This is a genomic window from Mycobacteroides franklinii, assembly GCF_001853795.1.
Lineage (GTDB): Bacteria > Actinomycetota > Actinomycetes > Mycobacteriales > Mycobacteriaceae > Mycobacterium > Mycobacterium franklinii.
The window spans coordinates 1,253,923-1,715,295 of sequence record NZ_MLIK01000019.1 but is presented as its reverse complement, the minus strand read 5'-3'; the positions used below and the strand labels follow the sequence as shown (position 1 = coordinate 1,715,295).

430 protein-coding genes, 13 tRNA genes, 6 pseudogenes and 2 riboswitches (2 of these 451 cut by a window edge) are annotated in these 461,373 nt (G+C 64.2%); of the genes and pseudogenes, 159 read left to right on the top strand and 290 right to left on the bottom strand.

The features are described from left to right. The 4 genes from BKG76_RS15950 to BKG76_RS15935 form a co-directional block, all read right to left on the bottom strand. Positions 1–1,366: the 5' portion of an MFS transporter gene (locus BKG76_RS15950; RefSeq protein WP_070938476.1), read on the bottom strand. Its footprint begins 14 nt before the window's first position; 1,366 of the gene's 1,380 nt are visible here — the first part of the coding sequence; the start codon lies at positions 1,364–1,366; its stop codon lies beyond the left edge, outside the window. 80 nt (positions 1,367–1,446) lie between these two features. After that, positions 1,447–2,043: a DUF4126 domain-containing protein gene (locus tag BKG76_RS15945; RefSeq protein ID WP_070938475.1), complete on the bottom strand. Its 597-nt coding sequence runs from the start codon at positions 2,041–2,043 to the stop codon at positions 1,447–1,449. A 51-nt stretch (positions 2,044–2,094) separates the two neighbouring features. Continuing rightward, entirely contained in the window at positions 2,095–2,490 is a 396-nt protein-coding gene (locus BKG76_RS15940) for a nitroreductase family deazaflavin-dependent oxidoreductase (RefSeq protein WP_165611521.1), read from the bottom strand. Positions 2,491–2,682: 192 nt separating this feature from the next. Then, positions 2,683–4,194: a carotenoid oxygenase family protein gene (locus BKG76_RS15935; protein WP_070938474.1), complete on the bottom strand. Its 1,512-nt coding sequence runs from the start codon at positions 4,192–4,194 to the stop codon at positions 2,683–2,685. Between the two features lie 45 nt (positions 4,195–4,239). Between BKG76_RS15935 and BKG76_RS15930 the strand changes: the two genes are divergently transcribed. Continuing rightward, on the top strand, positions 4,240–5,016 hold the full coding sequence (locus BKG76_RS15930) for a TetR/AcrR family transcriptional regulator (RefSeq protein WP_083338060.1): 777 nt from the start codon (positions 4,240–4,242) through the stop codon (positions 5,014–5,016). A gap of 148 nt (positions 5,017–5,164) precedes the next feature. On the opposite strand, the gene rplL is transcribed toward BKG76_RS15930, so the two are convergent. Next, positions 5,165–5,551, bottom strand: coding sequence for a 50S ribosomal protein L7/L12 (gene rplL, locus BKG76_RS15925; RefSeq protein ID WP_070938473.1), 387 nt, complete (start codon positions 5,549–5,551; stop codon positions 5,165–5,167). Positions 5,552–5,602: 51 nt separating this feature from the next. Further along, positions 5,603–6,133, bottom strand: a complete 531-nt coding sequence (gene rplJ, locus BKG76_RS15920; RefSeq protein ID WP_070938472.1) for a 50S ribosomal protein L10 — start codon at positions 6,131–6,133, stop codon at positions 5,603–5,605. Positions 6,134–6,420: 287 nt separating this feature from the next. Between rplJ and BKG76_RS15915 the strand changes: the two genes are divergently transcribed. The 4 genes from BKG76_RS15915 (at position 6,421) to BKG76_RS15900 (ending at position 10,779) form a co-directional block, all read left to right on the top strand. Continuing rightward, the gene (locus tag BKG76_RS15915; protein WP_070938471.1) at positions 6,421–7,380 is read left to right on the top strand and encodes an alpha/beta fold hydrolase; all 960 of its coding nucleotides are present in this window, start codon (positions 6,421–6,423) and stop codon (positions 7,378–7,380) included. Positions 7,381–7,487: 107 nt separating this feature from the next. Beyond that, complete coding sequence (locus tag BKG76_RS15910; RefSeq protein WP_083338123.1) at positions 7,488–8,792, top strand: ABC1 kinase family protein; 1,305 nt, start codon at positions 7,488–7,490, stop codon at positions 8,790–8,792. A 1-nt stretch (position 8,793) separates the two neighbouring features. Beyond that, the gene (locus tag BKG76_RS15905; RefSeq protein WP_070938469.1) at positions 8,794–9,738 is read left to right on the top strand and encodes an alpha/beta fold hydrolase; all 945 of its coding nucleotides are present in this window, start codon (positions 8,794–8,796) and stop codon (positions 9,736–9,738) included. A gap of 180 nt (positions 9,739–9,918) precedes the next feature. Further along, entirely contained in the window at positions 9,919–10,779 is an 861-nt protein-coding gene (locus tag BKG76_RS15900) for a cyclopropane mycolic acid synthase family methyltransferase (protein ID WP_070938468.1), read from the top strand. On the opposite strand, the gene BKG76_RS15895 is transcribed toward BKG76_RS15900, so the two are convergent. Continuing rightward, positions 10,758–12,203, bottom strand: a complete 1,446-nt coding sequence (locus BKG76_RS15895; RefSeq protein ID WP_070938467.1) for a glycerol-3-phosphate dehydrogenase/oxidase — start codon at positions 12,201–12,203, stop codon at positions 10,758–10,760. The two genes, BKG76_RS15900 and BKG76_RS15895, sit on opposite strands and share 22 nt — an antisense overlap. A 21-nt stretch (positions 12,204–12,224) precedes the next feature. Then, the gene (locus BKG76_RS15890) at positions 12,225–12,821 is read right to left on the bottom strand and encodes a TetR/AcrR family transcriptional regulator (RefSeq protein WP_109420881.1); all 597 of its coding nucleotides are present in this window, start codon (positions 12,819–12,821) and stop codon (positions 12,225–12,227) included. 67 nt (positions 12,822–12,888) lie between these two features. Between BKG76_RS15890 and BKG76_RS15885 the strand changes: the two genes are divergently transcribed. Both BKG76_RS15885 and BKG76_RS15880 read left to right on the top strand, forming a co-directional pair. Beyond that, positions 12,889–14,481, top strand: coding sequence for an FAD-binding oxidoreductase (locus BKG76_RS15885; RefSeq protein ID WP_070938465.1), 1,593 nt, complete (start codon positions 12,889–12,891; stop codon positions 14,479–14,481). A 2-nt stretch (positions 14,482–14,483) separates the two neighbouring features. Beyond that, entirely contained in the window at positions 14,484–15,362 is an 879-nt protein-coding gene (locus tag BKG76_RS15880) for a diacylglycerol kinase (RefSeq protein WP_070938464.1), read from the top strand. Here BKG76_RS15880 and BKG76_RS15875 read toward each other — a convergent pair. Then, entirely contained in the window at positions 15,359–16,303 is a 945-nt protein-coding gene (locus tag BKG76_RS15875) for a class I SAM-dependent methyltransferase (RefSeq protein WP_070939279.1), read from the bottom strand. The two genes, BKG76_RS15880 and BKG76_RS15875, sit on opposite strands and share 4 nt — an antisense overlap. Before the next feature lie 199 nt (positions 16,304–16,502). On the opposite strand from BKG76_RS15875, the gene BKG76_RS15870 reads away from it, so the two are divergent. The 3 genes from BKG76_RS15870 to BKG76_RS15860 all read left to right on the top strand — a co-directional run bounded on the left by BKG76_RS15870 (position 16,503) and on the right by BKG76_RS15860 (position 19,203). Beyond that, entirely contained in the window at positions 16,503–17,165 is a 663-nt protein-coding gene (locus tag BKG76_RS15870; RefSeq protein WP_070938463.1) for a TetR/AcrR family transcriptional regulator, read from the top strand. A 97-nt stretch (positions 17,166–17,262) separates the two neighbouring features. After that, the gene (locus BKG76_RS15865; protein ID WP_070938462.1) at positions 17,263–17,961 is read left to right on the top strand and encodes a YciI family protein; all 699 of its coding nucleotides are present in this window, start codon (positions 17,263–17,265) and stop codon (positions 17,959–17,961) included. A 6-nt stretch (positions 17,962–17,967) separates the two neighbouring features. After that, a complete protein-coding gene (locus tag BKG76_RS15860; protein WP_070938461.1) occupies positions 17,968–19,203 on the top strand; it encodes an RNA polymerase sigma factor in 1,236 nt (411 codons plus the stop codon). Positions 19,204–19,210: 7 nt separating this feature from the next. On the opposite strand, the gene BKG76_RS15855 is transcribed toward BKG76_RS15860, so the two are convergent. Together BKG76_RS15855 and BKG76_RS15850 are read right to left on the bottom strand one after the other, a co-directional pair. After that, the gene (locus BKG76_RS15855) at positions 19,211–20,203 is read right to left on the bottom strand and encodes an alpha/beta fold hydrolase (protein WP_083338059.1); all 993 of its coding nucleotides are present in this window, start codon (positions 20,201–20,203) and stop codon (positions 19,211–19,213) included. A gap of 14 nt (positions 20,204–20,217) precedes the next feature. Then, complete coding sequence (locus BKG76_RS15850) at positions 20,218–20,652, bottom strand: hypothetical protein (RefSeq protein WP_083338058.1); 435 nt, start codon at positions 20,650–20,652, stop codon at positions 20,218–20,220. A gap of 340 nt (positions 20,653–20,992) precedes the next feature. On the opposite strand from BKG76_RS15850, the gene BKG76_RS15845 reads away from it, so the two are divergent. Beyond that, entirely contained in the window at positions 20,993–21,955 is a 963-nt protein-coding gene (locus BKG76_RS15845; protein ID WP_083338057.1) for a LysR family transcriptional regulator, read from the top strand. Positions 21,956–21,958: 3 nt separating this feature from the next. Here BKG76_RS15845 and BKG76_RS15840 read toward each other — a convergent pair whose 3' ends face one another. The 14 genes from BKG76_RS15840 to BKG76_RS15775 form a co-directional block, all read right to left on the bottom strand. Then, positions 21,959–23,662: a GAF domain-containing sensor histidine kinase gene (locus BKG76_RS15840; RefSeq protein WP_070938459.1), complete on the bottom strand. Its 1,704-nt coding sequence runs from the start codon at positions 23,660–23,662 to the stop codon at positions 21,959–21,961. Positions 23,663–23,706: 44 nt separating this feature from the next. Next, a complete protein-coding gene (locus BKG76_RS15835; RefSeq protein WP_070938458.1) occupies positions 23,707–24,357 on the bottom strand; it encodes a response regulator transcription factor in 651 nt (216 codons plus the stop codon). Positions 24,358–24,564: 207 nt separating this feature from the next. After that, on the bottom strand, positions 24,565–25,272 hold the full coding sequence (gene rplA / locus BKG76_RS15830; RefSeq protein ID WP_070938457.1) for a 50S ribosomal protein L1: 708 nt from the start codon (positions 25,270–25,272) through the stop codon (positions 24,565–24,567). Positions 25,273–25,357: 85 nt separating this feature from the next. Further along, positions 25,358–25,789: a 50S ribosomal protein L11 gene (gene rplK, locus BKG76_RS15825; protein WP_070938456.1), complete on the bottom strand. Its 432-nt coding sequence runs from the start codon at positions 25,787–25,789 to the stop codon at positions 25,358–25,360. An 82-nt stretch (positions 25,790–25,871) separates the two neighbouring features. Then, positions 25,872–26,663, bottom strand: a complete 792-nt coding sequence (nusG, locus tag BKG76_RS15820; protein WP_070938455.1) for a transcription termination/antitermination protein NusG — start codon at positions 26,661–26,663, stop codon at positions 25,872–25,874. A gap of 24 nt (positions 26,664–26,687) precedes the next feature. Continuing rightward, on the bottom strand, positions 26,688–27,107 hold the full coding sequence (gene secE / locus BKG76_RS15815) for a preprotein translocase subunit SecE (RefSeq protein WP_070938454.1): 420 nt from the start codon (positions 27,105–27,107) through the stop codon (positions 26,688–26,690). A gap of 47 nt (positions 27,108–27,154) precedes the next feature. Continuing rightward, positions 27,155–27,227, bottom strand: a tRNA-Trp gene (locus BKG76_RS15810). 168 nt (positions 27,228–27,395) lie between these two features. Beyond that, positions 27,396–27,866 carry an FAS1-like dehydratase domain-containing protein gene (locus BKG76_RS15805; protein WP_070938453.1) on the bottom strand — a complete coding sequence of 157 codons (471 nt, stop codon included), beginning with the start codon at positions 27,864–27,866 and terminating at the stop codon, positions 27,396–27,398. A gap of 2 nt (positions 27,867–27,868) precedes the next feature. Beyond that, positions 27,869–28,300, bottom strand: coding sequence for a (3R)-hydroxyacyl-ACP dehydratase subunit HadB (gene hadB / locus BKG76_RS15800; protein WP_070938452.1), 432 nt, complete (start codon positions 28,298–28,300; stop codon positions 27,869–27,871). After that, complete coding sequence (gene hadA / locus BKG76_RS15795) at positions 28,300–28,770, bottom strand: (3R)-hydroxyacyl-ACP dehydratase subunit HadA (protein ID WP_070938451.1); 471 nt, start codon at positions 28,768–28,770, stop codon at positions 28,300–28,302. Before hadA ends, hadB begins: the two co-directional genes overlap by 1 nt. A 96-nt stretch (positions 28,771–28,866) precedes the next feature. Further along, positions 28,867–29,034, bottom strand: coding sequence for a 50S ribosomal protein L33 (gene rpmG / locus BKG76_RS15790; RefSeq protein ID WP_030096611.1), 168 nt, complete (start codon positions 29,032–29,034; stop codon positions 28,867–28,869). A 39-nt stretch (positions 29,035–29,073) separates the two neighbouring features. Further along, positions 29,074–29,150: transfer RNA gene (locus tag BKG76_RS15785), tRNA-Met, on the bottom strand. Positions 29,151–29,188: 38 nt separating this feature from the next. Beyond that, a tRNA-Thr gene (locus tag BKG76_RS15780) sits at positions 29,189–29,261 on the bottom strand. Between the two features lie 50 nt (positions 29,262–29,311). Then, positions 29,312–30,871, bottom strand: a complete 1,560-nt coding sequence (locus tag BKG76_RS15775; protein WP_109420767.1) for a bifunctional aminoglycoside phosphotransferase/ATP-binding protein — start codon at positions 30,869–30,871, stop codon at positions 29,312–29,314. Positions 30,872–31,044: 173 nt separating this feature from the next. Between BKG76_RS15775 and BKG76_RS15770 the strand changes: the two genes are divergently transcribed. Together BKG76_RS15770 and BKG76_RS15765 are read left to right on the top strand one after the other, a co-directional pair. Then, entirely contained in the window at positions 31,045–32,037 is a 993-nt protein-coding gene (locus BKG76_RS15770) for an Acg family FMN-binding oxidoreductase (protein WP_070938450.1), read from the top strand. A gap of 9 nt (positions 32,038–32,046) precedes the next feature. Beyond that, a complete protein-coding gene (locus BKG76_RS15765) occupies positions 32,047–32,904 on the top strand; it encodes a universal stress protein (protein WP_070938449.1) in 858 nt (285 codons plus the stop codon). A gap of 67 nt (positions 32,905–32,971) precedes the next feature. On the opposite strand, the gene BKG76_RS15760 is transcribed toward BKG76_RS15765, so the two are convergent. Beyond that, positions 32,972–33,054: transfer RNA gene (locus BKG76_RS15760), tRNA-Tyr, on the bottom strand. 91 nt (positions 33,055–33,145) lie between these two features. Here BKG76_RS15760 and BKG76_RS15755 point away from each other — a divergent pair. Both BKG76_RS15755 and BKG76_RS15750 read left to right on the top strand, forming a co-directional pair. After that, positions 33,146–33,637 (top strand): YajQ family cyclic di-GMP-binding protein, encoded by a 492-nt coding sequence (locus BKG76_RS15755; protein WP_070938448.1) that lies wholly within the window; start codon positions 33,146–33,148, stop codon positions 33,635–33,637. Between the two features lie 12 nt (positions 33,638–33,649). Next, the gene (locus BKG76_RS15750; RefSeq protein ID WP_070938447.1) at positions 33,650–34,297 is read left to right on the top strand and encodes a LysE family translocator; all 648 of its coding nucleotides are present in this window, start codon (positions 33,650–33,652) and stop codon (positions 34,295–34,297) included. Between the two features lie 54 nt (positions 34,298–34,351). On the opposite strand, the gene BKG76_RS15745 is transcribed toward BKG76_RS15750, so the two are convergent. Then, positions 34,352–35,407 (bottom strand): TIGR03617 family F420-dependent LLM class oxidoreductase, encoded by a 1,056-nt coding sequence (locus tag BKG76_RS15745; RefSeq protein WP_070938446.1) that lies wholly within the window; start codon positions 35,405–35,407, stop codon positions 34,352–34,354. Between the two features lie 34 nt (positions 35,408–35,441). Here BKG76_RS15745 and BKG76_RS15740 point away from each other — a divergent pair, with 34 nt between their 5' ends. Next, positions 35,442–36,464 (top strand): NAD(P)H-dependent glycerol-3-phosphate dehydrogenase, encoded by a 1,023-nt coding sequence (locus tag BKG76_RS15740; protein ID WP_070938445.1) that lies wholly within the window; start codon positions 35,442–35,444, stop codon positions 36,462–36,464. Here BKG76_RS15740 and BKG76_RS15735 read toward each other — a convergent pair whose 3' ends face one another. The 7 genes from BKG76_RS15735 to BKG76_RS15705 all read right to left on the bottom strand — a co-directional run bounded on the left by BKG76_RS15735 (position 36,465) and on the right by BKG76_RS15705 (position 43,573). Further along, the gene (locus BKG76_RS15735; RefSeq protein ID WP_070938444.1) at positions 36,465–37,277 is read right to left on the bottom strand and encodes an RsiV family protein; all 813 of its coding nucleotides are present in this window, start codon (positions 37,275–37,277) and stop codon (positions 36,465–36,467) included. 21 nt (positions 37,278–37,298) lie between these two features. Next, a complete protein-coding gene (locus BKG76_RS15730) occupies positions 37,299–37,790 on the bottom strand; it encodes a hypothetical protein (protein WP_070938443.1) in 492 nt (163 codons plus the stop codon). 37 nt (positions 37,791–37,827) lie between these two features. Then, positions 37,828–38,895 carry a ferredoxin--NADP reductase gene (locus tag BKG76_RS15725; protein ID WP_070938442.1) on the bottom strand — a complete coding sequence of 356 codons (1,068 nt, stop codon included), beginning with the start codon at positions 38,893–38,895 and terminating at the stop codon, positions 37,828–37,830. Between the two features lie 10 nt (positions 38,896–38,905). Then, positions 38,906–39,769, bottom strand: coding sequence for an SDR family NAD(P)-dependent oxidoreductase (locus BKG76_RS15720; protein WP_070938441.1), 864 nt, complete (start codon positions 39,767–39,769; stop codon positions 38,906–38,908). 32 nt (positions 39,770–39,801) lie between these two features. After that, a complete protein-coding gene (locus BKG76_RS15715) occupies positions 39,802–41,406 on the bottom strand; it encodes a flavin-containing monooxygenase (protein WP_070938440.1) in 1,605 nt (534 codons plus the stop codon). A gap of 92 nt (positions 41,407–41,498) precedes the next feature. After that, positions 41,499–42,482 (bottom strand): AurF N-oxygenase family protein, encoded by a 984-nt coding sequence (locus BKG76_RS15710; RefSeq protein ID WP_070938439.1) that lies wholly within the window; start codon positions 42,480–42,482, stop codon positions 41,499–41,501. 107 nt (positions 42,483–42,589) lie between these two features. Then, positions 42,590–43,573 (bottom strand): diiron oxygenase, encoded by a 984-nt coding sequence (locus tag BKG76_RS15705; protein ID WP_070938438.1) that lies wholly within the window; start codon positions 43,571–43,573, stop codon positions 42,590–42,592. A gap of 135 nt (positions 43,574–43,708) precedes the next feature. On the opposite strand from BKG76_RS15705, the gene BKG76_RS15700 reads away from it, so the two are divergent. Next, positions 43,709–44,074, top strand: a complete 366-nt coding sequence (locus BKG76_RS15700) for a DUF4873 domain-containing protein (RefSeq protein ID WP_070938437.1) — start codon at positions 43,709–43,711, stop codon at positions 44,072–44,074. A 12-nt stretch (positions 44,075–44,086) separates the two neighbouring features. Here BKG76_RS15700 and BKG76_RS15695 read toward each other — a convergent pair. Then, positions 44,087–44,687, bottom strand: a pseudogene (locus BKG76_RS15695) (TetR/AcrR family transcriptional regulator). A gap of 49 nt (positions 44,688–44,736) precedes the next feature. Between BKG76_RS15695 and BKG76_RS15690 the strand changes: the two are divergent. After that, positions 44,737–45,177, top strand: coding sequence for a PaaI family thioesterase (locus BKG76_RS15690; protein ID WP_070938435.1), 441 nt, complete (start codon positions 44,737–44,739; stop codon positions 45,175–45,177). Then, a complete protein-coding gene (locus BKG76_RS15685; protein ID WP_070938434.1) occupies positions 45,177–45,773 on the top strand; it encodes a TIGR03086 family metal-binding protein in 597 nt (198 codons plus the stop codon). The genes BKG76_RS15690 and BKG76_RS15685 overlap by 1 nt, the downstream gene beginning before the upstream one ends. A gap of 10 nt (positions 45,774–45,783) precedes the next feature. On the opposite strand, the gene htpX is transcribed toward BKG76_RS15685, so the two are convergent. After that, positions 45,784–46,656: a zinc metalloprotease HtpX gene (gene htpX, locus BKG76_RS15680; RefSeq protein WP_070939275.1), complete on the bottom strand. Its 873-nt coding sequence runs from the start codon at positions 46,654–46,656 to the stop codon at positions 45,784–45,786. Between the two features lie 68 nt (positions 46,657–46,724). Next, the gene (locus BKG76_RS15675; RefSeq protein WP_070939274.1) at positions 46,725–47,711 is read right to left on the bottom strand and encodes a polyprenyl synthetase family protein; all 987 of its coding nucleotides are present in this window, start codon (positions 47,709–47,711) and stop codon (positions 46,725–46,727) included. A 38-nt stretch (positions 47,712–47,749) separates the two neighbouring features. Between BKG76_RS15675 and menJ the strand changes: the two genes are divergently transcribed. After that, positions 47,750–48,979: a menaquinone reductase gene (menJ, locus tag BKG76_RS15670; protein WP_070938433.1), complete on the top strand. Its 1,230-nt coding sequence runs from the start codon at positions 47,750–47,752 to the stop codon at positions 48,977–48,979. A 71-nt stretch (positions 48,980–49,050) separates the two neighbouring features. Here menJ and BKG76_RS15665 read toward each other — a convergent pair whose 3' ends face one another. The 7 genes from BKG76_RS15665 to BKG76_RS15635 form a co-directional block, all read right to left on the bottom strand. Beyond that, positions 49,051–49,734, bottom strand: coding sequence for a demethylmenaquinone methyltransferase (locus tag BKG76_RS15665; protein WP_070938432.1), 684 nt, complete (start codon positions 49,732–49,734; stop codon positions 49,051–49,053). Between the two features lie 52 nt (positions 49,735–49,786). Next, positions 49,787–50,887 (bottom strand): GGDEF domain-containing protein, encoded by a 1,101-nt coding sequence (locus tag BKG76_RS15660; RefSeq protein WP_070938431.1) that lies wholly within the window; start codon positions 50,885–50,887, stop codon positions 49,787–49,789. Positions 50,888–51,478: 591 nt separating this feature from the next. Then, a complete protein-coding gene (locus BKG76_RS15655) occupies positions 51,479–52,621 on the bottom strand; it encodes a glycosyltransferase family 4 protein (protein ID WP_070938430.1) in 1,143 nt (380 codons plus the stop codon). A 61-nt stretch (positions 52,622–52,682) separates the two neighbouring features. Then, positions 52,683–53,123 carry a DUF3592 domain-containing protein gene (locus tag BKG76_RS15650; protein ID WP_109420766.1) on the bottom strand — a complete coding sequence of 147 codons (441 nt, stop codon included), beginning with the start codon at positions 53,121–53,123 and terminating at the stop codon, positions 52,683–52,685. After that, complete coding sequence (gene menD / locus BKG76_RS15645) at positions 53,120–54,742, bottom strand: 2-succinyl-5-enolpyruvyl-6-hydroxy-3-cyclohexene-1-carboxylic-acid synthase (protein ID WP_070938428.1); 1,623 nt, start codon at positions 54,740–54,742, stop codon at positions 53,120–53,122. The genes BKG76_RS15650 and menD overlap by 4 nt, the downstream gene beginning before the upstream one ends. Positions 54,743–54,754: 12 nt before the next feature. Further along, positions 54,755–55,591 (bottom strand): alpha/beta fold hydrolase, encoded by an 837-nt coding sequence (locus tag BKG76_RS15640; RefSeq protein ID WP_070938427.1) that lies wholly within the window; start codon positions 55,589–55,591, stop codon positions 54,755–54,757. Between the two features lie 11 nt (positions 55,592–55,602). Then, the gene (locus BKG76_RS15635; protein WP_070938426.1) at positions 55,603–56,571 is read right to left on the bottom strand and encodes an o-succinylbenzoate synthase; all 969 of its coding nucleotides are present in this window, start codon (positions 56,569–56,571) and stop codon (positions 55,603–55,605) included. A 131-nt stretch (positions 56,572–56,702) separates the two neighbouring features. On the opposite strand from BKG76_RS15635, the gene BKG76_RS15630 reads away from it, so the two are divergent. From BKG76_RS15630 to BKG76_RS15620, 4 genes and pseudogenes are all read left to right on the top strand, one after another. Then, positions 56,703–57,035, top strand: a complete 333-nt coding sequence (locus BKG76_RS15630; protein ID WP_070938425.1) for a hypothetical protein — start codon at positions 56,703–56,705, stop codon at positions 57,033–57,035. Positions 57,036–57,038: 3 nt separating this feature from the next. Beyond that, positions 57,039–57,134, top strand: a pseudogene (locus tag BKG76_RS25535) (Clp protease N-terminal domain-containing protein); the annotation flags it as partial. Positions 57,135–57,402: 268 nt separating this feature from the next. Continuing rightward, entirely contained in the window at positions 57,403–58,200 is a 798-nt protein-coding gene (locus BKG76_RS15625; RefSeq protein WP_070938424.1) for a DoxX family protein, read from the top strand. A gap of 76 nt (positions 58,201–58,276) precedes the next feature. Then, positions 58,277–58,726 carry a nitroreductase/quinone reductase family protein gene (locus BKG76_RS15620; protein WP_070938423.1) on the top strand — a complete coding sequence of 150 codons (450 nt, stop codon included), beginning with the start codon at positions 58,277–58,279 and terminating at the stop codon, positions 58,724–58,726. Here the strand turns inward: BKG76_RS15620 and BKG76_RS15615 are convergent. Beyond that, positions 58,723–59,910 carry a GGDEF domain-containing protein gene (locus BKG76_RS15615; RefSeq protein WP_070938422.1) on the bottom strand — a complete coding sequence of 396 codons (1,188 nt, stop codon included), beginning with the start codon at positions 59,908–59,910 and terminating at the stop codon, positions 58,723–58,725. The two genes, BKG76_RS15620 and BKG76_RS15615, sit on opposite strands and share 4 nt — an antisense overlap. Further along, positions 59,911–60,918, bottom strand: a complete 1,008-nt coding sequence (locus BKG76_RS15610; protein ID WP_070939273.1) for a pirin family protein — start codon at positions 60,916–60,918, stop codon at positions 59,911–59,913. It lies immediately after the preceding gene. A 49-nt stretch (positions 60,919–60,967) separates the two neighbouring features. Here BKG76_RS15610 and BKG76_RS15605 point away from each other — a divergent pair, with 49 nt between their 5' ends. The 4 genes from BKG76_RS15605 to BKG76_RS15590 all read left to right on the top strand — a co-directional run bounded on the left by BKG76_RS15605 (position 60,968) and on the right by BKG76_RS15590 (position 63,558). Beyond that, a complete protein-coding gene (locus BKG76_RS15605) occupies positions 60,968–61,312 on the top strand; it encodes a GNAT family N-acetyltransferase (protein WP_070938421.1) in 345 nt (114 codons plus the stop codon). Further along, entirely contained in the window at positions 61,309–61,767 is a 459-nt protein-coding gene (locus tag BKG76_RS15600) for a carboxymuconolactone decarboxylase family protein (RefSeq protein WP_070938420.1), read from the top strand. Before BKG76_RS15605 ends, BKG76_RS15600 begins: the two co-directional genes overlap by 4 nt. Positions 61,768–61,873: 106 nt before the next feature. Further along, the gene (locus tag BKG76_RS15595; protein ID WP_109420765.1) at positions 61,874–62,569 is read left to right on the top strand and encodes a hypothetical protein; all 696 of its coding nucleotides are present in this window, start codon (positions 61,874–61,876) and stop codon (positions 62,567–62,569) included. A gap of 56 nt (positions 62,570–62,625) precedes the next feature. Next, positions 62,626–63,558: a 1,4-dihydroxy-2-naphthoyl-CoA synthase gene (locus BKG76_RS15590; RefSeq protein ID WP_070938418.1), complete on the top strand. Its 933-nt coding sequence runs from the start codon at positions 62,626–62,628 to the stop codon at positions 63,556–63,558. A gap of 96 nt (positions 63,559–63,654) precedes the next feature. On the opposite strand, the gene BKG76_RS15585 is transcribed toward BKG76_RS15590, so the two are convergent. Then, positions 63,655–64,485: an SDR family oxidoreductase gene (locus BKG76_RS15585; RefSeq protein WP_070938417.1), complete on the bottom strand. Its 831-nt coding sequence runs from the start codon at positions 64,483–64,485 to the stop codon at positions 63,655–63,657. Positions 64,486–64,618: 133 nt separating this feature from the next. On the opposite strand from BKG76_RS15585, the gene BKG76_RS15580 reads away from it, so the two are divergent. Next, entirely contained in the window at positions 64,619–65,506 is an 888-nt protein-coding gene (locus tag BKG76_RS15580) for an SDR family oxidoreductase (RefSeq protein WP_070939272.1), read from the top strand. A gap of 27 nt (positions 65,507–65,533) precedes the next feature. Next, entirely contained in the window at positions 65,534–65,920 is a 387-nt protein-coding gene (locus BKG76_RS15575) for a VOC family protein (protein ID WP_070938416.1), read from the top strand. Positions 65,921–65,949: 29 nt separating this feature from the next. On the opposite strand, the gene BKG76_RS15570 is transcribed toward BKG76_RS15575, so the two are convergent. The 3 genes and pseudogenes from BKG76_RS15570 to BKG76_RS24490 form a co-directional block, all read right to left on the bottom strand. Continuing rightward, a complete protein-coding gene (locus BKG76_RS15570; RefSeq protein WP_070938415.1) occupies positions 65,950–66,231 on the bottom strand; it encodes a hypothetical protein in 282 nt (93 codons plus the stop codon). A gap of 45 nt (positions 66,232–66,276) precedes the next feature. Then, positions 66,277–67,566, bottom strand: coding sequence for an inorganic phosphate transporter (locus tag BKG76_RS15565; RefSeq protein ID WP_070938414.1), 1,290 nt, complete (start codon positions 67,564–67,566; stop codon positions 66,277–66,279). Continuing rightward, positions 67,551–67,767, bottom strand: a pseudogene (locus tag BKG76_RS24490) (hypothetical protein). The gene BKG76_RS15565 and the pseudogene BKG76_RS24490 overlap by 16 nt, the downstream one beginning before the upstream one ends. A gap of 63 nt (positions 67,768–67,830) precedes the next feature. Here BKG76_RS24490 and BKG76_RS15560 point away from each other — a divergent pair. The 3 genes from BKG76_RS15560 to BKG76_RS15550 are packed head-to-tail and all read left to right on the top strand — an operon-like array spanning position 67,831 to position 69,868. Beyond that, on the top strand, positions 67,831–68,169 hold the full coding sequence (locus BKG76_RS15560) for a DUF3349 domain-containing protein (RefSeq protein WP_070938413.1): 339 nt from the start codon (positions 67,831–67,833) through the stop codon (positions 68,167–68,169). Then, positions 68,166–69,314 (top strand): o-succinylbenzoate--CoA ligase, encoded by a 1,149-nt coding sequence (gene menE / locus BKG76_RS15555; RefSeq protein WP_083338054.1) that lies wholly within the window; start codon positions 68,166–68,168, stop codon positions 69,312–69,314. Before BKG76_RS15560 ends, menE begins: the two co-directional genes overlap by 4 nt. 35 nt (positions 69,315–69,349) lie before the next feature. Then, a complete protein-coding gene (locus tag BKG76_RS15550) occupies positions 69,350–69,868 on the top strand; it encodes a cupin domain-containing protein (RefSeq protein WP_070938412.1) in 519 nt (172 codons plus the stop codon). Here BKG76_RS15550 and BKG76_RS15545 read toward each other — a convergent pair whose 3' ends face one another. After that, entirely contained in the window at positions 69,869–70,327 is a 459-nt protein-coding gene (locus BKG76_RS15545) for an SRPBCC family protein (RefSeq protein WP_070939270.1), read from the bottom strand. 52 nt (positions 70,328–70,379) lie between these two features. On the opposite strand from BKG76_RS15545, the gene BKG76_RS15540 reads away from it, so the two are divergent. After that, positions 70,380–70,877, top strand: coding sequence for a pyridoxamine 5'-phosphate oxidase family protein (locus BKG76_RS15540; RefSeq protein WP_070938411.1), 498 nt, complete (start codon positions 70,380–70,382; stop codon positions 70,875–70,877). Here the strand turns inward: BKG76_RS15540 and BKG76_RS15535 are convergent. Further along, on the bottom strand, positions 70,874–71,647 hold the full coding sequence (locus BKG76_RS15535) for an S-methyl-5'-thioadenosine phosphorylase (protein WP_070938410.1): 774 nt from the start codon (positions 71,645–71,647) through the stop codon (positions 70,874–70,876). The two genes, BKG76_RS15540 and BKG76_RS15535, sit on opposite strands and share 4 nt — an antisense overlap. A gap of 324 nt (positions 71,648–71,971) precedes the next feature. Between BKG76_RS15535 and BKG76_RS15530 the strand changes: the two genes are divergently transcribed. Then, the gene (locus tag BKG76_RS15530; protein ID WP_070939269.1) at positions 71,972–72,589 is read left to right on the top strand and encodes a superoxide dismutase; all 618 of its coding nucleotides are present in this window, start codon (positions 71,972–71,974) and stop codon (positions 72,587–72,589) included. A gap of 43 nt (positions 72,590–72,632) precedes the next feature. Continuing rightward, entirely contained in the window at positions 72,633–73,505 is an 873-nt protein-coding gene (locus tag BKG76_RS15525; RefSeq protein ID WP_070938409.1) for a 1,4-dihydroxy-2-naphthoate polyprenyltransferase, read from the top strand. On the opposite strand, the gene BKG76_RS15520 is transcribed toward BKG76_RS15525, so the two are convergent. The 3 genes from BKG76_RS15520 to BKG76_RS15510 all read right to left on the bottom strand — a co-directional run bounded on the left by BKG76_RS15520 (position 73,502) and on the right by BKG76_RS15510 (position 74,754). Beyond that, positions 73,502–74,083, bottom strand: coding sequence for a Clp protease N-terminal domain-containing protein (locus BKG76_RS15520; protein WP_070939268.1), 582 nt, complete (start codon positions 74,081–74,083; stop codon positions 73,502–73,504). The two genes, BKG76_RS15525 and BKG76_RS15520, sit on opposite strands and share 4 nt — an antisense overlap. Before the next feature lie 6 nt (positions 74,084–74,089). Then, positions 74,090–74,311 (bottom strand): HTH domain-containing protein, encoded by a 222-nt coding sequence (locus tag BKG76_RS15515; RefSeq protein ID WP_070938408.1) that lies wholly within the window; start codon positions 74,309–74,311, stop codon positions 74,090–74,092. Positions 74,312–74,445: 134 nt separating this feature from the next. After that, positions 74,446–74,754 (bottom strand): DUF4229 domain-containing protein, encoded by a 309-nt coding sequence (locus BKG76_RS15510; protein ID WP_070938407.1) that lies wholly within the window; start codon positions 74,752–74,754, stop codon positions 74,446–74,448. A gap of 90 nt (positions 74,755–74,844) precedes the next feature. Between BKG76_RS15510 and BKG76_RS24880 the strand changes: the two genes are divergently transcribed. After that, the gene (locus tag BKG76_RS24880) at positions 74,845–75,006 is read left to right on the top strand and encodes a hypothetical protein (protein WP_099051365.1); all 162 of its coding nucleotides are present in this window, start codon (positions 74,845–74,847) and stop codon (positions 75,004–75,006) included. A gap of 32 nt (positions 75,007–75,038) precedes the next feature. Here BKG76_RS24880 and BKG76_RS15505 read toward each other — a convergent pair whose 3' ends face one another. From BKG76_RS15505 to BKG76_RS15470, 8 genes are all read right to left on the bottom strand, one after another. Then, a complete protein-coding gene (locus tag BKG76_RS15505) occupies positions 75,039–76,433 on the bottom strand; it encodes a MinD/ParA family ATP-binding protein (RefSeq protein ID WP_070939267.1) in 1,395 nt (464 codons plus the stop codon). Positions 76,434–76,670: 237 nt separating this feature from the next. Further along, positions 76,671–77,645: a c-type cytochrome biogenesis protein CcsB gene (gene ccsB, locus BKG76_RS15500; RefSeq protein ID WP_070938406.1), complete on the bottom strand. Its 975-nt coding sequence runs from the start codon at positions 77,643–77,645 to the stop codon at positions 76,671–76,673. Continuing rightward, positions 77,642–79,249 carry a cytochrome c biogenesis protein ResB gene (resB, locus tag BKG76_RS15495; RefSeq protein ID WP_083338053.1) on the bottom strand — a complete coding sequence of 536 codons (1,608 nt, stop codon included), beginning with the start codon at positions 79,247–79,249 and terminating at the stop codon, positions 77,642–77,644. The genes ccsB and resB overlap by 4 nt, the downstream gene beginning before the upstream one ends. Next, the gene (locus tag BKG76_RS15490) at positions 79,249–80,040 is read right to left on the bottom strand and encodes a cytochrome c biogenesis CcdA family protein (protein ID WP_070938405.1); all 792 of its coding nucleotides are present in this window, start codon (positions 80,038–80,040) and stop codon (positions 79,249–79,251) included. Before BKG76_RS15490 ends, resB begins: the two co-directional genes overlap by 1 nt. Further along, complete coding sequence (locus BKG76_RS15485; RefSeq protein ID WP_070938404.1) at positions 80,037–80,648, bottom strand: TlpA disulfide reductase family protein; 612 nt, start codon at positions 80,646–80,648, stop codon at positions 80,037–80,039. Before BKG76_RS15485 ends, BKG76_RS15490 begins: the two co-directional genes overlap by 4 nt. 3 nt (positions 80,649–80,651) lie before the next feature. Next, complete coding sequence (locus tag BKG76_RS15480; protein WP_070939264.1) at positions 80,652–81,230, bottom strand: histidine phosphatase family protein; 579 nt, start codon at positions 81,228–81,230, stop codon at positions 80,652–80,654. A 29-nt stretch (positions 81,231–81,259) separates the two neighbouring features. Beyond that, positions 81,260–82,564, bottom strand: a complete 1,305-nt coding sequence (gene hemL / locus BKG76_RS15475; RefSeq protein ID WP_070939265.1) for a glutamate-1-semialdehyde 2,1-aminomutase — start codon at positions 82,562–82,564, stop codon at positions 81,260–81,262. Positions 82,565–82,616: 52 nt separating this feature from the next. After that, positions 82,617–83,006, bottom strand: coding sequence for a nitroreductase/quinone reductase family protein (locus BKG76_RS15470; protein WP_070938403.1), 390 nt, complete (start codon positions 83,004–83,006; stop codon positions 82,617–82,619). A 21-nt stretch (positions 83,007–83,027) separates the two neighbouring features. Here BKG76_RS15470 and BKG76_RS15465 point away from each other — a divergent pair, with 21 nt between their 5' ends. After that, a complete protein-coding gene (locus tag BKG76_RS15465; protein WP_070938402.1) occupies positions 83,028–83,399 on the top strand; it encodes a nitroreductase family deazaflavin-dependent oxidoreductase in 372 nt (123 codons plus the stop codon). A 27-nt stretch (positions 83,400–83,426) separates the two neighbouring features. Here the strand turns inward: BKG76_RS15465 and BKG76_RS15460 are convergent, their stop codons facing one another. After that, positions 83,427–85,502, bottom strand: a complete 2,076-nt coding sequence (locus tag BKG76_RS15460; RefSeq protein ID WP_109420878.1) for a M13 family metallopeptidase — start codon at positions 85,500–85,502, stop codon at positions 83,427–83,429. Between the two features lie 140 nt (positions 85,503–85,642). Between BKG76_RS15460 and BKG76_RS15455 the strand changes: the two genes are divergently transcribed. Beyond that, positions 85,643–86,422 carry a sulfite exporter TauE/SafE family protein gene (locus tag BKG76_RS15455; protein WP_109420759.1) on the top strand — a complete coding sequence of 260 codons (780 nt, stop codon included), beginning with the start codon at positions 85,643–85,645 and terminating at the stop codon, positions 86,420–86,422. Positions 86,423–86,505: 83 nt separating this feature from the next. On the opposite strand, the gene BKG76_RS15450 is transcribed toward BKG76_RS15455, so the two are convergent. From BKG76_RS15450 to BKG76_RS15425, 6 genes are read right to left on the bottom strand one after another with little or no spacing between them, the layout of a single operon-like run. Then, positions 86,506–88,671 carry a heavy metal translocating P-type ATPase gene (locus BKG76_RS15450; RefSeq protein ID WP_070938401.1) on the bottom strand — a complete coding sequence of 722 codons (2,166 nt, stop codon included), beginning with the start codon at positions 88,669–88,671 and terminating at the stop codon, positions 86,506–86,508. A gap of 47 nt (positions 88,672–88,718) precedes the next feature. Further along, positions 88,719–89,477 carry a class I SAM-dependent methyltransferase gene (locus BKG76_RS15445; RefSeq protein ID WP_070938400.1) on the bottom strand — a complete coding sequence of 253 codons (759 nt, stop codon included), beginning with the start codon at positions 89,475–89,477 and terminating at the stop codon, positions 88,719–88,721. A gap of 41 nt (positions 89,478–89,518) precedes the next feature. Continuing rightward, on the bottom strand, positions 89,519–89,788 hold the full coding sequence (locus BKG76_RS15440) for a hypothetical protein (RefSeq protein ID WP_070938399.1): 270 nt from the start codon (positions 89,786–89,788) through the stop codon (positions 89,519–89,521). Further along, positions 89,782–90,300, bottom strand: coding sequence for a hypothetical protein (locus tag BKG76_RS15435; protein WP_070938398.1), 519 nt, complete (start codon positions 90,298–90,300; stop codon positions 89,782–89,784). Before BKG76_RS15435 ends, BKG76_RS15440 begins: the two co-directional genes overlap by 7 nt. Beyond that, entirely contained in the window at positions 90,293–90,730 is a 438-nt protein-coding gene (locus tag BKG76_RS15430; protein WP_070938397.1) for a hypothetical protein, read from the bottom strand. Before BKG76_RS15430 ends, BKG76_RS15435 begins: the two co-directional genes overlap by 8 nt. 20 nt (positions 90,731–90,750) lie before the next feature. Further along, positions 90,751–91,227: a hypothetical protein gene (locus BKG76_RS15425; protein WP_070938396.1), complete on the bottom strand. Its 477-nt coding sequence runs from the start codon at positions 91,225–91,227 to the stop codon at positions 90,751–90,753. 128 nt (positions 91,228–91,355) lie between these two features. Between BKG76_RS15425 and BKG76_RS15420 the strand changes: the two genes are divergently transcribed. Next, positions 91,356–91,721, top strand: a complete 366-nt coding sequence (locus BKG76_RS15420; protein WP_070938395.1) for a DoxX family protein — start codon at positions 91,356–91,358, stop codon at positions 91,719–91,721. An 11-nt stretch (positions 91,722–91,732) separates the two neighbouring features. On the opposite strand, the gene hemB is transcribed toward BKG76_RS15420, so the two are convergent. From hemB to BKG76_RS15395, 5 genes are all read right to left on the bottom strand, one after another. Then, a complete protein-coding gene (gene hemB / locus BKG76_RS15415; RefSeq protein ID WP_070938394.1) occupies positions 91,733–92,716 on the bottom strand; it encodes a porphobilinogen synthase in 984 nt (327 codons plus the stop codon). A gap of 26 nt (positions 92,717–92,742) precedes the next feature. After that, on the bottom strand, positions 92,743–94,392 hold the full coding sequence (locus tag BKG76_RS15410) for a bifunctional uroporphyrinogen-III C-methyltransferase/uroporphyrinogen-III synthase (RefSeq protein WP_070938393.1): 1,650 nt from the start codon (positions 94,390–94,392) through the stop codon (positions 92,743–92,745). 31 nt (positions 94,393–94,423) lie between these two features. Further along, entirely contained in the window at positions 94,424–95,347 is a 924-nt protein-coding gene (gene hemC / locus BKG76_RS15405; RefSeq protein ID WP_070938392.1) for a hydroxymethylbilane synthase, read from the bottom strand. A 70-nt stretch (positions 95,348–95,417) separates the two neighbouring features. Next, a complete protein-coding gene (locus BKG76_RS15400) occupies positions 95,418–96,749 on the bottom strand; it encodes a glutamyl-tRNA reductase (protein ID WP_070938391.1) in 1,332 nt (443 codons plus the stop codon). A 111-nt stretch (positions 96,750–96,860) separates the two neighbouring features. Continuing rightward, a complete protein-coding gene (locus tag BKG76_RS15395; protein ID WP_070938390.1) occupies positions 96,861–97,115 on the bottom strand; it encodes a glutaredoxin family protein in 255 nt (84 codons plus the stop codon). Positions 97,116–97,212: 97 nt separating this feature from the next. On the opposite strand from BKG76_RS15395, the gene BKG76_RS15390 reads away from it, so the two are divergent. The 5 genes from BKG76_RS15390 (at position 97,213) to BKG76_RS15370 (ending at position 100,914) form a co-directional block, all read left to right on the top strand. Beyond that, positions 97,213–98,130 carry an HAD family hydrolase gene (locus BKG76_RS15390; RefSeq protein ID WP_070938389.1) on the top strand — a complete coding sequence of 306 codons (918 nt, stop codon included), beginning with the start codon at positions 97,213–97,215 and terminating at the stop codon, positions 98,128–98,130. Positions 98,131–98,216: 86 nt separating this feature from the next. After that, positions 98,217–98,684, top strand: coding sequence for an FAS1-like dehydratase domain-containing protein (locus BKG76_RS15385; protein ID WP_070938388.1), 468 nt, complete (start codon positions 98,217–98,219; stop codon positions 98,682–98,684). A gap of 178 nt (positions 98,685–98,862) precedes the next feature. Beyond that, on the top strand, positions 98,863–100,281 hold the full coding sequence (locus BKG76_RS15380) for a DUF1254 domain-containing protein (protein WP_407937662.1): 1,419 nt from the start codon (positions 98,863–98,865) through the stop codon (positions 100,279–100,281). A gap of 10 nt (positions 100,282–100,291) precedes the next feature. Next, positions 100,292–100,636: a heme-binding protein gene (locus BKG76_RS15375; RefSeq protein WP_070938386.1), complete on the top strand. Its 345-nt coding sequence runs from the start codon at positions 100,292–100,294 to the stop codon at positions 100,634–100,636. Beyond that, entirely contained in the window at positions 100,633–100,914 is a 282-nt protein-coding gene (locus BKG76_RS15370; RefSeq protein WP_070938385.1) for a hypothetical protein, read from the top strand. The genes BKG76_RS15375 and BKG76_RS15370 overlap by 4 nt, the downstream gene beginning before the upstream one ends. Here BKG76_RS15370 and BKG76_RS15365 read toward each other — a convergent pair. The 6 genes from BKG76_RS15365 to proC all read right to left on the bottom strand — a co-directional run bounded on the left by BKG76_RS15365 (position 100,911) and on the right by proC (position 105,749). Continuing rightward, positions 100,911–101,840 (bottom strand): NAD(P)H-dependent flavin oxidoreductase, encoded by a 930-nt coding sequence (locus BKG76_RS15365; RefSeq protein WP_070938384.1) that lies wholly within the window; start codon positions 101,838–101,840, stop codon positions 100,911–100,913. The two genes, BKG76_RS15370 and BKG76_RS15365, sit on opposite strands and share 4 nt — an antisense overlap. Before the next feature lie 105 nt (positions 101,841–101,945). Then, positions 101,946–103,010, bottom strand: coding sequence for a lysophospholipid acyltransferase family protein (locus tag BKG76_RS15360; protein ID WP_070938383.1), 1,065 nt, complete (start codon positions 103,008–103,010; stop codon positions 101,946–101,948). Positions 103,011–103,032: 22 nt separating this feature from the next. Then, on the bottom strand, positions 103,033–104,097 hold the full coding sequence (locus BKG76_RS15355) for an SDR family oxidoreductase (RefSeq protein ID WP_070938382.1): 1,065 nt from the start codon (positions 104,095–104,097) through the stop codon (positions 103,033–103,035). A 63-nt stretch (positions 104,098–104,160) separates the two neighbouring features. Further along, positions 104,161–104,262, bottom strand: a complete 102-nt coding sequence (locus BKG76_RS24485) for a 30S ribosomal protein bS22 (RefSeq protein ID WP_003402602.1) — start codon at positions 104,260–104,262, stop codon at positions 104,161–104,163. A gap of 196 nt (positions 104,263–104,458) precedes the next feature. Continuing rightward, positions 104,459–104,719 carry a helix-turn-helix domain-containing protein gene (locus BKG76_RS15350; protein WP_070938381.1) on the bottom strand — a complete coding sequence of 87 codons (261 nt, stop codon included), beginning with the start codon at positions 104,717–104,719 and terminating at the stop codon, positions 104,459–104,461. A gap of 142 nt (positions 104,720–104,861) precedes the next feature. Beyond that, entirely contained in the window at positions 104,862–105,749 is an 888-nt protein-coding gene (gene proC, locus BKG76_RS15345; protein ID WP_191987101.1) for a pyrroline-5-carboxylate reductase, read from the bottom strand. Positions 105,750–105,923: 174 nt separating this feature from the next. Between proC and BKG76_RS15340 the strand changes: the two genes are divergently transcribed. Beyond that, positions 105,924–107,168, top strand: coding sequence for a serine hydrolase domain-containing protein (locus BKG76_RS15340; protein ID WP_070938379.1), 1,245 nt, complete (start codon positions 105,924–105,926; stop codon positions 107,166–107,168). On the opposite strand, the gene BKG76_RS15335 is transcribed toward BKG76_RS15340, so the two are convergent. The 3 genes from BKG76_RS15335 to BKG76_RS15325 form a co-directional block, all read right to left on the bottom strand. Then, the gene (locus BKG76_RS15335) at positions 107,165–108,106 is read right to left on the bottom strand and encodes a R2-like ligand-binding oxidase (RefSeq protein ID WP_070938378.1); all 942 of its coding nucleotides are present in this window, start codon (positions 108,104–108,106) and stop codon (positions 107,165–107,167) included. The two genes, BKG76_RS15340 and BKG76_RS15335, sit on opposite strands and share 4 nt — an antisense overlap. Positions 108,107–108,174: 68 nt before the next feature. Further along, entirely contained in the window at positions 108,175–109,536 is a 1,362-nt protein-coding gene (locus BKG76_RS15330) for a hydroxysqualene dehydroxylase (RefSeq protein ID WP_165611519.1), read from the bottom strand. After that, positions 109,529–110,128, bottom strand: a complete 600-nt coding sequence (locus BKG76_RS15325) for a TetR/AcrR family transcriptional regulator (protein WP_070938377.1) — start codon at positions 110,126–110,128, stop codon at positions 109,529–109,531. The genes BKG76_RS15330 and BKG76_RS15325 overlap by 8 nt, the downstream gene beginning before the upstream one ends. A gap of 83 nt (positions 110,129–110,211) precedes the next feature. Here BKG76_RS15325 and BKG76_RS15320 point away from each other — a divergent pair, with 83 nt between their 5' ends. Next, positions 110,212–112,146 (top strand): hypothetical protein, encoded by a 1,935-nt coding sequence (locus BKG76_RS15320; protein ID WP_070938376.1) that lies wholly within the window; start codon positions 110,212–110,214, stop codon positions 112,144–112,146. Here BKG76_RS15320 and BKG76_RS15315 read toward each other — a convergent pair. The 6 genes from BKG76_RS15315 to BKG76_RS15290 are packed head-to-tail and all read right to left on the bottom strand — an operon-like array spanning position 112,143 to position 117,005. After that, a complete protein-coding gene (locus BKG76_RS15315; RefSeq protein ID WP_070938375.1) occupies positions 112,143–112,586 on the bottom strand; it encodes a nitroreductase/quinone reductase family protein in 444 nt (147 codons plus the stop codon). The two genes, BKG76_RS15320 and BKG76_RS15315, sit on opposite strands and share 4 nt — an antisense overlap. Positions 112,587–112,595: 9 nt before the next feature. Next, positions 112,596–113,051: a nitroreductase/quinone reductase family protein gene (locus BKG76_RS15310; RefSeq protein WP_070938374.1), complete on the bottom strand. Its 456-nt coding sequence runs from the start codon at positions 113,049–113,051 to the stop codon at positions 112,596–112,598. 27 nt (positions 113,052–113,078) lie between these two features. Further along, a complete protein-coding gene (locus BKG76_RS15305; RefSeq protein WP_109420758.1) occupies positions 113,079–113,885 on the bottom strand; it encodes a thioesterase family protein in 807 nt (268 codons plus the stop codon). A gap of 5 nt (positions 113,886–113,890) precedes the next feature. Beyond that, complete coding sequence (locus tag BKG76_RS15300) at positions 113,891–114,736, bottom strand: sugar phosphate isomerase/epimerase family protein (RefSeq protein ID WP_070938372.1); 846 nt, start codon at positions 114,734–114,736, stop codon at positions 113,891–113,893. Positions 114,737–114,752: 16 nt separating this feature from the next. Continuing rightward, positions 114,753–116,030 (bottom strand): hypothetical protein, encoded by a 1,278-nt coding sequence (locus BKG76_RS15295; RefSeq protein WP_070938371.1) that lies wholly within the window; start codon positions 116,028–116,030, stop codon positions 114,753–114,755. Positions 116,031–116,057: 27 nt separating this feature from the next. Beyond that, positions 116,058–117,005: a Ppx/GppA phosphatase family protein gene (locus BKG76_RS15290; protein WP_070938370.1), complete on the bottom strand. Its 948-nt coding sequence runs from the start codon at positions 117,003–117,005 to the stop codon at positions 116,058–116,060. 34 nt (positions 117,006–117,039) lie between these two features. Here BKG76_RS15290 and BKG76_RS15285 point away from each other — a divergent pair, with 34 nt between their 5' ends. Beyond that, positions 117,040–117,855 (top strand): hypothetical protein, encoded by an 816-nt coding sequence (locus BKG76_RS15285; RefSeq protein ID WP_070938369.1) that lies wholly within the window; start codon positions 117,040–117,042, stop codon positions 117,853–117,855. A gap of 41 nt (positions 117,856–117,896) precedes the next feature. Here the strand turns inward: BKG76_RS15285 and mca are convergent, their stop codons facing one another. From mca to BKG76_RS15270, 3 genes are read right to left on the bottom strand one after another with little or no spacing between them, the layout of a single operon-like run. Beyond that, complete coding sequence (gene mca / locus BKG76_RS15280; RefSeq protein ID WP_070938368.1) at positions 117,897–118,769, bottom strand: mycothiol conjugate amidase Mca; 873 nt, start codon at positions 118,767–118,769, stop codon at positions 117,897–117,899. Positions 118,770–118,816: 47 nt separating this feature from the next. Further along, entirely contained in the window at positions 118,817–119,362 is a 546-nt protein-coding gene (locus BKG76_RS15275; RefSeq protein ID WP_070938367.1) for an SRPBCC family protein, read from the bottom strand. Then, positions 119,352–120,920 carry a flavin-containing monooxygenase gene (locus BKG76_RS15270; protein WP_207543785.1) on the bottom strand — a complete coding sequence of 523 codons (1,569 nt, stop codon included), beginning with the start codon at positions 120,918–120,920 and terminating at the stop codon, positions 119,352–119,354. The genes BKG76_RS15275 and BKG76_RS15270 overlap by 11 nt, the downstream gene beginning before the upstream one ends. Before the next feature lie 272 nt (positions 120,921–121,192). Between BKG76_RS15270 and BKG76_RS15265 the strand changes: the two genes are divergently transcribed. After that, positions 121,193–121,963 carry a class I SAM-dependent methyltransferase gene (locus BKG76_RS15265; protein ID WP_070938366.1) on the top strand — a complete coding sequence of 257 codons (771 nt, stop codon included), beginning with the start codon at positions 121,193–121,195 and terminating at the stop codon, positions 121,961–121,963. Between the two features lie 15 nt (positions 121,964–121,978). Here BKG76_RS15265 and BKG76_RS15260 read toward each other — a convergent pair whose 3' ends face one another. The 5 genes from BKG76_RS15260 to BKG76_RS15240 all read right to left on the bottom strand — a co-directional run bounded on the left by BKG76_RS15260 (position 121,979) and on the right by BKG76_RS15240 (position 128,235). Next, entirely contained in the window at positions 121,979–123,802 is a 1,824-nt protein-coding gene (locus BKG76_RS15260) for an SDR family oxidoreductase (RefSeq protein ID WP_070938365.1), read from the bottom strand. Positions 123,803–123,930: 128 nt separating this feature from the next. Then, on the bottom strand, positions 123,931–124,881 hold the full coding sequence (locus BKG76_RS15255; protein ID WP_070938364.1) for an SDR family NAD(P)-dependent oxidoreductase: 951 nt from the start codon (positions 124,879–124,881) through the stop codon (positions 123,931–123,933). Further along, positions 124,878–126,449 carry a flavin-containing monooxygenase gene (locus tag BKG76_RS15250; protein WP_070938363.1) on the bottom strand — a complete coding sequence of 524 codons (1,572 nt, stop codon included), beginning with the start codon at positions 126,447–126,449 and terminating at the stop codon, positions 124,878–124,880. The genes BKG76_RS15255 and BKG76_RS15250 overlap by 4 nt, the downstream gene beginning before the upstream one ends. 29 nt (positions 126,450–126,478) lie before the next feature. After that, positions 126,479–127,333, bottom strand: a complete 855-nt coding sequence (locus BKG76_RS15245; protein WP_070939259.1) for a metal-dependent hydrolase — start codon at positions 127,331–127,333, stop codon at positions 126,479–126,481. A gap of 206 nt (positions 127,334–127,539) precedes the next feature. Beyond that, positions 127,540–128,235 carry a TetR/AcrR family transcriptional regulator gene (locus BKG76_RS15240; RefSeq protein ID WP_070938362.1) on the bottom strand — a complete coding sequence of 232 codons (696 nt, stop codon included), beginning with the start codon at positions 128,233–128,235 and terminating at the stop codon, positions 127,540–127,542. 292 nt (positions 128,236–128,527) lie between these two features. Between BKG76_RS15240 and BKG76_RS15235 the strand changes: the two genes are divergently transcribed. The 11 genes from BKG76_RS15235 to BKG76_RS15185 all read left to right on the top strand — a co-directional run bounded on the left by BKG76_RS15235 (position 128,528) and on the right by BKG76_RS15185 (position 139,498). Next, the gene (locus tag BKG76_RS15235) at positions 128,528–129,187 is read left to right on the top strand and encodes a TetR/AcrR family transcriptional regulator (RefSeq protein WP_070938361.1); all 660 of its coding nucleotides are present in this window, start codon (positions 128,528–128,530) and stop codon (positions 129,185–129,187) included. Between the two features lie 349 nt (positions 129,188–129,536). Then, positions 129,537–130,499 carry an MlaE family ABC transporter permease gene (locus BKG76_RS15230; protein ID WP_070938360.1) on the top strand — a complete coding sequence of 321 codons (963 nt, stop codon included), beginning with the start codon at positions 129,537–129,539 and terminating at the stop codon, positions 130,497–130,499. 2 nt (positions 130,500–130,501) lie between these two features. After that, positions 130,502–131,380, top strand: a complete 879-nt coding sequence (locus BKG76_RS15225; RefSeq protein WP_070938359.1) for an ABC transporter permease — start codon at positions 130,502–130,504, stop codon at positions 131,378–131,380. Between the two features lie 3 nt (positions 131,381–131,383). Further along, positions 131,384–132,478 (top strand): MlaD family protein, encoded by a 1,095-nt coding sequence (locus tag BKG76_RS15220; RefSeq protein WP_070938358.1) that lies wholly within the window; start codon positions 131,384–131,386, stop codon positions 132,476–132,478. Next, a complete protein-coding gene (locus BKG76_RS15215; RefSeq protein WP_070938357.1) occupies positions 132,475–133,488 on the top strand; it encodes an MlaD family protein in 1,014 nt (337 codons plus the stop codon). The genes BKG76_RS15220 and BKG76_RS15215 overlap by 4 nt, the downstream gene beginning before the upstream one ends. After that, positions 133,479–134,507 carry an MCE family protein gene (locus tag BKG76_RS15210; protein WP_070938356.1) on the top strand — a complete coding sequence of 343 codons (1,029 nt, stop codon included), beginning with the start codon at positions 133,479–133,481 and terminating at the stop codon, positions 134,505–134,507. The genes BKG76_RS15215 and BKG76_RS15210 overlap by 10 nt, the downstream gene beginning before the upstream one ends. 8 nt (positions 134,508–134,515) lie before the next feature. After that, positions 134,516–135,763, top strand: a complete 1,248-nt coding sequence (locus tag BKG76_RS15205) for an MlaD family protein (protein WP_083338052.1) — start codon at positions 134,516–134,518, stop codon at positions 135,761–135,763. After that, complete coding sequence (locus BKG76_RS15200; protein WP_070938354.1) at positions 135,760–136,794, top strand: MlaD family protein; 1,035 nt, start codon at positions 135,760–135,762, stop codon at positions 136,792–136,794. The genes BKG76_RS15205 and BKG76_RS15200 overlap by 4 nt, the downstream gene beginning before the upstream one ends. Then, positions 136,791–137,870, top strand: coding sequence for an MlaD family protein (locus tag BKG76_RS15195; RefSeq protein WP_070938353.1), 1,080 nt, complete (start codon positions 136,791–136,793; stop codon positions 137,868–137,870). Before BKG76_RS15200 ends, BKG76_RS15195 begins: the two co-directional genes overlap by 4 nt. After that, on the top strand, positions 137,867–138,685 hold the full coding sequence (locus BKG76_RS15190; protein ID WP_070938352.1) for a hypothetical protein: 819 nt from the start codon (positions 137,867–137,869) through the stop codon (positions 138,683–138,685). The genes BKG76_RS15195 and BKG76_RS15190 overlap by 4 nt, the downstream gene beginning before the upstream one ends. Positions 138,686–138,688: 3 nt before the next feature. After that, on the top strand, positions 138,689–139,498 hold the full coding sequence (locus BKG76_RS15185; RefSeq protein WP_070938351.1) for a hypothetical protein: 810 nt from the start codon (positions 138,689–138,691) through the stop codon (positions 139,496–139,498). On the opposite strand, the gene BKG76_RS15180 is transcribed toward BKG76_RS15185, so the two are convergent. The 20 genes from BKG76_RS15180 to BKG76_RS15085 all read right to left on the bottom strand — a co-directional run bounded on the left by BKG76_RS15180 (position 139,495) and on the right by BKG76_RS15085 (position 162,552). Next, positions 139,495–140,031 carry an SRPBCC family protein gene (locus BKG76_RS15180; protein WP_070938350.1) on the bottom strand — a complete coding sequence of 179 codons (537 nt, stop codon included), beginning with the start codon at positions 140,029–140,031 and terminating at the stop codon, positions 139,495–139,497. The two genes, BKG76_RS15185 and BKG76_RS15180, sit on opposite strands and share 4 nt — an antisense overlap. A 14-nt stretch (positions 140,032–140,045) precedes the next feature. After that, complete coding sequence (locus tag BKG76_RS15175; protein ID WP_070938349.1) at positions 140,046–141,617, bottom strand: flavin-containing monooxygenase; 1,572 nt, start codon at positions 141,615–141,617, stop codon at positions 140,046–140,048. A gap of 145 nt (positions 141,618–141,762) precedes the next feature. Continuing rightward, positions 141,763–143,307 (bottom strand): flavin-containing monooxygenase, encoded by a 1,545-nt coding sequence (locus BKG76_RS15170; protein ID WP_070938348.1) that lies wholly within the window; start codon positions 143,305–143,307, stop codon positions 141,763–141,765. Further along, positions 143,304–144,161 (bottom strand): SDR family NAD(P)-dependent oxidoreductase, encoded by an 858-nt coding sequence (locus tag BKG76_RS15165; protein WP_070938347.1) that lies wholly within the window; start codon positions 144,159–144,161, stop codon positions 143,304–143,306. Before BKG76_RS15165 ends, BKG76_RS15170 begins: the two co-directional genes overlap by 4 nt. Then, positions 144,158–145,159, bottom strand: coding sequence for an alpha/beta hydrolase (locus BKG76_RS15160; RefSeq protein ID WP_070938346.1), 1,002 nt, complete (start codon positions 145,157–145,159; stop codon positions 144,158–144,160). The genes BKG76_RS15165 and BKG76_RS15160 overlap by 4 nt, the downstream gene beginning before the upstream one ends. Before the next feature lie 101 nt (positions 145,160–145,260). Next, on the bottom strand, positions 145,261–146,610 hold the full coding sequence (locus tag BKG76_RS15155) for an ABC1 kinase family protein (protein WP_070938345.1): 1,350 nt from the start codon (positions 146,608–146,610) through the stop codon (positions 145,261–145,263). Positions 146,611–146,683: 73 nt separating this feature from the next. Beyond that, positions 146,684–147,964, bottom strand: a complete 1,281-nt coding sequence (locus tag BKG76_RS15150; protein ID WP_070938344.1) for a TetR/AcrR family transcriptional regulator — start codon at positions 147,962–147,964, stop codon at positions 146,684–146,686. A 135-nt stretch (positions 147,965–148,099) separates the two neighbouring features. Next, positions 148,100–148,786: a response regulator transcription factor gene (locus BKG76_RS15145; RefSeq protein WP_005062021.1), complete on the bottom strand. Its 687-nt coding sequence runs from the start codon at positions 148,784–148,786 to the stop codon at positions 148,100–148,102. Beyond that, a complete protein-coding gene (locus BKG76_RS15140; protein WP_070938343.1) occupies positions 148,783–150,093 on the bottom strand; it encodes a sensor histidine kinase in 1,311 nt (436 codons plus the stop codon). The genes BKG76_RS15145 and BKG76_RS15140 overlap by 4 nt, the downstream gene beginning before the upstream one ends. 150 nt (positions 150,094–150,243) lie before the next feature. Then, on the bottom strand, positions 150,244–151,014 hold the full coding sequence (locus BKG76_RS15135) for a phosphoglyceromutase (RefSeq protein WP_070938342.1): 771 nt from the start codon (positions 151,012–151,014) through the stop codon (positions 150,244–150,246). A 56-nt stretch (positions 151,015–151,070) separates the two neighbouring features. Next, the gene (locus tag BKG76_RS15130) at positions 151,071–152,639 is read right to left on the bottom strand and encodes a flavin-containing monooxygenase (protein ID WP_070938341.1); all 1,569 of its coding nucleotides are present in this window, start codon (positions 152,637–152,639) and stop codon (positions 151,071–151,073) included. Then, positions 152,636–153,565 (bottom strand): reductase, encoded by a 930-nt coding sequence (locus BKG76_RS15125; protein WP_070939258.1) that lies wholly within the window; start codon positions 153,563–153,565, stop codon positions 152,636–152,638. Before BKG76_RS15125 ends, BKG76_RS15130 begins: the two co-directional genes overlap by 4 nt. 12 nt (positions 153,566–153,577) lie before the next feature. Further along, a complete protein-coding gene (locus BKG76_RS15120; RefSeq protein ID WP_070938340.1) occupies positions 153,578–155,599 on the bottom strand; it encodes a flavin-containing monooxygenase in 2,022 nt (673 codons plus the stop codon). Continuing rightward, the gene (locus BKG76_RS15115; protein WP_070938339.1) at positions 155,599–156,483 is read right to left on the bottom strand and encodes an SDR family NAD(P)-dependent oxidoreductase; all 885 of its coding nucleotides are present in this window, start codon (positions 156,481–156,483) and stop codon (positions 155,599–155,601) included. The genes BKG76_RS15120 and BKG76_RS15115 overlap by 1 nt, the downstream gene beginning before the upstream one ends. A gap of 123 nt (positions 156,484–156,606) precedes the next feature. Beyond that, positions 156,607–157,161, bottom strand: a complete 555-nt coding sequence (locus tag BKG76_RS15110; RefSeq protein WP_070938338.1) for a pyridoxamine 5'-phosphate oxidase family protein — start codon at positions 157,159–157,161, stop codon at positions 156,607–156,609. A gap of 52 nt (positions 157,162–157,213) precedes the next feature. Beyond that, positions 157,214–158,788, bottom strand: coding sequence for an AMP-binding protein (locus BKG76_RS15105; RefSeq protein WP_070938337.1), 1,575 nt, complete (start codon positions 158,786–158,788; stop codon positions 157,214–157,216). A 67-nt stretch (positions 158,789–158,855) separates the two neighbouring features. Continuing rightward, positions 158,856–159,359 (bottom strand): type III secretion system chaperone family protein, encoded by a 504-nt coding sequence (locus BKG76_RS15100; RefSeq protein ID WP_070938336.1) that lies wholly within the window; start codon positions 159,357–159,359, stop codon positions 158,856–158,858. Next, a complete protein-coding gene (mshA, locus tag BKG76_RS15095) occupies positions 159,356–160,687 on the bottom strand; it encodes a D-inositol-3-phosphate glycosyltransferase (RefSeq protein ID WP_070938335.1) in 1,332 nt (443 codons plus the stop codon). The genes BKG76_RS15100 and mshA overlap by 4 nt, the downstream gene beginning before the upstream one ends. 64 nt (positions 160,688–160,751) lie before the next feature. Next, on the bottom strand, positions 160,752–161,213 hold the full coding sequence (locus BKG76_RS15090) for an SRPBCC family protein (RefSeq protein ID WP_070939257.1): 462 nt from the start codon (positions 161,211–161,213) through the stop codon (positions 160,752–160,754). Between the two features lie 100 nt (positions 161,214–161,313). Then, positions 161,314–162,552: an ROK family transcriptional regulator gene (locus tag BKG76_RS15085; protein WP_070938334.1), complete on the bottom strand. Its 1,239-nt coding sequence runs from the start codon at positions 162,550–162,552 to the stop codon at positions 161,314–161,316. A gap of 297 nt (positions 162,553–162,849) precedes the next feature. On the opposite strand from BKG76_RS15085, the gene BKG76_RS15080 reads away from it, so the two are divergent. Next, entirely contained in the window at positions 162,850–163,599 is a 750-nt protein-coding gene (locus BKG76_RS15080; protein WP_070939256.1) for an SDR family oxidoreductase, read from the top strand. A 79-nt stretch (positions 163,600–163,678) separates the two neighbouring features. Here BKG76_RS15080 and BKG76_RS15075 read toward each other — a convergent pair. From BKG76_RS15075 to BKG76_RS15025, 11 genes are all read right to left on the bottom strand, one after another. Further along, a tRNA-Arg gene (locus BKG76_RS15075) sits at positions 163,679–163,751 on the bottom strand. A 6-nt stretch (positions 163,752–163,757) separates the two neighbouring features. Continuing rightward, positions 163,758–163,829: transfer RNA gene (locus BKG76_RS15070), tRNA-Thr, on the bottom strand. A gap of 8 nt (positions 163,830–163,837) precedes the next feature. Continuing rightward, a tRNA-Arg gene (locus BKG76_RS15065) sits at positions 163,838–163,909 on the bottom strand. Between the two features lie 14 nt (positions 163,910–163,923). Continuing rightward, positions 163,924–163,996, bottom strand: a tRNA-Arg gene (locus tag BKG76_RS15060). Between the two features lie 2 nt (positions 163,997–163,998). Further along, a tRNA-His gene (locus BKG76_RS15055) sits at positions 163,999–164,072 on the bottom strand. Positions 164,073–164,111: 39 nt separating this feature from the next. Further along, positions 164,112–164,183: transfer RNA gene (locus BKG76_RS15050), tRNA-Gln, on the bottom strand. A gap of 41 nt (positions 164,184–164,224) precedes the next feature. Next, a tRNA-Asn gene (locus BKG76_RS15045) sits at positions 164,225–164,296 on the bottom strand. Between the two features lie 17 nt (positions 164,297–164,313). Then, complete coding sequence (locus BKG76_RS15040) at positions 164,314–164,796, bottom strand: HNH endonuclease (protein ID WP_070938333.1); 483 nt, start codon at positions 164,794–164,796, stop codon at positions 164,314–164,316. An 83-nt stretch (positions 164,797–164,879) separates the two neighbouring features. Continuing rightward, positions 164,880–164,963, bottom strand: a tRNA-Leu gene (locus tag BKG76_RS15035). A gap of 437 nt (positions 164,964–165,400) precedes the next feature. Further along, the gene (locus BKG76_RS15030; RefSeq protein WP_070938332.1) at positions 165,401–166,768 is read right to left on the bottom strand and encodes a L,D-transpeptidase; all 1,368 of its coding nucleotides are present in this window, start codon (positions 166,766–166,768) and stop codon (positions 165,401–165,403) included. Between the two features lie 99 nt (positions 166,769–166,867). Continuing rightward, entirely contained in the window at positions 166,868–167,311 is a 444-nt protein-coding gene (locus BKG76_RS15025) for a hypothetical protein (RefSeq protein WP_070938331.1), read from the bottom strand. Between the two features lie 101 nt (positions 167,312–167,412). Here BKG76_RS15025 and BKG76_RS15020 point away from each other — a divergent pair, with 101 nt between their 5' ends. After that, entirely contained in the window at positions 167,413–168,645 is a 1,233-nt protein-coding gene (locus BKG76_RS15020) for a serine hydrolase domain-containing protein (protein ID WP_070938330.1), read from the top strand. Here BKG76_RS15020 and BKG76_RS15015 read toward each other — a convergent pair. Further along, positions 168,632–169,066 carry a winged helix-turn-helix transcriptional regulator gene (locus BKG76_RS15015; RefSeq protein ID WP_070938329.1) on the bottom strand — a complete coding sequence of 145 codons (435 nt, stop codon included), beginning with the start codon at positions 169,064–169,066 and terminating at the stop codon, positions 168,632–168,634. The genes BKG76_RS15020 and BKG76_RS15015 overlap by 14 nt on opposite strands. An 87-nt stretch (positions 169,067–169,153) precedes the next feature. Here BKG76_RS15015 and BKG76_RS15010 point away from each other — a divergent pair, with 87 nt between their 5' ends. Further along, positions 169,154–170,389 carry an MFS transporter gene (locus BKG76_RS15010; RefSeq protein WP_070938328.1) on the top strand — a complete coding sequence of 412 codons (1,236 nt, stop codon included), beginning with the start codon at positions 169,154–169,156 and terminating at the stop codon, positions 170,387–170,389. On the opposite strand, the gene BKG76_RS15005 is transcribed toward BKG76_RS15010, so the two are convergent. Beyond that, a complete protein-coding gene (locus BKG76_RS15005; protein ID WP_070939255.1) occupies positions 170,294–171,379 on the bottom strand; it encodes a UDP-N-acetylmuramate dehydrogenase in 1,086 nt (361 codons plus the stop codon). The genes BKG76_RS15010 and BKG76_RS15005 overlap by 96 nt on opposite strands. A 65-nt stretch (positions 171,380–171,444) precedes the next feature. On the opposite strand from BKG76_RS15005, the gene BKG76_RS15000 reads away from it, so the two are divergent. Beyond that, positions 171,445–171,948, top strand: coding sequence for a DUF2505 domain-containing protein (locus BKG76_RS15000; protein ID WP_070938327.1), 504 nt, complete (start codon positions 171,445–171,447; stop codon positions 171,946–171,948). A 10-nt stretch (positions 171,949–171,958) separates the two neighbouring features. Next, on the top strand, positions 171,959–172,474 hold the full coding sequence (locus BKG76_RS14995) for a DUF2505 domain-containing protein (protein ID WP_070938326.1): 516 nt from the start codon (positions 171,959–171,961) through the stop codon (positions 172,472–172,474). 9 nt (positions 172,475–172,483) lie between these two features. On the opposite strand, the gene BKG76_RS14990 is transcribed toward BKG76_RS14995, so the two are convergent. The 3 genes from BKG76_RS14990 to BKG76_RS14980 all read right to left on the bottom strand — a co-directional run bounded on the left by BKG76_RS14990 (position 172,484) and on the right by BKG76_RS14980 (position 176,443). Next, positions 172,484–173,935: an amidase gene (locus BKG76_RS14990; protein WP_070938325.1), complete on the bottom strand. Its 1,452-nt coding sequence runs from the start codon at positions 173,933–173,935 to the stop codon at positions 172,484–172,486. Positions 173,936–174,041: 106 nt separating this feature from the next. After that, positions 174,042–175,121 (bottom strand): hypothetical protein, encoded by a 1,080-nt coding sequence (locus tag BKG76_RS14985; protein ID WP_070938324.1) that lies wholly within the window; start codon positions 175,119–175,121, stop codon positions 174,042–174,044. Next, positions 175,118–176,443, bottom strand: a complete 1,326-nt coding sequence (locus BKG76_RS14980) for a hypothetical protein (RefSeq protein ID WP_070938323.1) — start codon at positions 176,441–176,443, stop codon at positions 175,118–175,120. The genes BKG76_RS14985 and BKG76_RS14980 overlap by 4 nt, the downstream gene beginning before the upstream one ends. A 68-nt stretch (positions 176,444–176,511) precedes the next feature. On the opposite strand from BKG76_RS14980, the gene BKG76_RS14975 reads away from it, so the two are divergent. Then, positions 176,512–176,952, top strand: a complete 441-nt coding sequence (locus tag BKG76_RS14975; RefSeq protein WP_083338119.1) for a hypothetical protein — start codon at positions 176,512–176,514, stop codon at positions 176,950–176,952. Here BKG76_RS14975 and BKG76_RS14970 read toward each other — a convergent pair. Genes BKG76_RS14970 through BKG76_RS14960 form a run of 3 tightly spaced genes read right to left on the bottom strand, consistent with a single transcriptional unit; the run spans position 176,949 to position 180,352 of the window. Beyond that, complete coding sequence (locus BKG76_RS14970) at positions 176,949–178,151, bottom strand: CHAT domain-containing protein (protein ID WP_109420870.1); 1,203 nt, start codon at positions 178,149–178,151, stop codon at positions 176,949–176,951. The two genes, BKG76_RS14975 and BKG76_RS14970, sit on opposite strands and share 4 nt — an antisense overlap. Next, the gene (locus tag BKG76_RS14965) at positions 178,148–179,833 is read right to left on the bottom strand and encodes a hypothetical protein (protein WP_070939254.1); all 1,686 of its coding nucleotides are present in this window, start codon (positions 179,831–179,833) and stop codon (positions 178,148–178,150) included. Before BKG76_RS14965 ends, BKG76_RS14970 begins: the two co-directional genes overlap by 4 nt. A gap of 57 nt (positions 179,834–179,890) precedes the next feature. Beyond that, complete coding sequence (locus tag BKG76_RS14960) at positions 179,891–180,352, bottom strand: lipoprotein LpqH (protein ID WP_070939253.1); 462 nt, start codon at positions 180,350–180,352, stop codon at positions 179,891–179,893. 120 nt (positions 180,353–180,472) lie between these two features. Between BKG76_RS14960 and BKG76_RS14955 the strand changes: the two genes are divergently transcribed. From BKG76_RS14955 to BKG76_RS14945, 3 genes are read left to right on the top strand one after another with little or no spacing between them, the layout of a single operon-like run. Next, positions 180,473–181,309 (top strand): SAM-dependent methyltransferase, encoded by an 837-nt coding sequence (locus tag BKG76_RS14955; RefSeq protein ID WP_070938320.1) that lies wholly within the window; start codon positions 180,473–180,475, stop codon positions 181,307–181,309. A gap of 9 nt (positions 181,310–181,318) precedes the next feature. After that, entirely contained in the window at positions 181,319–182,107 is a 789-nt protein-coding gene (locus tag BKG76_RS14950) for a carbon-nitrogen hydrolase family protein (protein ID WP_070938319.1), read from the top strand. Between the two features lie 15 nt (positions 182,108–182,122). Continuing rightward, positions 182,123–183,091, top strand: a complete 969-nt coding sequence (locus BKG76_RS14945) for an LmeA family phospholipid-binding protein (RefSeq protein WP_070938318.1) — start codon at positions 182,123–182,125, stop codon at positions 183,089–183,091. Here BKG76_RS14945 and deoC read toward each other — a convergent pair. Beyond that, a complete protein-coding gene (gene deoC / locus BKG76_RS14940) occupies positions 183,088–183,804 on the bottom strand; it encodes a deoxyribose-phosphate aldolase (RefSeq protein ID WP_083338049.1) in 717 nt (238 codons plus the stop codon). The genes BKG76_RS14945 and deoC overlap by 4 nt on opposite strands. Positions 183,805–183,823: 19 nt before the next feature. Between deoC and BKG76_RS14935 the strand changes: the two genes are divergently transcribed. Then, entirely contained in the window at positions 183,824–184,648 is an 825-nt protein-coding gene (locus BKG76_RS14935) for an isocitrate lyase/PEP mutase family protein (RefSeq protein ID WP_070938316.1), read from the top strand. On the opposite strand, the gene BKG76_RS14930 is transcribed toward BKG76_RS14935, so the two are convergent. The 6 genes from BKG76_RS14930 to BKG76_RS14905 form a co-directional block, all read right to left on the bottom strand. After that, positions 184,645–185,097, bottom strand: a complete 453-nt coding sequence (locus tag BKG76_RS14930; RefSeq protein WP_070938315.1) for a transglycosylase family protein — start codon at positions 185,095–185,097, stop codon at positions 184,645–184,647. The genes BKG76_RS14935 and BKG76_RS14930 overlap by 4 nt on opposite strands. A gap of 355 nt (positions 185,098–185,452) precedes the next feature. Further along, positions 185,453–185,803 (bottom strand): DUF2599 domain-containing protein, encoded by a 351-nt coding sequence (locus BKG76_RS14925; protein ID WP_070939252.1) that lies wholly within the window; start codon positions 185,801–185,803, stop codon positions 185,453–185,455. 61 nt (positions 185,804–185,864) lie between these two features. After that, a complete protein-coding gene (locus BKG76_RS14920; protein WP_070938314.1) occupies positions 185,865–186,143 on the bottom strand; it encodes a DUF2516 family protein in 279 nt (92 codons plus the stop codon). Between the two features lie 48 nt (positions 186,144–186,191). Further along, on the bottom strand, positions 186,192–186,848 hold the full coding sequence (locus BKG76_RS14915) for a heparin-binding hemagglutinin (RefSeq protein WP_070938313.1): 657 nt from the start codon (positions 186,846–186,848) through the stop codon (positions 186,192–186,194). A gap of 32 nt (positions 186,849–186,880) precedes the next feature. Next, on the bottom strand, positions 186,881–187,297 hold the full coding sequence (locus BKG76_RS14910) for a helix-turn-helix domain-containing protein (RefSeq protein WP_070938312.1): 417 nt from the start codon (positions 187,295–187,297) through the stop codon (positions 186,881–186,883). Between the two features lie 100 nt (positions 187,298–187,397). Next, complete coding sequence (locus tag BKG76_RS14905) at positions 187,398–188,741, bottom strand: DUF445 domain-containing protein (RefSeq protein WP_070938311.1); 1,344 nt, start codon at positions 188,739–188,741, stop codon at positions 187,398–187,400. A gap of 67 nt (positions 188,742–188,808) precedes the next feature. On the opposite strand from BKG76_RS14905, the gene BKG76_RS14900 reads away from it, so the two are divergent. Continuing rightward, entirely contained in the window at positions 188,809–189,528 is a 720-nt protein-coding gene (locus BKG76_RS14900) for a TetR/AcrR family transcriptional regulator (RefSeq protein ID WP_070938310.1), read from the top strand. Between the two features lie 25 nt (positions 189,529–189,553). After that, positions 189,554–190,393 carry a polyphosphate kinase 2 family protein gene (locus BKG76_RS14895; protein WP_070938309.1) on the top strand — a complete coding sequence of 280 codons (840 nt, stop codon included), beginning with the start codon at positions 189,554–189,556 and terminating at the stop codon, positions 190,391–190,393. 25 nt (positions 190,394–190,418) lie between these two features. On the opposite strand, the gene BKG76_RS14890 is transcribed toward BKG76_RS14895, so the two are convergent. Both BKG76_RS14890 and BKG76_RS14885 read right to left on the bottom strand, forming a co-directional pair. Next, positions 190,419–191,288, bottom strand: coding sequence for a cyclopropane mycolic acid synthase family methyltransferase (locus BKG76_RS14890; RefSeq protein ID WP_070938308.1), 870 nt, complete (start codon positions 191,286–191,288; stop codon positions 190,419–190,421). 73 nt (positions 191,289–191,361) lie between these two features. After that, positions 191,362–192,021 (bottom strand): helix-turn-helix domain-containing protein, encoded by a 660-nt coding sequence (locus tag BKG76_RS14885; RefSeq protein WP_070938307.1) that lies wholly within the window; start codon positions 192,019–192,021, stop codon positions 191,362–191,364. Positions 192,022–192,281: 260 nt separating this feature from the next. Here BKG76_RS14885 and BKG76_RS14880 point away from each other — a divergent pair, with 260 nt between their 5' ends. From BKG76_RS14880 to BKG76_RS14865, 4 genes are read left to right on the top strand one after another with little or no spacing between them, the layout of a single operon-like run. After that, entirely contained in the window at positions 192,282–193,835 is a 1,554-nt protein-coding gene (locus BKG76_RS14880) for an amino acid permease (RefSeq protein ID WP_070938306.1), read from the top strand. Beyond that, entirely contained in the window at positions 193,835–194,677 is an 843-nt protein-coding gene (locus tag BKG76_RS14875; protein WP_070938305.1) for an urea amidolyase associated protein UAAP1, read from the top strand. The genes BKG76_RS14880 and BKG76_RS14875 overlap by 1 nt, the downstream gene beginning before the upstream one ends. Then, positions 194,674–195,282, top strand: a complete 609-nt coding sequence (locus BKG76_RS14870; protein ID WP_083338048.1) for an urea amidolyase associated protein UAAP2 — start codon at positions 194,674–194,676, stop codon at positions 195,280–195,282. Before BKG76_RS14875 ends, BKG76_RS14870 begins: the two co-directional genes overlap by 4 nt. A gap of 59 nt (positions 195,283–195,341) precedes the next feature. Further along, the gene (locus tag BKG76_RS14865) at positions 195,342–197,303 is read left to right on the top strand and encodes a 5-oxoprolinase/urea amidolyase family protein (protein ID WP_070939251.1); all 1,962 of its coding nucleotides are present in this window, start codon (positions 195,342–195,344) and stop codon (positions 197,301–197,303) included. 284 nt (positions 197,304–197,587) lie between these two features. On the opposite strand, the gene BKG76_RS14860 is transcribed toward BKG76_RS14865, so the two are convergent. From BKG76_RS14860 to BKG76_RS14845, 4 genes are all read right to left on the bottom strand, one after another. Beyond that, positions 197,588–198,457: a 3-hydroxybutyryl-CoA dehydrogenase gene (locus BKG76_RS14860; RefSeq protein ID WP_070938303.1), complete on the bottom strand. Its 870-nt coding sequence runs from the start codon at positions 198,455–198,457 to the stop codon at positions 197,588–197,590. Positions 198,458–198,688: 231 nt separating this feature from the next. Then, on the bottom strand, positions 198,689–199,981 hold the full coding sequence (gene aceA / locus BKG76_RS14855; RefSeq protein ID WP_070938302.1) for an isocitrate lyase: 1,293 nt from the start codon (positions 199,979–199,981) through the stop codon (positions 198,689–198,691). Positions 199,982–200,252: 271 nt separating this feature from the next. Beyond that, positions 200,253–201,017, bottom strand: coding sequence for an acyl-[acyl-carrier-protein] thioesterase (locus BKG76_RS14850; RefSeq protein WP_070939250.1), 765 nt, complete (start codon positions 201,015–201,017; stop codon positions 200,253–200,255). A gap of 131 nt (positions 201,018–201,148) precedes the next feature. Beyond that, the gene (locus BKG76_RS14845; RefSeq protein WP_070939249.1) at positions 201,149–202,744 is read right to left on the bottom strand and encodes a TROVE domain-containing protein; all 1,596 of its coding nucleotides are present in this window, start codon (positions 202,742–202,744) and stop codon (positions 201,149–201,151) included. 490 nt (positions 202,745–203,234) lie between these two features. Here BKG76_RS14845 and BKG76_RS24480 point away from each other — a divergent pair, with 490 nt between their 5' ends. Next, positions 203,235–203,696: a CPBP family intramembrane glutamic endopeptidase gene (locus BKG76_RS24480; RefSeq protein WP_083338047.1), complete on the top strand. Its 462-nt coding sequence runs from the start codon at positions 203,235–203,237 to the stop codon at positions 203,694–203,696. On the opposite strand, the gene BKG76_RS14840 is transcribed toward BKG76_RS24480, so the two are convergent. Further along, positions 203,610–204,944, bottom strand: coding sequence for an MFS transporter (locus tag BKG76_RS14840; RefSeq protein ID WP_109420866.1), 1,335 nt, complete (start codon positions 204,942–204,944; stop codon positions 203,610–203,612). The genes BKG76_RS24480 and BKG76_RS14840 overlap by 87 nt on opposite strands. An 85-nt stretch (positions 204,945–205,029) precedes the next feature. Here BKG76_RS14840 and BKG76_RS14835 point away from each other — a divergent pair, with 85 nt between their 5' ends. Further along, the gene (locus tag BKG76_RS14835) at positions 205,030–205,974 is read left to right on the top strand and encodes a GlxA family transcriptional regulator (RefSeq protein WP_070938301.1); all 945 of its coding nucleotides are present in this window, start codon (positions 205,030–205,032) and stop codon (positions 205,972–205,974) included. Positions 205,975–205,980: 6 nt separating this feature from the next. On the opposite strand, the gene BKG76_RS14830 is transcribed toward BKG76_RS14835, so the two are convergent. The 6 genes from BKG76_RS14830 to mtf2 all read right to left on the bottom strand — a co-directional run bounded on the left by BKG76_RS14830 (position 205,981) and on the right by mtf2 (position 227,353). Next, complete coding sequence (locus BKG76_RS14830) at positions 205,981–206,784, bottom strand: GAP family protein (RefSeq protein WP_070938300.1); 804 nt, start codon at positions 206,782–206,784, stop codon at positions 205,981–205,983. Between the two features lie 167 nt (positions 206,785–206,951). After that, the gene (locus BKG76_RS14825; protein ID WP_070938299.1) at positions 206,952–214,688 is read right to left on the bottom strand and encodes a non-ribosomal peptide synthetase; all 7,737 of its coding nucleotides are present in this window, start codon (positions 214,686–214,688) and stop codon (positions 206,952–206,954) included. Beyond that, the gene (locus BKG76_RS14820) at positions 214,685–225,061 is read right to left on the bottom strand and encodes a non-ribosomal peptide synthetase (protein WP_083338045.1); all 10,377 of its coding nucleotides are present in this window, start codon (positions 225,059–225,061) and stop codon (positions 214,685–214,687) included. The genes BKG76_RS14825 and BKG76_RS14820 overlap by 4 nt, the downstream gene beginning before the upstream one ends. A gap of 23 nt (positions 225,062–225,084) precedes the next feature. Next, on the bottom strand, positions 225,085–225,315 hold the full coding sequence (locus BKG76_RS14815; protein WP_005062145.1) for an MbtH family protein: 231 nt from the start codon (positions 225,313–225,315) through the stop codon (positions 225,085–225,087). Between the two features lie 941 nt (positions 225,316–226,256). Next, positions 226,257–226,502, bottom strand: coding sequence for a hypothetical protein (locus BKG76_RS14810; protein ID WP_070938298.1), 246 nt, complete (start codon positions 226,500–226,502; stop codon positions 226,257–226,259). 71 nt (positions 226,503–226,573) lie between these two features. Further along, positions 226,574–227,353: a fatty-acid O-methyltransferase Mtf2 gene (mtf2, locus tag BKG76_RS14805; protein WP_070938297.1), complete on the bottom strand. Its 780-nt coding sequence runs from the start codon at positions 227,351–227,353 to the stop codon at positions 226,574–226,576. Between the two features lie 178 nt (positions 227,354–227,531). Between mtf2 and BKG76_RS14800 the strand changes: the two genes are divergently transcribed. Next, positions 227,532–228,785, top strand: coding sequence for a glycosyltransferase (locus BKG76_RS14800; RefSeq protein ID WP_070938296.1), 1,254 nt, complete (start codon positions 227,532–227,534; stop codon positions 228,783–228,785). 11 nt (positions 228,786–228,796) lie between these two features. On the opposite strand, the gene BKG76_RS14795 is transcribed toward BKG76_RS14800, so the two are convergent. The 8 genes from BKG76_RS14795 to BKG76_RS14760 all read right to left on the bottom strand — a co-directional run bounded on the left by BKG76_RS14795 (position 228,797) and on the right by BKG76_RS14760 (position 237,860). Further along, positions 228,797–229,585, bottom strand: a complete 789-nt coding sequence (locus BKG76_RS14795) for a TylF/MycF/NovP-related O-methyltransferase (protein WP_070938295.1) — start codon at positions 229,583–229,585, stop codon at positions 228,797–228,799. Between the two features lie 114 nt (positions 229,586–229,699). Next, entirely contained in the window at positions 229,700–230,824 is a 1,125-nt protein-coding gene (locus tag BKG76_RS14790) for an acyltransferase family protein (RefSeq protein WP_070938294.1), read from the bottom strand. After that, entirely contained in the window at positions 230,821–232,089 is a 1,269-nt protein-coding gene (locus BKG76_RS14785; protein ID WP_070938293.1) for a glycosyltransferase, read from the bottom strand. Before BKG76_RS14785 ends, BKG76_RS14790 begins: the two co-directional genes overlap by 4 nt. Before the next feature lie 49 nt (positions 232,090–232,138). After that, positions 232,139–232,939: a TylF/MycF/NovP-related O-methyltransferase gene (locus BKG76_RS14780; protein WP_070938292.1), complete on the bottom strand. Its 801-nt coding sequence runs from the start codon at positions 232,937–232,939 to the stop codon at positions 232,139–232,141. A gap of 215 nt (positions 232,940–233,154) precedes the next feature. Then, entirely contained in the window at positions 233,155–233,889 is a 735-nt protein-coding gene (locus BKG76_RS14775; protein ID WP_070939247.1) for a class I SAM-dependent methyltransferase, read from the bottom strand. Positions 233,890–234,078: 189 nt separating this feature from the next. After that, positions 234,079–235,209: an acyltransferase family protein gene (locus tag BKG76_RS14770; protein WP_070938291.1), complete on the bottom strand. Its 1,131-nt coding sequence runs from the start codon at positions 235,207–235,209 to the stop codon at positions 234,079–234,081. Positions 235,210–235,373: 164 nt separating this feature from the next. Continuing rightward, complete coding sequence (locus BKG76_RS14765; protein ID WP_070938290.1) at positions 235,374–236,462, bottom strand: NAD-dependent epimerase/dehydratase family protein; 1,089 nt, start codon at positions 236,460–236,462, stop codon at positions 235,374–235,376. Between the two features lie 138 nt (positions 236,463–236,600). Then, positions 236,601–237,860, bottom strand: a complete 1,260-nt coding sequence (locus BKG76_RS14760; protein ID WP_070938289.1) for a glycosyltransferase — start codon at positions 237,858–237,860, stop codon at positions 236,601–236,603. Between the two features lie 476 nt (positions 237,861–238,336). Here BKG76_RS14760 and rfbA point away from each other — a divergent pair, with 476 nt between their 5' ends. Further along, entirely contained in the window at positions 238,337–239,203 is an 867-nt protein-coding gene (gene rfbA, locus BKG76_RS14755; protein ID WP_070938288.1) for a glucose-1-phosphate thymidylyltransferase RfbA, read from the top strand. A gap of 135 nt (positions 239,204–239,338) precedes the next feature. Beyond that, a complete protein-coding gene (locus tag BKG76_RS14750; RefSeq protein ID WP_070938287.1) occupies positions 239,339–239,677 on the top strand; it encodes a hemophore-related protein in 339 nt (112 codons plus the stop codon). Between the two features lie 110 nt (positions 239,678–239,787). Here BKG76_RS14750 and BKG76_RS14745 read toward each other — a convergent pair whose 3' ends face one another. Genes BKG76_RS14745 through BKG76_RS14735 form a run of 3 tightly spaced genes read right to left on the bottom strand, consistent with a single transcriptional unit; the run spans position 239,788 to position 246,046 of the window. Then, complete coding sequence (locus BKG76_RS14745; RefSeq protein ID WP_070939246.1) at positions 239,788–242,742, bottom strand: MMPL/RND family transporter; 2,955 nt, start codon at positions 242,740–242,742, stop codon at positions 239,788–239,790. Between the two features lie 11 nt (positions 242,743–242,753). Continuing rightward, positions 242,754–245,633, bottom strand: coding sequence for an MMPL/RND family transporter (locus tag BKG76_RS14740; protein WP_070938286.1), 2,880 nt, complete (start codon positions 245,631–245,633; stop codon positions 242,754–242,756). Then, positions 245,630–246,046: an MmpS family protein gene (locus BKG76_RS14735; protein WP_109420750.1), complete on the bottom strand. Its 417-nt coding sequence runs from the start codon at positions 246,044–246,046 to the stop codon at positions 245,630–245,632. The genes BKG76_RS14740 and BKG76_RS14735 overlap by 4 nt, the downstream gene beginning before the upstream one ends. Before the next feature lie 540 nt (positions 246,047–246,586). On the opposite strand from BKG76_RS14735, the gene ramB reads away from it, so the two are divergent. Further along, positions 246,587–248,029 (top strand): acetate metabolism transcriptional regulator RamB, encoded by a 1,443-nt coding sequence (ramB, locus tag BKG76_RS14730; RefSeq protein WP_070938284.1) that lies wholly within the window; start codon positions 246,587–246,589, stop codon positions 248,027–248,029. Next, a complete protein-coding gene (locus tag BKG76_RS14725; RefSeq protein WP_070938283.1) occupies positions 248,026–248,559 on the top strand; it encodes a carboxymuconolactone decarboxylase family protein in 534 nt (177 codons plus the stop codon). The genes ramB and BKG76_RS14725 overlap by 4 nt, the downstream gene beginning before the upstream one ends. Positions 248,560–248,576: 17 nt before the next feature. Here BKG76_RS14725 and BKG76_RS14720 read toward each other — a convergent pair whose 3' ends face one another. From BKG76_RS14720 to BKG76_RS25460, 3 genes are read right to left on the bottom strand one after another with little or no spacing between them, the layout of a single operon-like run. Next, the gene (locus BKG76_RS14720) at positions 248,577–249,566 is read right to left on the bottom strand and encodes an aldo/keto reductase (protein WP_070938282.1); all 990 of its coding nucleotides are present in this window, start codon (positions 249,564–249,566) and stop codon (positions 248,577–248,579) included. Position 249,567: 1 nt separating this feature from the next. Beyond that, complete coding sequence (locus tag BKG76_RS14715; RefSeq protein ID WP_070938281.1) at positions 249,568–249,987, bottom strand: MerR family transcriptional regulator; 420 nt, start codon at positions 249,985–249,987, stop codon at positions 249,568–249,570. Next, the gene (locus BKG76_RS25460) at positions 249,984–250,199 is read right to left on the bottom strand and encodes a hypothetical protein (protein WP_070939245.1); all 216 of its coding nucleotides are present in this window, start codon (positions 250,197–250,199) and stop codon (positions 249,984–249,986) included. Before BKG76_RS25460 ends, BKG76_RS14715 begins: the two co-directional genes overlap by 4 nt. A 16-nt stretch (positions 250,200–250,215) precedes the next feature. Here BKG76_RS25460 and BKG76_RS14705 point away from each other — a divergent pair, with 16 nt between their 5' ends. The 4 genes from BKG76_RS14705 to BKG76_RS14690 are packed head-to-tail and all read left to right on the top strand — an operon-like array spanning position 250,216 to position 255,538. Then, a complete protein-coding gene (locus tag BKG76_RS14705) occupies positions 250,216–251,754 on the top strand; it encodes an APC family permease (protein ID WP_070938280.1) in 1,539 nt (512 codons plus the stop codon). Next, positions 251,751–253,019, top strand: coding sequence for an acyl-CoA dehydrogenase family protein (locus BKG76_RS14700; protein ID WP_070938279.1), 1,269 nt, complete (start codon positions 251,751–251,753; stop codon positions 253,017–253,019). The genes BKG76_RS14705 and BKG76_RS14700 overlap by 4 nt, the downstream gene beginning before the upstream one ends. Further along, positions 253,016–254,197, top strand: coding sequence for a GNAT family N-acetyltransferase (locus BKG76_RS14695; protein WP_070938278.1), 1,182 nt, complete (start codon positions 253,016–253,018; stop codon positions 254,195–254,197). The genes BKG76_RS14700 and BKG76_RS14695 overlap by 4 nt, the downstream gene beginning before the upstream one ends. Positions 254,198–254,206: 9 nt before the next feature. Beyond that, positions 254,207–255,538 carry an NtaA/DmoA family FMN-dependent monooxygenase gene (locus BKG76_RS14690; protein WP_070938277.1) on the top strand — a complete coding sequence of 444 codons (1,332 nt, stop codon included), beginning with the start codon at positions 254,207–254,209 and terminating at the stop codon, positions 255,536–255,538. Between the two features lie 3 nt (positions 255,539–255,541). Here the strand turns inward: BKG76_RS14690 and BKG76_RS14685 are convergent, their stop codons facing one another. From BKG76_RS14685 to BKG76_RS14665, 5 genes are read right to left on the bottom strand one after another with little or no spacing between them, the layout of a single operon-like run. Then, entirely contained in the window at positions 255,542–256,042 is a 501-nt protein-coding gene (locus BKG76_RS14685) for a beta-class carbonic anhydrase (protein WP_070938276.1), read from the bottom strand. A 60-nt stretch (positions 256,043–256,102) separates the two neighbouring features. Continuing rightward, the gene (locus BKG76_RS14680; RefSeq protein ID WP_131815819.1) at positions 256,103–257,005 is read right to left on the bottom strand and encodes a hypothetical protein; all 903 of its coding nucleotides are present in this window, start codon (positions 257,003–257,005) and stop codon (positions 256,103–256,105) included. A gap of 4 nt (positions 257,006–257,009) precedes the next feature. Then, positions 257,010–258,407 (bottom strand): dihydrolipoyl dehydrogenase, encoded by a 1,398-nt coding sequence (lpdA, locus tag BKG76_RS14675; RefSeq protein ID WP_070938274.1) that lies wholly within the window; start codon positions 258,405–258,407, stop codon positions 257,010–257,012. Between the two features lie 38 nt (positions 258,408–258,445). Continuing rightward, a complete protein-coding gene (locus BKG76_RS14670; protein WP_070938273.1) occupies positions 258,446–259,237 on the bottom strand; it encodes a hypothetical protein in 792 nt (263 codons plus the stop codon). Beyond that, entirely contained in the window at positions 259,230–259,508 is a 279-nt protein-coding gene (locus BKG76_RS14665; RefSeq protein WP_109420748.1) for a putative holin, read from the bottom strand. Before BKG76_RS14665 ends, BKG76_RS14670 begins: the two co-directional genes overlap by 8 nt. A gap of 80 nt (positions 259,509–259,588) precedes the next feature. On the opposite strand from BKG76_RS14665, the gene BKG76_RS14660 reads away from it, so the two are divergent. The 3 genes from BKG76_RS14660 to BKG76_RS14650 all read left to right on the top strand — a co-directional run bounded on the left by BKG76_RS14660 (position 259,589) and on the right by BKG76_RS14650 (position 262,760). After that, positions 259,589–261,625: a prolyl oligopeptidase family serine peptidase gene (locus tag BKG76_RS14660; RefSeq protein WP_070938271.1), complete on the top strand. Its 2,037-nt coding sequence runs from the start codon at positions 259,589–259,591 to the stop codon at positions 261,623–261,625. A gap of 24 nt (positions 261,626–261,649) precedes the next feature. After that, positions 261,650–262,123 (top strand): PNPOx family protein, encoded by a 474-nt coding sequence (locus BKG76_RS14655; RefSeq protein WP_070938270.1) that lies wholly within the window; start codon positions 261,650–261,652, stop codon positions 262,121–262,123. Between the two features lie 445 nt (positions 262,124–262,568). Further along, positions 262,569–262,760, top strand: coding sequence for a hypothetical protein (locus BKG76_RS14650; protein WP_070938269.1), 192 nt, complete (start codon positions 262,569–262,571; stop codon positions 262,758–262,760). Here BKG76_RS14650 and BKG76_RS14645 read toward each other — a convergent pair. From BKG76_RS14645 to BKG76_RS14625, 5 genes are read right to left on the bottom strand one after another with little or no spacing between them, the layout of a single operon-like run. After that, positions 262,757–263,593 carry a hypothetical protein gene (locus BKG76_RS14645; protein WP_070938268.1) on the bottom strand — a complete coding sequence of 279 codons (837 nt, stop codon included), beginning with the start codon at positions 263,591–263,593 and terminating at the stop codon, positions 262,757–262,759. The genes BKG76_RS14650 and BKG76_RS14645 overlap by 4 nt on opposite strands. Before the next feature lie 52 nt (positions 263,594–263,645). Further along, positions 263,646–264,512, bottom strand: coding sequence for a polyphosphate kinase 2 (gene ppk2 / locus BKG76_RS14640; protein ID WP_070938267.1), 867 nt, complete (start codon positions 264,510–264,512; stop codon positions 263,646–263,648). A 58-nt stretch (positions 264,513–264,570) separates the two neighbouring features. Further along, a complete protein-coding gene (locus tag BKG76_RS14635) occupies positions 264,571–266,100 on the bottom strand; it encodes an aldehyde dehydrogenase family protein (RefSeq protein ID WP_070938266.1) in 1,530 nt (509 codons plus the stop codon). A 42-nt stretch (positions 266,101–266,142) separates the two neighbouring features. Continuing rightward, the gene (locus BKG76_RS14630; RefSeq protein ID WP_070938265.1) at positions 266,143–266,670 is read right to left on the bottom strand and encodes a mycothiol transferase; all 528 of its coding nucleotides are present in this window, start codon (positions 266,668–266,670) and stop codon (positions 266,143–266,145) included. Further along, positions 266,667–267,860, bottom strand: a complete 1,194-nt coding sequence (locus BKG76_RS14625) for an MFS transporter (protein ID WP_070938264.1) — start codon at positions 267,858–267,860, stop codon at positions 266,667–266,669. The genes BKG76_RS14630 and BKG76_RS14625 overlap by 4 nt, the downstream gene beginning before the upstream one ends. Positions 267,861–268,057: 197 nt before the next feature. Here BKG76_RS14625 and BKG76_RS14620 point away from each other — a divergent pair, with 197 nt between their 5' ends. The 3 genes from BKG76_RS14620 to BKG76_RS14610 all read left to right on the top strand — a co-directional run bounded on the left by BKG76_RS14620 (position 268,058) and on the right by BKG76_RS14610 (position 270,705). Next, positions 268,058–268,399 carry an ArsR/SmtB family transcription factor gene (locus BKG76_RS14620; protein WP_070938263.1) on the top strand — a complete coding sequence of 114 codons (342 nt, stop codon included), beginning with the start codon at positions 268,058–268,060 and terminating at the stop codon, positions 268,397–268,399. A gap of 58 nt (positions 268,400–268,457) precedes the next feature. Then, a complete protein-coding gene (locus BKG76_RS14615; RefSeq protein WP_070938262.1) occupies positions 268,458–268,901 on the top strand; it encodes an SRPBCC family protein in 444 nt (147 codons plus the stop codon). Between the two features lie 229 nt (positions 268,902–269,130). Further along, positions 269,131–270,705 carry a PE-PPE domain-containing protein gene (locus BKG76_RS14610; RefSeq protein WP_070938261.1) on the top strand — a complete coding sequence of 525 codons (1,575 nt, stop codon included), beginning with the start codon at positions 269,131–269,133 and terminating at the stop codon, positions 270,703–270,705. A gap of 37 nt (positions 270,706–270,742) precedes the next feature. Here BKG76_RS14610 and BKG76_RS14605 read toward each other — a convergent pair whose 3' ends face one another. Further along, positions 270,743–271,702 (bottom strand): YHYH protein, encoded by a 960-nt coding sequence (locus BKG76_RS14605; RefSeq protein WP_070938260.1) that lies wholly within the window; start codon positions 271,700–271,702, stop codon positions 270,743–270,745. Between the two features lie 15 nt (positions 271,703–271,717). After that, positions 271,718–272,074, bottom strand: coding sequence for a cupin domain-containing protein (locus BKG76_RS14600; RefSeq protein WP_070939244.1), 357 nt, complete (start codon positions 272,072–272,074; stop codon positions 271,718–271,720). A gap of 76 nt (positions 272,075–272,150) precedes the next feature. On the opposite strand from BKG76_RS14600, the gene BKG76_RS24875 reads away from it, so the two are divergent. Beyond that, complete coding sequence (locus BKG76_RS24875) at positions 272,151–272,315, top strand: hypothetical protein (protein ID WP_109420746.1); 165 nt, start codon at positions 272,151–272,153, stop codon at positions 272,313–272,315. 30 nt (positions 272,316–272,345) lie between these two features. Further along, entirely contained in the window at positions 272,346–273,857 is a 1,512-nt protein-coding gene (locus tag BKG76_RS14595) for an alpha,alpha-trehalose-phosphate synthase (UDP-forming) (RefSeq protein WP_070938259.1), read from the top strand. Here the strand turns inward: BKG76_RS14595 and BKG76_RS14590 are convergent. From BKG76_RS14590 to BKG76_RS14535, 12 genes are all read right to left on the bottom strand, one after another. Further along, complete coding sequence (locus BKG76_RS14590) at positions 273,854–274,357, bottom strand: mammalian cell entry protein (RefSeq protein ID WP_078282339.1); 504 nt, start codon at positions 274,355–274,357, stop codon at positions 273,854–273,856. The genes BKG76_RS14595 and BKG76_RS14590 overlap by 4 nt on opposite strands. Next, complete coding sequence (locus tag BKG76_RS14585) at positions 274,336–275,046, bottom strand: mammalian cell entry protein (RefSeq protein ID WP_070938257.1); 711 nt, start codon at positions 275,044–275,046, stop codon at positions 274,336–274,338. The genes BKG76_RS14590 and BKG76_RS14585 overlap by 22 nt, the downstream gene beginning before the upstream one ends. Continuing rightward, on the bottom strand, positions 275,043–276,572 hold the full coding sequence (locus tag BKG76_RS14580) for an MCE family protein (RefSeq protein WP_070938256.1): 1,530 nt from the start codon (positions 276,570–276,572) through the stop codon (positions 275,043–275,045). The genes BKG76_RS14585 and BKG76_RS14580 overlap by 4 nt, the downstream gene beginning before the upstream one ends. Further along, complete coding sequence (locus BKG76_RS14575; protein ID WP_070938255.1) at positions 276,572–277,735, bottom strand: MCE family protein; 1,164 nt, start codon at positions 277,733–277,735, stop codon at positions 276,572–276,574. The genes BKG76_RS14580 and BKG76_RS14575 overlap by 1 nt, the downstream gene beginning before the upstream one ends. 41 nt (positions 277,736–277,776) lie before the next feature. Beyond that, positions 277,777–279,171 (bottom strand): MCE family protein, encoded by a 1,395-nt coding sequence (locus BKG76_RS14570; protein ID WP_070938254.1) that lies wholly within the window; start codon positions 279,169–279,171, stop codon positions 277,777–277,779. Further along, positions 279,168–280,226: an MCE family protein gene (locus BKG76_RS14565; RefSeq protein WP_070938253.1), complete on the bottom strand. Its 1,059-nt coding sequence runs from the start codon at positions 280,224–280,226 to the stop codon at positions 279,168–279,170. The genes BKG76_RS14570 and BKG76_RS14565 overlap by 4 nt, the downstream gene beginning before the upstream one ends. Beyond that, positions 280,219–281,253 carry an MCE family protein gene (locus BKG76_RS14560; RefSeq protein ID WP_070938252.1) on the bottom strand — a complete coding sequence of 345 codons (1,035 nt, stop codon included), beginning with the start codon at positions 281,251–281,253 and terminating at the stop codon, positions 280,219–280,221. The genes BKG76_RS14565 and BKG76_RS14560 overlap by 8 nt, the downstream gene beginning before the upstream one ends. Continuing rightward, positions 281,253–282,455, bottom strand: coding sequence for an MCE family protein (locus BKG76_RS14555; protein ID WP_070938251.1), 1,203 nt, complete (start codon positions 282,453–282,455; stop codon positions 281,253–281,255). Before BKG76_RS14555 ends, BKG76_RS14560 begins: the two co-directional genes overlap by 1 nt. Before the next feature lie 7 nt (positions 282,456–282,462). Continuing rightward, positions 282,463–283,269 (bottom strand): MlaE family ABC transporter permease, encoded by an 807-nt coding sequence (locus BKG76_RS14550; RefSeq protein WP_070939243.1) that lies wholly within the window; start codon positions 283,267–283,269, stop codon positions 282,463–282,465. Between the two features lie 53 nt (positions 283,270–283,322). Then, a complete protein-coding gene (locus tag BKG76_RS14545; protein ID WP_070938250.1) occupies positions 283,323–284,090 on the bottom strand; it encodes an MlaE family ABC transporter permease in 768 nt (255 codons plus the stop codon). Between the two features lie 240 nt (positions 284,091–284,330). After that, entirely contained in the window at positions 284,331–285,236 is a 906-nt protein-coding gene (locus tag BKG76_RS14540; protein ID WP_070938249.1) for a 3-oxoacyl-ACP reductase, read from the bottom strand. Between the two features lie 94 nt (positions 285,237–285,330). Beyond that, a complete protein-coding gene (locus BKG76_RS14535; RefSeq protein WP_030096329.1) occupies positions 285,331–285,522 on the bottom strand; it encodes a ferredoxin in 192 nt (63 codons plus the stop codon). 229 nt (positions 285,523–285,751) lie between these two features. On the opposite strand from BKG76_RS14535, the gene BKG76_RS14530 reads away from it, so the two are divergent. The 3 genes from BKG76_RS14530 to BKG76_RS14520 are packed head-to-tail and all read left to right on the top strand — an operon-like array spanning position 285,752 to position 289,574. After that, positions 285,752–286,942, top strand: a complete 1,191-nt coding sequence (locus BKG76_RS14530) for an acyl-CoA dehydrogenase family protein (protein ID WP_070938248.1) — start codon at positions 285,752–285,754, stop codon at positions 286,940–286,942. Positions 286,943–286,958: 16 nt separating this feature from the next. Then, entirely contained in the window at positions 286,959–288,056 is a 1,098-nt protein-coding gene (locus BKG76_RS14525; RefSeq protein ID WP_070938247.1) for an acyl-CoA dehydrogenase family protein, read from the top strand. 9 nt (positions 288,057–288,065) lie between these two features. Beyond that, complete coding sequence (locus tag BKG76_RS14520; protein ID WP_070938246.1) at positions 288,066–289,574, top strand: long-chain-fatty-acid--CoA ligase; 1,509 nt, start codon at positions 288,066–288,068, stop codon at positions 289,572–289,574. A 43-nt stretch (positions 289,575–289,617) separates the two neighbouring features. Here BKG76_RS14520 and BKG76_RS14515 read toward each other — a convergent pair whose 3' ends face one another. Both BKG76_RS14515 and BKG76_RS14510 read right to left on the bottom strand, forming a co-directional pair. Continuing rightward, positions 289,618–290,733: an NAD(P)H-dependent flavin oxidoreductase gene (locus BKG76_RS14515; protein ID WP_070938245.1), complete on the bottom strand. Its 1,116-nt coding sequence runs from the start codon at positions 290,731–290,733 to the stop codon at positions 289,618–289,620. Between the two features lie 35 nt (positions 290,734–290,768). Next, on the bottom strand, positions 290,769–292,421 hold the full coding sequence (locus tag BKG76_RS14510) for an acyl-CoA synthetase (RefSeq protein WP_070938244.1): 1,653 nt from the start codon (positions 292,419–292,421) through the stop codon (positions 290,769–290,771). Positions 292,422–292,474: 53 nt separating this feature from the next. Between BKG76_RS14510 and BKG76_RS14505 the strand changes: the two genes are divergently transcribed. Both BKG76_RS14505 and BKG76_RS14500 read left to right on the top strand, forming a co-directional pair. Next, positions 292,475–293,284 (top strand): crotonase/enoyl-CoA hydratase family protein, encoded by an 810-nt coding sequence (locus tag BKG76_RS14505; RefSeq protein ID WP_030096322.1) that lies wholly within the window; start codon positions 292,475–292,477, stop codon positions 293,282–293,284. Between the two features lie 15 nt (positions 293,285–293,299). After that, positions 293,300–293,935 (top strand): LON peptidase substrate-binding domain-containing protein, encoded by a 636-nt coding sequence (locus BKG76_RS14500; protein ID WP_207543766.1) that lies wholly within the window; start codon positions 293,300–293,302, stop codon positions 293,933–293,935. Here BKG76_RS14500 and BKG76_RS14495 read toward each other — a convergent pair. After that, positions 293,932–294,963, bottom strand: a complete 1,032-nt coding sequence (locus BKG76_RS14495) for an LLM class F420-dependent oxidoreductase (RefSeq protein ID WP_070938243.1) — start codon at positions 294,961–294,963, stop codon at positions 293,932–293,934. The two genes, BKG76_RS14500 and BKG76_RS14495, sit on opposite strands and share 4 nt — an antisense overlap. A 77-nt stretch (positions 294,964–295,040) precedes the next feature. On the opposite strand from BKG76_RS14495, the gene BKG76_RS14490 reads away from it, so the two are divergent. The 4 genes from BKG76_RS14490 to BKG76_RS14475 are packed head-to-tail and all read left to right on the top strand — an operon-like array spanning position 295,041 to position 298,692. Continuing rightward, positions 295,041–296,039, top strand: a complete 999-nt coding sequence (locus tag BKG76_RS14490) for a Zn-ribbon domain-containing OB-fold protein (RefSeq protein WP_070938242.1) — start codon at positions 295,041–295,043, stop codon at positions 296,037–296,039. Next, positions 296,039–297,094 (top strand): thiolase domain-containing protein, encoded by a 1,056-nt coding sequence (locus BKG76_RS14485; protein ID WP_070938241.1) that lies wholly within the window; start codon positions 296,039–296,041, stop codon positions 297,092–297,094. The genes BKG76_RS14490 and BKG76_RS14485 overlap by 1 nt, the downstream gene beginning before the upstream one ends. Before the next feature lie 2 nt (positions 297,095–297,096). Further along, positions 297,097–298,287 carry a thiolase domain-containing protein gene (locus BKG76_RS14480; protein ID WP_109420743.1) on the top strand — a complete coding sequence of 397 codons (1,191 nt, stop codon included), beginning with the start codon at positions 297,097–297,099 and terminating at the stop codon, positions 298,285–298,287. 3 nt (positions 298,288–298,290) lie between these two features. Next, on the top strand, positions 298,291–298,692 hold the full coding sequence (locus BKG76_RS14475) for a nuclear transport factor 2 family protein (RefSeq protein ID WP_070938239.1): 402 nt from the start codon (positions 298,291–298,293) through the stop codon (positions 298,690–298,692). 62 nt (positions 298,693–298,754) lie between these two features. On the opposite strand, the gene BKG76_RS14470 is transcribed toward BKG76_RS14475, so the two are convergent. Continuing rightward, positions 298,755–300,101: an FAD-dependent oxidoreductase gene (locus tag BKG76_RS14470; RefSeq protein WP_070938238.1), complete on the bottom strand. Its 1,347-nt coding sequence runs from the start codon at positions 300,099–300,101 to the stop codon at positions 298,755–298,757. A 122-nt stretch (positions 300,102–300,223) separates the two neighbouring features. On the opposite strand from BKG76_RS14470, the gene BKG76_RS14465 reads away from it, so the two are divergent. Beyond that, positions 300,224–300,712, top strand: coding sequence for a nitroreductase family deazaflavin-dependent oxidoreductase (locus tag BKG76_RS14465; RefSeq protein WP_070938237.1), 489 nt, complete (start codon positions 300,224–300,226; stop codon positions 300,710–300,712). A 5-nt stretch (positions 300,713–300,717) separates the two neighbouring features. Here BKG76_RS14465 and BKG76_RS14460 read toward each other — a convergent pair whose 3' ends face one another. Then, positions 300,718–301,239 carry a gamma carbonic anhydrase family protein gene (locus BKG76_RS14460; RefSeq protein ID WP_064627384.1) on the bottom strand — a complete coding sequence of 174 codons (522 nt, stop codon included), beginning with the start codon at positions 301,237–301,239 and terminating at the stop codon, positions 300,718–300,720. A 140-nt stretch (positions 301,240–301,379) separates the two neighbouring features. Here BKG76_RS14460 and BKG76_RS14455 point away from each other — a divergent pair, with 140 nt between their 5' ends. Next, positions 301,380–302,579 (top strand): Rieske 2Fe-2S domain-containing protein, encoded by a 1,200-nt coding sequence (locus BKG76_RS14455; RefSeq protein ID WP_070938236.1) that lies wholly within the window; start codon positions 301,380–301,382, stop codon positions 302,577–302,579. A 52-nt stretch (positions 302,580–302,631) separates the two neighbouring features. Further along, on the top strand, positions 302,632–303,072 hold the full coding sequence (locus tag BKG76_RS14450; protein ID WP_083338042.1) for a hypothetical protein: 441 nt from the start codon (positions 302,632–302,634) through the stop codon (positions 303,070–303,072). A gap of 1 nt (position 303,073) precedes the next feature. On the opposite strand, the gene dtd is transcribed toward BKG76_RS14450, so the two are convergent. The 5 genes from dtd to BKG76_RS14425 are packed head-to-tail and all read right to left on the bottom strand — an operon-like array spanning position 303,074 to position 307,983. Continuing rightward, complete coding sequence (gene dtd / locus BKG76_RS14445) at positions 303,074–303,505, bottom strand: D-aminoacyl-tRNA deacylase (protein WP_070938234.1); 432 nt, start codon at positions 303,503–303,505, stop codon at positions 303,074–303,076. A 1-nt stretch (position 303,506) separates the two neighbouring features. Further along, a complete protein-coding gene (locus BKG76_RS14440) occupies positions 303,507–304,805 on the bottom strand; it encodes an FAD/NAD(P)-binding protein (RefSeq protein ID WP_070938233.1) in 1,299 nt (432 codons plus the stop codon). Positions 304,806–304,833: 28 nt separating this feature from the next. Further along, a complete protein-coding gene (locus tag BKG76_RS14435) occupies positions 304,834–306,009 on the bottom strand; it encodes a sulfotransferase family protein (RefSeq protein WP_070938232.1) in 1,176 nt (391 codons plus the stop codon). 16 nt (positions 306,010–306,025) lie between these two features. Next, positions 306,026–306,811 (bottom strand): SDR family oxidoreductase, encoded by a 786-nt coding sequence (locus BKG76_RS14430; RefSeq protein ID WP_070938231.1) that lies wholly within the window; start codon positions 306,809–306,811, stop codon positions 306,026–306,028. Continuing rightward, a complete protein-coding gene (locus BKG76_RS14425) occupies positions 306,811–307,983 on the bottom strand; it encodes a DUF1214 domain-containing protein (RefSeq protein WP_070938230.1) in 1,173 nt (390 codons plus the stop codon). Before BKG76_RS14425 ends, BKG76_RS14430 begins: the two co-directional genes overlap by 1 nt. A 119-nt stretch (positions 307,984–308,102) precedes the next feature. Between BKG76_RS14425 and BKG76_RS14420 the strand changes: the two genes are divergently transcribed. From BKG76_RS14420 to cysC, 3 genes are all read left to right on the top strand, one after another. After that, positions 308,103–309,026 (top strand): IclR family transcriptional regulator, encoded by a 924-nt coding sequence (locus BKG76_RS14420; RefSeq protein WP_070938229.1) that lies wholly within the window; start codon positions 308,103–308,105, stop codon positions 309,024–309,026. Positions 309,027–309,213: 187 nt separating this feature from the next. After that, positions 309,214–310,167 (top strand): sulfate adenylyltransferase subunit CysD, encoded by a 954-nt coding sequence (gene cysD, locus BKG76_RS14415; RefSeq protein ID WP_070939241.1) that lies wholly within the window; start codon positions 309,214–309,216, stop codon positions 310,165–310,167. Next, complete coding sequence (gene cysC / locus BKG76_RS14410) at positions 310,167–312,077, top strand: adenylyl-sulfate kinase (protein ID WP_070938228.1); 1,911 nt, start codon at positions 310,167–310,169, stop codon at positions 312,075–312,077. The genes cysD and cysC overlap by 1 nt, the downstream gene beginning before the upstream one ends. On the opposite strand, the gene BKG76_RS14405 is transcribed toward cysC, so the two are convergent. The 4 genes from BKG76_RS14405 to BKG76_RS14390 form a co-directional block, all read right to left on the bottom strand. Further along, on the bottom strand, positions 312,074–313,195 hold the full coding sequence (locus BKG76_RS14405) for a glutamate--cysteine ligase (RefSeq protein ID WP_070938227.1): 1,122 nt from the start codon (positions 313,193–313,195) through the stop codon (positions 312,074–312,076). The two genes, cysC and BKG76_RS14405, sit on opposite strands and share 4 nt — an antisense overlap. Positions 313,196–313,203: 8 nt before the next feature. Further along, on the bottom strand, positions 313,204–313,920 hold the full coding sequence (sodC, locus tag BKG76_RS14400) for a superoxide dismutase[Cu-Zn] (RefSeq protein ID WP_070938226.1): 717 nt from the start codon (positions 313,918–313,920) through the stop codon (positions 313,204–313,206). 52 nt (positions 313,921–313,972) lie between these two features. Continuing rightward, positions 313,973–314,437: a LytR C-terminal domain-containing protein gene (locus tag BKG76_RS14395; RefSeq protein WP_030096300.1), complete on the bottom strand. Its 465-nt coding sequence runs from the start codon at positions 314,435–314,437 to the stop codon at positions 313,973–313,975. Between the two features lie 73 nt (positions 314,438–314,510). Beyond that, positions 314,511–314,858 carry a DUF3263 domain-containing protein gene (locus BKG76_RS14390; protein WP_030096299.1) on the bottom strand — a complete coding sequence of 116 codons (348 nt, stop codon included), beginning with the start codon at positions 314,856–314,858 and terminating at the stop codon, positions 314,511–314,513. Between the two features lie 162 nt (positions 314,859–315,020). Here BKG76_RS14390 and BKG76_RS14385 point away from each other — a divergent pair, with 162 nt between their 5' ends. From BKG76_RS14385 to BKG76_RS14375, 3 genes are read left to right on the top strand one after another with little or no spacing between them, the layout of a single operon-like run. Then, positions 315,021–315,614: a peptide deformylase gene (locus BKG76_RS14385; protein WP_070938225.1), complete on the top strand. Its 594-nt coding sequence runs from the start codon at positions 315,021–315,023 to the stop codon at positions 315,612–315,614. Between the two features lie 12 nt (positions 315,615–315,626). Further along, positions 315,627–316,535 carry an N-acetylglutamate synthase, CG3035 family gene (locus BKG76_RS14380; protein ID WP_083338041.1) on the top strand — a complete coding sequence of 303 codons (909 nt, stop codon included), beginning with the start codon at positions 315,627–315,629 and terminating at the stop codon, positions 316,533–316,535. A gap of 10 nt (positions 316,536–316,545) precedes the next feature. Beyond that, positions 316,546–317,346 carry an exodeoxyribonuclease III gene (locus tag BKG76_RS14375; RefSeq protein ID WP_070938224.1) on the top strand — a complete coding sequence of 267 codons (801 nt, stop codon included), beginning with the start codon at positions 316,546–316,548 and terminating at the stop codon, positions 317,344–317,346. 26 nt (positions 317,347–317,372) lie between these two features. Here BKG76_RS14375 and BKG76_RS14370 read toward each other — a convergent pair whose 3' ends face one another. Further along, positions 317,373–319,109: an MFS transporter gene (locus tag BKG76_RS14370; RefSeq protein ID WP_070939239.1), complete on the bottom strand. Its 1,737-nt coding sequence runs from the start codon at positions 319,107–319,109 to the stop codon at positions 317,373–317,375. Between the two features lie 278 nt (positions 319,110–319,387). Beyond that, positions 319,388–319,496: riboswitch (TPP riboswitch) on the top strand. Here BKG76_RS14370 and thiC point away from each other — a divergent pair. The 3 genes from thiC to BKG76_RS14355 all read left to right on the top strand — a co-directional run bounded on the left by thiC (position 319,489) and on the right by BKG76_RS14355 (position 322,605). Further along, positions 319,489–321,129 (top strand): phosphomethylpyrimidine synthase ThiC, encoded by a 1,641-nt coding sequence (gene thiC, locus BKG76_RS14365; RefSeq protein ID WP_070938223.1) that lies wholly within the window; start codon positions 319,489–319,491, stop codon positions 321,127–321,129. (Overlaps the previous riboswitch by 8 nt.) A gap of 7 nt (positions 321,130–321,136) precedes the next feature. Continuing rightward, a complete protein-coding gene (gene thiD, locus BKG76_RS14360; RefSeq protein ID WP_109420742.1) occupies positions 321,137–321,973 on the top strand; it encodes a bifunctional hydroxymethylpyrimidine kinase/phosphomethylpyrimidine kinase in 837 nt (278 codons plus the stop codon). Continuing rightward, positions 321,970–322,605 carry an alpha/beta hydrolase family protein gene (locus BKG76_RS14355; RefSeq protein WP_070938221.1) on the top strand — a complete coding sequence of 212 codons (636 nt, stop codon included), beginning with the start codon at positions 321,970–321,972 and terminating at the stop codon, positions 322,603–322,605. Before thiD ends, BKG76_RS14355 begins: the two co-directional genes overlap by 4 nt. A gap of 13 nt (positions 322,606–322,618) precedes the next feature. Here the strand turns inward: BKG76_RS14355 and BKG76_RS14350 are convergent, their stop codons facing one another. Together BKG76_RS14350 and BKG76_RS14345 are read right to left on the bottom strand one after the other, a co-directional pair. After that, a complete protein-coding gene (locus BKG76_RS14350; RefSeq protein WP_070938220.1) occupies positions 322,619–323,236 on the bottom strand; it encodes a TetR family transcriptional regulator in 618 nt (205 codons plus the stop codon). Between the two features lie 105 nt (positions 323,237–323,341). Next, on the bottom strand, positions 323,342–324,859 hold the full coding sequence (locus BKG76_RS14345) for a PucR family transcriptional regulator (RefSeq protein ID WP_083338116.1): 1,518 nt from the start codon (positions 324,857–324,859) through the stop codon (positions 323,342–323,344). 158 nt (positions 324,860–325,017) lie between these two features. On the opposite strand from BKG76_RS14345, the gene BKG76_RS14340 reads away from it, so the two are divergent. The 6 genes from BKG76_RS14340 (at position 325,018) to BKG76_RS14315 (ending at position 333,841) form a co-directional block, all read left to right on the top strand. Continuing rightward, positions 325,018–326,448 (top strand): aminobutyraldehyde dehydrogenase, encoded by a 1,431-nt coding sequence (locus BKG76_RS14340; RefSeq protein WP_070938218.1) that lies wholly within the window; start codon positions 325,018–325,020, stop codon positions 326,446–326,448. After that, positions 326,448–328,424 (top strand): primary-amine oxidase, encoded by a 1,977-nt coding sequence (locus BKG76_RS14335; RefSeq protein WP_070938217.1) that lies wholly within the window; start codon positions 326,448–326,450, stop codon positions 328,422–328,424. The genes BKG76_RS14340 and BKG76_RS14335 overlap by 1 nt, the downstream gene beginning before the upstream one ends. A 2-nt stretch (positions 328,425–328,426) precedes the next feature. Then, positions 328,427–329,317 carry a universal stress protein gene (locus BKG76_RS14330; RefSeq protein ID WP_070938216.1) on the top strand — a complete coding sequence of 297 codons (891 nt, stop codon included), beginning with the start codon at positions 328,427–328,429 and terminating at the stop codon, positions 329,315–329,317. Continuing rightward, positions 329,310–330,851, top strand: a complete 1,542-nt coding sequence (locus BKG76_RS14325; RefSeq protein ID WP_070938215.1) for an APC family permease — start codon at positions 329,310–329,312, stop codon at positions 330,849–330,851. Before BKG76_RS14330 ends, BKG76_RS14325 begins: the two co-directional genes overlap by 8 nt. 189 nt (positions 330,852–331,040) lie before the next feature. Further along, entirely contained in the window at positions 331,041–332,390 is a 1,350-nt protein-coding gene (gabT, locus tag BKG76_RS14320) for a 4-aminobutyrate--2-oxoglutarate transaminase (protein ID WP_070939238.1), read from the top strand. After that, entirely contained in the window at positions 332,387–333,841 is a 1,455-nt protein-coding gene (locus BKG76_RS14315; RefSeq protein WP_070938214.1) for an NAD-dependent succinate-semialdehyde dehydrogenase, read from the top strand. Before gabT ends, BKG76_RS14315 begins: the two co-directional genes overlap by 4 nt. A 111-nt stretch (positions 333,842–333,952) precedes the next feature. Here BKG76_RS14315 and BKG76_RS14310 read toward each other — a convergent pair whose 3' ends face one another. Beyond that, positions 333,953–334,903 (bottom strand): TauD/TfdA dioxygenase family protein, encoded by a 951-nt coding sequence (locus BKG76_RS14310; protein ID WP_070938213.1) that lies wholly within the window; start codon positions 334,901–334,903, stop codon positions 333,953–333,955. 95 nt (positions 334,904–334,998) lie between these two features. Between BKG76_RS14310 and BKG76_RS14305 the strand changes: the two genes are divergently transcribed. Further along, positions 334,999–335,715 carry an NUDIX hydrolase gene (locus BKG76_RS14305; RefSeq protein WP_070938212.1) on the top strand — a complete coding sequence of 239 codons (717 nt, stop codon included), beginning with the start codon at positions 334,999–335,001 and terminating at the stop codon, positions 335,713–335,715. Between the two features lie 2 nt (positions 335,716–335,717). On the opposite strand, the gene BKG76_RS14300 is transcribed toward BKG76_RS14305, so the two are convergent. The 8 genes from BKG76_RS14300 to thiO all read right to left on the bottom strand — a co-directional run bounded on the left by BKG76_RS14300 (position 335,718) and on the right by thiO (position 343,153). After that, positions 335,718–336,113, bottom strand: a complete 396-nt coding sequence (locus BKG76_RS14300) for a hypothetical protein (protein WP_070939237.1) — start codon at positions 336,111–336,113, stop codon at positions 335,718–335,720. 38 nt (positions 336,114–336,151) lie between these two features. After that, positions 336,152–337,654 (bottom strand): M28 family metallopeptidase, encoded by a 1,503-nt coding sequence (locus tag BKG76_RS14295; RefSeq protein ID WP_070938211.1) that lies wholly within the window; start codon positions 337,652–337,654, stop codon positions 336,152–336,154. 165 nt (positions 337,655–337,819) lie between these two features. Beyond that, a complete protein-coding gene (locus BKG76_RS14290) occupies positions 337,820–339,319 on the bottom strand; it encodes a M28 family metallopeptidase (RefSeq protein ID WP_070938210.1) in 1,500 nt (499 codons plus the stop codon). Positions 339,320–339,339: 20 nt separating this feature from the next. Then, positions 339,340–340,092 (bottom strand): ABC transporter, encoded by a 753-nt coding sequence (locus BKG76_RS14285; protein WP_070938209.1) that lies wholly within the window; start codon positions 340,090–340,092, stop codon positions 339,340–339,342. After that, positions 340,092–341,066: an ABC transporter ATP-binding protein gene (locus tag BKG76_RS14280; protein WP_070938208.1), complete on the bottom strand. Its 975-nt coding sequence runs from the start codon at positions 341,064–341,066 to the stop codon at positions 340,092–340,094. Before BKG76_RS14280 ends, BKG76_RS14285 begins: the two co-directional genes overlap by 1 nt. A 17-nt stretch (positions 341,067–341,083) precedes the next feature. Beyond that, the gene (thiG, locus tag BKG76_RS14275) at positions 341,084–341,872 is read right to left on the bottom strand and encodes a thiazole synthase (RefSeq protein WP_070939236.1); all 789 of its coding nucleotides are present in this window, start codon (positions 341,870–341,872) and stop codon (positions 341,084–341,086) included. Between the two features lie 13 nt (positions 341,873–341,885). Continuing rightward, entirely contained in the window at positions 341,886–342,083 is a 198-nt protein-coding gene (gene thiS, locus BKG76_RS14270; protein ID WP_070938207.1) for a sulfur carrier protein ThiS, read from the bottom strand. Then, the gene (thiO, locus tag BKG76_RS14265) at positions 342,080–343,153 is read right to left on the bottom strand and encodes a glycine oxidase ThiO (protein ID WP_070939235.1); all 1,074 of its coding nucleotides are present in this window, start codon (positions 343,151–343,153) and stop codon (positions 342,080–342,082) included. The genes thiS and thiO overlap by 4 nt, the downstream gene beginning before the upstream one ends. Continuing rightward, a riboswitch (TPP riboswitch) is annotated at positions 343,153–343,268 on the bottom strand. (Overlaps the previous gene by 1 nt.) 24 nt (positions 343,269–343,292) lie before the next feature. On the opposite strand from thiO, the gene thiE reads away from it, so the two are divergent. After that, complete coding sequence (gene thiE, locus BKG76_RS14260) at positions 343,293–343,964, top strand: thiamine phosphate synthase (protein WP_070938206.1); 672 nt, start codon at positions 343,293–343,295, stop codon at positions 343,962–343,964. A 50-nt stretch (positions 343,965–344,014) separates the two neighbouring features. Here the strand turns inward: thiE and BKG76_RS14255 are convergent, their stop codons facing one another. Next, positions 344,015–344,386 carry a hypothetical protein gene (locus BKG76_RS14255; RefSeq protein WP_070938205.1) on the bottom strand — a complete coding sequence of 124 codons (372 nt, stop codon included), beginning with the start codon at positions 344,384–344,386 and terminating at the stop codon, positions 344,015–344,017. Between the two features lie 9 nt (positions 344,387–344,395). Continuing rightward, positions 344,396–344,944, bottom strand: a complete 549-nt coding sequence (locus BKG76_RS14250; RefSeq protein WP_070938204.1) for an NUDIX domain-containing protein — start codon at positions 344,942–344,944, stop codon at positions 344,396–344,398. A gap of 76 nt (positions 344,945–345,020) precedes the next feature. Here BKG76_RS14250 and BKG76_RS14245 point away from each other — a divergent pair, with 76 nt between their 5' ends. Genes BKG76_RS14245 through BKG76_RS14235 form a run of 3 tightly spaced genes read left to right on the top strand, consistent with a single transcriptional unit; the run spans position 345,021 to position 349,617 of the window. Next, positions 345,021–346,349 carry a hypothetical protein gene (locus BKG76_RS14245; RefSeq protein WP_070938203.1) on the top strand — a complete coding sequence of 443 codons (1,329 nt, stop codon included), beginning with the start codon at positions 345,021–345,023 and terminating at the stop codon, positions 346,347–346,349. 8 nt (positions 346,350–346,357) lie between these two features. Then, on the top strand, positions 346,358–347,326 hold the full coding sequence (locus BKG76_RS14240; protein ID WP_070939234.1) for a glutamate ABC transporter substrate-binding protein: 969 nt from the start codon (positions 346,358–346,360) through the stop codon (positions 347,324–347,326). Next, positions 347,326–349,617 (top strand): serine/threonine-protein kinase PknG, encoded by a 2,292-nt coding sequence (locus BKG76_RS14235; protein ID WP_070939233.1) that lies wholly within the window; start codon positions 347,326–347,328, stop codon positions 349,615–349,617. The genes BKG76_RS14240 and BKG76_RS14235 overlap by 1 nt, the downstream gene beginning before the upstream one ends. 17 nt (positions 349,618–349,634) lie before the next feature. On the opposite strand, the gene BKG76_RS14230 is transcribed toward BKG76_RS14235, so the two are convergent. From BKG76_RS14230 to fgd, 5 genes are read right to left on the bottom strand one after another with little or no spacing between them, the layout of a single operon-like run. Then, complete coding sequence (locus tag BKG76_RS14230; protein ID WP_070938202.1) at positions 349,635–350,753, bottom strand: acetate kinase; 1,119 nt, start codon at positions 350,751–350,753, stop codon at positions 349,635–349,637. After that, the gene (gene pta, locus BKG76_RS14225; RefSeq protein WP_070938201.1) at positions 350,750–352,831 is read right to left on the bottom strand and encodes a phosphate acetyltransferase; all 2,082 of its coding nucleotides are present in this window, start codon (positions 352,829–352,831) and stop codon (positions 350,750–350,752) included. Before pta ends, BKG76_RS14230 begins: the two co-directional genes overlap by 4 nt. Next, positions 352,828–355,821 (bottom strand): alpha-mannosidase, encoded by a 2,994-nt coding sequence (locus BKG76_RS14220; protein ID WP_070938200.1) that lies wholly within the window; start codon positions 355,819–355,821, stop codon positions 352,828–352,830. Before BKG76_RS14220 ends, pta begins: the two co-directional genes overlap by 4 nt. A 31-nt stretch (positions 355,822–355,852) precedes the next feature. Beyond that, the gene (locus tag BKG76_RS14215) at positions 355,853–356,203 is read right to left on the bottom strand and encodes a nitroreductase/quinone reductase family protein (protein ID WP_070938199.1); all 351 of its coding nucleotides are present in this window, start codon (positions 356,201–356,203) and stop codon (positions 355,853–355,855) included. Between the two features lie 60 nt (positions 356,204–356,263). Then, positions 356,264–357,277, bottom strand: a complete 1,014-nt coding sequence (gene fgd, locus BKG76_RS14210) for a glucose-6-phosphate dehydrogenase (coenzyme-F420) (RefSeq protein WP_070938198.1) — start codon at positions 357,275–357,277, stop codon at positions 356,264–356,266. A 102-nt stretch (positions 357,278–357,379) separates the two neighbouring features. Here fgd and BKG76_RS14205 point away from each other — a divergent pair, with 102 nt between their 5' ends. After that, the gene (locus BKG76_RS14205) at positions 357,380–358,111 is read left to right on the top strand and encodes an MBL fold metallo-hydrolase (protein WP_070938197.1); all 732 of its coding nucleotides are present in this window, start codon (positions 357,380–357,382) and stop codon (positions 358,109–358,111) included. Here the strand turns inward: BKG76_RS14205 and BKG76_RS14200 are convergent. From BKG76_RS14200 to BKG76_RS14170, 7 genes are all read right to left on the bottom strand, one after another. After that, complete coding sequence (locus BKG76_RS14200) at positions 358,073–359,434, bottom strand: NtaA/DmoA family FMN-dependent monooxygenase (RefSeq protein WP_070938196.1); 1,362 nt, start codon at positions 359,432–359,434, stop codon at positions 358,073–358,075. The two genes, BKG76_RS14205 and BKG76_RS14200, sit on opposite strands and share 39 nt — an antisense overlap. Continuing rightward, complete coding sequence (locus tag BKG76_RS14195) at positions 359,434–360,546, bottom strand: LLM class flavin-dependent oxidoreductase (protein ID WP_070938195.1); 1,113 nt, start codon at positions 360,544–360,546, stop codon at positions 359,434–359,436. The genes BKG76_RS14200 and BKG76_RS14195 overlap by 1 nt, the downstream gene beginning before the upstream one ends. After that, the gene (locus BKG76_RS14190; protein ID WP_070939232.1) at positions 360,543–361,607 is read right to left on the bottom strand and encodes an LLM class flavin-dependent oxidoreductase; all 1,065 of its coding nucleotides are present in this window, start codon (positions 361,605–361,607) and stop codon (positions 360,543–360,545) included. The genes BKG76_RS14195 and BKG76_RS14190 overlap by 4 nt, the downstream gene beginning before the upstream one ends. 90 nt (positions 361,608–361,697) lie before the next feature. Continuing rightward, positions 361,698–362,186, bottom strand: coding sequence for a GNAT family N-acetyltransferase (locus tag BKG76_RS14185; protein WP_070938194.1), 489 nt, complete (start codon positions 362,184–362,186; stop codon positions 361,698–361,700). A 1-nt stretch (position 362,187) separates the two neighbouring features. Next, complete coding sequence (locus BKG76_RS14180) at positions 362,188–363,120, bottom strand: ABC transporter substrate-binding protein (protein ID WP_070938193.1); 933 nt, start codon at positions 363,118–363,120, stop codon at positions 362,188–362,190. Beyond that, a complete protein-coding gene (locus tag BKG76_RS14175; RefSeq protein WP_070938192.1) occupies positions 363,117–363,878 on the bottom strand; it encodes an amino acid ABC transporter ATP-binding protein in 762 nt (253 codons plus the stop codon). The genes BKG76_RS14180 and BKG76_RS14175 overlap by 4 nt, the downstream gene beginning before the upstream one ends. Continuing rightward, the gene (locus BKG76_RS14170) at positions 363,875–364,756 is read right to left on the bottom strand and encodes an amino acid ABC transporter permease (RefSeq protein WP_070938191.1); all 882 of its coding nucleotides are present in this window, start codon (positions 364,754–364,756) and stop codon (positions 363,875–363,877) included. Before BKG76_RS14170 ends, BKG76_RS14175 begins: the two co-directional genes overlap by 4 nt. Before the next feature lie 123 nt (positions 364,757–364,879). Here BKG76_RS14170 and BKG76_RS14165 point away from each other — a divergent pair, with 123 nt between their 5' ends. Next, positions 364,880–365,275, top strand: a complete 396-nt coding sequence (locus BKG76_RS14165; RefSeq protein WP_070938190.1) for a PPOX class F420-dependent oxidoreductase — start codon at positions 364,880–364,882, stop codon at positions 365,273–365,275. Here BKG76_RS14165 and BKG76_RS14160 read toward each other — a convergent pair. Beyond that, a complete protein-coding gene (locus BKG76_RS14160; protein WP_070938189.1) occupies positions 365,272–365,892 on the bottom strand; it encodes a TetR/AcrR family transcriptional regulator in 621 nt (206 codons plus the stop codon). The two genes, BKG76_RS14165 and BKG76_RS14160, sit on opposite strands and share 4 nt — an antisense overlap. Before the next feature lie 97 nt (positions 365,893–365,989). Between BKG76_RS14160 and BKG76_RS14155 the strand changes: the two genes are divergently transcribed. Continuing rightward, complete coding sequence (locus tag BKG76_RS14155; protein WP_070938188.1) at positions 365,990–367,495, top strand: carotenoid oxygenase family protein; 1,506 nt, start codon at positions 365,990–365,992, stop codon at positions 367,493–367,495. A 15-nt stretch (positions 367,496–367,510) separates the two neighbouring features. Here the strand turns inward: BKG76_RS14155 and BKG76_RS14150 are convergent, their stop codons facing one another. From BKG76_RS14150 to BKG76_RS24470, 7 genes are all read right to left on the bottom strand, one after another. Further along, positions 367,511–370,504, bottom strand: a complete 2,994-nt coding sequence (locus BKG76_RS14150; RefSeq protein ID WP_070938187.1) for an MMPL/RND family transporter — start codon at positions 370,502–370,504, stop codon at positions 367,511–367,513. Between the two features lie 10 nt (positions 370,505–370,514). Continuing rightward, a complete protein-coding gene (locus BKG76_RS14145) occupies positions 370,515–370,988 on the bottom strand; it encodes a hypothetical protein (RefSeq protein ID WP_070938186.1) in 474 nt (157 codons plus the stop codon). 63 nt (positions 370,989–371,051) lie between these two features. Continuing rightward, positions 371,052–372,284, bottom strand: coding sequence for an O-succinylhomoserine sulfhydrylase (locus tag BKG76_RS14140; protein ID WP_070938185.1), 1,233 nt, complete (start codon positions 372,282–372,284; stop codon positions 371,052–371,054). Further along, positions 372,281–372,706, bottom strand: coding sequence for a rhodanese-like domain-containing protein (locus tag BKG76_RS14135; protein ID WP_070938184.1), 426 nt, complete (start codon positions 372,704–372,706; stop codon positions 372,281–372,283). The genes BKG76_RS14140 and BKG76_RS14135 overlap by 4 nt, the downstream gene beginning before the upstream one ends. Before the next feature lie 11 nt (positions 372,707–372,717). Then, positions 372,718–373,179 (bottom strand): Rv0361 family membrane protein, encoded by a 462-nt coding sequence (locus BKG76_RS14130; RefSeq protein ID WP_070938183.1) that lies wholly within the window; start codon positions 373,177–373,179, stop codon positions 372,718–372,720. Continuing rightward, the gene (purT, locus tag BKG76_RS14125; RefSeq protein ID WP_070938182.1) at positions 373,176–374,645 is read right to left on the bottom strand and encodes a formate-dependent phosphoribosylglycinamide formyltransferase; all 1,470 of its coding nucleotides are present in this window, start codon (positions 374,643–374,645) and stop codon (positions 373,176–373,178) included. Before purT ends, BKG76_RS14130 begins: the two co-directional genes overlap by 4 nt. Before the next feature lie 62 nt (positions 374,646–374,707). Next, positions 374,708–375,025, bottom strand: coding sequence for a UBP-type zinc finger domain-containing protein (locus tag BKG76_RS24470; protein ID WP_083338040.1), 318 nt, complete (start codon positions 375,023–375,025; stop codon positions 374,708–374,710). Positions 375,026–375,084: 59 nt separating this feature from the next. Between BKG76_RS24470 and BKG76_RS14120 the strand changes: the two genes are divergently transcribed. Next, the gene (locus tag BKG76_RS14120) at positions 375,085–376,665 is read left to right on the top strand and encodes a Na+/H+ antiporter (protein ID WP_070939231.1); all 1,581 of its coding nucleotides are present in this window, start codon (positions 375,085–375,087) and stop codon (positions 376,663–376,665) included. 128 nt (positions 376,666–376,793) lie between these two features. Next, entirely contained in the window at positions 376,794–378,053 is a 1,260-nt protein-coding gene (locus BKG76_RS14115; RefSeq protein ID WP_070938181.1) for an SLC13 family permease, read from the top strand. 31 nt (positions 378,054–378,084) lie between these two features. Here BKG76_RS14115 and BKG76_RS14110 read toward each other — a convergent pair whose 3' ends face one another. Continuing rightward, on the bottom strand, positions 378,085–378,747 hold the full coding sequence (locus tag BKG76_RS14110) for a PaaI family thioesterase (RefSeq protein ID WP_070938180.1): 663 nt from the start codon (positions 378,745–378,747) through the stop codon (positions 378,085–378,087). Beyond that, the gene (locus BKG76_RS14105) at positions 378,744–380,039 is read right to left on the bottom strand and encodes an adenylosuccinate synthase (protein ID WP_070938179.1); all 1,296 of its coding nucleotides are present in this window, start codon (positions 380,037–380,039) and stop codon (positions 378,744–378,746) included. Before BKG76_RS14105 ends, BKG76_RS14110 begins: the two co-directional genes overlap by 4 nt. Before the next feature lie 159 nt (positions 380,040–380,198). On the opposite strand from BKG76_RS14105, the gene BKG76_RS14100 reads away from it, so the two are divergent. Together BKG76_RS14100 and BKG76_RS14095 are read left to right on the top strand one after the other, a co-directional pair. After that, positions 380,199–380,870, top strand: coding sequence for a peptidase M50 (locus BKG76_RS14100; RefSeq protein WP_070938178.1), 672 nt, complete (start codon positions 380,199–380,201; stop codon positions 380,868–380,870). A gap of 9 nt (positions 380,871–380,879) precedes the next feature. After that, positions 380,880–381,644: a site-2 protease family protein gene (locus BKG76_RS14095; protein WP_070938177.1), complete on the top strand. Its 765-nt coding sequence runs from the start codon at positions 380,880–380,882 to the stop codon at positions 381,642–381,644. A gap of 13 nt (positions 381,645–381,657) precedes the next feature. On the opposite strand, the gene BKG76_RS14090 is transcribed toward BKG76_RS14095, so the two are convergent. The 4 genes from BKG76_RS14090 to BKG76_RS14075 all read right to left on the bottom strand — a co-directional run bounded on the left by BKG76_RS14090 (position 381,658) and on the right by BKG76_RS14075 (position 385,471). Continuing rightward, on the bottom strand, positions 381,658–383,400 hold the full coding sequence (locus BKG76_RS14090; RefSeq protein ID WP_070939230.1) for a CocE/NonD family hydrolase: 1,743 nt from the start codon (positions 383,398–383,400) through the stop codon (positions 381,658–381,660). Positions 383,401–383,443: 43 nt separating this feature from the next. Beyond that, on the bottom strand, positions 383,444–384,202 hold the full coding sequence (locus BKG76_RS14085; RefSeq protein WP_070938176.1) for an SDR family NAD(P)-dependent oxidoreductase: 759 nt from the start codon (positions 384,200–384,202) through the stop codon (positions 383,444–383,446). Between the two features lie 211 nt (positions 384,203–384,413). Continuing rightward, positions 384,414–385,010, bottom strand: a complete 597-nt coding sequence (locus BKG76_RS14080; RefSeq protein ID WP_070938175.1) for a TetR-like C-terminal domain-containing protein — start codon at positions 385,008–385,010, stop codon at positions 384,414–384,416. 41 nt (positions 385,011–385,051) lie between these two features. Beyond that, positions 385,052–385,471 (bottom strand): DUF3151 domain-containing protein, encoded by a 420-nt coding sequence (locus tag BKG76_RS14075; protein WP_070938174.1) that lies wholly within the window; start codon positions 385,469–385,471, stop codon positions 385,052–385,054. Positions 385,472–385,609: 138 nt separating this feature from the next. On the opposite strand from BKG76_RS14075, the gene BKG76_RS14070 reads away from it, so the two are divergent. Beyond that, positions 385,610–386,407: an Rv0361 family membrane protein gene (locus BKG76_RS14070; RefSeq protein ID WP_070938173.1), complete on the top strand. Its 798-nt coding sequence runs from the start codon at positions 385,610–385,612 to the stop codon at positions 386,405–386,407. A 49-nt stretch (positions 386,408–386,456) separates the two neighbouring features. On the opposite strand, the gene fbaA is transcribed toward BKG76_RS14070, so the two are convergent. Beyond that, the gene (gene fbaA, locus BKG76_RS14065) at positions 386,457–387,500 is read right to left on the bottom strand and encodes a class II fructose-bisphosphate aldolase (RefSeq protein WP_070939229.1); all 1,044 of its coding nucleotides are present in this window, start codon (positions 387,498–387,500) and stop codon (positions 386,457–386,459) included. A gap of 110 nt (positions 387,501–387,610) precedes the next feature. Between fbaA and BKG76_RS14060 the strand changes: the two genes are divergently transcribed. Continuing rightward, entirely contained in the window at positions 387,611–388,318 is a 708-nt protein-coding gene (locus BKG76_RS14060) for a VTT domain-containing protein (protein ID WP_109420739.1), read from the top strand. Between the two features lie 79 nt (positions 388,319–388,397). Here BKG76_RS14060 and BKG76_RS14055 read toward each other — a convergent pair whose 3' ends face one another. Genes BKG76_RS14055 through BKG76_RS14030 form a run of 6 tightly spaced genes read right to left on the bottom strand, consistent with a single transcriptional unit; the run spans position 388,398 to position 392,858 of the window. Then, the gene (locus BKG76_RS14055) at positions 388,398–388,829 is read right to left on the bottom strand and encodes an acyl-CoA thioesterase (protein WP_070938172.1); all 432 of its coding nucleotides are present in this window, start codon (positions 388,827–388,829) and stop codon (positions 388,398–388,400) included. Between the two features lies 1 nt (position 388,830). Continuing rightward, positions 388,831–389,928, bottom strand: a complete 1,098-nt coding sequence (locus BKG76_RS14050) for a glycoside hydrolase family 76 protein (protein WP_070938171.1) — start codon at positions 389,926–389,928, stop codon at positions 388,831–388,833. A 21-nt stretch (positions 389,929–389,949) separates the two neighbouring features. Next, complete coding sequence (locus BKG76_RS14045) at positions 389,950–390,627, bottom strand: TrmH family RNA methyltransferase (RefSeq protein ID WP_109420855.1); 678 nt, start codon at positions 390,625–390,627, stop codon at positions 389,950–389,952. A gap of 2 nt (positions 390,628–390,629) precedes the next feature. Next, on the bottom strand, positions 390,630–391,529 hold the full coding sequence (locus tag BKG76_RS14040) for a hypothetical protein (RefSeq protein ID WP_070938169.1): 900 nt from the start codon (positions 391,527–391,529) through the stop codon (positions 390,630–390,632). Then, positions 391,526–392,098, bottom strand: coding sequence for an orotate phosphoribosyltransferase (pyrE, locus tag BKG76_RS14035; RefSeq protein WP_070938168.1), 573 nt, complete (start codon positions 392,096–392,098; stop codon positions 391,526–391,528). Before pyrE ends, BKG76_RS14040 begins: the two co-directional genes overlap by 4 nt. Then, on the bottom strand, positions 392,085–392,858 hold the full coding sequence (locus BKG76_RS14030) for an SDR family NAD(P)-dependent oxidoreductase (RefSeq protein WP_070939227.1): 774 nt from the start codon (positions 392,856–392,858) through the stop codon (positions 392,085–392,087). The genes pyrE and BKG76_RS14030 overlap by 14 nt, the downstream gene beginning before the upstream one ends. A gap of 198 nt (positions 392,859–393,056) precedes the next feature. On the opposite strand from BKG76_RS14030, the gene BKG76_RS14025 reads away from it, so the two are divergent. Next, entirely contained in the window at positions 393,057–393,524 is a 468-nt protein-coding gene (locus BKG76_RS14025; protein ID WP_070938167.1) for an MmpS family transport accessory protein, read from the top strand. Continuing rightward, positions 393,524–396,322: an MMPL/RND family transporter gene (locus BKG76_RS14020; RefSeq protein ID WP_070938166.1), complete on the top strand. Its 2,799-nt coding sequence runs from the start codon at positions 393,524–393,526 to the stop codon at positions 396,320–396,322. The genes BKG76_RS14025 and BKG76_RS14020 overlap by 1 nt, the downstream gene beginning before the upstream one ends. Before the next feature lie 3 nt (positions 396,323–396,325). Here the strand turns inward: BKG76_RS14020 and BKG76_RS14015 are convergent, their stop codons facing one another. The 5 genes from BKG76_RS14015 to BKG76_RS24465 form a co-directional block, all read right to left on the bottom strand. Then, positions 396,326–397,057: a hypothetical protein gene (locus BKG76_RS14015; RefSeq protein WP_070938165.1), complete on the bottom strand. Its 732-nt coding sequence runs from the start codon at positions 397,055–397,057 to the stop codon at positions 396,326–396,328. Between the two features lie 159 nt (positions 397,058–397,216). Next, positions 397,217–399,763, bottom strand: a complete 2,547-nt coding sequence (gene clpB / locus BKG76_RS14010; RefSeq protein WP_070938164.1) for an ATP-dependent chaperone ClpB — start codon at positions 399,761–399,763, stop codon at positions 397,217–397,219. Positions 399,764–399,924: 161 nt separating this feature from the next. After that, complete coding sequence (locus tag BKG76_RS14005; RefSeq protein WP_070938163.1) at positions 399,925–400,842, bottom strand: SRPBCC family protein; 918 nt, start codon at positions 400,840–400,842, stop codon at positions 399,925–399,927. Between the two features lie 39 nt (positions 400,843–400,881). Then, a complete protein-coding gene (locus BKG76_RS14000) occupies positions 400,882–401,418 on the bottom strand; it encodes an SRPBCC family protein (RefSeq protein WP_070938162.1) in 537 nt (178 codons plus the stop codon). A 51-nt stretch (positions 401,419–401,469) separates the two neighbouring features. Then, a complete protein-coding gene (locus BKG76_RS24465) occupies positions 401,470–401,964 on the bottom strand; it encodes an SRPBCC family protein (protein ID WP_236737574.1) in 495 nt (164 codons plus the stop codon). A gap of 383 nt (positions 401,965–402,347) precedes the next feature. Between BKG76_RS24465 and BKG76_RS13990 the strand changes: the two genes are divergently transcribed. After that, positions 402,348–403,502 carry an FAD-binding oxidoreductase gene (locus tag BKG76_RS13990; RefSeq protein WP_070938161.1) on the top strand — a complete coding sequence of 385 codons (1,155 nt, stop codon included), beginning with the start codon at positions 402,348–402,350 and terminating at the stop codon, positions 403,500–403,502. On the opposite strand, the gene BKG76_RS13985 is transcribed toward BKG76_RS13990, so the two are convergent. The 7 genes from BKG76_RS13985 to BKG76_RS13955 all read right to left on the bottom strand — a co-directional run bounded on the left by BKG76_RS13985 (position 403,499) and on the right by BKG76_RS13955 (position 409,984). Beyond that, a complete protein-coding gene (locus BKG76_RS13985; RefSeq protein WP_070938160.1) occupies positions 403,499–403,918 on the bottom strand; it encodes a heat shock protein transcriptional repressor HspR in 420 nt (139 codons plus the stop codon). The two genes, BKG76_RS13990 and BKG76_RS13985, sit on opposite strands and share 4 nt — an antisense overlap. Next, on the bottom strand, positions 403,915–405,099 hold the full coding sequence (dnaJ, locus tag BKG76_RS13980) for a molecular chaperone DnaJ (protein ID WP_070938159.1): 1,185 nt from the start codon (positions 405,097–405,099) through the stop codon (positions 403,915–403,917). Before dnaJ ends, BKG76_RS13985 begins: the two co-directional genes overlap by 4 nt. A gap of 45 nt (positions 405,100–405,144) precedes the next feature. After that, positions 405,145–405,804 carry a nucleotide exchange factor GrpE gene (gene grpE, locus BKG76_RS13975; RefSeq protein WP_070938158.1) on the bottom strand — a complete coding sequence of 220 codons (660 nt, stop codon included), beginning with the start codon at positions 405,802–405,804 and terminating at the stop codon, positions 405,145–405,147. Beyond that, positions 405,801–407,669, bottom strand: a complete 1,869-nt coding sequence (gene dnaK, locus BKG76_RS13970) for a molecular chaperone DnaK (protein WP_070938157.1) — start codon at positions 407,667–407,669, stop codon at positions 405,801–405,803. Before dnaK ends, grpE begins: the two co-directional genes overlap by 4 nt. Before the next feature lie 182 nt (positions 407,670–407,851). Next, positions 407,852–408,544 (bottom strand): hypothetical protein, encoded by a 693-nt coding sequence (locus tag BKG76_RS13965; RefSeq protein WP_070939226.1) that lies wholly within the window; start codon positions 408,542–408,544, stop codon positions 407,852–407,854. Positions 408,545–408,637: 93 nt separating this feature from the next. Next, the gene (locus BKG76_RS13960; RefSeq protein ID WP_070938156.1) at positions 408,638–409,489 is read right to left on the bottom strand and encodes a cytochrome c biogenesis CcdA family protein; all 852 of its coding nucleotides are present in this window, start codon (positions 409,487–409,489) and stop codon (positions 408,638–408,640) included. A gap of 15 nt (positions 409,490–409,504) precedes the next feature. Next, the gene (locus BKG76_RS13955) at positions 409,505–409,984 is read right to left on the bottom strand and encodes a TlpA family protein disulfide reductase (protein ID WP_070938155.1); all 480 of its coding nucleotides are present in this window, start codon (positions 409,982–409,984) and stop codon (positions 409,505–409,507) included. A 140-nt stretch (positions 409,985–410,124) separates the two neighbouring features. On the opposite strand from BKG76_RS13955, the gene BKG76_RS13950 reads away from it, so the two are divergent. From BKG76_RS13950 to BKG76_RS13940, 3 genes are read left to right on the top strand one after another with little or no spacing between them, the layout of a single operon-like run. Then, entirely contained in the window at positions 410,125–411,060 is a 936-nt protein-coding gene (locus BKG76_RS13950; RefSeq protein WP_070939225.1) for an LLM class F420-dependent oxidoreductase, read from the top strand. Between the two features lie 26 nt (positions 411,061–411,086). Then, on the top strand, positions 411,087–411,557 hold the full coding sequence (locus tag BKG76_RS13945) for a hypothetical protein (protein WP_070938154.1): 471 nt from the start codon (positions 411,087–411,089) through the stop codon (positions 411,555–411,557). A gap of 57 nt (positions 411,558–411,614) precedes the next feature. Then, positions 411,615–412,100 (top strand): hypothetical protein, encoded by a 486-nt coding sequence (locus BKG76_RS13940; RefSeq protein ID WP_070939224.1) that lies wholly within the window; start codon positions 411,615–411,617, stop codon positions 412,098–412,100. Here BKG76_RS13940 and BKG76_RS13935 read toward each other — a convergent pair. The 6 genes from BKG76_RS13935 to BKG76_RS13910 form a co-directional block, all read right to left on the bottom strand. Continuing rightward, a complete protein-coding gene (locus BKG76_RS13935) occupies positions 412,094–412,477 on the bottom strand; it encodes a hypothetical protein (protein WP_070938153.1) in 384 nt (127 codons plus the stop codon). The two genes, BKG76_RS13940 and BKG76_RS13935, sit on opposite strands and share 7 nt — an antisense overlap. 78 nt (positions 412,478–412,555) lie before the next feature. Continuing rightward, entirely contained in the window at positions 412,556–413,209 is a 654-nt protein-coding gene (locus BKG76_RS13930; protein WP_070938152.1) for a hypothetical protein, read from the bottom strand. A 19-nt stretch (positions 413,210–413,228) separates the two neighbouring features. Then, positions 413,229–413,885, bottom strand: coding sequence for a hypothetical protein (locus tag BKG76_RS13925; protein ID WP_070938151.1), 657 nt, complete (start codon positions 413,883–413,885; stop codon positions 413,229–413,231). Between the two features lie 4 nt (positions 413,886–413,889). Further along, entirely contained in the window at positions 413,890–415,383 is a 1,494-nt protein-coding gene (locus BKG76_RS13920; RefSeq protein WP_070938150.1) for a dynamin family protein, read from the bottom strand. Continuing rightward, positions 415,380–417,236, bottom strand: coding sequence for a dynamin-like GTPase family protein (locus tag BKG76_RS13915; protein ID WP_070938149.1), 1,857 nt, complete (start codon positions 417,234–417,236; stop codon positions 415,380–415,382). The genes BKG76_RS13920 and BKG76_RS13915 overlap by 4 nt, the downstream gene beginning before the upstream one ends. 124 nt (positions 417,237–417,360) lie before the next feature. Beyond that, positions 417,361–418,998 carry an IniB N-terminal domain-containing protein gene (locus tag BKG76_RS13910; RefSeq protein ID WP_070938148.1) on the bottom strand — a complete coding sequence of 546 codons (1,638 nt, stop codon included), beginning with the start codon at positions 418,996–418,998 and terminating at the stop codon, positions 417,361–417,363. Between the two features lie 379 nt (positions 418,999–419,377). On the opposite strand from BKG76_RS13910, the gene BKG76_RS13905 reads away from it, so the two are divergent. After that, a complete protein-coding gene (locus tag BKG76_RS13905) occupies positions 419,378–419,767 on the top strand; it encodes a DoxX family protein (RefSeq protein WP_070939223.1) in 390 nt (129 codons plus the stop codon). A 16-nt stretch (positions 419,768–419,783) separates the two neighbouring features. Here the strand turns inward: BKG76_RS13905 and BKG76_RS13900 are convergent, their stop codons facing one another. Further along, on the bottom strand, positions 419,784–420,422 hold the full coding sequence (locus BKG76_RS13900) for an Rv0340 family IniB-related protein (RefSeq protein WP_070938147.1): 639 nt from the start codon (positions 420,420–420,422) through the stop codon (positions 419,784–419,786). A 181-nt stretch (positions 420,423–420,603) separates the two neighbouring features. Between BKG76_RS13900 and BKG76_RS13895 the strand changes: the two genes are divergently transcribed. The 4 genes from BKG76_RS13895 (at position 420,604) to BKG76_RS13880 (ending at position 429,410) form a co-directional block, all read left to right on the top strand. Continuing rightward, the gene (locus BKG76_RS13895) at positions 420,604–422,433 is read left to right on the top strand and encodes an Hsp70 family protein (RefSeq protein ID WP_070938146.1); all 1,830 of its coding nucleotides are present in this window, start codon (positions 420,604–420,606) and stop codon (positions 422,431–422,433) included. A gap of 74 nt (positions 422,434–422,507) precedes the next feature. Further along, the gene (iniR, locus tag BKG76_RS13890) at positions 422,508–424,904 is read left to right on the top strand and encodes an isoniazid response ATPase/transcriptional regulator IniR (protein WP_269085937.1); all 2,397 of its coding nucleotides are present in this window, start codon (positions 422,508–422,510) and stop codon (positions 424,902–424,904) included. Positions 424,905–425,080: 176 nt separating this feature from the next. Next, the gene (locus BKG76_RS13885) at positions 425,081–428,092 is read left to right on the top strand and encodes a (Fe-S)-binding protein (protein ID WP_407937661.1); all 3,012 of its coding nucleotides are present in this window, start codon (positions 425,081–425,083) and stop codon (positions 428,090–428,092) included. Between the two features lie 7 nt (positions 428,093–428,099). After that, on the top strand, positions 428,100–429,410 hold the full coding sequence (locus BKG76_RS13880) for a pyridoxal phosphate-dependent aminotransferase (RefSeq protein WP_070938143.1): 1,311 nt from the start codon (positions 428,100–428,102) through the stop codon (positions 429,408–429,410). Positions 429,411–429,453: 43 nt separating this feature from the next. Here BKG76_RS13880 and BKG76_RS13875 read toward each other — a convergent pair whose 3' ends face one another. The 5 genes from BKG76_RS13875 to BKG76_RS13855 form a co-directional block, all read right to left on the bottom strand. Continuing rightward, complete coding sequence (locus tag BKG76_RS13875) at positions 429,454–430,794, bottom strand: UDP-glucose dehydrogenase family protein (RefSeq protein WP_070938142.1); 1,341 nt, start codon at positions 430,792–430,794, stop codon at positions 429,454–429,456. Between the two features lie 132 nt (positions 430,795–430,926). Further along, positions 430,927–432,636 (bottom strand): DUF7159 family protein, encoded by a 1,710-nt coding sequence (locus BKG76_RS13870; protein WP_070938141.1) that lies wholly within the window; start codon positions 432,634–432,636, stop codon positions 430,927–430,929. 116 nt (positions 432,637–432,752) lie between these two features. After that, positions 432,753–433,322 carry a dCTP deaminase gene (dcd, locus tag BKG76_RS13865; RefSeq protein ID WP_070938140.1) on the bottom strand — a complete coding sequence of 190 codons (570 nt, stop codon included), beginning with the start codon at positions 433,320–433,322 and terminating at the stop codon, positions 432,753–432,755. Between the two features lie 52 nt (positions 433,323–433,374). Further along, a complete protein-coding gene (locus tag BKG76_RS13860; protein WP_070938139.1) occupies positions 433,375–434,052 on the bottom strand; it encodes a L,D-transpeptidase family protein in 678 nt (225 codons plus the stop codon). A 43-nt stretch (positions 434,053–434,095) separates the two neighbouring features. After that, a complete protein-coding gene (locus BKG76_RS13855; protein WP_165611536.1) occupies positions 434,096–434,803 on the bottom strand; it encodes a L,D-transpeptidase family protein in 708 nt (235 codons plus the stop codon). A gap of 32 nt (positions 434,804–434,835) precedes the next feature. Between BKG76_RS13855 and BKG76_RS13850 the strand changes: the two genes are divergently transcribed. Continuing rightward, positions 434,836–435,735, top strand: a complete 900-nt coding sequence (locus tag BKG76_RS13850) for an alpha/beta fold hydrolase (RefSeq protein WP_070939222.1) — start codon at positions 434,836–434,838, stop codon at positions 435,733–435,735. Here the strand turns inward: BKG76_RS13850 and BKG76_RS13845 are convergent. Next, entirely contained in the window at positions 435,725–436,138 is a 414-nt protein-coding gene (locus BKG76_RS13845) for an MmpS family transport accessory protein (protein WP_070938137.1), read from the bottom strand. The two genes, BKG76_RS13850 and BKG76_RS13845, sit on opposite strands and share 11 nt — an antisense overlap. A gap of 78 nt (positions 436,139–436,216) precedes the next feature. On the opposite strand from BKG76_RS13845, the pseudogene BKG76_RS13840 reads away from it, so the two are divergent. The 6 genes and pseudogenes from BKG76_RS13840 to BKG76_RS13815 form a co-directional block, all read left to right on the top strand. Beyond that, positions 436,217–437,644 (top strand): annotated as a pseudogene (locus tag BKG76_RS13840) (DoxX family protein). A 60-nt stretch (positions 437,645–437,704) separates the two neighbouring features. Further along, positions 437,705–439,003 carry a glycoside hydrolase family 27 protein gene (locus tag BKG76_RS13835; RefSeq protein WP_070938136.1) on the top strand — a complete coding sequence of 433 codons (1,299 nt, stop codon included), beginning with the start codon at positions 437,705–437,707 and terminating at the stop codon, positions 439,001–439,003. 62 nt (positions 439,004–439,065) lie between these two features. Next, positions 439,066–440,109: an amidohydrolase family protein gene (locus BKG76_RS13830; RefSeq protein ID WP_070938135.1), complete on the top strand. Its 1,044-nt coding sequence runs from the start codon at positions 439,066–439,068 to the stop codon at positions 440,107–440,109. Positions 440,110–440,125: 16 nt separating this feature from the next. After that, complete coding sequence (locus BKG76_RS13825) at positions 440,126–441,058, top strand: formylglycine-generating enzyme family protein (RefSeq protein WP_070938134.1); 933 nt, start codon at positions 440,126–440,128, stop codon at positions 441,056–441,058. A 186-nt stretch (positions 441,059–441,244) separates the two neighbouring features. Further along, a complete protein-coding gene (locus tag BKG76_RS13820; protein ID WP_070938133.1) occupies positions 441,245–442,048 on the top strand; it encodes a transglutaminase-like domain-containing protein in 804 nt (267 codons plus the stop codon). Between the two features lie 397 nt (positions 442,049–442,445). Next, positions 442,446–444,758: pseudogene (locus BKG76_RS13815) on the top strand (arylsulfatase); the annotation flags it as partial. Here BKG76_RS13815 and BKG76_RS13810 read toward each other — a convergent pair. From BKG76_RS13810 to BKG76_RS13790, 5 genes are all read right to left on the bottom strand, one after another. After that, positions 444,755–445,027: a DUF2218 domain-containing protein gene (locus BKG76_RS13810; protein ID WP_070938131.1), complete on the bottom strand. Its 273-nt coding sequence runs from the start codon at positions 445,025–445,027 to the stop codon at positions 444,755–444,757. The pseudogene BKG76_RS13815 and the gene BKG76_RS13810 overlap by 4 nt on opposite strands. Before the next feature lie 32 nt (positions 445,028–445,059). Beyond that, positions 445,060–447,663: a LuxR C-terminal-related transcriptional regulator gene (locus BKG76_RS13805; protein WP_070938130.1), complete on the bottom strand. Its 2,604-nt coding sequence runs from the start codon at positions 447,661–447,663 to the stop codon at positions 445,060–445,062. A gap of 58 nt (positions 447,664–447,721) precedes the next feature. Next, positions 447,722–449,191: a S1C family serine protease gene (locus BKG76_RS13800; RefSeq protein WP_109420733.1), complete on the bottom strand. Its 1,470-nt coding sequence runs from the start codon at positions 449,189–449,191 to the stop codon at positions 447,722–447,724. 118 nt (positions 449,192–449,309) lie between these two features. Further along, positions 449,310–452,177, bottom strand: coding sequence for an MMPL/RND family transporter (locus tag BKG76_RS13795; protein ID WP_070938129.1), 2,868 nt, complete (start codon positions 452,175–452,177; stop codon positions 449,310–449,312). Beyond that, the gene (locus BKG76_RS13790; protein ID WP_070938128.1) at positions 452,174–452,605 is read right to left on the bottom strand and encodes an MmpS family transport accessory protein; all 432 of its coding nucleotides are present in this window, start codon (positions 452,603–452,605) and stop codon (positions 452,174–452,176) included. The genes BKG76_RS13795 and BKG76_RS13790 overlap by 4 nt, the downstream gene beginning before the upstream one ends. Positions 452,606–452,771: 166 nt before the next feature. Between BKG76_RS13790 and BKG76_RS13785 the strand changes: the two genes are divergently transcribed. Both BKG76_RS13785 and BKG76_RS13780 read left to right on the top strand, forming a co-directional pair. After that, positions 452,772–453,440 (top strand): TetR family transcriptional regulator, encoded by a 669-nt coding sequence (locus BKG76_RS13785; protein ID WP_070938127.1) that lies wholly within the window; start codon positions 452,772–452,774, stop codon positions 453,438–453,440. Between the two features lie 118 nt (positions 453,441–453,558). Continuing rightward, positions 453,559–453,629: transfer RNA gene (locus BKG76_RS13780), tRNA-Gly, on the top strand. Between the two features lie 74 nt (positions 453,630–453,703). Here the strand turns inward: BKG76_RS13780 and BKG76_RS25455 are convergent. Continuing rightward, positions 453,704–454,200, bottom strand: a pseudogene (locus BKG76_RS25455) (site-specific integrase); the annotation flags it as partial. Positions 454,201–455,002: 802 nt separating this feature from the next. On the opposite strand from BKG76_RS25455, the gene BKG76_RS13770 reads away from it, so the two are divergent. Then, positions 455,003–455,644, top strand: a complete 642-nt coding sequence (locus BKG76_RS13770; protein ID WP_083338039.1) for a TetR/AcrR family transcriptional regulator — start codon at positions 455,003–455,005, stop codon at positions 455,642–455,644. Between the two features lie 757 nt (positions 455,645–456,401). Then, positions 456,402–456,635: a hypothetical protein gene (locus BKG76_RS24460; protein ID WP_083338038.1), complete on the top strand. Its 234-nt coding sequence runs from the start codon at positions 456,402–456,404 to the stop codon at positions 456,633–456,635. A 190-nt stretch (positions 456,636–456,825) separates the two neighbouring features. Here BKG76_RS24460 and BKG76_RS13765 read toward each other — a convergent pair whose 3' ends face one another. From BKG76_RS13765 to BKG76_RS13755, 3 genes are all read right to left on the bottom strand, one after another. Beyond that, positions 456,826–457,695 carry a cyclopropane mycolic acid synthase family methyltransferase gene (locus BKG76_RS13765; protein ID WP_070938126.1) on the bottom strand — a complete coding sequence of 290 codons (870 nt, stop codon included), beginning with the start codon at positions 457,693–457,695 and terminating at the stop codon, positions 456,826–456,828. A 58-nt stretch (positions 457,696–457,753) separates the two neighbouring features. Further along, on the bottom strand, positions 457,754–458,746 hold the full coding sequence (locus BKG76_RS13760; protein ID WP_070938125.1) for an acyl-ACP desaturase: 993 nt from the start codon (positions 458,744–458,746) through the stop codon (positions 457,754–457,756). 722 nt (positions 458,747–459,468) lie between these two features. After that, positions 459,469–460,245, bottom strand: a complete 777-nt coding sequence (locus tag BKG76_RS13755) for a winged helix-turn-helix domain-containing protein (protein ID WP_070938124.1) — start codon at positions 460,243–460,245, stop codon at positions 459,469–459,471. A 151-nt stretch (positions 460,246–460,396) separates the two neighbouring features. On the opposite strand from BKG76_RS13755, the gene BKG76_RS13750 reads away from it, so the two are divergent. After that, a protein-coding gene (locus BKG76_RS13750) for an ABC1 kinase family protein (protein WP_070938123.1) crosses the window boundary here: on the top strand, positions 460,397–461,373 show its 5' portion. Its footprint extends 433 nt past the window's final position; 977 of the gene's 1,410 nt are visible here — the first part of the coding sequence; it begins with the start codon at positions 460,397–460,399; the stop codon falls past the right edge of the window.

Below are 461,373 nucleotides of genomic sequence, written 5' to 3'. Positions count from 1 at the left end.
ATTCGACGGGCGTCACGGCGGCGGAACTGCCGCGCCGGCGCTCCACGATGAGCAGCGCTCCGGCCAACAGCGCGACCAGCACGACGATCAGCCCGACGATATCGGCGAACACACTCGGATGCCCGAGGCCATAGCCGGTCAGCAGATCCACCTGCGCACGCTGCCGAACGAACTGGCCCAGCACGACTCCCAGCGCGGATGCCGTCACCGCCAGGCCCCCCACCACGGTCAGCTGCGCCGGTGAAACTCCGTGGAACACCGCATAGAAAAGGTAGACAGCCAACGTCGAGATACCGGCGCCGGAGAGCAGCAAGCCCAGTATCAATCCGCCCTCGGTGCTGGCAGCCTGCAGTTCGATCACGGTCGCCGCCACACCGGCCACCAGCAGGACCGCGCCCAGCACCGCGATGAGCGCGCGTTTGCCCGCGTCGATGAGGTATCCGGCGACCGGAGCGAAGACCAGCCCGGCGACAAAAAGTGCCAGCGGTGGCGCGTCGGAGGGCGCCAGTTCGCGATCGATCGACCACCACATCGCCGCATGGTCAAAGTCCGCGAACCGCACCAGGAACGTCAGCACGGTGATCGCCAGCAGTGCCGCCAATACCGCCGGGCGGGTGAGGACATCCGCGGCGATCAACGCTGCCGAACCCCTGCGCCGGGTCTGCGCGAAGAGCCCACCGAAGGCCCCCAGCGCGATGATCCCGAGGATCACCGCCCGCACCGGCGAGGACTCGTCAACCAAGAGCCAGGCCAGCGCGGACACACCTACCAGCCACAGCACCGCGCCGACGAGATCGAAAGTATCGAAGGTGCCGACGAACTCGCGGTGCGGCTGGGTAAGCACCACCACCAGCACCACGACCGTCGCAGCAAGGATTCCGTAGGTGATCGGGCGCCAATTCAGCGGTGAATTGATGTCCAGGACTTGGCCCGCCAACATGGCCAGCGGGTACATCGCCACCCAAAATCCCAGGGATAGCCCGCGGCCCTGCCTCGGTGTCGAATGCAGGACGATCAGCATGGAAGCCACCATCGTCAGGCCCGCGCCGAGGGCGGACACCAGCATCACCCAGGCAAGCAACGTGGCCGATCCCGGGATCAGTGACACCGCCGTGGACAGACCCAGAATCGCCAGGCCGGTGGCCAAGAAGGTGGTAGGCCGGAAGTGGTTGCCCAGCCTGGCGAACACGAGCAATGTCACCACAGCGACCACGTCGCCGGCGACGGTCGCCCATTCGATGGAGCCGAGGGCGTCATCACCCCGGTCCACTCCCCATACCGCCGCCAGACCGTGGTCCAGCATGGTCAACCTCGCCACGAACAATGCGGCGCACGCGATAACGACGTGCCGTACGGCCAGATTCATGTCACCTTCACCCTCTCGTCAGGTCACTCTATGGGCCCCAGCCACATTCGTCTTGCGATAGCAGGTATCGCGGGAGCAACCTATGGACCACCGGCGCCGGTTTTTCGCCGACCCCTGGCCCATCGAATCGCCCGGTACGTCAGCCATCCGAGAACGGCCAAAAGCACCAGCACCAGGACGAACGCCACCACCGGCACCGCCAGCGCGAGAATCGTCAGCACCAGCGAGGTGCCGTCCTCGGCAGTTGAGACCACCGGATTACCCACGCCGGCAGTGGTTCCGGTCACGAAGGGGCGCGCGACGGTCCGGCTGGCGTGCACGCTCCCCGCAGTGATGGCGCCGAGGATCGCGGCTACGGCCGGCGGCAGATTCGACGAGAGGCTCGTCTCCGCGGTGAACAGAATGGCTCCCGACGCGGGCGCGATGAGTGTGCCGACCGCGTGCAAGACGGAGTCCACGGCAGGAATTTTGTCGCCGATGAGATCGAGCACAAAAATCACCGCGAGGACAATGAGCGCTGGGGTAGAGGACAGCCAGCCATACGACGGGCCGAGCTCGATCCACCCGAGACGGTCGGCCGCACCCACCGCGAGCAGTGGCAGCCAGGCGTTCAGTCCGGCGGCACCCGAAAGCCCGAACGCTCCGAGGATGGCGCTGATGGCCGACGTGATCTCCATGCCACGAGTGTGACGCGGTCAGCGAGTTTCAGCGACGATTTGCCGACAGCCTCATGTTCGAGTGTCGAGTTGCACCACGAAGGGTGTCCCGCCCTCAAACCAGGCGCGATGCAGTTCGATGATTTTGCGCCGCGAGGGCAACCCCTTGCGGTGAAACAGGTTTTCGAGGTAATCGAAGGGGTGTACGGCGCCGCAGAACTGCGCGTGGGCCGGCCCATATGCCGGGTCGCCCGGCGCGATCGGCCGGGCCACCCCCTCGTATGTTCCATCAGTGAGCCGCAACCGCGCCCGAGGGTTCGCCTGAATGTTCTTGACCCACAAGGTGTGCCGGCCCGTGATCGCGACCAGGTACACACTGCCCCCGTCGCGCACCGCCTTGACGTAGGTGACGCGCGGGCTTCCCGTTCTTCTGCCGATGGTGGTCAGTACACCGACGCCGCGGGGCACTCGAATCGCGAACTACGGCCGATGTATCGCGTGCAAGGCGCTGGCGAAACGACGGCGCTCAGACAGCGGTGCTGCTGTCGTGTCCAACCCGGGCATGCGTTCGAAGACGTATCGCCCGTCCGTGTAGCACAACGACTCCGGCAGCGGGCCGTTCATGACCGAGCCGCTCCCGCGAAGACATCGGCCATGGTCTCAGCGGGGGTCCCAGTTGCCGTGGAACCCTGCCGGAACTCGCTGCGGCAGATGCACTGTGGCCATCAGATCCAGGCTGCCCGCATCAAGAAGTAGCAGCTGCCCCTCATCGGACCGACGGTCAACGGCGAACCCGATCAACACCCCGTCGTCCTCACTGGCCGCCGTCGGATTCGGGACGAAGGACATCTCCCCCAGCACGATTGCGGGATCCAGACGGCTCGAGACACTGGAACCGGTCTCGTAGTCGTACTTGACGATGCTGGCCCCTGCCGCCTCCCCGGTGCCGAAGAAGTTCTCCACATCCGGCAGGTAACCGTAACGGTGCTTCTTGCCCGTCAAGGTCTCGTTGATCCGCGGGAACTCGAGATGCCGATCATCCTTACGATCCATGTGTACCGTGCCCTTGGCCAGGTCGATCGTCCAGCGATCGAGCTGCCCCCTGGCGTCACTGGGCCCCAGCACATCCTGGGAAAACATCGAGTCATACCGCACGAGATCGATCACGATGACCTCCGAGCCATTGCGCATTTCGGAGTACCCGTTGAGCGGGTGGAAGACGTAACACGGGTCGATCTCGAACCAGCGCACGGGGGCTCGCCGGGAGGGATCATCGCCATCGCGGGGCATGACGCCAATCCGGGCCGGGTACTTGGTGTTCCACGAATACGGGATGGACGGGGAATTGCCGGAGTACTGGCTGGCCTTGGCCGCGATGGGACCGGGAATCTTGACCTTGCCGATAAGTGAGTTCATCACGATCTGGGCCGGCTTACGCAGCAATCGCGGCACGGGCACCGACTGGCTGATCATCGACATGTCCAGCGTGACCGGCAGATCGTAGAAAACGACATACTTTTCGGTGAGGGTGAAGTCGTGCATCATCGGTGCGCCGTGCACCTGGATGTCGACGGTCCGCCGCGCACGGCCGTTGGTACCGATAACGGAGTATTGGACGGTGCTTCCGCGCGCGAAAGAGTATGAGACGGCGTGCATTTCACCGGTGTCCGGATCGGTGTGCGGGTGTGCGGTATACCCGCCCGGCAGGGTGCCGTCAAAATCGCAGGTGCCGATGGTGTCGAGGTCTTCGGTGAGCTCGTAGTTCGCGATACCCCCCTCGACCAGCGCGAGCGTGCGTCCGGCGTGGCCAAGCACATTGGTGTTCGGCCCGATCACTCCCATGCCGGCGCTCATGCTGATCGCGGACGGGCGTGCCTCACCGAGCGTCTTGCTGACCGACGGCGTGCGGACCCAACGGTTGCGATACCACTGCGCCTTGCCGTCCCGCAGCGAGAGTCCATGCACCATCGCATCCCCGCTGAAGAGGTGATACGTGGCCGGGTCGACCTCGGCAGCCGGGTTGGGGCCGTTACGCAGATACCTGCCGTCGAGGTGATCGGGCACGGTTCCGGTCACCTCCAGGTCCACGCTGTCCATCTCTTCCTGGACGGGCTCCCAGATCCCGGTCAGGTAGGGGCTCGTGCTGGCGGCTGGTTGGGCTGTGGTTGTCATCGCGTCCTCCGGGGCTGGCTGGCATAACGCTGTTATTACGACGTTATGGTGAACCTACTCCCGTTGTGCGAACATGGCAAGACCATGAGTTCATCTGTGCCGCGAAATCGTCCGGAGACCGACGGGGCCGTCGCCCGCAATCCCCGGGTCGACCTTGTCTCCGCCGCGGTGCAACTGCTGAACGAGCAGGGCCCCGACGCACTGCAGACTCGCAAGATCGCCGCCGCGGCGGGTACCTCCACCATGGCGGTCTACACCTACTTCGGCGGCATGCGCGAGCTGATCGCGGAGGTAGCCGAGGAGGGGCTGCGGCAGTTCGCCGAGGCGCAAGCCATCGTCGAACAGTCCGACGATGTGATCGCCGATCTCATGCTGACCGGAATGGCCTACCGCCAGTTCGCCATCGACAGTCCGCACATGTATCGGCTGATGTTCGGTGTCACCAGCGCGCACGGCGTCGACGCGCCCCGCAGGAACATGTTCGACACCTCGCACGTGACGCCGGAGCACCCGAGCGCCGCCTACCTGTTCCGTTGTGTGCAACGCGCAATGGCGGCGGGGCGCATCGATGGCTCCCCCGACGACGCCGCGAAGGTCGCGGCCACCGCCGCCAAGTTCTGGACCATCATGCACGGGTTCGTCATGCTGGAGCTGGCCGGTTTCTGGGGTGAAGACGGCGCCGCGGTGGGCCCCGTACTGGGCTCCATGACCACCGATCTCCTTATCGCCCTTGGCGATACCCCCGAACGGGTGAACAGTTCGGGGGCTGCCGCCGCGGCTCGGCTCGCAACGTCGATCCAAGGCGCCCAGAAGATTTCGTAGGCGGCCGGGCACCTCGTCGAGTGTGCGGATTGTGTCGATTTTCCGCGGATTCTCGACCGGATCCGCACATTCGAAAACGAATCCGGCCCCGGAAGTCCTTCCAGGTTCAGAAGGACGTCCGGGGCCGGACTGTGAAAGGTGCTGCGAACTACTTGACGGTGACCGTCGCGCCAGCGGCCTCGAGCTTGCCCTTGGCGTCGTCGGCGGCTTCCTTGGCGACCTTCTCCAGCAGCGGCTTCGGGGCGCTGTCGACCAGGTCCTTGGCTTCCTTCAGACCCAGGCCGGAGACGATCTCGCGCACAACCTTGATAACGCCGATCTTCTTGTCGCCGGCGCTCTCCAGGATGACGTCGAACTCGCTCTGCTCTTCGGCAGCCTCGGCAGCCGGGGCAGCGCCACCGGCGGCGGCGACGGCGACCGGAGCGGCAGCGGTGACCTCGAAGACCTCTTCGAAGGTCTTGACGAACTCGGACAGCTCAAGCAGCGTCAGCTCCTTGAAAGCATCGATCAGTTCCTCGGTGCTCAGCTTTGCCATAATGTTGGTTCCTTCCTTGATTTACAACAGGTTTGGGTTGATACAGGCGCGTCAGGCAGCCGATTCCTCGGCGGCCTTCTTCTCCTGCAGGGCGGCGGCCAGGCGTGCAACCTGAGACGCCGGGGCGTTGAACAGCCCGGCGGCCTTGGCCAGGTTGCCCTTCATCGCGCCAGCCAGCTTGGCCAGCAGCACCTCGCGCGATTCCAGATCGGCGATGCGCTCAACCTCGGCAACTGACAAAGCACGGCCATCCATGTAGCCGCCCTTGATGATCAGAGCCTTGTTATCTTTCGCGAAGGTCTTGATGGCCTTCGCAGCGTCCACGGGCTCACCCTTGATGAACGCAATTGCCGTCGGGCCGCTGAACAGTTCGTCCAGACCCTCCACACCGGCTTCCGCAGCCGCACGCTTGACCAGCGTGTTCTTGGCGACGGAATAGGTGGCGGAGGTACCGAGGGTGCGGCGCAGGGTGCCCAGGGCGGACACCGACAAGCCGCGGTACTCGGTGATCACCGTGGCAGTTGAATCCTTGAACTGCTCGGTGATCTCGGCAACGGCGGAGACCTTGTCAGTCTTGGCCATGTATTGCCTCCTCATCTCGTTTCGGTCGCTGCACCTAGGACAAGACGGTCTGAAATCGAGAAGGCGTCTGAAATGACGAACGCCCCGACGCAGACAGGTCGGGGCGTGAAAATCCACGGACTTTTGATCCGCGGGTCTTACCTCGTCCTCCTGCGTGGGCCGTCAGGACGAGTCCTGAACCTTCAACCTCGCGAGAGGTGACCGACGGTCTTCGGTGGAGCTGGATCAGATTACCGCAGATGAGGGTAATCATCCAAAACGGCCCGAAACTCCCGTGGTATCCAGGAATGGTGCCGCTGTCCTCTGAAGTCCCGACGCGATCGGGCATTGCCCGCAACGGCGATGTCGAGCTCTTCTACGAAGACCTGGGCGACCCCCAGGATCCCGCCATCATCCTGGTGATGGGAGTGGCTGCCCAGCTGCCCATGTGGCCCGATGGCTTCTGCCGGCGGCTACTCGACCACGGCTATCGGGTGATTCGGTTCGACAACCGCGATTGCGGGCTGTCCACGAAGCTGGACGGGCACAAGGCGCCGGGATCGGTGCAGCGCCGGGTGGTCCGCTATGCGTTCGGTATGGGCAGCGAGGTCCCGTACACGCTCGTCGACATGGCCGAGGATGTCCGCACCCTCATCGACCACATTGGCCTGGACACAGTGCATATCGCGGGCGCCTCGATGGGCGGCATGATCGTGCAGGTCTTCGCCGGCACCTACCCCGAGCGCGTCAACTCGGTGGGAATCATCTACTCGGCGAGCGGTCGCCCGTTCTCGCGCCTGCCGTCCTGGCAGTTGATCAAGACCGCCATGAACACCCCCGGCAAGAACGCCACCGCCGAGGAATGGCTCGAGTTCGAGGTGAACACCGGCATCGTCTACAACGGGCCCGATAATCTGCCCTCCCGGGAGGCGCTGCGGCAGCGCATCCTCGAGCACAGGGCCCGCAGCGACTACAAGGTCGGCACCGTGCGCCAATTCGACGCCATTCTGGGCACCGGCAGCCTGCTGCGCTTCACCCGCGCCATCACCGCACCGACCGTCGTGATCCATGGCCGCAACGACCCCCTGGTGCCGTATCAGAACGGCCGGGTGGTGGCCAAAAACATCCGCAACGCACGTTTCGCCCTCATCGACGGGATGGGACACGATCTGCCCGAACCTGTGTGGGAGCCCGTCACCAGCGAGTTGTTGGCAACTTTTGGCTGCGGCACCTCCCACTCGCGGGGGACTGCGTACAGGACTGAATAGGGCAGCACGGGCATGATGCGGCACACTTGCATTTCATGACTGCGCAAGATCGGTCCGGCCGGAGCGTGAGTGAGGGCCGCGGACGTCAGGTTGCACCGCTCGGGCGCGTGGCACTTCTGTCCGAGGCCGCGCGGCTGGGCACCACCGGCTGGCAGGTCGCCCGCACCGCCGGACGCGTGCTGGGCAAGCTCGGTAAGAAGGGCAGCCTCGAGCAGAAGTTCATCGCCGAGCTCCCCCAGACCTTCTCCGATCTGGGTCCCACGTACGTCAAGCTCGGCCAGATCATCGCGTCCAGTCCGGGCGCCTTCGGCGAGCCACTGTCACGCGAGTTCCGAGGGCTGCTGGACCGCGTCCCGCCCGCCGATCCCGCCGAGGTCCGCGAGCTCATCATCGGCGAGCTGGGGTCCGAACCGGAGAAGCTGTTCGCCTCCTTCGACACCGAACCGTTCGCGTCCGCCTCGATAGCCCAGGTGCATTACGCCACACTGCATTCCGGCGAGGACGTGGTGGTCAAGATCCAGCGTCCTGGAATCCGGCGCCGGGTCGCCGCCGACCTGCAGATCATGAAGCGTGGCGCGGCGCTACTGGAACTCGGCAAGGTGGGCCGCATGCTGTCCGCCCGCGATGTGGTGGACGACTTCTCCGGGAACCTCTCCGAGGAACTCGACTTTCTCGCCGAGGGTCAAGCCATGCAGACCTGGGTGGAACATCTGCACACCTCATCGCTCGGCAAGAACATTCGGGTGCCGGATGTGCATTGGCATTACACGACGTCCAGGGTGCTCACCATGGAGCGGGTGCACGGCATCCGCATCGACGACGCAGCGGCCATTCGCAAGGCCGGATTTGACGGCACCGAGTTGGTGAAGTCGCTGCTGTTCTCGGTATTCGAATCCGGTCTGCGCCAGGGCTTGTTCCACGGCGACCTGCATGCGGGCAATCTCTTGGTGGACGACGAAGGCCGCATCGTGTTTCTGGACTTCGGCATCGTCGGGTTCATCGATCCGCGGACTCGGTGGCTGTTGCGTGAATTGATCCATGCGCTGCTGGTCAAGAAGGATCATCGCGCCGCGGGCAAGATCGTGGTGCTGATGGGCGCCGTCGGCAACCCAGGGGACGCCGACAAGGGCACCCGGGACATTCAGGCGTTCGCCACTCCCCTGACGACGAAATCGCTTGGGGACATGTCTTATTCGGATATCGGTAAGCAGCTGTCCGCGCTCGCCGAGCAGTATGACGTCAAGCTGCCGCGTGAGCTGGTGCTCATTGGCAAGCAATTCCTGTACGTCGAGCGCTACATGAAACTGCTGGCACCGCGCTGGCAGATGATGGAGGACCCGGAACTCAAGGGCTACTTCGGCAATTTCATCGTCGACATCAGCCGTGAGCACAACCGTGAGGGAGATATCTGAGATGACGGCCAGCACCGCCAAAGTTGGCGAAATCGAGTTGTGCTACGAGGAATTCGGCAACCCGGCTGACCCCGCCGTGCTGCTCATCATGGGCATCGGCGCGCAGATGGTGTTCTGGCGCCCCGAGTTCTGCCAACAGCTCGCCGACCAGGGCTACCGCGTCATCCGATTCGACAACCGGGACTGCGGTCTGTCGACCAAATTGGACGGGGTGCGCGCCGGCGGGGGCTCGCTGCTTCCCAGCATGGCGAAATTCCTTGCCGGAGTGAAGATCACCGGCACCGCCTACACGTTGGTGGAAATGGCCGGCGACGCCGCGGGCTTGCTCGATCACCTCGGCATCGAACAAGCCCACATTGTGGGCGCGTCGATGGGCGGCATGATCGCGCAGGTATTCGCCGCCGAGCATCCCGAGCGGACCGCAACGGTCACCATCATCATGTCGAGCAACAATCAGCCGTTCCTGCCGCCGCCCGGACCACGCCAACTGATGGCACTGCTGAAGCCTCCGCCCGTGGGCGCCACCCGCGAGCAGGTCATCGCCAACAGCGTGCAGGTCGGCCGGATCATCGGTAGCCCGAAATTCCGCCAGTCAGAATCGAAGTCGTATCTGCATGCCGCCGAGTACTACGACCGCAGCTATTACCCCAAGGGATTCTCCCGGCAATTCGCCGCGATCATGGGGACCGGCAGCCTGGTGCCGTTCGACAACCGAATCACCGCCCCCGCACTGGTTTTGCACGGCAGGGCCGACAAGTTGATGCGCCCTTCGGGCGCGCGCGCCATCGCCCGGGCTATTCCGGGAGCGCGCCTGGCGCTCATCGACGGCATGGGTCACGACCTGCCCGAGCCGCTGTGGAGCCGAATCATCACCAAGCTCACCGAGACCTTCGCTCGATCGGAGCCCGCAGAGGATGAGTCGGAGTCCGAGGCCGCGGGTCGCTAATTAGCTCCCCTAGGGAACGACCTTCACAAGCCCGAACTGGTCGTTAATTCTGCGCGCATCCCTTGTCGCTGCCGTGATCGTGCTCTAGCCTCGGCACGGGACACCCAGCCACTATCAGATCCGATCTACCGCACGCGCGCCGTTCGGGGCACCGCGCCATCTCTCGTGAGAGGCCGCAGCATGTCCAAATTGATCCCGAAGTTTTCCGACGTACAGGCCCACTACGACCTGTCCGATGACTTCTTCGCACTGTTTCTCGACCCCAGCAGGACATACAGCTGTGCGTACTTCGAACCCGAAACGCTGACGCTCGAACAGGCCCAACAGGCCAAGATCGATCTTGCGCTCGGGAAGTTGAACCTGGAGCCGGGAATGACGCTGCTGGATGTGGGATGCGGCTGGGGCGCCACCATGAAACGTGCGCTGGAACGCTATGACGTGAATGTCATCGGCCTGACGCTCAGCAAGAATCAGTGCGCATACGTCAACACTCTCCTGCGCTCCGCGAAAAGTTCGCGCGACTACGAGGTCCGGTTGGCCGGGTGGGAGGAATTCGAGGGCACCGTCGACCGAATTGTCAGCATCGGCGCCTTCGAGCATTTCGGCCACGAACGGTATGACAGCTTCTTCGCGATGGCGCACCGGGCACTGCCCGACGACGGAAAGATGTTGCTGCACAGCATTGTCAGCTATCACCCCGAGGAATTGAAGCGGATGGGCATTCCGCTCCTGATGTCACGGGTCCGATTCATGCATTTCATGCTCACCGAGATATTCCCCGGCGGCCGTTTGCCTTCCGTGCCGATGGTGGACGAGCATGCGGCGCGGGCGAACTTCCGCATTACCCGTCACCAACTCCTGCAGCCCCACTATGCACGCACCTTGGACTGCTGGGCCGAGAACCTGGTCGCGCACAAAGATGAAGCGATCGCGCTTCAGTCCCAAGAGGTTTACGACAGGTACATCAGATACCTGACGGGATGTGCCGACGCGTTCCGGGAAGGCTGGATCGACGTCGTTCAGTTCACCTGCGAGAAGTAGTCGTCGACCAAGTCCTGCACCGCACCGGCCACCCGGCCCTTGTCGACGGGCACCAGCCCGATCCGGGTACGCCGGTCCAGAATGTCGTCGGTGTCGAGCGCGCCCTCATGGGTGAGGGCGAATTCGACCTGTTCTCGGGTGATGTCGAGGCCGTCCACCAGCGGAGTACCCACGGCACCCGGCCAATCGTCCACGACCGCCAGGTTCTGTGTCACGCACTCCGAGGCGGCCAGCGGACGCCGTTCCAGCCCCGCGTCCAACGCGTCCTCGGCCATCTTGCGATAGGTGGTCAGCTTGCCGCCCACCACACTGACCACCCCAGATGCCGACACCCGCACCGCGTGCTTTCGGGACAGGTCCGCGGTCGCGGAATCATCACCGTCGAGCAGCGGCCGCAGGCCCGCGAAACGCCCCGCCACATCCGCTTCGGACAATGACGTCTGCAGCACCGTGTTGACCGTATCGAGCAGGAATTTCTCCTCTGCCGCAGAGGGTTCGGCCACATCAGGCACCGGCCCCGGCGCCGGTTCGTCGGTGAGCCCCAGGTACACCCGATCGTGGATGGCAGGCAATGCGAAGACGAATCGGTTGATGGTGCCGGGCACCGGTACCGTCAGGGCCGCGGTCAGGCCGCCGAAACTCGCCGCCCGAAACACCAAGTGAGTCCCGCGACTCGGGCGCAGCTTGATATCACCATCGACCTGGCCCGCCCACACTCCGGCGGCGTTGATGACGAGACCTGCCTGTACCGCAACGGTATTGCCGGTCAGCTCGTCACGTAGCACCGCACCATCACCGGTCACCTGCTCGGCCGACACCCGAGTGAGGATCCGAGCACCCAACCCGGCCGCTGTGCGCGCGATCGACACCACCAACCGCGCATCGTCGATGAGCTGGCCGTCAAAGGCCATGAGTCCACCGCGAAGTCCGTTGCGCCGCACCGTCGGCGCGCGACGAATCACTTCGCCTGCATCGATGGCGCGCGAGCGCGGCAGCACATCGGCCGAGGTATGCGCGAGCATGCGCAGCCCGTCACCGGCGACGAATCCCACCCGTACCAAGGTCCGACCGAACATGCTCACCGCCGGGTGCAGCGGCACCACCTGGGCGAGCGGGTGGATCAGATGTGGGGCCGTGCGAGTCATCAAGATGTGGCGCTCGATCGCGCTCTCCCGCGCGATGCCCACCTGACCCGAGGCGAGATAACGCAATCCGCCGTGTACCAGTTTCGAGCTGAATCGGCTTGTCCCAAAGGCTAAGTCGTGCTTCTCGACCAACGTGACGCGCAGGCCGCGGCTCACCGCGTCAAGTGCCACCCCGACGCCGGTGATACCGCCACCGATGACCAGCACGTCGACCGGGGTACCGCCGTCAAGGGCGGCGAGGTCGGCACTGCGCCGGGTGCTGTTGAGCTGGTTTGTCATGAATTCTCCTAGAGGGGCAGATCAAGCCTTGAGATATCCGTCGATGGCGGTGGCCAACTCGTTCACCAGCTCATCCGGCGAGAGGATGTCCGCGACGATGCGCGCCGACTGCAACACGGATTGGCCGATGAGCAGCACCATCGCCGCCAGCTGTTCTGGGGAGCCGGCACGAATCGATCCGTCGGCCTGCCCTTCGGCGATGAGCATCGCCGTCCAACCGATGAGTGCACGCTGGCTGGTGCCCAACCGCTGCACGATGTAGGTCAGCAGCAGTTCGGGATCCGATCGCAGGATCGCGGCGAATATCGAATGCTCGCGCACCTGCGTCACCAGGCCCGTCACCGACTGGACCAGCCGATCGCGCGCGCACCCCTGCCCGGTCGCGGGCAGGATCGAGCCCATCTCCCGCGTGAGCAGCTCGGCAACCAGGGAGCGCACATCTGACCAGCGCCGATACACCGACGGGCGGCTAACCCCGGCACGCTTGGCGACCTCGACCAACGTGGTGCGACGCACCCCGTACTCGGTGACACAGGACAACGCGGCATCGAGGATGCGTTCGGTCACGGGGTCGGCCGGTACGTCAGCGGGGTCGGCGACGTCCGTCGTCTGGACCATCATGTCACCTCACCCTCAGCCAAGAATTCTGCGTTACAACTTGCCATTGTATGTAATACTGTAACGCATGATGGAGTGGGACGCCTGGGGCGTGGCCGAAAAACGACAGACTCTCTCGCCTCAGGTGAAGACGCTCTTGGCGTCGGCACTGGGCATTCCCGAACGGGATCCCGTCAGCCGCGATGAATCGGCGGTCACCCTCTCCCCCAGCGCGCTCACCGCAGAACAACTGGCAGCTCTGCGCGACCTACTCGGCGCGGAGCATGTGAGCACCGATCACGGTGCCCGGCTGCGCCATTCGGGCGGCAAGAGCACTCCCGACCTGCTGCGCCGCCGCTCCACCGGCGTACAGGACGCCCCCGACGCCATCGTCTATCCGGCCTCACACGACGAGGTGTCCGCACTTCTGGGTCTCTGCGGCAAGCAGGCCATCGCGGTCGTTCCGTTCGGCGGCGGTACCAGCGTGGTCGGCGGCCTGGACCCCGAACGCGGTGGGTTCACCGCCGTCGTCGCCATCGATCTGCGACGGATGTCGGGTCTGGTCTCCCTCGACGAGGTATCGGGAACCGCCGTGCTGCTGCCGGGAACGACTGGCCCCGAAGCCGAGGAACTCCTTGGCACCAAGGGATTTTCACTCGGGCACTTCCCGCAGAGCTTCCGTTTCGCGAGCATCGGCGGATTCGCCGCCACCCGCTCGTCCGGGCAGGCCTCCAGCGGTTACGGCCGCTTCGACGCAATGGTGGACGCCGTCCGGATCGCCACCCCGCGCGGCGACCTCAACCTGGGTAGGGCACCCGCTTCGGCCGCCGGGCCGGACCTGCGCCAGCTCTTCCTGGGATCCGAGGGGGCACTCGGCATCATCACCGAGGTCACGGTGCGTGTGCACCGGCTCCCCGAGGACACCTGGTACCAGGGCTGGTCCTTCCCCTCCTTCGAAGCCGGCGCACAGGCGCTGCGCACCCTCGTCCAGTCCGACGCGGCGCCCACCGTGCTACGTCTGTCCGATGAGGCCGAAAGCGGGCTAAACCTGGCTCTGGCCAAGGATATTGGCGGAAAGAACCCTGCGGCCGGGGTGCTGGCCATCACCACCGTCGAGGGCACGCACGGGCATGTCGTGGCCAAGTCGGCCGAAGTGTCCGCCGTCCTCGCCACGGCAGGCGGCATCGCTCTCGGCGACGAGCCGGGCAAGGCCTGGGACCACGGCCGTTTCGACGCGCCGTATCTGCGCGATGCGCTCATCGACGCCGGTGCGGTGGTGGAGACGTTGGAGACCGCGACGTCGTGGCAGAACCTCACCAACCTGCGCACCGCCGTCACCACGGCACTCACGGAAGCGCTTGGCGCCCAGGGCACCCCGCCACTGGTCTTGTGCCACATCTCGCACACCTACCGCACCGGAGCATCGCTGTACTTCACCGTGGTCTGCGCGGCCGCCGAAGATCCGCTGACCCAGTGGGGCAAGGCGAAGAAGGCTGCAGGCGACGCCATCGTCGCGGCGGGCGGCACGATCACACACCATCACGCCGTCGGGCGCGACCATCAACCGTGGCTCGCCGATGAGATCGGTGAGCTCGGTGTGGAGATCCTGCGGGCGGTGAAGCGGACCGTCGACCCGCAAGGAATCCTCAACCCCGGCAAGCTGATTCCCACACAGGCGTAACCGTGACGCACCTGACCGTTCTGACTAACCCCACTGCGGGCCACGCCGCGGCACAGGCGGCCGAAGCGGCCATCCAGCATCTGCGTGCACGTGGCCTCACGGTGACTCATCACGCCGCCTCGTCTGCATCTGAATCACACGCGCTCGCACAGGAAGCCGCGCGCACGGGTGCACGCGGAATCGTCGCGGCCGGCGGCGACGGTCTGGTGAGCATCGCGCTTCAAGCCGTCGCGTCCACCCCGATAGCGCTCGGTGTGATCCCCATCGGCACCGGGAACGACTGCGCCCGCATGCTGGACATCCCCCTGGGCGACCCTGTCGCCGCGGCCGAGGTGATCGCCACCGGCAACATTCGGGTCATCGACGCCGGCCGCATCCAATATGACGGGACCACAACGTGGTTCGCCACTGTCGTAGCCTCCGGATTCGACTCCTTGGTCAATGACCGAGCGAACCGGATGCGCTGGCCGCGTGGCCGTCGCCGCTATGACATCGCCATGGCGCTGGAGGCCGCGAAGCTGAGGCCCCTACCGTTTCGCATCGAGTTGGACGATCAGGTGATCGAGACCGATGTCACCCTCGTCGCGGTCGGGAACGGAACCTCATACGGCGGTGGAATGCGCATCTGTCCGGGCGCCGTTCTGGACGACGGACTGCTGGACGTGACGGTGGTCGCGGCCGGTGGGCGGTTGCGGCTGTTGCGCCTGTCCCCCACCGTCTACAAGGGCACCCATGTCGACCTACCCGAGGTGAGCACCTTCCGGTCGCGGCGAGTCCGGCTGTCCGCCGCCGACATCACCGCCTATGCCGACGGCGATCCCGTCGCGCCGCTGCCGGTCGATATCGAAGTGGTTCCCGGCGCCCTGAGCGTCTTCACCTAGCCGATCTTCTGCGCGAACAGGAACGCCGAATGCGGCGTCGCGTCGGGCAGATCGGCGGGGATGCTGCGGCCGTGACGCTCCAGTAACGCGGGTGTTGTCTCGCTGGTCACCTGCCATCGGTGTCCGGCGAGGAACTCGCCGGCGTCGGTGCGCTCCTCCAAGTACCACAGGTCGGCGACATCGGGAATGTCTTGGCCCTGGAGATGTTCGGCGGCACGCCGAAACGCCTGTCCGCGTTCGCGTTGCCGCGCAAGGGTTTCCGGATTGAAGAAATCTTCGCCGAAGTTCTCCACGGCGATGCGGCTGCCCGGTGCGCTCAGCGCCTCCACGCGCTCGAAAAGCAGATCCTGTGCCGCGGGCGGCAGATACGGCAATAGGCCCTCGGCAATCCAGGCCGCCGGCCGGTCGGAATCAAACCCGTTGGCCTCCAATGCGGCAGGCCAATCGTCGCGCAGATCAACCGCCACGGGAACGTGACGAACACGTGCTGCGGCGCCCTGCGCGTCCAGGGTGTCGGCCTTGAAGGCGAGAACCTTGGGGAGATCCAGCTCGAACAACACCGTATCGGCGGGCCAGTCGAGCCGCCAGGCGCGGGCGTCGAGCCCGGCAGCCAGAATCACCGCCTGGCCAATCCCGGCCTGACCCGCCTCGCGGAAGAAATCGTCAAAGAACTTGGTGCGGCACGCGACGTAGGACCGCATCGCGGCAATGCGCTCGACCAATCGGGGCTCGGCCTCCAGCAGGGCGGCAGGTGGCTCCCCGTCGAAGCGATACATACTCCAGACGCCCTCGCCCGCGGCCGTGAGGAAATGACCGGCGTACGGGTCACTGATCAACGGGTTTGCGCTACGGGTTTCCGCGTCTCGGGCACTGGCCACTCCCAACGCCGTGCTGCCCACACTTTCGGTGATTTCCCAGCTGTCTCCGTCACTTCGCGCCATGAGTTCCTTTGTACGCCGGCCCGGATAGTGCGACGGTGATACGCGTGCATCGTCGGTGTCGGCGCGGACCCCTCGAACCGCGCAATCCACCACTACAGACCAGCACGACGCGCCCGGAAGAGTCACAGACGACAAGCTGGCACTATTTATAGAACAGCACGATATATTTGTCCAGCAATTCCAGGGATTGAGACATACGTTGACGGACCACACCAGCGCCGCCGAGCCGGGACGTGGCCGCGGTCGGCCCATCAAGGACGGCAAGACGTCCGCGGAAGTACGGTCGAACCTGCTCGACGCCACCGAGCGGGTGCTGGCCCGGGTAGGCGTCACCGCGCTCAGCATGGGTGCCGTCGCCCGGGAGGCGGGCTACAGCCGCGGCGTCGTGTATCGCTACTTCGACAATCGGGACGAGGTACTCGACGCCCTCGTCGTGCGCAGGGCCACAACGAATATCGCGGAGACGGCTCCCCGGCTGATGGCACTGGGCGACTGGTCCGAGATGGTCGTCGAATCGATGGTGATCGTCGCGACAGAGACCACACAGGACCCTTTGCTCCGCGCGCTGGTGGACCCGGACGGTAGCCACACCACCGCCGCGAGCCTGATATTCGGCTCACCGGGGCTGAACCAGATGCTCACCTCGCTCTACGAGTCGATGTTCAGCAGCGGACTCGCACCGCTGCGCGAAGGGCTCAGCGCACACGATGCCTCGCGCTATGTGCTGTCGGTGGTCATGAGCCTGCTCTCCGGCTCCATACCGGGCTGCGACGATCCCGATCAGGTGCGACGGTATGTCCGCACCTTTGTTCTTCCGGCGCTGCTCCAGACGCCACCGCCGCCACAACAGGTCTTCACATAATCGGCGGCAGATGTCTGATCGGTGGTGCGCGGTTCGTCAGACAGGTAGAGAGTGGATCGCAGAGTTCCGCTCACTGACTCAGACGGAGGGCTCCACCATGTACTACCTTGCGCTGCTGATCGGTCCCGAGCGGGCCCGGACACCCGAAGAGGGCGCCCAAGAGATGGTTGAATACCAAAACTTTCACGCCAAGGCGGCATCGGCGATCCACGCCGGTGACGCGTTGTTCCCCGTCGCCGAGGGCGTCCGAATCAGCGGCGCGCCCGATGCCCGCGTCATCACCGACGGGCCGTTCGCCGAGGGCGCCGAGGTGGCCGGCGGCTACTATGTGCTGGAGGCCGAGAACCTGGACGACGCGTTGACGTTGGCCCGAGACATACCGGAGGCCAAACATGGCGCGGTCGAGGTCTGGCCGCTCATCCATTGCTCACAAGAGTTCGACGGGCAGGGTGCCACCAACTGGCTCGCGCTGCTCATAGAGCCTCGCGACGAGGCCTTGCTGCCCGGCACCCCCGAGTGGGAGGCGGTGGCGGACAAGCACGGAGCGTTCCGCACCCGGGCCGGCGACCACATCAAGCTCGCCGGGCCGTTGCATCCCCCGTCGACCGCGACCACCGTACGGGTACGTGACGGCGAGGTGTTGCTCACCGACGGCCCCTACATCGAGGGGGCCGAGATCGCGAACGGTTTCTACGTATTGACCACCGATGATCGCGACCAGGCCATCGAACTCGCCGCGCACCTGCCCGCATCCACCGTGGAGCTGCGTCAGCTGACCGGTGTGTCGGGCCTCTAGCGACGCATGACCGACCTGGACGGCGTCTTTCGACGGGAGTGGGGACCAACCGTCGCGGCCATCGCACGGTGGTCGGGCGACCTCACTGTCGCCGAGGACGCTGTCCAGGAAGCGTGCACCGATGCCCTGCGGACCTGGCCGCGCGACGGCATACCCGCGAACCCGGGCGGTTGGTTGTTGACGGCCGCACGGAACCGGGCACGTGATCGTCTGCGGCGCGAAACACTACGTCCGGGAAAGGAACTGGCGGCTATGGTCCCCAACATCGCTGACGTCACCGCCCGGACCGACGTCTCCGATCCCCATCCCGTGCGCGACGACGAGCTGCGGATGATGTTCACCTGCGCCCATCCCGCCCTGGAGCGCACATCACAACTCGCCCTGACATTGCGGTTGGTGTCTGGCCTGACCGTTGCCGAGATCGCCCGGGCATTGCTGCACAGCGAAGCGGCAATAGGTCAACGAATCACTCGCGCCAAGAACAAGATTCGCACGGCCAATATCCCCCTGCGGGTGCCGCCCGCCGAGCTGCTGCCCGAACGCACGCCCCACGTGCTCAGCTGTATCTATTCGGTCTTCACCGAGGGCTACTGGTCCACGGGCGGACCGTCGGCCATCCGCGACGAGTTATGCGACGAGGGTGTGCGGTTGGCCGGAGAACTGTGCAAGCTCATGCCTCAGGAGCGGGAAGCCAACGCGCTGGCCGCACTTGTGTTACTTCATGATTCCAGACGCCTGGAACGGATGGGCGGCGACGGCGCACTGGTTCCGCTGGAGGAACAGGACCGTACTCGGTGGGATCGCGATCGTATTTCCCGTGGGCTGGGCCAGCTGCGGCAGGCGGCGGGCTCCGCCGGGCCGTATCTGCCCCAGGCGGTCATCGCCGCCCTGCACGCCACCGCACCATCGTGGGAGGAAACCGATTGGCATGCCATCTGCCTGGCCTATGACCGGCTGGTGACCATGACGGATTCGCCGGTGGTGCTGGTGAATCGGGCGCTGGCCATCGGACTGCGCGACACCCCGGAGAACGGGCTGGCCGCTCTGGAGAAGGTCGCCCATGATCCGCGCCTGACGAGATCCAATCTGGTGGCCACTGTGCGCGCCGATCTGCTCCGGCGCGCGGGACGCAATGCCGAGGCAATTGACTGGTATCGAACGGCACTGTCCGCCAACGGCTCCGACCCTGGACGGGAGTTCCTGCGGCGCCGCATCGCCGAATGTGAGACCAGCCTCCGCTAGCCGGGAACTACGAGGAACCAACGACCCCCTCCAGCCAGTGACCGATATCGCGGTGTACCCAGTCCTTCTCCGGCTCGTTGAGGATTTCGTGACGCCCACCCGCATAGAAGCGGTATTCGAGGCGCCGATGACCTTCTGCCATGTATCGGGTGATGAGACCCTGGATCGTCTCGGTGCGACCGCCCACCGGATCCTCCGATCCGGCGACAATGAGAATCGGCAGCTCCGAGGGGATCCGCGACTCGTTCCCCGGCTCCCACAGGGAGTGGAATCCCTTGATCACCGAATATGTCATCGCATTGGAAAACGGTTTGCCACACAAGGGGTCTGACTGGAACGTGCGGATCTCTTCGGCATCGCACGTCTGCCACTCCGAGCCGGTGGGCGTGACCCCATCGGGCACAAACGGTGCGTTGAACTGCGCCAGGAGCGCGCCGAAGAATTCACTCGGCGCCATCGCCTGCGGCCCGGCGGCCACTGCCTCCAGCTGGGCTATGGCCTCGCGATAAGCCTCTTCCGTGAGACCCGGCACCGCACCCAGCGTGCCGCACAGCACCGCCCCCGCCAGCAGATCGCCGTGATTCTCGATGTGGGACTGCGTCAATGCCGAACCCATGCTGTGCCCGAAGGCAATCAACGGCAGACCGGGATTCTGCGCACGGGCGATGTCTGCGAGCTGCTTGATATCCGCGGTCATGTCGTCCCAGGCCGTGACTCCGAGCTGCCCCAGCCCCGCCGGGCCGGCTGTCTGTCCGTGCCCGCGCAGGTCCAAGGCGTAGACCACGCACCCGCGCGCCGCGAGGAATCGGGCCAGCCGGTCGTACCGAGCACTGTATTCGGCAATGCCATGCGTGATCTGCACGGCGGCCCGCAGGCCGACCCCGCACGGTGGCTGCCATGTGCGGTACCAGATCACCATCTGGTCCACGTCGGAAGCGAACGTGGAAAATGTAGGCCCACCAACAGCGTTCGTGTCGACCGCGGTCAGATTCTCGCTCATGACGATCCCTTCTCTCAGGCTATTTCTTCGGCGTACTTGCGCGCGTAGATCGCGTAAAGCACGGTGTCTTCAGCCTCCTCGACGGCCGAGATCGCGATATCTACCGCGTAGGCCGCGTCTGATTCGGCGATATCGGCCTCCCGTGCGGCGAGCCTCGCATCAATCTTGCGTTCCTTCTGGCTGAGGTCGATCTTGACCTTCGCCATCTGCGCTCTCCAGGTCCCACTCAACTCGGACCACGACGAGCTGGCCTTGGCCGCCGCCCTATCGGCCTTGGTTTCGAGTTGCTCAGCGCGCGCGGCCGCCCGATCTATGTCGTCGCGCAGTTGCTCCCGCGTCTTGCCCCAGGCGTCCTCGGCCGTGCGCTCGGCGGCACGAGCCCGCTCGACGATATGCGAAAACCGATCGACACCCATGGCGCGAGGCTCCTTGCTGTCGAAGAATTGCACGTCATTCAAAATGCGGCGAAACGCCGGTCCCTATTTTCAGCCATGCGAAAGGAATGCGCATCCGAAAAGGCCGGCACCGGCACGGCCGATTTTCGATTCGGATGTGGTGACACTGTCAACAAAATCAACGAAGACGTTGGCAAATCGCCGAAGATCACCAGTTTGACGACATTTCCCCTCATGAGGGCCCTACGATCGCGCCCGTCGGCCCTAATAACAGCAAGTTAACACGATCCGCGATCCACCCTCTTCGCGCCAGTATTGCTCATTTCGAAACTATCTATTGCCCACGGGGAAATAATGAAGGACCGGAAAGATAATCGCTCCGCCTCAACCCGATATGATCAGTCCCGTGGGTCTCCAGAGTCTTGACGTATACGACCTTCGGTGCTTTGTCGCTGTGGCAACAACGCTGAATTTCACACAAGCCGCACGGGATCTGCATGTCTCCGCCCCACCTCTGAGCCGACGGATCCGCGACATGGAACGGCTGTTGGACGTCAAGCTGTTTGTCCGCGATACCCGTCGAGTCACACTGACCGCGGAAGGCGCACGACTACTGCCCGCGGCGCGCCGCATACTCGCCCAATTCGACGAGTTGCCGTCCATTGTGTCTCCGGAACCCACAACATCCACCCGGCCCATTGCCTACGGCGTGCCGCCCTGGCTGCACCCGGATCTGCGCGCGGCGTTGGCGGATCTCGAGAAGGTACACGCGGGCAGCTTCACGTTGAGGAAGTGGCCACGGGGCAGCGCAGAGATCATTTCCGCTCTCCAGCGGGGGGATATCGCGTTCGGGTTGGCCCGCCCGCCGTTCGATTCGGTGGGGTTGGTCAGAACAGTTGTGCACGAAGAGCCTTTGGGCGCTGTACTTTCCAAGGCTCGGTACGGAGCCAGATCGTCGATATCGACATCCGAACTGGCCGACCTCAACTATGTGACCGCCCGGCGAGACACCGATACCGAGTATCGCCAGCAGGTGGACCATGCGCTGGAATCCGCGGGGGTACCCCGGCGCGAAAACGTCGACCCCGGCGACTATGTGGGCGCGGCCGATATCATCAGCGTGGGCGACGGGTTCGCCATCGCGCCGCTCTCCCCGGTCAGTGGCGGCCGGATGTACAACCTCGCCGACGACATCTGCATACCCATCAACGATCTGGACCTGACCCTGGTCACCTGTTTGGTATGGCAGGCCAGCCTGGCCGAGCACGATCAAGAGGTCCGGGACATCATCGACTCGGCGGTGGCCCTACTGCGCAGGCCTCCCACTCCACAGCGCGCCGACTCGGCGACGGCCTAGCGGCTACGGCAGCGGAGCCGACCACACCAGCCGGGTACCACCGGTGTCCATCGCCGAGACACTGAACGTGCCACCCGACTCCGCGGCGCGGTTCGCGAGCCCGCTCAATCCACTGCGGGCCACCACTTCCGGTATCCCGATGCCGTCGTCGACCACCTCGATCACCAACTCGTCGTCAACCGACACGGTCACGGACAACTCTTTGGCGCGCGCATGCCTGACCACATTGCTCACGGCCTCACGCATCACTGCCTCGGCATCGCCCGCGGTGCCGGCGGGTATCACATCCAGCGGCCCGCTCATGCGCACAGATACCCGCAGCCCGGTGTCTGCCGTGAGCTCATTGATGGTGGAACGTAGTGTGGCACGCAAGGATTCGTCATTGGTGTGCAAATCGAAGATCGCGGTCCGGATCTCCTGGATCACCTCATGCAGCTGGTCGATATGGTCGGCGAGCCGGGCCGCCACTGTCGGATCCACCGACCGGCGGTGAGTGCTCTGCATGGCCAGGCCGACGGCGAACAACCGCTGAATGACGTGGTCGTGCAGATCACGCGCGATGCGATCGCGATCTGCCAGCACGTCCAATTCGTGTTTGGCCAAACGGACCTCGGCCTGTTCCAAGGCCAGCGCCGCCTGCCCCGCGAAGGAGGCCGCCATATCGAGCTGCTCCTCGTCGAAGGCGATCGCTCTGACCGTCCGTAGCAGGATGAGTACCCCTGCCGTCGACTCCCCTCCCCCGAGCGGAAGGACCAGCGCGGGCCCGAAAGCCAGGCCCGTCCCCTCGGCCAAGTTCACCGCGAGTCGGCTCACATTCCGGGGCTCGTGATCGACAAAGGTACTTCCCGAGGTCGAGCCGTCAACCGGAATCACCTTGTCGATCAGCACATCCGCACCGTCACCCTCGCACACCGCCACCACCAGCTCATCGGTGTCTTCCCCGTCACCGACGGGCAGCGCGATGAATGCGAAGTCCGCCTCCGCGAGCAGCGCCGCACTGGATGCCACCAGGTGCAGCGCCTTGCCCGGGTCCACACCCCTAAGCAGTTCGGCGGTGATATCGGCGGTCGCCCGCTGCCATTGCTCACGACGGCGCGCATGCTGATAGAGACGCGCATTCTCTATCGCGATACCTGCGGCACCCGCGAGCGCACGCACCACCACCTCGTCGTCCTCGGTGAACTCCTGCCCGTCGAGCTTCTCGGTGAGATACAGCCGTCCGAACACCTCGCCGCGCACCTGTACGGGCACACCCAAAAAGGTCCGCATGGGCGGGTGGTTCGCAGGGAATCCGACCGAGGCCGGGTGCGCAGCGATGTCCCGCAGCCGCAGCGGCTTGGCCTCGTCGATCACCACACCGAGCACACCGTGGCCCGTAGGCAGCGGGCCGATCATGTCACGGGTGGCCTCGTCGATACCCTCGTAGACGAACTCCGCCAGCTTCTCATCCGAGCCCACCACACCGAGTGCGCCGTATCGGGCGCTGACGAGTTCAGATGCCGCACAAACGATTTCCCGCAGGGTCGCATCCAGTTCCAGCCCAGAGCTGACGGCCATGACGGCGTCCAGCAGGGCATCCATGCGCCCGCGGGTACCGTCGACAATCTGCTCGATCCGGCCCTGCACCTCCGCGAGGAGTTCACGCAGCTGCAAATGGGCAAGCTCGGCCGTCACCCGATTGGGTTGCGTACCAACGTCCTCTACCACAATTGAACTTTCGCACACCTTGACCCCGGGTGAATACCAACCCGTCAGCCGTGCTGCCCCTGGTTCTCGCGCGCGAGTTTGGTCGCCAGGACTGCGACCTGGGTACGCCGTTCAAGGTCCAGCTTGGTGAGCAGGCGCGAAACATAGTTCTTGACCGTCTTCTCCGCCAAGAACATTCGCTCCGCGATCTGGCGGTTGGTCAGCCCCTCGCCGATCAGCTCCAGCAATGTCCGTTCCTGCGCGGTGAGACCGGCCAGCGGAGACGGGTTGTCCGCCGCGGCGCGCAGCTTGTTCATCAATGCGGCGGCGGCCCGGTTATCCAGCAGCGAGCGTCCCGCTCCGACGGTGCGGACCGCGGAGATCAGCTCCATGCCCTTGATGTCCTTGATGACGTAACCGCCGGCACCCGCCATGATCGCGTCGAGCATGGCATGTTCGTCGGTGAACGAGGTGAGCATCAAGCAGTTGAGATTCGGCAGCCTGGACCGCAATTCACGACATAGCTCGACCCCGTTACCGTCGGGCAGCCGGATATCCAGCACCGCGATATCGGGTTGTAGCGCCGGGATGCGTGCCATCGCCTCGGCGACCGAGGACGCCTGCCCGATCACCGAGAAATCCTCTTCCTCTTCGAGCAGGTCAGCCAGGCCGCGGCGCACTACCTCGTGGTCGTCGACCAGGAACACTGTGATCATGTCCGTTTTCCTTCCACCCGCCGCCCCCAGTGTGGCACCGGCAGAACATACCGACATGGCATTCCTTCCCGTCGTACCCCGCTGGTTCCACGGTAGGACGGAACCAATCTCAGCGGCTACGGTCTTTGGTCCCTAAACGGCGCAAGCCCCCATTTCCGGCTCGGCGCCAGGGAATGGGGGCTTGTGCGGTAAGCGTTCCGAAGGCTCTTAGACCTCCAGGAAGTTCCGGGTCACGGCCGGGTCGACCTGGATGCCCGGGCCGGTGGTGGTGCTGACGACGACCTTCTTCAGGTAGCGCCCCTTGGCCGACGACGGCTTGGCACGCAGGATCTCGTCGAGGACCGCTCCGTAGTTCTCCGTCAGCTTCTCGGCGTCGAAGGACGCCTTGCCGATGATCAGGTGAAGGTTGGAGTGCTTGTCGACGCGGAAGTTGATCTTGCCGCCCTTGATGTCGGTGACGGCCTTGGCCACGTCGGGGGTCACGGTGCCGGTCTTGGGGTTCGGCATCAGACCGCGCGGGCCCAGGACACGAGCGATACGACCGACCTTGGCCATCTGATCCGGGGTGGCGATGGCGGCGTCGAACTCGAGCCACCCGCCCTGGATCTTCTCGATCAGGTCGTCGCTACCGACAACATCGGCGCCGGCGGCAGCAGCCGCTTCGGCCTTGTCACCCACCGCGAAGACGATGACGCGAGCGGTCTTACCGGTACCGTGCGGAAGGTTCACGGTGCCGCGGACCATCTGGTCAGCCTTGCGGGGGTCGACGCCGAGGCGCATCGCGACCTCAACAGTGGCGTCGTACTTCTTGGACGAGGTCTCCTTGGCCAGCTTGGTGGCCTCAAGAGGGCTGTACAGTTTGTCGCGGTCCACCTTTTCGGCGGCCTCGCGATATGCCTTGCTGTTCTTGCTCATTGGTATCCAATCAATTGTTGGTTCGTGGTCGTACAGGCCGAAGCGGGCCTTACCACTGGGTTATGCGGATTACTCGCTGCCGTGTCTATTCGACGGTGATGCCCATCGAGCGCGCGGTGCCGGCAATGATCTTGGCGGCGGCGTCGATGTCGTTGGCGTTGAGGTCTTCCTTCTTCGTCTCGGCGATCTCGCGCACCTGATCCCAGCTCACCTTGGCGACCTTGGTCTTGTGCGGCTCACCGGAACCCTTGGGCACACCGGCGGCCTTCAACAGCAGCTTGGCGGCGGGAGGGGTCTTGAGCGCGAAGGTGAAGCTGCGGTCCTCGTAGACACTGATCTCCACGGGGATGACGTTGCCGCGCTGCGAGTCCGTCGCGGCGTTGTACGCCTTGCAGAACTCCATGATGTTGACGCCATGCTGACCGAGCGCGGGACCTACCGGCGGCGCAGGGTTGGCTTCGCCGGCCTTGATCTGAAGCTTGATCAGCCCGACGACCTTTTTCTTCTTCGGGGCCATTGGGTGTTTCCTTACTTTCCTTCCGTGTTCCGGCCGTTATTCGACCGGAGTTCTGCGGACCGTGACGCGGTCCGAAGTCTTGTTAGAGCTTCTCCACCTGAGTGAAGTTGAGCTCGACCGGGGTCTCACGACCGAAGATGGACACCAGCACCTTGAGGCGCTGCTGTTCGGCGTTGACCTCGCTGATGCTGGCGGGCAGCGTCGCGAACGGGCCATCGGTGACGGTGACCGACTCGCCGACCTCGAAGTCGACCTCGATGACGGGACGCTCCAGGCCACCCGTCTCGGCGGCCGCGGTCCCGGAGGTTTCGGCTGAACCACCCTTGGTGGCCTTCTTGGCCGGGGTCTGCGGGAGCAGGAACTTCACCACATCGTCGAGCGACAGCGGCGACGGGCGCGAGGTCGCGCCGACAAATCCGGTGACGCCGGGGGTGTTGCGAACCGCACCCCACGACTCGTCGTTCAGTTCCATCCGGACCAGGATGTAGCCGGGCAGCACCTTGCGGTTGACCTGCTTGCGCTGACCATTCTTGATCTCGGTGACCTCTTCGGTGGGCACCTCGATCTGGAAGATGTAGTCGCCGACATCCAGGTTCTGCACACGGGTCTGCAGGTTGGCCTTGACCTTGTTTTCGTATCCGGCGTACGAGTGAACGACGTACCACTCGCCCGGCTCGCGGCGCAGCTGCGCCTTCAACGTGACGGCCGGGTCGGCGTCCTCGTCAGCCTCCACCTCGGCGCCCGACTCTTCCGAAGACGACTCAGTCGGCTCGGGCGCAGCGCTGGTTTCGGCCTCGTCGATCACGTCGACCGACGCAGCCGTGTCAGCGGTGTCCTCTGGCTCGCTCGTAGCGTCGCCGTCGAAGGTCGTCACCGTTAGTCCTCTCTCGTCTTTCTATTACCCGAACACCAGCATGACCAGCCGGGCCAGGCCCAGGTCAATCACGCCGATCAGGGTCACCATGAACACCAGGAAGACCAGCACCACCGTGGTGTAGCTGACCATCTGCTTGCGGTTCGGCCAGATGACCTTGCGCAGCTCAGCGACCACCTGCTGGAGAAACACCCAAAGCTGGACCAACGGATTGCGCGATGGCCCCGTCTTGTCCTTCTTCGCGGCAGGCTTCCGACTGTTCTTCCCAGCCTTCTTCTTCACCTCACCGGTCTCGGAGGCACCAGATTCGGTGAGCTCCGTAGCCGCGGTCGAGGAATCAGCACGGCGGGTCCGCTTACCCGTCGGGCGAAGCGGCTTGGTCGAGGCGACGGCCCGGTCGCTATCGGCGGTGCCGATGTCGGGCTCGTCTAGCTCGTCGCTCATTCCCTTCCGTACCTCTCTGTTTCCCTAGTGCTTACTCCAGGGTGTTGCAGGGGTGACAGGACTTGAACCTGCAACCTGCGGTTTTGGAGACCGCTGCTCTGCCAGTTGAGCTACACCCCTAAGGCTGGCACGCCAACCCGGTGGTCGGGGGCCTCACACAACACACGCGCCTCCCGAGTAGCCGACAGGCGCGTTGTGATGGGAAAACCCCGAATCTCGAGTGTACCCCGCGGCCAGCTCCAGACTGAAATTGCCCACCGATCCGACACCGATCAGCGAGCTCTCTTCTTAGATGAGCTTGATATCGGCCATTCGATCCGAGTCGCGGCCCATCAGGGTGGTGAACGCTTCCATAACCAGCTCGCCATTTTGATCGCGCACGATGTTGCGGGTGGTCACAATGTCCACGCCGAAGGCCTCCTTGTGGGAGTCGACCTGGAAGTCGCACGACAACTCATCACCCTCGGTGATGGGCTTGTGGTACACGAACTTCTGCTCGGAATGCACGATCTGCATGGTGTCCATACCGACGTCGTAGGTGCGGAAGAATTCCTTCTGCACCAGCAGCGCCATCACCGCGGGGAAAGCCAGGGGCGCGATGAGGCCGTCGTGTCCGAGTTCGGCCGCCGCCTCCGGATCGAGGCTGGCCGGGTCCACGGCCTTGACCGACTGCGCGAACTCGCGGATCTTCTCCCGTCCCACCACATAGGTCCTGGAGTACTTGTGCGTCATTCCGACGATATCGAGTTGGAGCGCCACGACTACGCCAGCGTCGCAGTCGCGATAGCGCGCCCGAAGATCTTCTTGCCATTGGTGGTGGCGGTCAGCGCGATGGTGATCGACTTGCTGTCCGCGTCGACCGACTTCACGCGACCGTTGAAGATGATCTCGGCGCCGACACCGTCGTTGGGGACGGTGACGAAGCTGGTGAAGCGCACGTTGTACTCGGTCACCGCGGCCGGGTCACCAATCCACTCGGTGACATATCCGCCACCCAGGCCCATGGTCAGCATGCCGTGGGCGATGGCACCGTCCTCGAGCCCGACCAGTTTGGCGGTCTCGTCGTCCCAGTGGATCGGGTTGAGGTCGCCGGAGACTCCGGCGTAGTTCACCAGATCCTGCCGGGTCAGCGGGATGGTCCTCTCCGGCAGCTGATCTCCCACGTTGACCGAACTGAACTCACGCAATGCCATCAGTTGAACCCGCCTTCTTCTCCGTCTTCTGCAGTGCGCCCGGCAAGAGTCGTTAACAGCTCCTGCACCAGCTCACCCTTGTCATTGGTGATGAGGCTCTTGGTGACGATGATGTCGGCACCGAACGAGCGTCGGATCGAGTCGAGGTACACATCGCAGTACAGCTTGTCGCCGGCCCTGATCGGGCGCAGGAGTCTGAGCTCCTGGTCGACCTGGACGATCTTCTCGTCCTTGATTCCGATGTTCGCGTCCTCGAAGAATGCCGCCTGTGCGGTGTATCCAAAGATGCACAGAAAGGTAGGCGGGGCGACGAGGGAATCGTAACCAAGAGCCGCGGCACCTGCCTCGTCATGATGAGCAGGGTGCTCGCTCTTCACCGCCTCGGCGTGCTCGCGGATCTTCTCCCGCTCGACCACATAGTGGTCGGGGTATCGGTAGTGCGTTCCGACGAGATCTTGCGATAAAGCCACGGGGCGGAACCTACCTACTGATGTTGACCGATACCAAGTAAGGCTTGCCTATTCGTGTCGCGTTGAGACGACACGGGAAGAGCAAAGGGAAGCGCGTCAGCGCGACTCTTTGTGAGGCTGGTGCGATCCGCAGTTCGGGCAGAACTTCTTCAGTTCCAGCCGGTCCGGGTCGTTGCGCCGGTTCTTCTTGGTGATGTAGTTACGGTGCTTGCACGTCTCACAAGCCAAGGTGACCTTGGGCCGGACGTCTGTGCTGGAGGCCACTGCAGTTGCCCTCTTTCGTTCGTTGTCTCTAGGTTCGGGTGGTAGCGGTGGGGAGGCTCGATCTCCCGACCTCACGATTATGAGTCGTGCGCTCTAACCAGCTGAGCTACACCGCCCCGCAGACAGAGCCGGCGTTTCCGCCTTCCGTCCACCGAGCCCCCTAACGGAATCGAACCGTTGACCTTTTCCTTACCATGGAAACGCTCTACCGACTGAGCTAAGGGGGCATTAAAGCCCTCACGAGGGTACCCGTTGACGTCGGCGGAACCAAAACGGCTTATCGGGGGTGGCACGGCACCGGCGCGTACAGCGCCTGCCTGCACAAATCCTCGGCCTCGGCAGTCGATCGGTCCAGCGGTAGTCGGGTATCGATCACGTGCGCCTCGCCCCATCCGTGGTCAGGTCCGACGAATTCGGTGCCCAGCGCCGCCGCGATATCGCCGGCGGCATCCGACATCCCGTCATGGCGGGTGGCCACTCGATGTTGCGCGGTGATCAGCGGTGCCATGCACAGGAACTCCACCATGGGTGCACCTGCCTCGTAGGCGAGCTGATGCGCGCGCAGCCGGTGCCGCGGGCTGCGCCAGGTTCCGTCCAGGATGACGGTGTGGCCGCTCGCCAACGACAGGCGCGCACGCCGTAGCACCGCGTCGTACACGGCACACACGTTCTCCGCCGAGTACAGACCGGCGTCCAGCACGCCCTTTCCTCCGGATATGACGCCGAGCCGATGCAGTTGTTGACGCACCTCGTCCGTCGAAATCACCTGAGCACCAATATCTTCCGATATGCGACGGGCCAAGGTGCTCTTGCCCGTACCCGGGCCACCGCCAACGAGCACCAGCCGCACCGTCGCGGCCCCCAGGTGGTTCAGCGCCATCGCCATGTGCTTGGCCGCCCGCGCCGCGGCCGACCGTTGTCCCTGGATGAACCGGATGCAGTCCACCTTGGCACGCACCAGCGAACGATAGGCAATGTAGAAGTGCCGCAAGGGTTCCGGCGCCGCGTCCGCGGACAACTCCATGTACCGGTTCATGAAATAGTCCCCCAAATCCCGGCGCCCCAGAAACTCCAGATCCATCGCCAGAAACGCCGCATCGTCCAGACCGTCCACATGCCGCAGTCGGTCGTCGAACTCCAGACAATCCAGCAGGACCGGCCCGTTGGGCAGGCAAAAGATATCGCTGGCCATCAGATCTCCATGCCCGTCGACGATTCTCTTGTCGGCCACGCGCTGCGCGAAAAGCACGGCGCGCCCGGAGATGAACTGCGTCGCCAACGTGCGAACCAGACGCACATCGTCGGCGGCGAGCACCGTCCCCGCGTACTTCTCCAAGGCCGTCACGGTGTCCTCCCACCGATCGACGATGGCATCGAGAGATCCCGCCTCATCGATCGACGGACTGCGATCGGCCCGCTGATGGAACGCCGCCAATACCTGGGCGATCGCGTCCAGGTCCGCCTTGGTCACCCGCTTGGACTTGGCCATCGCCGACAGCCGCGTGGAGTCCGGGTAGCGCCGCATCACCACGACCGGTTCGCCCGATTCGCCGTCGGGACCGGTGAGGTGTGAGACGCCGACATAGCTGTCGCGCGAGATCCGACTGTTGAGTGCCACCTCACGGGCACAAGCCCTTTCACGAAGCTCGGGGGTACTGAAATCCAGGAAGTTCGTCACCACCGGTTTTTTGATCTTGTAGGCCAATGCTCCGACCAAAATCACGATACCCGTGTGTGTTTCGCGTATCTCCGCACCGACGGAGGTGGGGCTGATGGTCGATCGTAGTGAGCGCATGACCTCATCGTTGCGGGGCAGCCGGTGCGGACATCCGGCCATGGGCCCCCAATCTATGGGCCAGAAGTCACCAGTTCTTCCCGTCCGGGGCGCGGGGCCCATGCCCCGCGCCACCAACGTGAGGACCTGGGGCACATGGCCGGTGACCAAGTGCCCTGTCCATGCGCGCGTAGGTCACCAAGAGTCGATATCACCACCAGCCGAGCGGAGCAGACATGCCCAAGACAATGGTTCACATTGACGTCATCCAGACCGCGATCCAACTTGCCTGCCGGGCACCGTCTTTGCATAACACGCAACCGTGGCGCTGGATTGCCGACCTTGGGTCCGGACCGGGCGATCTGCACCTGTATCTGGACCGCACCCGGTGTGTCACACGAACCGACGGCGCCGGACGCGAGGCAATCATCAGCTGCGGGGCGGCGCTGGATCATTTCCGGGTCGCGATGGCATCGGCCGGCTGGATGTCCCGTGTGGAGCGGATCCCGGACCCCGACAACCCGGACCATCTGGCCGCCATCACCTTCTCCCCCAGCTCCGTTGTGGTGGTGGGTGATCGTCGGCGTGCCGACGCGATCCTGCAGCGGCGGACCGACCGTCTGCCCTTCGAGGCTCCGCCCAACTGGTCGCAGTTCGCCCGGATGCTGAATACGGTGATCGCCGACAGGACGGTCATCTTGGACGTGATCGACGACATCATGCGGCCGAAGTTGGCCGACGCATCGGCGCTCAGTGACGCGCTGCGCATCTACGATTCCGCCTACCAGACCGAACTCGACTGGTGGACAGCCCCGTTCGCCTTGAATGACGGAGTTCCGCGCAGCGCACTGGTCTCGGCGACCGAGAGCGATCGCGTCGATATCGGCCGCACCTTCCCCGTCGTGACGGAACGGACCTCACGGCCCGGCCTGCAGGAGGACCAGGCCAGGGTGCTGGCGTTGTCCACGGCCAGAGATACCCCGAAAAATCTCCTGCGTTGCGGCGAGCTGCTCTCCGAAGTGCTGCTGGAGGCGACGCTCGCCGGCATGGCGACCTGCACCATCACCCACATGCTGGAGCTGACCGCGAGCCGAGAAGTCGTCGGCACCGCCATCGGCAGGACGCACCCGCAGGCGTTGATCCGAGTGGGGATGGCGCCACCGTTCGGTCGTATCCCACCACCGACACCACGCCGGTCTCTTGCCGATGTGTTCGAGATCCGCGGCTAGTGCACGGCCATGAGCGAAGTCCGTGCACACGAATCCGCGGTGGTGGTCGGTATCGACGGGTCACGGTCGGCGGTGCGGGCCGCGCTCTGGGCAGTCGACGAGGCGCTGCACCGCGAGGTACCGCTACGCCTGGTTCACGTGGCGCCTCAGCCCGAGTTCCCGGAGTTCAGTGACGAGCGCAGTCCCGCCGGGACGGCCGTGCGACACGTGTTCCGCGAGATCGGCGCCACCGGCAAACCGGTGAAGATCGAGGCCGAGATCCGGCATGGCCGAGTGGCGGACGTGCTGTTGGATGCCTCGCGCAGCGCCGTCATGCTCTGCGTGGGAGCGATCGGCATCAGTGGCTCCGACACCCGCGCGGTCGGGTCCACCGCCGCAGAGGTTCTCCCGTCCGCGCGCTGCCCGGTCGCGGTGATCCGTGACGGCCACTCACTACTCGGCACGACTCCCGCGGTGGTGGTGGAGATCGACGAGTCGCACGAGTCGGCAGCCTCCTTGGAGCTGGCCGCTCACGAAGCACAGCTACGCGGTGCACCGATGCGTGTCCTGCTACGCCATCGCCCGATCGCGCGGTCCGGCCAGCGGGTCGCCACCTTGGCCCGCGGCGACCGTCGCGTGGCAGCGGTCCAGTTGGAGCGGCGTCTGGCGCCATTGCGGGTGCGGTATCCGAATCTGGACATCCGCGCCCTCGATCCGGTGGGCGGCACGCTGGACTACCTGGAACGCCATGGGCATACCGTGCAGCTGGTCGTCGTCGGGGCCGGTGACACGGCTCACGTGCAGGAATTGGTCGGCCCCAACGGGTCCGGTGTGCTTGGCCGGACGCACTGCTCGGTGCTGATCGCGGCGCGCCAGCGGCTGTTGTAGGCCTCACCGGCACGGTGCCGACCCCGGAAATGCAATCAGGCCCCCTCGTGAGGGGGCCTGAGCAGTGTGGCGGGTGCAGGATTCGAACCTGCGTAGGCGTAAGCCGACGGATTTACAGTCCGCTCCCATTGGCCGCTCGGGCAACCCGCCTTATCAGACGATGCAGGATACAACGATAGGGTCGGGCCAACGCAAACCGACTGGATACGGAACATACGAAGAGCAGAAAGAGGGAGCAGTCATGGCGGATTCATCATTCGACATCGTGAGCAAGATCGATCGCCAGGAGGTCGACAACGCGCTGAACCAGGCGGCCAAGGAGCTGACCACTCGCTTCGATTTCCGCGGCACCGACACCACCATCGCCTGGAAGGGCGAGGAGGCCATCGAACTGGTGAGCTCCACCGAGGAGCGCTTGAAGGCGGCCGTCGACGTCTTCAAGGAGAAGCTGATCCGCCGCGATATCAGCATGAAGGCCTTCGACGCCGGTGACCCGCAGCCCAGCGGCAAGACCTTCCGGCTCACCGGCACCCTCAAACAGGGCATTGACGCCGAGAATGCCAAGAAGATCAACAAGCTCATCCGTGACGAAGGCCCCAAGGGCGTCAAGTCGCAGGTCCAGGGCGAGGAGATCCGGGTTTCGAGCAAGAAGCGCGATGACCTGCAGGCCGTCCAGTCACTGCTGAGGGGCTCCGACCTGGATATTGCGTTGCAGTTCGTCAACTACCGGTAGCAGGATCGGTCGATGATCCCCGCTGTCTCGCCATCACACCTGATCGGCTTCGCGCTGGTCGCGTACGCCCTCATCGTGATTCCGGGTCCCAGCGTGCTGTTCTCCATCGGCCGTTCACTCAGCCTGGGCCGACGCGCGGGCCTTTTGAGCGTCCTTGGCAATACGGCAGGCACCGCCGTGTTCGTGGCGCTGGCGACGGCCGGGCTGGGGGCGCTGCTGGCAGCCTCCGCCTGGGCACTGACCGCGGTGAAGCTGGTTGGCGCGGCCTATCTGATTTACCTTGGTGTACAGGCGATCCGGAACCGCAAGTCACTTATCCAGGCGTTGAACGCGGACCACCCCACGGCGGTACGGCCGCGTGTCTTCCGACAGGGCTTCATTGTCGGCCTGACCAACCCGAAGACGGCGCTGTTCTTCGCCGCGGTGCTGCCTCAGTTCGCCGATCCGGCTGCGGGCTCGGTGCCGAGCCAGATACTCGTCTTCGGCATCGTGTTCGTTGCGATGGCACTCGTCTCGGACAGCCTGTGGGCGCTGCTAGCCAGCACCGCCCGCGATTGGTTCGCACGTTCGCCCCGCCGGCTGGAAGCAGTGGGCGGCGCCGGCGGCATCATGATCGTCGGGCTGGGTGCCGGCGTGGCGATCTCGGGCACATCGTCCTGACCCCTGCCCGACCATCGACACGCCGCGTTCCGGCGGCGCTACTCGCGAAACGCGTCAGAAACCGGAGTCTCGGCGACAGGCCGCCAGCAGCTCGGCCAGCTGCGCCCGGTCGGGCCGGTACGGGGTGTTGAAGCCCAAACGGTGCACCAGATCGCCGTAGCGGCGCGCTAATTCGCGTGCACCCCGCGCAGCGTCGGTGACGGTGATGGCCGCGGTATCGAGGAACTCGTCGTCGATCAGAGTGGCCATGGCATCCCATTCACCTTGTTTGGACAGCTCTTTGAGTTTCGGGCCGACATCCGCTCGGCCGTGCAGTTCCAGGATCGGCCAGTAGGCCGGCGTGGAACCGTAAAACGCCAGCTGTTTGCGCACCGCCGCACGCGCACGCGCCAGCTCGGCGTCATCGCGTCCGATGACGATCATCGGTGAGTGATGGATCTGGATGTCGGCGAGCGTCTTTCCCGCTTTCGCCGCACCACGGCCCAGGGTCGGTCGCGTAACCTGCGCAAGGTAGTCGGGCGTGCAGAACGGATGCGACATGAATCCGTCGGCCACTTCGCCGGCCACCGCCGTCATCCCACTGCCGACACCGGCCAGCCAGATCGGTGGCGGGCCAAAGGCGCTCACCTCAGCCGGATCGGGCATGAACATGGGCGTCATGAGGGTGTTCTGGTAGAACTCGCCGCGATAGTCCAACGCTCCGCGCTCCTGCCATGACTGCCAGATGGCGCGCACCGCGAGCACCATGTCCCGCATCCTCGCGGCGGGACTGCTCCACGGCATGTCGAACCGGCGGGTGATGTGCGGTTTGATCTGCGTGCCGAGCCCCAGGATGAATCGGCCGCCCGAGTACGCCTGCAGATCCCAGCCAATAGTGGCCAGCAACATGGGATTTCGCGCAAATGCGACAGCGATCGAAGTGCCCAGCGCGATGTCCTTGGTGTGCCCGGCCGCCAGCAGTATCGGCAGGAAGGGGTCGTGCGCACCTTCGAAGGTCCAGATGCCGGCGTACCCGGATTCCTCGGCTTCGGCGGCATCGGTGGCCATGGTGTTCAACCCGGTTGTGAGCGTCACGTCGATCAACACCTCACTCATATTGCCGAAGTGCATATTGGAGGCGCACAGGGCCCATACCCTGGCGAGTATGGCAGCACTTCGTGAACCGCAAGTCGTCGTCCTCGGTGGCGGATCCTGGGGCACCACGGTGGCCTCAATTGTGGCGCGGCGCAGTCCCACCCTGCAGTGGGCCCGCTCCCCCGAGACTGTCGCGGATATCAATGAGCGGCACCGCAATTCGCGGTACCTGACCGATGAGGTGGAGCTGACCGAGAGCCTGCGCGCCACGTCGGATCTGCACGAGGCCGTCGAGCAGGCCGATGTGGTGATCATGGGGGTTCCCTCGCACAGCTTCCGCGAGGTGCTCACCGAGATCGGGCAATCCCTGCGCCCGTGGGTGCCCATCGTCTCGTTGGTGAAGGGCCTCGAGCAGGGTTCGCGGATGCGGATGTCGCAGATCATCGAGGAAGTACTCCCCGGGCATCCGGCGGGCATTCTGGCCGGCCCCAATATCGCCAAGGAGGTGGCCCGCGGATATGCGGCCGCCGGTGTGGTCGCGATGCCCGATCAGCACCAGGCGGACCGCCTGGGCGAGCTTTTCCGCACCTCACGCTTTCGCGTGTACAGCACCAACGACGTCGTGGGCGTCGAGATGGCGGGTGCACTCAAGAACGTCTTCGCCATCGCCAGCGGGATGGGTTACGCGATCGGGATCGGCGAGAACACGCGCGCCATGGTGATCGCACGGGCCCTGCGAGAGATGACCAAACTCGGGGTGGCCATGGGCGGTGATCCCGAGACGTTCCCCGGCCTGGCGGGTCTGGGCGACCTCATCGTGACCTGCACGAGTCCCAGCAGCCGCAACCGGCACGTGGGTGAGGAGATCGGCAAGGGCAAGACCATCGACGAGATCATCGAATCGATGAATCAGGTCGCCGAGGGGGTGAAGGCATCCTCGGTGGTGATGACCCTTGCCGATGAGTACGGCATCCAAATGCCGATCGCCCGCGAGGTCGACGGGGTGATCAATCACGGCTCCACGGTGGAGCAGGCCTACCGCGGGCTCATGGCCGAGACGCCCGGCCACGAGGTGCACGGCACCGGATTCTGATCAGGCCGGCAGGTACTCGGGCTTCACCACATCGCGCAGCTCGGACAGCGCAACCCGGCTCTGCATCGGTCCCTCCGCATAGGACGCCACTCGATACGGCTCGAACGAGAACAGCAGCGCGTCACCGTCCAGCGAAAAGTCCTTGAAATTCCCCGGTTCCGGATCCGTTCCGGTATCGACGAATTCGGTGCCAATACCGCCGAGCTGTGCACGCAGGTCGCTGCGCACCAGCGCCGCGATCTTCGGCAGCGCGGCCACGGGATCGATCAACAGCGTGTCCACGGTGATGGGCTGTTTGGTGGTGCGGTCGAAGGCGAGGGTACGAAACGCGAACCCCGGGTGATAGCCACCAAGTGACTCGCTGATCGAGAAGCGCACGCTATCGGAGGGATGCACGCCCTTGCCCTGATACGTCTCAAAGCTGACCTGAAGCGCCCAGGGCTTTCCCGCGGGTGGGGCACCGGCGCGTTCGACGGACTTGCGGAAGTTGGCGCGAACATCCGCCACGGTGTCATCCACTGCCCGCTGCAATTCGGGGAACGACGAATCCCATTGCACGGGAATCACCAGATGCTGCGTCGCCTGCGGCGTGGCGTCGTCGATGACGCAGCCTTGTGCGGCGTCCCAACGACCGCCGTGTTTCGGGCACGCGGCCTCGCCGCTCGGATCGACGCGGGCGGGGGGCGATGCCGTGGCGGATTCCGACGCGCTGGTGGATTCCGGGGCGGATGTTTCCCTGGGGGCCTCTGCCCGATCACAACCGACGAGGACGACACCGCACAGGACGGCGGTCAGTAGGTACCCCAAACGCATGGGAACCAATCTAACCGGCCGCTACGTGGTGTAGCTGCCGCCCGGGCCAACCACGAAGCCGTTCTGCCAGCGATTGTTGACGCAGGTCAGCGTGCCACCCCCATCCAGACCGCAACTCACTTCGCGGTAGCTCAACCGGGATCCCGGCGGCAGTGGCTTGAACGGCTCGCCGCCGAGGCCGTAGATCGGCCGGTCGGTGCTCGCGAAACCGGGGGCATTGCTGCCGCTGACGAGGTTCGCTCCGTTGGGGGCGCCGGGCAACGGTCCGCTGCAGCCGTAGCTCGCGTCGGCGCGCTTGATCAGGCAGGAGATTCCGCCGGGGATGGTGAAGCCGTACGCGGTGTCGGCCAACGTGCTGTACTCCAGCGGCGATACCGGGGTGAGTCCGTTGACATTCGGAAGCCCGGACGGGTCAAGGGGATTCGGGGTGTCCGGGTCGGCGGTCGCCGTGCCTGCCAACATCATGGCAGCGACGACGCCGGTCACAGCGCCAAGGATGGGCAGGATACGCATCCCGTGACCATATCCAAGTTCGCGCGTGATCTCGCGGCTACTGGTCGAAGGCGATATCGACACTGTCCGTGACCGGAACGGCCTGACATGCGAGGGTCAACCCCATCGCGAGGTCGGCCTCGACCAGGGTGTCGTTGCGCAGCATCCGCACCTCGCCGCGGCGCACGGTGCAGGCGCACGCACTGCATGCGCCTTCACGGCACGAGTACGGCGCGTCGATGCCCTGCGCGAGCAGCACATCGAGCAGCGGGGTGTTCCTGGGCCACTCGACGGTGACCTGTGTGCCGTCGAGCTCCACAGTTGCCCGGGCCGCATCCTCGCCACCGTGCGGGATGACGATGTCGGCAAACGGGTCACCGGACAGAGACTGGTAGAGCTCGATGTGAATGTGCTTGGCGGGCATTCCGACGGCCGACAACGCGGCCCGGGCCTCCGTCATGAACGGTGCGGGGCCGCAGATGTACGTGCTGTACCGCGTGTAGGCGGTGAACATCTCGGACATGGCGTCGCGGGTGGGCAGGCCGCGTTCGGCTTCGAGCCAGTGCACGACGCGCAGCCGATCCGGGAATTCCACCATGATGTCGTCGATCTCGGCGCCGAAGATCACGCTCTGCTCGTCGCGGTTCGCGTAGAAGAGATACACGGTTCCCGCACCACCGAGCAGCACCGACTTGGCGATGGACAGCATCGGGGTGATGCCGCTTCCGGCGGCAATCAACAAGAAGTCGCCGTCCAGCGAGCGCGGAACGAAGACCCCGGAGGGAGTCAGCACGGTGATGTGGTCTCCAACACCGACGTTGTCGCACAGCCAGTTCGACGCATACCCGCCGTCGGTGCGTTTGATGGTGACCACGAGGTCGTCGTCAAGGTGCGGTGAACTGGACAACGAGTAACAGCGGGCCACCGAGCCTGTCTGCTCACTGGGGACCTTCAGCGTCAGAAACTGGCCCGGCCGGTAGCGGAAAGCGTCGACGAGTGCATCCGGCACTTCGAACACCAGGGAAACGGCATCCCCTGTCTCCCTGATGATCTCGACGACCTCGAGAGAGTGAACATGAGGATTTCCGGTCACCCTGCGCGCGTCGGGAGTAGCGATGTCTGTCATCGGCCGCCGCCTAGAGTTCGATGCCGAAGCGGGCCGCGATCTTTTTGCCGACCCCGTACTTGCCGATGCCATAGAAGGGCGCCATCAGGTCCCCGTAGCGCGGTCCGATGACGCGCGGTATGGCGTCGAACACCCTGGCATCGGGACCGATCAACACGCGTGGCCGATTCTTCTCCACCCCACGCAGAATGATCCGTGCGGCCGAGTCCGGCCGGGTGATGGCCGCGAGCTGGAATCCTTTCCGGACGGTTTCCCGGTCGACGCCCTCTGGGATACCGCGCGCGCTCGATGCGATGTTGGTCTTGATGCCACCGGGGTGCACACAGGTGACACCGACGGGGTACTTCGCCGCCCGGATCTCCTGACGCAGCGCCTCGGTGAAGCCGCGAACAGCGAATTTCGCTGCGTTATAGGCACTCTGGGAAGGTATGCCCATAAATCCAAACACCGACGACACGTTGACGAGATGACCGTCGCCGGACTCGATCAGATGCGGCAGGAAGGCCTTGGTGCCGTGGGCGACTCCCCAGAAGTTGATATTCATCAACCAGTCGAAGTCATCCCATTCCATGTCCTTGACATCGGCCGACAGCGCCACCCCGGCGTTGTTGAACACCAGGTTGACCTGACCGAACTCGTTCTTGACGTCGGCGGCATGGGCGTAGACGGCGCTGCGGTCGGCGACATCGAGTTCGAACGGGATCGCGGTCGCACCTGCTTTCTCGCAACGTCCCGCGGTGTCGGCCACCCCGGCGGTGTCGATGTCCGAGAGTGCCAGCCGCGCACCGCGCTGCGCCAGTGCCAACGCCAGGCTGCGGCCGATACCCGAACCGGCACCGGTGATTACGGCGACCTTGTTGTCGAAGTCCTTCATCGTTTCTCGCTTCTGTGGGACGGGGAAAACGGCTAGTTTGTGGCCATGCTCGGCGACGTCTGCCGGGGCCCGTTCACCAGGGGAACGGTCTTGCGAACAGCCGGGCGCACCGCACCCTCGAACTCGTACTCGGTGGGGTCGACCCTTCTTGTCTGCGACCAGTATTCGAAGGTGAATCCCGACCACAGTGTCCGGTTCTTGCCATGCTCATCCAGGTACCAGCTCTGGCAACCGCCGCTATTCCACACCGAGCCCTCCAGCTTGCGTTGGACCTCGGCATTGAAGCGGTCCTGGGCCTCGCGGGTGGGCACAATCGCCTGGGCGTACGCCCCGTCGACGCGTTTGATCGCCTCGGTGACGTAGTGGATCTGCGATTCGATCATGAACACGATCGAGTTGTGGCCCAGGCCCGTATTGGGCCCGAGGAGGAAGAAAAGGTTGGGCATGCCGGCGATGGTGATGCCGCGGTGAGCGGCGACCCCTTCCCTCGACCAACGGTCGCCGAGGTCCTCACCGCGCTGCCCCTTCAGGTCCAGATACTTGTACGAGTCGGTGACGTGGAAACCGGTGCCGAAGATGATGGCGTCGACCTTGCGTTCTATCCCGTCACTGGTGATGACGCCGTCCGCGGTCACCCCGGTGATGGACTCGGTGACCAATTCCGTTTTCGGGTTATCGATGGCCTTGTAGTACGTCCCAGATCCCAACAGGCGTTTGCACCCCGCGCGGTAATCGGGTGTCACCTTCCGGCGTACTTCTGGATCGGAGATCTGGCTCTTGATGTACGCACGGCCCAGCAGCTCAACACCTTTCAACAAGGCAGGCCTGCGATTCATCGCGTACGCACCGGCCTCCGCGCCGAAGTACATGCCGCTGCGGAACAGCGCGCGCAGGCCGGGAACACTCGCGAACGCCCGTTTGGCCAATGCGCCGAACTCGACATTGGTGCGTGGCAGCACCCACGGCGGAGTGCGCTGGAACAGCTTCAGCTCACCGACCTTCCCGACAATCTCGGGGACAAACTGAATAGCGCTGGCGCCCGTACCGATTACCGCGACCTTTTTGCCGGTCAGGTCGAAGTCATGGTTCCACTGCGCCGAGTGGAAGACCGGTCCCTCGAAGCGGTCAAGGCCCTCGATCCCCGGGATGCTCGGGATGTGCAGGGCACCGACCCCCGAGATGAGGAACTGGCAGATGTACTCCTGGCCGCTATCGGTGAAAACATGCCAGCGGTACTCGTCCTCATCCCAGTACCCGCGGGTGACGCGTGTGTTGAAGGTGACGTGCCGATAAAGGCCGTATTTGGCGGCGACTTCCTTCAGGTAGTCAAAGATCTCGGGCTGCCGGGAGAAGAGCTGTTCCCAGTTCGATCGCGGCTCGAAGGAGAAAGAATACAGATGGGTAGGCACATCACATGCCGCACCGGGATAGGTGTTATCGCGCCATGTTCCGCCTACCTCGCCTGCCTTCTCAAGGATGAGGAACGGTACTCCCATTCTCTGCAAGGCAATTCCCGCGCCAATACCCGAGAACCCCGTGCCGACAATCAACGCGCGAATGCGGATGGGCTCCGACGAACCGCTATCGTCTGCGGTTCCGGGTTGCTCCTCTTCGCGCGATGCTTCGGTAACAGTCATGTGGTGCAATCTCTTTCTGTTTCACGGGTAGACCCTGGACATGGCTGAACCTGGCTCATTGCACCGGCAACGAGCCAGTTCGATTGCCGCGCTTACCGCGCCTTGATCTCGGCCAAAATGTCTTCGGGCATCGCGCGGGACATCCGCAGCAGTCGGCCGGTGAATTTGCCGTCCAGGAAACCGATCTCGTGCATGAAACGCATCAGGGGCTCCGAAACCCAGGTCGCATTTTCGCGATAATGCGGGGAGGTCAGGAAGGTGAACAAACCACGGAGAGGATGGATTCCCACCGACCGGTAGGCCTTCGGATTGAAGAGCACCGGATAGATACCGATCACCGACAGGGCGAAGACCGCTCGATGGAACGCGTTGGAGACCGGTCCCCGCTCGGCGATCTGTCGGACCAGTTCCTCACGCGCATAAGTGATATGCCGCGCCTCTTCCAGCACGTGGATCTTCATGAGCTGACGGGCATGCGGCTGCACCGTCTCATCCATCATCGTTTCCCGCTGCGCACGGTCCAGCACCTCCTCGACCAGCAGCAGGGTGCCGAGCCCCGAGGGGCCCAGTGGTACCAAACCGAGGAGCCGGATGACGCGCGTCGCGAACTTCGGATAGGTGTACGGCTCGATGCCGAGCTTGTTCACCAGGCGGCCAAACATGGTGGAGTGCCGCGCTTCTTCGCTGATCTCGGTCAGCGCATAGCGGCCGTGATCGGTCGCTCCCCCATTCTGCTCGACAACCTGCCGCCACAGCATGGCGCTGAGACCGGTCTCGACGTAGATACCGAAGCTCAACACGGAGCCCAGCTCATGGCGCGTCAGCTCGATGCGCTGTTCCTGAGTCAGCTTGTCCCACAGCGTGGTGCCGTACAGCGACGTCCGGCGCGGCGTGGCCCAGTACAAGCCGGGCACCACCGGGGCGTCCCAGTCGATATCGACCTCGCCGTCGTAGGCGCGTTCCGCGGCCGAGCGCAACAGCCGTTGCGCGGTCTTCTCCCGATCCCCGACGGACTTGCCCCGTACCGACGAGGCGCCGGCCTCGTGCAGAGCCCTTGGCTGGTCGATGGTCGTCATTGATCCCGCCCTCCCGTTTTATTCATTACTTCGAGTATCCGTTACTCTTCATACCGCTAATCTGAGTCTCATCCTCGCGCGCCGGTTTGTCAATGCCTCACGCGACGTCAAAGAAGCCCATGACCTCCGAGAATCGCCCGTGCAGCAGCAGTTCTGAACATCCCCGCGCCCTCGGCGACCTCGAAGTATCGACCCAGCAGCGCCGCATTCCGGTGGCGAATGTTCTCGCTGCGCGCGGCCGCGCGGCGCCCCCTCCTCGAGGTCAGGCCCACGCCGGCGTAGACCTGCGGCCGGACGATCAATGACGTCACCAACACCGTCAGCAGCGCGAGTGATACGTCCGCCCAGGCCGCTGGGAGGTACTTGCGGGTGTCCGTAGCTCGGTACAGCTCGTCCTCGGCGAACTCGAGCTGACGACGGCTGACCAGAACGCAGATCTTCGCGACCTGCCGGACCACTGGCTGAGCCAGCTCGTCGGCCTCAAGCTCGCCCATCAACCCATGAATCAGCCTGTGCAACAACAGAACGAAGCCGCGCCCCAGCGGGCCGTGCGGAATGAGCGGAACGCAGAACCGTTGCAGACGCTGCACCACCACGGGGGCGGGCTGCAGCTCCAGCCCCGTTTTGTTGATCAGCCGGCCGACCATGGTGGCGTTGCGGCTGATATCGCGGACACTGGCCAACAGGAACCGGGTGTAATCGTCGGCCAGGGTGTTGCCCTCGATGACGTCGCGGAACATCAGCGACGCCAGTGCGCCCTGTGCATCCATCACGAAACTGAGCAGACTGACCAGCTCCCGGCGTACCAACTCCTCTTGCTGCGCAACCGAAAGCGCATCCCACTCCGGCGTGCCGTAGATCGACACCCGAGGTGCGGCCAGCCAGTGCTTGCCCGAGTCCAGCGGCGCATCCCAATCGATGTCCAGCTCGGGGTCATAGCTGAGTTCCGTCGCCTCGAAGAGCAGCCGGCGAGCGGTTTTGAGCCGATCGCCCACTCGCCGCCGCCGAGTAGGCACCTCGCCATCGACAGTGGTGGCCGGGGTGAAGTCACGGTCGGCGTAATTGATGTCTTTGTAACTGCTGGACGTCACGTCACTGCCTTCTGATCAGCCAAGATCAAGTATCCGTACCCAAAAGTATGGGGTACTGTTTGTTACGACAATGTCAGCGAGTCTGTCGGGGCGGTGTCCCGATTGTCAAGAGGCAACCAAGCCGGACGGAGAGACATGAGCCTTCCCCGCCAGGACGACGCCAACAGCGTCTTCACCCACAGCCCACACGACGATTCGGACTACATCGGCGAGGCGACAGTGACCGTTCGCGGTGTCGACATCCCGGTCGAGCTGGAGCTGAAGGGCTATAGCGAGCCGATCGACGGCGTCTTCCGCTGGATCGGCCGCATCAGGCCGAACGACCAGCTGAGCGCGATCGTCGGAGACGAGGCGCGGGTTAAGGCAACCATCCGCACCACACACAGCGCCCGCGATGCGTTCATCGGCGACCCCGACCCATGGAATCGGTACCGGGTCATCGGGAAGAGCACTCCGCCGTTCCACGTGCCCACCGATCTCTCGGAAGTCCAAGCAGAATAAGGGCTTTCGCTCTTACCGTGCCCGCGCACGGATGAGCGCAGTCAACTCATACTCAACCTCGCGCAGCGGCTGTACCGAGCGCGCGGCCTGCGCCTGCAATAGCGCACCTTCGATCGCACTGACCGTGAGCGATGCCAGGCTGTCGACGCCTTCGGTCACCCCCGAATCACGAAAGGACTCCGCCAGCCGGGCCCGCATCGCCACGAAGGCATCGTGCGCCGCGGCACGGATTTGCCCCTCCCCCGGCCCGGCGAGCGCGGCCGCAGCGTGGGGGCAGCCGGTGTCGAAATCGTGGGTCTCGAGCTGTTTGACCCACCATGCGATGAACTTCGTCAGGAGGTATTCGGCGTCTCCCCGGACCCTCAGCGCGTCGAGGAATCCGTTGGCAAGCTCCGACGCCTCGCGCTCGGCCGCGGCAATGAGCTCCGCCTTGCCCTCCGGGAAATGCTGATAGATGGAGTTACGCGCAGTGCCGCTGCGTTTCAGCAGGTCAGCAAGGCCGGTGGCATGCACCCCGCGTTCACGCATCATCGCGATCGCACTGTCGATCAGCCGTTGCCGCGGACCCGGTGTCACCTCGTCCTCCTCACCCGATATGGACCAATCGGTCCATGCCCTGCTACCGTCGGCATGGACCAATCAGTCTACGCGGAAGGGTGGCCATGACCACGGAAATCGAGAACCTGTCCGGACTGGAGCTACTGCGCAGCATGGGCGGGACGGTCGAGGGGACACCTCCCATGGCCCGTCTCCTCGGGATGCAGCTGGAGGAGATCGAGTTCGGGTCGGTCTCGTTCAGCGTGGTGACCCGGCCTGACTTCGCCAATCCGCTGGGCACTTTGCACGGCGGTATCTGCGCCACACTGCTCGATTCGGTGCTGGGCTGTGCGGTGCACTCCACCCTCGAACCCGGAGTTGGTTACGGGACACTCGAACTCAAGGTCAACTACGTCCGGACCGTCCCCGTCGACGGCGAACGCCTGATCGCCACGGGCACCGTGCTGCACCCGGGCCGCCGAGTGGCGACGGCCGAGGGCAAGGTTGTGGACTCCCAGGGCAGGTTGGTGGCGCACGGCACCACCACCGTCATGGTGTACCGCTGATGAGCGCGCGCGACGAAGATCGGGTGCTGATGAGCGGCTCGCGCGAAGAAGATCGAGCACAAACGAGCGCCGAGGACTTCACGCGCGCCTCGGCGGCCATTGAGGCACTGATCGCGGCGGTGCACCCGGACCAGTGGGATGCCGCGACGCCGTGCGCGGAATGGAATCTGCGCCAGTTGGTGGAACATCTCGTCGAGGTGAACTACTCACTGGCCCAACGCTTCGGTGGCCCCGGCGGAGACACCTGCGACGACCCGGCGGCCGCCTACCGCCGATCAGCGCAGGCGCTGAGTGACGCACTGGCACGTCCCGGCGTGCTGGATCAGACCTATCCCGGCCCATTCGCGCACACCACCGGCGAAAGACAACTTCAGGTCCGCATGGCCGACCTGGTGACGCATGGCTGGGATCTGGCGCAGGCCACCGGAATTCCCGCGGACCTGCCCCTCGACCTCGTCCAGAACGCGCTGGGATTCGTGGAGAAACTTGCCGCCGCATTCGCCCGGTCGGGGAAGTTCGGTACCCCGCAGCCCGTTGCCGCGGATGCACCGATACTCGACCGCCTGGCGGCGCTGAGCGGACGTCCGGTCGGTTAGCCCTTCGGGGCTAGAAACGGGCCATCGCCTCAAGGCGCGCAATGCGATCGGCCATCGGGGGATGCGTCGAGAACAGCGACGCCATCCGGTCACTGGCCCGGAACGGGTTGGCGATCATCAGGTGCGACTGGCTGGCCAGCTGTGGCTCGGGCGGCAGCGGCGCGGCCTGCACCCCACCGGAAATCTTGCGCAGCGCCGAGGCCAGCGCCAGCGGATCACCCGTCAGCTCGGCACCGGACTGGTCGGCCTGATACTCGCGCGAACGAGACACGGCCATCTTCACCACCGTGGCGGCAATGGGCCCCAGCATCGAAACCAAAAACAGCGCAAAGGGATTGGGGCGATCCTCGTCACCGCCACCGAAGAAGTTCATGAACATCGCCATATTGGCCAGCCCCGAGATGACGGCGGCCAGAGCGCCGGCGACACTGGAGATCAGGATGTCGCGGTTGTAGACGTGCGAGAGTTCGTGGCCCAGCACCGCGCGCAGTTCACGCTCGCTGAGCAGTTCGAGAATGCCGGTGGTGCAACACACCGCGGCGTTGCGGGGATTGCGGCCCGTGGCGAACGCATTGGGCGCATTGGTATCGCTGATGTACAGCCGGGGCATCGGTTGGCGAGCGACGGTCGCCAGCTCCCGCACGATCCGGTACATGGCGGGCTGCTGCAACTCGGTCACCGGCTGGGCGTGCATGGCGCGCAGCGCCAGGGTGTCGCTCTTGAAGTACACATACGCGTTCATGCCCACGGCGAACAGAACCGCCAGCAACAAGATGCTCGGGCTGTGAAACAACGAGCCGATGAACACGATCATCGCCGACATGCCACCCAGCAGCAGCACTGTCTTGAGCCCGTTGGCGTGGCTAGATCCTGCCGCCGGCATGTTCATCCTCCTCGTTACTCGGTGTCACTCAAGCTAACGAAGAAGGGACCGCTCGGGTTCCAGGCGCGCTACCCGTGACGGCGAACGGTGTACTCGATGAGCACAGCCAGCGCGTCGCGGGCACCACCCGGTGGCAGCTCCACCAGCTCGGCCTTGGCACGGTCGGCGTAATCGATGACGACGGACTTGGCTTGTGTGAGTCCGTTGGAGGCCCGCAGCAGGGTGAGCGCCTCCTCCACCTCGGCATCGTCGGCGATGGGTGCTGCCAGCAGGGTGCGCAGCCGGTCGGAGCCGGGACCGGTATCGCGCAGGGCGTACAACATCGGCAAGGTGTGCACTCCCTCACGCAGGTCCGTGCCGGGTGTCTTGCCCGACTCGTCGGTGAGGCTCTCGATGTCGATGATGTCGTCGGAAATCTGGAAGGCCGTGCCGACGATGGCACCCAGGCGGCTCAGCCGTTCGATCTGCTCGTCATCGCAGCGCGACGTCATCGCACCAAACCGACCCGCCGCCGCGATCAGTGAACCGGTCTTCTCGTGGATCACCTTGAGGTAATGCTCGGTCTCATCACCGCCCTCGGGCACCCCGACAGTCTCACGCATCTGGCCGGTGACCAGCTCGGCGAACGTCTCGGCGACGATCCGCACGGCCGCCGGACCCAGCCGGGACACCAGCCGGGAGGCTGTGGCCAGCAGATAGTCCCCGGCGAGGATTGCCACGTTGTTGCCCCACCGCGCGTTGGCGCTGGGCACTCCACGGCGCTTCTGCGCCTCGTCCATGACGTCGTCGTGGTACAGCGTGGCCAGATGGATGAGCTCGCACACCGCACCGGCGAGGATCACCTCATCGTTGTCCGGATCGGGCCCGGTCTGCGCCGCCAACACCGTGAACAGCGGGCGGAAACGCTTACCGCCGGCGTGGAAAAGGTGCAGCACAGACTCCGTCAACAGCGGGTCCGACTGCCCCAGCTCGGTCACGATGAGGGTTTCGATGGCGGCCAAATGGTCGCGCACCTTGGCGGCGAATACGGGATCACCGAGGTCAACTCCGGCCACCGTGGTCGAGTTACTCACCGGTCCAACATACTGGGAAGGTGCAGACCTCAGCGGACCTGGTCGTCATCGGTGCCGGCCCAGCCGGATCGGCGGCCGCGGCATGGGCGGCCCGCTCCGGCCGTGACGTGGTCCTGGTCGATTCGGCGGTGTTCCCCCGAGACAAGACCTGCGGCGACGGACTGACCCCGCGCGCCGTCGAACAGCTCGAGTTGCTGGGCTTACGTCCGTGGCTCGACGAGCACATCCGATACCGAGGCCTGCGCCTGCACGGCTTCGGCGGCAATCTCGAAGTCCCCTGGCCCGGACCGTCTTTCGGGGGCACCGGCAGTGCGGTACGCCGCACCGAACTGGACGACAAGATCCGGCAGGTGGCCGTCGACTCCGGCGCCAAGATGGCCGCGTCCACCAAGGCTGTTGACGTGGAACGCGACGCCGCGGGCCGAGTGACCTCGGTGCGGGTGCTCAACGACAGCGGGCCGGGAGAGATCGCGTGTAAGGCCGTCATCGTCGCCGACGGGGTGCGCTCCACCCTCGGGAAAGTCCTTGGACGTGAGTGGCACAAGGACACCGTGTATGCCGTCGCCGGGCGCGCGTACATCGAGTCGGCGCGTGGCGACGACGAATGGATGACCTCGCATCTGGAGCTGCGCTCCCCCGAGGGCGACGTGCTGCCCGGATACGGCTGGATCTTCCCGCTGGGCGGCGGACAGATCAACATCGGTGTCGGCGCACTCGCCACCTCTAAACGCCCCGCCGACGCGGCGTTGCGTCCGCTCATCGAGTACTACACCGAACTGCGCCGCGAGGACTTCGGCCTCAGCGGGCGGCTGCAATCGATAGCGTCGGCACTGCTGCCGATGGGTGGTGCGGTCTCCGGCGTGGCGGGTTCCAACTGGATGCTCATCGGCGACGCCGCGGCGTGCGTCAATCCACTCAACGGCGAGGGCATCGACTACGGGCTCGAGACCGGTCACCTGGCGGCCGAGGTGCTCGACGCCGACGATTACTCGCAGCTGTGGCCCGAGCTGCTGCGGGATCGGTACGGGCGGTCGTTCTCGATCGCGCGGCGGCTCGCCTCGCTGCTCACCTTGCCGCGCTTCCTGCCCGTCATGGGGCCTGTTGGCATGCGTTCGGCGATGCTGATGCGGATTGCCGTGCGCCTCATGGGGAATCTCGTGACCGACGAGGATCACGACGTGATCGCGCGTGCCTGGCGGGTCGCCGGTGCCGGTTCACGGCATCTCGATTCCCGCCCGCCCTTTTCCTAACCGCGAGCAGACATGTCGTGCAGAGGAGTTCCAGGACAGAAGTGCGATAAGCGTCTGTTGTCCGGGAGGCGCTAGAGCGTGGCGACGTGCAGCGCGACGATGCCGCCGGTCAGGTTGCGCCACCGCACATTCGACCAGCCGGCCGAGAGGATCTGCTGTGCCAGCGCCTGCTGATCGGGCCACGCCCGGATCGATTCGGCCAGGTACACATACGCATCCGGATTGCTACTGACGGCGCGCGCGACTTCGGGCAGCGTCTTCATCAGATACTCCATGTACAGCGTGCGGAACGGCCGGTTGACCGGTGTCGAGAACTCGCATACCGCAAGGCGGCCACCGGGTTTGGTGACACGAGCCATCTCACGCAATCCTTCGACGTGATCGACGACATTGCGCAGGCCGAAGCTGATGGTCACCGCGTCGAACGAATGATCGGCGAACGGTAACCGCGTCGCATCTCCGGCGACCTTCGGCACGTTGCGGCGGGCTCCCGCCTTGAGCATGCCGACCGAGAAGTCCGCCGCCACGCACCACGCGCCCGACTGGGTGAGTTCCGCCGTCGAGACTGCTGTGCCCGCGGCGATGTCGAGGACCTTGTCTCCGGGCTTCAACTTCAGCGCCGCCCGAGTGGCGCGGCGCCAGGAACGGTCCTGCCCGAAAGAGAGCACGGTATTGGTGATGTCATATCGCTTGGCCACCGCGTCGAACATGGACGCGACCTCGTGCGGATCCTTTTCCAGGGTGGCGCGGTTCATACCGTGACGGTACAGGGCAGCCCCTTTTACCGCCGACGCGATCACCCGTGCGTCAACGTCGCGGTGTACTGGTATCGCACGTGTTCGTATCGCATTGCCCTTGCGCCCCCGGGTAGCCTGGATAACAGGTGCAGGCGCGAGTGCCGTTGTGGTTCTGTCGGGCGCGCTTGGCCTCATACAGGCTGAAATCGGCTTCTCGCGAGAGCGATTCGAAGGTGAAGTCTTCGTCGTAGCTGTACTGCCAGGCCGAGCCCACGCTGATCGAAACCATGGGTTCGGCGGTCTTCAACGGTGCGTCGCAGATTCGCCCCAGCACGGTGTCGACGTCCTCAGAGCGGTCCAGAAAGGCCACGACCATGAACTCGTCCCCGCCGATGCGGGCGGCGATATCGCGCTGACGGATGCCGGCGGCGAGCGTATCGGCGACCCTCTTCAAGGTGGAGTCGCCGACATCGTGGCCGTAGGCATCATTGACTTCCTTGAAATGATCGATGTCCACCACGAACACCGCCACGACCGCGGGCCGCGGTTCCCTACGTAGCCGGGCCCTCATGGCCGATTGCACGCCCCGGCGGTTGAGTAGGCCGGTGAGCGGATCACTATGTGCGGCAATGGCATTCCGCCGGATAGACTTGCGCACTCCTTCGATTACGGCCTGTATGACGATGGGCAAGAAGACCACGTTCGAGTACGCCGGGGCGTTGTACACGTACAGCTCGGATAGCGTGGCGGCACCGGTATGAACGTTCCACAGCGTCAGGGCAGTGATCACGACGGTAGCGAAGACACAGTGCGCGGCCAGCACCCGCCACCCCAGCAGGAAAGCCGCGAAGATCCCGATCAGGGCGAGGTGGTTGGTGGCGCCGAGCTGCGATGCGGGTTGAGAGCACATGCTGGCGCCGACAGCGGTTGCCGTGTCAGCCCAGAAGACGAACGCAATGGCCCAGAGCCGGCTGGGCCATGGGCGCACAATCCACGCCAAACCCACCAGCAACGCCGAACCGGCAGCAATGCCATGTATGGTCCGCGGCCATAGACCCTGCGGCCCCAGCGGATTGAACTGCACGATCACCGCCAGCACGGTCATCGACATACACAGCACCCCAATGGCGATTTTCAATCGGGCGGTGTTTCTCGTCGTCTCCAGCGCCATTGTGAGGAATCGATATGTCACCCCGTACCGGCGGCCCTGACGGTCAATATCTACGGGCCGCGGTTCAATTACGAGATTGTTAGTCTCGCCCCGCTTCGAGGAGCGCCGATCCGCTACCTCCATTATTTGCCACTCAAAAGGGTCGGTTTTCTTTACGAAAGACCACGGGTCTCACGAACAGAATTAAATGATCGGCCGAGCCGATCAACGCATATCACCATTGTCATGACCTATCCGCCCGGGCGGGCGACCGCAACGGTAACGCGCCAGCACCGCCACGGTCCGGGCCTGTCGAGACATAATCCGCACGGCGACAACCTGATTGGTCGCCAGAAATTCCGTGATTCATCACTGATCCACCTCAGTAGTTGCCGTCACCAACTCACAAGGAAGGCCTTACCCCGACCGTGACGGAATCGCCCCGCACGATCAATTCGTTCGCATTCTCGTAACGGCACCGTACCATTGTGCCCATGGCCGTTACCAGTTTCCGGGAATCGCGCGAGCGCGCCTGTTCGGCCGCGGCCTAACTGCCCCACAGAATTATTCGTCCCACCTTTGAACAAGTCCGCGGGCGTATCGAGGAAATAGTCAGGCGGTCATGATGCCGCGGCCAAGCGTGGTGCCCGCCGCCGCGGCGTAGTGCTCGAGCAGCTCATCGCAGATGGCGGGCCAGGTGCGCGACAGCACTCCCCGCCGCGCGGCCGCCGAGAATCGGCTGCGCGTCGCCGGCTGCACCAGATGGTCGACCGCCATGCCCAGCCGCGCCTCGAAGTCGGCAACCGGCAGCAGCATGCCGTTGCGCCCCGGCACCACCAAGTCGCGCGGCCCGCCGGCGTCGGGCGCGATGGACGGCACCCCGCTGGCCAGTGCCTCCTGCACCGCCTGACAGAACGTCTCGTGCTCTCCCGGGTGGATGAAGACATCGAGGCTGGCGTATGCCCGCGACAGCGCCGAACCGGTTAGCTCACCGGTGAAAACCGCTGTAGGCATCTGCTTTTCGAGTGCCTCTCGCTCCACGCCGCCGCCGACGATGACGAGTTGCAGATCATCACGATCGGCCAGCACGGCGAGGCGCTCCACATGCTTTTCGGGCGCAAGCCGACCGACGAACCCGATGATCGGCTTACCTTCGGGCGACCAGGATCGGCGCAGTTCCTCGTCACGCGCCGAGGGCGCGAAACGTTCGATGTCCACACCGCGCGACCACCGAAATACCCTTGGAATTCCATGCGCGGCAAGGTCTTCCATCGCGGAGGAGGACGGTGCCAACGTGCGGTCGGCACGCCCGTGCAGGTGCTTGGTCCAGCGCCATGCGGCACGCGCGGCGAAACCGGCGCCGTAGCTGTCGGCGAATCCCGCCACGTCGGTCTGATAGACGGCCACGACGGGGATGTCGAGGTGCTGTGCGGCGCGCAGTCCGCCGTATCCCAGCACGAACGGCGAAGCCAGGTGCACCACATCGGGCGCGAACTCACGAAGGATCCGCACCATGCGCGGCTGTGGGACTCCCAGCGGCAGCGTGCTCACCTTGGGAAACATGATCGCCGGCACGCGGTGCACGGGAATGCCCTCGTGTTCGGTGGCGGCGGGGGTCTGTCCGCGCGGGCTGTCCGGCGCGATGACGACGGCCTCGTGTCCGGCGCGGCGGAGGTGCTCCAGCACCCGCAGCACCGAATTGGACACTCCGTTGACGTTCGGCAAGAACGACTCGGCGACGATCGCGATGCGCACATCGACAGCATGTCAGTGTCAACTGGCAGTTAGGTTGCCCCCAGGCATACGTCACGCAAACTTAAGCATGAACGGGAGCAGGGCTGCGGCGCTGCATCCAGGCAAGACCCAGCAGCAACGTCCCGGCAACCGTCCACACCACCACGATGATGGAGCCCGCAGGCACAATCGACAGTGATGCGTTACGCCCTTGTACGCGAACCAAATCCGGGTTTGCCTTGTCGTATTCAACGTAGATGCGCATACCGGGGCTGAGCTCGGACGGGTAGAGAACGCCCAATTCTGGTCGGTACGTGACGCGTTCGGGCGTGACGAACTCGATGGTGGATCGCCGCGGCCCCGCACTGAGCACCTCAGCCAACGCGACACCCATATCCCGCTCGATGGCCTTGTCATTGCGCCAGGCCCCGGCGACCAACAGCAGCGACTGCAAGGTCATCAATCCCGCCAGTACCAGCACCCCGATCCGGACTCTCTTGATGACCCGAGAGCGCCGGTTCACAGAGCGGCCCTGATCGCGGCGTGCAGCTCGCGCAGAGTCGAGCGGTCGGCCTTGACCTCCAGAACCCTGATGCCCCTGGCCGGTTCGTCCAGTGCGGGGCCCAGCTCCTCGACCGAGATGGATTGCGAATCCACATGGTAGGCCCGGCACAGCGCCGCGATATCGACATCGTGCGGGGTGCCGAAGATGCGCGAGGACACATCGCGGAATCGCGGGTCGCCCTGCTCCAACAGCTCGAAAATGCCGCCGCCGTTGTCATTTGAGACCACAATGGTCAAGTTGTCGGGCCGCGGCTCGGTCGGGCCGATCAGCAGGCCCGAGCTGTCGTGCACAAAGGTGAGATCGCCGATCAACGCCACCGTGCGGCTACCCTGGTGCGCCAACGCCGCGCCGATCGCCGTCGAGATCGTGCCGTCGATACCGGCAACGCCCCGATTGGAGCGCACGCGAACATCTTTGGCGCCCCATGGGACAAGAGCAGCATCGCGGACCGGGTTGGAGGCGCCGAGCACCAGCTGGTCCCCGTCACGCAATGACCCACATACCTGCGCCGCCACATGCAGACCCGTGGTGAGGGGATGCGTGCTCAGCTGCCCACGCACCGCATCGAGTGCCTTCTGGTGCGCGTGGGCGCACCGTTGCAGCCAGCCGGCATCCGGGCTTCCGGACGTCATCGCCCGGGTCCCGGTGGCCTGCGAGTTGCCGGACACATCGGGCCAGCGCGGCCCGGTGGTCAACGCGTACACCGGAATCCGGCTGTCCGCCAGCAACGATGACACCTGCCGATGCAGCGTGGGCCGCCCCAGCATGATCACCTGCTGCGGATGCAACAGCGCGAGCGCCAGCGGATGAACCGGGTTATCGGGTTGCGGCGCAGTCGGTTCGGCCACCGTGGGCAACATCGAAAGATTCGGGTGCGCGGCCGCGCCGTGCCCCGCTATCACCACCGTGTCGGGGGTCAGGTCGATCTCGACGGGTTCATCGAACGTCACGTCCGGGGTGTACGTCCATGGGGCGCCACCGGGACGTCCGGCGGGTACCGGGCCGCCGTCACGATCGGGCACGAGCGGTTCCCGCAGTGGGATATCGAACTGCACGGGCCCGGCGTTGGCGGTGCGGGATCCCTTGGCCGCAGCCAGGACTCGACAGGTCGCCGAACGCCAGTGCGGATTCTGCGCCTCGATCTTCTCCGAACCCTCTTCCGCCAGACCCAGGCTGACGGCAGCGCGAACCTGGGTGCCGAAGTAGCCCAGCTGCTCCATGGTCTGATTGGCGCCAGTGCCCAGCAGTTCGTACGGGCGATTGGCGGACAGCACGATCAGGGGCACCCGGGCATAGTTGGCCTCCACCACCGCCGGGCCGAGGTTGGCTACCGCCGTCCCGGACGTCATCGCCACGGGAACCGGGGAGCGGCTGGCGGCGGCAAGCCCCACGGCCAAGAAGCCGGCGGTGCGCTCGTCGATGCGCACATGCAGCCGCAACCGGCCGGCCTTATCGGCATCGTGCAGCGCGAAGGCCAGCGGGGCGTTGCGTGAACCGGGGCACAGCACCACCTCGCGGACACCGCCGCGGATGAGCTCGTCGACGACGGCATGGGCCTGCGCGGTCGACGGGTTCATGCCTTCAGGGTGTCATACCGTGCGAGCGGTGCTCGCAAAGAACTCCAGGATCACGCGGTTGACCTCATCGGGCTGCTCGATGAAGCCCAGATGCCCGGCATCGGCGATCTCGACGTACTTTGCACCGGGAATCGCGTCGGCCACCTCTTTACCAAGGTAGGGCGGCAGGGTCATATCGTCGGTGAACCCGATGACCAACGACGGGACGCGGATATCCGCATAGGCACCGGGCCGGTCGGGAGCGGGTATGGCGCTGCGCTGATGGTCGATGCCGCCCGAGGTCGGCTCCGGCCACAGCGTGAACATGTCGATCCAGTCCTTGATGGCCGCATCGTTGTTGAGGGTCTTCGGCGAGAAGTTCAGCAGCAGGCGCATCGCCGCCTGGTACGCCGCCGGTACCTCGACGCCTGACGCGGACAACTCGAGCTCGGCCTTGCGGAAGAACGACCGCGTGGAATCCTCACGGCCACGGGTCCCCATGAACACGGCGGCGGTCACCAGATCGGGGCGGGTGAGCGCGAGCTCCTGGGCGATGAGAGCGCCCATGGAGAACCCCACCAGCCGGGCCGGGGCGGCACCGAGATCTTCGATGAGCGCCGCGGCGTCGTCCACCATGTCCTGCAGCGTGAAGCCATCGGCCGACTCGGTGGTCGGCGGTATCCCCCGGTTGTTGAAGGTGATGGTGCGATACCCGGCAGCGCGGAAGGCCGGCACCTGATGCAGGTGCCAGCTGCGCCCCGCGCCACCACGCCCGGAGATGAAGACGACAGGATCGCCCGAGGCGCCGAGCGCCAGGGGTCCACGGTCGTCGTAGCTGATCTGGATGCCGTTGATGTTCGCGAGAGGCACGTTGACTGAACCTACCGGTTCAGCAGCGCGTAGCAGTCGGCCACTCGGTGCTGCCACCAATCGCGCCGGTCAGCGGGTGCGGCGAGCGCGGCCAGCCGAGCCGGGTCGGGGGTGAACGATGCCACCGCGAGGTGACCGTCCACCACAGGCGGCACATCCGCTACATCGTCCAAGAAGAATCCTCCGGTGCCCAATCCACAGGCATGTTCCAGTACCGGGAGCGCCGCCGCCGCGCGCAGGCCGATTCCGATGCCCACCGCGCTGTCCAGCGCGCTGGAGACCACTACGGGCATGCCGATGCGCTCGGCGATCTCCAGCAGCGCGGCTACACCACCGAGGGGCGCCACCTTGAGCACGGCGATATCGGCCGCCTGCGCCTGCGCGACGCGTAGCGGATCACTTGCGCGCCTGATGCTTTCGTCGGCGGCAATCGGCACGCCCGGGAGACGGCGACGCAATTCCGCCAGTTCCTCCACCGTGGCACACGGCTGCTCGGCGTACTCGAGCGCGCCGTCGCGAGTCAGCGCGGTCAGCGCGTGGACGGCCTGCTCAAGGGTCCAGCCGCCGTTGGCGTCGACGCGTACGGTGTGAATCTGCGCGCGGACCGCGCAGACCCGCGCGATGTCCTCATCGAGTGTCTGTCCGGGCTCTGCCACCTTGATCTTGGCGGTCCGGGCGCCCGGGAATCGGGCCAGCACCTCGGGCACGTCTGCGGCGGCGACCGCGGGCACCGTCGCGTTGATCGGAATTCGGCTGCGGCGCGCTGTGGGAAGCCCGCGGTACCCGACCTCGATGGCCGCGGCCAGCCACGCGGAGGCCTCGGGGGCCCGATACTCGGGGAAGGCGCCGAACTCACCCCAGCCCGCCGGGCCGTCGATCAGCGCGACTTCACGGGTAGTGATGCCGCGAAATCGCACCCGCATGGGTAGCGCGACGACATGCAACCGGTCGAGCACATCGTCCAACCCGGGCAGCTCCACGCCTGCGATCGTCGCACGCTGGTCAGGGGATCCACCGGGCCGCCCTGAAAGTGACTTTCGGTTCTAGGCAGCTTTGTGGCCGGATGCCAGTCTGCCCACGGCGATGTACGCGATGTGCGAAGGGAGAGGACATGGCAACGGTTCACGGTGTCGCGGGATTTCAATCGGGCTGCCGGTGCGGCGGCTGCTCCTCGGCGGAGTCACAGCGGCTGCAGCGGATCGGCGACGCGGAACGGGAACGCTGGGAACCCATCAACCAACGTGCCACCCGGCGCTCTCAGCGTTACTTCGCCGACGCTTCGGATCATCCGCTGAACTGGCAGAAGCCTTGGACCAAGGAGGAAATCAACACGGTGCTCGACGCGTCGTCGACCGCCGCGCAGGTCGCGACACGGCTGGGCCGTTCGGTCGGAGCCGTTCACGCGGCGCGCAGACGATTCCGCACCCGGCCACGCCGCAACTAGCCCGCCAGGGAAGCCACGCTGCACACCGCACTTCGGCTGGGCCACAACTTTATTGGCACCGAAAATCTCCTGCTCGGCGAGATCGTGCAGGGTAAGACCCCCTGACCAGGACGAAGATCCAAGTCCGTGAACCAAGAGGGCGATCACCGCGGCTGCATATGCGACGGTGCCATCCTCGTGCACCTTGCCAGCTCTTGGTGTACAACGTAAACTAGAGTGGGTAATCGGGCGCGTGCGTACCGCAAGAACGTCGTATCAGCGGCAAGAACTGCCTGGCGATGGTGGCGCCCGTCGACCTTCCTCGGCGGGCGCCGCCGCATGGCGCCCGATCCAAAAAAGCATCCGCACAATCGCGTTGGAGGTTTTCATGTTGGTTCGGCGCATTGCCCGCCCGCTGCTCGGCTCGTACTTCATCACCGCAGGTCTGAGTGGTTGGCGTGAGACGGCGACACCTAATGCCGAACCCGTGGTGTCCGGCGTCCGGAACGTGTTGCCCCAGCGAGCCACTCGATATCTGCCGGATGACCCGCAGGTGTACGCCCGCGCCAACAAGGCACTGCAGTTGATTGGCGGGTTGGCGTTGGCCAGTGGAAAACTGCCGCGGATCTCCGCACTGGTACTCGCGGGCACGCTCGTACCAACCACATTGGCCGAGAACCGTTTCTGGCAGGAGTCCGATCCCGCGGCGCGTGCGCAACAACGGGCTCATTTCTGGAAGAACACGTCCATACTGGGTGGCCTGATCATCGCGGGAATAGACACCGAGGGGCGTCCGGGACTGTCATGGCGCGCCCGACGGGCCACCCGCCACGCCGCCGAAGTGGTGTCCTCGGTCATCCCCACAACCAACCACCCGACACAGTCACTTACCGACAGAATGAATGAACTTGGCGACGCCACAAGGTCGTTGGCCGAGAAAGCGGGCGAACGCTGGGATGAGGTGTCCGAGACCATAGGCGAGGGAACCTCCACACTGAGTGAGATTGCCCGCCACAATGCGCCCAAATTGGCGGATTTCGCTCGCGACAAGGGCAACCAGCTCGCGAAGGTCGCGCAAGAGCAAGGCAGCACGCTTGCCGACGCCGCATCGCGGAGTGGTCGCAAGATCGCCGACCATGCCACACACCTGCGATCAGAACTGACAGACACCACAACGCGCAGCTAGTCCGCCAGACGAGCCCTGATCCATACGTGCGCCAAACCCCTGGCCAAACGACACCCCGCAGGCGTACCGTGATGTCATGTCAGTTGACATCAAACCCGTTCCCAAATGGCTCAAGTACTTCAACAAGGTCGTCATCGGCGGACACAAGGTAGGCCTCAAATTGCCGATGGTGGTCCTGACCGTCCCGGGCGCCAAGTCCGGCAAGCCGCGTTCGACTCCCATCACCCCATTCACGCTCGACGGGCAGCGCTATGCCGTCGGCGGAGTTCCGGGATCTGCCTGGATCGCCAACGCGCGTAAGGCCAAAGCGGGCACCCTGACCCAGGGACGGCATACCGAGCAGGTGCGCATCGTCGAGCTCTCCGCCGAGGACTCACGCCCGGTGCTCCGCGCGTTTCCGATCGAGGTGCCCACCGGTGTCGGCTTCATCAGAAACGCCGGGCTGGTCAAGGAGGGCACTCCGGACGAGTTCGAAGCCCTCGCCGGGATCGCCGCCGTGTTCCGGTTCGATCCGGCAGAGAGCTAAGCGCCCGAACGCCATATGTACCGATCGAAGGACTCCTGACCCGGATGAAGAATCCGGGATTGGTTTCCGCCGTTGCGCTTTGCCTGGTACATAGCGCTGTCAGCACACGCGGTGAGCACGTCAATCGACTCTTCCGAAGTCGCGGACACCACGCGCGAGATCGCCTGGGCGGCAACCCCCACACTCGCGGTCACGGCGATTCCCTCGGGCTTCAAGGTGGTGACGGCCTCTCTGAGCCGGGTAGCGAAGTCGGCGACGGCCTCCGCCGGACACACCGTCACCACGAGAAACTCCTCGCCACCCGGGCGACCGACCACACGTCCCCCAATCGAACCGGAAGTGAGTGCATCGGCCAGGTCGACAAGCACCAGGTCCCCCGTGCCGTGGCCGTACCGGTCGTTGATGGACTTGAATCTGTCGATATCGACGATGGCCGCCGCGATCACCTGGTCACTCTCCAGCATGCCCTCACGCGCGAGCCTGCTGTGCAGGCGCCGCCACTCGTCGTAGATACCGCGGCGATTGAGGATCCCGGTCAGCGGATCACGTTGTGCGGCAAATGCGTCCAGGCGCACCACCGCGATCCCGAACTGGATGACCGCAGGTATGAGCACCACCAGCAACAGCATGCTGGTCACCTTCACCACCGCAGTGATCGCCGCACCAACGGTCCCATCGGCGAGGCGGTACGACAATGCGATGATCACCGGCCCGCACCATGCAATATGCGCCAGCAGCAGACGGTTACTCAAGAAGAAGCTGACGTACGCGCCGACCGGCGTGAACAGCACCGTCCCCATCAGACCTGGTGGATCGAAGTCCTGCCAGCAGGCAATCGCGATCCCCACGTCGGCGAAGACGACGAAGGCAACCGCCTCACGCAGAGACGGCCAGGGCCCCACCACCCAGCGCACCGCCCAACCCAACGCCCCCACAGCACACAAGCCGACGATCACGCGGCCCACCGTGCTCCGGGGCCCGGTGTCGCTGAATTGCACCGCGACGCAGATTGCCGCGAAGACCAGCGCATACCCACCGATGACGTTGCGGACGGTCCGGTCAAGCTGGCGAGCACGAAGGGAAGCCCGCAACCAGCCCTTGGGAACCGGCTCGTTCCACCACTGGATCAAAAATCTCATCCATCCGGTGGAACGAAGGTAGGCGACAGTGCTGTTCAGCGGCATCTAGCTCTCCGGATTGGCGGTCGGCGGATTTCGCCTCGGCACCATCCGCACCTTCGGCAAGGGCGGCGCGGGCAGACGAGGCACCGCGCCCCGGTAACCGTCCACACGACCAAAGCGCTCTGATTCTGACTGCCATTCCTCGCGGAATCCCGCGATCTCGTCGTGATCGCGACCGACGAAATTCCACCACATCACGATCTGCTCGCTGAATGGCTTGCCGCCCAACAGAATCGCTCGAGCTGTGTCATCCATTGGGTTGGTCACGGTCAGTTGCTCCACTCCGGTGCCCACGTAACCCAGCTCACCGCGCGACAGCCGGGTGCCGGAGAACTCGACGGCCTCGGTGTCCACCAGTAGGCCGTGCTCGAACCCCGGATCGACGTCGAATCGCACCGTGCTGCGCGGCTCCAGTAGCAGCTCCGCACCGAGAAGCGCGGTGGCGGTACGCACCGGTGACACCTGACCCGCCAACGATCCCAGGAAAACCCGCACACTAACCCCACCGGCCACCACTGCCTCGGGGGCGTAATGCTGGAAATCTCTTGCCGCATCCCGAGATTCATTGGGCAACGCGACCCACAGTTGCACGCCGTGCAGCGTGGTGGTCTCTGGTGTCGACACCTCCGAATGACAGATACCGCGACCACCCGTCATCAGATTGAGCTCGCCCGGGCGCACCATGGCATGCACGCCATTGCTGTCGCGATGCTCGATCTCGCCGGTGAACAGCCAACTCACCGTCTGTAGTCCGGTATGTGGATGAGGCGCGACATCCATACCGCCGGTCTGCGTGATGTCATCGGGTCCATAGTGATCGGCAAAGCACCAGGCGCCGATCAGCGAGCGCTGGGCCTGAGGCAGAGTCCGCAGCACCGTCATCGCGCGCGGTCCGCCGAGTGGAACCTCTCGGGCAGTGAGTATTTCAACCACCGGCCGGCCGGCCCCATCCAGCGGACATGGGCCACCCTCGCACCGGGTTTCCGTCGGCGTGGTCTCGGTATTGCTCATGTCACCATCATCGGCCGAATTCACCATACGTGCGGCATAGTGGGTCACCATGGACGAACCCGACGCCACGGTCGCCGACGCTCCCGACAATCATCGATTCGAGATAACGGCAGACGGTGAGCTCGCGGGATTCACCGAATACTTGGATACCGCATTGGACGGCGCCGAGGTGCGGATCTTCTTTCACACCGAGATCGACGAGAAATTCGGTGGTCGCGGCCTCGCCGGGACGCTGGTGCAGTCCGCACTGACATCCACGCGGTCCACGGGACGCAAGATCGTGCCGGTCTGCCCCTACGTCAGGAAGTTCGTCGGCAAACACCACGAGTTCGACGACATCCTCAGTCCCGTCACCCGGGAAGCACTGGCGGCGGTCGAGGCACGCCAGGAATGAGCGAACATCGCGTCTACGTCGACAAACAAACTCCCTCCGTCTATCAGGGACTGAGCAAGGCCGCCGCCGAGCTCCGCACACGCGCCGCCGAAGCCGGGCTCACGCGAACGACACTGGAATTGGTCAACATTCGGGTATCGCAGCTCAACCGCTGCCTGTTTTGCCTTGACCTGCACACCCGGATCGCGCTCGAAGAAGGCGAGTCCACGCAGCGGATCGCCGTATTACCGGTGTGGCAGGAGGCCGAGTTGTTCAGCGATGTGGAGCGCGCGGCGCTGACGATCGCCGAAGCCGTGACGGAAGTCACCGACCAGCACCTCAGTGACGAGCAGTACGCCGCTGTGCGCGAGCACCTGTCCGACGATCAGGTATCGGCGCTGGTGTGGTCGGCGATCATGATCAACACCTTCAACCGGATCTCGATTCTGAGCCGCCACCCGATCAAGCGGCGCTGACAACCCGTCACAGGGCGGGAATACAGCCACACCACCATGAGTTAGATTTCTTAAGCCAGGGTAATGATCTGGCCACTGACATATCTCATGGGGAAGGTATTCAACGATGGCTCGGGTGCATGCCACACATTTCCGCAGGGCAGCGCGTTCGGTAGTGGTGGCGGCCGCACTTGCTACCGCACTGTCCGGGTGCACCGTCTACCAGACCCTGACCAAACCCACCGAAGTTCCCCAGACCACCACGGCCCCCACCGTCAGCGATCAGGAACAGATCCGTCAGGTGACGGCCCAGATGGGCAAGGCCCTCGACAGCCTGGACCTGGATGCCGGCAACGCGCTGACGTGCCCGCGGTACCAGGTCTCCAGCCGCACCGCCGACTCCAAGCTCGTCCCCTCGATCAATTCCTGGCGTGGCGCCGAGGAGGCGCTCATGTACGGCGACACCTCAACGCTGTCCAGCGATGTGGCACAACACTTCCCCAGCGCAGGAAGCAGTGAACGCGCCACGCTGGTGCGGGCGATCGTCAGCCGTGACGAGTTCGCCTACTCGACCACCGTGCTGCAGGTCATCCGCGAATCCACCACGGTGGAGAAGTTTGCGATCGACAACATCAAGATTGTCGGCGACAGCGCCACCGGGGACATCACCGCGACCTACAGCTTCGGCGGCGCCGGCACCGAAACCCAGACCAAGCCGAATCAGTTCCGCAAGGAAGGCGGTAAGTGGGCGTGGTGCCAACAGCCCCCTCCGGGTCTCTTCACCCAGTGGACGACGTCGTCGGCAGCGCAGGCCTCGGCCTAGCCGTTCACGGGTAGCGTCAGCCGACCGCCGACAAGGCGGCCTCTAGAGTCGGAGCCATGACCCAAGAGCACGGGCAGACCGCCAATCCCTTTGACCCGACGCGCTGGCAGCCGGTGCCGGGGTTCGACGACCTGACCGACATCACCTACCACCGGCACGTCGACGAGGGCGTCAAAAAAGGCACCGTGCGGATCGCGTTCGATCGGCCCGAGGTGCGCAACGCATTCCGGCCACACACCGTCGACGAGCTGTATCGCACCCTGGATCACGCACGGATGACCTCCGATGTGGGGGCGGTGCTGCTCACCGGGAACGGCCCGAGCCCCAAGGACGGCGGCTGGGCATTCTGTTCCGGCGGCGATCAGCGCATCAGGGGACGCACCGGATATCAGTACGCCGGAGGCGAAACCGCCGAGACCGTGGACCCTGGACGTGCGGGCCGTCTGCACATCCTGGAAGTGCAGCGCCTCATCCGTTTCATGCCAAAGGTGGTGATTGCCTTGGTGAATGGCTGGGCCGCCGGTGGCGGGCACAGCCTGCACGTGGTGTGCGACCTGACACTGGCCAGCCGCGAACACGCCCGCTTCAAGCAGACCGACGCCGATGTGGGCAGCTTCGATGGTGGATATGGCAGCGCGTATCTGGCCAAGATGGTCGGGCAGAAATTCGCTCGCGAGATCTTCTTCCTGGGCCGGCCGTACACCGCCGAACAGATGCATCACATGGGTGCCGTCAACGAGGTCGTCGACCACGCCGAGCTGGAGAACGTCGCACTCGAGTGGGCGGATGCCATCAACGGAAAGTCGCCGCAAGCGCAACGCATGCTGAAATACGCCTTCAACCTCACCGACGACGGACTGGTGGGACAGCAGCTGTTCGCCGGTGAGGCAACACGATTGGCCTACATGACCGACGAGGCTGTCGAGGGCCGCGATTCATTCCTGGAGAAGCGCGAGCCGGACTGGTCGCCCTACCCCTGGCACTACTAGAGCTGCATTCCCCTTCGCGGAAATCGACGTTTTGCAGACACGCACTCGCACTTTCGTTGCAAAACGTCGATCTCGGCGTAGGCGGGCGCGCCCGAACTAGGCGCGATCCATCCAGAAGTCGAGCTCGAGGTCTTCTTCGGCGCACTGACGGTATTGGGAGAAGTCGGTGACGCCCGCCTCTCGGAGCACCTCGTCGTCGATGAAGCTGTTTCCGGTGACCTCACGGCTGGGCTTGATCAGGATCTCGTACGCGGCATCGGCCATGATCTCCGCGGACCGACAACGCGCAACCAGCTCGGCACCAAGGATGTTTCGGATGGCGGCGGTGTCGATCGTGGTGCGCGGCCACAGCGAGTTCGACGCGATGCCGTACTCGCGCAGTTCGGCGGCCAAACCGATGGCCACCAGACTCATGGAGAACTTGGAAATGGTGTAAGCGGTGGTGGTCTGGCTGAACCACTTGGGATCCAGGGTGATCGGCGGCGACAGCGTCAGGATGTGTGGATTGTCGGCCTCCTTGAGTGCCCCGATCGCCGACTTGGACAGCGAGAACGCGCCCCGCGCATTGATGTCCTGCATCAGGTCGTAGGCCTTCATCGAAATCGACTCCGAGGGAGCAAGATTCAGCGCGCTGGCATTGTTGACCACAATGTCGATCCCACCGAACTTCTCGACCGTCTGCGCTACCGCCGACACGACGACCTCGTCGTCACGGACGTCTCCGAGCAGGGGCAGAGCGTGACCACCGGCAGCCTCGATCTCCTCAGCGGCGGTGTAAATGGTGCCGGGAAGCTTGGGATGCGGTTCCGCGGTCTTGGCCATGATCGCCACGTTGGCGCCGTCCCGAGCCGCGCGCAGCGCGATGGCCAGCCCGATACCTCGGCTGCCTCCCGACATGATGATGGTCTTACCCGCCAGCGATCCCATAAGCCACGTCCTTGTCGTCATAGGGTTGAGTGAGGCCAGCGTAGGACACCGCCGGTATGTGAAACCGGGCGAGATCAATGTCACCGGGACCCAGCATTTCGCACGCAACGGAAGAGGAATACAGTTCTTACTCGTGAGTAAGAACTCGGTCAGCAGTCGCGTCAGTACAGCCATCGCGCGCGCGGCCATGCAGCCATATCCCAGCCCCTCACTCCTTCGGGCCAAGTTCGATCCCAACTACGGGGTCTCGCTCAAGGGCAAGCGCGTGCTCATCACCGGCGCCTCCTCCGGCATCGGCGAGGAAGCCGCCTACCGTTTCGGCAAGCTCGGCGCCAAGGTCATCGTCGTCGCCCGCCGCGAGGATCTACTGGCCGAGGTCGCGGCCCGCATCACCGCTGACGGCGGCGAGGCCGACGCCATCACCTGTGACCTGTCCGACCTGGATGCCATCGACAAGCTCGTCGAGACCGTGACCGAACGCCACGGCGGCGTCGACGTCCTGATCAACAACGCCGGGCGTTCCATTCGGCGCGCCACCCACGAATCGCTGGATCGCTGGCATGACGCCGAGCGCACCATGCAGCTCAACTACTTCTCACCGCTGCGGTTGATCCGCGGGTTCGCCCCCGGCATGGTCGAGCGGCGCAGCGGGCACATCATCAACGTGGCCACCTGGGGTGTGCTGAACGATGTGGTGCCCAAGTTCGCCGTCTACAACGCGTCCAAGGCGGCGCTGTCGACGGTCAGCCGAATCGTCGACGCCGAGTATGGCAAGTACAACGTGCACACCAGCACCCTCTACTTCCCCCTGGTACGCACCCCGATGATCGCGCCCACCGACGCGTTCACCGACGCACCGGCACTGACCTCTGCCGAGGCGGCCGACTGGATGGTGCTGGCCGCGCGCGTGCGGCCCGCCCGAATCGCCCCGCGTTTCTCGGTGCTGGCCGCAACGGTGAACGCGGTGGCACCCGAGCTGGTGACCCGCATGGCGCGATCAGGGCCCGAAACCCTGGGCTAATACTGCCCACCGTGATAGACACGGCACATGGAGATATTGTCCAGCCGAATACTGTTGCGGCCTAAGGACTATGACGCGACGTTGGCGTTCTATCGCGAGACGTTGGGGCTGGCCGTCGCACGTGATTACGGGGCAGGCATGGTGTTCTTCGCCGGTCAGTCCCTCATCGAGATCGCCGGGCATGGTCGCCCAGACGGTCCGCCGACGGCGTTTCCGGGCGCGCTCTGGCTCCAGGTCCGCGACGTCTATGCGACGCAGGCCGACCTCGAAAGCCGTGGGGCCGCAATAGCCCGTGCCGCACAAGAGGAACCGTGGGGCCTGCACGAGATGCATGTGGCAGCGCCCGACGGTGTCACGCTGATCTTCGTGCAGATCCCGGCCGACCACCCACTACGCAAAGACACCCGGCGGTAGCTCCCGCCGGGTGTCTTTGAGGGTCTCGGTTACTTCTTGAGGAACGGGAAGAAGTCGAACCCGGTGTGGTGGATGATCGTCGTCCGGGTGATCCACAGCAGCGCGATGACGATAACCGCGCCGACCAGAGTGAACAACGCCAGCCCAAAGAACTTCACGGCCGGGTTGGGGGCGACAACGGTGCCGTCGTCATTGGCGCCACCGGCACCCGACGAGTAGGCGACCAGGCCCGCGGCGAAGACCGCCGGCAGACCCGCACCGAGAATCAACCCAACCGCGAGCACCTTGCCGAGGGCTTCCAAGTAGTTCATCGAAGATTCCTTACTGTCCGTGGAGGTCTGATTCGCGGGGTTCGGTTAGACCGAAGCCGTGTCGTTGGCCGAGCTCTTCTTCGAAGCATCCTTGTCCGAGACCTCGGCAGACGCTCCGACCTCGGCCTCACGATCGCCAGCGGGCACCACCGAGTTGGTGGAGTCGTCCCAATCGGCGTTGACGTTGCTGGAGTCGACCTTCTCCTGCTGGGCGCGCCACCACATGTAACCGGACAGCACCACCAGCAGCGCGAAGATGATCAGGTCGCCAGCCATCGGGGTGGTGAGGTTGCCGATGAAATGCGACAGCCAATAAGACAGTGCGCCGACGATGCCCGCGGCGGGCAGAGTGACCAGCCAGGCCAGCACCATGCGGCCGGCCACGGCCCAGCGGACCTCGGCACCCGGCTTACCCACACCGGTACCGAGAATCGAGCCGGTCGCAACGTGGGTGGTGGACAGTGCCATACCGGCGGCGCTCGAGCTCAGGATGATCGCGGCCGAGGACGCTTCGGCAGCGAGACCCTGCGGGGACTCGATCTCGACAAGACCCTTGCCCAGGGTGCGGATGACGCGCCATCCACCCAGGTAGGTGCCCAGGCCGATGGCGAGCGCACAGCTGGCGATGATCCAGAACGGCAGGCCCGTCTCCTTCACATTGCCAGTCAGGTGGCCGGTGGTGATGAGCGCCAGGGCGATGACACCCATGGTCTTCTGCGCGTCGTTGGTTCCGTGCGACAGGGCGACGAGGGACGCGGTCGCGATCTGACCCCAGCGGAAGCCTTCCTCGCGACGCTTCTTCACCACGTTGCGCGTGATCCGGTAGACCAGCCAGGTGCCCGCGGCGGCGACGACGCCCGCGATCAGCGGCGCGGCCACGGCGGGGATGATCACCTTCTGCAGGATGCCGTCCCACTTGACGCCCGACGTGCCGATGGCGGCAAGGGCGGCACCGATAAGGCCACCGAAGAGCGCGTGCGAGGAGCTGGACGGGATACCGAACAGCCAGGTCAGCAGGTTCCACAGGATGCCGCCGATGAGGCCCGCGAAGATGATGGTCAATCCCATGGACGGGGTGATGTTGGGCAATAGGTGCCCCGTCTTGCTGTCTTGCACCTTGATCACCGAGGTGGTCACGGTGACGGCGACCTCTACCGAGAGGAAGGCGCCGACGAGGTTCAGGACGCCGGCCAGCAGGACCGCGGTCTTGGGCTTGAGGGCGCCTGTTGCAATGGACGTGGCCATGGCGTTACCGGTGTCATGAAACCCGTTGGTGAAGTCGAAAGCCAGTGCTGTGGCAATAAGCAGCACCAGGATGATCATGGTTGCGTCCATGGCGCTAATTCTGGGGCAAAGGCCTTGACTTTGACCAGCTGATGACAGACGAAGTTTGGGCGCTGACCGGCCAGTTTGATATTTCCCGCAAGGAGTTCACATTCCGTTAACCTTCTGGGTGCGGACTGTTCGGGCTGCTTGTTAGTTTCAGCACCGAGTACCGCTAGGTTTTCCACTGGCGACAATGGGCCTCAACGGCACTACGATCGCTAGGCAGTCGACAAGATCCAGGACGGCCGCCCGTCCTTACAGAAGTTAGAGGCCGTGAACGCATTTCTGAGCAAGATCGTCACCTGGCTTCGGGCGGGTTACCCCGAAGGGGTCCCGCCACCGGACTATGTCCCGTTGCTGGCGCTCCTAGGACGCCGCCTGAGCAACGACGAGGTCAAGACCGTGGCCCGCGAACTCATGGCCCGCGGCGACTTCGACAATATCGACATCGCGGTTCTCATCACCCAGGTCACCGACGAGCTGCCCACCGGCGAGGACATCGAACGCGTCCGTGAGCGGCTGGCCAAAAAGGGCTGGCCCCTTGATGATCCGCGCGAGCCCGCGGAGCACGATGAGAATGGCTCCGGTCAGGCAACAGACCATTCCGCGTGACGCGGCTGCTGCGCGCCCTGCCCGTGCCCAGCGGGCAGACAATGCTCGGCTTGCTGCCCCGCCTGGCTGAACTCCTGGACGGTCGCGGCGACGCGGTCCTGCCCGTGCCCGCCGACAACGCCGATCAAGCACACCTCCTGGCCGCCGAACTCTCCGCCGACGAGCCCATCGACGAGGATGTCGCGATAGTGGTGTCAACCTCGGGCACAACGGGAAAACCCAAGGGCGCCATGCTTACCGGCAAGGCTCTTGCCGCCAGTGGTACCGCGACACACGCACGCCTGGGCGGTACCGGCCAATGGCTGTTGGCACTGCCACCCCACCACATCGCCGGAATGCAGGTGCTGCTGCGCAGCATCCAAGCCGGAACCGATCCCGTCGTGCTCGACGTATCGTCCGGCTTCTCCATCGCCGACTTCGTGCGGGCGGCCACCGAGATGACCGGGAGTCGGCGATACATCTCTTTGGTCGCAACACAATTGGTGAAGGCGCTGGACGACTCTGCAGCATCGGAAGCGCTCGCCTCCTTTGACGCGGTCCTGTTGGGCGGCGGCCCCCTACCCGCCACCGTGGCCATCAAGGCCGCCCAAGCGCGCGTCCCCGTCGTGCGCACCTACGGCATGAGCGAGACCTGCGGAGGGTGCGTCTACGACGGGGTCGCCCTCAGCGGAGTCCAGGTACGCGTGGGCCCAGAGGGGCGCATCAGCCTGGGCGGCGCCACCGTGGCAGCGGGATATCGCAACATGCCAGACCACATATCCTTTGCCGAACCCGGGTGGTTTCATACCGACGACTTCGGCGAGCTCGAGGACGGCCGGCTCCGGGTGCTGGGACGTTTGGACGAGGCCATCAGCACCGGAGGGCTCACGGTGGTCCCACAGGTGGTGGAAGCAGCCCTTGGCGCTCATCCACTGGTGGCCGAATGCGCCGTCTTCGGCGTGCCCGACGGCCGGCTGGGCCAGCGCGTCGCCGCCGCAGTGGTGCCCTCGGCGGCAGGCACCCCGACGTTGGAGGACCTCCGCACGCACGTCACCGCGGCGCTCGACAGCACCGCGGCACCGCGCGAACTGCACCTCCTCGACGAACTACCCCGGCGTGGGATCGGGAAACTGGACCGCCGCGCCCTCGTCAAACGCTTCTCTTGACCTCAAGTTCGCTTGAGGCCATAGCGTGGAACACCATGACACGCGAAGATTTTGAACCGGGTTCCGCACCGCTGGTTCGGGACGGGGATCGGGAGATCGTCAGCACCGCGGCCGGGAACAACACCGGATTGGTGCTGGACTCCGAGGCGGCGGGCGGAGCGGTCAGCGTGCTCACCGTCTCGCTGCCGAAGGGAGCCAACGGCGCGGCCCCGCACTTCCACACGCGATCCACCGAGCTGTTCTACGTGGTGTCCGGGCGACTGGAAATCCTGGCCGGAGATCGCATCGAAATCCTCGAGCAGGGTGACACCCTGCTGGTTCCGCGGCTCATGCCACATGCCTTCGGCGCCACCGGTGACAGCGATGTCGACATCTTCACGGTGCTCTCCCCCGGCGTGCAGCGCTTCGACTACTTCCGGCTGCTGGACCGAATCGTGCACGGACAGGCCGATATCAGCGAGCTGCAGGCGGCGCAGGAGACCTACGACAACCACTTCGTGGAGAGCGCGGTGTGGGCGCAAGGGCGCGGGCTATCGGCGCTGGACGCCCGGTAGTCACGCCGCCTCGGCGACCGCCTTGATCCGATTCAGGGTCTCGCGCATGCCGTTTCGATTGGTGCGCCCGCGTGCCCAACCGAGCAACGCCCAGTAGATGCGCAGCGGCAATGCCGGTGTCAGCTCGAAGGATTCGGTCACATCGGTGCCGTCACCGACGGGCTCGAAGCGGTAACGCCAGGTGTTGACCGTCTTTCCATTGGGCCAGAGCACCGCGAAACCGAAGGAACGATCGCGGTCGCACTCGACGATCCGGCACACCGTCCAGTAGACGGGCCCCTTCTGATTGCGCTTCACATGACCACGGAAGCGCACACCCACCGCCGGGCCGGTGGCCCCGTCGAGCCACTCGGCCTCGAAGGTCTCCGGGCTGAACTTGCCTGTGTTGGTGATATCGCTGACCAGTCCCCAGATCTTCTCGGCGGGAGCCGCGATGTGCACCGTGACCGAATCACGCATGGCGTTACGGTACCCGCGATGAATCCTGACGCCGGGCCGGGTCTGTATCCGCATGACCCTTACCTCCCGTCTTGATCAGCGGTTCAGTGAGCCCGGCGCCTGCGCGCCCGCCTGGAGCGAGGTGTCGGAGCTGCTGGCCGCTGCCGAGCTGTACTGGATCGGCACGGTGCGCTCCGACGGCAGCCCGCATATGACCCCGCTCGTGGGCCTATGGCAGCAGAACTCGTTCGCGTTCTGCACCGGTCCCACCGAGCAGAAGGCCCGCAATCTGGAATCGAATGCCGCGGTGACGATCGCCACCGGCGTGAATACCTGGAACCAGGGGCACGACATCGTCGTCGAGGGGGCCGCGGAACGTGTGGTCGACGCCGCCGCACTGCAGCACCTCGCCGAGGCCTACTTCGAAAAGTATGGCGAGGACTGGAAATTCACCCCGAGCGAGGGCGGATTCGGGGAAGGTGACCAGTTCGCCATGGTGTACCGGGTGACGCCGTCAAAGGTTCTCTCCTTCGCCAAAAGCCCGCACGGACAGACCCGCTACACCCCCTAGGGAAGCTCGATGGGGAGGGTGACGCCGTCATGCGCGCGACAGTGCCCGCACGTCTGGACGGATTCCGTCGCGGTGACCGCGGTGCGCACCAGCTCCTTGAATCCGCCGATGTTCCGCTCGAACTCGGCGAATACGTCCACCGCCCGAACGCCCTGACCGTGCTCGACACCGGCGTCCAGATCGGTGACCAAGGCGATTGCGGCGTAGCAGATTTCGAGTTCACGGGCCAGCACTGCCTCGGGATAGCCGGTCATGTTGACCAGGGTGAAGCCCTGTGACGCATACCAACGGCTTTCCGCACGCGTCGAGAATCTCGGCCCCTGCACCACCACCATGGTGCCGCCGTCGACGGCGCCCGGTTGCAGGGACACCCCGCGTAGCTCGGGGCAGTACGGGTCGGCGAACTCGACATGGATGCCGCCGCTGTCGAAGTAGGTCTGCTCGCGTCCGCTGGTGCGATCCACCAGCTGATCGGGCACCACAATGGCACCGGGTCCTAGATCGGCGGTGAGACTGCCCACCGCACAGGGCGCGAAGACCCTGCGCACACCCAGCGCCCGCAACGCCCACATGTTCGCGCGGTACGGCACGGTGTGCGGCGAGAACTCGTGACGGCTCCCGTGCCGCGGCAGAAACGCCACCTCCCGCTCCCCCACCAGACCGATCGTGATGGGTGCGCTGGGCTGACCGTACGGCGTCGTCGGGGTGACGGTCCGCACCGGTTTGTCGAAGAACGAATAGAAACCGCTTCCACCTATCACCGCCAGCATGCCGCTATTGTCGTTTATCGTCTGAGCCCCAATCCATCTGGGGGTGAGAGAACACACTCCGCATTGAATTAGTCGTACAAATGGCCGAGATAGTTCCCGAGAGAATTCGCAGAAACCGGGGATCTCCCGAATTCGACAGATTCACACAACGGGCCTTGACGAAACGCCCGCCGCGATTACCGTGGAGTCGTGAATTCGATTGAGTATCAACTACATCGAAGGCAATTCTTGGTGATGGCGGCCGCATCCGCGGGCGCCCTCGCACTCGCCTCGTGCACCGGCCAGTCCCACGAGGAAACAGCCCCAACAAAGGAGACGAGCGGCGTGTATCAATTACCGAATCTCGACTGGGATTATTCAGCTCTCGAGCCGCATATCTCCGGCGAAATCAACCAACTGCACCACGACAAACATCACGCCGCCTACGTGAAGGGCGCCAACGACGCCGTGGAACAGCTCGCCCAGGCGCGCGAGAAAGGCGACAACGCGGCCATCGTGCTACTCGAGAAGAACCTCGCCTTCAATCTCGGCGGGCACGCGAACCATTCGATTTGGTGGAAGAACCTGTCGCCGGACGGCGGCGACAAACCACAGGGTGAGCTGGCCAGTGCCCTCGATCAGCAATTCGGCGGGTTCGACAAGTTCCGCGACCAGTTCTCAGCGGCGGCCAGCGCGGTGCAAGGCTCCGGCTGGGCGTGGCTGGGGTACGACACTCTGGGGAAAAGGCTGCTCACCTTCCAGATGTACGACCAGCAGTCCAACGTGCCATTCGGCACCGTTCCGCTACTGGGCCTCGATGTCTTCGAGCACGCCTACTACCTGCAGTACAAGAACGTCAAGGCCGACTACATCAAGGCATTCTGGAACGTGGTGAACTGGCCCGATGTCCAGGCACGTTTCGCGGCAGCGGTATCCAAGACACCCGGCCTGATCTTCCCCTAGCGCGCCCGGGACGCCCAGGTCGCTCCATGGCAGGATTTGCCACATGGCCAGCATCGCGCAGTGGATCGAAGGTTCTCGCCCCCGCACCTGGCCGAACGCGGTGGCACCCGTCATCGCGGGCACCGGTGCCGCGGCCGCGGCAGACTCGGCCGTCTGGTGGAAAGCGGTTCTCGCGTTGGCCGTATCGGTCTGCATGATCATCGGGGTCAACTTCGCCAACGACTATTCGGACGGTATCCGCGGCACCGATGACGACAGAGTGGGCCCGCTGCGCCTGGTGGGCTCCCGGCTGGCGTCGCCGTCGGCGGTCAAGGCCGTCGCCATCGCCTTCCTGACGCTGGGTGCGGTAGCGGGTTTGGCGCTGGCCGTCACCACCGCATGGTGGCTGGTGGCCGTCGGGGCGGCGTGCGTCGCCGGGGCATGGTTCTACACCGGCGGTTCGAAACCTTACGGGTACAGCGGTTTTGGTGAGATCGCGGTATTTGTGTTCTTTGGGCTGGTGGCGGTGCTGGGCACCGAGTACGTACAGATCTTGGCGATCAGCACCACCGGCATTGCGCTGGCGGTGGCCATTGGCAGCTTCTCCAGTGCCGTACTCGTCGCCAACAATCTGCGCGATATCCCCACCGATCGCGAGTCGGGGAAGATCACCCTGGCCGTCCGGCTGGGCGATGCTCGCACCCGAATCCTGTTTCCGGCCCTGCTCGCGGTCCCGGTTCTGGTCAGCATCGGACTGGGCTTCAGTCACCCATGGCACCTGCTGGGGCTTGTGATGTTGCCCCTGATGGTCAAGGCCGCCCGGCCGGTCGTAACGAAAGCACAAGGGCCGGCGCTGATCCCGACACTGCGCGATACCGGGCTGGCCATGCTCGGCTGGGCGATTCTCACCGCCTTGGCGCTCGCCTGGCTGAGCTAGGCGGCCTGATCGAGCAGGCCCACCACGGCGTGCCGTAGTTCATCGGCGGGTACCCGCTCAGTGATGACGGCCAGCGCGACGGGGTCACCGCCACGCAAGATACCCAGCACCATGTGCTCGCATCCGATCCAGTTGTCCTTGTGCGCAATGGCCTCCCGCAACGCCAGCTCCAAGCACTTCTTGGCCGATGAGTTGAACGGGATCATCCCGAACGGACGCCAGCCACGGATGCGGCCCTTGCGGCGCCCGGATTTTTCGAAGGCCTCGTCGAAGGCTTGCGGGCCAAAGACTTTCGAGACGCTCTCGCGCACCTGAGACAGATCGATGCCGATCGCCTTGAGCGCCTCGGCGTCCTCCTCGTCCAACGGCGGCTGCGCGGATCCGGCGCGGATCCGGTCACGCACACCATCTGCCGTCAGTCCGTATTCACTCAGTAGCGCGGAAAGCGGTCCGCCGGCGCTGTCCAGCACACCCACCAGGACATGCTCGGCCCCGATGCGTGATTCGTCCATCTCGCGGGCCTCTTCCTGCGAGAGCACCACCGCGACCTTCGCCGACTTCTGGAACTTCTCGAACATGGCCACTCACTTCCTCACGCGGTTGTATTTCTGGTGCACTGCCTGACGGCTCACTTCGAGTGCCTCGGCGATCGCCTGCCAGCTCCACCCCTGATTGCGGGCATTGGTCACGTGGATCGCTTCCAGCCGTTCACACAGACGCCGTAGGGCTTGCACTGCCCGCAGGCCCACGGCCGGATCGGTACTGCTGACGGCGTCGTCCAGATTGGCCGCCGCGAGGTCACCCATAGCTGTCAACATAGATTGACAACCTCAACGTGTCAAGAAAAGTTGACACGCCACGGCGCGCTTCGACACCCCCGCTTATGGCGAAAAGATGCGATACAGACCCGCCACCAGACGGCGCGTCGGTGCAGAGTGCGTTAGGAGTCCTCCGGCTTTTCGCCGCGCAACCGCGCCTGCAGATCAGCCCGGTCGGCCCGACGCCGCTCGTCGACAACGGCAATGCTGGCGGTCACTCGACGGCGCAGCGGGGCGAACACCGCCATCCCCAACGGCAGCGCGATGATCAACGCGAACAGGATCGCGATGGCCAACGGAAAGTCCTCATACCCGATGAGCCGGGCCAGCCAGAAAATGACGAGCGTCAAGACGACCGCGAGACCCAACCGCGCCAAGGTGTACAACGCGATGTCGATAGCGAGCCGGCTCCCCGGCGACCGTTCAGCCACGTCACCACCCTATCGCTGCGCCGAACACCAACCTTGACCGCGCGTATATTCGGAGTTAGTTGTTCAGGAGGCTTTCAGAAGGATTTTCTTGTGTATTACGTGCTCATCGCGGTCGTACTCGGCGCGCTGGTCTACGCCGGGTGGCGAATCAGCCAGTCGGTTCCGACCCGTCCGCAGACTCGCGTGACCGGCCCCGACGACGATCCCGAATTTCTCTGGCGCATCAGTAGGGACGACCCGTCCGAACACTGACGTTGTGCGGCCCGAACGGCCGCACAACGCCTCTAGCCCTGGAACGTCTGCTGCTGGCGCTGCGTACCGGTGAATCCCTGCGCCACGACAGCGGCCAGCTCGATGAGCGCGCGCCGCGTCGGCGGCCGAAGCCGGTCCAGGCTGATCTCGGCACCCTCTTCCAGGTGCGGGTCGAACGGCACCAAACGCACCGCACGGCACCGCCGCGAGAAGTGGTCGACGACCTTCTGCATGTCGACCTTGCCCGAACGCGGACGCACCGCGTTGATCACCGCGACCGAACGGCGCACCAGCTCGCGATGCCCATGTGCATCGAGCCAGTCCAGGGTCGCCGACGCGCTGCGGGCACCGTCCACCGAGCCGGAGCTGATGACCACCAGCGTGTCCGCCTGCTCCAGCACCGACGACATGGCCGAGTGCATGAGCCCGGTGCCGCAGTCGGTGAGCACGACGCTGTAGAAGCGCTCAAGAATCTCCAGGGTGCGTGAGTAATCCTCGGCGCTGAACGCCTCGGACACCGCCGGATCACTTTCCGACGCGAGCACCTCGAGGCGGCTCGGCCCCTGCGACGTGTAGCTGCGAACATCGCTGTAGCGCTGGATCGAGTTGGCGTCCCGCAACAGGTGACGCACGGTCGCCGGGGTTTCCAGCGGCACCTTCTGGCTCAGCGTGCCACGGTCCGGGTTGGCGTCGACGGCGATGACGCGGTCACCGCGGATGGACGCGAAGGTGGCACCCAGGGTCGCGGTGACGGTGGTCTTGCCGACACCGCCCTTGAGGCTCAGCAGAGCGATCTTGTAGCAGCCCTGCAGCGGCTGGTTCACCTGGGCGACGAGGTCGTTTTCCTCTGTCTTCTTGGTGCCCTCACCGAGGTTGATCGTCCCGAAAGACGCGCGGTAGACGGTCTTACGCCACCCCGCGGACGGCGCCGGCTTGTGCGGGCGCAGCAACGCGGAGGTGGACAGGTCACGCGAGGACGGCGGTAGCTCGGGCCGGATCTGGGCACCGATTCCGGTCTGCTGGCCGCCGACCGGGGTGTAGTACCGGGAGCCGCCGACGGGAGGCTGCTGCGCCTGCTGCGGGATGCCGGTGGCGGGAGTGTCGCCGCCCCAGCGATCGGCCGTGAACGGCGTCTGCTGTTGGGGCTGCTCAGCGGAGTCACTGAATCGGTTGTCGGCCCTGAAACCTCCCGCGCCGGCCGACGACCCTGCCGCACCGATCGCGGTGGGGTCGGCGCTCTCATGCCCACCCGACGGCGTGAAATCGAGCGGCGCGAACGAACCACCCAGGGTATTCAGCGAAGGCACGGACGGATCGTGTCCCAGGCCCGCGATGTCCTGCTGTGGCGCAAACGGATCCTGGAACGGGACCGCCTGGAATTGCTGGGTCATCTCATGGGGCTGCTGCGGCGTGCTCTGGCCGTACATCACCGGCTGCGCAGGCTCCTGAGCTGCCCACGGCGGGGCCGTTGGTCCACCCTGCGCCTCGTCGGCGTATGGCGACGGTCCATCCGGCGCGCGGTGCGCGGGATAGTCAGACATCGATCCCCCAATGCATTGGTTGGATGTGCAGTTCGGACACGGAGAGTTCGGAACAAGTGTTCGGAACGACTCAGCATCGCACCCTATCGCAGGTGTGATGAACCGATCTGGCGGAACAGTTCGTTAGCTCACACCAGCGTACGAGTGAAGACCAACCGTCACCAGGTTGACGAAGAACAGGTTGAACACCATCGCCACGAATCCGGCGACGTTGATCCACGCGGCCCTCTTGTCCCGCCAGCCGGCGGTGGATCGTGCGTGCAGGTACGCGGCGTAGATAACCCAGGCAACGAAGGAGACCGTTTCCTTGGGGTCCCATGCCCAGAACCTTCCCCACGCTTCCTCGGCCCAGATGGCACCGAAAATCACGCCGAATCCGAAGATGGGGAAGCCGAAGATGGTGGTCCGATAAGCCAACCGGTCCAGGGCCTGAGCGTCGGGCAACCGCTGAACAAATGGGTTGTCAGGCAGGTACATCTTGACCAAGAACAAGATGCTTGCCACCCCGGCGACCAGGAAGACACCCGATCCGAGGCTCACCACGGAGACGTGAATGGGCAGCCAGTACGACTGCAGCGCCGGCATCACCGGGGCGGCATAGGTGTAGAGGTACCGCCCAGACACCGTGAGCAGGATGAGCACCGGAATCAGCACGAAGACCCAGAGCGCCCGGCGCCCCTCTGCGCTGTTGGCGCGCGGCCGCAGCACTACCGCCGCCGTCACCAGGCCACACGCACACGTCAGGTTGATGAACTCGTACATGTTGCCCCAGGGCACCCGGGTGGTCGCCACGCCGCGCAGCACGATGCACAGCAACAGCAGCCCGATACCCAGGTAGACCAGGGCCAACCCGGAGCCACCCACCCGCTCGGCGAGCGGACGCTTGCCCTGCGGCACTACCAGACCCGGCTGATTCTGATCGGCGGACACCACCTCACCACCGGAGCTGACGAGCTCACGCTGGGCGGTCTTGTTGCTCTGCCGGTAGGCCAACTCGATGGCCAACAGCACCAGCGCACCGACCATCACCACGATCGCCGACGTGAAAGCGTAGTCGGAGAACTTGGCCAGATTCACGTCGATATTGGTCGAATTCATTCGGCATCCTCATCGTTGTGGCCGTTGCCGGCCCCGGCTGCGCCCAGCGGGGGGAAGCCCTCAAGGCAGCGATCGCACAACCGCTCAAACTCATCGCCCCAGCCGGAGCTGTCGGTGCGCGCCAGCCCTCCCAGCTCGACGTTTACCGTACCCGCGGCGGCGCCCGGGGTCAGCCGCGCCCAAACCCGGCGACGCTTGATGACGAGCGACACCACCAGACCCGCCATCATGGTCAGCGCGAAGACCAGCACCCACAGTTGGGCGGGATCACGCGACACCTGCAGATTCACGAAGTTGACGGCGCCGTCGAACTTGACGATCGTGCCGTCATTGAGCTTGACCGACTGCCCGGGCAGCAGGTTGGCGCGCGCGACCTGATTGAGGCGCTTCTGCTCGATCATGCGGGGATCGAGCTCGAAGATCGACTGCGCCCGTCCCGAGTCCAGCCCGGTGTCCCCCCGATAGATGTTGATCGCCACCGCGGGCTTGCGCATCTCCGGGAAGCTCGAGGAAAGCAGAGTGCCGTGCAGTTGTTCGGTGGGTGCGAACAACCCCTGGATGGCGATTTGATTCTTGCGACGCACATTGGGATCCGGGTAGGTACCGGCCGGCGGATCGATGCGCACGGCTCCCGAGGACAGCAGCGTGGTGGGGTCATCCGGTCGCCATTGGATGGTCTCGCTGCGTGAACGTCCGTCTGGGAAGGTGACCGTGAACGTGGGCGCGTAGCCGTAACCGAGCAGGTAGACACGGTTGCCGTTGACGCGCAGCGGATGGTTCATGGCCAGCCGGTCCGGCCGCCACACATTGTTCTGCAGGTCGTCTCCGGCCTGGAACTCGATATTCGATTCGAAGGAATGCGCCTGTCCGGACGCAAGGTACGTGGCCTTGAAATCCTTGACCTTGACGCAGACCGGATCCAGGTTGGTGCCGTCGACGGTGTTGCCGGCCCGGAACGAGTCGAAGGCCGCCGGCGATGACGAGCAGAATCCCGGACCGTTGTTGGCGACAACGATGACGTTGCCCTCGTATCCGAAGAGCTTGCCGACCGCGAACGCGACCAACAGTCCCACCAGGGACAGGTGAAAGACCAGGTTCCCGAACTCGCGCAGATAGCCCTTCTCCGCCGAGATTTCGGTGATCTCGTCCTTGACCCGGATGCTCCTGCGCCAACCACGAAGCCTGCCGGAAATGGTCGCGGCCAGCTGCTCCTGATCCGCCGTCACGGTCCGCTCGGCGTGCTTGGGCAACCGTCCCAGGTTCCGGGGCACCGGAACCGGCTGCGCACGAAGGGCCTTGGCGTGCTCGACGGTCCGGGGAATGATGCATCCCACCAGCGAGACGAACAGCAGAACGTAGATCGCGGTAAACCAGAAGCTGGAGAACACGTCGAAGGCCTGCACGCGATCCAGCCACGGACCGATGGTCGAGTGTTCGGTCAGATACTCGTCGACCTTGGCCTGATTGAGTGCGCGTTGCGGGAGCATCGCACCCGGTATCGCGCCGAGCGCGAGCAGCACCAACAGCGCCAGCGCGGTGCCCATGGAAGTCAAGCCCCGCCAGGTGTTGCGCGCATAGGCGAGGAGACGCTTCGCGATCATCATCAGATGGGCAACCTCGCGTCCGAAACGAATGAATCGCGCACCCAGGCGACGAAGTCAGCCCACACGCCGGTCACCAGCGCCACCCCGACGGCCAACAGCGCGATACCGCCGATGATCTGGATGGTCCGGGTGTGCCGCCGCAGCCAGTCCATACCGCGTACCGCGCGCGCCGATCCGAAGGCCAGCAGCAGGAACGGGATTCCGAGCCCGAGACAGTAGGCAATCACCAGCGCTATCCCGCGCGCCACATCGGCACCCTCGGTGGCCGATGCCACCGCGACCACGCCGGTCAGGGTCGGCCCCAGGCACGGCGTCCACCCGAGCGCGAACACCGCGCCCAGCAGCGGCGCACCGGCCACCGTCGAGACCCGGCGTGGCGTGAACCGGAAATCACGCTGCAGAGCCGGCACCAGGCCGATGAACACCAGGCCCATCGCGATGGTGACCACCCCGCCGATGCGCTGCAGCAGCACCTGATTGGTGATCAGCGTGGTCGTCATTCCCATCACGGCCACCGTGCCCAACAGGAACACCGCGGTGAACCCGGCGACGAACAGCAGCGCAGATCCCGTGACACGCAACCGATGGGATCGAGCGCCGGCGCCGTTCTCCGGTCTGTCGTCTGCGCCCACCACCGCGGCCAGATAGGACAGGTATCCCGGCACCAGCGGAATCACGCACGGCGATGCGAACGACACCAGCCCGGCGAGCGCGCAGGCGCCCAGCGCCAGCAGCAGCGGTCCGCTGGTCGCCGCGTCCTGAAACGCGGAGCCGGCATCGGCGAGAATCACTTCACTTCCCCCGCAGGCTCTTTCGCTGATTCTTGTGCCACGCGCCGCACCACGGGCTGCAGATCTTGGGTCAGCAGCTCGCGCAGGAACACCGCCGCCACCCGGTGCTGACGGTCCAGCACCAGGGTCGCGGGGATCGCCCCCGTCGGGAACTTCCTGCCGAACGCGATGAGTGTGCGCATCGACGGGTCGTAGATGGACGGATACGGCACCTGGCGATCGGTCACGAAGTCCTGCGCCTTGGTGATCTCGTTGTCCCGGACGTTGATACCGAGGAAGTCCACCCCCTCAGCGTGGGTGGATCGATAGACCTCTTCCAGGGCCGAGAACTCCGAACGGCAGGGACCACACCACTGCCCCCACACATTGATGACGACGACCTTGCCGGCGAAATCATTGAGCGACAGCGTCTTTGTCGGATCCAGCAGACTCGGCCCGGCTATCGACCCGGGTGTCTGGCGAGTTTGCGGCGGGTCGTAGAAGATATCGGTCTTGCCGCCGGGTGAGACGAATTGGAACTGGCCACCGCGCGCCACCGCGTCGTCACCGGTGGAACACGCGGTGATGAACAGAGCCAGCGCGGCCATCGCCGCGACCAAAAGTCGCACTCGTTACCCCGCCGGTTCCGAGTACACGACGTCGGCCAACTGTTCCCCGTCGAACACGAGCGAGGTGAGCGACGCGACATTGCATTGGCGCTTACGCGGGTCGTGCCACAACTTCTTGCCGAGCAGGTACTGGCGCGCGGTCCAGACCGGCAGCTGATGGCTGACACACACCACCTCGGAGCCTTCGGCGCGCGCCCGCGCCCGATCGATCGCCGCCGTCATCCGGGATGCGATGTCGCGGTAGGGCTCTCCCCAGGAAGGAGTGAACGGATCCCGGAGCTTCCACCAGTTGCGGGGGTCGCGTAGCGCGCCGTCGCCCACCGACACCTTCATGCCTTCGAAGGAGTTACCGGCCTCGATGAGGTCGTCGTCGGTGACGATGGCGAGCCCGTGAGCGTCGGCAATCGGTGTGGCCGTCTGCTGGGCACGCAGCAGCGGCGAGGCGACCACAGCGGTGATCGCATTGCCTCGCAGGGACTCTGCCACCTTCGCGGCCTGTCCCTGCCCCTTGTCCGACAGCCGGAAATTCGGTAGTCGGCCGTACAGAATGCCTTCCGGGTTGTGTACCTCGCCATGGCGCATCAAATGAACGATGGTGCGGGTCGTCACAGTCAGTTCTCCTCAACAGACGCCGCGGCGCGAGCAGCGGCGGGCAAAGCGTCGGCGATACGGTCGAACGCCTCGTCGTCGAGCGCGGCGGAAACGAACCAGGTCTCAAACGCACTCGCCGGGGGGTACACGCCACGGCTCAGCAGTGCATGGAAAAACGCGGGGTAGCGCCAGGTTTCGGTGGCCTTGGCACTCTGGAAGTCATGTACCGGTTCGGCACCGAAGAAGACACTGAACATGCTGCCGGCGCGGCCGATCTGGTGTGCCACACCCTCGGCATCCAGGGAGGCGGTGAGCAGCGCGATAAGCGCGTCAGCGTTACGGTCAAGCGTCTCATAGGCTTTCGCGTCCGCTGCGCGCAACGAGGCGAGCCCCGCCGCGACCGCGATCGGATTGCCGGACAGCGTGCCCGCTTGATACACCGGGCCCAGCGGCGCCAGCCGGTCCATGATGTCGGCGCGACCGCCAAACGCCGCAGCGGGCATGCCACCACTCATCACCTTGCCGAACGTGACCAGATCGCCGGCCACCTGATCGATGCCGTACCAACCCGAACGGCTGACCCGGAAACCGGTCATCACCTCGTCCATGATGAGCAGGGCGCCATGGTTTTCGGTGATGCGCCGCAGTCCGGCGTTGAAATCCGGGACAGGCGCAACCGTGCCCATGTTCCCCGCCGCGGCCTCGGTGATGACCGCCGCGATCTGATCGCCCTCTTCGGCGAAGATGCGGGCCACGGCGCCGATATCGTTGTACGGCAACACGATTGTGTCGGCCGCCGAGGCGCCGGTGACCCCGGGCGAGGAGGGCAGGCCGAAGGTGGCCACCCCGGACCCCGCATCGGCCAGCAAGGCGTCGGCATGACCGTGGTAACACCCGGCGAACTTGATGATCTTGGGCCGGCCGGTGAATCCGCGGGCCAGGCGCACCGCGCTCATGGTGGCCTCGGTGCCGGAGTTGACCAGACGCACCTTTTGCACCGGCTCGACGCGATCGATGATCTCGCGCGCGAGATCGATCTCACCCTCGACGGGCGCGCCGTAGGACAACCCCGTAAGCGCGGCTTCACGGACAGCCTCCACCACCGCGGGGTGTGCGTGGCCAAGGATCAGCGGCCCCCAGGAGCAGACCAGGTCCGCGTACCGGTTGTCGTCGACATCGGTGAGCCAGCATCCGGCGCCGGATTTGATGAACCGCGGGACGCCGCCCACAGCAGCGAAGGCACGTACCGGCGAGTTCACTCCACCTGGGATAACGGCCGAGGCGTCGGCGAACAGACGTGTGGAGTTGGGCGTCTCGTCGGGCACGGCATCCAGTGTCTCAGCTGATGCCAAATCGTCCACTACAGGGTGTAGTGGATCAGGCAGGTTTCAACGCAAAAGTGGGGTGATCGGCGTCGTCGGGCAACTGCGCGAAATAGCCGTCGACAACCTTTCCCGCCTTGGGCTTGTAGGCGGCGATGATGGGCGCACGGTCGGCTACCGGGACCTCGGTGGCCGTGTACGCGGTGCTGGCGCCCTTGACCGTCAGCGTCACCTGCGGGTTTGCCCTGATGTTCTTGACCCATTGGCTCTCGCCGCGAGTGGAGACCACGTACTTGATGCCGTCGACGTCCACGGTGGCAACCGGGATCTGCTGCAGCTCTCCGCTGACCCGTTTGGTGATGGTCAACGTCTCGCCGATATTGGCAACCATCGCGACCTTGTTGAAGATGTTTTTCACGAACCACGGGGGCTTGAGGTATGCCATGGATCACAGTTTGATGGTGGTATGCAGATACCGCAATCGGTCGCGCGCTTCAACAAGTACGTCACCAACCCGGTCCAGCGGCTGTGGGCGGGCTGGGCCCCGAGCTTCGCGATCATCGAGCACAAGGGCCGCAAGTCCGGCAAGGAATTCCGGACGCCGGTCACCGCGTTCAAGACGCCCGACGGCGTCGCCATTCTGCTGACCTACGGCCCCGACCGGGACTGGCTGAAGAACCTCCAGACCGCCGGCGGCGGCAGGATCGTGCGTCGCGGGAAGACCCACGACGTCGTGAACCCGCGGGTGGTCAGCCGGGATGAGGCGGCGACACTGGTCAAGAGCCGCGCATTCGGAAAGCTCCCGTTCGATCAGGCCGTGCTGCTGACCTACGCCTAGCCCTTCTCTGCGCTGGTGGACCTGCGTCTACCAGATCTTCACGAACTTGTCCGGCGCGTTCACCATGGGATCGCCTGCCAGGCAACCGAATTCAGCCGCGAACGGTGCGACATTCGGCACCACTCCGTTGATCCGCAGCGCCGGCGGAGAATGCGGATCGCTGGCCAGCTGGGTGATGGCCGCCTCGGGACGCTGCTTGTCACGCCAGATCCGTGCGTAGTTCAGGAAGAACCGCTGCTTCTCGTTGAACCCGACAATGCCACTGGCTTTGTCGGCATCGTTCTTCTTCGCCAGCTCGGCGACCAGTGCGTCGTACGCGGTGTTGACGCCGCCCAGGTCGGCGATGTTCTCGCCCAGGGTCAGCCTGCCGTCGACGTGTAGGTCGGGACGGCCCGGAATCGGCGCGTACGCGTTGAACTGCTCCACCAGCCGGTTGGCACGCTTGTCGAACTCCTCGCGATCGTTCGGTGTCCACCAGTTGACCCGGTTGCCCTCGCCATCGAACTGGCTACCCTCGTCATCGAACGCGTGGGTGAACTCGTGGCCGATCACGGCACCGATACCGCCGTAGTTGAACGCCGGATCTCCCTTGGTGTCGTAGAACGGCGCCTGCAGGATCGCCGCAGGAATGGTGATGCTGTTCTCGGTGGGGTCGTACTGGGCGTTGACCGTCTGCGGGGTCATCCCCCACAGCGACCGATCGGTGGGGCGCCCGATCTTGGCCATCTCGAAGTCGTAGTCGAACTTCAGCGCGGCGGCCCGATCGGTGTAGAAGTTATCGCCGCCCAGCTTCAGCTTCGAGAAATCGCGATTCTTGTCGGGGAATCCCACCTTGAGGATCAGCTTGTCCCACTTGCTCTTTGCGGCAAGCTTGGTCTGCGGGCTCATCCAGTCGACGGCCTCGATGCGTTTGCGCAACGCCTCCTTCACATTGCCAACCATCTCAGTGGCGGATCGCTTGTCGCTATCGCTGAACATCCGCTCCACGTACAGCTGACCCAGGGCCGGGCCGATCAACTTGTTGACGATCTCAAGCCCCTGCTCCCAGCGCGCCTTCTGCGCCGTTGTGCCGGTGAGCGCCGACTTGAATGTGAAAGCGTTGTCGCGGAATGTCTTCGACAACGCGTTGGCCGATCGATGCACCGCATGGAAGGTCAGGTACGACTTCCAGGTGTCCAGATCGGTGGTGGCGAGCAGCCGATCGAATGTCGTGAAGAACTCGGTCTCGGCCAGCGAGAACGACCTGGCCTCCGGGGCTCCCTGCGCCTTCAGGTAGGCGCCCCATTCGAAATGTGGTGTCAACGCATCAGCTTGCGCAACCGTGACGAGCTTGTACTGGTTGGCCGGATCACGTTGTTGCACCGGGCTCAATGTCGCTGCCGCCAGCGCAGATTCGAGCGAGGCCACCTGTTCGGTACGAGCCTTGGCTACCTCTTGATCGGCTCCGATCGAGCCGAAGGTCGAGGCGATGTACGTGCGGTACGCGTCGAACACCGACGCATACTTCGGGTCGGTGTAGTAGTCCTTGGCGGGCATGCCCAGCGCGTCGGCCCGGGCATAGCCGATCTGCTCGGTGGCGTTGGCGTAGTCGGCGCCGGCCTCGAAACCGAACACCAGGTGCTGTCCGGTGGCAGCGTCGGCGGCCAAAAAGGCGGCAAGGTCTTCGGGAGTCTTGATCTGATCGATCGCGGCGAGCGTCGGACGGATGGGGTCATATCCGGCCGCATCCAGCTTCGCGTCGTCGGTGGCGGTCCGGAACAGCAGACCTACCTGATAATTGACCGACTCATGATCGGCGGTACCAAGCCCCGAGACCGCACCGTCGACGATCTCATGCTGAACCTTGCGGGACTCGTCGGCCAGCATGTCGAAGCTGCCGTAGCTGGCCTTGTCCGCGGGGATGGTGGCCTCATCGATCCACTTGGCGTTCACGAATCCGTTGAGATCGGCGCACGCGGCAAAACGCATGCTCAGCTGCGCGTTGTCGAATGTGGGAATGGGCGCGTTCGACGCTACCGGCGCGGTGGGCTGGTCGCGGGTACACCCGGAGAGGGACACGGCCAGCACTAACGCCGCCACACCGGCGGATCGACTCAGAGGCATACCCCCCATTTTGCCTATCTGAGCCACCGCGTCGAGCATCACGTCGATGAGCCGCGTGCGCAAAGAGGATCCAGCACCTGTGGCGGGTTTCACTGAGAGCAGGATTGGTTCGGCTGGCTAACGGTCGTACGCTGGCACGAGTGCCGGTGCAGGAGATGTTTTTCATCGCGCTTGCCGCGTTCGGTGCCGGGGCGATCAACGTGGTCGCCGGGTCCGGCACCCTCATCACCTTCCCCACCCTCATCGCGTTCGGCTATCCGCCCGTGGTGGCGACGATGTCGAACGCCATCGGGCTGACCGTCGGCAGCATGACCGGCGTGTGGGGTTATCGCCGCGAGCTGACCGGGCAATGGTCCCGGCTCAAATGGCAGGTACCCGCGGTGTTGCTCGGCGCGCTCATCGGATCGTTTCTGCTGCTGCATCTTCCCGAAACCACATTCGTCACCGTGGTGCCGGTGCTGCTGATCCTGGCGTTGGTTCTGGTGGTTGTCGGCCCCAAGATCCAGGCATGGGCGCGGCGGCGGTCCGAGGCGCAGGGCCTGGACGCCGATCACGTCCCTCCCGGCCGCATGGCCGCGCTCACCGGAGGAAACTTCCTCGTCGGCATCTACGGCGGGTATTTCACTGCCGCCCAAGGCATCATGCAGATCGCGGTGATGGGCGCACTGCTACCCGAATCCATGCAGCGAATGAACGCGGCCAAGAACGTGCTGGCCATGATCACCAATATTGTTGCCGCCCTTGCCTACACCATCGTCGCATTCGACCGGGTGAGCTGGACGGCTGCCGGCATCATCGCGGCCGGCTCGTTTGTGGGCGGACTCGCCGGAGCCCGCTGGGGGCGCCGGCTCTCTCCCGGCGCGCTGCGGGTGGTCATCGTGGCGGTTGGCCTGATCGGCCTGTGGCGACTGCTCTTCTAACAGCTCCCCTTCGACACGCCGTCTTGTGGCGAACTTGTGCGATACAAACACGCCGCAGCGCGGCGTGTCGACGCAGCTGGAACCTAGCGGAAGGTTCGCAGCCTCAGGCTGTTCAGCACCACGAAGACGGACGATGTCGCCATCGCCGCACCCGCGATCATCGGGTTGAGCAAGCCCAGCGCGGCCAGCGGAATGGCGGCGGTGTTGTAGGCGAACGCCCAGAACAGATTGGCCTTGATGGTGCCGAGTGTCTTGCGCGACAAACGCAGCGCGGTCGGCACGGTGGTGAGCTCACCACGCACCAAAGTCAGGTCGCTGGCCTCGATCGCGGCGTCGGTGCCGGTGCCCATGGCCATGCCGATATCGGCCGTGGCCAGCGCGGCGGAGTCGTTGACACCGTCGCCGACCATGGCGACCTTCTTGCCCTCGGCCTGCAAGCGCGCGACGACATCCGCCTTCTCGGTGGGTTTGACTCCGGCGATGACATCGCCCGGGGCGATCCCGACTTCCGCGGCGACCCGCGCGGCCACCTCTGCGTTATCACCGGTCAACAGCACCGGCGTGATACCCATGGATTTGAGCTCGTCGATGGCCCGGCGGCTGGACGGCTTCACCGTGTCGGCCACTTCGATCTCGCCGCGGCGCAATCCGCCCCAGGTGACCGCCGCCGTGGTGTTCTGGCCCGGGATGGCCTCGATCGACACCTCGTGGCCGTCGACAACACCGGTGACACCGATACCGGGCTCGTTGCGGAAGTTGGTGGCGGGTGACAACGTCAGCCCGCGCGTCCGGGCCGATTCCACGATGGCCTTGGCCACCGGGTGTTCCGAGGCAGCCTCCACCGAGGCGGCGATGCGCAGGATCTCGTCGGTGTCGGCGACACCGGACCCGATGCTGCGCCGCACGTCCACCACGCTCATCGCACCGGTCGTCACGGTGCCGGTCTTGTCGAGCACCACGGTGTCGATGTTCTTGACGTTCTCCAACACCTCGGGGCCCTTGATCAGCACGCCTAGCTGCGCGCCCCGGCCGGTACCGACCAGAATCGCCGTCGGCGTGGCCAGTCCCAACGCGCAGGGGCACGCGATGATCAGCACGGCGACGGCCGCCGTGAACGCCGACGACAGTGGATAGCCCTGCGCCGTCCAGGCTACAAAGGTGAATGCCGCGATGACGAGAACCACCGGCACGAACACCGCCGACACCCGGTCGGCGAGCCGCTGTACCTGCGCCTTGCCGGTCTGCGCATCGGATACCAGCCGCGCCATCCGGGCCAGCTGGGTATCGGCGCCCACCTTGTTGGCGCGCACCACGATCCGCCCGTGTGTGTTGACGTAGCCACCCACCACCGGGTCGCCCGCGCCGACCTCGACCGGCACCGATTCGCCCGTCATGGTGGAGGTGTCCAAGGCCGAGTGGCCATCGGTCACCACACCATCGGTGGCGACGCGCTCGCCCGGGCGCACCACGAACTCGTCGCCCACCGCCAGCTGTTCGACGGGAATGCGCGTCTCGTGACCACCCCGCAGGACGGCGACATCCTTGGCACCGAGGGACAGCAGGGCGCGCAGCGCCGAGCCTGCCGAGCGCTTGGCCCGCGACTCCGCGAACCGGCCCGCGAGCAGGAAGACCGTGACCGCCGCGACCACCTCGAAGTAGACGTGAACGTCCCCGTGAGTGTGTCCGGCACCGGCGAACAGCGTCCACATCGACCACACGTAGGCAGCGATGGTGCCCAGAGATACCAGGGTGTCCATCGTCGAGGCGCCATGGCGTGCGTTGACGAATGCGGCGCGATGGAACGGGTAACCGCCCCACAGCAGGATCGGCGTGGTCAGCGCCGCGACCACGAATTCCCAGCCGGAGAAGTGCCAGGGCATCACCATCGAGATGGCCACCACCGGGACGGCCAGGATGAGTGAGCCGATGAGCCGGGTCTTGAGCTGGCTGTCGGGCACATCGTGGTTCATGTGATCGTGCGGATCATGGCCCAGGTGTTCATCGGCGGCGTGCTGTGAACCTCCGACCACCTGAGCCTTGTAACCCACCGATTCGACGGCCTTGACCAGATCCTCATCCGAGACCGAGCCGTCGTGTTCGACGCGGGCGCTTTCCAGTGCCAGGTTCACTCGGGCCGTCACGCCCTCGAGTTTGTTGAGTCCCTTCTCCACACGGGACGCACACGAGGCACATGTCATGCCATGTAGCTGCAGATCTGTGGTCTCCATGCCCGTCTCAGTGAACTCCATGACTAAATGATACCCCTAGGGGGTACCGAATAACAGGGTGACCTGCGCTACAGCCCCCGTCGCGCCACCACGATCTGCAAGGGCATCGGTAGCTGCACCCTGGCGCGGAGCTCGACAACGATCGACGGGTCCGCATGCGCAGCAAGGCTACGCAATGCCTTCGAACCGTAGGCACGCAACTGACTGATGGCACCGTCATGGGCAACCGGACGCACCCACCCGATGACCGACGCCAGAAGATACGCAGGTGCCAATAGTGGGGCCGGCAAGCGCAACAAGTCGATGATCAAAAGAGTTCGCCCCACCCGAGTGCCCTCGGCGAAAACCTTCGCGGCAAGCGAGGGCGGCAGATGGTGGAACGACAACGCGAACACCACCAAATCGAACGCCCCGTCCGGAGCATCGATGGCTGTCGCATCCATGGCGCGTACGGTCACCCGGGAGTCCGAACCCAGATCGGAGGCCGCGATACCCGCAACAGAGGACGGCTCGATATCGGTCACCGTGATCGAGGCATCGGGGCGCAACTTCAGCAGTTCACGGGACAGGCCGCCGTGGGCGGCGCCGAGTTCGAGCACGCGCGGGTTGTCGATACCGACGAGGAAGGCGGCCGCCTGCTCCGCGTTCCACCTGTGCAGCCCCTTCTTCTCGCCCAGGAGGTCAAGCGACTCGACGACGGCCCGTTTCTTCCCCGGAACGTCGTCGCGGTCGAGGTACTCCAGACGGTCCGTCTGCAGCGTGCGGTCCCACAAGGGAGCGCCGAATCCAGCGCGCGGCATCTGGTCGATATCAGCAGTCTCGGGCATAACACCAGCGTAGATCAATATCAGTTAAACTGACATTAAATTCAGCTGTGAATCGCGCGGTCCGCCTCCCGCCGGGCACGAACACCCCGCGATATCGCCATGACCAGGAATATTCCGGCGACAGCGCTCAGCGCGAGGGCCCGCGCCACGCATGCACCGTCCAGAGCGATGAAATACAGCGTCGGCTCGCCCTTCGCGACGGGCGCCACCTCAGTCGGTATGCGTGCCGCCACTGCCGCCCAGCCGGCGAGCGCAATCGCCACCGCCGCAATGACCAGATCTACTGCTACCCGCTTCCCGAACTTCACCACTTCTCACTCTCGATATCGATTTCCGGGTCGTCGCCCAGATCCATGCCGGCCGGCGGCGCGGGCACCAAGGTCGCAAGCGCCGCCCGTAGCTCCTCATGCTTCCTGGCCCACGCTTGTGCCCGGCGTCCCCCAGTCAGGCGCAGACCCACCGGTTTACGTCCCTTCGGCACGCCCGTCAGCTCGCCCAGCGGACGGGATTCCTCCCAGACGTGCCGGTCGGCATCCGGATACAGCCATTTGATCTGGCTCACCGCCAGGGTCTCGCCGCCCTGCCGAAGCTCGGTGGGTGTCAGCTCGACGGTCGCGTGCACCCGTGCGGCGTAGATCTGCAGCGAGATGAAGAAGGCGACGATGGCCGCCGCGATCAACGGCATGACGGGACTGAGCCCGGCCTTGCCCCAGACTTGCAGGCCGAACATGATCAGCCCGGCCAGCGGGCCCAGGAGCAGCCACCGCCACCGGCTGCCGGGTTCATAAAACAGGCGCGGCTCGCCGTCCGGCTCCTCAGGCATGGTCGGCCCCGTCGAACCATTCCTGGGCGGTCGGCCTGATGATCAGCACATTGGCGACGATCAGCGACAGCGCGGCGATGAGTAGCAGCGGGCCCACCGAACCGGAACTTGCCATCGCGATGGCGCCGAGGACCGAGACCAAGGACAGCGCGATCAACGCCCGGCGATACCGCTTATCCCCCCGCCGGGTGCGCCCGGCAAGGAATGCGATACCGACCGCCAACACGATGCACAGCACGCCCCACGCACGGAAGTAGGTGACGAGATTTCGCACATCCGCGTCGGTCAGCGCGGGCTTCGCGGCGGCCCGTACCGCGTCATAGCGCTGGGTTACCCCGGCCAGTCCGTTGAGGAACAGCGCGGCCGCCGAGACCACCCAGAACCAGAACGCCACGTCAACAATGCGTGGGCGCGGTTGTGCCGGAGTCATTTGGGCAGCGTATCGGGGCGCTAGCGCTGCCTCGTCAGGTACGCGGTCGAGTCCTCGCGATGCAGCAGGAACAGGCCGCCACAGATCAGGACGGACGCGGTGATACCCGAGAGCGCCTGCACAATCGCGGGCACACCCTGCAGGTCGATCAACCGCGTCGCGGTGAACACCACCGACCCGACCGCACCGCCGGTCAGGAAGGTGCGGGCCAAGCGGTAGCCCGCGCGCATCAGGAAAATCGCGGTGACGACAAGGGCGCCCACCACGACGACGATGAATCCGTTGAAGGCATAGACCGTCCACAGCGGGGCGGCCTTGTGGACCTCGGGGTCCTGCTGCCATTGGCCGACATTCGCGGCCATGTAGCTCACGATCATCAGCGGGAGCGAGGCCAGCCAGAGCCAACAGCCGGTGTCGATATCGTCGGGTCGCGGCTTGGCCGGACCTGTTGAGGATTGTCCAGCCAGCCCGCTCCGATGGTGGGGATCGGGATACATCACCAACCACGGTAGTGCAGGACGCGACGGTTGACAGACCCCGGTGGCCATGCCACGCTCTACAAGTGGACCGCAGTCCGCCAGGGCGGTGACGATCCCTTGCCGCTCAGCCACAACAGGAGGCCGCCATGCACGTCGCGCTGTGGTTCGTACAGATATTGCTGGCGGTGGTGTTCCTCGGCGCGGGCGGCTTGAAGCTGTTCGGTAGCCAGGAGACCCTGCGCGCGAAACTCGGCGATCTCGCCGATGCGGCTCCGCTGCCTGCCCTGCGCGCACTTGGCGCAGCCGAGGTGGCAGCGGCCATCGGGCTGGTGGCACCCCAGGCAACAGGCATTGCCCCCATCCTCGTCGTCGCCGCCGCTGCCGGAATCGTCATCGTCGGAATCGGTGCCGCCGCCTATCACCGCAAACGTCAGGAATGGGCCTTGGTGGCGTTCACTCTTGCCTTGGCGCTCGCCGCGGGCTTTGTCATCTGGGGCCGTCTTTCGCAGTAGCCCCGACCTCGCTAGTCGGAAAGCCAGCCCGCCACATCGGCCGCCCAGTAGGTCAGCACGATATCGGCACCCGCGCGCCGGATGGAGGTCAGTGTCTCCAGCGCCATGGCCTGTAGGTCGATCCAATTGTTTTGCGCCGCAGCACAGATCATGGCGTATTCGCCGGACACCTGATACGCCGCCACCGGCACCGGTGAGACATCGGCCACCTGTCGCAACACATCGAGATAGGCCATCGCCGGTTTCACCATGATGATGTCGGCGCCCTCCTCGACATCGAGTTCGGCCTCACGCAGGGCTTCGCGCCCGTTGGCCACATCCTGCTGGTAGGTGCGCCGGTCTCCGCGCAACGAGGAACCCACGGCCTCCCGGAACGGGCCGAAGAAGGCCGAGGCGTACTTGGCGGTGTAGGCCATGATGATCACATCGGTGTGCCCGGCAGCGTCCAGCCCGTCGCGAATGGCCGCCACCTGGCCGTCCATCATGCCGCTGGGGCCCACTACGCGCGCACCCGAATTCGCCTGCGCCACCGCCATGTCCACGTACTGCCGCAGCGTGGCATCGTTGTCCACCCGGCCAGAGGCATCCAGCACCCCACAGTGACCGTGATCGGTGAACTCGTCGAGGCAGGTGTCCGCCATCAGCACCGTGGAATCACCCAGATCCGCGGACAGGACCGACAAGGCCCGGTTGAGGATGCCGTCCGGCGCCAGACCGGCGCTGCCGGTGGCATCCTTGTCCTTTTCCTGCGGCACCCCGAACAGCATCAACCCGCCGACACCAGCCTTCACCGCGTCCGCCGCGGCCCGGCGCAGAGATTCGATGCTGTGCTGAACCACGCCGGGCATGGAAGCGATGGGGCGCGCTTCCGTCGCACCGTCGGCTACGAACATCGGCAGCACCAATTGCCGCGGCGCAAGCGTGGTTTCGGCTACCAACCGGCGGATGGCCGGGGTAGCTCGCAGCCGGCGCGGACGCTGGTAAGGAAATGGCACCGCTATGGCCTCCGCTATCTCCGTCGTTACCTTCTGCGGCTCTTCTTACGCGGCGGCGGCAGCGCACCCTCGGTACGCAGCCGTGCCGCATGCTCGGCGAGCGCCTCGACCAGCGGACCAACGGCCGCGGTCTCCGGCTGCACGTCCACTCGCAGCCCGAATTCGATTGCGGTCTCGGCGGTTTTCGGCCCGATGCACGCCACGATGGTGCGTGCGTGCGGCTTGCCTGCAATACCCACCAGGTTGCGAACCGTGGAGCTCGAGGTGAAGCAGACCGCGTCGAATCCACCGGTCTTGATCATCTCGCGGGTCTGCGCCGCGGGCGGGGCCGCACGTACGGTGCGGTAGGCGGTCACGTCGTCGATCTCCCAGCCGCGCTCACGCAAGCCCTCGGCGAGGGTCTCGGTAGCGATATCGGCGCGCGGCAGCAGCACCCGGTTCACGGGATCGAAAACGTCGTCGTAGGGCGGGAACTCGTCGAGCAGGCCGAGTGAGGACTGCTCGCCCGCGGGCACCAGCTCCGGGTTGATACCGAAGGCGCGCACCTTGTCGGCGGTCGCCTGGCCCACGCACGCGATCTTCACACCGGAGAACGCGCGGGCGTCCAGACCGAATTCGGCGAACTTCTCCCACACCGCACGCACCGCGTTGGTGGAGGTGAAGACCACCCACTGGTACCGGCCGTCGACCAAACCCTTGACGGCCCTTTCCATTTGGGCAGGGCTACGCGGCGGCTCGACAGCGATGGTGGGCACCTCGACCGGCAGCGCTCCGTATCCGACCAGCTTCTCGCTCATCTCGCCGGCTTGATCCTTGGTGCGCGGCACCAGCACGGTCCAGCCGTACAGGGCACGGCTTTCCCACCAGTTCAGCTTGGAGCGGCCACCGACCACACGGCCGATCGTCAGCACCAGGGCGCCGGTCATCGGGCCATGCGGGTCATTGGCATCCACCGGGACACCGTCGATCAACGAGGCCAGCGTGGTCTCCACGGTGCGCTGCGCGCAGGTGGTGCCCTGGGCGGTCACAGCGACCAGGGTCTGGTCGGAAAGGCCATGCTCGATGAGCGCCTTGGCGGCGTCGGGCACATGCGTCGGGGTGGCGTGCAAGATCAGCGGGCCGGGAGCGGCGGCCAACGCCGCCCAATCCACGTCGCCGCGCACGTCGGCGACGGTGTGTGCGGACCCCGGGGGCAGGCCGGCATACGCGGGCACCGCGGTGCTCGACGACAGACCGGGCAGGATCTCGAAGGCCACCTGGGTCCGGGTGACCGCGTGAACCTCGGCGAGCACCGAATCGATCGAGAGTGGATCGCCGGCGACCAGCCGCACCACGTCCACACCGTTCTTGGCCTCGGCGACGAGAGTCTTCGCGACATCGGCAGGATCACCCAGGGCAGGGCGAATGTCGATGGTCAGCGGCGGCTCGGCGGCGGCCTCGGTGTCGGTCGCGGCAGGCGTCTCATCGCTGCCCGTCGCGGGTTTGACGGGCGCAGGTTCCGGAAGTTCGACCGCCGACCCGACGAGATCGAGTACCACCTGCGGCACATCGGGATCGGTGAACGCCACCGTGGCACCTGTGAGCACCGCGCGCGCCCGGACGGTCAACAGACCTGGGTCACCAGGTCCGGAACCAACGAACAGAATGCGCCCTGGCTTCTTGCGCCCTCGGGTCACTACTGCCTCCCATATCGGCGGTTTGCGCCGCCTACTCAGCTGTCATCAGTGCTCGCGCACCGAGATCAAGCAATTCCCTCGCGACCGCGAGCCCAAGCTCTGCGGCCCGATCGGGGATGCCAATCCCAGAGGCCCGAATCACGTCAGATCCGTCCAGCGCCGCCGCACATCCGCGCAACGACAGTTCGTCGAAGACGCGGCCTTCCTCATCGATCGACTCGACCACCTCGGCGATCGCGCCGACCGGTGCGGTACAGCCCGCCTCCAGCTCGGCAAGCAGAGCCCTTTCGGCAGTCACCGCGGCGCGCGTGTCGGTGTGATCGAGTTCCGCCAGTACGGCCACCAGATCGGCGACCTCACTGCGACACTCCACCGCCAGCGCTCCTTGAGCCGGTGCGGGCAACATCTGCACCGGTTCCAGTGTCTCGGTGATGCGGTCCAGACGTCCGATACGGGCCAAACCCGCCCGGGCGACTACCACACCATCAAGATCACCATTGGAGACCCTGCTCAACCTGGTATCCAGGTTGCCTCTTAGGGGGCGAATTTCCAAACCGAGACCCAGTGCTCTAAGCTGCGCGGCCCGCCGCGGAGACGAGGTACCGATCACAGAGCCTGTGGGCAACTCCCCCAACACCAGCCCATCCCGGGCCACCAGGGCGTCTCGATAGTCTTCACGAGGCGGAATGGCGGCTATGACGAAGCGCGGGTCGGCCGCCGTTGGCAAATCTTTGTACGAGTGCACGGCAACATCGACGACGTCATCGGCGATGGCCTCCCGAAGAGCGGCCGTGAAGACCCCCACTCCGATTTGCTCGACGGGTGCCGCCGACTGGTCCCCGGCGGTCGCCACGATTACCAGCTCCGCCTCGTGTCCCTTGGCGCGCAGCGCGTCCCGAATCACCCCGGCCTGAGTCGTCGCCAGCAGGCTGCCACGGGTACCAATTCGGATCATGAACAAGCCTCTCGGGCGATGGCGGTCACGATGGATGACCCAGTTGGGCGGGGAACATCAACCACGACGGCTATTCGTGCAATTCCTTTGTGGCGAGCGGCAGTTCACCGGCCGTCGCTACCGCCTCGACGGTGTGCGGATCGAGCTCGAACAGTTCACGCAACGCCTCGGCATAGCTGTCACCGCCGGGTGCCGACGCCAGCTGCTTCACCCGCACCGTGGGGGCGTGCAACAGCTTGTCGACGACACGGCGCACGGTCTTGGCCACCTCGTCCCGCTCGGCTCCGGCCAGACTGGGCAGACGCCCATCCAGCCGCAGCAGCTCGGCCTCGACGACCTCGGCAGCGCGCTGACGCAACGCGGTGACCGTCGGCGTAACCTCCGCCATCCGCTCGCCGGTGAGGTATCGGGCGACCTCGTCGTTGACGATCTGGCGGGCGGCACCCGCGTCGTTGGCCGCGGCGCGCGCGGTGGGCTCACGCTGGATGCGTTCCATGTCCACCACGACCACGCCGGGCAGGCCGGCGACGGTCGGGTCGACGTCACGGGGCATGCCCAGATCGCAGAAGACCAGCTGGCGTCCGCCGCCCAGGGCGCGGTGCACATCGGCCAGTGAGATCACCGGACGCACCGCGCCGGTACAGGACACCACCACATCGGCTTGAGCCAGCGCCTGGTCCAGGTTGTCCAGGGTGATCGCCTGCGCGTTCACACCCGCTTCGCGGGCGGTCGCGGCGAGGCGGTGCGCACGATCGGCGCTGCGGTTCACCACCCAGAGGTTGTCGATGCCCGCACGGATCAGCTGTGCCGTCGCCAGCGAGCCCATCGACCCGGCGCCGACAACGGCAGCCGTGCGCCCGGGCAGGCCATCGAGCTTGCCGTCGGCCAGGTTCAGCGCCACCGACACCACCGAGGCACCGGCCGCGTCGATACCGGTCTCCGAATGCACCCGCTTGCCCACACGCAGCGCGCTCTGAGACAGCTCGTGCAGCACGCGACCGACCGCCTGATGTGATTCGGCGGTGGCGTAGGCGTTGCGCACCTGGCCCAGCACCTGCTGCTCACCGATCACCATGGAATCCAGGCCGCTGGCCACCGCGAACAGGTGCTCGACGGCGGCCTCGCTGTATCGCACATAGGCGTACTTGGTGAGTTCGTTCATGCCCATTCCGGCATGGCGGGCGATTGCCTCCCCGATGACGGTCAGGCCGCCGTGGAAGGCCTCGACCACGGCATACACCTCGACCCGATTGCAGGTCGAGAGCACCATTACCTCGGTGACCAGGGGCGATTGCAGAATGTGTTCGATGATCTTGGGCTGATCGGCCTCGCCAATCGCCAGTTTCTCCAGCACCGGCACAGGCGCGCTACGGTGCGAGGCTCCGAACAGCAGGACGCTCACCGCAGGTCACTCCGCTGACATCTCACTGTCCAGCTCCCTTGCTTTTGGTGAGGCTCGAACTTCAAGCACGGTAGCTCGAATATGGCCACTGGGCAAAATCCAAACAGCCTGTTATCGGTCACGTTTCAGGTCCGCCCGGAGCCGGGGCTCATCCACTTCCCAGTAGCTGTGCTCCAGACCGTCAAGCAGAACCACCGGAAGGCGGTCGCCGAACTCCGCGCGCAGCGAGGAATCTGTGACGGCGGCCTCATCAACATCGGTGACCGTGAGGCCGATGCCGAACTCGTCGGCCAACGCCGCCAATTCGCGCTGGGCACGATCACAGGCAGTGCATCCGGCCCGTGTCAGCAGCGTTAGCGACGTCATATCCCAATTCTGCCACCGGGTCCCCCGCGTTCCGGCCACCCTCAGTAGGGTTGAACGGCATTGGCACGCGGCGCACAGGAAGGGCGGGTAACCAGTCATGACCAGCCCACAAATCAACGGCGAACCCCCTGCCGAGGGTTCTGCCGAGGAGCAAGTGCTGGCCGAGGCGTTCGCCGAAGATGTCGCGCGGGCGGCATCCTTCGCAGAGGCCGACGCGACGGCCGAACTGCCGCCGGGCCCTCCCCCCGCCGATCTGACCGCTGCCGCGTTTTTCGACGTCGACAACACGCTGGTGCATGGCTCCTCGCTGGTTCACTTCGGCCGCGGCCTGGCGCAGCGCGATTACTTCCAGTACTCGGACATGCTTCAGTTCGTCTGGGCGCAGGCGAAATTCCGGTTGACCGGTCGAGAGAACTCCGACGACGTCGCGGCCGGCCGCCAGAAGGCGCTCTCGTTCATCGAGGGGCGCAGCGTCAGCGAGCTCGTCACGCTCAGCGAGGAGATCTACGACGAGACGATCGCGGACAAGATCTGGCCCGGCACCCGGGCACTGACCCAGATGCACCTGGATGCCGGTCAACAGGTGTGGCTTGTCACCGCCACACCCAAGGAACTGGCGGAGACCATCGCGCGGCGGCTGGGTCTGACCGGAGCGCTGGGTACCGTCGCCGAATCGGTGGACGGGGTCTTCACCGGACGCCTCGTCGGCGACATCCTGCACGGGCCGGGCAAGGCGCGGGCCGTACGCAACTTGGCCATCCGCAACGGCTTAAATCTCAAGCGCTGCACCGCATATAGCGACAGTGTCAACGACGTGCCGATGCTGTCCCTGGTGGGCACCGCGGTGGCCATCAACCCCGACGCGGAGCTGCGGGATGTGGCACGGCGCCGGGGGTGGGAGGTCCGTGACTTCCGTACGGCCCGCAAGGCCGCCCGCATCGGCGTGCCGTCGGCGGTGCTGCTCGGTGCCGCGGGCGGAGCATTGGCGGCCGCGTTGGCCCGCCGAGAGAAGTGACGTTCGGCATTACCGCTGCTGATAGGCTCAGCGCCGCTCGAACTGTCCTAGATTCGTCACTGACCTGCAGCGAAATGGGTTAACGCATGGCCATCCGCCAAGACATCGTCGGAACTCACTACCGCTACCCCGATTACTTCGAGGTCGGCCGCGAGAAGATGCGTGAATTCGCGGCAGCCATCAAGGACGAGTGCGAGGAGAACTCCGGCGTCGTCGCGCCCATTACCTTCCTGGCCGTCGCGGGCCGGCGCGTGCAACACAAGATCTTCACCGAGATGGATCTGCCCATCAATGTGGCGCGGGTGCTGCACCGCGACCAGAAGCTCAAGTTCCACCGGCCGATCAAGGCCGGCGACCGGCTGTACTTCGACAGCTACCTGGACAGCGTGCTGGAGTCACACGGCATGGTGACCGCCGAGGTACGTGCCGAGGTGACCGATGAGAACGGTTCTCCCGTCGCGACGAGCATCGTGACCATGATCGGCGAAGCCGAGGGACACGAAACCGACGCGGCTGCCATGGCCGCGAACATCGCCTCCCACCGCAAGAGCTAGCCCGATCCGAACAGTCTGGCGACGATCATAAGCCAGTTCCGCCTGAAATCTGTTGCCCACAAAGGGACAACACGAACGCCCCAGATGCCCCACACTGTCACCAACGCGTGACACTTGGGCTACCGACGCGCTCTCGTGAGCACGTGGACAAAGGGAGATGTTCATGGCTCGCAGGCGGATGAGATCACTCCGATGGCTCGCTCTCTCGGGTGCGGCGATGCTGCTGATGGGCACCGCCGGGTGCTCAAAACACGATCAGTCAGAAGCACTTTCGCCCGATCAGGCCAAAGCGATTGCGCTTGACGCCTATATCTACGGCTACCCCCTCGTCACCGTGGAGATGACCCGGCGCGTGATGACCAACGTGGACAAGCCCGAATCTCCCCGCGCACCAATGGGACAGCTCCTACGGATGCGCGAATATCCCACTGCGGCCTTCCGTGATGTGACCGCCCCCAATGCCGACACCCTGTACACCAATGCATTCGTCGACGTCGGCAAGGAACCGTGGGTTCTGAACCTGCCGGAGGCAAGCGGGCGGTACTACCTGTTCCCCATGCTGGACGGGTTTACCAACGTCTTCGAGGTACCCGGAAAGCGCACGACGGGCACTGGCCCGCAGACCTATGCCATCACCGGCCCCGGCTGGAAAGGCACACTGCCCCAAGGAGTCAAGGAGTACAAGTCCCCGACATCCCTTGTCTGGCTGCTGGGCCGCATTTATTGCACCGGCACTCCGGAGGACTACGCCGCCGTCCACAAGCTGCAAGACGAAACCTCGCTGGTACCACTCAGCTCATACGGCAAGCCATATACCCCGCCGGCCGGCAACGTCGATCCACGCATCGACATGAAAACACCTGTCCGCGAACAGGTCAACAACCTGAGCAGCAAGGCGTACTTCGATCTGCTGGCCGGCTTACTCAAGGACAATCCGCCCACGGAGGCCGATAAGCCGATGGTGGAGAAAATGGCCAAGATCGGCATTGAGGCCGGAAAGCCATTCGATATCGACAAGCTCGGGCCGGACGTGGTCAGCGCGCTGCAGTCAGTGCCCAAAGAGGGCTTCGAGAAGATCATGGCGCATTTCAATGAGACCGGCGAAAACATCAATGGGTGGGTGTTCACCACGAAGACGGGTCTCTATGACACGGACTACTTGCAGCGCGCGACAATCACCGCAATTGGGTTGGGCGCCAACCGACCCCAGGATGCCGTCTATCCCACCTCGGAGGTGGACAGCACCGGCGCACCCTATGACGGCACCAAGAAATACGTGGCGCACTTCGACAAGGGGCAGTTCCCGCCGGCAGAGGGTTTCTGGTCGCTGACCATGTACGACGAGGATTATTTCTTCGTCGACAATCCGCTCGACCGCTACACCCTGAGCCAGCGCAACACCTTCACACCGAACCCCGATGGTTCGGTCGATCTGTACCTGCAGCACGAGAACCCAGGGCCAGGAAAGGAAGCGAACTGGCTCCCGGCACCGGCCGGGAAGTTCAAACTGATGCTTCGTCTGTACTGGCCCAAGGAGACCCCGCCGTCGATCATTGACGGCACGTGGAAACCACCCGCTGTTCAACGAGTCCCGTAAGGAGCTGTCCATGAAACTGATTGCCACCAGCCTGTTCACCGCACTGGGCGCTGCGGCGCTGTTCACCGCGGCGGCCGCGAACGCCGAGCCGGATCGTCCGCCGAACTGCACGGCGGCCGACTTGGCCGGGGTCTCGGCGGGCGTCGCCGCCTCTACGTCGAGCTACCTGTTCACCCATCCGGATGTGAATGACTTCTTCACCAGCCAGGCGGGCAAGCCGCACAGCGAGGTACAGAGCGCGGTGCGGGCCTACTTCAGCACCAACCCGGACGCCGAAAACGATCTACGTGGCATCCGTCAGCCCATCGTCGACTTCCGTCAGCGGTGCCAGCTGCCACAGGAGCGGCAGCCATGAGGCGCGCGACGGCCGTCCTGACCGTCGCGGTAGCGTTCGCCGGCCTGCTACCGGTGGTCCAACCGGCAGCCAATGCCGACGTCTGCGTCGGAGGAGGCCGCCGGATCTCGGTGAGTGGCTGCGCCAACATCGCCGATACCGTGCAGCGCTACGCACCCCCGCCCGAGGACTATGCACCGCTGCCGGACGATCCCCCGCCTCCCCCACCCGCACCGAATGTCCATGCCTGCGTGGGGTACAACGGCCGGTGGGTCAGCGCGAGCGGCTGCAACCCCTAACTGTATTGCGCGGCAAGCTTTCCGATCACCGCGGCGAACTCGGCCATGGTGGCGTCGAGAATGTCCTGGACCGACTCGACGGCGCCGATGCGCCCGGCTACTTGACCACCCATCGGGATGAACGCGTTCATGTCACCACCGAAGTAGAGATCCATCGGGTTCCCGGTTTCGTACAGCGACACCAGATCTCGCCGCTCCAGCTCTTCGGTGCGCTCGCTGCGTAGGGCGCGCAGGCCAGGCTTGGTGAGCCGGTTGAGCATCACGGTGTCGGTTTCGCGGGCCGCGACCACCGCAGCCTTCCAGTTCCCGTGGATGGGTGATTCCGCGGCCGACATCATCCGGGTGCCCATCTGCACGCCCTCGGCACCGAGCGCGAACGCGGCGGCCATCGAGGCACCGTCGCAGATCCCTCCGGCGGCGATAATCGGCATATCCACGTGCGATCGCACCAGCGGCAGCAGCACCATGGTGGACGCGCCCTTCGGGTCCTTGAATCCGCCGCCCTCGATGCCTTCCACGACCAGCCCGTCGACTCCGGCATCGACGGCTTTGAGCGCCGCGGCCAGTGTGGGAACGACGTGAAAGACGATGAGTCCGTTGTCCTTCAGGATGCGGGTGTACTTGTTCGGATCCCCGGCGCTGGTGGTCACAAAGGTCACGCCCTGATCGACCACGAACTGTGCGATGGAGGGGTCGCGCACGAACGCCTGCGCGATGTTGACGCCAAAGGGTTTATCGGTGAGTTCACGCATGGCGCGAATCTCGGCCTTGATGGCATCGAGCTCACCCGAACTGGTTTCGATGATGCCCAGACCACCGGCATTGCAGACCGCGCTGGCGAGTTGGGATCGCGCTATCCATCCCATGGGTGCCTGCACGATCGGCCGCTCAATGCCCAGTAGTTCGGTTACCCGGTTCGTAGTCACCCGTCGAACCTACGCCGCCGTGATCGGTGGTCCGGGATCAGTTCGTATCCCACGATTGGTCACGGGTGGTGACGCCGCCGCCACCTACCGCACGGGTCCGCTCATCTAGCCGAAGAACATGTTGCGCCGGCCCGCCAGCAGCCGGTACAGCGTCTGCTGAATGGTCTCGCGCACCTGATCGGTCACATCGAAGGTCACCATCGGGTCGTCGGCGGCGGATTCGTCGAAGCCGTCGGTGGGGATCGGCGTGCCGAACTCGATATGCCACTTGGACGGCAGCGGAACCAGACCGACAGGACCGGCCGCCGGGAACAGCGGGGTCACCGGGAAGTACGGCAGACCGAACAGCCGCGCGATCACCTTCAGGTCGGCGATCATCGGGTAAATCTCCTCGGACCCGACGATCGAGCACGGGATGATCGGCGCCCCGGTGCGGATGGCTGCGGCCACGAAACCTCCGCGGCCGAACCGCTGCAGCTTGTAGCGATCCTTGAACGGCTTGCCCAGCCCCTTATATCCCTCGGGGAACACGGCGGTCAGTTCGCCCGCGGACAGTAGCCGGTGCGCATCGGCCGTGCAGGCCAGCGTATGGCCGGCCTTTCGCGCCAGCTGCCCCAGGAACGGTGCGTCGAACACCATATCGGCGGCGAGGTTACGCAGGGTGCGGTTGCCCGGGCAGCGGTCGTGCACGGCCACCGACAGCATCAGCCCGTCCAGCGGCAGCACACCTGCGTGGTTAGCCACCACAAGGGCTCCACCGGTGGCCGGGATGTTCTCCACCCCGGTCACGTCCACTCTGAACCACCGGTTGAACAGTGGCCGCAGCAAAGGAAGCAGCAGGGATTCGTTGAGGTGCTCGTCGAAGCCGAAATCGTCGACGCTGTAGTCGCCACCGACGCGGCGGCGAATGAACTCAGCGACGGCGGCGATGTTGGCCGCGAGCGCGGTCAGCGACTCCTCATCGCCCACGTGTGCGTTGCCCTGTGCCGCGCGAATCTCGTTGAGGTCATGGATCACCGCGGCCGTGTCCGTTGCCGGGGCGTCGTTGGTCAACGCTGACGGGTGCCGCCTACCGGCATCGGCCCGCGCCTCGGCCCGGCGAGCGCGGGCAGCATGGCGTTCCGAATTAGCCTGCAGTTGAATGACTTTCGCCTTTGTCTCGCCGGCCATGCTTTTCACCTCCACCCTGTTTCTACGAACTGATCTTCTGCGCGAATGCCACCGCGCGATCTCCCAATGAGCGTACCCACTCCGGCTCGATAACTGGAGTGATCCCGCGACCCCTTACGTAATCTCCGAAGGCCCCGATAGTCGTCCACTTGGGCTGGTATCCGAGCTCGGATTTCATGCGGGTGATGTCCATGGCCCGCCCGTATGCAAGCCAGTCGCGCTGCTCGGAGCTCAGTTCGGTGTACCTGGTGCCCTTGGTGAAGGACGCGATCGCGGCTACCGCAAACGACGGCACGGGAATACCGAGTTGCCCGGAGCGGCGGACGGCCTGCGACATCATCATCATGCCGTCGGCCGCGATGTTGAACGTGCCGGCCTTACCGGCCATGGTGGCGCGTTCGAGCGCACCCAGCGCATCCTGTTCATGCAGCAGCTGCAACCGAGCATCGCGCCCGAGCATGGTGGGGACCACCGGGCCCGCCAGGTAGCGAGCCAACGCGGTATCCATACCGGGGCCGATTAGATTGGCCAACCGCAGGATCGTCACCGCGACATCGGGACGCCGCCGACCCAAGCCACGCGCATAGCTCTCGATGTCGATGCTGTCCCGGGCGAACCCGTCGGCCGGTGGGCGGCGTGCGCTCATCTCTTCGGTGAACATCACCGGGTCGCGAGCACTCGCCCCGTACACCTGCGCGGTGGATTTGACCACGACACGCTGCACCGTGGGTGCCTTCTGGCACGCCGCGAACAGCTGCATCGCGCCCATCACGTTCAATTCCTTGAGCGCGGCGCGCCCACCCGAACGCGGCGAGTACGAGGCCGACGCGGTGTGTACCACCGTGTCGACCTCGCCGTTGCGAATGACCTTCGCGATGAATGGGTTGCGGATATCGGCCCGTACGAACTCGGCCCGGCCCATCCTGCGCAGCAGGTCCTTGCTTGGAGCGACAGCATCCACCGCGATGACGCGGTTGATCATCGGGTTCTGTACCAGGCGCGCAGCCAGATAGCCCCCGAGGAATCGGCTGGCCCCGGTGACCAGCACCACCCGTGGGTAATGCAGATTGGTCTCACCGGTGCTCACGGACGAAGCCTATCGATCACAGCACCAATGGGCATCCCGAGCGGATGCCCACTAACGCAAGGTTTACTTACCGAGTTTTCTGCGCTGAACCCGGGTGCGGCGAAGCAGCTTGCGGTGCTTCTTCTTGGACATACGCTTACGCCGCTTCTTGATAACTGAACCCATGAACTCCTGCTAACTACTTTGAAATCGTCTTTACCGTGGACGCGTGCACAGCGGCGTATGCCAGCCGTACACAAGGCGCCCTAACCCCACAAAGGCTTACGCCAGGGTGCCGCATGACTCTACCTGCTGCGGCCTCAGGTCAGGAAACCGGCAGAACCGGATAGCCCGCCGGGGGACACCTCCCGCTTGCGACTGCCTATCCGGCGTCGAAGTAGGAGGCCTGCAGCAGATCGTTGACCGCCTTGGCATGCACACGGAACGACCGGCCGACCCGCACCGCGGGCAGCTCTCCGTTGTGCACCAGCCGGTAGACAGTCATCTTGCTGACGCGCATCAGCGCGGCGACCTCGGCGACTGTAAGGAACTGAGCCTTCCCGGACTGGCCAGCGGCCGCCGCGTCCCGGCCCGGCTTGGCGCCGGCCCCGTCGCGTGCGGATGGCCCATTCATTGACGTCATCGCATACCCATTTCCCTAGGCACGTGTCGTGCCGCCAATCTTCCCCATCGGCGGTACGGACACGCACGTGCTAGAAGGAGAATAGCGGGACCAGTGGGGTTACTGATACCCGTGTGGGCTAATTGATCAAGATTTGGTTAAATTACTCTGATGTGATTCCGAGCTGCTCGGAGCGTGTTTTTGCGGCATCCACAGCCGCATAGACGCTTGCCCGCAAACCTCCGCGTTCCAATTCGCGCAGCGCAGCGGCGGTAGTACCACCCGGCGAGGTAATCGTCGCGCGTAGCTCGGCGGCGGTCGTATCGACCTCGGTACGGGTCTGGAGCCCGGGGGCACGATTTCCGTCCGATTCGGCTCGTTCCAGGAGCATCGCGGCGGATCCGGCCATGGTTTGGATGACCAGATCGGTGGCAACGGGGCGAGTCAGACCCGACGCGACACCCGCATCGACCAGCGCCTCGACGAGCAGAAAGAAGTACGCCGGGCCCGATCCGGACAGTGCGGTGACGGTGTCCATCTGCGATTCGGCCACCGTAATGACCGAGCCCACCGACTCCAGCAGCTCGGCGACGGCGCTGAGCTGCTCGTCATTCGCGAATCGTCCCTTAGCCAGGGCGCTGACCCCGGCGCCGACCAGCATCGGGGCGTTGGGCATCACGCGCACCACCGGCGCTCCGGCGGCCAGCTTGGATTCAAAGAAGCTCGTAGAGACTCCAGCGGCCACCGACACCAGTACCTGGTCGGTCTCGCGTTCACTGCCCTCGGCATCCAGTTTCGCCAGCGCAGCGGCGATCTCCGTCGTCGCGCTCTCCACATCGGACGGTTTGACCGCCACCACGATGAAATCGGCGCCCTCGACGGCGTCGGCCACTTCGCTGATCCGGATGGAGTACGCCTCCGCGAGGGCCTTGGCCCGGGCCGGCACCTTCTCCGAGACGACGATGTCCTTGGCTTGCCGTCCGGCCCTCAGCAGCCCGGAGATAAGTGCTTCGCCGATATTGCCGCCACCGATAATCGCGATTCTGGACATGTCGACCAGCATGGCAGACCAATTACCACGTCAGGAAACGGCTTTCCGGGCATGTGCGGGGCGCCGTGAGCAGTATGTGGGCGCCAATATCCACATTCGCCCGGGTTTGTGACTATTCGCAGACCTGACCTGCGGTAGTAGCGCGAAGATCGATATCCGGACTACAAGTTACATATGTCACAACCGCAGCGTCGCGTGCAGACGGCCCCTGTTGTCGCGCCTGTTCCCGGCCGCACCGATCTGGCCGACGGGGTGCACGGCTGGGCCCATCCCGAATTCGATCGGGTGGTCCGGAAGTTCGCGTCGATGTATGTCGGCCGCGTCGGTGGCGGCGCGCTCTGCGCGTACGTCGACGGCGAACAGGTGCTCGATATCTGGGCCGGTGAGGCGCGGCCGGGCATGTCCTGGACTCACGACACCGCACCCCTCGTGTATTCGGCATCCAAGGGCGTGACCGCCACCGTGATTCACCGGCTGGCCGACCGCGGGCTGCTGGCCTATGACGCTCCGGTGGCCCGGTACTGGCCGGAGTTCGCCGCCAACGGCAAGGAATCGATCACAGTCCGAGAGGTCTTGGCGCACAAGTCGGGACTGGCCGCACTCGCCCCCCTGGCCTCCACGCCCGAGGAACTGCTCGACCACGAGCTCATGGAGGAACGACTCGCCGCCGCACCCATCGGACGCTTCTACGGGAAGGCCGCCTACCACGCGATGAGCTACGGCTGGCTGCTGGCCGGGCTCGGACGGGCGATCACCGGACACGATATGCGCGCGCTGTACCGCGCCGAGATCGCCGAACCCCTGGGGGTCGATGGCATCCACCTGGGGCGCCCGCCGGCCGATTCGCCGACCATTCCCGCCGGAATCTATGTGCAACTCGACAAGGCGGTGAAGACGCCGTTCTTGTCTCGTGGCCTGTCCATCGGAGCACGCCTCATCGACGCCATCCCGGCCGCGCGCGGAGCCACCGGTGCGATCCACGTCCCCGGGGCCGAACGCATCATCGCCGATAACGGGCACACCAGCGCACCGCTGTTCGACACCCAGATGGGTGCGGGCAATGCCATCTGCACCGCACCGGCGCTGGCCAAGCTCTACGCCGCGCTGAGCAATCGAGGAAGCGTCGACGGTCGGCAGCTGTTGTCGGCCGAGAAGACCGCCGAGCTTGCCCGTGGGCGTGGGATCAGGCCCGGCCTTCCTGTCACGCGGGACATTTGGGACCTTGGCTACCACTGTTTCCCGGCCCCGGGCCTCGTGGGAGGTTTCGGCCACATGGGCGCGGGCGGTTCCACCGGATGGGCAGACCCGAAGCGCCACATCGCCGTTGGGCTAGCACACAACCACCTGATATTGCCCAATCCGATGCACAATGTGGCCTTCCCCCGACTATGGGCCGCGACCGTGCGAAGCGCTCGCTAGGCCGTGGCGGCGAGCGCCTGCCGATCCTCGGCGGCGAACGTGTCCTCCAGCTGGAGCGGCGAGTAGTCCAGGTCGATCTCTCCGAGCGGGCGGCCGCGGGCGCTGCTGATGGTTCCGAATCGGCGCATCCCTTTGTCGGCGGAGTACTGCATGAACTCCTCGAGGGAAAGCCCGAACGGGGTGTCTTCGCCGTAAAGCCCGAATCCTTCCTCGGTGAGACGCAGGGCGATCGGGATGAGTTCGTTCATGCGGGCCTCGAACACCGACCAGTTCGCATCGTCGGCCGCGACGTGACGACGGCAGGTGAAGGTGCCCCAGGCCATGTGCCGCCGCTCGTCGTCGCCGATCCGGCGAACCAGCTCCTGCATACCCGGGAGGATCCCGCGGTCGACGCAAATCTTGTGCCACGCATAGTATCCCGTGAGCGCGAGCATGCCTTCTACGACGTGGTTGTAGGTCACCGAGGCGCGAACCTGCGCCGTCGGCGACGGGTCGGAGGCGAGCCGCCCGAGAGCGTCGGGAAGTTCCTCGAAGAAGATCTCGCGATACGCGGGAAGCTCATCGAGGTATCCGTGCAGGTCCGCGCTGACTCCCACCGCGTCGAGCCATAGCCGGAACACCTGGGTGTGCTTGGCTTCCTCAAAAGCGAACTGCGTCAGGTACATTTCGTCGCCGAGCCGCCCCTCGGCACGCATGGCCGACATGAATGGCTGGATATCCTGGGTCACCGACTCCTCCCCCGCGATGAACTGCGCGCACAGCCGGGTGGCGTAGTCACGTTCGCGATCGGTGAGCGATTCCCAATCGGCTCGGTCGCGGGAGAAATCGATACCGGCCGGGTCCCAAAATTTCGCATTACCACCCGTGAACAGCTTGAGCGGCAAGGAATCCCAGTTGAGCCCTCCGGCCTGCAGCGATCCGTACTGTGTGCGCGTCATGAGGGCCTCCTAGTGTCGACATTGACCTAGTACCCATCCTGAATGTGAGGCGGCTCACAATCAAGGGCTCAGTCCACTGGCATCTGATCGAGAATCACTCGGGTAGCCAGCTCGGCGCTCTGCGCGGCCCCACCGATGGTCGACGGGAAGTCGGTCGCGGTCCAGTCACCGGCGAGCGCCAACCCGCGCACCGTGGTGAGCTGCGGCGGGCGCGTGCCGGCCGTACCCGGACGTTCGCTGTACGTGGCGCGCGGCATCCGCACGACCTTGGCGTGCACCAATTCCGCATCCCGGGCTGCCGGATAGTAATCGCGCAGGAACCGCATACAGGTATCGACGATCTCGCTACTCGACTTCAGTGAGTTCAACGCATACGCGGCGCTGACCGTGATCTCGTACGAATGCAGTCCGCGTTCGCTGCCGTCGTACCCCACCATCTTCTGCCGATCGAAGACTTGCTCGACAACACCTTCGCCGCCCACCAGGGCGTCGAGGATGGTTTCCAATCCCAGCGATTTATCGAGATACAGGTACACACTCACCAGCGGAGCGGGGACGAGATTGGCTGCCGCCCGGTACAACTGCTCATGCCCGGGTACCGCGTCGAGCAATCCCTCGACCGCCCAGGGCGGGACGGCGCAGATCACCGCATCGGCGGCAATTAATTCGCCATCGGTGAGCGTCACGCCGGTAACGGCGTTGTCATGCACCGTGATTGACTGAACGCCGGCACGGCCACGCACCTCACAGCCATGGTTGGCGAGCACCTTCTCGGCGCCGGTGACGAACAGCGTCGTGAAGTCCACGGTGGAGTACAGCAGCGATCCGTTGCGCGCAGCGCCGCGTCCGCGCCGGGCCATGGTGACCAGTAGATTGCGGAATGCGCTGGCGGAGATGAGGTTCGGCTTCTCATTGTGTGCACCGATGATCAGAAAATCGATCCAGGTGTCGCGGGCTATCTTGGGCATCCCGATGCGGTCAAGCCACTGTTGCGCGGTGATGGTGTCCAGATCACTGGGAGGCCGGACGCAATCCCGGACAATCCGCGCGTAAGCCCGCCACACCCGGAGCCGGTCGGCGATGCTCGCGGCGGGGAGCCACGCGAACGTCCGGAACAGTGAGGTGTCGTCCACCTCTCCCCCGGGCAGTAGTCTGCGCGCATAGGTTCCCGATTGTGCGGCCAAGAGGTCTCGCGCCCCAATGGTTTCGAGGTAGCGCAACAGCTCCTCCATCGATCCGGACATGACGTGCACGCCATTGTCCGCGACGTCATCGACCTGGGGAATCTCGATCGAATGGGTGCGGCCGCCCAACGTGGCCCGGCGTTCCAACAGCGTCACCCGGTATCCCGCCTCGGCCATCCACACCGCCGAGGCGAGCCCTGCGACTCCGGCCCCGATCACCACGCAGTGCCGGGAACCGTCAGCCACGGGCCGCGCCCAATCCGTGCGTGATGTAGTCGGCGAAGTAGCGACGCACCGCCACCGGATCCGACAGGTCGATCACGATGGGCGGGAGCACCTCGATGCTCATCAGGGTTCGGATGATCCATTCGGCGGCCTCTTCCGGCACGATGCGACCCGGAATCTCCTTGCGTTCCTGCGCTTGCCGTATGCGGGGCGTCCAGAACGCGACGGAGCGCGCCATCAGGTCCTCGCCGCGCTCGTCAAGGATGAGCTCCAGCAGATCGGTGGTGTGCAGGGCGAGGCGATCCGTCCAGCGGCGATGCTCGCAGATCCCCGCGGCCGCGGCCGAGACCTGATCGACAAGCGTGCTCTCGGCACCTACCGCCGCGGCGAAGAACTCGATGAATGCGTCTGCGAGATAACCGAATGCGGTGTCGATGGCGGCCTGCTTCCCGCCAAACCAGTTGTACAGGGTGCTACGGGATACCCCGGCTTGTTCGGCCGCGGCCGACAGATTGAACCGTTGCATGCCCGACCGCACCAGCGTCATGGCGACTGCCGCCACGATGGGTTCGGGAATATCGTCGCGCGGGTTGTCCGCCGTCGCCACCTTCATGTTGGACACAATATGAAAAAGTGTCCAACTCGTCAATGACGCTTTCTGGGAATCGCCCCACATCGGCTCGCTACGCTGAGCCGATGTCGGATCGGTCCGTAATTTTCGCCGCGCTCTCGGCCAACCCGAACGTGGTATTCGTCCGGCCAAGCCGCAAGATCTACATGCAGGACGAGCTGCACTCCGAGGGCCACCAACAGTTGCGCCAGCTGGGTCAGCCCGACGGCAGCGCCTACCTCGGGTGGCACCATCAGCAGTCCTCCTTCGACAAGGCAGGCAAGCTGACGGGCTCGCAGGCCGTCTATTTCGGCGGCGATCTAGAGGCGGTGCGCGCAGTCCTATCGGGGGTTGCCGGGGCCGGATACCTCGTGGGCGGAGGCAGCAGTGATCAGGAACCGTTCTTCATCGCCAGCGACGCTCACCCCACAGCGGCCGAACCGTCGCAGCTCGACGCACTGCGCACTCGATTGACATTGCTCACCGAGCACTGGATGAAACAGGAGCTGCGCGACGGCGAGGAGTCGCTGCTGCACAACGTGATTCAGGTCAAGGAACTGGCCGAACTGCACGCCATGTCGCGGGCAGTGCTGCGCACCCGCGGCCTGCTCACCCGCGCGGACGTCGACCCGGCGGCTTCGGATGTCACACCGAAAATGCTCGCCGAGGTCGGCGATCCGACTGCCGTGCAGACGGCTCGCGACCTCGCGCTTGGCGGCGAGGACGTCATGTCGTACCTCGACCTGGTGGCGGACAGTGGCGAGGATCCGATCGACGCCGCGATCGTGCTCGCCGAAGAGATCCGGGTCAACACCATGGCAGATCCCGCTCGGCAGCGCGCACGGCTCCGCGCCGTCGCCTATGCGATTGTGCCTGCGCGCAAGGAGATTACGCACGACGAATACCCGGAAGCCATCCGCAGTACATTTCTCGATCCGCGATTGCCGGTGTGGCTGCGGGCGCATGTGGCCATGGATAAGAGCAATCTGCCAGATCGGCAGTGGGCCTACGCCACACCAAGATTCGCCGATGCGTCACATGCGACTGAACCCAAGATCGACGTTGATCAATGGATCAGCGACGTTGATATGGTGTTAGCGCAGGCCGGATTCCCACCCTCGCCTGGATTCGACCCCGAGGACAGGTCCGACCGAAATTTCGCCATCGAGTTTCGGGAACGTTTTGCCAGCAAACATCCGGAGGGCGTGCGCGCCATCCTGGCCGATCCTCTCGCCAGCGAGCCTGCGCTCGCAGTGGCGCTGCAGCTGCTGCACACCGAGAAGCTGCTTCGCGCTTCGGATCTGGACCCGCTACGGAAGACCTGGAAGAAGCGTCTGTTCGTTAAGCCCGACACCTACACACATGCCGCTCCGGCGATCGTGACTTTCGCGGCGGCCCTGATCGAGTTCTCAGACCCCTTGGGGGACACTGTTGCCCAAGGGGTGCTGGCCGACACCCGCAAATGGTCCGCGTCGATTCGGCAGTTCATCCAGGGTGTGGTCGCTACAGATCAAGACGCCATCGACCAGCTATGGGAGATTGTCGCCACCACCGGCAACGATGAGGCCGCCCAGGCGTACTGCCTGGCACGCGCACGCCTGGAAGGCATCTCACCGATGGCGGTGGCCACCGATTCCATTGAACGCCTGCCCAAGAACCCGGAGCATCGGCGAAGTTGTATGGCCACCCCTGCCATCGCCTTCGCCGATGGCACCCCGCTGTGGGCTCACTACTACTACAACGACAGCTCGCTACGCCGCATCGATGCCGCGCTACGAGTGATTGCAGATACCGCCCTTCCCGTGGCCATCCGCCGCAGGGTCCAGCATTTAGCAGGGACCTCACACTGCCTCGAGTACCCAGACTCTATGCACCACCATCAGCAACTCCCTGCCGATGCGGTGGCACTGGCCGCACGACGAGCCGCGCTGGCAGACATCCCCGACACCGCGCCAGCAGCGCCCGCCGGAGAACGTGTGTCCTGGGCGGGCCGACTGCGGAACCGGCTACGGCGGCGCTAGGCAGGCACGCAGACGATGACCGGGATGTCCCGGTCCGTGTTCTTCTGGTAGCCCGCGTAACCCGGGTTGACCTTGACGATCGCCGGCCACAGCGCGGCCTTCTCCTCGGCGGAGGCTGTGTGTGCCGTGAAGGGACGCGTCACGTCATCCACGGCGATTTCGACTGCGGGGTTTTTGACGAGGTTCTTGTACCAGGCCGGGTTGTCCGTGCCGCCACCGTAGGAGGCCACCAGCACCACCCTGCTGGGCTCGTAGATCGGCGCGGTCAGCAGTGTGCCGCGACGCTGGCCCGTCTTGCTGCCGATGGTGTAGAGCTCCACCGGCTGCATGCCCAGCACCTTCTTGGGATAGCGACCGCCGGTGAGCGCGAGCACCGCGCGGTGCCCGTTCTCCAGGAACCAGGCGCCAATTCGGATGGCCCAATCGGGTTGCTTGCTCACAGATATCTCCTAAACCGGTTCACAGATGACGACGGGAATGTCTCGGGTGGTGCTGCGCTGGTATCCCGCGTACGGGTTGCCGACGCCGCGCGTGATCTCGGGCCAGAGTTCGGCCTTCTCCTCGGCCGAAGCGGTGCGCGCGATGTAGGGCTTGGTCTCGCCGCGCACGGTGATCTCGACATTCGGATTCGCGACGAGATTCAAATACCAGGCGGGGTTATGGGAGGCTCCGCCCAGCGAGGCGATCACGACGATGCGCTCGGGCGTGAAGATGGGCGAACTCAACAAGGACGAGCGGCGCTCACCGGACTTGCGTCCGATGGTGTGCAACTCCAGTGTGGGCATGAAACCGAGCTTGTGCGGCCAGCGACCGCCCGTCAGCTTCAACAGCGCCCGGTGCCCGTTTTCCAGTACCCAGGCGCCGCCCTCGGCGAGCCAGTCAGGTGTCTTCTGCTTGTCGCCCATGCCCGTCTCCCTCGTCAGGTAGCCCGATCAGTTTACCGGCACCATGGCGAGCTGGCGAGACTGCACCACCAGAGCGCCCTCGGAGTCGATCACCGTGTGTTCGGAGTCAAACCAGTGTTGGCCGATCTGGTTGGTGCTGCACAACACCCGCAACCAGCCGTCCGCAGGCAGCGTACGTAGATACGTGGTCAGCTGCACGGTGGGCGCCCAGCCGAAACGCCCCAGCGGGAAGGTCACCGGCACCGAGATATCGCCGCATACCAGGGCGAACAACCCGTCGGGGGCCATATCGCGCGGGCGTGCCCACAACACGATCTCGGGCTTGCCGCGCTCGCTCAGATCGCTCATCGACCGCAGCGAAGGACGCACATCGATTCCGCCGAACAGATGGAAGATGTCCCCCATCGGATGACCCTCGGCAATCGGGGCCACTCCGGGCGGCGGTTCGGCGGGCAGCTGGGTGAGAGCGGGCGGCAGTGCCGTCAGCAGCGGGCCCACATGCAGTTCGGGCGTGCCGAGGGTGACGACGGCGTGTACCGCGGTGCGGTCACCCTGGATGAGCTCGGCATCGACGAGGGAGATCTGCCTGCCGCGTTTGCGTACGGAGGTGCGCACCTGCATGTCGCCGGGAGACGGGGCGAACAGGTAGCTCGCGCTGACGGCGATGGGCTCACTCTCGCCGAGCGTCTCGCGCGCCGCACCCGCGAGCAGCGCGAGCATGACGCCGCCGTGCAGCTTGGGTCCGATGGTCCAGGTGTCATTCAAGTGCGCGTCAAACAGTCCTTCACCCGCCGGGGTGAGAGACATTGCGTGCGCGAAGGGGGCATCAACCACGCCGTCTATCGCACCAGATGAGTTCTGGCGAACTCCAGCGACTCCCTCAAAATGGCCTCGCGCTGGTCTTCGGTGCGCGCGGTCGAGGTGTGTACCTCCAGCACCACCTGCCCGGTGAAGTCGCCGGCCGCCAACTCCCGGCATACCTGCGCGACGGGCTGAGTTCCCTTGCCGGGCACCAGATGTTCATCGACCGATGCACCGGTGCCATCGGTGAGATGCAGGTGCGTCAGCCCCGATCCCATGCGGCGCATCATGTCCAACGCGTCGGTACCGGCGGTCGCGGTATGCGACAGGTCGAGGGTGTAATGCGCGTGGTCGGCGTCGGTGGGATCGAATGACGGCGCAAAGGCGGACACCCCGATTCCGGGTCTGCCGCCGCGGCGCTTCATGCGTTCCACCGAGGACTGTCCCGCACCGAAGAGACGGTCGGCCCGCAGTGGGAACATGTTCTCCACCGCTACGTGTACATCGCTCGAATCCTCGAGCGCGGCAACCTGTTCGGCGAATCCCTCGGCATACCGGCGCTGCCACCGAAACGGCGGGTGCACCACAACGGTTTGCGCGCCCAATTTCTCGGCGGCACGAACACTGCGTTCCAGCTTCGGAATCGGATTGGCACCCCAAACGCGCTGCGACACAAGCAGGCACGGGGCATGCACCGACAACACCGGCATGTCGTACTTGCGGGAGAGTTTCGCGACGGCACTGACATCCTGGCTCACCGCCTCGGCCCACACCATCAGCTCGACACCGTCGTAGCCGAGCCGGGCCGCATACTCGAAGGCCGCTTCGGTTTTGAGTGGATACACCGAAGCCGTGGACAGACCAACCTTGATCGCAGGGCGCACGGTTCGGTAACGCTACCTAATCAACCGCTTGCAGCATGAGTACAAGTGGGCCGAAGGCGATCAGCGCTCCCACCACAATCGCGATGAGAATGCTGGCCAGGTCCACCGTTTTGCGAATCACCCACAGTGAGGCGACCAGAATTGCGATGAACAACACACCCAGGACCAACGCGATGCCCTGATTCCAGCTCCACAGTTCCCGGAATCCGAAGAAGAGGCCCGCACCCGCAGCGGCGGCCAGCAGGTACTGCGCGGCGATCCAGCTGCCCTGCAGGTAGGTCTTGATCTTCTCCCGGCGGTCGGCCTTGGCCGCGGCTGTGTCGGATTCGGACTTCTTGTCGGTGTCGGCCGCGGCAAGCTGACTGACCTCGGAGTCGGCCCCGTGCTGGCCGACGAGCTCCTGAAGCTCATGTTCCAGTTGGTAGTCGTTCTCGTCGTAATCGTTCTCCGCGCCCTCGACATCGTGCTCGGCGTCGTGTGAGGTCCACTCCACGGCCGAGGTACGTCCGTACGGGTCGTCTTCTTCGTACCGCGCGTAGTCGTCGTGCTCGTCCTCATGGACTTCCGGATGGACTTCCGGTTCCGGATGCGCGACCGCCTCGGGCTCCCGCTCCGGCACAGGCGCGGGCTCGGGTTCCGGTTCGACGGACGCGGGGACAGACACCTGCGGAGGCGGAGTCACCGGAGGTGTCTGCACGGCCCGTGGGGCAGGTACGACCGCCGGTGCCGGTGCGGCGGCCTCGGGCTTAGGCGCGGGCTCGGACTTGGGCGCGGGCGCGGGCTCGGACTTGGGTGCGCCGGTGACCGGGGAGATGACACCGGTGGCGTCGTTGAAGTCGATCGACTTCCGTGGTTCTCCGGGCCGGGCGACGGGTGTGGGGGTCGGCGGGAAGATGCTGCGAAGCGAAGACGCCATCGAGGAAGGCTGTCCCGGTGTCGACGACGTGCTGGGGCCGCGACGCGCCGCCTCGTCGGCCATGCTGTCGCCACCGAACAGCGCATCCTCGTTGGAGCGCAGGTAGGAACGAGCCTCCGATGGAGCTGGCGCTTCCGGGGCCTTGGCCGCCTCGGGCGCGGCAGCGGTTTCGGGTGTGGGTGCCGGGTTCGGGCGCGCCCGGCCGCCCTTCTTGTCACGGATGACGGGGATCTCACCGGTCAGCTCGGCCACCGGGATCGCGTCAGCATTGCCGCGCATGCGGCGGCGGTGTCCGCTGATCTTGCCGTCGGCGGCGCCATTGCGGGCCAGCAGCTCGGCAACCGATACCGGCCGCTGCGTGTCGTCTGACTCGGTCATGTCCTCTCCTACCGTCCGAGGACGGGTTCAGTCAACGAGTGCGGTGCCATCTGCTTCGCTATCCAGCTTCCGCAGAATTAGCCCTTCGCGCAGTGCCCACGGACAGATGTCGACCGCCTCTAGCGACAGAGCACGCATGCTTGCCTCCGCAACGAGTGCTCCGGCGACGATCTGAGGCGCCCTGTCGACACTGACTCCCTCCAACTCCGCACGGTCCGCGGTCGTCATTCGCGAGATGAACGCGATCAACTGGCGCAGTCCGCTTGCTGTAAGTGTCCTCTTAACACGTGGTCCTGCGCCGGAAGGTGCAGCACCGGTGAGTCGCGCGAGCGACCGGAACGTTTTCGAGGACGCTACGGCCAGATCGGGCACCCCGGCCGCCGCCACCTGTTTGGCGGCGTCGACCAGTTCCGATTCCAGCCAGTCACGCAGCATAGCGACGCGGCGACGTCCCGGCGGATCTTCGGCCAACCACTCCCGCGTCAATCGGCCGGCCCCGAAGGGCAGGGACAACGCGATGTCGGGTTCTTCGTCGACTCCGCAGGACATCTCCAGGGAGCCACCGCCGATGTCGAGGTTGATGATGCGTCCCGCACTCCAGCCGTACCATCGGCGCACCGCCAGAAAGGTCAGCCGCGACTCGTTGACGCCCGAGAGCACCGCGAGATCCACGCCGGTTTCCTTCTTGACGCGGACCAGCACCTCATCGGAGTTCGTGGCATCGCGCACCGCCGAGGTGGCGAACGCCATGATCTCCGCGCAGCCCGAGCTGCGGGCAATCTTGGAGAACTCCTGGATGGTGTGCACCAGGCTGTCCGCCCCCTTGCGGGTGAGCTTGCCCGACTCGTCGATGGCCTCTGCCAGACGCAACGCCGCCTTGGTGGAACTCATGGGTGTGGGGTGACCACCCCGTCGGGCATCAACCACCAACAGGTGCACCGTGTTGCTGCCGACATCCAGCACGCCTAATCGCACGCTGCACAGGTTAGTGGGTCTACCGTTTACATCTGTGACGACGCTGCCAAAACAGCCCTTTGGACGTGACGCCTCCCTCGACGGCCAGGAGGTGGAGCTCGACTTCGCCCGCGAATGGGTGGAGTTCTACGACCCGGAGAATCCGGAACATTTGATCAAGGCGGACATGACCTGGCTGCTGTCGCATTGGACCTGCGTGTTCGGCACGCCGGCCTGCCAGGGAACCGTTGCTGGGCGCCCTGACGACGGTTGCTGCTCACACGGCGCCTTTTTGTCGGATGCCGATGACCGGGCGAATCTGGACGATTCGGTGAAACAGCTCACCGACGCCGACTGGCAATTCCGGGAGAAGGGGCTGGGCCGCAAGGGCTACCTGGAGAAGGACGAGCTCGACGGGGAAAAGCAGTGGCGCACACGCAAGTACAAGGGTGCGTGCATATTCCTGAACCGTCCCGGTTTCGCCGGTGGTATCGGTTGTGCCCTGCATTCCAAGGCGCTCAAGCTCGGTGTGGAGCCCCTGACGATGAAGCCCGAGGTGTGCTGGCAGCTCCCGATCCGGCGGACGCAGGCCTGGGTGGATCGTCCGGACGGTTCGCAGATTCTCAAGACGACGATTACCGAGTACGACCGGCGCGGCTGGGGCGAGGGCGGCGCCGACCTGCATTGGTACTGCACGGGAGATCCCGCGGCGCACGTCGGCAAGAAGCAGGTGTGGCAGTCGTACGCCCCGGAACTGACGGAGCTGCTGGGCGAGAAGGCCTACGCGGAGCTTGCCGCGATGTGCAAGCGCCGCAAGGGGCTGGGACTGATCGCGGTACATCCGGCGACGGTCGCCGCGGCGCCCCACTAGCGCCCGGACGTGCTGCCCACTCGGCGCGAGCATGCTCGCCGCTAGAGACCGGCGAAGAGGTCGGTCTCGGATGCCGTGGTTACGACACGACTCCGCGCGAGCTCGAACTTCTCCGTGGGCCAGAGGTGCTGGCGCCAGGTCCACGGCACCAGGAAGAACGGGCCGTTGGGATCGACCTGCGACGCGTGAGCCCGCAGTGCCCTGTCGCGCACGGAGAAGTAGTCGCCGCACGCGACCTCGGTTGTCGCACGACGGCCCCGCACTCTTCGTGTGAGCACGCTCGAGGCCCGCACCCAACCGGGTACCGCCACCTCCCCCAGCCGCAGATCCCGAGGTGCTGCTGCGCTGGATGTGCGCCGAGGGATGCGGCTGATGATTCGCTCGGCGCGACCCGCGATCCTCACCATCCGCGGTGTCACTCGGACGACTTCGTGAAAGTAGTAGAGCTTGGCCACACTCGCGCAGTCCTCGTAGGCCGCGACGGCCATCTGATGGCAGCGGATGTGATCGGGGTGCGGATAACCGCCGCATTCGTTATAGGTGACCATGACGTGCGGCCGGAATTGCTTGATCACCTCGACGAGCCGTGCCGATGACTCGGCGAGCGGCACGCGCGCGAAACCATCGGCCGGTACCAGGCCCGGGTCCAGGTGCAGGCCGGAGTCGGTGAAGCCCAGCCAGTGATGGCCGACACCAAGGGTTTTCGCGGCAAGTGCCATTTCCTCGCGGCGCACATTCGTCAGGTTTTCGTGGATTCCCGGCAGGTTCATCGCCGGGTTGAGAATGTCACCACGCTCGCCGCCGGTGGCCGTCACGACGAGAACCTCATGCCCCTCGGCCGCGTACTTGGCCAGGGTCGCCGCACCGCGGCTCGACTCGTCGTCGGGGTGGGCGTGCACCGCCATCAACCGCATCGTGTCAGTGGACCACAACGCGCCGGCAGTGCACCTCCCGGCCGGGGTCAGCTGGTGCGCTGCGGCCCGCGTACCGGCAGTTCACGGGCCAGCCCGCCGAGACCGAACCAGAAGACGGGCTGGAGGATGGCGGCAACCGGGCGGATCAGGAACCGCGAGCCAGGAATGTTCGTCAGGTACCGCGGCGCGCAGGACAGCGTCCAGTCGACGGTTGCCTTGCCGGGGTCGGCTTCCGGCACAACCCGGTACTCCTCACACCAGGAGCCGAACACCGGCAACGTGGCGTCCAGCGCCGTGTACCGCATGACGCGGGGCGCGTCGAAATGAATGATCTGCTCGTGCTGGGCGAAGACCATCCAGGAGTGGATATACATCTGAAAGTCCCGCACGGTGCCGTCCGTCGGCGCGATGTCCAGCGGGTACCGGCAGCCCCAGACCGAGGGCAGCCACGACCACATCCGGTCGCCCGACACCACCCGCCATACCTCCTCGGGCGGCGCGTCGAAGGTGCGACGGACTCGGGTCACGAACGGCGCCGTCGCGAAGAATTCCTCGACCCCGTCGGCCGCAATCGGCACCGCGTCAAACCGCATGTTCGATCTCCTTCACCGGGCTGTTTATCCGCTTGAATTCGTATGCGGTCGAAGGGAATTGAACGCTGCGCCGGTAGGACTGCAAGACCGTCCACGGCCGCACATAGGGCGTATGGCCCTGCGAGTTGATGAAATAGCTGTTTGATCCGGCACAGTTCACCGTGAAGTACCGATTCAGGTTGGCACCGCTGCGGGAGATGCTGGCCTGGAAATCGTCGAGCGCCTCCTGGGTCACCTCAACCCAGGTGGCCTTCCTGGCCCGGGCGAGTTTGATGACGGCCTCGATGTGCCGCATCGAGTTCTCCAGGATGTAGTGGAAGCTGGTGCCGGTCCACGAGTACGGGCCGACGAGCATGAACCTGTTGGGCAGTCCCGGCACCGAGGTGCTCTGGTAGGCCTGCAGCCCGTTGTCGCGATAGAACTCGGCCAGGTCGAATCCCTTGGCACCCAACACCGTTCCCACCCGATAGGTCTCGGCGTCGGAAAACATCTCGTACCCGGTGGCCAGGACCAGGACGTCGACACGGCGCTCGACGCCCGCCTTGTCCACAATGCCTGTCGGGGTGATCCGCTCGATACCGTTCGACACCAGCGTCACATTCGAACGGTTGAAGGTCGGCAGGTAATCGGCGCCCAGCGTGCCCCGTGTGCATCCCGCGCCGAACCGTGGGCGCAGCTGCTCCCGAACCTCTGGACTATCCACCTTGTACCGCAGCCAGCCGCGGTATGCCCACAATGCCACCCGGTCGAATATCGCCCCGCCCACCCGGAACAATGGTTTCGGTGTGTAGATCAGCACACGCAGGCCGAGTTCGACTCCGGCCAAGGCGATCCCGTTCAAGCCATTGGCGAACCTACGTCCGGACAACAGTCGCTGCAGCAGCTTCGGTAGCCGGAAATCAGGTTTCGGGAAGTACCACTGCGGCGTCCGCTGGTACACGTCCAGATGCTCCACCTCACCGGCGATGGCCGGAGCGATCTGCACGGTGGAACTACCGACACCGACAATTCCGACGCGCTTACCGCGCATGTCGATGTCGTGTTGCCACCGGGACGGCACCTGGATCGGCCCCGCGAAGCTGTCCAGACCTGGAATGTCCGGTGCCGTGCGCGGATTGATGTAGGCGCCGATTGCGCTGATCAGGAATCTCGACGAGATGACGTCACCATCGGCGGTATGCACCTGCCAGAGATGGTTGTCTTCGTCGAACACCTCACGTTCGACGCATGTCCCGAATCTCGCATGTGCGCGCAGTCCGTGCTCGGCAACCAGATCCAGTGCGTACTGCTGTATCTCGGATCCGGTCGCGAAGAATCGCTGCCAGTCCCCCTTAGGGGCAAAGGTGAATTGATACGCGACGACCGGGATGTCGGCGCCGACCCCCGGATAGGTGTTGCGTAGCCATGTGCCACCGAAGTCCTCGTCGCGGTCGATGATCACGAAGTTTTCGATCCCGATCTCGAGCAGCTTGATGGCCGCGCAGATGCCACCCAACCCGGCGCCGATGATCGCCACCTCGTAATCGGGTTCGTCATGCAATCCCATGACTATGTCCATGGCTCGTTTCACGCACGTTCCCTTCCATTTCTCGGGGCATATCTCGATGGACCGCCCGGTCGGTGACACGCTCCGCGCGCACACTCACCGACCCCGGGCGGGTCCGCTAGATTTAATAGACTGACACGCCATTCACTAAATATCAAGACGTCCACGATCGCCCACGCTGCGGAAACCCGCGCATTCCAGAACCTATGCGTGATCTGAAGTATCCAGTACTATCCGTTTCACCAAACTTGCTGGATCGACGTGGATCGGGAGACACCGTGGGCATGCTGCAGGATCCGAGACTGGCCGAATCTCTGGTGGACCCGACGCGGATCACCCACCTACCGAGACGCGATCACGGCTATCTCGATGTGCTCGGCCCGGAGAATGACGAGCCGGTGTCACTGGCCAACCGGTTCATGCAAAGCCCGCTGTTGGCGTCGATCTACGAGCGTGCCTGGCGGCCGATGTTCACCCGCGGATTCAGCTATGGCGGCAAGAGCACCCTCAAGGCACACACCACGTTGATGGACGAGATCGCCGGTCGTGGCGATCGCAAGATCCTCGATGTCGCATGTGGCCCCGGCCTCTACACACGCGAGCTCGCGGCACAGCTCGGAACCGGAGGTGTGTGCATCGGCCTGGATTTGTCCGGACCGATGCTGCGACGGGCCGTACGCGATAACTCGGCGGAACGCGTCGACTACATACGTGGGAGCGCACATGCACTGCCGTTCGGCGACGCGGCATTCGACACCGTGGTGTGTCTGGCCGCGCTGTACCTCATCCCCGATCCCGAGCAAGCCGTGCGCGAGCTGTGCCGGGTGGCCGGCCCAGACGGACAGATCGTGATCTTCACATCCCTGCGGACCGCCGCGGCGTCCCTGCCCGGCGTCACCCGGGCAATGCGCGTCGGCGGCTTCCGCGCGTTTGGGCGCGACGAGGTCACCGGCTGGCTGCGCGCCCAGGGATGGACCGAAATCGACCAAACACTGACCGGCCAAGGGCAATTCATCCGGGCACGCCGCGCGGCCGCTCTCCGGATGGCGACCTAGCGGCGGACCGGTCGCCTACTTCTTGTTGGGCACCAGCTTGATGAGGTCGGTCATGCCCGCCTTGCCTGCGAAGTAACGAGTCAACCCCGGCGCCAGCCGGTTGTTGAGGTACTGCAGCCGCGCCTCGGGTGTCACCGGCACAACCTGCTTGTTCTTACGCACCGCGCTGACGATCTGCCGGGCCACCTTGTCCGGACCGTAGCGGCGCATCGCGTAAGCCCTGTCACCGGCTTGTTGCATCCGCGCCTCTTCCGCGGCATCTACACCCGAAATCTTGGTAGTGGCAACGATGTTGGTGTGTACCACACCGGGGCAGATGGTGGTGACACCGATGTTGTGCGGCGCCAGGTCGGCGCGCAGACAATCGGAGAACATGAACACCGCCGACTTGCTCGTGGAGTACGCGGTGAAAGCCTTTTGCGGGCTGTAGGCGGCCATGCTGGACAAATTAACGATATGACCGCCGAGCCCGCGGTCGGCCATCTTGGCGCCAAATGCCCGGCTGCCGTTGACGACTCCGAACAGATTGATCTCGATGACGCGGCGGAACTCTTCAGAGGGCGTGTCCAAGAACCCACCGGCTGCCCCGACGCCGGCGTTGTTCACCAGTACGTCGGGCACACCATGAAGTCTGACGACCTCCTCGGCGTGCGCATTGACCGCTTCCTCGTCGGCCACATTGAGCCGGTAGGCGTGCGCCACGCCACCGGCCTGCTCGATGAGTGCGACGGTCTCGTTGGCGCCGTCCAGATTGACGTCGGAGAGCACCACTTCGGCACCCTGTCGCGCGAACTCCAGCGCCGTCTCCCTACCGATACCGCTTCCCCCTCCGGTGATGACCACCAGCTGGCCCTCGAACGGCTTGCGGTTCTTTCCCATTTCTGCCCTCCGTAGTGCACGGCCGGGTTCCTTGCCCGATACCGCGTCGATGAGTTCGATGGCGGCCGCCGCGAGCACCTGCGGGTGGGAGAACGGCAGCCAATGACCGCCGTCGAGCACCCGCCGCCACGTCTGCCGGTTCCAGGTGGGCTCGTCGTCGTAATTGGATTGGCGCACCGCGGGGTCGCGGGTGCCGACGACGACCTGGACAGGCACGTTGGTGTGCCGATCCTGCGGATGCAGCATGGCCGGTAGCGCGTTGGCCCGGTACACACGCAATGTCTTGGTGATATCACTCATGAATGTCGGGCCCAGGTGAATCTGTGCCGCGGGCGCACCTTCCGCGATGGACAGCCCTGCCCGCCAGCGTCTCTCATTCATGGTGAGCTTGAGAAGGACGTTGGGGATGACGGGAGTCATGGATCCGAACATGTAGAGCAGGGAGCCGATCTGCCCCAGCGCGAGCGCCACATTCCTTGGTGTCGGATTGCTCAGCCGTGATCGCACCCACCGGCTCATGTGATGCGCCGAGGGCCCAGAGACGGAGGTGAACGAGGAAAATCGGTGTTCCAGGTCCGGATTGCAGATGGCTTCCCACATCGCGACACTGCCCCAGTCGTGGCCGAGGACGTGCACCGGCTTGTCCGGACTGACCGCGTCGGCAACGGCGACGTAATCGCTGGCCATCTCGGTGAGCCGAAAGTCGCGAAAACTTTTGGGATTAGTACTTTTTCCCGCGCCGCGATTGTCGATCGCGACCAGCCGGAAGCGGTCTCTCAACAGCGGGGCGACGCCGTCCCAGAGGTGATGCGAGTCGGGCCAGCCGTGCACCAGCAGGATGGTCTCCCCGTCGGGATTGCCCTGGATGAAGTACGCGACGTCGATATCTCCGTTGCGCACCACATGTTCGGTAACACCGTCGTTCGTCACACCGTCCGCACGCTCGGTGGTGAGAGTCATCCATATCTCCGTTCTCAAATGTCCAGTAGCAGTGGCCCACCGCCGGCACGAGATACCCACAGGAGCATCTGGCCTTCGGCGCGCCGAGTTTCGGTCAAGAGGATGTCGCGGACCGCATTCCCCGCCGTCTACCTCCGCGCCGTCGCGGGCCTTCGGGCCTCCTCGACGGCGCCTTGACGCGGAAGCAGATTCAGATCGTCAAGCTTGCCGAGTGCCCATGCACCCCATCGCTCGGCACGCTCGATCGAGAATGCTTGTGTGGTACGACGATTGATTCCCGGCGCGACTCGCCCCAAGACATACCCGAGCCATGCCTCGGTGCGCACCGGTACCACCGCGAGGTCGTAACGCACCGCACGCGTGACGGCACGCGCTACCAAATCCGGGCTCATCGGCGAGAAAGGCAGACTGGCCGCGAACTCCTGCATCCGGCGCATGATTTCCTTGCCCCGATCGACCATCTCCTGGTCGACGCCGACGGTTATACCGTTCAGCCCGATGTTTGTGTTGATGAAGCCGGGGCAGATGGCACTGACTCCAACCCCTTTCGGCCCCAGCTCCAGCCGCAGGCATTCGGTGAGCATCTTGACGCCGGCCTTCGACACCGAATACGGCGCCATCACCGGGGTCGGCGTGAAGGCCGCGGCCGAGGCGATGTTGACGATATGACCACTACCGCGTTCCACCATCTGTTCGCCGAACACCCGGCACCCATACACCACCCCCATGAGATTCACCGAGAGCAGTCGGTCCCAGTCCGCCGGGGTGAGTTTCAGAAATGGTCCGCCCAAAGCGATTCCGGCATTGTTGACCAGCACATCGGCCACCCCGCGATCGGCAAGAACATCCCGCGCGAAGGTTTCCCACTGGTCCGGATCGGTGACATCCAATTGGGCCGCCGATGCCCCGTTTCCGTCGGCCCGGATCATCGCGGTGGTGGCCTGCGCGGAATCAAGGTCCATATCGGAGACCACTACGTGGGCTCCGCGTTTGGCGAATCTGATCGCGGTGGCCCGACCGATGCCACTGCCCGCCCCGGTGACCACCACCAGACGAGGCTCCAGCAAGTTGTTTTTCACGCGCTCTCCCCCACTGTCGATGCCACGGTCTCGGGTACCAACGACCCCGCCGAATAGCGATACACGTCAAGGTCGTAGTGACGGTTCTGCCAATACATTTCGCCGTGGGTCGTCGGCCGGAATGGTGAATCACCATTCTGGTCCAGGTAGTACGTGTTGGATCCGGCGCACACGTCGGTGAAGAGGAAGTTCTTCTCTTGCCGCTTCAAGCACTTCCGGAAGTACTCGTCGTGGACATCCTGGCGGATCTCGCAGACAGTGGCCCCACGACGCTTGGTCTCGGCGATGGCACGGGCCAGGTGCGCCGAGGTGGCCTCGATCATCCACAGATAGGACCCGAGGACGAATCCGTACGGCCCGGTGATGGAGAACATGTTGGGATACCCGGGTACCGAAACTCCTTGGTAGGACTGGAAACGGTGCCTGTCCCAGAACTCGCCGAGTTCCTGCCCGCCGCGGCCGAGCACGGGGAAAGGCGGCACCGAGCCCTTGTCCCACAGTTTGAATCCCGTCGCACAGACCAGCACATCAACCTCGTGCTCGACACCGTCAACCGTGCGCACTCCGTCGGACGTGACGCATTCGATCGATTCGGTGATCAAACTGACGTCGTCACGGTTGAAGGTCTTGAGGTATTCGTTCGACATCGACGGGCGTTTACAGCCCAACCCGTACTGCGGAATCAGCTTCTCGCGGATCACCGGATCGTCGACCTGTTTGCGCATCCATCGGCGCATCGGCGCCTCACCCGCGCGCCTGACAGCGTTGATCAGCCACGCCGGACCGGCCACCTGACCGCTCATGGCCAATTCAATGCCAACCGTCGCGATCGATCGGATGGCCGAACGAATCTGCTTATTTCCCAGAATCATCCGGCCCAGTGGCCCTATCTCCACGTCGAATTTTGGACCCACCCAGATTGGCGTGCGCTGAAAGACCGTGAGATGACTCGTCTGGGCGACAATGGCAGGAACAAGCTGCAACGAGGTTGCCCCCGTTCCGATCACGGCGACACGCTTACCCGCGAGCGCCACATCGTGATCCCATAACGCGGTATGTAGCAGTACCCCGCCGAAATCGTGCACGCCCGGGATGTCGGGCATCTTCGGGCGTTCCAGGCCACCGACCGCCATCACGCAGTACCGGGCAGTGATCTCCTTGCCACCATCGGTGGTCAATCGCCACAGGCTGTTTCGATCGTCGAACTCCGCACGGGTGATACTCGTCCCCAACCACAGCTTGTCGCGCAGCCCGTACTTGTCCACCATGGAATCGGCGTAATGCTGCAGCTCGTCCCCTGGCGCGAACAGACGCGACCAATCACCACGCTGCTCATAGGAGAAGCTGTACACCACCGACGGAATATCCACCGCCACCCCGGGATAGGTGTTCGCATGCCAGGTGCCACCCACCTGATCCCATTTGTCGATGATGATGAAATCGTGGATCCCTTTGCGTTGCAGAGAGATACCAGTTCCAATTCCGCCGAATCCGGCCCCGATCACCGCTACCTCGTGATCGGGTTGTTCCAGCTCAGCCGTCGTTGAGCGCCGTGCGGCACTGCTCACGGTTCGCGTCTCCTTTGACGTGTCGCGGGCTACTTGAGGTGATCGACGAGGATGCCCTTGCTACCGAAAAGCTCCTGCTGCCAACGGTCCAGCAGTTCTCCGGTGTTGATGTCGTCGGGATGGAAGCCGGGCCGCAGGTACTGGCGCACGTCACCCAAGATTCCCTTGAACAGCGGCCCGCCGAAGAGGCCCCGTGCTTCCCTGAGCAGCCGGCGGGGCTGACGCCTCGCCACCGGATCGGACAGCAGCGAGCCGGCGAGGATGCCAAGCGTCAGCGGCGGGACGATGGTCATCGCCACCAGCATGAGGCCAATCCGCATCGTCTCGGTTCCGCCAACGGCGCGGTACACGTCGAAGGCCACCGACTTGTGTTCCAGTTCCTCCAGGGCGTGCCAGTTGAGGAGATGCCATACCTCAGGGTCGCCCGGAATGGCCTGCACGTCCTCACTGCCGAGCGTCCGCTCGGCGAGTATCGCGGTCATGTGTTCGGCCATCGCGGTGAACGCCAGGTGAGCGCGCGGAGGGAGCATGTTCTCGAACCGGATCAGGCGGTCAACCTGCTTCTTCGAATCCCACCACGCGATGGGGTAACCCATCTCGACGAGTTTTTCGTTGACCCGACGGTGCTCTTGACCGTGCACCGACTCCTGCCCGATGAAGCCGGCGACGCGCTTCTTGAGTACCGGATCGGTGATCTGGTCGGAGAATTTGCGCACCGAACGGATGAATCCCTCTTCCCCGGGCGGGAAACCGCCGGACAGCCCCGCGACGAAATGGCTGTAGACGATGTCGTCTTCCACGAAATACTTGTGGGCCTTGCCGTCGTCGCCGAAGCGGAATCGGATCCGCCGGGTCTTGGGGTACACCGCAGCTGGGCTTGCCATTTTCATCACTCCCTTGTGACAAGAAGTTACTGGTACTCAAAGTACTACCTGGAGTACACCATAGGACCGCGGCGGCGCGGGGCGCAATACATCGCGGTAGGTGAAATCAACTCAAGAAATCACTGAAACAGCCGGCGTTCGACCCCGCGCGACAAGAAAGAAAGCGCCCACCGGACGGGGCGAGAAGGACCGGACGGTACGAGAAGTCAGTCGGCAGACAGGAGGACGGGATCGTCGGGATTGAGCTCGACGCCCCGCGCCTTGGCCGATGCCGCCAGCCCACCCCACACGTAGACCACCAACTCGTCGACGAGAGCTTCCTTGCTGATCACGGGCTCATCGAACCAGCGCAACACCGCGATACCCGTGGAGGCCAACATCGCGTCGATGACGTACTCGATGTGGTCGGCGTTGCCACCGCGAGAGCTGAAGACCGACCCCACCAACTGCGCGATGGCGTCGGACAACGGCCGCCCGCTCTCGATGAGCGATGTCGCATTCGCGTACTGCACGCTCAGCAGGAAGCGCACCAAGTTGGGTCGCTCATCAACGAGGTCGACGTAACCCGCCATGCCCGTGCGGAACAGTTCGAGCAGCGAGACGGACAGGTCGATATTTGATACCACCTGCTCGACGACCAACTCCTGAACCCGCATCGCCACTGCGGCGAAGAGGGCTTCCTTGTCGGTGAAGAAGCGGTACAGCTTGGGCCGCGAGATACCCGCGGACTTCAGGACATCGTCGATCGACAGATCCGGACCAAGCTCATCGATCGCATTCAGAGTGGCTTCGACCAATTCCGCGCGGACTTTCGCGCGATGCTCTCGCCACCGGTCAACGCGGGCGTCACCGGTCAGCTCAGGAAGGCCGCGCTCCGGGTACACCTGCGTTGACACGCCCACATCGTAGACCGACTACCCGACTCCCCGGCGCGCATATCACCAGGTACAGGTATCGAGAGTCTAAAGACCCATCCCCGGCGGGCAAACTCAACAATACTTTCAGCAAACAAATGCCGTTACGTCCAGGACCTCGGGATCCCCAGAGATAGGTATGCAGCACTTCTGCCCGACCTCGTGATATTTCCTCGACCTGTCGTTCAGCTAATGATATGGGTTGTGACGGCGCCCGAATATGCCCTGACAAGTTCGGGCATTTTCCAACATATTTGCCAGCAGTGGTTAATGTGATCGCGTGGCCAGCACCGACAATGGCCGGCGAGGGCCGGGCCGCCCACCCAATCCGGCACGTGCGCGCGAACGTCAGCGCGCGCTGACTGAGGCTGCCGCCCTGGAGTTCGCCGAGAAGGGGTACCACAAGGCGAGCATCACCGACATCACCCAGCGCGCGGGAGTCGGCCGGGGCACCTTCTATCTGTATTTCGACACCAAACGGGACGCCCTGGACGCGGTGATCGACAGTTACTTCCAGAGAACTGTCGCGGCGGTCAACGACACCAGCGACCTGCTGGGAAACGCTGCGGACTTCGAGTTGCACCTGCGTACGGTGTTCACCCGGCTCTTCAACATGCTGGATAACAGCCCGGAGATCATGCAGGTCATCCTGCGTGAGGGCCTACTCGACACCGCGATGACGAAGCGGATGTTCGGCATTCTCGACCTCATCGAGGCCATCAACATGACAATCATCGAGCAGGCGGTCACCGAAGGGGCCATCAGCCCCGCTGTCGATGCCACCTTCCTCGCCCACGCCATCACGGGGTTGTCCATGGCGGCGACCCTCAAGGCCATCAGGGGCGAGTTGGCGGGTGACGCCCGCGAGGCCTACATCGACTCATTCATCCAGCTCGTGCGGGCGGCGACGACCGGTTCTGCACCCGTCGCAAATTCTTGACAATTCGCTTCCGAAGATCACAATCCTCGGCTAGCCTCAGCCCTAGCCAATAACCTGACTACCGAGTCAGTGAATTGCTGAGACCAGGGTCGGGGGACCTCCGACGGTCTCGTCGCGACAATGCCCCGACCGGGCCAGCTGATATACCCGCGCACGCGGGCACACATTGCCAACCATCAAGCGCGGCAACCCCATGCTTGACACGGACCATGACCTACACCACACTAGGCCACCATATGTGATGCAGAGTACCCGTTACTTGTTGTTACGCAAATGGAAACATTTGAGCCCGTCGATCCAGTTCAGCCCCGGAAATATGAAGCCAGAGGAGCCGCTGTTGAGCTCAGCAATGAGTCATGTGGCGGCTGATGCGCGCATGGAGCCCACCGCAGACGAGTGGGCCGAATCTCCGGAGATTCAACCCGATAGCAAATACCACGACGAGAGCGAGGCCAATCCGGCTCCGGGCAGTTCCCCCCAGCTACTCGATCGTGTCCGCCGGGTCGTCAAAAGGCCCGTCGAATACGTGGTGTCTCAAACCGATTCGATGCTGAAGACGCTCGGGCGCTATGTCGATCTGGTCGTGCAATCGTTCGCGTTTCTGGTGAGCGATATCGTCCGTCTGCGCCACCCGTGGCAGGACACCATCATCCAGTCCTGGTTCATCCTGACGGTCACCGTCGTCCCGGCCATTCTGGTATCGATCCCGTTCGGGGTGATCGTGGCGGTGCAGGCCGGCAGCATCATCTCGCAGGTCGGCGCATCGTCCATTTCCGGAGCGGCCGGTGGCCTGGGCGTCATCCAACAAGGTGCGCCCATCGTCGCAGCCCTGCTTCTCGGTGGCGCCGCGGGTTCGGCGGTCGCCACCGACCTCGGTGCCAGGAGCATCCGCGAAGAGGTAGACGCCATGCGTGTGATGGGTGTCAACCCGGTTCAACGGCTGGTGACACCCCGCCTGGCGGCGATCCTCTTTGTGTCGCCATTGCTGTGCATCTTCATCATCTTCGTCGGTATCTTCGCCGGATACCTGGTCAACGTGGGTTTTCAGGGTGGCACCCCGGGCAGCTATCTGTCCTCATTCGCGGCCTTCGCCAATGTCAGTGACGTCACCGTCGCAGTTCTCAAGACCTGGCTGTTCGGTGTGGTGGTCATCCTGGTGGCCTGCCAGCGTGGCCTGGAAGCCAAGGGCGGTGCGCGCGGTGTGGCCGATGCGGTCAACGCCACCGTGGTGATCGGCGTGGTCACCGTCATGGTGCTCAACACCGTGATCACCCAAATCGTCGCGATGTTCATGCCGTCGAAGGTGGGCTGAGGATGGCGACGTCCCGCCCGTCCCGGTACTTCCCGGATGAACTCCCCGCAACCGCGCGGTCCCTGTGGAATTTCACCAAGGGCGCGGGCGGTTCCGCCGAATATCTCGGCCACCAAATCACTTTCGTCGGTTTGGTGCTGGCCGCCATACCCCAGACGCTCAAGCGTTACCGCCGCCAAACCGGGGTGCTCCTTGTCGATATGACCTGGGGCAACGGCTCGATCATCGTGGGCGGCGGGGTCATCGGTGTGCTGGTCTTCATGGGGATTGCGGTCGGTGCGTCGGTCGGCATCGTCGGCTTCTCGACCCTGGACATGGTGGGTATGGGGTCCCTCACCGGATTCATCTCTGCCTATGTGAACACCCGGGAGATGGCGCCGATGATCGCCGCCATCGGGTTCGCGGCCCAGGCCGGTTGCCGCATGACCGCCGAGATCGGGGCCATGCGCATTTCGGAGGAGATCGACGCCCTGGAGGCGCAGGGTATCCGTTCCATCCCCTTCGTCGTCACCACCCGAGTGATCGCCGGAGTCATCATCATCGTTCCGCTGTATGTGCTGACCCTGCTGCTGGCCTACGGCTCGTGCGCCTTCATGGTTTTCTTCGTGCACAACCAGTCGCAGGGCGTGTACAAGCACTATTTCGACTCGTTCGTGCATCCGGTGGACGTGCTCTATTCGGTGATCAAAGCCGTGGTGTTCGTCGTCATCATCATCGCCATCCAGTGCTATCAGGGCTACTACGCGGGCGGAGGACCCGAGGGCGTGGGCATGGCCTCGGGTCGTGCCATTCGGGCGTCCCTCGTCGCGGTCGTGCTCTTCGACATGCTCCTCACGTTGCTCTTCTGGGGCAACAATCCTGGAATTCAGATATCGGGGTAACGGGTGGCCATTTACAAAGATCCGAGTGGACGGTCCGCGGGCCCGACCGCTCTCAAAATCCGCGGGCTCGCGCTGGCGCTGCTCGTCGCGGCCGGCGGCTACTCGCTCTATCAGTCCGGTATCGGCAGCTACGGCGACCCCTTCGAACTCACCCTCATCACCAACACCATCGGTGAGGGCATGGGTCCGGGTGGTGAGGTCAAGTACCGCGGTTACAACATCGGGCAGGTCAAGTCCCTGCAGACCACCGGGTACAACAAGCAGCGGATGACGGTGATCCTCGACGGCCGGCAGGCCAAGGCACTCACCTCCGACACCAAGGCGCAGTTCACCTCGTCGAACATCTTCGGCACCGCCGCGGTCGAGCTCGTCAGCAGTGGTGTCGGCGAGCGGCTGAAATCCGGTGGCGTGCTTGAGATCAGCAGCGATGTCCAGGCCGCATCCATCACCGGCTTCCTTCGGATGGGTCAGCGGCTGGGCTCGATCCTGGACAGCCGCGAATTCAATGCGATCATCGCGACATTCGAGCGCCATGCCGACCTGACCGGTCCGGTCGTGAAATCCTTCTGGGACCTGTTCGCGATGATCGCCGATTCGCAGAAGGTGCCCTTCTCCAAGACATTGGATGTGATGGCCTCGTTGATCGAAGGCACCAACGAGTTTGTCCCCGTCATCGGCTCTACCAACAAGCTGCTGGACAGCCTCACCTTCATGGTCGGGCCGGGCAACACCGAAAGAGCTTCCGCCGCACTGGGTTCGTTGTCGGATCTGTTGAAGTCGCTGGGTAGCGGGCTCGGTACGAACAACGACTGGCTGGTTCCGCTGATTCGGTCGATCATGGATCTCGCCGTTCCCTTCACGTACTTCCTGGGCAGCCTCGCGCCGGCATACGACCGGGTGAACGGTCTACTCGACCGCACCACCGCCGCCTTCCCCGTCGACAACGGCAAGGTGCGCATGAACGTTCAACTGATCATGGACACCGCGCCCGGGCTTGGTGCGGCACTGCCGATGGCACCCGAGGGTCAAGCCGCTCCCGTAGCCGCGACCGCCTCCCTCGGACCTGCTCCCGGCCCGACCGCTGGAGGGCAGCGATGAAGCGGATCGCACTCCTGATGGCCGGCCTCACCGCGGTTGTGGCGGTGGCGGTGGTGCTGACCCTGATCATCGTGAACGCGCTACGCACACCGGTCAATGGTCCCGTCCGGCGCTTCGACGCGCTGTTCACCGACGCCTCGGGGTTGATCATCGGCAACGACGTGCGCATCTCCGGCGTACAGGTCGGCAAGGTGGAAAAGATTCACCTGGACGGCAACAACGCTCGGGTGACGTTCAACGTACTCACCGATCATCCGCTGTACCAGAACACGACGATCGCCATCCGGTACCAGTCGCTGGTCGGTCAGCGGTACGTCGAGATAGCGCAAGCGCCCACACCCAGCGCGCCCCTTGCGGCCGGCGCGACCATCCCGCTCGGCCAGACCATTCCCTCATTCGATATTGCCAAGTTGTTCAACGGTTTTCGCCCCATCTTCGAGACACTGGACCCGGCCCAGTTCAATAGGCTGACCGAGAACATTCTGCAGCTCATCCAGGGCGATCAGCGCGGAATCGGGCCAATCCTGCGAGATATCGATGCCGTGCTCAAACTTTCGGTTGACCGCCAGGCCGCCCTGCAGACCATCATCACGAATCTGGGTGATATCTCGAAGGATCTGGGCGGCACCTCCGATCAGCTGTTCTTTCTGATCAACGACCTCAATGATGTGTTGGCGCCGTTCGAGAAACAGGCCGACGAGTTCAATAGGGCCGGCGCGGACGCGCTCCCGGTGTTGCGTAGATCGGTCAGCATGTTGCGGTACATCGAGAACACGGTCGACGGAGCCCAGCTGCCCATGTACGACCTGGCGAGTCGCACCAACCCGGGCGTGCCGACCATCATCGCGGGCCTCTCGCTGCTCCCCGATCTGATCCAAGGCATGCGCGACTCTCTCATCGAGGACAAGACGGCACCTCCCACCTCCTTCGAATGCAAGAACGGAGTGGTGAAGATGCCAGGAATCGGCGAGGTTTCCTTTGCCAATCAAGATCTGGTGGTGTGCAAGTGAAGTCCCTTACAAGGTTTTTCGCGAGAAACCGTCCGATCCTCGACGAACATGAGGCAGCCAAACGCAATCGCCGCAATGGTCTCATCGGCGTCCTCATCATCGCCTCGGTGCTGGCCGCAACCGGAGTGGCTTTCGTCAACACCAGCGGCATGAAGACCTACGCGCTGCACCTGCGGGCCTCGGGAGGGCTGCGCGCAGGTGACGATGTCCGGATCGCCGGCATCTCGGTGGGCAAGGTGTCCAGTGTGCGCATCGATAAGTCCTTGGTGGAGGCCACCTTTACGGTGGATCACACGGTGTCCGTCGGATCGGAGTCGCGGGCAGACATCCGCATGCTCACCCCGTTGGGCGGGCACTATGTGGCCCTGTATCCGGAGGGCTCGATCCCGCTGGGAAGCACACCCATCCCGCCCGAGCGCACCAGCGTCCCGTTCGAGATCAACGAGCTGTTCCAGAAGTTCACCCCCGTGGTCAAGAAGGTGGACGCCAAGGTCATCCACGACAGCCTGATGGAGGTCGCGAACGCCGTCGATAAGTACCCCAACGGCTTACGCGACTTCTTTAAGTCATCTCAATCGCTCATCAGCGCGCTGGAGCCCAGCACCGAGGACTTCCACGCCACCCTGAACTACGCGAACGAGTACCTCCGCGCCTTCAAGACGGGTAAGGAGCAACTCGCCAAGATCGTCACCATGCTGTCCAAACTGGGTGCCAAATACAGCAAGTCCACGACCGACCTGATCGAGGTCTTCGTGCTCCTGAAGGACCTTTTCCGGCTTTTCAACAGATTCTTCACGGCGTATGCGCGCGACTACGAGCCCATGCTCAACGGCCTCGACGACATCGTGGACACCCTGACCAAGTACCCCGAGAAGCTCGGCAAGGCCTCCGAACAGTGGGGCCAACTCGTCGGAATTGTCCTGCCCATGCTCAGCGGCAACGGCATCACCGTCAATGAGAACGACCGAGTGATCCCCGGACAAGACGTCTGCCTGCCACACTTCTTCAGGTTCTGTTGAGGACCTTGATGACACAGCCCATATTTGTCCGGAACATCCTGACCCGCCTTGCGGGCATGGGGCCCGCTGCACGTGCGGCGGTAATGAGCGCCGTTGCGCTGGTACTTGTCGCAGTGCTGGCTGTTGCCGGAATCTTCGGCGCTCGCACGGTGTTTCCGGCCGTCAAGAACCTGGTCATGCCATACCTGGGAGATGCTCATATCCCGTTGCTGGACAACACCAAAGCGCTCTGTGCGGACTTTCGCGACGGGTCCGGCCTCTACAAGGGCAACAAGGTCCTGCTACTCGGCGTGGAGATCGGCACGGTAACAGCGGTTACCAACAAACCCGATCATGTCGAGGTCGACTTCGAAATTCCGAGCGACATGGACCTGCCTGCCGACGTGGGCGCGGCAAGCTACTCACAATCGGTGATCACCAATCGCAGTATCGAACTCACCAGGTCATGGAGTGAGGGCGCCAAATTCACCGGAAACCAATGCATCTCGAGAGAGAACACCAGAACCCCGGTGACCGTTACCGAGTCGTTCTCCGCGATAGGCGAGCTTGCCGACACCCTGATGCAGGCGGCACCCGGGCAGGATCCCGCCAACTCGCCGGGCGTGCAGGCGCTCAACAAGACCCTCAAGGGCGCGGCCAGATCGCTCGACGGTGTGGGCCCGGGCTTCAAGGAGATGCTCAACAACCTCACCACGATGGTGGGCGATCCCTACAAGGCCGACGCCGACTACCGCCAATTGTTCGAGAACAGCGCGATCGTCACGTCGAACTGGCTGCAGTACTGGAACGAGTTCGCGGGCGTGGTCTCCTCGCTGCCCGATACCGCCCGTCTGATCGCGGGTATATCGGAAAACTTCTCGGTTGGCCTGGACTACCTGACGACCCTGCTTCCGACACTGAACGGCATGGTCCAACGTGCCGCCGGTCGGCTGTACAAGAACGTCTTCGACAAGCTGGTGCCCTGGATACGCGACATCCTCAACGCCTACACACCGCATATCCTCACCTTCTTCAACACCTTGCCGCCCATGATCAATTGGCTGGCCGATGACATCTACCTGCCGAACACCAAGACCCACAACGTCACCTATGTTCCTCCGCGCGTTGCCATCTCGCCGGAGCAGGCCAGCGCCATCTGCCAGAACCTGCGCAACCGGAACACCCCCGGATCGCAGGCAGCGTGCGCACCTGGAACCGCCTCGGACCCGGTCACCCTCGGCCTGACCAACCTGATCATGGGAGCCGCGCTGTCATGATCAGACGCATCCTGACAGTCCTGTTCGCCGCGGCATTCGCGGTAGTCCCGGCATGTTCCTCGGAGGCTCTCGACCCCACCAAGATGCCCATGCCCGGGGCCTACATCCCCAAGAACACCTATCGCATCAAGATTGAGTTCTCCAGCGTGCTGAATCTGCCGGGACGGGCGAAGGTCGACGCCGGTGGCGTGCAGGTAGGTCTGTTGGACCGGGTGGAACTCAAGGGCACCACCCCGGTCGTGTACGTCGATGTCGATGGCAGTGCCAAGTTCCCGCAGAACGTCAGGGCCGAGCTCCGGCAGGCCACCGTGCTCGGCGACATCTACATCGCGATGATCTCGCCCAAGGATCCCGCGCCCACTCAGCTCAAGGACGGCGACACCATCGCCCTGGCCGACACCGTCCCGGCGGCGAACGTGGAAGACCTCATGCGTTCCATGTCCAATCTGATCGGTGGCGGCAGCCTCAACACCATGCAGACCACGGTGGCCAACATGAACAGCGCCTTCCCCCCACCGGAAGAACTCGACCGCATCCACCGATCGCTGGCCGGAATCATCAACGACCTGTCCAACAATCAGGACACCCTCAACAAGATCCTGACCAACATGCAAAGCGTCAGCGAGACCTTCCGCGCCAACAAAGGCACGTACCTACGGCTCCTCACCGAGGGGCCCACCAAGTTGCCGTCGCTGGCCAAAGTGGTTCTGAGCCTGAGCGACCTGATCATCAACGGCGCAGAGCTCGGGCGGCAGATCGGGCAGCTGCTGGACTATCCCAATCTCATGCAGGTCCTGTCCTACCTGACGCCGTTCATCCACAGCGCCTCGACCGCCGACACCACCATCCCCGTTCTCGGCGACAAGATGGTCCGGACCATCCGCGACAGAATCATCCCCTTCTTCAAGGATGGCGGTCCCAAATACACCGTCACCGATATCCAAACTCCCGATAGCACACTGGGCGTCAGCCCCGGGGAGCGTGCCGACTCGGTCATCCGAAACATGCAGACGATGGGGCTGGTTCGATGAGGATCAACGTCCTACTCACCCTCGCGGTGCTCTCGATCATCTCGCTGGTGGGCGCCGTCTACATGGCCTTCGGTGTCCTTGACATCGCCTCCACCAGCAAGACCAATCACATGACCCTCATGCTGAACAGCTCGGGCGGACTGATGTCCACCTCCCAGGTCACCCTGCGCGGAATCAAGGTGGGACGGGTCACCGATATTCAGGCCACCGCATCGGGTTTGGCCATCTCCATGGCTCTGGACAGCAGCTACCCCATTCCCGTCGACAGCCAGGTGAGTGTCCAGAACCTCTCCGCCGCGGGCGAGCAGTACGTGGAGTTCAAACCCGCGCGTATCGAGCCCCCATACTACAGCGATGGAGCCGTGATCCCGGCATCGAAGGCCGCACCGGTCTACACCGTGAGTGATCTGTTGCAGAAGGGCAACGCCCTCATGCAGGCCATGAACGCCGACGACCTGCAGACCACGCTCGACAACGTAGCGGCCGGATTCATGGACAACACCAAGAACATTGATCAGTTGGCCACCACCGCAAGGCTATTCGCGCAGATGGTGCGGGACGACAAGCACTACCTGACCGAGGTGATCGGCAACATGTCCACCTTGACCAACGGTCTCGGCGAAATCCGGGCCGGCGAGATCTTGAAGCAATCCGCCAAGACCATTCCGAGCAGCCTCGACGGTCTCTCGTCCCTGGTGAAGGTGATCGAGAAGCTCGAGCCCCTGGTCGAATCCGGTATGGGTGACGGAAAACCACTGACCGATCTGGTGGACAAGCTCGTCGACTACATCAACGCCCTCTCCGAGCCGCTCTCTCAGTTTGTGACCGTCCTCGAGCCTGTCGTCGCGCCGCTGCGCGATCTCAAATTGGACGCCGGCCACTGGCTGGACTTTTGGGACTCGACATTCAACAACCAGGGCGGCGTCCGAATCCACCTCGGCGTGCCCGAATGGCCGGCCACCGAATCACCCCAGCCCGCAACGGGTACCCGGCCGTCACAACCGACGGCTAAACCGTCAGCACCCACACCGATACCGGCACCACAAACGGCAACAGCAGGAAGGCCTGGATCATGACCGACATCTCCGAGCGCACGCTCACCCTGGATGACGCAGATCCCGAAGAACTCGCGGACATGGCCGAGGAGTCGAGCCCCGACGCGGCCGAGACCCGAGCCGGAGCCAAGGCGGCGAAGGTGATACCGGCGAAGCGCACCAAAGCTGTTGAACAGGAGGTGGATACCACCGAGACCGACAGCGGGCCCAACATCTGGAAGTGGATAGCCTTCGGGCTGCTCACGCTGGGAATTGTGGCCTCGGTGCTTGGGGGCTGGCAATACCAGAAATTGTCCGACACCCTTGCCGCCACTCGCGCCGGCGATGCCGAACGCGTCGCCGCCACCGACGCGGCTTCCACGTACGCGATGAAGTCCTTGACGTACACCTACGAAGACCCTGACGGATTCTTCAAGAACGTCAAAGAGAATGCCGCCGAGCCGCTGAAGAACAAGTACAGCGACGCCGAGAAGGTTCTCAAGGCCATCATGCTGCAGGCACAAGTGACGTCCAAGGGAGAGATCATCGCCTCGGACGCGGTCGCACAGCAGAACGGCATCTACCAGGTAGTTGTGACCACTCGGCAGACCACCCGGAACGTACAGAACCCGGAGCCCCGGGCGACCACCCTGGTTCTGCAGATCACCGTCAAGAAGGACGGCGACGGATGGCAGGTCATGGACATCGGCCCCAAGAACGCCAGCTCCACCGGAACCATCATGCATCCCGGCGACCAGAAGCTGATCCCTGAAGGTCCTGACGCACCTCCCGCCGCCCCCGGTAAGGCGCCCGCGCCGAGCCTCCCGCCGCTGCCCGTGCTTCCCGGTCAGAAGTAGGCCATGCCCTGCAGTATGCGTGGCTTGAGTGCGGCTGTGGCCGCGGCTGCCCTTGTGGTGTCGGCGCAGACGATCCACCCGGTGGCGGTGGCGCGGGCGGCACTGGCCCCCTGCGCCAGCCGAACCACCATGATCGTCCCGGAAACTCCCATGGTGCACACGGATTGCCGTCTTACCGCAACGGACGGCACCGGGATCACCTTCGATGTCGTGTACTGGCGACCACTCCCCGACAACAACGAGGCTCCGGACTATCCGCCGTTGTCGGTGCGGGTCACCATCAAGGATGCCGCCGGCAACAAATTGCAAGAGGTCAACGAGCTGCTGGAGGCATCCAGCCCCGCACCGGTCGGCCTGCAGGACATCGATGGGGATGGCCGGGACGAGATGATCATTCCGATGGCGACCCGGGTCATGAATGGTGCTGTGAACAGCCGTTTTTCGGTGTGGCGGGCCGAGAAGCAGACCACACACTTCGAGCGGGTTCAAATGTTCGGGCAGGCCATCTACCCCAGCGGCGACGGCTATGTGGTGGTCAACAGTGGCGCCTTCTCCAGCCGCGACCTTGATTTCTATCTACCCACCGCGGCCGGCTACACCCAGATCGTCACCCTGACGATGACCACCGAAGAGGTCGATCCCAACACCCGCAAGGTCCTCACCGCGAGCTGCATGGTGCACAAGCAGTCCGGCCTGGGGGCCATCGATATGGACTGGCAGGACTCACCGGTGTTCTGCGACTCCCCTGCGGCCAAGGCGATTTGGCCGGATGCCGAGCGGGTGGAGACCAACCGCCGCGTGCAGGGCCGCTAACGCACTTCCGGTAGGCGGCTCGCGCCGTCGAGAAGTTCGATCAAGGATCGCAGGCCCGGGCGCAATCCCCAGGTGAAGATCACACGTAGCAGGGGTTGCAGCCACCGCAGCGGCAGCCATGAAACGAAACGCGGGGTTATCGCGACGGTCCACTCCAGCGTGCAACCATCCGGAACACTGGTGAACACGTAGTCCTCAGCCCACAGTTTCAGCAGTGGCCAGGTGCCCGCCACCGCGGCGTAGGTGATGCGATGCGGTGGTTCGTAACGCCAGAATCTCTCCCGCTGGATCCACAGAAACCGCCAGGTAGCCGAGACCGTGCCCATCTCTCGCTCCATGCCCACGCGGCGGCCCGGTTCGTCGTATCGCACACCGCAACCGAACGGGAGCCAGGACCAAGCATGGTCGCTGTCCAGTGCGGCCCATACCTGGCCGACGGGTACGGAGAAGGTGTGGGATGTTCGCAACACGATGGCCGCGGACTCGAACGCGGAATCGTCCGCCATCGGAACCCGGCACCGGGGCGCGAGCATGGGCCAGCTCACCGTCAGACCGTGGCCTGCGAATGATCCACGGCCACACCACAGTCGGCATCAACACGGCGCTGTCCGTACGCATAGTCCTCGGCCGGGAAGTGTCTCGCAGCCCGGCGCGCCTGCAGGGTTGTCGTCGGTCGCAACAACGGAGCGTCGTCATCGGCGTTCTTCCAGTAGGAACGCACTCCCCGGTTGAGCTCGGTGAAGTAGTACTTCAAGTTCCTGCCGTTGCGCAACATGCTCTGGTGGAAGCGGTCCAGTGCTTCTTGGCGTACTTCCATGCGCGTGGCGCGCCGCTCATCCGCCAACGAGATAGCGCGCACGATGTGCGTGACCGCGGTGTCGGCGAGCCCGTGCCATCCGCCGTTGCCGGTCCACGAGTACGGACCGACGATGATCCAGCGATTCGGGAACCCCGTGATCGAGACACTTTCGTAGGCCTGCATGCCGTGGGTGTTGAAGAAGTCTCCGAGGTCACGTCCGCTGGCTCCGGTGACCCGCCCTCGCTTGTAGGAGGCGGGCTCTGAGAACAGCTCGAAACCCGTGGCAGTAATAAGGAAATCTGCCTCGTGAACCGTGCCGTCGGCGGTACGCACTCCCTCCGGCACCACTTCGTCGATGGGCGTGGTCACCAGGGAGCAGTGCGGCTTGTTGAAAACCCGCGGGAAGTCGGAGTTGAGGGTCGGCCGATTGCCGAACGGCCCGAAAGACGGGAGTAGCTCACGGGCCACCTCCGGATCGCGCACCACTGCACGCAAGTATGCGCCGTATAGTGCACTGCCCGCTCTGTCGAAGGCCCGCATCAACGGTCGCATGACGGCGCCAGGGGTGTGGATCATGAACCACAAGCCCAGGCTCCCGCCCACCAACGCGCCCCACTCGATCACCGAGAACAATCCCGGGGTGCGCAGTGCCCATTGGGCTATCACGGGGATCCGGAAATCGGGTTTGGGGATGCAGTACACGGGCGTGCGTTGGAACACCGTCAGCGATTGGGTGTCCTGCGCTATCGCGCCACACAACTGAACGCCGGTGGCCCCGGTGCCGATGACCGCCACTCGCTTGCCGCGCACGTCATGTTCCGGGAGCCACTGCACCGGCGTCACCCGAGTGCCTGCGAAGCTGTCCAGCCCCTTGATAGCGGGCTTCTTCGGGTCGAAGAACGGGCCGATCGCCGAAATCACGAACCGTGCGGTAATCACCGCACCATCCGCGAGATTCAGTCGCCAGTAATGATTTTCCTCATCCCATTCCTCGTTGCGCACCTCGACACCGAAGCGGAAGTGCGGCCGCAGATGGAAACTCTCGGCAACCCGCTGGTGGTATGCCTGCACCTCGGCGCCGGGAGCGAATACCCGGGACCACTGCGGGTTACGCAAGAACGGGAACTGGTAGATCACCGACGGGATGTCCACTGCGATACCTGGATACACATTGTCACGCCAGGTGCCGCCCAGATCGGCAGCCCGATCGATGATCACGAAATCCTCGATACCCGCCTGCTGCAGACGCACGCCGGCGCACAGACCGCCGATACCCGCGCCGATCACGACAACGTGGTGATCGGGAGTTGATCTGGTCATGGGAGCTCCTCATTCGACATACAGCAAGGACAACTGATTGATGTTTCAGGCCATGGCGGCAACCATCGGTGCACGTACTCGCCCAGCCGGACGCGTTCAGCAAGTACCCGCGCGAATACCGGTTCGGCACGTGGCGGCCGGCTATTCAACGTTTCGCCGTGGATTCCGCCAGCCGCACGCCGGATCCCACGGCCGGTAGCCGCTCAAAACGGAAGTCGTCCAGCGGGAAGCGTTTACTGGCTCGCGTCGACTGGTACGCCGTGGTGGGACGCAAGAACGAGAAGTCGCCATGCCGGTCGATGTAGTAGGAGTTGGCATTGACACACGCACGACCGTGCATGAGCGTCGACTCCGCCTTGGGCGCGATGAATTCGAAGAATCTGTTGTTGGCTTCTTCGGTCACCGCGATGGCTGTAGCGCCGCGCTTGTGCGCCTCGGCAATGATCCGCACCGCGATGCGTGTCGCGTTCTCCACCATGACGTGCCATGAGCTGCCGCTCCACGCGAACGGCCCGAACACCATGAAGGTGTTGGGCAGCTGGGGCATCGTGACACCCTCGTAGGCCCGGGCACGATTGTTCTCGTAGTAGTCGGCGAGGTCGAATCCATTGCGTCCCTTGACCGGGCGGGCACGATACACCTCGGGGCTTTGCGACATCTCGAACCCCGTCGCGAGCACCAGTACGTCGATGTCGCGACGCACTCCGTTCTTCGTGACAATGCCCGTCGGGGTGATCTCGGCGATCGGATCGGTCACCAGATCCACATGCGGTTGGGTGAAGGTGCGGTAGTAGATGTTCGAGACGCTCGGGCGCTTGCACCCGAATCCATATTCCGGTGTCAGCTTCCTACGCAGCTCCCGGTCGCGGACCTGGCTGAAAAGGAATGCGCGACATGCCCAATTCGGTATGAGCGTGATCGGAGCAATCTGCTTGCCGTACACGGTGATCGCCACCAGGCCTACCTCCACAGCCGCCGCCGCGATCCCCCGGATCAACGACTGCAAGCCGGGAACGTACTTCAGTGCCCAACGAGCGATGCGCGGTATCGGAAAATCGGGTTTGGCGAAGACCCAGATAGCACGGCGCTGATAGACGTCGAGGCGCGATGCCACCCGCGCCATTTGGGGGATGAGCTGCACCGAGGTCGCACCCGTTCCGATCACGGCGATCCGCTTACCCGTCAGATCGTAGCCATGATCCCAATTCTGGGTCTGAATGACCTTGCCGCCGAATGATTCCAGGCCCGCAATGTCGGGCACCTTCGGCTCGACGAAGGCACCGACTGCGGTGATGACGAACCGGGAGGTGATCACACGGCCATCGGCCAGACTCAAGAGCCACAGGTGGTTGTCCTCATCCCACACCCGCTCCATGACCTCATGACCTAACCGCAGATGGTCGTTCAGCCGGTATTGATCCACCAGACCGGCGATGTACTGCTGCACCTCACGTCCCTTGGGGAAGGTGCGAGACCAATTGGGGTTCTTCGCAAACGAGAACTGATACACAATCCCGGGAACATCCACGGCGACATCGGGATAGTGGTTGTTGTACCAGGTGCCGCCGATCCCTGCGGAGCGCTCGAGGATGACGAAGTCGGTCAGACCGGCACGCTTGAGGCCTATGGCGGCGCCAAGTCCGCCGATACCCGCGCCGATGATGACGATCTCGTGTTCGGGGTTGCTCATAGTGCCGCCCCCGCCTGCCGGTTGATGCGGCCGTCGTACTCACTGCGGGCTTGCCGATCCACCGGCCCAACGGTTCTGTCGGCGTTCACAACTCGCCTGCCCAGCAGCCATAGCCACTCGGGAACCAGGTGCTGCAGACGAAGTGCCAGGACCGTACCCCTCGGGGAACCGACCACTGCCGGCCGGTTGTGTACGGTCCTGACCGCATCGCGCGCCACCCAGCTGGGGGGGATGATCCCCAACTTCTCCCACCATTTGAAGGGGATCCCGTCCACGAGCTGGGTGCGAACGGCCGATGGCATGACCGTCGAGATGGTCACGCCGGTGCCGGCGAGCTCCTCGCGGGCGCTACGCGCAAATCCGGTGGCGGCGTGCTTCGACGCGACGTAGCTCGCCAGTCCGGGCGAGTGGATGGCTCCGGCCGCCGACGTCACGTTGATGAAATGCCCTCTGCCCCGGCCGATCATCCGTGGCGCCAGCACCTGGAAGGAGATGTAGTGGCTCCAGAAGTTGACGCGCATCGTTGCCTCCGCCACCCCGCGGGACTCTGCCAACAGCGGGCCCACCGGCATGATCCCGGCATTGTTCACCACGATGTCGATGGGTCCGATGGAGTCCTCGATCTCGTCCACCACCCGCAAATACTCGTCGAATTCGGTCACGTCCAGCACGAAACCTCGCGCACCCGAACCAACCTCACGTGCCGCATCGGTAGCGGCAGCTTCGTCGAGATCGGCGATGACCACTCGTGCACCCATGCCCGCCAATCGGTGGGCGATGGCCAGGCCGATACCGCGGGCTCCACCCGTGACCAACGCGACGGCACCGTCCATCTGAATCTCGGTGAACTTCATGCTGCCCGCCGTCCCACATGAGCCCTGACGAATGCCGAGATCTCCGCGACAGCGGCCCTCGCATCGGCGAGTACATCCGCGGCGATCTGGAAAACGTGCACCTGATTCCTCCATATCTGCAGTTCGACGGGTACACCCGCCTCGGTCATCCGAGCGGCGGCGAATTCGGTGTCGGGGCGCAGGATCTCGTCGCTGCCCACCTGGAAAAGTGTCGGCGGCAGGCACTCCAACGTGGGAAGGCAACCCTCGACGAAGCTGTCGAGAACCTCGAGCCCCGCGGTCGTCGTCTCGGCGGACAACATGAGGCGTTCCATGGCGATCAGTGCCGCGTCTGGGAACAGTGGGTCGTTGGACTGCGGGGCCAGCACCAGCTTGCCCGCCGGGTCGCGTTGGACCAGTGGAGATATGCACACCAGGGCACCCGGCGAGCCGTAGCCGCGACGCTGTGCGATCAGGCTGGTGACCAGGCCCAGGAAGCCGCCGGCGGAATCTCCGGCGATGGCGATCTCCGAAGGCTGATAACCCATCTCGATGAGCTGCCGAAATCCGTCGAGGGCGTCCTCGACGGCCGCGGAGACAGGGTGCTCGGGCAGCTTGCGGTAGTTGACTGCGAGGGACGTGACGCCAGCACCCGTGACGATGCGCGAGACCAGCCTGCGGTGCGAGTTCAGGCCGCCCACGACAAACGCTCCGCCGTGCAGGTACAGCAGCGCGCCATACGACGGGCCATCGCCGCACGACATGAGTTCCGCCTCGCAGTGGGCAAGCCGTACCTGGGTACGGCGCACTCCCCGCACCGGCCTCAGCACGACGGCTGCCAGGTCAACGACTCGGTACGGCCATGGCAGATGAGGGAAACGCGCCCACAGCGCAATCACCGGGTAGGCGACGGCACGGATGGCCCATCGCCCCAATCGCAACAGAACCGTCAGCGAGCCCCGTTCGGAGCGCACGAGCTCCACGCGCTCGGGATGCAGCGGCACCACGTTGGCCGTCATCGGCGCTCCTCGATGGTTTCGAAAACGAACAGGTGTTTAACAGACTGACATGCCATTCACAAAAATACAAGATGGCATTCCCGCCACCACCGAAGCGGCTGTTATTGCTGTTGAGACCAGATTTCGATGCCCTCACCCATGGGTGTGGCGGCATCGGCCAGGCCGAGATACTCGCGCGCAATCGCCGACCAGGGCGCCTCGGCGCCGAGCTTGCCGAGCAGTGCCGCCACGCACATCTCCGTGCGCCGCGCCATCGCGTGCGTCTCCACCAATCGCTGGTGGCGGATGCCGTCGTAGAACTTGGACGAGGGCAGCACCGCATCGGCGACCGAGCGACGGGCGATATTCGGGGTCATCCGCAGGCTTCCGTCCCCGAGATGCCAGCTACTGACCGCGCGGATGTACTCGGTGGCAGCGCTTCGTTCCATGGCCGCCGGGTCAGCCAGGAATCCCGCAGCCACAGCGAGTTCGAACGCCTCATCGTCATCTCCGGTGAGCAGCGCCCGGAACACCTTGCGCTGAACCTCGGCGTCCTCGGGGTCCATATCCATGCACAGCCCGAAGTCCACGAAACCGACTCGGCCGTCGGGAAGCAGCATGATGTTGCCGGGATGCGGGTCGGCACAAAAGAATCCCGTCCGGTACATCTCACCGCAGTAGAAGCGGTAGATCGCCTCCCCCACTCGGTCCCGCACCGGCTGATCCTCGCCGCCGAGACTGTCGAAGGGCACACCGTCGAGGTACTCGGTCACCAGGATCTGTTCGGTGCACAGTTCTGCGATCGGTTCCGGGATACGCCATGCGGGGTGCCCGCGAAATGCGTCGAAAATCCGCTGATGATGCGCCAGTTCGGTGCGATAGTCGACTTCCTTGATCATCTGCCGCTGCACCTCCGCCACAATGGCCTGGGTGTTGCTCGCCGGCATCTTCTTGGCTGCCAGCTTGGTGACCAGTTGCAGATTCTTCAGATCCGCGCGGACCTTGGACGCGATATCCGGGTACTGGATCTTGATCGCGACCGTCCGCCCGTCGTCAAGACGGCCGCGGTACACCTGCCCGATAGAGGCCGAGGCGATGGCGCCGGCATCGATGCTCACGATCCTGGCCCGCCGACTGCCCAACGCACGCTCCAGTGCCGTGTGCATCGTCGCGTCGGGAACCCTTGGCGCATTGTCGAATAGCGGCGCGAGCCGGGCGGTGAACTCCTCTCTGGCCGCTGCGGAGGTGATGCCCACATCCACCACCGACAGCAGCTGCCCCAGCTTCTGTGCGGCACCCTTCATCGAGCCCGCGACGGCCACAAGGTCGTCGGCGAACCGCAAGATATCGGCGTCGCGCCGGGCGGCCACGTCCGCGGCGACCGGCTTGATCGCCGTCGTTATCGCCGAGCGAACGGCATGGCCGGCGACAACCTTCCCCAGCGCCGCCGCCCTCTTCGCGCGCAGCGGCACGCCAGCTCGAGTCTCGTTGACATCGTTGTCAACTGGTTCGCCGATGGGTGTGCTCCTTCGTTCCCGCGCCGGCCTATGGCGCTGGGTTCAGACCATAGAGCAAAAACTGCGTGATGGCGTGCGCATACTCGTCGACGTGGTCTGTCCGGCCGTTGTCATCGACAATCAGGGTGACGGCTCCCACCAACAGCGACACGAAGGCCTGCCCCAGGAACTCGGTGTCCATCGACGGGTTGATCCGGTCCGCGCCGATCATCGAGAACACCGACTGCTCGCTGCGCACCGAGGCAAAGCGGAAGAACTGGATAATGGACTGAAGCGCTTCCGGGTCCACTCCGGCGGCCTCGGTACACACGAAGATCAACGCGGGCAACCGACCGGCCACCGCCTCCAGTGCATTCCTAAATCCTTGTGCAAGAGCGTGTTCGATATCTCGGCGGGCATCGAGGCGGGCAACCGTCCGGGACAGGGCCGGTTCCATCGCCGAGAATTCGCGGACCATCAGCGCATCGAGCAGGTCGCGCTTGTTTTGGTAGTAGTTGTAGAACGTGCCGTGGCTGACCCCGAGCCTTTCCACGATCTCATTCACCCCGACGGCGTGATAGCCGTCGGACAGGAAGCATTCGAGTGCGGCATCGAGCAGCTCATTGCGCCGGTCGGCCGCTACAGGCAACGGAACATGCCCGGAGTCAACGGCTTCCGCCGACCCGTGTCCCTCCCCGGGCTCCAGGCTCACACCGTCGCGCAGGATGCCCTTCTCCGCGATCAGCGAGGCGGTGCTCACGAAACGTTCCCGGGTACTGGGGTTGTCGTGCCTGCTTTGGGCGAGTAGAAATCCCGGCAGGACCAGTGCCGGCAGCAGCCGCGCCAGCACTGCGTGGTTCTGGGCATCCTCCGGGAGCCAGCCGGCCCGGCTACCGGACTCCAAACCCCGCTGCACGTAGGAGTCGAGCATCCCCTGGATGCCGACGACGCGCTGCTTGAGTTCCTTGTCGGCCGCGGCCGACTGCACCGTCAGGAGTTTCAGCAGCGCGGGCTCCTGGTCAACCAGTGCGTAGAGGCGGCGGCCGCCCTCCATGATGATGTCGTTGCGTTCCTCGATACCGGCCGTGCCGCCGACGACGTCGAAGAAATCGTCGAGTGCCAGGGTGTCGATGAGCCGTTCCACGCCATAGTCGAAAACCAGGTCGAGGACCTCGCGCTTGCTGTCGACATACCGATAGACGGTGCCCTGCCCCATACCCGCGCGGGTCGCGATATCGGACATGCTGGTCTGCTCGTAGCCGTTTTCGGTGAAGGCCGCGAAAGCTGCGTCCACGATCTGCTGACGCCGCTTGTCGGCAAGTCCGGACACCGGGGGCCGTCCTCGGCGAGGGGGCTCCTGCGCCACTAGCTGCTCCATCGACGTGTCCGACCTAACCAGGGCGCACGGATCTGAGCGCCTCGTTGCCGTCCGAGTGTAAACGCCTCCGGGTCAGACCCGGCGAACTCAGCCTTCGAGTTTGTAGCCCAAGCCGCGCACGGTGACCAGGTGCACCGGATTGGCCGGATCAGCCTCGATCTTGGACCGCAGCCGCTTGACGTGCACGTCGAGGGTCTTGGTGTCGCCCACATAGTCCGCGCCCCAGACCCGGTCAATCAGCTGACCGCGGGTGAGCACCCGGCCACTGTTGCGGATCAGGTATTCCAGCAGGTCGAATTCCTTGAGCGGCAAGGTGATTGCTTCCCCGTTCACCGAAACGGTGTGCCGGTCGACATCCATGCGCACCGGGCCGGCCTCGAGCACCCCGTCACCGGAGGCAGTCTCTTCGGAGTCCGAGCCGCGGCGCAGCACCGCGCGAATGCGGGCGATGAGCTCACGTGCCGAGTACGGCTTGGTCACGTAATCGTCGGCGCCCAGCTCCAGCCCGACGACCTTGTCGATCTCGCTGTCGCGCGCGGTCACCATGATCACCGGGACGCTGGACTTGGCACGCAGTTGCTTGCAGACATCGGTGCCACTCATCCCCGGCAGCATGAGGTCCAGCAGCACGATATCGGCGCCGGCGCGCTCGAATTCGGCGAGCGCAGAGGGACCGTCGTTCACGATGGTCGCCTCGAAACCCTCCTTACGCAGCAGGAAGGCCAGTGGATCGGCCAGCGAGTCTTCGTCCTCAACAATCAAGACACTGGTCATCGACGTACATGTTCCTCTCGTGTAGTCGCTTTGTGCTCTTCGCGTAAGCGGCTGATAGGTACTTGTGGTGCGGCGTGATTACTCGCATCTTTGCGAGGTGTGCTCTGGTCGGACGGTAGGTGCGCTTCGGTGTCCTCGACGTCGTCCTGATCCTCGTACACGGGCAGGGACAGCGTGAAGGTCGATCCCGTGCCCGGCTGGCTCCACAACTTGATGGCGCCATTGTGGTTGGCCGCCACATGCTTGACGATCGCCAGCCCCAGCCCGGTGCCGCCGGTGTCGCGGGAGCGCGCCTTGTCGACCCGGAAGAACCTCTCGAAGACGCGCTCCTGATGTTCCTTGGCGATCCCGATGCCACGGTCGGTGACGGCGATCTCGATTTTGTCGCCGCGGCGCCTGCGGCTGATCGACACCGGCGATCCCTGCGGCGAGTAGGCGACCGCATTGGCCACCAGATTGCTGATCGCGGTGATGAGCAGGGTGGGGTCGCCGCGCACCTCAAAGCCGCTGGGTGCGTCGGTGGTGACCGCGATATCGGCGTTCTCTGCCGCCACCTTGGACCGGCTCATCGCCTCGGACACCACGAAGTCGACGTCGACGACCTCCAGGTCGGGCAGCTTTTCGGCCCCCTGCAGCCGCGAGAGCGCGATGAGTTCGGTGACCATGTTGCCGAGGCGGCGGGACTCCGCGAGCACCTGTTCGCCGAAATGCCGCACGGTCTCGGGGTCATCGGAGGACTCCAGCAGCGCCTCGGCGAGCACGCCCATCGCGCCGACGGGCGTCTTGAGCTCGTGGCTGACGTTGGCCACGAAATCGCGGCGGGTGGCCTCCATGCGGACATGCTCGGAGTCGTCGTCGACGTAGATGACCACCCAGCGGGTATCGGCGTCGGAAAGCCTGCGCACGTGACCGCGCAGAGAGAATCCCGCACGGCCCGGCGCCTTCGGCTTGGTGGTCAGGTCCACTTCGACGGCCTCACCGGTGACCAGTGTCCGCTGCGCGGCATTCCATGCGTGCTCGTCGAGTTGACGGTCGCGCACCAGGCCGAGTTCGCGGGCGCGGGCGTTGACCAGGACCACATCCTGATGCTTGTCCACGACGACGATTCCTGTCGGCGCGATGGCGACGATGCGCTCCAGCATCTGCGAGACCGTCAGACCCGTCTGGGCTACATCGGAACCCTTCCGGGTCTTTCGGAGGCTCGGGGAGCGCCGTGAGTACCAGACGCCCAGCACCGCACCCGCAGCAAGCGCCGCGACGGCTGCGATCGTCACGATCACAACCAGAGAGCCCGATGCGGCGGTCACGCGAAAAGCGTACGCATTCGGTGAACGTCACCCCAGCAGCGTGCGGCTAAATGCCGAGCAAGTCACATATTCCCGCACAGGTGTTAGGCGTGCGTTTACCGAGTATTCGCCAATTGGCGATCTTTTGGTGGGGCCAGACTCTCGGTGAGGTTATTTCGCGCCCTGGTTGGCTACCGCCGCGGCGCCTGCGGCCGCGGCCTCCGGGTCCAGGTACACCCCACCCGGAGTGATCGGTTTGAGGTTCTCGTCGAGGTCGTACCGCAACGGAATGCCCGTGGGAATGTTCAGGCCGACGATCTCCTCGTCGGAGATCCCGTCGAGGTACTTCACCAGTGCGCGCAGCGAATTACCGTGGGCGGCAATGAGAACTGTCTTGCCCGCGCGCAGCTCCGGCACGATCGAGTCTTCGTAGTACGGCACGAACCGCGCCACCACATCGGCCAGACATTCGGTGAGCGGCCCGCCGTCGATATCGGCGTAGCGGGGATCCTGGTCCTGGCTGTAGTGGCTGCCGCGCTCGATGGGTGGCGGCGGGGTGTCGTAGCTGCGGCGCCAGGCCATGAACTGGTCCTCGCCGTACTTGGCCTTGGTTTCCGCCTTGTCCAGCCCTTGTAGCGCACCGTAGTGGCGCTCATTGAGGCGCCAGTCTCGCACCACCGGGATCCACAGCCGGTCGGCCGTGTCCAGGGCCAAGTGCGCGGTGTTGATCGCGCGACGCAGCAGCGAGGTGAACAGAATGTCCGGCAGCAGCCCCTGCTGAGCGAGCAGCTCACCACCGCGCTGCGCCTCGGACCTGCCCTTTTCGGTCAGGTCGACATCGACCCAGCCGGTGAAGAGGTTCTTGGCGTTCCACTGGCTCTCGCCGTGGCGCAGCAGGATCAGGGTGGCCCCGTTTGACTGACTGGAGGTCTCGCCGCTCATGAGCGTTACCTTATCCACTCCCGCTTCGGTTCGATACAGCGATACCCGGCGCTGGTTTAGACAACGGCCTGGTCAGCAGCCACCGCCACGGCCCGCACCTGCTCGGCCTGCCCCTCAAACGCGTAGTCGTGGAGCGGAAACGTGCGCGACGAGCGGCGCGCGGCCTGCGTGGACATGGGCCGGATGTACGCGGACTCGCCGTTGTGGTCGAAGTAGTAGCTGTTGGCGGTGGCGCAGTTGCCGACCTGGAACAGCGAGGTGGCATACCGGCCGCGGACCTGTTCGGTCCAGTCGGCGGCCGCCTGCCGGCGTACTTCGACATCGGTAGCGCCCAGGCGCTGCGCCTCGGCGATCACCCGGCTGATGTGCGCGCCCGCCGTGTCCACGACGCTGTGCCACGTGCCGCCGGTCCATCCGTAGTGCCCGAACACCTGGAAGTAGTTGGGCAATCCCGGGGTGGAGATGCCGTGATAGCTCTCCGGCAGCTGGTGCGCGTAGAAGTCGCCGAGGTCAAACCCGTCGCGCCCGGTGACCGGGGTGTCCCGGTAGATCTGCGGGTCGTAGAACAAACGGAATCCGGTCGCGAGCACCAGGACGTCGACGGCGCGTTCTCTCCCCTCGCGCGTGCGAATCCCGGTCCGGGTGATGGTCTCGATCGGGTCGGTGATGAGGTCGACATTGTCCCGATTGAAGGTCTGCAGATAGGAGCTGGAGACCGCGGGGCGCTTGCAACCGAAGTCGTAGTCCGGAGTGAGTTTGGCGCGAAGCTCCTTGTCCGGCACCGCCCTCCGATAGGTCACGTTACGCAGGAAACTCGCCACCGCCTGGGGGATGACCTTGACGTTCGCGTAGTACATGACGCCGTACACCAGCACCCCGGCGTAGACGAGTTCCAGCCCTTCCTGCAGCAGCCGCTGGGCGAAGGGCACCCGACGGAAGAAGGTCTTGACGGCCCCGGGCGTGGTGGGGTCGAACTTGGGGAAGATCCAGATCGGCGTGCGCTGATAGACGTCGAGGTGGCCCACTTCGGGCGCGATCTCCGGAATGATCTGTACGGCACTGGCTCCGGTGCCGATGATGGCGACGCGCTTGCCCGCCAGGTCGACACTCTGATCCCAGGACGCCGATTTCACGATGGTGCCCGCGAAGTCGTCGAGGCCGGGTAGTTCCGCCGGTTTGGGTTCCGGGAATGGACCGGCCGCCACGATGACGAACCGCGCCGTCACGTCCTTGCCGTTGACCTTCATACGCCAAAGATCGGCATCGTCGTCCCAATGGCGTTCCCCCACTTCACTGTTGAAGCGAATCAGCTCACGCACACCGAAATCGTCGGTCAACCGCTCGACATACGCCAACACCTCGGGACCCTTGGCGTAGAACCGGGACCAGTCGGGGTTGCAGGCTTCCCGGAACTGATATGCCTGCGCGGGAACATCCACGCCGATACCGGGATACACGTTGTCGCGCCAGGTTCCACCGACGCCGGCGGCCCGCTCGAAGATGGTGACATCCGTGACGCCGGCCCGCAGCAAGTCGCGGGCCACCCCGATACCGGACAGCCCGGCACCGATGATCACCACCTGATGATCGGGCCCCCGCATGGGCTTACGACGTCGCGCGCTCATGCCGTTGCCTCGTAGGTGAGCTCCTTGGACCAGGATGGCTGCGCCGGAAGCCATTTACGCGGAATGTGATCGGAGGCCTTGACCATGGAGTTGGCCAAGTAGTGGTAGGGGTGATCGGGGTTGATGACCCACTGGGAGCCCTTCTTCAAGAACCGGTAGATGAACAGCCGGGTCCCCTTGCCGCGGTCTCCGACGTTGGAGAAGCGGTTCATCGCGTCGTACAGCCGCTGTTCACTCAGCCCCATCGCCACGATGTTGTTGCGAATCCGGTTGATGAGCGGAATCCCGGCACCCAACCCCACCAAGCCTGCGACCAGGAAGGAGGGACTGACCAGCGTGCCGACGTTCTCGATCACGGCACGGCGCATCGGCCCCTGCCCCATCATGTCGAGGACGTGGAAATCGACTGCGAGGTGCCGAGATTCGTCGGAGTTGATGTGCCGGAACGCATCGTGGCAGATCGGGTCCTGCACCTCCTCGAGGAGAAACTTCAGCAGCGCGCCGTCGAGGGCCACCTCAAGCAGCGGGATGACGGTGCCGAGGACCGTCAGCGAGAGACCATCCGAGTACTTGTCCAACCATTCGATCGCCAAGCGCACGTTGATGTTCGGCTCCGGAATCTCATCCTCCTTGAGCATGCCCCAGCGCCGCATGAGCGCGAGTTCGGCATTGGCGTGCTTCTGCTCTTCTGCGTGGAAGTACCGGTAGATCTCGGCGAGTGTGGGGTCCGGGGCCTTCTTGGCCAGCGCGGCGAACCCACGCGCGCCGATGTTCTCGATCCACACCAGGTCGGCCATGAAGCTCTTGAGCTTGGGCCACAGTTCGGGGCTGATGGTCTCGGCGCCGGGTGCATCCCAGTCGACATCCGCGAGCGCCCACTGCTTGTCCTTGATGGTCTGCAGCATGTCTTCCAATACAACGGCCATTGCCATTCCTCCTTATGCGGACTGCGCGGTGGTGATTTCGACGTGGTCAGCGAGGGTCTGGGTGACAAATCCCCCTGCCGCACGCATGGCGGCTCCGGCCTCGGTGCTGAACCGCGGGAGCGCCTGAAACACGTGGATCTGCCCCGGCCATACCTGCAGTTCACAATGCCCACCGGCACGGGTGATCATGAGTTCGAGATGTTCGGCGTCGGCGGCCATCATCTCCCGGCCACCTACCTGAATCAGTGTGGGCGGCACCCGTGTTCCCGGTACCAGAGAGACCCGCAGCCGAGGATCGCCCTCGTCCCGCCCCTGCGTGTACATGTCCACAAGACGCCGTGCGGCGGCAGCGGAGATGATCGGGTCCGGGGCATCACGTTCGCGTTCGGCCGACATCCCCAGCGTGAGATCCATCAGCGGTGAGAACAGCACCATCGCTCCCGGTTGCGGTACCCCGAGCCGATGGTTCTCCGCGATGAGGTCCACCGCGAGGTGCCCGCCCGCCGAGTCACCGGCGATCACAATGTCTTTGGCGGCGTACCCCTTCTCGAGAAGCCACTGGTAGGCCACGCGTACGTCATCGGCCGCCGCCGGGAAGGGGTGCTCCGGCGCCAGCCGGTAATCGAGACTGAAGGCGGGCAACCCGGTGGCCCGGGACAGTCGCGCCACCAGCCTGCGATGTGTCCGGGGCGAGCACACCACGTATCCGCTGCCGTGAATGTAGAACAGGATCGGGCCATCGGGATCGCTGTTGGCGGTGTGCACCCACTCGCCGCGCAGATCGCGTTCTCTGACCCGCGATATCCTCACATCGTCAGGCATCGGACTACCGGCCGCCATGGTCCCGGCGACGACGCTGCGTGCCGCGGCGACCCCAAACCTGTTGAGCCGTACCCGATTGAACACCGGACGCAGCGCCAATCCGGTCAGTGCCGCTGTCGCCCGGGTGCGCCGGGACGCGGGCTGCACAGCCGCGCTCAGGTCGGGGCGTATCGCACACTTGACCCGCGCGGTCACCTTGTCCACCCGGCTGCGCACCCGCTGCACAGCATCCCTGCCCGGCTGTCGGCGGGGAGACTCTGCCTGGAAGAGATTCGGGAACCCCGCCAGCGAAATATCGTCCAGCTCGGGCATCTCGCGACGGCCGATTCCCGTCACCGGGATTCTCGATGCCGCCATCTCCTCGGGCGCCGACGCGAAAACGATCACATCGCAATGATGTTCAATGCCTTCGACACTCCGGATTCCTGCGGCGCTGAAGCGCGCGAGGGGCCAGGTGATCAATGTGCAATTGGGTGCCTGCAGCGCGGTGTAGAACTCGTCGGCGACCACCACGTTGGGACGCCCGGTCAGTGGCAACGGCGTGAGCTGTCGGCGCGTCCAGGGATCTTCGATGTGCTGACGAAGATTGTTTCGCGCCAGCAGCTCGAGGATGCCCGCACGCTGGGGGCGCCGTCCCGCGAACCACGCCTGTCGCGCCGCATCCCTGACCGCCGGAACCTTCACCAGAAGACGGGCAGTGCGAGACTCCCGGCGCGGCAGTATCCAGTCCGGGGAGCTTTGGAAGAGCTTGACAGAGGCCGCCTCTCGCACGATCTCGGGAAGCAAGGTAGCTGCGGCGGCGCCGTTGCCGACCACAGCTACCCGCTTACCGGCCAGGACAACGTCTCTGAACTCCTGGCCTCGCACGACCGTCCCGGTATAGGCCTCCATACCGGGAACCGTCGGATCTGCTTCTGATCGCGAGCCGATGGCCAGCACCACCGATCTCACCGACAGGTCTTCTCCCCCAGCGATGTCAACGTTCCAGCGCCCATCGACCTCGTCGTAGACAAGCGCGGACACTTTCTGCCCGAGACGCACATGCTTGCCCAGATCGAACAGCCGGACAGTGTCGTCACGCCAGGTGCCGGCCCGCGCCTCGCCACGATCCAGCACCACGAAGTTGTGGATGCCGGCACGCTTCAACCCGGCGGCCACACTCAACCCGGTGAATCCGGCCCCGACGATGGCGACATCTGCATGCATGGTCATCACCGCACATCCGCGCCGAGTAGTTCTTTGGCGTCAACCGGCGACGGCATCAGCCGGCCGATCAGGCCCGCACCCCAGCGGTAGGGGTTTGGGGTATGCCGTTTGAGGTGCCACACGAGTTTGGCGTCGAGCTGCGGGACGACGTAGAACCGTCCGCGATCGTGCGCATCGAGCGTGCCGCGCGCGATCCGTTCCGGCGAGACACCGGTGTACTTCATCACCGAGGCGGCAAGACCGCTGACCGAACCGCTGATGCGGCCGTCGCTGACGATGTTGGTCTTGACGAACGTCGGGCACAGCACCGTGACCTTGATTCCGGAGCCACTCAGTTCGGCGGACAGTGTCTCCGATAGCGCCAGCACGCCCGCCTTGCTCACGTTGTAGGCGGCCATCATGGGTGCGGCAGCGAAGCTCGCAGCCGAGGCGACGTTGATGATGCCGCCGAAACGTTGCTCACGCAGCAGCGGAGTGAACACCTGGCAGCCGTAGATGACGCCCCAGAGGTTGATGTCCAGGGTGCTCTCCCAATCGGACATCGACATCGTGCCCACCGGCAGTCCGCCGGTGCCGATCCCGGCGTTGTTGATCACCAGGTCCGCGGGCCGGCCCAACCAGTTCTCGGACACCCTGGCCAGTTCACTGACCTGCTCGTACGAGGTGACGTCGCAGGACACCGCGCGGGCTTGGCCGCCGCCGATCATCTCGACGGTCTCCTGTGCCCGGCCCAGGTCGATGTCAGCGCAGACGACGCGGCTGCCGCGTGCGGCGAGCGTCTGGGCGAAGGCGCGGCCGATGCCGCTGCCCGCACCGGTCACCACCGCACTCGCTCCGTAGCTGATCTTCGGACGTCGGCGCGGGTAGGCTCCCGCGTCGGGTGCCGTCATTGGCATCACCCTTCGCTTGTCGCTTACGCATGACATGTAAACGTAAATCAAGCGTGTGGCACGCCCGGCCGCTTGTCAAGGGTGCGGCGAGATCAATGTCGGGTTAGTAGTCCCGCGCGGTGGCTAACGCAGCGCGGTCAGTCCATCGATCGAGCTGCCGTTGTTTTCCAGCGCGCTCTGCAGGGTCAACTTCTCCTCGGGCACTTTCGCAACATGTTTTTCGTACACGTCACGATGCCCCACGAAGTCCATCAGCGGAACCGAGTACCCGCACGAGTCAGCCACCCGCGTGACGTCAACCAAAATGATTGAGCGAGCACCTTTTTCGAGTTTCTTGGAGAAATTCGCACGCAGTTGTGGATACTCGGGTTCGTTGAACTGCACCACGCGCGCCTGGCCGTGTAACCGAATGATGCGGCACCGCTTGTCGAATGAACAGAACATCAGCACGATGCGCCCGTTGTCGCGCACATGTGCGATGGTCTCCGCGCCGCTGCCGAAATAGTCCAGATAACCCACCTGGTTCGGCCCCAGCACCGCAAAGGTCCCGGCCATCCCCTTGGGAGACACGTTGACGTGCCCGTCCGAGCCACTGGGCGCGGTGCCCACGAAGAACACCGGCTGATCGGTCAGCCATCGAGCGAGTTTGTCGTCGATCTCCTCGTACACAAGACCCATGCGGTCCAGCGTGCCACCGGGGCCCGACAATCCGCCAGCGGATTCCGGAGGGTCAGATGCGGGTGCGCAGATCTTTGCGCAGGATCTTGCCCGCAGCGCTCTTGGGAATCGCGTCGATGAACTCGACCTGCCGAATCCGCTTGTGTGGAGCCACCTTCTGCTCGATGAAGGTCATCACCGCCTCGTCGGTGAGGTCAGCATCGGTGCGCACCACGAAGGCCTTGGGGATCTCGCCGCTGGAGGGATCGGGTACCCCGATAACAGCCGCATCGCCGATACCCGGATGGGTCAGCAGCAGCGCCTCCAGCTCGGCGGGGGGCACCTGGTAGCCCTTGTACTTGATGAGCTCCTTGAGCCGGTCGACGATCGTCACCACCCCGTCGGCGCGCACCACCGCGATATCACCGGTATGCAGGAACCCGTCGGGCTCGATCGTCGCGGCGGTGGCTTCGTCGTTGCCGAGGTAGCCGGCCATCACGTTGGGCCCGCGTACCAGCAGCTCTCCCGGCGCACTTTCGCCCTCGGCCGGAATATCGATCTCCGCACCGGTTTCGGTGTCGATGAGCTTGTTCTCGGAATTCGGGACCGGGATACCCACCGAGTTGAGTGGGATATCGGGACGGTTCGGCGGAATGAGGTGGCTGACCGGGCTCAGCTCGGTCATGCCATAGCCCTGGCTCACGCGGCAATTGAGGCGTGCGGCAACCGCATTGCCCAGCTGCTCGTCCAACGGCGCGGCGCCCGAGAACACCGAACGCAGGCAGGACACGTCGTACTTGTCGACATCCGGATGCTTGGCCAGCACCACCGCCACCGGGGGCGCCACGAAGACGTGGTCCACACGGTAGTTGGCGATAGAGCCCAGGAAGGTGTCGAGCTCGAAGCGCGGCAGGATGATCAGCTCGGCGCCCAGCTTGAGCTGCACATTGAGCAGCACCACCAGTCCGTAGATATGGAAGAACGGCAGGACGGCCAGCACCCGGTCGCCTCGCTCTACCCCATAGAGGTGCTTGGCCTGGGCGATATTGGCGACCAGGTTGCGATGGGTGAGCATCACGCCCTTGGCCTTGCCGGTGGTTCCCGACGAGTACGGCAGCACCGCCAAATGCGTTGCCGGGTCAAAGGAGATCTGCGGCGGCGCGAGGTCGGGCCGCACGATGTCGGCCAGCGACAGGTGTCCTTCCACGGGATCGATGGTGATCACGTTGGCGGCATCGACCCCGGCGATCTCGGCGGCCTCCAGCGCGCGGGACAGCAGCGGCGAGACCGTGAAGATGAGCTGAGCCTTGGAGTCGGCGAGCTGCTTGGCGAGTTCCTCGGCGGTGTACAACACGTTGACCGTGCTCGCGGTGCCGCCCGCACGCAGGATGCCGTGCAGTACGACGGCGAAGGTCGAGCAGTTGGGCAGGAAGACCGCCGCGACATCCCCCAGGCCGAAACCGCGGTCGGCCAGCCCCGCCGCGGCTGCGTCAACCTGAGAGCGCAGCTCGCCGAAGGTGGTCTGCGCGCCCGAAAGCCCATCGATCAGCGCGATGCGACCGTCGTCTTCGCTTTTATCGCCAAACACGTACTCGTAGACAGAGCACTCGGGAATCGAAACGTCGGGCAGCGGGCTTCGGAAGGTCACGCCGGACAGTCTTGCACGCCGCGTCTAGTCCCTGCTCAGAGTCCTCGCCTCCACCATCGAGGACGGTCTAGTCCTCGATGAGGTGCTCGAACGCCTCGAGATTCTTCAGCGACTCTCCCCGCGAAGTTCGCCAGGCCCATTCCTTCTGGATGGACGTCTTGAACCCCAATTCCAGCAGGACGTTGAAGTCGCCGTCCACGGCTTCCAGCACCTGCCCGAGCAGCCTGTCGATCTCCTCGGGGGTGATCGCGGGCAGCGGCAGGCGGCCCACCAGATAGATATCGCCGGTGTTGTCGATCGTGTACGCGACGGCGTACAACCGGCGGTTGCGTTTGAGCAGGTACCGGTACACACCCTCGGTGTTCTCGTCGGGACGACGGCAGACGAACACCTCGATGCGCACGGCGTGCTCACCGGGGCTGAGCATCGTGGTGATCTTCTGCTTGCGTTCGCCGGGCAGCTCCACGATGAGCGAGGGCTTGCCATCGGGCCCGTGGTGTTCGGTGAAGGCGACTTCCCGCTCGACGAGCGTCCGCACGATGGTGGCGTAGGCCCCTTCGGCTGTCGTCATCGCCGCAGCCCCGACAGCCGGCGCGCCCGGAAACGCGAACGAGGTGCTCGCTGCGTGGAGGGCCTTTGTGGCGCACGGTAATCGGCGATGGCACGGCTGTAGCTCGACAGCAATGAGTCCGCGGTGCTGGACCAGGAGAAGCCCTCGGCATGTTGTACGGCCGCCCGGCTGAGGCCGGATCCCGTACGCGCCAACAAGCTCCCGATCGCATCCGCCCAGTCCTCGGTGCGATGAGTCGGCACCAGCAGACCGGTGCGTTCGTCGGCAACCGCGACCGGCAGACCGCCCACCGCAGCCGCCACCACCGGGGTACCGCACGCCTGCGCCTCGATGGCCACCAACCCGAAGGACTCCGAATGACTCGGCACCGCAACGATATCGGCCGCCCGATAGACCTGGGCGAGCCTTTCTCGCGTCTGCGGAGGCAAGAAGGTGACCCGGTCGGCGATCCCGAGGTCCACGGCGAGATCCTGCAGCGCCGTCGGCTCGTCGAGACCACTGCCCGACGGCCCGCCGACAATCAGAACCCGAACCCCGGGCAGCCGCTCGGCGGCGCGGACCAACAGATCGGGAGCCTTCAGCGGCTGGATGCGCCCGACGAAGGCCACCACCTGCTCATCGGCCCGCAGGCCGAATTCGGCGCGGGCGGCAGCCTTGTCGCCGGGAGTGAACACATCCAGGTCGACGCCGGGATGGACGATATCGATGCGCCCAGGGTCCGCGTTATGTATCGAAACCAGTTGCTTGGCCTCATCTTTGGTGTTGACGATGAGCCGGTCGGCCTCATCGACCACCTGCTGCTCACCCACGGCGCGCAACGCGGGCTCCGGGCGGTCCCCCTCGGCCAGGGTCTGGTTCTTGACGGCGGCCAGCGTGTGCGCGGTGTGCACCAGCGGAACACCCCAACGATCGCGGGCCAGCCAGCCTGCCTGGCCCGAGAGCCAGTAGTGCGAGTGAACCAGGTTGTAGTAGCCGGGCTCGTGGATCGCCTCGGCCCGCAGCACCCCGGCGGTGAATGCGCACAGCTGGGTGGGCAGGTCGTACTTGTCCAAGCCCTCGAAGGGGCCGGCGACGATATTGCGCACCGTCACCCCATCGGCGACGGTCACCACCGGCTCGTCGGACGACGCGGTGGCACGGGTGAAGATGTCGACGGCGACACCCCGACGGGCCAGCTGAAGTGCCGTCTGCAGCACGTAGACGTTCATACCGCCGGCATCGCCGGTACCCGGCTGAGCCAGTGGTGAGGTGTGTACGGATAGGACGGCGATGCGGCGCGGCTTCAGCGCCGCAACCGCCCGGCGCGCGAACTCATCGCCACTAAGCACACAGCCATCTTGTCACTTACCCACAGACGGTCGACGCGCAGCCTCGCTACCAGCGGTTTGAGTGTCAGCGTGACCTGATCTCCTGCCGGTATCCCTCTTCGAGGATCTTGCGCAGCTTCTCGTCCGAATGCGTGATGGCCAGGGAGATGAACGGCGAAATGACCTTGCCGAGCGCGCGCCCGGCAAGCCCACCGGGCAGTCGGTAGTCGATGTTGATCTCCAGCTCGGTTTCGTCGTCGGAGGTGGGCCGGAAGCGACACTCGATCTGGTTGTCGATCCCCGAACGCGACTCGGTGGTGAACAGGGTGTCCGGGTCCCACCCGGTTACCTCGATGGTCGACCGCAAGGTGGCGCCGAGGTTGATGGCAATGTCGTACTTGGCGCCGAGGCCGCGTGACACGTCGTTGACGAAACGAACGTGCTCGATCCCGAACATCCAATCCGCCAGATGGTGCGCATCGCTGACGTAGTCGAAGGCGTATGCCATGGGCACCTTTGCGGAGGAGACGTGATGGATATGCGTCATGTGCACATCCTTATCACTTTTGCCTTCGCCGAGTGTGAAGCCATGGCGGAAAACCATCGGAAACCCCGCCATGGCTTCACGCTCGGTGCAGCTCAGAGCCTCAGGCGAGTGCGGAGGCCTCGCCGCGGCGCGCCGATGCCCGCCGCATGGCACCCAATGGATCGGCGAACAGCCCGCCCAGCGACACCACACCGGCGCCGGCCTCTTGCACCCGGTTCCCGAAGGCTGTGACCCGAATATCGCGCTTGGACAACGTTGATCGGTCCAGGAACGCGATCTCGACATCATTCATCACTTCGGGGTACTCGGTGAAGGCCTGACCACCGACGATCACCTCGTCGGGGTTGAGGATGTCCCGCAACAACGCCACCGACTGGCCCAAAACGCGCCCGCGTTCGGAAAGCAGTTGGCGCGCAGACTCGTTGCCGCCGCGCGCGGCCTTGTACACGGCACTCACCGAGACCCCCTCACCGGCGGGCACGATGCGAAGCTTGCGTGCCGCGGCCAGCACCGCCTCATCACTGACGGTGGTCTCCAACTTGCCGGTGCCGCCGAGTAATTCGGAATCAACCGGCAGCGCCGCGATGGTTCCCGGCCCGCTGGATGGGCTGTGCACCCGTCCATCGATGGCAAGCGCGAAACCGACTGTCTCACGGGCGTATACGTACAAGCTCGTCAAGGAGCGGGCCGCGAAGCGGCGCAGTCCCAGCAGCAGCTCGGCACCGGCCATCGCGTCCACGTGCGAGGCCACCGATACCGGCAGACCCAGGGTGTCGGCGAAGACCCGGCCCACCGGGGCCTCGGTCCAGCCCAAACGCGGGTGATCCACCGTCCCGGCCGGTCCGTCGACCACACCACCGGTGGCTACACCTACCCACAGCGGCCGGCGGCGGTGCCAACGGGCCAGGTAGCGCTGCGCGCTGCCGGCCAGGGACGCCAGCGCGGCGCCTTGCGGACCGTTTGGCGTGGGAGTTTCCACCACGTCCAGGGTCCGCCCGAACAGGTCGGTCGCCACGATGCTGGTGGCGCGGGCACCTATGTGGATGCCCAGGGTCAGGAACGGCTCGTGGTTGAGCTCCACGGGCACCCGTGGACGGCCGATGGCGCCCGAAACCGCGAGGTCGGCGCGTTCACGCAGCAGTCCGGCGTCCAGTAACGCCGTGACCTGCCGGTTGACGGTAGCGATGGAAAGGCCCGTGACCTGGGCAATTGCGTCGCGGGCGACGGGTCCGCGCACACGGGCGGCGCGGAAGACCGAGGACGCGGCGCTATCGCCGATGTACAGGGCGGGCGGGTGAATCTGGTGGCGGGAAACAGGTCGGCGAACCGGAGCAGTCATGAGATGGGTCCTTTGGCGGGGGCCGGATTCAGGCGAGGGCTGAAACACGGGCTACAGGTGGCTTTTGGTGTTGTGAACTGGGGCGATACCACGCCCGAGACGTCAAGAAAGACGCAGAAATCAGGCGCAGCGACAGACGCAGCGACAACACAGCTCGCGAGCCAGCGGCAGCCGAGAACCAATACCCGCGATCACAAAAGTGACCCGGGGTTCGGCGGCACGCGTGTTGGACACAGGCGAAATTTAGCATCCCTACGAGCCGATGTCCTAGTAGGACTTCTGACTACAGTGGCGACCATGACCAATCCCACGTTCGACGGCCGGGTCGCGGTCGTCACCGGCGCCAGCTCCGGAATCGGCGCGGCCACCGCTAAATCACTTGCTGCCCTTGGGTTTCACGTCGTCGTCGCGGCGCGTCGAGAAGACCGCGTCAAGGCTCTCGCCGATGAAATCGGGGGCACCGCGGTTGTGCTCGATGTCACCGATGCCGATTCGGTTGCGGCCCTTGCGCAGAGCCTGGACCGGGTGGATGTGCTGATCAACAACGCCGGCGGCGCGTGGGGCCTGGAGCCGGTGTTGGAAGCGGATCTGGAGCACTGGCGCTGGATGTGGGAAACCAATGTGGTGGGCACCCTGCAGGTGACCCGCGCGCTGCTGCCCAAGCTGATTGCCTCCGGCGACGGGCTCATTGTCACCATCACATCCATCGCCGCACTCGACGTCTACGACGGCGGCAGCGGATACACATCCGCCAAGCACGCTCAGGCGGCGCTGCATCGCACATTGCGCGGTGAGCTTCTCGGAAAGCCGGTGCGGCTCACCGAGGTCGCGCCGGGCGCGGTGGAGACGGAGTTCTCGGTGGTCCGCTTCGACGGCGACCAGGACCGCGCCGACGCGGTGTACCGAGGAATCACACCCCTGGTGGCCGAGGATGTCGCCGAGATCATTGCCTTCGTCGCGTCGCGGCCGCCGCACGTCAACCTGGACCAGATTGTGGTCAAGCCGCGGGATCAGGCCTCGTCTACCCGCAGGGCGACGCGTCAGTAAGAGGTTCGGACCTTCCTGGACCACACATTGCCTTGTGTTCGGTGTTCGGTCATGACCGAACACCGAACACAAAAGCCAGCGCCTCCGGCAGGAATCGAACCCGCACCGCGCGAGGTAGAAACTCGCCGCTCTGTCCGTTGAGCTACGAAGGCATGCGGAGCCGAATGCAGGACTCGAACCCGCTTCACCTGGTTACAAGACAGGCGCTCTTCCTGTTGAGCTAATCCGGCATGGTGGTACCCCCCGGGAAGAATCGAACTTCCATCCACGGCTTCGTAGGCCGTCACTCTGTCCGTTGAGCTACAGGGGCGTAGCGTCGTTCGGCGCCCCTGGCGGGGCTCGAACCCACAACCTCCGGTTCCGGAAACCGGTGCGCTATCCCTTGCGCTACAGGGGCATTGGGGCGACCGGAGGGGGTTGAACCCTCGACTGCGGAGTCACAGACCGCTGTGTTTCCGCTACACCACGGCCGCCATGTCGAGGTGGAAGGGATTCGAACGGTCTCCGGTTCGCTGCCTCGCCAGGACTCGAACCTGAACTCCCGGATTCAAAGTCCGGCGGGCTACCGATTACCCCACAAGGCATTGTTGGTACGTGCGGAGCGATTCGAACCTGCACCACCGCGCTCCCCGAGCAGGATTCGAACCTGCAGTCACGGATTAACAATCCGCCGGTTTACCGATTAACCAACCGGGGAAAGCGCTGGTGGGGCGCCTACGGAGCCATGGCGTAGGTGAATCTCTCGCGCTCCTTCGGCTTGAAAGGCTCACGCATGAGCGTCATCCCGGCCTCCTGCGGAGTGCGGTCGCCCTTGAACCCGTTGCAGTCCCGGCAAGCCGCGACCGTGTTGAGCCATGAGTCGACTCCCCCACGTGACCGCGGCAGGACGTGATCCCACGTGTCGGCCCAGGCTCCGCAGTACACACAGGTGTAGCCGTCGCGCCGCAGCACTCCCACCCGGCTGACGCGATTTTGTGAGGTGTACGGGATGTACACGTACTCACGCAGTGCGATCGAGACCGGCAGCTCGATGACCAGCGATGCACTGCGCACGTGCACCGCGGGGCGGTGGGTGTCGATGGAGTACACAACCCCCTTGAGAATCAGCTTGATCGCGTGCTGCCACGGAATCTGTTGCAGTACGCGGTAATCGGCGTTACAGAACTGCACGGTTTGGTTGGCCATCAAAGTTGACATTGCCGCGTACCCCCTTTCCTTGGTCGATTGGTCGTCGGCTGCGTCGCGCGGGCGAGACGTGAACCCCCATCGACACATGTGCGTACGTCCGGCAGGAGTCGAACCTGCATGCCCGTTCGGGCACTGGAGTCTGAATCCAGCGCGTATCCCAGTTTCGCCACGGACGCATATGCCACCACTATGGATTTATCAAATAAACTGCAGCACAACCACTTCCGGAATTCGGCGGGTGATCAACGCAGCCTCGATAGCCGCATCGCAAACAATCGTGCATCGGCGATGGGCCGATGTAAACCCCATTAATTTCGATTAATACGTTGTAGTTCAGCAGTTTTGAGCGCACTCAACTCTAGGAATGTCGGGCGACATTCCTAGCAACGCAAATCAAAAGGTTGAGATATTCATGAGAATCGTTGGCCGGCGATCGCCCGCCACCGGATCTTCCGCCCGCCTGCTGAGCGGTAAGTCGCTGCGACCACGACGAAACAACCGGCGATGCTAGGCGCATCCCGGCAATCTGCTCATCATGGAACTGTGCGGACATAGGCGTGACGGTACCAGCCATCATCGGCTGGGCGACATGGTTTTTCTGCGCGCAGAGCTATCAGCGCGTCGTCGTCGGTGTGGCCGAGAGCGATGGTGCGCCCGACGTGGTCGACGGCGCTGACGTCGGCGTCCCCGAGAGTGTCGGCGCACCCGACGGGGTCAGCGGGACGGTCGTCGGGATCGATGAAGTCGTTGTCGTCGGCGACGATGTGACGGTTCGTTCCTTCGGATTCGAGGGAAGCGCCGACATCGACTGCCAGGTCGGCCAATCCACCACCCAGTCCCACAGGTCGCCGTCGGCGTACGACAGCTCGATCGAGGTACCGGTCACCTCAACGGGATCGCCGTACATGGCAGTACGGAAGTACGACTCGGCATCACCCAACGACAAATTGATACAGCCGTTGGTGACGTTCGTATTGCCCTGTTGTCCAGTGGTGTTCGGATTAGCGTGGATGAACTCGCCGTTGTTCGAGATTCGAACCGCGAAGCGTTCGTGCACGTTGGTGTAACCGGCCGCCGGGTTGGACATCCAGAAGTCCTGGTACTTCTCCGTGACAACGTGAATTCCACTGCGGGTGACGTTGCGCGGCAGATCTGCCTCACCGTAGCTACACGGCAGGTCCAGGATGGTGCCCTCGTCGGTGGTCACCCGAATGCGGTGACTCTGCGCATCGGCATAAACAACCTGGCGCCGCCCCACGCTGAAGTCCAGGGACATGTCCTCGTTGCCGAACGCACCGTCACCGAAGGGAATTCCATAGAGATTGGCCTTCACGTCGACCTTGGTGCCGGCCTTGAAGTATTCGCGGGACCGCCAATGCACCCGGGAGCCCTGCGCCTCGTCGGGCAACCAGGCCCAACCACCTTCGGTGGGCGGATCGCAGGTGATGCTCAGCGACCGCTCCACCGCGGCCTTGTCCGCGATATGCGCATCGAACTGGATGATGACGGGGGCAGCGATACCCACCGTCTGCCCGTCGGCGAGCTGGAACTGGCCATTGACCTTCGCCGTCGGAACCAAGGTGGTGAACGCGCCGGACACCGCGACGGCCTTGCCGTCCAGACCCACCGCCGAACCCTTCCAGGTGTAGGTCACATCGAATCCGAGCGGTTCGGTGGTGTGGAACCTCGTCTGGTCGCGGCTGAGCACTCCGGCGACAACCTTGCCGTCCGCGTTGACCAGCTTCACGTCCTGGAACCAGCCATTGGCCACCGTCACACTGACCGGCGCCGTCGGGTTGACGTCCTTGGCCTTGTCATCAGGCAGGAAGGTGAGGGAGGCTCCCGGCGACGGGGCCTCTTCGGGTGCGTTCGAGCCGACGGTCGTGCAGGCCGCAGCAACAGCGGGCACCGTCAGACCCAAAATCGTGAGCGCGCGTCGCCGCGTCAGCGCATCACGGAGATCTGGTCTGGGGTACTTCACGACACCCAACGATACGGGCCGTCGCGGACAGCTTCGCCCAGCCCGACCAGGATCACACCCCGGATCGGGCGGGACGTGCGGTTTTGTGCCGCGAATCGGCTAGTAGACCGGTATATCGAAGATCGCCGCGGGTGCACCGTACTGGGCACCCCACCCGGCCCAGGCGATATCGCTCGGGCCCACGCGCCTGTCGACGAGCGTCCAGCCCTGATCGTCCTGATGCAGCAGCGCCACGTATTTCTTCGATAGGACACCGTTGGCGGAGGCCTCGGCAAAGGGAGTCCCGCTGTAGTCGACGGGGCTGCCGTCGGGCCCCTGGATGGCGGACCACAGAAAGGCCCAGCCTTCGGCGGCCTTGAGGCTGCGTACATCCAGACGAACCGGCTTGCCGAGTTGGGCCGTCACATCCGCAAGGGCAGGCGCCAGGACAGCGGCTCCCTCCGCGGACGACGGGTCCACCGGCATCGCGCCCGGGTCTGCCGCTGCGACCGGCGCCGCGAGCATGCCGAACCACACCAGTAATGCCAGGAATCCGATCCGCATGGGGGCGCTCCTTCGTCGGCGACCTTCGAACGGTAGACGACCCGCGACTCCAATCCCTGAAGACAAGCCCAAGCGGTATCGCTTTCGCCTACCGTCGGCCCATGACGACGAGTGGGTCCTGTGACGCACGGTTCAGCCAGGTACGCGAGGAATTCGAACGTAATTTCGCCGAGCGCGGCGAGCTGGGAGCGGCGGTCTGCGTGATGGTCGACGGTGACGTTGTCGTCGACCTCTGGGGCGGATCGGCCCACGAGGACGGCTCCGCATGGGAATCCGACACCGTCGTGCCGGTGTACTCCTGTAGCAAGGGGGCCACGGCCTTATGCGCTCATGTGCTGGCAGACCGCGGCCAGCTGGACTTCGACGCGCCGGTGGCCGCCTACTGGCCGGAGTTCGCCGAGAATGGCAAGGCCGGCATACCGGTTCGGATGCTGCTCAACCATCAGGCGGGTCTGGCGGCGATACGAGAACCGCTGCCGGATAAGGGCTATGCCGACTGGGAATTGATCACCGGCCTGCTCGCGGCTCAGGCACCGTTATGGGAGCCGGGCACTCGATCGGGGTATCACGCGCTGACCATCGGCCATCTGGTCGGAGAAGTGGTCCGCAGGATCACCGGACGCACAGTGGGCCAGTTCTTCCGGGAGGCGGTCGCGGGGCCGCTCAGTGCCGATTTTTGGATCGGACTGCCCGAGGACGAGGAACACCGCGTTGCGCAATCCATCGCCGCTGATATCCCGACTGACCTTGCCAAGCTGCCCGTCTTCTTCCGTACCGCCCTCACCGACCCCACCTCGATACCCGGGCTCGTCGTCCTCAACTCCGGCGGATTCCTGCTGCCCGCACCTACCGCGGAACGCCAGATCAACACCCGCGCGTTTCATGCCGCGGAGTTCCCATCAGTCAATGGCATATCCAACGGCCGGGGTCTGGCCACGATGTACCGCCCCTTGGCGCTCGACGGCAGTGCCGATGGCACGCGTGTTGTCAGCAGCGCACAGATCGTGCAGATGTCGCAGGTCGTGTCCGCGTCGGCAATCGACGCGACGATCGGCATCCCCACCCGCTGGACACTGGGTTTTCATACGGGCGGCGACAACCGCGCCCTGGGTGAAGGCAGCAGCCTCATCCTGGCGCCGGGGGCGTTCGGGCACTGCGGCATGGGCGGTTCGGCAGGCTTCGCCGACCCAGGGGCACGAATGTCCTTCGGCTACACCATGACCAAGCAAGGCACCGGCATCGTGGTCGATTCGCGGGCACAGTCCTTGATCGACGCCGTCTACCGCGGTCTGGGATATCAGGAACACGGCGGGTACTGGCTCAACCTGAACTGACTGTCGTATCTTCCGGCGTCAGCAAGCGACCATCGGAGGCTCGCAGTTCAAAGCGCCGCACGGGGCGCGATGTCTCGCAATCCACCAGAGAAACGCGTGGTTCACCCGGCAGGAAGCAGAACTCGTCACTCCACTGCCGCAGTGCGACCAAGACGGGAAACAGGCCGCGCCCCTTGTCCGTCAGTCGATATTCGTGCCGCGCCCCGGCCGGAACGACCTCCAGAATGCCGTTGTCCACCAGCGCCGCCAAACGGGACGCCAGGATGTTCTTGGCGAGCCCAAGACTCTTCTGAAACTCCCCGAATCTGCGCAATCCGTCGAAAGCGTCGCGGACGATCAGCAACGACCAGCCGTCGCCGACCTCACCCAACGGCCTTGCCAGGGTGCAGCTCGATTCCGCATGACTGGCGCGTCCCACCATCGGCCAACTCCTTTGGTTGCAAAATGCAACCGTCCATGCGATGCTCAAACGGTTGCGAAGTGAAACCAACTCTACCGAGGGGCGCGCGTGCTGACCAGACCCGTCATCGTCTTGTTCTCGTTTGCCTGCGGGCTCGCGGTGGCAACCATCTACTTCTCCCAGCCACTGCTGGACACCATCGGCGTGCAATTCTCGATGCCCACAGCAGAAGTCGGCATCGTGCTCACGCTCACCCAGATCGGTTACGCCATCGGTCTACTACTAATCGTGCCCCTCGGCGATATCGTCGATCAACGCCGGCTCATCGTCGGGCAGACCGTACTGCTGGGAGTGTCACTGCTCGCCACAGCGATCGCGCCCAACGCGTGGACATTCCTGGCGAGCATCAGCACCCTGGGCGCACTGGCCGTAGTGACCCAGGTGATGGTCACCTACACGGCGGTGCACGCCGCGCCGGAGCGACAGGGCTGGGCCGTCGGTGTGGTCACCGGCGGCATTATCAGCGGAATTCTCCTGGCGCGCACGGTATCCGGCGCACTATCCGACCTCCTCGGCTGGCGGTCGGTGTATGTGGTGGCGGCCATCGCCACGGTGGCGACTGCCGGGATGCTGATGCGCACCCTGCCCCGATCCGCCCGTACGCGGCAGGGGCTCCCCTACCGCAGGCTGCTGCTCTCGACGCTGCGACTGCTGCACGACGAGCCGGTCCTGCGTTCGCATGCCGTCATCGCGATGCTCATCTTCGCCGCCATCACCGTGCTCCTGACGCCCATGGTGCTGGCGCTCACGGCTGCTCCATATCACTTGTCGCACACCCAAGTCGGTCTATTCGGGTTGGCCGGGGCCGCCGGCGCGCTGGGAGCCTTCAAAGCAGGCGCGTGGTGCGATGACGGCTGGGCCACCCGGGTCACCGGCATCGGGCTGTGCTTGATGCTGGCGGCATGGGCCTTGGCGGCAACCCTGCGCTGGACCCTGCTCGGGCTCGCCCTAGCTGTCGTGATCATCGACTTTGGCCTGCAGTCGGTGCATGTGGCGAACCAGAGTCTCATCTACCGGCTGGACACCGAACTTCACGGGCGCCTGACGGCCGCCTACATGACCTTCTATTCCATGGGCAGCGCCGTGGGCGCCATCGTGTCGACGTGGGTGTACTCGGTCCACGGATGGACATGCGTGTGCCTGCTGGGTGCCACTATCAGCGTTGGCGCACTTGCCTATTGGGCCATCTCAGAGAGAGCAGCCCACCAGCACCGGCTCAGGCACCAACCGCACCCCGAAGCTCTCCAGGACCCCATCACGCACGGTGCGTGCGAGCGCCAATAACTCACCGGAGCTACCCCCACCGCGATGCGTCAGTGCCAGCGCATGTTTCGTGGACACTCGCACCGTCGACTGCTCCCCCGGATAGCCCTTGACGAATCCGGCGCGCTCCACCAGCCAGCCCGCCGACAGTTTCACTCCACCCTCAGCCGGATACTGCGGCATCACGGTATCCGGCCCCAGGTGATCGCGCACCCGCGCCCGAACGTCATCCACGTCACCCTCTGCGACAACAGGATTCGTGAAAAATGAGCCTACGCTCCAGGTGTCACGATCGGACTCGTCGAGCACCATGCCCTTGCGCCGGCGCAGTCCGAGTACCGCCTCGCGTACGGCCAGCGCGTCGGTGCGCTCCCCTTGCGCTACCCCCAGCTCCTTGGCCAGCTCCGGGTAGCGGATCGGAGAACTCAGTCCGTCCGTGGACAAACCGAATTCGACTTCCAGCACCACGCGAGCATCGGTGCCCTTGAGAATGCTTGTGCGGTAACCGAACCCCAGTTCGTCGGGCTGATACCAGCGCACCTGGCCAGTTCCCCGGTCCAATACCCGCACTCGTCGTAGCAGCGAGGCAACCTCGACGCCGTAGGCACCCACATTCTGCACAGGGGTAGCGCCCGCCGTGCCCGGGATTCCCGAGAGGCATTCCAGCCCACCGAGACCGGCCCGCAGCGACAACGCCACCACCTCGTCCCAATTGCTTCCCGCATCCGCGCGCAGCAGCGGCCCCTCCACCGCGACACCGGCCGCGGCGATGTGAACCACCGTCAGGTCCGGCAGCTCATCTGCCAAAACCACATTGGAACCACCGGCGAGTAGCAGGGTCGGTTGGCCGGCGAGCGCGGCCAGCGTGCCGGTCACCTGCGCGGTGCTCTCGCACCGAACAAGCGCGGGGACCACCGGCCCCAACCGCAATGTCGTCAACGAAGCCAGCGGGGCATCATCGGTCACCGCGGCGCCGAGATCCTCGATCTCCGCGCGCGTTGCCGCTGTCAGCCTTTTCGGTCTTCGCGCAAGCGGCTCATCCAAGCTCACGGGCGCTAACGGTAGCCTTGCCACCCATGGCGCGCTCATTTGACCTGTCAGTGGAGTACTCGGCTACCGTCGAGCAAGTCCATGCGGCCTTCGCCGACGAGACCTACTGGAATGAACGTCTGACAAGCTCCGGTGCTGATACCGCGACACTGGATTCCCTGAAATCCGACGGCGGCGCCCTCGAAATCGTGACCACTCAGGTGCTGCGCAGCGACCGGCTGCCGGGCATCGTGTCGCAGTTTCACCGCGGCGATCTGCAGATTGTCCGCACCGAGAAGTGGGGCGCCATCTCCGACGGTGTATCCGAGGGCACCGTGGTGGGCTCGATACCGGGTGCGCCCGTCACCCTGTCCGGCGCCGCCCGCCTGCACGACGGGGCCAAGGGCGCGCGGCTGGATCTGAAGATCAGCGTGGAAGTCAAGATTCCGCTGGTAGGCGGCAAGATCGAAGGCTTCGTCGGCGGCAAGCTGATGGACCTGCTGTCGGCGGAGCAGCGATTCACCTCGGAGTGGATCGCCACCCACGGCTAACCTGGGTCAAATGTCCAAGCGCACGGTATCCACGGTGAACTTCCCGGCTCCGGCCGAGAAGATTTACCAGGACTTCGCGAGCCGCGACTACTGGGAAACCCTGATGTCGGCGTACGGGTGGCTCACGCCGGTCTCCGAGATTCACACCTTCATCGTCACCGACGACGGTATCGACGTGGTGCTCAAGCAGAATCTGCCCCGTATCTACTTGCCGCCGATCGCGCAGAAGGTGATGCTCACCGACATGGTCATCACCCGGGTACAGCATTTCGCCCCGTTCGATCACCGCAAAGGATCGGCGATCGGCAGCTACGGCGCCTCGGTGCCGGCCGGACCGGGTTCCTTCACCGGGGTCTGCACGCTGACCGATACCGATCAAGGTTCCCAGCTGAAACTCTCCAGCACGTGCAAGGTGTACATCCCGTTCATCGGGGGCAAGCTCGAAGACCTGATCCTGTACCACCTGGGCGACCTGTTCCGTGTGGAAGAAGGCTTCATCGCCGATTGGATCTCGAAGCACCACTAGTTACAGGCGTTATCTCGGCGCTTCGAAGCCACCAATTTTCTGCTCGAGCAGTTCAGCCAGCCGCAGCGTGGTGTGGTCTTCGAACATGGGACCGACGAGCTGCACTCCTACCGGCAGACCTTCCGTGGATCGGCCCGCCGGTATTGCGGTGGCGGGCAGGCCGGGCATGGTCGCCACGCCCGCCCAGACCAGCTGATTGACGAACGGGTACTCGATACCGTCGATATTGATATGCCGTTCTTGCAGATTCAGTGCGTGATCGTGCGGGAAGGCAGGAGTCGGCGTGATCGGACACACCACCACATCGAATTCGGCGAAGAGCTCTCGCCAGCCGTGACGGTGCAGCTCGCGACGACCGTTCGCCTCGATCCAATCGCGATGGCTGAACACCGGGCCGCGCAACCACGCGGTATCGAAACCCCTGTCATCAGGGCTCAGGGTGGCAGCGAGGATCCGCTGCTGCTCGTATCTCTCCACGGGATAACCTGCCGCGAGATTTGATGTGAGCAGCTCGGCATACAGCCCTGCGGCTTCGGCCAGATCGGGAAGCAGCGGACTGTACCGTTCGACGCGCGCACCACCGTCGACCAGCGCGTCGGAGACCCGGTCAATCGCTGCCCGCACGGCCGATCCTGTGGGGACGAGCGGATGCTCATCGAGGACCAGGACACGAAAGTCGCGGAGCCGTTCGCGGCGGGCGGGTGGTAGAGCCACGTCGAATCCCACGCCCATGGTGAGTGGATCCGGCCCGGCCATCACCTCGAACAACAGCGCCAGGTCACGGGCGGTGCGCGCCATGGGGCCGACCACGCTCAGATCGCGGTCGGTGGGCAACGGCGGATTGGGCGGCGGCAGATGACCGCGATTCGCCACAAGTCCGAGTGTCGGCTTGTGTGCGTAGACGCCGCAGAAATGAGCTGGTGTGCGCAGCGAGCCGGCGATGTCCGAGCCGATGGACAGCGCACCGAATCCGGACGCCAATGCGGCCGCCGATCCGCCCGAGGATCCCCCCGGCGTTCGACCGTGATCCCACGGGTTGTTGGTGGTGCCGTAGATCTCATTGAAGCTCTGCAGATCTTGAAGCATCAAGGGCACGTTCGTCTTTCCGAGCACGACGGCGCCGGCGGCCTTGATCCGTGATACCTGTACCGCGTCGTCGGTCGGCATGTAGTTCCTGTGCTGGGGCATGCCCCAGGTCGTGGCCAGTCCTGCCACGTTGTAGGACTCTTTGACCGTCATCGGGATACCGAGCAGCGGCCGATCCTCGCCGCGAGCACGCGCCTGATCGGCATCGCGCGCAGCGGCCCGCGCGCGGTCGAAGTCCCGAACACAGACCGCGTTGATCGCCGTGTCGTCGCGCTCGATACGGGCGATTGCCTCCTCGGTCAGCGCTACCGATGTGACCGCACCGGTACGTAACGCGATCGCAAGGGCCTCAGCTGACTCAAAACTCCATTCCATGGATCTGACGCTATCCGCACTCCACGGAGGACATAAAATGCCGTTCAGCGCAACAGGATCGGTGTTTCTTCTTTGCGATGGGCACGCTCGCACGCACACCGAGCCGTCAGTAGTCCGATTCGACAGCCAGCAGCTCGGCCAGGAATGCGTCGGCTGTGGGGGCGGCCAGACGGGCGCGCGCGAATGCCCGGACCCGATCCCGCAACTCACCGGACTCGGCAGGGCCCGTGGCCCCCACGCTGATCTCCGTCGCCGACCAGTCGGCGTCCCAGGCCCGCGCCTCGTCGACGGGCTGTCCGTCGGCATCGAACACCGGAAGCACCGCACCACCCGTGGCATCCAACACGCCCACCGCATGAAAAGGCCCGCAACGCAACGAGACCGGAATGCCCGCGGCCGAATCGGGGCCGGATACCGCCGCCCGCAACCGTGCGGTGACCACCGCACCCTCCGAGACCACCGCCCAGTCCAGATTGCGTTCGGCCGCATCAAAGACCCCCGGGGGCACAACCGACCAGGCGATGGTCACATCGCCCGTCGCGATCGCGCCCGGCGACGGAGATCCGTCTGCGGGCCCCGCGGCCAGTGCGTAATCCTCGCGCCGCGCGACCCCGACGTCCTGTGCCTCCCACTCCAGTCCCATCTCATCGGCCAGGTCTCGGCACTGCGCCGCGAGCACCTCCACCCGGGGGTCACGATGGGACCCCAGTGCCACGCCGCGCGGTGCCAACAGGCCGGCCACATCGGCGTCCAGCGTGTCGTCGGTGAAATAGTCTTCTGCCGCCGCGGTCAGCACCGCGACCTCGGCATCAAGCACCCCACGGTCCAGCACGGTAATGCCGTCGCGGCGACTGGCGGGCCACCACCGCCGAAGCCAATGGCCCAGCGCCAACCGTCGCAAGGAGTCCGCCGACCCCGGCAGCACGGAGACCGACGGCAGCTCGATCATCCTCGCGGGATCAGCATTGCGCAGGGCCTCGATGACCGCGACGTGCCCTGTCTCGCCGAGCATTCGCCACATCCAGTCAGCCCGGGCCGCGTCGGTGAAGCTCACCACCGGCGGCCGCGACGGCTCGTCAACCGGCCACGACAACACCGCGCCACTGACTTCCAGGACCGCCACCGCAGGAATCGGGGCTGGGGCGGCTCCCGTTGTCCACAAACCGGATTCGTTGACAAGCCTCATCCGGCGGCCCGCAATTCCAGCATGGCCTTGATGCGCTGCCGATGGTCCAGGCTCACCGAGCGGGCCGCGCCCTCCAGTAGCGACCGCAGATCATCGACGTCACCGCAGGATTCCTGCCAGACATCGCGACCGTGCAACCTGGCCCACAACCGGCTCAGATAGGGCCGCGCGAAAGCTGCCAGGTCGTCGACCACCTGTCGCTGCCGGGGGTGAATGGCCTCACCTGCCGCGAGATAGCGCCGTGCATGCATCACGTAGGCCTCTTTCACCAGCCGTGCCTGCACCCGTCCGGACAGTTCATAGCGCGTCGGCACCGAATCACCGAGCGGCCGTAGATCCGTCGCCATCTCAACCCCAGCCACCAGGGCGGCCTGTTTGTCCTCGCTCATCAGGCCCCATGGGGCGCAAGCCCTATCGACCTCCTCCGCGCACAACAGCGGGACATCGGGCAGCTCATCACGATCCAGTGCCCGGCGCAGCGTGGCCCGCACCCGATCTACAACGCTGCGATCCATCGGGCGATCACCTCCCGCATCACCGTCGATGGCCGGAGGTCTTTGCGGTTCAACCGAACTCAATCCGATCTCGACAATCGACCACGGCACCGTGGCAGCGCCATGAGCGCTTGCCCCTAGGTTGTACGGCGTGGCATCGGCAATCAACGCCGTCCAAACCCGTTGGCGCGCAGTCACCTCACGATGGCTACCGGCAGCACCGAGTACTGTGACCAGGCCGGTGAAGAAAGGTCCGGTGATGGTGTCGTCTGGCCGCACATCGCGCCAGCTTCGGTCCCGCAGTGTGGCAAGTCTGGCGACCACGGCGGGGTCCTCGACATGGCGATTGAGCACCTCGATCGCCGTACGGTCCCGGCCGCGGTGCAGATCGTGCAGAACCTCCGTCGCGGTGTGCTGATCTTCCTTCTGCGGAACGCCTTTGGTGACAGCCAGTTCGAAACACACCGGGAAATAGAGCTCTTGCGCGTTGCCGGTGGTAATACGCTGCCTGCGCCGCTCGGCCTTCAGCATCACGAACCAGTCCGCCGCCGCCCTCAACTGCGGACCATGCCCCACGATCAGGGCGTGCATGGCGGCGGCCACCTCGGGGGCCAGTACCGGGGCCGAAAAGGAGGTGTTGCTGCGCAGCCGCAGCACCAGCGGGTCGAGGATCCGTTTCACCGTCCGGCGCAGCGGTCCGCCGTCGTCGGCGCTCAGTACCTCGACACCGGAGCCGATCGCACGCCATGCCCGGTCGATCACGGCACGGCGCGGCACGGCCGATTGCACCCTGACGGCGCCCTCGGATGTTGCCGACCCGATACTCATCCTGACAAGGGTAATCGCTGTCCGCAGAACAAAAGTTGGGTTCGGTAGCAGCCGGCCGGGTCGACGCTATCGACATGACCACAGGACTGTTTCCCGCCATTTCCCGAACCTTCGGTGGATGCGTCGCTTTGCTGTGCGGCCGCCGGACAACGTGTGTCCATCCGGACGAGGAGGCCGACGAACGCCTCGTCACGGTGGAGGAATTCGCCGCCGAGTTCGATCACCTGCTGATCCGCAAGCGGTTGTTGACCGCGGCGCAGCGCGCGATGATCGATGGGGGCACCCGCTCCCGCGGAGTCGTCACCGGCGTGAACGCCACCGGTCCGGGCCGCGAGGTGCAATTGGATCTCATGGTGACCAGGCCGGACGGCGGCCAGTTCCCGGTACGCGAAACCGCGGTGATACCGGCGTCCACCCTGCCGAAGATGGCACCGGGCAGCGTGATCGACGCGTACTACCGGCCAGGGGACCACAGCATCATCGCGGTACGGGTGCGCCAACTGATCTAGCGGGCGCCGTCGACGGCGAAACTGACCACGGCCGCCCAGTGCAATGGACTGGCCGTCTGGTCGCCGTCACGCCAGCGCCGCAATCGGGCCCGCTGCCAACGGTTCACCGCGCGGCCGGCGTCCTCATCACAGTGCGCACTGTCTACCTCAGCAACCGTATCTGCCATGGGATCTGCTGTATACGAACCGAATTGGCGGTATGCCGCGGTAGTCGGTAACGACCACAGGGTCGCGGTCACCAACTCCGCACCACCCAAGATCATCGCCGCGGCAAGCCCGGTCGCCTCATCGAAGCGGTAGTCGCCTCCCGACGAGCACGCCAACAGCGCCACTCGCGGCGGGACCGGAAACTGCGCGGCCATCATGTCGGCCGCCGTCAACGGGCGATCCTCGGCCAGATGGAGGGCGGCCCGCTCAGCGTGGCCAACGGCACCCTCTGCCGCACTGGCATGCCCGACATAGAAGAGCCGGGAGGGTTCCTGTGCGCACGCCTGCGCAAGCCAGTGGCGATCGATATCGCTCCGGCGGAACAGTTCTACCGATGCACCGACCGCAGGCAGCACCCGACGGTCGTCCATCAGCTCGCCGAAATGACGGGTCAGCGCACCCTCCGGAGCGGGCCGACCCAGTACCGAGCCCAATGTCGAATCCGGTCGCTGCCCCGGAATCCGCGGGTCCAGCAGCAACACCGCCGGGCCGTCCCGGCGCTCGTGCCAGCGCACCGACCGGCGCGGCGCGTGAACGATGTTCGGCGGCACCGCCATCAGAACGTCGACCAGTTCCATCAATCGGACACCATCCGGCCCCGGCATCGCCAGCTGCCCCCAGGGCACCCGCGCCAGTTTCGGACTGGGAGTCACGAACAGCACGGCCCGCTGAGATGACGTACGCCCGGACAATTCGGACAACAACGTCCAGCCGTCGTCGGCCACCAACTCGGACCCCAGCGCACCGGCAAGCTCGAATTCCGCGTTCGGGCTGGCGAACGCCCCAGTGGTCAACGCGCGTTCGATGGCGATGAGCGCTGTCTCGGCGCCGCACGGATCCGGCAAGGCGGAATCGAGTGCGTCGCAGACCGTTTCCAGGGGCTGCTGCTGGATAACCCAGGTCACCGTGCGCTCCGGCTCCCCCACTACCCGCAGGCTGGCGTAGGTGGCGACGCCCACGTCAGCGAATCGCAGCACCAAGGTGTCTGTCATGGCCAGGTCGACCATTCGTCGTCGACGGCGGTCACCTCGCGGCCGTACCGCTGCCGGGCCAACTCTCGATAACCGCTCATGATCTGATCACCGGCAGGGTCCATCCGCAGCGGTGGCAGCGGCCCCAAGCGGGTGAGCCCGCCGTCCGCCTGCACCGGGGGTGCCGCGGCGACAAGCGCCAGGTCGCCCTCGACGGGAACTGCCGCGGTGGCGGTCCAAGCCCACGCGCCGGCGGTCGGAGCCGACGGAGCATCGCTCACCTCGGTGGTGAAAGCACCTCGTGCGCTGTGATATTCGATCAACTCACTGACAAGCGCGGCGTTGTCCCATTCCTTGGCGACAGCGAAGGCGCCCGCCAGCATCGGCGCCGAGACGCACCGGGCCCAGCGCATCCGCGCTCCCGCATCGGCGATGGCATAGCGCACCGCGTCGACCGCCAAGGCCGCCGGGACCTTGAGGTCCGCGGCCTGTTGAAGCTTGGACATCGCACTCTGGTATCCCGTGCTGCCGGGCGCACCGGACACCGTGCCCGCGCCGGGCTCCAGGCCCAGGTCCGCGAGCGCGTCGGCACGCCAAATGTTGCCCAGCTGATCATCGAGACGTGCGTATTGCAGCCAGCTGTGCCGCGGGTAGGCGTCCAGCAGTTCCCGGGCCTGCGCTACCTTCTCCGATGCCGCGGCGAAATCACCGCGCAGAATCGCGATCCAGCTGCGCTGTAACAGAATTCGGTGAATGTGCAGTGGTTTTTCGATCTCGCGCCAGTGCCGCTCGGCGTGGCCCCAACATTCGTCGGCCTCGTCCAGCGCGCCCATCCTGAACCTGATCAGCCCGAAGTACAGCCAGCTGCGGGACACGTCGTGCGCACGGACATGCTCGGCGATCGCGGGGTATGCCTGGTGAACCAGCGTCTGAGTTTCGGCGATATCGCCGAAGGCCCACCGAGCCGCCGCGCGTTCCAACTGCGCCCGCGCGCAGGCCAAACGCCAATCCCTGGCGCCGGCCCGCGCCTCGGCCCGGCGCAGCCACGGTTGCGCCTCGTCGAGCCTGCCGGTCTCCACACAGAACCGTCCATAGGAGAGCGCGCCGTTGACGAACAGGTGATCGGACTCGGGGTCGCCCTGGCGCGCGTACTCCTCGAGCCGGTCGAGCACCTCGGCCCACACCGGAACCGAGTCTGCGTACATGTCGTCGTCGCACAGACCCCGGGCAATCAGGATCCTGCCGTAACAGATGAGGCCGTGGTGCTCGGCGGCCAAGTCCTCGAAGTCCCCGCCGGTCTCGATCAGTGCCTGCAGGTGCGCGGCGGCGCCGGGGTGATCGCCGTTGGCGGCGGCAAGTCCGGTCGCAAGAAACTCCGCACGCCGGGTATACCGGCTGATCAGGTGGTCGATCTCGTCATCGGACATGGTGACCTGCGCGGCAAGATCGGGCCGGCGCCCCGCGCGGATTTCCGTGTAGGTGCTCAGGCACTCGCGGATGCGCCGGACGCCTTCGACCACGCCGTCGTAGGCGGTGCGCACCAGGTAGATCTCGGCGAGCTGAGCCAGCACCTCACACGCGAGGTCATCGCGATCGGTCTCCTCGGCCTGCGCCAGCAGCCGCAACAGGATCTCCTTGGCGGATTCTTCCTGGGCCGCCAACGCCAAGTGACGGGCGCGCTGCAGATCGCCGATGATCGTCACCTCCGAATAGTAAAAAGCGGCGGGCGCACTGTGCACGCCCGCCGCTTTTTCCGGATGTCAGCCGCAGCTCACCTTGATGGTGAACGGCTTGGTGATCATGCCGGCCATCGGGTTCTTGATGTCGGCACCCGAAGCCTCGCCGCTGATGGTGTACGTCTTCCCGTCAACCTTCACATCGGCGGAGCCGACCTTCGCACCCATGCCCTCGCTGACTGCCAGCGCGGCGCCGTCGTACACCAGCCCCAGCGATGTCACCTTGGGAGTCGCCTCGTCGGTCATGACGACGCCCAGACCCTGCTGGCCGTTGATGGCGCCACTGGCCACGTTGATATTGCCGCCCTGCTTGACGCAGGTCACCGACTTGAGATCCAGCCCCGCCAGGTCCTTGCCGTCCACCTTCACCTCGGCACCGCTGCCGGAGCTCACCTGCGAACCGCCGCCCGGCTTATCGGTCGAGCAGCCGACCACTACCGCACCGGCGGCAAGAAGTCCCATGGCGCCCACGATTACACGATTCATCATTCGTCCCTTCGTCGTCCGTCGCCCCGATGGCTCCGCGATGACACAAGTGAAGGCGCGCCGATCCACTACCGATCCCAAGAAATACCGATTACCGCAGGCAGCGCCCTTCCAGGCACCATGGACACCGTGGCCGTCTCCCCCGCTCCCCGTCGCGCTGGGCCGCCTCCCGCCAACCGCCCACAGGGGGCCATCACCCGCGGCACCACGGGGATCAACCGACTGCGCCGCAGCGACCGCTGGCTCGTCCACCATGACGCGGTGCGTTCGGTGCTCGACAGCGCCCCCGACCCGCTGGTGGTGGACCTGGGATATGGCGCCATGCCCAACACCACACTGGAGCTGGCCGCTCGGCTGCGCACCGTACGGTCCGATATCCGGGTGGTCGGGCTGGAGATTGATCCGCAGCGGGTGGTACCGGCGCGCGACGGGGTCCACTTCGGTCTTGGCGGGTTCGAGTTGGCAGGCCACACACCGGTCCTGGTGCGTGCGTTCAATGTATTGCGCCAGTACTCGGAGTCCGAAGTGGCGGACGCCTGGGCGGCGATGACGACGCGGCTCGCGCCGGGCGGGCTGATCATCGAGGGCACCTGCGACGAACTCGGCCGCCGCTGCGCATGGCTGCTTCTCGACGCATCCGGCCCCCGCACACTCACGCTGGCCTGCGATCCCTTCGATATCGACAAGCCATCCGATTTGGCCGAGCGGTTACCGAAAGCCCTTATCCACCACAATGTTCCGGGCCAGCCCATCCACGATCTACTTGCGGCCGCCGACCGGCAATGGGCGGCGGCAGCCCCACACGGCGTCTTCGGCCCCCGAGTACGCTGGCGCATCATGTTGAAGTCACTGCGTGACAACGGATTTCCTGTCGAACAGCAGCGACGCCAAGTTCGTGACTGCATCTTGACAACACCCTGGTCAGCGGTGGCCCCGGTAACTGGCCCATCCAGCTAGGCTGGGGCTATGCGGATTGTGTTGGCGCAGATCACCAGCAGTGCCGATCCCACCGAGAACCTGGCCACGGTTGCGACCACGGTTCGGGACGCGGCCGTGCAGGGCGCCACCCTGGTCGTCTTCCCCGAGGCCACCATGTGCCGGTTCGGCGTGCCGCTGGGCCCCGTCGCCCAGCCGGTAGACGGCCGGTGGGCCGACGAGGTCCGCTCGATCGCACAGGAAGCGGGCCTGACCGTCGTCGTGGGGATGTTCACTCCCGCCTCCGATGGTCGCGTTCACAACACGCTGCTGGCCACCGGCCCCGGCGTTGACACGCACTACGACAAGATCCATCTGTACGACGCGTTCGGCTTCCGTGAATCGGCGACCGTCGCGCCCGGAAACGAGCCGGTACTCATCACTGTCGACGGGGTGAGTGTCGGGCTGACCACGTGCTATGACATCCGTTTTCCGGCCTTGTACACCGAGCTGGCATGTCGGGGCGCCCAGGTGATCACGGTCAGCGCGTCCTGGGCTACCGGGACCGGCAAATGGGATCAGTGGACACTGCTGGCGCGGGCGCGAGCGGCGGACTCGACATGTTTCGTGGCGGCGGCCGACCAGGCCTTACCAGCGCTCGAGACTCCGGCCAGCGGTTCGCCCACGGGAATCGGCGGCAGTCTGCTGGCCTCGCCGACAGGCGAACTCATTGCCCAGGCCGGTCCGGACCCTGAGCTCATCGTGGCGGACCTGAACCTCGACGCAGTCGCCGAGACCCGCAAGATCTTGCCGGTCCTTAACCCGTCCTCAGCCGAGTAGGGCACAATCGCGCGGGTGACGACACCGCCCCAGCCGCCGTTCGGCCCACCCGGATCGACACCTTCCGAGCCTTCGCCGTGGCAACCGCCTGCCCAACAGGTTCCACCCCCTGTGCAAGATCAACAGGTTCCGCCCCCGGCGCAGGAGCCGTCACCGACCCTGCAGATCCCGGTGACGCCGCCCCCCGTCGAACCACCGCCGCCGCCGAGCGAACCAGGTCAGGCACCGGAACCGGGCTCGGCAAAGAAGGGCCGCGACTACAGGTCGCTGGTGCTCATCGCCGTCATCGTTGTCGCCGTGGTCTTGGCCGCCGTGCTCGGTATCGAGCTGTACGCCCGCCAGCGGACCAGCAGCGAGGTCAACGCGGCCACGTCATGTCTGGTGCAGGACGGCGCGACCGCATCCTTCGGCCCGATGCCACTGGTGTTGCAGTACCTCGGCAATCACATCGACAAGCTCACGATCAAGACCGCGGGCAATCAGATCGCACAGGCCAAGAAGATGACCGTCGCCATCACCGTGCGCGATATCTCCCTGAATAAGACCGCCGACTCCCTCGGCACGATCGGCCAACTCGACGTCGAGGTGTCCTGGCCGACCGCCGGCATCACCGAGAGCGCCCGCGACCTCGTGCCGGGAATGCTCGGCTCGTTGGTCGGCGATGCCACCACGAATGAATCCACCGGTGAGATAACGCTGAGCGCCGCCGGAGGACTGGCACAGATCACCACCAAGCCCGTCATCAAGGACGGGATGGTGACACTGCAGTCGGAGAACGTGTCCGCGTTCATCGGTCTGCCGCGCGAGATCATCCAGCCGGCACTGGACACCTTCTCCAAGGGCCTCGTCGGCGGCCAGTACCCGATGGGACTCAAGGCCCAAGAGGTGAAGGTCACCAACGACGGCATCACGGTGAAGCTGTCGAGCACCAATCAGCCGATGAAGCCGGTGGAGAACCCCTGCCTGCAGAACCTGTCGTTCTAGTCCGGGAACCCGTCCAGGACCGCCCTGCTGCTCGACAGGCCTAGCCGCGTCGCGCCGGCCTCGATCATGGCCGCCGCGTCCTGTGCGGTGCGGATTCCGCCGCTGGCCTTGATCTGAAGCCGATCCCCCACGGTCTCGGCCATGATCCGCACCGCCTCGACCGTCGCTCCCCCCGATGGGTGAAATCCGGTGGAGGTCTTCACGAAATCGGCCCCGGCGGCCTCGCTGGCGCGGCAGGCCGCACGAACCGCGTCGGCGCCGGCGCGCTCCAGCAGTGCCGCGGACTCGATGATGACCTTGAGGGTCGCCGTCGGCGCAGCCCGCCGGACGGCCTCGATATCGGCCTGCACCGCCGCGAAATCGCCGGCTACCGCGGCACCCGCGTCGATCACCATGTCGATCTCGGTTGCGCCCGCAGCCACCGCCAGCGCCGCCTCATGCGCCTTGATGGACGAAAGGTGTTTGCCCGAGGGGAATCCCACCACTGCCGCGACAATGAGCCCGTTGGCATCCTTGGGTAGGTCCAACGGCAGCATCGAGGGTGACACGCACACCGCCAGCACCCCGAGATCTACCGCCTCCGCGATGAGTGCCTGCACGTCCTGCGGTGTCGCTTCGGGCTTGAGCAGCGTGTGGTCGATGAGCGCGGCGACCTCCGCACGTGTGGGCCAAACCGCCCTTGTGCCTGCCGAATCCGTCATGGGCTGCGTCATAAGGGCTAGCGTCGCACACATGACCTCGCAGCATGACCGTGCGGTCGCGTTCGCGGCCCTCCATCAGTCCGGCACGTTTGTGGTTCCCAATCCCTGGGATGCCGGGACCGCCCGCATTCTCACCGGCTACGGCTTCCCGGCACTGGCCACCACCAGCGCCGGTCTGGCCTTCTCATTGGGGAGACGTGACGGCGCCAATCTGGTCAGCCCGGCCGAGACGCTGGCCAACGCTTCCCACATCGCGGCGGCCACACATCTACCCGTGTCGGCCGACCTAGAGAACGGTGGCCCCTCCATCGGAGATATCGCCATGACCATCCGGGAGGCAGCCGCTTCGGGGCTTGTCGGTGGGTCGATCGAGGATGCCACCGGGCTACCCGATGCCCCGATCTTCCCGCTGGCCGCGGCGGTGGACCGGATCACCGCCGCGGTACATACGGCACGCGATCTGCCGTTTCCGTTCACGTTGACGGCGCGCGCCGAGAATTTTCTGTACGGCAGACCGGACCTGGCAGACACCATCACCCGACTCAACGCGTATGCGGAGGCCGGTGCGGACGTGGTGTATGCCCCGGGCCTGCCCGATGCCGCGGCCGTCCGCACGGTCTGTGCGGCGGTGGATCGCCCGGTCAATCTGCTCGCCGCGGGGTTCGTGCTCAATCACTCGGTCGAAGAGATCGCGCAGTGGGGTGTGCGGCGCATCAGCCTGGGTTCCGCGATGGCACGCGCAGCGCTGGGGGCATTCGTTGAGGGCGCGCGGGAGATTGCACAAGGCGGCACGTTCGGATTCGCAACGCGGGCCATCCCCTATGGGGAGGCAAATGCACTGTTTCCGTGTGGCTAGCCAGCGGGGGGTATCAGACCGACAACTCCGTTGCACATCTGACGGAAGTTGACGATCCCGAAGATGCTGCCGCCGGGGACGAACTGGCATCCCGCTCCTCCGCCGGCACCGCCGCCACCACATTTCGGCCAGGCACCGGGGCCCTGAGTTCTGAGCACATCTTCGGCAACCGCGATCTGTTGTTCACGGCTGGCTTCGGCGGGATTCCCCACTCCACCGTGCGAGGCCCATGTCGACGGTTTGAATTGCAGGCCGCCGTAGAAACCGTTTCCGGTATTTGCCGACCAGTTTCCACCGGATTCACATTCGGCGACCGCATCCCAATTCATGGAGTCGGCCGAGGCGACGCTCGCGGTCATAGACAACGACATCACAAACAGCACATTGAAGATCAGACACACCGCACGCCTGTCGCGCACCCACCGTGCCCGGTCCATGACGACCTTCATGTCACTGCACCCCGATCCTCTATCTCCCGGCGAGATCGTGCGGTGGGTGATGAACCACCTGCCACGCCGGTCGTGATCAGATTGTGATCACTGTTGTAATCGTTACTCACGAGGTGTGCGTTACGCAAGCGGAGAATGGTAAGAAAAGTTGCCATTGGGCTACCTGAGGCTTTAGTGATTTCTTACTTCCACCTATAACACCGAGATAAACCGGTGGTCTCGACAGAATTACATGATTGTAATTCGTGAGCGAAATTGATTCATGTCACAGCGCAATTTGCCGGCCGATACGGAGATGCCGCGGACCGTCACTCGCATCCGGGAATTGCCGCCCCGAATCCGGACAGATCGCGCCCTAGACCTCAGGCCCGCCCGGGTTGCACCGCGAGGCCGCCATCAGCCCCTCGTCCACCTGCGGCCGCCACGGCTCCAGATTCCAGCTGGGCTTGTCAGGGATGAACACCCGCCCGTACCAATGGCAATCGAACTGCATCCGCATACCCGGCGTCTGCGCATCGGGTGCCAGCGCAACGACCTCGGCCCAGGCGATATCCGCCCCGTCGGGAGCGTCATAGGTGCGACCCAGCGCCGTCGGATAGATGCGCAACGTGCGACCCAAAGATGTTGCGCCCCATGACACATGGTCAATAAGGACGGGCTCCACGGCCGCCGCGGGCACTGTGTTCATCACCAGCAGCGCGGCCATCGATCCGACCAGCGCCACCACCCGGTGCAATAGCGTCAACACTCTTCGCGCACGAGGCTCATCATCGCGACTTACCCTGCACCTCGAGCACGCGCGGACGAACGTCGACGAAGTACACCCCGGCCGCCACCGCGGCAATTCCCGCGGTCATCAGCTCCAACCCCGGAATCAGGGTGAGCACGGCGGCTCCGGCGAGAATGACTACCCACGTGGTCTTGGTCTGCTTCTCCGCCGCCACAAACGCATCCGCCGGCTGGATCGCAGCGTGAACCAGCGCAACGATCGTCGCGATCAGGGCGATGAGCGAGATCAACGCGAAGACATGAAAAGAAAAGGCCACCCGATCAGCCTACGTGGCTGATCGGGTGGCCGTCAGAGCTGGAACTGCCTACTTCTGGGTGACGGTGCGGGTCGCGGCCGCCTTCTTGGCAGGAGCCTTCTTGGCCGGAGCGGCCTTCTTGGCCGGAGCCTTGGCCGGGGCAGCGGCCTTCTTGGCGGGAGCGGCCTTCTTGGCAGGAGCAGCCTTCTTCGCGGGGGCCTTCGCGGCCGGAGCGGCCTTGCCCGACAGGTCGATGCCGACCAGCTTGGCGGCGCGCTCGCCGACGGCGCGAGTCTGGCTCGCCACGGTGCCCAGCGCCTGCTCGGTCAGCTCGGCGTAGTTGCCGACCAGACCCTCGGCGCGGTTCACGTTCTCCTCGATGGCGGGGGTGCTGCGGATGCGCTCGATGGCCTCTTCGCCACGCTCGGCCAGGTTGTTGTAGATGTCGGTAGCCACCTGCAGGTAGGCCTCGGCCACCTTGCGCAGCTCCTCCGGGGTGAACCGGTCGCGCAGCTCGTTGACGTCCGTCGGCAGCTCGGCCGAAAGCTCACGCAGCCGGTCACGGGTCTCGTCCACGCGCGCACCGGCCTCAGAGGCGGCCTCCTCGGCGCGCTCGCGCAGCTTGACGACGACATCGGCAACTGCTGCCAAGGCCAGGTCACCGGCGCCGACGGCTACGTAGAACGGGGTTTTCAGGTCGTCGAACGAGGTGTTCTTCTTGGTCATGCCAGATTCCTTTCGGGGATGGGGAAAGTTATTCAGTTGTCGCCAGAAGATTCGGGGTCGGACTCAGCCACGTCCGACTGGGCTTCGGCATTTTGCTGGACGAATGAGCTGTATACGTCCAACAACACCTGCTTCTGCCGCTCTGTGATGACGGTATCGGCAATGATGGCGTCCCGTACCGGGCTGGCATCACTACGATCCAAAATGCCCGCACGCACGTACAACACCTCCGCCGAAACCCTTAGCGCCTTTGCGATTTGATTGAGAACCTCCGCCGACGGACGGCGCAGTCCGCGTTCGATCTGACTGAGGTACGGGTTGCTCACTCCGGCCTTCTCGGCCAACTGACGCACGGAGACCTGAGCGGCCTCACGCTGGGCCCGAATAAAGCCTCCGATATCGGAGGCGGCGTTGCTCACAGCGGTGGCGAGGTCTGATTCCTGCGACATAAGAACCACGGTAAGCCAGTAGTGCTAGCTATTGCAAGCACTACTGTTAGCGATGTGTTCCAAGTCACTCTCGCGCGGGAATAGCCGGGTCAGGGCCTTTTTAGAAGAGCACCTGCGCGACGGTGTAGATCACCAAACCCGCCAGCGAACCCACCACGGTGCCATTGATACGAATGAATTGCAGGTCACGGCCGACATGCAGCTCGATCCGGCGACTTGCCTCGTCGGCGTCCCAACGCTCGATGGTCTCCGTGATGACCGCCGTGATTTCTGCCCCGTATTGATCGACGAGATGACGCGCGGCGCGCTCTATCCAACCGTCCACCTTGTCGCGCACGGTGGCGTCATCGCGCAGCGTCTCCCCGATCCGTACGACGGTGTCGGCGATCCGCGTACGTAGCTCACTCGACGGATCGTCCACTGATTCGGTGATCATCTTCTTGGCCGCGGACCACGCCGTGGCCGCTGCGTTCTGAACTTCCTCGCGCGCCATCAAGCGGGCCTTGACCGCTTCGGCCTTAGCGATGGTCAGATCGTCGTGCTGCAGATCATCGGCGAACTCGTAGAGCAGCCGGTTCACGGATTGCCGCAGATCATGGTCGGGATTGCGGCGCACCTTATCGGTGAAGTCCACCAACTCGCGATAGATGCGATCACCGACGAAATGGTCGACGAACTTGGGTGTCCAGCTGGGCGAGTCACGCACCACCACTCGATCAATGGTGTCGCTGGCACCCAGCGCCCATTCGAAGGCACGGTCGCACAGCAGCTGGATCACCGGCGCATGCCGATCCTCCTTGAGCACTGTCGACAGCACCCTGCCGACCGGTGGACCCCACTTCGGCTCGGCGATCCTGCGCACGATCACGCTGTCGATGGCTTGTTGCACGTCCTCGTCGCGCAGCATCTGTGCGCCCACCCGAAGCACCGTGGAAGCCTCCGCCGCCACCCGCTCCGCATGCGACCGGTCGCTCAGCCACTTGCCCAGCCGGCCCGCGATCTGCGCATCCCGCACCTTGGCGGCGATGACGGCGGGCGACATGAAATTCTCCCGGACGAAGTTCCCGAGCCCCTCACCCAGCTGATCCTTCTTACGCTTGATGATCGCTGTATGCGGAATCTTTAGCCCAAGCGGATGCCGGAACAAGGCAGTTACAGCAAACCAGTCTGCAAGCGCGCCGACCATACCCGCCTCGGCGGCCGCTCCGACATAACCTACCCAGACCGGTGCGCCGACAGACTGCCACCAACGGCATGCCAGGAACAGCACCGTGGCGCCGACCAGGAACCCCGTGGCCACGGCTTTCATTCGGCGAAGCTGCTTCCGCCGCTCCTCGTCGACGGCCGAATTGGCCATCGCGAAGACGCCGCCGGATGCTTTCCGCGTACGCGGCTGATCGGTGTGCTTGCCTGCCACGACTCCATCATCCGCCATGGCGCGCATTACGCACCTCCGAGGGCCCCGTCCAGTAGTATCGGTTACAGATAACTAAGGGAATGTGGCGATAACCGTGGCAAGTAAAACGCAGCCTGCGGCTATCAAGACTGATGGTCGCAAGCGCCGCTGGCATAAGCACAAGGTCGAACGACGAACCGAACTCGTGGACGGCACCCTCGATGCCATCAGGCACCGGGGGCGCGATATCAGCATGGATGAGATCGCCTCCGATATCGGCGTCTCCAAGACGGTGCTCTACCGATACTTCGTCGACAAGAACGATCTGACCACTGCCGTGATGACCCGGTTCGCACAGACCACCCTCATCCCCAAGATGGCCATGGCGCTATCGGCCCGCCTCGACGGCTACGACCTCACCCGGACCGCCATCAAGGTGTACGTCGAGACCGTGGCCGCCGAGCCGGAGATCTATCCCTTCGTCATGGCCAACAGTTCCACCAGCCGCAGCAAGGCGATCGCCGATTCCGAACGCATCATTGCCCGCATGCTCGCCCTGTCACTGCGCCGCCAGATGTCCGAAGCATCCATGGACACCCACGGTGTGGAACCGTGGGCGTACATGATCGTGGGCGGCGTCCAGCTTGCTACCCACTCGTGGATGTCGCACCCGCGGATGAGCTCCGATGAGCTCATCGACTACTTGACGATGATCTCCTGGAACGCGGTGCTAGGCATCGTGGGTGTAGGCGGTTCACGCGAGATGTTCGTCGGAATGTCGCACCCGTCGCCGGTTCCCCCCGCGCTACAAACGCGTCAAACCCACTCGGCCTGACCCGACCTCACTAGGGTCACAGAGCATGACCCTCAGGATCGATACGTCCACGCTGCGCTACCGACCCGGACTGAAATTCGCCGACGTCGATCCCCGCGCCACTCCCGGATTCGACGGATCGCGCGAGGACGGCGAGGCACTGCAGGCCGAGCTCTCCGAACGCCTGGGACTTCTGCAGGAGATGCTCTATGCCAACGGGCGCAGCGGAGACCACCGCGCCGTGCTGCTGGTGCTGCAGGGAATGGACACCTCCGGCAAGGGTGGAATAGTCAAACATGTTGTCGGGCAGGTAGATCCACAGGGAATAGAGCATGCCAGCTTCGGCGTGCCCACCGAGGAGGAGCGCAAGCACCACTATCTGTGGCGTATCCGCAATGCGTTGCCCGCGGGCGGGCAGCTCGGCGTCTTCGACCGTTCACACTATGAAGACGTCCTCGTGGTGCGGGTGCACAATCTGGTGGCGCCGGAGGCCTGGGGCGCACGCTACGAAGAGATCAACGCGTTCGAGAAGGAACTGACCGAGGCCGGCACGACCATACTCAAGGTCGCCTTGGTGGTATCGCTCGATGAGCAGAAGCAGCGCCTCGCCGAACGGCTGGAGCGCCCGGACAAGTACTGGAAGTTCAATCCCAACGACATCGACGAGCGCGCATTCTGGCCCGCGTACCAGGACGCGTATCAGGCGGTGCTGGAAAAGACGAGCACCGAGTACGCGCCGTGGCACGTCATCCCGTGTGACCGCAAGTGGTTCAGCAGGCTCGCAGTCACCGCACTTCTCGATGAAACACTGGATGGACTAAATCTGTCGTGGCCACCAGCCGATTTCGATATTGAGGAACAGAAACGCCGCCTCGCGCAAGCGTGAGACGGCGTTGACCTGTTAAGTCTCGTTATTTGACGAGGGTGAACTGCCCGACGTTGGTGACACCGCGGCGGAAGAAATCCGCGCAACCGGTCAGGTACCTCATGAAGCGGTCGTAAACTTCCTGCGACTGAATCGCGATCGCTTCCTCACGACGCTCTTCGAGATTCCGGGCCCAGATATCCAGCGTCTTCGCATAGTGCGGCTGCAGCAAATGCACACGCTCCAGGTTGAATCCGGAACCGGCAGCAAGCTGCTCAATGTCCTCGACCGCCGGCAACTGACCACCGGGGAAGATCTCCTCGCCGATGAACTTCATGAATTTGAGGTCGCTAATGGTTATAGCAATTCCATTCTCACGGAAGAACTGCTGTGTATGCGCAAGAATGGTATGCAGCAACATGCGGCCATCATTCGGAAGAATGTCATATGCCCGTTCAAAGAAGATCGGGTACCGCTCTTGCTTAAATGCCTCGAATGCACCGATCGTGACAATTCGATCGACCTTGTCGTTGAATTCTTCCCAACCCTGCATGCGAATTTCCGCGGTACGACCGGTCTCCGCGGCGACCTGTGCCAGACGCTTGCGGCTGTATTCACTCTGATTCTTACTCAGCGTGATACCGACAACGTTGACGTCGAATTTACGCATCGCGCGCTCCAGGCAAGCGCCCCAGCCACAGCCGATGTCCAGCAGGGTCATCCCGGGCTCAAGGTTGAGCTTGCCGAGCGCGAGGTCGAACTTGGCGAACTGGGCTTCGGCGAGCGTCAAATCATCGCGCTCAAAGTACGCGCACGTGTAGCCCATCGTTTCTTCGTCAAGGAAAAGTCCGTAGAATTCGTCCGAAATGTCGTAGATGGACTGAGATTCCTCGTAGTACGGCTTCAGATCGGACATTTATTGGAGCACCTAATTCCCATCAACATCGGCTACCTTGCACTGGACGGCACCCTAGCACGGCGTGCTGTGTCTACCTCTTAGGAATGGCTACCAGCCACTCCAGCTGCCCCAATAGCGCCCTGGCAGCCCCCTCGATCTCTCCAGCATCCCCGGTGACCCCCACGACGCGCAAGGTGGCATCGGCCAGCGCCTCCGGCGCTATCGAATCCCCGTCCGCACGCAGCATAATCACCGACTCCACGAGCCGGAAGGGCAGGCGCTCCACCCCGTCGCGGACCATATCCGCACGGCAGGCGGCAGCCGCCAGATCCTGATAGTGCGTGCGCAGCTCGTCACGCTTGCGCCGGAACACCAAGAACCGATCCGCGCGTAGATCCGGCAATAGATAGAGAGCACCCAGGTTCCATCGACTCGCGGCGAGCTGAGCGGCATCGGCGAGCGCCAGGGCGTACAGGCGTACCACGGGCGGCTCCGGTCGATCGGCGATCAGGGCCGCGTAGTGCAGCGGCTGGTCGATGGTCATCGCCAGCAGCGCATCGAGGATGTCGTCCTTGGTCTTGAAGTGGTAATACAGCGAGGCCTGCTGAATACCTACCGACTCGGCGATGCGGCGGGTGGTGGTTGCGGCGAACCCATCGGTGGTGAACAACTCGGCCGAGGCATCGAGGATCTCGTCGCGAGTGGTGTTCCCCTCACGAATGGGACTGATACGCCGCGGTCGCCCTGACATTGTGCCGACCCTTCCATGTATTCCTCGGCAACGTCCCGATGCCACTACTTGGTGAGCGTTTCGTCATCGCTCCGACATCTGCGCAACGACAATGTTACACCGCATGCCTGTTCCGAAACGGCACTGTCACCCACACGTACCGGTCGCCCGTCAGACTTATTTACCTATCGCCTGACAGATATTTCTCCCCACATAGAAGTGGGTTTTTGACAACACACAGGGCACAGAAGGCGTTGCCCGAGGACCTATCTGGAGTGCCCATGAACGCCACAACGGCCACCGAGACCGCGGCGCGGTCTGCAGCGATCAGCGCCGGATCCGACTCCGACGACCTTGCTGCTTTCGGCTACAAACCACAGCTGCATCGCAGTCTCGGCAAATTCGCTTCCTTCGCGGCGGGCTTCTCGTTCGTCTCGATCCTCACGACGATCTTCCAGCTGTTCGCCTTCGGCTTCAGCTTCGGGGGTCCGGCCTTCTTCTGGACCTGGCCGATCGTCTTCGCCGGGCAGTACATGGTGGCGCTGAACTTCGCCGAGCTTGCCGCGCGGTATCCGATCTCGGGTGCCATCTACCAATGGGCCCGTCGCCTCGGCGGCGCCGTGGTGGGCTGGTTCGCCGGTTGGTTCATGATCATCGCCCAGATCGTGACCGCCTCGGCGGCGGCGATCGCCCTGCAGGTGGTCCTGCCGACGGTATGGAGTGGATTTCAGCTCATCGGCACCGATTCCTCGTTGACGAGCGTCAGCGGCGCATCGAACGCCGTGTTGTTGGGATCGCTGCTGTTGGTCGCCACCACCGCCATCAACGCCGTCGGCGTCAACTGGATGTCCCGCATCAACTCGATCGGCGTCACGTGCGAAATCATCGGCGTGGTCGCCGTGGTCGGCATGTTGTTCTGGAATGCCGAGCGCGGACCGAGCGTGGTGTTGCACACCGGCGACGCGGGCAGTGGATATCCGTGGGCATTCCTGGCCGCCGGCCTCATGGCCGCGTACGTGCTCGTCGGATTCGGGTCGGCGAGTGAACTCGCCGAGGAGACCCGCAACCCGCGCAGAGTCGCGCCGCGGACCATCCTCTCCGCAATCGTGGTGTCCGCGATCGGTGGTGCGCTGATGATCCTGGGTGCGCTGATGGCCGCCCCCAGCCTGACCGACGGCCAGCTCGCCACGGGAGGCCTTCCTTATGTGTTGGACAGCAAGCTGGCGTCCCCGTTCGGCACGCTGCTGCTCGTCGACGTCGCGATCGCGGTGTTCGTCTGCACTCTCGCGATTCAGACCGCCGCCTCGCGGTTGATGTTCTCGATGGCCCGCGACGGCAAGCTGCCATTCTCCGCCGTGCTGTCACACGTGAACCCACGCACCGGTACACCGATCGCACCGGCCGTCGTCGTCGGCGTCAGCTGTGTGCTGATCCTGGCGGTCAACTTCGGCAATGCCGCACTGTTCACCAGCCTGTGCAGCGTCTGCATCGCCCTGATCTACCTGGCCTATCTGATGGTGACCACGCCATTACTGCTGCGCCGCTTGGGTATCGGCGGAAGCAAGTGGGACGGCAACAAGGGTCAGACGGATGCCGACGGGCGCAAGCTCTTTTCGCTCGGGCGGTTCGGGCTCCCGGTCAACATCCTTGCCGTCGGCTACGGCGCATTCATGGTTCTCAACCTGTCGTGGCCGCGCACAGCGGTCTTCGACCCCACCGGCGAGCACCCCTACCTGGTGTGGATAGCACCGATCTGCATCGCTGCGGTGCTCATCGCCGGGCTGGTCGCCTACCCGCGGCGCGCCGCTTCGACCACCACCGAGGAGATCGCCTGATGACCACCGCTACCACCAAGGGAGCGCGGGATCACGCCCGCTCACAAGCCGGCCAGATCACCGACTCCATGCCAGTGCTCCCCGCCTCCAACTGGCCCTGGACTCCTGGCGATATCCCCGCGTCGACCCTGATCTGGGCCGAGACCATCCCCGGCGGCCGATACGCCACCAAGGTGCTCGGTCGCGGCACCCGGCTGCGGCTCACCGATGTCACCGGGTCGGGCTGCCTTAGCATCGTCCTGCTGCGAGCCGACGCCCCGTGGGAGCGGCTCAACGTCGCCGACACCGTCAAGGTTCCGTGGCAGGCCTATCTCGGCACCGGCCATCCGCTGCTCTCCGATCAGGGGCGGGTACTGGCCACCGTCGTCGCCGACAGCTCCGGGCATCATGACACCTTCTGCGGGACCAGCACATTGACCGCAAACGCCGCTAAATATGGTGCGGGCGAGCTCTATTCAGCAAGTCCGGCCGGGCGTGAGCTGTTCACACTGGCCGCCGCCAAGCACGGACTGGCGCCGCGGGATATCGGCCCGTCGGTGTCGTTCTTCCACGGGATCCGCGCGGAGGCTGACGGCGCACTGCACAGTATCGGCACCGCAGGCCCGGGAGCCGCAGTGGATCTGTTGGTCCATCTCCCGGTGATCGCCCTGCTCGTCAACACCGCACACCCCCTCGATCCGTCGGACACCTTCGACACCGGGCCGGTTCAGGTCTTGGCGTGGCCCGCACCCGCCGAGCTGGCCGACCTGCCCAACACGGATCCGGAATATCAACGCGCCGTGCTCAATACCGAGGACGCGTGGGCCGCCGCCCAGGACGCAGAGACAGGAAAGTCACAGTGACACAAACGATATTGGATGAAGTGGTCCCCGCGCGCGCGCCGTGGAGCACCGTCGTGGCCGCCGGTGACGTACTGACCATCATCGACCTGAAGGGCAATCAGGCCGTCGACACCCTGCTGTACTCGGCCGCCGATACCGGGGTGCGCTACTCGGCGCAGGTAACCATCGCTGCGCAGTCAAACTTGTTCCTGCGCAGCGGTACCGTGCTGCGTGCCGAGGACGGAACCCCGCTGATGACCATCGTGGAGGACGAGGTGGGCAGCCACGACACCATCGGTGGGGCATGCTCACAAGAATCGAACACCCTGCGCTACGGGCATCACACCAAGCACCAGCATGCCTGTGTGGAGAACTTTCTGCTGGAAGGCGCCAAGTGGGGACTCGGTAAGCGAGACCTGGTGTCCAACATCAACTTCTACATGAACGTCCCGGTGGATGAGGATGGAACCCTGGGCATCGTCGACGGCCTCTCGGCGCCCGGAAAGAAGATCAAACTCCGCGCCGAGGTTGACACCTTGGTATTGGTATCCAATTGCCCGCAGATCAACAATCCGTGCAATGGTTTCGACCCCACTCCGGTGCGGATGACGGTGGAGAGCGCATGAGCATCACAACCGATCCCCTTGGCCTCGGTGGCTCATCGGTGAAGGTCACGGCCCCCGGCATGCTGACGACGGTGCAGGACTGGCCGGGACGCACCGGGTACTGGCAGGTGGGGGTGCCTCCGTCCGGTCCCATGGACGACCTGTCGTTCCGGTTGGGCAATCGTGCCGTCGGAAACCCCGAGGGTGCGGCGGGCCTGGAGGCGACACTTGCCGGCCCCACATTGCATTTCACCGAAGAGACCCTGGTCTGCGTCACCGGCGCACCGGCACTGGTGACCGTGAACGGCCGACCGGTCCCCCAATGGCGTGCCGTCACCGTCCCTGCCGACGGCACGCTCGCCGTGGGCGCCGCGGCAGACACCGGGATGCGGATCTATGTGTTGATCGCCGGCGGCATCGAGGTTCCTCAATTCCTGGGCAGCGCCGCGACCTTCACCCTTGGAGGATTCGGTGGTCCGGCCGGCCGCGCGCTGGCGGCCGGAGATGTTCTCCCCCTGGGTAAGCCCGACGATGCTGAGCCACAATGCATTCCCGGTGCCGCACAGCCTGCCATCGGCCATCGCTGGGAGCTCGCGGTCACCGAGGGACCGCACGGCGCGCCCGACTTCTTCACGCGCAGCGATATCGACGAACTGTTGTCCACCGACTACGAGGTGCATTTCAACTCCGATCGCACCGGAGTGCGACTCATCGGCCCCAAGCCTCAGTGGGCGCGCACCGACGGCGGCGAAGCTGGGCTGCATCCGTCGAACATCCACGACAACGCGTATTCGATCGGCACTCTCGATTTCACCGGCGACACCCCGATCCTGCTCGGCCCCGACGGCCCCAGCCTGGGTGGGTTCGTCTGCCCTGTCACCGTGGTCTCGGCCGACCGTTGGAAGCTGGGCCAGCTGCGTGCCGGCGATACCCTGCGTTTCGTCAAGATCGAAGCGGCGCGCAGCGCCTCGCTGCGATCGATCGGCATCGATCGGCGTGGGCACTGGCCCTCGGTGTTCTCTACCCACGGCGATGGCGACGACGGTGTGCTGGCCTACCGCCCGGCCCGTGACGACGCGCCCGATATGACCTACCGCCGCAGCGGTGATGACAACATCCTGGTCGAATATGGCGACATCACACTGGATTTGGCGTTGCGTGCACGTGTTCATGCGTTGCATCAACGACTGGAGGACACCCACACCAAAGGTATCGTCGATCTGACGCCGGGCATTCGGTCGCTCCAGGTACATTTCGATCCCGACCGATTGCCGATGGGCAAGGTGCTGGGGCTACTGGACGATATCGATGAGCATCTGCCCGCGTCCGACGAGTTGGTGGTACCGAGCCGCCGCGTCGCCATGCCGTTGTCCTGGGACGATCCGTCGGTCCGCGAGGCCATGGAGCGATACCGGCTGGGCGTGCGCGCGGATGCACCGTGGATGCCGTGGAACATCGAATTCATCAGGCGCATCAATGGTTTGGATACCGTAGACGATGTGTATCGCACGGTCTACGACGCCTCATATCTGGTGCTCGGCCTGGGAGACGTGTACCTGGGCGCACCTGTGGCAACCCCGGTCGATCCCCGGCATCGACTCGTCACCACCAAGTACAACCCGGCGCGTACTTGGACCCCGGAGAACGCCGTCGGCATCGGTGGGGCCTACCTGTGCATTTATGGCATGGAAGGCCCCGGCGGATATCAATTGGTGGGGCGCACCGTGCAGATCTGGAACCACCGGCACCCCGACAACGCGGGCATGTTCGAACCCGGAACGCCGTGGCTGCTGCGGTTCTTCGACCAGATCAGCTGGTACCCGGTGAGTGCCGAGGAGCTTCTGGAGCTGCGGGACGAGTTGGCCACCGGACGCGGCAGCGGCGGTGTCATGATCACCGATGGCGAGTTTTCCATGGCGGAGTACTCGACGTTCCTTGCCCACAACGCGACGTCAATAGGTGACTTCCGCGACCACCAGCGCACGGCATACGCCCTCGAGCGCGAAGCATGGAGCACTGCGGGCGAATTCGCCCGGGCCTAGCAAGTGAGCGCCCCGAACCCCTCGTGCACGAATACCGGGGCGTGTCACTTTGCTGTTTGAATTAACCACCTGAAGGCGATCTTGGTCAATACATTCTGGTGCGCGATCTTTTTACCCAACCGCAAGTAGTGACTTTCGCTAACGAAATTGCCCCGTGTGAGACGCCCGCGTCCTCATGGCATCGGTGCGGCCGACGTACCTCCGGAAAGACGACGAGGGCATACCGTACGCACACGATCGGGCTGGGATCGGTGCGTGCGGTATGCCCTCGCGCGGCGGGGTGGCTACTTGGCCTTGTACTCGTAGAACCCGACGCCGCTCTTCTTGCCGAGGCGACCGGCCTCGACCATGCGCAGAAGCAGCGGCGGGGCCGCGTACAGCGGCTCCTTGTACTCGTCGTACATCGAGTCGGCGATGAGCTTCAACGTGTCCAGACCAACCAGGTCCGACAGCCGCAGCGGCCCCATCGGGTGCGAAAGGCCCGCGACGACGGCCTTGTCGATGTCTTCGACTGTGGCGAAACCGGATTCGGCCATCCGGATGGCCGCCAGCAGGTACGGCACCAGCAGGAAGTTGACCACGAATCCGGAGCGGTCGGCGGCGCGGACAACCTGCTTGCCCAGCACCTCACTCGCGAAGGCCTCGGTGCGCGCGGCCGCCTCAGGCGTCGTCACCAGCGTCGAGATCAGCTCGACGAGCGGCAGCACCGGCACCGGGTTGAAGAAGTGCAGACCCAGCACGCGTCCCGGGTTCTTGGTCGCGGCAGCGATTTTCATGATCGGGATGCTGGAGGTGTTTGACGCCAGCACCGCATCGGGATCGGTGATTACCTCGTCGAGCTTGGCGAAGATCGAGGCCTTGATGGACTCGTCCTCGATGACCGCCTCGATGACGAGCTGGCGATCGGAGAAGTCGGCCAGGTCGGTGGTGAACTTCAGGTTGGCCACGGCGGCATCGCGCTCGCGCTCGGTGATCTTCCCGGCGGAGACGCCACGGTCGAGCGATTTAACGATCCGAGCAGAGCCCGCCTTCACCAAAGCCTCGGTGGTCTCAAACACCAGCACGTCGACACCGGCACGTGCCGATACCTCGGCGATACCCGCGCCCATCTGTCCCGCGCCGATAACTCCTACGCGCGTGATTCCGTCCGTCATCGTCGTATTACTCCCTGAACATCGTTGTTAGTTTTGGTCGTATCTGATGGTCTTCGCGCAAGCGGCTCATCCATCCAGCACACAGGCCCCGCCCAACGGGATACGTGGGCGGGGCCTGTGCTGTCAACTCAGTGGGTCACACCGAGAGTCATTTCTTTCCGGCGAGCAGGCGCTCAGTCCCACCATCTTGTGGAATTTTCCAGTACTCAGCGCCTGCTCGGGACAAAGGGATTAGTGGAACTGACCCTCTTCGGTCGAGCCCTTCAGTGCCGCGGTCGAGGTGTTCGGGTCCACGGTGGTGGCGATCCGGTCGAAGTAACCGGCGCCGACCTCACGCTGGTGCTTGGTGGCGGTGTAGCCACGCGCCTCGGCCGCGAACTCGCGCTCCTGCAGGTCGACGTAGGCGGTCATGCCCTCGCGGGCGTAGCCGTAGGCCAGGTCGAACATCGAGTAGTTCAGCGCGTGGAAGCCGGCCAGGGTGATGAACTGGAACTTGAAGCCCATGGCACCCAGCTCGCGCTGGAACTTGGCGATGGTCGAATCGTCCAGTGCCTGCTTCCAGTTGAAGGACGGGCTGCAGTTGTAGGACAGCAGCTGGTCCGGGAACTCGGCCTTGACTGCCTCGGCGAACTTGCGGGCGACGGCCAGGTCCGGAACGCCGGTCTCCATCCAGATCAGGTCGGCGTACGGGGCGTAGGCCTTGGCACGCGCGATACAGGGCTCGATGCCCTTCTGCACGTTGTAGAAGCCTTCGGAGGTGCGCTCACCGGTGACGAACGGCTTGTCGCGGTCGTCCACGTCCGAGGTGATCAGGGTGGCGGCCTCGGCGTCGGTACGGGCGATCACGACGGTCGGGGTGTTCGCGACATCAGCGGCGAGTCGGGCAGACGTCAAAGTGCGGATGTGCTGCTGGGTGGGGATCAGCACCTTGCCACCGAGGTGGCCACACTTCTTCTCCGATGCCAGCTGGTCTTCCCAGTGGGTACCGGCGGCACCCGCGGCGATCATGGCCTTCTGCAGCTCGTAGACGTTCAGCGCGCCACCGAAGCCGGCTTCACCGTCGGCAACGATCGGCACGAGCCAGTTGTCGACGCTGGTGTCACCCTCGACGCGGGCGATCTCGTCGGCGCGCAGCAGGGCGTTGTTGATGCGGCGAACCACGGCGGGAACCGAGTTGGCCGGGTACAGGCTCTGATCGGGGTAGGTGTGGCCGGAGAGGTTGGCGTCACCGGCGACCTGCCAACCCGACAGGTAGATGGCCTTCAGGCCGGCACGGACCTGCTGCACGGCCATGTTGCCGGTCAGCGCGCCCAGCGCGTTGATGTACGAGTCGTCACCCTTGGTGACGCCTTCCCACAGGATTTCCGCGCCACGGCGGGCCAGGGTGTTCTCTTCGACGACGCTGCCCTGCAGCTCCTCGACCTGGGCGGCGGTGTAGTCGCGGGTGATGCCCTTCCAGCGGGGGTTGGTGTCCCAGTCCTGCTGGATTTCTGCCGCGGTACGCGGCTTGCCGACATTCGACATTGGTGCTCCTCTGTTACTTGCCCTGACGTTTGGCTGTCGTAGACAGATTGTTAACGCTCAGGCACGTTCACTGCGTTGACTGTTACGACGATGTCACAGACCATATGCGCAGGTCCACCCGTTCCCAATGCCAATTTTCGCTAGGTATTAGCGGGCTTTTGCCAACCTTGCGAAGCGGCTAATCGTACGCCCGTACTGTTGCTACCGGCCGGTAACCAACAATTCCCTGTTCAGAACGCTCGTACTGTTAAACGACCGACGCCGTGTCTAGTTATCGAGCGAATATCGAGGCGAGGGCCTTCACCTCGTCGCCAACGACATATGTGAGCGTTGTAACACTGCGACCTGGGACACCGAACTCGGTTCCGTCCTCATAGACATTGGTGATGATCTCGAGCTTGTCCCCCAGCGAAACCGCGGAGTCGTGCTCAAGGCTCACCCGGTAGGGGCCCGACAGCAGCTCAGGGTTTCGCGAGAGGTGGTCTTCCACGATGCTCCAGTACACAGAGTTATTCATGTGGTCGAACAGGTCCATGTCGGTGAAGCGCACCGGGAAGTCCCGGATATCCGTCGCGGTCTCCCGGCTCCCTGGTTTGTTATAGGCCTTCCAGCGCAATCGATCGACATCAGTGGTAGAGGCGACGGTGGCGAGAAAGTCGTCGTCGATGCGAGCCGGTCCCTGAGTCTCACTGCTGACGTGAATCCAGAACGCCTCCGATTCGACGAGCCCGCCCTCGCGGCCGTCCAACCGCACCCGCATCTGGCACCACCGATTCGAGGTGGCCGAACACCACCGGCGCAGCCACAACGCTTCCTTGAAATCGATCGGCTTGATGACGTCGATGACGGTGCGACGCACGATCCACAGCGGGTGGGTCTCCTCCGCTTCGACACCCCGCAGGTGGTCTTGTCCGATGTCCTGGATATGCCGGGCAGCCCCGTCCAGCCGCAGCCGTCCGCCGGAGTCGACGTCAGCCATCCGAACCGGCCACCGACCCTCATAGACGTGGGGATGCGCGTGGGGCACGGGCATCATGTCCTTGTCGAGGCCGGTACTCGGTTCGCTGCTCACGCCCCGATCATCACACACCTGCCCACCGCGCCACCTGACAGCTGGTGCCGAAACGGCGGGTGCGGCAACATCTGCCACCGCACCCGCCGCATCTGCTACAACCGGCCCGCGGTGAAGTCCGACAACAGCTGCGGCACAGCCGAATCGAACCCAGAAACATCCAACTGGCGCGGATCCGACGGATCCGCGATCGTGTTGCGGGTACCCGTCATCGCAACGACCACCAGACGGGTCTCGAGCCCCATCTTCTGCCGATACTCGACAAGCGCCTGGTGCGGATGGATGTTTCCGTACCAGGTCTCGTTATCCGTGTAGAGGTGAATCGCATCGAACTCCAGGCGGTTCTTCAGCGCCCACACCATCGGCAGCGCACAGTCGGTGCCGCCCATGGGCAGCGCGGCGGTGTACCGGCAGACATCATCGAGCCGGCGCCGGGCCGTGATGTCCAGCTGCGTGGCGACCGGCTTGCGCCAGTCTGTTCCCGCCGTGAAACCGATTGCCTGATAATCAGTTTCGACGTTCACTGAAACCAGCGCCAGCGCCGTCGATGCCTCGCGGCAGGTCAGCGGCATACCCGAGATCCGGCAGTCCATGGACCCCGAAACATCGAGTGCCAGCAGCACGCGTCTGCCGGAAGGCTCGACCGCACCGTACGCGGCGTAGAACGCCGTATCCAGCGCATCCACGATCCGGGGCTCCGGAGTCCAGGTGCTCGAACCGCGGTCCGAACGCCCGGAGGCGTAGGTGCGCGCGGCCACCAGCACGTTCACCGGATGCACCCGCGCCCTGCGGAGCCGGGTGGCATCTTGCAGCTGCGCGGCCACCGCGCGCCCGGTGCCACCCGATAGCAGGCCCAGCCGGGTCAGGCGCGGCAGCTGACGCATGAGCGCCGTCTGCGGAACACCCTTGTCCAGCAAGGCTTCCCAGACCTCCGGCAGATTGAGCGCGGCGTCTGGCAGCATCTCCCAGGACAGTCCGTGCCCCCGGCCGACAATCTCCACCCAGTGCGCGGGCTTCGTAGCCGCTTGCGCCGCCACGAAATCCTGCACGATCGCGGGTAGCTCTGCGGTGCCGGTGCCCCTGACCACGAATTCGAACAGGGCCCGCCGGTCATCCGCCGCCGCCCTGGGGTGAGCCAGGCGTAGCAGGTCACGGTGTGTCCATCCGTCCCGTTGCCGGTACTTGACCACCTGGTAGGCCAGCTGGTCAACGGACTTGTCCAGGTACCAGCTGCCCACCGACCGCCTCAGCGCCGGACCCCAGCCACGGAACTGCTCGATGTAGTTCGCGAACTGGAACAGGTGCGTTCCGGTACGGGCCACCGCGGGCAGGGCCGCACATGCCGCACGACGACCATCGACATCCTCGCAGGACGCCGCGATGGCCAGCGCGAAAAGGGCCGGGTTCTGCTTGGGCGCACGGCCGGCCTCGGAGACTTCGACGATGCGCTGCACGAGCCGAATCGGATCCGTTGCGGCAGCACGGAATACCACCTCGGCGGCCTCACGAGTGAGCGCCTCTGCCGAGGTGTAGTACGTCCCGCCCGAGGTCCCGAGGGTAAGGAACCGGTGCAGATGGGCGTCGTCGGCCGTGGCGAACGTGTAGCCGTCCGCCGCGTTGGCAATCTGGGTCTCATGGGCAGGACTCGACTGCGGCGTACGCCGCCTACTGATCCTGCGCAGTACATCCATCATGGTGTTCTCTCCTTCCTCGGGGTGAGGTGCGGGCATATGTTTGATCACCGGATCTTGATCAGTGGGAGTGATAACCGGCGATCTCCGGCTCGCACCGGTGATCAGCGGGTGATGTGGGCGTGTGAAGGTGCCGACCGGATTCGGGACTCGAACCCAATAACCAATTGATAACCGGCCGACGTCCGGCGCACATCCCCCGCGGATCATGAAAAGCGTTTCGCTGCTTGCACTGTGGCGTGGGCATGGTCGCCGCACGCTCCTGAGGTAACCGATCCATTCCGGATCACGCCACTGCAAACATTCAGTTGTATGGAGGTGGTGCGGGCGTGTGAGCTGCCGACCGGAGTCATGGCTCTACCAAGCTGAGCTACAGGGTCCCTAAGACCCTGACGGGATTCGAACCCGCGACCTATGAATCAAGTAGTTAACCGATCCACATCCGGCCCGCACCACCGATGTTCTGTTGTTCGCCAGGAACTGTACGAGCATGTCGCCTGCTGTCCAAGGGATTATTTCTGTTGTCGGCAACCCTGCGTGGTCACAACCGCGAGTGATATCCACTCCCCCGGCTCGGCCCAACCGCGCCGCTACCGCCTCAGTGGCGAGCCTGCCCGACCCCGTGACCGTGGCCGTGGTCTCGCTGATCACCCTGCTGACGGCGGGCGTGCTCGAGGAGGTGTTCTACCGCGGATTCCTGCAGACGCGCCTTGAGTCGCTTGTTGGCCGTTGGCCCGCCGTCGCCACGTCATCGACGCTCTTCGCGGCGATGCACATCGCCTCACATGTCCATGTCGACACGCTGACCGTAGACCTCGCGACGATCGTTGCGGTGCAAGGAACTTTTGGCGTGATGCAGGGCTACCTATGGAGCCGGTACCGAAACATCTGGGCTCCGATCGCCATTCACGTCGCCGTCAACCTGATCTATCTCGACATGTTGGCGATCTGACGGCCGGTCCCGCACCGATAGGCACATCACCGCCGCGATCACGCAAAGCCCGGCAGCCAGCCGGAAGGCGGTGTCGTAGTTCCCCTGTTGGTCACGCAGCCATCCAGCACCGGCCGCCGCGACGGCCGCTCCGAGCTGATGTGACGCGAACACCCATCCGAACACCACCGGTGTACGTTCGCCAAAATACTTGCGGCACAGCGCGATGGTCGGCGGCACGGTGGCCACCCAGTCCAGTCCGTAAAAGATGATGAACACCCAGGTGGACGGCTCGGCCCGCGGAGAAAGCAAGGCGGGCAGCAGCATCAACGAGACTCCCCGCCCCACGTAGTACACGCCCAAAAGAACACGTCCGTCGATGCGGTCGGTGAGCCAGCCCGAGAACACCGTCCCCACGACGTCGAAGACACCGATGAGCGCGAGCAGGCTCGCCGCCATTGTTGCGGGCATCCCGTGATCGTGCGCCGCGGGAATGAAGTGGGTGCCGATCAGCCCATTGGTGGTCATTCCGCAGATCGCGAAGCTTCCCGCCAACAGCCAGAAGGCCGGTTGTCGCGATCCGATCACCAATCCCTCGAAAGCCGCCCGGAACCCACCCCGATCCTCGGGAACGCTCCCCGGCTCATCAACATCGGCCCCGTAGGCTCCAACTCCCTTGTCCGTGGGGAAATTTCGCATGAACAGCACGACCAGAGGAACCACGGCAAGTGCCGAGGCCGCGACGATCACCGACGCCCATCGCCAGCCGTGGGCACCGGTCACCACCGCCACCAGGGGCAGAAAGATGAGCTGGCCGGTGGCACTGGCGGCAGTCAGGACACCCGTCACCAGCCCGCGCCGCGCGACGAACCACCTGGTGGCAATGGTGGCCACGAATCCCATGGAGATCGACCCGGTGCCGACACCCACCAGCACACCCCAGAGCAACAGCAGCTGCCAGGACGACGACATGAAAACGCCCAGGAATGTGCCCGCAGCGATCAGCGTGAGTGCCGCCGCCAACACCGGACGGACCCCGAACTTGTCCATCAGAGCGGCCGCGAACGGTGCGGTGAGCCCGAACAAGGTCATGTTGATCGACATGGCCAGCCCGATGGTGCCGTGCGACCAGCCGAACTCGGCGTGCAGCGGATCCATCAGCACACCCGGGACGGACCGGAATCCGGCCGCGGCCAGCACCGCGACAAAGGTCACAGCGGCGATGGCCCAGGCCGGGTGGAGTCGCCGGCGGCTGGGTATCTCGGGCATCACGTACTGCGTCACCTGCCAAGGCTGACCGATGAGTTCGACTACCACAATTGGCATAAATGCCAATAGGTGTAAAGATCGTGCCATGGCACATTTCGTGGCCGTCCTGCTACTCGAACCGCTGATCGGCTTTGACGCAACCATCCCGTCGCTCATGCTCGGTCAGGCCGGCCCCGATCGCTACCGGGTCGTCACCTGCGGGTTGTCATCGGCGCCGGTTCACACCACTTCTGGCTATGCCATCACCCCGCAGGAGGGGTCCGCCGCGCTCGCACAGGCGGACACCGTCATCGTGCCGGGCACTCAGTACCCGCCCGCGCGGCTGCAGGGCGAGCTGGCGGAGGATCTACGGGCCGCCCTCGACACCATCCGGCCGGGCACTCGCATCGTGTCCATCTGCACCGGCGCCTTCGTCCTCGCCGCCGCGGGCCTGCTCGACGGCCGCCGCGCCACCACCCACTGGCACAAGGCCGACAGCTTCCGCGCGTTGTACCCGCGGGTGCTGCTGGACGAGACCGTGCTGTTCGTCGACGACGGGGACGTTCTGACCTCGGCAGGACTGGCATCGGGAATCGACCTGTGTCTACACATCATTCGACAAGATCACGGCACCACGGTGGCCAACGAGGTGGCACGGTACTGCGTGGTGCCGCCATGGCGCGAGGGCGGTCAGGCACAGTTCATCGACCGCCCGCTTCCCGAATGCGCCGGGGATTCAACGGCATCGGCGCGCAACTGGGCGCTGGAGAACCTGACCGAATCGTTGACTGTGCAGCAGCTGGCCGACCATTGCCGGATGAGTGTGCGGACCTTCAATCGGCGTTTCCGCGACGAGACGGGACTGTCCCCCGGCGACTGGGTACGACAACAACGCGTCGAACGCGCCAGAACACTACTGGAATCACACGATCTGGCCGTCGACGAGGTGGCGCGGCAATCCGGCCTCGGCTCGGCCGCGAATCTGCGGCATCATCTGCGCCGCGGCTTCGGCATGAGTCCTACCCACTACCGGAAGACATTCCGGGGCTAGATCGGGCTAGACGATGCCCACACCGGTCAGCACTTGCCAGATTCCGACCACCGCGAAAAGGATGAGCAACACCAATTGCCGGTGGGCAAGTGCCCAATTGTGAATCGGTTCGAGTATCGCTTGGGTTCTCGCCGGCGCGATCACATAGCTGATGAGTGCTACCTCGAAGACAACAAGCATCGCGAAGACGAAAACAACGGCCGCGAGAACCTGCGTACCCAGCGCGGTTCCCGACCCGACGATGATGGTGTCGACCAGAAGTACCAGCGGCGGCGGAGGCATGTATCCGATGCCGAGGACCAGCGCGACCCACAGCGCCCCGTTCTCCCAGGCGCCCTTGCCATGATGGAAAAGGCGTCGAAACTTCGCCACCACCACGGCGATCGCACCCCTGATGCGACCAACCGACCGCGGTTCGGCCGTCGGAGTCTCCGGATCCAGCACCAAAACCGACGAGTCCCCACCCGAGCCGGCGGCGACAGGCTGATTCTCTCGCTTACGCGACCGAAGACGCACCGCGATCACCACGGCCAGCACGATGCACAGCACGCCGGTTCCCAGTTGGAGAGGCTTGACGGACGAGCCCGGGTCCGCCGTCGCAAGGTTCTTCGCGAAGGACGCAAAACTCGGCACCATATGCAAGGCGAAAAGCGCGATCACAAAGGACGGCACATTCACCATCAGCGCGCCAACCCAGAAGGCCAGCAGGTTTTGCACCGGCCGAGGCCGTGAGATGACCACCAAAATCAGGCCGAGCAGCACCGGATTGAGTGACATCAAAAATGCCAACCCCAATAGTTCGCGCCACATGTCGATATACCCTACTCTGTTTGCTCACGAATGGCAGCGCCAGCTGAAATGCGACGAATTGTGCTGGCTGCATTAGTGAGATGGCCAATCATTCCGACAGAAGGCAGCTCAAAAAACTTAGCCATCACGAAACAGCTTGCGTTGCGACCCCGACCATTTCTCGCACGCTAAAGCAATCCATGCAATCGCAAGTCGCTCGCATATTTAGCGATGATCGGCGCCGAGACTCGCGGAATGTCGTGACCGGAACCAATCTTGGCCTCTCGCACCGCGGCCTGGAATCGGTCGGCCGGAGCCATCGACCCGCGCGAGGGTTCCGGCGGATTCCCGTCCCAACCGTGATCCTGCAGGATCTTCAGCATCTGCAACACGGAGCCTTGGCGCTGATGATCCGGCAAGTCGTGCAGACCGGACTCGAAGCGCTCCACCCATTCGCTGAAATCGCTGATGCGTTCAATCGGGTGTCCGGCCTCGATCAGCCAATCGACGTACTCATCGATTCCGATGCCGTCGTCATGCGGATTCATCACGTGATAGGTCTCGAATCCCGTGAACGATCCAGCGGACGATCCGGCCGCCTGACCTCCGAGCGTGGTGATCGCCTCGGCAACGAATTCCACGGGTAGCCCGTCGAAGTGCGCGCGCTGACGATTCCCGTCGTCGGTGAGTCGGTACACGGAGTGGGGCGCGACGCCGGTCGCGACAATGCTCAGCACCATTCGGGCGACCGTGTCGGATGCATTCACTTGGCCCGCGTAGCTGGTGCCCACCATGATCATGCCCGAACGGAACACCGTGACCGGCAAACCAACCTGCTCGTGGGCTTCGCGGAGTAGCACCTCGCCGGCCCACTTGCTGTTGCCGTAGCCGTTCGCATAACTCCCATCGGAAGGCCGAATGGCACTGATCAGCCGGATATCGGCGTCCTCGACGAAGGTCGACTTGTCGATCTCTCGACCGACGTCGGCCGTCGAGACGAACGTGTACGGCTTGAGCTTCGTGGTCAGCGCGAACCGGATCAGCTCCGCGGTGCCGACCACGTTGGGTCCGAACAGCTCGCTGTAGGGCAGAACGCTATTGACCAGTGCCGCGGAATCGACGATCAGGTCGACGGTGTCGGCCAGCCGCCGCCAGGTCTCTTCCGCCAGACCGAGGCCGGGTTCAGCCTTGTCACCGGCGATCACCTGCAGCCGGTCGGCGGCGAGCGCCTCGTACACCCGGATCAGTTCCGCATCGCCGCTGTCGAACGTCTTGTCCAGGCGGCGGCGTGCTTCTTCGTCGGACTTGGCACGCACCAGGCAGATCAGCGTGCCGTCGACCTGTTCCAGCTCCTTGAGCCATTCCAGCACGAGGTAGCGCCCCAGGAAACCGGTCGCCCCGGTCAGCAGCACCGTCCGCGGACGCGCATCGGCGCGCGGTAGCGCCGGGGCCGCCTGCAGCGTTGCCTCGTCGATGAACTTGTCGAGCTTGAGATCGCTGGCCCTCACCTCGGAGGCACCGGGTCCATGCACGGATGCGTACGTTGGTCCGTTGCTCCAGGAGCCTGCCGCGCCATCCAGGTACACGCACAGGCTTCGCACCGATGGCGCCTCGAAGAGGGTTCTCACCCCCAGCTGAGCATCGAGCGAGGAGTTGATCGCGGCAACCACCCGCATCGCGGAGATCGAGTCTCCGCCCAGGTCAAAGAACGAATCGTCGGTCCCGACCCGCTCCACGCCCAATACCTGCGCATAAATGCCTGCGACCGTCTCTTCGAGAGCATTGGCCGGGGCCCGGTATCGGGCAGCGTCGTCATATTCAGGCGCCGGAAGGGCTCGCTTGTCGAGCTTGCCGTTGACCGTGAGCGGCAATGCCTCCAAGCACACCACCGCGGCGGGCACCATATAGGGCGGCAGTCGCTTCGCCAGTGCACCGCGCAACTCGCTCGGCTCACCCGTTCCAATGAAGTACCCGACTAGGCGTTTGTCACCCGGCCGATCTTCGCGAGCGATCACTGCCGCCTGCTCCACGCCATCCAGGTCAGCAAGCGCCGCCTGGATCTCACCGAGCTCGATGCGGAAGCCGCGTATCTTGACCTGTTCGTCGGCGCGGCCCAGATACTCGAGCTGTCCGGCCGAAGACTCCGACACGCCCCAGCGCACCAGGTCTCCGGTGCGATACATGCGCGCTCCCGGCTCGCCGAACGGGCAGGCGACAAACCGCGAGGCGGTCAAGGCCTGGCGGCCCACATACCCGATGCCCACACCAAGTCCAGCCACATACAACTCGCCGACCACACCCGGTGGCACCGGCCGCATCCACCTGTCCAACACGAACAGGGCCGCATCGGGCACGGGGGCACCGATCGGCACCACACCCGATCCGGCGGTCAACTCACCAAACGTGGCGTAGATCGTCGTCTCGGTAGGACCGTAGCCGTTGATCATCACTCGTCCGGGCGCCCACTTGTCCACTACCTCCGTGGGGCAGGCTTCGCCGGCGACGATCAACGTCATGTCGCCCAGTCCCTCCGGCGACAGCATTCCGACCGCCGACGGGGTTTGGAACAAGACGGTGACCTTTTCACGGACCAACAGATCACGGAAATCGTCGGGCGACCGAACGACCGAATCCGGCACAACCACCAGTCGGCCACCATGCAGCAGCGCCCCGAAGATCTCCCACACGGTGATGTCGAAGACCAGCGATCCCGCCTGCGTCCAGACCTCGCCAGGCCCGGTGGGCATGTGGGTGAGCGGGTACTTGAGCGCTTGGGTCACGTTGCCGTGCGCAATAGCGACACCCTTGGGGACACCGGTGGTTCCGGAGGTGTAGATCGTGTACGCGATGTCATCGGGCGCCGGTGTAAGCAACGGCGAATGGCCGTAGATGGCGCCGGTGGGATCATCCTCGGCATCATCGAACTGGACAACCGAGACTCCGGACCCGTCGAATCGCGTGCGCAGCTCGGCAGTCGTGACGGCCGCGATGGGCACGGCATCGGACAGCATGAACTCCAACCGCGTGTCCGGTACCGAAGGATCGATCGGTAGATACGACGCCCCGGTCTTGAGAATCGCGACGATCGCCACAATCGCCTCATCGGAGCGCGGCATCAACAGCGCCACCGACTCACCCGGGCCCGCGCCGTACACCGACAACAGATTCGCCAAACGATTGGCAGCCTCGTCGAGCTCGCCGTACGTCGTCGAGCGGCCGTCGAATGTCAGCGCCACCGCCTCTGGGGCGCGGTCGACCTGTTGGGCGAATGCCTCCGGAATTGACAACACGGGTTCCACGCCCCGCGCCAACACCTTGCGGTTGCCCCAACCATCAAGCTGTGTGTGCTCGTCGGTCCGCAGCACGTCCAGCGACGAAAGTCGTTGGTCGGCATCGGCAACCATGGAGACCAGTACTCGCTCGAACCGATCGAACACGGCCTCGATGGCGCCCGCGTCAAATTTGTCGGTGTCGTACTCGACACGGATTCCCAGCTCGTGGCCCGGCAGCGCCATCACCGACAGCGGATAGTGGTTGTACTCACGAGTGACGAACTCGGTGATAGCCAATTCCTGCACGCCCATGAATGCGCTGGTGTCGATCGGGTAGCTCTCGTACAGGAACAGGGTGTCGAACAGTTGCTCGTGCCCTGCCAGATGATGAATCTCGTTGAGTGCCAGGTGTTCGTGCTCAATGGTGTCGTTGTGAGCACTCTGCAGCTGCCCGAGCAGCTCGGCGACCGTGGTGGTCGCGGTGGCACGCGCCCGCACGGGCACCGTGTTGATGAGCAAACCCACGATCGAGTCGGATCCGGCAAGCTCCGCTGGCCGCCCCGACACCGCCGTCCCGAACGCGACGTCGTCCTGACCGGTCACCACCATAAGAAGCTGTGCCCACGCGGCCTGGAGCACCGTGCTGATCGTGGTGTGTTGTGACCGCGCGAGATCGGCAAGAGCCTGGGTGGTCTCGGCCGACACGCGGTAGGACTCGACACCTCTGGCACCCGGGGGCGCTGGCGGAGCGACGAGAGTGGGGGTGTCGAAACCTTCCAAGACCTTGCCCCAGGCCGCGCGGGCCGCGTCGAGATCCTGGTCTACCAGCCAGCTGACGAAACTGCGGTACGACGACGGTGCCGGGAGCCGCTGCCCGAAGTAACTTGCGAAGATCTCCTGCAACAAGATCGGCAAGGACCAGCCGTCGATCACGACGTGGTGGAACGTCAGGACGAACCGATGCTGATTCCCCGCGGTGCGGATCAACGCCGCACGCAACGTCGGCCGATCGGCGAGGTCGCAGACCGCGGCACGCTCGGCAGCGCACAGATGCTGGATCTCCTCATCCGGAGTCAGATCGTCACCGCGAAGGTCGAGGTACCGCCACGCGATCACCGGGTCGGCAAGAATCACCTGGACCGGGTCACCGAACTGAGTGCAGAAGCGGGCAGCAAGATTCGGGTGACGGCGGACCACAGAGTGAACCGCGTCGCGCAACCGAAGCTGATCGACAAGACCCGTCACCGTGATGTCGAGTTGTACCGCGTAGAAGTCGACTCCGGCCGCGTCGCCTTCCAGCACCCCGGCCGCACGGGCGAACGTGGTGTGGAAGAGCAGGCCCTCTTGAATGGGCGTCAGCGGCAGCACGTCGACGATCTTGTGCTGCTCGTGCAGCTGATCGATCTGCTGCTGACTCAGCTGAGCCGGAGCGATATCGGACGGGGTCAACCCGCCGCCGCCACTGCGCACGTACGCGCAGATGCCGGCCAAAGCCTCGAACCACAACTGACTCAGGCGCTGCACCTGCGGTTCGGTAACCGACGAGGGTGCCCAAGTCCAGCCGGCGCGTAGATGTGCGCCGGACTCTTCACCGAGGCCGCCCTCCACGATTCCAGCGTTGAGATCGACGGTGTACATCAGCGGCATGGACACCGAAGACGCAACGCTCGCCGAGGAAAGGCTGTCCTCGTTGATGCGCCACAGGTCGTCGGTGAGATCCGCGGCACCGGCACCGAGGCGCCCCAGGTAGTTGAAACCGATGGTCGGTTCCGGCCCGGACAGGTCGACATCCGAATTCAGGTAACGCAGCAGACCGTAGGTCAACGGGTCGGGAAGAGCCCGCAGCTGTTCCTTGGCGCCCTTGACAATTGGTCCCAAATCGGCGGACCCGGCGACAACTTCCTTCCAGGAGAGTCCACCGACGCTCAGCGCCACCGGATACTTGGTGGTGAACCACCCGACAGTGCGTGATAGGTCGACGTCGTCGGCCAATTCTTCGTGGCGTCCGTGCCCTTCGACGCCGATGCCGATCGACGCGGCGTTGGAGTCCAGGAATTCATTCCATGCCAATCCGAACGCGATCAGCAGAATGTCTTGCACCCCAGCGTGAAACGCTGCCGGCACCTCACTCAGAAGCTCCCGCGTGGTCTCGGTATCGAGCGAAACCGACAACGTCTTCGCGGTGGCGTAGGTGTCCAATCCGGGCAGTACCGCCGGCAGTGCCGCTGGCACCGCCGTCACCTCCCGCCAGGCGTCGGCGCTTGCCACCACATCCGCCGAACGTGCGTGCTCGTCGAGCAGTGTGGACCATCGGGCGAACGAGGTCCCGCCGGCAGGGAGCTCGACCGGCTGTCCGCTGTGGTGCTGTGCCCAGGCAATATTCAAGTCTTCCAACAGAATTCGCCATGACACACCATCAACGGCCAAGTGATGAATCATCAGGGCGAGCTGACGGGAGTCGGGAACCCACACCGCGCTCAACTCCGCGCCGTGAGCCGGATTCAGGCGAGAGCGGGCCGCCACCAGCTCCGCGTCAGACAAGCTGTCGGCAACGCGCAGGCAATCACGTGCGTTGATCGCGCCCGTCTCCGGGACGGAAAGCGACCAGGCCCCGGAGACACTGTCGGTCTCGGCACGCAGCCTCAGCGTGGCATGGCGGTCCAGCAGCGCCTGAAGGATGACGACGACATCGTCCTCGGTGACGCCGACCGGAGCCTGCAGCACGATGGTCTGGTTGAACTGATCGACGGGACCCTGGACCCCTTGCAACCAGTGAATGATCGGGGTGGCCAGCACCGGACCGATGCCCTCGTCGACGACACCAGCCTGGCCGTCCGAGAGCGTGGCCACCGCCGCCACCGCACTTACCGTCTGCTCGACGAAGATGTCACGTGGCCGGCACAGCACACCCGCCGCGCGCGCCCGCGACACCACCTGCATCGACAGGATGCTGTCGCCGCCGAGATCGAAGAACGACTCGTCCACACCCACGCGGTCGACCCCGAGAACCTGGGCATAGATATCGGCCAAGATCTTCTCGACCGGGCCCGACGGCGCGCGGTAATCGGTCCCGACACTGCGATATTCGGGCGCCGGCAGGGCACGCTTGTCCAGCTTGCCATTCACGGTCAGCGGCAGCGCCTCCAACACCACCACCGCAGCCGGAACCATGTACGCGGGCAGTCTTTCGGCGAGCGCGGTGCGCGCCTCGACCGGATCGGCGGTCCCCATGATGTAACCGACCAGCCGCTTGTCGCCCGGACGATCTTCGCGGGCGATCACTACCGCCTGCTCCACACCGTCGAGCCGCGACAGTGCCGCCTGGATCTCCCCCAGTTCGATGCGGTAGCCACGGATCTTGACCTGCTCGTCCGCGCGGCCCAGGTATTGCAGCTGACCGTCTTCACCCCACTGCACCAGATCCCCGGTGCGGTACATCCGGGAACCTGGCCCACCGAACGGGCAAGCAAGGAAACGCGATGCGGTCAGACCCGATCGGTGCGCATACCCGGGCGCCACGCCGTTACCCGCCACGTACAGCTCGCCGACCACGCCCTCGGGTGCCGGCCGCAGCCACTTGTCCAACACGAACAATGCCGCTCCGGGCACCGGTGATCCGATGGGCGCGACGCCCGAACCCGGTGTGAGCGGTCCACTCATTGCCGCATAGATCGTGGCCTCGGTGGGGCCGTAGGCATTGATCATTGTGCGTCCGCTGGTGGCCCACCGATCCACCAGCTCGGTCGGGCACGCCTCACCTGCGACGATGAGCGTCGTCGACTCCAGCCGGTCCGGTGACAACATCCCTGCGGCCGAGGGGGTTTGGCACAGCACGCTGACTTTCTCGCTGATCAACAGCTCGTGGAGGTCATCGGGCGACGACGCCACAGATTCGGGAACCACCACCAGGCGGCCGCCGTGCAGCAACGCACCCCAGATTTCCCACACCGATACGTCAAAGACCAACGAATGCCATTGCGACCAAACCTGACCCGGCCCAGCGGGCAGGTCGGCACGTACCGCGTCCACCAACTGCGTCACGTTGTGATGAGTAACCGCAACCGCTTTGGGAATACCGGTGGTGCCCGAGGTATACGTCATGTAGGCGAGGTCATCGTGCTGCGGTACGGGCAGCGCGGAACTGGGCTGACCGTCGATCAGCGGATCGTCGATTTCGATGACGCCCACGTCGAGCCCATCGAATCGTGAGCCCAGTTCGGCCGTGGTGAGCACCGCCACCGGTCCCGCATCCGACACCATGAACTTGATGCGCTCGTCGGGATGAGCGGGGTCGATCGGCAGGTATGCGGCCCCTGTCTTGAGCACCGCCAAAAGCCCGACGATCGCCTCGCCTGAACGTGGAACCAGCAGTCCCACAACCTCTCCTGGACCGGCACCATTGCTCGCCAGCACGTGGGCGATGCGATTGGTGACCTGATCCAGCTCACGGTATGTCCAGGACCTGTCCCTGCACACCAGCGCGACGGTCTCCGGCGCGCGCTCCACCTGGACTGCGAACAACACCGGGATCGAGACGGGTTCGGCGGCGGGCTCGGTGAGCACCGCGCGGTTACCCCATTCGTCGAGTCGGTCGTGATCGTCGTCGTCGAGAAGATCCATCGACAACAAAGTCCGGGTGGGATCGGCGCTCATGTTGGCTCCTTCTTCTTCCCTTTAACATCGGATGTCATGGCTTCCAGCACCCGCTGGAACCTCTTGACCAACTTTCCAATTCGGACGGCGCTGAAGACATCGGTGTCAAATTCGACGCGCAGACCCAACTCATGGCCAGGCGTGGCCTGGACCGCGAGTGGGTAGTGGTTGTACTCGCGATTACTGAACCCCGTGATGGACAATTCGTGCACGCGAGACAGTGCAGCCGTGTCGATGGGGTAGTTCTCGTAGACGAACATTGTGTCGAACAGCAGATCATGCCCGACAGCATGGTGAATCTCGTTGAGCGCCAGGTGCTGATGCTCCAACGTCTCACCGTAGGCGCCCTGCAGCTGGTTCAGCAGGCCCGCGATGGTGGTGGCCGAGGTGATGGTCGCTCGGACCGGAACCGTGTTGATCAACAGACCCACCATCGATTCCGCCCCGACGAGATCGGTCGGCCGGCCCGACACCGCGGTACCAAACGCGACGTCGGTCTGACCCGTCAGCCACATCAGCAGCTGAGCCCACGCGGCCTGCAGCACCGTACTGACCGTCGTGCGGCAGGAGCGAGCGAGCTCGCCGAGCGCCTGGGTGGTCTCGGCAGACACAACGAAGGACTCAACCCCTCGCCGTCCCAGCACCATTCGGCCCGGCGGCCCCACCAACGTCGGGGTCTCGAAACCTTCGAAGACCTTGCCCCACGCCGATCGGGCAGTGCTGTTGTCCTGTCCGGACAGCCAGCTGACAAACCGGCGATAGGCGACCGGAGCCGGCAGCCGCTCGCCGAAGTAGCTTGCGAATATCTCCTGCAGCAGGATCGGCTTTGACCACCCATCAAGCACGATGTGGTGATTGGTGAGCAGGAATCGATACTCGTCCGCCCCGGTCCGGGCCAGCGCGGCCCTGAAGGGCGGTTGGCCCATCAGATCGCAGACCGCGCTCCGTTCCGCAGCCGCCAGCCGCTCGACCCTATCTTCGACATCACCCTCGCCGTCCAACTCGACGTATTGCCAAGCCAACTCGGGATCTGCGGGGATGAGCTGCACTGGCGCGCCGAACTCTTCGTAGAAGGTGGCGACCACATTCGGACGGCGCTTGATCGCGGAGCGCACGGCCTCATGCAACCGCTTGGGATCGAGCGGTCCGCTCAAGGCCACATCGAGCTGTACGGCGTACAGGTCGTCGCTGCCCTCCATCGCCTCTGGCGCCAGGTTCGAGTGGAACAACAATCCCTGCTGCAACGGCGTCAGCGGCAACACGTCTGCGATCTCGTACTGCTCGTCCAGCTGATCGATCTGCTGTTGGGTCAGCTGCGCTGGCACAACATCCGAAGGCGTCAGCCCTCCGCCGCCGGCACGCACGTGCGCGCAGATTCCTGCCAGCGAGTCGAACCAAAGTCGGCTGATCCGATCAATCTGGTTGTGACTCAAGGCTGATAGCGCCCACGTCCATGTCGCATGCAATTGCGGACCCGCATCGGCGTCTTCCATGACGCCGGCGTTGAGTTCGACGGTGTGCCCCAACGGCGTGGGCACCGATGTCGCGGCGGCGGTGATCGCCACCCCATCCTGGTCGATCCGCCAGAGGTCGTCGGAGAGCTCGGCCCCACCGGCACCGAGCCGGCCCAAATAGTTGAAGCCGATCGACGGATCCGGCCCCACCACCTCAACATCGGGATTGAGATACCGCAACAGACCGTAGGTCAAGCCGTCCGGCAGCGCGCGCAGTTGTTCCTTGGCGTCCTTGATCACCGGCGCCAGCGCGGAGTCACCGGCCACCACCTGCGCCCAGGACAGTTCGCCCACCGCCAACGACACCGGGTACTTGCTGGTGAACCAGCCGACCGTGCGGGAGAGATCCGCATCCCCGGCGAATTCTTCTTGGCGGCCATGGCCTTCGACGTCAATACCGATCGGTGCTCCAGCCGAGCCGAGGAACTCGTTCCATGCCAAGGCGAAAGCAATCAGCAGAATGTCCTGCACCCCGGCGTGGTAGGCGGTGGGCACCTCACCCAACAGCTCACGGGTGAGGTCGGCGTCGAGCGACACCGACAACTGCCCCGCACTGGCGTAGGTATCCATGGTGGGATGCACCGCAGGCAACGCCGCCGGGATCGCCTCCACCTGCCGCCAGGCGTCAGCCAACGCGGTCACGTCCGCGGCATGCGCGTGCTGATCGAGCAGAGTTGCCCAGCGTGCAAATGACGTTCCGCCCGAAGGCAGTTCCACCGGCTGCTCGCCGTGATGCTGTGCCCAGGCGATATTGAAGTCTTCCAAAAGAATTCGCCACGAGACCGCATCCACCGCCAGGTGGTGAATGATCAGAACCAGCCGGTTCTTGCCGCTCTCCCACAGCGCACTCAGCATCGACCCGGTGGCGGGGTTCAACCGCGACCGCGCCTGGCTCAGCGCCTCATCGGTAAACGTCTCCACAGCCAGCAGGCACTCGCGGGCATCTACCGTTCCCGCCTCCGGAATCAGCAGAGACCACTGGCCACCGTCGTCTTCGGCACGCAGTCGCAACGTGGCGTGCCTGTCCAGCAGGGCCTGCAGCACGGTCACCACATCGTCCTCGGTGACTCCGGCGGGAGCCTGCAGTACGACAGTCTGATTGAACTCCTCGACATCACCGCCGAGCCCGTGCAGCCAACGGATGATCGGGGTCGCAACAACCGCTCCGGTGCCCGCATCGACCACGCCGGTCTCGCCGTCGGCGAACACGGCAACCTGAGCCAGGCGTGCCACGGTTTGTTCGACAAAGATGTCTCGCGGCCGCAGCAGCAGGCCGGCGGCCCGGGCACGGGCCACCACCTGCATGGACGAAATGCTGTCTCCACCAAGATCAAAGAAGGAATCATCCACGCCGATCTGCTCGACACCGAGCACCTGGGCGTAGATGCCCGCCAGGATCTCCTCGACCGCGTCCTCGGGCGCTCGATAATGGTCCGCATCCTGGAACTCCGGCGCCGGCAGCGCACGGGTATCGAGCTTGCCGTTCACCGTCAACGGCAACGAATCCAACACCACCACGGCCGCCGGGACCATGTAGGCCGGCAGACGTTCCGCCAGCGTGGCCCGCACCGCGGCCGGATCCAAAGTGCCAGCTATCGATTCGGTGATGTAGCCCACCAGCCGCTTGTCGCCAGGACGGTCCTCACGAGCGATCACCGCCGCTTGGTCCACGCCCTCCACGCGAGCCAATGCCGCATGGACCTCACCGAGTTCGATGCGGTATCCACGGATCTTGACTTGCTTGTCGGCACGTCCGACGTAACGCAGCTGTCCGTCTTCACCCCACTGCACCAGGTCTCCGGTGCGATACATCCGCGATCCGGGCGCGCCGAATGGGCATGCGACAAAACGGGTTGTCGTCAGATCCGAACGGCCCAGGTATCCGCTCGCCTGCCCGGAACCTGCCACATACAACTCACCGACCACGCCCACCGGCACCTGCCGGAGCCAGCCGTCGAGCACGAAGAAGGCGAGATGCTCCAGTGGCACGCCGATCGGACTGCTGTTGCTGTCCACGTCACCGTCGCCGATCTCCCGGAAGGAGGCGTGAACAGTCGTCTCTGTGATGCCGTACATGTTGATCATGCGCGGCAGCCCCGGATGGCTGTCGAACCAGGGCGAAAGCCTCTGTGGTTCAAGAGCTTCGCCACCGAATACCACGGTCTGCAATTTGAGCTGCTGACCCATTTCGGGCTGCAGCGCGTCAGCGGTCTGCAACGCGTAGAACGCCGAAGGCGTCTGGCTCAGCACGCTGACCTGCTCGCTGACAAGCATGGCATGCAGGTCTTCCGGCGACCGGACAATCGCGTCGGGTACGACGAGCAACCGTCCGCCGTACAACAGCGCACCCCAGATTTCCCACACCGAGTAGTCAAAGGCCAGCGAGTGGCATTGCGTCCAGACCTGGCCCAAAGCCAGTTCCGCGTCCAGCGATTCCAGCAGTTGTGCGACGTTGCGATGGGTCACCGCCACACCCTTGGGCGCACCGGTGGTTCCCGAGGTGTAGATGATGTACGCAATGTCGTCGACCGCTGGACCAAGCAACGCGGTGTCGCTCTGCTGGCTTACCGCCGGGTCGTTGATATCGAGCACAGGCACGCCCGAAGCGCCGAGCCGTGGCATCAGATCGGCAGTGGTGACAGCGACGACAGGCGCGGCATCACCCAACACGAACTCGACGCGCGAGTCCGGGTGCGCCGGGTCGATCGGCAGGTACGCCGCTCCGGTTTTGAGCACGGCCAGGATGGCCGCGATGGCCTCACCGGTGCGAGGAAGCAGCAGTGCCACTCGCTCGCCCGGGCGAGCGCCACGAGTCACCAAGTGGTTCGCCAACCGGTTGGCTGTTGCGTCCAATTCACCGTAGCTCCAGGAACGTTCACCGCAGGTGATCGCAATTGCCTCGGGGGCGCGTGCGACCTGCGCGGCGAAGAGCTCCGGAATCGATGTCAGCGCGGGCTCCGGTCGGGTGAGCACCGCACGGTTGCCCCATTTGTCCAACCGGTCGTGTTCACCGGCATCGAGCAGATCGATGGATGACAACCGGGTCGCCGGATCCGCGGTCATGGCCGTCAGTACCTGACGGAACTTGTCGACAACGGTCTCGATATCCGCCAACTCGAAGACAGCGGTATCGAACTCGACGCGCAGGCCCAGTTCATTGCCCGGCATCGCCACGACCGACAACGGGTAGTGGTTGTATTCACGGCTGCTGAAATCGGTGATGCCGAGTTCTCGCGCACCCAACAACGCGTCGGCGTCGATCGGGTAATTCTCGTAGACGAACAACGTGTCGAAAAGCCTGTCGAGGCCGATTGCATGATGAATCTCGTTGAGCGCCAAGTGCTCGTGCTCGACGGTCTCGTTGTGCATCCGCTGCAACTGATCCAGTAGATCGGCAACGGTGGTGGCCGCGGTGATGTTCGCACGCACCGGCACCGTGTTGATCAGCAGACCCACCATCGAGTCGGCTCCCGCCAAGTCGGCGGGGCGTCCCGATACCGCGGTGCCGAACGCCACATCGTGCTGACCGGTCAGCCAGGTCAGCACTTGAGCCCAGCCCGCCTGCAGAACCGTGTTGACGGTGGTGCGTTGCGCTCGGGCCAGCTCAGCCAAGGACTGCGTGACGTCCTCGGAGATGCGGTAGGACTCAACTCCCCGGCGGCCTGCGGTGGCGAGCGAGCCCACCAGCGTGGGGGTCTCGAAACCGTCGAGGGCTTTCCCCCATACCGATTGCGCCGCAACGCGATCCTGCCCTGCCAGCCACGTGACGAAGTTGCGATAGGGGGCGGGCGAAGGCAAGCGCTGCCCGTAGTAGACGCTGAAGATCTCTTGCAGCAGGATCGGCAACGACCAGCCGTCGATCACGATGTGATGTGCGGTCAACAAGAGTCGATGCTTGCTTACTCCACCATCTTCGGCGTCACCAACCCCCGAGATGAGCGTTGCCCGGAAGACCGGCTCGGTGAACAACCGGCAAACCGCCGCACGTTCAGAGGCGGACAGCTCCTCGATCCGCTCATCGGCTTCGCCGGCCAGTTCGACATGCTGCCAGGCGATTACGGGCTCCGCGGAGATGATCTGTACCGGCTCCCCGTATTCCTCACTGAAGCGGACTGCCAGGTTGGGGTGGCGTTTCACCACTGTGTGCACGGCATCGCGCAGACGAACGGCATCGAGTGCACCGGTCACGGTAAGCGCCAACTGCACCGCGTAGACGTCGTCCTCGGTGGAATCTCCGGTGGCCTCTGCGAATCCAGCCTGGAACAGCAGCCCTTGCTGCAGTGGGGTCAGCGGGAGCACATCGGCGATCTCGTACTGTTGTACCAGGGCATCGATTTGCTGCTGATTCAGTCGCGCAGGCGCCAGATCGGAAGGCGTCAATCCGCCTCCGCCAGAACGCACATGGGCGCAGATTCCAACCAGGGCTTCGAACCACAGCTGGCTCAGACGATCCGCTTGCGCACCGTCCAGCGCTGATGGCGCCCACGCCCAGTTGGCGCGAAGCTCCGGACCGCTCGAGGCATCCGAATGTGTCTCGAAGATGCCGGCGTTGAGCTCCACCGAATGCGCCAGCGGCATCGAAATAGCCGCAGCCACATCGGCCATCGACAAGCTGTCGTCACTGATCCGCCAGAAGTCCTCGGAGAGTTCGGCAGCGCCCGCGCCCAGCCGCCCGAGGTAGTTGAACCCGATGGTCGGCTCCGCCCCGGACAACTCCACGTCGGGATTCAGGTAACGCAACAGCCCGTAGGTCAATCCGTCGGGCAAGGCACGCAACTGTTCCTTGACGGACTTGATCACGTCGCCGAGGGAAGCCTCCCCCGCGGCCACCTGCGCCCACGAAAGCTCGCCCACCGCAATCGAAGCCGGATACTTGGTGGTGAACCATCCGATCGTGCGCGATAGGTCGATACGGCGATGAACGGCGTCGCCGACCTCCTCCTGACGACCATGACCTTCGATATCGAAGGCGATGGAGGCGCCCCGGGTGCCGAGGAATTCGTTCCAGGCCAGTCCGAACGCGATCAGCAGAATGTCTTGCACTCCAGCGTGAAATGCCGCAGGTACCTCACCCAGCAGTTGCCGGGTGGTCTCGGAGTCCAGCGAGACGGACAACCGCCCGGCGTTGGCGTAGGTGTCGACCGCTGGTTGCACCGCGGGCACACGAGCCGGCGTCGTAAGGACCTGCCGCCATGCATCGGCGTGCTCAACCACATCTGCGGCAACCGCATGTTCTGCCAGCAGTGCAGACCAGCGCGCGAAGGACGTCCCGCCGACCGGCAGCTCCACACCGGCGCCGCCATGGTGCTGTGCCCACGCAATATTCAAGTCTTCCAGCAGGATTCGCCACGAGACGCCATCGACGGCAAGGTGATGAATCACCAGTGCCAGTTGCGCGGTGGCCGGAACCCATACCGCGCTGAGCATCGCGCCGGTAGCCGGATCGAGCCCCGTGCGAGCGGCCACCAATGCCTCATCCGACAACGCGTCGGCGATATGAAGGCGGTCGCGGGCATCTACCGCTCCCACATCCGGAACATGTAGCGACCATTCACCCGAATTGTCCTGCGCACGTAGACGCAGGGTGGCATGCCGGTCCAACAGCGCCTGTAATACGACGACCACGTCGTCCTCGGTCACCGCGGAAGGCGCCTGGATGACGAGTGTCTGATTGAACTCGGCGATCGGGCCCTCAATGTCGCGCAGCCAGCGCATGATCGGGGTGGCCGCCACGGGGCCGACGCCTTCATCGGCCACATAGGCTTCCCCGCCGGTGATTTCGGCCACCACGGCCAACCGCGACACCGTCTGCTCGATGAAGACATCGCGCGGGCGGCACAGCACTCCCGCCGCGCGAGCACGGGCAACCACCTGCATCGACAGAATACTGTCGCCGCCCAGATCGAAGAACGAGTCGTCGACGCCCACTCGCTCAACACCGAGGACCTGCGCGTAGACGCCGGCGAGGATCTCCTCCACCGCGGTACCCGGCGCACGGTATTCAGCGCCGAGACCGCCGTACTCGGGAGCCGGCAGCGCGCGGATGTCCAATTTGTTGTTGGACGTCAGCGGCAGCGCCTCGAGCACCACCACCGCGGCCGGAACCATGTACGGCGGAAGACGTTTGGCCAGAATGCTGCGTACCTCGATGGGGTCCGCGCTGCCCGTCACATAGCCGACCAGGCGCTTGTCGCCGGGGCGGTCCTCGCGCACGATCGCCGCCGCCTGGTCCACTCCGTCGAGGGCACCCAACGCGGACTGGACCTCACCGAGTTCGATGCGGTAGCCGCGAATCTTGACCTGCTCGTCGGCGCGGCCCAGGTACTGCAGTTGGCCGTCGTCGCCCCACAACACCAGGTCGCCGGTGCGATACATGCGGGAGCCGGGCTCACCGAACGGGCATGCGACAAAGCGTGAGGCCGTCAGGTCTGAACGACCTATATATCCGCATGCGACGCCGTCACCGGCAACATACAGTTCGCCGACGACACCGGCCGGCACCGGTTGCAGCCAGGTGTCGAGCACGAAAAGCGCCGCACCAGGCACTGGTGAGCCGATGGGAACCACGGAATCCGGAGACTCTGCCTTGAGAGGAGCGCTGATCGCCACGCACATGGTGGTCTCGGTCGGGCCGTACGCGTTGATCATCACTCGGCCGGGCGCCCACCGATCGACGACCGTGGCGGGGCACGCCTCGCCCACCACCGCGAGCGCCGTGGATTCGAGGCCCTCAGGCGACAACATCGCCACCGCCGACGGCGTCTGGGTAAGCACAGTGACCTGCTCGGTGACCAAGACATCGTGGAAGTCGGAGGGAGAGGCGGTGACGGATTCGGGTACCACGACCAGCCGGCCACCGCGCAGCAGCGCACCCCAGATCTCCCACACCGAGACATCGAATGCCAACGAGTGGCACAGCGGCCATACGCCGGGGTTGGGCAGACCGGCGTCCAGCGACGACATCAATTGAGTGACGTTGTGGTGGGTGACAGCCACACCCTTGGGGGCACCGGTGGTACCCGAGGTGTAGATGATGTACGCGATGTCATCCGCTGCGGGAGCCGACGGCACCGTTCCCGAATGGACGTCGGTTCCGTAATTCTCCGAGGCATCGAGGTCGATGACGGTGAGGCCGAAACCGTCGAGCCGTGCACTGAGATCGGTCGTGGTGATCGCCGCGCGCGGCGCTGCATCCCCCACGATGAATTCCAGGCGCGATGCGGGCACCGCCGGGTCGATCGGCAGGTACGCTGCGCCGGTCTTCAACACGGCAAGAATCCCGATGACCGCGTGAGCCGACCGGTCCGAGAACAAGATGACTCGCTCACCAGGGCCTACACCCTGATTCGCAAGATGACTGGCGAGACGATCGGCGGCCTCATCGAGCTCGCGGTACGTCAGCGTGCTATCCGCGAAGGTCAGTGCCGCCGCATCGGGATTGGCAGCCACGTGCGTGGCCAACAGCTCGGGAATCGATACCCGCTTGGCTGCCGGCGCCGCCAGAACACCCCGGTTACCGACCTCGGCCAAGCGCTCGAGCTCATCGTCGACCAGGGAATCCAGCGAAGAAAGCCGCCGATCTGGATCGGCGGCCATCTCCGACAGGAGCCGTTGTAACCGGCTCGCCAGGTTCGGCACTCCGAATTTCGAGAACGGCAGTCCGTCACCCGAGGTGCTCAGGAGTAGTTGGTCACTGGCCCCGATAAAGAAGAGTCCGAAGTGCCCCATGGGGCCGTGGTTGGTGTAGGTCGCCGTGGCGGGCACACCGGCGAGATCCAGGGTGAGTCGCATGGGGATGAAGTTGATGGCGACGCGATTTCCCGCCTGCCGGGGGCCCCGGAGACCGAATTCGCCGCCATCGAGAATGTGCGCCGGGAACCGTTGATGCTTCAGCAGTTCGCGAATGCGTACATCAACGTGCTGGCAGAATTCGGCGACGGTGGATTCCGGCGGTGCACTGAGCACCAGCGGCACCACGCCGGCCAGCATGCCCGGAAGTGTCTTCGACTCGGGACGAACACGTCGGCTGACCGGGAAGTCAAGCGCCACTTCCGACCCGCTCGTGGACCATCCGCGCACCAACAACGCGCAGGCCGCGGTGATAACCGAGTACCGGCGAACACGCAAAGCCTTTGTCAAGTCTTTGATTTCGCCGACTACGGCGTCATCGATCTGAACCGAGGCTGTCGGCGTGTAACCCTCATGGCCCTCGTGGGCATGAGGCGGGCGGGGATCAAGGCCGCTGTCCGGCGGAAGGTTACGGCTCCAGTACTCCTGATCCTCTGTGTAGTCGGCGGAGGCTTCGTACTCTGCCTCCAGATCGACCAGATCCTTCAGGGTGCCGAAGTAGGCGTCGGGAATCGGATCCCCCGCGACCAGCGCGGAGTAGATCGATGCAATTCGGCGGCTGACGATCGCCATGCCCAGGCCGTCCAGGTTGATGTGATGGCACAGCCCGAACATGTAGTACTGATCGTCCGCCGTGCGGATCAACGCGAATTTCAGCAGTTGGTCGGTCAACGGCATCAGGGCGCGTTGGATCGATGAGGCGATCTGGCGGGCGTGCTCGACAGGATCTTCTGAATCACGCACGTCGTGGAACGCCAACACGAGTTCCGAATGGTCAATCGCCCTCTGAACGATCTGACCATTGACCTCAAGGAAGGCGGCCCGCGCAGGTTCAGCTTCGTTGATTGCCTGACGGACCGCCTGCTCGAGTAGAACTCGTTCTACTTTTCCCTCGATGCGGACCAATAGGCCCAGCTGCCACTCAGCGTCAACCAGACCACTTTCCTGTGAAAGCCAGATATCCAATTGTCCGCGTGAAAGCGGTAATGCCTGGTCCTCAGACTCCAACATTCGCCTACCCCCTCTCCGAAGGTTCAGCGCCCAAGACCCCCACCCTGCGCCAATCTCTCGCGCAGGCTCTTCGGCCGGATATCGGTCCAGTTTTGTTCGATGTACTCCAGGCACGCAGCGCGGTCCGCTTCACCGAATACGACCCTCCAGCCATCGGGCACGTCGGCAAAAGCCGGCCACAGGCTGTGCTGCTCCTCGTCGTTGACCAAGACGAAAAAGCTTCCCTTGTCATCATCGAATGGATTGATGCTCACGCTTTCTCCAGGTTGCTTCGGTGGACATCGCAAACATACGGCTGAATTTAGAGCGTTGTACGGGGTTTCACAAAGTTCTAATCTTCGTAACTTTGACACATTCCCGTTCGCTGCTGCAACTAATTAGCCAGAATATCAACATTGACGTGTTTACGCAGATCAGATATGGTTACAGTGGTTTCAATCTGTTGCGACGAGCGCACACACGAGTATACCAAGTCTGGGCCCGCTGCGTGAGTCGAGCTTTCGGCAGTGAATGTGAGCAACCAAGTTCCGACCAATCGCCCAGGCACCAGGCAAAGTATTGTGCTAGAACTGGTGACGCCTGTTACCCAATATCGGGACTTGCTGGGAATCTTGGCCAAGTAGCTTGATGAAGTAGCCGAAATCGCCGTATTCAGAAGTTTTTCGAGTTCACATACGGACCGGTGCCCATCCAATTCATTGCGCGCTAGACTGCGAGTGTTACAAGCTGGTGCGCACGGAATGAACTCGCGACGACCTGAATAAGGATTCAACCTAAAACCAGAGCCACACGTGGCGTGCTAGCAACAGGAGTGCACAACAGTGTGGTCATCTAGAAGTAAATGTGGTGACAATCCGCTACGAATTAAGTTCTCATCTATAAGAAATACCGCAGATACCCCGCGTCGTTAGACCACCTGGTGCCTTAGCCTGGGCGCCCCAACGAATTACGCGAAAAACGCTGTTATGGGCGTTTCACTCAATAACCTACGGGGTACGCCGAAGACGATCTATATCGATGCCCATTACATGTGCACAGCGAGCCCACGGCGTTCGTTGTCGCGCATCGACAGAAGTGTGCCAACCAACCTCGAAAGCCTCCCGCGGAGGGCTTTCGGCACATCCGGCAAGAGGTGGTTATTGAGAGGCCGCGCCACTCGAATATGAAATACGTGGCGCGATGTTACGGAAACCCGTTAGTCGACCGGCTGTTCGGTGCGGACATCAGTTCCGGCGATGGGGGACGAACCGGCCGGCATCAACATGACGAACACCGGGAGCCGCAACACGGCACCCGTCAGAATGGGCAGCCGAATCGCCACAGAAACGACCTCCAGCTCCAAACGTCTCCCCCGCCGAGTCTCCATCTCAAGACGCCCGGGTAAATGTCGGGGTGTCGCCAGCCAGTCCAGACCGCGTTCTATCGACTCGACGACGTTCATTACTCAACTATACCCATCTGCAGGTGCACGACCATGAAATTCCTTGCCGGAAGACGAATCTGCCGTATCACCTAGGCCTTGATGAACCGGTACATACGGTATTCCACCGACCCTCCAGCGCGCAGATCGTCATAAGCGCGCTGAGCCGGCGCAAATCGACGAACTATGCCACGAAGAAGAGTTGGCGTGGCACGGTCGATGACGTATCGCCACCGTGCCAGGTTCTTCTCCATCCCGCGACGTACCTCGGCGTTGATTCCGCGCTCCGACACCATTCGCAAGGGCGCGTTCGCGAGCGCTACCTTCCAGCCGGGGACGTCTTGAACACTGCGCGCATCCGTGTAAAGAAAATGTCCCCCGGGCCGCAGCACACGTGCGACTTCGGTGAGGAATACCGGGAAGTGCGGGTACAGATGCGACGACTCTACGTTGATCACCGCATCGAAGGACTGATCGGGAAAGGGCAGGTTCTCCGCGTCGCCCTGAACGAACTCCAGGCCCGACAGATCGTGCCGCCTACGACAGAAGTCGATCCCGTCCGGATTCAGGTCCAGACCGGTGTACGAGGCCGGGTTCAACGCCCGTACCAAGTACGAGGCGCCACCTCCGTGGCCACAACCGACCTCCAACACTCGCTGACCGCTGAGATCCGTCTGGGCGGCGGTGCTGTGGTACAGCTGAATCGAGTACCGATCGGGCTCATCGGCAGCCGACAGCGGTACAGCCATCGCGGGGTCCTCTTCGTACCCGTAGTTGAGGAACACCACATCCTCAGTCTCGAGCTTGCGTGTGGCATGCCGGTAGATGAATTTCTGAACCCGCTGCGTGAACGCGGCGTTCAGCTTGAACATGACCCAGTCTCGCGACCTCTGAAGCGGACGACTCCGTACCATCGACGAAGTATGTCAGAGGTTTGGATTCAAGACCGACTTATCAAACTCTGAACTGCCTTGCGACAGTTGAAGAACCAGAGATAATGGCAAGATTCGGGTCCACCGACGCGACAACCATTGAAGGGCCAGGGACGGTATGAAGTTTGCGCTGGCGTGCTACGGAACCCGAGGCGATGTAGAACCGTCCGTCAGTGTTGGATGTGAACTGGCAAGACGGGGACATGAGGTATGCATTGCTGTCCCGCCCGACCTCATCGCGTTCGCGGAATCGGCGGGGCTCGCCACTGTGCCCTATGGACCAAAATTGCAGGACTTTCTGCAAGACGAATTCCTCCGGAACTTCTGGAGTCAGTTGGTGCGCAATCCCATCGGTTCGCTGCGTGAACTTTGGGCGCCCATCGCACGGTACTGGCCGGATACCAACACCACGCTGCTGTCGCTGGCGGAACGCGCGGATTTGTTATCTACGGGCCTGAACTTCGAACAATCCGCCGGCAATATCGCCGAGTACTTCGATATCCCGCTGATCATGCTGCACCACTTCCCCATGCGGCCCAACGGCCAACTGTTGCCGATGCTCCCGGCTCCCCTTGTCCGATCCGGTGGATTGCTTTCCGAATGGCTGTTGTGGCGCGCTACGAAAGACGCAGACAACACGCAACGAAAGGCCCTCGGCCTCCCTCGGGCGACCGGCCCCTCAGCATTGCGCACCGCACGCCGAGGTGCGGTGGAAATCCAGGCCTACGACGCAGTTTCCGTACCTGGACTGGTCGCGGAATGGGCGAAATGGAACGGCAGCCGACCGTTTGTCGGTGCGCTCACGATGGGGCTGACAACCGAAGCCGACCAGGACGTAGCCTCCTGGCTCGCCGCGGGGAAACCGCCGATCTGCTTCGCAACCGGCAGCATCCCTCTCGAATCCCCGGCCGAGACAATCGAAATGATCAGTTCCGCGTGTGCGGAATTGGGTGAGCGCGCACTGATATGTGCCGGCGGCACCGATTTCAGTGATATCGCGCCTCTCGACCATGTCAAAGTCGTCGGAGCGGTCAACTACGCGGCGGTCTTCGCGGCCAGTCGAGCCGTAGTTCACCATGGCGGCTCCGGGACCACCGCGGCGAGCTTGCGGGCGGGGATACCCACCTTGATCCTCTGGAGTTCTGCTGACCAGCCGTACTGGGGAAACCAACTTGACCGACTGAAAGTCGGTGCTGCCCGCCGATTTTCCGCGACCAACCGGAAGACTCTGGTCGCCGACCTGCGCCGGATCCTTGCTCCGGAATACGCGGACGCGGCACGTGCGGTCGCGACGCAGATGACCAGCCCGGCGGACAGCGTCACCAAAGCCGCCGATATCTTCGAGAGCAGCGCCCGCCAGAAAACGGCGTGAGAACTGATCCGCTACTGCGGTGGCTTGATGATCAGACCCTGCCCCGTTGGCAGGGCAACGACGGAAACACCCAACTCGCGTGCCACCTCGTCCATCGCGATGCGCTGCTCGTCCCGGCCGCGGTTCGCGTAGTCGTCCAATAGCACGAACGCCCCTGGTGACAATCGCGGCCAAAAGTACCGCAACGTCTCCACTTCTGGTGGAGCACAGTTCATATCGATATGGAGAAACGCCACAGCATCGGTGTCGACCTCAGCCAGCGTCTCCGGTACGGCGCCGACGATGACGCGCTGATTCTTCCACTGCGCAAAGTTCGCCTTGACGCTGTCCACCGAGCTCACGTACATGCCGTTTTTTACGAGCTTGTCGCTCTTTTCGAGCGCGCCGGCGTCGCGCTCACCCGTGCTGACGAAGCGCGGATCGAGGCCCGCGAAGGTGTCGAGTAGGTAGAAGGTCTTGCCCAGCTGATCCCAATCGAGGTACTCCATGATGGCGCTGCTCAAGAATCCGTAGCTGACTCCGCACTCGACGAAATCGCCCTTCACCTTGTTGGCACTGGCCGCCGCCCAGAGCCCGACATGCACCCGCCAGTGCCACTGGTACCAGTCCGTTCCGCCCAGGGCACGGACCCCGCGTTCATACGCGCGCTGAAAGTCCGGATCATCAAGGAACGCATGGCTGTTAAAGCAAATCAGCGCATCGTTCGAATAGACTTTGGGTAGAAGTGTGCGCGCAAGCCAATACTCCTTGCGAACCGCCCACAGCTGGATACGGGTACGGAGCGATAGCTCATCTGCCACAGCGGAAACGATAGCATCCGCCGTCTGTGTGGAGGTGAGAAAGGCTCGCCGCGAACCAATTCAGACTGATCGAATCGCTATGGCTCACAAGCTGATCGATGGCACCTCTTGCGGTCAAGCCGCATCGCGATCAACAGGGATTGGCGGTGGCTCGTCTATCACTGCCGTCTTCTTCCGCGTAAGCCGAGACTTCAGCGCAATCGCGTGCTTTTCCACCACGAACCAACTGAAGGCCGCCAGCGGCACGGTGGCCGCCGTCGCAATAGCGAAGAACAGCAACAGATTCAGGCTACCCAAGCCCAAAACGACCAACAGTTGCTGTATGGGATAGGCATAGATGTACGTGCCGTACGACAGGTCGTTTCGTAGATTCAATCGCGGATTGTGAATGAGCGAGCCCGACACAATGACCGCATAGGCCAACGGCAGCGCCGCAACATCCCGATAGTTCTCAAGCAGCCCAGATGCCAGCACGAGGACGACGCTGAGCGCGACAAGCGACCACCGCGCCGGAATGACGTCCTTGTACTGATTCAGCAGGGCCCCCGCCGCGAACATCACCGCGAATCGGGCCACCATCTGCGGGATGGACGTCGCGGCGAAGACGGGATAGGAGAGATATGTCGTCGCACAGAGGAAGAACACGAACGCCGCCGGAACGACCCATCGCCGCTTGAGCAAGCCCGCGACACCTAGCACTGCCACCGCGATGTAACAGATCATCTCGAAGACAAGCGTCCAGATCGAACCGTTCCATACCCCGGGCCACGGGACGCCCCGCGGTGTGCCGTCGACGCCGGCGTAGTACACGTTGAGCAGGCCATTGTTGAGGACATACTCGAGCGGCTTGTGCGAGGCGAACAAATCCGCCACCGAACCGCCTTGGATCAGAACGCTGACGGGGGCGATGACGAACGCGATGACCAGTAGGCACACCCACAATCCGGGGAAGATGCGCAAGCCACGGGCGATCGCGAAGTCCCGAAGCTTCGGTTTGCGTAGCCAACTCGCGGTGATGAGGAATCCAGAGACCGCAAAAAAACCGTCCACGCCCACCTGTTCGATGAGCTGCTCGAATGGCCGGTAGGTGATCGTTCGGCCGGTGAGGGGCCAGGAATGCCAAAAAATGACGCTCACCGCCAACACCAGTCGCCATGCGTTCAAGGCGTTGTTTCGCGGGTCGAAGACCTGACCTAGCGTCAAACCTCTCATCGGTTTGGCCCCGCCCGCCTGGCTCATGCCGAACACCGTGCCTGCGCGAACCGCTCCATGGCATCGGCGGCAGCGACAGCGCTATCGCCGGGTTTGGTCATTCCATCGGCGAGCTGCCGAGCCCGGCCGACATAGTCGGGCGCGAGGATTCGCCGCAGGTCCGCCACCAAAGATTCGCGGGTGGTAGTCGAAAAACGCCGGGTGGTGCCCACTTTGAGCTTCTTGATCTGACCGCCCCACAGCGTTTGATTGGCATCCATCGACAAAACCAACGTGGGGACTCCCGCCCGCAGGCTGGCCGCCGTGGTACCCGAACCTCCGTGGTGCACGACCGCACGGCACTGCGGAAAGACCGTCGCATAGTTCACGGCGCCCACGACCTTGACATGCTCGGGAAGAGCGGTATCGCCAAAGTCGCTCCACCCCGCGCCGATAAGAGCTCGCTCACCCAACTCTGCGCACGCCGAGCCGATCATGTCCAGTGCGGCGGAAGGAGATTCAACCGGCATGCTGCCGAACCCGAAGAAGATCGGCGGGGTTCCCGACGCGATCCACGATGAGACCTCTTCATCGGCCTCCTGTGTCATCGCCATGGTCAGCGAGCCGACGAACGGCCGCAACCCATCCCACTTGGCCCATTCAGTCGCCAGACCGGGGAAGCACGCCGAGTCGTAGCCCTGAATCTCAAGCGAACTACGCTCTGCGATCCGCTGTGGTGAGGGACTCGACGCCTTCGGCAGGCGAAGTTGGCGCCGCTGCGCATCCTCCACCTTTTTGTTCAGCCGCCACGCCACCCAGTCGAAGGCCGCCATCGCCGCGCGTCCCAGCCGGGACGGCAGAATGGTGACAAGCTGGCCGTTGGGCCGCATCGGAATATGATGCAGCGTCACCAGTGGAATGTCATGGTACTCAGCGACATTCGCAGCCGGTTCCTGATAGCTCTGCCCGGCGAACAACACATCGGCCCCCTCGGCCGCGGACATCAGCGTGGTGTTCATCTGCGCCCAGCACTCATCGCTGAGCTCCCACATCTGACGCCACATCGTTCGAATCTCCCGCACCTTCCAGAAGGTGTGGAAGAAGAACGTCCAGAAATTGCGATACACGTCCAGCCACGTCTTGGTATCCAACCCGTAAGAGACCGTCTCCAGCCCCGCCGATTCGGTGAAGCTCATCAGGTCGGGCGGCACTGCCATGACGACGTCATGTCCCCTGCGCTGTAGTTCACGAGCCACGACAAGGGAGGGTTCGATATCGCCCCGCGTTCCGTAGCTCGCCAGCACAAATTTCATCGCCTCTAACGCCTTTCGGGTATCGCGGTTCAGTGGAGTGACGCCGCCATCATTCCTTACGCCAAAACACACCGGTACCGTCAATTTCCACGATCTCCGCGGTTATCCCGTGCTTCGTTCGATAATCAGTGACAGCCTGTTTGCACGAGTCAAGCGCGTGGTAATCATCGATGATGCAAAAGCCTCCGGGAGACAAACGCTCGTAGAGCCCGTCAAGCGCCTGGATTGTGGATTCATAGAGGTCACCGTCAAGCCGCAATACCGCGATTTGTTCAATCGGCGCATCATGCAGGGTGTCTTTGAACCAGCCCGGAACAAAACGGACCTGCTTGTCCAACAACCCATAGCGCTCGAAATTCGCCCTGACATTCTTTTCGGTGACCGCCAGGATGGGCGCTGCCAGATGCAGCTTGTCTCCCTTGTCCGCCTTGTAGTTCGTCGTGTCCGGGGGCGGCACGCCCTCAAACGAATCGCAAAGCCAGACGCTTCGTGCCGTATCCCCGTACGCGGCCAAGACCGCGCGCATCAGGATGGACGCGCCTCCACGCCACACGCCACATTCAACAAGGTCTCCAGGTACGTCATCGGTAAGCACCGTCTCAACGCACTGTTGCAGACTGGTCAGTCGCTGCATTCCGATCATCGTCAGCGCATCCGCCGGCCAGTCCAGCCCCAAGTCCCGCTTGTGCGCGTCGAACGCACGCTTGCGCACGAGCACGTAGTCGCCAAATTTGAAAAAGGGGCGGTGCAGCCAGTTCCATCCCACTGGCACAAGTTCGTCGACTCCGTATCTGGTGAGGTCCTGCCGAAGCAGGCCCAGATAAGCGGATCGAGTGTCGTAATCGGTCACGGTCAAGAACTGCCCCTATCTCGAAATGCTGGTGTCCCGTCCCGCGCTAAGAATAGCCGCCCTGGTGACTCCGTCGACACGTTTCGAGGCTGGCTACTCCCTTGTAGGGACTGCATTTTCGGCCGAATCTGTCAAGAAATCTTATGCACGAATGTCGCCAAATATTTTTGACTCACTCCGGCCGAAGATCCAGCGCCCTTCATTAATATTCGGACTCATCGGAAGACCGCCCGCGGGAGGCTTTTGGGCTTGTCAGCCCGGTGAATGACCACCACCGAGTCGAACACCTCAATCCGGTCGATGATGGTGGCCGCGAAGGGCACTTGGACTTCCTTGAGCCTCCTCGGATGGCCCTCCATGATCTGGTAGACCGACTTCATCTCCAGGTAGTGGGCATGCATCGCATCCATCAACCACTTGGTGAAGTCGATGAACGATTCACGCTGATCGCGATAGATCGTCCAGTAGTTGGCGCACACATCCTCGACGATGTACACCCCGCCGGGCCGCAGGCGCGGAAACAGGTATCTAAACGACCCGATCATCTGCTTTGGCGTGTGCCCGCCGTCATCGAGAACGGTGTCGAACGGGCCCAACTCGTCGACCACGGCGCCGAGGAATCGTACGTCGGTCTGATCGCCGATCCGCACGTGAATATCGCGCTGCGGATCATCGTGCCGTGCGGACTCGGGATTGATATCCAGGCCCACGATGGTGGCCTCCGGCAAGTGCTTCCGCCACATCTGCAGGGACCCACCCCGGTCCACCCCGATCTCGAGCATCCGCTCGGTCCGAGTGAGAGCATCCTGATAGATGGGCAGGTAATGGCGCAGCTTGTGGACCTTGTCGGCGCCCTCGAAGATCCGGCCGATCGGCGTGTCCACGGGGCCCGTGTCATCCGCGGACATCGCGACTTCCCGCGCCAAGTCTGGGCCCAGCGCATCAAGCATGCGACGACGGCCCGCATACGGATACCGGCGCGTCAGGAACGGCGGCTTGCGCTGGAGCGTCAGGCGAAAGAGTGGCATGGTCACGGAATCCTTTGCGGTTCTTTGCCGTTCAAAGAACTCGGCCCGTTCTCAGAATTCCGAAACACCATACAAATCAGCCTACCGACAAGTTCCTGGCAATACTGCCAGCTAACCATCTTCATGTGGCAACAGCGCCCGCTCGCGCGGTAGGGCACTGTCCTCGGCCGCCGGCGCTTGGTGCGTCGTGATGGCATTTTCGGCGCGCTTCCGTTTGAGCTTCGACTTCAGGGCCAGCGCACGTTTCTCGACCAAGAACCAGCTAAAGGCCGCCGGAATCAACGTCGCTGCCGTCGAAACACCAAAGAAGACAAAAGGATTCAAGCTATACAGCCCTGCAACAGCCAATAGCTGCTGTGTGGGCGAGGCATATATATAGACACCATAGGACAAGTCCGTGCGGATGTTCATTCGCTTGTTCTTGATCAGCACGCCCGAGACGACGACCGCGTATGCGAGCGGGAGCGCACCGATCACGCGGTAGTCGGGCAGCATTCCTGAGGCCAGTACGATGACGACACTCGCCGCCACCAGCGACCAGCGCGCCGGAATCACATCGCGCCACTGATACAACAGCGCACCAGCGGAAAACATTATGGCGCTGCGCACCGCGAGCTGGGGGATTGTCCAGACCCCGGGGAATGTCAGCGGCGGCAGCAAGATCGCCGCAATTGTCGCCAAAATCAAAATCACGGGCGCGGTCCACCGTCGAGTAGCGAGTCCAAGTAGGCCAAGCCCAGCCACCGCGATGTAGCACATCACCTCAAAGACAAGTGACCACAGCGACGCGTTCCAGATTCCCGCGTAGGGGATATCGCGTGGTGTTCCGCCTACGTCGAGCTGGAGCTGCACCAACGCGCTGTTCTTCAATACGTACTCGATCGGCGCACTGGAGAAGAGGAGCCTCGCCGCGGAGCCGCCCTGGATCGCCACGCTCAGCGGCGCGATGACAAAGGCCGTCACCGCGAGAACGATGTAGTAACCCGGCAGAATGCGCAGAGCTCGCGCCACGAAATATTCGCGCGTATTGGGGTTACGGAGCCAACTCGCAGTGATCAAGAATCCTGAAAGCGCAAAGAATCCGTCAACTCCCACCGAGAAGAGCAACTGGAGTACCGCCTTGGACTCCACCACACGCCCGGTCAGCGGAAACGAGTGAAAAAGTATCACCTCGGTCGCCAGGGCGAGCCGGCACGCGTTCAACGCGTTGTTTCGCGAATCGAATACAGAACCGAGCTTCATGCGCCTCCGCCACTCTTCGCTGGGAGCGTCATCCTATCGCCATCCCAGTCCGTGATCACGCTTTCTGGCATTTCTACATCAGGTCGGAAAGACATTGCGACAACGAATGATTCATGGCCGCCGCCGGGGCAGGATGGCCGTGTCACGCCGAGGCGCGTATTTGCTCAAAAACGATTCGGGCAGTCTTTGTCGATCCATTCGAGAAGCGCCTGTAGGCCATCTTCAAGCGCCCACTTCGGGCTCCAGGCGAGGCCTTCAATTGCTGGGTCGATATCGCAGCTCGCCGCGCGCACATCCCCATCTCGAAACTTCCCGACGACGACGGGTTCCGGCGCCGCGCAGACATCGGCCACCTTGCGGGCCAACTCGTGAATGGTTGTCGCAGTGCCAGAACCGATATCGAAGGTGCGGCGCTCGACGGCGGGGGTGTGCACGGCGGCGAAAAGCGCATCGACAACATCGTCGATGAACACGAAATCGCGGACTATCCGGCCGTCTTCGTACACCTCCAACGATTGCTTCTCGCGTGCCAGCCGTGCGAAGAGTGTGACAATTCCGGTGTACGAATTGGTGAGCGATTGGCCTGGCCCGTACACATTCTGCAGGCGCAACACACTGAGATTGGTGTCATGGGCCGCGGCCCACGCTGCCAACAGATGCTCCTGAGCAAGCTTGGTGCCCGCGTAGACGTTGGTCGGCCGGGGCTCGGTGCGATCGGCACGGCTGGCGAGAGGGTTTGCCGATTCACCATGAGGTCCCGTGGGATCCCAATCGCCGGCCAGCAGCTGCGCATGGCTACGCGGCCGCGGATAGAACACGTCCGCACCAGCCTGCCACGCACCTTCGCCATAAACCGCTCGCGAGGATGCAAGCACCAACTGGTCCGGTACGAGACCCGTGCGGCTTAGGGCGTCAAGGAGCTGAGTCGTACCGACCACGTTCACCGAACCATGGCGCGTGGCCTCCGAAAGCGACTGCGCCGTACCCGTCTCGGCCGCCAAATGGACGATCTGGGAGGGCTCGAACAGGCGCAGGACCGCATCCCAGTCTGGCGCGTGGGTGACGTCTCCGGTGAACAGACGCACCGAGGAGGGCAGATCGACTGCCTGTCCCCTGGGATGAACCTGTGGGTGCAAGACGTCCATCACCGCGACGTCGTATCCCGCTTGGACGAGACGGTTGGACAGGGTGGACCCGATGAACCCTGCACCACCGGAAATGAGTACAGACTTTGACGCACTAGCCCTTGACAAGCCGAGCCTCCCGTTCTTTTCAGACCAGCTAGGTGTCCGGCACGCACCGGTAATGCGTTCCCGGTCAATGATATCGATGGTGGTGGTTCAGTCGTGCGGGGATGAACTGTCGCAAGCTGTGGCCTGCGGGCAACTGACCTACGCGCGGGCGGCTCTCGCCTCCAGCAGGTCGGCAGCTCTACTGACGCTATCGTGCGGCTTGGACATGTGGGGAGCGATCGCTCGCGCCCGCGTCGCGCATTCCGGGGTAAGAATCTGACGCAGATCGGAGACCAACGAATCTCGGGTCGTGGTCGAAAAGCGTCGGGATGTGCCCACTCTCATGCGTTTGAGCTGATTTCCCCAGAACGGCTGATCACCGACCGTCCAGAGGATCAAGGTGGGCACTCCCGCACGCAAGCTGGCCGCCGTGGTACCCGAACCGCCATGATGAACGATCGCCCGGCTCACCGGAAATACCGCCGCGTAGCTCACCACTCCGACCACTTTGACATGTTCGGAGGTTCGCACGCCGCTGAAATCGGTCGCGCCCGCGCATATCAACGCCCGCTCCCCCAATTCTGCGCACGCCGAACTAATCATCTCGACTGTCTCCGCTGGAGATTCGACGGGGATGCTGCCCGACGCAAAGCATATGGGCGGTGGCCCAGCAGCTATCCACGACATGACCTCGTCGTCGGCCGCGGTCGTCAGCTCCATCGTCAGAGCACCCACAAAGGGTCGCCGATCACCGAATTTCGCCCACTCGTCGGCCAATCCCTCGAAGCAAATGTCGTCGTAGGCTTGAACTTCCAGCGAGTCGCGCTGACCTATCCGCTGCGGCGAAGGGCTTGTCGCCTGCGGCAATCCGAGGTCTCGCCGTTGTGCATCTTCGGCCCGCTTGGTCACCCGCCAGGTCAGCCAGTCGTACGCGGTCATCGCGGTGCGGGTCAGCCGCGACGGAAGGGTCGGAAAAAGCTGACCATTAGGACGCCACGGCATGGTGTGCAGCGCGACCAACGGGATCCCATAGAACTCCGCGACATTGGCGGCCGGCTCCTCATAACCCACGCTGGTCGACAGAAGATCCGCCCCCTCCGCCACCGACACCAGGGTCCGACTCATCTCCGACCACTGTTCAGTCACCAGTTTCAGCGCCTGACGACATAACGCGACCAGGTCCTGTAGCCGCCAAAAATGCCGGGTCCACGACGTCCATAGGTCTCGGTACTCATCGAGCTGTGGTCCCACATGAATTCCATAGGGCACCGCTGAAAGTCCCACCGACTCCACGAAAGTAATCAAGTCAGGTGGGACCGCCATGCGCACTTCATGGCCCCGGCGCTGCAGTTCTCGTCCGACAGCAACGGCAGGTTCGATATCACCGCGCGTGCCATAACTTGCCATGGCAAATCTCATGACGGTATCGACCTCCCCGATATGTCTGTGCACTCACAGAATGGCCGTCGGTGCTGTCGGCCATTATTACCGATCTGATGCGCCGCGGATAGCCTCAACATAATGAGCGCACGTACGTCTCCACATTCAATAATGTGGATGCAGCTATGGCTGAACGAATTGGCTTTAACGCATTGCCCAGGTAAATCAACTGCTCCGATTGGAAGCGGCAATGCAATACCAGCGGGCCACGGGCACACCGGCTCTCGCATTATTCCGGCTGAACATCGGGCGCGTAGAACGCTCGTCACGGACTGGTCTCGCCCGACTGCTCGGCGATGCGGCCGGGCGGACTACTGCCTACATTTCGTTCCACCGGCATCGCGCCTTCATACACGTTAGGCTGACTCGTGTTGCGCTACGGCACCATGAAAAAACTTCCCGCCGCAACAGAACGCAACGAGCCCTTCGTATTTGTCGTCGAGTAGGAGGACACATTGCGCGGAATAATTCTCGCGGGCGGTTCAGGTACTCGCCTACACCCGATAACGATGGGTGTCAGCAAGCAGCTGCTACCGGTTTACGACAAACCGCTGGTCTACTACCCGTTGTCCACCCTGATCATGGCTGGCGTCCGCGACATCCTGATCATCACCACACCGGCCGACGCCCCGGCATTCGAGCGTCTCCTCGGCGATGGCTCCGCCTTCGGCATCAACTTGAGCTACGCCGTGCAACCCCAACCGGAGGGGCTGGCACAGGCGTTTGTCATAGGGGCCGAACATATCGGCTCCGACACGGCGATGCTCGCACTGGGCGACAACGTGTTCTACGGCCCCGGCCTGGGCACGAGCCTGCGCAGGTTCGAGAACATCGACGGTGGGGCGATTTTCGCGTACTGGGTTGCCAATCCGTCGGCATACGGCGTGGTCGAATTCGACGCCGCCGGCGTACCCCTGTCCCTGGAAGAGAAGCCCGCGGTACCGAAATCTCATTATGCGGTTCCTGGGTTGTACTTCTACGACAACGATGTCATTGAGATTGCGCGCTCGCTTCAGAAGTCAGCGCGCGGTGAATACGAGATAACAGAGATCAACCAGATCTACCTGGATCAAGGGCGACTCTCCGTCGAGGTCCTACCGCGCGGGACCGCCTGGCTGGACACGGGCACGTTCGATTCGCTTCTTGACGCGAGCGATTACGTGCGCACCATCGAACGCCGCCAGGGTCTAAAAATCGGCGTGCCGGAAGAAATAGCGTGGCACGCCGGTTTCATCAACGACGACCAGCTCGCCGCACGCGCCCAAAAGCTCCTCAAGTCTGGGTATGGGAGTTATCTACTTGAGCTCTTGCAGCGGAAATAGCCCGATGTTCTGGTCGGCAGTAACGCAACGGATTGTTCGACGTATAAATAGGTATGGGCCTGGGAGCACCTCAGGCCTCACGTGCAGCTGAATACGTAAAGTTGATGTGGTCGGTACGAGGAGGCAATTGAGAACATGAACAAACTGTCACTGACGAAAACTGTCGCCGCTGTTGGTGGTATCACCTTGGCGTTGAGCGCCGGAGCCGGGCTGGCTTCCGCTGACCCCGCTACCGACGAGATGGTGAACACCACCTGTACCTACGACCAGGCGAACGCGGCACTACACGCGGAGAATCCCATGGCCGCACAGTATTTCGACCAATCGCCACCGAATCAGCAGTTCATGCAGGAGTTCCTCAGCTCACCAAAGGACAAGCGGGTGAGCATGATCAACCAAGTCAAGGGGAATCAGGGCATCGAGTACGTCATACCGGTGTTCCAGCAGATGGTACGCAGCTGCCACAAGTACTGAGGCCGACCAGACAGACCTGAAGGGCCGGGCGCGACTACCTTGTCGCGCCCGGCCCTTCAGGTTTAGTCGGGTAAACAATCGATATGAAACCGGTTGAACGGCAAGAAAATCTACTCAGATAGCCGTGGGAACTCGGTGGTTGGTCCCTCGTCGTCGTAGTGGGCATTGGGCCGTTGCGCGGGTGCGGCCGCGGCCGCACCTACGGGCTCCAGCAGTGCACTCGGCGGGCGTGGCCGCACGCGCTGTGGCCACCAGAACCACCGGCCCAGCAGAGCCGCGATCGCCGGGGTCATGAAGGAGCGCACGATCAGGGTGTCGAAGAGCAGACCCAGGCCGATGGTGGTGCCGATCTGTCCGATGATCTGTAGATCGCTGACGACCATCGAAGCCATCGTCGCCGCGAACACCAACCCGGCCGATGTGACCACCTTTCCGGTGCCACCCATCGCGCGGATGATGCCGGTGTTCAGCCCGGCGCCCAACTCCTCTTTCATACGGGAGACCAACAGCAGGTTGTAGTCCGAGCCGACCGCCAAGAGGATGATCACGGACATCGCCAGCACCATCCAGTGCAGATTGATCCCCAGGACGTACTGCCACAGCAGCACGGACAAACCGAAGGACGCGCCTAGCGAGAGCGCCACGGTACCGACGATCACCAAAGCCGCGATGAAACTTCGGGTGGTAATGAGCATGATGATGAACACCAGGCAGATCGCCGCAATACCCGCGATCAACAGGTCGTATGTCGAGCCGTCTTTCCAGTCCTTGGCCGTCGACGCGGCCCCCGCGATATAGACCTTGCCACCGACAAGAGGCGTCCCCTTGAGCGCTTCCTCAGCCGCGTTCCGCACCTGCTCGATCCGCGTTATGCCCTCCGGCGACATGGGGTCACCGTTGTGAGAGATGATGAACCGCACCGTCTTTCCATCCGGTGATAGGAACGAGCTCATGGCGCGCTTGAAGTCTGGATTGCTGAACACCTCGGGAGGCAGGAAGAACGAATCGTCGTTCTTCGACGCGTCGAAGGCCTGACCCATTGCCATAACGTCGTCGGTGGTCTCATCCATCTGGGCGAACTGGCCCGACATGGTGGCGTACATGGTGAGCACCGAGGTCCGCATGCTCTGCATGACCTCGATCATCTGCGGGAACTGAACGAGCAGCTGCGGCATGATCGCGTCCAGCTTGTCCATGTTCTTGACGAGCTCGACCAGCCCGTCGTCAAGCGCATCCGCACCGTCCAGGGCATCAAAAATCGACCTGATGGACCAGCAGATCGGGATGTCGAAACAGTGCTTGTCCCAATAGAAATAATTACGGATCGGTCGAAGGAAGTCGTCAAAGAGAGCGATGCTGCCGCGCAGGTCGTCGGTCATCTGCTGCACCTCGTGCGTGTCGGCCGTCATCCGATGTGTCGTCTCCGACATCTTCTTCATCACGCCATATGTGCGCTGCATCGTCGAGATCATCTTGCCCATATCGTCGGCCTGCTTTTGCATGTCGCCGATCCGCTTCTTCTGAAAACGCTGCGCCTGCACCTGTCCGGCACTTTGCAGACTCAGCAAGAAGGGCACCGAGGTGTTGGCGATCGGTGTTCCCTCTGGGCGGGTAATTCCCTGCACGCGCGAGACTCCACGCACCTTGAAGATGGCCTTGGCCACCTTGTTCAGCACCAGGAAATCCGCAGGGTTCCGAAGGTCCCGGTCGGTTTCGATCAGCAACACGTCGGGCGTGAGCCGCGACTCGGAGAAGTGGCGTTGAGCCGCGGCGAATCCCTGGTTCGCCGGAATATCGCTGGAGATGTAGAGCCGATCGTTATAGCTCGTCTTGTAGCCCGGCAGGGTGGATAGTCCGACCAGTGCCGCCACCAGCGAGGCCACCAGAATCGGCGCGGGCCAGCGGACCACTGCCGTGCCAATTGCGCGCCACCGCTGAACCCGCAACTTGCGCTTGGGTTCGAGCAGACCGAATCGGCTTGCCACCGCGATACCCGCGGGGACCAAGGTCACCGCGACAGCCACCGCCGCAAGCATGCCGATGGCGCACGGAACACCCATCGTCTGGAAGTAGGGCAACCGGGTGAAGTGCAGACACAGGATGGCTCCGGCGATGGTCACACCGGATGCCAAGACCACAGGGGCGACGCTGCGATACGTGGTGTAGTAGGCCATCTCCCGGTCTTGGCCCGCCTGGCGCGCCTCTTGATATCGGCCGAAAAAGAAGATCCCGTAATCGGTGCCGGCCGCGATGCTCAGGAAGACCAGCATGTTGACGGCGAAGGTCGAGAGCACGAAAAAGTCGTGGTGGCCGAGATACGCGACGATGCCACGAGCCGCTGCCAGCTCGACTCCCACCATGATCAGCAGCAGGATCACCGTGATGACGGAGCGATAGAGGATCAGTAGCAGCGTGAAGATGATGACGACCGTGACCGCGGTGATCTTCAGAATCGATTTGTTGCCCGCGTGCTGCATGTCCGAGGCCAGCGGCGCGGCACCGGCCACATAGGTCTCGACATCCTTGGGAGCCGACGGCGACGTGCGTGTGACGATCTCGCGGATCGCGGCCACCGACTGGTCGCCCTGCGCAGTGCCTTGGTTGCCCACGAGATTCACCTGCACATAGGCAGCTTTTTCGTCAGGACTCTGCACACTCGACGAAGTCAGCCGATCGCCCCACAGATCCTGCACGTGTTCCACGTGCTTGGGGTCGTTTCGCAGCTGGCGAACCAGCTCGGCGTAGTACTGATGCGCGTCCTCGCCGAGTGGTTCCTTGCCCTCGAGAACGATCATGGCGGAACTGTCCGAGTTCGACTCGTTGAAGTCCTTGCCCATCCGCAGAATGGCCTTCACGGCCGGCGCATCCTGCGGCATCAGTGACACCGAACGCTCATCCCCCACCGTTTCCAGCGCGGGGATCGCCTTGCTCCAGTCCCAATTGACCGACGCCAGCGTCGTATACAGGATCAGAACCAGCCACCCGAGGATGATCAGGGGCGACAGCGTGCGAATTGTCCGCGCGATGAACGGCCGCGAGCGCGCCGAGTCTGTCTCAGCACTCATACCCGGTTTCATCAGTTCCTCTGCAGCACCGAGCGGACCAGGCGCGGCCCCCTCCACCTGCGCACCGCACCGACTGGGCGGGGAGACACCTGCAGCGGCCACCAGAACCACCGGCCCAGGAGCGCCGCAATCGACGGTGTCATGAAGGCCCGCACGATCAGGGTGTCAAACAGCAGACCAAGGCCGATCGTGGTTCCGACCTGTCCGATGGTGAGCAGGTCACTGACGATCATCGAGCCCATAGTCGCCGCGAACACCAGCCCGGCTGCCGTCACGACCTTGCCCGTACCACCCATCGCGCGGATGATGCCGGTGTTCAGCCCGGCGCCCAACTCTTCCTTCATGCGTGAGACCAGCAGCAGGTTGTAGTCAGACCCCACCGCGAGCAAGACGATGACGGACATCGCCAATACCACCCAGTTGATCTGTATGCCGCAAATGTGTTGCCAGACAAGGACTGACAGACCGAAGGATGCGCCGAGCGACAGCGCTACCGTGCCGACGATCACCACGGCCGCCACCAGGCTGCGTGTCATCAACAACATGATGATGAAGATGAGGCACAGCGCCGCGACACCCGCGATCAGCAGATCGTATTTCGATCCCTCGACCAGCTCACTGACGCCGGCCGCCGTGCCCGCCAGGGAGAGCTTGGCGTGCTCGAGCGGGGTCCCCTTGAGCGCTTCTTCCGCGGCGGTCTTGATCGGCTCGACCCGTGAGATACCTTCGGGCGTCGCTGGATCTCCCCGTTGAGATATCAGCATGCGCGAGGACTTTCCGTCCGGCGACATGAAGATCTTCAAGACGCGCTGGAAGTCCTTGTTCTTCAGGACATCGGGCGGCAGATAGAAGGAGTCGTCGTTCTTCGACGCGTCGAAGGCCTTGCCCATGGCCGTCGAATTCTCCGTGGACTCATCCATCTGGGCGAAGATGCCGGACATCGTGCTGTGCATCGTCAGCATCGATTCGCGCGTGCTCTTCATGGTCTCGATCATGATGGGGAACTGTTCAAGCAGCTGCGGCATCAACTTGTCCAGCTCGTCGAGGTCGCCAACCAGGGTCTGCATCTTGTCGGTCACCTGATCAACGCCATCAAGCGCGTCGAAGATCGACCTGATGGACCAGCAGATCGGGATGTCGAAGCAGTGCTTGTCCCAGTAGAAGTAGTTACGGATCGGCCGCCAGAAGTCTTCGAAATCCTCGATGTGATCGCGGAGCGTCCGCATGTCCTGCTGGAGGTCCTTGGTGGTGCTGACCATGCGGTGCGTGGTGTCCACCATCTGACCCATCAGGTCCGACATGCGCTGCATGAGCGCGATCGTCGTCGACATATCGTCGGCCTGTTTGAGCATGTCATCCATGCGCGCCCGCTGGAAGGGCAGGCTCAGTCGCTGGCTCGCGTTCGACATGCTCAGCATGAACGGCACCGAGGAGTGTTCGATCTGCGTTCCCTCGGGCCGCGTAATCGACTGCACGTTGGCGATGCCCGGAACCGCGAACACGGCCTTGGCCAGCCTGTTCAACACCAGGAGGTCGGCCGAGTTACGCATATCGTGATTGGCCTCGATCAACAGGATGTCCGGTGTGGCCATCTTTGATTCCGGGAAGTGCCGCGAAGCCGCGATCAGTCCCTGTGTCGCGGGGATGTCTTGCGGGATGAACTTCGCATCGGTGTAGCTCGGGTTGTATCCGGGCAGCGTCAACAGACCGATCAGTGAAATCGCAATGGTGGCGGCAAGGATCGGTCCGGGCCATCGCACGATCGCGGTACCGATCCGCCGCCAGCGACGTGTCGTCACCTGTCGCTTCGGGTCGAACACACCGAAGCGGCTGCCTGCGGCGATGCACGCCGGCACCAGGGTCAGCGCCACCGCCACCGCCACCAGGATGCCCACCGCACCGGGGATACCCAGTGGCTTGAAGTAGGGCAGGCGGGTGAAGTGCAGGCATGCGATGGCTCCGGCGATGGTCAGACCCGATGCCAGAACGACCTTCGCCACACCCTTGTAGGCGGTGTAGTAGGCCGATTCGCGATCCTCGCCGGCCTGGCGTGCTTCCTGATAACGCCCTGCGAAGAAGATTCCGTAGTCTGTGCCCGCGGCAATGCCGACGGAGACCAGAAGGTTGACCACGAAGGTGGTCAGGCCCACGATTCCGTGCATACCGAGGAACGCGACGAGACCGCGCGCGACCTGCAACTCGATGCCGACCGTGAACAGCAGGATGATGACCGTGATGATCGATCGGTAGAGCAGAAGCAGCATCAGGAAGATCACGCCGACGCTCACCATGGTGATGAGGACGACCGTGCGGTTTCCGCTCTCGGCCATATCCGAGACGATGGCCGCTGGTCCCGTTACATAGGCCTTCACGCCCGGCGGCAACCCCGGGGTGTCCTTGACCACCTTCTGAACGGCTTCCACCGATTCATTAGCTTCAGCCTGGCCAAAACGGCCGGTGAGATTCAATTGCACATATGCGGCTTTTCCGTCGGCGCTCTGCGCGGCACCAGCGGTCAGTGGATCACCCCAGAAATCCTGGACATGCTGCACATGCTTCGGATCATCTTTCAATTGGCGAATGACGGCGTCGTAATACTTATGCGCATCGTCGCCGAGAGAGTTCTCCCCCTCGAGCACGATGACCGCGACACTCTCGGAATTGGACTCCTGGAAAACCTTGCCCATCTGCGTCATCGCCTTGACGGACGGCGCATCCGGAGGGCTAAGTGAGACCGAATGCTCTCGCTCGACGATCTCCAGCGGTGGCACCTTGACGGTCAGTAAGACCGTGATCGCCAGCCAGCCCAAAATAATGAATACCGCACCCCGGCGGATAATCGTCGCCATTATCGGCCGATGCGATTTGACTTTGCCGCCGTCCGCGCTCATGCGGCCTTCAGGAGGCACGAGGTAAACGCGTTGGTTTGGTTTGTCACCTTCTCGGATTTGACCTCATCGTCAACGATGATGCGGCAGCCGATGCTGCTGCCATCACCCTGCGCCATGATGCTGCCCACCGCGGTGGTCTTGCCGATCTCGAATTTGACGGACCACGGAAGCGGGACTTTTTGAATGAACAGGGGGTCGCCATTGACGTCGAAATAGCTGATATCGGCTACGTTTCCCGGCGATCCGAAAACCTCGTAAGACATCTTCTTGGGATCAAACGATTTAGCGTCACTCGCATTCGTATCAGCGTACGAAGGGCGCTTCTCGTTACCGAATACACCATGGAGCCGCGACACCGTAAATCCGCCGATGGCAATTACCGCAAGCACCAGCAGTGGAATCCACAGACGCATCAAAAGCCGAAGAATCGTAACCCTCCTCGTCTATCTCCGCATCCCGGCACCATGCTCGGACCTGCACCATCCCAAATTGCAAAACGCGGAACACCTCAGCGGTGCTCCCCGGCCGTTAAAGATTAGACCATGCATGAGAGCCGCGTATGTACCCGTTGCAGACCCGATATCCATTGATTAGCACGCTATGTGGGATACAGGCGTGTACAGATTTACTGCAAGGAAACCCGAGCAACGATCGTGGCCAGATTTTTCGTATTCACAGAATGGGTGAACAGATAGTTAATCAGCAGCTGAGACCCCTCTTTATGACCTCGAGGCCCATCAACCCGTCCGAGTGACGCCGGTCATAGCGAGACGCCGCCGAGCCAGACATGTTCGCCGGTTGTCCCCACCGTGGTGACCCCAGAAAGCAAACCAGCTTGATCGCTCGGTGACATCCGGGCCGATCCTCGGTGGTGCGGAACGACGATCCTGGATGGGTCTAATCCTTGCCAAGACTGCGAAGCCAGAATTCGCAATGCGCGTACGCTGGCCAACGTGTCCAAAACGTACGTTGGAGGGCGCCTTCGTCAACTCCGGAGTGAGCGCGGGTTCAGTCAGGCTGCACTTGCCCAGATGCTGGAGATCTCCCCGAGCTATCTCAACCAAATCGAGCATGACGTCCGACCGCTGACCGTCGCCGTCTTGCTGCGCATCACCGAGGTCTTCGGTGTCGACGCGACCTTCTTCTCCTCTCAAGACGACAGCCGCCTCATTGCCGAGCTGCGCGAGGTCGTGCAGGACAAAGACCTGGACATCGACGTAGATCCCGCGGAGATCGCCGATGTGGTCGCCGGACATCCCGCATTGGCCCGCGCCATGGTGAACCTGCATCGGCGCTATCGGATCACCACCACGCAGTTGGCCGCGGCGACAGAAGACCGATACACCGACGGCAGTGGTGCGAGCTCGGGGACGGGTTCGATCACCATGCCGCATGAAGAGGTGCGTGACTACTTCTATCAGCGGCACAACTATCTCCATGAGCTCGACACCGCGGCCGAAGATCTGACCGTCCGAATGCGCATGCACCGCGCGGATCTCGCACGCGAGATCGCCGACCGCCTCACCGAAGTGCACGGCGTGCAGATTGCCCGGCGTATCGACCTGGGCGACAGCGTCCTGCACAAGTACGACCCGGGGTCCAAGACGCTGGAAATCAGCAATCACCTCTCCGGCGGACAACAGGTTTTCAAGCTGGCCACCGAGTTGGCCTACCTGGAGTACGGCGATCTCATCGACACCATGGTCGACGATGGCAAGTTCACCTCCGAGGAATCGCGGAAGCTGGCGCGGCTGGGTCTGGCCAACTACTTCGCCGCCGCCACGGTCCTGCCGTATCGCCAGTTCCACGGAGTGGCAGAAGATTTCCAGTACGACATCGAGCGGCTCTCGGCCTTCTACTCGGTGAGCTACGAGACCGTCTGTCACCGGCTGTCCACCCTGCAGCGTCCGTCGATGCGTGGAGTTCCGTTCTCGTTTGTGCGGGTGGATCGTGCCGGAAACATGTCGAAACGCCAGTCGGCCACCGGGTTTCATTTCTCCTCCAGCGGCGGTACCTGCCCGCTGTGGAACGTGTACGAGACCTTCGGCAATCCGGGCAAGATACTGGTCCAGGTGGCGCAGATGCCCGACGGACGCAACTACCTGTGGGTGGCACGCACCGTTGAGCGGCGCGCGTCGCGGTACGGCCAGCCCGGCAAGACATTCGCCATCGGGCTGGGTTGCGAATTGAGGCATGCGCACCGGCTCGTCTATTCGCAGGGCCTGGACCTGTCCTCCGAGGGTGCGACGACGCCCATCGGCGTGGGTTGCCGCGTGTGCGAGCGTGACAACTGTCCCCAACGCGCGTTCCCCGCGCTCGGGCGGGCGCTCGACCTGGATGAGCATCGCAGTACGGTGTCGCCATACCTCGTTCTGCAGGAAGGATCCCACCCGTGAGCAGTGGCCGTATCCCGTCAGGTGGTCTGCGCGAGCTCGGACCGATCAACTGGGTGATTGCCAAGGGCATGGCGCGCGCGATCAGCGTGCCGGAGATGCATCTGGCGACCACGCTCGGACAAACAGGAGTCCGATTCTGGCCGTGGCTGGCCTACTCCGGAGCCATCCTGCGCGGCACCAAGCTGTCCGCCCGCGACACCGAGGTGGTCATCCTGCGCGTGGCCCACGTGCGCGAATGCGAGTACGAACTGCAACACCACACGCGTATCGCCAAGGCCGCCGGTATCGATCCCGCATATCAGGAGCGGATCTTCGCCGGGGCCGGCGCCGAGGGACTCACCGACAAGGAACGTGCGCTCATCACCGGTGTGGACGAGATCCTCACCACCAGAACGCTCTCCGATGACGCGTGGGAAGGACTCTCGAAGTTCTTCGACCGCCGCCAACTCATCGGCTTTTGCCTGCTTGTCACTCAGTACGACGGGCTGGCCGCGACCATGTCGTCGCTGCGGATCCCACTGGATCACTGAATGGGAGCCCATCGCGGCTAGCCGTCCAAGCGGGCGAGATGTTCGGCGCTGTATCGATCTCCGGTCGCAGGCGCAAGGCTGTCGAGACGCGCGAGTTGCTCGGGTAGCAGCTCGATATCCACCGCACCGACGTTCTCACTGACCCGCGAGGCCTTCGTGGTGCCGGGGATCGGCACCACATCGTCACCGCGAGAAAGCAGCCACGCCAGCGCCACTTGCGCGCTGGAAACCCCGATGGTGGCGGCCACCGAGCGAACCTCTTCGACAAGCGCCAGGTTCTCGTCGAAGTTGTCTGCGCTAAATCTGGGCTGTTCTTTGCGGAAGTCGCCCTCCGCCAGTTGATCTCGCGAGCTGATGGCTCCCGCGAGAAAGCCACGGCCAAGGGGGGAATAGGCGACCAGCCCGACGCCGAGCTCCCTGAGCGTCGGCAAAATCTCGTCCTCGATATCGCGGGTCCACAACGAATACTCGGACTGCAGCGCGGTTATCGGATGGACGGCGTGCGCACGGCGAAGCGTCCCGGCAGAGGCCTCCGACAGCCCGATATGCCGAACTTTGCCGTGCTGTACCAGCTCGGTCACCGCCCCGATGGTGTCCTCGATAGGAACGTTCGGATCGACGCGATGCTGGTAGTAGAGATCGATATGGTCGACACCGAGCCGCCGCAACGATCCCTCAACCGCGATCGCGATGTTCGCCGGAGCACTCTCGACAACCTGCGGTCCACCATGCGCATGGGACACCAGCCCGAATTTGGTGGCGAGAACAACGTCTTCACGTCGGCCCGCAATGGCCTTACCCACGAGTTCCTCGTTGACGTACGGTCCGTAGATCTCCGCGGTATCGATCAAGCTGACGCCCAGGTCCAACGCATGGTGCAGCGTGCGGATCGACGTCGCCTCATCCGGACTGTCTTCCGCGCCGATCGCGCGGTAGTAGGCAGACATCGACATGGCACCCAGGCCGATCCTTGATACCGATAGCGCACCGAGCTGCGTGTACTTCATGTCAGTTCTTCTTTCCTCCGGCGGGTTGAGCCGTGGCGCCATTGACCGACTCCGTGTAATAGGCGACCTTGAAGTCGACGACCCTGAGGTCTTCAGTGAGCCGCTCCATGGAGGCCAGAATCCGGACACGCTGGGCGAACAGCAGTTCCAAACGCTCGGCGTGCGTCTCCTCCCCGCCCGCCAGCAGCTCGATGAAACGCCGCATGTCCCGTACCGGCATGCCGGTACGGCGCAACCGCAACATCAGTTGGACGCGTTCGATGTCGTCGTCACTGAATCGGCGCCGACCACCGCCGTCGCGCGGTACCCGCGGGAACAGGCCCTCGCGTTCAAACCAGCGCAGCGCGTCGATCGACAACCCGGTCCGTTGGGCGACGTGCGAGATGGGAAACCCTGCGTTCTGCGGCTCACTTGTGGTCACAGAGCCACGGTAGAACCTGGAGTCGACTCCAGGTCAAGGAAAGATTCCGCGCAGGGCTCCACGAAAGTTGTCGCAGGTACCGGCGACGGCGCCGCCACCGCCGTTGACACGTTCTTGACGCCGTCGCACGATCGGTCCATGCGCTTGGCCCAGGACTGTAGGTAGGCGCGCAATCTCCTTTGCGCGCTGCCGGTTTCAGCCCACTCCGCCAAGCGAAGGTACCCCCGCATGTCCGATCCCGCCCATCAGCTCACCGTCAACGGCAGATCGCTTCAGGCCGCCGATTCTCACGGACTCGAACGTAACGCCGTTGGCTCCTGGGGAGTTTTCGCCCAGGGCCTGGCGGCGGCCGCCCCCAGCGTCGCGGTCGCCACCGTGCCGTTTTCCCTGTTCGTAGCGGCCGGTAAGGGTGCGGCCTGGTCGGCAGTGATCGGCCTGGTGGCTGTCGTGCTGATCGCAACCACCATTAGTTTCCAAGCCAAGCGGACGGTGTCCTCGGGCTCGCTGGGCACATACGCCGGCAACGGCCTGGGGCCCGGCGCCGCGTACGCGGCGGGCTTCAGCCTGCTCATCGGATACATCACCTTCGCCACTACGGGGATCCTCGGCGGCGTGCTGTACTTCGAATCCTTTCTCGAGGCGATCGGGATCCACTCGGAGGCAACCGGATTCAAGCTCGCGCTGGTCGCGGTGATTGTCGCGGTCGCCGTCTACCTGCCCTATCGCGGCGTCTCAATCTCGGCGAAGTACGAACTCATCTTCGAAATCATCGCCACCGCACTGATTCTCATCATCATCGTGGCCTCGTACATCAGCTATGGCTGGCGCATCGACACCGAGCAGTGGGCCCTGAGCAACCTGGGCAACAGCACCACCTTTATCGCCGCCGTCACCGCGGTCGGCGCATACGCGGGATTCGAGAGCGTGGCATCGCTCGGCGCCGAATCCCGCGACGCGCATCGCACCATCGCCCGCTCGCTGCTGCGCGTCGTCTTGATCATCGGGGTGCTCTACATCCTGGCCACCTACCCGCAAATCCTGCAGTTCCGAAACATCGACGGCGACAGCGCGATACTTCCCCAGGTCGCCACGAACGCGGGGGTCGCGTGGGCCATCTACCCGATAAGCCTGGCGGTGACCATCGCATTCATCGTGTTCGTCACCGCGGTCACCAACTCGGCGGCGCGAGGTCTGTTCACTCTGGCACACGAGGGTGCGCTTCCGGCAGTTCTCACGCGGGTGCACCCGGCCTACAAGACCCCCGTCGCCGGTATCTTCCTCATCGGGATCATCGCGACGACCTTCTCCGTTACCGCCACCCTCAGCTCGGTCGGTCGCCTGGTATTCGACGTCTATGGAAACTACGTGGCCAACTGGGGATTTCTGATCAGCTATCTGCTGGTAGTGGTGGCCACACCCCTCTGGTTGTACCGCATCAAGGCACTCACCCCGGCGCGGCTGGCGGTCTCGGCCGCGGCCACCCTGGCCATCGGGTACGTGATCTTCAGCAATTTCTACCCGGTTCCCACGTTCCCGTTCAACATCCTGCCCCTCATCTTCGGCGCGATTCTGCTCGCCGGGTTGTTGCGTTACTGGTATCTGCGAGTCCGCCGGCCAGACGTTGCGGCCCGGATCGGTTCCATCCAAACGCTTTCCGAATCAGAGCAAGAACGGCTGGCCGAACTCGGCATTCTCGAGGTCCTCCAGCAAGAGCCGGTCATCGAACCCGACCACGAACCCGCCGATACAGGAGCTCTCGTCAAATGACCGCCGCCGCCACCTCCCCAGTTCTTGCCTCTCAAGGGGTCAGCGATACCGAGTTCGCCGAATGGAGACGGGTCACCGAACGCGTCGCCGGCCAGCTGGCGGCCACGGCATTGACGCGCGATCGCGCCAATCAAAATCCCGTCGCCGAGATCGGCCTGTTGCGCCACCACGGCCTGTTGTCATTCGCCACCGCACGCGAATTCGGCGGTGCCGGAGGCAGCCTGGCGCAGGCGCTGCAGCTCAGCCGGATCATCGCAGCGGCCGACGGTTCGATCGGGCAGCTGCTGGTCTACCACTATTCCAATGGGGTCTGGACCTACATTCTCGGGTCACCGGCACAGCGTGAGTACATCGCGCGGGGCGTCGGCGAGCACGGCTGGTTCCAGGGCAGTGTCAGTAATCCGCGCGACCCGGGCATCACCGTCACGCGGACCGAAGAGGGCTACCGGGTCAACGGCAAACGGACCTTCGCCACCGGGGTCGCCCTCGCCGACCTGATCACCGTCCTCCTCTACGAAGCGGAACCCATCAACGCGATAATCCCCGGCGACCGGGCCGGCCTGAGGTTCAACGACGACTGGGACAACCTCGGGCAACGGCTTACCGCAAGCGGGAGTGTCGAATTCGATGACGTGCTCTTGCGCCATGACGAGGTTCTCACCGGAATCGCCGAATACTCGGATCGTGATGGATCCCGCGAGCGCCGCGACGGGCTACGGGCATTGTTCAGCCAGCTGATCTTCGTCCATCTATACCTCGGAATCGCCGAGGGTGCGCTCGCCGCGGGCGTGGCCTACGTCAGGGACAAGGGCAGGCCGTGGCCCGAGGCGTACTCCACAGAGGTGACCGAGGATCCCTATCACCAGCAGTTGCTGGGCCGCCTGTCGGGAGGTATCGCCGCGGGTATCGCCCTGGCCGATTCTGTGACAAGAGAATTCGAGCAGACATTGGCAACCGGTGAGGCTCCCACCGAGGCCGGGTGGGGTGCGCTGGCGATTCGGGTGGATCAGGCCAAATCCGTCGCCACCGAGATATCCCTGGACGTGACCCACAACATCTACCAGGCCACCGGCGCCCGATCGACTGCCAATTCCGTTGGTTTGGATATCTATTGGCGCAACGCACGCACACACACCACGCATGACCCGCTGCCGTACCGGCAGCGCGAGATCGGTAGGCACCTGCTGACCGATGAATGGCCTTCGCCGCGCAGCCTCAATGGTCTTGGGCGTCTGGCCAATTCAACGCAGGGCGCGAAGCCGTGACAGACATTCGGTTCCTGCAAACCTCCACCGAACGCGAGCGCGCCTTCACGGTGTTCTGGCGCGCCATGGTCGGGTTACCGCCGCTCGGCGCCGTAGCGGTGGGTGAATTACTAGAAGCTGGAAGATATTTAGGGGCATTTGAGCAGACGGAGCTGGTCGGAGGGGCCGACTCGTACACCAGCTGGCTCACCGTTCCCGGTGGATCGCGCGTTCCGCATGCGGCCGTCACACACATCGGCGTGCTGCCCACTCATACCCGACGCGGAATCCTCACCTCCCTGGTCACCCGCCAGCTCACCGATATCGCGGGACGAGGCGAGATTGTCGCCAGCCTGCGGGCATCCGAAGCGGTGATCTACCGCCGCTTCGGATACGGAATAGCGACCAGCAGCGCGTCTTACCGCATTCAGCGGCGACGGGCAGCACAGTTGAATCCCGTTGACGCTGATGCCATCACGCTGCTCGACACCGCGGCATCGCCGGAGCTGCTCGCCTCGATCTATGAACGCGCGGCGTGGACGGGAGCGGTGGCGCGTCCACCGCAGTGGTGGCGCCTGCACGAGCTGTTCGATGCCGCTGAGCCCGTGAAGCACTACGTAGTCACCCACCCGGATGGCTATGTGCGTTACCGACCACACGACACGACCGAGTGGTTCGGCAGCAGCGCGCGCACCATATCCGTTGACGATCTTGTCGCACATAGCGATGACGCCTACCGGACCCTGGTCGGTCATCTGCTGGATCTGGACCTGGTCGACGTCATCGAGCTCGGAGCGCGCCCCGTCGACGACCCGCTCCCCCACCTCGTGGCCGACCCGCGCGCGGTCACGGTCACCGGTATCCGCGACGAAACCTGGCTCCGGCTGGTCGATGTCGAAGCGGCATTGGCCGCACGTACCTATACCGATAGCGCGCCGGTGGTGATCGAAGTAGGTGACCCCCTGCTCCCACACAACGCGGCGCGGTTCTCGGTGGGCTCGGACAAGGTGCGGCGCACCCAGCACACTCCCGACCTATCGGTCGATGTCGCCGCTCTCGGATCGGTCTATCTCGGGGGCAACACCTGGGCACAGCTCAGGCGCGCCGGATTGGTCTCCGTGCGGTCGGCGGGGGCGATCACAGCCGCCGACGCCCTCTTCTCCACCGGTTCAAAACCTTTCGCCGGTACCAACTTTTAGGAGTATGCCGTGTCATCCACGAGCGACCGCCAGCTTCACCTCCTTGCCTTCGGCAATGTTCGCGCGGGCGGGGCATGGCGGCTGCCCGGTGTACGGAATGGCCCGGCCAATCAGCTCAACACCCTGGTCGCCACCGCGAAGGCAGCCGAGGCGGCCAAGTTCGACGCCATCTTCTTCGCCGACGGTCTGAACTTCGGTCCGGAGGCCACCTGGGCCCACAAAGCCACCGAGGACTACGAGCCACTCACGGCCACTTCCTATCTCGCCGCGGTGACCGATCACCTGGGCCTGGTGGTCACCGGCTCCTCGACCTTCCAGCCGCCGTATCACCTGGCCCGCCAGCTGCTATCGCTCGATCATCTGAGCGCCGGGCGTGCCGGATGGAACCTTGTGACGAGCTTCGCGCAGGCCGCGGCGGCCAACTTCGGCGCGCGGGGCTTCCTTCCGCATGACGAGCGCTACCGGCTGGCCGAGGAGACCCTGCAGGTGGTGAAGACGCTGTGGCATTCGCTTCAGTCAGACACCGTCATCGAAGATCGTGCGGCCGGAATCTACAGCGATATCGACAAAATTCACGTCACCAACCACGACGGAGAGTTCCACAAGGTCAAGGGACCACTCGGCGTCACACCATCCCGCCAGGGGCAACCGGTGATCTTTCAGGCCGGATCCTCCACCACGGGAAGGGCCTTCGCGGCCAAACATGCCGAGGTGGTCTTTACCGGACAGACCGATATCGACCGCGCCAAGAACTTCTATCGGCAACTCCACGCGGAAGCCCGTGCCGTCGGACGGACCTCCGCCCCCTTGATCACCCCTTCACTCGGGGTGGTCGTCGGCTCCACCGAGGCCGAGGCGCACGCCGTGGAAAGCACCGTCTACGAGCACTTCATTCCCGAGTATCAGGCGGGGTGGCTACTCGAGGTGGATGTCAACGTCATCGGCGCCGACCTGGACGGCCCCGTGCCGGTATCGGCATTCCCGGACAGCACCGAGACCCATCAGACGGCCCTGGCAGGATACAAACACCTTGCCACCGTGGGCAATCCAACAGTGCGAGAGTTCCTCTACCGCACCCTGAATGCCTTCGGCACCCGGTTCGTCGGCTCCGCGGAGCAGGTGGCTGATCAGATCGAGCTGTGGTTCACCGAAGGAGCGGCCGACGGCTTTATTCTGAGCACGTCGGGCCTACCCGGTCAGTTCGAGCTGTTCACCGAGCACGTGGTGCCGATCCTGGTGCGCCGCGGCATCTTCCGCGCCGAGTACACCGGTTCGACCCTGCGCGACCACCTGGCCTTGCCGTGGCCGGCTCCGGTACGCGCACCTGCCCTGCTTGGCTGAGTGCTAAACCTGAGCGGCGACCTCGCGCAGCGTTCCGTTCGTGACGTCATACACGAAGCCCCGGACGCTGGCCTTGCGCGGAACAAACGGATTGGCCTTGATCCGCGCGAGAGACTGACGGACGTCCTCGTCCAGATCGGTGAAGGCCTCCGCGGACCATGACGGCTTGATGCCCGTCTCGTCCTGAATAGACCGCTTGAACCCGTCATCGGTGAAGGTCAACATGCCGCAATCGGTGTGGTGGATGAGAATGATCTCCTCGGTGCCCAACAGCCGCTGCGAGATGGCCAGCGACCGGATTTCGTCCTCTGTGATCACTCCGCCGGCATTGCGGATGACATGCGCGTCACCCTCGTGGAGGCCAAGCAGCCCATAGGGATTCAGGCGCGCATCCATGCACGCCACAACCGCGACCTTGCGGGCCGGCGGCAGCGGCAGCTCACCCTTGTCAAAGCTGGCCGCGTAGGCCTGCGCGTTCTTCAGCAGTTCGTCAGTGGTCGACATGGCGCGAAGCTATGCGCGGGCGCCCGCCAGGTCAACGGTTGCAGGCACCATGGTCTGAACCTACATACCGAAGGTCCAGGTTCGTCCGTTCGCGGCGACGAATCCCGAGCTCTTGGTTCCACCGAAGAAGCCACAGGCCACGCCGCCGCCCATGAGTGCCATGCAGGTGCCCTGATTGCCATATCCGTACACGCTGTCCCCCGGGGGGAGCCGCTTGACCTCACCGCGTGGGGGATTCATGGTGCCGGCACCGATCCCCTTCGGATTACCGGGGACATTCGACACGGAGACGTATCCCGTGCCACCGGTGAATCCCGGCAGTTTTCCCAGGCACGCGATACTCCCGCCGCTGTACGTCAAGATGCTGCACCGCAATCCGCTGGCAACAGTGAACATCCGCTCGATGCCCTTGGGTCCGTGACCGTCGTACTCGACCTCGGAGACCACGAAGTCGTATGGGCGCGGAACGCCGTCCGGCAACACCAGTCCCCTATCGCCCAGGACCGTTTTGCCAGAGCCGATGGTCAGCGACTGTTTTCCGTTGTCACAGACAGTGATTGGCCCCGACTCTGCCCGACAGGCGACCCCGTACTTGGCGACCTGCCGACCAACCTCGAGCCGCTGGGCACCCGTCACCCTCGGATGAGTGTCGAGCACCCGGTAAAAGCCGGTCGGCTCGCCCGTACCCGTCCCCATCCGAACCCTGACGACACCCGGTTGCACACCCGGCAGTGCGCCGGCGCAATCCACGCTGCGGTCGCCGCCGACAGCGCAGGCCAATCCGTCCGGCGTGATGAAGTCGCCGTCGAAACCGGGCGTACTCACCGTCGGTATGTCGGTCGGAGAAGTAACCTGCGGGGTGCTGACCACCGATGACGATGTCGTCGTTGTCTGCACGAACGGGTGTGTAGGGGTGCAGGCGGCCAACAGCACCGCCAGCACCCCAATCCCGCACGCGCGCATGCGATCAGAAATTGATCATGTGTCCCGCGAGCCCGTGGAACGCTTCCTGCAGCGCCTCGGACAGCGTCGGGTGTGTGTGCACGTTGCGGGTCAGTTCATTGACCGTCAGATCCCACTTCTGTGCCAGCGTGAGCTCGGGCAGCAGCTCGGAAACGTCGGGGCCGATCAGGTGCCCGCCGATCAGCTCACCGTACTTGGCGTCGGCGATCAGCTTCACGAATCCGGTCGGGTCGGCGAGACCGTGGGCCTTGCCGTTCGCCGTGAACGGGAACTTGGCCACCTTGACGTCGTATCCCTCGGCGCGCGCCTGTTCCTCGGTGAGCCCAAAGCTGGCCACCTGCGGCTGGCAGAAGGTCGCCCGAGGCATCATCCGGTAGTCACCCAGCTCCAATGTCTCCGCACCGGCGATGGTTTCGGCAGCGACAACCGCCTGCGCCTCGGCGACGTGAGCCAGCTGCAGCTTCGACGTGACGTCACCGATCGCGTAGATGTGCGGCACGTTGGTGCGCATCCGCTCGTCGATGGCAATCGCGCCGCGGTCGGTGAGCGCCACCCCGGTGTTCTCCAGCCCGAAGCCCTGCACGTTCGGCGCAAACCCGATGGCCTGCAGCACCTTGTCGGCGACGAGCTCGCTCTCCTGCCCGTCCTTGCTTACCTTGACCGTCACCTGTGAACCACTGTCGGTGATCGACTCGACCTTGGTGCCGGTGAGGATCTTGACACCCAGCTTCTTGTACTGCTTCTCGATCTCCTTGGACACCTCGGCGTCCTCGTTGGGCAGTGCCCGCGGCAGGAACTCGACGATGGTGACATCCACGCCGTAGTTCTTGAGCACGTAAGCGAATTCCATACCGATGGCGCCCGCGCCGGCGATGATGATCGAGCCGGGCAGCTCACGGGTGAGGATCTGCTTTTCGTAGGTGACCACGTTCTCCGAGAGCGCAGTCCCGGGCACCAGCCGCACACTGCTGCCGGTGGCGATGATCACATTGGCGAAAGTCAGCGTCTCGGTCGAGCCATCAGCCTTCTTGACCGCCAAGGTGTTGGCGTCGGTGAAGGTACCGACCCCCTCGTACTCGGTGATCTTGTTCTTTTTCATCAGGAAGTGCACACCGGCCACGCGTCCCTCGGCGACCTTGCGACTCCGGTCGAATGCGGCACCGAAATCGAATGTTGCCTCACCGCTAATGCCGAAGGTCTTGGCTTCCTTGGTGAAGATGTGGGCCAGCTCCGCGTTGCGCAGCAGCGCCTTGGACGGGATACACCCGACATTGAGGCAGACTCCGCCCCAATATTTCTCCTCGACGATGGCTGTTGTCAGGCCCAGCTGGGCAGCGCGAATGGCCGCGACATAGCCACCGGGACCAGCTCCGAGAACGACGACGTCATAGTGTGCAGTCACGCACTCCACACTAGTAGGACGACGTCAGGCGGGGAGCGTCAAGCCCGGTCTCGGTACTGAATACCCCAACTGCGCAGCGGCTCCGGGCACAGTGATTGAACACCGGGCACCGAAGGTGCGGTGCACGCCACATAGCCATACTTGACACCCGTCGCCGCCACCGAAATGGCGGGCGCCGTCAAGACGGCGAACGCGAGGGCGACGATTATCGGGCGCGGTTCGACCATGGCCAGCAATAGGGCGACCAGCACGCAGGCAAATACCCAGACCAACACGTACACGACCGCGAGGATCCGATCATGCGGCAGCAGTGTCTCGAACCAGTTCTGGTACAGCAGTAGCCCCATCGCACCAGCAGGAATCCACGTTCCCAGCAGTACCAGCAACAGCACCCAGCGCTTCAGGAAGGCGGGTTCCCGCTCCGCAGGCACCCGGACCGGCATGGCGGGCTCGTCGCCGACCACGGGAACCGCACCGGTGTACGGATCGGGGGTCATCGATTCGGCCCGTGACCCACGGGTGGGCGCCGGCATCGCGCCGGTGCGGTCGTTGTCGACGTCGAAGGCTTCGGTCAGCGGCAGAGCGTCAGTGTCGATCCGGCCGGTGGGGAGGAGGTCGTCGTCATCGTCCTTGAACGCCGAGAACGCGGTGAACGTGGCGGTGTCCAGGCCGTCCCGGACCTTGCCATCATCGATCGGCACCGCCAACGGGTCGGCAAGGTCACCCTCGACGACACTCGGCCGATCCACCTCGTCAACCAATTCCGTCGCAGCGCCGTCTACCTCTGCGCCCGTCTTCTCGACTGTATTTTCTGCGTTTTTGTCAGACACCCTGAATCACCTGTATCGCCGCCAGAATCCCGAACCACCCAGGAGCGATCGCCAGGGTGAAGGCCGCCACTGCCGTCATCCATTTGCGAGTGGACGCGATCAAGATCAGAAACCCGATCAGGCTCGGCACCGCCACGATCAGGCCGATAACGAGGTCTGGTCGCACAGACTGATGCGCGACCAGGACACTCGACATTCCGGCGCCAAGTCCTACTGCTATCCCCAGCAGCATCGCGCTAGCGACGACTTGCGCACGTGGCAGTGGTATCACGAGAAAGCTCCTGCTCGGTGTTTTACATACGCCCCCGGGCCATCTTCGACCATACTGCGATCACTGGCACACTGGCTCAAATGACGTCGGCGCGCCGCTCCCCGGACCCATATCTCTGGCTCGAGGATATCGGCGGTGATGAGCCGCTGAACTGGGTGCGCGAGCGTAACGCAACGACCACCAGCGAGTTTTCCGGTACACGTTTCGACGAGATGCGCGGCGAGGCACTGGCGATCCTCAACACGGACGCGCAAATCCCATATGTGCGCCGCCGGGGCCCGTACCTCTACAACTTCTGGCGCGACGCAAACAACGCCCGCGGCCTTTGGCGGCGAACCACTTTGGACCGCTACCGGCAAAATGATCCCGAATGGGACGTCATCATCGACGTCGACGCCCTGGCCGCCACCGAGGACGAGAACTGGGTATGGGCCGGGGCTGCCGTATTGCGGCCCGATTTCCGCCGTGCGCTGGTCAGTCTGTCGCGTGGCGGGTCGGACGCGGTGGTCGTACGCGAATTCGATCTGCAAACAAGGCAGTTCGTGACCGACGGGTTCGCGTTGCCCGAGGCCAAGACTCACATCGGATGGATCGACGCGGACACTGTCTTCGTGGGCACAGATTTCGGGCCCGGCAGCCTCACAGACTCGGGATATCCCCGCCTGGTCAAGCGCTGGAAACGCGGTCAATCAGTCGACGACGCGGAACTGGTCTTCAGCGGTGAGGCCTCAGACGTGATGGTGGGCGCGAGCTTTGACGACACACCGGGCTTCGAACGCACCCTGATCAGCCGGTCCACCGACTTCTTCAACTCCGAAGTACACGAGCTGACCACCGACGGCGAGCTGCTGCGCATTGACGTCCCCACCGATGCCTCGGTATCGGTGCACCGCGAGTGGTTGCTCATCGAACTCAAGTCGCCGTGGCAGGTCGATGACACCGAATATGCGGCCGGCACGCTACTAGCGGCCCGATACCGGGATTACGTCGCCGGCAGCCGTGCACTCACCCCGGTGTTCGTTCCCGACGAGCATGCGAGCCTGCACCACTACGCGTGGACCAGGGAGCGACTGACGGTCGCGATCCTGCGCGATGTGGCCACCGAGATCCTGGTGTTCACTCCCGGTGACTGGCACTTCGAACCACTGACCGGTGTTTCGGACAACGCCACCACACAGATCGTCGCGATCGATGACCTGGGCGACGAGATATTCCTCGACACTTCGGGTTTCACTCAGCCGTCCACGCTGCTGCGCGGTGAAATCGGGGAAGCGGGCGCCGCTCAGGCGTCCGTATCTCCCATCAAGTCGGCACCGTCCTTCTTCGACGACACCTCATTTGACGTGGCCCAATACTTCACACAGTCCGACGATGGCACGTCCATCCCGTATTTTGTGGTGCGCGCCAAGGGATCTGACGCGGCCGGCCCTACTTTGCTCGGCGGCTACGGCGGCTTCGAGGTCGCAAGGACGCCCGGGTATGACGGTGTGCTGGGCAAGCTGTGGCTGTCCCGGGGTGGCACGTATGTTCTGGCCAACATCCGCGGCGGCGGCGAGTACGGGCCGGTGTGGCACACCCAGGCGATGCGCGAGGGCCGCCATCTGGTGTACGAGGACTTCGCCGCGGTGGCGCGGGATCTGGTGGCCCGCGGCATCACCACCGCGGCACAACTGGGTGCCCAGGGCGGCAGTAACGGCGGCCTGCTGATGGGGGTCATGCTCACGGCGTACCCGGAGCTATTCGGCGCGCTGGTATGCCAGGTGCCGCTGCTGGACATGCGGCGCTATCACCTGCTGCTGGCCGGGGCGTCCTGGGTTGCCGAGTACGGCGACCCGGACAACCCCGATGACTGGGAGTTCATCTCGAAATACTCTCCCTACCAGAATATTTCGTCCGATCGGCGGTACCCGCCGGTTCTGGTGACCACGTCCACCCGCGATGACCGAGTCCATCCCGGGCACGCGCGCAAAATGACCGCCGCCCTACAGGAAGCCGGGCAACCGGTCTGGTACTACGAGAACATCGAGGGTGGCCACGGCGGCGCGGCCAACAACGAACAGTCGGCATTCAAGGCGGCGTTGGCCATCGAGTTCCTGTGGCGCCAGTTGGCACCCTGACCCGAAATCTCAGGGCGATCCCCGATGCCCTCGAGCCTTCCCGCGGCGCAGGATGGCCGTATGAGCCAATCCAACACCGTTCCACCGTGGGTCAACACAATGGTCAGGGGCCTACTCCGCAGCCCGCTACACCCCGTACTCAGTGGCAACATCGCGCTGTTCACTTTCACCGGCCGCAAGAGCGGCAAGGAATACAACGTCGCCGCCACCTACGTTCGTGACGGCGACGTGCTGACGGTCTTCACCGATAGGGCCTGGGCCAAGAATCTGCGCGACGGCCGGCCGGTGACGGCACTGGTGCGCGGCAAGCGTCTCGATGGCACCGCCGAGTTGTCCACCGGGCCGCAGATCGCCGGGCCGCTGGCTCAACTCCTGCATCAGGTGCCGAGAGATGCCAAGTATCACAACGTGCGCCGCAATCCTGACGGCAGCCTGAACCAGGCAGATATCGACCGCGCGGCCGCCAACGAAAGCATGGTGACGGTACGCCTGTCGTGACGCGCATCACTGAGCGCGGACAGCAGTTCTGCACATCACGTCGCCGCAGCAGCCAGTCTCGAGTAACGGCACATTCACTCACATGCAGTTTGCTCGATGGATCTCCACTCCCGCAAACAGCGATCCATCACCGGCCGCAAAACCGCAGCTCAAAGGTGCTAACTGTAGCTAGCATTATGTAAATCGCCAGCTATCCCCCCAGTTCAAACACATGCATTAATCGACAGACAAGCTCCTCGTCGTCGAGACCCGTTACCGAAATCGAGACCTAGCCGTTACCGTCACGGGTTGTTGCCGCCGAGTGAGCTCAGCTAGCGTGGTAACTAACTGAAATATTGGCCACGGCAAAGCCGCCTGGCCGGCGAAGGTACTCACCGCCGTTGTAGGCGCACTGATGCGCTTCCGAATGACTGGTAGTTAGAGCCCGAATGCCGTGAGGTGCACGATGACGAAAGACCTATTTGTTGGGTTGAGCGAGAACGGCTGGGACCACGCTCCCTGGGACGCCGAACCCGAGTTCTCGCCCTCCGAACTAGACATCCTGTTGGACCGCCGGTTGTCCGTCAGTGACGCCGCTGAACGCATTGGATGCGTGGAGCACGACGTGCAACGCATCCGCGACGCTCACGCGGCCTAACGACGCAATAGACCGCCCACCAACCCCGACACCACGCCAACCGCGATCACCAGGCCGCCCACGGCCATGGTGAGGCTCAGCCAGTGGTGGGCGTTGCTCACCGCGGCAGTGACCAGACTGTCGGCCACATCGCGAAGATTTTCGGTGACGCGGCTCAACGGGCGATCCAGGTAGCGCTGGCCAACCTCCAGCCCCGCCCAACCGGCCGCACCCACGACCAGCGCTGAAATACCCAACCCCGCAAGTCCTTTAGCGCGGCTGCGCACCGCAAGCTGAGTCAGTCCGGCCAGGATGAGGGTCAATCCGAAGGATATCCACACGGCAAGCTGGCCGAAGCGTGCCACCGGAACCAAGCGGCCCGGCGTGAGGCCGGCCAGGTTGTCGTCCGTGAGCGATACCGTCAACGTCTCCGGCGCCTTGATCGAAAGACCTTGCGGTACCAGACTCTTGATCATCGGAGCCACATCGATCTGCCAGCTGCCCCGCGAATCACGCTGCGCAGCGCTCGAGTTCGTAAACAACCATTGGTGCGCCATTCGATTCACGGACGCGAAGTCCGCGCGGAACTGCGGCCCACTGGTGTATGACGCGGTCAACTCGGCCACCTGAGTCTCGTTGACGCGAGAACCCTGCTTCTTGCCCAGCGACACGATCTGAGTGGTCAGCTCCTCGGCGATCGCATGCTGAACCCTCGGATCGGCCGCGGCCGGCGCCGTCAACGCCACATAGCCGTTCTCATCGACAAGCCGGGACTGTGTCCAGGCACCCGCAATGGTCACGGCAAGCGCGGCGGTGGTCAGCAGCCACAATAGGACCGCGAACAGGAATCGCATCGAGCCCAGGTTAGTCCGGCAGGTGGGACCGAAGCGACTTTGGGATCGAGATCTAGTCCGTGAGCGCGCGCCCCAGGATCAGCGAATCAGCCTGACCGACGACCTCGAGGTCCTTGTCGTCGTAGTCGAACTTGCCCAGCACATGGCGCATCGCGTTGACGCGGGCCCGCTTCTTGTCGTTGCTCTTCACCACGATCCATGGGGCGTGATCGGTGTCCGTGAGCGAGAACATCTCTTCCTTGGCCTTGGTGTAGGCGTCCCACTTGTCCAGGGAGGCCAGGTCCATCGGCGAGAGCTTCCACTGGCGCACCGGGTCCACCTGGCGGATCGCGAATCGCGTGCGCTGCTCGGCGGCCGACACCGAGAACCACAGCTTGGTCAGGCTGATGCCGTCATTGACCAGCATCTGCTCGAAAAGCGGTGCCTGGTGGATGAATTCGGAATGCTGCTCGTCTGAGCAGAACCCCATGACCCGCTCGACGCCGGCGCGGTTGTACCAGGACCGGTCAAAGAACACCATCTCCCCCGCGGCCGGCAGATGCGGAACGTATCGCTGGAAGTACCACTGGGTGCGCTCCCGCTCGTTCGGCTTCTCCAACGCGACAACGCGGGCTCCGCGCGGGTTCAGGTGCTCCATGAACCGCTTGATGGTGCCGCCCTTACCCGCGGCGTCGCGCCCCTCGAAGAGGATGACGTGCCGGGCACCGGTGCGCTTGCTCCAGTTCTGCAGCTTGAGCAACTCGATCTGCAGCAGCCGCTTCTCCAGTTCGTACTGCTGACGGGTCATCCGCTCGTCGTACGGATAGTTCTCCCGCCAGGTGTCCACCGCGACACCGTCGGGCGCGATAAGCACCGGATCGTCGTCATCATCGTCATCGACGGTGTAGCCCTGCGCGGCGGCGGTAATGGTCTCGGTCACCAGCGGAAACTATCCCCGGCAATCGTCGCCGGGATGGACATCGAGTGAACGGACGGTGTCAGCGACGGAAGGGGCGCAGTGCCTTGTTCGAGAGCTTGGTGAGGCTCTTGAGCGCAACCGGCGCCAGCCAGCTCGGCCCGCTGTACCACAGCGGCTCGCTCGGCAGCGTCACTCGGGTATCGACGATGGCCTCGGTGCGGCAATACTTGCGCAGGCCGTCGGCGCCGCCGAAGCGCGATCCCAGCCCAGACCCCTTCCAACCGCCGTGCGGCGCGGTCAGGCAGGACAGGTTCATGATCACGTCGTTGATGTTGACGGTGCCGCAATCAAGTTGCAACGCAACGCGTTCAGCCCGCTTGCGGTCCTTGGACCAGACACTGGCGGAGAGTCCGTATTCGCTGTCGTTCGCCAGCGCGATGGCTTCGGACTCCTCGGAGTACCGCATGATCGGCAGCGTGGGGCCGAAGGTCTCTTCCCGCATGCACTCCATGGAATGGTCGACGTCGACCAGCACGGTAGGTGCGTAGAAACTGCCATGACCAGGGATGCGCGCACCGCCGGTCAGCGCCCGTGCGCCGGAGGAAACCGCTTGGCGCACATGCTTGTCGACGACTTCGAGCTGGTTCTCGTCGATCATCGCGCCGACACTGTGGTCCAGGCCGGCGCCGATCTCCAGGCCGCGCACCTCATCGACCACCAGATCGACGAACTGCTCATAGATCGAGTCGTGCACATATACCCGCTCGACGGATACGCAGGTCTGGCCCGCGTTGAACATGCTGCCCCAGACCGCGGCGTGCGCGGCACGCTTGACGTCGGCATCCGGCAGCACCAGCATCGGGTCCTTGCCGCCGAGCTCCAGGCTGACCGGGGTGAGCCGGCGCGCGGCCCGTTCCATGATCTTCTTGCCGGTGGCAGTGGATCCGGTGAACTGGATGAAGTCGACGGTGTCGACGAGCGCCTCGCCCACTTCGCGGGCCCCGTGCACCACCTCGAAGACCGGGGGGCCACCGATCTCTGCCCAGCCTTTGGCAATGAGCTCATCGGACAGCGGGGTGCGCTCCGAGGGCTTGAGTAGCACCGAGCAGCCCGCCAGCAGCGCCGGGACCACATCCCAATAGCCCAGCGCCACAGGGTAATTCCAGGGCGAGATGACACCCACCACCTTGCGGGGCCGCTGATGCACGGTGATCTTCTTGGTGTTCATGGCGATCGAGGACGCGGGCCGTGATTCCGGGGCCAGGAACTCCGCCGCCTTCGGCGCGTAATACGCGATGATCGCGAGAATCGAGGGTATCTCGATGCCGCCGTCGATCTTGGATTTGCCGGTCTCGGCGATCAGCTGCGCCTCGATGCGCGGGGTGTTGTCGACCAGCCACTGCGCAAATCGGGCCAGTACCTGGCCGCGCCCCTCGGGGCCGAGTCGCTCCCACGACGGCTGCGCCTTCGCCAGTTGCGCGACGATTCCGGGGATATCCGCCGGATCGGTCCAGTTCACCGCGCCGATTACCTGCCCATTCGCGGGATTGCGCACGTCATGGGCGGTATCACGGGGGCTACTGACGAAGTTTTCAGACGTCGTTGTCATTAGTCGAGTCTAGGCACGAGGTGACCCGCGTGGCCATCCCCACTAGTTGGTTGGAATTATCCCGCGCAGGTAGGCGGCCTGGCCCAGATGCTGCGCACAGTCGTCGACAATGCTGACCAAGCGGACGCTCGCGGTAACCGGCGGATCCCAGTGCCTATCGACGACGCGCGCGAGTTCGGAATCCGTCAGGGTGTCCACGTATCGCAGCGTCATGTCGTGCACATCGTGGTAGTAGCCGCTCAGCTGATCCACCGTGGCCACGACCTTGGCGATGTCCTCGGGCGTGTGCCCGTATCCGTTGGAATCAACAGGCAGATCGAGACCGAATCGCGGCTCCCAGCCGCGGGCCGTCCACACCGGCTCGGCGCCGGTCATGGCGCAGATCTGCACGTCCTGACATCGTGCCGAATGCCAAATCAGCCAGGCAATGCTGTTCGCGTCCGATGTGGGGCGGTACGTCAACGCCGAATCCGTCAGACCGTCGGTCACCTCACCGACGTGCTCGATGATCCGAGTGAAGCTGTCACGCAACAGCTCCCGCGCCGAGGCCGCCGCTTCGAAATCCGTCATGGGTTGACGGTACGCCGGGGCCTGGGCGCCGGGTTGTCCGTTGGTTTGGACATCGCGAGGGCACCAGCACCGCAAGCGCAGAAGAGAACGGCCAACACAGGCAACACCATGGCGGTGTTCAGTGAAAACGCGTCCGCCAGCCATCCGATGAGCGCCGGCCCACCCAGCACCGCGATGTACCCGGTTCCGACCACTCGAGACAGCACCCGGCCCTCATGATGTTCGTCGATATTGCCCGCCACGGTGAAGACCTGAGGAACGCCACCGGCAAGCCCGAGGCCCACAGCCGCCCAACCCGCCATCGTCAGAGGCAATGCCGGCGAGAGGATGACGACGAGCAGCCCGACTGCCGCGAGCGCGCACCCCCAGCGCACCACCGGCACACGTCCAGCACGTTCTACGAGTTTGTCGACGGTGAACCGACCGACCGTCATCGCGAGCATGAACACCCCGAAGGCGAAGGCGCCCTGGGAATGCGAGGCGCCCAGGTGTTCCTGGGCGTGCAGGCTGCTCCAGTCGGTCGCCGATCCCTCGGAGAGCATGAGCAAGAAGGCGAGGAAACCCAGTACCAGGACCTGCCCGCGTCGATACTTCATCGGAGGACACATCGTGTAGGGCACCGTGTCCGGAGACTCCACTTCGCCTGCCCGCAACTTGTTCCGGAGCAGCACAGTGGCCGAGCAGGTAAGTAGCGCCAGGCACAGGACGGTGACGCCGACAACCGTCGCCCAGACCTGGATGTGCAGTGCGAAGGCGGCCGATCCGATGGCCGCCCCCACCACGTTGCCCACGGAGAAGACTCCATGGAACGAGGCCATGATCGGGCGGCCGTAGAAGCGTTCGACATCGACGGCGGCCGCATTCATGGCGACATCGGTGACACCGACCGCCACACCGCACAGAAAAGCGCCAATGGCGGCCACGACCACCGAGTGAGCCGACAAGGGAATGTTGACCCCGAGTGCCATGGCCGCACCCCCGGCGACGGCGATGGGCCCGCTGCCGAACCGATCGACAAGGAGTCCGCTGAGCTGCATGCCCGCCAGCGCGCCGAGGCCCAGTCCCAACACCACGAAGCCGAGGATGGTCGACGACATGCCGGTGGCCTGCTTCATGGTCGACAGGTGCACAGCCCAGGTCGCCACCACGAGCCCGAACGACGCGAATACGCCGATAACGGCAACCCGCATACGCAGCGGTTTCGTCAAGAAATAGTCCTCACCTCGGCGTTGTGCCAGCGATCGTGAGGCCCACCACGACCTTGGCGAGCAGCACTCACCGGTACCTCTCCACCACAGTACTGACCGCGGCTCCCCCGGGCCGCAGCGCCACTTCAGGGCAGCAAATATCACTTGACATTCATATGATTATGTAGTGATATGAGGGCATGGACGCCTTCACGGTGATCGCCGATCCGACCCGGCGCCGGATCATCGACACCCTTCGCGAAGGGTCGGCCGACGTCACGACATTGATCGAGCGGCTGGACCTTTCCCAATCGCTGGTCTCCAAGCACCTCGGCGTCCTGCGCGACGCCGGCACTGTTCGGGTGGAGGTCGCCGGCAAGCGCCGGGTCTATCACCTGGCCGACGATCCACTGCCCGCCGTGCTGGCTTGGGTGACGCCCTATCACCGTAAGTGGTCCAACGCCCTCGACCGCCTGAGGTTCCTCATCGATAGCGACCCCGATGTTCACGACAACAAGAAAAAAGAGGACAACCGTGACTAATCCCCTGGCCGCCACCCTCACGCCATGCGATGACCACGAGGGCCGATGGGTTCTCACCATGTCCCGCGATCTGAACCATCCGCCGGAGAAGGTGTGGCCGTGGCTCGTCGACCCCGACAAGCTGCGCCAGTGGTCACCTGCCATCCCCGACCGTCCGCTCGATTCAGTGGGAGCGGCACACGTTCAGGAGACCTCCGCCGACCCGATACTCGACGGCGAGGTGCTCTCCGTCGATCCACCGCGCGAGCTGATCCATCGATGGGGCCCGGACGACACTCTGCGCTGGCGAATCGAACCCACCGACAATGGATGCCGATTGACCCTGGAACATTCGATGGCAGACCGCGGTAACGCTTCCGGAAACGCGGGCGGTTGGCACATCTGCCTGGACACTCTCACGCTGGCCGTCGACGGCACTCCCCGAGGCCGGGTCGTCGGCGTGGATGCGATGAAGCACGACTGGCAAAGCCTCAATGATGGGTACGCCGCAATCCTCGGCTGAGCGCTCACGGAATTTGCGGAGCGGATTCACACCGGCCCCAGATCCGGTCACCGATCTGGTCACGATCCTGCACCCAAATCCGCAGATCATGCACACTATGGACGTAGTGGGCAATGTGCCCCATTCGCCTGTTCAGCACCTTCGAGGTATAGCGCTATCGATTTGCCCAAATTACTCTCAGGCAACCGCACTCGGCAACGGCGCCGAGCGCGGGCACGGGAGGGTCGCGATGGCTGCACAGCATTCGGTTTTGGGGAAACGTCACTCACTTCGGCGATACATCGCGACCACCGCAGCGGTGGCGGCGACATGTACCGTCCTGGCGCCGGTGGCGATGGAGTCGCGGACCATCGCCTCCACGCTCGCCTCGTACGTCATCGGGGTCGGCGGAAACAACGATGGCGCAAGTGCCAACATTCCTCATAAACTCGGCGGGGCGTACAGCGTCGACTACCACCCGGTCTCGTATCCGGGTGCCATCTGGCCGGTCAGCGGCCTCACCGCACCCACATTCAAAACCTCTGTGACACAGGGGCACAACAACCTCAACAAAGAAATCGCCACGGCAGGCAATCAGCAGATCACCATCGTCGGCTACTCCCTTGGCGCTGTCGTGGTGAGTAGATCGCATAGCGATCTGCAGAAGCAGTATCCCAACGGCAATCCCGACATTCAGTTCGTGCTGATGGGCAGTGCAAACACTCCGAACGGCGGCATCTTCGCTCGATTCCCGTGGTTGAAGATTCCTTTCGCCGATATCGAATCCAATGGCGCCTGGGAACCCGACCAATTCAAGACGAAGGTGATCAACACCGAGTACGACACCTACGGAGACTTCCCCGCCTATTTCAATCCGCTCGCGCTCGCCAATTCCATTGCGGCGATTCGGTATGCGCATCCCGATGTGTACTACGACAGCATCGACCCCACAACGCTCGACGACCCCGACAACCCCAACGTGATCAAGTCGGTGAAGGGCAACACCACCTACTACCTGGTCCGGGCCGAACACCTACCGCTGCTGCAGCCGCTACGCGACCTCACCAATCCCATCGGCGCCTCCTTCGTGCTTGATGCCATCGAGCCGACCCTGCGGGTGTTCATCGATATGGCCTACGACCGCGACACCAGCCCGGGAACCACCAAACCATTCAGCCTCTTCACCCCGCCGAAGAACATCGTCGACGCCGTCAACAAGCTGCCCGGCGCCATCGAGGAGGGCGCACACAACTTCGAGAGCGGACTGTCTGGCGGGGTCCCCAAACAGCCGGCACCCACCGAAAAGCCCGCCAACCCCCCTGCCCCCCAAACAGATACCCCGAAGTCTGCGCCCCCGGCAGCTCAGACACCGGCACCCGAGGCACCCAAACCACCGGTTCTCACCCTCACCACCGTCGAGCCGTCCACGCCCCCGCCACCGGCCAAGGCCCCCGATCTCACCGCGATCGCCGTCGGCTCCCACGTCAGCGCCCCGGCGCAACCGGCCGAGGAAAAGCCCGACACCAAACCCGAGGTGAAGCCGGAAACGAAGCCCGAGGAAAAGCCCGCACTCGCCGCAACCTCGAACACCACGAAGCCGACGCTGCGTCTACCGAAACCGCCTGTGTCACAGACCGGTACGTCACCGAAGACTCCCAAGCTCCCGTCACTCAAGGACCGTCTCAAGTCCATTCCGGGTCTCGGCGAGAAAAAGGATTCCACCGCAAGCACTCCGAGCAAGACTTCGGAATCCACGAATTCGCCGGATCACAGCAGCGAAAAGAGCTCGAACCACACCTCCGAAAAGGGCCACAGCGCCGCATAAGCCGGCTTCCCGTCGCCGAGCGTCTGGTTGACGGCGGTCAGCGGCCCGCGGGCGGTCCCGGCGGCCGCACCCCACCCCGCACGGTGGTGGGCCGACCCCGAAAGCAGTTCACCGAATACGGGTAGTCCTGTGTCAGCACGTAGTGATAGGTCTCGACGTCCCGGCCGTCCAGGCGCACACTGCTCGTGATCCCGTGGCATTCATCGAGATCCCTTGTGGTGATGATGTTTCCCTCACCCATCCGAGCGCCCGTGATGGGAAACCCATCGAGCGCGTAGCCCACGACCTCGGCGACATTCGCCGTGGCCAGACAGGGGCTGGGCGTGTGGTAGTGGTAACTGCCCGTCACCTCTGGATGCCCCGAGCAGTCATCCTGCACCTCCCATGCCCCCGCATCACGCCCCCCGGCATCCAGGGCGCTGAACAACACGACTCCCGAAAGCATCACCCCGACCTCGTGGCCGATGCACTGCGGAACGCCATAGGTGGGATCGGAGGCCAGCACATAGGTCAGCTCCTGAGCGCTGATGGCGTTCGGGTTGCGGTCGTACTGGTAGGCGGTGTCATCGGTCGCGATCGGGAACCGTCCCGTGGTGTGGTTCCGGGGCAGATCATTGGTCGTGATAACCCGAACGTTCTCGGACTTCGTCTCGGAGAGCACGCCGTGGTGCTGCACGTGCCCCTGGACGTGCGTCTTCCTGTCTGGGTAGTACCACTGGCCGTCCTCGGCAAACCATGGACCGCGGACCCCCGCGCCCATCGCGGCACCCGCCGCGAAACTCTCCGCATAACGCGGGCACGCATACACATAGCCCCCGCGCGGACCGTCGGTGACGACCTTTCCGTCCCCAACCGGCAGCCTGCCGTCGGCGAACAGGTCGCCGTAGTCATGGGTCATATCGAGCGTCAGGGGCTTCGCATCATTCGGCGGCGGCTCGGAACAGGCCCCCACAACCGCGACACAAATCAGCCAGATCACAACCCCCGCGTGCCGCACGGGACAAGTCAAACATCACCCCTGCGGATAGAAGAGGAAAAGCACGCAGCCCTGGTCTGACTGGGGAATGTGCCAGGACTGCGCGGGGGCGTGCAGAAAAGTGCCCGCCGGGTAGTCATTGACCCCGTCATTGAGCACCCCAGAGACGACGTACACCTCTTCCGGCCCGGGCCGATGGTGATCCTCCCCCGCCCATACCGCTCCCGGCGCGATGGTAGTGATCAGCGCTTTTGCTCCATTTTCGCCCTGCCACAGCGGCTGGATCGTCACGCCGGGGAAGAGCTCGATCGGGTCGACGTCGGCGGCCGATTTCCACGCGTATCCCGGAGCATTGGGACCGAACTGAGCGGGATCACCCTGGGGGCTCGTCACCACCTGAGCAACCCGATCTGGTGGTCTGCACATTCCTCGTGTGGGCCCCGGACGGCGTGTCGACTAGACTGGGTGAATGCCAGCCAAGACCGACCCAGCCGCGATCGACGACATCGAGCCGCTGGCGGACGAGACTGCCCACCAGGCTCAGCGCGTGGTTGCCGCCTACGCGAACGACGCCGACGAATGCCGCATGCTTCTCGCGATGCTCGGTATCGGGCCAACCAAGGTCGACGCGTAACTACCTACGTTTCCCTTCTGAGAAACAATAATGGCCCCTCAATCGGATGAGCGATCGCCGGTAGAGGCTGTCGCCGGCACCTCTGACTTCGTCGTCGTCGCTAACCGGCTCCCTATCGACCTGGTGAAGCTGCCCGACGGCAAGACCACCTGGAAGCGCAGCCCTGGCGGGCTCGTCACGGCGATGGAACCGCTGCTGCGCAAGCGCCGCGGCGCCTGGGTCGGCTGGCCGGGTGTCCCCGACACGGACGTCGAACCGGTCTCCGAGGACGACATGGTCCTCTACTCGGTCCGCCTTTCCACTCAGGAAGTCGCCGAGTATTACGAGGGTTTCTCCAACGCCACTCTGTGGCCGCTGTACCACGATGTGATCGTCAAACCCGAGTATCACCGCGAATGGTGGCAGGCGTACGTCGACGTGAATCGCAAGTTCGCGGATGCGACGGCTGCGGTCGCGGCACCGGGCGCGACGGTGTGGGTGCAGGACTACCAGCTGCAATTGGTACCCAAGATGCTCCGCATGTTGCGCCCCGACCTGACAATCGGCTTCTTCCTGCATATCCCGTTCCCGCCTGTCGAGCTGTTCATGCAGATGCCCTGGCGCACCGAGATCGTCGACGGTCTGCTGGGCGCCGACCTGATCGGCTTCCATCTGGCCGGGGGCGCCCAAAACTTCATGTACCTGGCGCGAAGACTGGTGGGTGCCAGCACATCTCGCGCATCCATCGGCGTGCGCTCCCGATTCGGCGAGATCCGCGTGGGCTTCCGCACCGTGAAGGTGGGCGCTTTTCCGATCTCAATCGACTCGGCCCAACTCGACAGCGTGTCTCGCAGCAAGCAGATCCGCCAGCGCGCCAAGGAGATTCGCGCCGAACTTGGGGGTCCGCGCAAGATCCTGTTGGGCGTGGACCGGCTCGACTACACCAAGGGTATCGACATCCGGCTGCGCGCCTATGAGGAGCTACTCGCCGAGGGCCGCGCCAGCGGCACCGACACCGTCTTCGTTCAGCTCGCAACACCCAGCCGCGAACGCGTCGACAGCTACAAGAAGATGCGCGGCGATGTCGAGCAGCAAGTGGGCCACATCAACGGAGAGTTCGGCGAGGTCGGGCACCCGGTGGTGCACTATCTGCATCGACCGGTGCCGCGCGAAGACCTCATCGCTTTCTTTGTGGCCGCCGATGTCATGTTGGTGACACCCCTGCGCGACGGTATGAACCTGGTGGCCAAGGAGTACGTCGCGTGCCGCAGCGATCTGGGCGGCTCGCTCGTGCTCTCCGAATTTACCGGCGCGGCAGCGGAATTACGCCAGTCCTATCTGGTCAATCCGCACGATATCGACGGCGTGAAGGACGGTATCGAATCGGCGCTGAACCAGAGCCCCGAAGAGGGGCGGCGCCGGATGCGGGCGCTGCGCCGTCAGGTGCTCGCGCACGATGTGGATCGGTGGGCGCGCGCGTTCCTGGAGGCGCTATCGACCCCGGCAACCGGCGATTCGATCGCACCGGAGCAGCCCGCGGTGCTGGGCGGCGAGCCCCTCTAAAGCGGTGTGATGTAGGAGATCAGCCACTTGTCTCCGGCACGCGTGTAGTCCACCTCAATCGATGACGAGTCGTACACGGGCGTGCGCGACTGGTCGGTGATGGTGCGGTTCATGTACACGACGACCTGCGCCGAGTCCCGGTGCGCCGCAATGATTCCGGTTCCTACGATGCTGGTCTGACTGACGATCTTGCGCTGCTTGGCCTGCGGGATGATTTCCCTGTTGGCCTTGTCTTCGAATTCACGCCGATACTCGGGGGTCAGCCCCGGGTACTGTTCGTCAAGGCTGCGCTCGACTGTCTGATAGTCGTATCCGAAGATGCTTCCGACCTGCTTGCCGGCCTGCTTGATGAGCGTCTCCCCCGCCGCCCGGCTGGCCATCGTGTCGACCCGGTGCCAGTACATTCCACCGGCCACCGCGGATAACCCGACGACGGCAAGTACCACTACTGCGACGAAAATTCGTGTCAGCCAACGCATTAGCTCTGCCCGTCCGGCCACCGCAGGTCATACGCGGTCATAGTGCCCTGTTGATCCTCGGCGACGATCATCCGCATGCGATACGACTTCGAGGGCTCGTTGACCCCCGAGTCGGCGTTGGTGAGTGTCACCCGCGCGGAGATGAGGATCGAGGCCTTCTTACTCACCTCGTCGATACTCTCCAGGCTCGCCTTCTTGATCACCACTTCCGAGCTGGTGCCGGTTTGGTGGTACAGCGCTTTGAGATTGGCGGTGTTGTCGGGATTGAACGTGCCCCGCAATGGTCCGCTGGTGCTGTTGACGAACTGGTCGACGTTCTTGTCGATGCTGTCCGGGCTGTAGGTCATCATGTTCGTCACCGCCTGCACCGCGGTGTCCACGAAACGCTGATCGCGCGCGGCCCGCAGATCGTCACGGTGCTGGGCGCGACCCATGAGCGCCAAAGCCACTCCCAACGCGGCGATCAGCACCACCGCCAACACCGCGGCAGCCCGCATCACGCCGCGTGTGTTACCCGGCCGACGGGTATCGGCAACGGTGGGCTCGGGTTTCGACCGGGCTTCGGTACGGCCCAGCGACACACTGATCGGCTCAGCGCTGATCTCGCCCGTCGGGCCGGCCGGACGCGCCGCACGTCGCCGAGTGGTCGGCGATAAGCCGCTTGCGCGAGGAGCATCGGGCTCGGCGGCTTTGTTTTCTTCTTCGGTCATACCGGCTTCGGTCCCAGCATCAGATCCGCCCACGTCTCGGCCTCGCTGCCACGGTCCAGTGCGGGCGCGTACACACTCGGCTGATTGTTGGCGTCGAGAAACACACCATTCTTCGGATCATAGGCACGTGCCGCCATCGGCGCCGATTTCGCTGCTACTGGCATCACGCCGCCACCGGCCGGCGGTGCTTCCGGGGCCGGTGGAGGTGGCGGCGGCAGCGTCGGAGTACCCGGGTCTGGCTCGGCACCCGGTGGGATATTCGGGAACTTGTTGGGCGGCAGAATGTTCCGCGGATCTTCCACCGGGGTGTCATACGGGGCGGGTGGGCCGCGCCACGGGTTGCTACCGATCGGCACATAGCCGCGTGGGTCGCGGCACAGCTGAATGGTCGGCGCCCGCTTGCCGGGGAATTCCTGGCACGGATAGTTGCGCGCGCCGCGCACCGCGCTCGGATCGTTCTGGGCGGTCTTGCAATACATGTCCCGGGGCAGCTCGCGCAGGGTCTCGTCGGCCGGGGTGCGCATCAGCGGCGCCGGCACGAATCCGGTCAGACATGGCGGCGGGTCACCCAGGTTCAGCCGGAAGTCCAACTTCGCGCCCTCGTCCATGGGCGCACCACCAGCCACCGTCAGCAGCGCAGAGAACAACGCGGGCAGGATCACCAGCGACTGCTCGATGGACTTGTTGTAGATGACGCCGACACGCCCCAGATTGGCCAGGCTCGCCGCCAGCACCGGGAAAGACGGACGAATGCCCGCGAACAGTTGCGAGGCTTCCTCGGTAGCACCCGGCGCCACCTTGAGGAACTGCCTCAGCTGTGGGTCTGCCTTGACGAAATGCTCCGTCAACGCGCCCAGGCTCGACACGGATCCGCGGATGTTGTCACCACTGCGAATCTGGGCATCCAGCAGCGGCCCCACCTGATCGACGAGTTTGGTGGTGCTGTCGTAGTTGGTGTTGGCCTCTTGGATCAGCAACCGCGACGAGTCGATCAGCCGGGAAAGTTCCTGGCCGGATCCGTTGAACGCCTTGAACGCCTCGGCCAGCACCTCGCGCAGCCGGGTGTCCGCGACGGTGTTCACCAGACCGTCCGCCTGACGCAGCAGCGTCGAGACGTCGGTGGGAATGGAGGTGCGATCGGTACCGATGACATCGCCTGCCCGCAGGATCCCGACGGCACCCGTCGGGGGCGGCGTCAGATCCACGTACTGCTCGCCGATGGCCGAGACACTCTTGACGGCGGCGAGCACATTGCCCGGCACCTTCACGTCGTCGTTGATCCGCATGGTGGCGGTGACGCCCTGGGGAGTCAGTTCGACATCGGTGACGCGACCGATCTGCACACCGCGGAAGGTGACGTTGGCGTTTTGGTACAGCCCGCCCGAGGCGACGAATTGCGCCTGCACATCGCGCTTTCCGATGCCGAGGGCCGTCGGCACCCGCAGGTAGAAGATCGCCATCAGCGCCACGCTGACTACCGTGACAACAGCGAAGATCGCCAGCTGTATCTTGATCAGCTTTTCCATCAGCGGCCACCTCCCTGCGGCGCGGCGGGTGCCGCGGGTGCGGGCAGATCGAACGGGCTGGTCTCTTTGCCGTTCAGGTTGGCCATGGATCCGATGAGCCATTCCGGCGGGTTCACCACGTCATTGAAGTGCTGCATGTTCGGGTCGAAGAACGATGTGGTGAAAAGCGTTTCGCCCAGACGCCGGGCGGTGAGGTCGAACGTCACGAACACGTTCAGGTAGTCACCGCGAACAGCGTTGCGCAGATACTTGGTACTGAACGGGAACGTGGGCAGCAGATCGAGGCTGTCGATCAGGACGTCCCGGTTCTCCGCCAGTGCCCGAACAACCGGGTACAGCCCCTTGAGGTCGGCGACGATGTCTTCCTTGGTGGTCCGCAGTACCCGGTCGGTGATCTTCGCGAGGTTCCCCACCGAGCGGAACGCCTCGATGATGTTGGCGCGATTCTCGTTGAGTACCTTAAGGGCGGGTTCGATTGAATCAATCGCACGCCCAAGGCTTTCTTTGTGTTCGGCCAGTACTCGCGAAAACTTGTCGATGCCCTCGATGGCCGAGATGATGTCGTCGCGCTGAGAGTTGAGCGACGAGATCAGCGTGGCGAGTTTCGGCAGCACCTGAGTCAAGTTGCCGGTACGCCCCTTGAAGAGGTTGTAGGTCTCGTCGGTGATGTCCTGCAGTGCACCGAGATTGCCCTTGTTGACCACAACGGACAGCGCCGACAGCACCTCTTCGGTGCTGGGATACTTACCGGTCCGGCTCAACGGAATGGTGTCTCCGGCGGTCAGCTTGCCCTCCGCGGGCTCTCCCGCGGGCGCGGCAAGCTCGATGTGCTGCGAGCCGAGCAGGCTGGTCTGGGCAACCTTCGCAACGGCATTCGCCGGCAGGTGCACTTCCGGCCCCAATGACACCTTGACCCCGGCATACCAAGAGCCGTCCGGCTTTTGGAAGGCATCGATACCCGACACACTGCCCACCGTGACGTCGTCCACCATGACCGGCGAGTTCTGCGGCAGCGTGGTGACATCGGGCAGCTCGACGGTGATGGTGTAGGACCGCGAACCATGCCCAGCAGTACCAGGCAGGCTCAGTGAATTCAGTCCGTTGAACTGGCATCCGCTGGCGACGACGGTGACACCGATAGCCATGGCCACGCCACGCAGCATGCGATGAGGACCTCGCGCGAACAGCGTTGAACTCAGACGGCTCATCGCGGCGCCCCCGGAATCGCAGGCGGTGCAACGTCATCCGCAGCGACGGGCAGACCTGGCGGTACCGGACCCGGCTCAGCGGGACGCAGCTCCGTGCCCGGCGGCGGCGGTGCGTTGACTTCGTCAGGGCCCAGCATCAGCGCGCTCAGATCCTGCGGCGACGGCTTCGGCGGCGGCGGTGCGCCATTCGGGCGGACCCAGACCAGATCCTCACGGGGCGCCTGCGACTTCGCCTCGGTCTCGGGGGTGTCGTAGATGATCTGTCCCTTGTACGCGGAAATCTGGTTGATCGGGTGCAGCAAGATCGGCGCATAGTTGAAGGTCGCCCGGCGCAACACCGGCCCCATCCGTTCGCGGCAGATCTCGGCCCGTTTCAGATACTCGGTCTTGGTTCCTGTTTCGAACACACCACCACAGATGAACTGCACCGGGTTGGCCAAGTTCGGAATCGACAGCATGCCGTTCAAGGTGCCGGCGGCGGGGTTGTAGATGTTGTAGAAGTTGGCCAGGCCGTTCGGTGCGACGTGCAGAATTTGTTCCAGGTCGTCGCTCTGGTCGGAGAAGATCTTGACGAAATCGCTGAGCTTGTTCACCTGGTCGATGAGGGCAGAGTTGGTGTCCCCCAGGAAGCCCCGCACATCGGTGAGCGCCTGATTGAGCGCACCCAAAGTGGCACCGAGGTTCTCGGTGCTGGCCGCCAACACCTTGGACACCGATGCCAGATGAGTGCTGAACTGCACGATCTGCTCGTTGGAGTTGGCCAACGCGTCCACCAGCGTCTGCAAGTTCTTGATAGTGCCGAACAGATCGGTGCGAGAGTCACCGAGTCGTCCGGCGGCCTGCGAGAGCTCGCGCACCGAGTTGCGGAACGAGTCACCGTTGCCGTCGAAGGTGGTGGCCGCCTGGTTGATGAAATCGCTGACCGGGCCCTTAGATTGGCCCTGTGGCCCCAAGCTGTCGCTGAGCTTGGCCAGCTCGGTCTTGACCTCGTCCCATTCGATCGGAACGGCGGTCTTGTCCAAACCCAACGAGGCCCCGTCGGCCAACGCGGGCCCGTCGGTGTAGGCGGGAGTCAGCTGCACGAACCTGGCGGTCACCAGATTCGGGGCCATGATGATCGCCTGGGCCCCCTGGGGCACCTTGAACTTGTCCGGCATTTCCATGGTGACCTTCACGTCACCCTCACGGGGTTCGACGGCCGTGATCCGCCCGGCCTTCACGCCGAGGATCCGGACATCGTCGCCCGGGTACAGCCCGATGGCCGACGCGAAATGACCGACGATCTTGTAGGTTCCGCGGCTGGGCCATACCCAGTACAGGAGGCCGCCCAGGAGTGCCACGGAGAGCAACGCGAAGACGCCCTTTTTGAGCCAGGATTTCGATGTTGTCATGGCGATTTCGGCCTCATGATTTGGCGCTCACCGATCAGACCGTTCAAGTAGTCCGAGAGGCTGGCGGGCAGCTTGCCGGGCTGGAAGTAGGCGTCGAATGCGACGGCGGTCAGCGTGGCCGGCGGGAAACCGTAGACGTTGACGTGGAAGCCCGGCCCCGAGGACACGACTTCGCCGAGGGCCGTGCCATATCCGGGCAGGCGCTTGAGCGCCTCGCTGATGTGTGCCTTGCGGTCCAGCAGGTCATCGAGCACGACGTTCAGCTTCTCCATGGTGGGGCGGAACTCTTGGCGGTTATCGGCCACGAATCCACTGATCTGCTGCGAGAGTCCCTGGATACGGTTGATCAGCTCGCTGATCGCCAGCCGCCGCTCATCGAGCGCGGCGAACAGCTGATCGCCGTCGGTGACAAGCTTGTTCACTTGACCGGCGCGCTCGGAGAGAATTCCGCTGACGGACTTGGCGTGCGTCAACAGCTGCTCGAGCGCGGCATCACGCGCGTTCAGCGTGCGGGAGAGCGAGGCGACACCGTCCAGAGCTCCGCGCAGCTGCGGGGTGGCATCACGCATCGCCTCGGTGATGACTTGCAGCGACTGGTCCAGCTGCGCCTTGTCGATCCCGCCTGCCGATGCGCCCAAATCACTCAGTGCGCTATTGAGCGTGTACGGAGTGGTGGTGCGGCCCAACGGAATCTCGGTGATATGACCGGACCCGGCGGGAGTCACCGAGAGCGATTTTTCACCCAGCACAGTGGTGGTCCTGATCGCGGCCAGCGACTGATCACCCAATCGGATGGTGCGATCTACGGTGAAGTCCACCCGAACCTTGTTGCCCGCCAGGGAGACATCCTTGATCTGGCCGACCTTGATGCCCGACACGAAGACGTTGCCGCCCGGCTCGATGCCTCCGGAATCGGCGAAGTATCCCGTGTACTTCTTGCCCTGCGGCCAGAACGGCAGGCTCGTGTAGCCGAACGCGACCAGCACCAACATCGCCACCACGGCGATACCGAAGATGCCGGTCCGAACCGGATCTTTCTCCTGAATGTCACTCATTCTTGAAGGCACACCTGCCCTTCGACGGGTCTGGCGGTCCACCGAACGGAATCAGCCAGTCGGTTCCGACCGGCCCGTTGACCTTGATCCGGATGGAGCAGTAGTAGATGTTGAAGAACGATCCGTACGCGCCAAGAGCGTTAAGCCGCAGGTAGTTCTCGGCCAGATTCTCCACGACGACGTTGACATCGGCCTTGCGTTCATCGACCCGTGTGGCCAGCTGACGAGCCTGCTCGATGGTGCCCTTGATGTAGGGGCGGGTGTCCTTGAGTACCGATTCCAGCGATGAGGCGGTCGAGGCAAGCGGGGGTAGCGCTCCGGCCACCACGTCACGCTGTTGCGCCAAGCCGGAAACCAACTGCTGCAGTTGATCGACGCTCGAGGAGAACTGGCTGCTCTTCGAATCGACGGTGGCCAGTACCTCGTTCAGGTGGTTGATCACGTCACCGATCAGTTGATCATGTTCGGCCAGTCCGGCGGTGAATGAGGATGTGTCGCCCAATAATTGAGAGAGCGTCCCACCCTGACCCTGCAGAATCTGGATGAACGCGTTGCTGATCTCGTTGACCTTGGTGGCGTCGAATCCCTTGAGCATGGGCCGAAGTCCGCCGAGCAGTGCATCCAGATCCAGAGCTGGCTGAGTGTGCTCCTTGTCGAGCGTTCCGCCATCGGGCAGCTTCCGCAATTCCCCTGGGCCCGAGGAGATCTCCAAATACCGGTCGCCGACCAGGTTCTCGTACCTGACGATGGCCCGGCTGGAGCTGTAGAGCTGATACTTCGAATCAACGTCGAAGGTGACCTCGACAGTGTTGTCCGGATTCAGAGACACATTCTTGACGCGACCCACCGGCACGCCCGCGATGCGCACCTTCTGCCCGGACCGCAAATCGGAGGCCGTGGTGAAGATCGCGTGATAGCGCTTCCCGGAACCGAATCGGAACTCGCCGAAGGTGATGATCAATCCCGCTGCCACCAGCAGCATCACCACGGTGAAGACGATGACTTTGATCTGCGTGCCACGCTTCATCAGAACTCACTTCGCTTCGCGAAGGCACCGTTGTAGAGGTATTGCAGGGTGTCGGGAGCGTTGACTTGCAATTCTTCCAGCGGCTTGTACGGGATGTAGGCGTTATCGGTCACCAGGAAGGGTGACCGGAACCATGACCCGTTCTGCGTCTTGGTCGGAATATTCGGTAGTCCACGGCAATTGGGCCCGCCGGAGGCGTTGACGATGGGAAGGCTGTCCGGGTACGTGTACACCGGCGCACCCAGCGGGAAACTGTTGGTCAGGAACAGACCGGGCCGCACGCCGCCGATGAGCGGGGTGAAGGTCACCAACGCCTTTGAGATCGCCTGCAGCGTGCAGGGAATCTCCGGTGAGTACCTACCGAGCAGGGTGGTGGGGGCGCGTAACCGCTGCAGCGCCGCGGTGAGATCTTTCTCGGCCGGGGCCAACGTTTCGTATCCGTTGTTGCCCAGACCAATTGCCGCGAGCAGCGTGGCCTTGAGGTCCTGCTGCTGGTCCACGACGGTGCGGCTCAGCGGGGGCAGGTTGTCCAGGATACGCACGATGTCCGGTGCGGCATCGCCATAGATCTGCCCCACCTGTCCGGCCTTCCGGAAATCCTCTTGCAGGGTAGGAAGTTTCGGGTTCAGCTGATCCAAGTATTGATCGAGCTCGACCAGACCCTGACCGAAGTTATCCCCATTTCCGCGCAGCCCTTCACCCACTGCCGTCAGGGTGGCGTTGAGGTTGACCGGGTCGATCTTGCCGAGCAGCCGGGTGAGGTTCTCGAACACGGTATTGACTTCGAGAGCCACCGCCTCCGCGGTCACCGTCGCGCCTGGTCGCAGCGATGAGTCCGAGGGCTTTTGCGGAGCAAGAAATTCCACCGATTTGGCACCGAAGACGGTGGTGCCCGCGATCCGCACGGTGGCATTCGACGGAATCAGGCGCAGGTCCTTGGCGTTGACCGACAGCTCCAGCTTGGCCTGCTCGTTGGCATAGGTGATCGACTTGACCTTGCCGATCTGCAGGCCGTGGAACTTGACCTTGCCACCCTCCTCCATCACCAGACCGGCCCGCGGCGAGACGACGGTGATGGGCTTGGTGTCGGCAAACGCGTCGTTGTAAGCGAAATAGGTCAGCGCCGTGAACCCCACCAGGATCGCAGCCAGCACCGCACCGGCAAGCCGCACGGATCGGCGCGACGAATCTGCTGACGACATCTGACCCCTAGCCCGACAGATTGAAATGGCCGGACCCGCCGTACACGGCGAGTGAGATGAACAGGGTGACAAGCACGACCACGATGAGCGAGGTCCGTACGGCCTGACCGACCGCGACGCCCACGCCGACCGGCCCGCCGGAGGCGTTGAACCCGTAGTTGGTGTGCACGAGCATCACCACCACGGACATGACGATCGCCTGCAGGAACGACCACAGCAGGTCGGTGGGCACCAAGAAGGTGTTGAAGTAGTGGTCGTACACGCCTGGAGACTGGCCGTTGATCATGACCGTGGTCGCGCGGGATGCGAAGAATGCCGCCAGCACCGACAGCGAGTACAGCGGGATGATGGCGATGAGCCCGGCCACCAAGCGCGTGGACACCAGATACGAAATCGCGTGCACCGCCATGGTTTCCAGCGCGTCGATCTCTTCGGCAACCCGCATGGCGCCCAACTGCGCGGTGGTTCCGGCACCGATCGTCGCCGCCATCGCGATACCTGCCACCACCGGCGCGATGATGCGCACGTTGAGGAAGGCCGATAGGAAGCCGGTGAGGGCCTCGATGCCGATGTTGCCGAGCGAGGAGTAGCCCTGGACCGCGATGACACCACCGGAGGCCAGCGTCAGGAACACCGCGACACCCACGGTTCCGCCGATCATCACCAGGGCTCCGGTGCCCATGGTGATCTCGGCGAGTACCCGGATCGTTTCCTTGCGGTATTTGGTCAGCGCCGCCGGGATGTAGCTCAGCGATTGCGCATAGAAGAGGGCTTGCTCCCCGAATTTGTCGAACGAGCGTCCCAATCCACGCATATACCGAACGGTATAGGAGGTCAGCGTGTGCGTCGAAAGATACGGTCCGGTCACTAGTGCTTCACCAGGACCCGCACGCCAATGGCCGTCATCACGACGTTGATGACGAACAAACAAATGAAGGAGTAGACGACGGTCTCGTTGACCGCATCGCCCACTCCCTTGGGTCCGCCCTTGACGGTGAGTCCGCGATAACAGCCGACAAGGCCGGCGAAGATGCCGAACAGGAAGGCCTTGACCTCCGAGATCATCAACTCACCCAGACCGGTCAGCACCGTGAGGCCGTTGATGAACGCACCGGGGTTGACCCCCTGCAGAAACACCGAGAACACATAGCCACCGACCATGCCGATGGCGCACACCAGGCCGTTCAGCAGCAATGCGACGAAGGTCGACGCCAGCACCCGCGGCACCACGAGCCGCTGGATCGGATCGATGCCGAGCACCTGCATCGCGTCGATCTCCTCGCGAATGGTGCGCGCCCCCAGATCGGCGCAGATTGCCGTGGCACCGGCGCCCGCGACCACGAGCACGGTGACCACCGGGCCGAGCTGTGTCACGGTGCCGAAGGCCGTCGCGGCGCCGGACAGATCTGCCGCGCCGATCTCGCGCAGCAGGATGTTGAGCGTGAAGGCCACCAGCACGGTGAACGGGATGGCCACCAGGAGCGTCGGCAGCAACGAGACGCGGGCGATGAACCAGGTCTGGTCCAGGAATTCCTGGCCCTGGAACGGGCGACGGAAGATGTTACGGAACGTGGCCAGCGACATGGAGACGAAGCCGCCGACGGCGCGCGCGGGCGCCGCGAGCTGCTGCTTCAACCTCTGCTCCTGTCTCACACATCCCGGTACTGCCGAAGTCTCGCCCGCCCCCATGATCCGGTTAACGATCGACGTGTACCTACCACGCTGTGAGGCGCACCATATTAACGAGAAAAAATTCTTAGTGTCAATTCATCCGCAGACAGGCAAATCGCACGCCACGTCCACTTTATCCTGCGGATTTGATGCGATAAATAGAACTCGTTCTACTTACGATCGCACCGTCACCCTCGTCGTTCTTTAATCTTCGACCATCAGCGCAGTCGCGGAGAATGTGCGCTTGGGATCGTGTTCAGCAAAGAAATCAGCCAGGGCCGAATTAAGTGCTGACGGATCCCAGGCATCGGAATCCGCAGTGAACTTCGCCTCCACAGTAGGCGCCGCCAACAACGTCACGGTAGGTCCGTACACGATAAACAGCTGACCGTTCACCGAGTCGGCCGCGGGCGAGGCCAGGTACCGCACCAATGTCACGACATGTTCGGGGGAAAGCGGGTCGATCGAATCCTCGGGCGCGTCACCGAAAACACCGGCCGTCATCGCGGTGCGGGCGCGCGGGGCGATGGCATTGGCGCGCACTCCAGACCGACCCAGGGCACGCGCAGCCGACAATGTCAGCGCGGTGATGCCCGCCTTCGCGGCGCCGTAGTTGGCCTGCCCCTCAGGCCCGAGGAGGCCCGCTTCGGAGGACGTATTGATAAGGCGTCCGTAGACGGGGGCGCCCGCGGCCTTCGACGCACTGCGCCAGTAGGCGGCGGCGTTGCGAGTCAGCAGGAAGTGGCCGCGCAGGTGTACATGGATGACGGCGTCGAACTCCTCGTCCGACATGTTGAAGAGCATCCGGTCGCGGGTGATGCCGGCGTTGTTGACCACGATGTGCACGCCACCCAGGGATTCGGCGGTGGAGATCAGCTCATCGGCGGTCGCGCGCTCGCCGATATCGCCGGCGACGGTAACGCCCTTGGATCCCACCGAGGCGATCTCGTCGAGCACATCGCTCTTCTCGAGGGCGGGCGCGATGTCGTTGACGACGACGGTCGCCCCGGACCGTGCCAAACCGATCGCCTCGGCACGGCCGAGTCCTGCGGCGGCGCCGGTGACAATGGCAACCCGGCCACTCAGATCGGCATCAGCAATCGCGCTCATATATGTATCCCTTCAGTCCGGTGCGTCCCGACGCACTCGATCACACCGGCTCCGCTCGTCCGAGCTCCCAAGCCGGGGTGATTTACGAATGCCTCTAGTCTTTGCGAATCAACGCGGCGCGTGGGCACTCCGCGATCGCCTGCTCGACCAGATCCTCCTGATCGGCCGGCACTTCCTCCTGCAGGATGACGACATAGTCGTCATCGTCGACGTCGAACACCTCCGGAGCGATCCCGAGGCATACCAAGTTGCCTTCACAACGGTCAGGAATTACACCGACACGCATTGGAAACCTCCTCATCGGAGTCTCCGGCTCCATGAGCCGACTCCGTCGTCTAGCTGGGCTGTATCGCCAGACTACGACACGTGACCATCGACACAACCCTGGCGAGGCCAGGGATCTCGGGGCCGCGATTGTGCGATAGCGTCGCGTCTGGACTCCCTAGACTAGAACGTGTTACAACTCATGTGTCAATGTGGGTCACACTTGAGGTCCACAGCAGCGGAGGTCACACATGCACATTGCCTACACGCCCGAGCAGGAAGAGCTGCGCCGCGAGCTACGCGCGTACTTCGACAAACTGCTGACCCCGGAACGGCGCGAGGCCCTTGCCTCGAATCAGGGTGAATACGGCAGCGGCAACGTCTACCGCGAGACCGTCGAGCAGATGGGTGCCGACGGATGGCTCGCGCTGGGCTGGCCCAAGGAATTCGGCGGGCAGGACCGTTCGGTGATGGATCAGCTGATCTTCACCGACGAGGCCGCGATCGCCGGCGCACCGGTGCCGTTCCTGACGATCAACAGCGTCGCACCGACGATCATGCATTTCGGCACCGACGAACAGAAGAACTTCTTCCTGCCGAAGATCGCCGCGGGCAAGCTGCACTTCTCTATTGGGTACTCCGAGCCCGGCGCCGGCACCGACCTCGCCTCGCTGCGCACCTCGGCGGTCCGCGACGGCGACGACTACGTCATCAACGGCCAGAAGATGTGGACAAGCCTCATCGAGTACGCCGACTACATCTGGCTGGCGGTACGCACCAACACCGAGGTCAAGAAGCATCGCGGTATTTCCATGCTCATCGTGCCCACCACCGCCGAGGGCTTTTCGTACACCAAGGTCCGCACCATGGCCGGGCCCGGCACCAGCGCCACCTACTACCAAGATGTGCGCGTGCCGGTCACAAGCCGGGTCGGCGAAGAGAACGCAGGCTGGAAGCTGGTCACCAATCAGCTGAATCACGAGCGCGTGGCGCTGGTTTCGTCGGCGCCGATCATCACCGCACTGCGTGAGGTGCGCGAGTGGGCCCAGAACACCAAAATCCTGGGCGAGGGCCCAGGATCTCGGATCATCGATTCCGAATGGGTTCAGCTGAACCTGGCCAAGGTGCATGCCAAGGTCGAGTACCTCAAGCTCATCAACTGGGAGCTGGCCTCCAATACCGATGCCGCTCCCTCCCCCGCCGACGCCTCGGCCACGAAAGTCTTTGGCACCGAACTGGCCACCGAGGCCTACCGTCTTCTGATGGAGGTTCTCGGGACAGCCGCGACGCTGCGGCAAGGCTCTCCGGGTGCACAGCTGCGCGGCCGTGTCGAGCGGATGCACCGGGCCTGCCTGATCCTCACATTCGGCGGTGGCACCAACGAGGTTCAACGCGACATCATCGCGATGACTGCCCTCGGCCAACCCGCGGCAAGCCGCTAGAAGGGATTGCAGAACAATGGATTTCACTCTTACCGAGGCGCAGACCGACCTCGCCGGCCTGACTCGCACCATCGCGGCGGCGATCAGTACGCCGGAGCGCCAGAAGGAACTCGACAAGCAGGACAGCAGGTTCGACTGGCAGTTGTGGGCCAAGCTCGCTGAGGCCGACATTCTGTCCACCGCAGCCCCCGAATCGGTGGGCGGCGGTGGATTCGGCGTCCTGGAACAGTCGTCGATTCTTGTGGAACTGGGTCGTGAACTCGCCGCCGTTCCATATCTGGAGTCGGTGGTGCTGGCGGCCGGAGCCCTCGCCGCGTTCGGTTCCGAAGCCCTGCAGAATGATTGGGCCGCACCCGCCGTCGCGGGCAAGAAGGTCTTGACCATCGCGCTCGACGGTGAGCCCGGCGAAGGTCCGGTCGCTGCCCGGACCGAAGGCGCCGGCTACGTCCTGACCGGCAACCGGGTCCTGGTGCCCTTCGGCGTCGAGGCCGACGCGTACCTGGTGCCTGCCGAGACGGAGACCGGTACCGCTGTGTTTTTGGTGGCCGCCGACGACGCCGGGGTCACCCAGGAGACCCTGCACACCACCGGTAAGGACAGCTCCGCCGAGCTGATCCTGTCCGAGACCCCGGTCCCCGCCGAGCGCAAGGTCGGCGGTGCCGAGGTGGTGGAGTGGCTCAGGCTGCGGGAATCCTTGGGCCACAGCGCCTACCAGCTTGGGGTGTTGGAGCGCGCGCTGGAGCTGACCGCCGACTACGCGCGCACGCGCGAGCAGTTCGGCAAGCCGATCGGAGGCTTCCAGGCGGTGGCGCAGCGACTGGCCGACGGGTACATCGACGTCAAGGGTCTGCGCCTGACGCTATGGCAGGCCGCCTGGCGGGTGTCGGAAGACTTGCCGGCCGATGTCGACGTCGCCACCGCGAAATTCTGGGCTTCCGATGCCGGGCACCGTGTCGCGCATACCGCGGTGCACGTGCACGGCGGTGTGGGTATCGACGAGGACCATCCGGTACACCGTTACTTCCTGGCCGCCAAGCACAATGAGTTCGCCTCGGGCAGCGCGACGGAGCAGCTGCGCCGGATCGGGCGTGAGCTCGCCGACACCCCTGCCTAGTATCGAGTGGTGAGCACCGCCCCGGAAGAAGCCACGGTCACTCGGCTGCTGGCGAGCCTGGCCGATGTCGAGGACCGGGGTCTGCACTTCGAGGGCTCGTTTACGTCCTGGCGTGACCATGTGGCCGAAAGCCGCCGTCTGGCTTCGGTATTGCGCGCACGACTGGATCCTTCGAAGCCGCCGCATATCGGTGTGATCCTGGAGAACACACCGGGTTTCGCGCGCCTGCTTACCGCGGCCGCATGGGGTGGCCTGGTGCTGGTGGGCCTGAACTCCACACGACGCGGATCGGCATTGCAGCGCGATGTCGAGCTTGCCGATTGCCAGTTCGTCATCACGGATGAGTCCGATACCGTTGCCGACTCACATCATCCGCTGATCGAGATCGCCGATGTACGCCCCGATGACCTATTCATGCTCATCTTCACCTCGGGCACGAGCGGGGATCCCAAGGCTGTCCAGATCACCCACGCCAAAGTGGCCTCCGCCGGAATCATGCTGTCCTCGCGATTCGGCCTCGGTACCGCGGATGTCTGCTATCTCTCGATGCCCATGTTCCATTCCAACGCGGTACTCGCGGGGTGGTCGGTGGCCGTCGCGGCGGGCGCCTCGATCGCACTGCGGCGCAGGTTCTCCGCATCCGGCTTCCTCGCTGATATCCGCGAATACGGGGCAACGTACGCCAACTACGTCGGCAAGCCCATGTCCTATGTGCTGGCGACACCGGAACAGCCCGACGACGCCGAGAATCCCTTGAAGATCATGTACGGCAACGAGGCCGCGGCCGGGGACACCGACCGATTTGCCAAGCGGTTCGGCGCCTTTGTGGTCGACGGATTCGGGTCCACCGAGGGCGGTGTTGCCCTGGGGTGGGCGCCCGGCACTCCCCAGGGCGCGATCGGGCCACTGCCTGCCGACGTTCGCATACTCAACGTCGAGACCGGCACACCTTGTCCCCCAGCAATTTTCGATGCCAGCGGCAAGCTGGTCAATGCGGCGGAAGCGACCGGTGAGCTGGTGAACGTCACCGGCCCCGGGCGGTTCACCGGCTACTACAAGAATCCAGAGGCCGATGCCGAGCGCATGGTCGCTGGCCAGTACCGCAGCGGCGACCTCGCCTACGCCGACGAGAACGGATACGTGTACTTCGCCGGGCGCCTCGGCGACTGGCTCCGCGTCGACGGCGAAAACCTGGGCACCGCCCCGATCGAGCGGGTGCTGCTACGTCATCCGGATATCACCGAGGTGGCGGTCTACGGTATTCCCGATCCCACCGTCGGCGACCGGGTAATGGCGGCGCTGGTGGCACGCGACGGATTCGAGCCGTCGACACTAGGCGAATTCCTTTCCGCCCAAGAGGATCTCGGACCCAAGCAGTGGCCGTCAGTTGTCAGGGTGAGCGAGAATCTGCCGCGTACCGCGACGTTCAAGGTGATCAAGCGTCAGCTGTCCGCCGAGGCGTTGGAGACCAGCGACCCGCTGTGGGAGCTCGACCGCGGAGCGTACGCCCCCCACTAGCCCGCCGCCCGCGCCGAGTGTGGGAGCGAGTCAGAGTGAGGCGCTAGCCGCGGATCTCGTTCAGCCTGTCGACCGCCCTCTCGAAACCGGCAACGAGGTCGGCCACGATCTCGGCAGTGGGCCGAATCTCGTTCATCCGTCCGACGATCTGTCCGGCGGGGAAGCACACAGTCTCCGGATCGTGCGCACGATTCATCCGCTCATGCGCCCCACTGACCAGAATGTTCTGCAGCGGCATGGGCAGCGGTGTCGGTGCGCCCTCGGCATCCCAGGCCTGCGTCCACTTGGTCTTCAACAGTCGCGCAGGCTTCCCGGTGTAGATGCGGGTGCGCACGGTGTCGCTGGAGGTCGCCTTCAGCAGCGCCTGCTGCACCACGGAATCGCCACCGGCAGTGACGGTTCCGAGGTCGTACTCGGCCGCGGTCAGCCAGATCGAGCCGGTCCACACGCCCGAGGCGCCCAGCGCCAGGGCAGCCGCCGCCTGCCTACCGCTGCCGATACCGCCGGCCGCCAGTACCGGGGCGCTGCCGTCGAGGGCATCCACGATCTCGGGCCAGAGCACCATGGATGCCACATCGCCGGTATGTCCACCGGCCTCATAGCCCTGGGCCACGACGATATCGACACCGTTCTCGACATGCCGCTTGGCATGTTCGGCCTTACCCGCCAACGCCGCGACCGGCACACCATGCTCGTGGGCTTGGTCGATCACGTCTTTTGGCGGAGAGCCCAGTGCATTGGCGATCAGCTTGATCGGATGCTTGAGCGCGACCTCCACATGCGAACGCGCCACCGAGTGCAGCCAGCCCAGCACACCGGCCGACTCCCGTTCTCCCGGCAACGGCGGCACACCCAGATCTGCCAGCGTCTTCTCGACGAAGTCCTTGTGTCCCTGCGGGATCAGCTTGTCGATGTCCACCGCGGTACCTTCGGTGGGCACCTTGGCGGGCATCACGATGTCGACGCCGTAGGGCTTGCCGTCGGTGTTCTCGTCCATCCAGTTCAGAACGGCGTCCAGCTCGTCGGGATCGTTGAAGCGGACACACCCCAGCACACCCATGCCACCCGCGCGGGTGATGGCTGCGGCGACCTTCTCCGATGGCGTGAAACCGAATATCGGGTAACGGATTCCGAACCGTTCACAGAGGTCGGTGTGCATGGATGAGCCGCTCGCGCGAAGGCCGTCAGACATGCTCAGGCTCCCGTGTTGACGTGCTTGGTGTTCACGAGGTCCACCTTCTCGGACTCCGAGATTTCCTTGGCCCAACGGTAATCGGCCTTGCCCGCGGGATTGCGCTTGACGGTGTCGACGATCCAGACGCTGCGCGGCACCTTATATCCGGCAATCTCTTTGCGCGCATGGGTGTCCAGGTCTTCGAAGGTCAGCTCCACACCGGCGCGCACCGCGATGACGGCACCCACATGCTGGCCCCACTTCTCGTCGGGCACACCGACAACAACCGCATCGAACACCGCGGGGTGGCCCTTCAGGACGCTCTCGACTTCCTCGGGGAAGACCTTCTCGCCGCCAGTGTTGATCGATACCGATCCGCGACCCAGCATGGTGACGGTGCCGTCCGCCTCGACGGTCGCCCAGTCCCCGGGGATCGCGTACCGCACACCGTTGAACGTCTTGAACGTCTCGGCGGTCTTCTTCTCGTCCTTGAAGTATCCGACCGGAATGTGACCACTCTTCGCGATGAGGCCCCGCACTCCGGAGCCGGGCTGGATGGGATTGCCTTCCTCGTCGAGAACCGTTGTGGTGGAGCTGATCTTGACGGTCGGCCCGCCGGGGTGCATCTGACCCTTGGTGACGGTGGAGAGCCCGCCGGTGCCGGTCTCGGAGGCACCGATCGCATCGGTGATCACCCGGTTGGGCAGCAGCTCCAGGTACCGCTCCTTGACCGTCTGCGAGAACAGCGCGGCACTGCTGGCCAGCACCCACAGCGAGGACAGATCACGCGCGCGGCCCACCTCGGTATCCAACGCGTCGATGAGTGGCCGGCCGATGGCATCGCCGGCGAAGAACAGCATGTTGATCTTGTGCTTCTCGATGAGTTCCCACACCTCTTCGGGGTTGAACTCGGGCGCGAGCACGGTGGTCCGTCCCTGGAACAGGGCCATGAAGGTCGCCGCCTGGGTGGCGCCGTGGATCATCGGCGGAATGGGGAAACCGATGAACGGTGCGGCCTCGGCGCCCTGCTTGGCCAGATCCCACTCACCCTCGATGTACTCACCGGTGACGTAGTTGATGCCACCGAACAGCGAGCGGTAGATGTCTTCGTGCCGCCACATCACACCCTTGGGGAAGCCGGTGGTGCCTCCGGTGTAGATCAGGAAGATGTCGTCGGGACTGCGCTCCGCGAAATCACGCTCCGGGGATCCCTGCGCCAGCGCATCGGCGAACGCGATGCCGTTGTAGGACGAGTAGTCAAGGTCTGTTCCGTCTTCCACCACGATCGCGGTCTTCACGTTCGGCGTACTCGGCAGCACGTTCGCGACCTTGTCGCTGTAGCGGCGCTCGTGCACCAGCGCCGCCATATCGGAGTTCTCGAACAGGTAGTGCAGTTCGGCTTCGACGTACCGGTAGTTCACGTTGACCGAGATCGCGCGGATCTTGACGATGGCCGTCAGCGCGACGACGATCTCGATGCCGTTGCGGCAGTACAGGCCGACCTTGTCGCCCGGGCCCACGCCCTGGCTCTGCAGATAGTGACCGAGCCGGTTGGACTGCTCCTCAAGCTCGGCATATGTCAGCTTTCGGTCGCCAGAAATGATGGCAACACGATCGGGCATAGTGTCGATCGCATGCTCAATGAGGTCGGCAATGTTAAGGGCCATGCCCATAAATTAGAACGTGTTACATTTTTAGACAAGCCCCGGCCCAATGAAGGAGCCTCATGACGGACACAGTGACCGAACAGGACGCCCCGCACGCCCTGGTGGAACTCCGCGATCACGTCCTCATCGTGACGATGAATCGTCCGCACGCACGCAACGCCCTGTCCGGGGAAATGCTGGAGATCATGACGCAGGCGTGGGATCGCGTCGACAACGATCCCGACGTTCGCGTCTGCATCCTGACCGGCGCGGGCGGGTATTTCTGCGCCGGAGCGGACCTGAAGGCCATGAACAAGCGCGCCCCGGGCGACCAGTTCTCCGACGGCAGCTATGACCCGTCCGTCATCCCCGGTCTGCTCAAGGGCCGCCGCCTGACCAAGCCATTGATCGCCGCCGTCGAGGGTCCCGCGATCGCCGGTGGCACCGAAATCCTGCAGGCTACCGATATCCGCGTCGCGGGTGAGAGCGCCAAATTCGGTGTCTCCGAGGTGAAGTGGAGCCTGTACCCGATGGGCGGATCGGCCGTGCGACTGCCCCGTCAGATCCCGTACACGGTCGCCTGCGACATCCTGCTCACCGGTCGTCACCTCAAGGCCCCGGAGGCCAAGGAAATCGGGCTCATCGGCCACGTCGTCCCCGACGGTCAGGCACTGGACAAGGCCCTGGAGCTTGCGAACATGATCGCCGCGAACGGCCCTCTGGCGGTGCAAGCGGTCCTCAAGACCATCCGCGATTCGGAAGGCCTGCACGAGAACGAGGCGTTCAAGGCCGACACCAAGGTCGGTATCGGCGTCTTCACCAGTAACGACGCCAAGGAAGGCCCCCGCGCCTTCGCCGAGAAGCGCGCCCCCAACTTCACCGGCACCTGAGCCACCACGCATAGTGTGGGCGGCGTGACGCCCATGTTCCCGCTGCAGTCGGTGTTACTGCCGGGCGAGCCCCTACCACTGCGCATCTTCGAGCCACGCTACGTCGCGCTGGTCCGCGATGTGATGGCCGCCGACCGCACCTTCGGCACCGTTCTGATCGCTCGCGGCCGAGAAGTCGGCGGCGGAGATATCCGGCATGACGTCGGCACCGCGGTCCGCGTGCTGGACTGCGAGTCCCTCGGCGCGGAGCGCTTCGCGTTGCGTTGCGAGGGCGCGCATCGAATACGCATCACCCGATGGCTCGACGATGATCCGTATCCGCGCGCCGAGTCCGAACCATGGCCCGATGAACCCGACGAGCGGGTGCTGCCGTTGAGTGCCCTCAACGAGGTGCAGGCACGTATCGAGAATCTGCTGCGCCGGGTCGCGACCGCGCAGCAGGTGCGCCTCCCCCGCCGGTGGTCCATCGCCACCGGGCTACCCAGTGGTGCCGAAAAGCGCCTGTATGCGTTGGCATCTCGAGTACCCATGGGTCAGGCCGATCGGCACGCCGTGCTGGCCGCGCCGACGCTGGAGACGCGGGTTCACGCGCTGAACGAGGCCGTCGACACCGTCACCGCGATGCTCGACTTCCGAGAGACCGAACGCTAGGTCAGTGCCGACAGCTGCTTGACGTGCTCGACACTGCGGCAACCGACCACCAGCATGGTGACTCCTGCCGCCTCCCACGCCGCGATCTGCTCGCGCACCTCGGCCTCGGTTCCGACGATCGTCGTATCGAGCACCAGCTCGTCCGGAATCGCTTCGGCCGCTTTGTCCTTGCGGTTGGTACGGAACAGTTCGGTCACCTCGTCGACCACCTCGCCGTAGCCCATCCGCCGATACACCTCGGCATGGAAGTTCAGCTCGACGGCGCCCATGCCACCGATATACAAGGCGGAGAACGGCTTCAGCTGATCGAGCACCGAACGGCGATCCTCGGTGACGATCACCTGCGCAGTGGCGGCGATCTCGAAGTTCTCGCGGGTGCGCCGGGCGCCGGGCCGCGAGAAACCCTCGTCGAGCCATTCGTTGTACATGTCGGCGAGCCGCGGCGCGTAGAACATGGGCAGCCAGCCGTCGGCGATCTCCGCCGTCAACGCCACATTCTTCGGCCCCTCGGCACCGAGAAAGATCGGGATGTCAGAACGCAGCGGATGCACGATCGGCTTGAGGGGCTTGCCCAGCCCAGTGGCCTTGTCCCCGGTCAGCGGCAGCGGATAGTGCGGACCATCGCTACGCACCGGCGCCTCACGGGCCAGCACCTGCCTGATGATGTCGATGTACTCACGGGTGCGGGCCAGCGGTTTGGGGAAGGGCTGCCCGTACCAGCCCTCGACCACCTGCGGCCCGGATACGCCCAAGCCCAGAATGTGGCGGCCACCGGAAAGGTGATCCAGCGTCAGGGCGGCCATGGCGCACGCCGTGGGCGTCCGCGCGGAAAGCTGAATCACCGAGGTGCCCAACCTGATACGGCTGGTGTCCGAGCCCCACCAGGCCAACGGGGTGTACGCATCCGAACCCCAGGCCTCGGCGGTGAAGACGGCGTCGAATCCGCCCTCTTCGGCGGCGGCCACCAACTCACGCGCGTTGTCCGGCGGTGAGGCCGACCAGTACCCCAGCTGCAATCCGAATTTCATGGGTCAGTTCTACCTGACGAGATATGCCGCGACCACCACCCTTGCGAAAAAAACTAGAACTTGTTCTACTCGGAGGTGTGACAGTCAGCCAAAGCAGCACAACCGAGCTCTCCTCCCCGCTGCCGCTCCTTTCAGCACCCCTCGAACTGTCTTTTGACTACACCCGTTCGGTGGGTCCCACCCTCTCCAAGTTCTTCACCGCCCTGCGCGATCGGCAGATCGTCGGCACCCGGGGCAGTGACGGCCGGGTCCACGTACCCGCGGCCGAGTACGACCCGGTGACCTACGCGCCGCTGACCGAGGTGGTGCCGGTGTCGAGTGTGGGCACGGTCCAGTCCTGGTCATGGCAGCCCGAGCCGCTGGAGGGCCAGCCGCTGGCCAAACCGTTCGCCTGGGCACTCATCACGCTCGACGGTGCGGACACCGCGCTGCTGCACGCTGTGGATACCGGGGCCGCGGGTTCCGCCGGAATCGAGACCGGCGCCCGCGTGCACGCGGTGTGGGCCCACGAGACCGTCGGCGCCATCACCGATATCGCCTACTTCGCCCTCGGGGAGACACCGCAAACCACTGCTGCCCCGGCCCCCGATCAGGAACCGGTGACCATGCAGGTGACACCGATCCGCCTGGAGGTTCAGCACATCACCTCCCCCGAGGAAAGCGCCTACCTGCGCGCACTGGCAGAGGGCAAGCTGCTCGGAGGACGCACCGGTGCCGGCGGCCGGGTCTACTTCCCGGCGCGCGGCGCCGATCCGCTGACCGGCGAACCCACCTCAGATCTGGTGCAGGTGGCCGACAAGGGTGTCGTCACCACCTTCGCGATCATCAACATCCCGTTCCCCGGGCAGCGCATCAAACCGCCCTACGTGGCGGCGTATGTACTGCTCGATGGTGCCGATATCCCGTTCCTACACCTGGTCTACGACATCGACCCCGCCGAGGTACGGATGGGCATGCGGGTCGAGGCCGTGTGGAAACCCAAGGAGGAGTGGGGATACGGGATCGACAACATCCAGTACTTCCGCCCGACGGGTGAGCCCGATGCCGACTACGAGACCTACAAGGACCGGGTGTAATGACTGAAGTAGCCGTGGTGGGCTTCGCCCACGCCCCGCACGTACGGACCACCGAAGGCACCACCAACGGTGTCGAAATGCTGGTGCCCTGCTTCCGGCAGATCTACGCAGACCTCGGAATCACCAAGTCGGACATCGGCTTCTGGTGCTCCGGCTCGTCCGACTATCTGGCCGGGCGCGCCTTCTCGTTCATCTCCGCGATCGACTCGATCGGTGCGGTGCCGCCGATCAACGAATCCCATGTGGAAATGGACGCGGCGTGGGCACTGTACGAGGCGTACATCAAGATTCTGAGCGGTCAGGTCGAGACCGCGCTTGTCTACGGATTCGGCAAGTCCTCCGCCGGCACTCTCCGCAGAGCCCTTGCCCTGCAGACCGATCCGTACACCGTCGCGCCGCTGTGGCCCGATTCTGTGTCGATGGCAGCGCTGCAGGCACGACTTGGCCTGGACTCGGGCAAGTGGACCAAGGAGCAGATGGCACAGGTAGCCCTCGACGCCTTCGGCCGCGCACAACGGGTGGACTCCGAGGCTCCGGCATCGAGTGTCGATGAGCTGCTGGCACGCGACTACTTCGCCGACCCGCTGCACAAGCATGACATCGCGCCGATATCCGACGGCGCCTCGATCATGGTGCTGGCCGCGGGTGATCGCGCCCGTGAACTACGCGAGAATCCGGCCTGGATCAGCGGCATCGAACATCGCATCGAGACCCCGATCCTCGGCGCCCGAGACCTGACGGCCTCACCGTCGACCGCCGCGTCGGCTGCCGCCGCGACCGGCGGCGACGCCGGCTCCATCGAGGTGGCGGAGTTGTACGCGCCCTTCAGCCATCAGCAGTTGATCCTCGCCGAGGCCATCGGCCTCAAGGATTCCGCGACGGTCAATCCGTCGGGTGGCGCACTGGTGGCCAATCCGATGTTCTCTGCCGGGCTGGAACGGATCGGCTTTGCCGCACAACATATCTGGAATGGTTCGGCACAGCGGGTGCTGGCTCACGCGACCAGCGGGCCCGTACTTCAGCAGAACCTGGTCGCTGTGCTGGAGGGTAAGTAATCGTGGGTGCATCCAAGAATCTCGCTGCCGTCATCGGCACCGGGCAGACCAAGTACGTAGCCAAACGGCACGACGTGTCCATGAATGGCCTTGTCCGCGAAGCTATTGACCGCGCCATGGCCGATGCCGGCGTGGGCTGGGACGATATCGACGCAGTCGTTGTGGGCAAGGCCCCCGACTTCTTCGAGGGTGTCATGATGCCCGAGCTCTTCATGGCGGACGCGATCGGCGCGACCGGAAAGCCGATGATCCGGGTGCACACCGCCGGATCGGTCGGTGGCTCCACCGGCGTAGTGGCGGCCAGCCTGGTGCAGTCGGGCAAGTACCGCCGGGTCCTCGCGCTGGCGTGGGAGAAGCAGTCCGAATCGAATGCCATGTGGGCGTTGTCGATTCCGGTGCCCTTCTCGGTGCCGGTGGGCGCGGGCGCGGGCGGCTACTTCGCCCCCCATGTGCGTGCGTACATCGAGCGCTCCAAGGCTCCACTGGATACCGGGGCGATCGTCGCAGTGAAGGACCGGCTCAATGCCGCGAAGAATCCACTGGCGCACCTGCAGCAGCCCGATATCACCGTCGACAAGGTGATGGCCTCCCCGATGCTGTGGGACCCGATCCGCTTCGACGAGACCTGCCCGTCCTCGGACGGTGCCTGCGCAATCGTGGTGGGCGACGAAGAAACAGCGGATCGCCGTATCGCCGACGGTCACACGGTCGCGTGGGTGCACGCCACCGCGCTGCGTACCGAGCCCCTCGACTACACCGGCCGCGACCGGGTGAACCCGCAAGCCGGACGCGATGCCGCGGCGGCACTATGGCGCGATGCCGGAATCACCAGCCCCATCGACGAGATCGACGCCGCGGAGATCTATGTCCCGTTCTCGTGGTTCGAGCCGATGTGGTTGGAGAACCTGGGTTTCGCGGCCGAGGGCGAAGGCTGGAAGTTGACCCAGGCCGGCGAGACCGCCATCGGGGGCAAGATCCCCGTCAACGCTTCCGGCGGCGTGCTCTCCTCGAATCCGATTGGAGCCTCGGGTCTTATCCGATTCGCCGAGGCCGCCATTCAGGTAATGGGCAAGGCTGGCGACCATCAGGTGCCCGGCGCCAAGAAGGCATTGGGTCACGCCTACGGCGGCGGCTCACAGTACTACTCGATGTGGGTCGTGGGTTCTGAAAAGCCCGCAGGAAAGGGACAGTAAGGCATGAGCCTCGCAGACGAAGCCGGCAAGCGTTCCCGCGCGGCCGTCGAAGCCCGTGATAAGCAGGCCTGGGTGGACAACTTCGCCGAGGATGGCGTGGTGCAGGACCCGGTCGGCCCGTCGCCGTTCAATCCTGACGGCAACGGCCATCGCGGCAAGGAGGCCATTGCTGCCTTCTGGGACAACATCATCGCCCCCACCGAGAAGCTCGATTTCATCTTCGACAACACCTACGACTGCGGTACCCATCAGGCCAATGTCGGGCGAATCATCACGACCATGAACGGCTATCAGATGACGGCCGAGGGCGTGTTCACCTATGAGGCCAATGAGGAGGGCAAGCTCGTTGTGCTCCGCGCCTATTGGGAGTTCGACAAGGTCGCCGGGACAGCGAAGAAGGTCTAGTCACTCCGAACACACATAAAGGCCCCCGCGCTCAAGGCATCGGGGGCCTTTATGTCTTCACGCTAAGAGGCCTGGCGCCCAGCGCTGATCATCTCCTCGCGCGGTACCACTTTGATGCGTTCACGGCCCTGCTCCTCCCCGAGTGCCACTTCATGAGCATCGAGCCGTTCCCACTCCTCCCAGGTGGTGTAGTCAATCCCGCTTCCCCGCAGATGCGCGAATATCGCATCGGGGTCCGAGATTTCGGCGGGTTGGATACCCGGGAGGTCTGCGAGCAGGCTCGCGATCGTTTCGGCGGCGTCGGATTTGGTGTGCCCGATCAATCCGACGGGCCCGCGCTTGACCCACCCCGTGACATAGGTGGACTCGATCGGGATTCCGTCGATGTCGAGCACCCGGCCCGCGTCATGCGGTACGACCCCGGCGTGGTGGTCGAATGGGAGATCGGCCAGGTGCGAGGAGATGTAGCCGACCGCACGATAGACGGCCTGGACCGGCCAATCGGTGAATTCGCCTGTTCCCCTGACGGTCCCGTCGCCGATTAGTTCCGTGCGCTCGGTACGCAGGCCCTCCACGCGGTCGATTCCCAGCACCGCTGCGGGCGACTGGCACAGGTGGATGTGAATACGGTGCGGCGCGCCGGTGGGCTCCTGATCCAGGTACTTCATCATGGTGTCGACGACAAGCTTGGTGGCCTTGCTGGAATTGATGGCCTGCTGGCTGCCCTCATCGATCTCGAATCCCTCGGGATGCACGACGACATCCACACTCGGCGAGTGCGACAATTCGCGAAACTCCATGGGGCTGAACTTGATCTGGGCCGGGCCGCGCCGCGCGAAAACGTGCACATCGGTGGCCTGATTGAGCACCAGCCCCTGGTAGACGTTGGCAGGGATCTCGGTGCTGAGCTGCTCGTCGGCGGGTTTGGCCAGCATGCGCGCGATATCGAGGGCCACGTTCCCGGCGCCCAACACTGCGATGCTCTTGGCGGTCAGCGGCCAATCCCTCGGGACATCGGGATGACCGTCGTACCAGGAGACGAAGTCGGCGGCGCCGTAGCTTTCCGGAAGATCGATGCCGGGGATATCGAGCCCGCGATCGGCACGCGCGCCGGTGGAGAAGATCACCGCGTCGTAGAAGCGCCGCAGCTCCGAGAGTTTGATATCGGTGCCGTAGTGGACGTTCCCGATGAACCGAATCTCGTCACGCGAGAGCACCCGACGCAGCGCCTTGATGATCTCCTTGATGCGCGGATGGTCGGGAGCCACGCCGTAGCGCACCAGGCCGTACGGGGCGGGCAGCCGGTCGAAGACGTCGACCTGCGCCTGCTCGTGCTCCTTGGTGAGGATGTCGGCGGCATAGATCCCGGCCGGACCTGCGCCGATGACCGCGACTCGGATCTTCCTCATGCCATCCCCTTGCGATTTAGAATCTATTAGGTAAGGCAAGCCTAAAAAGAATCCAGGCAAAAGTGGAACGTACGTCCAGAGATCCCGATCACACCCCGATCGGATCCCAGTAGCCTGATCGCGTGGTTGTCGCCTTCGTTGTCATCGGCGTCATCGTCGCCGTACCGCTCGCACTGTTCTCGCTGGTCGTGGCCGGCATACGGCTCCAGAACCGCCCCATTCTCAATGCCATCCGACGGTTCAATCGTGCCGTCACCAACCCGAGGATCATGTCGACCGCCGGAACGGACGCCACCTCCACGGCCGTCATTCGGCACATCGGCAGACGCAGCGGCCACACCTACGAGACCCCGGTCGAGGCGTTCAACGCGACGGACGGCACGGTGCTGATCCTGCTGCCCTACGGACAGTCGGCCGACTGGGTGCGCAACGTGACGGCCCACGGCGGCGCCGAATTGCTTCGGGCGGGTGAACAGCTCAGGCTGTCCCATCCGCAGGTGGTCCCCACCGCCGAGGTCCGCACACAGCTGCCCGCCAAGGAGCAGCGGATGATGCTGCTGTTCAACGTTCCCGAATGCCTGCGACTGACACGGGAACCGGAGTGGGCGTAACGCCGCTAGTTGTCCAAACCCGTCAGATAGCGCTTGCCCAGCGCCTGATACGCGGCCGGCACCCCCTTGGTCAGGAACTCCGCCGGGGTTCCCGCGACGGGCCCCTTGACCTTCGCGGGCGAGCCCATGACCAGGACGTCCTCGGGAATTTGAGTGCCACCGAGCACCAGCGAGCCCGCGGCCACCATGCTGCGCGAACCGATGGAGGCGCCGTCGAGCACGGTCGCGTGGTTGCCGATCAGGGCGCCATCGCCCACGGTGCAGCTGTGCACCAGGCACATATGCGCCACCGTGGCTCCCTCACCGATATCGACCGGCATCCCCGGGTCGCTGTGCAGTACCGATCCGTCCTGAATGTTGGCGCCCGCCCTGATGACAATCGGGGCGTAATCGGCACGGATGACGGTGTTGAACCAGATCGAGGCGCCGGCTTCCACCGTGACATCTCCGATAAGACAGGCGGTCGGCGCGACGAACGCCTCGGGGTGAACGCTCGGGCTTTTTCCGTCGAGTGAGTACAAAGGCATGCGCAGACACTAGCCAAAGCATCTATTTCCGCTTGTGGCAGGCACATTTCTTGCGCCATCAGGGGGCAAAACTGTAACATGTTCTAGTTGAAGGTGGTCGCCACAGCGACCAGCATCGAAACACTGGAGGCAGCCCCGCCATGAGCACAGACACCGCAGGAATCGGCGTTCGCGAGATCGACGTCGGCGAGCTCCCCACCCGCTACGCACGCGGTTGGCACTGCCTGGGCGTCGCGGAATCTTTCCGGGACGGAGAGCCGCACGCCATCGACGCGTTCGGCACCAAACTGGTCGTATTCGCCGATAGCCACGGCGATATCAAGGTGCTGGACGGCTACTGCCGTCACATGGGTGGCGATCTGTCCCAGGGCTCCGTCAAGGGCGACAATGTCGCGTGCCCGTTCCACGATTGGCGCTGGGGCGGCGATGGCAAGTGCAAGCTTGTTCCGTACGCCAAGCGCACCCCCAAGCTTGCCCGCACCCGCAGCTGGACCACCGATGTGAAAAGCGGTCTGCTGTTCGTCTGGCATGACGCCGAAGGCAACGGTCCGACGGATGATGTTGAGATTCCAGAGGTTCCGGAATACGCCGATGACGGCTGGACCACCTGGGACTGGAACACCATCGTCATCGAGGGTTCCAACTGCCGCGAAATCGTGGACAACGTCACCGATATGGCGCACTTCTACTACATCCACTTCGGATTCCCGACGTACTTCAAGAACGTCTTCGAGGGCCATATCGCCTCGCAGTACCTGCGTACCGTCGGTCGTCCCGATGTGCAGCTGGGCGGTTCCTCGCAGTACACCGGCGAGCAGATCCTGGATTCGGAGGCCTCGTACTTCGGGCCGTCCTTCATGATCAACTGGCTGCACAACAACTATGGCGGGTACAAGGCCGAATCGATTCTGATCAACTGCCACTACCCCATTGATCAGAATTCCTTTGTGCTGCAGTACGGCGTCATCGTCCAAAAGCCCGCCGGCATGGACGAGAAGATGACCGGCAAGCTGTCGCGCGCCATGACCAAGGGTGTCGGGCAAGGCTTCCTGCAGGACGTCGAGATCTGGAAGAACAAGACCCGCATCGACAACCCACTGCTGGTAGAGGAGGACGGCGCCGTCTACCAGATGCGCCGTTGGTACTCGCAGTTCTACGTCGACAAGGCCGACGTCACGGCCGAGATGACGGATCGGTTCGAGCTGGAGATCGACACCACGAAGGCCAACGAGTTCTGGCACGGTGAGGTCGATGAGAACCTGAAACGCCAAGCGGACGAGAAGGCCTCCGCAGAATCTCAAGCCAAGGCAGAAGCTCCCGCCGAGGCGACGCAAAGCTAGTGCTATGACCGAAGTTTCAGCATCGACTGAGGCCAACACCAGCCCACCTTCCGTGGAGGAGCTGGCTCAGTCGATGCTGGCTTTGCATGGCGCCCATGGGGAAGACGAGGCTCACGATTCCGCCGGATCGGGCAGGCCGAACGGCCAGTGGTCGAAGGCTCCCGCATTCGAAAACGATCCGGAGCAGGCCGCACTCCTGCACGAGGCCACCGAGAGCGACAAGCAGCGGTATCTGACCTCTGGCCTGCAAGAGGTCGACTGCCGGTTCTGCCACGGGTCGGTGATGGTCAAGAAACTCAGCCTCAATCACACTGCTGTGCAATGGAATACCGCGGCGGCCGGGCGATGCGCCTTCTTCGCACAAATGCGTGAGGAGGGCACCAACACGGCCCGGGTGCGCGGATGCCCGCGTCTTTCCGACAGCATCGCGCATGCCGTCGCCGAGGGCTGCCTCGATCAGATCTGCACGGCCGCTCCCCCCGGAGACGGCTGATCTACAGCTCCAAGAGCAGCGTCACCGGACCGTCGTTGACCAGTTCAACCTGCATATCCGCGCCGAACACACCCGTTTGGACCTGCGCACCCAGGTTACGCAGGGCAGCCGCGAATGCCGCCACGATGGGTTCGGCGACGCCTCCGGGCGCCGCCGCGTTCCACGCCGGACGGCGCCCCTTCTTCGTGTTGGCGTACAACGTGAATTGGCTGATCACCAGGATCGGGGCACCCAGGTCGGCCGCGGACTTCTCGTCATCGAGAATGCGGAGCTGCCACAACTTCTCCGCGAGCTGCGCGGCCTTTTCGGCGTCGTCGTCATGAGTGACGCCGACCAAGGCCAGTAGTCCCTGACCTTCGGGGCGGATCGCGCCCACCACTTCCCCGTCGACAGACACGGCTGCGGAAGCGACTCGTTGCACCAGAACACGCACGCTAGGACCCTATCAGCGCCGCCATACCTTCGGCCTGTGCCCTAATCTCCGCGAATGCCGTTGTTTCCCATAGATTCCCACGCCGAAGCGGCCCCAGTGCCCACAGCGGTGCGTGCCCGGGAAGCAGTCTTCCCACCGGATCGGTGTCCAACCCCAGGTTCAGTGGTCCCGGCCGCGCCAGCCCGTCTGCCAGCAGCTGGCTCCATAGCGGATCCGTGCCTGCCGTGATGTCGTACTGCGGTCCCGTGCAATTGATCACCGCGCGTACATCGAGAACCTGCCCTGCGGACAAGGTCGTCGTGACTCCGCGGCCCGCGACTACGGCATCTACCAGCTCGCCACGATTGATGCGCAACACACCCTCGGCGATATCCCCTTCAATCTGCGCGCCAGATTGCGGCGCCATTCGGTGCCGGTGAATGTCCCACAGCCTGCGGTACTTTCGCAGGAAGACCCCCCGCTCATCGGCGGTCATCGCGCCCCACAGCGCACCCACCTGAGGACGAAGCGCATCCACGGCCGCACACGCATCGCCGCCCTGCGCGATCACGTCCCGGACGTAGCGCACAGCACACTCCAGTACCTGGCCATGGTCCATCGCGAACTCAGGTGCCGGTGCCGACGAATACGATCCGTGCGCTCGTGGCAGCAATCCGCTGCGGGAAACCGCGTACAGGACGCGACCGGGCCGTCGCAATGTGCGGGCAAGGTCGACCATCGTCAAACCCGTTCCGACGAGCAACAGATCGCCGTCATCCGGAAGGTCCTCGAGTGCACCCGCACGCCAGGGGTCCGCGATGAACAACGCACTGTCGCGTAACCAGATTGGGGCCCAGGCTGTTCCGGGCATGGTCGGGCCGGCCGCCAGGATCACGGTATCCGCGTCGACGGTGTCGCCGTTGCCCAATGCCACCGAGAGCCCCTCACCTTGCCGTGTCACCGCGGCTGCCCGGCCATGGATACGGCTCACCCGATTGCCGCGCACCTGCTCGAAAGCGCTGGAGAGGTAATGTCCGAACAGTCCCCGGGATACGAAATCCCCGGGGCCGGCATCGGGGACACCGGTATCGGTGAGCCAGTTCACGAAGCCGAGCGGCTCGGCGGAATCGACGCCGAGCTTGCCTGCCGGAACGTTCAGGAGATGTCGTGGATCAGTCGTGCGATACGGGACTCCGGGGCCCGTTTCGGCGCCGGGGTCGATAACGGTCAGGCGCAGTGTCCGTGAGTCGTTGTGCCGCAGTAGGTGCAGGGCAGCCATTGTTCCGGCCGCGCCCGCGCCTACGACGGCAATGTGGGTCATCTACCGGCCGTGTGCACGACGACCAGCATCACAGACCCGCGAAGCGCTCGACCACCGCTTCCTTGCTCAGCCCGTAGTCCGCGAGCGAGTAGACGTGCTTCGGTGCGCGCGGACCCTTTTGGCTTTCGTCGTTCATCTTCTGCATCTCGACCAGAGCAGACGCCGAGAGCTCCAGCCCAAAGTGCCGGTAGATGGATTCGACGGTGCCGATCGGGTCGGAGATGAAGTCGAAATAGTCGACATCGCAGAACTGCGACTCGTCGTACTTGGTGCGCGCGGACTTGAAGGACTCCAGACCCCGGGCCCAGGTGTCGAGCTGATCGGCGCCCAGGGTGGCGCCGACGAAGGTGTCCGACCAACCCGCCGTCGCATGCTCGTTGAGCGAACAGACCGAGGCGATGATGGTCTCGGCGGGGCGATGCGTCTGAATGACCAATGCGTCCGGATACACCTCCATGAGTGCATCGAGCGCGAAGAGATGACTCGGATTCTTGAGTACCCAACGCTTTTCGATGTCGTTGAGGCCGATCAGCTGCAGGTTGGCCTTGTAACGCCGATAGGCCGGTGTCCAGTCCTGTTGCGACAACCACTGTGCGTAGGACGGCACATGAGCAAGGCACTCATACGACACCGAGTGCACCGATTGGCGCAACAGCTGCCAGCATTCTTCGACCTCGCTCGCCGACATGTAGTGCAGACCCATGAATTCCGGGTTCTCCACATGATGCTTCGAGAACTGCCCCTCCAGCTGCTGGTACACCGGATTGGCATCCCAGGTGTCCCGTGCGGGCCGCGGTTGCGGAAAATCGGCCAGCCACATCTCCAGGCCCTGGTGCATCGGATCGGCGTTGAGGAGGCGATGCAGCGCGGTGGTACCGGTACGCGGCAGGCCGGTGACGAAGATGGGCCGATTGATGGCGACCTGTGCGTAGTCGGGGTGCGCCTTGAACGCCGCCTCGCTGAGCAGCCGGGCACCCAGCGCGCCGCGCAGAAAGACCCGAGACATCTTGGAACCCAAGGGCGTCAAGCCGGCCTCGCCCTGATACGAGTCCAGCAGGACGCCGAGCGCTTCGCGGTAGTTGTCGACCGACCCATCCCCGAAGTCGTCGAGGCCGATGAGCCGGGAAGCGGACTCGTGTAGATCGTCGACCGTGCCGACGCTGGTGCGCTCGGTGCTTGATGCGGACTTCTCATCAAAACTCATACTGATCTCCTTGTGGCTAGGCGTGGAACTCGCCGCAGTTGACATCGAGGGCCTGGCCGGTGATCCCGCTCGCCAGGCCGGAGGCGAGAAACAGCACGGCATTGGCAACCTCATCGGTGGTCGGCAATCGCTTGAGATCGGAGTTGGCCGCCGTGTACTCATAGATCTGCTCGACGGTACCGCCGTACTTCTTGGCCTGGTGTTCGAAGTACCCCTTGAGGTTCTCACCCCACATATATCCGGGCACAACAGAATTCACCCGAACTCCCTGTGGCCCCAGCTCTGTGGCCAGCGATTGGGACATGGCGAGCAGCGCGGCCTTGGCGATCTTGTAACTGCCATAGCGGACTTGCGAGTGCCTGATGACCATCGAATTGATGTTGACCACCGAACCCTTGGCCGCAGACAACGCGCCGGCGAGCCCCTGGGTCAGACGCAACGTGCCGACCACGGTGAGCTCGACGCTATCGCGAATGTGCTGATAGTCCGTCTTCTCCAGGGATTTCATCGATGGAATGCTGAAGGCGTTGTTGACGAGAACATCAATGCCGCCGAAGGCCTCGGTGGCGCGTTCGACGAGGTTCGCGACGCTGGCCTCATCGGTGATATCCGTGGCCACCGCGAGGGCCTTGCGGCCGGTGGCGGCAATCTGTTCTGCCACCTCGTCAAGGCGCGACTGAGTGCGCGCCGCCAGGACGACATCGGCGCCCGCGGCGGCGAACTTGGTGGCCAAGGTGGCGCCGAGCCCGGGGCCGATACCGGATACGACGACAACCTTGCCGTCAAAAGCGCACAGACTCATCAGCCCAACATCCTTGCGCCGATGGCAGTCTGGCGTTCCGCGATGCGACTGCGCCAGCCCTGCTCGCTGATCTGATTCTGCGGGTAATACGGCAGTTTCGCCGGCACATCGCCGAGTGCGACCACCTCCACGGTCGGACCATCGGCGGCCGTGAGCTGTCGGTCGGCCCGCTGCCACCGGAATTGGAGGTACGCCCGCCGATGATCCAGCGTCTCAATCCAGTTGGTGACACCAGGGTTTCCATTACTCACCACCATCCGGATGTTTCCGTCCGGGTCTACCTGAGCCTGGCTGGAGTTCAGTGAGGTTTGGTGGTTGATGTAGTCGAGCGAGATGTACCAGAGGCTGCCGAGCTGGAAACCCTGGTACGGCGCATCGGACTTGGGGACGGTGATGATCATCGCCTGGTCGTCATTGAGGTCATAGTGCCCCACCGAGGAGAACTGCGTCGCCAGCCCGCCAGGTGTGAGCCGTGGCTCGGTCATGGTGTTGACGGGCAGATTGTCGTAGAACCACTTGGGGAACTGCAGCCACGTCTTGACTCGGTTCACCAACTGCTTACCCGCACTGGCGTAACGTTTTTCGATCTGCTCCTTCGTCAGCGGGGCCGGCGCGGTCCCTGCGGTGTCCACCCGCGCGATGGCAAGGCTGCCACGCTGTTCACGCCAATCGCTGTACACCTCACGCATCACCAGCTGCGCCGGTCCCGGCCCCAGGGTGAAATAGTTCGGCCGCGACTCACTGGCCGGCCCAGGACCGAAACGCACTTCGAAGCTGCCATCGCGTGCGGTGTGGATCTCACGGTCATCGAAGGCAATCGCACTTCCTGGCACGTTCTTGTCGGTGTAGTCACCACCACCAAGCACCTGGAAGCTCAAATCGGCAGTGGTGCCACGCTTTCCGGTGACCACATACTCGTACTCACCGTTGACGCGGGCACCGAAGTACAGCGTGTCGGGGTTGTCCAACCCCATCTTGGTGAACGGCCCCGTACCGGAGAGCAGGAATGGGTGATCGCGATCGGTATGAAACGCCATGTGCGTACAGGCGGCTATCCCCTGCGCCAGATACTGGAGCCCCTCAAACAGATCGGCTTCGGTTTCGATATGGGGGGCCGCGACGATCAGCTCCTCCGCCTCGGCGATCGCGGCGGTGAATGCCTCGCTGTACATGACGCTCCTGACTGGTACAGATTTGTACCGCAGTGGTAGAATCCATTCAGACACTAGAGCGCCCTTGCCTGGTACGTCAAGAATGTCAGGATCAACGCAGGGGCACAGGAGGTTTCAGGGTGGTCGAGGACCGGGAAAACGGGGGCGGCAGAACGTCGCCGCCCACCGAACGCGTGATGGCCGTGCTCGACTTCCTGGCGAAGCACCGCACCGAGCGCTTCGGGTTATCCGAGTTGGCGCGCCGGCTGGGCCTGAGCAAGCCCACGTGCCTGGGCATCGTGACCACCCTGGCTGAGTCTGGGTTTCTCATCCGAGATGACCGTGACAAGACGTACAGCCTGGGCCCGGCACTCATCCGCATCGGCAGAGCCGCCCAGGAGTCACTGCGTGCCAAGCCCGCCAGCCGCGACCAATTGTTAACGCTTACCCGGGAATTCGGGCACACCGCGGCCCTGTCCGCGGTCGTCAGCGATCGGGTGACCGTACTGGAGGTGGTGAGCGATCCGGATCATCCCGTACGGGTGGAGGTGGGCCAAAGCTATCCGTTCACCCCTCCGGTGGGCCTGATGTTCGTGCTCTGGGACACCGACGAGACCATCGCCTCCTGGCTGGCCAAGGACCCGACGGCGCCCGGGCGCACCGCGGATTACCGCCTGCGCAAGGTGATCGACGAATGCCGCGCGGATGGCTACCTCGTCGAACTGCTGACCCCCGCCGGCCGGCAGCTCTATTCGCTCATGGCCGGGGTACCCGGTGACATCCCCAATGAGCTGCGCGCGCTCCTCGGCGAGATCGTGTCGGGAATCGGCGAACGGGTCTACCTACGCAGCGAGAACTACACCGTCGGCTCCGGCGCCAAGGTCCGCCACCGGGTGAACGTGATGTCGGCACCGGTGTACGACCACAACGGCAAGCAGGCCATGGTCGCCAGCCTCTATATCGCCGACGACCTCACCGACGCAGAGATCACGGTTCGCGCCAAGGCGCTCGTGCGCACCGCAGACGGCATCACCGAACACATCGGCGGCATCAAGCCCGCCTGAGACGTTTCCGCACGTCAGATCGCGTTCGATGTTCGGTATTGATCGAACGGAAAACACTCGATCCGCACCCGTGCGGGCTTTCCGAGTGCCATTCAGCCATTGACACCTCACGAGAACGCGTTCTACTCTGGGCTGGACCGAATACGAACCGATACGGTACATATTTGGACCGAATGGAGTTATGGAAATGCCGACATCGCCCGATGTTCTTCGCCCAAGAGGCTCATCGTCAGCCGAGTCCTACGAGTTATCGCACTTGAACGCCCTAGAAGCTGAGGCGGTCTACATATTCCGCGAGGTAGCGGCAACCTTCGAAAGGCCCGTGCTGCTGTTCTCCGGCGGCAAGGATTCCGTAGTCATGCTGCATGTCGCGGCCAAGGCGTTCTGGCCGTCACCGTTGCCCTTCCCCGTCATGCACATCGACACCGGCCACAACTTCGACGAGGTCATCGCGTTTCGCGACGAGACAGTAGGCCGCTACAACCTGCGACTAGAAGTCGGCAGCGTGCAGGACGATATCGACTCGGGCGCCGTCGTCGAGGAGACCGGACCTGGTGCCACGCGTAACCGCCTGCAGACCGCGACCTTGTTGCGCAGCATCAACGAGCACCGCTTCGACGCGGTGTTCGGTGGCGCACGCCGCGACGAAGAGAAGGCCCGTGCCAAGGAGCGGGTGTTCAGCTTCCGCGATGAGTTCGGCCAGTGGGATCCGCGCGCGCAGCGCCCCGAACTCTGGAACATCTACAACGGCCGCCACCGCAAGGGCGAGCATATTCGGGTGTTCCCGCTGTCCAACTGGACCGAGCTGGATATCTGGCAGTACATCGAATCGGAGAACATCACGCTGCCGCCGCTGTACTACGCGCACAAGCGCAACGTGGTGGAACGCGACGGAATGCTGTTGGCAGAAACTAAGTTCCTCGTCTTACGGCCCGGCGAAGAGTTCGTCGAGAAGTCGGTCCGGTTCCGCACCATCGGCGACGCGACCTGCACGGGAGCCGTCGAGTCCATTGCGTCGACTCCGAGCGCTGTGGTGGAAGAGGTTGCCGCCACGCGTATTACCGAGCGGGGAGCCACCCGTGCCGATGACCGGATCTCCGAGGCCGGTATGGAAGACCGCAAGAAAGAGGGCTACTTCTGATGAGCGCAACAACCATCGAAACCGCCGAGCCGGCCCAGGAGCTCATCCGCATCGCCACCGCGGGCAGCGTGGACGACGGCAAGTCCACGCTCATCGGCCGCTTGCTCTACGACTCGAAGTCGATCTTCGCCGATCAGCTGGCCGCGGTGGAAGCCAGCAGCAAGGCGAAGGGTGAAACGCAGACCAACCTGGCTCTGCTGACCGACGGCCTGCGCGCCGAGCGTGAGCAAGGCATCACGATTGACGTCGCGCATCGCTACTTCTCCACGCCCGCACGCAAATTCATCATCGCCGATACTCCGGGGCACGAGCAGTACACCCGCAACATGGTGACCGGCGCTTCCACGGCCGACTTGGCGATCATTCTGGTCGACGCCCGCAATGGGCTGACCCAACAAACCCGCCGGCACGCCTTCATCACCTCGCTGCTCGGTGTCGAACATGTGGTGCTGTGCATCAACAAGATGGACCTGGTCGACTGGTCACCTCAACGATTCGACGAAATCAAGGAGGAGTTCCGGCGATTCGCCACCAAGCTGGAGCTGCATGACCTCACCGTCATCCCCGTGTCGGCTCTGCTCGGCGACAACATTGTCACCCGATCCACGAACACTCCGTGGTATGAGGGCCCGTCTCTGCTGCATCACATTGAGCAGGTACACATTTCGTCAGATCGCAACCTGATCGACGCGCGCTTCCCCATCCAGTACGTCATCCGACCGCAAGGCGGGGCGGCGGCACCCGGTGCCGATCAGATCACCGATCTGCATGACTTCCGCGCCGTCTCCGGGACCGTCGCCAGCGGCGTGTTCAAGCCCGGTGACGAAATTGTGGCGCTGCCTTCCGGTTTCACCTCAACGGTGTCGGCGATCTGGGGCCCGGGTGGATCTGTCGTGGACGAGGCCTTCGCGGGGAGCGCGGTGAGCGTGCAACTCGCCGACCAGTTGGACCTGGGCCGCGGCGATATGCTCTGCCGTCCCAACAACCGGCCGTTGGTTGGAGCGCAGATCGATGCCATGGTGTGCTGGTTCACCGATGTGTCGACGCTGTCCGAGGGATCGCGATTCGTCATGCAGCACGCGAACTCGACCGTGAAGGCCGCCATCGCGGGACTTGACTACCGACTCGATGTCAACAGCCTGCACCGCGATCAGGAGGCAAAGGAGCTCAAACTCAACGAGATCGGCCGGGTGCAGCTGCGGCTGCAGCGCCCGATCATGTTCGACCCCTATCGGCGCAACCGCACCACGGGCAGTTTCATCCTGGTCGACGAGGCCACCAACAACACGGTCGCGGCGGGCATGATTTCCGGCCCCACCCTGCACCAGTCCAAGGTTGTCTGGCATTCCTCGGCGATCTCTCGGGAAGATCGTTCCACCAAGGGCGGCACGATCTGGATCACCGGGCTCTCGGCCTCCGGAAAATCCACCGTGGCAGTGGAATTGGAGCGCCGACTGGTGGCCATGGGCATCCCCGCCTATCGACTCGACGGAGACAACCTGCGGCACGGCCTCAACGCCGACCTCGGATTCTCGGCGGCCGACCGCGCCGAGAACGTGCGTCGTGTCGGTGCTGTCGCGCAGATCCTCTCCGATTCGGGTGTTGTCGCGGTGGCCGCGCTCATCAGCCCGTATCGTGCCGATCGCGACAAGATCCGTGCTCAGCACGAAAAGGCCGGGCTACCGTTCATCGAGGTTTTCGTCGACACGCCAGTGGAGATATGCGAACAACGCGACCCAAAGGGCATGTACGCCAAGGCCCGCGCCGGCGAGATCAGTGACTTTACCGGAGTCAACGCACCGTACGAGGCCCCCGAGAAGGCCGATCTGGTGCTGCGGCCCGATGATGACACAGCAGGAAATCCGGAGCAGCAGGCGGCGGCGATCCTGGACTGCTGGTTGTCGGTCTAGCGGACGGGCTCCAACTCGTTGACCACCGAGTCCACCACCGCGCCCAAGTCTCCGTCATGCTCTTCGGCGACTCGCCGCTGACGCTGGTAGGACCCGCCGTGCCGATAGATCTCTTCGACCGCGGCGAGTTCCTTCTCGCATTCCAGCAGCCGTGCGATGGGCTGTAGCCGGGTCAGCAAGTCGTCGAGGTCATCGGTCACCAGCCGCTCATTGCTGTCCTCATCCAGGATGATGACGGCGTCGAGACCGTAACGCGCACTGCGCCATTTGTTTTCCTGTACATGCCAGGGGGGCATGGTGGGCAATGATTCGCCCGCCTCCAACTTGCGATCCAGGTCCACCACCAGGCAGTGCGTGAGCGCGACAAGTGCCTCAAGTTCGGCGACATTGGATATCCCATCGAAGATCCGGACCTCAACCGTGCCGAGCGCGGGTGAAGGCCTGATGTCCCAACGGATTTCATTGAGATGATCGATGATTCCGGTCTTCATCTGGTCATCGGCGAAGCCCTCGAACTGCTCCCAGGTCTGGAAATGGAACGGCAGGCCCGCGGTGGGCAGCTGCTGAAACATCATCGCCCGGTTACTGGCGTACCCGGTGTCCTGTCCCTCCCACATCGGCGAGGAGGCAGAGAGCGCCAAAAGGTGCGGGTAGTAGTTGAGCATCGACGTCACGATCGGCATCACCTTGTGTTTGGAGGAGATACCGACGTGCACGTGCACCCCCCAGATCAGCATCTGCCGACCCCACCATTGCGTCCGGGCAATCAGCTCGTCGTACCGGGGTGCGTCGGTGAGCTGTTGCGCAGACCAACGGGCGAAGGGGTGTGTGCCGGCGCAGAACAGCTCCATACCCATCGACTGCACAGTCGGGCGCACGGTCGCCAACGTTGTCTGCAGGTCTTGCATCGCTTCCGACACCGTCCCGCAGATACCCGTCACCACCTCGATGGTGTTCCGCAGCAGCTCTTTGTGGACGTGCGGAGTCTCACCGATGGCCGCGAGTACCGCGGACGCCTCGTTGGTGAGATCCCGGGTCTGGGCGTCGACGAGTGCGAACTCCCACTCAACTCCCAGCGTAGGTCGCGGCGACCCGCGGAATTCAATCGGACGGGCCACCCGGATCGCTAGCCCGCGTCGATGAGACCACAGGCAACACGCTTGCCTGCGTCGCCCGTCGACTTGGTGGTGTCATCGGGGCCCGCGGTGCCGTTGGCCTGGGTGTACCGCTCCGGCGGGATGTTGGCGAAGTTGTCCGCCTTCTCGTGGATGATGATCGCGGTGCCGTTGCCAGCGATCAGATCGTCCTTGGTGAACGAGTCTGCGGTGGTAACCAGCTCGCCCGAACCGTCCTTGAGGATGTTCAGCGACACCAGGTCACCGCTCGAGGGGTGGCCGGTGTATCCGGGGACGTTGAAATGCCCGCCCGCGGAAAGGAAATCACCGGGCGCTCCCCCACTGGGCGCGGTCGAGCTGGGCTCGCACTTCTTGAACGAGTGGATGTGCAGCCCGTGGAACCCCGGGGTGAGCTTGCCGTTTTGCGTGGTCTTCACACTGATGGTCGCGTAACCGTCCTGGAACACGAACTGCGCGGTGGCCACCGGGGTGCCGTCGGCGAGCTTGAGCGTGGCGTTGAGCTTCTCTCCCACCGGAACCGGCTGCTCGCCGCCGTGGCCCCCGTGCTCGCCCGCGGTCGCGGGCGCAGTGGACCCGGTCCACACCGGAGGCGTGGTGCCCGGCGTGGTGCTGGCCTGCTGATCCGGGGAGCATCCGCTCAGGGACAAGGCAACGGCAGCAAGGGTTCCGGAGGCAAGAACGGCGGGCTTAACCATGGGCTTCATCATGCCATCTCTCCTACGGCGCGTAGCACCCGCAGTGCTGATCCGTCGGGATCAATCAGATGGCGACGGCGACGACCACACCCGGCGGCTGTTCGACGAGCTCGGGTGCGCGCGGTGCGGCCTGTACGCCGAGCACCTTGGCGATTTCATGGGCGGCTTCTTCTTCGCCGGCAGTCTTGCCGAAGAAGACCGTCGTCACGTTGACCTCGGGCATGGGCAGGTTGCCTACTTCGGCGACCTTCCAGCCGGCGGCGGTGACCTGGTCGGCAGCGCCCCGCGCCAGATCGGGCACCGAGGTGGTGTTGTAGACACGAACCTCGGGCTTGGGAGCCGGGGGCGGTGTCGTCGATTTGGGGGCTGCGGCGGCGCTGACCGATGTGGACGTCGAGTCGGATGACGCGGACTTATCGGATCCGAGTGCGTTGAACCCGACAAGCAGGAAGATCACTCCGAGAAACAGCAGCACCATCACCATGGCGCGCAGCGGGAGGCCATGAGAATCGGGTACGCGTTCGTTCATTGTGAATCCACTGTACGGTCCGCGGGCGCCAACACCTATTTAGCCGGGCTGTTCCGCGATCTCCCAGAGACCGCTACGTGACCTCAAAACCCAGCCGGCGCGCGGCCCGGGCTTTCTGACGGCTGGCACGCAATCTGCGCAGTCGTTTGACCAGCATCGGGTCCGCGGCCAGGGCTTCTTGTCGATCCACCAGGGCGTTAAGCACCTGGTAGTAGCGGGTGGCCGACATGCCGAAGAGCTCCTTGATGGCGTCTTCCTTGGAACCCGCGTACTTCCACCACTGCCGTTCGAAGGCCAGGATGTCGTGCTCGCGCCGGCTCAGACCGGCAGCAATCTCGACTCCGTCCGAGCCGACGGCAGGCGAATCCTGACCAGCGTTCGCAGCCTTCGACTGCTCAGCTCGCGCCTGGGCGCCGTCCATAGAAGCTCCTAGACCCAACCGGGGCATTTTCGACTTGCGTTTCGATTGATCGCGATAACTACAACACTGTGGTTCGGCGATATTTAACCACGCTCAAACCGCAACTGCGGCTAGCCAACCCCGCGCGTCGGCCGCCAATACCGAGCCGATAGCTTGCCTTCCGTGGCTATTGTTCCTATCCGCATCGTTGGCGACCCGGTGCTACACACGCCTACCGAGCCCGTTCCGGTCGGTCCCGACGGTTCGCTGCCCGCCGATCTGCCCGAGCTGATCGCGAACATGTACGAGACCATGGACGCCGCCAATGGCGTCGGACTGGCCGCCAATCAGATCGGCGTGCCCCTGCGGCTCTTCGTCTACGACTGCGCCGACACCCGCGGCGGCGGCACCCGTCATCGCGGCGTGGTGATCAACCCGGTCCTGGAGACCTCCGCCATCCCGGAAACGATGCCCGACCCGGATGACGACGAGGAGGGGTGCCTGTCGGTGCCCGGCGAGTCCTTCCCCACCGGGCGCGCAAGCTGGGCGCGAGTCACCGGCCTGGACGCCGACGGCAAAGAGATCATCCTCGAGGGCAACGATCTGTTCGCGCGCATGCTGCAGCACGAGACCGGACACCTCGACGGATTCCTCTATATAGACAAGCTGGTTGGACGGAACACCCGGGCCGCTAAACGTGCGGTCAAGTCCAACGGCTGGGGCGTGCCCGGATTGAGTTGGACACCAGGACAAGTCGCCGATCCGTTCGGTCATTAAGTAAGCCGCGCAGTGCCGTTCCCTGCCCTCGGGACGCGGGTGGCCATCCGCAGTAGGCGACCGGCCGGCTCGGTACCCCCGTTTACCGACACCGTCGGCGATTTGGTGGCGACAGCTCCGGCTGTGCAGGTACTGCATAAATCCGGTGCGGTAGTTGATATTTCGCCCGACGACATTGTCTCGGTGCGCGTGCTGCCACCGGTCCCGGTGCTCAATCGAGACATCAGATCGGCGCAGCGGGCGGCGGCTTTTGCGTGGCCCGGTATCGAGCACACATGGGTGGACGGATGGTTCGTCAGAGCCGCAGGCGGACACACTCACCGCGGTAATTCGGCCGTCCCACTAGAACATTCAGCATCGCCGCGCTCGCTCGACGATGTGGCCGCGTGGTACTCCAAACACGATCTGCCCACCCTGTTGTGCCTGCCCGACCGATTGATCCACCCGCCGGACGAGCTGGCCACCAGCGATGAAACCGTGGTGATGGTGCGGGATCTGGATGAATCGCATTCCGACCCGCTGCCCGCCGAGCCTTCGGTGGATTGGCTTGTTCTACACGGCGACAGCCATCCGTTGACGGTGCCGGTGCTGACCGCCGTGGTGGACGGAACGCTGGGATTCGCATCGGTCGCCGTCGACGGTTCAACAGCGGCCATTGCCCGGGGCGCGGTCACTGAGGGCTGGCTCGGCATTTCGGCGGTGCGGGTGGCCGAGGCTCACCGGCGGCGCGGGCTGGCCCGGCAGGTGTGTGACGCACTGCTGAGCTGGGGCGCCGCGCAGGGTGCCCGCCGGGCCTATGTCCAGGTGCGTGCGGGGAACGCCGCGGCGTTGGCGCTGTATCCAACCTTGGGTTTCGCCGAGCAACATCGATATCGGTATGCGCGTATCGACGCGTCGGGCGCTCCTCATTTCGGAAAGTAGGGTTTACCGCATGCGATTGGCCACCTGGAATGTGAACTCGATCCGTGCCCGTGCCGACCGGGTGATCTCCTGGCTGGAGCGCTCCGGCACGGATGTGCTTGCCATGCAAGAGACCAAGTGCTCGGACAAGCAGTTCCCCATGCAGGCGTTCACCGATGCCGGGTACGAGGTGGCGCATGTGGGCTTCAGCCAGTGGAACGGCGTGGCCATCGCCTCTCGAGTGGGGCTGGAGGACGTGACCGTCGGCTTCCCCGCCCAGCCCGGGTGGGCGGCCGGCGAAGACGCGGAGGAGACCGTCGAGGCCCGAGCACTCGGCGCCACCTGCAACGGGGTGCGAGTGTGGAGCCTGTACGTCCCGAACGGCCGGACCCTCGAGGATCCGCACTACCCGTACAAACTGCGGTGGCTGTCGGCATTGCGCGATGAGGCGGCCGGTTGGCTTGCCGCGGATCCCGCGGCACAGGTGGCGCTGGTTGGCGACTGGAACATCGCACCCACCGACGACGACATTTGGAGCGTCGAGGCCTACCAGGGCAGCACCCATGTGTCCGAGCCCGAGCGCAGCGCCTTCACGGCGATGAACGACGCCGGATTCGCCGATGTCGTGCGGCCCTTCACCCCCGGCCCCGGGGTGTACACCTATTGGGACTACACCCAGCTGAGCTTCCCCAAGAAGCGCGGGATGCGCATCGACTTCGTCCTCGGCTCACCGGAATTCGCCAAGCGGGTGCGCGATGCCCACATCGACCGCGAGGAACGCAAGGGCAAGGGCGCGAGCGATCACGCCCCCGTCGTCGTCGATCTGGACTAATTTCCCCGAGCCTGCCAACGGCCGGCTCAGTCGTCCGGGTGGGCGTACTTACCGCCGGTGCCCAGCGAGGCGAGCGCTGCGATCGCCATCATCAGCGCGGCGGCGACGAACACGACGACCAGACCGGCATGGAACGGCTCGGTGATGAGATTCGGGAAGAACGTCTGCCCGGTCAGCTCCGCCGCGTTGACTCCCGGCTGGTTCAGAACACCTGACGGACCGAGTAGTTCACTCACCGGGTTGTAGCCCAGGAATGCCGCGAACAGGCTGCCCACCGGTGGCAGGCTGGACACCTCGGCGGCCGTGGATGCGGGCACGCCCTGCGCGGTGAGTCCCGACTGCATGGCCGACGGCAAGGTCGCCGAAAGCCCGACGATCATGAGCGAGAAGAAGATTCCGATGGACAGCGAGCTACCCGCGTTGAAAAAGGTGCCGCGCACGCCCGAGGCCGCCCCGCGCTGATGCGCCGGCACGCTGGACATGATGGCGGCGGTATTGGGCGCGGTGAAGATCGCCGACCCCAGCCCGTTGAGGAAGATCAGCGTTGCGAACACCCAGTAGTTGAAGTTCACCGGGATGGCGACGAGGGCCAGGAACGTCGCCGCGGACAGCACCATGCCGCCGGTGGCGAAGGGGCGGGCTCCGTACCGATCCGACAGCAGGCCCGCGACCGGGCCCGCCACCAGGAAACCAACCGTCATGGGCAGCAAGAAGATTCCGGCCCACAGCGGGGTCGACTCGTAGCTGTATCCGCGCAACGGCAACCAGATGCCCTGCAGCCAGATGATGAGCATGAACTGCAGGCCGCCACGCCCCACCGACGCCAGCAGATTGGCCAGGTTGCCCAGCCCGAAGGCCCGGTTCTTGAACAACCGAATATCGAGCATCGGGTCGGCCACCCGGGCCTCGATCACGCAGAACAACGCGAGCAGTGCGAGGCCGGCAATCAGCGATCCGTAAACCAGCGGGTTGCCCCATCCGGTGCTCGAATTGCCATAGGGCTGAATGCCATACGTGATTGCGGTGAGCAACACCGTGAGGCCCAGCGCCACGGTGACAGTGCCCGCCCAGTCCAGCTTGCCCGGTGTGGGCTGGTCGATCTCGACAAGGGAGCGGTATGACCACACGGTGCCCAGCAGGCCCACCGGCACGCCCACCCAGAAGATGGCACGCCAATCCCATTCGGAGAGAACGCCTCCGATCAACAGTCCGAGGAATGATCCGGCCACCGCGGCCACCTGATTGATACCCAGTGCCAATCCGCGCTGCGTGGAGGGGAAGGCATCGGTGAGGATGGCCGATGAGTTGGCCATCAGCATGGCTCCGCCCACACCTTGCACCACACGCCAGGCGATGAGCCACACCGCACCGCCGCCATAGTGGAAGGGGTCGAAGGACAACACCACCGCCGCGACCGTGAAGACGACGAAGCCCATGTTGTAGATGCGGACCCGTCCGTACATATCGCCGAGCCGGCCAAACAGCACCACCAGAACCGCCGAGGCCAGCAGGTAGCCCATGAGCATCCACAGCAGATAGCTCACGTTTCCGGGGGCCAGCGGGTTGAGGCCGATGCCCCGGAAGATTGCCGGCAGCGAGATCAGCACGATCGACGAGTTGATGGTCGCCAGCAGCACACCCAGCGTGGTGTTCGACAGTGCGACCCACTTGTAGTGCGGATGGTCGCGATCCACCCGAAGCCGACGTCGCGCGGTCTCGATATCCGCAAGTGTTTCGTCGGTCCGTGTCATCAAATCAGTCATCGTCACCCTCGTTGCGCGCTTCTCCCCGACGCGGGCAGCTCCGACCGGCCGTCTTTTTTGGATACCACCGTGGATAACTTTAGCAAGGGAAACTATATTCCGAAAGTCTGTGGCGCGCATCCGTCAGGTCGGATAGGAGTGCAGGCGTCACCCAACTCGGTTCGAGCGTGAACCTCACTCGGAAATCTGGCCGAAAATCCGCGTGAGACACCCACTCGACGGAGAAATCTGCGGACCACCGAGTAGCGTGGCCAATGTTCGTCAACGAACAGCCCCAAAACACAAAACACGGGAGCGCGCACCAGTGCGCTGAGAGGACGGCTAGGGCCGTCGACCGTATGAACCTGACCGGGTAATGCCGGCGTAGGGAGGAAGAATCATGTCGACTCAATCAACCCGTTCTCAGGCCCCGGAAACCGTCACCACCGGCCCCATTCAGGGCAGCGAGAAGATCTACCAGGACCTCGACAGTGGCCTGCGCGTGCCGCAGCGCCGGGTGAACCTCACCAACGGTGAGCACCTGGACCTGTACGACACCTCTGGCCCGTACACCGATTCCCATGCGGTGATCGATCTGCAGAAGGGTCTGCCACCACGCGCCGGGATCGTGACCGACCGCGGCACCCAGCTGCAGCGCGCCCGTGCCGGCGAGATCACCGCCGAGATGGAATTCATCGCCGTGCGCGAGGGGGTGCCGGCCGAGCTGGTGCGCACCGAGGTCGCCGCGGGCCGGGCCGTGATTCCGGCCAACCACAAGCACCCGGAGAGCGAGCCGATGATCATCGGCAAGGCCTTCGGCGTGAAGATCAATGCCAATATCGGTAATTCGGCCGTCACCTCCTCGATCGCCGAGGAAGTCGAGAAGATGGTGTGGGCCATCCGCTGGGGCGCCGACAACATCATGGACCTGTCCACCGGTAAGGACATCCACCAGACCCGCGAATGGATCCTGCGCAACTCCCCCGTCCCCGTCGGCACCGTGCCGATCTACCAGGCGCTGGAAAAGACCAACGGCGACCCGGCCGCACTCACCTGGGAGCTGTACCGCGACACCGTGATCGAGCAGGCTGAGCAGGGCGTGGACTACATGACCGTGCACGCCGGCGTGCTGCTGCGATACGTGCCGCTGACCGCCAAGCGCGTCACCGGCATCGTCTCGCGTGGCGGGTCGATCATGGCCGCCTGGTGCCTGGCGCACCACCGGGAATCGTTCCTGTACACACACTTCGAGGAACTGTGCGAGATCCTCGCACGTTACGACGTGACCTTCTCGCTCGGCGACGGCCTGCGTCCCGGGTCCATCGCCGACGCCAACGACGAGGCACAGTTCGCCGAGCTGCGCACCCTCGGCGAACTGACGAAGATCGCGAAATCCCATGGCGTGCAGGTGATGATCGAGGGCCCCGGCCACGTTCCCATGCACAAGATCGTCGAGAACGTGAAGCTCGAGGAGGAGCTGTGCGAAGAGGCCCCGTTCTACACCCTGGGCCCGCTCGCGACCGATATCGCTCCGGCCTACGACCACATCACCTCGGCCATCGGGGCGGCGATCATCGCCCAGGCCGGCACCGCGATGCTCTGCTACGTCACCCCCAAAGAACACCTGGGTCTGCCGGACCGCAAGGACGTCAAGGACGGGGTGATCGCCTACAAGATCGCCGCGCACGCCGCCGACCTCGCCAAGGGACACCCGCGCGCCCAGCTGCGCGACAACGCACTATCCAAGGCGCGCTTCGAGTTCCGCTGGGATGACCAGTTCAATCTCTCGCTGGACCCGGACACCGCCCGGGAGTTCCACGACGAGACGTTGCCTGCCGAACCGGCCAAGACGGCACACTTCTGCTCGATGTGCGGCCCGAAGTTCTGCTCGATGCGCATCACCGCCGATATCCGGGAGTTCGCGGCCCAGAACGGTTTGGAGACCCAGGAGGACATCGACGCGATGCTGGCCCGCGGCATGGAAGAGAAGTCCGCGGAGTTCGCCGAACACGGCAACCGGGTCTACCTGCCCATCTCGTAGGCAGAGCATGAGTTCCATGTTCCTACCCCTCCCGGAGCCGGGCGCTACGCCGGTTCGGGCGATGACCATCGCTGGGTCCGACTCCGGGGGCGGGGCAGGTATTCAAGCCGATATGCGCACCATGGCACTGCTCGGCGTGCACGGGTGCGTGGCGGTGACCGCGGTGACGGTACAGAACTCACTGGGTGTCAAGGGTTTCCACGAAATTCCGCCGGCGGTGGTGGCCGCGCAAATGGAAGTGGTAATCACCGACATCGGCATCCAGGCCGCCAAGACCGGGATGCTGGCCTCGGCTCCGATCATCGAGGCCATCGCCGATACGTGGGGCGAGGTGGCTGCGGATGTCCCGTTGGTGGTCGATCCCGTGTGCGCCTCCATGCACGGCGACCCGCTGCTACATCCCAGCGCGCTCGATGCCCTACGTACCCAACTGTTTCCGTTGGCAACGCTCGTCACTCCCAATCTGGACGAGGTACGACTACTCGTGGACGTCGACGTCGTCGACGAAGAGTCGCAACGAGAGGCGGCGCGAAAGCTGCATGCCCTCGGCCCACAATGGGCCCTGGTGAAAGGTGGGCACCTGCGGTCCAGTGACACCAGCACCGACCTTCTCTTCGACGGCACCGAGTTCCACTACTTTCCCGTCGAACGCGTGGACACCGGACACGACCACGGCGCCGGGGATACCCTCGCGGCATCCATCAGTTGCGCTCTGGCACATGGGCTCTCCGTCACCGAAGCCGTCGCCTTCGGAAAACGGTGGATCACCGAGTGCCTCAAGGCCGCCTACCCTCTGGGCCAGGGCCATGGGCCGGTATCGGCCCTGTTTAGGCTGAATGCGTGAGCACCGAGGAACTTCCGGATATCGCCGGAATCGCCCACCATCCCGACGGGCATCCTCGTGGTGCTGTGGTGCTCACCCATGGTGCCGGCGGCAGTTGTCACTCCCCCATGCTGCGCCTGTTGTGCACGACATGGGCGGAGCGCGGTTGGCTGGCGATTCGGTTCGATATGCCCTTCCGACGCAACCGGCCGAGCGGTCCCCCCTCGACCTCGTCGGCCGATAAGGACCGTGCGGGTATCGCCGAGGTGATCAACATGGCTCGCGCCATGGTGGATGGTCCGCTGCTGGCGGGCGGTCATTCGTACGGTGGACGTCAAACCTCGATGCTGGTCGCGGAAAAGGGGCCGATCGTCGACGTCCTGACGCTGTTCTCCTATCCGCTGCATCCGCCCGGTAAACCCGACCGGCTGCGCATCGACCATCTCCCCGACATCCAGGTGCCGACGGTGTTCACCCATGGCACGTCGGATGCCTTCGGCACCATCGCCGAACTCAAGGAGGCGTCGTCGCTCATTCCGGGCGGCGCGACGATCGTGGAGATCACCGGTGCACGCCATGACCTGGGTTCCAAGACCATCGATGTCCCCGCACTCGCCATCGACGCGGCACTGACGGCATTGGCGTCGAACTAACGCTGCCCGACGCTCATCCCACCGCGCGCCAGTCGCGCATCAACAGCCGTGCTGCCCGGCGCAGATCGTCCTCGGCCTGCGCCACGGTGAGACCACCGTTGAGGCACACCTGGATACAACCGAACCACTGATGTACCAGCAGCCTGATCACGGCCTCATCCTCATCGGTCGGATCGGACAACCCGGCCACCTCGGATATCAGCTCGTGGAACCGCTTCTCGATCTGCATCAGATCCGGCACCTCGGCCAGTGAGGCCGAGTTCGAGGACCGGATCATCGCGATCGCCAGCATGCGCCGCCGCGTCAGCCCGCGCAGCGCTCGCACCAAGGCCTCGGCCACCCGGTCTGCCGGCGCTTGCCGCTCGCCGTCAGGGAGCGAGGGCATGCGGCCGACAAGCCGTTCGGATTCGCGCACGAGCGCCGAGACGAACAGATGGCGCTTTGTCGGGAAGTACCGGTACAACGTGCCGATGGCAACGTTGGCGTACTTGGCGACATCGTGCATCTGAACGTGGTCGAGCTCGCGTGTCATGGCGAGTTCTTCGGCCGCGTCGAGCATGCGCTTGTACTGCTCATGTTGGCGCCTGGTCGACGGCATGGCGGCTGGCCGCACCGGTGACGCTTCAACCATGGCGCTCACGATCTATTCACCTGCATAAATAACCCCGAAACTGGAACCTGTTCTAATAAGGTAGCACTACTGAGACCCGGCGCGATGCGATTTCGCGTACCCGTTTTAGTTGCCGACGCCGGGCGTTCCCGCCAGCATCGCCAGCAGCAGCTCGGCACGCACACGCGCGATATCGAGGTCACAAGCCAGTAGCGACTGCGCAGTTTCGATCCGTTTCCGCAGCGTATGGCGGTGCACAGCCATAGCGGCGGCCGCCGATTCCCAATGGCCGTTGGCTTCCAGATAAGCCCGTAGCGATGCCATCAGCTCGGTGCCGTGGGCGGCATCGTGCTCGGCGACGGGCGCCAGCGTCGCGTTGGCGACGGCGACCAGCACCTCGCGACTGGCACCGAAGGACAGCAGTGCACTCCCCGCCAGCGAGGTGAGTTCCAGCGGCATCCCGCCGCGTTCGGCCACCGATGCGGCGAGCCTCGCGTTCTGCACCGCGTCGACGAGCCGACCCACCGGGTGCGCTCCGCTCAAGCCTGCCCGCAGACCCTTCTTGCTGCGCCCGTCCACTTCGCCGAACAATCGGCGTGCGAAGTCGGCAGTCTCGAACCCCGGCAGCACGACGGTCAGCTGGGCTTCGCCAGTATGCGCGAAGACCGGATAGCCCGCCGACTCCATGGTCCGGGTGATCGAGGCCAGCGCCCGCACCAGTGCCGCCTGCGATTCGGCGTCCACCACCAACACTCGGATGCGCCCACGCCTGTCGGCGGCTTGTGCCAACTGCGCCCACACGGGGTCCAGGTTCTTGCCGTCGCTGAGCAGCAATCCCAGGGCCTGCCCATTCAACTGCCGTTGCGCCTCCTGCAACCGCGACGGCTTGTCAAAGTCCAAGGCCAACAAAGAATTTGCATGTCCCAGCAGAACCTGGTCCACAAAGGTCAGCGGCGTCCTGCTGACGACGGCCAACACTCCGTACGACGTCCCGCCCACGCCGATCGTCTGTTGCGAGACAGTGATTCCCGGGTCCAGCTGGTGCGAGCCCGCCGACGCACCCGGCGTCAACGCACCGCGCACCAGATTGACCGTCGCGACATCCAGATTGCGCGGATGACTTGCGATCACCGTGCCCCCGGAGTCCAGCACCACGACATTGGCGCGCAAGGACCGTCCCAGTTCCGCGGTGACCGCTTGTACACCTCCGTTGACGATCGCGCGGGTAATCCGGGGTTGAGCCCGCGATGCACGCAACACCGCGTCGTATTCCAATTCGGCGATACGAGTGCTTACCGTCTTGACCACCGCGGCAAACGGGGTGCGCAGCGGCACCTCCACGACCGGCATGCCCAGCTCATCGGCGGACGCCACCAACTCCGGCGGCACCTCGTCGAACGTCAACCCGGTACCGAATCCCAATGCCGCGACGTTATTTTCGTCGAGAGCGTGCAGATAGCGCCGTCGCTCGCGAGCGCTCGTGGGCAGCCCGATGCCCGTGGTGAGTACCAGCTCTCCGCCGGATAGCCACGGTGCCGGATCGGCAAGTTCGGTGGTCAGCGCCAGGTTGATCTCGCGGCCTAAACCTGCGACGCCACCCTTCAGGGTGAGTTTCAGGTCTGGCTGATCCAGCACCCAGCGCACGGGAACGCTCATTTCACAGGACTGTACAGAATGGTGAAAAACGCCGCGAAGATTCCCGAAATTGTCAGATGATCGAGGATGTGCCTGAGCGCACACTGATTCTCTGCGTACTTTCTTGACGTGCTTAGACGGATCCCCTCGACAGATGGACGTGCGATATGCCGGACTCGGTACTCCAGAACTACATCGACGGCCGGTTCGTCGGCTCTTCATCATCGGAGACCATCGACCTGATCAACCCGGTCGACGGATCGGTGGTGGGGCGCGCCCCTGTCTCCAACGCCGAGGACGTGAACGCGGCCGTGGCGGCCGCCGAACGCGCCTTCGTCTCCTGGGGTAGGTCCACACCGAGCGTCCGGCAGCAGGCCCTGCTCAAACTCGCCGACGCCATCGAGGCGCACATGGACGAGATCGTCGATGCCCAGTGCCGCAACACCGGACAGCCCAAGGCCGTCATTGCCGCCGAAGAGGTGGCTGTAAGTGCCGACCAGGTGCGATTCTTCGCCGGTGCCGCACGAGTCGTCGAGGGCAAATCGGCAGGCGAGTACATGGAGGGGTTCACCTCCTATGTCCGGCGCGAGCCCATCGGGGTCGTCGGTCAGGTCACCCCGTGGAACTACCCCTTCATGATGGCGATCTGGAAGATCGGCCCCGCCCTGGCCGCCGGGAACACCATCGTGCTCAAGCCCAGCGACACCACCCCGGAGAGCACCCTGGTGCTGGCACGGCTGACGAAGGGCATCCTGCCCGACGGAGTCTTCAATGTTGTTCTGGGCACCGCTGCCACTGGCTCGGAATTGGTGAGTCACCCTGCCATTGGCCTGGTTTCGATCACCGGGTCGGTGCGGGCCGGTATCGCCGTCGCCGCCTCGGCGGCGGAGCAACTCAAGCGCAGCCACCTCGAGCTCGGCGGCAAGGCGCCGGCCGTGGTGTTCGGCGACGTCGATATCGACAAAGCCGCCCTGGGTATCGCACAGGCCGCCTTCTTCAATGCCGGCCAGGACTGTACGGCCGCCACCCGGGTCATCGTGCATCAGTCCATTCACGACGACTTCGTGAACGCCCTCAACGCCGCGGCACAGACACTGCAGCCGGGGTTGCCCGACGATCCCGACAGCTTCTACGGGCCGATGAACAACGTCAACCACTTCACCGCCGTCACCAAGAAGCTCGAGAACCTGCCCGCACATGCCACCGTCGTGACCGGCGGAAAACGTTGGGGCGACAAGGGCTATTTCATCGAACCCACCATCGTCACCGGCGTCCGGCAGGATGACGCGATAGTCCAAGAAGAGACCTTCGGACCGATCCTGACGGTCCAATCCTTCGACGACGCCGAGGAAGCGATTCGCCTGGCCAACGGTGTTCGTTACGCGCTGGCATCCAGTGTCTGGACGAAGGATCACGCCACGGCCGAAACATTCACCCGCGAGCTGGATTTCGGATGCGTGTGGGTCAACTGTCATATCCCACTGGTCGCCGAGATGCCGCACGGCGGGTTCAAGTACTCCGGCTACGGCAAGGATCTCTCGACCTACGGCGTGGAGGACTACACCCGGATCAAGCACGTGATGAGCGCACACGCCTGATGAGTAACTCGTGTGAAGAACATTCGGGCCGGGCGGCAACCGACACCTTCCATCCGCTGAATCCCCTGACCGCCGAGGAATTCACCGCCGTCGCAGAGATTCTGGCGCAGACCCAGGACGTCGGGAAGAGCTGGCGATACACCTCCATCGAACTGTCCGAGCCGTCGAAGGCCGAGATCGCCGCATTCGACACCAGTGGCACCCGGCCCGACCGCCGTGCGCTGGCCACCTGTCTGGACACCACGCAGAACGCCACCTATAAGGCCGTCGTCTCGCTGACCTCCGCGGAGGTGCTGTCCTGGAACCACATTCCCGGAGTGCAACCCAACTTCACCGTTGACGAATGGGAAGAGGCCGATACGGCCCTTCGCGCTCATCCCGACGTGATCGCCGCCCTGGCCAAGCGCGGCATCACCGACATGGATCTGGTGTTCATGGACACCTGGACCTACGGCGACGCGGTCATGCCGGAAAAGTACAAGGGCAGGCGCCTCGGCTGGTCGGACACCTGGGTGCGTGCCACCGCGGGCGCCAATCCCTACGCGGGCCCCGTCAACGGATTCCACTGCATCATCGATATGAACAGCATGGAGCTGTTGGACATCGAGGACACGTTCACCGTCGAGCGGCCCGAGATGATGGGCGAATACGTGCCACGGCACATACCGGAGCGCCTGCGCACACAGAGCACCCGCGAATCCCTACAGCCACTGCACATAACCCAACCCGACGGACCGTCCTTCACCATCGAAGGCAACAAACTCCAATGGCAGAACTGGTCGCTGCGGGTCGGCTTCAACTACCGCGAGGGCATGACCCTGCATGCGGTGACATACAACGACAACGGCCGGGTGCGGTCGGTGGCCAACCGCATGTCCTTCGCCGAGATGATGGTGCCTTACCGAGACCACTGCGAAGATCACTACCGTAGAACGGCTTTCGATATCGGCGAGTGGGGTATCGGGTTCATGACCACCTCACTGGAACTGGGCTGCGATTGCCTCGGTGAGATCAGGTACCTGGATGCCGTATTGCACAACAGCAGGGGCGAGCCGTACACCATCAAGAACGCGATCTGCATCCACGAAGAGGACAACGCCGTCCTGTGGAAACACGTCGACCATGATCACGGCGCCGAGGTGCGCCGGATGCGCCGGCTTACCGTCTCGTTCCATGTCACCGTCGCCAACTACGAGTACCTCACCTATTGGCGGTTCTATCAGGACGGAAACATCGAATGTGAGGTGCGCGCCACGGGAATCATGGTGGTGAGTAACTTCGACGAGGGCGCCACGCATCCGCACGGAACCCTCGTCGACCACCGCACCTATGCGCCGTACCACCAGCATTTTCTCGTCGCGAGGCTGGACCTGGACGTCGATGGCACCGAGAACACCGTGTACGCCAGCGAAACCGAAATCGAGCCCGTCGGCCCCAACAATCCTTACGGGCTTTCCCTGCGGCAACGCAATACCCCGCTGCGCACGGAGTCGGAAGGTAAACAGGATTTCTGCTGGGAGACTCAGCGAGCCTGGAAGGTTGTCAACGACAACACTCGCAACGGCATCGGTACGCCACCGGCCTACAAGCTGGTGCCCGGCGCCGCCATCCCGTCCATGTTCGATCCCTCCTCACCGGTGTTAGCGCGCTGCCGTGCCATCGAGCACACGCTCTGGGTCACTCCCAACTCACCCGAGGAACGGTGGCCTGCAGGAGAGTTCGTCACACAAAGCAAGGAAGACCACGGCCTGCCCGCTTGGACTGAGGGCAACCGATCCATCGAGAACACCGATGTGGTGCTCTGGTACGTGTTCGGCATCCATCACATCACCCGGCCCGAGGACTGGCCGATCATGCCCGTCGACACCGTGAACTTCTGGCTCAAACCGGTCGGATTCTTCGACCGCAACCCCTCGCTCGATGTCGCACCCAACCCGCCGAAGAGCTGTCACACACCCGGACACCAGGAGGCCTAGCCGTGAACGACGCCGCCACGAGGATTGCAGTTGCATACTTGGCCACCCCGGGCGGCGATGACGCGCTAGCAGTAGGCGCTCAGATCGCGCGCTCATTGGGAGCGCATCTGGATCTGTGCATGGTGCTGCCACTGGATCGCCCGATCCTGGCTCCCCTGCCACAACAAGAGCGCCAAGACATCCTGTCCCAGAACGCCACTCATTGGCTGAATCATGCCGAAGCGACGATTCCCGACGACCTCTCGGTGCAAACGCATATCAGCTTTCACGAGTCGATCGCCGAGGGACTCATCGCACAATGCGAGGCCCTGGGCGCCGCGGCCATCGTGGTGGGCGGTTCCGGTGGCGGTCTGGTGGGCAGCCTGTCACTGGGCTCCGTGGTCAATGAACTGGTGCACTCCTCCCCCATTCCGCTGGTGATTTCGCCGCGTGGCGCGCGATATCAGAAGAATCTGCGCATTCGAGAAGTCACCTGCGCCATGGGTACCCGGCCTGGCGCGCGGGTTCTGCTGGACACCGCATTGCGCGTCTGCAAGCGCGCTGAAACACCGCTGCGGCTGGTGTCGCTGGTGTCCTTCGACCCGATTCCCGGTGGCGACGACGATCAGTCGGCGCGTGAGCGTGCCACCATTCACGCACAACAATCCCTCGAAACCGCCAAATTGATACTGCCACCGGATATTCCGCTTACCTCGATTGTCGCCGAGGGGCCCACAGTGGAGGTCGCGGTGAACAAACTCGACTGGCACGAAGGCGACATCATCATGGTGGGTTCCAGCCGCCTCGCGCAGCCGCGCCGACTCTTCCTCGGGTCGACAGCCGCCAAGATGCTCCGCGTTCTGCAGGTCCCCATGGTCGTCATTCCCAAGGAAGAAGGGGGCGATAGTGACTGAGGATGTCGCGCGCGCCGAGCTGGAACATGCCGAGCAGTCCGAGGGACTTGTCTCAAAGGGTTTGGCGGCCGGCCGTATCGGAACGTTTACCGGCGCCATCCTCGGAATCTCCACGGTGGCACCCGGATACACGCTCACCGCCAGCATCGGACTGATCGTCGCGGCGGTCGGCCTGAAGATGCCCGCGATTCTCATCGCCGGATTCATCCCGATGTTCCTCACCGCCTACGCATACCGCGAGCTGAATTCGCGAGCTCCGGACTGCGGCGCCTCGTTTACCTGGTCCACCAAGGCATTCGGGCCCTATGTCGGCTGGATGTGCGGCTGGGGCATGGTCATCGCCACCATCATCGTGCTGTCCAACCTTGCATCCATCGGTGTGCAATACGGATATCAGTTTCTCGGCGCCGTCTTCCACAATCAGACACTCGGCGAACTCGCGAACGACAAGGCCGTCAACATCATCTCGACGGTGGCGCTACTGGCCATCGCCACCTACATCTCCAGCCGCGGCATCACCACGAGCGAGAAGGTGCAGTACGTCCTCGTCGGCTTCCAGATGATCGTGCTGGTGATCTTCGCCGTCGTCGCCATCGCGAAGGCGCCCAGCGCGGCCGGACATCTCGACTTCAATCTCGACTGGTTCAATCCGCTGACCGGACTGACCCTGAGCGCCTTTGTCATTGGTCTCATCGGTTCGATATTCGCGTTCTGGGGCTGGGACACCTGCCTGACGCTCGGCGAGGAATGCAAGGACCCGACCAAGGTGCCGGGGCGGGCCGGCCTGCTCTGTGTGCTATCGATTTTGCTGACCTATCTGCTGGTGGCAGTCGCGGTCATGATGTTCGCCGGAGTGGGCGATACGGATCTGGGTCTGGCCAATGAGGCCAACAAGGACAACATCTTTGGTGCCCTGGCCAATCCGGTGTTGGGCAGCTGGTTCGGCCCGCTGCTGCTGCTGGCGATATTCGCCTCCGCGGTGGCCAGCCTGCAGACCACTTCCCTTCCCGCCGCGCGCACCATGCTCGCCATGGGTACCTACGGCGCCTTTCCCAAGCGATTCGCCAGCGTCAGCCCCCGCTTTCTCACCCCTACATTCAGCACCGTGGTGGCCGGCGCGATCACGGCGGTCTTCTATACGGTCGTCAGCCTGCTCTCCGATCGCACGCTGCTGGATACCATTGCGGCCCTGGGCATCATGATCTGCTGGTATTACGGCATCACCGCATTCGCCTGCGTGTGGTACTTCCGCACGGAGCTGTTTCAGAACGCCCACAATGTGGTGTACAAATTCCTCTTTCCGCTCCTGGGCGGGCTGATGCTGGGGGCGGTGTTCGTGATCTCCATCCGCGAGAGCATGGACCCGGAGAAGACCGGCAGCGGCGCCTCGATCGGCGGTATCGGCCTGGTGTTCTACCTGGGCTTCGGCATTCTGGCGTTCGGGGCGGTGCTCATGGTGATCATGCGTGTCAAGAGCCCGGACTTCTTCCTGGGTCGCACCCTGACCCGGGACACCGCTCCGCTGATGGAATGAGCGGCCCCGTGTCGACACGCCGATTTTCGACGCAAGGCGCGAGAACAATTCGCAGAACTCAGCGGCTCGGCGCATGGGGGTGGCGCGCCAAAAAGGCACAACGAAGCCTCACCGATGGACAAATCGGCCATTCCCAGAACCACGTCGCAGCGGCAGACTGAGATCGCCGGACCGACGACAGGGAGCGCCATGACCGACATCACCTATCGCCTCGCTCAGAAGCGCAATATCGTCACGCCGCTGCCGGGGCCCCGGTCCAGTGCGCTGGCCGAGCGCCGCCGCGCCGCGGTCGCCGCGGGCGTCGGCTCCACCGCTCCGGTCTACGCCGTCGACGCCGACGGCGGTGTGATCGTCGATGCCGACGGAAACTCCTTCATCGACCTCGGAGCCGGTATCGCGGTAACCACCGTCGGTGCCTCCCACCCCGCCGTTGCCGCCGCAATCGCCGACCAGGCAACGCATTTCACCCATACCTGTTTCATGATGACGCCCTACGAAGGATACGTGCAGGTCGCTGAGCTCCTCAACGCCCTGACCCCTGGCGATCATGAGAAACGCACAGCACTGTTCAACTCCGGCGCCGAGGCCGTCGAGAACGCCATCAAGGTGGCGCGGCTGGCCACCGGCCGGCCCGCGGTCGTCGCGTTCGACAACGCCTATCACGGGCGCACCAACCTGACGATGGCGCTGACCGCCAAGTCGATGCCCTACAAGTCACAGTTCGGGCCCTTCGCGCCCGAGGTCTACCGGATGCCTGCCTCCTATCCGTTACGTGACGAGCCGGGTTTGACCGGCGAAGAAGCCGCACGGCGCGCGATCTCCCGCATCGAGACCCAGATCGGCGCGCAGTCGCTGGCCGCGATCATCATCGAACCCATCCAGGGCGAGGGCGGATTCATCGTGCCCGCACCCGGATTCCTCCCCACGCTCACCGCATGGGCCAAGGACAACGGCGTCGTCTTCATCGCCGACGAGGTGCAGACCGGATTCGCACGCACGGGTGCCTGGTTCGCCTCCGAGCACGACGACATCGTTCCGGACATCGTCACCATGGCCAAGGGCATCGCCGGGGGCATGCCGCTATCGGCAGTCACCGGACGCGCCGAGCTGATGGACGCGGTGTACACCGGCGGCCTCGGCGGCACCTATGGCGGTAACCCGGTGACCTGCGCCGCCGCCATCGCCGCGCTGGGCGTCATGCGTGAACTCGACCTGCCGGGCCGCGCACGCGTCATCGAGACGTCGGTGGTGTCCCGGCTGCGCACACTCGCCGAAGATGTGGACGTCATCGGCGAGGTACGCGGGCGCGGCGCCATGCTGGCCATCGAGATCGTCAAACCCGGCACCCTCGAACCCGACGCGGCCCTGACCAAAGCCATTGCCGCCGAGGCTCTCTCCCAAGGGGTGCTGATCCTCACCTGCGGAACCTTCGGCAATGTCATCCGCTTGCTGCCCCCGCTGGTCATCGGGGACGATCTACTGGACGAGGGCATCACCGTCCTCTCCGACATCATTCGCGAGAAGGCGAGCCACCAGTGAGCGACCACTCAACACTGATCGACGCCGTCCCCACCGACCTGTGGATCGGGGGCAAGCAGGTCCCCTCGTCGAGCGGCGCCCGGTTCCCCGTGCACAACCCGGCCACCGGCGCCATCCTGACCACCGTGGCAGACGCCACCACTGCAGACGGTGCCACCGCACTCGATGAGGCCGTCGCCGTGCAACGGTCCTGGGCGGCCACCGCACCACGCGAGCGAGCCGAAATCCTCCGTCGGGCCTGGGAATTGGTGATCGCGCGGCGAGATGATTTCGCACTGGCGATGACCCTGGAAATGGGTAAGCCGCTGGCCGAGAGCCACGGCGAAGTTGCCTACGGCGGGGAGTTCCTGCGCTGGTTCGCCGAGGAGGCCGTGCGCATCAACGGCCGGTACACCTCGTCACCGACCGGTTCCGGGCGGATCCTGGTCACCAAGCAGCCCATCGGCCCGACGCTGGCCATCACCCCGTGGAACTTTCCCCTGGCCATGGGCACCCGCAAGATCGGCCCGGCCCTGGCCGCCGGGTGCACGATGATCGTCAAACCCGCCGCCGAAACGCCGCTCACCATGCTGCTGCTGGGCCAAGTATTCGCCGATGCCGGGCTGCCCGCGGGCGTGCTGTCGATCCTGCCCACCACCAACGCCTCGGCATTGACCGGCCCGCTGATCGATGACTCCCGACTGCGCAAGCTGACCTTCACCGGCTCCACCGGTGTCGGCAAGATCCTGCTGTCTCAGTGCGCCACAAGGGTATTGCGCTCATCGATGGAGCTCGGCGGCAACGCACCGTTCGTGGTGTTCGACGACGCCGATATCGATGCGGCCGTCGACGGCGCCATGGCGGCCAAGATGCGCAACATCGGCGAGGCATGCACCGCGGCCAACCGCTTCCACGTCGACAACGCGGTGCGCGCCGAATTCACCGAGAAACTCACCGCCCGCATGAGTGCGCTCACCATTGGCCCCGGCGACGAGAGCGGCGTGCAGGTGGGGCCGCTGATCACCGCCAAGCAGCGGACCTCGGTGGACGAGTTGGTGCAGGACGCCGTCAACAAGGGCGCCGTCATCACCACCGGTGGGGCGATCGCGGAGGGTGAGGGTTACTTCTACCCGCCGACGGTGCTCACCGATGTGCCTTCCGATGCAAGGATTCTGCGCGAAGAGGTGTTTGGCCCCGTCGCCGCGATCACCGCGTTCGACGGCGAGGACGCGGGAGTCGCCGCCGCCAACGACACCGAGTTCGGGCTGGCCGCCTACGTGTACACCACCGATCTGGATCGCGCACTGCGGGTTTCGGAGGCAGTGGAGTCTGGGATGGTCGGCGTGAACCGCGGAGTGATCTCCGATGTGGCCGCACCTTTCGGCGGGATCAAGGAATCGGGTATCGGACGGGAAGCCGGTAGCGAGGGCATCGAGGAATACCTCGAAACGAAATACATCGCACTGCCCTAGATTGAGGATCGCGCAATACGCATCGAGTGGTCTTCGAGGCGCTGTCCGGGGATGGCGGCACGCCGCCGCGACGCGGCAGGTGCCAACGCCGTCCCCGCAAGCCCGCTGAGCTCAGGCGGCGAACAGCTCCAGCCGCTGCGCCAGCTCGATACCCGAGTAGTGACTGGCATCGCCGTGGAGAATTTGGCTCCGCTCACCATGGACATCGACCGGCACATCCCCTGCCAACGTCACCCGATGCAGCTCGCGCTGTTGGTCACCGAAATCGGCGATTCCATAGTGCTGGGTGGCCCGATTGTCCCAGATGGCCACGTCGCCCAACCGCCAGTTCCATCGGAAGGTGTTCTCCAGCTTGGTGATACGGGACTGCAGCAACTGGAAGAGCGCGGTGAACTCGGCGCCCTGCAATCCCTGGAAACTCTTGACGAATTGCCCCAGCAGCAGGCTGCGCTCACCGGTCTCCGGATGCACGCGCACCACCGGGTGCAATGTTTCGTACAGCGAGCTGGTGAACTCGCTGTAGTACGCGGCGCGGCGCTCGGCGCTCACCCCACCCGATGCCCCGGACGACGCGTAGTCGTACACGTTGGTGTGCGTGGCCCACAGATCCTCGACAAGGGAGCGCAACGGCTTCGGCAGCTGGTCGTACGCGGCGACGGTCGACGCCCACGTGGTGGCACCCCCATAGGACGGCAGCGTCACCGGCCGCAACACCGATGCCTTCGGGATGCGGTCGACGAAGGTGACATCGGTGTGCCAGCCATTGGCCGCCCCTTCGAGATTCAGCAGCTCGGTACCGTGGGACCTCACCGTCGGATGTGGCAGCGTCGGCTCCCCGAGCAGACCGGCGAACCCGTACTGCGCGGCGTCGTCGAGGTGATGCTGTCCGGTGAACACCAGCACCTTGTTGATGGCCAGCGCGACACGGATTGCCTCCACCCGTTCGGCCGGGACGTCGACACTGAGCTCGACGCCATCGACTCGAGCACCGATGTGCTCGCCAAGTTTTTCCACGGTGATTCCGGCGTCACGATAGATACGTCGTGTTTGGTCGTCGCTCATCACCGCATCACAACAATCCCGCCACGGTAAGCCCAGCTATAGAGCCACGTCGATTCGAAAGGACCGCGGTCGACCGTGGCAGATATGGTCGAACGGTGATCGCCTACGACGAAGAGCTGCGGGACAAGGTTCGCGAGCACCTGGCAGGCCACGACCGTAGAACCGTCGAGGACCCGGACAAACGCCGCGCAGCGGTGGCGGTCGTGTTGGTTGACTCGGACCTGGGTGAGGACCGCATCGACCCGGCACCGCTGGACGAATGGATCGGCGGCCGGGAGATTCCCGGGCACGGACTGGACGGCAGGATGGTCGACGTCTCCGGCGGAGCGGCATTCTTGTTATGCCGCAGGGCCTCCCGACTCAACTCACACGCCGCGCAATGGGCACTTCCCGGCGGCCGATTGGATCCGGGCGAAGACGCGACGCAGGCCGCGCTGCGTGAGCTGGACGAAGAGCTCGGGGTGGCACTGCCCGATTCAACGGTGCTCGGACTGCTCGATGACTATCCGACCCGTTCGGGATACGTGATCACTCCGGTGGTGGTCTGGGGCGGCGGCCGACTAGAGCTGAGCCCGTCCCCCGACGAGGTGGTTGCCGCCTATCGGGTCGGATTGCATCAGCTGCAACGCGAGAATTCACCGCGCTACGTCACGATTCCCGAAAGCCCACGGCCGGTGGTGCAGATCCCCCTGGGCAATGACCTGATCCACGCCCCGACAGGAGCCGTTCTCCTGCAGGTGCGGTGGCTTTGTCTGGAGGGCCGCGGTGACCGCGTCGACGATCTGGAGCAACCGGTCTTTGCCTGGCGCTGACGTCAGGGGACGTCGACGCGCGCCAACAGCGTCGGCGTCCCATAGGGCGCGCTCTGCTCTGCCACCCACCCCGGGTCCAGGTACACCGCATTGGATGCGATCACGTTGCCATCACGCAGAATCTCACCGAGGTAGTTGCCACCCGGGTCGCTGAACAGGCTCACCGCCGCCTCGCGGGCGGTCATGGTGACGTCATGCTGCCACGGCACAAACGGGTCCAGCCAGGTCTGTTTGACCGCCTTCTCCCCCTTACCGTTGCGGTACGAGATCGTCACTTGGCGATTGGATCCGGGATCCTGCAAGGTCACCCGGTAGGTCAGCTTCACCCCGGGATCTGCGGACACCATCGGGGCAGCGGGCAACCCGATAACGACACCAGACACCAGCCCCACCAGCAAAGCGAGAATTCTTCTCATGCGCTGGCATGCTAGCTGCCCTAGCGCTCCAGCGGAGAGTGTCTGCGAACTTTGCGCTCCGGTACCCCGTTGGGCCCCGTGGTCGACAACGCGTAGGTCCCTACCGCAAATGCCACCGCCGGACCGTTTATGCCCAGCGCGGTCTTCCCGACGTTCGCGAGGGTGTCCTTGGGGCCGTGGTAGTTGGGGTCGAACGGCTGGCCCGCGTGTCCCTGCCAGGTCTTGGCTTCGGGGCCGCTCATCCTGTCCAGGGCACCCGAGCTGATACCGCCAACGGGGATGCCCGCGGACATGAAGGGTCCGTAATCGGATCTGCCGCTGAACTCCTCGGCCGCGGGCCGCTTGCCGGCGAGATTCAGATATCCCGCGAAGGTGCGTTCAATGCCCGCCGATCCCTCGGGAACATCCAGCGGCGGCCGATTTGGATCCGGTTTGGTGGCCGACTGATCACCGTCGAGCACGAAATACCCGGCGTTGGGTGAACCGAGCATGTCGAAGTTCAAGTACAGCGCGATGTCGTTGAGCTCGTTGGCCGTGCGATTCTTGGTGTATTCCAACGACCCCGCAAGCCCGTCTTCCTCAGCAGCCCAGAACGCGAATCTGACGGCGTTGTTGACCACCGGCTTCGGCCCCAGCTGTAGTGCGGTCTCCAAGACCGCCGCCACCCCCGTGCCGTTGTCGTTGATGCCCGGACCCTTCAACACACTGTCCAGATGAGCCCCGGCGAGCACCACGTTCGCGGGATCACCCGTTGCGGTCTGTGCGATGACGCTGCGCGAGCGCACCTTCGCGACATTCATATCCAGCACCAGAGTCACCGGCGACGAATTGCGGCGCAGCAGGGTGTCGACTCCCGAATCTATGATCCCCACCGGAATAGACAGCTGCTCATAGTAATTGGGGGTGAACAAACCTTCGCCCGCACCTGCTTGCATCGCCACCAGCACTGCTGCCGCACCCTTTTCCTTGGCGACGTTGTGCTTCTCGACCACCGAACAGCCGGTGCCGTCGACGACCACGATCTGGCCGTCAGCCTTGAGCGTGCCGTAATCGGCCGCGGCACAACCACTGGCCTTGCCCGACGGGCGGATGACGTTGGCCTTGAGCCCACCCTTGGGCGTCTGGACGAAATAGGAGGCCTGATCCAGCGCGTAGGGGCGACCGCCGATGTCGACGAGCGGCTTACCCTCGCTGAACACCTTGAGCCGGGACAGCTCCGGAGTCTGAACCTCGAACCCACGATCTTTCAAGGTCTTTGTCACGTAGTCGGCGCTGGCGTCGTAACCGGGTGTGCCCTCGGCACGATTCCCGCCGTTCGCGTCGGCCACCTGCTGTAGCTGTTGCAGGTGGGTCATCATCGAATCGACTGTTACCGAACGCGCAAGATCGGCCGCAAGATTCGGGTTGGGCGCGGACACCGCACCGGCACCCGGTGCCGTCGGGTGCGCACAGCAGCTCGCTACCGCCGCGATCGCAATCAGGGAGCAAGCGCGCGCCAGCCCCCGGGCGCGAAATAACGCCATCAAACAAACCTCAATGGAACCTCTTTGGAACACCGGTGGACTTGTGCGAATCGAGCAATCGCACACGCTACCGCACCAGCGTTGATTCCCAAGGCCTTTCGGGGCGTTGCAACGAAGCTGTTACCCCGGCCTCAGCGGGCTGGAGCGAAACGCCCCGGCGATCTATTAGCTCTTCAGCTTGTGACGGGTGCGATCCTCGTGCACGGGTACGCCATTGCGCCCGTCGATGCTCTGCGCGTACAGCCCTATCGTGTAGGCGACTCCGCCCGCGTTGATCGTGAGCGCATCCTTGTTCACGTTGGCCAGCGTGTCGCCCGCCTGGTGGTAGTTCGGATCGAACGGCTCACCCGCCTTGCCGCCCCAGTCCTTCGCCTCCTCGGCCGACATCTTGTCTTCGGCGCCGGAGAAAATGCCGCCGGTGGGAATGCCCGACCGGCTGAACGCGTCGTAGTCCGAGCGGCCGTCATAGCCGGTGTCATGGGCCTTCTTGCCCTGTTCGGCGAGGTAGGCGACCTCGGTCCGCTCGATGCCTGCCGACCCCTCGGGGATCCGCACCGGAGCCTCGTTCGGGTCCGGCTCGTCGGACTGGTCGCCGTCATAGGTGAGGTATGCGGCGTTCGGCGAACCGAGCATGTCGTAATTCAGGTACAGGGCAATGTTTTTCAATTCATCCACGTCGAGCGACTTGACGTAGTCGGTGGAGCCGATCAACCCTTCTTCCTCCGCACCCCAGAACGCAAACCGCACCGCGTTTTTGACATCCGGGTTCGGCCCGAGCTGCAACGCGGTCTCCAGCACCGCGGCCGTGCCGGAGCCGTTGTCGTTGATACCCGGCCCCTCGGGAACGCTGTCGAGGTGCGCACCCGCCATCACGACATCCGTCGTGGCACCCGTCTTGGTCTGCGCGATCACATTGCGCGCCTTGACGTCCTTGGTCTCGGCATCGACATTGAGGACAACCTTGTCGGGATGCGCCCGCAGGTCGGCCCCGATGGATTTCGTGACGCCCACCACCGGGATCTTCGGGCTGGAGTCCTCGCCGAGGGTGCCGCCCACCGTGTTCTCATCGACACTGTCCGCGATGATCACGGCGGCCGCGCCGCGCTCGGCGGCCACCCTTTCCTTATCGGCGAACGGACACGAACCACGGTCGACCAGGACCACCGCCCCCTTGACGTCGAGCCCGTCGTAATCCTCGACCGTGCAACCTGGCGATTCCTCCACGCGGGCCGGAACGAGCCGTCCCTCGACACGACCACCCGGTGAGTACGACAGCACGCCAGCGTCCACCTTCTTGGATCCGACGGTCAGATCAAGAGACTTGGCCTGGAAGTATTTGAAGCTGAATTCGGGGATTTGCACATCAAATCCCTTGTCTTTTAGAGCTTTTGCCACGTAATCGACGCTCTGATCGAAACCGGGAGTGCCCGCCGCCCGGGTGTTGTTGTTCTTATCGGCAATCTCCTGCAGCACCGAGAGATGCTTCACGACATTGTCGATGGTGACCTTTTCGTGCAGGGAATGCGCGAAGCCGACGGCCTCCTGGGATCCGGCCTGCGGCGCCGAGTGGGGCGCGTCTGCACCATCCCGATCGCATGCCGTCACAGTCGCCAATGCACATGCCGCGGACACCGCGACCGCATACAGAACCCGATTGGTCGCCATCTGCTCTCCCTTGTCCCGACCTAAACGTCGCGTCGCTGCACGACGGCCAGCGCCGCAGCGAGCGTGATGACAACCACGGTAGCAAAGTAGATGAGGGATCCAGTGGTGCCCCAAACGAATCGGACGCCGTCCGAGGTGTACCACGGCACACCGGTAAACCGGATTCCATTCGCAAAAGGAAGGAAGGGCTGCAACGCCTTTCCTGCATCGGTGAGCCAGCCCAGCATCAATTCAAGGACCGTCGGCCACAACAGCAGGACCGCGACTGCTCCCGCGGTGTGCTTCAGCAACACACCCACGGCCACCGCGAGCACCGCACACAAGAACGCGTATACGGTGACCGCACCGATCGTGTTCCATACACCGGCTCTGCCCAACGCCAAGTTCGCGCCGGCCACCGGACCTGCCATCGCCCGCACCAAGGCTATCGAGGTCAGCGCGGTGACCGCGGTGACTACCGCCACCCAGCACCCCGCCACCACCGCCTTGGCGCCGATAACCGTCAATCTGTTGGGCGTGGCCTGAAAGGTGGTTCGCACCATGGCGGTTCGATTCTCATTGGTCACCGTCATAGCGGCCAGCACCATGAGAAGCGGTACGCCGACAAGGGCCGCCCCGCCCGCGGCTTCGCCCGGGGAGATGAGCGTGTAGATAGACGCAGATCCGCCCTGCAGACCCGCCAATCCGACACCCAATGCCAGGGCCAGCAGGCTGCACCACACCGCAGACCGCGAGGTGCATACCTTGATCCGCTCCGCCGCGATGACACCCATCAGCGCGCGCCCTCCTGGTCGGCCACTGCGCCTGCCACTCTTCCCGCAGGCGGATCATCGAGCTGGCTGCGGTACTGCACCGCATCATCGGTCAGCGACAAGTACGCATCCTCCAACGAAACTCGTTGCGGGGAAAGTTCATACAACGTGACACCAAGGCGCGCCGCAAGCTCGCCGACCTGTTCGATGAGGGCGCCGCTGATTTCGAGCACATCGTGCTCTCCCGTGTTTTCCGCATCCGCTACCGAAAAACCGCTCTCTTCCGCGGCGGAGCGCAGGGTGCCGATCTGTGGGCTGCGCACCCGCACCACGTCGGCGCCGGCCCGGCTCACAAACTCGTGCATTGATGTCGCCGCAATCAACCGGCCGCGACCGATGACCACCAATTGATCTGCCGTATTGGCCATTTCAGAGAGCAGATGACTCGATACCAGCACAGTGCGCCCCTGCGCCGCCAGACTCTGCATCAGAGTACGAATCCAATGGATGCCCTCGGGGTCCAGGCCATTGACCGGCTCGTCGAACAGCAGCACCTTGGGATCACCCAGCAGTGCGACCGCAATGCCCAGCCGCTGCGACATACCCAGAGAGAAGGTGCCGGCGTGACGATTCGCCACCTCGGTGAGCCCGACCATCTCCAACACTTCGTCCACCCGCTGGGCGGGAATGTCATTGGCGGCGGCGATCCAGCGCAGGTGATTACGCGCCGAGCGGTTGGGATGAAATTGCTTGGGATCCAACAGCGCGCCGACCTCGCGCAGCGGATGGTCGATCTCGTGGTACTGCTTGCCGCCGATCGTTGCCGTCCCCGATGTGGGGCGAGCCAGCCCGACGATCATCCGCAACGTGGTCGACTTACCCGCGCCGTTGGGCCCCAGGAACCCCGTCACCACGCCCGGCTCGACGGTGACAGAGAGGTCGTGGACCGCCGGAGTCTGGCCATAGACCTTGGTCAGCGACCGCAGTTCGATCATGCGGCCCACTATGCCAGCTATTGCTCGGCGGGTCGGTCCGGCGCCGGGCTGGAGGCCTGCGCCCAGAAGCGCCGCGGTATGCGACCGGCGTGACGCGCGAGGTGACCGGCGGTCACCGCAGCCGACATGGCAGCGGCCATGCGTTCGGGGTCGGCGGCGCGGGTCACGGCCGTCGCAAGCAGTACGGCGTCGCAACCGAGTTCCATGGCCAACGCGGCGTCGCTGGCCGTGCCGATCCCCGCGTCCAGGATCACCGGAACTCCCGCCGCGGCCACAATCATCTCGATGTTATGTGTGTTGATGATGCCCAAGCCCGTTCCAATGGGGGCCCCGAGTGGCATGACCGCCGCACACCCCACGTCTTCCAATCTGCGGGCCAGCACCGGATCGTCGGTCGTGTAGGGCAGTACCACGAAGCCGTCGTCGACGAGTTGCTCGGCCGCCCGCACCAACTCGACCGCGTCGGGCAGCAGCGTGCGTTCGTCGGCGATGACCTCCAGCTTGATCCAGTTGGTCTCCAGCGCTTCGCGAGCCAGGCGTGCCGTCATCACCGCTTCCGCGGAGCCTCGGCATCCCGCGGTGTTGGGCAACGGCATGATGTCGAGCCGTTTGAGCAGATCCAGCACACCGGTGCCGCCCGCGGCGTCCACGCGGCGGATCGCGACGGTGGTCAGCTCCGTACCGGACGCCACCAATGCCCGTTCCAGAATCGAGAGATTCGCGGCACCCCCGGTGCCCATGATGAGCCGGGACCCGAAGGTTCGGCCCGCGATACAGAGCGGCTCATCCACCGTGCGTGTTCCCATGCTTACCTGCGGGTTACCCACCCTGCACCGCCGTCACCACTTCAACCGTGGCACCGACGGAAACCGCGGTGTCCCAATCGGATTTGGGCACCACGGTGTGATTGATGGCCACCGCGATACCGGACTCGGGGAAGCCCAGTTGCTCGAGCAGCTGCCAGATGTTGGCGCCCTCGGTGACCTCGCGCGCGTCACCGTTTACCTGAATGTTCATCGGGCCTCCTGACCGGGTCTACTCACACTGGGTGCCTTCTCAAACCGGCGAGGATCGACGGCGGAAGGCGACTCGCCACCCTCGAGGACTGCCCCGATCGTCTTCGCCGTCCACGGCGCAAGCAGGAAGCCCGATCGGCCATGCCCGGCGGCGACGAGAACGCGGTCGTCGAGTCTCCCCACGAAGGGCAGATTGTCGTCGGTCATCGGCCGCAGGCCCGCCGCGCATTCGGCGAATTCGTACTCGCCCAGACAGGGCAGCACAGCGCACGCGTCATCGAGCAGGTCCCGCACCCCCGCGACGGCGGGCGCGGTGTCGTGTCCGTGCTCGTATTGCGTGGCACCGACGACGACGCCGTCCTCGCGGGGCACCAGGTAGACGTGGCGTCCATGCACCCGGGCGCGAATGACATTCGCCGGCGGCGGCATCGCACCGGGTCGCCGTCGCAGCCGCAGCACCTCCCCCTTCACCGGGCGAACCGGCAGATCCGCGAGTGCCGCAGCCTGCACCCCGTTGGCGATCACCACCTGATCCGCGGACACGTCATCGACCCGGGCAACCGAAGTGCCCTTACGCACACCGAGTGCCTCGCACTGCCCGGTGAGCACCTGCAGCACCTTGCGGTTGTCGACGGAAAGTTCCTCGGGTGCGGTGAACCCGCGGCGAATGTTCTGGGCCAGCAGCGGCTCGATATCGCGGGCGTTGGTGGTCTCGGCCACGCGATGCCCGCGCTCGGCCAGCCAATCCACCATGGTCCGCAGCTCTCCGACGTCAGCGGTGTCCACGGCAACGGTCAGCGAACCCCGCGCGGTGATCACGGTGTTTTCCCCCTCACCGATGAACCCGTCGCGCCAGATTCCGAGGGACTCGATTCCCAGGTCCAGCAGGTCGTCCTCACCCGGCCAGGCCTCGCTGTACGGCGCGAGCATGCCACCGGCTACCCACGACGGGCCCTGTCGGCCATCGTCGTACATGGTGACCTGCCAGCCCGACCGGGCGGCTTCCCGGGCCACGGACAGCCCAATGACTCCGCCGCCGATGACGGCGACCGAGCCTTTTGTAGACGACATCACAATCGGAGCCAACTCCCTTCGCCGGCATGACCCGGATCAGGTACGACGGTCAGGGCTGGAATCGTTGGCCCACTCTCAGCCCCGACATCCCGGGGCTCCCGCGTTACTTACCCCTACAACGCTAGCGTCTTCGACTATGCACTCGCGTTCGGCCCGGCTTGAAGCCGCTCACCTGTACCTCTGCACCGATGCGCGCCGAGAACACGGCGACCTCGCCGAGTTTGTGGACGCCGCCCTCGCGGGCGGGGTGGACATCGTGCAGCTGCGCGACAAGGGATCGGCGGGTGAGCGGCAGTTCGGCAGGCTCGAACCCACCGAAGAACTCGAGTATCTGGCGGTTCTCGGCGAGGCCGCGGCACGGCATGGCGCACTGTTCGCCGTCAACGACCGCGCCGACATCGCCCGGGCGGCGGGCGCCGACGTCCTGCACCTGGGCCAAGACGACCTGCCGCTGGCCGTCGCCAGGGAGATCGTCGGACCGGATGTGCTGATAGGGCGCTCCACGCACGATGCCGAGCAGGCTGCCGCAGCCGCCGGTGACGACGAGATCGACTACTTCTGCTGCGGGCCGTGCTGGCCGACGCCCACGAAACCGGGCCGCACCGCGCCCGGTCTGGGCCTGATCCGAGCCGCGGCTGAACTCGGGACTTCTAAACCCTGGTTTGCGATCGGCGGCATCGACGAGGCGCGGGTGCCCGAGGTGGTCGCCGCCGGGGCGTCACGGATTGTCGTGGTGCGGGCGATCACCGCGGCGGTCGATCCCCGCGCCGCCGCCGCCACACTGCGCGAACTGGCTCACCGAGCGTGAAGCCATTGCGGAGTTTCGGCCCCATTCCCGCGGTAGCTTCACGCTGGGCGTCAGGGCCAGAGCTGCGCCGGGGCGTCGGGGTACTTGGTCTTCCAGGCCGCCCACTGCACGTCGGTGGGGCCGATCGCGCTCTCCAGAATGGTCCACTTGGGCCCGGTCTTCCTGAGTAGTCCCTGGTAGCGGGTCGGGTTCGCGCCGCCGGAGTCCTGCAACCGGCCGTCGACAAGCGCCCAGCCGTCGGCACTCTTGAACGTCTGTACATCGAGGTTGACGGGTTTACCCAGATCAGCCTCGATACGAGCGAGCGCCGCCGCGACCACCTCGTTGCGATCGCCTGGCCCGCTCTCGGCTTTCTCCGAACTACAGGCACCCACCAGCAGGCCGGCGAGTACTGCCAACAGGACAAGGAGGCCTTTACGCATACGTGAACGCTACGGGAGTTGCCAGGCGAAACGCCCGGACTCGAGCTCGACTGTGCCTGCCCCGGCGAAGCCGTTCGATGCCCCTGGCAACGTTTCGACAACCCGCAGCAGCGGCCACGACGATTTGAACCCGGGATGAAGCCGCATGCCCTCGATCTTTTCCTCGGGCACCCACCGAAGCTCGGTGCTTTCGTGGTTGGCCGCCGTCGGCAGCAACTCGGCGGCATCGGCGATCACCGTGGTGTACGTCCAATGCGCCTGCCCGTCAATGCGTTTGGTCACCACGGAGGAACGGATGGTCATCGCGCCGGGAACGATCCCGGCCTCCTCGGCAGCCTCGCGAAGCGCCGCCTCCTCCGCGGACTCGTGGCTGTCGCGGGCACCTCCGGGCAACGCCCACGTACCACCCTGGTGACTCCACCAGGCGCGATGTTGTAGCAGCACAGCGGGCTGGCCGTTCGTTAGCGGCGCACGCAGCAGCAACCCCGCCGCACCGAACCGGCCCCAGAATCGTGCGCCCGTGTCAGCGACAACCCATCCGTCACCGTCGCCACGCACAGAGTCCACAGTAGAGCCACCGAAAGCTAAACATGCTCTTAGACTTCCTATTAAGGCCGGGAGAGGAAGGTAAGAGGTGACTGTCGGGACGACGCGGTTAGCGCACCCGTCGACCGAGCCCGTCGGCGCGGCGACGCCGATCGTGCCAGCTCATCCGTGGTGGTGGTTCCTCAAGTCCACACCCGGCAAGATTCTGCTGCTCGGTATCGCCCTCGCCACCGCCGGCGTGCTGTCCGCGGTGGCGACCTCCGCGAGCGTGCAGGACCGGCAACAAGCCCTGAGCACGGTGCTCAACCACACCGAACCGCTGGCCTACTCGGCCGGGCAGCTGTACAGCACGCTGTCGGTTGCCGATGCCGCGGCGACCACCGCCTTCATTGCGGGTACCGAACCGCAAGGTGTGCGGGAACGATATGAGCAGGCAATCACCGACGCCTCGACCGCGCTAGTCGCGGCCTCCAGCGGGCTTACCGACAAACCGATGCAGGAACTGCTCAGCAGAATCAACGCCGAGCTCTCGGTCTATACCGGACTCATCGAGACCGCGCGCACCAACAACCGGGCGAGCAATCCCGTCGGCGCCTCGTATCTGAGCGAGGCTTCGGCGCTGATGCAGCGCACGATCCTCCCCGATGCGCAGCGCCTCTACGAGGAAACGTCGAATCGCGTCGACCAGGAGACCAGCGCGTCGACGCGGGTGCCGTTCCCGGTGATCCTCATCGTGCTGAGCACCATGATCGGTGGGGTCTTCGGCCATCGTTGGTTGTCCAAGAGGACGCGACGCATGATCAACCCCGGCATGCTGGCCGGTGGATTGGCCCTACTGCTTATGGTGGTTTGGGTGGGTATCGCACTTGCCGTCTCCGCCTCGCTGGGTACCGACGCGCGCAATGGCGGTGCGCACTCGCTGAAAACCATCACCCAACTGGTCATCTCGGCCCAACAGGCCCGCGCCGACGAGACGCTCGCGCTCATCCGCCGCGGCGACGAGAGCGTCCGCAAGAAGTCGTACTACGACCGCATCGACGAGATGGAACGCAAGATAGGCGAATACCTGTCGAACCCTGATGCCATCGCCCGCGCGGACCTGGAACGGGCGCAACAGCTGCTCACCCGGTGGCGGCAGGCCGATGATCGGATCAACGCGTACATCGGTGTCGGCAACTACCAGGCCGCGACCCAGGTGGCCCTCGGCAGCAGCGAATCGGATTCCACACCCGCCTTCGACAGCCTCGACGCGTCATTGCGCAACGCCGTCCAGGACAGCCGCCGCCAGTTGCGGTCGGGGATACTCAATGCCGAGCGCGCGTTGACGTTGTCACCCGCGGGTGCGCTGATCCTTTCGGTGGGTGGCGCGATATGCGTAGGGGTCGGTCTGTGGCCGCGACTGAGCGAGTACCGATGACGAGCGCGATGGCGCGTTGGGGCTACCGATGCGGAGCGCTGGCGCTCACCGCTGCGGTGCTGGCCGGATGTTCGACGCCCGAAAACTCCACACCGCTGCCGCAGCTGACCGTGCCGCGGCCGACCCCCGCGGAAATGACCGAGCAGGAACCCAACCGCGCGCTCCTGGACAAGGTCGACACCTCGTGCGACCCGACGGCAAGCCTGCGCCCCACCAACGACCGAGCCGCCAACGACCAGGCGGTAGCGGCGATCCGCAAGCGTGGACGTCTGGTCGTCGGGCTGGACATCGGGAGCAACCTGTTCAGCTTCCGCGATCCGATCACCGGCGAGCTGACCGGGTTCGACGTCGATATCGCCGGAGAGGTCTCCCGCGACATCTTCGGTACGCCCGAACGGGTGGAGTACCGGATTCTGTCCTCCGCGGATCGCATCGCCGCACTGAAGAACTCGACCGTCGACATCGTGGTGAAGACCATGACCATCACCTGCGAGCGACGCAAAGAAGTCAACTTCTCGTCCGTCTATCTGATGAACTACCAACGGATATTGACGGCCCGCGACTCGGGTATCACCAATGCGCAGGATCTCTCCGGTAGGCGCGTGTGCGCCGCACGGGGTACCACCTCACTGAACCGGCTCTCGCAGATTGAACCGCCCCCGGTCATCATCTCGGTGGTGACCTGGGCCGATTGTCTTGTGGCACTGCAGCAACGGCAGGTCGACGCGGTCAGTACGGATGATTCGATCCTCGCCGGCCTGATGTCCCAGGACCCCTATCTGCACATCATCGGGCCGAACATGAGCGATGAGCCCTACGGGATCGGCATCAAGTTGGAGAACACCGATCTGGTTCGATACGTCAATCGCACCCTGGAGCGCATCCGCCGCGACGGAACCTGGAATGCCTTGTATCGCAAGTGGTTGAGCGTGCTGGGGCCCGCGCCCGCACCTCCGAGCGCAAAGTACCGGGACTGATGAGCGAAGATCCCGACGACCTGGACGGCCCCGACGATCCGGCCGACGACACACCCGCGGACGAAGGTCCGGGCACGCGGCCCGCAACCCTCGCCGACCTAGACGTCGACTCGGCCTCGACCATGCGGCCCGTCGCGACCCGGGCCGTGTTCCGTCCCCCGGACGCCACACAGCCCGCCACGCAGCCCACCACCCAACCTGAGGTTCGGGCCACCACCACTCGGGTACGGCTCTCCCCCACCAGGCGTCTGGGCGGCGGACTGGTGGAAATCCCACGCGTCCCGGAAATCGACCCGCTGGCAGCCCTGATGACCAATCCGGTCGTCGAGGAGTCCAAGCGGTTCTGCTGGAACTGCGGCAAGCCGGTCGGGCGCTCCGGCCAGAGACCGGGAGACGGTCCCGGCTGCAGCGAGGGCACCTGCCCCTCCTGCGGTTCCAGCTTCTCCTTTCTGCCGCAACTCAACCCGGGCGACGTCATCGCCGGGCAGTACGCCATCAAGGGCTGCATCGCGCACGGCGGCTTGGGGTGGATCTACCTGGCGGTGGATCGCAATGTCAACGATCGCCCGGTGGTACTCAAGGGCTTGGTGCACTCCGGCGACGCCGAGGCACAGAACATCGCGATGGCCGAGCGGCGATTCCTCGCCGAGGTGGCCCATCCCTCGATCGTGAAGATCTTCAACTTCGTCGAGCACCCGGATCAGCACGGGAACCCGGTCGGGTACATCGTGATGGAGTACGTCGGCGGCACCTCGCTCAAACAACCCAAGGGCAGCGCGCTTCCCGTCGCCCAGGCCATCGCCTACATGCTGGAAATCCTTCCCGCACTGGGCTTTCTGCATTCCGTCGGGCTCACTTACAACGACCTCAAGCCCGAGAACATCATGATCACCGAGGAGCAGCTCAAGCTCATCGACCTGGGGGCGGTGGCCTCGCTCAACGCCTACGGGAACCTGTACGGCACACCCGGCTACCAGGCGCCCGAGATCTCCAAGACCGGCCCGACCGTGGCCTCGGACATCTACACGGTGGGGCGGACCCTGGCCGTGCTGACCCTGAGAATGCCAACCCGCAAGGGCCGGTACAAGAATGGGCTGCCGAACGAAGACCCGGTACTGGCCAAGTACGACTCGTTCCACCGGTTCCTGCGCCGCGCGATCGATCCCGATCCCAGCGCACGGTTCGGCAGTGCCGAAGAGATGGCCACACAGCTCGTGGGTGTGCTGCGCGAGGTGGTGGCACTGGACACGGGCACTCCCCGACCGGGTATGTCCACGCTGTTCAGCCCGTCGCGATCGACATTCGGGGTTGATCTGCTGGTGGCACACACCGACGTGTACGTCGACGGGCTTGCCCATCCGCCCAGCCTGACGGCCCCGGATATCGTGACGGCCCTTCAGGTTCCGCTTCTGGACCCCACCGATGTGGGTGCCGCGATTCTGCAGGCGACCGTGCTGAGCCAGCCGATACAGACCCTGGAATCGTTGAAGGGGGCACGCCTGGGCCGAATCGACGCCGACGGCGTGGATCTCACCGAGTCGATAGAACTACCGCTGATGGAGGCCCGCGCACTCCTGGATCTGGGTGATGTCGCGAAGGCCAACAGCAAGCTCGACCAGCTCGAAGACCGAGTCGGCACACCGTGGCGGCTCACCTGGTATCGCGGCATGGCCGCACTCCTCAACGGCGACTACGACCAAGCCACAAAGCATTTCACCGCCGTCCTGGACTTCCTGCCCGGCGAGATCGCGCCAAAGATGGCCCTGGCTGCGACCGCTGAACTGGCCGGAGATGAGAAGAACCTCGACTTGTATCGCACCGTATGGTCCACCGACAACAGCGTCATCTCGGCGGGTTACGGGCTGGCCCGCACCCTGGCCGCACGCGGGGAACGGGCAGAGGCCGTGCGCATGCTCGACAACGTGCCACCAACCTCGCGCCATTTCACCACCGCGCGTCTCACCAGCGCGGTGACCCTGCTGTCCGGCCGCACGCTCTCCGAGGTCACCGAGGACGACATCCGCGAGGCCGCGCGCAGGGTCGAGGCGCTACCCGAGACAGAGCCGCGCGTGTTGCAGATAAGGGCGCTGGTGCTGGGCACGGCGCTGGACTGGATCAAGACCAATCATTCGACCGGGCACCACATCCTGGGCGTCCCGTTCACCAAACGCGGCCTGCGCCAAGGGGTTGAGCGGTGCCTACGGGCGCTGGCCCGCCGGGCCACCGAGCGCACCCACCGCTATGCGCTGGTCGATCTGGCCAACGCGACGCGGCCGACCTCACTGCTCTAGTTCGGTCGCGGGTCACGTCAGACGGCGGCCACTGCCGCCCTGGCGATGGCCAGCTCCTCATTGGTCGGCACCACCAGCACGGTCACCCGGGAGGTGTCGGTGGAAATACGGCGGATCTCACCGGAGCGCACCTGGTTTCGTTCCGCGTCGATCTCGATGCCAAGCACTTCCAGCCCCGCCATGGCATCGGCCCGCAACACGGCGTCGTTCTCTCCCGCACCGGCGGTGAACGAGATGACGTCGGCTCCACCCAATGTCGCGACGTACGCGCCGATGTACTTGCGCAGCCGGTGCACGTACACGTTGTAGGCGAGCTGCGCCGCGGCATCTCCCTCATCGATCAGGCGATGCACCTCACGGAAATCATTGGCACCGCATAATCCGAGCATCCCCGAGCGCCGGTTGAACACCGTGTCGATCTCATCGATGCTCATGCCGTGACGCGCCAGGTGGAACACGATCCCGGCGTCGATGTCACCGGTCCGGGTGCCCATCACCAGACCTTCCAGCGGCGTGAGGCCCATCGACGTCTCCACCGCCCGGCCGTGCAGAATCGCCGACGCCGACGCACCGTTGCCCAGGTGCAACACGATCTGGTTGATATCGGCGTACCCGCGCCCGAGAAAGCCGGCGGCTTGCTGCGACACGTACTGGTGTGAGGTGCCGTGAAAGCCGTAGCGCCGGATGCCATAGCGCTCGGCGACATCGCGATCGAGCGCGTAGATGGCCGCCGCCGGCGGCAGGCTGTAGAAGAACGCGGTGTCGAACACCGCCACCTGCGGCACATCGGGCAGCAGGCGCCGCGCGACCTCGATACCCTGCACGCCCGCCGGGTTGTGCAACGGCGCCAGTGAGGACAGCTCGGCGATCTGGGCGACCACCGCGTCGTCGAGCACCGTCGGCTCGTGGAACTTCTGCCCGCCGTGCACCACACGATGGCCGACCACCACCACGTCATCGGTGTCGATGGAGTCGAAGACCAGCCGCAGTGCCTCGTCGTGGTTGCGGACCGGCTCTTCACCGATGCGCTCCACCAGTCCGTGGGCATCCACCCGGCCCGAATCCGGTTCGATGAGCTGATACTTCACCGAGGACGAGCCGCAGTTGAGGACCAGAACCGACCCTTCGGCGCTCACGCTTGTGCCCTTTCTTGTGCCTGAATCGCCGTGATGGCCACGGTATTCACGATGTCTTCCACCAACGCACCACGGGAGAGGTCGTTGATGGGTTTGCGCAGCCCCTGCAGAACGGGCCCGATGGCGATGGCACCCGCGCTGCGTTGCACTGCCTTGTAGGTGTTGTTCCCGGTATTGAGGTCGGGGAAGATCAGCACCGTCGCGCGGCCCGCAACGGGGGAATCGGGCATCTTGGTGGCCGCCACCGACGGCTCGACCGCCGCGTCGTATTGGATGGGGCCCTCCACCAACAGCTCGGGCTGCCGCGAACGAACCAATTCCGTTGCGATGCGCACCTTTTCCACATCCGCGCCGCTACCCGAGGACCCGGTGGAGTAGGACAGCATCGCCACTCGCGGGTCGATGCCGAACTGCGCGGCGGTCCGCGCCGAGGAGATCGCGATATCGGCCAGCTGCTCCGAGGTCGGATCGGGCACGATGGCGCAGTCCCCATAGGCCAGCACCCGGTCGGCCAAACACATCAGGAAGATGCTGGAGACCGTCGAAACATCGGGATTGGTCTTGATGATCTCGAAGGCCGGGCGCACGGTGTGCGCGGTGGTGTGCGCCGCACCCGAGACCATGCCGTCGACGATGTCGTTGTACACCAGCATGGTGCCGAAATACGAGACATTGCGCATGATCTCGCGGGCCCGATCCGGCGTCATGCCCTTGTGTTTGCGCAGCTCGAAGTACTGGCTCGCGAACTGCTCGGCGAGCTCGCTGGTCTTCGGGCTGACCACGAGCGCATTCGAGATATCGACACCGAGCTCGGCAGCACGGGAACGAATCTCGGCTTCCTCGCCCAGAATCGTCAGGTCGGCTACCTGACGTTGCAGCAGTCGGCCGGCAGCCTTGAGGATCCTGTCGTCGTCGCCCTCCGGCAGCACGATGCGCTTGCGGTTGTCCCGCGCACGGTCCAGCAGCTGATACTCGAACATCTGCGGCGTGGTGACCGATGGTATCGGGATAGCGAGCTGTGCAACGAGATCCGCGCCATCCACATACCTGTCCATCAGCGCCAGGGCGGTGTCGATCTTGCGGGCAGAGGCCACCGTGACGCGGCCGCGCGCATGGGCCGCGGCGCTCGCGGTCTCGAAGGTGCCCGAGTCGGTCGCGATGATCGGCAGCCGCAGGCCGAGCCCGTCCACCAGGTCGGCGATCCGTGGATGCAACTTGAGCCCGCCGTTCAGAATAATGGCGGACAGTGACGGAAACCCTTCCGCCACATGTGCACTCGCCACCGCGAGCAGCACGTCGGAGCGATCCGCGGGGAAGATGACGGCCTGCCCCTCCTCGAGGCGCTCGAGGCAGTGTTCGGCCGTCATGCCCGCCACCATGAAGCTGGTGGCCTCACGCGACAGCAGCGCCTCGTCCCCACTGACCAGGGATCCCTTGACCGCCCTCATGAGTTCTTCGACCGACGGCGAGACCAGCAGTGGCACCTCCGGCAGTACCCAGGCCGGCTTGTCGAATCGCGACAACGCGCGGCGCACCTCGTCCAGCTGGTCGGGGTTACATCGATTGGCGACAATCGCCGCGGTGTGCGCGCGCTGCGCCTTGAGCTCGCCGAGGCAGACCTCGGCCAGCGCCGCCACTTCCTCGGGGGTCCGATCGAATCCCTTGATGGTCAACAAGACCGGGGCGCCGAGGTTGACCGCGATGCGGGCATTGGTGCTCAACTCACTGGGACTGGCAACGTCGGTGTAATCGCTGCCGACGATCACCACGGCATCGCAGCGCTCCGCGACCGCGTGGTATCTGTCGACGATTTGGGCTATCGCCGCGTCCGGGTCCTGATGCACATCGTGGTACGAGACGCCGAGACAGTCCTCGTACGCGATGTCGGCAGTACTCTGCTCCAGCAGCAGTTCCAGGATGTAGTCCACGCTTTCCCCGGAGCGCGCAATGGGGCGGAACACGCCCACGCGTGCCACCGACGCGGCCAGCCGATGCATCACACCCAGTGCGACCGTGGACTTTCCGGTATCGCCTTCGGGCGAGGCAATGTAAATACTCGATGCCTTGGGCTGGGTCATGCGCGCCTTTCTACGCCGGGGAAACGCAGCGTGAGGATCTTGAACGGTCGTAGTGCCAGGTGAATCTCGTCGCCGTCGAACCTAACAGTGTCCGACGCATCGATCGGCCGCTCCAGCAGGTCGGTGACGATGGCCTGCCGGTGACTGAAGTTGGTAAGTAGGGTGGCCTCTGCCCGCCCACCATGCGATTCATAAAGCCGCACAACGACATCACCCGAGCCGTCCAGCGCAAGCTTCACCGATTCCACCACGACCGCCGGGTTGTCCAGGCTGACAAGTGGTTCGATGCTCGTCGCGGCGCCGTCAACGATTCGCGGGGCGAGGTTGCGTCGGTACCCCTCCTCGACGGCGTCTCCGATGGTCGCGCCGGGCCGCACGGAGAACTTCAGTCGGTGATGCCCCTGGTCGCAATCGGGATCGGGGAACAGCGGTGCCCGCAACAAGGACATCCGCACCACAGTGGTGGACCCGCGCCGGCTGATGTCGTGCCCATAGGTCGAATCGTTGGCCACCGCCACGCCATACCCGGAATCGCCCACATGCACCCAGCGGTGCGCGCAGATCTCGAATTTGGCTTCATCCCACGAGGTGTTGGCGTGCGTGGGCCTATACACGTGACCGAACTGGGTTTCCGATGCCGATCGGTCGGCCAACACGTCGAACGGGAACGCCAGTTTGAGCAGCTTCTCGGATTCATGCCAATCGATATCGATATCGATGTCCAACACCGACGCCCCTTGCAGCAACGTGATCCGTTGTACAACACGCGAATTCCCGAAAGCTCGTTCGATGACCAGCGTGTCGTCCACAACGGCGACCGACTCCGCCGACGTCAGATTGGTGACGGTGTTGCGGTAGAAACCGTCAATATCCCAGGCGTCCCATTGGTTCGGCGTATCGCGGTGCAATTGCAGCAGGTTTCCGGGCGCCGCCATGGCCTCGCGCCCGCTGGCGGCGTCGACGAGTGAGACCAACAAGCCATCGGTATCGAAGGTGGCAGCGAGGACCCCGTTGTCCAGCCGGAATCCTCCCTGAATCGTTGCGGGAGTGACCCGTTGCGGTTGATCGGCGACGGCCGCGCCCAGCGCGGGCACCCCATCGCAATGGTGTGGCGTGGCGTTGAAGACCAGCCGCTGGTCGCCCGTGCCTGCCAAAGCTCCGATCGCGGACTCGATGATGGTTTCGAGTCTCTTCGCGATCGCCGCATAGTTGCGTTCAGCATCCCTGTGTACCCAGGCGATGGAGCTGCCCGGCAGGATGTCGTGGAACTGCTGCAGTAGTACCAACTTCCAGATCTCGTCGAGCTCTGTGTACGGGTACTGCCAACCTGCGCGCACCGCGGCGGTCGCAGCCCACAGCTCGGCCTCACGCAGCAGATGCTCGCTACGGCGGTTGCCCTGTTTCGTGTTCGCTTGTGAGGTGTAGGTACCGCGGTGCAGCTCGAGGTAGAGCTCGCCGGACCAGCGCGGCGGGTTGACGTATTCGGCTTGGGCGGCCGCGAAGAACTCTGCCGGGGTGCCCAGGGTGACCGTCGGCGATCCTTCCAGGGAACGCTTCCGCGTGGCGTAGGCCAGCATTTCGCGAGTGGGACCGCCGCCGCCGTCTCCGTAACCGAAGGGCACCAGCGACATGGTGCCCGCGCCGGAATCACGATAGTTGCGCTGGGCGTGGGCAAGATCGCCGCCGCCGAGGTCAGAGTTGTAGGTGTCCACGGGCGGGAAGTGCGTGAATACCCCGGTACCGTCGATGCCCTCCCAGATGAAGGTGTGATGCGGCATCCGATTCACGGAGTTCCACGAAATCTTCTGTGTCAAAAAGTATTCCGAGCCGGAGGCGGCGACGATCTGAGGCATGGCCGCGGAGTAGCCGAACGAATCGGGTAACCACACCTCCGGTGTGTCGATTCCGAATTCATCCAGAAAGAACTGCTTACCGGCCACGAACTGGCGGGCCATCGCCTCCGCGCCGGGCATGTTGGTATCGGCCTCCACCCACATGCCGCCCACTGGAATGAACTGTCCCGCAGCGACCTTCTCCTTGATGCGGGCGAACAGGCTCGGGTAGTTGTCTTTGATCCACGCGTACTGCTGCGCCGAGGAACAGGCGAACCGGAAGTCCGGGTGCCGATCCATCAGGTCGACCATGTTGGAGAAGGTTCGCGCGCACTTGCGGACCGTCTCACGCACGGGCCACAACCAGGCCGAGTCGATGTGTGCGTGCCCCACCGCGGTGATCCGATGGGCACTGGCATAGGCGGGTCGTGCCAGGACCTCGGCCAGCTGGGCACGTCCGGCCGCCGCGGTACCGGCGAGGTCGTCCGGGTCCACCGTGTCCAACATGCGTTCGAGGGCGCGCAGGATCTCGTGGCGCCGGGGCAGATCCTCGGGAAGGGTATGCATCAGCCCGTCCAAGGTGGCGATGTCCTGTTGCAGCCCCCACAGATTCAGGTCACGCAACGCGAGGTCGACACCGCCGAGCCGGTACAGCGCATCGTCACCGCTGGTGGCCTTGTCTCCCAAGGGCATCGGTGACCAGAAGTACTTACCGATATCCGGGTTGGCGGCGGCTTCGATGTAGAAGTCCACCGGTGCGTCCGGGTCGTCGATGGGCACGAAGGCGTTGCGCGGCGCGATTCCCTTCACCACGGTGCCATCCGGGCGGTACACCAGACCTTCGGCGTTGAAACCCGGTCCTCCGGTGAAGCCGAGTTCCACCCGCATCTCGGCGGCGCCGTCGGGCCGATCGCGCCACTGCTGCGGAACAGTTCCGGTCACATGCAGCCACATGGTCGACCACGGCGGCCCCCACGGTGTCCCGGGGGTGATCGCACTGAAGTCTTGTGCCACCGCCTCGGCGAATGGCACCGGTTCCCCGGGCACAACCCAGGCGGTCACCGCCAGCGGCGCCGAGTCCACGTAGATGGCACCGTTCAGCCGCTTGTCGACGAAGCGCCGAATGCGATCCTCTACGATTCGCCGGTCGTCATGCATGACCTGACCCTATCGACTTCCCAACTTCGCTCTAGAGGGTCTCGCCAAGACGGACCGCCACCGTCACGCGGCCGTTGTCGTCTTTTTTCGCGATTCCGTAACCGGGCACGTCAACCCCGTTGAGCCGAAGCTGCAGCGGTCTGCCCTCGCCGACGAAGTTGCGCCACCACGTCTTGGACTCGGGAATGCCGACCCAGATGACGATGTCGTCGCCCGAACGCCAGTAGTTGACCGGAGTGCTGAAGATCTGCCCCGACCTGCGGCCCGTGTAGGTGACGACGGTGAAGTATCGGCCCGCCAGACTGCGCAGTCCGGGCACGTTCAGCGCCATCACCGGCACGGTATTGACCGCGTCGACCAAACGTCGGAGTAATGAGCTCATCGCGGCCTAACGGTCTTCACGCAAGCGCTCATCTGTCCCTAACGGTCTTCACGCAAGCGCTCATCCCAGCTTGCGCAGGCGTGGCTCGAGATCGTTCTTGAAAAGCTCCAGGAACCGCTTCTGGTCATGGCCGGGCGAGTGGAACACCAGATGGTTCAGGCCCCAGCCCACATAGTCGGCGACCTTCTCGACGGCCTCGTCCGGGTCGGAGGCGACGATCCAGCGCTTGGCGACCTGTTCGATGGGCAGCTCGTCGGCGGCGCGCTCCATCTCGATGGGGTCGTGGATGCTGTGCTTCTGCTCGGGGGTAAGCGACAGCGGCGCCCAGAAGCGGGTGTTCTCCAGCGCCTTCTCCGGATCCGGGTCGTAGGAGATCTTGATCTCGATCATCCGGTCGATGTCGTCGAAGTTGCGCTCGGCCAGCTCGGCCCCCTCCTTCACGGCGGGGATGAGCTTGTCCTTGTACAGCTCCTCGCCCTTACCGGAGGTGCAGATGAATCCATCGCCGGCACGCCCGGCGTACTTGGCGACGACGGCGCCGCCCGCGGCGATGTAGACGGGGATGCCGCCCTCGGGCACGTCGTAGATGGCGGCACCTTGGGTGCGGTAGTACTCGCCCTCGAAGTCGACACGTTCACCGGTCCACAGCTCACGCATCAGCCGGACCGACTCGCGCAGCCGTGCGAAGCGCTCCTTGAACTCCGGCCATTCGCCGATGAACCCGGTGGCGATCTCGTTGAGCGCCTCGCCGGTGCCGACACCCAGGAAGATGCGGCCGGGGTACAGACAGCCCATGGTGGCGAAGGCCTGGGCGGTGACCGCCGGGTTGTAGCGGAAGGTCGGGGTCAACACCGAGGTGCCGAGCTGCAAGCGCTGGGTGCGCTCACCCACGGCGGTCATCCAGGCCAGCGAGAACGGGGCGTGGCCGCCGTTGTACCGCCAGGGCTGGAAGTGATCGCTCACGGTGGCGCTGTCGAAACCATGTGACTCGGTGGCGACCGCCAACTCGACAAGTTCGCGCGGCGCGAACTGCTCCGCCGATGCCTTGTATCCCAGCTTCAGTTCTCGTGCCATCCGCGCGCTCCTCGCATCAACAGGCTTGTACCGCTCGTCACGCGAGCGGCTCATCGTGAGTTCTTCAACCACCCTAACCAAGGACTCACTACTCTCTATTTCATGGTCGAGATCACCCAGGTCAGCGACGCCGTACACGTGGTCAACGGAGAAGCCGTCAATTGGGTGATCGCCTCGGATGACTCAGGCATCACACTCTTCGACTCCGGCTATCCGGGCGATCGTGAAGACGTACTGAAATCCATTGCGGCACTGGGGCACAAGCCGCAGGATGTGCGGGCCGTGGTGCTCACCCACGGGCACATCGATCACATGGGCACCGCGATCTGGTGGGCCGCCGAGCAGGGAGTCCCCATCTACGCCCACACCGCCGAGTTGGGCAATGTGCGCCGTGACTACGTGGACCAGGCCGAACCGTTCAAGGTGGTGCTGAACTTATGGCGACCGGGATGGCTGCCCTGGGTCATCCACGCGATGCGCCTCGGGGCGGGGGTGCGTGACGGCATTCCGACGGCGGCCCCGCTCGGTCCTGAACTCGCGGACCTACCGGGTGCGCCCGTCCCCATCCCCACCCCCGGTCACAGCAGTGGCCACTGCTCGTTCCTGGTCGCCGGACACGTGCTGGTGGTGGGTGATGCCATCATCACCGGGCATCCGATCGCCACGCGCTCCGGGCCGCAGCTGCTCCCCACCCCTTTTACCCGGGACATGGACCAGGCACGCCGCAGCGCCGAGGCCCTCGCCGATGTCGACGCCGACGTGCTGGCCCCCGGTCACGGCCCGGCGTGGATCGGGTCACTGCGCGACGCGGTCCGCATCGCCCTGGGCGAGTGAGTTGATGGGGTCAAGCCCCAGGTGTTCGCGCAACGTCTCGTGCTCGTAGCCGGTGCGGAAGGCGCCGCGTTCCTGCAAGAGCGGCACCACGGTGTCCACGAAGTCGTCGAGACCGCCCGGGGTCAGATGCGGGACCAGGATGAAACCGTCGCAGGCATCGGCCTGGATGTAGCGATCCACCTCGGCGGCCACATGTGACGGGGTGCCGATGAACTGTTGACGCGACGTCACTTCCTTGATCAGCTCACGGATCGACAGCTTCTTGGCCTCGGCGATTCCCCGGTACTTCGCCGCGATCTCGCGGGGATCGCCGTGGCGGGCCTTGCCCCGGGTGATCGAGGCATCGCCGGTGGGCTCGACATCCGGCAGCGGGCCGTCCGGGTCGTATTCGGAAAGGTCACGGCCCCAGACCTGTTCGAGGTAGGCGATGGCGGTCTGCGGCCCCACCTGCTGATCCCGGATGTACGCCGCCCTTTCGATCGCATCTTCTTCGGTGTCACCGAGGACGAAGGTGGCTCCGGGAAAGACCTTGAGCTGATCCGGGTTTCGGCCATGCGCCGCGGCACGAGCCTTGACGTCGGCGTAATACTTCTGCCCCGCCGGAATCGAGGAATGGATGGTGAACAAGGCATCGGCATGCTTGGCACCGAAGTCGCGCCCATCCGCGGAATCCCCGGCCTGCAGCAGCACCGGGTGGCGTTGGGGCGAAGCCGGAGCGATCGCGACACCACGAACGGCGAACTGCGGGCCTCGGTGATTGACGGGACGCGGCTCGCCGCCCTCGTCCCAGCTGTCCCACAACTTGCGTGCCACGGTGATGAACTCCTCGGCACGGTGATAGCGGTCGGCGTGATCGAGGAACCCACCGCGCCGGAAATTCTCACCGGTGAACGCATCGGAGGAGGTGACCATGTTCCAGCCGGCCCGTCCGTCGGTCAGATGATCCAAGCTGGCGAATTGCCGTGCGACGTTGAAGGGTTCGTTGAAGGTGGTGTTGATGGTGCCCACCAGCCCCAGCCGTTCGGTGACCGCGCCGAGCGCCGCCAGCACGGTGAAGGTATCGGGCCTTCCGACGACGTCGAGGTCGTAGATCCGGTCACGGTGCTCGCGAAGACGCAGCCCCTCGGCAAGGAAGAAGAAGTCGAACAGCCCGCGCTCGGCAGTCCGCGCCAGGTGCACAAAGGATTCGAAATCGATCTGGCTACCCGACGCCGGATCGGACCACACGGTGGTGTTGTTGACTCCCGGAAAGTGGGCAGCAAGGTGAATGGGTTTGCGGTCCTTGCCTTCTCGTACCTGAATCGTGTCCGCTGGGGCGGTCATCAGATCAGCCCCCATTCCTTGGCGATGAGTTCATAGGACCTGCGCCGATCCTCGTGCCGGTAGGTGATGGAGGTGATGACGAGTTCATCGGCGCCGGTGACCCGGGCCAGGGTGTCCAGCCGCTCGGCGACCTGACCGGCATCGCCGACGAACTGGGTGGTGACCCTGTCCTCCGACAGGAGGCGTTCTTCCTCGGTAAGCGGTTGTGCATTATCCGGATTGGGGTACGGGATGGCGCCATGCCCGGATCGAATCGAATGCACCCAGCGGCCAAAGGTGCTGGTGAGGCGACGAGCAGTGGGCTCGTCGTCGGCGGCCACCGCATCCGCGGAGACAATGACGTACGGCTCGGCCAGCGCCGTCGAGGGCCGGAACGCGTCGCGGTAGGCCTCGACCGCCTCCAGGGTGGACCAGGGCGTGACATGGTAATTCGCCACGAACGGCAGACCGCGTCGCGCGGCGACCTGAGCAGACTCGCCCTTACTGGACCCGAAGAGCCACAGCGGCAGGTCGGCCCCCTCGCCCGGTCGGATATGCAGCGCAACACCTTCCGGGCTGACATAGCTGCCGTCGAGGAATGCCTGGATGTCGGCCACCTGCCGATCGAAATCCGCGACCTGTGCGCCGGGCTGCTGCAGGGTGGCGGCGGTGGCCCGTAGTTTCGGATTGTCCTTGATGCCGAATTCGGTGGGCGCCTTCGGGATGAACAGACCGTCGACCTCGTGTGCCGGCGCGGGTTCGGGCTTCTGCTCGTTTCCAGCCAGCCGATCCCTGATGCGATGTCCGGTACGCCCGAGCCCGAGGTCGATGCGGCCCGGGTACAGCGCATCGAGAATGCCGAAGCTTTCGACCACCGCGGCGGGCGTGGTGGAGGCGATCTGAACGGCACCGGCGCCTACCCGAATCCGCTGGGTGGCGGCGGCGATATGCGCGATGACCAGCGCGGGAACAGTACTCGCCACCGCGACGAAGTGATGTTCGGCGAGCCAGTAGCGGCGGTATCCCCATTGCTCCACATGCTGGGCCAGATCGATCGAATGACGCAATGCCGTAGCGGCATCCGATCCTTCGCTGACCGGGGACAGGTCGAGAACAGAGAGCGGGACGTTCATGCCGACTTCCTTGCATAGCGGTTGGTGGCGGTGGGTAGACCGAGCCGTTCGCGCAGCGTTCCGTTGTCATACTCGGCGCGGAACCCGTGGTGGGCCTGAAGAAGGGGCACTAGTTCGTCAACTATGACCGGGACGTCGAGCGCGTTGACGGCGGGCCGCAACCGCACGCCGTCAATACCCCACTCATGCCACTGGGCGACCAGGTCCGCCAGTTCCGGCGCCTGACCCGTGAATATCGCCGCATCCGAGTGGAATTCATCCTCGCGGCCAAACGAGACCACGAGATCAGCCAGCACCTTGATGACCCGATGGCCTGCCGTGTTGTGCAGACGGGCCGGAATCTCGGCGGCCGAGGCCCCGTCGTGTGGAGTGACGAAGATGAGGTCGGCGTTCTTCGCGGCGAAGGCCTGTCCTGGCCGGCTCCGGGCGAGCGCGGCGACCACCGATTGCCCCTGCGGTGACCTGGGAGTAATGGACGGGCCCTTCACCGAGAAGAACCGGCCCTCGAAATCGACGTAGTGCAGTTTGTCCCTGTCGATGAACCGCCCCGTCGCCACGTCCCGGATCTCCGCGTCGTCCTCCCAGCTGTCCCATAACCGCCGGACCACCTCCACGGAGTCGGCGGCCTCCTCCAGCAGGTCTGGCAACGGAAGAACCTTGGTGCGACCGAACGCGTCGGCCTCGTCCTCGGTGTCGGCGATGGTCACCTGCCAGCCGGCGCGGCCACCGGAGACGATATCCAGGGTCGCGATCGACTTGGAGATGTGAAACGGCTCGTTATGGGTGGCCGGCGCGGTGGCGATGAGCCCGATATGACTTGTCACCGGGGCGACGCGTGCGGCGGTCAGCGTCGCGTCGAGGCGGCCGCCGGGAGTGCGGCCGAACGAGTCCTCGAACGTCACGAAATCCAGCAGCCCGTGCTCGGCAAGTTGGACCTGCTCGGCCCAGTACTTGCCGGTCAAGGGGCTGCCGGCATGCTCATCCGCGTTCGGATGCCAGCCGTGTCCGTCCAGGGCCAGGCCGAGCAGTACCGATGAGCCGCTTACGTCAAGAGGAGGCACGGTCGTCACAGTGGGATCAACGTCCGTGCACACCGCGATGACGGCGTTAATCTCACCCTGACGGAAAGGGGTGGCGCGCTCGGGCGCCTCTTACAGGTCCTTCTCGAACGGGTGGATTCCGACCTCGTCCGCGGACAGGTTCTGGTCGTAGAGCGCGCGATACCCCGCCGAGAGGTACAGCGCCTTGGCCTCGGGCTGACGCGGGCCGGTCGTCAGGTAGACGCGCCGGTACCCGCGGCTGCGGATCTCCAGTTCCAGCGCGGCCAGGGTGCGCCCGGCCAATCCCTGACGACGGTGGGCGCTGGAGGTCCAGATCCGTTTGAGCTCAGCGGTATCGGCGTCGTAGCGCTGAAAAGCACCGCCGGTCACGGCGGCACCACCCTGTAGTCCGATCAGCAGCCCGCCATCGGGGGCGGCGAAATGGACTGCCGGATAGTTGACCAGGAGATCGTGATGCTCATCGAGGGTCCCGCCGTATCGCGTGCTGTACTCGAGCGCCAGTTCGGCCAGCAGCGGGGCCGCCAACGGATCCTGCTGCTGGACCGTCACGAACTGCAGCAGATCCTCACACGCCGTCATGTCATCCTTGCCTGGGTAGTCCGCGGGGATTGATCTCCGACTTGGCGACCGCCTCGTTCTCCAATCCCCAGCGCTGCAACACCTTACGATACGTGCCGTCGACAATGGCGTGATTGACGGCATCGGCAAGGGCGCGCACCAACCCGTTGTCCTTCTTGGTGAGCACCGCGATCTCACCCTGCAGCGCCTCCCCCGCGCCCGAGAAGGTGCCCACCAGCTTGGTCTGCCCGGTGGCCTCCGAATGGAAGACCGCCGACGGGTTCGGCCCCACGTAGGCATCGATACGGCCGGAGGCCAGCGCCAGGTAGTAGCCGGTGGTCTGCTGGAAATACTTGAGATCGGCCGCGGGCAGACCCGCCGCGACATTCTCTTCGTTCCACCGCACCAGCAGCGCCTCCTGGTTGGTACCCGACCCAACACCGATGGTCTTGCCGGCGATATCCCTGGCGCCCTTGACCTTCCAATCCAGCGACCGCCGCGCCTCGAAGGTGACGTTGTCCAGACGATAGGTCGCGAAGTCGAACTTCTCCTTACGTTCCTCGGTGACCGTGACATTGGAAATGAAGGCGTCCACCTCGCCCGAATCCACCTTGACGAAGTTCTGCGCCCAATCGGCCGAACGCATATCGACACGCAGTCCCAGAACATCGGCCACCAGATAGGCGATATCCGTCTCAATCCCGATCATCGTCTTGTCATCGTCGGCGTAGAACCGCAGCGGCGGTAGCGAGCTGGCGTCCCCCGTCACAACGAGCGTGCCGCGCTTGCGGATGGCCTCGGGCACCTCCGCGGCAATGGCGTCCACCCGGGCGACCCGGATGCGGTTCTGTTCCGGGCTCAGGTTGAAGGACGACGATGCGCCTGGCTCCGCTCCTTCGGCGCACCCGGTCAGCATGAGCAGCGCGGCGCAGAAAAGCGCGGCAACGCATCTCATGACAGCACCTTCGACAGGAAACTCACGGTGCGCTGATGCGACGGCTTGTCCAGCACCTCGGTCGGCGGACCCTGCTCGACAATGGCGCCGCGATCCATGAAGACCACGGTGTCGGCGATCTCCCGGGCCAGGCCGATCTCGTGCGTCACGATCACTAGGGTGGCGCCGTCCCGCGCGAGCTGCCGAATCACATCCAGCACCTCGGTGACCAGCTCGGGGTCCAGCGCCGAGGTGGGCTCGTCAAACAGAATGACCTTGGGTTGCAGTGCCAAAGCACGCGCGATGGCCACCCGCTGCTGCTGCCCGCCGGAGAGCCGACGCGGATACTCCGCCGCCTTGTCGGCGACTCCCACACGGTCCAGCAACCGGGTCGCCTCGGCCACCAGCTCGGCACGCGGCGCCCGACGCGCCGCCAGCGGTGCCTCGATGACGTTCTCCAGCACCGTCAGATGGGGGAACAGGTTGAAGTTCTGGAACACGAAGCCGACCTGCACGCGCTGCCGCAGAATGGCTCGCTCCGACAACTCGTGGAGCACCGATCCCCGCTGCCGGTATCCGATGAGCTCACCGTCGATGCGTATCGTCCCGGCGTCCACCTTCTCCAGGTGGTTCAGCGTGCGCAGTAACGTCGATTTTCCTGATCCGGAGGGACCGATGATCACCGTCACCTCGCCCTGTCGCACAGTCAGATTCACGTCGCGCAGTGCGGCGATCTGACCGTAGGACTTACTTACCCCGCGCACCTCGATGGTGCTCATCGATGTGCGCCCCGCGCGTAATGCCGCTCGATGTAGTACTGCACCACGGTCAGCACCGAGGTGATGACGATGTACCAGACCGTCGCCACCATGAGCAGCGGCACCACCCGTCCGTTGCGCCCGAAAATGACCTGCACCTGATAGAAGAGGTCGGCAATGGCCATGGTGGACACGATGGAGGTGCCCTTCACCAGGCTGATGACCTCATTGGCGGCGTTGGGCATGACTGATCTCATGGCTTGCGGCAGCACGATCCGGAAGAACTGGCGGCGGCGCGGAATGCCTAGGGCCGCAGCGGCTTCCAACTGCCCCTCGTCGACGGAAACGATGCCGCCCCGGATGATCTCGGCAAAATAGGCACCCTGATGCAGGGTCAACCCGATCACCGAGGCGGTCAGACCGCTGAGCAGCTCATTGGTGTCGATGGTGATCAGGCTCGGGCCGAACGGGATGCCGAAGCTGATGGTGTCGTACAGGTAGGCGATGTTGAACCAGAACAGCAGCTGCACGATCAGTGGTATGGAGCGAAAGATCCACACGTACGTCCACGAAATAGCTTGCAATACGGGATTCTTGGATAGTCGCGCGGCCGCCAGAGCGACACCGAGCACAAATCCCAGCACCGTGCCGTAGATGGTCAGCCGGATGGTCAGCCACAGCGCGGCCAGCACTGACTTGGCGGTGAAGTAACGCGCGAAGGTGGGCCAGTCCCACCCTGGGTTGCGCACCAAACCGTGCACGAACATGGCGACAAAGATCAGTGCGATGGCCGAAAGGATCCAGTTCCCCCGACGCGGGCGGCGGCGCACCCGCAGCACCGGCTCGGCGGCCTCGTGAGCCACCCGAGCGCGCGGCAGCGCAGCAGGTGCCGATGTCATGCGCTCGAACCTAGGAACACCGACCAGTGCACAACAGTCTTTGGCTCCCGGCGAATCGAACGGCGGCTATCCGTCATGTTCGACCGGGGAAGCATCGGCGCCACTCGGATGTTCAAATAGGTCATGCCAGAAATCCCCGCGGGCTTCGAAGATCTCTTGGAACAACGGCTCTACGGCCACCTGGCCACGGTCGGTGGCGACGGCTCAGCGCAGTCCAGTCCCATGTGGTTCGACTGGGACGGCGAGCGGCTGCGCTTCACCCACACCAAGAAGCGGGCCAAGTTCCGCAACATCCAGGCCGAGCCACGGGTCGCGTTCTCGATCCTGGACCCCACCAACCCGTATCGGTATCTGGAGGTGCGCGGCACCATCGACCAGGTCGATGACGATCCCACCGGGTCTTTCATCCAGGAACTGGCCCACCTGTATCAGGCACCGTGGGCTGGGACGAGCACCGGCGACGAGGCCGACCGCGTCATTCTGTACCTGCGGCCCACCAAGTTCGTGAGCCACGGCTAGGTCAGCGGTCCCAGCAGCCGCATACACATGTCGGTGGCCTTTGCACCGAGTTCGCCTGCACTGCATCGGCTTTCATCGGCAAGCCAGTCCTCCATGAGGAGAGTGACGCCCCCGACGCCGAACACTGCGGCATCGAGCAATGCCGGCTCAGGTGTGGACACCCCTGGCGCGATGGTCAGGAGTATCGCCCGTGCCACACGGTGCTGGAGTGTTCGGCGCTTGGCGGCAAGTCCGGGATATCCAGCCAGGTCGGATGTCAGGATCCGCAGCACCGCCCGATCCGCGACGGACTGCTCGAGGTACGCCGTGAGCCCCGCCGTCAGCTGTGCGTGCGGGTTGTCACCGGCCAGCCGGCCGGCTTCGGCCATGGACGCGAACAGTTCGGTGAACACGTCGTCCACGATCTGCAGAACCAAATCGCCGATCACCTCGAACTGCTCATAGAAGTACCGATCGGTCAGCCGGGTCCGGGCACACACGCCTCGAACGGTGACCGCGGCCAGACCCTTGTCACTCCATAGCTCACGGCCCGCGCGCACCAGTGCGGCGCGCCGCTCATCTCGGCGCTGCTCCCGGGTCTTGCCGCCGTATGTGCGGTGAGTCTGACCGTTTGTCACGCGTAAACGCCCTTCGTCTTGACATAGGCAACCTACTCGCTAATGTTGAGGACACCCGTCATCAGAAACTGCCCGACAACGCGGTCTAGGAGATTTCATGATAGTTGCGCCCCAGCATTCAGCCTCCGACACGGACTTCGAGGAGCTCATCTCCCGCCCCTTCGAGTCCCAGCTGCGCGAATACGACTACGAGGTCACCGAGATCGACGGGACCCTGCCGCCCGCGCTGACCGGCACGCTTTTCCGCATCGGCCCCGGCAAGTTCGAAGTGGGTAGCACCGTGCTGCGCACGATGTTCGACGCCGACGGCATGGTGTCCCGATTCATCCTGGACGGTTCCTCGGTCCGCTTCACCAACCGATATGTGCGCACCCAGCAGTTCCGGGACGGGTTGCAGCAGGGCCCGATGCGCAGACCCGGGATCACCACCCAGGTGCCCGGGAAGCTGTTCGCCAATCTCCAATTGCCGGCGAACGCCGCGAACACCAACATCGTGTCGCTGGCCGGGGAAATGCTGGCGCTCTGGGAGGGCGGGCCGCCACATCGGCTGGACCCCGACACGCTGGAAACTTTGGGCACCAACGACTTCAAGGGCAAGCTTGGGTATGTCGGCGCCTTCTCGGCACACCCGAAATGGGATCCTGTTACGGGCGAGATGTTCAATTTCGGCCTGGATATCTTTCCCACACCGCGACTGCGCTGCTACCGGGTGAGCCCCAGCGGCCAACTCACGCAGATCAATTCGGTAACCCTGTGGGATATGGGCTGGAACCACGACTTCGCGCTGACCGAGAAGTATCTGGTCTTCGTCCTCGATCCGATTCGCCCCAACATCGGCCAGCTGCTGCGCGGTAAGCGTTTCGACGAGAGCCTCGAGTACCAGCTGACCAATGGCAGCACCAAGTTCATCCTGGTTCCCCGTGACGGATCCAAACCACTGGTCATCGAGCACGCGCCACAGACCCATATCCACGTCACCAACGCATTCCAGGACGGCGCGGACGCGGTGGTCGAGTTCGTCAGATATGAGAGCCTCGAGTTTCTGCGGCGATCACTCGACGCCGCCATGGGGCCCAAGGACCATCCAAATCCTCATCACCATCTGGTAGTCCGCGAATGGCCGGACAGCCACCTGGTTAGATTCCGCATCTCGCCTAGCGGCAAGATCACCGAGGAAGTGGTGTCACAGTCCGCGAAAATCGAATTCCCGCAATATGACTGGCGCCAATCGACCCGCAATCACCAGATCACCTATACCGCCGGGACGCTTGAACACCGGGGCCACTACAACGGCATCTTCAAGTTCGACCACCGCACCGGCGCCATGACGCACTGCGATTTCGGGAAGGCCTCGGTCTGCGAACCTCTCTTTGTGCCGCGTGACAAGGACTCGGCACAGGATGACGGCTGGCTGCTCACGGTCAATCACGATCTCGTGGAGAATCGTTCGCAGCTGATCATTCTCGATGCGCGCGATGTCGAGCAGGGCCCCCTGGCAGTGGCGCACCTGACACATCACCTGCCGATAGGGTTCCACGGAACCTTTAACCGGCGGGTTGCCAATCCCCATGCACCGCTACCGCATCCGAAAATGGTGGCCTAGCAGGCCTGTACCCGGTTACGCCTTGGAGGGCCACCAGCTCAGCTTGCCGAAGGCCTGAGCAAGCGTCGGCACCATCAGGGTCCTGACGATGAAGGTGTCCAGCAGGATGCCCACCCCGATGATGAACCCCATCTGCACCATCTGATTGACCGACCCGACCATCATGCCCAGCAGGCTGGCGGCGAACACCAGACCGGCCGAGGTGATCACTGACCCGGTCTGACGCACGGTCCGGATGATGCCGAGCCGCATGCCCCGGGCACTCTCCTCTCGCAGACGCGAGATGAACAGCATGTTGTAGTCGGCCCCGACAGCCACAATCAGCACAAAGGTCATTGCCGGGACGGCCCAATCCAGCTGTTGCCCAAGGACAACCTGGAACACCAGTACGCCGATGCCCAGCGACGCGATATAGGTGAGGAGCACCGTACCCAGCAGGTACAGCGGCGCGACAACGGCCCGCAGCAGCAGACACATCACCAGGAAAATGATGAGCAGCGTGACAACGATGATCTCGCGCAGATCACTGTCGTAGGCCTTCTTCAGATCGGCGTTGATGGCAGGGAACCCGCCCACCGACACCGTGGCACCGGCCAGTGCGGTGTTGGGCGTGGCCTCGTTGCCGACGCGCTCCATATCGCGGCTCAGCTGCATCGCCTCGGGTCCATAGGGATTGAGCGGTGACTGCACCAGATACATGGCGGTGCGACCGCCGTCCTGCAGGAATGCCGAACTCAGCTCCTTGAACCCGGGATTCTGCAACATTGCTCCGGGTACGGAGAAACCGGATGCCGCAGGAGAATTGGAGTCCTTGCCAATGGTCTGCAGAGTCACCGCGGCCTCGCCCATCGACCGCACGGTGTCCTCGAGTTGGGTGTTCAAATCGCGGATCCGCACGCCCATCGTCTTGACGGAGTTCATGTCGACGCCGAGACCCTGCAGCTGCCGGAAGTAACCCGAGATACGTTCGAATTTGTGTTCCATCTCAGGTAATTTCGCGAGCAGTCCGCGAATCTGCTTGAACTGATTGTTCATATCACCGAGCAGCTGTGTGATCGTCTTGCCACCGGTGACCGCCCGCACCGACTCGCGCAGGTTTTCCGCCGACGAGAGCGGCCCCGTGTCGCGTAGCTCAACGAGCTGATCACGCAGCTTGACGCAGTCGGGTTGCACCGGGCAGAACGGAGATTCGGACAGTGTCTGGGTCAACGATGCCCCGGCGTTCAGTGCGGAGAACGTGGCCTCCACCGAAGGTCCCATCGTGGCCAGCTGGTCCACCATGCCCGCCACCGTCCCCATCTGGGATATCAGCGACTGATAACGATCAAGCTGTCCCTCAACCTCTTTGGCCATCGACAGCATCTGCGGCATCATCTGCTGCATCCGGGCCAGATCCCCGTCACCCAGCTCGTTGGTCATGGCCGACATGACGTCGGCCAGCTTCGACATCCGTTCCAGCTGCGGCCGCAGATCGGCGTTCACCTGTCCGCTCGTCTTGTCGATCTGTGTTCCCATGTACCCGATCTGCCACGCCAACGTGGCCTGGGTGAGCTTGTTCCCGTCGGGCCGGGTGATGCCGACGACCTTCCCGACCCCCGCGAGCTGGGAGATCCGCTCGGCCATCTGGTCAAGGTCTGCCAGTGCACGCGGATTGCGTAGATCCGAGGGTGCCTGGATCAAAAGATATTGCGGCATTACCGAATTGGTGGGGAAATGCGCATTGAGAGTGCGCATACCCTGGTTCGACTGGGCCGAATCCGGCAGCACCCGCGACATGTCGAAACTGGGTCGCATGAAGGGGACGAAGGACGCGGCCGCCAACAGGATCACGATCGCCACACCGAAGACGGGCCAGGGGTGCCGCACGATGTTCACACCCATGCGGTGCCAGTACACCCCCGCCCGATCAGGCCCCGGCAGACCCAACCCGCGCGTGGCGGCCAGGCTCAGCGTGGCCGGCAGCAGGGTGGTGACCACGAAGAACGCGACGATCACCCCCATCGACACCGCCGGTCCGGCCGCCGCAAGGAAGGCCAGCTTGGCGGTCAACTGTGCGATATTGGCGATCGCCACGGTCGCGGCCGTCGCCAGGATGACCCTGGTCATCGAGCCACAGGCATGCGCCAGGGCCTCCGGCGGCTCCTCCCCCGCACGTATTCGTTCGTGATACCGGCTGACCAGGAACACCGTGTAATTGACACTGGCCCCCATCAGCACGGCCATCATCAGTCCGGCCGATACCGAGGACACCGGGACCAGGCTCCGATCGGCGAGCCCGGCGATGACGCCGCGGGCGATGAGCAGGCTCATGCCCATCACCAACAGCGGCAGCATTGCGGTGAACCACGATCGGAACACCAACAACAGGATGAGACCGATGACCACCACGGTCACCGCACCGATCTTGGGCAGGTCACCCAGCGCGGCGTTACCCATATCGGTGACGGTGCCCGCCGCGCCAGTGATGTTCGCCGTAGTCGCCGATCCGGCGAAGGTCTGTTTCACCAAGTCATCGACGGATCGATATGACCGCTGCGCCAACGGAGTACCCAGATCCCCTGCCAACCCCGCCATCGCATACCAGGTGGTGCCGTCCTCGCTGAGGACCTGCTTACGCGCCACCGGGTTGTTACGCATCCGGGGATCGCCCAGCTGATCCTGGACGAAGGTGACGTACTCCTTGTTCCCGCCCAGCCGGTCGATCAGCGCGGAGTACCGGGCCTGTGCATCGGCGTCAAATCCCTTGTCGCTGTGCATCACGATGATGACGGCGTTGTCGATTCCGGGGCGGCCGAACGCCTTTCCCATCTCCTTCATCGATGCCAGCGCCGGGCTCACCTCACCCGTCGGCAGCGGACTGACCGAGTGCTCGTTGGCCACCCTCTCCAGCTGCGGCCAGGCGGTATTGACAAGAACCCCGACCGCAATCCAGGCCAGTATCACCAACTTTGCGTGCTTGGCCACCAGACGTCCCGCCCGCTCGAACGCCGGACTGTATTGGTGCGACATGGTCGGCTCCTCAGATCAACGGCGGGAAGGTGACACTAGGCATGCCCGGCACACCGGTCATCGGCATCACGGTGTAGCGCAGGGTGAAGGCTCCACCGAGGTCGTCGCCGACCACCAGCACGGTGTACTTGTTGTTGAGATAGGCGTCCTGGCCCATCACGGTTTGATGTTCGAATCCGGCGTCGGTCAGCAGCTTGCCCGCTGCGGCCGTGGCCGATGCGTCGACACCGCTGACCGCCAGGGTCCGAGAATCGCCTTCGCCGTCCTGGCGATAGGTTCCCTTGACGACCGGGATATCGCGCGGAAAATCCGCCGGCAGAACGCTGGCACCCGGAGGGGGCGGCGGAATGGGCGTGATCGGCGGATATGTGGTGCGCTCTACGGCGCCGCCCACGAAATCCGACATGGAGCAAGCGGCCATGGACAGCGAGATTCCTATGGCGGCAAACACCAACACCGCGACATGAACGCTTCGTTGCGTCATGACGGGGATACTACAAAGGCTTTGCCCTTAGTGCTAGCCCCTGCTAACTAAAGCTAGCCCGAATTAGCTCAGCGCCCGATCCAGGTCCGCGATGAGGTCCTCGGTGGACTCCAGCCCGACCGACAGACGCACCACGCCGTCGGACAGCCCGATCGCCGCCCGGCCCTCCGGCCCCATCGCGCGATGGGTCGTGGTGGCGGGGTGCGTGATGAGCGACTTGGAGTCACCCAGGTTATTCGAGATGTCGATGAGCGAGGTCCCGTCGAGCACCTGGAAGGCGCGCTGCTTGCCCGCGTCGCCGTCGGCGTCGAGCTCGAAGGTGACCACGGTGCCACCGCCACGCATCTGCCGCTTGGCCAGCTCGTACTGCGGGTGCGTCTCCAAAAATGGATACCGCACCCAGCGCACCGCCGGATGCTGCTCCAAGAACTGCGCGATCTTGAAGGCCGATTCGTTGGCGTGCCGCACCCGAAGGTCGAGCGTTTCAAGGCCTTTCACAAGAGTCCAGGCATTGAAGGGGCTCAGCGCAGGCCCGGTGTGCCGCATCAGCGTCTTGACGGGACCCTCGATGTATTCGGTCTCACCCAGGATGGCGCCGCCGAGTACACGCCCCTGCCCGTCGATGTGCTTGGTGCCGGAGTAGACCACCACATCGGCGCCCAGCGGAATGCCCTGTTGCAACAGCGGGGTCGCGAAGACGTTGTCCAGCACCACCTTTGCGCCAGCGGCATGGGCCAGCTTGCATACCGCCTCGATATCCACGAGTGATTGCATTGGGTTGGAAGGGGTTTCAAAGAAGACGGCCTGCGTGGGAACCGACAGCGCCTCCTCCCACTGGGAAAGGTCTTCGCCGTCGACGAACACGGTCTCCACACCCCAGCGGGGCAGGATCTCGTTGCACACCACGAAACAGGAACCGAACAGGCTGCGCGCGGCCACCAGCCGGTCACCGGCGCCCAACAGCGCACCCAGTGCGGTGAAGACCGCCGACATGCCCGTTGCCGTCGCAAACGCGGCCTCGGCACCCTCGATTAGCCGCAATCGCTCCTCGAACATCGAGATCGTGGGGTTTCCGTATCGCGAGTACACGTACCGGTCGACCTCACCGGTGAACGCCCGCTCCGCGGCGGCCGCGCTCTCGTAGACGTATCCGGAGGTCAGGTACATCGCCTCGGCGGTCTCTTCGAACTCGGAACGCAGCAGGCCACCGCGTACCCCGATGGTCGCCTGACTCACGCCCTCGGGAAGCTCCTTCGGAATCCGTACCGACGGGATGCCGTCAGGGGTCAGATTCATGACTGCCGCCACGGCAGACCGATGGCGCGCCAACCGACGCCGCCCCGGTGCCCGTTCTCGTCGAGGTTGCCCTCGAACCCGTCAAGCACGTTGTAGGACGGTGCGATTCCCGCCTCGGTGGCCAACTCCGCCGAGCCGATCGAGCGGTTTCCGGACCGGCACAGGAAGATCACCGGGCGATCATCCCCTTGGGAAGGCCCGGTCACGCCCGCGGCCGCCAGTTCCTCGAGGAAGTCGCCATTGCGTTCACCGTTTGATCGCACCCACTCGATGTACACGACATCGCGCCCGAGCTCGGTGAGATCGGGAACGCCGACCCACTTCCACTCGGCCGACGTGCGCACATCGACCAGTACAGCTTCCGGGTTTTCCTTCAGCAGCGCCCACGCCGCCTCGGGGGTGATATCTCCTGCGTAGCCCACGAAGAGCCAGTCTATTGGTACTGACTGCATACCCTCCACGAGCCGTCTTCCTTGACGAAGGAGACGTCCGCGGTGAGCTTGTTGTTCTCGGCTTTCATGTAGTGATAGGTCACCGAGGCGCTGGCCGAGTCGGACTTGACGACCACGTTCTGAACGTCGTCTATGTAGCGATTCCCGTGTGCCGCCTCGGATTTATCCTGCGCGGCAATCACATTCTGTTCCGGTGCGGCGAGGGCGCGGCACGTCACCTTCAGGTAATCCGCATAGGCGTGACGCTGCAAGGCGTCATTCTGTGCGTTGACCGCCTGGCCCACTCTGCCCTCGTCGGTCAGGCCGTCACCCGACCGGAAGATCGTCGATGCCGCGATACCGATCACCACGATTCCAAAGACCGCCGCGCCGGCGATGAAGGGAGCGATGCTCCCTCGATCTTCGGGGCCGTCGACATCCGGCGTCTGATCCTGCGATGTCACCGCAGATGCCTGGCGACCTGCTGCGCACGGCTCAACGCCAACGCGGTATTGGGCGCGGTCGCCAGTGCCACTCCGATACGGCGGCGCCGGTGAGCTTCTGAATGCCCGAACAGCCGAAGATCGCTCTCGGGTATCCGCAGCGCCTCGTCGAGCTGCCGCGGCGACGGACCGTGGCTGTCGCCGTAGACCACCTCGGCGGCCGCCGGCGACACCAAGATGGTGTCGATGGGTACACCCAGCACCGCGCGTGCGTGCATGTCGTATTCCGACAGCCGCTGCGACCGCACGGTCACCAGCCCGGAGTCGTACGGGCGCGCACTCACATCGCAGAAGTAGACCTCGTCACCGCGAACAAAGAGTTCGACACCGTAAACGCCATGCCCACCAAGGGCATTGACCGCACGGGCCGCGATCGAGCGCGCCAGTTCCAGGGCCGCCTGACTCAACGGCTGAGGCTGCCACATCTGCATCGCATCGGTACCGCTCTGCCGGTGCGCGATGGGCTCACAGAAGTACAGCCTGGTGGCACCGCCGACTCCGGCAGTCCGCACCGTGAGCAGCGTGATCTCGTAGTCGATCTCCACCGCGGTTTCCACCATCACCCGCTGGCTACCGCCGAGGTTCGCCGCGATGGCCTGATCCCATGCCGGCGGGGCGTCGCTGTCACGCAACACCACGGACTGGCCCTGCCCGTATGCCGCCGATACCGGGCGCACCACCGCCGGGAAGCCAGATGTCTCCAGGACCTTCTGCAGCTCTTCGACCGAATTCGCGAACCAGTAGGTGGGTGTGGGCAAGCCGAGCTCCTCGGCCGCCATCCGCCGCATCCCCTCGCGGTCACCGGCAAGACGCACGGCCTTGGCCGTCGGGATCACCTGCGTGACCTTGCCCTCGGCCAGTTTGTCCAGCGCCTCGCGCGACGCTGCCTCGACCAAGGGCACGACGAACCGGGGCCGCTCCTTGTCGATCAGCTCATACAGGCGCTCCGACTCGCCGATCGGCGCCAGGACCGCGCGATCCGCCACGCCTTGGGCAGGTCCGCCGGTCCCGGTGTCCACCACCACCACTTCGGCTCCCAGCCGCTGGAAAGAGATGGCCAGTTCCTTGGCCAGCTCACCCGAGCCGAGCAGCATCACGGTGGTGCGATTTCCGGCAATCGGTTTCGGCAGGTCGACGGGCACATACTCGAGTACCGGTGCCGGGGCGTCCTCATCTCTGTCCTCCGCAGCGTTCTCGGAGGTGGTCGGTGTGACGTCCTGCGCCGGCGCATCGGCCTCGACGGTGTTCGTGACTGGTTTCGCGGTCTTGACGACCCTGGAGCCGGATTTCGCGCCGTTGGTGGCTCGAACGGCGTCTTCGGTCACCGGCGCCGCCTCGGCGGGCACGGGCTTGACGATGTCTGTCGACCCCGTCGTCCCGCGCTCGCTGGGGGGCGAACCCTCCTGCGTCACCACGATGCCATTCACGCCTTCCGGTCGGTCTGCAGCCCTATCGGACCGTGCCTAGCGTGCCAGATTGCCACACATCCTCAACCCAGAGTGCTGTGGACGTAGCACCAGCGCCAGTCCTCACCCGGCTCGTGTGAACGCATCACCGGGTGTCCGGTGGCATGAAAATGCGCGGTGGCGTGCTGGTGGGGGCTGGAATCGCAGCAGCTCACCCGACCGCACTGCAGACACATCCGCAAATGTGCCCACACCTGCTCGCCCAACGCCGCGCAATCCTCGCACTCACCGGGGGTCCGGGGCCGCGGGTCTTGCCCGGTGGCGGCGGCCAGCTCCGGGCAGGGGCCTTGTCCCTGAATCGCCGCGGACGCGGACGAGCCGCGCCGAAACAGCCGCTTCATATCTGTCCTCCCACGTGCCCACTTGGGTGCCCGAACCACTCTCCGCACAGAATACGAAGGTGAACGTTTCCCTGTTGGCGGTACTCACGGCAGCCCTGGTCCTGGCCGCGATTTCCCGGCGATTCGGCCTTCCCACCCCGTTGGTGCTGGTCGTTGCGGGTCTGGCGGCCGCCGCCATCCCAGGCTTGCCGCCCATCGAGATGGATCCGGACCTCGTGCTGTTCGTGATCCTGCCGCCGCTGCTCTACACGACGGCGCTGGAAAGCTCGTACGTGAATCTGCGTAAGAACATGCGGGCGGTCAGTAGCCTCGCCGTACTGCTGCCACTGGTCACCACGGTCGCGGTGGGCTTTGTGGCGTTCTATGCCGTACCCGAATTGCCACTGGCCGGCGCGATGGTGCTCGGCGCCATCGTGGCCCCACCGGACGCGGTATCGGCCACCGCCATCGGCCGCCGCCTGGGACTACCACGCAACATCATGACGCTGCTGGGCGGCGAGAGCCTGCTCAACGACGCCACCGCACTCACCGCATATCGGGTGGCGATCGCCGCCGCGATCGGGCTCGGCGCCACCGTGGCCGACGGACTCAAGATTTTCGCGCTCGCCGCCATCGGCGGGGTGCTCGTCGGGTTCATCATCGGCAAGTTGGTCAACATCATCCGGTGCAAGCTCGACGACCCGCTGTCCGAGAGCGCGATCGGTCTGGTGGTGCCGTTCTTCGCCTACCTGCTGGCCGAGGAGATCCACGGTTCCGGCGTGATCGCGGTGGTGGTCGCGGGCCTGATGTTGGGGCACCGATCGGTGCATGCCGGATACGCCACCCGGCTACAGGACGACGCGGTGTGGAAGGCCGTGCAGCTGCTGCTCGAATCCTTCGCGTTCCTGCTCATCGGGTTGCAGCTGCCCAAGGTCGTCCAGGGTCTGCGAGGTTTGTCGTTCCAGACCATCCTGCTGTCCTCGATCGCAGTGCTGGCCACGGTCATCGTGGTCCGCATCGTCTTCGTCTTCGCGTTCGCCTATATGCGACCGCCCGGCCAACGTCCCTCGGCTCGTGGAGTTTTCGTGGTGGCCTGGGCCGGGATGCGCGGCGTGGTGTCCCTGGCGATGGCCTTCGCGGTTCCGCTCACCACCATCACCGGCGAACCGCTGCCCGGCCATCCGCACATCGTGTTCCTCACCTTTGTGGTTGTGGTGGGAACCCTGCTGCTGCACGGCCTTACGTTGCCATGGGTGATCCGTGTGCTCGGCGTGCAGAGCGACGACGAACGCAAGGATGCCCTGGCCGAGGCCGCCGCTCAGGACAAGGCAGCCCGCGCGGCCGCCGACCGTCTCGAAGAACTCCTCGACGACAACGACGGCATCGAGGACACCAATGTGCGCAGCCGCGCCGCGGAAATACTGCGGCACTGGAACACCCGTCGTCGCAACGCGGCATGGGAGCGCCTGGGACGCAGCGACGAGGACGCCGGGGAGAGCCCGATGGCGGCGTTCCGGAACCTGCGACTGGAAATGCTCGAAAAGGAGCGTGAGGTGTTCATCGCCGAGCGCGATGCCGGCAACATCGACGACGAGGTGCTACGCACCGTGCTGCGGGGCCTCGACCTGGAAGAGGCCACCATGAATCAGGCCGACCGCTAGGGCCGGCGAAAACCGGTCCCGCCGCGGTTCCCGGACCCCGCCAGATGTAGCGGGTACCGTGGCACATCGCAGCCAAGTCCCGTTGCCGACCGCAGGGCTGTGCCCGTACGTTCCGGAAGGTCACCTAAGTGTCTGCCGCCCAAGCCCTTTCGATCATCATGCTGGTTGTCGTGTTGGTGGCCGCGATCTGGCGCCGGATGAACATCGGTGTGCTGGCCCTTGGCGCCGCGCTGCCCGTCCTGGCACTCTCGGGGCTGGACGCGAAGGCGATGTACACGACGTTCCCGGGCGATATCTTCGCGCTGATCGTCGGTGTCTCGCTGCTGTTCGCGCACCTCGAGCGAAGCGGCACCCTCGGCTGGTTCGTCGAGCTGGTGTACGGGGCCGTGGGCGATCGTCACGCGATGCTGCCGTGGGCAGGCTTTCTTGTCGGCGCCATGCTGTCCACGGTGGGCGCGTTCTCGACGGCCGTCATCGCATTCCTCGTGCCCCTGGTGGCGCACGTCGCGGTGCGGTACCGCAGCAGCTTCTACCTGTGCGAGCTGGGCGTGGTGATCGGGGCCAACAGCGCCGGCCTCTCCCCGCTGAACCCGACCGGTGCCGTCGTCCGCGCCGCCGCATCGAAGTTTCACGTCAGCTATCCAGGATGGGCCCTCTGGGCTGTCTCCATGGTGGTCGCGGCCCTTGTCGTGCTGTGCCTGCAACTGCTCGACGCGTTTCGGCGCCGCCGCGGCCGAGGTTTCGACCTCACCCCGGCACCGGCCGCTACCGCGGAAACCGATGCGGCCGAACGGCCCTCGCTTCGATACGCCTGGTGCTCGGGCCTGGCGCTGCTGACGTTCGTGCTGCTCGTGGTCATCGTCAAAACCGATGTCGGGGTGACCGCTATCGCCCTGGCCGCGTTGCTGCAGATTGCCTTCCGCCCCCAAGAGCGGTCACTGCTGGCCCGGATCCCCTGGCCCAGCATCCTGCTGCTGTGCGGTCTGCTCACCTATCTCGGGCTGATGCAGAAGATCGGCACCATCGATTCGATCGCGAGCGTCTTGCATCGCCTCGGGACGGGCCCGGTTCTCATCCTCGTACTCGCGTATTTGACTGCCCTGCTGTGCAATATCGAAAGCTCGACGCTCGGAGTTCTCGGGCTGATGATGCCTGTCGTGTTCTCCACCTTCACCGAGCCGGCCCAGATGTTCTGGGTGGTATGCGCGGTCTGCGTGCCGGCGGCGTTGATGGTGATGAATCCGATTCATGTGGCAGGCACCCTGATCATCGGCAATAGCGCGGTCAACGAGCAGGACAATCTGTTCCGCAGGCTGCTGGCCCTCGCGGGAAGTCTGGCGCTCGTGGTGCCCGGGCTGCTGGCGATCGTGCCCATCGCGGTCGCATGATGGGTGGACCGTCGTCATCGGCAGGCGGTCGCTAGGGCTGACCGGGCAGCAGCTGCACCATCAGGCCGTTGGCGTCGGCCAGCACCGTGTTCTGCGCGTCGTAGAGCTCCGCCGACACGAAGGCCTTGCGGCGATCCACCTCGTCGATACGGCTGCGCGCGGTCAGCGGCACCCCCACCGGGACCACCTGCCGATAGTTCACGTGCAGGAAGGCGGTGCGGCTGATGGTGCGGCCCGCCATGATCACCGTCATGCCGAAGAGATGGTCGAACAGCAGCGGCAGGATGCCACCGTGCACGGCGCCGTTACCGCCCAGATAGAACCGCGGGAAGTCGCCATGGGCCTCGATGCCGTCCGGACCGGCCTCATCGATGAACCAGGGCGGCAGCAGCAGATGCCCGTTGGCGGGCTCGTCGGCGACCCGGTTGGCAGGGCCGACACCCTCGGGCGCCTCGAAGGGATCCATCAGCTCGACGAGCTTCTCCGAGATGTCGGCCGCCTCATCCCAGCGAGGATCTTCCATATCGGCGGACACCGCGAGGTCCTGCAGCCGCCGCATGGCGGTCAGGAAGCGCCCGAACCCCGGGCCCACCGAGGACGGCGAGTACTGCGGGAAACCCCCGCCACGGATTTCACGGATCGCCCGATTCATCTCTTCATGCAGTGCGGCGAGTCTGTCCCCGTCGGCGGTCATGACCTCGAGAGTAGGTCCCGCCGCACGATCGTCTGATCCCGGCCCGGCCCGACGCCGATGCACGACATCGGCGCACCCGCGAGTTCCTCCAGGCGCAGCACGTAATCCTGCGCCTTGGCGGGCAGATCGCCGAACTCGCGAGCACCGGAGATGTCCTCCCACCAACCCGGAAGCTCTTCGTAAACCGGTGTGGCGCGGTAGATCTCACTCTGGGTCATCGGCATTTCGTTGGTGCGCTTGCCGTCCACCTCGTACCCGACGCAGATCGGCACGGTCTGCAGGCTGGACAGCACGTCCAATTTGGTCAGGAAGTAGTCGGTGATGCCGTTGACCCGGGTGGCGTACCGGGCGATGACGGCGTCGAACCAGCCGCAACGTCGGGCGCGGCCAGTGGTGACGCCCACCTCGCCGCCGGTCTTGGCCAAGTAGGCGCCGTGCTCGTCGAACAATTCGGTGGGGAACGGACCCGAACCCACCCGCGTGGTGTACGCCTTCAGAATTCCCAGCACGGTGGTGATCCGGGTGGGACCGATGCCGGACCCCACGGAAGCGCCGCCGGCGGTCGGGTTCGAGGACGTCACAAACGGATACGTGCCGTGATCGACGTCGAGCAGCGTGCCCTGCGATCCCTCCAGCAGTACCGTCTCACCGCGTTCCAGTGCCTGGTTGAGCTGCAGGCGAGCATCGGCGATGCGGTGTTTGAATCCCTCGGCCTGCTCCAGCACCCCGTCAACCACCTGATCCGGGTCCAGCGCCTTGCGGTTGTAGATCTTGACCAACACCTGATTCTTGAATTCCAGTGCGGCATGGACCTTCTGGCGCAGAGACTCCTCGTCGAGAACGTCTGCGACCCGGATCCCGATGCGCGCCACCTTGTCCTGATAGCAGGGACCGATACCGCGACCGGTGGTGCCAATCTTCTTGGATCCCAAATACCTTTCGGTCACCTTGTCGATCGCGACGTGGTACGGCATCAAGAGATGCGCATCCGCGGACAGGATCAGACCCGAGGTATCAATCCCCCGCTCCTCCAGGCCCGCGAGTTCGGTGAGCAGCACGCCGGGATCGACAACGACCCCGTTGCCGATGACGTTGGTCACCCCCGGAGTGAGGATTCCCGACGGGATGAGGTGCAGGGCGAAATTATCCCCATTGGGTAAGACGACGGTATGTCCGGCGTTGTTACCGCCCTGGTAGCGGACTACCCATTGAACCGAGCCACCGAGCAGGTCGGTTGCCTTGCCTTTGCCTTCGTCGCCCCACTGGGCGCCGATCAGGACTATTGCCGGCATGTGCGTTCTCTGCGCTTCCCTGTTGGCAGCCCACACTGTCCTTCCGGCTGGGCGAAGGCGGCGCGACGCTGCGCGTGCAAAATGTTGTTCAGCCGGTGAGCCACTGTATCGCAGGCCACGGGCTTTGTACGTATTCGGCACCGACGAAAGAGGTCCTTGATGAGCCCCCCGAGCGTCACCGAAACGGCGTCGGCACGGGTTTTGCTGTTCGGTGGGCGCCGACTGCCCCGTATTTTGCGCGATCTGCCTGTGGACCGGGTCGAGGAATCCGGCGCGGTGCGCACGCTCGTCGACGGGCTCCCGGACACTCCGACGCGGCTCATCGTGGTCGGCGCAGACGGTGATCTCGGCCAGGTGCTGACCCGCTTGATGCGCGCCGACAGACTGGACGTCGAGGTGGGATTCGTGCCGGACCGGCGGTCACACGCGCGACGGATCTACCGGATCGGGCCCGGAGCGGCACGTCGTGCACGTAAGGGTCAGGCGCACCGGGTACCGCTCATCCGGGACGACACCGGCACCGCCCTTGCCGGGCGCGCCACATGGCAGAGCAGCGACGGCGACGAGGTCACCGGCGAGGCGACCGTCGATGACACCCTGCTGTTCGACGGGACCGCACTGGTCGACGTCGAGCCCACCGAGTCGATGCCCGGCCTACGGGCCTCTATACGGGGCAGGACATGGCCCCTTCCCCGCCGCTGGGTGACCGGACGCGCGGCTCAGCTGGGCACGGTGGGAGCCATCGTCGTCAGGGACGGCGTCGCGGGCCCCCGCCCGGTCCCCCGATCCACGTTCTATCGCCACCAGCACAGCTGGTGGCTCGTCCGGTAGCTTCTTGCCGTGAACGTCAAGCAAGCGGTCCGCCCCAGCCCGGTCTTCCTGGCGCTCGTAGCACTCACCATCGCCGGGGCGGTGCTGGCATGGCTGGGCGGTAACTCCACCGAGCCATTGGCTCGCGGCGGGGTGTTCGTCTTCGTGTTCACCGGGTGGATCGTGTCGCTGTGCCTTCACGAGTTCGGGCATGCCTATACCGCTTGGCGTTTCGGAGACACCCAGGCGCGCGGCTACCTGACGCTGAACCCGTTGCAATACACCGATCCGGTGCTGTCCATCGTGCTGCCGCTGGTGTTCATCGCCCTCGGCGGCATCGGGCTTCCCGGTGGTGCGGTGTACGTGCACACCGCCGGCATGAGCAACCGGCAGCGCACCATGGTGAGCCTGGCCGGCCCCAGCGCCAACGCGACACTTGCGGTGTTAATTCTCGGAACCACAGCACTTTTCGCCGATCGCGAGCACATCGTGTTCTGGGCGGCCATGGCCTATCTCGGTTTTCTTCAGGTGACTGCGGTGGTGCTCAACCTGCTGCCCGTGCCGGGCCTGGACGGCTACGGTGCGCTCGAACCTCACCTGAGCCCCAACACGCAACGCATGCTCGGCAACGCCAAGACGTTCGGCTTCCTCATCCTGTTCATGCTGCTGATGTCGCCGCCGATCAACCGTGCATTCTTTGGCGCGGTGTACTGGGTCGTCGCCTCATTCGGAGTCGACCCGGGCCTGGCCCAAATAGGCGGCTGGCTGTTCCGATTCTGGAGCAAGCTGCTCTAGCCGCCCCGCGGCATCAGGTTGGGACAACGGGCAGCAGCACGTAAGGCCGCCCACCCGCGCCGCCGCTGAGGGTAGTGCGTCCGGAAAACTCGGGCAGGTCGCGTTCACCGGGCAATTCGTGCCAGTACGCACCACTTCCGAGTAATTCTCGCCCGTAGGCCTTCTCGGGTGGCCCGGGTAGTTCGTGCGTGTAGTCCTGACCGCGCACGGAAAGTCCGATGCGGTAGCCGGCCGGTGCCACCACCGACATCGGCCAGATCTCGACGTCGGCTTCGTACACAACGCCCGGCGTGAGTGGATCACTCGCGATGTGCGTGTGCCATGGCCGGTACGGCAGCGAGCGCTGATCGTCCTTCGCGCGGTGCGACATCCGCAGCCACCCCTGGGCCACCGGGCCGTGAGGTTCGAAAGCAGTAGGCCACAAGACCTCGGCGCCAAGGGGATCGAACAGATGCACGGTGACGAACAGGTCGGCATCCGTCGTGCTCGAGGCGACAAAGACCTTCAGTGCCGCCGGACCGGTGACCTCGATGTCGTGCTCCAAGACCGGCGTGGTGAACATGACGCCCTTCGAACGGGCCTCGAACGTGATCGACTGCTCGCCTTCGGGCGTGGTGACCGATAGCTGCCCGTCGGCACAGTCGAGATAGAAGCGAGTCCACTGAGTGCGATCCAGCGGCCATTCGTTTTCGGTGCGTTGGATGAACGTCTCGGGTGTGCGCACCTTGAGGTGGACCGGCGGTTCCTCGTCCCACCCATTGGCCGCACCCTTGAGGAAGTGGTCAAAGAATCGCCGCTGCAGGTCAACGCCGTAATCGGTATAGAACTCGGTCCAATGTTCCAGGCCGTGCACCTCGAGCCACTTCTGTCCGGAGGCGCTACGTGAGAACCCTTCGAAGTTGCCGCGTGAATGTAGGCCCATGCCACCCCAATTCGCGCAGGAGAGCACCGGCACGGTGATGTTCTCCAGGTTCGCGGTGCGGTCCCGGTAGTAGTCGTCGAGGTACTGATTGGTGAGCAGCACCTCGCCGATAGCAATAGCATTGGCGTCCAACTCGGCCTGACTGCGAACCGGCAGTCCCGAGACACGGCGACCGTTGTTGGGGTTGATCTGGGCGTCGGCGCGCCCATGCTGCACACTGCGGATCTGGCACGGCATCCAACTGGGCATGAACTCACTGGTGATGCCACCGTGTTTGGCGTACTCGCGGTAGAAGTCGTTGGCGCCCTCCCACGGGCAGATGGCCGCCAGATGCGGGGGTGCCAGCGCTGCGACCAGCCACTGGTTGGTGGCCAGGTACGAGATGCCCAGCATGCCGACCTTGCCGTTGCTCCACGGCTGCACCCCGGCCCATTCGATGCAGGCATAAAGATCCTGGATCTCCCGCGGCGAGAAGAGATCGATGGCCCCCTCGCTGCCTCCCGCACCGCGGGTGTCGATGCGCACACAGACGTAGCCCTGGGGCACCCAGCGTTCCGGGTCGGGGTATTCCCACACCTGGTATTTGTTGCTCGATTGGGCGCCGATTTCCGGATGCGCACGCATCATGGCGTTGAAGTTGTCGGCATAGCCGACCTGGAACGGCAGCCCCTTGCCGTAGGGGCTGGCCGCCAGTAGAACCGGGTGCGCCGCATCATCATCGGGGCGGAAGATGTCCGCGGCCAGCGTTATCCCGTCGTCCATCGTGATGCGCACATCCCATTCGATACGCATACCGTCGCGCAGTTCACTGCGCGGTGCGTACTGCTCAACCATGGTGTTTCCCTTCGTGTTCGACGGCCGGGCGGCGAGTTCCGCGCTAGGAAGCCACCCAGCCGCCATCGATCAAGAGGCTTGCGCCGTGGATATAGGACGCGGCCGGTGACGCCAGGAACACAACCGCCGGCGCGATATCCTCGACTTCACCCACCCGCCCGGCCGGCGTCGAATCGAGCATCTGCTGCTCGTAATCCTTGTCGGCGAGGAGATCTGCGTTGATGCTGGTGCGGACGTTGCCCGGCGCGACGGCGTTGACACGAATCCCCAACGGCCCAAATTCGGCGGTAAGGGACTTCACCAGCAGTTCGACCGCACCCTTGGTCGCGCAGTACGCCGCAGAGTTGGGAAAGCCGACGTGGCCGCAGATCGACGACACGAAGATGACCGAACTACCCGCCCCCAGGTGCGGGGCAGCGGCGCGGGTGAGTCGAAAGGGCGCGCGCACGTTGATATTCCATTGCGTGTCGAGGTCGAGATCGGTCGTCTCCAGGAATGGCGTCGGCAGGAAGACACCGGCGGCATGCACCAGAATGTCCATCCCGCCAAAGCGGCCGACGGCGCCGGAGACGATGGCGCCCGGCGCGTCCGCATCGGTGACGTCGATGCTCATGTATGCCGCCCCGCCGTCCGCCGACTCGATATCCGATGTCACTGCGGTCAAACGGATCTCGTCACGCCCGACGAGAAAGACATTCGCTCCTGCCCCTGCCAGTTCACGGGCTATCTGAGCACCGATGCCCGAACTGGCGCCGGTCACGACGGCGACCTTGTCCCGAAGTGGTTGCGCGGTGTTGCCCATGAGGTCCTCACTCCTTACGCCACCGGAAGCCCTTGCAGAACAACACCATCCACCACGAGGGTTTCGCCGGCGAGATTAACGTTAGTTTTCCTGCATTAAGAAGTATGAGACCGAACCACCATTAATGCAAGTTTTCTTGCATAAGGTGCCCCGGGCTGCCCCGAGAGGAGGGAAAATTCAGACAGCGCGGGCCATCAGCCCGCGCGAGCGATCAGATTGACCCGACGAGAACCCGGTCCACGAGTTGTTCCAGGTCCTGGTCGGGCGGGACGTACCCGAAGACGGCCCGGAGGTAGATCGGGGCCAGCACCGCATCGAAGATCTGCTCCACAGTGGGCGGATTCTCACCGCGTGCGACACTGCCATCGATCGCCGCCTGGATCTGATCGGTCCGCGTCTTCAGGTAGGCGGCCGCGTTGCCCGCCGCCGCGGATTCCTCATTGCCGAACAGCGCCGAGCGGGCCATCGCCAACGCACGGTAGAAGGCGAAGCCTTCCTTGGATTTGACCTGAGCCGACACCGCCGCGGCCCACGTCAACAGATCGTCGCGCAGATTCCCGGTGTTGGGGAACGGTGATTCTTCGTTCAGCTGGGTGACCGCGACATCGAGAATCACCGATTCGACGGTTCCCCACCGCCGGTAGATCGTCACTTCGTGGATACCCGAGCGCTCCGACACCTCGCGGACACTGACCGTGTCTCGCCCCTCGGCGAAAAGGGACCGCACCGCGTCATGCACCTGTTGGCGGGTGCGCTCGGTGCGGCCCCCCGGACGCACCGAGCCATGCGCCGCCGAGCTCTCGGTCATGGCCGAAGGCTAGGCGAGGAAATCACGCAAGTCGAGTTGCGTTAGGCAGAAAGCAACGCGGGACGCGCCGCGGGATCGCAATCGTCGAGCAGATCGCAGCACCGCGCGTACTCATGGTCCTCACCGATCAGTTTGGCGGCACGCGCCAAGGCCGCCACCGCGCGCAGGAAGCCACGATTGGGCTCATGCGAATACGGGACCGGACCAAAACCCTTCCAACCGTTTCGCCGCAACTGGTCCAGGCCGCGGTGATACCCGGTCCGCGCGAACGCGTACGCCGTCACGATGCTGGCGACCGACCCGTCGTCATCCAGCGCGTTCTCAGCCAGTTCGGCCCAGGCGATCGACGCCGCGGGGTAGGCCGCCGCGACCGCGGCCGGATCCTGACCGTTGAGCAGCGCCGATTCGGCGTCCTCGTCGCCGGGCAGCAGCACCGGCTCGGGACCCAGCAGATCACGCATTGGACACCAGGGAGAACTCATCCGAAAGACTCATAGATCCCATTGTGACGCGAACCGTCTCCCGCGATCACGATAGGGTGGGCGCGGTCGATCGCGCCTGCGCGAAAGAGCGGTAAGCACGGATAAGGAACGAAACGCATGGCGAACCCCACCGGTGGAAATTCCGAGGCCAAGCCCGACGCACAGCGCGACGAGCTTGCGGACTCCGCCGAACAGCCGGAAGGTGCCGCGAGCACCCCGGACGCATCGGATGTTTCGGACACCGCGGACAACACAGATACCGGTCCGGTCCCCCCGCTCGATGACGCCCAGACCGTGGTGATGGCTCCGGCTAAACCCGAGGTTCCGCGTTACACGGCGCCGGGATTCGATGCCAACAAGACCGAGATGATCGCGCCAGTCGGCGACGATCCCAAGACCGAACTCATCCAGCCGCTGGCGACCCAGGCCCGTCCCAAGGTCGCAACTCCCGAGACCATCGCGCCACGCAAGGCGGAGAAGCGCAGCTGGGGCTGGGTTATCGCGCTGGTACTCGTCGTCGCCGCATTGGCCGCGGTGATCGTGCTTGCCGCAGTCGTCATCTCACGTACCAGCACGCCGAAGGCGTCGCAAGAAGAGTTGGTACGCAACAGCATTCAGAACTACGACAACGCCATCCAGACCGGCAACCTGGCTGCCCTGCGCACCATCACCTGTGGCGAGACCCGCGACGGTTACGTGCGCTACCCGGACGCCGATTGGTCGCAGACGTATCAGAAGGTGGCGGCCGCCAAGCAGTACCCGGTGGTTGCCAGCATCGATGAGGTCGTCGTCAACGGCGAACATGCCGAAGCCAACGTCACGTCGTTCATGGCTTTCGCGCCGCAGACTCGGTCATCGCGCAGCTTCGATCTGCAGTTCCGCGACAACCAGTGGAAAATCTGCCAGTCCGACTAACAGCATTTCCCCGAGTGCGAGCGCTGACGCTCACACTCGGGGCTGCGGCTTACGCCAGTCCGGCGGAAACCGACCGGCCTGCCGACTTCAGGTCATTGCACGCCTCGACGACACGCGCCGTCATGTTGGCCTCGGCCTTCTTCAGGTAGCTGCGCGGGTCGTAGGTCTTCTTATCGCCCACCTCGCCGTCGATCTTGAGCACACCGTCGTAGTTGGTGAACATGTGCGCGGCGATCGGGCGGGTGAACGCGTACTGGGTGTCGGTGTCGACGTTCATCTTCACCACGCCGTAGCGCAGCGAGTCCTCGATCTCCGACTTCAGCGAGCCCGAGCCGCCGTGGAAGACGAAGTCGAACGGCTTGGAGCCCTCCGGCAGACCCAGCTTGGCCGAGGCCACCTTCTGTCCCTCGGCGAGCACTTCCGGCTTGAGCTTGACGTTGCCGGGCTTGTACACACCGTGCACGTTGCCGAAGGTGGCCGCCAGCAGGTAGTGGCCCTTTTCGCCGACGCCGAGCGCATCAACGGTCTTCTCGAAGTCCTCGGGGGTTGTGTAGAGCTTCTCGTTGATCTCGGCCTCGACACCGTCCTCTTCACCACCGACGACGCCGATCTCCACCTCGAGAATGATGTGGGCCTTGACGGCGGCGGCCAACAGCTCCTGCGCGATGGTCAGGTTCTCGTCGATCGGCACCGCGGACCCGTCCCACATGTGCGACTGGAACAGCGGAGCCCGGCCGGCGTTGACACGCTCCTGGGAGATGGCCAGCAGTGGACGGACATAGGTGTCCAGCTTGTCCTTGGGGCAGTGGTCGGTGTGCAGCGCGACGGTGATGTCGTACTTGGCGGCGACGACGTGCGCGAACTCGGCGAGTGCGACCGCACCGGTCACCATGTCTTTGACACCCAGGCCCGAGCCGAACTCGGCTCCTCCGGTGGAGAACTGGATGATGCCGTCACTGCCGGCGTCCGCGAATCCCTTGATGGCGGCGTTGATGGATTCCGAAGACGTGCAGTTGATGGCAGGGAAGGCGAAGGAATGCTCCTTGGCCCGATTCAGCATCTCGGTGTAGACCTCGGGCGTCGCGATGGGCACTTCGGTGACCTCCATGTCGGTTCTGAGCAGTCGGTTCTGGGCTCTGAGAAATCGCCCCTCACCATAAGCCAGGGACGTTTCCATCATTTAGCGCCGGTACTGTTGGCGCCGTGATCCTGGCTTCGTCGACGACCACCCTGGCCCTCATGCCCAGCTTCCTGGACCCCACCAAGCTGCTGGCGCAGTTCGGGACGCTGGCATTGCTCGGGTTGCTGGTGGTGATCTTCGTGGAATCGGGTGTGCTGTTCCCGGTGCTGCCCGGCGACTCGCTGCTGTTCGTCGCGGGTCTTTTCGCCGCCAAACTGGCCGCCGGAGTCGCAGACGAGAGCATCCAGCAAGCCAACTTCCAGCTCTGGAAGCTGCTGGTCTTCATTCCCATCGCGGCCATCCTGGGCGGGCAAGTCGGCTACTGGATCGGGCGCGGCATCGGCACCTCCATGTTCAAACCCGACGCACGCTTCCTCAAACAGCGCTACCTCGACGAGGCACATGCCTTCTTCGAGAAGAAGGGCCCCTTCGCCATCGTGATCGCACGATTCGTACCGATCGTGCGCACCCTGGCCCCGATCACCGCCGGCGCTGCCCGGATGAGTTACCCGATCTTCGCGCTGTACAACATCCTGGGCGCCGTCGTCTGGGGCGTCGGCCTGACCCTGTTGGGCTACTGGCTGGGCCAGTTCCAAGTCATTCAGAAGCTGCTCGAACCGATCTTCATCGTGATCGTGTTGGCCTCGGTGGCCCCGATGTTCTTCGAGTGGATGCGCCGCCGCAAGGCGGCCAAGGGCGCAGCGGGCTCCGAGACGCCGACCGAGGCCTGAGCTTTCGTCGACATCGACGAAATGTAGAGGTCTACCCGCACTTTCCGTGCAAAACGCAGATCTGGGCGTGCGGCCGGGTTCACAGCGAGGTGGGCTGGGTCTTCTCGAACTCGGTCACCTTGGCCCGGAAGGCATCCGGGAACGATGCGGACTTGCCGTCGATGGCGTGCACGTAGACCGTCTCACCGGTGATGAGATGTTCACCGCCACGGTGGATCTCGAAGTGGCAGGTCATGCTGGCCCGGCCCATCCGGGCAATGCGTACCCCGATATCGACGGTATCGTCGAAGCGAGCCGACGCGTGATAGTCGATGACCGATTTCACCACGTACATGTGCTCGAAGACCCCATCGCCACCGGCATTGCGCGCGCCGGTCAGCGCTGCCCAGTACTCGGTGAGCGCGACATCGAAATACGCCAGGTAGTGAGCGTTGAAGACCACGCCCTGCATGTCCACCTCGGCCCAGCGCACCCGCAGCGGATGACAGAAGCTGAAATCCTCCTGCGCCACGTCAGGCGACCACGTGTGCGGCTTCGAGCAGCATCCAACCGGACAGCTGCACCGACAAATCCCGCTCGGGAACCTTCGACGGATTGACCGCACCGGCCACGAACTGCGATGCCGCCGACTGTGCGGTCGGCAGATCGGCCGTTCGCGTCCAGTCCGCGCCGAACAACGGAAGATCCTCGACCGTCAGCCGATTGGCCCATGCGGCCTCCGCCGAGGCCAGCAAGATGTCCCGGGCCGTGGTGCGCGCATCGGCGTCCTGCGCCGAGTTCTCCGGGAGGGTGGTGACCACCAGCGCCAGATAGCGGGCCAGAATGCCGTTGAACAGCCCGCCGTCTCCGCCGCCGCTGCCCCTGATGACCCCGTCTTCGGTCATCTGATCCCTGACCGCGTGGACCAGCCGATGCACGCGCTGGGCATGCCGCGACTCGGCGGTCCGCACCGCCAACTCCGTCTCCAGCCCCAAAACCACACCCTGACAGTAGGTATAGGTGGCCCGTTCGAGGGTGCCGTCCTCTTGGATGCCATCGATCACCAGATGCGAATCCGGGTCAACGAGAGTGTTGTCGATCCAGTCGGACATCACCTCGGCCCGCCAGACTCTTCCGGTGCGCGCCAAGACGATTGCCGCGGGCCCGTTGGCGGGAGTGTTGAAGAACCTGTCCTGCTTGCGCCACGGGATGCCACCCCCGTACTGCGGCATCCACGCGTCGAGGAACTGCTGCCGTAGGCGATTCAGCGCACGGGGACGCTCCAGGCCCAGCAGCTCGGAGGCGCGCTGCATGGCCAGCGCCAACCACGCCATGTCGTCGTAGTACTGGTTGGTCCACATGAAGACATTGCGAAAGCGATGTGCGCGTTGCATATCCGCGATGTGCTTGAGCCGGTCCGGGCGCGGGTCACGCAGTTGCGCATCGATCAGGCAGTCCTGCAGGTGCGCCTGCCACCAGTAGTGCCAGTTCTTGAACCAGGTGGCACCCGGCGCCGGCGGCCACGTGACGATGCCGAGTTGCATCCCCGGCAGATGCCACAGCGACGAGAGATGCCGTGCGGTAATCGCGGCTTCGGCGCTACTGGCCCGGTTTGCCCACAGCACATCCATGCACCCGATACTAGGCGGGGCTCACCACGCCCTGTTCAGGTCGGCATGCTGGCGGATCCAGGCGTGCATGGCGATCCCGGCGGCGACCCCGGCATTGATGCTGCGCGTCGAACCGAACTGAGCGATCGAAACCGTCATCACCGCACCACCTTTCGATGTATCGGTGACGCCCGGTCCCTCCTGCCCGAACACCATCAAACAGTCTGCGGGCAACTGTGCCATCTCCAGCGGTATCGAACCGGGCACATTGTCGACGGCCACCACGGTCAGACCGGCCTGCTTGGCGTACTCGAGAAGCTCATCGGTGCTGTCATGGTGCATCAGGTGCTGATAGCGGTCGGTCACCATGGCGCCACGCCGGTTCCAGCGGCGCCGGCCCACGATATGCACGGTGTGCACCGCGAACGCATTGGCGGTGCGCACCACCGTCCCGATATTGGCGTCATTTTCAAAGTTCTCGATGGCGATGTGTAACCGGTGACGTCTGCTGTCGATATCGGCGACGATCGCGTCTCGCCGCCAATAGCGATAGGCGTCAACCACATTGCGGGCATCACCGTCACGCAAGAGTTCCGGGTCGTAGCGCGGATCTTCCGGTAGTGGCAGACCACGATCCAGCGCCCAGGGCCCCACTCCGTTGCCGGTGGCGCCCCACAAAGACGGCTCCGTGGGTCCGTCCTTGGGATCTTCCGAGTCCACACTCACGAGTTCGTCCACACCGCGGCGTGCGTACCGATCACCGACAGAGTGCCCGCGAGCACCGCCGCATTGATCTCCCCCTGCAGACACAGCGAGGGTTGCAGCTGCACGGCATCGAGGGCAGCGTCCGGCAGCACCAGCACCGAGGCGCCGTAGACGGCACAGCTACGCGGTAGGCCGGGCCCGGGCAGCGTCGGTGTCACCGTGACCATGAGCGGTCCGCCGCGCGCCGCCGATTCGTCGCGATAGCGCGCCGCGACCCCCGAAATGTTCAGTCCCAGTAGCGAGTATCCGTTGCCGGTGAAGGCATTTGGATCACCCAGATTCACCTGGCTGATCTGCTGACCGTTGGCCCGCCAGGCCTCCATGCTCTTGGTGATGATCACCAAGCCCGAGTCGTTCTGCGGGGTCGGTAGCAGACCCATCGGGTACGCCACCGGATAGGCCACGGTGGTTCCGGCAATACGGTCCTTGGCCGAGTACACGTACACGCCGCGCACCGCGCTCTGGTTTTGCATGGGTCCCAGGCACACCGTGCCGGTCAGCTGATCTGGAGTCGGTGCGCTCAGGGGATGTATCGACAAATCGGCCAGCCCACCGCACCCGTTCAATGCCGGCACTTCCAGCGGATGTGCCAGCGACCCGTACAGCCCGAAACGCAGATCCGCGGCGGCAGTGGGCTTCTCTTCCGGCTTGGCGGCCGCCCCCGTGATGTCGACCAGCACGTACCCGTTCTGGAATCGCAGATTGGCGACACCGAGGTTCCAGCCCAGCACACTCTGTGTCTCGCCGACCTTGGCGGCCTGTGCGCCGTAGACCAGTTGTTTCTCAGGGTCTTTCGAGCAGCCCGTCAAGACCAGGACCCCGGCCAACAGAGCAACCAGGGCCCTCCGGAAGGTCACGATCCGGCCAGGCCGAGATCCGTCAGTCCCAGCACATACCGATAGGGAACACCTTCGGCGCGAATGGCCTCGGCGGCACCGGTGTCACGGTCGACGACGGTCGCCACCCCGATCACCGTGCCTCCGGCCTCACGGACCGCTTGCACTGCCGTGAGCGCGGAACCGCCGGTGGTGCTGGTGTCCTCGACCACCAGAACCTTCTGCCCCGCCACGTCGAATCCTTCGATAAGCCGTTGCATGCCATGGGCTTTCACCGACTTACGCACCACAAAAGCATCGATGGGCCGTCCGCCGGCGTGCATGACGGCCGTCGCGACCGGATCGGCACCCAGAGTCAGGCCGCCGACTCCGGCGTAGTCCCAGTCGCTGGTCAGCTCGCGCACCAGCCGCCCGATCAGGGCCCCGGCACGGTGGTGCAGTGTGGCACGACGCAGGTCGACGTAATAGTCGGCCTCCTTGCCCGATGACAAGGTCACCTTGCCGTGCACCACCGCGATATCGCGGACCAAGGCCGCCAACTCGTCACGCTCGGCGGCGTTGAGATCCGGTCCTAAATCAAGTTCTGCCACGACCCCGTCCTACCACGCTGTTGAATTTCCGCACCAAACCTCTTGGTATTACCCGCGTTACTGAAGTGATCGCCTTGTATTGCACGCCGGGAACGCTGAGCACCTTGCCGGCGGCGATGTCATGCAGGCACGCGTTGACCACGTCGTCAACCTGGAGCCACATGAATTCCGGGATGGTGCCCATCTCGATTCCGGCCCGCTCGTGAAACTCGGTGTGGATGAACCCGGGGCACAACACGTGCATGCCAACCCCGGTGCCCAACAACCCGTTTGCCAATCCTTCGGTGAACGAGACCACCCAGGCCTTCGACGCCGAGTACGTCGAGCCACGCCCGGACACCAGACCGGCCACGCTCGCCACATTGATGACGGTGCCGGCGCCCGCTTCGATCATCGAGGGCAGGGCCGCACGAGTCAGCTCCATGACGGCAGTGACATTCACATCCAGCTGCGCGTGCAGCAGTTCGGGTGCCGCTACCCAGAACTCGCCGGCAGTCGCGAATCCGGCGTTGTTGACCAACACCGACACGCCGGTCGCGAGGCGCTTGGCGACCCTTGCCCGATCGGCGGCATCGGCCAGGTCGGCGGGCAGCACCTCGGCATGCACACCGAATCGGCAGGCGAGTTCGTCGGCCAGCGCCCCCAGCCGCTGCTCATCACGGGCGACGAGCACCACGTCGTATCCCTGCGAGGCGTACTTGCGAGCAAAACCGCCCCCCAGGCCCGAGGTGGGTCCGGTGATGAGCGCCACGGGGCGCACGGAATTCGTGTCAGCCGCGGATGAGCCAAGACCATCAGGCACGGATGAGCCGCTTGCGCGAAGACCGTCGACCATGGTTGGTCAGCGTACCCGGCTGACCGGGCGCTTCCACCCGCCGTATAACCGGTACTAACAGTTACTGGTACAAATTGTCCGGAAATCGCCGCTTGCCCGAGCCAGCGTTGCTAGCATCGCGAAATGCTCGACCGGCTTGTGGGGTGGCTCTTAGAGCGTCAGCGCTGGATTTACCCGGTACTTATCGCATTGTGGCTCGCCGCGGGCACCTACATAACCACCGCGCCGAAAGTTGCATTGCCGACCCCGGAGACCGCCCCGACCGCGCAACCCGTGAGCGCAATGTCGCTCAGCCAGCCCAAGACGGTGACCTACGAGGTATCCAGCGGCGGAGCGCCCATCACGGTGTCCTACCTCGACGAAAAGGGCCAATCACGGCTCTTCAACGGCACCGCGCCCTGGCGCACCAGCCTGACCACCAGCGACTTCGGATTCACCGCCGGCGTCACAGCGATATCCACCGACACCGTCACCTGTCGAATCACCGTCGACGGCAAGGTCGCCGACGAGAAGACCGACACCAGCCGCACCCCTTCGGTGAGCTGCAATCTCGTCGCATTCCAAAAACTCGGCGCGCAAGGCGGTCACTGATGCACGACAGTCCAGTTTTCGGCCACTTCGCCGGGATCATCAGCAGGCACGCCGCCGCGATCATCGGGCTGCTCATGCTGGTGGCCGGTGGCCTGATGGCATCGGCACCCGACCTCGAAGAGCTCGCCCTGACCCACGGCAGCCCCATGATGCCCACCAACACCGAGTCCGCGGCCGCGCTCAAACACATGGCCAAGGCATTCGGGGAGTCCGAGTCGAACAACACCGCCGCCGTCGTCGTCGTCAAAAATCAGCCGTTCACCGAGGAGGACCGGCAGTTCCGTGCCGAACTGATGAAGCGGCTGCGGGCCGACACCGAGCACGTGGAGCCGGGCATGGACATGTGGTCCGACCCGCAATTCGCGACAGCATCGGAAAGTCCCGACAAGATGGTCGCCCTGGCCCAAGTGCAACTGTCCGGGGAAATCGGCGGACCCAAGGCCATGGAATCCGCAAAGGCCGTGCAGCGCATCATCGATGACATCGCCAAGCCGGCGGGCACCACGATCTACGCCACCGGAACAAGCCAGGCCGCCGCCGATCAGATCAACACGATGATGCGCGATGTCGTGATCATCGGCGGACTGTCGCTCGTGCTGGTGGGCGGCCTGCTGCTCTTGGTCTACCGCTCCCTTGTGGTCGCGTTCCTGCCACTGATCACGGTGGGCGTCGCGGTCGGGATCGCTACCCCGATCGCCAGCTTCCTGACCCTGGCCGGGCTGATTCCGACATCGATGATGACCAACGCCTTGATGGGTGCGCTGGCGTTGGGTGCGGGCACCGACTACTCCATCTTTTTCATCGGCCGCTACCAAGAGGGCAGACGTGCCGGCCTCAGTGTGGACGACGCGTTCCGCGCCGGCTATCGGGGCGTGGCGCCGGTCGTGATCGCGTCCGGGTTTACGGTCGCAGGCGCGTTGTCCTGCATGACATTCGCCCAGCTGGACATGATGCGATCGATGGGCATACCCGGGGCCATCACGATGATCTTCACGGTGCTGTCGGCCGTGACGGTGACACCCGGTGCACTGCTCATCGGTGCGCGCAGGTTCGGCTGGTTCGAACCCAAATCGACCACCCGATCGAACCGGCTGTGGCGCCGTATCGGCATCCGGGTGGCGCGCTGGCCAAAGCCCATATTCGTCACCACCTTCGCCGCGTTGATCGTGCTCATGATGGTGATCCCCACCGCCTCCTTCAATTACGACGAACTGCAGTTCATCCCGAAGGACATGCCCAGCGCGGCCGGCATGAACGCGATTCAGGAGCACTTTCCCACGGGCCAAATGAATCCCGACATGATCCTCATCCGCTCCCCGGAAGATCTGCGCACCTCGGCCAACATCGGACTCCTGGAGAAAGCAGCGCAACAGATCACCAAGCTGGACAGCGTGGCCTCGGTGCAGTGGATCACCCGGCCGACGGGGATCCCGATGGATCAAACCTCACTCATGTACAGCGTGGGGATGGCCGGAACGATGGTGTCGCAGAACAAGATCGTCATGGAACAGCGGCAACAGCGGATTCGCGCGATGACCGACAACATGAACTCGATGATGACCACCCTGCAGGGTCTGCAGAACACGCTGCGTACCGCACAGCAGGGCGCCGCCCAATTCAGTGCGGCGGCAGGGCCGATCCAAGCCAGCCTGAATCAGATGAAATCACAACTCAATTCGGTGATGGGTCCGGCCCGCGAGGTGGTGCGGGCACAGCCCAACTGCGCCGCCGATCCGATGTGCGTGGGCGCACGATCCACCCTGTCCAACTTCGAGAACATGTCGAGCGTCACCGACCAAATGCGCAGTCTCGTCAGCACTTCGGGCTCCATGACCGGAGGTTTGGCCCAGGCCGCACGGACCATGCCGCGCATGCTCGACTCGATGTCCGCAATGCAGGATCTGATGACCGAGACCAATGAGCAGATGGCTCAGATGATGTCGCAAATCGATACCATGACCTCGCTGATGCAGGACCTCGGCCGAAGTAGTGCGGGCACCGGGGACTACTTCTACTTCCCCGCGCAGATGCTCTCAGATCCGCGTTTCAAGCCGTACCTGAAGATGATGTTCTCCGAGGACGGCACCACCACCCGCATGATCGTGATCGGCAACGGCAGCAGCTACGGCGACGAGGGCATCCAGCGCGTCCGGGATCTGGCGCATGAGATGAAGTACGCGCTCAAGGGCACTCGTTTGGAGGGCAGTGTCATCGAAATCGCCGGCCCGGCAGCACTGATCGGCGATATGCGGGTGATGCTCGACCGCGACGAAAAGCTGATCATGATCGGCTGTCTTACGGTGATCTTCACCGTGGTGCTGCTCCTGCTGCGCGGTTTGGTGGCCTCACTGATCGTCATCGGCTCGGTGCTGGTGTCCTTCGCGTCGACGCTCGGACTGGCCCTGGTGATCTGGCAACACGTGCTCGGCATTCAGTTGCACTGGTCGGTGCCGGTCGCGGTGTTCGCGATTCTCATCTCGGTGGGCGCCGACTACAACCTGCTGGTGGCGTCGCGCTTCAAGGAAGAGATGAGTGCCGGTATCCGGACGGGTGTCATCCGCACCATAGCCGGCACCGGCGGAGTCGTGACGACAGCCGGGCTGGTGTTCGCGATGACACAATTCGCGATGATGGGTTCGAGTCTGGTGAACGTCGCTCAGATGGGCTCGACGATCGGTCTGGGTTTGATCATCGACACATTCGTCGTGCGCACCTTCACGGTGCCGACGCTCGCGGTGATCCTCGACAAGAAATTCTGGTGGCCACTGCCGATGAACCAGCTGTGGCGGCGTTCCTAGCGCCTAGTTGCCCTGCGGTTGGCCCTGACCCACGGGGGCGGGCTGCCGGTCGCCCGCGGGCGAGGAGTTGGAACCGACGGGTCGGCTCGGGCGTTCCGCGGCCTGAATGGGCGAAAGTGCCGATTCACCCGACGGGGGCAACACGCGCAGCAGGTCATTGAACTGGCGGACGGCCTTGAGGCCCTCATCCCACTGCTCACGGTTGCTGTTGATGGGAAGCGCGGCCAGCGTCCAGTGCTGCTCGTTCCACAGCACCTCCGCCGTCTCGGTCGCGGTGTGGGCGAAGGTGACCATGCGCCGATCACAGGCGCGACGGGCGGCGTCCAGGTTGGTGGAGTACACCATGCGCGGTCCGATGGCACCCAACAACCAGATATCCGATTCGCGAGGCTCCTGCATGACCTTGAGCCGCAGATCCACCATGACGTTGGTGCCCACCTTGCGGTGCAGCGCGATGATGGTCGCGACGTCCTCCAGGTCGAAGACGTAGACGGCCTCCCCACGGATCTGTCCGAGGACCACGTTCGCGGCCGCGGCCGATCCCGCGCTGGACATCACGCCGCGGTTCCAGCGCTTCACGATCTCTTTGTCCTGCGACATGTAGTCGAAGCCGTGAGATCGCGCCCAGGCCTTGCGGCGGTGTCCGCGGCTGCGGCGGCGGCCGATATCCACGTACAGCAGCACGCCCGCACAGACGAAGCACAGTGCGGACAGCGTGAACCAAAGTAGAGCCATCCGCGACAGCCTAACCGGTACCGGCCCAACTGCCGCACGGACCGCTCGGATCGTGACCCAGAGTTACCGGTCCGTGATGGGCTCTCGATAGCGCCGAATGTCGACTTACCGCGCGAAAGTCCGAGTAGACAGCGCGATAAGTCGACACTCGACAGCTACTTATCCCAGGATGAGCGATTCGCCGTCGGCACTCACGTTCACCGGAACGACGTCGCCATCGTGCACCTCACCGGCCAACAGCTGCTTGGCAAGCTTGTCGCCGATCGCCTGCTGCACCAGACGCCGCAGCGGACGTGCCCCGTAAATCGGGTCGAACCCGCGTTGGGCCAGCCACTTCTTGGCGGGCTCGGACACCTCGAGTGTCAACCGGCGCTGAGCGAGCCGCTTCTGCAGCTGTGCCAGCTGGATGTCGACGATCCGCACCAGTTCCTCAGGGTTGAGGCCTTCGAAGATCAGCACGTCGTCGAGCCGGTTGATGAACTCCGGCTTGAACTTCGCACGCACCGCGGCCATCACCTGCTCCTCGGAGCCACCGGCCCCCAGGTTGGAGGTGAGGATCAAGATGGTGTTCCGGAAGTCCACCGTGCGGCCCTGACCGTCGGTGAGACGTCCCTCATCGAGCACCTGCAGCAGCACATCGAACACATCCGGGTGCGCCTTTTCTACCTCGTCGAACAGCACCACCGTGTACGGGCGCCGGCGCACCGCCTCGGTCAGCTGACCGCCGGCGTCATAGCCGACATAACCCGGAGGGGCACCGACAAGTCGTGCGACCGAATGCTTTTCGCCATACTCCGACATGTCGATACGCACCATGGCGTGCTCGTCGTCGAAGAGGAAGTCCGCGAGCGCCTTGGCCAACTCGGTCTTGCCGACACCGGTGGGCCCGAGGAACAGGAACGATCCGGTGGGCCGGTTCGGGTCGGCGACACCGGCCCGAGCGCGGCGTACCGCATCCGAGACGGCCTCGACGGCCTTCTTCTGCCCGACCACCCGCGCCCCCAGCACGTCTTCCATGCGCAGCAGCTTGGCGGTTTCGCCTTCCATGAGGCGCCCGGCCGGGATACCGGTCCAGGCCGACACCACATCGGCGACGTCGTCGGGGCCGACCTCTTCCTTGAGCATGACGTTCCCGTCATGGTCCAGGCCTGGAAGCGCCGCCTCCAGTTGCTTCTCCAGCTCGGGAATGCGTCCGTAGCGCAGTTCGGCGGCCTTACCCAGATCGCCGTCGCGTTCGGCGCGGTCGGCTTCTCCCTTGAGGCTTTCCAGCTGCTCCTTGAGATCACGGACCGCGTCGATGGCCTTCTTCTCGTTCTGCCAGCGTGCGGTCAGCTCCGCGAGCCGCTCCTTCTTATCGGCCAGCTCCTCACGCAGCTTGACCAGGCGCTGCTTCGAGGCCTCGTCGTCTTCCTTCGACAGCGCCATCTCTTCGATCTCGAGACGACGCACAACACGCTCGACCTCGTCGATTTCCACTGGGCGCGAATCAATTTCCATGCGCAGACGAGATGCGGCCTCGTCGACAAGGTCAATGGCCTTATCCGGCAGGAAGCGTGAGGTGATGTACCGATCGGACAGGGTCGCGGCAGCCACCAGTGCCGAGTCGGTGATCCGCACGCCGTGGTGAATCTCGTAGCGCTCCTTGATGCCACGCAGGATGCCGACGGTGTCCTCCACCGACGGCTCACCCACCAGCACCTGTTGGAACCGCCGCTCCAGGGCGGCGTCCTTCTCGATGTACTTGCGGTACTCGTCGAGTGTGGTGGCGCCGACCAGACGCAGCTCACCGCGGGCCAGCATGGGCTTGATCATGTTGCCGGCGTCCATCGCCGACTCTCCGGTCGCGCCCGCACCCACGATGGTGTGCAGTTCATCGATGAATGTAATCAATTGCCCGGCAGAGTTTTTGATCTCATCCAGAACAGCCTTCAGACGCTCCTCGAACTCGCCCCGGTACTTCGCACCAGCGACCATGGAGCCAAGGTCCAGCGAGACGACAGTCTTGCCACGCAGGCTTTCGGGCACGTCGCCGGCGACAATGCGCTGCGCCAGGCCCTCCACGATGGCGGTCTTACCGACACCGGGCTCACCGATCAGCACCGGATTGTTCTTGGTGCGCCGGCTCAGCACCTGTACGACGCGACGGATCTCGGTATCGCGACCGATCACCGGGTCGAGCTTGCCCTCACGGGCACGGGCGGTCAGATCGGTGGAGTACTTCTCCAATGCCTGGAACGTCGCCTCGGGCTCGGCACTGGTCACCCGGCCGCTGCCGCGCACCTGAACGAAGGCATCGCGCAGCGCCTGCGGGGTGGCACCGCTGTTGGCAAGCAGCTTGGCGATATCGGAATCACCGGTGGCCAAGCCGACGAGCAAGTGCTCGGTGGATACGTAGTCATCGTTGAGCTCGGTGGCGAGCTGTTGCGCCGTGGTGATCGCGGCGATGGAGTCACGCGACAGCTGCGGGTTGGCGCTGGCATTACTGACTTGAGGCAGCCGATCGGCGATGGCCTGCGCTTCGTTGCGTACGACAGCAGGGTCGACACCCACGGCCTGCAAAAGCGGCGCGGCGATGCCATCGGTCTGGCTCAGCAGCGCCACCAACAGGTGGGCCGGACGGATTTCGGGGTTGCCCGCTGAGGTCGCTGCCTGGAGGGCAGCAGTCAGCGCGGCCTGAGTCTTCGTGGTCGGATTGAACGAGTCCACAACACCTCCATTGGTTGAGAGAAAAGTTGGTCACTAGTTCTAACGTCAAAAATCTTGAGTCTGTTCCGCTCAACTTTGAATTTTTTCCGGCTGCCGTGTCTAGCTCATCACACCAAGCGATGCTCCGGAACGAGATGGTGCCGTCGTGCCCGAATCGGCGCTCACTCGTGGTGGCCGCGCCCCTCGAGCAGCTCGCCGAGTCGGGACAGGACGGGAACCGCCCCTCCCCGTAGGACCGACCGCACCTGACGATTGAGCGGGGACTCCGAATCGAATCCGCTCAACCGGAACCACAGTTGCGTTCCGCCGTCCAGCGGACGCAGCCGCCAGGTCATGTTGAGCGCGGTGATCCCACCCATGATGGGAATCTCGAACGTGCACACGATGAGCTCGGGCTCGCGCACCTCCAAGAACTCCATGTCCACCCGCCCGCCGAACCCGACAAGCGGGATCGGATAGGTGGTCACGGTGAGCCGTCCGCCCGTCTCCACCACTCCGAGATCGTGGTCGTTGACCAGTTCGCCCACAAACTCCTTCGAGGTGATGACCTGCCAGACCGTTTGTGGCGAATGGTGATAGAACTCGCCCAGACTGAATGACGTCGCGTCGTCGGGCGGGGGCCCCACACCGGCTTCCGGAGCGGCCATCAGTTCCGCGATCCGGGACATGACCAATGTCCAGATGTCCCGAACAAGAATCCGGAGTCGTCCATGAACCGGGTTGGCGACATCAAATCCGTTGTGCACTACCAGTAATCGCGTTCCGCCCGATTCTGGATGCAGCGTCCAGGTGGCCTGCAGATTCAAAGAGCTCTCGGGCGTGGTGAAGCGGTACGCCAAACGTTCGTTGGGTACGACGTCGGTGAACTCACAGTCCCCGCGACCATCGAAATTCACCTCCGGTATCGGGAACGTGGTGAACGCGAACGACTTACCCGTCTCGACGGAGTTCCCGACAACATCGGTCGTCCAGTCCGAGATCGAAGCGGGCGACGTCATGGCGCGCCAGACCTGCTCCGCCGAATAGGGGAAGAACTGCCCCACTGTCACCGATGTCAGATCATCCGGCGACGCGCTCATACCCCTGGGATACCGCAGTTGTGTGAGACGTGTGGGCGATCAGGCGGATACATCGGTGACCAGACAATGCGGCGGCTGATCGTCGCCGGTCCGGGCAGTGTCGATACATCGACCGAGTCTGCCCATCGTCCCGGGCCAGCCGCGCTCGGAGAGCGTCCGATACACCCGCGAAGCGGAGTCGTCAGGATCGAACCCCTCATGACGCAGGGTGACCATGGTGCCGCCTGGCACCTCTTGCAGCGTCCACGTCACGGTCCATTCCCGGTACTTCGCCGATTTCATATCCCACCAGCGGATGGACAGCACCGCATTGGGGGTAGCCGCGAGCACCTCGCAGGACAGCGCGCCGGAGAAATCGGCCATGGGTATGGGAAAGGCCGTGAAGCGGAACCGGGTTCCGACCTCGGGCCGAAATCCGATCGGGTCCATCAGCCATTCCTCCATGGCATCCGGACAAGCCATCACACTCCATACCCTCTCGGGCGGATGCGGATAGAACTGGTCAAGAACGATAGTGGCGATGTCGTTCGCGTCGTCGGGCACGGCACTCTCCAGATCGGTTGGGTTATCTTTCATACCCCACCAATCTGGGTTACCGCCGTGTTCTCATCTGTTAGCCAAGCAAACTCATCCGTATGAGCGCTCAACGCCATCCCCGTCTCTCGAGGTAGTCGCTGCACGATCGATGAGGCGCCCCAGCTTGGTCATCGCAGTGGGCCAGAACAGGTCCGAAAGCGCCGCCATCCTGCGCACAACTGGGTCATCGCTATCGAATGCGGGCCGGCTCAAGGTCACCATGGTGCCCTCCGGCACCGCACCGAGAGACCACGTGGTTCGCCAGGCAACCGGAGCATCCAGTTTTGTATCCCACCAGGAAATTGCCAGCTTTTCGTATTGCGTAGCCACTAGAACTTCGCAGGCGATGTCCCCGGAATAGTTGGCAATCGGCACCGGAAGATCCAGCAGCCGGTACCGCGTACCCACCTCCGGGCGAAACCCAACCTGTTCGACGAACCAGTCCCCCATGACATCGGGGTCGACCAGAACATTCCATACGCGCCCCGGAGGGTGCGGATAGAAGAAATCTGCGACGACATCCGCCGAGTCGTACGGATCGCCCACAGCGCACTCCCTCGTAGGTAGTGACACCCTTTGTACTCCGCGAAACTGGCGACCGGGATTACTGAAGTGATTAGCCAGGCAAACGTATCGCGGATGCCTCGGCGGCACCGCGCCTGTCGATGGACGGGTACGTAGTGCAATCGATCTCACAATCACCCGGATGCCGCGGTCACAGAACATCGGCACACGCCGATGCAGGCTCTCCACCAGGCCTGTAGTGAAGGAAGAGCGCCCACGACGGTTCGGTCAGCACACGGATGACGCACCGTCAGGCCGTCTGGCACCAATCTGGCCTCACGCAGTCTCAAACGGGCCCGGAATTTCCCTTCTAGACTGGCTTCTCGGTAGAGGAGAACCCCGGAAAGGTTAGGCAACGGAAGCTCGTGGGGCTTGAGGACGTCGAAGCACTGCACGACTTGGTCGGCGGGGTCGAGCTATCGGGAAACAAACTTGTCCGAAGCTTCTACATCCGCTGGTTCGCCATCGATCCCACCGTCGGCGATCTCTTCCCCGCCGACATGTCGGCTCAACGCGAGCACTTCCGTCAGGCACTCCAGTTCGTGCTCTGGGAGATGGCGGCCTACCGCACCGAGGGTTTGGTCAACTTCCTAGCCCAGCTGGGCCGCGACCACCGGAAGTTCGGAGCCACCAACAGCCAGTACGACACCATGCGCCAAGCCCTGCTGGACACCACGCGGGAGGTGCTGGCGCCGATTTGGGATCAGCGGATGGAGGCCACCGCCACCGAGGTCTACACGGTGATGATCGAGGTGATGCGCAGTGCCGCCGCCTCCGACATCGGCCAGCCCTGGTGGGATGGCAAAGTCATCGAATATCACCGCACCTCCAGGGATCTCGCACTAATCCGGCTGAAGCTCAACGCGCCCATGCCGTATCACTGCGGACAGTACGTTCATGTCCAGGTGCCGCAAAGCCCGAGAAACTGGCGTTATCTTAGTCTGGCGATTCCGCCGGATCCCGAGGGCTACATAGAATTTCATGTCAAGGCGGTACCCGGTGGGCTAGTCAGCGGCGACATGGTCAACAAGACCAAGGTGGGTGACACCTGGCGGATTTCACCGCCACTCGGCGCGCTGTCGGTGAATCGCGACGGCGGAGACATCCTCATGGTCGCGGGCAGTACCGGTATCGCACCGCTGCGCTGCCTCATCATGGAACTATCCCAGTGGGCCGAAAACCCAAGAGTCCACCTGTTTTACGGGGCACGCTATCCGCAGGAGCTCTACGACCTGTGGACACTCTGGCATATCGCCTCGATCAATCCCTGGCTGTCGGTCACGCCGGTCACCGAATACCCGCGAAACCCGGAGTGGGCCAACGAATACCACGATCCGACACCGCCCCGCGGCCTCCATGTCCGCCAAACGGGACTGCTCTCGGAGGTGGTGACGACATACGGCGGTTGGGGCGACCGGCAGATTCTGCTCGGCGGCTCGGCATCGATGATCCAGGCCACCAAGGAGGCACTGGTCTCAAAGGGGGCTGACGCCTCCAGAATTCAGCACGATCCCCTCTAGCGCTGCTGACGCGGCTGCCAGACGACCACCGCGGTGCTCTTGGGGATGACCGCGACCTCGCGACCCGCCGTCGCGGCGCGCAGCTGGGCCACCTCGGCCGTCAGCTCGGCCAGCTTGGCCTGCAACGCCTCGACCTGGTTAGTCAGTTCGATAACCCGTTTAATGCCAGCAAGGTTGACGCCTTCATCCTGCGACAGGCGCTGCACCTCGCGCAACAGATCCACGTCACGCTGCGAGTAGCGCCGACCGCCACCGGTGGTGCGTTCGGGGCTGACCAGGCCGAGCCGGTCATACGTGCGCAGCGTCTGCGCGTGCATACCGGCGAGCTCAGCGGCCACAGAGATCAGGAAGGTGCGAGCGCCTCGCTCGGGCTGGCGGCGCCGGGGGGTGCCGCCGCCTCCCTGCGAGGACGTCATCGCGCACCCGCCCAACCCGCTCGCGGATCGAACCCACTAGCCTTCTCCGCCACCTGATAGCGCTGCAACGCTTCCAGCGCACTGTCTTCCAGTTTCGAGGGCACCGCGACCTTGACGGTGACCAACAGGTCGCCGTTTCCGCCGGCGCGCTTCGGGATCCCACGTCCGCGTACCCGCAGGATGCGCCCGTCGGAGGTACCCGCGGGCACCTTCACTCCGACACGACCTTCCAGTGTCGGCACGGAAACCGTGGCACCCAGCGCCAATTCGGTGAAGCTCACCGGAACGGTGAGGGTCAGATCGTCGCCATCGCGGGTGAACACCTTGTCGGGCCGCACATGGACGGTGACGTACAGATCGCCGGACGGTGCGCCCCGCAGGCCTGCCTCACCCTGCCCGGCCAGCCGAATACGTTGTCCGTCATCGACTCCCGGTGGGATCCGCACGGTGATGGTGCGGGTGCGGGTGGTCACACCGGTGCCCTGGCAGTCCGTGCAAGGGTTCTCGATGATCGAGCCCGTACCGCGGCAATCTGCGCATGGCTCGGAGAACCCGAAGGCGCCCTGGTTGCGGTTGATGACACCGCTGCCGTTGCACGAGCCACAGACCTTCGGGCTGGTGCCCGGGCGCGCGCCGCTGCCGTGGCAGGTGGTGCATGGCGCGGGGCTGGTCAGCCGCAGCGGAACCGATACACCCTTGCAGGCCTCGACGAAGTCGAGCTGGGTTTCGGTTTCCAAGTCGTTGCCGCGACGCGGCCGGCTGGCGCGCGGTTGGGCGCGCTGGCCGAACAGTCCACCGAACAGATCGCCGATTCCGCCGCCGCCAGAGGTGTCGGCATTACCGAACAAATCGTTCAGATTGAACTCGGCGCTGTCGGCGCCGCCGCTGAATCCGCCACCGCCACCGAATCCGTTGTCGCCGAAGCGCCGTCCGTATCCGCCGCCGGCGAAGAGACGACGGGTCTCGTCGTACTCCTTGCGCTTGGCCGTATCGGACAACACATCCTTGGCTTCGCTGACGGCCTTGTATCGGTCCTCAGCAGCCTGGTTTCCGGGGTTTCGGTCCGGGTGATTCTCGGCCAGCAGCTTGCGCGCGGCCTTCTTGATTTCGTCTTGGGTCGCGGTGGAGGAGACGCCGAGCTCCTTGTAGAAGTCCTTCTCGACCCATTCACGTTGCGTCACCCGACATCACCTCCTTCGCGTCCATCGGGTCTTACTGTGCAGTTCTTACTCTGATTCTGTCTCGGATTTGGTTTCGGCATCGCCGGTTCCCGGTTCCTGCTCGGCCTTGTCGCCATCGGTGACCACGACCATCGCGGTGCGCAGCACCCGATCGCCCATCTTGTAGCCCTTGCGCAGTACCGCGGCCAGCACCGGGTGGCCGTCCTGGCCATCGTGCTGAACCGCCTCGTGTAACGAGGGATCGAAGTCGTCACCCTCGGCGCCGAACGTTGCCAACCCCAGCCCTTCGAAGGCCGCGGTCAACTTGTCCGAAACACTGCGCAACGGACCCGATTCCAGGTCGCCGTGCTCCCGCGCGCGATCGAGGTCGTCGAGCACGCCCAGCAGCTGAGTCACCACGGATGCCTTGGCCGAGTCAATGACGGCCTGCCGGTCCCGTTCCACCCGCTTGCGGTAATTGGCGAAATCGGCATGCGCACGCTGCAGGTCGGCCGTCAATTCAGCCACCTTGGCATCCGCATCCGAGTCGCCCTCGGAGGCCGCGGCCCCGGGTGCCGAAGCACCCGGTTCCGCTGCGGCAGAATTCTTTTCAGCCGCCTTCGCCTCTTCGCGGACCGCGCCGGTGTTGGGATCGATCCGGCGCTTGTCGGTGACAGTCACCGGTTCGCGATCTTCTTCCCGATCTTGCCCACCTGACGGGGTCACTTGCTGTCCTTCTCCTCGTCAACAACCTCGGCATCAACGACATCGCTATCGGCGGAGCCGGCGCCACCCTCGGCACCAGCACCCTCGGCCTGAGCCTTGGCGGCCGCAGCCTCGTAGATGGCCTGACCCAGCGCCTGCGACTGCTCCCCGAGCTTCTCCATCGCCGCCTTGATAGCGCCGATATCGGTGCCTTCCAGCGCCTTCTTGGCTTCGCTGATGGCTTCGTCGACCTTGGACAGTGTCTCGTCAGAGACAACCTTCTCGCTGCCCTCGGCCGGCTCACGCTGCTCCTTGACGAACTTCTCCGTCTGGTAGACCAGCGACTCGGCCTGGTTGCGGACATCGGCCTCTTCGCGACGCTTTTTGTCCTCGTCGGCGTGCGCCTCGGCGTCCTTGATCATCCGGTCGATCTCTTCCTTGGAGAGGCCGGAGCCCTCCTGGATCTTGATCGTGTTCTCCTTGCCGGTGCCCTTGTCCTTCGCGGTCACGTGCACGATGCCGTTGGCATCGATGTCGAAGGTGACCTCGATCTGCGGCACACCGCGCGGCGCCGGCGGAATGCCGGTCAGCTCGAAGGAGCCCAGGAGCTTGTTGTGCGAAGCGATTTCGCGTTCACCCTGGTACACCTGGATCTGCACCGACGGCTGATTGTCGTCCGCCGTGGTGAAGGTCTCCGACCGCTTGGTGGGGATGGTGGTGTTGCGTTCGATGAGCTTGGTCATCACGCCACCCTTGGTTTCGATACCGAGGGACAGCGGGGTGACGTCAAGCAGCAGAACGTCTTTCACCTCACCCTTGAGCACACCGGCCTGCAGCGCGGCACCCACGGCGACAACCTCGTCCGGGTTGACACCCTTGTTGGGCTCCTTGCCGCCGGTCAGTTCCTTGACCAGGTCGGTGACCGCGGGCATACGGGTGGAACCACCCACCAGCACGACGTGGTCGATGTCGGCAACGGAAACACCGGCATCCTTGATCACCGACTGGAACGGCTTACGGGTGCGGTCCAGCAGGTCCTGAGTGATCTTCTGGAACTCGGCACGCGTCAGCTGCTCGTCGAGGAACAGCGGGTTCTTGTCCGCGTCAACCGTGATGTACGGCAGGTTGATCGAGGTGGACTGACTCGAGCTCAGTTCAATCTTGGCCTTCTCGGCAGCCTCACGCAGACGCTGCATCGCCATCTTGTCCTTGGTCAGGTCGATACCGGCGCTGGCCTTGAACTTGTCGACGAGCCAGGTCACGATGCGCTCGTCCCAGTCGTCACCACCGAGGTGGTTGTCACCGGAGGTCGCACGAACCTCGACGACACCGTCGCCGATTTCCAGCAGCGACACGTCGAAGGTGCCACCACCGAGGTCGAAGACCAGGATGGTCTGTTCCTTCTCGCCCTTGTCCAGGCCGTAGGCCAGAGCGGCTGCGGTCGGCTCGTTGACGATGCGCAGCACGTTCAGGCCGGCGATCTGGCCGGCTTCCTTGGTCGCCTGACGTTGGGCGTCGTTGAAGTACGCCGGCACGGTGATGACGGCGTCCTCGATGTCCTCACCCAGGTAGGCCTCGGCGTCGCGCTTCAGCTTCTGCAGCGTGCGGGCGCTGATTTCCTGGGGGGTGTAGTTCTTTCCGTCGATTTCGACGGTCCAATCGGTGCCCATATGACGCTTGACCGAACGGATGGTCCGGTCGACGTTGGTCACCGCCTGGTTCTTGGCGGGCTGCCCGACCAGTACCTCGCCATTGCGCGCGAACGCAACGACAGATGGGGTGGTGCGAGAGCCTTCCGAGTTCGCGACAACTACCGGGTCGCCGCCTTCGAGGACGGCGACAACGGAGTTGGTGGTCCCGAGGTCGATTCCGACCGCACGAGCCATAGTTCATTCCTCCTGTTGGTTACCTCATTGCCTTCAGTGAGATCCGCTCAAGTTTGCCTCGTCCGGACCTTTTCGTCAAGCCATAGTTGAGTCAATGTGACTCAAGTTCGACATACAGCTCAACGGGCCACCACCCATATTTGTTCCCGAACGATGAAAACCCCTTCTACTAGGGGTTTTGGCTAGCCCTGCGGCGGTGGGAAGCAGTCCTTCCACTCGCCGTTCTCGACGAGCAACGGGATGTGGTTGGTCTGAGTCTGGGGCGGGTACTGGTCGAATGCGGTCGTGGAAATCAGATCAGCGGTCGCGGTATCACCGGTGATCTTGAGGTTCTCCACCTTCCAGTCCTGGACAACGGTGAGTTCGGCGAGCATCTTGCGCTGCGCGGCCTGGTACGCGGCCTCATCCTGGCGGTGCCACGCCTCAACCATCGCCTTGGCGGTCTCGATCGACATCTTCGGGTGTTTCTGCTGCAAGAGCGCCGGCACCCGCTGCACGGTATCGAGGTTCTGAGCCTCCTGGGCGGTCCCCATCGCCGACATCGGCTGCACTGCCTTCATCATCGCCGCCCGCGTCGCATCCTTGTACTGCGCGCAGCTGACGTCGACGAGCGCGTCGATGTCGTAGTTCTCATTGGCCTGCCGCTCCCGCTCGAACAGCGCACGGATAGCGGCCTCGTCGGTCGCCGGCGTACGAACCGGTTTTACCGGGGTCGTCGACGGCGCGGCACTCGAGGAGCTGGTGGCCGCCGACGTCGAGGAACCGTCCGCGGTGATGCGACGCAACGGCTGGTCGTCCTGACACCCCGCCAGCGCAACCGCAGCGGCCAGCGCCAGCATCGGTGCCACCCCAGATTTGATCCACACCCTGGCCATCATCGTCCCCCTCGCAGTCAGCTGGTGCCCCTCAGGTTACCGGCGCGTGGGTTCGCCCGTCCGTCCATTCGCCGTCCCCAAACCCCGGATCGCCTAGCGCCTTCTCCGTACCGCGTACGAACTCAATGCCGCGACAACCACAATGAGCGCGATACCGCCCACCAGCGGCCACACCCCGGTGGCATCCACCACACCGACCAGCCAGGTCTGCAGCGTGCCGGCCGCGTTGATCACCGGATCGTCGGCGCTCCCGTCGCCGAAATTCAGCCGAATCTCGTAGTAGCCGTAGTAGGTGATGTACAGACCGGTCAACAGCACAATCACCCCGGCGATGCGGCCCACATGGGGCAGCACCTTGCGCATGCTGGCCTGCACCGAATTACCCAGCAGGGCAACGGCTAACGCTGCGACACTCACGGTCACCGCCATACCCGTCCCGTAGGCGAGGAAGGCCAGCACGCCCGAGACGATCGATCCCTGTTTGAAGGTCGTACTGATGACCGCCAGGAACGGTCCCACGGTGCAAGACAATGACGCCACCGCGTAGGTGACCCCGTAGCCGTACATCGAAAGCAACGACGAGGTCGGTGCCGCGCCGGAGACCCGCGGCAACACGATGGTGAGCTCACGGCCCGATAGCAGCCAAATCGACAGCGCCACAAGGGCGATACCGATCACCACGGTCGCGAAGGGCATGTACCGGCCCGCCGAGGCGACCACCGGGGAGATGACAAGACCGAAGATCCCGAAGACCGTCAGGAATCCAGCGGCCATCGCGACCGTCGCCGTCGCCGCCCGTGTGACCGCGGTCAACCGTGACGTGGTGCCGTCGCTTCCGGCAATCACCAGGCCGAGATAACCCGGGAGAAAAGCGAATCCACACGGATTAAGCGCCGCCACCAGTCCGGCCCCCAGCGCGAAAGTGAGTGCTGCGGTATCAATCACGTCGATACCGCGGTATCAGTGCAACTGCCCGATCTTCTTGTCGAGATCCGGCCCGGACAGCGGGCTCTTGATCACCTCGGCTTTGCCCTCGGATCCCAGAAACGCGAAGGCCGGCTGATGGGTGACGTCGTACAGGGCCCACACCTTGGCGTCGGTGTCAGCCAGCTGAGTAAAGGTCAGGCCGTACTTGTTCACGAAGTCGCGCATCGCGGGCACCTGGTCCTGCGCGGCCACACCCACAAAGGTGACGTCCGGATGTGCGGTGGCCGCCTTCTGCAGATCGGGGGCTTCCTTCTGGCAGGTCGGGCACCACGGCGCCCAGAACCACAGCACCGCCTTCTTCCCGGCAAGGCTGCTGCCCGCGAAGTCGGCCCCATCGATGGTCTGAGCAGAGAAGTCCAGCAATCGTGACGACTGTATGGAGGAGGTGGTGCCCCTATCGGCGCCGGAACATCCCGACAACCCGACACCTAAAGTCAGAGCCAACACGGCCATGACCGAAACCGCAACGCGTGATATCACTTTCCCTCGTTTCGCCGCATACCCGTCAACTCACGCACATTCTGTCCACTCACCGTAACCATCTGCACAAGTCACCTGTGCCCGGGTATGCGGCCTTACGTACGCTGGCGGTCATGGACTTCCGGGTATTCGTTGAACCGCAGCAAGGCGCCACCTACTCAGAGCAGCTGCGGGTGGCGCAGGCAGCCGAAGAGCTGGGGTTCTCCGCGTTCTTCCGGTCCGATCACTATCTGGCAATGGGCGGCGCGGACGGGCTGCCCGGGCCCACCGACGCATGGGTGACCCTCGGGGCGATGGCCCGGGAAACCACGGCCATTCGGCTGGGCACCCTGGTGACCTCGGCGACCTTCCGCCATCCGGGACCGCTGGCGATCACCGTCGCCCAAGTCGACGAGATGAGCAGCGGCCGAGTTGATTTCGGCCTGGGTGCCGGGTGGTTCGACGAGGAGCATGAGGCCTACGCGATCCCCTTCCCGCCGCTCGGCGAGCGGTTCGACCGTCTCGAAGAGCAGCTGGACATCCTCACCGGTCTATGGTCCACGCCCACCGGAGACACCTACTCCTACGCGGGCAAGCGCTACACGGTGACCGACTCTCCCGCACTGCCCAAACCGGTACAGGAACCGCACCCACCCATCGTCGTCGGCGGTCTCGGCGTCAAGCGCACCCCGGCGCTGGCCGCCCGTTTCGCGGCCGAGTTCAACCTGCCGTTCCAGCCCGTCGACGTCGTCACCGATCGATATGCGCGGGTAGCGCAAGCGGTGGAAGCCGCAGGACGGCCCGCGGATTCGATGATCTACTCGGCGGCCTTCGCGCTATGCATCGGTGACACGGATGCCGATATCGCACGCCGCGCGGCGAACGCCGGCCGCGAGGTGGATGAAATCACCGAAAACAGTCCGCTCGCAGGTACTCCCGACGCAGTGGCGGAAAAACTGAGGGTCTACGTCGATGCCGGCGTTCAGCGGGTGTACGTCCAGCTACTCGACATGCGGGACCTGGATCACCTGGAGTTCTTCGCTTCGACCGTGATACCGCAATTCGCCTGACATTCTTCGGTTAGGCTCCTGCCCTGATGAGCCAGACACCCAGTCCACCCGAGGATGAGAGCTACTTCTCGGAGATGATCGAGGAGAACGAGAAGCCCACTCCTTGGTATCGAACCGGGCCCGCAATCGTGGGCACCATCGCCGCCATCATCGCGATCGTCGCGGTGCTGATGACCATCGTGCTCTCCACGGACAAGCGCGTCGTCAAGGACAACACACCACTGACATCGACGCCCGCCGTCTCAAGTACCACCCCCACCACGGAACCGACTACGCCCTCGCCGGAGTCGTCGACGATCGTGCCCAGCACCACCGAGCCGCCACAAGAACCGGCGGTGCCCGCTCAGACATCCGAGCCCACGTACTACGAGACCACGACCTCGCCGACGTATCACTATCGGATACCCGCGATTCCGTCTCCACCAGCCATTCCGCCGATCCCGCCGATACCCCCAATCCCGCCGATTCCACAGATCCCGCAAATCCCCGGGCTTTAAGGAAGTTGGGTTACGCTCCGCACCATGTCCTACCCGGAGCCGCCAGAAGACCCGACGATGTTCAACCAGCAGTACCACGACCAGGGGCCCGACCAGCCCAATCCTTGGTACAAGCAGCCCGCAGTGCTCATCGCGCTGGCGGGCGCGGGCGTGGCCGTCGTCGCCGTGATTGCCGCGCTGGTGATCACGCGTAGCGACGACAAGCCTGCCCCAGCGGGCACCTCATCGTCTGTGTCCTCGACGACAAGCTCAACACCTGCGGGTTCCAGCGGCGGCGGCCACGAGGGCCATGGCGGTCACGGCGGAAACAACGGCGGCGGCAATTCGACGGTGACCGAAACTCAGACGGTTTCGGAGTCGCCCACCAGTCAGGACACCACGACGACTCAGCCGACGACCACCACCACGACTACCGACTCGACCACCACGACGACCACTCAGCCGACAACCACGACAACCCAGCCGACGACGACCACTCGTCCCGCTGTAGTAGTCCCGATTCCTGGCGGCGGCAACATCCAAGTGCCCGTCGGGGGTCAGTGAGCCATTCGCATCCCGGGCGGCCCGGACAGACCATGATGCGTCTGCGCCGGGCTGCCGGGGGCGTTTTCCTTCCACAGGTGGCCTGCCGCGCATAGCGCAATCACGAAGGACAGCACGCCGATCGGGATGGCCCAGATACGGCGAGTGTCAAGCTTGGCGGCGCACTGGTCGTGATAGTTGGTCGATTGGTTCTGCGCGGAACTCATCTTGTCGAGCTCGGCGGATCGGGACAGTCGGGGCCCGACGGGCATACCGCAGGTCACGGTCTGCGCTGAGTCACCCGTACCGACCTGAATCGACACCGGGGTCAGCAGAACGGCCATCGCGATGATCGTCGCGATTCCGCATACGACTGAGAGGACTCCGCGTCCGTGCATGCCTGGGACGCTACGCCGTCAATGGCACGCGATGGTGGTGATTCGGCATCTGCATCGGCACAAATCGAGCACCGATTTTTAGCAGGCAGCGCTCTTGGCGGTCCGGCAAATTGGTGCCGCCACGTCCCGCAGAACCTGGTGGTCGTCAGCGTCTACCCATGGAGCGCCGGCCGCCCCGGTGATGGCGTTTGTGACCGTCAGTTCGGCCACCGTCCCGGTGCCCGGCGGTTGCACCACGTACAGGTGGTACTGAGGTTGCTTGCCGCCCTGCGCCGGCAGCGTCACAGTGGCCGCGTGGCCGTTGGGTAGGTCAGTCACGCTGACCTGAGCGCCAATGGCGTTGAAGCAGTGGTCCAGTCGCGCACGCAACGACCGGTACACCGTCGACGCGTATTGATCGGTCACCAAGGTGTCTCCCGGCCAGTGCGCGATCACCTGCACCGCCGTCCAACCCGATTCGTCAGAGCTGACTGTCGCGGAGGCAGATTCGGGTGACTGCGGCAAATTCTCGCCCAGCGAGAAGCAGAGATTCGCCGACCAGAACGATGGACGGTCCACAACAGTCGCGTTGCGCGACAAGGGAGCCCAATGCGACACCTTGTCCATGGGGATGTCTCGGGGGCTGGTCCACACGCTGTCGGGCACAGACTTCGGTTCCGCGGCAGCCGGAACCGCGGTAGTAAGGCCGACGATCACGGCCACCGCCGAAACCGCCCGCAGCCACCCGCGCATCGTCACCGCAAGTCCCGCGCTAGCAGGAGCCCTTGCACAGCGGCTGGGCCAGCGCCCGCAGAACCGTGGCGTCATCGACCGGCTTCCATGGCGACGGCTCGCGGCCCGTCCGGGGCACGGTGACTGCCAGCTCCGAGACGGTGCCCGACTCCGGCGGAACCACGTTGTAGATGTGCACCTCGCTGGTGGGGTTGTCGCGCTCCTTGCCGACCAACAACGTCGCCGCAAAGCCGTACCACGACGGCGCGGGGCGCAGGTCGACGCTGATCACGTCACCGACTCCCGGGCAGTAATTGAGCTGAGATCGGATACCGCTTTGGAACGCCGCGGCGCCATCGGGGTTTCCTTCGGGCCACTGACCTGCCGCCTGCACGACGGACGCCGCCGTACCGGAGGCGGCCTGAGTGGCGATGGCCGATGCCGGGGGCAGTACGTCCGCCGACGGGCTGCCACAGAGCCGCATGCTGAGGAAGGCCGCCCTCCCGGTCGCCGTGGGATTGGCCGCTGACCAGTGGTAATCACTGCTCATCGGGATCTCACCCGGGCTGATCCATACGCTGGCGGGAACCGGCTTGGGTGCCGGCCCTGCCGGGTTGGGGGTCGGTTCGGCCGCAGCCGTCGCCGTGCCGAATCCAGCCCCGAGGGCGACGGTGGCGATGAACAGGCGCATCATCATCTGCTCAGTATGCCGGGCGCTCGTGCGCAGACAATTGGGTGAGTATTCCTTCTGCGCTGCGAACCGCCGCCAGACACAGCCGACTGGTGAACGGATCGTTGAGCGGGTGCTCGGCCCGCGCGCGCCAGCGCCCCACCGCATCAAGGGCCGCACGCCGCGGATCCGGACGCGTCTCGTCCAGACCCAAACGAGCGGAGGCATCCGTCCCGGAGGCTCCCAGCAGTCTGCGGATGAGCACCGTCTCGTGTTCGGTGAGCGTGGTGCTTCGGGAGGACAGCTCGGCCAGCAGCCGCAGCTCGTCGAAGGCGTGGGTATCGGCGAGCAGTGGGTCGATCTCGTCGATCACCTGACGCCCACCCTGGACCGGATATGAGGTCAGCACCTGCCGGGCCGAGAGCAGCGCGGTATGCGATTTGAGGATGCCTGCGCGTTGACCGAATTGGTTGGCGATGATGTTGTGCAGCTCCACCAGTCCGCTGCGTTCCAGGAGCTCCTCGGCCAGCCCGGTGGCATCGGTGACGCCAATCCTGATGACGGTCACCGAGATCCGGATACCGAACATCCCGAATCGGTGCAGCAGCGCAGCCCGGGTCCGCGCGTCGACCGGCAGCGAATCATCCTCGCGCACAAACCTATCCACCGATAGCAGGGCCTTGGCCAGCACCTGCGGGTCCAGATCTGCCAGCTTCTGCAGCGCGACGAACTCCGCCTGCCGCAGGGTGCGGGCGGTCAGCGCCAGCAGTCCCGCAACCGGGACGACCGCCTGACAGATGCCGGTGCGTTCCATCTCCCCTGCGAATCGGGCGGCCACCTCACGTGCGGACAACATCGCATCGAGCCTGCCGACGCCGATCTCGTCGGCGCGCGACACCACACCGACCACCCCGACGGCTCCACCGCGCTCTCCGCCGACAAGCTTGCCGATCTGGGTGAGCAGCCCGATATCGGCCGCATTCAGGCTGCGCAGCAGAAATATCACCGCGTCGACTCGAGGCACGCCATCCTCCGGCACGAGTAGCGCCAGGCTGCGTTCAGAGACATCGGTGGACAACGAAGACGTCCCCGGGGTGTCGATGAGCGTGAGCTCATTCAATTCCGGTGCGGGCCAATTGACATCAAGGTCGGCCACCGAGGCCGGATCCAGCCGGTCAAGTTCGAAGGAGAGCCCTCCCTCGCGACGAATGGGAATGTCCTGCCGCACGCCGCTGAAGAGATTGGCTATGACCTGCGGGGCGGCTCCGTGTCGAAACCACGCCACGATCCGTGTCGCCTCGGTAGCGTCCGTGGGCGCGATGTCCTCTCCGACAAGCGCATTGACCAGAGTGGATTTGCCCGCGTTGAGGGTTCCGGCGATGGCGACGCGGATGGGTTCATCGAGCCTGGCGGCGATGCGTCGCAGTTCGTCGTGCGGCTCCGCGACACGCAGATATCGTGGATCGCTCTGATAGGCGTGCAGGGCGTCGCCGATGATGACACGGGCCCGATCGATGCTGCTCATGGCGTTTGTTGAACCCCCGCCATGCTCTCGATATGGGCGTTGACCTGGCGGAGGATATTCAATTGGCGCTCAACCTCATTGGTGCGCGAATCCCGGTCCTCGGCCTCCAACCGCGCCGACGCGATGGCGGCCTGCAGCGACTCATTGAGTGATCGGGTGGTCTGGTTGGCGATCTCGCGGAAGTGATCGCGCAGCTGCCGCTGCACCAACCGCAGCCGGTCGCGTGATTCCTTGAGTACCACAAAGGACACGTCGTCAAGGAACCGGCGCACGTTGGTCTTGGCCTCACCTCGGATGCGCAGCATCCGGTTCTCCATGTCCTCGTTGTAGGTCTTCTTGCCCAGCATCGCGCCGGCACCGAGTGAGATCAGATTGAACATTCCGAGCCCGGCAACGGAGGTCAGCATGCCGAACATGATGACGCCACCATAGGACCCGCGCAGCCCCGTGATTGCCTTGTGTCCCAATTTGATCGGCTTGGCCTCAAGTTTCGAAAGCGACTTCAGATCACTCAGGTCGGCACCCATCTCGCTGGCCCGCAGGCGCGGCATCTTGACCGATTCCATGCCCGCGGTCGCGAAGGTCTCGGCCACCTGGGCGGCCAGATGCATCGCCCGCTGGTGCGCCCACACGAAGTTGTTTCCCACCGAGTTGGCCACAGCCTCTTCGAGTTTTGCCCCGACTTCGGCCCAGTTCTTGGTGGGGTCAGTGCGGTCGATGACCTCTTCGGTGCGCTGCAGGATGCGCCGGAATCGTGATTGCAGATCATGCTCGACATCGGTGGACACGTCGGTGATGCCGTCACCCAAAACCTGCTGCCACAGCGCGGTGTGGGCGAGCGCTTCCTCGGCTTCGCGCTTGCGCCGTTCCAGATCCGAGGTGAGCTCATCTCGGCTCTGCGGATCCTGCAAAGCACTCAGCTCGGCATCCAGGGTGAGGGTGAGATGCTCTGATGCCGAACCGATCTCAGCGATCGCCTGCTGCCTGGAGTTGGCCTGCTGATCGGCGATGGCGTTGCTCAGAAACGTCACCAGTGCAGGGAAGTTCGACTCGGCGTTGAGCTCCTTGTCATTGAGCTGCAACGCATGTGAGCGCAATGCCGACGACACCGCGATGGCAGGAACGCTGATCGCGGCACGCTGCAGATGAGCGGAGTTGGCGGCCACCACGGCACGCCACTGCGGGTACAGGTCGGCCTTGGTGTTGACGATCGCCGCGACCGGGCACAGGTCAAGTGCTTGCTGGATGAAGACCAGTTCGGGCTCGGTGAACTCGGAGCTGAGGTCGCTGACCATGAGCATGACATCGGCATCGGGAAGCAGACCGAGCGTGCTCGAGAGGTGCGGTTGTCCGAACCCGCCGACCCCGGGCGTATCCACCAGGCATAGACCGCTTTTGAGCATCGGGCTAGCCACCTTGACCTCTACCCGCAGCACCTCGCGCCCCCGTGCCTGCGGCGCCCGCTTGAGATCCTTGCCGATGTCTGCCACCGGAATCGGAATGATGTCGGGTTCTCCGGCAAGCCCGCCGCCGTCGTACTGTTCGGCGGGGGCAACAACCAGTGCGGCCGAGGGCTGGTCACCGTAACTGATAACGGTTGTCACCGAGGTAGTTTCATCATCTCCGACCCGTGCGACCGGCATGTTGAGCAGTGAGTTCACTAGCTGACTCTTGCCCTGCTTGAGCTGCCCGGCCACCACCACGCGCAGCGGACGGTCCAGAAGAATGTGGTCCACACGGTCCAGGCGGTCGATGAGATCGCCTCGATCGTTCTCGCCCGCGATCTTGCGCACATGCCCGAGCAGCTCGTTGATGAGCGCGAGCTGCTGGCCGTCTTGTGCGGTGTCAGACAAGGTCCCGTAACCCTTCTCGCTCGAAGTTCCTCATACTGTGCCATTTCTCTAGGTCGGCGCGGTCGGAGCATTGCCCCATGCGGATGCCCCGCACCGTTTCTGGTGCGGGGCATCGCGCCGGGGATTAGTGGTGCTCGGTACCCGGCAGGGCGGTGTGGTCGGTCGCCGCCGCGTGGCTCTGGGCATGTCCCTGAGCTTCGAATCCGGTACCGGCCGCAGCATGCGAACCCATCGAGGAGCTCAACGACTCGTTCATCGAGGAACTGTGCGAGGCATTAAGCGAGCTGTTCATCGAGTCGTTGATGGCACTGGTGTGGGTGCCGCCGCCGACCGCAGTGCTGCCGCCAACAGAGCCAGAACCACTGAGTGCGTTGTTGATGGCACTGGTGTGGGTGCCGCCGCCGACCGCAGTGCTGCCGCCAACGGAACCCGAGCCACTCGATGACTCACCAATGGCACCACCAACATGAGAGCCACCACCCACGCCAGCACCAATACCGGTGTTCACACCACCACCAACCGCGGTACTGCCGCCAACAGAACCCGAGCCACCCAACGACTCACCAATGGCGCCACCAACATGCGAACCCCCACCAATGGCACCACCAACATGAGAGCCACCACCCACGCCAGCACCAATACCGGTGTTCACACCACCACCAATCGCAGTGCTGCCGGCAACTGCGGCGTTACCCGCAACTGCGGCGTTGCCTGCGACCGCGGCGCTACCGGCCAAACCAGCATTAGCCGCCAAACCAGCGTTACCCGCCAAACCAGCATTGCCCGCCAAACCAGCATTGCCCGCCAAACCAGCGTTACCCGCCAAACCAGCATTGCCCGCCAAACCAGCGTTACCCGCCAAACCAGCATTACCCGCCAAACCAGCATTACCGCCCACAGCGGCCGAACCTGCTCCGCTGGTCGTGGTACCGATATTCGCCTGGTTGTGTGACGCGATTTCGGTGTTAGTGGTGTTACCCGAGCCGATGTTGGTGCTGTTGCCCGAACCGATGTTCGTCGAGCGGTCGGTGTTGAACGAATCGTTGATGTTGGTGGTGTTGCGCTGCGAATGGTCGTCGACGACGTTCACGCTCTTGTCGATGTTGGCAGAGCCGTGCCCGCTGACGTTGGTGTAGTCGCCACCAACCCGAGTTTGGCTCTGGTCCACACCGACACTGCTGCCGTGGTCGGCATTGATGATGTTGCTATCGCGCACATCGCCATTGACTGCGGTGGAACCCTTGCCGGAGGCGATCGGACCGGAGTTGCTGCCGCCCACAGCGACGGCACCGTCACCGATGGCGGTGGTGTCGCGGTTACCGAACTGCAGATCACCGAAGCTCAAGTCCAGCAGCGGACCGCGATTGAAGCTGTCGACGTTCCCGCTGGGGCTCATGAGCTGGTTGCCGCTCGCGATCGGGTTGTGGCTCGCAAAGTCGGTGTCGTTGTGGCTCATGAAGTCGTTATCCCGGGGGCTCAGCAGCGACGGCGACAGGATGTTCGGGCCGTCGGGCTGTGCGCCGTAGTAGTTCTGCAGGTTGCCCGACAGGTCGTGCATCGGGTTGCCGGTGTTGACCCACTGCGACTGGTAGCCGTAGTTGGAGGCCACCGACTCGGCGACGACCGGCATGACCGCGCCGACCTGTGCGGCGGTGACCGCGGACAGTCCGGCACTGGCCAGCGAGGCCTGAGGATCGGCGACGTAGCTTGCGGCCTGCACGGGGTCGCGGAACAGGTTCAGGATGAAGTCGATGATGGACACTGGGTCTCCTTTGATGATCGGAGTCAACCGGGTCTGTCCGGTCGAACTGAATACAAACCTACGAACCTGCAAGTGCCCTGAAAACGGGAGAACTTCCCCTTCTCCGTCTATCCCCCATGGGGGTTTGCGACCTACCCCGTTAGGGGATTAGGGGACCGCTAGGGGGTGTCTCGAACGGGCCTTCAGAATGAGCTTCATTAGATTTGCCATGGCGCCGTGTCCAGGGCCGACACCATTGCGGCCAAATCGATATCGCTGCACTTCAAAGCCAAAAACACCCTCATCGAGGCGGTGCTGTTCCCCGGTGCCACACCGAACCATCTCAGTAGGAGGAACCAGGCACATGAACGCCCAGAAAGCCAGTCAAACCCTGCGGTGGGTGATTCCCACGGGTGCCCGCCTGGTTTTCGGCGTCATTCTGTTCCTGGAGGGCACCCAGAAGATCTTTGGCTGGTGGAGCGGATCACCTACGGGTTCCGGGCATCCCGAGCCGTTTCTCAACTGGCCGTATTGGTGGGCAGGCGTATTCGAGCTGGCGCTCGGCGTCTTGTTGACGGCGGGACTGTGGACACGCGTCTGCGCGGTCCTCGCGGCGGGGATGATGGCCTACGCGTACTTCTTTGAGCATCTGCCGGTGCATTGGGAACCCATGCAAAATGGCGGAGCTTTCGCAGCCACCTTCTGCTGGGGATTCCTGCTACTGGCGCTCGCGGCCGATGACACCCGGCTGTCCCTCGACAGGATGCGAGCACATCGCACTCGCGGCTGAAACCGGCGATCCGTCGCTAGAAGTGGTCGATTCCGGTGTCGTGATGACCATGGTCGACCGCAGCGTCGTGCCCCAGATTTCCCTGATCGAAGAACGGATCGTGCAGGCCGGAATCGACCGAACCGGCCGCACCTACGTCGCCCCCGAAATGCTGAGGCTCGAACCCGGCGCTGGGGGTCTGCAGTGGGGCATGGAACTGGTCGATCGCGGCGACCGCGCTGTCAGCCGACGGACTGACCTGATCGGGAACCGTGATCGCGTCCTGCCGAGTGGCCAGATCCGAGACGGCATTGGTCGCCGCGTGCAGCCCCGCGTCCAGGCTTGGGTCGTGTTTCGGCGCCGTAAAAGGTGAGTCGAACGCCGCGAAGGCCTGAGTCGCTGCGCCACTTGCCCAGATGTTGTCGGCCGGCAGCGGGGTGTGCACCGCATGTGACAGATCGGTACCCCCGGACTTGGTAACCAGCTGGGCCGCCTGTGCACCCAAATTGGTCGGCATCGACTCGCTGACCACCGGAATCAACGCGGAAACGTCCGAGGGCTGGACTCCCTCCAGATGCGCATCGGCAATAACTTGCTGCGGATTGGCCGCGTACTGGGCAGCCATATCCTGGTCACGGACCAGCGCCATGACGAAATCCAACAGGTTATTGCCCATGTCTGCGATGGTATGAGCCACACGGATCCCCTGCTACGGGGAGCAACCCGTTGCCCACTAGTGCCCCATTGGGGGACGCACGTTAGGGGATGTTCTGTCATTAGGGGGTGTGACGACCGTCATCCCCTACTGTTGGGCTGCGGGGTGAAACACCACAGCACCGCAGAACGAACGGATAGGTATGGCCAACGCACTGGGACTGTCGATCGGCGCCACTCAACTGGTCGCAACACCCGACGACCCGCAGAGCCAACCCGTCGTGCGCAGTTCGATCCTCACCCTGCATGAGGACGGCCCGCCCGAGGTGGGAGTGCCCAGTCAGCCCGGCCTGACGCTCACCGGATTCGTCGGCAGAGTCGGCGATCCGGTCGGCATCGTGGCGGCGGACGGATCGGTTCACCGCGCCGAATGGGCGCTGACCGAGGCGATGCGCGTGCTGATCGCCGATGCCGCCTCCACCGCGAACTTCACCGCACCCCCGGTGCTGTCGGCCTCCGTCCCCGCTCATTGGAGCCCGCAGACCGTCAGCACTCTGAGGGACGCGATCGACCGTGTACCCGCCCTTGCACCGGGTGGTCGGCAGCTGAAACTGATCCCGGATGCGCGCGCCGCCCTGGAGTCATTGGCCGCCGGTCCAGGCACGCCCGACCGCGGTGTCGTCGTGGTCTGCGATCTCGGCGGCTCGGGTAGCAGCATCACGCTCGCCGATGCCGCGCGCGGGTTCCAGCAGATCGGGCAGACCATCCGATTCGTCGAGTTCTCCGGCCAGCAGGTCGACCAGATGTTGTTGACCCAGGTCCTTACCGATCTGAACCAAGACCCCGAGGGCACCACATCGGTGGGTGCGCTGACCCGGCTGCGCGATCAGTGCCGACTGGCCAAGGAGCGGCTCTCCGGCGAGACCGCGACCTCGGTGCCGGTGCACCTGCCCGGGATCACCACGGACGTCCGTCTCACCCGCGCCGAACTGGAAGACCACCTGCGCGGACCGTTATCCAGCCTGATCGATGCCATTCAGGACACCGTGGAGCGCAACGGAATTCATCCGGCGAATATCACCGCGGTCGCGTCGGTGGGCGGCGGTGCCAACATTCCCCTTGTCACCCAACAGCTTTCCGAGCGGATACGAGTACCTGTCATCACCGGTCCACAGCCGCAACTGGCGGCCGCGCGCGGCGTCGCTCTGCTGGCGACGCGACCCGATCTGCCGCCGCAGGACGCCACCGCGATGCGGCCGGTGGAACAGCCACCGGGCGATGCCACCATGATGCGTCCGGCCCCGACCGGTACCGGAACCTTCGCCGCGCCGGTTGCCGCGGCTGCCGCCGCCAACGACGCGCCGGAACTGGCCTGGTCTCAAGATGATTCGGCGCCCGATCTGGCTCCGCTACAGGAGACCGGCTACCAAAGCCCGTACACCGTCGATCTCGACGACGAGTACCACGGCCCCATCGAACCCACTACCGCCCGGCCCGAACTTCAGTTCAGCCACGATCCACATGCGGCAGAAGACGACTACGACGACTACCCGCCGCTTCCGTGGTACCGCCGCCCCCTGGTGTGGTTCATCGCGGCGGCCGCGGTAGCCGGCATCGCCTTCACCGGGATGATGGTGTCACTGACCAGCAAGGAATCGCCGGCCCCGGCCACCACGACACCGAGCGTCAGCGTGGTGCCGAGCACGGGTGATGCCCCGGTTGAGCCGCCCCCGTCAGCGGAACCCCCGCCACCGCCGCAGACCCACACCGTGACGCAGTCGGTGCAGCCACCTCCCCCATCGCCGGAGCCACCTCCGCCGCCGCCCCCTACGACGACAACAACAACACCCCCGACAACAACCACGACCACCACGACGACGACCACAACAACGACGACCACCACGACGCCGCCAACGACAACCACGACCCAGCCGACGACGACCACCACGACCCAGCCCCCCTCGACGTCCACACCGCGCCCCGCGATCACCATCCCGGGACTGCCCCCGATCCCGATCGGTCCGCGCAACTGAGCACCCCGCGCGATAACGGGCTCTCCGGGACGTTCGATGGAATCGCCTCGGCGATAACCGCTGTCACGCAGTCGTTGTCTGCCGGCGGTGCCGTGAAGGTGCTCATCAGCGGCACCGCGGGCAGCGGGAAGACGTCCGTGCTGACTCGCGTTCGCGAGGCGTTGAGCAAGGCCGGCTCGCCGGCCGTCAACCACGTCCCGGAAACGGTGGCTGGCGGGAACATTGGCCCGTTCGTCATCGACGATGCCGACTCCCTCACGGATCGACAGCTCGACACCCTGCGCGCAGTGGTGGAGAACGACCCGGCGGCCGTCGTCGTGGTAGCCGCCACACCCCGACGCAACTCCGCGTTGCGTGCCCTTTTTCAGGCCTTGGAACGCGAATCGCCCTCGATCACTCTGGATCCCGTCAACGCGGGCGATATCGCCCGGCTCGTGCCGCGCTCGGCTGCACTCGCCGAGGAGATCGCCGCAGCCACCGGAGGTGTGCTGGCGCTGACGGCAGCAGCCATCGATCATCTGGGCGATCCGTATCCACTTGAATCGGCGCTGCGCGCGATCGATTCCCGCATTGACGAAACGTTGCGGCGCCTGTCACAGTCGGCCCAATCCGTCGTGCTGCTGATGTCGTTGGATTCTGGCATCGGAGCCTCGGATATCGCTGCGGCACTGGCACTCTCCGATGCAGACGAGCTGGTCGACGAGGCCTTGGCGAGCGGGCTGGTTCCCGGGCCCGGTCATGTCGCGTTCGCGGCGAGGGTGCACGGTTGCGCCGCCCGCCTACTCGGAGCGGCGCGACATCTCGACCTTGAACGCTCACTGCTGCGCACCCAACTCGAGATTGGTTCGGTGTCCACCGATTTGGCTTTGGCACTGGTTGCGCACGGGCTGCGCGATCGGGACATCGCCGCGCTGCTATCGGATTGGGCAACAACCGAGTCCGACCCCTTGAGCGCAGCCGACCTATATCGCGCCGCCCTGGCCGCGGGTGCCGAACCGGACCCGCTGCGGGTACCTCTGGCCGAATCCCTGGCTCGCACCGGCGATCTGGCGGCGGCCGCCGCCCAGGCCGATGAAGTGCTCACCAGCACGGACTCCGGGCAGCGGGCCGCGGGCGTGCGTATCGCCGCAGCCATCGCATGCCATAACGGAGACTCCGGTCAGGCCGCCGCGCTGTACAGCTGGTTGGGCGCGGATATGGATGGCTTGACGGCCCTGACCGCGGCACCGGTTTTCGTCGGTACGGGGCAGCTGGTAAGCGCACGAAAGTCCCTGGAAGACAATGCGAGTGCCCCGCCCACGACGTCGGCCACCGCGATGCGCAATGCGGCCCTGGGCGTCATCGCATCCGTTGAGGGACGCGGCCAGGAGGCATTGTCCTTACTGGGACAGGCGGTCACGCAACAGCCGTCCACGTCGTCCTTCACCCCGGATAGCACCGCCGCCCTGGCGGCGCTGACCATGCTGCACAGCGGCGACACGACGCGGGCTCGCAGCATTCTCACCGATGCCATCCGCACCGATCGACCTCATGACGTATTCGGGGTACGACATCGGCTGCTCGCGGCCTGGATCGCCATGTTGTCCGGCGATCTGGCCGGCGCCACTCAATGGCTGCCCGGGACGGAAGCGGAGCTGTCTCGCCGGGACCGCCTATTCGCCGAGTCGCTGCGCACCGGCATCGCCCGACGCCATGGCGATACCGGTCCACTGCGCCAGCATTGGCAGGCCTCCATGGATGCATTGTCGGCATATTCGATCGATGTGTACACATTGCTCCCGGTCGGTGAGCTCTGGGTGGCCGCGGCCCGGCTGCGCACCCTGGATGCCATGGCGCATCACGTGGACCGCGCCTTCGCGGTGCTGGCCCAGCTCGGCGATCCGATCGCCTGGTCCGCACCCCTGCGGTGGGCAGGGGTGCACGCCGCGATCTTGACCAATTCACCGGAGAGCCTCGCCCCGCACGGGCAGGCGCTGGCCGCGGCCGCCGGATCCAGCCCCTACGCACGCGCCCTGGCGACCGCCGGGCGTACATGGCTGCGGGTGCTCGCCAATCAGGTGGACGGCGCCGAGGTGGACAGCGCCGCGCGGATGCTGACCGATACCGGATTGGGGTGGGATGCCACCCGCCTGGCCAGTCAGGCGGCACTGCACGCCAACGACCCGAAGGTGGCCGCCGCGATGCTCGCACTGGCTCGCGATCTGCGAACCCCGTCGGCGGCGACTGACGGTCCCGATGGAAATTCCCCGCCGACCTCGGCGGCACATTCCCCGGCGTCCACCCGCCTCTCCGATCGCGAACGTGAGGTCGCTGAGCTGCTGCTGCGCGGGCTTCCTTATCGCGATATCGGTGCGCAGCTGTTCATTTCGGCCAAGACCGTCGAGCATCACGTCGCGCGCATTCGCCGTCGCCTCGGGGCCGAATCCCGATCTGACATGTTCTCGATGTTGCGGGCAATCTTGGCCTCGTAAGTGCGAGAAAATTCACCCACAGGGCGGGTTAGGTAAGCCTGACTAGGACTTTCGACCCTGTCAATGCGACGATGACCTCGCATCGGACACAAGTTACCGGCCAGTAACATTACACTTGTTACTGACGAGTAACTTATCGGGACCGGGAGGTCAGCACCACCGTGACTAACGCAACGATGATCCTCGGAATCATCGGCGTCGCCTACAGCCTGATTGCATGGGGCTCGTTCGGTAGCGGCGTCGTGAAAATGCTCCGCGTCATCCTGTCCGGCCAACCAGACGGCACCCGGTGGCGTCCGATCGTCCCGCGCGTCAAGACCGTCATCGTCGAGGTGGTCGCGCACACCCGGATGAACAAGTTCCGGACCGTGGGCTGGGCGCACTGGCTGGTCATGGTCGGCTTCCTGGGCGGCTTCCTGCATTACTTCGAGTCCTATGGTCAGACCTTCAACCCCGAATTCCACTGGCCGTTTTTCGGCGCGTCCTTCGCCTGGGAGCTCTGGATCGAATTCCTCGGTGTCGGCACCATCGTCGGCATTGTCACTTTGATTGTCATTCGCCAGCTGAACCACCCCCGTAAGCCCGAACGGCTGTCGCGCTTCGGTGGCTCCAACTTCATCGCCGCCTACACGATCGAGATGGTCGTGCTCAGCGAAGGCCTGGGCATGCTGCTGGTCAAGTCCGCGAAGATCGCGACGTACCACCACACCAATCCCTACTCGGATCCAGTAAGTAGCCAGGTGGCCAAGCTGCTGCCCGAAAGCCCGCTTATGGTGTCGGCGTTCTCGCTCTCCGTGATGTTCTTCGGCGGCCTGTTCCTGCTCCTGGTCGGGCGCAAGCTCGTCTGGGGTGTGGCCTGGCACCGGTTCGCAGCCTTCTTCAACATCTACTTCAAGCGCAACGCAGACGGCAGCGTCGCGCTGGGCGCGGCCAAGCCGATGATGTCCGGCGGCAAGGTCCTGGAAATGGAAAGCGCCGATCCGGACGTCGACGCCTTCGGCGCCGGCAAGGTCGAGGACTTCAGCTGGAAAGACCTGCTGGACATCACGACGTGCACCGAGTGCGGTCGCTGCCAGAGCCAGTGCCCCGCCTGGAACACCGGCAAGCCGCTGTCCCCCAAGCTGCTGATCACCTCGCTGCGCGACCACACCTACGCCAAGGCGCCCTACCTGCTGGCCGGTGAGGACAAGTCCAAGCTGAGTGAGGCCGAGGTCGCCGAGGGTGAGCGTCAGCTGGTCGGCGGCGAGGGTGCCGTCATCGACCACGAGGTGCTGTGGAGCTGCACCACCTGTGGTGCCTGCGTCGAACAGTGCCCCGTCGACATCGAGCACGTCGACCACATCATCGACATGCGCCGCTACCAGGTGCTGATCGAATCGGAGTTCCCCGGAGAGCTCGCGGGCCTGTTCAAGAACCTGGAGAACAAGGGCAACCCCTGGGGCCAGAACTCCAAGGACCGTCTCAACTGGATCGAAGAGGTCGACTTCGACGTCCCGGTGTTCGGCCAGGACGTGGACAGCTTCGCCGACTTCGAATACCTGTTCTGGGTGGGTTGCGCGGGTGCCTACGAGGACCGCGCGAAGAAGACCACCAAGGCCGTCGCCGAGCTGCTCGCGCTCGCCGGAACCAAGTTCCTGGTGCTGGGCGCCGACGAGACCTGCACGGGTGACTCTGCCCGCCGCGCCGGTAACGAATTCCTGTTCCAGCAGCTGGCCATGCAGAACATCGAGCTGCTCAATTCGGTGTTCGAGGGCGTGGAGCACAAGCAGCGCAAGATCGTGGTGACCTGCGCGCACTGCTTCAACGCACTCGGCAACGAATACCCACAGGTCGGTGGTGACTACCAGGTGGTGCACCACACGCAGCTGCTGAACCGCCTGGTGCGCGACAAGAAGCTGGTTCCCGTCGCACCGGTGTCACAAGACGTCACCTACCACGACCCGTGCTACCTGGGCCGTCACAACAAGGTGTACACCGCGCCGCGTGAGCTGATCGGCGCCTCGGGTGCCGCACTCACCGAAATGCCAAGGCACGGAGAGCGTTCCATGTGCTGTGGCGCCGGTGGCGCCCGCATGTGGATGGAAGAGCAGCTGGGCAAGCGCATCAACATCGATCGCGTCGACGAGGCCCTGGCCACGCCGGCATCCAAGATCGCGACGGGCTGCCCGTTCTGCCGCGTGATGCTCACCGACGGCGTGACCGCACGCGACGATTCAGCCGCCGTGGAGGTCGTCGACGTCGCACAGCTGCTACTAGAGTCGGTCGGCCGCACCGAGGACGTCCGGAAGGCATTGCCCGCCAAGGGAACTGCTGCAGCGGCGGCAGCCGAGCGCGCTGCCACCAAGGTCACCGAGCCCGAGCCCGCACCGGTCGAGGAGGAAGCGCCGGCCGCAGCCAAGACCGAGGCGGCTGCCGCTGAAGCCAGCACCGCGGAGGTAAAGCCCGTCTCCGGCCTGGGCATGGCCACCGGAGCCAAGCGACCGGGCGCCAAGAAGGCCTCGGCGCCCGCCGAGGCCGCACCCGCCGCCGAAGCGACCACCGCAGCGCCGGTGAAGGGCCTGGGCATGGCAACGGGAGCCAAGCGCCCCGGAGCCAAAAAGGCCACCGCCGAAACCAGCACCGCCGAGGCGACCACCGCAGCTCCTGCGGCCGCACCGCCGGTCAAGGGTCTGGGCATGGCCGCCGGGGCAAAGCGCCCCGGAGCCAAGAGCGCAGCACCTGCGGCCGCTCCCGCGACTCCGGCGGCCGAGCCGGAGTCCGAGGCGCCGGCGGCAGCTGCTGCCCCGGTGCCTCCCGTCAAGGGACTCGGGATGGCGGCAGGCGCCAAGCGTCCCGGCGCCAAGAAGGCCGCTCCCGAAACCAGCACGGCAGCCCCGGCGGCCGAGGCTCCTGCGGCACCCGCCACCCCGGCGGTGGAGGCACCCGCGGCTCCCGCCGCGCCGGAACCCCCGGTGAAGGGCCTGGGCATCGCCGCCGGCGCACGACGTCCCGGCGCCAAGAAGGCCGCTCCCGCCGCCGCTGCGCCTGTTGCGGAAGCAACTCCGGAACCGGCACATCCCGTCGCCGCACCGGAGCCCGTGGAACCGGCCGCACCGGAACCGAAGGACGAGACCCCTGCGGTGCCAGAGCCACCGGTAAAGGGCCTGGGTATGGCCCCGGGAGCACGCCGCCCCGGCCGCCGAAATTAGATATTGGCTGGACAGCAATGCCACCATTGAGACCGTGAGTACCGATAACTTGCCGACTGACGTGCCCCCGCGCGTGCCCAGCCTCTCGCCGCGGCAGCATCAACGGGTCTTTGCGCAGTCCACCAAGCTGCAAGACGTCCTGTACGAAATCAGGGGTCCGGTACACGCGCAGGCCGCCCGGCTGGAGGCGGAGGGGCACCGCATCCTCAAGCTCAATATCGGCAACCCGGCGCCATTCGGTTTCGAGGCGCCCGATGTCATCATGCGCGACATCATCCAGGCGCTGCCCTACGCGCAGGGCTACTCCGACTCCAAGGGCATCCTGCCCGCGCGGCGCGCGGTGGTCACCCGCTACGAACTGGTCGACGGGTTCCCGTACCTGGATGTGGACGACGTCTTCCTGGGCAACGGGGTATCCGAGCTCATCACCATGACCACCCAGGCGCTGCTCGACAACGGCGACCAGGTACTCATCCCGGCACCCGACTACCCGCTGTGGACGGCCGCGACCTCGCTGGCCGGCGGCACCGCAGTGCACTACCTGTGCGATGAGACCAACGGCTGGATGCCAGATATCGAGGATCTGGAATCCAAGATCACCGAGCGCACCAAGGCCCTCGTCATCATCAACCCGAACAACCCGACCGGCGCGGTGTACACCCGCGAGATCCTCACGAAGATGGTCGAACTGGCGCGCAAGCATCAGCTGCTGCTGCTGGCCGACGAGATCTACGACAAGATCCTCTACGACGATGCCGAGCACATCAGCGTCGCATCGCTGGCGCCGGATCTGTTGTGTTTCACCTTCAATGGTCTGTCCAAGGCGTATCGGGTAGCCGGCTACCGTTCGGCATGGCTGGCCATCACCGGCCCCAAGGACCACGCGGCCAGCCTGCTGGAAGGCGTCAACCTGCTGGCCAATATGCGACTGTGCCCAAATGTGCCTGCCCAACACGCGATTCAGGTCGCCCTCGGCGGGCATCAGAGCATCGACGACCTGGTGCTCCCCGGTGGTCGCCTGCTGGAGCAGCGCGACGTGGCTTGGACGAAGCTCAACGAGATTCCGGGCGTCTCCTGCGTCAAGCCCCGGGGTGCGCTCTACGCGTTCCCACGCCTGGATCCCGAAGTGCACCACATCCACGATGACGACCAGCTTGTCCTGGATCTGCTGCTCAACGAGAAGATCCTGCTCACGCAGGGCACCGGGTTCAATTGGCCTGAGCCAGATCATCTTCGAATCGTGACGTTGCCGTGGGCCCGCGACCTTGCGGTCGCTATCGAGCGGCTCGGTAACTTCCTGGTGAGCTACCGCCAGTAGGCGCCCTCTTCATCCTGCGCGAGCATGCTCGCGGAACCAGGGGTCAGGTGTGGGTCAGCTCTTCCACGCGCTTGCCCAGGCAGAACACCCGCCATCCGGCGTTGACCCACTTGGCGGCGTCTAGGCAATTGCGCCCGTCCACAATGACTTTGGTGCGCACCACCTTGGCCAGCTCGTCGGGGTCGTAGTCGACGAACTCCTGCCACTCGGTGAGCAGCAGCACCGCGTCGGCGCGGTCGGCGGCTTCCAGCACCGAGGTGGCGTAGTTGAGCGTCGGGAACAGCCGGCGCGAGTTATCCAGTGCCTTCGGGTCATACACGTTGACGGCGGCTCCGTTGAGCTGCAGCAGACCGGCGACGTTCAGCGCCGGTGAGTCACGAACATCATCGGACTCCGGCTTGAACGCCGCGCCCAGCACCGCGATGTTGGCGCCAAGCAGCGATCCACCGCACGCCTTGGTGGCAAGCTCCACCATCCGGGTGCGCCGCCGCATGTTGATGCTGTCCACCTCGCGCAGGAAGGTCAGGGCGTGGCTGGCGCCCAGCTCGCCCGCGCGCGCCATGAATGCCCGAATGTCCTTTGGCAGGCATCCCCCGCCGAATCCCAGGCCCGCATTGAGGAATCGCCGACCGATGCGCGGGTCGTAGCCCAGGGCGTCGGCCAGGGTGGTCACGTCGGCACCCACCGCCTCGCATACCTCGGAGATGGCGTTGATAAACGAAATCTTGGTGGCCAGGAAGGCATTGGCCGAAACCTTGACCAACTCAGCGGTTTCCAGGTCGGTCACCAGGAAGGGCACTTCCTCGTCGAGGATCGGCCCGTACAGCTCGCGAACCAGCTTCTCGGTGCGGTCGGAGTCCCGCTGCACACCCAGCACGATGCGGTCCGGGTGCAGGGTGTCCTTGACGGCGTAGCCCTCACGCAGGAACTCGGGGTTCCACGCCACCTCGACATCCACGCCGTCGGCCGCGAATCCTGCTGCCCGCTGGCTCAGTTCACGTGCGGTGCCGACCGGAACGGTCGACTTACCGATGATCACCGCTGACCGGGACAGCAGCGGAACCAGGGTGTCGATCACCGAGTGGACGTAGCACAGGTCCGCCCCGTACTCACCCTTCTTCTGGGGCGTTCCCACACCCAGGAAGTGCACGTCGGCGAATTCGGCGGCCTCGGCGTAGCTCGTGGTGAAGCGCAAGCGCCCGGCTGCGATGTTGCTCTGCAAGATCTTTCGCAGGCCCGGCTCGTAGAACGGGATGTCACCACCGGAAAGCTTGGCGACCTTCCCCGGGTCGATATCGACGCCCAGCACCTCGTGACCAAGCTCGGCCATGCACGCGGCATGGGTGGCTCCGAGGTAACCGGTTCCGAATACAGTGCATCTCATACTGCCTATATAGGCCGTCAGGGTTAGCAACCTGGATACGCCGCCCCATCGGTGTCCTAACGCAGGGTGTACGGCGGGCGGAGCCCCGTTTTTCCTGCCACAAGCAGCTCAATCACGCTGGTGAATAAGGGATTAACGCCCGCCAAACGACCAGGGGAAACCCGAGTTGGAGCCGCCGCCGGATCCACCACCGTACGAGCCGCCGCCGTGAGAGCCGCTGTTGCCGCCCCAGCCACCGTGGGAGCCGCCGCTGTCGGAGCCACCCCGGGAGCCACCGCCGTCACCCCAACCTCCGCGCGAGGACCCGCTGTCGGAGCCACCCCGGGAGCCACCGCTGTCGCCCCAGCCGCCGCGCGAGGATCCGCCGTCAGAACCTCGAGAGCCCCCACTGTCGCCCCAACCGCCGCGGCCGCTGTCCGAATCCCTGTCAGAGCCACCGCGTGATCCGCCACGCGAACCGCCATCGGAATTACCACCGCCGATGGGTGGCAGGCCAGGAATCGAAATGAGGGGCGGCTGCGTGTACTCCGGGCGGCTACGCGGCCACCACGGATTCTCCTGGCGCCTCGGCTGCTCCCACGACGGCGGGAACAACGGAATCGGGACGGGCACGACGGCGGGCGCGGGTGCCACCTGTGCGGGCTCCTCGGGGGCAGGAGCCGGCGCGGCGGGCGGTGGGGGTGCCTCCGGCGCGGGTGCCGGTGCCTGCGGAGCCGCCTGGACCGGTGCGGGGGCCTGCTTGGGCGGCGCGACGTTGTGCTGCGGCGCCGGGGCCACCACCTGCTGCACGGGGGCCGGGGCCACCACGGGCGCCGGTACCTCTGCCGCGGGTGCGGGCGAAGCTTGTTTGGGTGCCTCAGCCGGCAGCGGGTTCTGTATCGGGTTCTGTACGACGGCGCGATCCGGCGAGGACGTACCTTGGTCCACCGTGGAACGCACCGTCACCGTCAGCGAGACGGCAAGGGCTATCGAGCAGATGCCGAAAACCAGCAGCAGCGGCGCACCAACCAGTAAGAACGGCTTGCGTTCCGCGGGTTGGTCGCCGAAGTCCCTGTATTCACTGAGCTCGGTCTTTGCTTCCTCGGTGCTCTCGGTAACCGCTCCGGGGTGCGCGAAACCTGTTCCCGTGGGCCCTTCCAGCGAGTAGGCCTGCCCCAGCAGCGCGGTGCTGGCCTCGAAGTCGGGTTCCTGTGCCGACGCCAGCGCGGCACCGCGGGCCAATGCCAGCTCGGGCTGGTCCGGGGAATTCACCGGCAGGGAGATGGCCTCGCCCAGCGGATCGGCCAGGTCGGAGACGTCGGTGCCCAGGCCCAGCAGGAACACGCCGTCAGGGGCGTTCTCCTTGCCCTTGAGCGGGTTGACGAGGTTGGCCAGCACACCCGAGGTCACGCCGTTGATAAGCGCCTCGCTGGCCAGACCGACGATCGATCCGTCTGCGGAATCGACCACCGCGAGCGTCGCGTTTTCCGGCTCGATGACCAGCAGCGCCGACTTTTCGTATCCCGTGACGCTGCTGGCGGCCTTGGCGAGCGCACCACCGGCGTGTAGGGCCGAGAAGAATTCGACGCCGTCGATCCCCCGGCTGGCCAGCGAATCGCGCAGCACCGCAGCCTCGGCGTGGTCGCTCCACACCACGCCGGTGGACACAAGATTGTGGCCCCCGTCCAGCATGCCGTCGCGGGTACCGACGATGGCCGCAAGCACCTGATCGGAGGCGGTGCCTTCGCCATCGGAGACGATGATGGTGTCGGTGTCGACGATCCTGCCGTCCGCACCTGCGCCCTCGACCAGTACCAGCCGGGCAGTCGTCGGTGTCATCGAGACACCAAGTACGACGTCCACGTCAGATCCTCCGCTACATATCGACACGGTCACACGAACAAACGCGCCAAGGCCGTCAAAAAGTTCGAGTCATTGCCGATTATGTATCGGGCCGGCGCGCTACCGCGTTACCCCGGCTAGGGGTTGATGAAGTTCTGGTAGGAGCGCGACGGGGTTGGACCGCGCTGCCCCTGATACTTCGACCCTACCCCGGCGCTTCCATACGGGTGCTCGGCCGGAGAAGTCAGTCGGAGCAGACACAGCTGCCCGATCTTCATGCCCGGCCACAACGTGATGGGCAGGTTGGCGACGTTCGAAAGCTCCAGCGTGATGTGCCCGGAGAAACCCGGGTCGATGAATCCCGCGGTGGAGTGGGTCAACAGGCCCAGGCGCCCCAATGAGGACTTTCCTTCCAGCCGTCCGGCCAAGTCGTCGGGCAGCGAGCAGATCTCCAGCGTGGACCCCAGCACGAACTCGCCGGGATGCAGCACGAACGGCTCGCCCTCGCCCGGCTCAACCAGGCTGGTCAGCTCGTCTTGACGCTGCTTGGGGTCGATATGCGTGTAACGGGTGTTGTTGAACACCCGGAACAGGCTGTCGAGCCGAACGTCGATGCTGGATGGCTGGATGAGGGCGGCGTCGAAGGGTTCGATGCCGAGGCGCCCGGCGTCAAGCTCGGCGCGGATATCGCGATCGGACAACAGCACGCGACGAGCCTACCGAGGGGTTGCTTACGCGAAGAGGTTCGGGCGGGGGCGCCTACCGCCTGATGGCGATGACGGCTCCCGGCCGCAGCCAGCCGATGAGTCGAACGAGCGCGGCATCGTCGAGTGTCACGCATCCGGCCGAGGGGCCGCCGTCGGTCCCGTGCACGAAGAACGCCGAGCCCGCGCGGGGTATGCGCGAGCTGTTGACGCCCATCACGATGGCCCGTGAATAACCGTTGAGCTCCTCGCTCAGGGATGTGTCGAAGGAGCACGCGGATTCCGCGCAGCGCTGATGGGTGTTGTAGTTCGGGCTGGCGGGATCACCGTCCCACCAATCGTCGCCGTCGACCTGCAGGTAGTCCAGGCCATGCGCCACGGACGGTTCGGTGCCGAATGCCCAGTCGAGGGTGAATACTCCCGTCGGGGTCGCCGGATTGTCGTCGCTGGCAGTGTCGGTGAATCCGGCCGAGCCGATGTCGGAAGGAAGGTTGCGCTCGACGGGTTCCCAGGTATCGCCGGTCCGATGCCATGTCTCGATGACCGCCTTGGTGCCGCCCGTCCCCTGCACCGCGACGACTTGCGTTGCCGTCCCGACAGAGTCTGCGAACCACGGAGGGGCCGGTCGTGATGCGGCGGCCGGAAACACCGCGGCCGGGGCGCTCTCGGCCCGAACCCCGCACGCTGCGGCGAGAAGCACAACGCCTAGCGACAGCAGACGGATCGGGGACATGCCTCCATGGTGACGGGTGAACCTGGAAATCGCTTGTTAGTAACTAACCCTTAATAGCAATCACGGCGCCCGGACGCAGCCAGCCGATCAGTTTGACCAGCGTGCCGTCGTCGAGGGATACGCAGCCCGCGGTGGGGGTGCCGTCGGTGGTGTGCACGAAGAAGGCAGAGCCGCCACCGGGGACTCTGTCCTTGTTCACACCCATGGCGATGGCGTGCTTGTACTGCGGGATCTGCAGGTTCTCGCTTTCCGCGGTATTGAAGGGGCACTGGGCCTTGGCGCACTGCTGATGGGTGTTGTAGGTGGGGCTACTGCTATCGCCGTCCCACCAGTCGTTGGGTCCGATCTGCAGATAGCGCAATCCGCTCGGCGGGGGCGGCGCCGTGCCGAACGCGAAATCCAGGGAGTACACCCCGTTGGGGGTCGCCGCCGCCCCTTCTCGGGCCTTATCGATGAATCCCGCGGATCCGACGTGTGCGGGGATTCCGGTGGATGCGGCCTGCCACTCGTTGCCGCTGCGCTGGAATACGTCGATCTTGGCGTTGGAGCCGCCCGCACCGTTGACCGCCAGCACCTGGGTCGCGTTTCCGACGGACTGGGCGAACCAGGGCACGAAGGGGTCTGCGGCGGCAGGTGTGCAGACGAGCACAGTGGCCAGGGCGAGTACGGCCGCACACGGCAGCGTCAGAAGACGGAACACGGTTCCATGGTGGCCGATGTTGTTCTCGAATCCTTCAAGGTTGGGACACAGTTATGCCACGGACCGATCGGTATATTTCGGCCATGGACGCTGAGCTCGAAGATTGGAAAGCCGCCGGGCATTACTTCGACTATCTGGGATTCGATATTTTCTATCGGATCGAGGGCAGCGGGCCTCCCTTGCTGCTCGTTCACGGGTATCCCTTCAATTCGTGGGATTGGGCCCTCATCTGGCCCACGCTGGTGGAGCGGTTCACCGTCATCGCGCCGGACATGATCGGTATGGGGTTTTCCGACAAGCCCGTCCAGTACGGGTACTCGGTGCTCGATCACGCCGATATGCATGAGGCGCTGCTGTCGTATCTGGGCATCGAGCGGTTTCACCTACTCACCCATGATCTGGGGAATTCCGTGGGCCAGGAGATGTTGGCGCGCTTCGAATTCGAGCAACAGTCACGCGGCCGGGTGCCCATCGATTCGGTGACCTGGCTCAACGGTGGACTGTTCATCGAGGCCTACCGCCCCCGCATCGCGCAGACGTTGATGTCGCGAACTCCGTTGGGCGACTTGGTAAGCCGGTTCCAGGGCACGCCGGTTACGCGCCGGATCATGGACGCCGCCGTGAGCGAGATGTTCGGCCCCGATACCAAGCCCTCGGCGCGGCTGCTGTCGCTTTTCCAGCAGGTGCTGGAGTACAACGACGGCGCCCGCGTCACGCATCAGGTGGGTCGTTTCATCAACGACCGCTACGACAACCGGAGCCGGTGGGTGCGGGCCATGCGCGAAACCGCCGTGCCGATGCGCATGATCGACGGGCCGATTGACCCGAACTCCGGATTGCACATGGCCGAGCGCTATCTCGAGGTCATTCACGACCCCGATGTGGTGCTACTCGACGACAACATCGGTCACTGGCCACAGATCGAGGCGCCCGAGGAGGTGCTCACGCACTTCCTCGAGCACATCGACAGGGTTACGACTTAGGCGGTGCCGTGTCCAGGTACGTCGAGAAGGTCGCGTAGTTGCAGTCGGCCTCGCCGGTGCCCGTGACGCTCTGACACACGACCTTGTCGTTCAGGTAGATGCGCACCGTCACCGCGGAGTCGGGGTCGGCGGTAGAAGTCCAGTTGGCCTTGACCTCAGCGTGGTTGGGGGTCTTGGCACCGCGGGACAGATCGCCGACGGTCGCGTCGACCTTCCACGGCAGGGTGACGCCGTCGGCGGGCTGCATCTCGGTGCCATCCCAGTACTGCACGTTCGCCGTGGAGACGGTGGTCGAGACAACCTCGTAGGTCACCGTCTTGTCATCTGCGTGCGCCGCCGCCGGGAAGCTGAGCGCGCAGGCGGAGGCCATAGCAGACGCGATGAATAGTTGGCGGACGGTCATGAAAACACCTCGGTATGTCAGGGCGGCTTATAGATCGTTAGGCAGGCTACAGGGATTCTCTGGGCGTCTGCTGAGGCCGTGGCCGACACCACTTCTGCCCAAATACTTGAGCAAACCCCGATCCGCCCGGACTATGGGGTGATGAGCAGCGTGGGGGGCGCCGACCTGGAAGACCCGGTCGGCGATGACAGCACAAGGCCGGGTTGGGACACCGCGACACGTGTGGCTTTTCGGTATGGGACCTGCTATTTCGGCACGTTTGGGCTCGTCGTGGTGGTCGGTCTTATCCCCGTCATCCTGAAAGGCGTCGGCATCGACGGGCCATGGTCGGTTATCCGGGGAGTGTTCGACGCGGTCCGCACTCCCATCGCATGGATTGGCGAACATCTGCTGGGCCTGAGCGTCCAGAGCACCCAGGTGGGCAGTGACAGTGCATTCCAGTGGACGGCGCTGTTGTGCATCGCCGTCCTGGCCGCCGTCGGGACAGCCATCTGGACGGTGCTGGACCGGGGCCGCCGAAGCTACGACCGTCTCCAGGCCTGGGTGTGGTTGATTCTGCGGCTGGTGCTCGCCGCGGCCATGTTCTATTTCGGGATGGCGAAGGTGATCCCGACGCAGATGCCCTTCGTGCTGAACCGGCTGGTCGAGCCGTTCGGGAATTTCAGTCCCGCAGGCGTGCTGTGGGCGCAGGTAGGGGTGTCGCCAGCGTATCAGATCCTGCTCGGTGTGGCCGAGGTCTTCGGTGGTCTGCTCCTGCTGCTGCCGCGCACCGCGGCGGCCGGAGCGCTGGTGTGTGTCGTGGACCTGACGCAGGTCTTCCTGCTCAACATGACCTACGACATCCGTCTCAAGACGGTCTCTTCCCAGTTGTTGCTGCTAAGCCTGTTCCTATTGGCGCCCTATGCACGACGGTTGTTGACAGCGTTCTTCACCGATCGTGCGGTGCCCACGGCCACCACGACGCAGCTGTTCACGCGCCCACGAGCCAACCGGATCGCGCTCGTCGCGCAGGTGGGTGTGGGTGTGGCGTTGCTCGTCGCGTTCAGCGCGCAGGGCTGGCAGCAGTTCACCAGGCCGACCCCCAATCTGTACGGCATTTGGCAGGTGGAGACCTTCTCCGCCGAGGGCTATTCGCGAGACCCGTTGTTGACCGACAAAATCCGTTGGCGCAGAGTCATATTCGATAGGCCGTTCCACGTCTCCGCACCGGTGATGGTGACGGTGCAGCGCATGGACGATTCGTTCGAGGTGTACGGGGGCACCATCGATCCACGGAAACACTTCATCGATCTGAGCCATCGGATCGAGCTGGGCACGTACAAAGAGACCCCGATACGGATCAGGCTCACGTATTGGTAGCCCGGGCAACCGGATCAGATGATCGTCGACGGCGACGACTATGCGGGACACCAGATCCACCTGCGCGTCACCAGGATGAACCCCGCTTCCTTCCCGCTGGTGGAGCGCGGCTTCAACTGGGTACAGGAGGACCCCTACAACCGGTGATCTGCTGTGAATCAGCTGGGGATCGTGCACCAACGGCCGACTGCTCATAGCGTATGAACCGTGAGTCGTGGCCGCCGTGCGCTGATCCTGATCGTGCTTGCGGCGATTGGCATCGCGGCGACCGTAGTGTCCGTGCACACGTTCCGCCGGCACGGGGAATCCGGTCCTGCCATCGCCGGGTTGGCCTCGACGCCCCCGCTGGGCTGGAATTCGTGGAATGCGTTCGGCTGCAATATCGATGAGCGGCGCATCGAGCAGACCGCGGACGCCATGGTGTCGTCTGGGATGCGCGATGCGGGGTATCGGTATGTGGTGATCGACGATTGCTGGTTCGACCCGCAGCGTGATGCGTCGGGCGAGCTTCGCGCGAACCCCGCCCGTTTCCCGAGTGGCATGAAGGCGGTGGCCGACTTCGTGCACGCTCGCGGTTTGTTGTTCGGCATCTATGCCAGCCCCGGGGAGGCCACCTGCGCGCAGAACGGCGGCTCGTATCCCGGCCACACCGGCAGTCGCGGACATGAGGCGCAGGACGCGCAGACCTTCGCACGCTGGGGTGTGGACTACCTCAAATACGACTGGTGCGGACCACCGGCGGACGTCGATGAGCTGGTCGACAGTTTCACCACCATGCGAGATGCGTTGCGCGCCACCGGACGGCCCATCGTCTACAGCATCAACCCGAATAGCGGCACGGTGGTTCCGCCCGGCCAGTACGACAGATTCAACGGTGTCGCCAGCATGATCCGGGTAAGTCAGGATCTGGTGCCGGCGTGGGACGCGATCGACGCCTACGACACCAGCCTCGGCGTTGTCGACGCGTTGACCAATGCCGCACGGCCAGATTTCCGTTGCACCGCGCGGCCGGGTTTCTTCTGCGATTACGACATGCTCGTTGCCGGAGCGCCGCAGCTGACCGGCGTCAATCTGCCCCCGCTGAATGAGGCCGAGTCGCGATCGCAACTTGCCCTATGGGCGGAGTGGGGGTCCCCGATGATCGCGGGCAACGACCTGGCCCACATGCCCGAGGCGATTCGCGCGCTTCTGATCAATCGGGATCTGCTTGCGATTGACCAGGATTCGCTGCGTGCGCCCGCAACGCCCCTGGCGGGCAGTGACGGAACCATTTGGACCCGGCCATTGGCCGACGGATCGACGGCGATCGTGATCGTCAACCGGGACAATGTCGCACAGCCTTTCCGTGCGGCGTTCAGCGCGCTCGGGCTGCCCAAGACACGGCAGTTCGACGTCCTCGACGTGTTCTCCGGGCAACGGTCCGTACAGAAGCTGACGTACCGGATCGGCCTCGCGGCGCATGACGCCGCGCTGCTGCGGGTGCGGGCGATCGACAATCAGCATTAGTTCCACATCCAACTTTCACCAAACCACAGACGTCCGGCGCGCAGAGTCAACAAGATGGCACTGTGAGCGAGTCAGTGTCGGTAATCGATGCCCATATCCACCAGTGGAATCCATTCACCACACCACGTAAGGCATCCGGCCCGGCCAAGGCCGCGCAACGAGCACCGTTCCTGCGTCCGGTGCTCCCGCGCGTTCTGCCCCGCGCGACCCGCGAGTTCATCGGCGATCCGCAGTATCTGCTGAGCCCGTATCTGCCCGTCGACTACCTCGCCGACGGGGGCCCGGGACACGTGACGACGATCGTTCACGTCGAGGCCGGCTGGCACGGCAAGGGGCCAATGGGCCCGGTCGGGGAGACACAATGGCTCAGTTCCCTGCCGTTCGGCCAGGACGGGGCCCCCGCCCTCGGCGCCATCGTGGCCTACGCCGATCCCTCCACGGCGGAGATCGCGGACTTGCTCGACGCTCACCTGCGCGCGAGTCCGCTCGTGCGGGGCATCAGGTGCATGGGTGCGCATAGCGATGACCCCGGCGTGATGAACTGGGCCCCGCAAGCGCATTGGCTCACCCAGCCTGCGTTTCTGCGTGGTTTCTCCGCCGTCGCCGAACGCGATCTCAGCTTCGAGATCTGGGTCTATGCGCACCAGCTTCCGGACGCATTGACGTTGGCCCGCGAGTATCCCGGCACCACCTTCGTTCTCGACCATTACGCGACGCCCGTCGGGGTGCTCGGCCCGCGCGGAAAGCACACGGGTAGAACCGAATCCGAACGCCGCGAGATCCTGCAGCAGTGGTACGACGATATTTCGGCGTTGGCGGAGCTTCCCAACGTCGTCGCGAAACACTCCGGTCTCGGCATGCCGATCTTGGGGGCCGGGCCCATGCCACGGGAGCAACTACGCGACAGCGTCGCACCACTGATCACGCACCTGGATCAGGCATTCGGCCCGGATCGCACCTTCTGGTCGTCGAACTTCCCCATCGACAAGCCCAACGTGTCGCTGGCGGACAGCATTTGGATTCTTCGCGAGGCACTCGGCACCCGCTTCGACGAGCGGCGCATCCTGCGGGAGAACGCACGCCGCGTGTATCGGGTGGCCGACTGACCAGTCGACGGGCGCGGTGGAATACTCGCCGCGTAACCGGACACTACGAAAGACGGAGACAGCGGCAGTGGCGTGGACCGAACTGGTGGAGTTGCCAGGTGGGTCATTTCCCATGGGCTGCAATATTTTCTATCCCGAGGAGATGCCGGAGCGTGTCCTTTCGGTGGGGGCCTTCGCTATCGAGCGGCACCCGGTCACCAATGCGCAGTTCGCGGAATTTGTCGCACAGACCGGCTATGTGACCGTTGCCGAACGAGCCCCCGACCCGGCCCTGTACCCCGGAGCCGCGCCGGAGGATCTGGTGCCCGGCGCCATGACGTTCCGAGCGACGACCGGGCCTGTGAACCTCCACGACTGGCAGCAGTGGTGGGACTGGGTTCCGGGCGCGTACTGGCGGCGGCCGTTCGGGCCGGAAAGCTCTATCGACGGCGCCGCCGACCATCCGGTGGTGCAGGTCGCGTACACCGACGCGGCGGCCTACGCCCGGTGGGCGGGCAGACGGCTGCCCACCGAGGCCGAATGGGAGTACGCCGCCCGCGGCGGCACCGACACCGTCTACACCTGGGGCGACGAGGTGGCGCCCGACGGACAACTGATGGCCAACACCTGGCAAGGCAGATTTCCCTACCGCAACGATGGCGCCCTCGGGTGGCACGGCACGTCCCCGGTCGGCACCTTTCCGCCCAACGGGTTTGGTCTTCAGGACATGATCGGCAATGTGTGGGAATGGACATCCACACGATTCGGATCGAGCGCAGAAGCTCCGAAGTCGTGCTGCAGCCCTTCGGATAATCCCGATCCGTCGGTGATCCACACGCTCAAGGGCGGCTCGCATCTGTGCGCACCCGAATACTGCCACCGTTATCGGCCTGCCGCGCGTTCACCGCAGTCACAAGACAGCGCGACCACTCATATCGGATTTCGGTGTGTGGTGGATCGGCCACAGTAGCCCGCGTACGCGCCACCGGTGCCAATCGCCGCTTTAGCCTGTACGGTCGCCCTAAGCACCGCATTCGCAGCTCGACACGACACGCGAGCCGGCGGCTCACGATGTTAGATGTGGCATCAGCGACTGCTGCCGCAACGACTTCATCGATTACACACCCCGTCGTATTGACTTGTGGAAGGCAACTGTATGAAACGCGAGGTTCAGGCCCAGCTCGACGTGGACATCATCGCAGCGTCGACGTTGGAGTTTCAGATCGCTGTGGCGCCAGTCTCGGGTGCCCAGGTGACGGAAAGCCTGTCATGGGTATTGAACGGGGAGCCACTCGAGGCACTGGAGGTCGCCGGCGAACACGGCAACCGTATCCACCGGCTTGAGGTCGGCGAGGGCAATCTCAAGGTCTCTTACGCGGCAACGATTCTCGGGCAAGCCGATGAGGTGCCTGTTGAGGCCGCCGACATGTCCACCTATCTTCGGCCGAGTCGCTATGCGGAGGCCGACAAGTTCTATGGTTTCGCGGCAACCGAGTTCGGTGAGCACACCGAACCTCAGGTGCTGCTGGAGAACGTCTCATCCTGGGTCGGTACACGTTTGCGGTACTCACCGGGTTCCAGTGACCCCATCGATGGCGCCGTCGATACCTTGCTGGCCGGCGCGGGCGTCTGCCGTGACTACGCGCACCTGGTAGTGGCACTACTCCGGGCCGTCAAGGTGCCGGCCCGGCTTGTCGCGGTCTACGCGCCGGGGTGCGATCCCATGGATTTCCACGCAGTTGCCGAGGCGATCGTCGACGGCCACTGGCGAGTGGTGGATGCCACCTGCCTGGCACCACGACAAACCTTGGTTCGTATTACGACCGGGCGCGATGCCGCGGACACCGCATTCCTCGACAACCACGGTGGCCAGATTGTGCTGAACGGATCATTTGTCAGCGCCGTGGTCGAGGGCGAATTACCCGAGGACCCCGTCGATCAACTTGTCTCCATACGGTAGCCATAAGTTCATCTGCCCGCGTTCCCGAAGAATCACCCGAAAAGGGTGATGCCGATTTCGGGTCCACTGCTTACTGTGATTTCGAAGCGCCGATTCCCTGATCGGAGCGCGCGATGGGATCTTGAAGTGGAGACTGAGTGCAGGCACCGGTCCTGATCCGGTCCCGTTGCCTCAATTCTCGACTCGAGAGGACGCCCTCATGGAAGCGAGCACTGGCGACGACGCCACGGAGCCCGATCAGCACCCCAAGCGCGGAAAGTTGTCGAGGCGTTCAATTCTTGGCGGTATCGCCGCGGCCGGAGTGGGCGCCGCCGCTGCAACCGGAGTCATCAAGGGGCTAGAGGGTACCGATCACGCACCGGCAGGACACCAGCCCGGAACGGGGCCCACCAACGAAGAATTCCACGGGAAGATCAGCCTCGACGTCCGCGACTCGGTACCCGACTGGACGCCATATGAGCTCAAGAAAGCCCCGGAAGGCGCGCCCAACATTTTGGTGGTGTTGTACGACGACACCGGCCTGGCGGCCTGGTCTCCATTCGGCGGGCGCATCAACATGCCAGTCATGCAGCGGCTGTCCGACAACGGACTGCGCTACTCACAGTGGCACACCACCGCGCTGTGCTCGCCCACCCGATCGTGTCTGCTGACGGGGCGCAATCATCATGTGAATCGTTCCGCGTCGATCACCGAGGGGTCCAACGGATTCCCCGGTGCCGCGGGTCGCCTGCCCGCAGAATGCGCCACCATCGGACAGGTGCTGCAGGACAACGGGTACAGCACATTCTGGGTCGGCAAGAACCACAATGTTCCCGAGGAAGACATCGCGGGAGGCGGGAGCCGATCGGAATGGCCGCTGTCCAAGGGCTTTGACCGGTTCTACGGATTCTTGGGCGGCGAGACCAACAACTGGTATCCCGATCTGGTCGAGGACAACCGCTTCATCGACCCGCCGGCCACCCCCGAGCAGGGTTATCACCTCTCAAAAGACCTTGCTGATCAAGCACTTCGGATGTTGCGAGACCAGCGGGCCACCAACCCGTCCAAGCCCTGGTACCTCTGGTTCTGCCCCGGCGCCAACCACGCCCCGCATCACAGCCCGGCCGAATACACCGCTAAGTACCAGGGCAAGTTCGACGACGGCTACGAGGCCTACCGAGAATGGGTGCTGGCCCGCATGATCGAAAAGGGTGTGCTCCCAGCCGATACCAAGCTCACACCCCTCAATCCGCTGCCTAAGGATGTGGCGAACGAGGCGGACACGGTGCGCCCGTGGAACACCCTGAACCCCGACGAGAAGCGGCTCTTCTCCCGGATGGCCGAGGTGTTCGCCGGATTCTCCGAATACACCGACGCCCAGGTCGGGCGGATCGTGGATTACCTGGAACAGACCGGCCAGCTGGACAACACCATCATCTTCTACTGCGCCGATAACGGCGCCTCGGGCGAGGGCTCACCGAACGGATCGGTCAACGAGAACAAGTTCTTCAACGGCTATCCCGATGAGCTCTCGGAGAACATGCAGTACTTCGACAAGCTCGGCAGCCCGGATACCTACAACCACTACCCCACCGGATGGGCGGCCGCCTTCTCCACTCCGTTCCAGATGTTCAAGCGTTACTCGCAGTACTCCGGCGGAACCTGCGATCCACTGGTAATCCACTGGCCCAAGGGAATCAAGGCCAAGGGACAGGTGCGCCATCAGTATCACCACGTCACCGATATCGTGCCCACCATCCTCGAGATCACAGGGCTGCAGATGCCCGACACCTATCGCGGTGTCGAGCAGTACCCACTGAATGGGGTGTCCATGCGCTATAGCTTTGAAGACGGGCAGGCGGCCACCACCAAGAAGCGGCAGTATTACGCGATGCTGGGAACCCGCGGAATCTGGGAAGACGGATGGAAGGCCGCCGCCCTGCACGCACCCATCAGCGGCAAAGGGCACTTCGACCAGGACAAGTGGGAGCTGTACCACGTCGACGAGGATCGTTCCGAATCAACGAATCTGGCTGATCAGCACCCCGACAGGTTAAAAAAGCTCATCGACACCTGGTTCGAAGAGGCGGACAAGAACTTCGTGCTACCGCTCGATGACCGGTCGGCCACCGAATTGCTTACCATCGAACGTCCTTCGACCGAGCCGAAGCGCAACCGGTACATCTACTACCCGGATACCGCGCCGGTGCCCGAAGGCGTTGCGGTCAGCATCCGTGGCCGCTCCTACAAAATCGTCGCCGATGTCGAAACCACCCGGGATTCACAGGGTGTGATCTTCGCGCACGGTTCACGCTTCGGCGGACACGCACTGTTCATCAGAGACGGCAAGCTCCATTACGTCTACAACTTCCTGGGGATCAAGCCGGAGCAGGTGTTCATCTCGCCGCCACTGAGTCCAGGTAAACGGACCCTGGGCATGGAGTTTGTCCGCAAGGACAAGGGCAGCCACGGCGAATCACTCGGCACTACCACGCTTTTCGTTGACGGTAAGCCAGTAGCCAATGGCCCGATGCGCGCTCAGATCGGCAAGTTCACCCTCGCCGGAGACGGCCTGTGCGTGGGCTACGACAGCGGCGACAACGTGTCGCAGCTGTATTCGCACCCCGGGACCTTCACCGGCGGCACCATCAAGGGCGTGGCCGTCGACGTCAGCGAGGAAACCTTCATCGATCTGGAAGAGGAGGCCCAGGCCGCCTGGGCGCGTGACTAGTCGCCTATCCAGGTCAGGGCGAGCTCGTCACGCGTACCGAACCGCTCCAGGTGCCGTTTTACCACGTCGCCGAATTCCGCGGAGCTGGCCTCGACCTGAAGCTCCCCCGGCTGAGGGCGCAGCACGGTCACGGCATCAGGGCTCATCTCGATCTGTACGGCACCGCCTTCCAGCTCGGTCACCGTGCTCTTGGCTGCCCAGTGCTGAGCGAGTTGCTTCGCGTATCGCTCGGGCCGGTCGGTGACGATCACGCCGTACACAGTGGTCATGTCACAAGTCTTCCAGGTTCTCCGCGAGAGTGTCAGTGCGGAGCGATACCGATGGCCTCACGGCGGTTCGTTACCCTCAGCTTCCGGTAGATCGCCCGCTGATGGGTCTTGAGGGTGTTGACGGAGACCGAGAGCTTCGCCGCGATCTCCGCAGCGGTCATCGGTGTTCGTAAGTACGCCAAGACCTCTCGCTCCCGCTCTGTGAGCTCTTCGACCGCTTTCGCCTGATTCGCCTCGCATGCCACGAGGCAGCCCGCCAGGAAGTCGGGATACGCCGTGCTTGAGCTGTGGGCGCCGAGCATCTCACGACATACTGGGTCGGCGTTGTCCACGAAGGGGTAGCGGACGGATTCAGGGGCTGCGAACCCGAGCGATTCCTCCAACTGCCGATGGGCTCGTGCGTAGTCCTGCTGCTCCCATGCGAGCAGCGCACCGATCAGCGTCGCGTACGCACGCACATAGGGCGGCACCGACTCACCGTTTGCGTTGTCGGCCAACGCTTGCGCAAGTTCGGCATCGCCAAGCCTCCGGCAGATGCCCGCGACCATCACCGATGCCATGGGCAGGGGTGTCACGCTGACCAGCCTTGCCGCCAACACCGACGCCTCCCCGGTGTGGCCGCGCACCTCGGCAATCCGGGCAAGCGCGGCTGTGCGAAAACTTCCCATCGGGACGGCCCGATTGTCGCCCTCACCAATGCGCGTGGCCACTGCCTCCATGCGCGGCAGGGATACATCACACCCCTGGTTGTGCAGGGTCGCGGCGGCGAACACCAGCATCATGCGCCCGACATCCGGGTACCCGTCCCCCGCCGCGGCATCCACCACCGCGAAATCATCGAGCGCCGCGGCCAGCTCACCGCGCCACAGCCGGATGAACCCCTTGGTAAAACTGGCTATTCCGCCGCCCCCATGGGAGAGCCATGGTGTTTCGGCCAGGTTCAGTGAGCGCCCGGCGCTATCGAATTGGCCGGCATGCGCATAGGCAAAAGCCAGACTCTCGGCGGCTCTGTCGGCCACCGTCGCCAGCCCCAGCGCGCGGCATTCCTGTGCCGCCGTCTCCAACAGACGCATCGAACGGCCGACATCGCGCCGCAGCCGGGTTTCCGCCCATCCCACCAGAAACAGCGCACACGCATACACCCTGGCGGGCATCAGCTTCCGGTCGGTGAGGGCTTCGGATACCGCGTCGACGGCTGCCGCCATGGTGCCGTGGTCATCCGAGATCAGGATGCGGCTGAGATCACGGATGAGACGCACACGACGGGACTCGGCGGTGCCATGCACCAGGGCCAGCGCCCGTTCGAAATGCAATTGTGCACCAAGGCGATCACCCGCAACCTCTCGGCAGCAGGAACGCACCATCGCTACTTCGGCGGTGTCGCCGAACTCCTTGGTCACGCGCACACACGCAGCCTCAAGCGCCGCCGATCGAGCTTCCAGCAGCAGTTCGAGCCAGTGTTCGGCAAGAGTTTCCACGGCCAGCTGCCCGTCCGCCGCGCGGACGGCGTGCTCGACGGCATCCACCACGTATCGGTCCCGTAGTTCGCGTGCGGCCAGCTCATTCAAAGCTCTCCACCGCGAAGGGTCCGACTGCCTCAGCGTTTGGTTGCATCCCCGCGCAAACATTGAATGCCATTGATAGACAGCCTCTTCACCGATTCCGAACTGTTCGATGAACAATCCGGATGCCACGCATTCGGCAAGAAGCACTGCGGCGTCCGCACGCCCGGAGAGGGCGGCGGCCAGATGTTGGTCCACCCGCGCACACACCGTCACGGCGAGTATGAACTCGGCCAATTCCGGGCGCAGCCGGCTGACGACTGTGGCGCGAATGTACGCGGCGAGGTCGAGATCATCGAGCGCGCTGGGTGTTTGGCCGCCCAGCAGGGCCAGTCTGACGGCTGCGGGCCAGCCACCCGTAGATTTCACGATCTGCTTGGCAGACCCGGCCGGGAGGTCCTGGTGCACATGGCTGGCAGCAGCAGCCACGTCGGCGGCGGTGAATGCCAACTCACTGGCCGTGATCACGCCCACGTGACCATGGACCCGTAACCGTGTGAGCAGCGACTCCGGCGCCGCCGTGGTGATCAGAATCAACCGTAGCCAGGGCGGACCGTGCTCGATGAACTCTACGAATTCCACGCACTGAGATACACCCACGGCCTTCTGGAAGTCGTCGAGCACAATGACCACCGGAGCTGACATCTCGATCGCGGACAGGGCGGTGAAAACCATACCCGGAGAAGGCAGTTCGGAGGCGACGGCCAGCGCTCGCAGCACCCGGGTATCGGCGCTGTCACCGATTGCATGCCGCAATGCCGTCATGACGCCGCGGACCAACTCTGCGAAATCGCCTGCCTGCTCTGTCACCGTGAGCCACCCCACCGAGCCGGCCTGCTGCCGCCGGGCAGCAGCCCATTGCCCGACGGCGACCGTCTTGCCGAAGCCCGACGGCGCGAGCACCACAACCGCACGCGATTGCTGGGCATGCAGATCGAGGATGCGGTGGACGTCCAGGCGCGCGATCATCTCCGGGCTCGAAGATGGCGGCGTGGCCAGGAACCACGGCGCGGGGCTCCACGCCGTGGAACCGGCGGGCTTCCCGTCTGCAATCAGATCGCCGCGGTCCGCCATCCCGTCATTGTCTCCGGAACCGCCGCGGCACGTTTAGCCGGGCAGGTGCCCAGCGACGTTACGTTGCCGACTGGCCGAGGGTCACCTGGACGGTCCGCGAGGTGCCCGACGGGTCCTCATAGGTGAGCGCCATGGTGTCCCCGGGAGCCTTGGCGTGCACCGCGGCCACCAGCGCGTCCGGGCCGTCGATGACCTGGTTGTCCACCTTGGTGATGACGGCGCCCTTGGGCAGCCCCGCTGTCGCTGCCGCGCTGCCACTGACGACTCCTGCGACCACCGCACCGGGCGCGTCCTTGCTGGAGGCGAGTTGAACGCCCAGCGAGGCATGCCGCACGGTTCCGGTCGAAACCAGTTCGTCCGCAATGCGCTTGGCCTGATCCACCGGGATCGCGAAGCCCAGGCCGATCGATCCGGCCTGTCCGCCGCCGCCCTGGGAGTCCTGGCCGCCGGATAGCGAGGCGATCGCCGAGTTCACGCCGATGAGGTTGCCGCTCATATCCACCAGCGCGCCTCCGGAGTTGCCGGGGTTGATGGCCGCGTCGGTTTGGATGGCGCTCATCACCGAATGCTGGCCACTCTGCTCATCGCCGGTGGCAACCGGTCGATTCAGCGCGCTGACGATACCGGTGGTCACGGTGCCCTGCAGGCCCAGCGGCGAGCCGATCGCGACGACGTTCTGTCCGACTTTCAGGTCTTTCGACGAGCCGATGCTGATCGGGGTGAGGTCCGAGACGCCCTGGGCGCGAACCACCGCGATGTCATCGTCGGGGTCGGCACCGACAACGGTGAATGGCACCGTGCGGCCGTCGGCCAGGGTCACGGTTGCCTTGACTCCGTCACCGCCCCGGGCAGAAGGCCTGACGCCGCGACCGTCGGAGTCATCCGAGTCCCGGCCGTCGCGCCCGTCCCGGTAGCCGCCGGGCTGCTGTTCTCCGGGCAGGACGCCGAACGGCAGGTTGCCAAACTGACCGCCATACGGGCCGTCGGGTGCGGTTACGGGAGGCGAGGGTTGGACGCTGCGTGCGGCGGAGGCCACCACGTGGTTGTTGGTCAGGATCAAACCGTCGGCACTCAGGACGATGCCGGACCCCGACTCCTGCTGGCGGCCACTTTGGATCTGCAGTTGCACCACGCTGGGCAGCACCTTGGCCGAGACCTCTTCCACCGAGCCGGCCGGCGCGACGGCGGCTGGTTTTCCCAGAGTTGAACCCGTTGCCGGGGAGGGCTTTCCGATAGGAGCGACGCTCGACGCCTGCCCGGTGGCCGGGTGCGCGGACTGGTTCACCACGGCGAACGCGGTGGTGGCGCTGGCGACAACAGCCACCGCAACGCCACCGAAAGCCAGCCCGGCGACACGTAGGCGTTTCCGGGGCACAGGATTCGGCGCCAATGCGGCGCGGTCCGGGAACGTTTCGCCGTAGGCGTAGCGCGTCCGGGTGGCCGCGGACGGACCATGCACCAGCCGGTAGCCGTGCGGTGTCGTCGGGAAATCTTCTGTGTACGGCGGATGCCCGGACCGATCGTTCATTGCTGTTCCTTCTTCCTCAACATGCATCAGGGCACACGCCGCAGTTGATGCGCACTGTTACAGTGCCTGGGCCCGCTGAGGCGACGCTGAGAATTTCCTCTCTGCAGCCCAAGACTTTTCAGGAGGCAGTGGGAGCGGGTGCCGTCACCGGTTCCGACTCGTGCGTCTCACGGCCACGCCGGACGATCTCGAAGACATTGATCGGCCACCAGAACCAGCGTCCCAACGCCACAGCGATCGCGGGCGTCATGAACGCCCGGACGATCAATGTGTCGACAATCAATCCGATACCAATGGTCGTTCCCATCTGACCGACAACGCGCAGATCGCTGACGATCATCGACATCATGGTGAATGCGAACACCAGGCCGGCGGCGGTAACGACGCGTCCGGTGGCGCCCATGCCGCGGATCATGCCCGTGTGCAGCCCCGCGTGCATCTCCTCCTTGAGCCGGGAGACCACCAGCAGGTTGTAGTCCGAACCCACCGCCAGCAGGATCACCATCGACAATGGAATCACGATCCACTGCACGCCCAACCCAAGGATGTCCTGCCACAACAGCACTGACAGACCACAGGCCGTGCCCAGGGACGCCGCGACGGTGCCGACGATCACCAGGGCGGCCACCACACTGCGGGTGATCAGCACCATGATCGCGAAGATCAGAATCATCGACGCGATGATCGCGACCATCAAATCGATGGAAACACCGTCCTGCATATCGGCAAACATCGATGCGGTGCCCCCGATCGAGACTTTCGCATTGGACAGCGGAGTACCCTTCACCGCATCGGCGACAACACCTTTGAGGTCACGGACGTGTTCGATGCCTTCGACCGACGCCGGGTCGCTCTCGTGGGTGATGATGAATCGGACGGCCTTGCCATCCGGCGAGACGAACATCTTGAGCCCGCGTTTGAAGTCGGGGTTGGTGAACACGTCGGGCGGCATATAGAAGAAATCGTCGTTCTTGGCCTGATCGAAATACAGACCGATTTCCGTGGCACCCTTGGCCATTTCCTGTTGCTGGGCTTGGATACCGGCCTGGGTGCTGTGCATGGCGATCATGAAGTCGCGCATTCTGTTCATCGAATCGATGGTCGTCCGCAGCACCGGAAGCATCTGCGGCATCAGCTGATCCATCTTGTCCATATCCGCGATGAGGCCGTTCATTTGGTCGGCGAGCACGTCAACGCTGTCCAAAACATCGAAGATCGATCGCAGCGACTGGCAGATCGGGATATCAAAGCAATGCTTCTCCCAGTAGAAGTAATTGCGCAGCGGCCGGAAGAAATCGTCGAAATTGGCCAAGTTGTCACGCATCTCCTGGATGGTCGCGTTCATCTCGTGGGTCCGGCCCACCATGCCGTGCATGGTGCCCGTGAGCTCCTGCATGAGGATGTACATCCGCTCCATGGTGGCGACGGTCTTGCTCAGCTCGTCGGCCTGCTCGAGCATCTGCGCCGAGTTGTCATTGTTGAACTTTGAGGTCTGCAGCGTGCCCGCATTCTGCGCGCCGAGCATGAACGGGATGGAGCTGTGCTCGATCGGCGCCCCGAGCGGACGGGTGAGGGTCTGCACCCGTTCGATACCGCGCATACGCACGATGCCCTTGGCCACCTTGTCGATGACGAGCATGTCGGCCGGGGTGCGCAGGTCGTGATCGGCCTCCAGCATCAATAGTTCCGGGTTCATCCGGGCCTGGGAGAAGTGCCGGCCGGCGACCTCCATGGCAAGGTTGGCCGGCATGTCGGCCGGCGTGAATTTCTGGTCGTTATATTGCGGCACATAGGTCATCAGGCCGACGAAACCGATGATCGCGATCAGGCTGGTCATCACGATAATCGGAATGGGCCAACGCACCACCGACGTACCGACCCTGCGCCAGCCTCGTGCGGAGAGCTTGCCCTTGGGTTCTAGTAGCCCAAACTTCGAGGCCACCGTCAGCACCGCGGGCGCCAACGTCAGCGCGGCGGCCACGATCACCAGCATCGAGATCGCACACGGCAGCGCCATGCTCTGGAAGTAGGGCAGCGTGGTCATGGTCAGACACAGGCACGCGCCGACGATGGTCAGACCGGAACCCAGAATGACGTGCGAGACACCGTGATACGCCACGTAATACGCGTCTTCCCGGCTCAGTCCCTTCGATCTCTCCTCGTGATAGCGACCGAATAGGAAGATCACGTAGTCCGTGCCGGCCGCCAGCGCCAGCGCCGTCACCATGCTCACCGCGTAGGGGGTCAGTCCGATGAGGTTCAGGTATCCCGCTGCCGCCGTAACACCCTGGGCGGCAAGTAGTTCCAGACCAATAATGGCCATGGAGATGAGCATGGTGACGAGGGAGCGGTAGATGAACAGCAGCATCAGGATGATCACGCCGACCGAGAGCATTTCCATGATCGCCATGCTCTGCTGACCAGCCGCCTGGGTGTCGGCGTTGAGTGCGGTATTGCCGGCAACATACGCCGTGATGCCCGGCGGCGCAGGCACGGAATTGACTATCTGGCGCACCGCGGCCACCGATTCATAGCTGGCGCTGGTGCCCTGCGACCCGTTGAGGAAGATCTGCACATAGGCGGCCTTGCCGTCCACACTTTGCGAGCCCGCTGCGGTCAGCGGATCGCCCCAGAAGTCCTGGACGTTCTGCACGTGTTCCTGATCGGCTTTGAGCTTCTCGACGATCTGGTCGTAGTACTTGTGCGCGGCATCGCCCAGCTTGTCGTCGCCTTCCAAAACCACCATCGCCGACGAGTCCGAGTCGTATTGTTGAAACACCTTGCCGATGTTCAGCATCCCTTGGTAGGACTCGGAATTCTGCGGGCTCATCGGCACCGAGCGGGACTCCGCGACGTCATTGAGTGACGGAATCAAGGTGCCCAGAATGACCACGAGCGCCACCCAGAACAGGATGATCGGTACCGATAGGAGCCGGATCGTGTGGCCGAGGAGCGGCCGGTGCGGGCTCACATGCGAATTGCTCATACGGATTTCACCAAGCAGTAGATGAACGGTTTGACTTTGTCTGTGCTGGTTCGGTCATCGCGCGTCTGGCCATCGACCGTGACGCGGCAGCCGAGATCGGTGACGTCGCGATCGCCCTGGGCGACGATGTTGGCCGACACCGACGGCACCGTCGTCACAATCGTGAACGACCAAGGAAGCGCAGTATTTTCGATGAGATGGGGTTGACCGTTCTCGTCGAGGTAGTTGAGATTCGCGGTGCCACCCGACCCCACGATCTCGTAGGTGATGCGCTTGGGGTTGACGTTCGCGGTGACGCCCGATCCCTCGCCGAGTTTCGGCGGACGAGGCGTAGCGGAACTACGGATCTGTGCAATCGCGTAGCCACCGACCCCGACCACAATTGTCAGGAGTAGCGGAATCCAGAACCGCTTCAACAGTCGATACACACGTGCATCCCTCCTGCCTATCCCCGCCCGGGGTGCAGGCACCTGCCGATGAGATGACCAGTCGCAAAATATTGCGTACCGCCGGTCTATTACGCCACAGACCGTACCACGGTAATAGACCGTCGGTACGCTATGACGCCGCTGGGCGTCGGATTAGCATCGGGCCATGACCTTCCGCCGGGCGCGCAGCGAGGAGCAGCGCGAGATCCGCCGGCAAGCCATTCTGGAAACCGCGTCGTCGATGCTCAGCGATATGCCGGTCAGCCAGGTCAGCCTCAATGAATTGAGCCGCCGCACCGGATTGGCGAAGTCGGCAATGGTGCTGTACTTCGAGTCACGCGAGGCCGTGCTCCTGAAGCTGCTGGGTACCTTGCTGCACAGCTGGGTGTCCGAAATTGCGGCGGAACTCTCCCACGAAACGCCCACCGGCTCGGCCCAGGAACGTGTCGATCGCTTGGCCGCCGTGCTCAGCCGCTCTCTGCAGCAGCATGCCGTGCTGTGTGACTTGATGGCCGCACAGCCAGGCGTACTGGAACACAATGTCTCGGCCGAGACGCTGCTGTGTTTCTGGCGCTCGACGTACGCCAGCGTCGCTCGGTTCTCCGAGGCCATCCGAAGCTTTATCCCCGAGCTTGACGAAGACGCCCACAGCGTGTCCGTCACCATACTGATGACCACCGGCGCGCTGTGGATGTACGCGCAACCGTCAGACGGCGCCGTCGCCGCCGCCGAGGCCGAACCCGAACTGACAGTGGTCCACATGCGCTTCAACACCGACTTGGAGACCACGCTGGCCCGGCTCATCACCGGCGCCCTGGTCAAGCGCGGTTCCTGATCGCCCACGCGCGCCGCGGGCCCCAAACCGGCGATGGCGCGGACCCCGAGCTGCTCTCACATGTAAGCTCACACGCCGAGAGGTCCTACTAGCTCCGCTAGGCGGACCGGCCTCCGCCGCCGATGTAGTTCAATGGCAGAACATCAGCTTCCCAAGCTGAATACGCGGGTTCGATTCCCGTCATCGGCTCCGAAGATCCCAGTCAGGGCAGTGTAGAAGTTAACCGGACACCCCGGAACTTCCATATTTCCCCGTACATTCGGCTACTCATCGCGTTGACCAGCCCACTTGTCGAGCACAGCGCGGGCATCCGGCCCCGCCGTCGAACGTTGCACATAGTGACGCTCGGTCATCTCCCGCTGCGCAGCTTAAGAGACTGCGGTGCCGCGTCGATCCCCAGTTTCTCCGCCACCACGGTGCCCACCGACCGCAGGAACGAGTGAGGCGTCACCCACTTCACATCTGGATAAGGCTCAAGCGCTTCACGCAGCGATGACCGGATGTTCGACAAGCTCAACAGCCCACCGTTGCGGTTCTTGAGCACCGCCTCCGACGGCCCCATGATCGCGTACAGCTGCTCCGCCCCGAACTTCGGTAGCGTAACCGTGTGAGGCGGCGCAAGACCCTTGCGCCAGCCCTGTCATGTAGCGGGTTTGCCAGCAATCCGGCCGGCGTCTTGAATCGTGCCGGACGCTGCGACGGTCGGCGGATCTCCGAGCAAGTCCACTTCATCCCGGCCAATCGCCAGCACCTCGCCCGGCAGCCGAGATTCCTGAATGCGGATGCCTACCGCGTTGCGCACCAAGCCGATTGACTACCAGATCGATTTGACGCCGCCCACCGTGCCTCCCAACACAGCGCTGCTGCACAGCACGTCGCCGCGCTACATGATTTGAAATATATAGCGGCTCAATACAATTCAAACACCGATGAAGTGGCAGCTACTCCCATCCGGCATGTAGAAGGTCACCGGCCATCTGGCGGTATCAGCAATAGCCTCCTGGACAGGATTCTGTGCGAAGAAGATTCGCGCGGGGTTGGGAATTCCGCCACGCATGATGGTCCGCCGGAAGCTGATTTCGGCCTGGGTCCGAGCAGCACCGCGCGATTCGCCAGATTCAATGCCTCGTGCAGATCAGTTTTCTGCGTAAACATATGCACACCAGCGATTTCCAGCGAGACATCATGGACTCGTAGGCCCAGTTCCTTACTCACAGAAAGAAGTGCGCCTCGCGGGCTGCTTAAATCTCGCGTTCGATCCGAAGAACCTGCGTGCTGCGTGCCAGCCATGCAATGACCACAAGGCCAGGACTGAGGACCGTTGATCGCCTACCGGTGCTCGTTCGGTGAGTGCTGACGATCACAAAGGGCCTTGCGCGAAAGCTGATTCGGCTAGGGAGCTGGAGCTGAGCGCGATCTATGTTGCCGGCTGCTTGCTGGTCTTTCTTGAGGTAGGGGCTTAGGTCGTCTGTTTTAGTGACTTATGGCCATCGCATTGGTTGGGGCCTGTCGCTTTCAATCTCATTCAGCAACGCGCGTGTGCGCACGAATTGAGCTGATTCGTGGTTCTTCTCAGGGATGATTTTGGAGGACCGCTGGTGGCTGGCTACTTCACTCGCCCGTACCGGGGGCTGTCGGCTGAACAGTGGCGCTCTAAGCGTCGACAGCGTTTCCTGGAAGTTGGGCTCGAGGCGATGGCCAGTTCGGGCGGTAGGGCAACGGTTGCCTCGATCACCGCTACCGCAGGGTGCAGCGCCCGATACTTCTACCAGTGTTTCGAAGGGGTAGAGAGCTTTCTCGTAGAGATCTTCGATTGGATTATCGAAGAATGCAGCAAGGCGGCTGTTGTCGCGATCGAAATATCGTCAGGCGAACCGTATTCCCACGTCAAGGCCATCGTCATCGGCGTAGTAGATGCACTGACTGTAGACCCGTGTAAGGCGCGTTTTTTGCTCGATCCGGCGATCGGTGGCTCGCGGTTAGCGTCGCTGCGTGGACAGCTGACCGGTGATGTGGCCTTCATGCTGCGTCAGATACTGGAAGAGAACACGAGCCACCACGACACCAGGCTCTTGGCCGTACAAGCTGAGGGCCTAGTTGCAGGCGTGACTGGCCTGATACGGGTGTGGCTTGATGGTCAGTTATCGCTTACGCGTGAGGAACTGGCCCAGCAGTGCGGCCGCTACATCGGTGAAGCGCTGTGAATCGTAGCCTTAGGCAAAGCGCAGCAGAGACCAGCGGCTCTGCGTCGCGGAGCGCATACCTGACAGATTGCTGCGCACGGCGGGCAACCAGATGCGAGGACGCGCCGGTGGTTGAGGATGCGTCAGTGGCACAAGCACGGATCCTGCTGGCCTCGCTCTACGAACAGAGTCAATCACCAAAGCTTCGGACATGTCTCGCGGGTGGGAAACCTCAGGATGTTTCGCCACTCCCCGACATAGGCGAACCGTTGCAGAGAAGAGGAATGTCTAGGCATGCTCACAATTACAGAGCGAAGTACTCCGTACTTTCCCCGCATAAACGCGCGCGACACGCTGCGTACAGCAAAGTATTCATGCGGACCTAAATATGTCGAATAGTCTTGTACCGCAGGATCTTAACGAACCTCAGCGAATCTCGAAAGACACATTCCCCCAAGCTGAATACGCGGGTTCGATTCCCGTCATCGGCTCCACGTTGATCAGCGCCTCCGCTCCCGCACATTCGCTGAAACCAGGGTCCATACCGCAGCCGTGCAGCGCGCAAAGATAGTGACCAACATCAATTCTCTGGGCTGCAGCGAGACCCGTCCATGCGCAACTAAAGCAACGGCCGCCAAAGCATGGAAGTCTCCAGTCTCGAGATCAGTGATGGCCATTATTTGAGCATTCTTTTTCACTTATTGATTCAATCATTCACAGATAGCTGTACATCAGTGGTTCCGGGTGAGAAGATGAATTAGTGACAGAGAATGCTTCCGTGGCACAGGCCAGGGTGCTGTTGGCATCGCTCTACGAGCATGTCTACGAGACGTCACAAAACGTGGCCAAGGCGGAAGACCTCCTGCGGCGTACACCGAAAGACAGCTCCCCTCATCGGCATCATCGCCAGCGTGTAGCTGCGATGCGCAAGGATCTACGCGAAGCGAAATACCTGATAGACAGCCTATATTCGCGCTATCCAGCTACGCGCGGCCCGCAGCCACCGGACTAGGCCTTTAAGTCTGGCGTTGGCCCCTGCACACCAGCTCGATTCGAGCCATCGCATCACCCACGCAGAGACAGATCGCGCACCCCCACCAGATAAGTCCAATGCAAATGCTCCGTACATCATTCACGCCGGACTCAAAAGAAAGCATTAGCCAGTTAGCTGAAATATCTCCAAGCTGCCAACGAAAGAGCCACTATCGAACAGACTTGGTGAGCGTGAATTGGTGAACGCTGGTGTATCCATCGCGAAAAAGTCTCACGCACCCATTCAAATATTTGTCGAATCGGTCATAGACTTCTTGACCCTGAAGCGCGATGGCTTCGTCACGGTTGGCCTGTAGTCTTTCGGCCCAAGCCTGCAAGGTCCGTACGTAGTGCGGACCGATTTCGTGCACACGTTGCAACGTAAATCCCGCTTTCTGGGCGTGGTGCTCCACCTTTCGCACCGACGGCAGGCGTCCTCCGGGAAAGATCTCGGTCATGATGAACTTGGCAAATCGGGCCAATTCGATGGTCAGGGGCAGGCCCAGCTCCTGGGAGCGCCGCTCATCGAACATCGTGATGGTGTGCAGAAGCAGTACCCCGTCGTCGGGTAGGGCGTTCCAGGCCGTCGTAAAGAAATCGTCGTAGCGCTCGAACCCGAAGTGTTCGAATGCACCGATGGACACGATCCGGTCGACTTTGTCGTCGAATTCCTCCCAGCCTTGCAGCCGCACGTCGATGGTTCGCCTGGTGGGGACGCGCCTGAGCTTGTCGATCGCGTACTTGCGTTGTTCATCAGACAACGTCAGTCCGATCACATTGACGTCATACGTTTCGATGGCCCGTCGCATCCCGGCGCCCCAGCCGCACCCGATGTCGAGCAGTGTCATCCCGGGCGCCAGACCCAGCTTGCCCAGAGCCAGATCGAACTTGGCGATCTGCGCTTCGTCGGCGTTCGCATCCTCGCGTTCGAAATATCCGCACGTGTAACCCATTGTGGGGCCGAGGAAAAGCTCGTAGAACGCGTTGGAGATGTCGTATATGGATGCGATTTCTTCGAACTTGGGGCTCAAGTTAGACATTGCGTATGGTTCCCATCATTCAGCTTCTGTGAGCGGACATTTCACACGTGAGCGCGCACTAGGCGCCGATCATTTCCGCCTTGGCGGCCAGACGCTCTGTGCGTTTGGCTTGGCGTTCCAGGTATTTGGCTTTGACTTCGTCGAAGTCGGCGGCGGTCTTCTTGAGATCGCCGATGTAGCGGTCGAGGTCTTCTCGGTACCGCTCGGCCTCGCCGGTGATGTCGTCGCGTTCGAAGACGCGCCACTTGCGCAGTACGGGCATGAGCACGTGGTCCAGATGTAATTGGGGGTCGTAGATACCTGCGGTGGCGATGGCGAGGGCTTTGCGGCGGATATCGGGAATGGTGTAGCTGGGCATCGTGAAAGTGGCGACTCTGCGATGGATGGATCGCAGGACCTGGTTGGGGGCCAATGCGAGGCCGGCTTCGACGAGGTTGCGGTAGAAGATCATGTGCAAGTTCTCGTCCGTGGAAATGCGTTTGAGGAGAGCATCGGCGATGGGCTCGGCACAGGCTTTACCGGTGTTGCGCCAGGACAGCCGGGTGGCCAGTTCCTGGAAGGTCACGTAGACCACCGAGTCGAACAGGCTCTCGGCGAATGGCAAATTCTGGCCGTTCTGTCCCGGGGAGAATCCGCGGGTCATCTGCTCCACACGCAGCTTCTCCAACTCGATCGGGTCCACCGATCGGGTCACGACGAGGTAGTCGCGGATCGCGATGCCGTGCCGGTTCTCCTCAGCGGTCCAGCGGTTCACCCAGGTGCCCCACGGCCCATCCATCGTGAAGTTCATCGCGATCTCACGGTGATAGGCGGGCAGGTTGTCCTCGGTGAGCAGGCCGGTGATCATTGCGGCCTTGGCCACTTCGGAGAGCTTGGACTGCTCCGGATGCCAATCCTGCCCGCCCAAAGCCTTGAAGTTCTTGCCCTCGGACCACGGCACATAATCGTGCGGATTCCAGTCCTTGGTGACGCCGAGGTGACGGTGCACATTCTCCTCGACCACAGGCTCAAGCTCGTACAGCAGCTCACGATCGGTGAAATCGTTCCGCATGTGTTTCCTCACGTGAGCGGCGATTGTCGACGGGATAACGGCGTGCCTCTTCACGAGAACCTCGCCGCAAGGGGCCACTAGGGTCAGGGCACCTTGAGAACCGGAGCACCGCAGGTGCACCGCGTTGCGTACTTCCGTCGTATTTGCCAAACGGCTGCCACCGTGCGGCCCAACGCGCGGGCGATATCGTCCACCGTTCGCGATGAGTCGAGCGCGTATGCGATCTCGTGAGCAGACCAGCGAGTCCGAAACGGTGAAGGTTCCGGAGTCTCTAATCGCTGCTCCCACACCCGGTCTGCACGCGCGTTCAGTTTCTCCCAGCGTCTGGTCTCGGCCCGTCCAATCCGCCGCAGACGCGTGGCTTCCGCCGTATGGCACGTATCGCACCGACACCCGGCCTGGAATCCCGCCGCACCATGAGTTGTCACTCCCACCGACGCCATGGGGGAACTGTAGGACATACTGTCTCAGACAGCAAGCCTTTCCGTCGCTACATTGGCAGATATTCAGTGCCTCATGTCAGGTTCCCCGGCTGCGCGCCCACATCGCCGCGCACCGCGTTTGTTTCCACGACCGTCACCCGATATCGCCATCGGATAGTAAAGTGTTTGTTATATAACGATTTTCACGAGCGCTACGGAGGTTGCGGCACCGCACCCAGCCCAGTTCGCCGAATCAGATCCACGAAGAACCAATCCGACTCAGACAGTTACCGGCGAGTATCAGGCAGTTGCCACCGAACCACGCACAGGCACATCCGCCTCATGGCCAACTACCAGTTCAGCGAACCGTTCGATGACTTGCTGGTGGTACATGTCGAGAAGGTCCTCGAAGAGGGCGAGCTGAGACTGCGTGGGACCCGCCTCGGTTTTGCGCGCAGCCACAAACGCGCGCCACACAAGCACACGCACATCCGGCTCTGCGGGGTAGTAGGCGGCGGTTGCCTCGGGCAGGCTCAAAATCATCTCGCCTATCGAGTTCAACACTGCTTTCCGAAAGGGTTGGTGGAGCGCAGCGAGGACATGGCGAACGATGCCCAGTTCCTTCTCGAACATTAACGAATGGTCCGGCTTATCCAGTCGTGCAATCGATTCCAGCTCGTCTATGCCGCTCTCGACCACAGCCAAGTCCGGCGGCTCCTCGAGAGTCGCGTAAGCAAGGAGCGCTTCCAGCACAATCGTGCGTTCCACATCGACAGCGTCGCGGAACATTTCGAAGGCTTCCGTAGGCGTCTGTGACAGCCTGAACACATAACCACTGACATCGACGCCGCCACTGTCGCGGATGTCGCTGATCACGAAACCCCGAGCACGCCGCGCGACCACGATGCCCAACGACTCCAGTCGTCCGAGAACCAGCTGCGCCGTCGCGCGATTGACGTCAAACTCATCGGCGACCTGGCGTACCGACATCATCAACTCGCCGGGCGCGTACTCCCCACCGACAACACGGCGCGTCAACTCCTCGGCAATGTCAGCCACCATCGTCTTCGATTCCATCGCCCCGCCTCTCGCACACAAATGCTAGAACCGTCTCGGACAGCATAGCCAGGCCGATCACAGGACTTGACGACTCGATGCTAGCCCCCGAGACTGATCTCGAATTAGCTGGCGTGTAGCACGAAGTGCGCACTGTTCCCAGAGGTGAGTGATGCCCGATCGACCCCGAAGCAAAGTGGTACCGCTGTTCCCGCGGCGGGCTGCCGAGGCATCCAGTGGCCGCGTACCCACGGCCACGCCGCTACGCAACGCAAAGTTGTCCAAACTTCCGGCCGCCTATGCGGCCCGCCGCGTCACAGGGGCCGGCAAGCGGTTACTCGGTCGCTCGTCCGACGAGATCGGCCGAGACATCCAAATGCGCACCGCACAGCATGTATTCGAGATTCTTGGCGAACTGCGGGGAGGCGCCCAGAAGCTGGGCCAGATTCTGGCACTCACCGAACTGACTCTCCCAACCGAGTTAGCCGAGCCCTATCGGATTGCGCTGAGCAAGCTGCAGGACTCGGGACCGGTCATGCTGCCGTCTCTCGTCCACGACACCATGGCCGCCAACATGGGTGAGAACTGGCGCCGGCGCTTCAACGCATTCGATTCTTCCCGTGCGGCAGCCGCCTCAATTGGGCAGGTACATCGCGCAGTTTGGCATGATGGCACGCCGGTCGCCGTCAAGGTGATGTACCCGGGCGTACGTCAAGCGCTGCTCAACGAACTCCGCTTACTTCGATCGATGGCACCCATGGCCTCGGTCGCTTTCCCGGGCACCGATGTTCGTTCAGTAATCGATGCGGTCTGCGACTACGTCGGAGACGAACTCGACTTCCAGCAAGAGGCGCACTATCAGCGCGCTTTTGCCGCAGCCTACGCCGACGATCCAGATTTCCTGGTACCCAACGTTATCGACCAACAGCACGACGTACTGATAAGCGAATGGGTGGACGCCGTGCCGCTGAATCAGCTGATTCGCAACGGCTCTCAAGAAGACCGCAATCATGCGGGGACACAAATCCTGCGCTTCACTGCGGGCAGCTTCCAGCGCAGCGGGTATCTGTACGGCGACCCGCATCCCGGAAACTTCCAGCTGCTCCCCGACGGGCGGCTCGGAGTGGTCGACTTCGGAGCATGTTCGAC

What these genes read in the sequence shown, in the direction of transcription:
- BKG76_RS15945 (WP_070938475.1), bottom strand. Translation starts at nt 2,043, where the DNA reads ATGGAGATCACGTCGGCCATCAGCGCCATCCTCGGAGCGTTCGGGCTT.
- BKG76_RS15935 (WP_070938474.1), bottom strand. Translation starts at nt 4,194, where the DNA reads ATGACAACCACAGCCCAACCAGCCGCCAGCACGAGCCCCTACCTGACC.
- BKG76_RS15930 (WP_083338060.1), top strand. Translation starts at nt 4,240, where the DNA reads ATGGTGAACCTACTCCCGTTGTGCGAACATGGCAAGACCATGAGTTCA.
- rplL (WP_070938473.1), bottom strand. Translation starts at nt 5,551, where the DNA reads ATGGCAAAGCTGAGCACCGAGGAACTGATCGATGCTTTCAAGGAGCTG.
- rplJ (WP_070938472.1), bottom strand. Translation starts at nt 6,133, where the DNA reads ATGGCCAAGACTGACAAGGTCTCCGCCGTTGCCGAGATCACCGAGCAG.
- BKG76_RS15915 (WP_070938471.1), top strand. Translation starts at nt 6,421, where the DNA reads ATGGTGCCGCTGTCCTCTGAAGTCCCGACGCGATCGGGCATTGCCCGC.
- BKG76_RS15905 (WP_070938469.1), top strand. Translation starts at nt 8,794, where the DNA reads ATGACGGCCAGCACCGCCAAAGTTGGCGAAATCGAGTTGTGCTACGAG.
- BKG76_RS15900 (WP_070938468.1), top strand. Translation starts at nt 9,919, where the DNA reads ATGTCCAAATTGATCCCGAAGTTTTCCGACGTACAGGCCCACTACGAC.
- BKG76_RS15895 (WP_070938467.1), bottom strand. Translation starts at nt 12,203, where the DNA reads ATGACAAACCAGCTCAACAGCACCCGGCGCAGTGCCGACCTCGCCGCC.
- BKG76_RS15890 (WP_109420881.1), bottom strand. Translation starts at nt 12,821, where the DNA reads ATGGTCCAGACGACGGACGTCGCCGACCCCGCTGACGTACCGGCCGAC.
- BKG76_RS15885 (WP_070938465.1), top strand. Translation starts at nt 12,889, where the DNA reads ATGATGGAGTGGGACGCCTGGGGCGTGGCCGAAAAACGACAGACTCTC.
- BKG76_RS15875 (WP_070939279.1), bottom strand. Translation starts at nt 16,303, where the DNA reads ATGGCGCGAAGTGACGGAGACAGCTGGGAAATCACCGAAAGTGTGGGC.
- BKG76_RS15865 (WP_070938462.1), top strand. Translation starts at nt 17,263, where the DNA reads ATGTACTACCTTGCGCTGCTGATCGGTCCCGAGCGGGCCCGGACACCC.
- BKG76_RS15860 (WP_070938461.1), top strand. Translation starts at nt 17,968, where the DNA reads ATGACCGACCTGGACGGCGTCTTTCGACGGGAGTGGGGACCAACCGTC.
- BKG76_RS15855 (WP_083338059.1), bottom strand. Translation starts at nt 20,203, where the DNA reads ATGAGCGAGAATCTGACCGCGGTCGACACGAACGCTGTTGGTGGGCCT.
- BKG76_RS15845 (WP_083338057.1), top strand. Translation starts at nt 20,993, where the DNA reads ATGATCAGTCCCGTGGGTCTCCAGAGTCTTGACGTATACGACCTTCGG.
- BKG76_RS15835 (WP_070938458.1), bottom strand. Translation starts at nt 24,357, where the DNA reads ATGATCACAGTGTTCCTGGTCGACGACCACGAGGTAGTGCGCCGCGGC.
- rplA (WP_070938457.1), bottom strand. Translation starts at nt 25,272, where the DNA reads ATGAGCAAGAACAGCAAGGCATATCGCGAGGCCGCCGAAAAGGTGGAC.
- rplK (WP_070938456.1), bottom strand. Translation starts at nt 25,789, where the DNA reads ATGGCCCCGAAGAAGAAAAAGGTCGTCGGGCTGATCAAGCTTCAGATC.
- secE (WP_070938454.1), bottom strand. Translation starts at nt 27,107, where the DNA reads ATGAGCGACGAGCTAGACGAGCCCGACATCGGCACCGCCGATAGCGAC.
- hadB (WP_070938452.1), bottom strand. Translation starts at nt 28,300, where the DNA reads ATGGCATTGCGTGAGTTCAGTTCGGTCAACGTGGGAGATCAGCTGCCG.
- BKG76_RS15775 (WP_109420767.1), bottom strand. Translation starts at nt 30,871, where the DNA reads ATGGCCGGATGTCCGCACCGGCTGCCCCGCAACGATGAGGTCATGCGC.
- BKG76_RS15770 (WP_070938450.1), top strand. Translation starts at nt 31,045, where the DNA reads ATGCCCAAGACAATGGTTCACATTGACGTCATCCAGACCGCGATCCAA.
- BKG76_RS15765 (WP_070938449.1), top strand. Translation starts at nt 32,047, where the DNA reads ATGAGCGAAGTCCGTGCACACGAATCCGCGGTGGTGGTCGGTATCGAC.
- BKG76_RS15755 (WP_070938448.1), top strand. Translation starts at nt 33,146, where the DNA reads ATGGCGGATTCATCATTCGACATCGTGAGCAAGATCGATCGCCAGGAG.
- BKG76_RS15750 (WP_070938447.1), top strand. Translation starts at nt 33,650, where the DNA reads ATGATCCCCGCTGTCTCGCCATCACACCTGATCGGCTTCGCGCTGGTC.
- BKG76_RS15745 (WP_070938446.1), bottom strand. Translation starts at nt 35,407, where the DNA reads ATGCACTTCGGCAATATGAGTGAGGTGTTGATCGACGTGACGCTCACA.
- BKG76_RS15740 (WP_070938445.1), top strand. Translation starts at nt 35,442, where the DNA reads ATGGCAGCACTTCGTGAACCGCAAGTCGTCGTCCTCGGTGGCGGATCC.
- BKG76_RS15735 (WP_070938444.1), bottom strand. Translation starts at nt 37,277, where the DNA reads ATGCGTTTGGGGTACCTACTGACCGCCGTCCTGTGCGGTGTCGTCCTC.
- BKG76_RS15730 (WP_070938443.1), bottom strand. Translation starts at nt 37,790, where the DNA reads ATGCGTATCCTGCCCATCCTTGGCGCTGTGACCGGCGTCGTCGCTGCC.
- BKG76_RS15725 (WP_070938442.1), bottom strand. Translation starts at nt 38,895, where the DNA reads ATGACAGACATCGCTACTCCCGACGCGCGCAGGGTGACCGGAAATCCT.
- BKG76_RS15720 (WP_070938441.1), bottom strand. Translation starts at nt 39,769, where the DNA reads ATGAAGGACTTCGACAACAAGGTCGCCGTAATCACCGGTGCCGGTTCG.
- BKG76_RS15715 (WP_070938440.1), bottom strand. Translation starts at nt 41,406, where the DNA reads ATGACTGTTACCGAAGCATCGCGCGAAGAGGAGCAACCCGGAACCGCA.
- BKG76_RS15710 (WP_070938439.1), bottom strand. Translation starts at nt 42,482, where the DNA reads ATGACGACCATCGACCAGCCAAGGGCTCTGCACGAGGCCGGCGCCTCG.
- BKG76_RS15700 (WP_070938437.1), top strand. Translation starts at nt 43,709, where the DNA reads ATGAGCCTTCCCCGCCAGGACGACGCCAACAGCGTCTTCACCCACAGC.
- BKG76_RS15690 (WP_070938435.1), top strand. Translation starts at nt 44,737, where the DNA reads ATGACCACGGAAATCGAGAACCTGTCCGGACTGGAGCTACTGCGCAGC.
- BKG76_RS15685 (WP_070938434.1), top strand. Translation starts at nt 45,177, where the DNA reads ATGAGCGCGCGCGACGAAGATCGGGTGCTGATGAGCGGCTCGCGCGAA.
- htpX (WP_070939275.1), bottom strand. Translation starts at nt 46,656, where the DNA reads ATGCCGGCGGCAGGATCTAGCCACGCCAACGGGCTCAAGACAGTGCTG.
- BKG76_RS15665 (WP_070938432.1), bottom strand. Translation starts at nt 49,734, where the DNA reads ATGAACCGCGCCACCCTGGAAAAGGATCCGCACGAGGTCGCGTCCATG.
- BKG76_RS15660 (WP_070938431.1), bottom strand. Translation starts at nt 50,887, where the DNA reads ATGGCGCTGGAGACGACGAGAAACACCGCCCGATTGAAAATCGCCATT.
- menD (WP_070938428.1), bottom strand. Translation starts at nt 54,742, where the DNA reads ATGAACCCGTCGACCGCGCAGGCCCATGCCGTCGTCGACGAGCTCATC.
- BKG76_RS15630 (WP_070938425.1), top strand. Translation starts at nt 56,703, where the DNA reads ATGGCAACGGTTCACGGTGTCGCGGGATTTCAATCGGGCTGCCGGTGC.
- BKG76_RS15625 (WP_070938424.1), top strand. Translation starts at nt 57,403, where the DNA reads ATGTTGGTTCGGCGCATTGCCCGCCCGCTGCTCGGCTCGTACTTCATC.
- BKG76_RS15620 (WP_070938423.1), top strand. Translation starts at nt 58,277, where the DNA reads ATGTCAGTTGACATCAAACCCGTTCCCAAATGGCTCAAGTACTTCAAC.
- BKG76_RS15615 (WP_070938422.1), bottom strand. Translation starts at nt 59,910, where the DNA reads ATGCCGCTGAACAGCACTGTCGCCTACCTTCGTTCCACCGGATGGATG.
- BKG76_RS15610 (WP_070939273.1), bottom strand. Translation starts at nt 60,918, where the DNA reads ATGAGCAATACCGAGACCACGCCGACGGAAACCCGGTGCGAGGGTGGC.
- BKG76_RS15605 (WP_070938421.1), top strand. Translation starts at nt 60,968, where the DNA reads ATGGACGAACCCGACGCCACGGTCGCCGACGCTCCCGACAATCATCGA.
- BKG76_RS15600 (WP_070938420.1), top strand. Translation starts at nt 61,309, where the DNA reads ATGAGCGAACATCGCGTCTACGTCGACAAACAAACTCCCTCCGTCTAT.
- BKG76_RS15595 (WP_109420765.1), top strand. Translation starts at nt 61,874, where the DNA reads ATGGCTCGGGTGCATGCCACACATTTCCGCAGGGCAGCGCGTTCGGTA.
- BKG76_RS15590 (WP_070938418.1), top strand. Translation starts at nt 62,626, where the DNA reads ATGACCCAAGAGCACGGGCAGACCGCCAATCCCTTTGACCCGACGCGC.
- BKG76_RS15585 (WP_070938417.1), bottom strand. Translation starts at nt 64,485, where the DNA reads ATGGGATCGCTGGCGGGTAAGACCATCATCATGTCGGGAGGCAGCCGA.
- BKG76_RS15575 (WP_070938416.1), top strand. Translation starts at nt 65,534, where the DNA reads ATGGAGATATTGTCCAGCCGAATACTGTTGCGGCCTAAGGACTATGAC.
- BKG76_RS15570 (WP_070938415.1), bottom strand. Translation starts at nt 66,231, where the DNA reads ATGAACTACTTGGAAGCCCTCGGCAAGGTGCTCGCGGTTGGGTTGATT.
- BKG76_RS15565 (WP_070938414.1), bottom strand. Translation starts at nt 67,566, where the DNA reads ATGGACGCAACCATGATCATCCTGGTGCTGCTTATTGCCACAGCACTG.
- BKG76_RS15550 (WP_070938412.1), top strand. Translation starts at nt 69,350, where the DNA reads ATGACACGCGAAGATTTTGAACCGGGTTCCGCACCGCTGGTTCGGGAC.
- BKG76_RS15545 (WP_070939270.1), bottom strand. Translation starts at nt 70,327, where the DNA reads ATGCGTGATTCGGTCACGGTGCACATCGCGGCTCCCGCCGAGAAGATC.
- BKG76_RS15540 (WP_070938411.1), top strand. Translation starts at nt 70,380, where the DNA reads ATGACCCTTACCTCCCGTCTTGATCAGCGGTTCAGTGAGCCCGGCGCC.
- BKG76_RS15535 (WP_070938410.1), bottom strand. Translation starts at nt 71,647, where the DNA reads ATGCTGGCGGTGATAGGTGGAAGCGGTTTCTATTCGTTCTTCGACAAA.
- BKG76_RS15525 (WP_070938409.1), top strand. Translation starts at nt 72,633, where the DNA reads ATGGCCAGCATCGCGCAGTGGATCGAAGGTTCTCGCCCCCGCACCTGG.
- BKG76_RS15520 (WP_070939268.1), bottom strand. Translation starts at nt 74,083, where the DNA reads ATGTTCGAGAAGTTCCAGAAGTCGGCGAAGGTCGCGGTGGTGCTCTCG.
- BKG76_RS15515 (WP_070938408.1), bottom strand. Translation starts at nt 74,311, where the DNA reads ATGGGTGACCTCGCGGCGGCCAATCTGGACGACGCCGTCAGCAGTACC.
- BKG76_RS15505 (WP_070939267.1), bottom strand. Translation starts at nt 76,433, where the DNA reads ATGTACGGCCAGAGCACGCCGCAGCAGCCCCATGAGATGACCCAGCAA.
- ccsB (WP_070938406.1), bottom strand. Translation starts at nt 77,645, where the DNA reads ATGAATTCGACCAATATCGACGTGAATCTGGCCAAGTTCTCCGACTAC.
- resB (WP_083338053.1), bottom strand. Translation starts at nt 79,249, where the DNA reads ATGATGATCGCGAAGCGTCTCCTCGCCTATGCGCGCAACACCTGGCGG.
- BKG76_RS15480 (WP_070939264.1), bottom strand. Translation starts at nt 81,230, where the DNA reads ATGCGCCATGGCGAGGTACACAACCCGGAAGGCATTCTGTACGGCCGA.
- BKG76_RS15470 (WP_070938403.1), bottom strand. Translation starts at nt 83,006, where the DNA reads ATGGCATACCTCAAGCCCCCGTGGTTCGTGAAAAACATCTTCAACAAG.
- BKG76_RS15465 (WP_070938402.1), top strand. Translation starts at nt 83,028, where the DNA reads ATGCAGATACCGCAATCGGTCGCGCGCTTCAACAAGTACGTCACCAAC.
- BKG76_RS15460 (WP_109420878.1), bottom strand. Translation starts at nt 85,502, where the DNA reads ATGCCTCTGAGTCGATCCGCCGGTGTGGCGGCGTTAGTGCTGGCCGTG.
- BKG76_RS15450 (WP_070938401.1), bottom strand. Translation starts at nt 88,671, where the DNA reads ATGGAGTTCACTGAGACGGGCATGGAGACCACAGATCTGCAGCTACAT.
- BKG76_RS15445 (WP_070938400.1), bottom strand. Translation starts at nt 89,477, where the DNA reads ATGCCCGAGACTGCTGATATCGACCAGATGCCGCGCGCTGGATTCGGC.
- BKG76_RS15435 (WP_070938398.1), bottom strand. Translation starts at nt 90,300, where the DNA reads ATGCCTGAGGAGCCGGACGGCGAGCCGCGCCTGTTTTATGAACCCGGC.
- BKG76_RS15430 (WP_070938397.1), bottom strand. Translation starts at nt 90,730, where the DNA reads ATGACTCCGGCACAACCGCGCCCACGCATTGTTGACGTGGCGTTCTGG.
- BKG76_RS15425 (WP_070938396.1), bottom strand. Translation starts at nt 91,227, where the DNA reads ATGTATCCCGATCCCCACCATCGGAGCGGGCTGGCTGGACAATCCTCA.
- BKG76_RS15420 (WP_070938395.1), top strand. Translation starts at nt 91,356, where the DNA reads ATGCACGTCGCGCTGTGGTTCGTACAGATATTGCTGGCGGTGGTGTTC.
- hemC (WP_070938392.1), bottom strand. Translation starts at nt 95,347, where the DNA reads ATGATCCGAATTGGTACCCGTGGCAGCCTGCTGGCGACGACTCAGGCC.
- BKG76_RS15395 (WP_070938390.1), bottom strand. Translation starts at nt 97,115, where the DNA reads ATGACGTCGCTAACGCTGCTGACACGGGCCGGATGCACTGCCTGTGAT.
- BKG76_RS15390 (WP_070938389.1), top strand. Translation starts at nt 97,213, where the DNA reads ATGACCAGCCCACAAATCAACGGCGAACCCCCTGCCGAGGGTTCTGCC.
- BKG76_RS15385 (WP_070938388.1), top strand. Translation starts at nt 98,217, where the DNA reads ATGGCCATCCGCCAAGACATCGTCGGAACTCACTACCGCTACCCCGAT.
- BKG76_RS15380 (WP_407937662.1), top strand. Translation starts at nt 98,863, where the DNA reads ATGAGATCACTCCGATGGCTCGCTCTCTCGGGTGCGGCGATGCTGCTG.
- BKG76_RS15375 (WP_070938386.1), top strand. Translation starts at nt 100,292, where the DNA reads ATGAAACTGATTGCCACCAGCCTGTTCACCGCACTGGGCGCTGCGGCG.
- BKG76_RS15370 (WP_070938385.1), top strand. Translation starts at nt 100,633, where the DNA reads ATGAGGCGCGCGACGGCCGTCCTGACCGTCGCGGTAGCGTTCGCCGGC.
- BKG76_RS15360 (WP_070938383.1), bottom strand. Translation starts at nt 103,010, where the DNA reads ATGGCCGGCGAGACAAAGGCGAAAGTCATTCAACTGCAGGCTAATTCG.
- BKG76_RS24485 (WP_003402602.1), bottom strand. Translation starts at nt 104,262, where the DNA reads ATGGGTTCAGTTATCAAGAAGCGGCGTAAGCGTATGTCCAAGAAGAAG.
- BKG76_RS15350 (WP_070938381.1), bottom strand. Translation starts at nt 104,719, where the DNA reads ATGACGTCAATGAATGGGCCATCCGCACGCGACGGGGCCGGCGCCAAG.
- proC (WP_191987101.1), bottom strand. Translation starts at nt 105,749, where the DNA reads ATGTCCAGAATCGCGATTATCGGTGGCGGCAATATCGGCGAAGCACTT.
- BKG76_RS15340 (WP_070938379.1), top strand. Translation starts at nt 105,924, where the DNA reads ATGTCACAACCGCAGCGTCGCGTGCAGACGGCCCCTGTTGTCGCGCCT.
- BKG76_RS15335 (WP_070938378.1), bottom strand. Translation starts at nt 108,106, where the DNA reads ATGACGCGCACACAGTACGGATCGCTGCAGGCCGGAGGGCTCAACTGG.
- BKG76_RS15325 (WP_070938377.1), bottom strand. Translation starts at nt 110,128, where the DNA reads ATGAAGGTGGCGACGGCGGACAACCCGCGCGACGATATTCCCGAACCC.
- BKG76_RS15320 (WP_070938376.1), top strand. Translation starts at nt 110,212, where the DNA reads ATGTCGGATCGGTCCGTAATTTTCGCCGCGCTCTCGGCCAACCCGAAC.
- BKG76_RS15310 (WP_070938374.1), bottom strand. Translation starts at nt 113,051, where the DNA reads ATGGGCGACAAGCAGAAGACACCTGACTGGCTCGCCGAGGGCGGCGCC.
- BKG76_RS15295 (WP_070938371.1), bottom strand. Translation starts at nt 116,030, where the DNA reads ATGACCGAGTCAGACGACACGCAGCGGCCGGTATCGGTTGCCGAGCTG.
- mca (WP_070938368.1), bottom strand. Translation starts at nt 118,769, where the DNA reads ATGCGGTTGATGGCGGTGCACGCCCACCCCGACGACGAGTCGAGCCGC.
- BKG76_RS15275 (WP_070938367.1), bottom strand. Translation starts at nt 119,362, where the DNA reads ATGCGGTTTGACGCGGTGCCGATTGCGGCCGACGGGGTCGAGGAATTC.
- BKG76_RS15270 (WP_207543785.1), bottom strand. Translation starts at nt 120,920, where the DNA reads ATGGACATAGTCATGGGATTGCATGACGAACCCGATTACGAGGTGGCG.
- BKG76_RS15265 (WP_070938366.1), top strand. Translation starts at nt 121,193, where the DNA reads ATGCTGCAGGATCCGAGACTGGCCGAATCTCTGGTGGACCCGACGCGG.
- BKG76_RS15260 (WP_070938365.1), bottom strand. Translation starts at nt 123,802, where the DNA reads ATGACTCTCACCACCGAGCGTGCGGACGGTGTGACGAACGACGGTGTT.
- BKG76_RS15245 (WP_070939259.1), bottom strand. Translation starts at nt 127,333, where the DNA reads ATGGCAAGCCCAGCTGCGGTGTACCCCAAGACCCGGCGGATCCGATTC.
- BKG76_RS15230 (WP_070938360.1), top strand. Translation starts at nt 129,537, where the DNA reads ATGAGTCATGTGGCGGCTGATGCGCGCATGGAGCCCACCGCAGACGAG.
- BKG76_RS15225 (WP_070938359.1), top strand. Translation starts at nt 130,502, where the DNA reads ATGGCGACGTCCCGCCCGTCCCGGTACTTCCCGGATGAACTCCCCGCA.
- BKG76_RS15215 (WP_070938357.1), top strand. Translation starts at nt 132,475, where the DNA reads ATGAAGCGGATCGCACTCCTGATGGCCGGCCTCACCGCGGTTGTGGCG.
- BKG76_RS15205 (WP_083338052.1), top strand. Translation starts at nt 134,516, where the DNA reads ATGACACAGCCCATATTTGTCCGGAACATCCTGACCCGCCTTGCGGGC.
- BKG76_RS15200 (WP_070938354.1), top strand. Translation starts at nt 135,760, where the DNA reads ATGATCAGACGCATCCTGACAGTCCTGTTCGCCGCGGCATTCGCGGTA.
- BKG76_RS15195 (WP_070938353.1), top strand. Translation starts at nt 136,791, where the DNA reads ATGAGGATCAACGTCCTACTCACCCTCGCGGTGCTCTCGATCATCTCG.
- BKG76_RS15190 (WP_070938352.1), top strand. Translation starts at nt 137,867, where the DNA reads ATGACCGACATCTCCGAGCGCACGCTCACCCTGGATGACGCAGATCCC.
- BKG76_RS15185 (WP_070938351.1), top strand. Translation starts at nt 138,689, where the DNA reads ATGCCCTGCAGTATGCGTGGCTTGAGTGCGGCTGTGGCCGCGGCTGCC.
- BKG76_RS15180 (WP_070938350.1), bottom strand. Translation starts at nt 140,031, where the DNA reads ATGCTCGCGCCCCGGTGCCGGGTTCCGATGGCGGACGATTCCGCGTTC.
- BKG76_RS15175 (WP_070938349.1), bottom strand. Translation starts at nt 141,617, where the DNA reads ATGACCAGATCAACTCCCGATCACCACGTTGTCGTGATCGGCGCGGGT.
- BKG76_RS15170 (WP_070938348.1), bottom strand. Translation starts at nt 143,307, where the DNA reads ATGAGCAACCCCGAACACGAGATCGTCATCATCGGCGCGGGTATCGGC.
- BKG76_RS15165 (WP_070938347.1), bottom strand. Translation starts at nt 144,161, where the DNA reads ATGAAGTTCACCGAGATTCAGATGGACGGTGCCGTCGCGTTGGTCACG.
- BKG76_RS15160 (WP_070938346.1), bottom strand. Translation starts at nt 145,159, where the DNA reads ATGACGGCCAACGTGGTGCCGCTGCATCCCGAGCGCGTGGAGCTCGTG.
- BKG76_RS15145 (WP_005062021.1), bottom strand. Translation starts at nt 148,786, where the DNA reads ATGACCAGTGTCTTGATTGTTGAGGACGAAGACTCGCTGGCCGATCCA.
- BKG76_RS15135 (WP_070938342.1), bottom strand. Translation starts at nt 151,014, where the DNA reads ATGAGCGGCGAGACCTCCAGTCAGTCAAACGGGGCCACCCTGATCCTG.
- BKG76_RS15130 (WP_070938341.1), bottom strand. Translation starts at nt 152,639, where the DNA reads ATGAGCGCGCGACGTCGTAAGCCCATGCGGGGGCCCGATCATCAGGTG.
- BKG76_RS15125 (WP_070939258.1), bottom strand. Translation starts at nt 153,565, where the DNA reads ATGGCCGTTGTATTGGAAGACATGCTGCAGACCATCAAGGACAAGCAG.
- BKG76_RS15120 (WP_070938340.1), bottom strand. Translation starts at nt 155,599, where the DNA reads ATGACCATGCATGCAGATGTCGCCATCGTCGGGGCCGGATTCACCGGG.
- BKG76_RS15115 (WP_070938339.1), bottom strand. Translation starts at nt 156,483, where the DNA reads ATGACGGCACCCGACGCGGGAGCCTACCCGCGCCGACGTCCGAAGATC.
- BKG76_RS15110 (WP_070938338.1), bottom strand. Translation starts at nt 157,161, where the DNA reads ATGGGTCTTGTGTACGAGGAGATCGACGACAAACTCGCTCGATGGCTG.
- BKG76_RS15100 (WP_070938336.1), bottom strand. Translation starts at nt 159,359, where the DNA reads ATGACGACAGCCGAAGGGGCCTACGCCACCATCGTGCGGACGCTCGTC.
- BKG76_RS15090 (WP_070939257.1), bottom strand. Translation starts at nt 161,213, where the DNA reads ATGACGCATATCCATCACGTCTCCTCCGCAAAGGTGCCCATGGCATAC.
- BKG76_RS15085 (WP_070938334.1), bottom strand. Translation starts at nt 162,552, where the DNA reads ATGACTGCTCCGGTTCGCCGACCTGTTTCCCGCCACCAGATTCACCCG.
- BKG76_RS15080 (WP_070939256.1), top strand. Translation starts at nt 162,850, where the DNA reads ATGACCAATCCCACGTTCGACGGCCGGGTCGCGGTCGTCACCGGCGCC.
- BKG76_RS15040 (WP_070938333.1), bottom strand. Translation starts at nt 164,796, where the DNA reads ATGTCAACTTTGATGGCCAACCAAACCGTGCAGTTCTGTAACGCCGAT.
- BKG76_RS15025 (WP_070938331.1), bottom strand. Translation starts at nt 167,311, where the DNA reads ATGCGGATCGGATTCCTGGCATTACTGGTGTGGTTCGGCATGCTCGCG.
- BKG76_RS15020 (WP_070938330.1), top strand. Translation starts at nt 167,413, where the DNA reads ATGACGACGAGTGGGTCCTGTGACGCACGGTTCAGCCAGGTACGCGAG.
- BKG76_RS15015 (WP_070938329.1), bottom strand. Translation starts at nt 169,066, where the DNA reads ATGGTGGGACGCGCCAGTCATGCGGAATCGAGCTGCACCCTGGCAAGG.
- BKG76_RS15000 (WP_070938327.1), top strand. Translation starts at nt 171,445, where the DNA reads ATGGCGCGCTCATTTGACCTGTCAGTGGAGTACTCGGCTACCGTCGAG.
- BKG76_RS14995 (WP_070938326.1), top strand. Translation starts at nt 171,959, where the DNA reads ATGTCCAAGCGCACGGTATCCACGGTGAACTTCCCGGCTCCGGCCGAG.
- BKG76_RS14990 (WP_070938325.1), bottom strand. Translation starts at nt 173,935, where the DNA reads ATGGAATGGAGTTTTGAGTCAGCTGAGGCCCTTGCGATCGCGTTACGT.
- BKG76_RS14985 (WP_070938324.1), bottom strand. Translation starts at nt 175,121, where the DNA reads ATGAGGCTTGTCAACGAATCCGGTTTGTGGACAACGGGAGCCGCCCCA.
- BKG76_RS14980 (WP_070938323.1), bottom strand. Translation starts at nt 176,443, where the DNA reads ATGAGTATCGGGTCGGCAACATCCGAGGGCGCCGTCAGGGTGCAATCG.
- BKG76_RS14970 (WP_109420870.1), bottom strand. Translation starts at nt 178,151, where the DNA reads ATGACAGACACCTTGGTGCTGCGATTCGCTGACGTGGGCGTCGCCACC.
- BKG76_RS14960 (WP_070939253.1), bottom strand. Translation starts at nt 180,352, where the DNA reads ATGAATCGTGTAATCGTGGGCGCCATGGGACTTCTTGCCGCCGGTGCG.
- BKG76_RS14955 (WP_070938320.1), top strand. Translation starts at nt 180,473, where the DNA reads ATGGACACCGTGGCCGTCTCCCCCGCTCCCCGTCGCGCTGGGCCGCCT.
- BKG76_RS14950 (WP_070938319.1), top strand. Translation starts at nt 181,319, where the DNA reads ATGCGGATTGTGTTGGCGCAGATCACCAGCAGTGCCGATCCCACCGAG.
- deoC (WP_083338049.1), bottom strand. Translation starts at nt 183,804, where the DNA reads ATGACGCAGCCCATGACGGATTCGGCAGGCACAAGGGCGGTTTGGCCC.
- BKG76_RS14935 (WP_070938316.1), top strand. Translation starts at nt 183,824, where the DNA reads ATGACCTCGCAGCATGACCGTGCGGTCGCGTTCGCGGCCCTCCATCAG.
- BKG76_RS14930 (WP_070938315.1), bottom strand. Translation starts at nt 185,097, where the DNA reads ATGAAGGTCGTCATGGACCGGGCACGGTGGGTGCGCGACAGGCGTGCG.
- BKG76_RS14925 (WP_070939252.1), bottom strand. Translation starts at nt 185,803, where the DNA reads ATGGCCGCGCTGCTGGTGATGAACACAGTGCCCGCGGCGGCCGTGGAG.
- BKG76_RS14915 (WP_070938313.1), bottom strand. Translation starts at nt 186,848, where the DNA reads ATGACCAAGAAGAACACCTCGTTCGACGACCTGAAAACCCCGTTCTAC.
- BKG76_RS14910 (WP_070938312.1), bottom strand. Translation starts at nt 187,297, where the DNA reads ATGTCGCAGGAATCAGACCTCGCCACCGCTGTGAGCAACGCCGCCTCC.
- BKG76_RS14905 (WP_070938311.1), bottom strand. Translation starts at nt 188,741, where the DNA reads ATGCGCGCCATGGCGGATGATGGAGTCGTGGCAGGCAAGCACACCGAT.
- BKG76_RS14895 (WP_070938309.1), top strand. Translation starts at nt 189,554, where the DNA reads ATGACCCTCAGGATCGATACGTCCACGCTGCGCTACCGACCCGGACTG.
- BKG76_RS14890 (WP_070938308.1), bottom strand. Translation starts at nt 191,288, where the DNA reads ATGTCCGATCTGAAGCCGTACTACGAGGAATCTCAGTCCATCTACGAC.
- BKG76_RS14885 (WP_070938307.1), bottom strand. Translation starts at nt 192,021, where the DNA reads ATGTCAGGGCGACCGCGGCGTATCAGTCCCATTCGTGAGGGGAACACC.
- BKG76_RS14880 (WP_070938306.1), top strand. Translation starts at nt 192,282, where the DNA reads ATGAACGCCACAACGGCCACCGAGACCGCGGCGCGGTCTGCAGCGATC.
- BKG76_RS14875 (WP_070938305.1), top strand. Translation starts at nt 193,835, where the DNA reads ATGACCACCGCTACCACCAAGGGAGCGCGGGATCACGCCCGCTCACAA.
- BKG76_RS14865 (WP_070939251.1), top strand. Translation starts at nt 195,342, where the DNA reads ATGCTGACGACGGTGCAGGACTGGCCGGGACGCACCGGGTACTGGCAG.
- BKG76_RS14860 (WP_070938303.1), bottom strand. Translation starts at nt 198,457, where the DNA reads ATGACGGACGGAATCACGCGCGTAGGAGTTATCGGCGCGGGACAGATG.
- aceA (WP_070938302.1), bottom strand. Translation starts at nt 199,981, where the DNA reads ATGTCGAATGTCGGCAAGCCGCGTACCGCGGCAGAAATCCAGCAGGAC.
- BKG76_RS14850 (WP_070939250.1), bottom strand. Translation starts at nt 201,017, where the DNA reads ATGATGCCCGTGCCCCACGCGCATCCCCACGTCTATGAGGGTCGGTGG.
- BKG76_RS14845 (WP_070939249.1), bottom strand. Translation starts at nt 202,744, where the DNA reads ATGGATGTACTGCGCAGGATCAGTAGGCGGCGTACGCCGCAGTCGAGT.
- BKG76_RS24480 (WP_083338047.1), top strand. Translation starts at nt 203,235, where the DNA reads ATGTCGCCTGCTGTCCAAGGGATTATTTCTGTTGTCGGCAACCCTGCG.
- BKG76_RS14840 (WP_109420866.1), bottom strand. Translation starts at nt 204,944, where the DNA reads ATGCCCGAGATACCCAGCCGCCGGCGACTCCACCCGGCCTGGGCCATC.
- BKG76_RS14835 (WP_070938301.1), top strand. Translation starts at nt 205,030, where the DNA reads ATGGCACATTTCGTGGCCGTCCTGCTACTCGAACCGCTGATCGGCTTT.
- BKG76_RS14830 (WP_070938300.1), bottom strand. Translation starts at nt 206,784, where the DNA reads ATGTGGCGCGAACTATTGGGGTTGGCATTTTTGATGTCACTCAATCCG.
- BKG76_RS14825 (WP_070938299.1), bottom strand. Translation starts at nt 214,688, where the DNA reads ATGAGCGCCGATCCCACCCGGACTTTGTTGTCGATGGATCTTCTCGAC.
- BKG76_RS14820 (WP_083338045.1), bottom strand. Translation starts at nt 225,061, where the DNA reads ATGTTGGAGTCTGAGGACCAGGCATTACCGCTTTCACGCGGACAATTG.
- BKG76_RS14810 (WP_070938298.1), bottom strand. Translation starts at nt 226,502, where the DNA reads ATGAACGTCGTCGAGTCGATAGAACGCGGTCTGGACTGGCTGGCGACA.
- mtf2 (WP_070938297.1), bottom strand. Translation starts at nt 227,353, where the DNA reads ATGTTCAAGCTGAACGCCGCGTTCACGCAGCGGGTTCAGAAATTCATC.
- BKG76_RS14800 (WP_070938296.1), top strand. Translation starts at nt 227,532, where the DNA reads ATGAAGTTTGCGCTGGCGTGCTACGGAACCCGAGGCGATGTAGAACCG.
- BKG76_RS14790 (WP_070938294.1), bottom strand. Translation starts at nt 230,824, where the DNA reads ATGAGCCAGGCGGGCGGGGCCAAACCGATGAGAGGTTTGACGCTAGGT.
- BKG76_RS14785 (WP_070938293.1), bottom strand. Translation starts at nt 232,089, where the DNA reads ATGAAATTTGTGCTGGCGAGCTACGGAACGCGGGGCGATATCGAACCC.
- BKG76_RS14775 (WP_070939247.1), bottom strand. Translation starts at nt 233,889, where the DNA reads ATGCTTGATGCGCTGGGCCCAGACTTGGCGCGGGAAGTCGCGATGTCC.
- BKG76_RS14770 (WP_070938291.1), bottom strand. Translation starts at nt 235,209, where the DNA reads ATGAAGCTCGGTTCTGTATTCGATTCGCGAAACAACGCGTTGAACGCG.
- BKG76_RS14760 (WP_070938289.1), bottom strand. Translation starts at nt 237,860, where the DNA reads ATGAGATTTGCCATGGCAAGTTATGGCACGCGCGGTGATATCGAACCT.
- BKG76_RS14750 (WP_070938287.1), top strand. Translation starts at nt 239,339, where the DNA reads ATGAACAAACTGTCACTGACGAAAACTGTCGCCGCTGTTGGTGGTATC.
- BKG76_RS14745 (WP_070939246.1), bottom strand. Translation starts at nt 242,742, where the DNA reads ATGAGTGCTGAGACAGACTCGGCGCGCTCGCGGCCGTTCATCGCGCGG.
- BKG76_RS14740 (WP_070938286.1), bottom strand. Translation starts at nt 245,633, where the DNA reads ATGAGCGCGGACGGCGGCAAAGTCAAATCGCATCGGCCGATAATGGCG.
- BKG76_RS14735 (WP_109420750.1), bottom strand. Translation starts at nt 246,046, where the DNA reads ATGCGTCTGTGGATTCCACTGCTGGTGCTTGCGGTAATTGCCATCGGC.
- BKG76_RS14720 (WP_070938282.1), bottom strand. Translation starts at nt 249,566, where the DNA reads ATGAAGTACACGCAGCTCGGTGCGCTATCGGTATCAAGGATCGGCCTG.
- BKG76_RS14705 (WP_070938280.1), top strand. Translation starts at nt 250,216, where the DNA reads ATGTCCGATCCCGCCCATCAGCTCACCGTCAACGGCAGATCGCTTCAG.
- BKG76_RS14700 (WP_070938279.1), top strand. Translation starts at nt 251,751, where the DNA reads ATGACCGCCGCCGCCACCTCCCCAGTTCTTGCCTCTCAAGGGGTCAGC.
- BKG76_RS14685 (WP_070938276.1), bottom strand. Translation starts at nt 256,042, where the DNA reads ATGTCGACCACTGACGAACTGCTGAAGAACGCGCAGGCCTACGCGGCC.
- BKG76_RS14680 (WP_131815819.1), bottom strand. Translation starts at nt 257,005, where the DNA reads ATGCGCGCGTGCGGGATTGGGGTGCTGGCGGTGCTGTTGGCCGCCTGC.
- BKG76_RS14660 (WP_070938271.1), top strand. Translation starts at nt 259,589, where the DNA reads ATGACGTCGGCGCGCCGCTCCCCGGACCCATATCTCTGGCTCGAGGAT.
- BKG76_RS14655 (WP_070938270.1), top strand. Translation starts at nt 261,650, where the DNA reads ATGCCCTCGAGCCTTCCCGCGGCGCAGGATGGCCGTATGAGCCAATCC.
- BKG76_RS14650 (WP_070938269.1), top strand. Translation starts at nt 262,569, where the DNA reads ATGACGAAAGACCTATTTGTTGGGTTGAGCGAGAACGGCTGGGACCAC.
- BKG76_RS14645 (WP_070938268.1), bottom strand. Translation starts at nt 263,593, where the DNA reads ATGCGATTCCTGTTCGCGGTCCTATTGTGGCTGCTGACCACCGCCGCG.
- BKG76_RS14635 (WP_070938266.1), bottom strand. Translation starts at nt 266,100, where the DNA reads ATGACAACGACGTCTGAAAACTTCGTCAGTAGCCCCCGTGATACCGCC.
- BKG76_RS14630 (WP_070938265.1), bottom strand. Translation starts at nt 266,670, where the DNA reads ATGACGGATTTCGAAGCGGCGGCCTCGGCGCGGGAGCTGTTGCGTGAC.
- BKG76_RS14625 (WP_070938264.1), bottom strand. Translation starts at nt 267,860, where the DNA reads ATGCGGGTTGCCGTTATCGGCGTATTCGCGTCGTTCGGGCTCGTGGTG.
- BKG76_RS14620 (WP_070938263.1), top strand. Translation starts at nt 268,058, where the DNA reads ATGGACGCCTTCACGGTGATCGCCGATCCGACCCGGCGCCGGATCATC.
- BKG76_RS14615 (WP_070938262.1), top strand. Translation starts at nt 268,458, where the DNA reads ATGTCCCGCGATCTGAACCATCCGCCGGAGAAGGTGTGGCCGTGGCTC.
- BKG76_RS14610 (WP_070938261.1), top strand. Translation starts at nt 269,131, where the DNA reads ATGGCTGCACAGCATTCGGTTTTGGGGAAACGTCACTCACTTCGGCGA.
- BKG76_RS24875 (WP_109420746.1), top strand. Translation starts at nt 272,151, where the DNA reads ATGCCAGCCAAGACCGACCCAGCCGCGATCGACGACATCGAGCCGCTG.
- BKG76_RS14595 (WP_070938259.1), top strand. Translation starts at nt 272,346, where the DNA reads ATGGCCCCTCAATCGGATGAGCGATCGCCGGTAGAGGCTGTCGCCGGC.
- BKG76_RS14585 (WP_070938257.1), bottom strand. Translation starts at nt 275,046, where the DNA reads ATGACCGAAGAAGAAAACAAAGCCGCCGAGCCCGATGCTCCTCGCGCA.
- BKG76_RS14580 (WP_070938256.1), bottom strand. Translation starts at nt 276,572, where the DNA reads ATGGAAAAGCTGATCAAGATACAGCTGGCGATCTTCGCTGTTGTCACG.
- BKG76_RS14575 (WP_070938255.1), bottom strand. Translation starts at nt 277,735, where the DNA reads ATGCTGCGTGGCGTGGCCATGGCTATCGGTGTCACCGTCGTCGCCAGC.
- BKG76_RS14570 (WP_070938254.1), bottom strand. Translation starts at nt 279,171, where the DNA reads ATGACAACATCGAAATCCTGGCTCAAAAAGGGCGTCTTCGCGTTGCTC.
- BKG76_RS14565 (WP_070938253.1), bottom strand. Translation starts at nt 280,226, where the DNA reads ATGAGTGACATTCAGGAGAAAGATCCGGTTCGGACCGGCATCTTCGGT.
- BKG76_RS14560 (WP_070938252.1), bottom strand. Translation starts at nt 281,253, where the DNA reads ATGAAGCGTGGCACGCAGATCAAAGTCATCGTCTTCACCGTGGTGATG.
- BKG76_RS14555 (WP_070938251.1), bottom strand. Translation starts at nt 282,455, where the DNA reads ATGTCGTCAGCAGATTCGTCGCGCCGATCCGTGCGGCTTGCCGGTGCG.
- BKG76_RS14550 (WP_070939243.1), bottom strand. Translation starts at nt 283,269, where the DNA reads ATGCGTGGATTGGGACGCTCGTTCGACAAATTCGGGGAGCAAGCCCTC.
- BKG76_RS14540 (WP_070938249.1), bottom strand. Translation starts at nt 285,236, where the DNA reads ATGAGCGCGATTGCTGATGCCGATCTGAGTGGCCGGGTTGCCATTGTC.
- BKG76_RS14535 (WP_030096329.1), bottom strand. Translation starts at nt 285,522, where the DNA reads ATGCGTGTCGGTGTAATTCCTGACCGTTGTGAAGGCAACTTGGTATGC.
- BKG76_RS14530 (WP_070938248.1), top strand. Translation starts at nt 285,752, where the DNA reads ATGCACATTGCCTACACGCCCGAGCAGGAAGAGCTGCGCCGCGAGCTA.
- BKG76_RS14525 (WP_070938247.1), top strand. Translation starts at nt 286,959, where the DNA reads ATGGATTTCACTCTTACCGAGGCGCAGACCGACCTCGCCGGCCTGACT.
- BKG76_RS14515 (WP_070938245.1), bottom strand. Translation starts at nt 290,733, where the DNA reads ATGCACACCGACCTCTGTGAACGGTTCGGAATCCGTTACCCGATATTC.
- BKG76_RS14510 (WP_070938244.1), bottom strand. Translation starts at nt 292,421, where the DNA reads ATGGGCATGGCCCTTAACATTGCCGACCTCATTGAGCATGCGATCGAC.
- BKG76_RS14505 (WP_030096322.1), top strand. Translation starts at nt 292,475, where the DNA reads ATGACGGACACAGTGACCGAACAGGACGCCCCGCACGCCCTGGTGGAA.
- BKG76_RS14495 (WP_070938243.1), bottom strand. Translation starts at nt 294,963, where the DNA reads ATGAAATTCGGATTGCAGCTGGGGTACTGGTCGGCCTCACCGCCGGAC.
- BKG76_RS14485 (WP_070938241.1), top strand. Translation starts at nt 296,039, where the DNA reads ATGACTGAAGTAGCCGTGGTGGGCTTCGCCCACGCCCCGCACGTACGG.
- BKG76_RS14475 (WP_070938239.1), top strand. Translation starts at nt 298,291, where the DNA reads ATGAGCCTCGCAGACGAAGCCGGCAAGCGTTCCCGCGCGGCCGTCGAA.
- BKG76_RS14470 (WP_070938238.1), bottom strand. Translation starts at nt 300,101, where the DNA reads ATGAGGAAGATCCGAGTCGCGGTCATCGGCGCAGGTCCGGCCGGGATC.
- BKG76_RS14460 (WP_064627384.1), bottom strand. Translation starts at nt 301,239, where the DNA reads ATGCCTTTGTACTCACTCGACGGAAAAAGCCCGAGCGTTCACCCCGAG.
- BKG76_RS14455 (WP_070938236.1), top strand. Translation starts at nt 301,380, where the DNA reads ATGAGCACAGACACCGCAGGAATCGGCGTTCGCGAGATCGACGTCGGC.
- BKG76_RS14440 (WP_070938233.1), bottom strand. Translation starts at nt 304,805, where the DNA reads ATGACCCACATTGCCGTCGTAGGCGCGGGCGCGGCCGGAACAATGGCT.
- BKG76_RS14435 (WP_070938232.1), bottom strand. Translation starts at nt 306,009, where the DNA reads ATGAGTTTTGATGAGAAGTCCGCATCAAGCACCGAGCGCACCAGCGTC.
- BKG76_RS14430 (WP_070938231.1), bottom strand. Translation starts at nt 306,811, where the DNA reads ATGAGTCTGTGCGCTTTTGACGGCAAGGTTGTCGTCGTATCCGGTATC.
- BKG76_RS14425 (WP_070938230.1), bottom strand. Translation starts at nt 307,983, where the DNA reads ATGTACAGCGAGGCATTCACCGCCGCGATCGCCGAGGCGGAGGAGCTG.
- cysD (WP_070939241.1), top strand. Translation starts at nt 309,214, where the DNA reads ATGCCGACATCGCCCGATGTTCTTCGCCCAAGAGGCTCATCGTCAGCC.
- cysC (WP_070938228.1), top strand. Translation starts at nt 310,167, where the DNA reads ATGAGCGCAACAACCATCGAAACCGCCGAGCCGGCCCAGGAGCTCATC.
- sodC (WP_070938226.1), bottom strand. Translation starts at nt 313,920, where the DNA reads ATGATGAAGCCCATGGTTAAGCCCGCCGTTCTTGCCTCCGGAACCCTT.
- BKG76_RS14395 (WP_030096300.1), bottom strand. Translation starts at nt 314,437, where the DNA reads ATGAACGAACGCGTACCCGATTCTCATGGCCTCCCGCTGCGCGCCATG.
- BKG76_RS14390 (WP_030096299.1), bottom strand. Translation starts at nt 314,858, where the DNA reads ATGGACGGCGCCCAGGCGCGAGCTGAGCAGTCGAAGGCTGCGAACGCT.
- BKG76_RS14375 (WP_070938224.1), top strand. Translation starts at nt 316,546, where the DNA reads ATGCGATTGGCCACCTGGAATGTGAACTCGATCCGTGCCCGTGCCGAC.
- BKG76_RS14370 (WP_070939239.1), bottom strand. Translation starts at nt 319,109, where the DNA reads ATGACTGATTTGATGACACGGACCGACGAAACACTTGCGGATATCGAG.
- thiC (WP_070938223.1), top strand. Translation starts at nt 319,489, where the DNA reads ATGTCGACTCAATCAACCCGTTCTCAGGCCCCGGAAACCGTCACCACC.
- thiD (WP_109420742.1), top strand. Translation starts at nt 321,137, where the DNA reads ATGAGTTCCATGTTCCTACCCCTCCCGGAGCCGGGCGCTACGCCGGTT.
- BKG76_RS14350 (WP_070938220.1), bottom strand. Translation starts at nt 323,236, where the DNA reads ATGGTTGAAGCGTCACCGGTGCGGCCAGCCGCCATGCCGTCGACCAGG.
- BKG76_RS14340 (WP_070938218.1), top strand. Translation starts at nt 325,018, where the DNA reads ATGCCGGACTCGGTACTCCAGAACTACATCGACGGCCGGTTCGTCGGC.
- BKG76_RS14335 (WP_070938217.1), top strand. Translation starts at nt 326,448, where the DNA reads ATGAGTAACTCGTGTGAAGAACATTCGGGCCGGGCGGCAACCGACACC.
- gabT (WP_070939238.1), top strand. Translation starts at nt 331,041, where the DNA reads ATGACCGACATCACCTATCGCCTCGCTCAGAAGCGCAATATCGTCACG.
- BKG76_RS14310 (WP_070938213.1), bottom strand. Translation starts at nt 334,903, where the DNA reads ATGAGCGACGACCAAACACGACGTATCTATCGTGACGCCGGAATCACC.
- BKG76_RS14295 (WP_070938211.1), bottom strand. Translation starts at nt 337,654, where the DNA reads ATGGCGTTATTTCGCGCCCGGGGGCTGGCGCGCGCTTGCTCCCTGATT.
- BKG76_RS14290 (WP_070938210.1), bottom strand. Translation starts at nt 339,319, where the DNA reads ATGGCGACCAATCGGGTTCTGTATGCGGTCGCGGTGTCCGCGGCATGT.
- BKG76_RS14285 (WP_070938209.1), bottom strand. Translation starts at nt 340,092, where the DNA reads ATGGGTGTCATCGCGGCGGAGCGGATCAAGGTATGCACCTCGCGGTCT.
- BKG76_RS14280 (WP_070938208.1), bottom strand. Translation starts at nt 341,066, where the DNA reads ATGATCGAACTGCGGTCGCTGACCAAGGTCTATGGCCAGACTCCGGCG.
- thiG (WP_070939236.1), bottom strand. Translation starts at nt 341,872, where the DNA reads ATGGGAACACGCACGGTGGATGAGCCGCTCTGTATCGCGGGCCGAACC.
- thiS (WP_070938207.1), bottom strand. Translation starts at nt 342,083, where the DNA reads ATGAACATTCAGGTAAACGGTGACGCGCGCGAGGTCACCGAGGGCGCC.
- thiO (WP_070939235.1), bottom strand. Translation starts at nt 343,153, where the DNA reads ATGTCGTCTACAAAAGGCTCGGTCGCCGTCATCGGCGGCGGAGTCATT.
- thiE (WP_070938206.1), top strand. Translation starts at nt 343,293, where the DNA reads ATGCACTCGCGTTCGGCCCGGCTTGAAGCCGCTCACCTGTACCTCTGC.
- BKG76_RS14255 (WP_070938205.1), bottom strand. Translation starts at nt 344,386, where the DNA reads ATGCGTAAAGGCCTCCTTGTCCTGTTGGCAGTACTCGCCGGCCTGCTG.
- BKG76_RS14240 (WP_070939234.1), top strand. Translation starts at nt 346,358, where the DNA reads ATGGCGCGTTGGGGCTACCGATGCGGAGCGCTGGCGCTCACCGCTGCG.
- BKG76_RS14235 (WP_070939233.1), top strand. Translation starts at nt 347,326, where the DNA reads ATGAGCGAAGATCCCGACGACCTGGACGGCCCCGACGATCCGGCCGAC.
- pta (WP_070938201.1), bottom strand. Translation starts at nt 352,831, where the DNA reads ATGACCCAGCCCAAGGCATCGAGTATTTACATTGCCTCGCCCGAAGGC.
- BKG76_RS14220 (WP_070938200.1), bottom strand. Translation starts at nt 355,821, where the DNA reads ATGCATGACGACCGGCGAATCGTAGAGGATCGCATTCGGCGCTTCGTC.
- BKG76_RS14215 (WP_070938199.1), bottom strand. Translation starts at nt 356,203, where the DNA reads ATGAGCTCATTACTCCGACGTTTGGTCGACGCGGTCAATACCGTGCCG.
- fgd (WP_070938198.1), bottom strand. Translation starts at nt 357,277, where the DNA reads ATGGCACGAGAACTGAAGCTGGGATACAAGGCATCGGCGGAGCAGTTC.
- BKG76_RS14205 (WP_070938197.1), top strand. Translation starts at nt 357,380, where the DNA reads ATGGTCGAGATCACCCAGGTCAGCGACGCCGTACACGTGGTCAACGGA.
- BKG76_RS14200 (WP_070938196.1), bottom strand. Translation starts at nt 359,434, where the DNA reads ATGACCGCCCCAGCGGACACGATTCAGGTACGAGAAGGCAAGGACCGC.
- BKG76_RS14195 (WP_070938195.1), bottom strand. Translation starts at nt 360,546, where the DNA reads ATGAACGTCCCGCTCTCTGTTCTCGACCTGTCCCCGGTCAGCGAAGGA.
- BKG76_RS14185 (WP_070938194.1), bottom strand. Translation starts at nt 362,186, where the DNA reads ATGACGGCGTGTGAGGATCTGCTGCAGTTCGTGACGGTCCAGCAGCAG.
- BKG76_RS14180 (WP_070938193.1), bottom strand. Translation starts at nt 363,120, where the DNA reads ATGAGATGCGTTGCCGCGCTTTTCTGCGCCGCGCTGCTCATGCTGACC.
- BKG76_RS14175 (WP_070938192.1), bottom strand. Translation starts at nt 363,878, where the DNA reads ATGAGCACCATCGAGGTGCGCGGGGTAAGTAAGTCCTACGGTCAGATC.
- BKG76_RS14170 (WP_070938191.1), bottom strand. Translation starts at nt 364,756, where the DNA reads ATGACATCGGCACCTGCTGCGCTGCCGCGCGCTCGGGTGGCTCACGAG.
- BKG76_RS14165 (WP_070938190.1), top strand. Translation starts at nt 364,880, where the DNA reads ATGCCAGAAATCCCCGCGGGCTTCGAAGATCTCTTGGAACAACGGCTC.
- BKG76_RS14155 (WP_070938188.1), top strand. Translation starts at nt 365,990, where the DNA reads ATGATAGTTGCGCCCCAGCATTCAGCCTCCGACACGGACTTCGAGGAG.
- BKG76_RS14150 (WP_070938187.1), bottom strand. Translation starts at nt 370,504, where the DNA reads ATGTCGCACCAATACAGTCCGGCGTTCGAGCGGGCGGGACGTCTGGTG.
- BKG76_RS14145 (WP_070938186.1), bottom strand. Translation starts at nt 370,988, where the DNA reads ATGACGCAACGAAGCGTTCATGTCGCGGTGTTGGTGTTTGCCGCCATA.
- BKG76_RS14140 (WP_070938185.1), bottom strand. Translation starts at nt 372,284, where the DNA reads ATGAATCTGACCCCTGACGGCATCCCGTCGGTACGGATTCCGAAGGAG.
- BKG76_RS24470 (WP_083338040.1), bottom strand. Translation starts at nt 375,025, where the DNA reads ATGAAGCGGCTGTTTCGGCGCGGCTCGTCCGCGTCCGCGGCGATTCAG.
- BKG76_RS14110 (WP_070938180.1), bottom strand. Translation starts at nt 378,747, where the DNA reads ATGACCGCCGACGGGGACAGACTCGCCGCACTGCATGAAGAGATGAAT.
- BKG76_RS14105 (WP_070938179.1), bottom strand. Translation starts at nt 380,039, where the DNA reads ATGCCGGCAATAGTCCTGATCGGCGCCCAGTGGGGCGACGAAGGCAAA.
- BKG76_RS14100 (WP_070938178.1), top strand. Translation starts at nt 380,199, where the DNA reads ATGAGCCCCCCGAGCGTCACCGAAACGGCGTCGGCACGGGTTTTGCTG.
- BKG76_RS14090 (WP_070939230.1), bottom strand. Translation starts at nt 383,400, where the DNA reads ATGGTTGAGCAGTACGCACCGCGCAGTGAACTGCGCGACGGTATGCGT.
- BKG76_RS14085 (WP_070938176.1), bottom strand. Translation starts at nt 384,202, where the DNA reads ATGGGCAACACCGCGCAACCACTTCGGGACAAGGTCGCCGTCGTGACC.
- BKG76_RS14080 (WP_070938175.1), bottom strand. Translation starts at nt 385,010, where the DNA reads ATGACCGAGAGCTCGGCGGCGCATGGCTCGGTGCGTCCGGGGGGCCGC.
- BKG76_RS14075 (WP_070938174.1), bottom strand. Translation starts at nt 385,471, where the DNA reads ATGCGTGATCTGCTGGGTCCCGAGCCGGTGCTGCTGCCCGGCGACGAG.
- BKG76_RS14070 (WP_070938173.1), top strand. Translation starts at nt 385,610, where the DNA reads ATGGCGAACCCCACCGGTGGAAATTCCGAGGCCAAGCCCGACGCACAG.
- BKG76_RS14050 (WP_070938171.1), bottom strand. Translation starts at nt 389,928, where the DNA reads ATGGATGTGCTGTGGGCAAACCGGGCCAGTAGCGCCGAAGCCGCGATT.
- BKG76_RS14025 (WP_070938167.1), top strand. Translation starts at nt 393,057, where the DNA reads ATGCTCGACCGGCTTGTGGGGTGGCTCTTAGAGCGTCAGCGCTGGATT.
- BKG76_RS14020 (WP_070938166.1), top strand. Translation starts at nt 393,524, where the DNA reads ATGCACGACAGTCCAGTTTTCGGCCACTTCGCCGGGATCATCAGCAGG.
- BKG76_RS14015 (WP_070938165.1), bottom strand. Translation starts at nt 397,057, where the DNA reads ATGGCTCTACTTTGGTTCACGCTGTCCGCACTGTGCTTCGTCTGTGCG.
- BKG76_RS14005 (WP_070938163.1), bottom strand. Translation starts at nt 400,842, where the DNA reads ATGAGCGCGTCGCCGGATGATCTGACATCGGTGACAGTGGGGCAGTTC.
- BKG76_RS14000 (WP_070938162.1), bottom strand. Translation starts at nt 401,418, where the DNA reads ATGAAAGATAACCCAACCGATCTGGAGAGTGCCGTGCCCGACGACGCG.
- BKG76_RS13985 (WP_070938160.1), bottom strand. Translation starts at nt 403,918, where the DNA reads ATGACGTCCTCGCAGGGAGGCGGCGGCACCCCCCGGCGCCGCCAGCCC.
- dnaK (WP_070938157.1), bottom strand. Translation starts at nt 407,669, where the DNA reads ATGGCTCGTGCGGTCGGAATCGACCTCGGGACCACCAACTCCGTTGTC.
- BKG76_RS13965 (WP_070939226.1), bottom strand. Translation starts at nt 408,544, where the DNA reads ATGGCCAGGGTGTGGATCAAATCTGGGGTGGCACCGATGCTGGCGCTG.
- BKG76_RS13955 (WP_070938155.1), bottom strand. Translation starts at nt 409,984, where the DNA reads ATGGCCGTGTTGGCTCTGACTTTAGGTGTCGGGTTGTCGGGATGTTCC.
- BKG76_RS13950 (WP_070939225.1), top strand. Translation starts at nt 410,125, where the DNA reads ATGGACTTCCGGGTATTCGTTGAACCGCAGCAAGGCGCCACCTACTCA.
- BKG76_RS13945 (WP_070938154.1), top strand. Translation starts at nt 411,087, where the DNA reads ATGAGCCAGACACCCAGTCCACCCGAGGATGAGAGCTACTTCTCGGAG.
- BKG76_RS13940 (WP_070939224.1), top strand. Translation starts at nt 411,615, where the DNA reads ATGTTCAACCAGCAGTACCACGACCAGGGGCCCGACCAGCCCAATCCT.
- BKG76_RS13935 (WP_070938153.1), bottom strand. Translation starts at nt 412,477, where the DNA reads ATGCACGGACGCGGAGTCCTCTCAGTCGTATGCGGAATCGCGACGATC.
- BKG76_RS13930 (WP_070938152.1), bottom strand. Translation starts at nt 413,209, where the DNA reads ATGCGCGGGTGGCTGCGGGCGGTTTCGGCGGTGGCCGTGATCGTCGGC.
- BKG76_RS13925 (WP_070938151.1), bottom strand. Translation starts at nt 413,885, where the DNA reads ATGATGATGCGCCTGTTCATCGCCACCGTCGCCCTCGGGGCTGGATTC.
- BKG76_RS13920 (WP_070938150.1), bottom strand. Translation starts at nt 415,383, where the DNA reads ATGAGCAGCATCGATCGGGCCCGTGTCATCATCGGCGACGCCCTGCAC.
- BKG76_RS13900 (WP_070938147.1), bottom strand. Translation starts at nt 420,422, where the DNA reads ATGGGCAATAACCTGTTGGATTTCGTCATGGCGCTGGTCCGTGACCAG.
- BKG76_RS13895 (WP_070938146.1), top strand. Translation starts at nt 420,604, where the DNA reads ATGGCCAACGCACTGGGACTGTCGATCGGCGCCACTCAACTGGTCGCA.
- BKG76_RS13885 (WP_407937661.1), top strand. Translation starts at nt 425,081, where the DNA reads ATGATCCTCGGAATCATCGGCGTCGCCTACAGCCTGATTGCATGGGGC.
- BKG76_RS13875 (WP_070938142.1), bottom strand. Translation starts at nt 430,794, where the DNA reads ATGAGATGCACTGTATTCGGAACCGGTTACCTCGGAGCCACCCATGCC.
- BKG76_RS13860 (WP_070938139.1), bottom strand. Translation starts at nt 434,052, where the DNA reads ATGTCCCCGATCCGTCTGCTGTCGCTAGGCGTTGTGCTTCTCGCCGCA.
- BKG76_RS13850 (WP_070939222.1), top strand. Translation starts at nt 434,836, where the DNA reads ATGGACGCTGAGCTCGAAGATTGGAAAGCCGCCGGGCATTACTTCGAC.
- BKG76_RS13845 (WP_070938137.1), bottom strand. Translation starts at nt 436,138, where the DNA reads ATGACCGTCCGCCAACTATTCATCGCGTCTGCTATGGCCTCCGCCTGC.
- BKG76_RS13820 (WP_070938133.1), top strand. Translation starts at nt 441,245, where the DNA reads ATGAAACGCGAGGTTCAGGCCCAGCTCGACGTGGACATCATCGCAGCG.
- BKG76_RS13810 (WP_070938131.1), bottom strand. Translation starts at nt 445,027, where the DNA reads ATGACCACTGTGTACGGCGTGATCGTCACCGACCGGCCCGAGCGATAC.
- BKG76_RS13805 (WP_070938130.1), bottom strand. Translation starts at nt 447,663, where the DNA reads ATGGCGGACCGCGGCGATCTGATTGCAGACGGGAAGCCCGCCGGTTCC.
- BKG76_RS13800 (WP_109420733.1), bottom strand. Translation starts at nt 449,191, where the DNA reads ATGAACGATCGGTCCGGGCATCCGCCGTACACAGAAGATTTCCCGACG.
- BKG76_RS13795 (WP_070938129.1), bottom strand. Translation starts at nt 452,177, where the DNA reads ATGAGCAATTCGCATGTGAGCCCGCACCGGCCGCTCCTCGGCCACACG.
- BKG76_RS13785 (WP_070938127.1), top strand. Translation starts at nt 452,772, where the DNA reads ATGACCTTCCGCCGGGCGCGCAGCGAGGAGCAGCGCGAGATCCGCCGG.
- BKG76_RS13765 (WP_070938126.1), bottom strand. Translation starts at nt 457,695, where the DNA reads ATGTCTAACTTGAGCCCCAAGTTCGAAGAAATCGCATCCATATACGAC.
- BKG76_RS13760 (WP_070938125.1), bottom strand. Translation starts at nt 458,746, where the DNA reads ATGCGGAACGATTTCACCGATCGTGAGCTGCTGTACGAGCTTGAGCCT.
- BKG76_RS13755 (WP_070938124.1), bottom strand. Translation starts at nt 460,245, where the DNA reads ATGGAATCGAAGACGATGGTGGCTGACATTGCCGAGGAGTTGACGCGC.